The following is a 450,198-nucleotide window of genomic DNA, read 5'->3' on the forward strand; positions in this document are numbered from 1 at the left end:
GGAGGGGAACAGGACGCGCCCCAGCCTAGTACGGGCCGTGGCCGCGGTCTGCGGCGGACGTCATTCCGCTGCGGGCGCCTCCGAGGGGGCGGGCGTCGTGGCCGCAGGCGTCTCGAGCGGCGCCGGGACGGTGGTTCCGGTCGGCGACGGCGTCGGGGTCGGCTCCGGTGCGCCGGGGCCGACGGAGTAGAACAGCGCCTGCGCCGCGATGGCGCCCGCGATGACGACGGCGGCGGCGCTCAGGGCGATGACGTTGTCGCGTCGACGTCGGGCGACCTGCGTCTCGTGGAGACGCCTGCGGGCCTCGTACAGACGCGCGCGCTCACGCGCCTCGCGCTCGGCACGGTTCTTCCCGTTGGCCAACGGATTCTCCTTCGTTCACGGTCTGAGCCGGGCAAGAGACTACGCCGCCGCCCCGCGGGCTCCCAAACCCGTGCCGTGTCGTCCTCGCCCAGGCCGGTGTCGGCGGTCCGGACTAGCCTGGAACGATGACCTCCGCCTCCGCGCTCTTCCAGGGGCAGACGCCGCTCGCCGTGCGCATGCGCCCGACGTCGCTGAGCGAGGTCGCCGGCCAGGCGCACCTGCTGCGGCCGGGCTCGCCGATCGTCGCCCTCGCCGATCCGAACGCGACCAATCCCGGCACCGTCTCGGTCATCCTCTGGGGCCCTCCCGGCACGGGGAAGACGACGCTCGCGCAGGCCATCGCGCGCTCGTCGGGCCGCCGCTTCGTCGAGCTGTCGGCGATCACCGCGGGCGTGAAGGATGTGCGCGAGGTCATGCAGGAGGCGCTCAATCAGCGCGACCTGTACGGGCAGTCGACCATCCTCTTCCTCGACGAGATCCATCGGTTCACGAAGGCGCAGCAGGACGCGCTCCTCCCGGGCGTCGAGAACGGCTGGGTCATCCTCATCGCGGCGACGACCGAGAACCCGTCGTTCTCGGTGATCTCTCCGCTGCTGTCGCGCTCGCTCCTCCTCACGCTCCAGCCGCTCACCGACGACGACCTCGGCTCGCTCATCGACCGCGCCGTGTCCGATGCGCGCGGACTCGCCGACGCCGTCGTGCTGGCGCCCGAGGCGCGCGCCGCGCTCATCCAGCTCGCGTCGGGCGACGCGCGACGGGCGCTCACGGCGCTCGAGGCGAGCGCGGGGGTCGCCGCGTCGGAGGCGGCGGACGACCGCGCGACGGCAGAGGAGCGAGACGCCGACGTCCGGCCCCTGATCACCGCCGACCACGTGTCCCAGGCCGTCGACCGCGCGCTCCTGCGGTACGACCGCCAGGGCGACGAGCACTACGACGTCATCAGCGCGTTCATCAAGTCGATCAGGGGCTCCGACCCCGACGCCGCCGTGCACTACCTCGCGCGGATGATCGAGGCGGGGGAGGATCCGCGCTTCATCGCGCGCCGCCTCGTCGTCCACGCCGCGGAGGACATCGGTCTCGCCGACCCGCAGGCGCTCCAGATCGCGGTCGCCGCGGCCGACGCGGTCGCCTTCATCGGCATGCCGGAGGGGCGCATCCCGCTCGCCGAGGCGACGATCTACCTCGCGACCGCGGCGAAGTCGAACGCCGCGTACCGTGCGATCAGCTCGGCGATCGCGGATGTGAAGGCCGGGCGGATGGGGCCCGTGCCGAAGCACCTCCGCGACGCGCACTACGCGGGGGCGAAGCGCCTCGGGCACGGCAAGGGCTACCTCTATCCGCACGACAGCGACGTCGGCGTCGTGCCGCAGCAGTACCTGCCGGATGAGCTCGTCGGCACGCGCTACTACGAGCCGACGAACCACGGCGGCGAGCGCGAGGTGTCGGCACGGCTCGAGCGCATCCGCCGCATCCTCGAGGGCTGATCGCCGAGCGGCCTCGCCGGCGCGGTCTGATAAGCTGAGTCGGCTCGAAATCCGGGCACATCCCTCTTCGCATTCCTCCGGGCAGTCCGGCGTACGCCCACAACGGGAGAAGAGCGATGTACGTCCGTGTGTCCGCGACAGTCGCGGCCACGTGAAAGGAAACCATGGTCACCAAGTCCCAGGACCGCCGCAAGGTCCGCCTCTCGCGCGCGCTCGGCGTCGCGCTCACCCCGAAGGCCGCGCGCTACCTCGAGAAGCGCCCCTACGGCCCCGGCCAGCACGGCCGCACCAAGCGCAAGGCCGACAGCGACTACGCCGTCCGCCTGCGTGAGAAGCAGCGTCTGCGCGAGCAGTACGGCATCCGCGAGAAGCAGCTGCGCATCGCGTTCAACGAGGCCCGTCGCCAGGACGGCCTGACCGGTGAGAACCTCGTGGAGCTCCTCGAGATGCGCCTCGACGCCCTCGTGCTGCGTTCGGGCTTCGCCCGCACGACGGCGCAGGCTCGCCAGTTCGTGGTGCACCGCCACATCCTCGTCGACGGCAAGATCGTCGACCGTCCCTCGTTCCGCGTGAAGCCGGGCCAGACCATCGAGGTCAAGGCCAAGAGCGAGGCGCTGGAGCCCTTCCAGGTCGCAGCGGCCGGCGGTCACGCCGAGGTCCTGCCCCCGGTCCCGGGCTACATCGAGGTCGAGCTCGACAAGCTCCAGGCGAAGCTCGTGCGTCGTCCGAAGCGCGTCGAGGTGCCCGTCACCTGCGACGTGCAGCTCGTCGTCGAGTACTACGCGGCGCGCTGATCGCGCATCGCGACGCGCGTCGGGAGGGCGTCGGGGCTTCGGCCCCGGCGCCCTCTCGCTTTCGCGCTCCCTTTCGGAACTAGGATGGGAGGACGCCGCGCCGCACGCGCGGCGCCGACGGACGCGACGGGCGCGAGGACGGATGACATGAAGAAGCTGCTGTGGTTCCTGCTCGGCATCGGGGGCGGCCTCGTCGTCGCGCACCTCATGAACAAGGACCCCCGCGGCCACGAGCTCCTCGCGGCGATCGACGCGCGCATCGACGAGTTCACCGAGCGCATGTCGGATGCCTACAACGCGGAGGCAGCCCGCCGCGGCGCCGCCGTCGACGCCTGACCCTCGACGTTCCCGCGGCCGCCCGATCGGCGGCCGCTTTCGCACGTACAGCAAGGACGAATCCCCACCTCATGAAGACCGCGGAGATCGCGCAGCGCTACCTCGACTACTTCGAGAAGAACGACCACACCATCGTGCCCTCGGCGTCGCTCGTGAGCGACGACCCGTCGATCATGTTCACGATCGCGGGCATGGTGCCGTTCATCCCGTACCTGACGGGAGTGGTGCCCGCACCGTACCCGCGCGCGGCCGATGTGCAGAAGTGCATCCGGACGAACGACATCGAGGAGGTCGGCAAGACCGCCCGCCACGGCACGTTCTTCCAGATGCTCGGCAACTGGTCGTTCGGCGACTACTTCAAGGAGGGCGCGATCGCGTACGCGTGGGAGCTCCTCACGACGAGCGAGGCGGATGGCGGGCTCGGGTTCGCCGAGCGCGACCTGTGGGTCACGGTGTACGAGGACGACGACGAGGCCGCCGCGCTGTGGCGGAAGGTCGCCGGCATCCCCGCGGAGCGCATCCAGCGACTCGGACGCGCGGACAACTTCTGGACGACCGGCCAGCCGGGACCGGCCGGACCGTGCTCGGAGATCTACGTCGACCGGGGCCCCGCCTACGGCCGCGACGGCGGCCCCGCGGTCGACGACAGCCGCTTCCTCGAGATCTGGAACCTCGTGTTCATGCAGAACGCGATCGAGAACGTGCGGTCCAAGACCGAGTTCGACATCGTCGGCGAGCTGCCGAAGAAGAACATCGACACGGGCATGGGTCTCGAGCGCGTCGCGTTCCTCAAGCAGGGCGTCGAGAACATGTACGAGACCGACCAGGTGCGTCCCGTGCTCGAGCGCGCGGTCGAGCTCTCCGGCCGCCGCTACGGGGTCGACCACGGCGACGACGTGCGCTTCCGCGTGATCGCCGACCACGTGCGCTCGTCGCTCATGCTCCTCAGCGACGGCGTCACGCCGTCGAACGAGGGTCGGGGCTACATCCTGCGCCGGCTCATGCGGCGCACGGTCCGCTCGATGCGCCTGCTCGGCGTCGAGGAGGCCACCTTCCCCGCGCTCTTCGAGGCGTCGCGCGACGCCATGAAGGCCGGCTACCCCGAGGTCGAGTCCGACTGGCAGCGGATCTCGTCGTACGCCTTCGCCGAGGAGGAGACCTTCCTGCGCACGCTCACGGCGGGCTCGACCATCCTCGACACGGCCGTGTCGAAGACGAAGGCGGCCGGCGGCGCGACGCTCGCGGGCCCCGAGGCGTTCCTCCTGCACGACACCTACGGCTTCCCGATCGATCTCACCCTCGAGATCGCCGAGGAGGCCGGACTCGGCGTCGACCGCGACGCCTTCGACGCGCTCATGCAGGAGCAGAAGCAGCGCGCGAAGGCCGACGCCCGCTCCCGCAAGCGCGCGATCGCCGACGTCGGCGTGTACCGCGAGTTCCGCGCACTCGGAGAGACGCAGTTCACGGGGTACACCGATCTCGAGACCGAGTCGACCGTGCTCGGCGTGCTCGTCGACGGCCTCAGCGTGCCGCAGGCGCTCCAGGGGCAGATCGCCGAGGTCATCCTCGCGGAGACCTCGCTCTACGCCGAGTCGGGCGGACAGGTCGCCGACAAGGGCACGATCGTCGGCCCGGGCTTCGAGCTCGAGGTGCTCGACGTCCAGCGCCCGGTCGCGGGCCTCGTGAGCCACACGGTCGAGGTCACGCGCGGCGAGGTCGGCGTCGGCCAGCCCGCGACGACGGTCGTCGACGCGGCGAACCGCCGCGCCGCGACGCAGGCGCACTCCGCGACGCACCTCGTGCACGCCGCGCTGCGCGACACGCTCGGCAAGGGCGCGACGCAGGCCGGCTCGCTCAACCGCGCGGGATACCTCCGCTTCGACTTCACGTGGGGTCAGGCGCTGAGCCCCGCCACGCGGAGCGAGATCGAGGAGATCGCCAACAACGCCGTGCGGGACAACCTCGAGGTGACCACGCGCGTGCTGTCGCTGGACGAGGCGAAGGCCGCGGGCGCGATGGCGCTGTTCGGCGAGAAGTACGGCGAGAAGGTCCGGATGGTCGACATCGGCGGACCCTGGTCGCGGGAGCTGTGCGGCGGCACGCACGTGTCGACGTCGGCGGAGGTCGGGCTCATCAGCATCACGGGCGAGTCCTCGGTCGGCGCGTCCAACCGCCGGGTCGAGGCCCTGGTCGGGCTCGACGCGTTCCGCGAGCTGACCGCCGAGCGCGCTCTCGTGAACGAGCTCACGGCCGCCCTCAAGACGCCGAAGGAGCAACTGCCGGCGCGGGTCTCCGAGCTCGCCGCCGCCCTCAAGGCGGCTGAGAAGCGGATCGCCCAGTTCGAGGCGAAGGCCCTCGCCGAGCGCGTGCCGGCGCTCGCGGACGCCGCGGTGCGCACGGGCGCCTACCGGGTCGTCGCGGAGTCCCTCGGATCGGTCGGCTCGCCCGACGACGTGCGCGCCCTCGTGACGCAGGTGCGCGACCGGCTCGGGGCGGATGCGGCCGTGGTGGCCCTCGGCGCCGAGGTGTCGGGACGGCCCGTGGTCATCGTCGCGACCAACGAGGCTGCCCGGAGCGCCGGCGCGAAGGCCGGCGCGCTCGCGAAGGCCGCGGCCGCCGCTCTCGGCGGCGGCGGAGGCGGGCGCGACGACATGGCGCAGGGCGGCGGCGCCGACGCGACCGCCCTGCCGGCCGCGCTCGACGCGGTGCGCGCGGGTCTCGCTGCATGACCGGGTTCCGCCGGGGCGTCCGCCTCGGCGTCGACGTGGGGAAGGCGCGCATGGGCGTCGCGCGGTGCGACCCCGACGGGATGCTCGCCGTGCCCGTCGAGACCGTGCCGCGCGACGACCGCTCGATCGCGCGGCTCGTCGAGCTCGCGGCCGAGCACGAGCCGGTCGAGATCGTCGTCGGGCTCCCGCTCAACATGCGCGGCGACGACACGCCCTCGACGCAGGATGCACGGGACTTCGCCGCCGAGCTCGCGACCGCGCAGGCGGCGCCCGTGCGCATGGTCGACGAGCGGCTCAGCACCGTGAGCGCTCACACGGCGCTGCGGCAGTCCGGCCGATCCCAGAAGGGGTCGCGTAGCATTGTCGACCAGGTCGCCGCGGTCGTGCTGCTGCAGCACGCGGTCGACACGGAGAAGCAGACGGGGGTCGCCCCCGGGATCGCCGTCCGCACCGGTTTGGAGTAGACATCCGCATGCCCGATTCCCCCGATCCCCGCGCCGAGCGCGCCCTCACCCGGCGCGAGCGCCGTGAGCGCGAGCTCGCGGCGGAGGCGCGGCGCAAGCTGCCCAGCGCCGCGGCGCACGACGTCGCGGGCGCCGCCGCGCCCCTCGCCGCTCCGGCCCCCGAACGGCAGGCGGCGGAGCCCGCACCCGAGGACCGGCGTCCGGCCGGCCTCGAGGACCTGTTCGCCCCCGAGCACGCGGAGCGCCCGGCGAAGCGCAGGGGAAGCCGGCTCGGCTGCCTCATCTCCGCGCTCATCGTCCTCCTCCTGCTCGGCGGCGTCGTCGCGGGCGGTCTGTGGGTCTGGAGCGCATACGGCGAGCGCATCGCGTCGGTGATGGGATGGGACGGCCCGCACGACTACGAGGAGGGGCAGGCGACCGGCGAGGCGCTCGTCACGATCTCCGAGGGCGACACCGGAGAGGCCATCTCGGAGACGCTGCACGAGGCCGGCGTCACGCTCGAGAGCGACTCCTTCTACCGCCACCTCATCGAGACCGGCGACGAGACGACCTTCCAGCCCGGCGTGTACCAGCTGCAGAGGAAGATGACCTCGGCTGCCGCGCTCGAGGCTCTGAACGACCCCGCGACGCGCCTCGAGAACACGGTGCTCATCACGGAGGGCAGCTTCGCCGCCGACGCGCTCGAGAACATCGCGGAGGTCACCGACGTCCCGCTCGAGGAGCTCCAGGCCGCGGCGGAGGACTACACGCGGTTCGGCATCCCCGAAGAGGCGCCGAGCATCGAGGGATACCTGTTCCCCGCGACGTACACGTTCGATCCCGACGCGACCGCGGACGACGTCATCCGCGTGCTCGTGGACGAGATGTTCGAGCGCCTCGACGCACAGGGCGTCGCGCCCGAGAACCGCTTCGAGATCCTCACGATGGCCGCGCTCGTGCAGCGCGAGGCCGGCGGCGAGGACGACATGCCCAAGATCGCGCGCGTGTTCTACAACCGCATCGAGCAGGGCATGCTCCTGCAGTCCGATGCGACGGTCGCCTACGGCGCCGACAGCACCCACACCGTGTGGACGACCGACGAGCAGCGCGCCGACGCGTCGAACCCGTACAACACGTACGTGCACGAGGGGCTGCCCGCAGGACCCATCGGCCTCCCCGGCGAGGCAGCGATCGCCGCGGCCATCTCGCCCGCGGAAGGGGACTGGCTGTACTTCGTGCCGGTCGACCTCGCCACCGGCGAGACCGTGTTCTCGAGCACCCTCGCCGAGCACGAGGCCGCCGTGGCACGCCTCCAGGAGTGGTGCAGGGCGAGCGAGGAGAACTCGACCTACTGTGAGTGAGATCCGTCTCGAGGTCTGGGGCGACCCGATCGCGCACAGCCGCTCGCCGCAGCTCCACGGGGCCGCGTACCGCGTGCTCGGGCTCGACTGGGTCTTCGAGCGGCGGCGGGTCTCCCGCGACGCGTTCGACGCCGCGCTCGCGGAGCGCGCATGGCGCGGTCTCGCCGTGACGATGCCGCTCAAGGAGCAGGCGCACCGCGCGGCGGCGTGGCGCGGGCGACGCGCCGAGCTCACGCGCGCGGTCAACACGCTGTTCTTCGGCACGCCGTCACCCGACCTGCCGGGCATCGCGCAGTGGGACGGCGAGGGCCCGCTCGGGTTCAACACCGACGTCGGCGGGATCGTCCGCGCGCTCGACGAGCTCGGCATCAGGCGGCTCGAGACCGCGCGCATCGCGGGGGCGGGCGCGACCGCGTCCTCCGCGCTCGTCGCGGTGGGGGAGATGGGCGCGCGTCGCGTCGACGTCGTCGCCCGCAGCGCCGAGCGCGCGGCGCCCCTCGTGGCGATCGGCGAGCGCGCGGGGATCGACGTGCGGGTGTCGTCGTTCGACCATCCGCACGCGCCGGCCGACCTCACGATCGCGACGCTCCCCGGCGGGGCGGAGCTGCCCGGTGCGCAGGCCGACCGCCTCGCGGCGGCCGGAGGGCCGCTCTTCGACGTGGCGTACGCGCCGTGGCCCTCGGCGCTCGCCCGACGCTGGGCGGACGGCGATGCGCACTCGGGCCTCGGGATGCTGCTGCACCAGGCCGTTCTGCAGGTGCGGATCTTCACGACGGGCGACCCCGAGGCGCCCCTCGACCGCGAGGACGAGGTCGTGGCCGCGATGCGCTCCGCGCTCATGGGAGACTAGTGGCCATGCTCCGCGTGCTGACCGCCGGCGAATCGCACGGCCCCGAACTCATCGCCATCATGGAGGGACTGCCCGCAGGCGTCCCCGTCACGGCCTCCGCCATCCAGGAAGACCTGCAGCGCCGCAAGCTGGGCTACGGGCGCGGATCGCGCATGAAGTTCGAGCAGGACGAGCTGTCGATCTCGGGCGGCATCCGCCACGGCCTCAGCATGGGCAGCCCGATCGCCCTGCGCATCGGCAACACCGAGTGGCCGAAGTGGACCGAGGTGATGAGCGCGGAGCCCGTCGAGCTCACCGAGAAGTCGCGCGGCCGCGGCGCCCCGCTCACCCGGCCGCGCCCCGGGCACGCCGACCTCGTGGGCATGCAGAAGTACGGCTTCGACGAGGCGCGGCCGATCCTCGAGCGCGCGAGCGCCCGCGAGACCGCCGCCCGCGTCGCACTCGGCGCCGTGGCGCGGTGCTTCCTCGGCGAGCTGGGCATCCGCCTCGTGAGCCACACGCTGTCGATCGGCCCCGTGCGCGTGCCGGATGACGCGCCGCTCCCCGCGCCCGACGACGTCACCGCGCTCGACGCGGATCCGCTGCGCTGCTTCGATGCGGACACGAGCGCGCGGATGGTCGCCGAGGTCGATGCCGCCAAGAAGGACGGCGACACGCTCGGCGGCATCGTCGAGGTGCTCGCGTACGGCCTGCCCCCGGGGCTCGGCTCGCACGTGCACTGGGACCGCCGCCTCGACGCGAAGCTCGCGCAGGCGCTCATGAGCATCCAGGCGATCAAGGGCGTCGAGGTCGGCGACGGCTTCGAGACCACCCGGCGCCGCGGGTCGCAGGCGCACGACGAGCTGTTCGCCGGCGACGACGGCATCGTGCGCGGCTCCGACCGCGCGGGCGGCACCGAGGGCGGGATGTCCACGGGCACGATCCTGCGCGTGCGGGCCGGCATGAAGCCGATCGCGACCGTGCCGCACGCGCTCCGGACGATCGACGTCGCGACCGGCGACACCGCGTCGGCGCATCACCAGCGCTCCGACGTCTGCGCCGTGCCGGCCGCCGGCGTCGTCGCCGAGGCGATGACGGCGATCGTGCTGGCCGAGGCCGTGCTCGAGAAGTTCGGCGGCGACTCGGTCGCCGAGACGCGCCGCAACCTCGAGGCCTACCTCGCCGCGATCCCCGAGACGCAGCGCACGGCCGCCCTCGCGCATGACGCCGTCCTCTGACGGCCACGCGGCAGGCGCGATCGTCTTCGTCGGCCCGATGGGTGCCGGCAAGTCGAGCCTCGGCAAGCGCGTCGCGCGCGCGCTCGGTCTCCCGTTCACCGACACCGACACCGCGATCGTCCGCGCGCACGGCCCGATCGCCGAGCTCTTCGCGCGCGAAGGCGAGGCGCGCTTCCGCGAGATCGAGCGCGAGGCCGTGCGCACGGCGCTCGAGGGCGGCGGCGTCGTGGCGCTCGGGGGAGGCGCCGTCCTCTCCGCCGAGACGCGCGAGCGCCTGCGCGCGCACCGCGTCGTGCTCCTGACGGTCGACGAGACCGCGATCGCCCACCGCATCCGGGGCCAGAAGCGCCCGCTGCTCAACGGCGACGTCGATCCGGTGGCCGAATGGGCGCGCATCCGCGCCGAGCGCGAGCCCCTCTACGCCGAGGTGGCGGACGCCGTGTTCGACACGTCGCGCGGCCCGACCCAGCGCACGGTCGAGCGGATCGTGGCGTGGCTGCGCGGCGACGAGCCAGCCGACGACGAGACGACAGCGCGCGCGGCGCGCACGGAGGAGGAGTCATGAGCGACACCGTGATCAGCGTGGCCGGCACGCCAGGGTACGACGTCATCGTCGGCAGCGGGGTGCTCGCGCGCCTCGGCGAGGTGCTCCCGCCGGCCGCGAAGAAGGTGCTCGTCGTGCACCAGCCCTCGCTCGGGGCGCGCGCGGAGGAGCTGCGCGAGCGCCTCATGGGCGACACGGGGCGCGAGGTGCTCCTCGCCGAGGTGCCCGACGCCGAGCAGGCCAAGCGCGTCGAGGTCGCCGCGTTCTGCTGGCAGATCATGGGCCAGGCCGACTTCACGCGCACGGACGCGGTCGTCGGGCTCGGCGGCGGCGCCGTGACCGACCTCGCGGGCTTCGTCGCGGCCACGTGGCTGCGCGGCGTCGACGTCGTGCAGATCCCCACGACCGTCCTCGGCATGGTCGATGCGGCCGTCGGCGGCAAGACCGGCATCAACACCGCGGAGGGCAAGAACCTCGTCGGCGCGTTCTGGGCGCCCCGCGCCGTGCTGTGCGACCTCGACCTGCTCGCGACCCTGCCGCAGAACGAGGCCGTCGCGGGATTCGCCGAGGTCGTGAAGGCCGGCTTCATCCGGTACCCGGAGATCCTCGACATCGTCGAGGCCGATCCGGCCCGTGCGACCGACCCGTCGACCCCCGAGTTCCGCCGCTGCATCGAGCTCGCGATCCGGATGAAGGCCGACGTCGTGGGGGAGGACTTCCGCGAGTCGGGCGTGCGCGAGACGCTCAACTACGGCCACACCCTGGGCCACGCGATCGAGCACGCGGAGCGCTACCGCTGGCGGCACGGCGCGGCCGTCTCGATCGGCATGATGTACGCCGCCGAGCTGTCGCGACTCGCGGGCCGGCTCTCGGACGCCGCCGTCGACCGCCACCGCGCCATCCTCACCGCGCTCGGGCTGCCCACGACGTACCGGATGGGCGCGTGGACGCAGCTGCTGGCCACCATGCAACGCGACAAGAAGGCGCGCGCGGGCATGCTGCGGTTCGTGCTCCTCGACGACATCGGGAAGCCGACGGTCGCGCAGGCGCCCGACGAGTCGCTCCTCTTCGCGGCATACCAGGAGATCGGCGAGGAGGACGCGGGTCGCATCCTCCAGGCCGGCCGACCCCGCGACTAGGATGGCCCAACAGCACCCGAGAGTCCCTCTCGTCACCCAGAAGGAAGGCGTCGCGATGATGCAGCTCCGCTCCCGTGCGATCACCGCACTGCTCGTCACCGGCACGGCCGGCCTCGCCCTCGCAGGATGCGCCTCCGGCGCCGGCGAGGAGCCGGCCGAGGAGGGCGGCGTCTCCCTCGTCGAGCCCGGCACGTTCACCGTCTGCTCCGACATCCCCTACGAGCCGTTCGAGTTCATCGACGACAACGGCGACACCGTGGGCTTCGACATCGACATCGCCAACGAGATCGCGGCCGACCTGGACGCCGAGCTCGAGGTGATCGTCGACTCGTTCGAGTCCATCCAGTCGGGCCTGTCGTTCGACAAGTGCGACGCGGCGATCTCCTCGATCTCGATCACCGAGGAGCGCAAGGGCAACATGGACTTCTCCGAGCCCTACATGGACGACGACCTCACGCTCATCGCGAGCGCGGACTCCGGCATCACCGACCTCGAGTCGGCGGTCGGCAAGCAGGTCGGCGTGCAGTCGGGGACGACGGGCGAGGCGTACGCGCAGGAGAACGGCATCTCGCCGATTGGCTTCGAGAACGCCGGCCTCCAGCTCGAGGCGCTCAAGGCCGGGACGGTCGACGCCGTGCTCGGGAACGTCTCGGTCCTCGCATACGGCGTGAAGGACGAGGAGGGCTTCGAGCGCGTGGCCGACTTCGAGACCGGCGAGAAGCTCGGCATCGCGGTCGAGAAGGGCGACACGGCGCTGCTCGAGGTCGTGAACGGCACCCTGCAGCGCCTGACCGAGTCCGGCGAGCTCGACGAGCTCAAGGCGACCTGGTTCGGCGAGGGCTCCTAGGCGGGGCGCCCGATGGCACTCACCGCACGCCAGCGCGCGCGGACGGCGCAGTACGCGCAGGCCGGGCTCTTCGTCGCGCTGATCGTCGTCCTGGCGATCGTCATCGACTGGCCGCGGATCCTCGACTCGTTCTTCGACTTCCCGGCCGTCGCGGGGATGTTCCCCGGGATCATCCTCGTCGGGCTCAAGAACACGATCGTCTACACGATCGTGTCCTTCGCGCTCGGCCTCGCGCTCGGGATGCTCCTGGCGCTCATGAAGCTGTCGTCGTTCGCGCCGTACCGCTGGATCGCGACCGCGTACATCGAGTTCTTCCGCGGCATCCCCGCGCTGCTCGTGTTCATCGCCTTCGGGTTCGGCGTGCCGGCCGCGTTCCCGGGGACGCGCTGGCCGACGATCCTCGTCGTGATGCTCTCGCTCGGGATCGTCGCCGCCGCGTACATCGCCGAGACGCTCAGGGCGGGCCTGCAGGCCGTCCCGCGCGGCCAGTACGAGGCCGCGCGGTCGCTCGGGATGCCCGGATGGCGCGCGATGCTCACGATCGTCATCCCGCAGGCGTTCCGGATGGTGCTGCCCCCGCTGACGAACGAGTTCATCCTCGTCACGAAGGACACATCGCTCATCTACGTGATCGGCCTCGCCGCCGAGAGCTTCGAGCTCACCAAGCTCGGCCGCGACGGCATCCTGCAGTACGGCGCCGGCATCACCCCGCTCGTCGTCGCGGGCGCCATGTACCTCATCATCACGCTGCCGCTCAGCCAGCTGTCGCGGCGCTTCGAGTCGCGCTCGGCGCGGACCAGGCGATAGACGTCGGAGGACGAGACATGACCGGCACATCCGAGAACGCCGCGCAGTTCGGCGTCGTGATCCGCGGCCTGCGGAAGTCGTACGGCTCGAACGAGGTGCTCAAGGGCATCGACCTCGAGGTCGCTCCCGGCGAGGTCGTGTGCCTCATCGGGCCGTCGGGCTCGGGCAAGTCGACGCTGCTGCGCTGCGTCAACCTCCTCGAGGAGCCGACCGGCGGCGCGATCGAGGTCGGCGGCCGCGAGGTCACCGACCCCGACCTCGACATCGACGAGCTGCGCCGCCACGTGGGGATGGTATTCCAGCAGTTCAACCTCTTCCCGCACCTCACGGTGCTCGAGAACTGCACGGTCGCGCAGCTCAAGGTCCTGCGGCGGCAGAAGGCGGAGGCCGAGCGCATCGCGCAGGCCAACCTCGACCGCGTGGGGCTGGGCGCCCTCGCGGGACGGTACCCCGACCAGCTGTCGGGCGGCCAGCAGCAGCGCGTCGCGATCGCGCGATCGCTCTCGATGGACCCCCACCTCATGCTGTTCGACGAGCCGACATCGGCGCTCGATCCCGAGACGGTCGGCGACGTGCTCGCGATCATGCGGCAGCTGGCCGACGACGGCATGACGATGCTCGTCGTCACCCACGAGATGGAGTTCGCGCGGGTCGTCGCGGACCGCGTCGTCTTCATGGACGGCGGCGTCGTCGTGGAGGAGGGCCCGGCGGCGCAGGTGATCGGCAACCCGCAGACCCCGCGCATGCAGGACTTCCTGAAGCGGGTCATCCATCCGACGCACGTCGATCTGAACTAGGATCTTCTCTCGGCCCGTCCGCGGGCCCTGAGTTCTCTCGACGAATCCACACGAACGGATCACTTACGCACATGGCATCCACCGCAGACATCAAGAACGGCGTCGTCCTCGCCATCGACGGACAGCTCTGGAGCGTGGTGGAGTTCCAGCACGTCAAGCCCGGCAAGGGCGGCGCGTTCGTGCGCACCAAGCTGAAGAACGTCGTGTCCGGCAAGGTGGTCGACCGCACGTTCAACGCGGGCGCCAAGGTCGACATCCAGAACGTCGACCGCCGCGACTTCACGTACCTCTACAACGACGGCGACTCGTTCGTCTTCATGGACGCGACGGACTACGACCAGATCAACGTGCCGGCCGCCGTCGTCGGCGACGCGTCGAACTACCTGCTCGAGAACCAGCTCGTCACGATCGCGCTGCACGACGGCCAGCCGCTGTACCTCGACATGCCGGCGTCGGTCGTGCTCGAGATCACGTACACCGAGCCTGGCCTGCAGGGCGACCGCTCGTCGGCCGGCACGAAGCCCGCGACCGTCGAGACGGGTGCGGAGATCCAGGTCCCGCTGTTCCTCGAGACCGGCACGAAGGTCAAGGTCGACACCCGCACGGGCGACTACCTCGGCCGCGTGAACTGAAGCCGCGCGAGTGAGCGCACGCACCAAGGCGCGCAAGCGCGCCCTCGACATCCTCTTCTCCTCGGACGTCCGCGGCGACGCCCTCGAGGTGACGCTCGCCGCGGAGGCGAAGCGCGCGGCGGGGGAGCCCGCCCGACAGGCGTCGTGGCTGTACGCGCGCGACATCGTCGACGGCGTGATCGACCACCGCGACGAGATCGACGAGCAGATCACGACGCACAGCCGCGACTGGAGGCTCGAGCGCATGCCCGCGGTCGACCGGGCGCTGCTGCGCATCGGCACGTGGGAGATCCTCTTCAACGACGAGGTCCCGACGGCCGTCGCGATCGACGAGGCCGTGGAGCTCGCCAAGGAGCTCTCCACAGAGGAGTCCGGCGCCTTCGTGCACGGCGTCCTCGCGCGCATCGCGCGCTCGAACTGACCTCGGTCCGCTCCGCGTGCCCGCGCCGTACGTCCCCGTCGACGCCATCCGCAGGATGGCGGACGACGGAGCGTACGCGCGCGGGCTCGCGTACTTCCAGGAGGGCGCGGTCGAGCACGCGCGGTGGATGACCGACGGCGTCACCCTGACCGCGCGCGTCGCCGGATCGTCGGCGCGCAGCTACACCGTGCGGGTGCGGTTCGACGCGCGGACGTCGGCGATCGTCGCATCGCAGTGCAGCTGCCCCCTGCGCAGCCGCTGCAAGCACGTCGTCGCGGCGCTGCTCGCGGGCAACGCGCAGCAGCGGAACGCCGCGCAGGGGCGGCGCCCCGACGGAGCCGGCGCCTCGTGGCGCAGCCTCGTGACGCCCGCCGAGACCGCGACGGCGCCCGACACGGTCCCGCTCGCGCTCGGGGTCGAGCTGCGGCACCGGCCAGCGCGCTCGGCGGGCGGATGGCAGGCGCGGCGCGCCGAGGCCGCGCATCCGCGTCAGCTCGAGCGCGGCACGGCCGGCGAGCTGTTCGTGGGGCTGCGGCCGCTCCTGCGCAGCGACCGCTCGGGCGCGTGGATCAAGGGCGATGCGTCGTGGGACGCGGTCCGACGCCCCGGCAGCCGATTCCCGCACGCGCAGTCGCGCTGGTTCGCCGAGCTCTACAGCATCGCGCGCGACGTGTTCCGGCTCGACGCGTTCGGCGATGGATCGGAGTGGCTCACGCTCGACTCGATCCCGTCCGCCCTGCTCTGGACGCACCTGCGCGCGGCCGACGGCCTCGGCATCCCCCTCGTGCCGACGCAGAAGCTCCTCGACGTGCGGCTCGCGCGGTTGGCGTCCGCGCGGGTGCGCATCGACGAGGCGGACGACGGCGCGCTGAGCGTGCGGGCGGAGATCGAGATCGACGGCGCGCCGGTCGACCTCGCCTCGGTCCGCCCTGTCGCGCGCTCGGGCGTCTACGCGTTCGCTTCTGAGGGCGGACGCATCTCCCTCACGCTCGCACCGGTCGCGCTGGCCGATCCGGTCGCCCTCCTCGTCGGCGCGCAGGGCGAGCTCGACGTGCCGGCCGAGGATGCGGAGGAGTTCGTCCGCGACGCCCTGCCCGTGATCGCGCGCCGGGTCGAGGTGCGCGCTCCCGAGGGCATCGAGGTGCCGGAGCGGCCGGCTCCGCAGGCGGTGATCGCCGTGACGTTCCATCCCGGCGACCGCACGACGTATGCGCTGTCGTGCGCCTACGCGGGGCTCGCGCGCCATCCGCTGGGCGAGCCGGGCGGCCCGGCCTCGCCGGACCCGGATCGGGACGGCGCGGCCGAGGCGGCGCTCGCGGAGCGCATCGCGCGCGCGTGGGAGGGCGCTGCCGACGTGCCGTTCGCCCCGTCGGGCGAGCTGCGCGACGTCGACGCGGCGGAGTTCTCGGAGCGCATCCTGCCCGCGCTCGAGGCGGAGGGCGTCCGCGTCGAGACGAGCGGCTCGCGGCGGCGGTACCGCGAGCTCGCCGGCGTGCCAGAGATCTCGGTCTCGACCGTCGAGAGCACCGACGCCGACTGGTTCGATCTCGGCGTCGTCGTGACCATCGACGGCCGCCGCATCCCGTTCGCCCCGCTCTTCACCGCGATCAGCCAGCGCCGCAAGAAGCTGCTGCTCGCCGACGGCGACTACTTCTCGCTCGCGCACCCGGCGCTGCAGCGGCTCCGCGATCTCGTGGACGAGGCCGCGACACTGTCGGAGTGGGAGGCCGGACCGCGCATCAGCCGCTATCAGACGGCGCTCTGGGCGGACTTCGAGGACCTCGCAGACGAGTCCGCGCCGGCGGCGTCGTGGCGGGCGACGGCCGAGGGCCTGCGCGACATCGACCGGATCGAGCCGACCCCGCCGCCTGCGGGGCTCGCGGCACGTCTGCGGCCCTACCAGCAGGCGGGTCTCGACTGGCTCGCGTTCCTGTGGCGGCATCGCCTGGGCGGGATCCTCGCCGACGACATGGGGCTCGGCAAGACGATCCAGATGCTCGCGCTCATCCTGCACACGCGCGAGGCGGGGGAGCGGCGCCCGTTCCTCGTCGTCGCGCCCACGTCCGTCACCGCGACCTGGCGCGACGAGGCGGCGCGCTTCGCGCCATCGCTGCGCGTCCACCGGATCGACGCGACGCGCACGAAGCGGTCGGGCACGCTGGCCGACGCCGCGGCCGACGCCGACATCGTCGTGACGTCGTATGCGCTGCTGCGGCTCGACGCGGCGGAGTACGCGGGGGTCGAATGGGCGGGCCTCATCCTCGACGAGGCGCAGTTCGCGAAGAACCCGCAGACGGGCGTGCACCGGGCAGCGGCCGACCTCAGAGCCGACGTGACGTTCGCCGTGACGGGCACCCCGCTCGAGAACGGGCTCTCCGAGCTCTGGGCGCTCCTCTCGCTCGCGGCCCCCGGGCTCTTCCCCTCGGCACGGCGGTTCCGCGAGGAGTACATCGGGCCGATCGAGAAGGGGAAGGTCCCCGAGAACCAGGAGGGCGCCGACTACCGCGAGCGCCGCCTCGCCCGCCTGCGCCGCCGCATCCGCCCCCTCATGCTCCGGCGCACCAAGGAGCTCGTCGCGGACGACCTGCCGCCCAAGCAGGAGCAGAGGCTGCACGTCGAGCTGAGCGCCGCGCACCGCGAGGTGTACGACACCGTGCTGCAGCGCGAGCGCCAGAAGGTGCTCGGGCTGCTCGACGACCTCGACCGCAATCGCTTCATCGTGTTCCGGTCGCTCACCCTCCTGCGCCTGCTGAGCCTCGCGCCCGAGCTCGTCGATCCCGCGCACGCGCACATCCCCTCGAGCAAGCTCGACGCGCTCGTCGAGCAGCTGTCCGAGGTCATCGCCGAGGGGCACAGGGCGCTCGTCTTCAGCCAGTTCACGTCGTACCTCGACATCGTCGCCGCGCGACTCGATCGCGAGGGCATCGCGCACGCGCACCTCGACGGCTCGACCCGCGACCGTCCCGCCGTCGTGGAGTCCTTCCGCTCGGGCGACGCGCCGGTCTTCCTCATCAGCCTCAAGGCCGGCGGATTCGGGCTCACGCTCACGGAAGCCGACTACGTGTACCTCCTCGACCCCTGGTGGAACCCCGCGGCCGAGGCGCAGGCCGTCGACCGCGCGCATCGCATCGGGCAGACCAAGCAGGTGATGGTCTACCGGATGATCGCGGCCGACACGATCGAGGAGAAGGTCATGGCCCTGCAGGAGCGCAAGGCGCGCCTGTTCTCGGCGGTCATGGACGACGACGCGCTCTTCTCGCAGGCGCTCACGGCCGACGACATCCGCGGCCTGCTCGAGCCCTGACGCGCACCCGGTAGACTGGAGCCATCTGCACCTTTAACACCGTCCCGTGAGGCGGAGAAGGGAGCGGCGGATGAGCACGAGAACCGTGCTGCATGACGCTGACATCGCCCGTGCCCTGACGCGGATCGCCCACGAGATCCTCGAGTCCAACAAGGGCCCCGACGACCTCGTCCTCCTCGGCATCCCGACCAGGGGCGTCACGCTCGCCCGTCGTCTCGCGGCGCTCGTCGAGCGCTTCGGCGGCCGCCCCGTGCCCGTCGGCTCGCTCGACGTCACGATGTACCGCGACGACCTCGCGAAGCACCCCACGCGCGCGCCGCGCCCGACCGAGATCCCGCCCGGGGGCATCGACGGCCGGACCGTCGTCCTCGTCGACGACGTGCTCTTCTCGGGCCGCAGCATCCGCGCTGCGCTGGACGCCCTCAACGACATCGGCCGCCCGTCCGCCGTGCGCCTCGCGATCCTCGTCGACCGCGGCCACCGCGAGCTCCCGATCCGCCCCGACTTCGTCGGCAAGAACCTCCCGTCCTCGCGCGCCGAGCGCGTGAACGTGCGCCTCGCCGACGTCGACGGGGAAGAGCACGTGTCGATCGAGACGGCCGGCTGATGCGGCACCTGCTCGACACCCGCACGCTCGGCCGCGCCGACGCCATCCGCATCCTCGACGTCGCGGAGGACATGGCCGACACCCAGGAGCGCGAGGTCAAGAAGCTGCCGACCCTGCGCGGCCGCACGGTCGTCAACCTCTTCTTCGAGGACTCGACCCGCACGCGCATCTCGTTCGAGGCCGCCGCGAAGCGCCTCTCCGCCGACGTCATCAACTTCTCGGCGAAGGGATCGAGCGTCTCGAAGGGCGAGAGCCTCCAGGACACCGCGCAGACCCTGCAGGCGATGGGCGCCGACGCCGTCGTCATCCGGCACGGCGCGTCCGGAGCGCCGCGCACGCTCGCGACGAGCGGCTGGATCTCGGCCGGCGTCGTGAACGCGGGCGACGGGACGCACGAGCACCCGACGCAGGCGCTCCTGGACGCCTTCACGATGCGCAAGCGCCGGTACGGGGCGGCCAGTCGCGGTCGCGACCTCGCGGGCTACCGCGTCGCGATCGTCGGCGACATCCTGCACTCGCGCGTCGCGCGGTCGAACGTCTGGCTCCTCGCGACCCTCGGCGCCGAGGTCACGCTCGTCGCGCCGCCGACGCTCCTCCCGCAGGACGTGTCGCAGTGGCCCGTGACCGTGCGCTACGACCTCGACGAGGCCATCGCCGCGCGGCCCGACGCGCTCATGATGCTGCGGATCCAGCTCGAGCGGATGAACGCCGCCTATTTCCCCTCGGAGCGGGAGTATTCGCGGCGCTGGGGCCTCGACCCCGAGCGCTTCGCCACGCTGCCGGAGGATACGATTGTGATGCACCCCGGGCCCATGAACCGGGGACTGGAGATCTCCGCAGCCGCAGCCGACTCGCCCCGGGCCACCGTGCTCGAGCAGGTGCGAGCCGGCGTGTCGGTGCGGATGGCCGTGCTCTACCTGCTGCTCGCGGGGGAGCGGGAGAGCGAGGGAACGAAGTGACCGAGTCGACATCCCTTCTCATCCGAGGAGCCGCGATCGAGGGCCGCGAGACGGCCGACATCCTCGTCGAGGACGGCCGCATCGCGGAGGTCGGCACGGACCTCAGCCGGGCCGGCGCCCGCATCATCGACGCCGCAGGGCTCATCGCGCTGCCCGGCCTGGTCGACCTCCACACCCACCTGCGCGAGCCCGGCTACGAGGCGAGCGAGACCATCCTCACCGGCACCCGCGCCGCGGCCGCCGGCGGCTTCACGGCCGTGTTCGCGATGCCCAACACCTCTCCCGTCGCGGATGTCGCGGGCGTCGTCGAGCAGGAGCTCGCGCTCGGCGAGGCGGCGGGCTACGCGACCGTGCAGCCGATCGGCGCCGTGACCGTCGGCCAGAAGGGCGAGCGCCTCGCCGAGCTCGGCGCGATGGCCGACTCGCGTGCGCGCGTGCGCGTCTTCAGCGACGACGGGTTCTGCGTGTGGGATCCGCTCATCATGCGCCGCGCGCTCGAGTACGTGAAGGCGTTCGACGGCGTCGTCGCCCAGCACGCGCAGGACCCCCGCCTCACGGAGGGCGCCCAGATGAACGAGGGCGTCGTCTCGGCCGAGCTGGGGCTCGCGGGATGGCCGGCGGTCGCCGAGGAGTCGATCATCGCGCGCGACGTGCTCCTCGCCGAGCACGTGGGCTCGCGCCTGCACGTCTGCCACCTGTCGACCGCGGGGTCGGTCGACATCATCCGATGGGCGAAGAAGCGCGGCATCGACGTGACCGCCGAGGTCACGCCGCACCACCTCCTCCTCACGGACGAGCTCGTGCGCGGGTACGACGCGCGCTTCAAGGTCAATCCGCCGCTGCGGCGCGAGGAGGACGTCCTGGCCGTGCGCGAGGGCCTCGCGGACGGCACGATCGACATCGTCGCCACCGACCACGCGCCGCATCCCGCCGAGAGCAAGAGCTGCGAGTGGGCGGCCGCGGCCAACGGCATGGTCGGCCTCGAGAGCGCGCTGCGCGTCGTGCACGAGGCGATGGTCGCGACGGGCCTCATCGGATGGCAGGACGTCGCGCGGGTCCTGTCGAAGGCGCCCGCCCGGATCGGGCGGCTCGCGGGGCACGGCACGCCGATCGCGGCCGGCGAGCCGGCCGAGATCGCGCTCTACGACCCGCGGCCGTCCGCCCCGTTCGGCGCAGCCGACCTGCGCGGACGCAGCGCGAACTCGCCCTACCTCGGGCGCGAGCTGCCCGGTCGCGTGATGTGGACCATCCACCGCGGCTCCCTCACGCTCGCCGACGGCGAGCTCGTCGAGCGGGAGGGCGCATGAGCGCGTACCTCCCCGGCCTCCTCATGATGGCGGCGATCGCGGCGGTCATCCTCGGCGCGATGGCGTGGGGATGGCGCCGACGATCCCGGCGGGACGCCGGCACCTCCGCGCCCGTGCGCGCGGCGGAGGGCGCCGAGACGGCCCGCTTCGACGGCCTCTACGTCGCCACGACCCGCCACGACCAGCCGCTCGATCGTCTCGCCGTGCGGCACCTCGAGTTCCGGGCGAAGGCCGGCGTCACGGTGACCGACCGCGGCGTCGCCCTCGACCTCGCCGGCGTGCCCGGCATCTTCCTCCGCGCGGACGAGCTCGTCGGCGCGGGCCGCGCGACCTGGACCATCGACCGCGTCGTCGAGACGGACGGCCTCGTGCTCATCGCGTGGCGCGCCTCCGACGGCACCCTCTGCGATTCCTATGTGCGCCTTCAGGGCGGCGATCCCGACGCGCTCGTCGCGGCGATCGAAGACCTGCGCACCTCCCCGACCCCCACAGGAGCGACCTCATGACCTCTCTGCTCGACCGCGACCCCGCGGTCCTCGTCCTCGAAGACGGCACGCGCTTCGCCGGTTACGCCTACGGCGCGCGCGGCACGACCCTCGGCGAGGTCGTCTTCTCGACCGGCATGACCGGCTACCAGGAGACGCTCACCGACCCCTCGTACGCGGGTCAGATCGTGCTGCAGACCGCGCCGCACATCGGGAACACCGGCGTCAACACCGAGGACCCCGAGTCCCGCCGCATCTGGGTGTCGGGCTACATCGTGCGCGACCCCAGCCGGGTCGTGTCGAACTGGCGCGCGGAGGAGCCGCTCGACGCGGCGCTCGAGCGCGACGGCGTCGTCGGGATCAGCGGCATCGACACGCGCGCCGTGACCCGTCACATCCGCTCGGCCGGCTCGATGCGCGGCGGCGTATTCTCGGGCGAGGCCGCCGGCCTCGCCGCCGACGAGCAGCTGCGCCTCGTGACCGAGGCGCCCGCGATGGCCGGCCGCAACCTCTCGGCCGAGGTCTCGGTCGATGTCGCCGCCGTCACGCCCGCGCAGGGCGACCGCATCGGCAGCCTCGCCGTCATCGACCTCGGCATCAAGCAGGCGACGGTGGAGAACCTCGCCCGACGCGGCTTCGAGGTGCACGTGCTGCCGCAGAGCACGACCTTCGAGGAGCTCAAGGCCATCGACCCCGTCGCGGTGTTCTACTCGAACGGCCCCGGCGACCCCGCGGCGAGCGACGCCCACGTCGCCCTCCTGCAGAGCGTGCTGCGCGACGGCCTGCCGTTCTTCGGCATCTGCTTCGGCAACCAGCTCCTCGGCCGCGCGCTCGGCCTCGGCACCTACAAGCTGCCCTTCGGCCACCGCGGCATCAACCAGCCGGTGCGCGACAAGCTCACGGGCCGCGTCGAGATCACGGCGCACAACCACGGGTTCGCCGTGGACGCCCCGATCGACGAGGTCTTCGAGAGCCCCGCCGGGTTCGGCCGCGTCGAGGTCAGCCACGTGGGCCTCAACGACGACGTCGTGGAGGGCCTGCGCGCCCTCGACATCCCGGCGTTTTCCGTCCAGTACCACCCCGAGGCCGCGGGCGGTCCGCACGACGCCAACTACCTCTTCGACCGCTTCGTCGACATGGTGCGCGACACCATCTCGGCTCGCTCCGCTCGCTCAACGTCCGAGGAAGACAATGCCTAAGCGCCCCGACATCCAGTCCGTGCTCGTCATCGGGTCGGGCCCGATCGTGATCGGCCAGGCCTGCGAGTTCGACTACTCCGGCACCCAGGCGTGCCGCGTGCTCCGGGAGGAGGGCGTCCGCGTCATCCTCGTGAACTCGAACCCCGCGACGATCATGACCGACCCCGACTTCGCCGACGCGACGTACATCGAGCCGATCACGCCCGAGGTCATCGAGACGATCATCGCGAAGGAGAAGCCCGACGCGATCCTGCCGACGCTGGGCGGCCAGACCGCGCTGAACGCGGCGATGGCCCTGCACGAGCGCGGCATCCTCGAGAAGTACGACGTCGAGCTCATCGGCGCCAAGGTCGACGCCATCCGCAAGGGCGAGGACCGCCAGGTGTTCAAGGAGCTCGTCGTCGAGGCGGGCGCCGAGGTCGCGCGCAGCCGCATCGCCCACACGATGGAGGAGGTGCTCGAGGCGGCAGAGGACCTCGGCTACCCGCTCGTCGTGCGCCCCTCGTTCACGATGGGCGGCCTGGGGTCGGGCTTCGCCTACGACGAGGCGGACCTGCGCCGCATCGCGGGCGCGGGCCTGCACGAGTCGTCCACGACCGAGGTGCTCCTCGAGGAGTCGATCCTCGGCTGGAAGGAGTACGAGCTCGAGCTCATGCGCGACACGGCCGACAACACGGTCGTCGTCTGCACGATCGAGAACGTCGACCCGGTCGGCGTGCACACGGGCGACTCGATCACGGTCGCCCCGTCGCTCACGCTCACCGACCGCGAGTACCAGCGCCTGCGCGACATCGGCATCGACATCATCCGCGCCGTGGGCGTCGACACCGGCGGCTGCAACATCCAGTTCGCGATCAACCCCGAGAACGGGCGCATCATCGTCATCGAGATGAACCCGCGCGTCTCCCGCTCGTCGGCGCTCGCGTCGAAGGCGACGGGCTTCCCGATCGCCAAGCTCGCGGCCAAGCTGGCCCTGGGCTACCGCCTCGACGAGGTGCCCAACGACATCACGCAGGTCACGCCGGCCTCGTTCGAGCCCACGCTCGACTACGTCGTCGTCAAGGTCCCGCGCTTCGCGTTCGAGAAGTTCCCGGCCGCCGACCCCACGCTCACCACGACCATGAAGTCGGTCGGCGAGGCCATGGCGATCGGCCGCAACTACACGACCGCCCTGCAGAAGGCGCTCCGCTCCGTCGAGAAGCGCGGCTCGAGCTTCCACTGGGGCGAGGAGACGCGCTCGGTCGAGGAGCTCCTCGAGACGATCAAGACGCCCACCGATGGCCGCATCGTCGACGTGCAGCAGGCGCTGCGCCTCGGCGCGACGGTCGAGCAGGTCTTCGCGTCGACGGCCATCGACCCGTGGTTCCTCGACCAGATCGTCCTCATCAACGAGGTCGCGCAGGCCGTCGCCGACGCCGCGGAGCTCGACGAGCGGGCCATCCGCCTGGCCAAGGACCACGGATTCTCGGACGTCCAGATCGCGCAGCTGCGCGGCCTGTCCGAGGCGGAGGTGCGCGGCATCCGCCACGGCCTCGGCATCCGCCCCGTGTTCAAGACGGTCGACACGTGCGCGGGCGAGTTCCCCGCGCAGACGCCCTACCACTACTCGAGCTACGAGTCCGAGACCGAGGTCACGCCGTCCGACCGCCGCAAGGTCGTCATCATCGGCTCGGGCCCGAACCGCATCGGCCAGGGCGTCGAGTTCGACTACTCGTGCGTGCACGCCTCGTTCGCGATGAGCGACGCCGGATTCGAGACGGTCATGGTCAACTGCAACCCGGAGACGGTCTCGACCGACTACGACACCTCCGACCGCCTGTACTTCGAGCCGCTCACGCTCGAGGACGTGCTCGAGGTCCTCCACGCCGAGGCCCAGTCGGGCGAGATCTTCGGCGTCATCTGCCAGCTCGGCGGGCAGACGCCCCTCGGGCTCGCGAAGGGCATCGAGGACGCGGGCTACCGCATCCTCGGCACGAGCCCCGCGGCGATCGACCTCGCCGAGGAGCGCGGCCTGTTCTCCGAGATCCTCGAGCGCGCCGCCCTCGTCGCGCCCCGCAACGGCACCGCGACCGACGTCGAGGGCGCCGTCGCGATCGCCGAGGAGATCGGCTACCCCGTGCTCGTGCGCCCGAGCTTCGTGCTCGGCGGGCGCGGCATGGAGATCGTGTACGACACGGCGAGCCTGCGCGACTACTTCGTCCGCATCGCCGACCAGGCCATCATCGGCCCCGGCCAGCCGCTCCTCGTCGACCGCTTCCTCGACGACGCCGTGGAGATCGACGTCGACGCGCTCTACGACGGGCACGAGCTCTACGTGGGCGGCATCATGGAGCACCTCGAGGAGGCCGGCATCCACTCCGGCGACTCGAGCTGCACGCTGCCGCCGATGTCGCTCGGCCGCACCGAGATCGACCGCGTGCGCGAGGCGACCCTCGCGATCGCCCAGGGCGTGGGCGTGCGCGGGCTGCTGAACGTGCAGTTCGCGATCAGCGCCGGCGTGCTCTACGTGATCGAGGCGAACCCCCGCGCGAGCCGCACGGTGCCGTTCGTGTCGAAGGCGCTCGGCATCCCGCTCGCGAAGGCGGCGAGCCGGGTCATGGCGGGCACGACGATCGTCGAGCTCAAGGCGGAGGGCATGCTGCCTGAGCAGGACGGCTCGCGGGTCTCGCTCGACACGCCCGTCGCCGTCAAGGAGGCCGTGCTGCCCTTCAAGCGCTTCCGCACGCGCGAGGGCGCGGTGGTCGACTCCGTGCTCGGCCCGGAGATGCGCTCGACGGGAGAGGTCATGGGCATCGACCGCGACTTCCCGACCGCGTTCGCGAAGAGCCAGGCGGCCGCGTACGGCGGGATCCCGCTGTCGGGCACCGTGTTCATCTCGGTGGCCGACAGCGACAAGCGCGACGTCATCCTGCCCGCGCACCGTCTGCGCCAGCTGGGCTTCCGCCTGCTCGCGACCGAGGGCACCGCCGAGATCCTCATGCGCAACGGCATCGAGGTCGAGGTGGTCCGCAAGTACAGCGAGACGCAGGACTCGGGCGTGCCGAACATCGTCGACCTCATCAACGAGGGGCGCGTGGACATCATCGTGAACACCCCCAGCGGGATGTCGGCGCGCGCGGACGGCTACGAGATCCGCGCCGCGGCGGTGGGCGCCGACAAGGCGCTCTTCACGACCATCTCGGTGCTCGGCGCCGCGGTGAGCGCGATGGACTCGATGGGCGGCGGCTTCGGCGTGCGCAGCCTGCAGGAGTACGCCTCCGACCGCGTCCAGCGCGAGGCGGCGGTGAGCGCGTAGTGCCGTCGTTCGGAGAGCGGGTCCGCGCCGTCCTCGACGCGCGCGGCCCGCTCTGCGTCGGGATCGACCCGCACCTTCCGCTGCTCGCGCGGTGGGGTCTCGAGGCGGATGCCGCGGGCGCGCGGGCGTTCGGGCTGCGCGTCGTCGAGGCGGCCGCGGGGCGCGCGGGCTTCGTCAAGCCGCAGGTGTCGTTCTACGAGCGCTTCGGGTCGGCGGGGATCGCCGCTCTCGAGGACGTGCTCGCGGCGGCGCGCGCGGCCGATCTCGTGGTGATCGCGGACGCCAAGCGCGGCGACATCGGATCGACCATGGACGCGTACGGCGCGGCGTGGCTCACGCCGGGGTCGCCGCTCGAGGCCGACGCGCTCACGGTGAGCCCGTATCTGGGCGTGGGCGCGCTCGAGGGCACGCTGGCCCTCGCGGATGAGCACGGCAAGGGCGCGTTCGTCCTCGCCGCAACGAGCAACCCCGAGGCGACCGCCCTCCAGCGTGCGACCGCCGACGGCTCGAGCGTCGCGGCGGCGATCGTGGCCGAGGTGTCGGCGCGCAACGCGCGCGTCGCGCGCGAGGGGGAGTGGGGCAGCACGGGCTTCGTCATCGGCGCCACGGTCGACTGGCACGCGGCGGGGCTGGCGCCGTTCGCTCCGCCCGCGCCCATCCTCGCGCCAGGGTTCGGGTTCCAGGGCGCCGCCGCGGCCGCGCTGCCCGAGGTCTTCCGCGAGATGGCGCCGTGCGTCATCGCATCCGAGAGCCGCAGCATCCTCGCCGCCGGCCCGGACGGCCTCGCCCAGGCGATCGCCGACGCCGCGGCCGCCTACCGGGGATCGTCGGAGGGAGAAGCCGATGTCTGAGAGCACCGCACCGGGCCGTCCGAAGCCGCCCGAGGTGGACCGCGCCGCCGCATCACGGAAGGCGGTCGCCGCGCGGCGCGCGCGGGCGAGCCTCAAGCGCGACCTCGCGACCCGCGTCGTCACGCCGCAGGAGGTCCTGCGCCGCGCCGAGGCCGACCCGCAGTCCGCGGCCGGCACGATGCGCGTGCCCGAGTTCCTCATGGCGCTCCCCGCGATCGGCGAGGGCAAGCGCGACCGCGTGCTCGAGGAGCTGGCGATCTCGCCGGTCAAGCGGCTGGGCGGCCTCGGCAGCCGGCAGCGGCACGCTCTGCGCGGCTGGCTCGACAGTCGGATGCCGGAGCCGCAGGCTCGGCCCGGCCGGAGCCGGCTCATCGTCCTCGCCGGGCCGACCGCGGTGGGCAAGGGAACGGTCGCGGCGCACATCCGCGAGCACCATCCGGAGCTCCTCATCTCGGTCTCCGCGACCACGCGCGCGCCGCGGCCGGGGGAGGTCGACGGCCAGCACTACTACTTCGTCGACGACGCCGAGTTCGATCGGCTCATCGCGGACGGCGAGCTGCTCGAGTACGCGGTCGTGCACAACCGGCACCGCTACGGCACGCCGCGCAAGCCGATCGAGCGGGCCCTCGCCGAGGGGCGCGCCGTGCTGCTCGAGATCGACCTGCAGGGCGCCCGTCAGGTCCGCGCGGCCGATCCGTCGGCGACGCTCGTCTTCCTCCTCCCGCCGAGCTGGGACGAGCTGACCGCGCGGCTGGTCGGGCGCGGCACCGAGGACGAGGAGGAGCGGGCCCGTCGCCTGCGCACGGCGCGCACCGAGCTCGCCGCGCAGAACGAGTTCGATTTCCGCATCGTGAACGAGTCGGTCGCCGAGGCCGCGCGCCAGGTCGTAGACTTGGTGCAGGCGTCCGCGCGCTGACACCCGCGCGCCATCCCGCCATGGTCTCGACGAGCGACCGACGTCGCCGAACAGGAGGACTGCTATGAGCAGTGAGCACAAGGGCATCATCGACCCGCCCATCGACGAGCTTCTCGACAAGGTCGACTCGAAGTACCAGCTGGTGATCTACGGCGCCAAGCGCGCGCGTCAGATCAACGACTACTACACGGACCTCCACGAGGGGAACCTGTTCGACAACGTCGGGCCCCTCGTCGACTCGTCGGTCGAGGACAAGCCGCTGACGATCGCGCTGCACGAGATCCACCAGGACAAGCTGCGCCTGCGCCCCGCGGAGTGACCGCGTAAGAACTCGTCACACCGACAGGGCCTCCGTCACCGCGTGTCGGGGGCCCTCGTCATACTGGAGGGCGCGGTGCCCGCAGGCGCCGCGCCCGCCCGATCGTCTGGAGCCGCCATGAGCCTGCGCCTGTTCACGTCCGAGTCGGTCACCGAAGGACACCCCGACAAGATCTGCGACCAGATCTCGGACAGCATCCTCGACGGGCTCCTGGCGGTCGACCGCGACAGCCGCGTGGCCGTCGAGACGCTCGTGACGACCGGCCTCGTGCACGTCGCGGGCGAGATCCGCACCGACGGCTACGTCGAGATCCCCGCGATCGTCCGGCGCGTGATCAACCGCATCGGCTACACCTCGAGCGACATGGGCTTCGACGGAGACTCGTGCGGCGTGAGCGTCTCGGTCGGCGAGCAGTCGAGCGACATCGCGCACGGCGTCGACAAGGCGCTCGAGCAGCGCGAGGGCGACTCGATCGACCGCTTCGACGTGCTCGGAGCGGGAGACCAGGGCATCATGTTCGGCTTCGCCACGAACGAGACCCCGCAGCTCATGCCGATGGCGGCATGGACGGCGCACCGGCTCGCCGAGCGCCTCACGGAGGTGCGGCGCAGCGGCGAGCTGCCGTTCCTGCGCCCCGACGGCAAGACCCAGGTCACGCTCGGCTACGAGGGATTCACCCCCCGGACGATCGACGCGGTCGTGCTCTCGACGCAGCACCACCCGAAGATGACGCAGGAGGAGCTCCGCGACGAGGTCGAGAGGTCGGTCATCCGCCCCGTCCTCGAGCAGACCGGGCTCGACGCCGAGGGCGTCAAGCTCTACATCAACCCCGCAGGGCCGTTCGTGACGGGCGGTCCGAAGGGCGACGCGGGCCTCACGGGGCGCAAGATCATCATCGACACGTACGGCGGCGCGTCGCGCCACGGCGGCGGCGCCTTCAGCGGCAAGGACCCGTCGAAGGTCGACCGCTCGGCCGCATACGCCATGCGGTGGGTCGCGAAGAACGCCGTGGCTGCGGGACTCGCCGATCGCCTCGAGGTGCAGGTCGCGTACGCGATCGGCAAGGCGAACCCGGTGGGCCTGTACGTCGAGTCCTTCGGTACGGGCAAGGTCTCGGACGACGTGATCATCCGCGCGATCGAGCAGGTCTTCGACCTGCGCCCCGCGGCGATCATCGAGCACCTCGACCTGCTGCGCCCGATCTACGCGCAGACCGCCGCGTACGGCCACTTCGGCCGCGAGCTGCCCGACTTCACCTGGGAGCAGACCACGCGCGTCGAGGAGCTGCGGCGCGCCGCAGGGCTCTGACGACGGGACGCGGGCGATGACACGCCGCATCGCGCGCGTGCAGCTCGACTCCCCGCTGCCGCAGCTCGACCGGCTCTTCGACTACGCGATCCCGCGCGAGCTCCTCGACGACGTCGCGCAGGGCGTGCGGGTGAAGGTGCCCCTGCGGACGGCCGGGCGGGTCGTCGAGGGCTTCGTCGTCGAGATCGACGACGAGGACGACGCCGACCGGCCGCTGTCGGAGATCGACCAGGTCGTCTCGAGCGCGCCCGTTCTGCCCGAGCGCCTCTACCGTCTCGCGCGCGCGGTCGCCGACCGTGCGGCGGGCTCCGCCGCGGACGTCCTGCGCCTCGCCGTGCCCAAGCGGATGGTGAGGGCCGAGAAGGCGTGGCTCGCGTCAGAGGCGCGCACGGCGCCGGTGGTGCTGTCGGCGGAGCGGCGGCGGGCCGAGGCGGTGCTCGAGGAGTTCCCGACGCTGCGCGAGCAGCTGCTCGCGGGGGAGCGCGTCGCGGTGGATGCGCCGCCGCGGCTCGTCGACGGCCGGCCGGCCTGGGCGCGCCTGCTCGCGGCCGCCGCCGCCACGATGCTCGCCGCCGGACGCTCGGCGATCGTCGCGGTCCCCGACCACCGAGATCTCGACCTCCTGCAGGAGCAGCTCCTCCCGCTGGTCCCGGACGGGGCGATCATCCGCCACGATGCGGGTCAGTCCGGCCCCGAGCGCTACGCGGGATACCTGCGCACGCTCGAGGCCGCGCCGTGCATCGTGATCGGCAACCGCTCGGCCGTCTACGCACCCGTCAGCGACGCGGGGCTCGTCGCGATCTGGGACGACGGCGACCCGCTGCTCGAGGAGCCGCTCGCGCCGTACGCCCACGCGCGCGACGTCGCTCTCGTGCGTCAGAGCATCGACGGCTGCGCGCTCCTGTTCGCCGGGCACACGCGGACGACCGACGTCGAGCGGCTCGTGTCGATCGGGTTCGTCGCGGAGGTGCAGGCGCCGCGCCGGATCGCGCCGCGCGTGGTGCTCAGCACGGCTCCCGAGCACGAGCAGGTCGCCGCGCGCATCCCGTCGGCGAGCTTCCGCGCCGTGCGCGAGGCGATCGCCGAGGGACCCGTGCTCGTCCAGGTCGCGCGTCCGGGCTATGCGCCGTCGCTCGTGTGCGCGGACTGCCGCACGCCGACGCGCTGCGCCCACTGCGGAGGACCGCTCCACGCGCGAGCGCGCGGTGCGACTCCCGTGTGCGCGTGGTGCGGGCGGTCGGCTCATGCGTGGTCCTGCCCGCAGTGCTCATCGACGCGGCTCCGGCTCGCGTCATCGGGCAGCGAGCGCACGGCCGACGAGCTCGGTCGCGCGTTCCCCGGTGCGCGGGTCGTCGTGGCCGACGGCGCGCATCCCGTCCGGGAGGTCGACGACCGGCCGGCGCTCGTCGTCGCGACGCGCGGCGCCGAGCCGCTCGCGCCGGGCGGCTACCGCGCCGTGCTCCTCCTGGACGGCGACCGCATGCTCCAGGCGCCCGACCTCAGGATCGGCGAGCACTGCCTGCGCTGGTGGTCGAACGCCGCGGCCCTCGCGGCGCCCGACGCGCCCGTGCATCTCGTCGGGGTGACGGGGCCGGTCGGCCGAGCCCTCGCGAGCTGGACGCAGCCGCACTACGCCCGGCTGGAGCTCGGCGAGCGCGCGCCCCTGCGCATGCCGCCGGCCTCGCGCGTGGCCCGGCTGGAGGGCGACACGGCGGCCGTCGACGCGGCGCTCCGCTCGCTCGCGGAGGACGTGCCGGGGCTCCCGTTCGACGCGATCCTCGGGCCGGTGCCGATCGATCGCGACGGGTATCCGGGCTCGCGCGCGCTCATCCGCTTCGACTACGGCCGCGGACCGGCGGTGACCCGGTCGCTGCGCGCGTCGGTCGTCGCAGCGGCCATGAAGGCCCGCGGCCGCGCGAAGGACTCACGAAGCCGCAAGGCGGCCCGCAATACACTCGCAGTGCGCGTCGACATCGCCGACCCCGAGCTCTGAAGGACCAGCCGTCATGACCTCCCCTCGCCCGCTCCGGCTCGTGTTCGCCGGCACCCCCGACGTCGCCGTGCCCTCGCTGCGCGCCCTGCACGCGGCGGGTCACGACATCGCGGCCGTCGTCACGCGCCCCGACGCGCCGCTCGGCCGCAAGCGCGTGCTCACCCCGTCGCCCGTCGCGCAGGCGGCCGACGAGCTCGGCCTGCGCGTGATCAGGGCCGCGCGCCTCGACGCCGACGCGACCGAGGCGATCACCGCTCTGGCCCCCGAGCTCGCCGTCGTCGTCGCCTACGGCGGCCTGGTGCGCGAGCCCCTCCTGTCGGCTCCGCGGCACGGATGGATCAACCTCCACTTCTCGCTCCTGCCGCGCTGGCGCGGGTCCGCCCCCGTTCAGCACGCGCTCATCGCGGGCGACGCCGAGCTCGGGACCGCCGTGTTCCAGCTCGTGCGCGAGCTCGACGCGGGCGACGTCTACGCGCAGGAGGCCGTGCCGCTTCCCGACGACGCGACGGCGGGGGAGGCCCTCGCGGTCCTCGCCGAGGCCGGCGCGGCGCAGCTCGTCGACGTCGTGTCGACCATCGCCGCGGGGAACGCGCAGGCGAGGCCGCAGGAGGGCGACCCGACCCCGGCACCCAAGCTCGAGCTCGCCGACGGCCTCCTCGAGTGGACCGAGCCCGCGGACCGCGTGTTCGCGCGGTACCGGGGCGTGACGCCCGAGCCGGGCGCGCACACGACGCTCGACGGCGCGCGCTTCAAGATCCTGCGGATGGCGAGGGCGGGCGCGGGCGCGCCGCTCGCGCCGGGGGAGACCGCGGCGGCGAAGGACGGCGTCCTCGTCGGCACCGGGACCGAGCCGCTTCTGCTGACCCGCGTCCAGCCGGCGGGCAAGGGGGCGATGGCCGCGGCCGACTGGTTCCGCGGGCTGCGCGAGACGGCGCGGCTGGGCGCATGAGCGCCGCACCACGCCGCGGCGACCGCCGCACCGTCGTCCGGGTGCAGCCGGCCCGCCAGGTCGCGTTCGCCGTGCTGCGCGCGGTGTCGTCGTCCGACGCGTACGCGAACCTCCTGCTGCCGCGCGAGATCGAGCGCGCGGGCCTCACAGGACCCGACGCGGGCCTCGCGACCGAGCTCGCATACGGCACGCTCCGCCGTCTCGGAACGTACGACGCGATCATCCGCCTCGCAGCCGATCGCGAGCCGGATGCGATCGATGCGCCCGTGCTCGATGCCCTGCGCCTCGGCGCGCACCAGCTCCTCGCGACGCGCGTGGCGCCGCATGCCGCCGTCAACGAGTCGGTCCAGCTCGTGCGCGACGAGGCGGGGCCGCGCGCCGCGGGCTTCGCGAACGCCGTGCTGCGGAGGGTCGGCCAGGACGATCTCGCCACGTGGACCGACCGGGCTGCCGCGTCGGCCCGGTCCGACGACGAGCGCCTCGCGATCGCGTCGGCGCACCCGGTGTGGGTGATCCGCGCGCTGCGGCGCGCCCTCGCAGCCGAGGGGCGCGAGAGCGAGCTCGACGCGCTGCTCGCGGCCGACAACGCCTCGCCGTCGGTGACGATGGCGGCGCTGCCCGGTCTCGCGGAGGCGCAGGGCGAGCCGACGCCGCACTCCCCGGTGGGCTTCCGCCTCGGCGGCGGCGATCCCGAGCCCCTCGTGCGCGCATCGGCCGGAGCCCTGCGCGTGCAGGACGAGGGCTCGCAGCTCGTCGCGCTCGCGCTGTCGCGCCTCGCACCGGTCGCGCCACGCGAGCGGTGGCTCGACCTGTGCGCGGGCCCGGGCGGCAAGGCCGCGCTCCTCGCCGCGGAGGCGCTCGCGGGCGGCGCGCGCCTCGAGGCGAACGAGGTCGTGCCCGCGCGGGCCGGCCTCGTGCGCAGGGCGCTCGCCCCTGTGCCGCTCGAAGTCGTCGTGCACGAGAGGGACGGGCGGGAGCTCGCGGCCGCCCAGCCCGGCTCGTTCGACCGGATCCTCGTCGACGCGCCGTGCACGGGGCTCGGCGCTCTCCGTCGGCGGCCGGAGGCGCGGTGGCGCAAGCAGCCGTCCGATGTCGCCGAGCTCGCCGCCATCCAGGCACAGCTGCTCGACGCCGCGGTCACCGCGCTCGCGCCGGGCGGCACGGTCGCGTACGTGACGTGCTCCCCGCATCTCGCGGAGACGGCGGCGATCGTGCGCGAGATCCTCGAGCGACGCGGATCCGACGTCGAGGAGCTCGACGCCCGCGCCGCGCTGCAGGCGGTCGCCCGCACGCCCCTCGACCTCCCCGCCCCGGTAGACGGGTCGGGCCACGCGCAGCTGTGGCCGCATCGGCACGGGACCGACGCGATGTTCCTCGCGCTCCTGCGGAGGCGGTGACCCGCCGCGACGCGCGATAATGGCGGGGTGACACCCCCCGGCGCGCCGCGCATCAACCCGAGCATCCTGTCCGCCGACTTCGTCAACATGCAGGCCGACCTCGAGCGGATCGCGACGGCCGACTTCGTGCATGTGGACGTCATGGACAACCACTTCGTGCCGAACCTCACGTTCGGGCCGCAGATGGTGCAGCGCATCCAGGAGACGAGCCCCGTGCCGCTCGACGTCCACCTCATGATCACGGATGCGAACCGGTGGGCGCCGGGCTACGCCGAGCTGGGGGCGGCGTCGGTGACGTTCCACCTCGAGGCGTCGCACGACCCGGTCGCGCTCGCCCGCCGCCTGCGCGGCATCGGCGCGAGGGCCGGTGTCGCCATCAAGCCCGGCACGCCGGCCGACGCCCTCTACGAGCACCTGCACGAGTTCGACCAGATCCTCGTGATGACCGTCGAGCCCGGGTTCGGCGGCCAGTCGTTCATGCCCGAGATGATGCCCAAGCTCCGGGCCCTCGCCGAGGAGGCGCGTCGGGTCGGGGCGCCGGTGTGGTTCCAGGTGGACGGCGGCATCTCCGAGTCCACGATCGCGCAGGCCGCCGAGGCCGGCGCCGACACGTTCGTCGCGGGCTCCGCGGTGTTCGGCGCCGCGGACATCGACGTCGCGATCGCCGACCTCCGCGCCCTCGCCGCGGAGCACGTGCACGCGAACCGGTAGCCTTGACGGGTGAAGAACTTCGACGACCTGTTCGCCGAGCTGGCTGAGAAGGCCCAGACGCGTCCGGAGGGCTCCGGGACCGTCAAGGAGCTCGACGCCGGCATCCACTTCATCGGCAAGAAGATCGTGGAAGAGGCCGCCGAGGTGTGGATGGCCGCGGAGTACGAGTCCGACGCCGAGGCCGCGGAGGAGATCTCGCAGCTGCTGTACCACCTCCAGGTGCTCATGCTCGCGAAGGGCCTCACCCTCGAGGACGTGTACCGACATCTGTGAGCCGCACCGCTCATCCGTCTGACACCCCGATCGAAAGACCTCGCATGCTCCGCATCGCCGTTCCCAACAAGGGCTCGCTCTCCGAGACCGCCGCCGAGATGCTCGCGGAGGCCGGCTACGCCGGTCGCCGCGACTCGAAGTCGCTGCACCTCATCGACGCCGCCAACGACGTCGAGTTCTTCTACCTGCGCCCGCGCGACATCGCCACGTACGTCTCCGCCGGTGCGCTCGACGTCGGCATCACCGGCCGCGACCTGCTCCTGGACGTGCGGATGTCCGCCCGGGAGATCGAGACGCTCGGCTTCGCGACGTCGACGTTCCGCTTCGCCGCCCCTCCCGGGCGCTTCGCGGGCGTGGCCGATCTCGACGGCGCGCGCATCGCGACGTCGTACCCCGGGCTCGTCGACTCGTTCCTTGACAGCCACGGCGTCGCAGCCGACCTCGTGCCGCTGGACGGCGCCGTGGAGTCGGCCGTCGAGCTCGGCGTCGCCGACGCGATCGCCGACGTCGTCGAGACCGGCACGACCCTCCGGCAGGCCGGACTCGACATCTTCGGGCCCGTGATCCTCGAGTCCGAGGCCGTGCTCATCCAGGGCCCGCGCGAGCACGCGGGCATCGAGACGCTCCTGCGCCGCCTGCGCGGCGTGATGGTCGCCCGGCAGTACGTCATGCTCGACTACGACCTCCCCGCGGCGCTCGTCGACCGCGCCGTGGAGATCGCCTCCGGCATCGAGTCGCCCACCGTGTCGCCGCTGCGCGACCCCGAGTGGGTGGCCGTGCGCGTCATGGTCCCGCGCCGCGGCGTGAACCGCGTGATGGACGAGCTGTACGGCATCGGCGCGCGCGCGATCCTCGTCACGGCCATCCACAACGCGCGCCTCTGATGAGCGTCGTCACCCGGGTCATCCCGTGCCTCGACGTGGCCGGCGGCCGCGTCGTCAAGGGCGTCAACTTCGAGAACCTCCGCGAGATGGGCGACCCCGTCGAGCTCGCCCGCCGGTACTTCGAGCAGGGCGCCGACGAGCTCACCTTCCTCGACGTCACGGCGACGGTCGACGAGCGCGCCACGACCTACGATGTCGTGCGGCGCACGGCCGAGGAGGTCTTCATCCCGCTCACGGTGGGCGGCGGCGTCCGCTCGGTCGACGACGTCGCGCGGCTCCAGGGCGTGGGCGCCGACAAGGTGGGCGTCAACTCGGCCGCGATCGCCCGCCCCGGCCTGCTGGACGAGATCGCCGACCGGTTCGGCGCGCAGGCGCTCGTCCTCTCGCTCGATGTCAAGCGCTCGCCCCGAACGCCCTCCGGGTTCGTCGTGACGACCCACGGCGGCAAGAAGGAGACCGACCTCGACGCGCTCGCGTGGGCGCGCGAGGCGATCGAGCGCGGCGCGGGCGAGCTGCTCGTGAACTCGATCGACGCCGACGGCACGAAGGCCGGCTTCGACCTCGAGCTCGTGGGGCTCATGCGCGAGCTCGCGAGCGTGCCCGTGATCGCGTCGGGCGGGGCAGGCGACGTGTCGCACTTCGCGCCCGCCGTGCGCGCGGGCGCCGACGCGGTGCTCGCGGCCAGCGTCTTCCACTCGGGCCAGATGACGATCGGCGAGGTCAAGCAGGCGCTGCGCGCCGACGGGATCGAGACGCGATGAGCGAGGTCGACGACCGCATCGCGCGCGTGGCGTTCGGCCCCGACGGGCTCGTCCCCGCGATCGTGCAGCAGTGGGACACGCGCGAGGTGCTCATGCTCGCGTGGATGGACGCCGAGGCCCTGCGCCGCACGCTGACCTCGGGACGGGTGACCTACTGGTCGAGGTCGCGGCGCGAGTACTGGCGCAAGGGCGACACGTCCGGGCACATCCAGATCGTGAAGGGCGCGAAGCTCGACTGCGACGGCGACGTCGTCCTGCTCGAGATCGACCAGATCGGGCCCGCCTGCCACACGAACACGCGCACGTGCTTCGACAGCGACACCTCCCGCCCCGAGGTGGGCGACCGCGACCTCCACCCGGTGGTCGGATGACCGACGGGCGGATGGGCGCGGCGCCCGGCGAGGGGGCGCTCGCGGGGCGCGGGCGGATGATCGCGGTGCTCGCGGCGCTCTCGGGCGCGGCGCTCGCGCTGATCGGATCGACGCAGACGTGGCTCACCGCCTCGGTCGCCGGCGCGACGCTCCCGGTCGCCGGCTCCGAGGCGGTCTCGGTGCTCCAGCCGCTCTCGCTCGCGGCCCTCGCGCTGTCGCTCGTGCTCGCGATCGTGGGCCCGGTCGTCCGCTACGTCCTCGCGGCGCTCGCGGTCGCGGTCGGCGGGGGGATCGCGTGGCTGAGCGCCGCGCTCGTGGCGGCACCGCGCGCGACGGCGGCGTCGGCCGTCGTCACCGAGCACACCGGCATCGCCGGGGAGTCGGCGATCGAGGACCTCGTGCAGGGGATGGCACTCACCCCCTGGCCGGCGGTGACCATCGTCGCGGGCGCGCTCATCGCGCTCGCGGGCCTGTGGACCCTCGGCACCGCTCACGCATGGCGGCGCGCGGGGCGCCGCTACGAGAAGCGCTCCGGCCGCACGGCCGCGGCCGACGACGCCCCGCTCGATGCGATCGACTCGTGGGACGACCTGTCCCGCGGCGACGACCCCACCCGCTGACGGCGGCAGGGGCCAGCGCCCGGCCCCGATAGACTGGACGACGTTCCCAGCAGCACGGAGGATGACACGACATGACCCACTCGATCGACGACCCCGGACACGGACACTCGCCCGCCGCCTGGAGCGCTGTGCTCATCATGCTCCTCGGGCTCTCCGTCGCCGCGGTCGCGCTGTTCCTGTGGGTGCCGTGGCTGCTCATCGCCTCGGCCGCGGTCTTCCTGATCGGACCCATCGTGGGCTTCATCCTCACGAAGGCGGGCTACGGCGCAGGCGGATCCAAGTACCAGCCCAAGGCGCACTGATGTCGCTCCTGGCCGAGCTCACGGCCGGGGCCGTCGAGGACGCCGAGGCGCGCAGAGCCGAGCGGCCCTCGGCCGTCGTCGAGAGCGCAGCCGCCGCACAGGCGCCTGCGCTCGACGTCGTCTCCGCGCTCCGTCCCGACGCCCGGGTGAAGATCATCGCCGAGGTGAAGCGCGCGAGCCCCTCGCGCGGCGACCTCGCCGCGATCCCCGACCCCGCGCTGCAGGCGGGGCTGTACGAGCAGGGCGGAGCGTCGGCCATCTCGGTTCTCACCGAGCAGCGCCGGTTCAAGGGCAGTCTCGCCGACCTCGCGGCGGTGCGCGCCCGCGTCTCGCTCCCGGTGCTGCGCAAGGACTTCATCGCGACCCCGTACCAGGTGCTCGAGGCCCGCGCGGCCGGCGCCGACATCGTGCTGCTCATCGTGGCGGCGCTCGAGCAGCCCGTGCTCGAGGAGCTCTACCGGCTCACGATCGAGCTCGGGATGACGCCCCTCGTCGAGGCCCACTCCGCCGATGAGGTCGCGCGCGCCGCGGATCTGGGCGCCGATCTCATCGGCGTGAACGCACGCGACCTGTCGACCTTCGAGCTCGACCGCGACCTGTTCGGGCGGCTCGTCGACGGCTTCCCCGCCGGCGCGATCCGCATCGCCGAGTCGGCGGTGCTCTCTCCCGATGACGTCGCGCACTACCGCGAGGCGGGCGCGGATGTCGTGCTCGTGGGCGAAGCGCTCGTCACGGGCGACCCGGTTTCCACGCTCGGCGCGTTCCTCGCCGCCGGCGACTTCGCAGCAGGGGAGAGGCGCGCATGAGCCTTCGCGAGCAGCCCGGCCCGTTCTTCGGCGACTTCGGCGGGCGCTACATGCCCGAGTCGCTCATCGCGGCGATCGACGAGCTCGCGGTCGCGCACGAGGAGGCGATGGCCGACCCCGCCTTCCACGCAGAGCTGAACGCGCTCCTCGCGGACTACGCCGGCCGCCCGTCGGCCCTCACGGAGGTGCCGCGCTTCGCGGAGCATGCGGGCGGCGCCCGCATCTTCCTCAAGCGCGAGGATCTCAACCACACGGGCAGCCACAAGATCAACAACGTCCTCGGCCAGGCGCTGCTCACGAGGCGGCTCGGCAAGACGCGCGTGATCGCCGAGACGGGCGCCGGCCAGCACGGCGTCGCCACGGCGACCGCGGCCGCGCTCTTCGGGCTCGAGTGCCGCATCTACATGGGCGAGGTCGACACCGAGCGCCAGGCGCTCAACGTGGCGCGCATGCGCCTGCTGGGCGCCGAGGTCGTGGCCGTCAAGACCGGCTCGCGCACCCTCAAGGACGCGATCAACGAGGCGTACCGCGAGTGGGTGTCGAGCGTCGAGACGACGAACTACATCTTCGGCACGGCCGCGGGCCCGCACCCGTTCCCCGCGATGGTCCGCGATTTCCAGAAGATCATCTCCGACGAGGCGCGCGCGCAGCTCCTCGAGCGCGTCGGGCGCCTGCCCGACGCCGTCCTCGCGTGCGTCGGCGGCGGATCGAACGCGATCGGCATGTTCGACGCGTTCATCGACGACCCCGGCGTGCGGCTCTTCGGCGTCGAGGCGGCGGGCGACGGCGTCGACACCCCGCGTCACGCCGCGTCGATCGAGCGCGGTCGTCCGGGCGTCCTGCACGGAGCGCGCACCTTCGTGCTGCAGGACGAGGACGGCCAGACCGTCGAGTCGCACTCGATCTCCGCCGGCCTGGACTATCCGGGCGTCGGCCCCGAGCACTCGTGGCTCGCCTCGATCGGGCGCGCGGAGTACATCCCCGCGACCGACGCCGAGGCGATGGGCGCGCTGCGCCTGCTGAGCCGGACCGAGGGCATCATCCCCGCGATCGAGTCGGCCCATGCGCTCGCCGGCGCGCTGCGGATCGGGCGCGAGCTCGGGCCGGACGCCGTGCTCGCGGTGTGCCTCTCCGGCCGCGGCGACAAGGACATGGACACGGCCGCCCGCTGGTTCGGCCTCTACGACGAGGGAGCCGACGCGTGAGCCGTGTCGAGGACGCGATCGCCCGGGCCGCTGCCGACGGACGAGGAGCCTTCATCGGCTACCTCCCTGTGGGGTTCCCCGACCTGCAGACGAGCATCGACGCGGCCGTCGCCCTCGCCGAGAACGGCGTCGACATCATCGAGCTGGGCCCGCCCTACAGCGACCCCGTGATGGACGGCCCCATCATCCAGGAGGCGACGAACGCGGCGCTCGAGGCGGGCTTCCGCACCGAGCACCTCTTCACGGCGCTGCGCGAGATCACGGCGCGCACCGATGTGCCCGTGCTCGTCATGACGTACTGGAACCTCGTCGTCCAGCGCGGCGTCGACCGCTATGCCGACGAGGTGCGCGCCGCGGGCGGCGCGGGGCTCATCACGCCGGACATCACCCCGGACGCCGCGGCCGACTGGATCGCCGCGGCCGAGCGCACGGGACTGGACCGCGTCTTCCTCGCGGCGCCGACCTCGACCGACGACCGGCTCGATCTCATCGTCGGCGCGACCACGGGCTTCGTCTACACCGTCTCGACCATGGGGATCACGGGGGAGCGCGCGGAGCTCGACAAGGCGGCCAGGGCGCTCGTGGGCCGCCTGCGCGCGCACGGCGCCGCACGCGCGTGCGTCGGCATCGGCGTCTCGAGCGCCGAGCACATCGCGAGCATCGTGGAGTACGCCGACGGCGCGATCGTGGGCACCGCCCTCGTGCGCGCGCTGCGGGACGGCGGGGTCGAGGGCCTCGCCGAGAAGACCCGCGAGCTCGCGGCGGGCACCGTGCGTCACGGAGCCGCACCCGAGAGGAATTAGACTCTCGATCATGCTGTCCTCCGCCCTGACGAGCGTCGTCGCGAGCATCCCCAGCCCCCCGGAGTCGTTCTTCGAGATCGGCCCGCTGCGAATCCACTACTACGCCCTGTGCATCATCACGGGCATCGTCGTGGCGACGCTCATCACGAACCGCCGTCTCACGCGGCGCGGGGCGGAGCCGTGGGTCGTCATCGACATCGCGCTCCTCGCGGTGCCGCTCGCGATCGTGGGCGCGCGCGCCTACCACGTGCTCACGCACTGGGGCTTCTACTTCGGCGAGGGCGCCAACCCGTGGAACCCGCTCGAGCCCGGCTCGGTGTGGGCGATCTGGGAGGGCGGCATCGCGATCTTCGGCGCGCTGCTGGGCGGCGCGCTGGGCGCGTGGCTCGGCTGCCGGTGGACCGGCATCCGGTTCTGGACGTTCGCCGACGCGCTCGCGCCCGGCCTCCTGCTCGCGCAGGCGCTCGGCCGCTTCGGCAACTGGTTCAACCACGAGCTGTTCGGCTGGCCGACCGACCTCCCCTGGGGCCTCGAGATCGAGCCCGACAACCCCGCCTTCCCGCCGGGGCTCCCCGACGACACGCTGTTCCACCCGACCTTCCTCTACGAGATCGTCTGGAACGTCATCGGCGTCGTCCTGCTCTTCTGGCTCGGCCGGAGCCTCGCGTTCCAGTGGGGACGGCTGTTCGCGGTCTACCTCATCTGGTACGGCGCGGGCCGCGTCGTCTGGGAGACCATCCGCATCGACCCGAGCGAGATCATCCTCGGCCTGCGCACGAACGTGTGGGGCGCGATCGCGGCGATCGTCGTGGGCGCCGTCGTCCTCGTCGTGCAGGCGCGGCACACGGGCCTCGAGCCCAGCCCCTACCGACCGGGCCGCGAGCGGGCCGACGCGGACGCGCTACAATCGCAGGGCGACTTCGTCGATGTCAGCGAACCCCCCGCGTCGGAAGCCGCTCTGAAGCCGTCGCCACAAGCACCGTAGCGATGATCCCGCCCCTCTGCTGTCCTTTCGGAAAGGGCACGAGGATGATCGAGCGCGCGAGACGGCGTCCACTGGGCCAACGTCGTCCCGCGCTACGCAACCGACCCCGAGGACGGTAGACACATGTACTTCCAGCCCCCTTACGGAGCCTCCGGCGCGTACCCCCCGAAGCAGGGGATGTACAACCCGGCGTTCGAGAAGGACGCCTGCGGCCTGGCCATGGTCGCGACCCTGCGCGGCGAGGCGGGGCACGACATCGTCGACCTCGCTCTCGAGGCGCTGCGCAACCTCGAGCACCGCGGCGCCATCGGCTCCGATGCGGGCACGGGCGACGGCGCGGGCATCCTCACGCAGATGCCCGACGGCTTCCTGCGCTCGGTCGTCGACTTCGACCTCCCGGTCGTCGGCGAGTACGCGGCCGGCCTCTCGTTCCTCCCGACGGACGACGCGGCGCGCGCCGCGCAGAAGGACGGCATCGCCGCCATCGCGGCGGAGGAGGGGCTCTCGATCCTCGGCTGGCGCGAGGTGCCGGTGGACCCCGAGCACCTCGGACGCCTGGCCGGCGAGGCCCGCCCCGCGATCGAGCAGATCTTCCTCACGAGCGCGCCCGTCGACGGGCGCCCCGGTCTCTCCGGGATCGACCTCGACCGCCGCGCCTACCGTCTCCGCAAGCGCGCCCAGCACGAGCTCGACGCCTACTTCGTGTCGCTCTCGAGCCGCACCCTCGGCTACAAGGGCATGGTCACGACGCTCCAGCTCGAGCCGTTCTACCTCGACCTGCAGGACGAGCGCTTCACGACCGAGCTCGCCGTCGTGCACTCGCGCTACTCGACGAACACGTTCCCGTCGTGGCCGCTCGCCCAGCCGCTGCGCATGATGGCGCACAACGGCGAGATCAACACCGTCGGCGGCAACCGCAACTGGATGCGCGCGCGCCAGTCGCAGCTCGAGAGCGAGCTGCTCGGCGACATCCGCCCGCTCCTGCCGATCTGCAGCGACACCGAGAGCGACTCGGCGTCGTTCGACGAGGTGCTCGAGCTGCTCACGCTCACGGGCCGCTCGCTTCCGCACGCGATGCTCATGATGGTGCCGGAGGCCTACGAGAAGAAGGCGTACGTCGACCCCGACCTCCGCGCGTTCTACGAGTACCACGCGGGCCAGATGGAGCCGTGGGACGGCCCCGCCGCCCTCATCGCGACCGACGGCACGCTCGTGTGCGCGACGCTCGACCGCAACGGCCTGCGGCCCGGCCGCTGGACCGTGACGAAGGACGGCCTCGTCGTGATCGGCTCGGAGACGGGCGTCCTCGACTTCGCCCCCGAGCGCATCGAGCGCCGCGGCCGCCTGCGCCCCGGCACGATGTTCGTCGTCGACACCGCCGAGCGCCGCATCATCGCGGACGACGAGGTCAAGGCCCAGCTCGCGAAGCTCGAGCCCTGGCAGGAGTGGCTCGACAGGGGCACCGTCCGCCTCGCCGACCTCCCCGAGCGCGAGCACCTCGTGCACCCGATCGCGTCGATCACGCGCCGTCAGCGGACCTTCGGCTACACCGAGGAGGAGGTCCGGATCCTCCTGCGCCCCATGGGCCAGACGGGCGTCGAGCCCCTCGGCGCCATGGGGTCGGACACGCCGATCGCCGTGCTCAGCAAGCGCCCGCGCCTGCTGTTCGACTACTTCACGCAGCAGTTCGCGCAGGTCACGAACCCGCCGCTCGACTCCATCCGCGAAGAGGTCGTGACGAGCCTCAAGCTCGGCCTCGGCCCCGAGCCGAACCTGCTCTCGTGGGGGCCGGAGCACGCGCGCAGCGTCATCCTCGACTTCCCGGTCATCGACAACGACGAGCTCGCGAAGATCCAGCACATCGACAGCGCCCTGCCCGGGCGCACGTCGGTCACGCTGCGCTCGCTCTACCGCGTGTCGGCGGGCGAGAAGGGCCTGCAGAAGCGCCTCGAGCAGATGTGCGCCGAGGCCGACCGCGCGATCGAGGACGGCGCGGAGTTCATCGTCATCAGCGACCGCGACTCGAACCAGGACCTCGCGCCCATCCCGTCGCTGCTCGCGGTCTCGGCCGTGCACCACCACCTCATCCGCCGCGAGACCCGGATGAAGGTCGGGCTCGTGGTCGAGGCGGGCGACGTGCGCGAGGTGCACCACGTCGCGACGCTGCTCGGCTACGGCGCGACCGCCGTGAACCCGTACCTCGCGATGGAGACGGTGGAGTACCTCGTCCGCTCCGGCGCGATCGCGGGCGTCACGCCGCAGAAGGCCGTCAAGAACCTCATCTACGCGCTCGGCAAGGGCGTGCTGAAGATCATGTCCAAGATGGGCATCTCGACCGTGTCGTCGTACTCGGGCGCGCAGGTGTTCGAGGCCGTGGGCCTCGCGCAGCCGTTCGTCGACCAGTACTTCACCGGGACCGAGTCGAAGATCGGAGGCATCGGGCTCTCGCACATCGCGCGCGAGAACGCCGAGCGTCACGCGTTCGCGTACCCCGAGGACCCGGCCGTGCGCACGCACGAGCGCCTGTGGACCGGCGGCGAGTACCAGTGGCGCCGCGACGGGTCGCCCCACCTCTTCACGCCCGAGACGATCTTCCGCCTGCAGCACTCCACGCGCACGGGCAGCTACGAGATCTTCCGCGAGTACACCCGTCTCGTCGACGAGCAGGCGGAGGAGCTCAAGACGCTCCGCGGCCTCTTCGCGTTCAAGAAGGGGGTGCGCCCGCCGGTGCCGATCGACGAGGTCGAGCCGGTCTCCGAGATCGTGAAGCGGTTCTCGACGGGCGCCATGAGCTACGGCTCCATCTCGCGCGAGGCGCACGAGACCCTCGCGATCGCGATGAACCGCCTCGGCGCGAAGTCGAACACGGGCGAGGGCGGCGAGGACGTCGACCGCCTCCTCGATCCCGAGCGCCGCAGCGCCATCAAGCAGGTCGCCTCGGGCCGCTTCGGCGTCACGAGCATGTACCTCACGCACGCGGACGACATCCAGATCAAGCTCGCGCAGGGCGCCAAGCCCGGCGAGGGCGGTCAGCTGCCGCCCGGCAAGGTGTACCCGTGGGTCGCGCGCACGCGGCACGCGACCGCGGGGGTGGGCCTCATCTCGCCGCCCCCGCACCACGACATCTACTCGATCGAGGACCTGAAGCAGCTCATCTTCGACCTCAAGCGGTCGAACCCCGAGGCGCGCATCCACACGAAGCTCGTGAGCCAGTCGGGCATCGGCGCGGTCGCCGCGGGCGTCGCGAAGGCGCTCAGCGACGTCATCCTCGTGTCGGGCCACGACGGCGGGACGGGCGCGAGCCCGCTCAACTCGCTCAAGCACGCCGGCACGCCGTGGGAGCTGGGGCTCGCCGAGACGCAGCAGACGCTCATGCTCAACGGCATGCGCGACCGCGTCGTCGTGCAGGTCGACGGCCAGATGAAGACCGGCCGCGACGTCGTCATCGGCGCCCTGCTGGGTGCCGAGGAGTTCGGCTTCGCGACGGCGCCGCTCGTCGTGAGCGGCTGCATCATGATGCGCGTCTGCCACCTGGACACGTGCCCCGTGGGCGTCGCGACCCAGAACCCGCTGCTGCGCAGCCGCTTCACGGGCAAGGCCGAGCACGTCGTGAACTTCATGCAGTTCATCGCGCAGGAGGTGCGCGAGTACCTCGCCGAGCTCGGCTTCCGCTCGATCGACGAGGCGGTCGGCCACGTCGAGGTGCTCGACGTGGATCGCGCGATCGACCACTGGAAGGCCGACGGACTCGACCTGTCGCCGGTCCTCGAGGGGCCCGCGTTCGCGGACGACGAGCCGCGCCGCCACGCGCGCGCGCAGGACCACGAGCTGGACGAGCACTTCGACGTGCAGCTCATCGAGCGCGCGCGCGACGTCATCGAGAACGGGGGAGAGATCACGATCGACCTCCCGGTGCGGAACACCGCGCGCGCGGTCGGCACGCTGCTCGGCCACCACGTCACGAAGGCGCAGGGGGAGCACGGTCTCAAGGCCGGCTCGATCACCGTCAACCTGACCGGCTCGGCCGGGCAGTCCTTCGGGGCGTTCCTGCCGAACGGCATCACGCTGCGCCTCGAGGGCGACTCGAACGACTACGTCGGCAAGGGCCTCTCGGGCGGCCAGATCGTCGTGCGCCCCGCGCGCGGCGCGACATTCGACGCCTCCGAGAACGTCATCGCCGGCAACGTCATCGGCTACGGAGCCACGCAGGGGACCCTCTTCCTGCGCGGCATGGTCGGCGAGCGCTTCTTCGTGCGCAACTCCGGCGCGACTGCGGTCGTCGAGGGCGTGGGCGACCACGCGCTCGAGTACATGACCGGAGGCCTCGCGGTCATCCTGGGCCGCACGGGGCGCAACCTCGGCGCCGGCATGTCGGGCGGGACGGCCTACGTCCACCGCCTCGACGAGAAGCTCGTGAACCGCGAGGCTCTCGCATCGGGCGAGCTCACGCTCGGCCCCCTCGGATCCGGCGACGCCGAGATCCTGCGCGATCTGCTCCAGCAGCACGTCGCGGAGACCGAGTCCGAGCTGGCCCAGCGCATGCTCGACGACTTCGAGAACGCCGTCGAGGAGTTCGTGCGGGTCCTCCCGCGCGACTACGCCGCCGTGCTCGAGACGCGTCAGGCGGCCGAGGCCGAGGGACTCGACCCCGACGGCGACGTCGTCTGGAACCGCATCATGGAGGTGACGGGTGGCTGACCCGAAGGGCTTTCTGAAGATCACCGAGCGCGAGCTGCCCGCTCGCCGGCCGGTGCCCGTGCGCATCCTCGACTGGAAGGAGGTGTACGAGCCGGGCGACTCGGCCGTGCTCCGCCGCCAGGCCGGGCGCTGCATGGACTGCGGCGTGCCGTTCTGCCACCAGGGATGCCCGCTGGGCAACCTCATCCCGGAGTGGAACGACCTCATGTGGCGCGGCGAGGGCCGCACCGCGATCGAGCGCCTGCACGCGACGAACAACTTCCCGGAGTTCACCGGGCGTCTGTGCCCTGCGCCCTGCGAGAGCGCGTGCGTGCTCGGCATCAACCAGCCGGCCGTCACGATCAAGCAGATCGAGGTGTCGACGATCGACGAGGCGTTCGCCAACGGGTGGGTCGAGCCCAAGCCCCCGGCGCGCCTCACCGGCAAGACCGTCGCGGTGGTCGGCTCGGGTCCCGCGGGGCTCGCGGCCGCGCAGCAGCTGACGCGCGCGGGCCACACGGTCGCCGTGTACGAGCGCGACGACCGCATCGGCGGCCTGCTGCGCTACGGCATCCCCGACTTCAAGATGGAGAAGCGGCACCTCGAGGCGCGCCTGCGCCAGATGCAGGACGAGGGCACGCGCTTCCGGGCGGGCGTCGAGATCGGCGTGGACATCACGTGGGACGACCTCCGCGCGCGCTACGACGCCGTCGTGGTCGCCACGGGCGCCACGGTGCCGCGTGACCTGCCGATCCCGGGTCGTGAGCTCGACGGCGTGCACTTCGCGATGGAGTACCTCGTCGAGTCGAACAAGGTCGTCGCGGGCGACCAGGTCGCCAACCAGATCTCGGCCGAGGGCAAGCACGTCGTCGTCATCGGCGGCGGCGACACCGGCGCGGACTGCATCGGCACGGCGCACCGCCAGGGCGCGCTGAGCGTGACGAACCTCGCGATCGGCAAGCGGCCGTCCGACGACCGCCCGGAGCACCAGCCGTGGCCGATGATGCCGCAGGTGTTCGAGGTCTCGTCGGCGCACGAGGAGGGCGGCGAGCGCCACTACCTGGCCTCGACGGTCGAGTTCGTGGCCAACGACGCGGGCGAGGTCCGCGGTCTCGTCGTCGCGGAGACGGAGTTCGTCGACGGGCGCCGCGTGCCGAAGCCCGGCACCGAGCGCGAGATCCCCGCCGACCTCGTCCTCATCGCGATGGGCTTCACGGGCCCCGAGCGCGAGAACCTCGAGGCGCAGCTGCAGGCGCAGTTCACCTCGCGCGGGAACGTCGATCGCGACGCGTCGTTCCAGGCGACCGCGCCCGGCGTGTTCGTCGCGGGCGACGCCGGCCGCGGCCAGTCGCTCATCGTGTGGGCGATCGCCGAGGGCCGCTCGGTGGCCGCCGAGGTCGACGCCTTCCTCATGGGCGAGACGCAGCTGCCGGCGCCGGTCCGCCCGACCGACGTCGCCATCGGCGTCTGACTCCGACACGCGTGGATGGCGGCCGGGAGCACACGATGCTCCCGGCCGCCGTCGTGTGCGCGTGAATCGGATGGCCGGGTGCGCGTAGTGTGGGGTGTGCATCCGGTGGAACCGCGATGGGCCTCGTGCGGAGCGCCCATCGACCCGACGGACGCGGATGCGTCCACAACAGAAGAAGCAAGCAGTGCGGAAGGCAAGCTTTTGAGACGTGCCAAGATCGTCGCCACGCTGGGACCCGCCACCTCGACCAAGGAGACCGTGAAGTCTCTCATCGAGGCCGGACTCGACGTGGCGCGCTTCAACCTCAGCCACGGTGACTACACCGTCCACGACAACAACTTCGCGAACGTGCGCGCGGCCGCCGAGGAGCTCGGCAAGCCGGTCGCCATCCTCGTCGACCTGCAGGGACCCAAGATCCGGCTCGGCAAGTTCGAGAACGGCCCGCACGAGCTGGCCGAGGGCGACATCTTCAAGATCACGACCGAGGACATCCTCGGCACCAAGGAGATCGTCGGGACGACGTTCAAGGGCCTCCCGAACGACGTGAAGCCCGGCGACTTCCTCCTCATCGACGACGGCAAGGTCCGCGTCAAGGTCCTCGAGACCGACGGCACGGTCGTGACGACCGAGGTCGTCGTCGCCGGCGCGGTCTCGAACAACAAGGGCATCAACCTGCCCGGCGTCGCGGTGAACGTGCCCGCGCTCAGCGAGAAGGACGAGGCGGACCTCCGCTACGGCCTCCGCAACGGCGCCGACATCATCGCCCTCTCGTTCGTGCGCAACGCGAAGGACGTGCAGCGCGCGCACGTGATCATGGCGGAGGAGGGGCGCCGCGTCCCGATCATCGCCAAGATCGAGAAGCCGCAGGCGGTCGACCACCTCGAGGAGATCATCGACGCGTTCGACGGCATCATGGTCGCGCGCGGCGACCTCGGCGTCGAGCTGCCGCTCGAGGCCGTGCCGATCGTGCAGAAGCACGCGGTCGAGCTCGCGCGCCGGATGGCCAAGCCGGTCATCGTCGCGACGCAGATGCTCGAGTCCATGATCTCGAGCCCGGTGCCGACCCGCGCCGAGACGAGCGACGTCGCGAACGCGGTCCTCGACGGCGCCGACGCGGTCATGCTCTCGGGCGAGACGAGCGTGGGCGAGTACCCCGCGATCACCGTCCAGACCATGGCGCGCATCATCGAGTCGACCGAGGACCACGGTCTCGAGCGCATCGCGCCGCTCACGGCCAAGCCCCGCACGCAGGGCGGCGCCATCACGCTGGCCGCGATCGAGGTCGCCGACTTCGTCGACGCGAAGTTCCTGTGCGTGTTCACGCAGTCGGGCGACTCGGCGCGCCGCATGTCGCGCCTGCGCTCCCCGCGGCCGATGATCGCCTTCACGCAGGACGAGGCCATCCGCCGCCGGATGGCGCTCACGTGGGGCATCCGCTCGGCTCTCGTCGAGCAGGTCGAGCACACCGACCGGATGTTCCTCCAGGTCGACGACTACCTGCTCGCGAACGACCTCGCGAAGGTCGGCGACAAGGTCATCGTCATCTCGGGATCCCCTCCCGGGATCTCGGGCTCGACCAACGACCTGCGCGTGCACCGCGTGGGCGACGCGGTGCACGGCGCCGCGCCCGTCTACAAGAACGCCTAGCGCGACGCGCCAGCGACGGGGTCCGGTTCAGCACCGGACCCCGTTTGCCGTATCGTCGGGGATGCATGCCGGTGTGGCGGAATGGCAGACGCGGAGCACTCAAAATGCTCTGTCCGAAAGGGCGTGTGGGTTCGACCCCCACCACCGGCACGAACTCCCAGCCACGAGACCTCTAGGATGGAACGGTGACCGAAGAGCAGACCGAGAAGAGCACCGCGACGGCGCCCCGTCGTGTGGTGGTCGCCGAAGACGAGTCCCTCATCCGCCTCGACATCGTGGAGATCCTCCGCGACAACGGGTACGACGTCGTGGGCGAGGCCGGCGACGGCGAGACTGCGGTGCAGCTGGCGACCGAGCTGCGGCCCGACCTCGTCATCATGGACGTCAAGATGCCCCAGCTCGACGGCATCAGCGCCGCGGAGAAGCTCAGCAAGAATCACATCGCGCCCGTCGTCCTGCTCACGGCCTTCAGCCAGAAGGAGCTCGTCGAGCGCGCGAGCGAGGCCGGTGCCCTCGCATACGTCGTGAAGCCGTTCACGCCCAACGACCTGCTCCCCGCGATCGAGATCGCGCTGGCCCGTCACGACCAGATCATCACGCTCGAGGCCGAGGTGAGCGATATGGTCGAGCGCTTCGAGACCCGCAAGCTCGTCGACCGCGCCAAGGGCCTCCTCAACGAGAAGATGGGGCTGTCCGAGCCCGAGGCGTTCCGCTGGATCCAGAAGGCCTCCATGGACCGCCGCCTCACGATGCAGGACGTCGCGAAGGCCATCATCGAGCAGCTCGCTCCGAAGAAGAGCTGAGCAGCAGCACACGCACGACGGGCCGGACCTCCTCGGAGGTCCGGCCCTTCGACGTATCGCGGGCGGTTCACGACGTCGTCTCGCGACGTTTCGACTCGCTCCGCTCGCTCAACGACCGGGGCTGTTCGCTTCGCTCACCGATCTTTGATGATGTTCGTGATGCGGACGGTCGAGCAGCGCCGGCCCTCCTCGTTCGTGACGACGATCTCGTGCACGGTGAGCGTGCGCCCGAGGTGGATCGGCGTGCACACGCCCGTCACGCGTCCGCTCGTCGCCGAGGCGGTGTGGGTCGCGTTGATGTCGACGCCCACGGCGAGCTTGTCGGGGCCCGCGAAGAGGTTGGCGGCCATCGATCCGAGCGACTCGCCGAGCACGACGTAGGCGCCGCCGTGCAGGAGGCCGACCGGCTGGGTGTTGCCCTCGACGGGCATCGTCGCGACCGCGCGCTCCACGGTGAACTCCGTGAACTCGATCCCCATCCGCTCGGCGAGCGCGCCCATCCCGCGCGCCTTCGCCCACGCCATCCCGTCGATCAGCTCCGTCATCCTGCTCCTGTCGTTCGGATGTCGCCACCCCTCGTTACGCTGGACGGGTGACGGACTCCACGAAGCCTACTCTGCTCGTCGTCGACGGCCATTCGCTCGCCTTCCGGGCGTTCTTCGCCCTCCCGGTCGAGAACTTCTCCACATCCGACGGTCAGCACACGAACGCCATCCACGGCTTCCTGTCGATGTTCATCAACCTCCTGCGCGACGAGGACCCGACCCACGTCGCGGTCGCCTTCGACGTTTCCCGCGAGTCGTTCCGCACGCGGGAGTACGCGGAGTACAAGGGCACGCGCGCCGACACGCCCGCCGAGTTCAAGGGCCAGATCCCGCTCCTGCAGGAGTGCCTGCGGGCCATGAACGTGACCGTCCTCGAGAAGCCCGACTACGAGGCGGACGACATCCTCGCGACGCTCGCGACGCGCGGCGCCGAGGCGGGCTGGAACGTGCTCGTCTGCTCGGGAGACCGCGACACCATCCAGCTCGTGAACGACGACATCACCCTGCTGTACCCCTCGGTGCAGGGCGTGTCGAAGCTCAAGCGATACGACCCCGCGGCGGTCGTCGAGAAGTACGGCCTGCCGCCGGAGATGTACCCCGACATCGCGGCCCTCGTCGGCGAGACGAGCGACAACCTGCCCGGCGTGCCCAAGGTGGGCGAGAAGACGGCCGTCAAGTGGCTCACCCAGTTCGGCTCGCTCGACGCGCTGCTTGAGGGAGCGGACTCGATCAAGGGCGTCGTCGGCGGCAATCTGCGCGAGCACATCGAGGACGTGCGCCGCAACCGGCGCCTCAACCGCCTGCTGCGCGACGTCGAGCTGCCCGTCGAGCTCGACGACCTGAAGCGCGACGGCATCGACGCGCAGGCCCTGCGCGACGTGTTCGCGCGGCTCGAGTTCCGCGCGCTCATGAGCCGCGTGCTGCAGGTCGCAGGAGCCCCGGCCGACGGCGTCGAGGCGGAGCCCGCTGTCGAGGTGCCCGCGCCGACCGAGATCCCCGCGGCCGAGCTCGCCGCGTGGGTCGACGCGGCGGCCGACGGCGAGGTCGGCGTCACGCTCGTGATCGCGGGCGGCCTTCCCGTGCGCGTGGGCCTCGCGACCGAGGCCTCGATCGTCGAGGCCGAGTGGAGCGACGAGGTGCGCGACGCGCTCGCGCCCTGGCTCGCGTCCGACGCCCCGAAGGTGCTCGCCGATGCGAAGCCGCAGGTCAAGGCGCTGCGGCGCGCGGGGCTCGACGTGGCGGGGCTGGCCTTCGACGTGCTGCTGGGCGGATGGCTCCTGAGGCCGAGCTTCCCCGACAAGACGCTCGCGAACCTCGTCGACACGTACCTGCAGGAGAAGCTGCCGGAAGCCGACCCCTCGCAGCTCGTGCCCGAGAACGAGGGGGCGACGCCCGGCCAGCGCTCGTGGTTCACCGTGCGCGTGGCGCAGGCCCTGCGGGCGGCGCTGCCCGAGTCGGTCGTCCCCGTCCTCACCGACATCGAGCTGCCGACCCTCCTCGCCCTCGCCGACATGGAGCTCGCGGGGGTGGCCGTCTCGCACGAGAAGCTGTCGGCGTTCTCGAGCGAGCTGGGCGCCCGCGCGCAGCAGCTCGCGCAGGACGCCTACGCCACGATCGGGCACGAGGTGAATCTCGGGTCGCCCAAGCAGCTGCAGGAGGTGCTGTTCGTCGAGCTCGACCTGCCGAAGACCCGCAAGACGAAGACGGGGTACACGACCGACGCCGGCGCGCTCGCGGAGCTGCAGGAGAAGGCCGACCACCCGTTCCTCGGCCTCCTGCTCGCGCACCGCGAGGCGACGAAGCTCAAGCAGATCATCGACGGACTCGACCTCGCGATCGGCGACGACCACCGCGTCCACACGACCTACGTGCAGACTGGGTCGCAGACCGGCCGCCTGTCGAGCACCGACCCGAACCTGCAGAACATCCCGGTGCGCACCGAGGAGTCGCGTCGCATCCGCTCGGCCTTCGAGGTCGGCGAGGGCTTCGACACGCTGCTGACGGCCGACTACTCGCAGATCGAGATGCGCATCATGGCGCACCTCTCGGGCGACCCCGGGCTCATCGAGGCGTTCAACGCGGGGGAGGACCTGCACCGGTTCGTCGGCGCGCGCGTCTTCGGGGTCGCCCCCGAGGAGGTCACGAGCGAGATGCGCACGAAGGTCAAGGCGATGTCGTACGGCCTCGTGTACGGCCTCTCGGCATTCGGCCTGTCCAAGCAGCTGCGCATCGAGCAGTCCGAGGCGAAGACCCTCATGCTCGAGTACTTCGCCCGGTTCGGCGCGGTGCGCGACTACCTCCGCTCGTCGGTCGAGAAGGCCCGGGTCGACGGCTACACCGAGACGATCTTCGGCCGTCGTCGCCCGTTCCCCGACCTGACGAGCCCGAACCGCGTGCTGCGGGAGAACGCCGAGCGCGCCGCGCTCAACGCCCCCATCCAGGGCTCCGCTGCCGACATCATGAAGATCGCGCTCTTCCGCGTGCACCAGGACCTCCTCGGTCTCCGCTCGCGGCTGCTCCTGCAGATCCACGATGAGATCGTCGTCGAGGTCGCGCCGGGCGAGCGCGACGAGGTCGAGCGCATCGTGCGCGAGCGGATGGCGGGAGCCGCCGAGCTCACCGTCCCGCTCGACGTGCAGATCGGCCTCGGCGCCGACTGGAACCAGGCAGCCCACTGACATGGAGGAGAACGCCATGACGCCCGACGCGCGCCCGCAGACCGAGATCGACCGCATCGCGGAGGGCTGGGTCGACACGCTCGTCGAGCTGTCGCCCATCCTCGCGACGTACATCGGGCGCGACGAGGCGAACGACCGCTACGACGACTTCAGCCCCGAGGGGGTGGAGCGTCACGCCGAAGCGGCTCGCTCGGCCCTCGCGGCCCTCGAAGCCGCCGAGCCCGTCGACGACGTCGACCGGGTCACCCGGGCAGACCTCTCGAGCGAGCTCCGACTCGGTCTCGAGCTGCACGAGGCGCGGTGGCACCTGCGCGACCTCAATGTCATCGCGAGCGCGCCTCAGGACATCCGCCAGGTCTACGACCTCATGCCGACCGGCACGGCCGACGAGTGGGCCGTCATCGCGCGGCGCCTGAGCGCCGTGCCCGCGGCTGTCGACGGGTACATCGCGACGCTGCGCGAGGGCATCGCGCAGGGCGTGGTGCCCGCCGTGCGGCAGGTGCGCGAGGTGGCAGCGCAGATCCCGCGCTACACGGCCGCCGACGGGTTCTTCGCGGGCCTCGCATCCGACGCGACGGCCGACGGCGCCGAGCTGCCCGGCGCGCTCGCGTCCGACCTGGAGCGGGGCTCGCGCGCGGCACGCGAGGCCTACGATCGCCTCGAGCGGTTCCTGACCGCGGAGCTCGCCGGAGCGGCCGGCGAGGACGACGCCGTGGGGCGCGAGCTCTACGCCCTCAACTCGCGCCGTTTCCTGGGCGCGACGATCGACCTCGACGAGACGTACGAGTGGGGCATCGAGGAGCTCGCCCGCATGGTCGCCGAGCAGGAGTCGATCGCACGAGAGATCTTGCCGGGAGCGAGCGTCGCGGAGGCCGTCGCGTTCCTCGAGGCCGACCCGTCGCGCAAGCTCGTGGGGACCGAGGCGCTGCGGGAGTGGATGCAGGAGACGAGCGATCGCGCGGTCGCGGAGCTGGGCCGCTCGCACTTCGACATCCCCGAGGCCGTCCGACGGCTCGAGTGCATGATCGCCCCCACCCAGGAGGGCGGCATCTACTACACGGGCCCGACGGATGACTTCTCGCGGCCCGGGCGCATGTGGTGGTCCGTGCCGGAGGGCGTCACCGAGTTCGACACGTGGCGCGAGCTGACGACCGTGTACCACGAGGGGGTCCCGGGGCATCACCTGCAGATCGGGCAGGCCGTGCACAACCGTGCCGAGCTCAACAGCTGGCGGCGACTGCTCGCCGGCACCTCGGGCCACGCGGAGGGGTGGGCGCTGTACGCCGAGCGGCTCATGGAGCAGCTGGGCTACCTCGACGATCCGGCTGACCGCCTCGGGATGCTCGACGGCCAGCGCATGCGCGCGGCGCGGGTCGTGCTCGACATCGGCGTGCACCTCGGCAAGCCGCGCCCCGACGGGGAGGGCACGTGGGACGCCGATTTCGCGCTCGGGTTCCTGCGCGAGAACGTCAACATGTCCGACGAGTTCGTGCGGTTCGAGGTGAACCGGTACCTCGGCTGGCCCGGCCAGGCGCCCGCGTACAAGGTCGGCCAGCGCATCTGGGAGCAGGTGCGCGACGCCTATGCCGCGCAGCGCGGCGACGCGTTCTCGATCAAGGAGTTCCACCGGCGCGCGCTCGACATGGGCGGCGTGGGCCTCGACACGCTCAAGACCGCGCTGCTCGCCTGAGGGAATGCGGCCGCGGTCCGCGCGGTTCATGCGGATGAATAGAGAGGATCCGACATGGACATCGAACTCGGGCTCGACACCTTCGGCGACGTCACGCGCGGCGCCGACGGCGAGCTGATCTCCCACGCCCAGACCATCCGCAACGTCGTCGCGCAGGCGCAGCTCGCCGACGAGGTCGGGCTGCACTTCTTCGGCGTGGGCGAGCACCATCGGCGCGACTTCGCGGTCTCGAGTCCTGAGACGGTCCTCGCCGCGATCGCGGCGACCACGACCCGGATCCGGATCGGCAGCGCCGTCACGGTGCTCTCGAGCGACGACCCGGTCCGGGTGTTCGAGCGGTTCGCGACGCTCGACGCGCTCTCGAACGGTCGAGCGGAGGTCGTCGCGGGTCGCGGCTCGTTCGTCGAGTCGTTCCCGCTGTTCGGCTACGACCTGCGCGACTACGAGGCGCTCTTCGAGGAGAAGCTCGACCTCCTCGTCCGGCTGCTGCGCGAGGAGCCGGTCACCTGGACCGGCACGATGCGCCCCGCGCTCGACAGCGCGGACGTCTTCCCCAAGACCGAGCACGGCATGCCGCTGTGGGTCGGCGTGGGCGGGTCGCCCGAGTCGGTCGTGCGGGCGGCCCGGCACGGCGCGCGGCTCATGCTCGCCATCATCGGCGGCGCGCCGCGGCGGTTCGCGCCGTTCGTCGACCTCTACCGCCGTTCGCTCGCGTCGTTCGAGAAGCCCGACCTGCCCGTCGCCGTGCACTCCCCGGGGCATGTCGCGGAGACCGACGAGCAGGCGTGGGAGGAGGCGTACCCGGGCTTCCAGGCGATGCACGACACGATCGGCGCCGAGCGCGGGTGGCCGCCATACAGCCGCATGCGGTTCCAGCACGAGGTCGGACCCGAGGGCGCCGTGTACGCGGGGTCGCCGGAGACCGTGGCCCGCAAGATCGCCGACACCGTGCGCGCGCTGGGCGTGCAGCGCTTCGACCTGAAGTACGCGACCGGCACCATGCCGCACGAGCTCATGATGAAGAGCATCGAGCTCTACGGCACCCGCGTGCTCCCGCGCGTGCGCGAGCTGCTGGCCGAGGCGGGCTGATCCTCAGCGCTCCCCGCGCGGCTTGTCGAGGCCCATCCGGATCCGCGTGCGCTTGCGCTCGCGGATGATGAACGCCGCCCCGACGAGCCAGATCGGGATCTGCGTGAGGAACGCGATCCGGAACGCCTCGAGCGAGTAGGCCGAGGGGTCGCTCGCGCCCTGCAGGTCGAGGGCGACGCCGATGAACAGGATCGCGAGGAGGCCGGCGAGGAAGCCTCCGACGTTCGTGATGCCCGTCGCGGTGCTCAGCTGGTGCGAGGGGTTGAAGGTCCGCGCGTGGTCGAACGCGATCATCGACGCCGGGCCGCCGAGCGCGAGCGCCACGGCGAGCAGGAGGAGCACCGCGAACGGGGCGGGTCCGGGCCACGCGAGCACGGCGATCCACGCGATGAGCTGGATGGCGACGATCGGCAGGACGAGGAGGTGCGAGCGGCGCGTGGGGTTGCGCGAGGACAGGATGCCGATGAGCGGCCCGAACACGATGCCCATGAGCACGAAGACGCTCTGCACGGTCGACGCCTGAGCGGCCGAGAGCCCCTCGCCCGAGGTGAGGAACGGGAAGCCCCACAGCATGACGAAGGCCGTGCCCGCGAACGGGGTCGTGAAGTGCGACCAGAAGGCCAGGCGCGTGCCGGGGTTCGCCCAGGCGGCGCGGATGCCGACGCGCGTGTCGATCGCGCTCGTGACGACCCGGATCGCGCCCGTCTCGGTGTCCACGGACACATCGGCCTCGCGCTCGGGCGGGTGGTTCCGCACGAGCGCCACGATCAGGATCGTGAAGAGCACGGCGAGGCCGGCGAGGCTCCCGAACGCGATCGACCACGACGTGGCATGCAGGAGCGCGGCGAGGGGGAGGATGGCCACGAGCTGGCCCATCTGCCCGACGATGCCCGTGAGCTGCACCATGATCGGGTTGCGCTGGGCGGGGAACCACGTCGCGACGAGACGGAGCGCGCTCGGGAAGATCGCGGCGTCGCCGGCCCCCAGCAGCATGCGCGCGAAGATCGCGACGCCGACGTTGGGGGAGACCGCCATGATGAGCTGACCGGCCGCCATCACGGCCATCCCGATCGCCATGATCGGGCGCGCGCCGAACCGGTCGAGCCAGAGGCCGATCGGGATCTGCATGAGGCCGTAGACGCCGAGCTGCAGCACCGCGAACATCGACAGCGTCGACGCGTCGGCGCTGAAGTGCTCGGCGGCATCGACGCCGACCGCGGACAGCGAGGTGCGGTTCGCGACCGAGAGCACATACGCGAGGACCGCGACGATCCAGATCGTCCACATCCACGCGGCTGACGGGGGCGCGATGCGGGCTCTCACATGTCCTCCGGGTGTTGGGGAAGTCGTCCTCTCAGGCTACTCCTGGCCGCGCGCGCTTCATGTCGAGGTGACACTAACCTGGAGGCATGGCGAACCCCTCTGCGCGTCTGGATGACCTCCCGTTCAACCGGCAGCATGCGCGGCTCCTCACGGGATCCGGCATCGGGTGGGCGCTCGACGCGATGGACGTCGGCCTCATCTCGTTCATCATCGCCGCGCTCACGGCGCAGTGGGGGATCACGGGCGCCGAGGCGGGGCTCATCACCTCGGTCGGCTTCGTCGGGATGGCCGTGGGCGCGAGCCTCGGGGGCCTGCTCGCCGACAAGCTCGGGCGCCGCCAGGTCTTCGCGCTCACCCTGCTCGTCTACGGCGTCGCGACCGGGGCCAGCGCGCTCGTCGGCGGCGTCGCGATGCTCATCGTGCTGCGGTTCTTCGTGGGGCTCGGACTCGGGTCCGAGCTGCCCGTCGCGTCGACGTACGTCGCCGAGTTCGCGCCCGCGCGCATCCGGGGGCGCCTCGTGGTCGTGCTCGAGGCGTTCTGGGCCGTCGGCTGGACGCTCGCGGCGCTCATCGGGACGTTCGTCGTCGGGGCCTCCGACGACGGATGGCGGTGGGCGTTCCTGCTTGGCGCCGTCCCGGCGGCGTACGCGCTCGTCATCCGCTGGGGGATGCCGGAGTCCCCGCGCTGGCTCGAGTCGAAGGGGCGGCACGCCGAGGCCGATGCGATCGTGCGGCGCTTCGAGGCCGCGTCGCGGCGGCCCGCACCGAGCGCCGCTCCCGCACCGAGGCCGACCCCGTACGCCGCGGCCCCGCTTCAGGGGGCATCGGCCGTCGGCGCGCTGTGGTCGCCCGCGCTCCGCGTGCGCACGAGCGCGATCTGGCTCGTGTGGTTCTGCGTGAACTTCTCCTACTACGGCGCGTTCATCTGGATCCCGACGATCCTCGTGCAGCAGGGCTACGACCTCGTCCGCTCGTTCGAGTTCACGCTGCTCATCACCCTCGCGCAGCTGCCCGGCTACGCGGTCGCCGCCTGGCTCATCGAGGTCTGGGGGCGCCGCATCACGCTCTCGACGTTCCTCGTCGGATCCGCGGTCGCGGCCATCCTCTACGGCACGTCGGGCGAGCTGTGGCAGATCCTCCTCTACGGCTCGCTGCTGTCGTTCTTCAACCTCGGCGCGTGGGGTGCGCTCTACGCGGTGACCCCCGAGCTCTACCCCACGAGCGTGCGGGCGACGGGCGCGGGATGGGCGGCCGGCGCCGGGCGGATCGCATCCATCATCGCCCCGCTGTTCACTCCGTGGGCGCTGACCGTCGGCGGCGCGGGCCTCGTGTTCACGGTGTTCTCGGCGTTCTTCGCGATCGCGGCGCTCGGAACCATCCCGCTCGCCGACAAGCGCGGGGAGGTGCTCGAGGCCACGCTCGCGGACGCTCGATAGCCTGGGTGGATGACGATCCGCTACGTCGCCATCGGCGACTCGTTCACAGAGGGCGTGGGAGACGAGCTGCCGGATGGCCGCCCGCGCGGGTGGGCCGACATCGCCGCCCAGGGATGGGCCGACAGCCTCGGCGAGCCGATCGAGTACGCGAACCTGGCCATCCGCGGGCGGCTCGCCTGGCCGATCGTCGAGGAGCAGCTCGAGCCGGCGCTCGCCCTGCGCCCCACGCACCTGTCGTTCAACGGGGGCGGCAACGACATGCTGCGCCCGGGCGTCGCGATCGAGAGCATCGCGGACGCCTTCTCGCGCGTGCTCGCGCGCTGCGACGAGGAGGGCGTGCGCCTCATCCTGCTGTCGGGGGCGAATCCGTCGGCCGGGCTGCCGCTGTCGGGCCTCATCCAGCGACGCGGCGACGAGCTGTCGGCGGCGGTGCTCCGCCGGATCGAGGGGCGGGGCGACGTCATCCAGGCACTCAACTGGCCCGATCGCGTGCTGTCGCGGCCCGAGTTCTGGTCTGCCGATCGGCTGCACATGAACGTGCGCGGGCATCACCGTGTCGCAGCGCGCGTCCTCACGGCGCTCGGCGCGGACGCGCCCGAGACCTGGTGGGATCTCCCGCACGAGGGCGTCGTGCACCTCGAGCGCACGCGGTACTACCGCGAGCACGTTCTCCCGTGGGTGAAGCGCCGCTTGACGCGCCGCTCGTCGGGTGACGGACGTCAGGCGAAGTACGCGAGCTGGACGACGATCGCCCCCGCGACCTGACCTATTCAATGGAATAAAACGCGCGGCACCCGTGGTTGCATGGTGACGTGAAGCGCATCGGATTCCTCTCCTTCGGCCATTGGACGCCGCACCCCGAGTCGGCGACGCGCAGCGCGGCCGACGTGCTGCTGCAGTCCATCGAGCTCGTGCAGGCGGCTGAGGACCTCGGCGCCGACGGCGCGTACTTCCGCGTCCACCACTTCGCGCGGCAGCTCGCGTCGCCCTTCCCGCTGCTCGCCGCCGCGGGCGCGAAGACGAGCCGCATCGAGCTCGGCACGGGCGTGATCGACATGCGGTACGAGAACCCGATGTACATGGTCGAGGACGCCGGAGCGGCCGACCTGATCTCGGGCGGCCGACTGCAGCTCGGCATCTCGCGCGGGTCACCCGAGCAGGTGGTCGACGGATGGCGCTACTTCGGCTACCAGGCGGCCGAGGACGACCCGTCGGGGGCGCAGGCCGCCCGTCAGAAGACCGAGCTCCTGCTCACGCTGCTCGAGGGCCAGGGCTTCGCCGAGCCGAACCCGCGCCCGATGTTCCCGAACCCGCCGGGGCTTCTCCGGCTCGAGCCGCACTCGGAGGGACTCCGGCAGCGGATCTGGTGGGGTGCGGGCTCGAATGCGACGGCGGTGTGGGCGGCCCAGCACGGCATGAACCTCATGAGTTCGACGCTCAAGGACGACGAGAGCGGCGAGCCCTTCCACGTGCAGCAGGCCGCGCAGATCCGGGCGTTCCGCGAGGAGTGGGCGCGTCACGATCACGGGTTCGAGCCGCGCGTCTCGGTCTCACGGTCGATCTTCGCGATCGTCGACGACCGAGATCGCCGCTACTTCCTGGGCAGCGGCGAGCGCGACGACCAGTTCGGCTACATCGACAGCACGCGCTCGGTCTTCGGGCGCTCGTATGCGGGCGAGCCCGACGAGCTGATCGAGGAGCTCGCGGGGGATGAGGCGATCGCCGAGGCCGACACGCTGCTCCTGACGGTGCCCAACCAGCTCGGCGTCGAGTACAACGCGCACGCGATCGAGTCGATCCTCCGTCACGTCGCTCCGGGCCTCGGCTGGCGCTGAGCGGCCGTAGTCTCGGATCATGACGAGTCCCGAGGTCAATGCGCTCGCCTTCAACGTGTCGATCCCCGAGCATCTCCGGTGGCGCGACGAACGGCGCGGCGAGGAGTTCGAGCTGCAGAGCATCACGGTGCGGCTGCTGCCGGACGGGTCGCTCGCCGCGAAGGCATACGGTCGGCCCACGGCCGGCGGCCGCGGGGCGTACGTGTCCTTCGCGGTCCGGCGCGACGCCGAGATCGACGCGCTCATCGATGCCGCGGCCGGCGAGGCGGCACGCCTCTGGGCCGGGCATCGCGGGCTCGACGGCTGAGAGTCAGCGCCCGCCGGTGACGCGGATGGTCGCGCCGGCCGCGTAGGACGCGTCGGGGGAGAGCGCGAAGGCGACGACTCCGGCGACCTCCTCGGGCCGGCCGGCGCGCCCCAGGGGATGCGCGGCCGCGACGCGCGCCGGGCGCCCGGGGTCGCCCGCATCGGCGTGGATGTCGGTCTCGATCGTTCCGGGCGCGACGCCGATGACGCGGATCCCTCGCGCGGCGGCCTCGATCGCGAGGCCCTTCGTGAGGGCGTCGACGCCGGCCTTCGCGGCGGCGTAGTGGACGTACTCGCCGGGCGAGCCGGTCGTCGCCGCCCCGGACGAGATGTTCACGAGGACGCCGTCCTCGGGCAGCTGGGACACGGCGCGGCGCGCGACGAGGACCGCCGCGGTGAGGTTGAGGTCGATGACCGTCCGGATGACCTCGACCGGGGTGTCGACGAGAGGGCCGATGTGGAGCGTCGCGCCCGCGTTGTTGACGACGCCGGTGAGGCGCGCGGGATCGGCGGCCGCGAACAGCGTGTCGATGCCGGCGTCGGTGGTCACATCGGCCCGCACCACGCGGCACCGGGCGCCGAGATCCTCCATCTCGGCGCGCGTGCGCGCAGCGGCGCCCTCGTCCCGCGTGAAGCCGAGGACGAGATCGTGGCCGTCGGATGCAAGGCGTCGCGCGATCGCGGCGCCGATCCCGCGCGTGCCTCCGGTGATCAGGGTGAGAGGGCGTGACACGCCTCTCACGTTAGTCGTCGGCGGGTTCGGGACGGCCATCCGGGACGAGCTTGAGGCCCACGACCGCGAGGATGATGCCGGCGAGGAAGACGACCTTCCACAGCGACACCGGCTCGACCCCGGTGGCCATGGCCCACACGACGGTGAGCGCCGCCCCGATGCCGGTCCAGACCGCGTACGCGGTGCCGATCGGGATGCGCTTCACGGCCCAGCCGAGGCCGACCAGGCTGAGCACGGCCGTGATGGCGAAGACGAGCGTCGGGATGGGCTGCGTGAAGCCCTCGGAGAGGCCGAGTGCCGTCGCCCACACGGCCTCGAGGAGGCCGCTCGCGATGAGGACGAGCCATGCCATGTCAGCTCACCGCCTTGAGACCCGCGATGCAGGCCACGAGCAGCACGAGCAGGGCGATGCGCGCGGCGCTCGCCTTCTCCTGCTTCGTCACGATCGCCCAGACGACCGTCAGCGTCGCGCCCACGCCGACCCAGACCGCGTACGCGGTGCCCGTGGGCAGCTCGTTCATCGCCCACGCGAGGCCGCAGAGGCTCAGCAGCATGGTCGCGAAGAACAGGACGGTGGGCTTCCATCGCCGGAAGCCCTTCGATGCGGCGAGCGCCGAGGCCCATACGGCCTCGAGGACGCCCGAGAGGATGAGGATGACCCAAGCCATTCTCGGCCCTTCTGAGTCCGTCTTGTCGTGGTGCGGGTACGGCTCCCTCGTCCGCGGGCCGAGTGCCGGCCCCGCGTACGAGGATATCGCCCGCGTCCGAGCATCCGCTGGGCAGCGGATGCTCAAGGGGCGGAGATCCGTCGGAAGACGGATGTCCGCCGATGCAGCGCGACGTAGCGTCGGAGCATGCTGATCGTCGAGGAACTCCACCTGCTGCTCACGAACGCCGCCGGCACCCAGGAGCGCCCGGGCACGATGCGCGCCTACGGAGAGGCGGCCGCGCTCATCACGGATCTCGTGCTCGCGGGGCGTGTGAGTCTCACGGACGGGAAGAGGCCGCGGATCCGCGTGCTCTCGGACGCGCCCACCGGCCATCCCGTGCTCGACGAGGCCATGATCCGCCTGCGGGCGAAAGACGGCGCACGGCTGGAGTCGGTCATCACCTGGTCGAAGCTCGATCCCGAGCGGGAGGTCGTCGCGTCCCTCGTGCAGGCCGGGGTGCTCGAGGTCGGCGAGCGCACGTTCTGGGGGCTCGGCAAGCCGCGCACGCCGGAGCGGGACAGCGCGCCGGAGGCGAGCCTGCGGGCGCGGCTGGCGGCCGTCCTCGACGGCGCGGCGGACCCCGGGGTCGCGGACACGACCATCCTCGCCATCCTCCAGGGGCTCGACGTGGCCCGGCACGTGCTCGCCGACGAGGCGGGCGGGCGGCGCCCGCGGGCGCTCAAGGCGCGCATCGCGGAGATCGTGGAGTCGTCGCCGGCCGGCACGGCAGTCGAGCGGGCGGTGCAGGCGATGAACGCGGCGATCATGACGGCGGCGATCATGCCCGCGATGATCGCCGGCGCGAGCGCCGCGAGCTGAACCCGGCGACAATGGGGGAGTGAGCTCCGTCGACTTCGAGATGGCGTCGATCGCGCCCGGCACCGTCACCCTGCACGATGCGCGTCGGAAGGAGCGCCGCACGGTCGCGCTCGAGCCGTTCCGGATCGGCGTGTATCCCGTGACCGAGGAGCAGCTCGCCGAGCTCCTCGGCGTGACGGCGACGCATCCGCGACGGCCTGCCGTGGACGTGAGCTGGCAGCGCGCCGTCCGCTTCTGCAACGCGGCATCCGAGTGGGAGGGCCTCGACCCCGTCTACACATTCGACGGTGAAGAGGTGCACTGGGACGTCGGCGCCGACGGCTATCGCCTGCCGACGGAGGCCGAGTGGGAGTTCGCGTGCCGTGCCGGCTCGAAGGGCCCGCACTACGGCGAGCTCTCGGACGTCGCGTGGACCGCCGCGGACGGGGTGGCCGCCCCGCAGGAGGCCGGCGGCAAGATGCCGAACCTGAACGGACTGTTCGACACGCTCGGCAACGTCTGGGAGTGGTGCTGGGACCTGCTGGACCCCGCGCGGTACGACGACTACCGCGTGTTCCGCGGCGGCGGATTCGCCGACGACGCGTGGAGCGTGCGCGCCTCGGTGCGGCGCGGCGGCGCCCCGCGCATGCACCACGAGGATGTCGGCTTCCGCCTGGCTCGTGGCGCGTACGACGGCGACGACGCTGCCCAGGGATGGTCGGCCGCCGCCGACCGCGAACGGGCCCTCGTGGATGGGCCCCTCCCGTCCGGCTGGACGCCGCGCCGCTGACGTCAGGCGGGGACGAGGGTGGAGCTCACGATGACCAGCCCCTCTCCGTGGCGATCGTCGAGCTCCTCCTGGAAGCTGCCGTCATCGTGGACGACGGTGATGCCGACGGTGCCCGCGATCCCGTCGACACCGCCGCCGAGAACGCCCGGGCCGTCGATGATCTCCTGGAGGAGCGCCACGAGCTCGGCCTCCGTGCGCTCGGCACGCGTGACGCACAGCATCCCGCCCCACAGGGCTCGGATGGACGCTTCTGCGGCGGCCGGATCGCCCGCGACGGCGACGTTGAGGATCGTGTAGCGCGGGTCGCTCAACTGCGCCTCGACGGCGGGATCCAGGGGATCCGCGCCCGCTGCCGGGTTGCGGGACATGTCCACCCAGGACGCCGCGTACCCCTCGACCGTGGAAGCGTGCGCGGTGGCGGCGTGGAAGTCGTCGAGGGAGACGCGCGACTCGTCGACGACCCGCCACCCGCCGTCCGGATCCGCGCACGGTGTCCCGATGGGCTCGTCCGAGGGGGAATCCGGCGGCTCGGGAATCTCCGCGGCCGGGACGATCTCGACCGGCGTGAACTGCCCGGCATCGGCGTCGTACGAGCCGGTGACGGCGAAGTCGCCCCACCGCACGCCGCTCTGCTCCTCGTATTCACCGTCGAGCGAAGGTGGTCATACTCGGGAGTGTCCCACACGACGTGTCCGTCTCAGGGTCGCTGCTCTCGGTCCTCCTGGAGCGGCCCGACGAAGCGATGGCGCGCCATGATGAAGCCGGCGTTGCGGGCGACGTCGAGCAGCTCGAGGTCGTATCGGCGGGGGAGGAGCGGCCGCCCCGCGCCGAGGGTCACGGGAGCGATCGACGAGATGATCTCGTCGAGCAGGCCCTCGTCGGCGAACTGCCCGACGAGATCGCCGCCGCCGACGACCCACAGGTCCTTCCCTTCCGCGGCGTCGACCATCTCCTCGTAGACCGCGCGGACGCCGCCGGAGCGGAACCGGATGTCGGCGACGTCGACCTCGGGCAGCGCGAGTGTGCGCGAGGTCATCACCCACGCGGGCATCGTGTAGAGCCATTGCCCGGGGTGGTGCCGCACGACCCACTCGTAAGTCGTCGAGCCCATGACGATCGCGCCGATCCCCTCGATGAAGGCGTCGTAGTCGTTGGCTCCGCCCTTGTCGAGCGGCTGCCGGAGCAGCCAGTCCAGCGAGTCGTCCGGATCTGCGAGGAATCCGTCGAGCGTGGTCGCTGTGTAGTAGACGAGCTTGGTCATGTGTCCTCCCGGCGTCGATGTCCGGCCATCCTGCCCCCCACCTCCGACATCGGCACAGCGCTCAGACCGCGTACGCGTGTGCGAACTCCGGTGAGGGCTCGATTGGCTGGATGACGTCGATGAGCACACCGTCCGGGCCTTCGAGGATGGCGTGCCGCTGCCCGAACGCCTCGTCGCGCAGGGGGAGCACCACGCGCACGTCGGATGGCATCTCGGCCATCACGGCGTCGACATCCGTGACCTCGAGGTTCAGGATCACGCCCGCGGGAGGACGACCGAAGCCGCGCGGGATCGTCTCGTGCGCGTGATCGAGGATCGCAAGCTCTGCGTCACCGCGGCGGAGGCTGACGTACCAGTCGGCTTCGAACGTCACCTCGAAGCCGAGGATGCGCCGGTAGAACGCGCTCGTCGTGGCGACGTCGGTGGTCATCAGCACGGGATAGAAGCTCGTCACGGTCATGATGGTCCTTTACGTACAGTGTGTATGTATTGTGCGGCTAGAATACATACGCCACGTACGTAAAGGAAGGGCCATGCCGAGATCATCTGCCGCCGACGCGGCCGCCACCGCCCGGCGGATCCTCGCCGTCGCGACCCGGGCCTTCGCGGCGCACGGGTTCGCCGACGCGTCCGTGGACGACATCGCCCGCTCCGCCGACGTGACCCGCGGCGCGGTCTACCACCACTTCGCCTCGAAGCGCGGGCTGTTCGACGCGGTCGCGGCGCGGCTGCAGGAGGACGTCGCGGCTACCGTCGTCGCGGCGGCCGAAGCCGCGGGGGAGGACCCCCGCGCCCAGCTCGTCGCCGGCAGCCACGCCTTCGTCGACGCGATCACCGAGGGTGAGGCTGCGCGGGTGCTCCTCGTCGAGGCGCCCGCCGCGATGGGATGGAGCCAGTGGCGCGCGCAGGACGACGCGGCGTCGGGTGTGCACCTTCTCGACGCGCTGCGTGCCTGCGGGCTGCGTGGCCAGGAGGCCGAGGCGCTGGCGCGCCAGCTCTCCGGTGCGATGAACGAGGCGGCGCTGTGGATCGTGGAGCAGGGCGGCGGCGCCGCGATCCGACGGCAGGCCCACCTCGCACTCGAGCGCCTGCTCGCGGCCGTCGTGTGAGGCTCAGTCGTCGTCGGCGAACACGAGCTCGAAGCGCTCGCACAGCACCGGCATGTCGGGCGAGAAGGGGCGGCCGCTCTCTCCGTGCTCGGACCAGAATCTCTCGTGGATCGCGCGCCATGCGGCGAGGGTGCGGTCGCCCTCGCCTTCGGCGTGCGCGTGCTCCGCGTCCACCTCGTCGAAGGGCACGACGCGCACGCTCGTGGTCCGGATGACCGCGCGCGGTGTCCCCGAGCCGTCCAGGATGACGCTGAGGTCGCCCGCCTGCGGCAGGCGGTCTCCGGTCGCCTCGTAGTCCCAGAGCGCAGAGGCGGTGCCCGTCTTCACGCCGGCCAGCACGAGAGCGAGCAGGCCGTCGGCATGCTCCGGCGTCGCGCCGAACGCCCAGCTCTCGGTGGGAGCAGCGGGGAGATCCGCGACCGCCCCTCTCGCCCGCTCCCAGAACTCCTCGACGGTCGGCACTGCGCTCATCCTCCGACCCTATCCGCCGTCGGCGCGCTATCCTTCCGCGCCCACGCGATAGCGTGACCGGCATGGGCGAACTCGACCTGGACATCCGTGAGATCCGCGAAGAGGACGCGGGAGAGGTGATGACCCTGCAGCGCGCGGCATTCGTCTCGGAGGCGCAGATCTACGGAAGCGCGGACATGCCGCCGCTCACCCAGACCCTCGACGAGGTGCGCTGGGAGCTGCGGGAGAATCTCGGCTGCGTCGCGCTGGACGGCGGGCGGATGGTCGGGGCGCTCCGCGCGCGGACCGACGGCGAGCTCCTGCTCATCGGACGGATCGCGATCGCGCCCGACATGCAGGGACATGGGATCGGGTCGCGGCTGCTCGACGCCGTCGAAGCCAGGGGAGCGTCCGCCGGCGCCCGTGAAGCGGAGCTCTTCACGGGCTCGCTGAGCGAGGCGAACATCCGGCTCTACGAGCGGCAGGGATACCGCGAGACGGAGCGGATCGACGAGGGCGACGGGACGGCCCAGGTCTTCCTCCGGAAGCGGCTGGGCTGACCGGGACGGAGGCGGGTCGCGACTCGAACGGAACTCAAGAACCCGCTGGCAAGACGCTGGATCGGTTTGTTATCTGTTCGTGATCTCTGCCTAAGGTGGCCACCTTGAACCGCGAAGGATGGCCGTCGAGTCCGCCCCGAGAGTCCTTCGTTCCCTGAAATCGACAGATTCACCGGTCGGGCGGTCGCTGCACGCGAGGTGCGCGCAGCGAGACGGGGCCGCGGAGTTCAGAGTGCACCCGAACAGGAATACCCGACCCGTCACCCGCACGACCCGACGCTTGCGGGGTGGCTTCGCTGTCGCGGGAGTCGCCGCTGCGGCAGCAGCGGCGACGTTCATCCCGACGGCCGCGAATGCGGCCGACGGCGCCACGTGGGACGCCCTCGCGCAGTGCGAGTCCGGCGGCAACTGGGCGATCGACACCGGCAACGGATACTACGGCGGCCTGCAGTTCTCGATGGAGACGTGGCAGGCGAACGGCGGCACGGGCAACCCGGCCGCCGCGTCGCGCGAGGAGCAGATCCGGGTCGCCGAGAACGTGCTCGCAACGCAGGGCTGGGGCGCCTGGCCGACCTGCTCGGCGCAGATCGGCGCGACCGGCGGCGCCGACACGAGCGGCTCGGAGCAGTCGGCGCCCGCGGCACCGGCCGAGAACACCGCGCCGGCCGAGAACTCGGCACCGGCGGAGGAGTCCGCCCCCGCCGAGACTGCTGCGCCGGCGGAGGAGCCGGCAGCGGCCGCTCCCGCCCAGCCGACGTATGACCTCCCGGACGTCGAGCCGTCGGACGAGACTTACACGGTTCAGGCCGGCGACACGCTCTTCGAGATCGCGGAGGCGAACGGCATCGAGAGCGGCTGGCTCGGCATCTTCGCGGTCAACCAGGACATCCTCTCGAACCCGGACCTCATCGAGGTCGCCCAGGAGCTCGTGCTGCCTGCGCAGTGAGGTGACCTATCGGAGGCGCGCGGCCCCATGGCCGCGCGCCTCCGGCGTGCTCAGACGGCGAGCGCACGCGTCCAGATGTCCACGTGCTCCTCGACGAAGGACGTCACGGTTCGCCAATGCCGGCCGTGGCCCTCGACATGCATCGTCGCCCACGGCTCGCGCCCGTCCGCGTGCGCCTCGGCGAGGAGGCGGTGCATGGCCGCGGCGCGAGCGGCCATCGCCTGGGGCAGCGCGTCGCGCAGATCGGCGTCGGCGCCGTACCCGTCGACGAAGGCGCGGAGGCAGGCGGCCGCCTCGAGCGGCGGCTGCGCGGCGTCGTTGAGCGTGAAGGCCTGAGCCGAGTACGCGAGGTCCCACAGGCGCGTGCTCGGGCCCGCGCCGTCCCAGTCGATGAAGACCCATCGCTCGCCGATGACGAGATTCCAGGGAGCGAGGTCGTTGTGGCAGAGGAGATCCGCGTCCGCTGCCGGGATGAGCACATCCCAGTCGTGCGTGCCATCCATCGGGATGGTCGCGCTCGCGTCGTGGATCTCGCGAACCATGCGACCGACTCGAGCCAGCTCGGAGAGCGTGAGCGGATCGCTTTCGAGCGCGGTCGTGCCTCCGATGTACTCCAGGACCATCCGCCCCTGGTCGTCGCGCGGGAGCGGCCGGGGCGCGTCGACACCTTGCGCGCGGAGCGCGGAGAGGAACGTCGCGATGCGTGCGGAGTTCGGCGTCCAGGGCTTGCGCACCGTGTCTCCGACGCGGACGACGTCGCCGGTTGCGTTGCCGCCTGTGAGCGGCACCTCCGTGCACTCTGTCATGCGATCCCGGTGTCGTGCCGGTAGACGTACACCTCAGTGCCCTGGTGCAGGTCGAGGTCCGTTCGACCGCGCGTGTCCGGGTCGTGGTCGAGGATCTCCTCGAGGCGGGAGAGCATGTCGGCGCGCGTGTCCTCATCGGCCGCGCGTGCGGTGCTGACCGTCATCCATCTGGCGAGGTAGTCGTCACGCGTGATGCGCTCACTCCACGGGATCCAGGCGGACGTCACGGGGCGGAAACCGGAGAGGGGGGACATCGCGGGCGGGAGGGTCCGCTCGGAGATCTGGTCGGACCATCCTGGATGCAGCACTCGGGCGCAGGCGCGATCCCATGCGCACTCGGGGTCGTAGGTGTTCCACAGGAGGGCCAGCGCACCGCCTGGCCGGAGGACGCGCGCGATCTCGGCGCACGCGAGCGACTCATCGAACCAGTGGAACGCCTGTGCGACCGTCACGAGGTCCTGACTCCGATCGGGCGCGGGGATGTCCTCGGCGGTGCCGACGCGGACGTCGACAGCCGGCAGGATCATGCGCAGCTGGTCGAGCATCGGCTCCGAGGGGTCGACGGCGACGACGCGATCGGCCAGCGGGACGAGCTTGCGGGTGAGCTTTCCCGTCCCCGCGCCCAGATCGAGGACGTCGCCGAGACGCTCCGAGGCGAACACGGCGACCGCGTCGTCCGGGAACCCGGGGCGGTAGCGCTCGTATTCGGCGCCCATGTCGAGGAAAGTGCGTGCGAGCTCCGGCTGCATGCTCCTCATGCTAGGTGCGGATGCACGGCGCGGGGGAGTGCGCCGCATAGGCTCGGGGCGTGGGCAACTGGCGAGACGACCGGGTGGGACGCGCGCTCGAGGGGCTGGCGCCGCGATGACCTTGCGCGGCGTGATCTTCGACCTCGACGGCACGCTCCTCGACACGCGGTCGGCGCAGGACGCGGCCGCACGCGCCTGGGCGACGGAGCAGGGAGACACCGCCGCGGACGTCGCGGAGCGGTGGCACCTCATCGCCGAGCGCCATTACCGGCGGTACCAGCTGCGTGAGATCGGGTTCGAGGATCAGCGGCGCGAGCGCGTCCGGGAGTTCCTCGGGATGGAGCTGACCGATGCCGAGGCGTCCGAGCTGTTCTCGACCTACCTCGAGCGTTATGAGGCGGGCTGGCAGCGGTACGCGGACGCCCTTCCCGCTCTGCAGAGAGCGCGTGCGGCCTCACTGCGGATCGTCGTGCTGTCGAACGGCCAGGCGGCCCAGCAGATGCGGAAGCTCGAGCGGTTCGGGCTCGCCGAGGCCATCGATGCGGCCGTGTTCAGCAGCGAGCTTCCGGCCGGCAAGCCTGACCCGCGGGCGTTCCATGCGGCGCTCGCGGCGATCGACGTCGACGCTCGTGACGCGTGGATGGTGGGGGACAACTGGGACGCCGACGTCTGCGGGGCACGAGGTGCGGGTGTGTTCCCGGTGTACCTCGATCGTGAGAACTCGCGGCCGACGACCGAGTGCCGGAGGGTGACGAGTCTCGCCGAGCTCGAGTTCTCCTGAGGAATGAGGAAGCGCCGGGCACGGTGCATGTGCCCATTGCTACGCTCGGCCAGGTGGATCCACAACTGAACCCGCTGATCCCGGCCTGGACCGACATCGCGTGGTCCTCATGCGTCGCGGCCGCCGTGGTTCTGGCCATCCTCGCACTGGTGTCGATCGCGCGGATGCGGCGACGAGCCCCTGGCTACGGGGATCTCCTGTGGGGTGCGCTCGTCGTCATCGTGCCTGTGTTCGGAGCCATCGCGTGGTTCGTCGTGGGACGACGACGGCACATGCTTCAGCGCTGACTGCCACGATGACGCCATGGAGATGCTGATCCGGCGTCCGCTGCCTGCCGACGCTCCCGAGCTCGCGCAACTGCATGTGCTCACGTGGCGCGAGACGTACGGGCATCTGCTTCCAAGCGACTTCTCCGGTGACGCGCACCTGGAGATGCGTCAGACGATGTGGGAGCGCATCCTCGCGAACCCGCGACCCGAATGGACGGTGCTCACCGCCGCGTTCGGGGATGAGCTCGTCGGCTTCGTCTCCGCCGGACCGGGCAGCGAGAGCGGGACCGACTCCTCTTCACGCCAGCTGTACACGCTCTACGTGCGCTCTCGATGGCACGGAGCAGGGATCGGGCAGGCGCTCTTCGACGCCGCGGTCGGCCACGATGCGTGTGTTCTGTGGGTGGCGAAGGAGAACCCGCGAGCCATCGCGTTCTACCGCAAGAACGGGTTCGAGTTCGATGGCCAGGAACAGGCCGATGATGCCGTTCCTGGGATCGTCGAGGCGCGGATGCGCCGCGCGTCGCGGGACGCAACGGGGTGACATCCTCGTCGCGGCGCGACACACTCGTTCCATGACTCCGGTTCCCTGGGTGCTGCACGTCGACATGGACCAGTTCATCGCCGCGGTCGAGGTGCTGCGACGTCCGGAGCTCGCCGGAAAGCCGGTCATCGTCGGCGGGCGGGGCGACCGGACTGAGCGGGCCGTCGTCTCGACGGCCTCGTACGAGGCACGGAAATTCGGGATTGGGTCGGGAATGCCGCTCAAGATCGCGGCGCGAAAGGCGCCCGAGGACGCCGTCTTCCTCCCCGTCGACCACGCTGCCTATGAAGCGGCGTCGGAGGAGGTGATGAGCACCCTTCGCGGCCTTCCGGGTGTGGTGCTCGAGGTGATCGGATGGGACGAGTGCTTCCTCGGGGTCACGAGCGATGACCCCGAGAGGGTCGCTCGAGAGGCACAGGCTGCGGTGCTCGAGGCGACATCGCTGCACTGCTCGGTAGGTATCGGCGACAACAAGGTGCGCGCGAAGATCGCAACGGAGTTCGGGAAACCGCGCGGGATGTTCCGGCTCACGGCCGAGAACTGGTTCGAGGTGATGGGGGAGAAGCCCACCCGGGACCTCTGGGGCGTCGGACCGAAGGTGCAGAAGCGCCTCGCCGATCACGGCATCGAGACGGTGCGTCAGCTCGCCGATGCGGATCGTCAGGAGCTCGTGACGGAGTTCGGCCCGAAGATGGGCGTCTGGTATCACGAGCTCGGGTCGGGGCTCGGTCCAGCGGTGGTCGATGACACGCCCTGGATCGCGCGCAGCCACAGCCGGGAGACGACATATCAGCACAACCTGACCACGCCGGACGAGGTGGAGTCGGCGTTGCGCGAGCTCGCGGCCGAGGCGTTCGCCGACTGCGAGGCCGAAGGGCGCGCCGTGACCCGCGTGAACCTGAAGGTGCGCTACGCGCCATTCATCACGAAGACGTTCGGCCGGAAGCTGGCAGAGCCGACGCTGGATCGCGACGTCGTCGTCGCCGCGGCGGTTGCGCTCGGTGAGACGCTCGACCACGAGCGCGAGGTGCGCCTTCTCGGCGTGCGCGCTGAGATGGTCATGCCCGAGGGAGGCGACCCCGTCGAGCGGACTCCCGTCCGCGGTCGCATCTGACCCGTCCCGGCACACACGAACCTGCCCCTGAGATCAGCCTCTCGGCCCGCGGTCAAAAGGGTGGGGGTTCGTCGTCGGGTGGGGTGAAGCGGGCGACGGGTGGTGGGGTGTCGGTGTAGACGCGCCCGTTCGGGGACGTCCATTCGAGCACGCCGCCTTCTCCTTGGGTGACGGTCCATTCGGTCATCTGCTCGAGCATGTGATGCGTTTCACACAAATACTCGAGATTCGCCACGTTCGTGGGCCCGCCCCGGGAGTGGGGATGGGTGTGGTCGACGTCGACGTAGTGCTTCCGGATGGCCTGCCGGCATCCCGGGAACCGGCACCGCTCGTCCCGCGCCTTCAGGAACCGCCGCTGCGCGGTGGTGGGGAATCTCTGATCCACGGTGAGGAGGACGCCGGTGTTCGCGTCGGTGAACGCCCGGTTCCAGATCGTCGCGTCCGCGGCGATCTGCTTGGCGTCGATGATCGGGATGGGGCCTGCTCCGGCGAGCGTGGCGCCTTCGGTGCGGTGGGTGGGGTCGGCGAGCGCCGTGGCGGGGATGGTGATGTGCACGCTCCCGCGGATCGCGCCGAGCCCGACGGGCCTCCGGGCCGGCGGTGCGGCGGGCCTCGCGGCCGGGCCGAACGCCGACCCCGCACCGTCCATGGCGCCCGCGCCAGATGCTGAGCCCGTGACGTCCGTTGGGCTCGCTCCGAGGCCGACATCGCCTGCCTTCGGGTCGGCCGCGCCGCCCGTGCCGTCCGTGGTGGCGCCGAGTCCGACGTCGCCGGTCTTCGCGTCCGCCCCGCCCGCACGGTCGCCCTCGGGCGTCTGGGGGAAGGTGGCGCCGTAGAGGTGGTCGTGGCCGGTGGGGGTGCCGGTGAGGGTGAGGTCGGTGAAGATGTCCGCCCGGATCTCACCCAAGGTGCGGTCATCCGCGAGGGCTATGGGGTCGCCGGCGCGGCGGGCCGCGGCGCGGGCGGCGAGGACGGTCTTCGCCATCTGGTCGATGCGGTCCATCATCCCCACCCCGAGCACGTTCGCGACCTCCGCGTCGAACGCGCCCATCGCGTCCTCCCCGGGACGGAACCCCACCCGCCGCCTCCGCCTGGCCGCCTTGTGGCGGTCGCTGATCGACACCGGGTCCAGCTCCTGCGCGACCTTCCGCGCCACCTCCGCCAACGCCGCCGCGGTCATCGGCACCCGGTCCAGCCGCTCCAGCACCCGCACCTCATACGTCGCCCGCACGGCAGGGGCATCGAGCCGGTCCCCGCACAGCACGATCGTGCGCGCGTGCGGGAGCGACACCGTCCCTTCCGCGAGCCGGTCCCGCACGACCGGGAACCGGGAGACGAGGACCGTCGCGTCGTTCATCTGCCGCTCCACCGACCGGCCCGGGGTGTGCGTGGCCGCGGCGATCTCCTCCGCGACCGCCCGATGCGCCCACGCCCGCGACGAACCCCCGGCCGCGACCTGCCGCTCATGCTGCGCCCACGCCACCTGCGACGCCGACGCCATCTGACGCGCCGCCTGCGCATGCGCGATCACCCTGTCCGCCGCCCGGATCGCCTCGATCGCCGACTCCACCGCCGCACGCTCCCCAGGCGTCGGGGACGGACCATCCCCTTCACCCCACACAGCCCCATCGCTCATGACACCAGTGTCCCGCCCACCACCGACATTCGAAGGCCCATACGACCCCGACAGCCACAGAAAAGGTCACAGAACGATAACGACTCTGCCTTGGTGTGACCGAGCGCAAGCGCTGGGGGAGGGGAGTGTCAGCGTGTCCGGCGATAGCGCTCGTAGATCACGCGGGAGTCGAACGTGCGCGTCTCGATGAGGTCGAGGGGGAGCGGTCGGGCGAGCGGGGGAAGGAACGGCGGACCACCGCCGACGATGATGGGGTACCGGAAGATCCGGATCTCGTCGATCAGGTCGAGTTCGAAGGCGTGAGCGGCGAGATCCGCGCCGCCGATCTCGACGTCCTTGGGTGTGGACTCGATGACCGCCGCGACCTCCTCGGCCAAGGTGCCCTCAGCGAGTCGGCCGTTCCCTTCGACGCCCTCGAGCGTGTGGCTGAACACGACCTTCGGAAGGGCGGTCCAGACGTCGGCGAAGGTGTTCGCATCAGGAGAGTCGCGGAACGACGGATCGGTCTCCCAGACCCGCATCGTCTCGTACAGGCGACGTCCGAGGAGTGTGGCGCCGAGTTCGCTGACCCGATCGAGGTGGAATCGGAACAGGTCATCGCTCGGCACCGACCAGTCGAACGATCCGAAGCGGTCGGCGATGAACCCATCGACCGACACGCCCATCGAGTAGATCAGCATGCTTGAAGGGTTCCATGGCGCCGAGGAGTGGGCAAGAGCCATTCGCACTTGTCGATGTGCGGCCATCCGCTCGCCATGATCACCGACCCGGCCGCTCGTCGAATCGCACGGGGAGCGACAGGGCCCCGCGCAGCGTGGTCGCATAGGGGGCGCGTGTCACTGTCAACCCAGGATGAATCTCGGTGGCGGAGGTACAGCTCGTCGCCGGCATAGCGGGGGAAGACGTGGACATGCAGATGCCACACGTCCTGGTCGCCGGCGGGTTCGTTGTGCTGCCGGATCGAGGTGCCTTCGGCGCCGTAGGCGGATCGGATGGCGGTCGCCACCTGCTGCGTGAGGTCCCACACGGCGTGGCCATCCTCTGGGGCGAGGGCATAGATGCTCTCGACGTGTGCACGCGGCACCACGAGCGCAGAGCCCGCGTTGCCCGGCCACCACTTGGGTGCAATGCGCGCATAGGTCCGCTCGGTCACCGCGACGATGTCGGAGGACCGATTGTGCTCGTCCTCGATTCCCCGCTGGAGACGACAGAACGGGCACGCGTAGCCGCCGGGCGCGTAGGACGGGGCAGGATGGCCGTTCATGCGCCGGTCCGCGCAGGCACACAGCTCATCGAGTCAGGCGTTCCTGCACACATCGACGATCAGGCCGCCGGGGCCGCGGAGGTACGCCGCCTCGGTGCCCCAGTCCGTGAGCAGAGGGCCGCGCAGCAGCTCGGCTCCGGCGGCGACAGCGCGCGAGGTGGCCGCGGAATCGCATCGGTGAGAGCACCGACCGCTGTCGCGACGCACACAGCCAGAAGGATGGCGACGAGCGGCTGGTCGTGCAGCCAGGCCGGCGTTCCGGTCGACGCGCGTCTCGATTCGGTCGTGCTCGACAGCCTGCACCCCCTGATGATCGAACTCACGGCGCGCACGCTGCGTGAGGGGCTCACGAATGCGTCGCGCCACGCACCCGGAGCGGCCGTCCAGGTGGAGCTCTTTGCGGATGGCGCTGAGCACCTCGACCTGAAGGTGCGGTGGGGCGCGTCATCCCGGCAGGGGACGCAGGGGAGTGGGCACGGGATCCCCAGTCTCCAGCGCCGTGCGGCCCTGCTCGGCGCGTCGGTCGAGGCGGGAGCGGTCGCAGACGGCTTCGAGCTGCGGCTCCGGGCGCCCCTTCGCCCTGTGCCGCGGACGGACACGAACGACCGCGTGTGGGATGCGGCACTGATCTCGAACTCGCAGGAGACCCGCCGACGGATCCTGCAGTCGGCTGCGGTTCCTGCGTCCGTCCTCGGGCTCGCCATCGTCGGCATCCTCGTCGTGCAGGCGGTCACCGTGACTCAGACGGCGATCCCGTCCAGCGTCTACGAGCAGATCGAACTGGGCGCCTCCCGTTCGGAGCTCGCACCTCGCTTGCCCGCGGGCATCCCCGCGCCGCCGCCGATCGTCGTGGAGGAAGACGCGCCACCGAGCACGAGGGTCGTGATCCTCACGACCTTCGGCGAGGACGAGTACATCGAGCGCGCGCTGGGCGAGGGCGCGCTGGGCTTTCTCGTCAAGGCCGCTGATCCGCGAGAGCTCATCGCGGGCGTCCGTGCCGTCGCCGACGGGGGAGCCGATCTGTCGCCGACGATCGCCCGAAGGGTCGTCGCGCCCTACCGCGGAGGAGAGCGGATGCGCGACGCGGCCGCGCGGGAGGCGCTTGCGGGATTGACCGAGCGGGAGAAGGCGGTGCTCGCGCTGCTCGGCGCGGGCGCGTCGAATGCGGAGATCGGCGCGCAGCTGCATCTCGTCGAGGGAACGGTCAAAGGCCACGTCAGCGCGATCCTCGGCAAGCTCGGCGCGCGCAATCGTGTCGAAGCCGCGGTGATCGCGCATCGCGCGGGGCTGGTCACCGCGGAGTGAGGGGGAGCCGCGCGCATCTCGCCACGGACCGTCCCTCAAACTCTACTGGTGACCCGGCGTAATCGTGACCGGCGTATTCGCTGTCGAGAATGTCCGTCCGACAATCCGCCGTTTCGGCGGGTCACGTTTCAACGTGTCGCGCACTTGATGGTCATCGTCGGCCTGGTCGCCATACACGATCGTTTCCAGCGACCGCGTTGCTGACGGCGGCAGAATGCGCCGTAAACGTCAGGCGTAAGGGGTTGGTCTCGGCGTCTGGTGTCCGCCTCGCTATGGTGTGCGGTATGACTCTGACGGCAGACGCACACGTTCATAGCGAGTGGTCATGGGATGCGGGCTCGGATCCCGCATCCGCTGGAACTATGAACCGAATCTGCGAACGGGCAGTGCGCATCGGGCTCCCGGCAATCGTCTTCGCCGTCCGGCGGATCGTCGATCCATCCGATTCCTGAGGGGACCGCTGCGCGCCGGGGCGTCATCCGGCCGTCGAAGACCGCACCCGATGAGTGGATGGGACGCGGTCGACGCAGCAGGAGCAGGACCGCCACGCCGCCTCGCAGCAGCCAGCCGGCGAAGCGCGAGGCGACGAGCGGCATCGTCAGTGCTTCCGTCGCGCCGTGCGCCGAAGAGGGGAGAGGAGCAGGACGACGGCGGCGACCCAGGGACCTGCGACGATGATCGGGTCGAGCCGCGCGTGTCGGAGATCGAGACGGCCCCTTCCGACTCGGGATGTCACCGGCCGATGACGCGGTTCCGAGAGCACCCCCGTCTGCGTCACCGGCTCATCGGGGTGCCGGGTGAAGAACGATCGGACGTGTGCTCCGACGGATTCGGTTCTGTCGCCGAGCACGAGGATGAGCCAGCGCAGGTTCTTCGTCTCACTGAGGTGATCGTAGGCGAATCGGCGGATCCGCCCTGAGATCCCGTGGAGCGGTTGCACGGTCCCTTAGACCGGCGTGAGCATCGCATGCTCGATGGATCGTTCCCGACGCGGATCATCGGGCTGCCGATCGGGGAAGCTCCAGTGGGCTCCGGTCGGCTCGAGGTTCTCCCGCTGTTGCCACGTGCGGCGGTGCTCCGGTGGGAGATCCGCGCCCCAGCCGGGAATCCTCGCTCGGAGGTCCTCGGCCGACGGCGCCAGATTGGGCTTCTCGGATTCGTAGGGCATGGTCATTCCTCTCCGACGATCACGACCGGCTTGATGCAGTCGTCGAGTTTCGCTGAGAAAACGTGGTACGCCTCGGCGATGTGCTCCAGCGGGAACCGGTGAGTGAGAAGGTCGCTCGGGCGCAGGTGCCCGTTCCGGATGTGTTCGAGCAGGCGGGGCCACTGACGTTTGACGGGCGCTTGGTTCGCGCGGACGGTCAATCCCTTGTTGACGATGTCTCCGAGCCGGACGGATGAGACGATCGGGCCGTAGGCGCCGATGACCGACACCGTGCCACCCTTCCGTGCAGAGTCGATCGCCCAGTTCACGGCCACGGGTGAGCCGCCCTGCAGCTTCAGCTTCGCGCCGGTCACGTGCTGCAGGACGCTCCCGTCCGCCTCCGCGCCGACGGCATCGATCACGACATCCGCGCCCAGGTAGTCGGTCGCCTTCTTCAGGGCGAGGACGATGTCGCCCACCTCCGACAGATGGATCGTCTCCGCGAACGCGAAGGTCTTCGCCCTCTCCAGTCGGTAGTCGATGTGGTCGACGACGATGACCCGGCCCGCGCCGAGGAACCACGCCGATCGCGCCGCGGCCAGTCCGACAGGGCCGGCGCCGAAGACGACCACCGTGTCGCGCTCGGCGATGTCGCCGAGCTGGGCACCGAAGTAACCGGTCGAGAACGCGGCCGTCAGCATGAGCGCGTCTTCCGAGCTCAGCCATTCCGGGATCACGGAAGGTCCCACATCGGCGAAGGGAACCCGGACGAATTCCGCCTGCCCGCCGTCGTAACCGCCCGTCGTGTGCGAGTAGCCGTAGATGCCGCCGACGGCGGTGGCGTTCGGATTGACGTTGTGGCAGTTCGAGAACAACCCGCGGCTGCAGAAGTAACAGCTACCGCAGTAGATGTTGAACGGGACCATCACGCGGTCGCCGCGCTGGAGGTTCTGCACCGACGGTCCGACCTCCTCGACGATTCCGACGATCTCATGTCCGAAGGTGTGGCCGATGCGCGTGTCCGGCATCATGCCGTGGAACAGATGAAGATCGGAGCCGCACACCGCGGCACGTGTCACGCGGACGATGGCGTCGTGCGGATGCTGGATCTTCGGGCGCGGTTTCTCTTCGACGCGGATCTTGTACGGTCCGCGGTACGCCATGGCCTTCATCGGGTCACGCGCATTCTCGGGGCGCGCGGGGCGAGTCGTCGACCCGCGGGCATGGCGTTCGGGGGAGTGGGATCCGCTGCTGGGGTCATCTGCTGCTCCTCGATCGTGGCGGGGACGGCCTCTGCTCGACCGCACTGGTCGACGGTCCGACACTGATGAGAAGTGGCGCCGCAGAAGAGGGCATTGACGATGTGGGGTCGGCGTCGTAGCTCGCGCGGCCTGTGGGCCGGGCGATGGCCGGGGGAGTGTGGACGAGGACCGGGCGATCGCAGCCCGCAGCGCACAGCCCATGGAATGTCCGAGGTCTGCTGTAGCGTGACGCCCACCGGCCATGTACTCGGCTCAGAGGAGAGTGTTCATGATGCAGTTGAACGGTTTCAGCAATGTGGTTCTGCCCGCGCGAGATCTGCCCGCGAGCATCGCGGCCTGGACGGCGTTGCTCGGTCGAGAACCCGCATTCCACAGCGACGAGTTCGCCGCGTTCTCCGGAGATGGCGTGGAGATCGGGCTGACCGCGGCGCCGTGGGTGGATCATCCGCTGGTCTTCTGGACGGTCGAGAACATCGAGCAGGCCCATCGAGCGCTCGTCGCCGCCGGGGCCACGGCGATGACCGAGGTCGCCGACGGATCCCTCGCCGAGCTCGGCACCGCCGAGGCCGCCGAGGGTGACAACATCGATCCGGGCACCGGGATCGTCGACATGCCCGGCGCCCGTCTCGCCGTGTTGAAGGCGGCCGACGGCAACCTGATCGGTATCACGCAGGAAGTACCGATGGACTGGTTGGTCGACGAGTCGTGAGCGCCGGTGTGCGCGCACTCACGCGGCGAGTCCTGAACCGGACGCTGCTGGAGCGGCAACTGCTGACCCGCCGCGTTTCTCGGACCCCACGGGAGGCGATCGAGCATCTCGTGGCGATGCAGGCGCAGGTGCCGAACGGACCCTATGTGGGGCTGTGGGCCCGGTTGGAGAACTTCCGGCGCGACGACCTCACGTCCCTGCTGGAGGGCCGGGACGTGGTGCACGCGACCATGTTGCGTGGGACGCAGCATCTGGCCCGCGGCGAGGACTTCGGTTGGCTGCGGGCGACGGTCGCGACGCTCGTGCGGAGCGCACTGGCCGAGCCATACTACGCGGCGCAGATCGAGGGGATCGATCCGGACGAGCTCGGCAGCGCCGGGCGGGGGATGCTGACCGGCAGGACGCTGCAGCGCCGGGAGCTCGGCGACCTGCTCGTCCACCGTTTCCCCGGCCGCAGCCCTGGCCGGCTTGCCGAGGCCTTCGAGCTGCTGGAGGCGCTGGTGCATCCACCCCCTCACCCCATCTGGGGCGGGTGGGGGCATCGCCGTGGGACACCGGTCGCCTTGGCCGACGAGTGGCTCTCCCGACCGATCGCCGACGCATCACAACCCGAGACGATGGTGCTGCGCTACCTCGCCGCATTCGGTCCGGCCTCTGTCATGGACGTCCAGGCCTGGTCGGGGATCACGCGACTCCGCGAGATCGTCGAAGGGCTGCGGCCGCGCCTGCGCGTCTTCCGGGATGAACAGGGAGCAGAGTTGTTCGACCTGCCCGACGCGCCGCTCGGCGAACCGGACGCTCCAGCACCCGTCCGGTTCCTGCCCGCCTTCGACAATGCTGTTCTCGGGCACCGGGACCGGACGCGGGTGATCAGCGAGGAGAATCGTCGACGTATCGCACCCCGGGCGTCCGCGGGCGTACCTCTGTTCCTCGTCGACGGCTTCGTCGAAGGAAGCTGGAGCCTGACCCGCGATCAGTTGCGCATGGCGCCCTTCCGGCCGCTGACGGATGCCGAGACAGCAGCTGTGCGGGACGAGGCCACCCACCTGGCCCGATTCGTCGCGCCGGACGGCACGGAGCCGGCGATCATCATGACGTGAACGTGGTCGGCGTCGAGCCTGCTCGTCGCGGTCGGGAACGGCTGTCATCACGCCTGAGGAGGGTGCCACCTGCACTGAGGGCAGATGCGGGGGAGCGCACCCGGGTTTTCGATTACCGACCGGTGACTCGGCGTACTCGTGACGGGCGTTCTGATTGTCGAGAGCGCTCGTCCGACTCTGCGCCGAATGCGTACCACACGCGTTTCGGCGCCGTGAGGTTTCGGCGGTGGGTTTCGGCGGGTCAAGGTCGGCGTGTCGCGCGCATGAAGGTCATCACCGGCCGGATTGCCGTAAACGATCGTTTTCGGTCGGTCAACTATGCGCTGTACCGGCGGACGCCGCCGCGCGACTCAATGTCGCGCTGCACGCCGCTTACGCTGGCTCGGCAGGAAGCCGAGCGCCACCGGAACAATGATCCCGAGGGCACAGACGATGGCGAGGATCGGAGTGCTCATACAACCGATGGTCCCATGGATGGCGCGTCACGGGTACCGCAACGATGCGACGACGTCTTCGGCGATCACGAGGCGGCTCCACCGCAAACGATCGTCACCGGCGGGCCTACCCGCGCCAGGGTGGGAGAGCGCACCGGCGCAGACATGTCAGCTTCAAACTGACATAATGTGCATTATCGGATGATCCCGAGCGCGCGGGCTGCCCTCAGATCAGCCACTCGCCATCCGACATGAGCATCCGTCCGGGGAACTCGTCCACTTCGCGCCAGGACTGGATGCGCGTCGGGCACAGCACGAGGAACACGTAGCCTGCGAGGCCGCGCGGGTCCCAGTCCGCCTGCGCGGCATACGCGTGTCCGGTGCTCTCGACGTCGTCGACGCCGTGCGTCGCGTCGAGCGACGCGTCGATCAGGACGACATCTCTCGTCTGGCCGACACCGAGCCGCGCGACGCCGGAGGACGCGATATTCCGCGCCGTGAGAGACGAGCCCTCGAGCGCGATGACAATGCGATCGTCCACCCACGCGATCGACAGCGGCACGAGATGGGGTCGCCCGTCGGGCGACGCCGTCGCCACCCATGCGTCCGCCGCAGGCGCGGTCAGCTGGCGGAGCGCATCGGCCTTGCGCGTCGCGCGGTCGCGCGGCGGTGCGGCGTCGCTCACCGGGTCAGCCTGCTTCCGTGACAGCCGGAGCGCCGACGTACTGCGCCAGGTGCTCGCCGGTGAGCGTCGACCTCGCGGCGACGAGCTCGGCCGGCGTGCCCTCGAAGACGATGCGCCCGCCGTCGTGACCGGCCCCGGGCCCGAGATCGATGATCCAGTCCGCATGAGCCATCACCGCCTGGTGGTGCTCGATCACGATCACGGTCTTGCCGGCGTCGACGAGCCGATCCAGCAGCCCGAGGAGGTTCTCGACGTCGGCAAGGTGGAGACCCGTCGTCGGCTCGTCGAGCACGTAGACCTCGGCCTTCTCCCCCATCTCGTTCGCGAGCTTGATCCGCTGACGCTCGCCGCCCGACAGCGTCGAGAGCGGCTGGCCGAGCGTCAGGTAGCCGAGACCGACGTCCTCGAGCCTGCCCAGGATGGCCGCGGCCGCGGGGATCCGCGCTTCGCCCTCGGAGAAGAACGCGCGTGCCTCCGCGACGGGAAGGTCGAGCACCTCGGTGATGTCGCGCCCGCCGAGCTTGTATTCGAGCACGCCCGCCTGGAACCGCTTGCCGCCGCAGTCCTCGCACGGCGTCTCGACGGTCTCCATGAACCCCAGTTCAGTGACGATGACGCCAGCGCCCTTGCACGTCGGGCATGCGCCCTCGGAGTTCGCGCTGAAGAGCGCGGGCTTGACGCCGTTCGCCTTCGCGAAGGCCTTGCGGATGGGATCGAGGAGCCCGGTGTAGGTGGCGGGATTGCTGCGTCGCGATCCGCGGATCGCGCCCTGGTCGATCGAGACGACGCCCTCACGTCGCGCGACCGATCCGTGGATCAGCGAGCTCTTGCCCGACCCCGCGACGCCCGTGACGACCGTGAGGACGCCGAGTCGGACGTCCACGTCGACATCCTGCAGGTTGTTCTCGCTCGCACCGCGCACCTCGATGGCGCCCTTCGGCTCTCGAACGCTCGGCTTGATCTGCGCGCGGTCGTCGAGGTGCTTCCCGGTCAGGCTTCCGCTGGCCTTCAGCCCGTCGACCGTCCCCTCGTAGCAGATCGTTCCGCCGGCGCTGCCCGCGCCGGGCCCGAGATCGACGACGCGGTCGGCGATCGCGATGGCCTCGGGCTTGTGCTCCACGACGAGCACCGTGTTCCCCTTGTCGCGCAGCTGCAGCAGGAGTGTGTTCATGCGCTGGATGTCGTGCGGGTGCAGGCCGATCGTCGGCTCGTCGAACACGTACGTGACATCGGTGAGCGCGGAGCCGAGGTGACGCAGCATCTTGATGCGCTGCGCCTCGCCGCCCGACAGCGTGCCGGATGGCCGGTCGAGGCTCAGATAGCCCAGGCCGAGGGTCACGAACGCGTCGAGGTTCGCGCCGAGCGCTGCGAGGAGCGGGCCCGCGCCGGGCTTGTCCAGCCCGCGCACCCACTCCGCGAGGTCCGTCACCTGCATGCGGCACGCGTCGGCGATGCTCACGCCGTCGATCTTCGAGCCGCGCGCCGCCTCGGTCAGACGCGTGCCGTCGCACTCCGGGCACGTCGCGAAGGTCGCCACGCGCTGCACGAAGGCGCGGATGTGCGGCTGCAGCGCGTCGACGTCCTTCGAGAGCATCGACTTGGTGATCTTGGGGATGAGCCCCTCGTACGTCATGTTGATGCCGGCGATCTTGACCTTGGTCACCTCGCCGTAGAGGAACGTGTGCCGCTGCTTCTCGGTGAACTGGGCGATCGGCTTGTCCGACGGGTAGAACCCCGACTGCGAGAACCCCTTCACCATCCAACCGTCCGGCGTGTAGCCGGGCACCATGATCGCACCCTCATCGAGCGACTTCGACTCGTCCACGACCTGGGAGAGGTCGATGTCGGACACCGCTCCCCTCCCCTCGCACCGCGGGCACATGCCGCCGAGGTACACGACGTCCTTGACGATGGTCTTCTCCCCCGTCGCCGACGTCATCACGCCGCTCGCCTTCTGCGTGGGGATGTTGAACGAGAACGCGGTCGGGCCGCCGATGTGCGGCTCCCCGAGCCGACTGAACAGGATGCGCAGCATCGCGTTCGCGTCGGTCACGGTGCCCACGGTCGAACGCGGATTCGCTCCGAGCCGCTCCTGGTCCACGAGGATGGCCGTCGTGAGCCCCTCGAGGACGTCGACGTCGGGGCGCGGCACCGACGGCATGAACCCCTGCACGAACGCGCTGTAGGTCTCGTCGATGAGACGGCGCGACTCGGCGGCGATCGTGTCGAACACGAGCGAGCTCTTGCCCGACCCCGAGACGCCCGTGAACACCGTCAGCCGCCGTTTCGGGATCTCGATGCTGACGTTCTTGAGGTTGTTCTCCCGCGCGCCCTGCACGCGGATGACGTCGTGCGTGTCGGCGACGTGAGCGGAGGGGCTGTCGGAGGCTGCGGTCATCGTCTCTCCAGGCCGGCAGAAGGGGCTCGGGGCGGTCAGGGGCGCTGCTGCAGGCGGATCATGTTGCCCGCCGGGTCGCGGAACGCCGCGTCGCGAACGCCGTACGGCTGGTCCATGGGCTCCTGCACGACGTCGACGCCCAGGGCCTCGAGCCGCGCGAACTCGGCGTCGACGTCGGGCGTCGCGAGCAGGAGGCTCGCATACGTGCCCTTCGCGATCATCTCGAGGATGGTGCGGCGCTCGTCATCGGTGATCCCGCTCTCGACGGCGGGCGGGTAGAGCACGATGTTCGTGTCGGGCTGGTCGGCCGGGCCCACGGTGAGCCAGCGCAGCCCCTCGTAGCCCACGTCGTTGCGCACCTCGAAGCCGAGGGCGTCGCGGTAGAAGCCCAGAGCGGCATCAGGGTCGGTCTGCGGCAGGAAGCTGGAGTGGATCGTGATGGTCATGTCGCTCACGCTATCCGCGGGTCGGATGGTCGCGCTTCTCGATTCCTGATCGGTCGCGTCACGTGCTTGGTGATGAGGGTGGGAACGCCAGCGAGATCGCCCTCGGACCGCCGCCGGTACTCGCTCGGCGGCATTCCCACGAGCTCGGTGAAGCGCGTGCTGAACGTGCCGAGCGATCCGAAGCCGACCTCGAAGCAGATCTCGGTGACGGTCAGATCGCCGCGTCGCAGGAGCGACATCGCCCTCTCGATCCGCCGCGTCATGAGGTAGGAGTACGGCGGCTCCCCGTACGCGAGCTTGAACTGCCGGCTGAGGTGGCCAGCGGACATGCCCACGCCGCGCGCGAGGGCCTCGACGTCGAGTGGCTGGGCGAACTCGCGGTCCATCCGGTCGCGCACCCGGCGGAGGAGGGCGAGGTCCCGAAGCCGGTCTGCGGGGGCGGGTGGGCTCGTCACGTAGGCGATCCTGCCATGCCCTGCCGACGTCGCCGGATCAGCGGCTCTCCGCACGCCGGAAGACGAGATGCGTGGCGAGCGGCGTCGACCGCGCCGAGGCGGGGACGAGCCCGAAGCGAGCGACGCCCTCGAAGAGCCGCGCGCCCGGCCCGAGCGTGATCGGGGCGATATGGAGCCGCAGCTCGTCGACGAGATCGGCGCGCAGGTACGCGTTCGCGGTCTGCGCGCCGCCGCACACCGAGACATCCGCATCGCCGGCTGCGGCCCGTGCGCGATCGAGCGCGGCCTCGATGCCGTCGGTGACGAAGTGGAAGGTCGTGCCGCCCTCGAGCTCGAGCGGGCGACGCGCGTGGTTCGTCAGCACGAAGACCGGCGCGTGATACGGCGGATCGCTCCCCCACCACCCCTGCCACGACTCGTCCGGCCACTCCCCGCGGATCGGCCCGAACATGTTCCTGCCCATGATGAACGCGCCGGCGCGCGTGATCGCGTCGCGCTCGTCCCTGTTCTCCTCGGCCGCCTCGAACATCCAGCGATGCAGGTCCTCGCCGCCGATGCCGAGCGGGTCCTCGAGACTCTGGTCCGGGCCGGCGACGCACCCGTCGAGCGAGACCGTGACGTCGCAGAACACGCTCATGAAGATCCTCTCGTCGCCGGGTGACTCCGCCCTGACCATAGGCGCGAGCCATCGGCGCCGGCAAGGGGGTCAGGGACGCGGCGCGGGCGATCCCCACTTCGGTGCCGGCGGCTCCCAGGTCTCGAGGGCGTCGAGCAGCGCGCCCGCGTCGTCCGCCACGATCAGGGTGTCGCGGAACGCGGAGCGGACGAAGCCCTCCGCCGTCATGTGGTCGAGGGCATCGAGCAGCGGGCGCCAGAAGCCGGCGACATCGAGGAGGGCGACCGGCTTGCGGTGGATCCCGAGCTGCAGCCAGGTCCAGGCTTCGAAGAGCTCCTCGAGCGTGCCCGCTCCCCCGGGCAGCGCCACGAAGGCGTCGCCGAGCTCGGCCATGCGCAGCTTGCGCGCGTGCATGTCGGGCACGATCTCGAGAGCGGTCAGCCCCGGGTGCGAGATCTCGGCGTCCACGAGGTCCTGGGGCATTACCCCGATCGCCTCTCCGCCCGCCTCGGATGCGGCGTCGGCGACCGTGCCCATGAGCCCGACCCGCCCGCCGCCGTAGACGAGCCCCGTGCCGCGCGCCGCGAGCGCACGGCCGAACGCGGTCGCGGCCTCCGCGTAGTCCGGCCGCACACCCGTCGCCGACCCCAGGAACACCGTCACGCGCTCGATTCCGCTCACCCCGCGAGCCTATCCAGCGCACGGGGCGGGTCGCCGCGGGGCGTAGGTTGGAGGGGTGAGAGAGACCCCCGCATGATCGACGTCCTCACCGGCTTCGCGGTCGTCGGCGTGGCGATCCTCACCGGCTACGTCGTCGGGCGCGTCGACCTCCTCGGGCCGCAGGGCCGATTCGTGCTCAGCCGACTCTGCTTCTTCGTGCTGAACCCGTTACTGCTCTTCACCGTGCTGGCAGAGGCCGATCTCGGCGTGCTGTTCTCGGCTCTGCTGCCCGTCTCCGCGCTCGCGGCCGCGGCGATCTTCATCCTCTACGGCCTCGTGGCCCGGCTCGGCTGGCGTCGCGGCTGGGGCGTCACGGCGGTCGGCGCGCTGGGAGCCGGGTACGTGAACGGCAACAACATCGGCATCCCGATCGCCACCTACGTGCTCGGCGACGCCGCGTACGCCGCGCCCATCCTGCTCCTGCAGCTCCTCGTGTTCACGCCGATCGTGCTCGCCATCCTCGACGGCTCGTCATCGGGAGAGGCGTCTTTCGGGGCGATCGCGCGGCGGACGCTGCGCAACCCCATGATCATCGGCGCGGCCCTCGGGGTTCTCGTGGCGCTCCTCGACGTCGAGCTCCCGCCCATCGTCATGGACCCGCTGCGGCTCCTCGCGGGCGGAGCCGTGCCCGTGCTCCTCATCAGCTTCGGCATGTCGCTCTACGGCCAGCGCGTCCTCACGCAGGTCGGCACGCGCCGCGACATCGCCCTCGCGACGGTCTGCAAGCTCGCGCTCATGCCGCTCGTGGCATGGGCCATCGGCCGATTCGCCTTCCAGCTCGACGACCACGCGCTGCTCGCGGTGGTCGTGCTCGCCGCGCTCCCCAGCGCGCAGAACGTCTTCAACTACGCGCAGCGCTACGAGGTCGGCGAGGTGGTCGCCCGCGACACCGTGTTCCTCACGACGCTGGGATGCCTGCCGGCTCTGTTCGCGTGCGCTCTGCTTCTGGGCTGAGCGAGCGCTGACGCAGGGCGATCACGCGATCGATCGCGATCCCGAGCACGATCGCGATGCCTGCGCCGATCGCGGCGCCCAGGAGCGGCTGCTCGCGGAGCCAGGTGCCGGCGATGAGGCCGATGCCGACGGAGTACGCCGCCCAGGCGGCCGCCGCGACGAGCGCGAGCGGCACGAAGCGGCGGGGCGGATAGCGCGTCGCGCCGGCGGTCAGGTTCACGGCGACGCGCCCCACGGGGATGTAGCGCGCGATGAGGATGAGCGAGGCGCCGCGCCGATCGAGGCCCGCCTGCGCCCACTCGATCGTCCGACGTACGCGCCCGATCCGCATCCATCCGAATCGCTCCGTCCCGATCGCGCGCCCCAGGAGGTAGGTGAGCCCGTCGCCGACGAAGGCGCCGCACGCCGCGAGGAGCGCGATGAGCCAGGGCATCGGCTCCCCAGTCGCTGCGCCGATCGCCGCAGCCGACACGATCACCGTCTCGCTCGGGACGGGCGGGAACAGCCCGTCGACCGCGCACACGGCGAACGCGACGAGGTAGATCCAGGGCGAGGTCGCGGTGTCGAGCAGCACCGTGGCGACGAGGTCGAAGAACGCGGTCATGGGGATCCCTCCGGGTCGCTTCCGACGCTACGGAGGGGCGTGCGGCACGTCGTCACCCCGTGGGTGCGTTCCCATCCCCCTGGAGGATGACTCGTGTCCGTCCGGGACGGCCGCGCGAGCGATGCGCGGCCGTCCCGGACGGGCTCGGCTCAGGCAGCGGCGGCCGTGAGAGAGCGGATGGTCTCGCTCCCCTCGGCGAGGACGCGGTAGACCCGCTCGTACCCCTCGGCCATCACCGGCAGATCGAACCGCGTCTCCGCATCGCGGCGGCAGGCCGCGGGATCGAGATCGCCCGCGCGCTGGATCGCCTGCGCGAGGGCGTCGAGGCCGTCGACGACGAACCCGGTCTCGCCGTGCCGGACGATCTCGGGCACGCTGCCGCGCGGCGTCGCGACGACGGGCGTGCCGCACGCGAGCGCTTCGGCCATCACCATGCCGAACGGCTCCTCCCACTGGATCGGGAAGACGAGGCAGGCGGCGCTCGCGAACAGCTCGCGCTTCACGCTCGCGTCCGCCTCGCCCACGTACTCGGCGTTTCGGCCCAGCAGGGGGCGCACGGCGTCGGCGAAGTACTCGCGCTCGGCGGTCTCGTTGAGCTTGCCGGCGAGCACGATGCGACGCCCCGCACGCCGCGCGGCCTCGATGGCGAGATGCGCCCCCTTGTCGGGGCTGAAGCGCCCGATCCAGAGCACGTGATCCTCCTTGTGCGGGCGGAACGGAAAGCTCGGCACGTCGATCGCGTTGTGCACCGTCCCGACCCAGTTCAGATCAGGAGCCTGACGGCGCTGGGCGTCGGAGATCGCGACGAGGTCGACGCTCGACCCGAGCCGGCGGTAGTAGTCGCCGTTGTCCCCCGTCACCGGCCCATGCATCGTCACGAGCGTCGGGATGGCGCGCGAGCGGGCGAGCAGGGGCCCCGCCGCGGAGTTGTCGTGGACGATGTCGAGCTCGCGCTCGTCGAGCGAGCGCGCCGCCTCGGCCGCGAGCACGACCTCGGGCATGACGCTCGACCCCAGCAGGTGCGAGGGCGGCTCGTCGTACACCCGCACGTGGCGCTGCGCGCGTGTGCGGCGCTCCCCCGAGGCGACGAGGGTCACCTCGTGTCCGCGGGTGACGAGCTGGTCCACGAGGGCCGCGACGACGGCCTCGGTTCCCCCGTAGCCGCGCGGCGGGAGCTCGAACCACGGCGGCGCGATCATCCCGATCCGCAGCGGGCGCGTGGCCACCTCGTCCTCCGGTGTGCCCTCTCGTTCGACGATCAGCGACATGCGCGTACCTCCTCCTCCATCGGCGCTATCGCAAGGTGGGGTGAAGAGCTCGACGTTGAGCCGTCGCTTGTCAGGTTATTGAGAGGAAACCTACGATTGCAAGTGAAGGTTTTCAGAGCGCCCGTCAGAGAGGAGCACCGTGACCGACATCGTGTCGTCCCCCGTCGAGACCGCAGACGACGTGGAGCCGCGGACCTCCCGGCTGCCCATCGACGACGATCGCACCCGGCCCCGAGGACTCGGCACCGTGCAGCAGCCGCAGGCATCCGTGACCCTCGTCGAGGGATCGTCGTTCTGCGTCTCCCGCCCCGATGGCGACATCGTCCCTCGTCAGGCCGATGGCCTCTTCGTGCAGGACACCCGCGTGCTGTCTCAGTGGGAGCTGCGCATCGATGGCCATTCGGTCGAGCCTCTCGGGATCATCCCGGCAGAGCCCTTCGAGACGCGTTTCATCGGCCGCGTTCCGGCCCGCCCCGGCCACATCGAGCCGACGATCATCGTCGAGCGGCGCCGGCTCGTCGGCAGCGGCATGCGCGAGGACCTCGCGATCTCGAACTACGGGAGCGAGCCGGCGGGTCTCGACGTCGTCCTCCACGTCGACGCGGACTTCGCCGACCTCTTCCAGGTCAAGGAGCGCCGGGCCGAGCGGCCGGCGGGCGTGACGGGCGGGTTCGACCGGGACGGACTCCACTTCCGCCTGGAGGGCGAGGGGACGGCCCAGCGGGGCGTGCGCGTGTCGGCGCCCGGAGCGCAGGCCGCCTCGGGAGCGCTCGCCTTCCGCATCGTCGTCGAGCCGGGCGGCACGTGGCGGGGCAGCATCGAGGTTCGACCGGCCGTGGACGGCAGCGAGCTGGCCGCGTCCTTCCCGCTCGGCGACCCGGTGGAGGGCACGCAGCCGGCGCTGCGCATGCGCGGGTGGCACGACGCGACACCCTCGATCTCGGTGGCGAACACGGTGCTGGCGGCCGCACTCGCGACAAGCGAGCGCGACCTCGGTGCGCTCCGCATCGTCGACCCGTCCCATCCCGAGGACGAGGTCGTCGCGGCGGGAGCGCCGTGGTTCATGGCCCTCTTCGGCCGGGACTCTCTGCTCACCAGCGCGATGATGATGCCCTTCGCGCCGAGTCTCGCACTCGGGACCCTGCGCGCCCTCGCTCGGCTGCAGGGCGCGCGCGAGTCGGCGATGACGGAGGAGCAGCCCGGGCGCATCCTCCATGAGGTGCGGCTGGGAGCGGACCTGTCGCTCGCCCTCGGCGGCGATCGGGTCTATTACGGATCGATCGACTCGACCCCGCTCTTCGCGATGCTCGTCGGCCAGGCGCGGCGCTGGGGAGCTCCCCGCGAGGCCATCGAGGAGCTGTGGCCGCATGTCCGACGCGCCATCGCGTGGATCGACCGCTTCGGCGACCGCGACGGCGACGGGTTCGTCGAGTACCAGCGCAGCACCGACCGCGGGCTCGCGAACCAGGGATGGAAGGACAGCTCGGATGCCATCGCCCACCGCGACGGCACCGACGCGCAGGCGCCGATCGCGCTCGCCGAGGTCCAGGGCTACTGCTACGCGGCGCGGCTCGCGGCCGCCGAGATCGCGGAGACGCTGGGCGAGGCGGCGTACGCGGCCGAGCAGCGCTCGCGGGCCGCTGATCTGCAGGCGCGCTTCCACGAGGCGTTCTGGCTGCCCGACGAGGGCTTCTACGCGCTCGCGCTCGACGCGCGCAAGGAGCCTGTGCGCGTGCTCTCCTCGAACGTCGGGCACTGCCTCTGGACCGGCATCGTGCCCGACGAGGTCGCCGACCGGGTGATCGACCGCCTGCTGCAGCCCGATCTCTTCACCGGCTTCGGCATCCGGACCCTCTCGTCGCGGTCGCGGCGATTCAACCCCGCGAGCTACCACAACGGGTCGGTCTGGCCGCATGACACCGTGCTCGCGGCCGCAGGCATGGCCCGGTACGGGCGCCGGGATGCCGCGGTCGAGGTCGCGACCGGTCTCCTCGATGCGCTCGAGGCGTTCGACGGGCGTCTCCCCGAGCTCTTCTGCGGCTTCGCGCGCGACGACAAGCCCCTGCCGGTCCCCTACCCGACGTCGTGCTCCCCGCAGGCGTGGGCCGCCGCGACGCCGTTCGAGATCCTCCGGATCTGCCTCGGGCTGGATGCCGACGTTCCCGAAGGCCGCCTCGACATCCGATCCGTGCCGCCCGCGATCGGCCGCGTGGAGATCACCGGCCTGCCGATCGGGCCGTGGCGGCTCGACCTCCGCGCAGATGAGACCCGCACCGAGGTCTCTGGACTGCCTGAAGGGATGGGGACATGAGCGATGACGCCGAGACGAGCGACGGGGAGCCTGCGTCGCCCCTGGACGACCAGACCGCGCCGTTCTACACGATCGGGCAGGTCTCGTCGCTGCTCGGGATGCCGCAGGCTGCGCTGCGTCGCCTCGACGACCAGGACATCGTCTCGCCCGAGCGCTCCGAGGGCGGCCAGCGCCGGTACTCGCGGAACGAGGTCGATCGACTGCGCGAGGTGGCGACGCTGACGGAGGAGGGTGTCACCCTGCCCGGCGTGCGGAAGGTGCTCGCCCTCCGGCGCCGCGTCGAGGCCCTCGAAGAGGAGATCGCCGACCTCCGCGCGCGCCGGCCGGAGTGAGGCCTCGGGGCAGGATCGGGCCGGCCGCCGACAGCCGCACGGCGAGCGCGGCGAGGAGCGCGGAGAGGACGGCCGTCGCGGGGCCGAGCCCGAGCGCGAGCACCGCGGCCACCGCGGCCGCCCCCGTGAGGGTCGCGAGGGCCGCGCGCCCTGCCTGCTCGGTGACCGGCTCCGCACCCGAGCGCGCGTGCCGCGTCTCGAAGCGGCTCGCGGCCCAGGCCCCCGCGCCCACGACGACCGCGCCGAGCACGAGCCACGCCGGGCGGTCCAGCCACCATGCGGGAGATGCGGGCGCCGGAAGGTCGGCGCCGGTGACGAGGGCGCTCCCCGCGACGGCTCCCGCGAGCGCCACGAGCGCCGGCATGTGCCACAGGTAGACGGTCATCGCGCGACCGCCGATCGCATCCACCGCTCGTGCGATCGGCGGCCGCCCTGCCCATCGGCGCAGAGCCGGGCGCGAGAGCGTGAACAGGGTGACCTGCGCGAAGGCGAACAGAGCGAGCGCGACCGTCGGCGGATTGAGGTTCACGTACATGTCCGCCGCGTAGGCGCCCGACACGACGAGGACGAGGAGGACGCCGACGGTGCCCGCGGCCATCCGCCAGCGCACGCGCGCCGCGATCGCGTCAGCGCGGCCATCCTCGATCCAGAAGCCGAGCTGCTGCACCGTGAGCCACACGGAGGCGAGACCGAGCAGGCCGAGAGCCTCGACGCCGCTCGTCATCCGGAGGACGTCGCCGGCGACCACGGCCGCGGCGAGCACGGCGAGCGTGACGACGGGAGCGCGATCATGCGCGGCGACCAGCGCGGGCACGAGCGCCTGCGCGAAGACGAACACCCCGAGGAACCACAGCGGCTGCGACATCCGGAATCCCGCGACCGCGACGAGATCGCCCGGGACCCCCGCGACGAGCAGCGCCGAGAGGCCCGCCGCCAGGACGAGCATGACGAGCGGGAGGGGCCGCAGGAGACGCCGCACGCGGGTGGCGGCGAACGCCGCACGGGAGGCCCCGCGAGCGCGCGAGCGTCGGAACGAGCGGGCAGCGGTGAATCCCCCCGCCGCGAAGAACAGGGGCATCACCTGCACGAGCCAGCTCCAGGGAGCGAACCCGTCGATGTCGAGCGCGTTCGAGAACACGGGGCGACCGTCCTGCACGTCGATGCCGACCATCGTGGCGTGCAGGAGCACGACGACGACGAGGGCGCCCGCGCGGGCGAGATCGATGCTGCGGTCCCGATCGGGACCGTGAAGCGGTGGGGCGGATGGTGCGGTGGCGGCAGGCGCGGACATGCGGGTCTCCTCGACGGTCGGTGTCGGGGAACCGTACGGAGGCGACCGCGCCCAGCGGATCACCCCGGGGGTCGATCTGCGCGGCGGCGCTGCCCTCCCTCGGGGTGAGCGCGGGCGTCAGGCCGGGGTGACAAGCCCCGCGTCGTAGGCGAAGATGACCGCGTGCACGCGGTCCCGCGCGCCGAGCTTCTGGAGGACCCTCCGCACGTGCGTCTTCACGGTCTGCTCGGCGATGAAGAGCGCGCTCGCGATCTCGCCGTTCGACAGACCGCGGCCCATGAGCGTGAGCACCTCGCGCTCCCGCTCCGTGAGCCCGGCGAGGTCGAGCCGTGCGCGCGTGGGCGGGGCGGGTCGCCGGGTGACGACGTCCTCGATGAGCCGTCGCGTGATGCTCGGCGCGAGCAGTGCATCGCCAGCGGCGACAACGCGCACCGCCTGGACGAGCTCGTCCGGCCGAGCGTCCTTGAGGAGGAATCCGCTCGCCCCCGCGCTCAGCGCGTCATAGACGTACTCGTCGATGTCGAACGTCGTGAGCATGATGACGCGCGGCGGCGATGGCCGCGGGTGCCGCGGCTGCAGGATCGCGCGCGTCGCCTCGATCCCGTTCTGCACGGGCATCCGCACGTCCATGAGGACGATGTCGGGGTGCGTCTCGTTGACGAGCCGAACGGCCTCCTCGCCGTCCCCGGCCTGGCCGACGACGCGGAAGTCGGGCTGAGCGGCGAGGATCGCCGCGAATCCTGCGCGCACCATGGCCTGGTCGTCGACGACCGCGATCGTGATCATGCCTCGCCCCTCTCGCCCGCGACGTCGACAGGGAGCTCCGCGTGCACGCGGAAGCCGCCCTCTGCCGTGGGGCGGGCGTCGACCGTGCCGCCGACCAGCGCGGCGCGCTCCCGCATCCCCCGGAGCCCGAGGCCGGCGCCTGGAGACGCCTCGACCGCGGCGGCCGGCCGCGAGTTCTCGACCTCGATCACGAGCATGCCGCCATCCTCCCGCACCGTCACCGTGGTCGCGCTCCCCGGTGCGTGGCGGAGCGCGTTGCTCAGCGCCTCCTGCACGATCCGGTAGGCCGCGAGCTGCAGCGAGGCGGGCAGGTCGTCGGCGTGCGCGTCGCTGCGCAGCGTGACCGCCGCGCCGGCGTCGACCGCGTCGCGCGCGAGTGCGGGGATGTCGGCGAGGCCCGCGACGGGCGCGAGAGCCGCCTGCTCGTCGCCTGAGCGCAGCACGCCGAGCAGACGGCGCATCTCGCCGAGGGAGCGGCGTGCGGCACCGCCGATCTCCTCGAACTCCGCCGCGGCCGCGTCGTCGAGCTCGGGGAGCCGGAAGCGCGCGGTCGCGGCCTGCACCTGGATGAGCGACAGGCCGTGCGCGACGACATCGTGCAGCTCGCGTGCGATCCGCTGACGCTCCTCGACCTGAACGCGCGCGGCGTGCTCGTCCTCGGCGATCGCGCGCTCGCGGGCGAGGGCGGCGCCGAGCGCGCGTCGCTCGCCGAGCAGGGCGGCGACGCCCAGTGCCACGGCCCCGATCGAGAGCGCCACGATCGCGTTCGCCGGCACCGCGTCACCGCGCGCCGTGAGCACGTGCGACGACACGAGCGCCCCGGGGAGCACCAGCGCCCAGACGCCCGTGCGCCAGCCTCGGCGGAGAGCCACGAGCCCGCACAGCAGCGCGAACCCGATGATGCCCGTGACCGACCAGGGCCACGGCACGCCGACCGGGGGCGCCCACAGGGCGAGTGCCGCGGACGCGCCAGTGAACGCGACGATGGCCGGCCAGGGCGCGACCGGCGCCACCGCGATCGCGCCGGCCTGCAGGAGGGCGAGTGCGAGCGCCCAGCCCGGCGGGACGCCGTGCACGGCGGCCTCGAACGGCGCGCCGACGGCCGCGAGAGCGGCGCTCGCGAACCCGATGGCGACCCACCAGGCAGGCGAGAGCCCCCGCGCGCTGTCGGTCACTCCGTGCCGCGGAACCCGCTGATGTCGCCGACGATGCGCTCGTTGTCCGCGGGGATCGGGTCGACGATCGCCTGCGCGATCTCGGCGGCGAACTCCGAGACGTTGTAGAGGCGACCCGCCTCCTCGCGCCGCGCCGCGATCGCGCCGGGGTTCACGCGCTCCAGGAGCGTCGCGGTGATCGTGCCCTCGATCATGTCGCCCGAGACCACGACGAAGTCGACGCCCTTCTCGGTGAGGGCGGGGATGCGCTCGCGCAGCGCGTCCTCGCCCGCGCGCTTCGACAGGGCCACGGGCGCGTACGCGTCCATCGTGGGCGTCGTGCGGATGAAGTGCGCCTGGTGGCTCGTGACGAACACGACGCGTCCGCCCGCGGGGATGATCGGCAGCGCGGTCTCGAGGACGTTCACCTGGGCATCGCGGTTGAGTCGGAGCGCGTAGTCCTCGCCGACGCCCGTCTCCATGCCGCCCGAGGCGTTGAGCACGAGCACGTCGAGCGACCCGAACTCCTCCTTGACCGCGTCGATCATCGCCGAGACCGAGCCCGGGTCGGTCAGGTCCGCGCCGACGACGAGCGCCTTGACGCCGAGCTCGCGCACCTCGGCGGCGAGCTTCTCGGCGCGGGGGGCCTTGTTGCGGAAGTTGATGACGACGTTCGCCCCCGCCTGCGCCGCGTAGCGCACGGTGTCGGCGCCGATCCCTCGTGACGACCCCGTCACGAGGACGGTCTTGCCGGCGAGGGACTGCGGTGCGAGAGGCTGCGACACGAGGACTCCGAGAGCGTGGGGACGGGAACCGTCCGACCCTACCAAGTGCGGTCTGCGCGCGGGAATCGCAACGCGATATCCCGGGCGGATCAGACGTCGCGCGTGCGTGATAGGTTCCGAGCAGAGCCCGCCCCGAGGAGGTCCCATGGAAGCGATCGAGCAGTTCGCCTGGATCGGATGGCTGGCGCTCATCGCGATCTTCCTCGCGGTCGAGATGGTCTCGGGCGAGCTCACGTTCCTCATGCTCGGCCTCGGCGGCGTGTTCGGCCTCGGATCGGGGCTTCTGGGCGCGCCGCTGTGGCTCCAGGTGATCGTCGCGGCCGCCGCGGCCGTCGCCCTGCTCGTCTTCGTGCGCCCGCCGCTTCTGCGGCGCCTGCGCCGCGGCGCCGACCCGAAGGCGTTCAACGTCGACGCCCTCGTGGGGCTGTCCGGCGTCGTGACCGAGACGGTCACCGCGATGTCGGGCCGCGTCAAGCTCGTCAACGGCGACTCGTGGTCCGCGCGCGTGCGCGGCGACCGGTCGCTGGCCCCGCAGACCCCGATCACCGTCGAGTCCATCCAGGGCGCGACCGCGTTCGTCACGACCCGCACGCCCGAGGAGAGCTGAAATGGACGACAGCAACGTCATGGCGATGGTGCTCACCTGGATCCTGGTGATCGCCGTCGTCATCTTCGTGATCACCATCCTGGTCCGGTCCATCCGGATCGTGCCGCAGAGCGACTCCGTCATCGTGGAGCGCCTCGGCAAGTACCACCGCACCCTGTTCGGCGGGCCGCACCTCATCGTGCCGTTCATCGACCGCGCACGCACGCGCGTCGACCTCCGCGAGCAGGTCGTCACGTTCCCGCCGCAGCAGGTCATCACCGAGGACAACCTCTCGGTGGCCGTCGACACGGTCGTCTACTTCCGCGTCACCGATCCTCGCTCGGCGACCTACGAGATCGCGAACTACCTCGGCGCGGTCGAGCAGCTCACCATCACCACGCTGAGGAACGTCGTCGGAAGCCTCAACCTCGAGGAGGCGCTCGTGAGCCGCGACGTGATCAACGGCAAGCTCAGCGCCGTGCTCGATGAGGCGACCGGGCAGTGGGGCATCAAGGTGAGCCGCGTCGAGCTCAAGGCGATCGATCCGCCCGCGACGCTGCAGGACGCGATGGAGAAGCAGATGCGCGCCGAGCGCGACCGTCGCGCGGCCATCCTCACCGCCGAGGGCCAGAAGCAGTCGCAGGTGCTCGTCGCGGAGGGCGCGCGGCAGGCCGCGATCCTCAAGGCCGAGGGCGACAAGCAGGCGCAGGTCCTGCGCGCGCAGGGCGAGTCGGAGGCGATCACGACGGTCTTCCATGCGATCCACGAGGGGCGCCCCGACGACAAGCTGCTCGCCTACCAGTACCTGCAGACCCTGCCGAAGATCGCGGAGGGCGAGGCGAGCAAGCTCTGGATCATCCCGAGCGAGCTGACGGAGGCCCTCAAGGGCATCTCGGGCGGTTTCGCCGGACGGATCCCGGGGCTGGGCGACCGCACCCCACCGCCCGCGTGACGCATCCGTACCTGGCGGGCACGCGCCATCCGCGCGTGCTCGCCCATCGCGGACTCGTGACGGCCGACATGGCCGCCGACGGCATCGTCGAGAACTCGGTCGCGGCGATCGCGGCGGCGCACGCGGCGGGCGTCGAGTACGTCGAGTCCGATTGCCATGTCACGGCGGATGGCGTCGTCGTCCTCTTCCACGACGACACGCTCGAGCGCGTGACGGGAGACCCGCGCGCGATCGCCGACGTGACGCTGCGCGAGCTCGATGAGATCATGGCGCCGCGCGGCGGCCTCGCGCAGCTCGCCGATGTGCTCCGGGACTTCCCGTCGACGCGCTTCAACATCGACGTGAAGGCCGCGGCCGCCGCCGAGGGCGCCGGCCGCATCGCCGCCGAGCACGCCGACCGCGTTCTCCTCACGAGCTTCGACGAGGCGCGGCGCGTGGCGGCCATGGCCGCTGCGTTCCCTGCACGGCCGGCCACGAGCGCGAGCTCGGCGATCATCGCGCGCCTCGTTCTCGCGGCCGCGCTCGGTGCACGGCGGCGCGCACGACGGCTGCTCGCCGGAGTCGACGCCCTGCAGATCCCCGAGCGGCGCGGCATCGTGCCCGTGCTCACCCGCCGGCTCGTCCGCTGGGCGCATGAGGAGGGGGTCGAGGTGCACATCTGGACCGTCGACGATCCCGCGCGGATGAGGGCGCTCGTGCGGCGCGGGGTCGACGGGATCGTCACGGATCGCGCCGACCTGGCGCTGGCCGCTCTGACGCCCTGAACGTCGCCTGGGAATAGCGCATCCGGCGCCGTCCGTTCGGATGATCCGCTCAGCCGGACGCGTTACAAATGGTGACCGACGAGAGGACTTCACCATGGCAGATCGCAGCCTTCGTGGTATCCGACTCGGCGCCCAGAGTCTTCAGAGCGAAGAGGGCGTCGTGTTCATGGAGCGCAAGGAGCAGACGTACGTCTGTGCTGCCTGCGGGCGCGAGACGACGCTCATGTTCGCAGCGGACGCCGAAGCTCCCGAGACGTGGGAGTGCCGCACGTGCGGCGGCGAGGCGCTGCTCAAGCTCGAGAAGGGCACGGTCGAGGTCGACCACTCCGGCGACAAGGCCGCGCGCACGCACTGGGACATGCTCCTGGAGCGCCGTTCGATCGAGGAGCTCGAGGAGATCCTCGCCGAGCGCCTCGCGTTCATCCGCGAGCGCCGCGGAGCGGGCCAGGACCCGACGCGGGTCAAGAGCGCGTAACGCGCACGTCTGCAGACGCCGGTCTCGATGAGGCCGGCGTCTTCTTCGTGTCCGGAGGCTCCGCGCGCTCCCAGTAAGCTGTCAGCATGGCGAAGACTGTGGATCGTGCTGTCGGAATCGACATCGGAGGGACCGGCATGAAGGCCGGCATCGTCGACCTCTCGGAGGGCACGCTGCTGAGTGACCGGGTGCGCATCGACACCCCCAAGGGCGCGCACCCGAAGGACGTGCTCCAGACCGCGCACGACCTGCTCGAGCTCCTCGGCGAGGACGCGGCCGGGCTCCCCCTCGGCGTCTGCTTCCCCGCCATCGTCAAGGACGGCCGCACGCTCTCGGCGGCCAACATCTCCGACGAGTGGATCGACTTCGAGGCCGAGAAGTTCTTCCAGGACGGCCTCGGCCGCGACATCCACTTCGTGAACGACGCCGACGCCGCCGGCCTCTCGGAGGCGCGCTTCGGCGCCGCGAAGGGCCAGAAGGGCCTCACGATCCTCACGACCCTCGGCACGGGCATCGGCTCGGCGTTCATCTACGACGGCGTCCTCATCCCGAACACCGAGCTCGGCCACCTCATCTGGAAGGGCGAGTCGATCGAGCGCTACGCCGCCGCGACGGCGCGCGAGCGCGAGGGCCTCTCGTGGGAGAAGTGGGGCCACCGCCTCCAGAAGTTCTACGCGCACGTCGAGTTCCTCTTCTCCCCCGACCTCCTCGTCGTGGGCGGCGGCGTCTCGAAGAACCCCGAGAAGTTCATGCCGTACATCACCACGCGCGCCAAGATGGTCACCGCCGTGCACCGCAACAACGCGGGCATCATCGGCGCCGCCTCGCTCGCGAACGCCTGACCCCTCGACCGCACAGCGCCCCGGCCCCGCATGGAGCCGGGGCGCTTCTCGTCCAGGGCGAATGGGCCGGCCTGTACGCCGGGTTCTGTTCCGGGGCTCGCGCCCCATCGACGGCCATCTCTCTCGGCGACACGTTGCCGTGCCGCTCCAGCGGTCTACCCGAGGACTCGGCGGGCCGCGTCATCATCCTCTGTCTGACCTTGCTCCGGGCGAGGTTTACCTGGCGGGCCATGTCGCCATGGCCCCCGGTGGTCTCTTACACCGCCGTTTCACCCTTACCGGGACGGATCCCGGCGGTCTGTTCTCTGTGGCACTGTCTCGCGGATCGCTCCGGGTGGGTGTTACCCACCGCCCTGCCCTGCGGAGCCCGGACGTTCCTCGGCGCGAGGCGGCGAACCGCTCGCGACGCGACCGTCCGGCCGACCCATTCGCCCCTCCATTCTACGGCGGCTGGGCGGGATCACTTCGCGGCGGACTCGTCGATGCGCACGTCGAGCGGGAAGTCGATGGGGAACGTCCCGAACAGCAGCCGACCCGCGGCATCCGCAGCGGAGCGGATGGCCGCCGCCACGTCGTCGGCGAGATCGGCCGGCGCATGCACGAGGACCTCGTCATGCAGGAAGAACGCCAGGTGCGGACGTCGGGAGAACACCGGGCCCGACGCCGAAGCCGATCGGTCGGCGCCGACGGCTCCGAGCGCGGCGAGGCGCAGGCGCAGGTCGGCGAGCCACGCGAGCGACCACTCGGCCGCCGTGCCCTGCACGACGAAGTTGCGGGTGAATCGCCCGCGGTCGCGTGCCGCGCGCCGCGCCCGCGTCTCGTCGGCGGCCGAGGCATCCGAACCGCTCGCCCGGGCCTGCTGCTGCACCCACGCCGGATCCGGCGCCGGGGAGGTGCGCCCCAGCCACGTGCGCACCACTCCCCCGTCCTCGCCCGTGCGCGCCGCGGCATCGACGAGCGCCATCGCCGCCGGGAACACCTTGCGAAGCCGCGGCACGAGGCGGCCCGCGTCGCCCGTCGTCGCACCGTACATCGCGCCGAGGACGGCGATCTTGGCCTCCGCGCGGGTCGCGACCGCGCCGCTGGCCACGATGCCCTCGTAGAGGTCCGCGCCCGCGGCGGCCCGGGCCATCCGCTCGTCGCGTGCCATGCCCGCGAGGACGCGGGGCTCGAGCTGAGCGACATCGGCGGAGACGATGCGCCACCCCGCGTCGGCCCTGACAGCGCCGCGCAGCGCGCGCGGGATCTGCAGAGCGCCTCCTCCGGAGGACGCCCACCGGCCGGTGACGACGCCGCCCGGCACATAGACCGGTCGGAAGCGGCCTTCGTGGACCCACTCGTCGAGCCAGGACCATCCGTTGGCGGTGAGGAGGCGCGCCATGCTCTTGTACTCGAGCAGCGGTGCGACGACGGGATGATCGTGCTCGGCCAGCTCCCACTTGCTCGTCGAGTCGACGTGCACGCCCGCATTGCGGAGCGCGCGCAGAAGACGCGGCGGCGAGTCGAGGCTCACGCGCGGATCGCCCAGCGCCTCGCGGACGCGCGCGGCGGTTTCCTCCATGCGCGCAGGGAGGCCGCCGCCCCGTCGTGGGCCGAGCGCCTCCGTGAGGATGGCGTCGTGCCGGCGGACATCCCAGGGCAGGCCGGCCGCCCGCATCTCGGCGGCCACGAGGGCGCCCGCCGACTCCGCGGCGAGCAGGAGCCGCATGCGCGACGGATCCTCCGCGCGCGCGAGGAGGCCCTGCTGCGCGCGCGCCTCGTCGACGGTCGCGTCGAGGTCGTGCATCGACTCCCCCGCGACGCGCGTCGGCTCGACGTCGAACAGCGCCGGCTGCGTCGCGACTTCGGACTCGGCCGGTGCCGCGTCCCACGGGTGCGCGGAAGCATCGGGCGTGACGGCGTGATGGAGGATGCGGTGGCGCAGGCGCAGGTCGTCGCAGCGCGCGACCCGCACGCCCTCCGCGAGCAGACGCGGGTACCACACCGCGGTGTCCGACCAGACCCAGCGCGGGGCGTCCGCCTCCTCGCGTGCGGCGACCCACCGAGCGAGCGCGGCGTCGTCGCCCGCCCGTGCGATGCGCTCGGCGTCGCCCTCCGCGATCGCGTCGGCGTCACGCGCGACCGCGACGATGTCGTCGCCCGCGCGGCCGAGGACGACGGATGGCGTCAGAGCCCGGACTCCTCGGTGCGCACGAGGATGCACCCGCACTCGGGGCAGTTCGCCACCGCATCGGCGGGCACGGAGCGGAGCGCCTGCAGATCGCTCGGCGCGAGCATCACATGGCAGCCTCCGCACGCACCGCGCGTGAACGGCGCGGCGGCGACGATGCCCCGGGCCGCCAGGCGGTCGTAGGCGGACACGAGTGGGTCGGGGATGCGCCCGGCGACGGCGCCGCGGTCGCGCGTGAGCGTCTCGATCTCGCGGCCGGCCGCCTCGACCTGGGCCTTGCCCTCGGCGCTCAGCCGCTGGCCCTCGGCCGTCGTCTCGTTCAGGATCGCCTGCTGCTCTGCGACCGACGCCTCTGCGGCCTCCAGGCGCTCCATGAGCTCGAGCTCGGCATCCTCGAGCGCGCTCAGCCGCTGGGTGAGCGCGGCGATCTCGCGCTCGAGCGCCTGCGCGTCCTTCGCGTTCGCCGAGCCCTCCAGGCGCGCCCGGTCGCGGTCGCGCCGCTGCTGCGCGAGCGCGACATCCGACTCGATGCGCGAGACCTCGGCCTGCAGCTCGTCGCGCGCGCCGACGCGCACGGCGAGCTCATGGCTCTGCGCGGTGCGCTGCGCGACGAGCTCCTGCACCCGCGCTGCCTGCGGCGGGTTGCGGCGCGCGGCCTCCGCCTGCCGAAGTCGGCGGTCGAGGTCGGCGAGGTCGAGGAGGAGGCGCTGGTCGGCGGGGCTGGCGTTCACCTCTCCAGCCTACGGTCGGATGGCGACATCCCGTGCGCCTAGAATCGTCGGGAGGGGCCTTTAGCTCAGCTGGTAGAGCGCCACGTTTACACCGTGGATGTCGTCGGTTCGATCCCGGCAGGGCCCACCGTTCCGCGCCCTGCTCGCCGGCGACTAGCCAGAGCGGAGCTCTCGGTCAAGCGCCTGGGCTGCCTCGCCCGCCGCCCCTAGCGTGAGCAGCACCTCACGCGAAAGGACGCGATCATGTCGAACCCCTACCCCGCTCCGTACCCTCTGCCCGATGACGGCGAGAACCGCGACGACCTGCCGACGACCGAGGTCGACGGCGACGAGGTGCTCGACCCCGATGCGAACGACGACCTCATCGACAGCGCCGACGCCGACCGTCTCGCGGCGGGCGACGACGACGTCGATGACGAGGTCTGAGCACCGCGCAGGCCCGCTCGCGGGCCGGGTCTACCGCCTGTCGGCGCTCCTGAGTACAGTGCGGATATGAGGGCCTTCGACCGCGATTTCATCGACGCCGCCATTCAGACGACGCAGCTCGTGACCGTGGGCGGCAGTCTCTACTCGTTCGAGCCGACGCCGGTCCAGAGCACCATCTGGTACCCCGACCTGCGCGTGAAGCGCGACCGGCGACCGTGGGGCTGGGTCGTCGCCGAGGGCGACGGCTCGTACGCGATCCACGTCGCCGAGCAGCCCGGCGACATCCCCGCGAAGGTGGGCCGCGGCGCGACGGTCGAGCAGGCGATCCGCGCCGCGCTCTGAGACGTCACGTCGAGCAGCTCAGTCGAGCAGCTCCACGCTGTCGCCGACGCGGACGGCGCCGCCTCCCTCGGCGGGCAGCAGCAGGATGCCGAGGGTGGGCTCCGCCTGGCCGAAGACGCGGGTGAGGGTCTTCAGGAGCGGGGCGTCCCGCTCTCCCGAATCGGGGTCGGCGTGGATCGCGAGGCAGCGGATGATCGGGCGCTGCACGGCGAAGACCACCTCCCCGATCCGCACGCGACCACGCCAATCGAGCTCGCTCCACGGCTCGAGACCATCGACGACGATGTTCGAGCGGAAGCGGCGGTCGTCGACGACGGCGTCCGGAGTGACCTCGTCGACCGCGCGCACCGACGGGCGACCGTGCAGCGACACGAAGCCGCGCGGCCGATCCTGGAAGCGCGACGTCCGACCATCCCCCACGAGGACGAGCGGCAGGCGGCCACCGCGCTCCAGGCGCCGCCCGTCGGGCGTCGACAGGACGAACCGCGCGATCCGCTCGGAGGCCTCGCGTCGCCCCTCGGCATCCAGCGTCGTCTCGAGCACGAGCTCGTCATCCAGGCGGACGGAGAGCCGGCCGAGGCCCTCGTCGAAGCGCAGGCGGAGGCGCGCGAGGGACGGGAAGTCCATGAGCGCGAGACCCTTTGACTTGGGCCAGTAGTCCAGTCCGTCATGCTCCTCGGGCGTGGCTGCGTCCGCGAAGCGGAACGCCAGCACGCGATCGCCCTCGATGCGGCCGTCACCCTGGACGACGAGCGCGTCGCGCTCCTCGGCGGTGAAGCCCTTGACGGGATGACGGTAAAGCGCGGAGACGTGGGGCACTCCCCGATTCTGCCGCGTCCGGACGAGGGCACGCGACCGGAGAGCGCTTGCCGAGAGCCGACGCCACCCTGGCCGCGCGTGCCCGCCCCTCCTCGGAAGGACTAGGCTGTCCCCGATACGCGTGCATCGGCCCGACCGGGCTCCGGCACGCCTCGTCCCGTTTCCGCGGCACGATCTGCCCGCCAGACGAAAGGTCACCTGTGGCTGTTCACGACCAGGATCCGTACTCGCAGGGTGCGCACGACAGCGACCCGGAGGAGACCAGCGAGTGGCAGCAGTCCCTCGACGAGCTGGTGGACGTCAAGGGCCACCAGCGCGGCCGCGAGGTCATGCTGAGCCTCCTCCAGCGCTCGAAGCAGCTGCGTCTCGGTGTGCCCATGGTGCCGACGACCGACTACGTCAACACCATCGCGCCCGAGGACGAGCCCGAGTTCCCCGGTGACGAGGAGCTCGAGCGCCGGTACCGCCACTGGATCCGCTGGAACGCCGCGATCACCGTGCACCGCGCGCAGCGCCCCGGCATCGGCGTCGGCGGGCACATCTCGACGTACGCGTCGGCGGCGTCGCTCTACGAGGTCGGGTTCAACCACTTCTTCCGCGGCCAGGACCACCCGTCCGGCGGCGACCAGATCTTCTACCAGGGCCACGCCTCGCCGGGCGCCTATGCGCGCGCCTACCTCGAGGGCCGCATGAGCGAGGCGCAGCTCGACGCGTTCCGCCAGGAGAAGTCGGGCGCGCCGAACGGCATCCCGTCGTACCCCCACCCGCGCATGATGCGCGACTTCTGGCAGTTCCCCACGGTGTCGATGGGCCTCGGCCCGATCAACGCCATCTACCAGGCGATGACGAACAAGTACCTCGCCAACCGCGGGATCAAGGATGTCTCGGACTCGCACGTCTGGGCCTTCCTCGGCGACGGCGAGATGGACGAGGTCGAGTCGCGCGGTCAGCTCCAGGTCGCCGCGAACGAGGGCCTCGACAACCTCACGTTCGTGATCAACTGCAACCTCCAGCGTCTCGACGGCCCGGTCCGCGGCAACGGCAAGATCATCCAGGAGCTCGAGAGCTTCTTCCGCGGCGCCGGCTGGAACGTCATCAAGGTCGTGTGGGGCCGCGAGTGGGACGACCTGCTCGCGCGGGACACCGACGGCGCGCTCCTGAACCTCATGAACGTGACGCCGGACGGCGACTTCCAGACCTACAAGGCGGAGTCGGGCGCCTACGTGCGCGAGAACTTCTTCGGCCGCGACCCCCGCGCGCTCGAGCTCGTCAAGGACCTCTCCGACGACGACGTGTGGCGCCTGCGCCGCGGCGGCCACGACTACCGCAAGGTGTACGCGGCCTACAAGGCGGCCATGGAGCACAAGGGCCAGCCGACGGTCATCCTCGCGAAGACCGTCAAGGGCTACGGCCTCGGCCCGCACTTCGAGGGGCGCAACGCGACGCACCAGATGAAGAAGATGACGCTGGACGACCTCAAGCTGTTCCGCGACACGATGCAGATCCCGGTGTCCGACGCTCAGCTCGAGGCCGACCCGTACCGCCCGCCGTACTACCACCCGGGTGCGCAGGACGAGACCATCCAGTACATGCTCGAGCGCCGCCGCGCGCTCGGCGGCTTCCTCCCCGAGCGCCGCAGCACGCACATCCCCCTCACCATGCCCGAGGACAAGGACTACGCGTTCCCGAAGAAGGGGTCGGGCAACCAGGAGGTCGCCACGACGATGGCGTTCGTCCGGATGCTCAAGGACCTCATGCGGGTCAAGGGCTTCGGCAACCGCATCGTGCCGATCATCCCCGACGAGGCGCGCACGTTCGGCATGGACTCGTACTTCCCGTCGGCGAAGATCTACAACCCGAACGGCCAGAACTACACCTCGGTCGACCGCGAGCTGCTCCTGGCCTACAAGGAGAGCCCGCAGGGCCAGATCATGCACGTCGGCATCAACGAGGCCGGCGCCGCCGCGGCCTTCACCGCGACCGGAACGTCCTACGCCACGCATGGCGAGCCGCTCATCCCGGTCTACATCTTCTACTCGATGTTCGGATACCAGCGCACGGGCGACGCGTTCTGGGCGGCCGGCGACCAGCTCGCGCGCGGGTTCATCATCGGCGCGACCGCGGGTCGCACGACCCTCACGGGCGAGGGCACGCAGCACGCGGACGGCCACTCGCCGCTCCTCGCGTCGACGAACCCCGCGACCCTCACGTACGACCCGGCCTTCGGCTACGAGGTGTCGCACATCGTGCAGGCCGGTGTCGAGCGCATGTACGGCGGATCGCACCCCGACCCCGACGTCATGTACTACATCACGGTCTACAACGAGCCGATGCGCCAGCCGGCCGAGCCGGCCGACGTCGACGCAGAGGGCATCGTCAAGGGCATCCACCGCGTCTCGGTCGGCACGGGAGACGGTCCGCGCGTCCAGCTCCTCGCGTCGGGCGTGGGCGTGCCGTGGGCGCTCGAGGCTCAGGAGCTCCTCAAGAGCGACTGGGGCGTCATCGCCGACGTGTGGTCGGTGACCTCGTGGTCGGAGCTGCGCCGCGACGGCCTCGCCGCCGACGAGCACAACTTCCTCCACCCCGAGGAGGAGCCGCGCACGGCGTACCTCACGCAGAAGCTGCAGGGCGCCGAGGGGCCGTTCATCGCGACGAGCGACTACATGCACGCCGTGCAGGACCAGATCCGGCAGTGGATCCCCGGTCCGTACTACACGCTCGGCGCCGACGGCTTCGGCTTCGCCGACACGCGCGCCGCGGCTCGCCGGTTCTTCAAGATCGACGGCCCGTCGATGGTCGTGCGCGCGCTGCAGTCGCTCGCCGACCAGGGCGCCGTCGACCGCTCGGTCATCGGGCAGGCGATCGAGAAGTACCGCATCCACGATGTGACGGCCGGCACGTCCGGCAACGCAGGCGGAGATTCCTGAACCGCGTGAGCGGAACGGCAGACGGCGGGGCCCCCGGCAGGCGGGGCCCCGCCCCTGCGTCGACGGAGGAGAGGGCGACGATGGACAAGGCGGCGACGCTGGCGTGGCTGCGCCGCATCTCCGGCGACGTCGCCACCGCCGTGCTGCAGCGCCTCGAGGAGTCGCTGCCCTGGTACACCGAGATGCCTCCGGCCCGTCGGTCGGCCGTCGGGCTCGTCGCGCAGGCCGGGATCAGCTCGTTCATCGAGTGGTACGAGGATCCGACGAGCACACCCTCGATCGCCGCGGACATCTTCGATGCGGCCCCGCGCGAGCTGCTGCGCAGCGTCAGCCTCCAGCAGACCCTGCAGCTCGTCCGCGCGACCGTGGATGTCATGGAAGAGCGCGTCGTCGGACGCGGCGAGCAGCTGCGCGAGTCGATCCTCCTCTATTCGCGGGAGGTCGCGTTCACGGCGGCCGACGTCTACGCCAGGGCCGCGGAGTCGCGCGGACTCTGGGATGCCCGACTCGAGGCGCTCGTGGTGGACTCGATCCTCACGGGCGAGACCGATGAGGAGCTCCCGAGCCGCATCGCGGCACTCGGCTGGCACGGACACGGCGAGGTGTCGGTGCTCGTGGGCACCACTCCCCCGCTGTTCGACGTCGACCAGGTGCGGCGCACCGCGCGCAAGCTCGGGGTCGACGTGCTCATCGGCGTGCAGGGCTCGCGCCTCGTGCTCGTGCTCGGCCGAGCGCACGCCCCCGGCAAGGAGCAGTCGGAGCCGAACGGCGAGCTGAGCTTCGTGGAGATCGCCGATGCGCTGGAGCCCTGCTTCGGCGCCGGGCACCTCGTCCTCGGCCCGGCCGTCCCGGCCCTCGTCGACGCGAGCCGCAGCGCCCGCGCAGCACTCGCCGGCTTCGCCGTCGCACGTGCGTGGCGTCATGCGCCGCGCCCGGTCGAGGCGGATGACCTCCTTCCGGAGCGCGCGCTCGCGGGCGACCCGCTCGCGAAGCAGACCCTCATCGAGCGGATCTTCCGCCCTCTCGAGGCGCACTCGACCGACCTCGTCACGACGCTGTGGAGCTACCTCGACAACGGGCGCTCGCTCGAGGCGACCGCGCGCGAGCTGTTCGTGCACCCGAACACGGTGCGCTACCGCCTCAAGCGCGTGAGCGACGTGATCGGCTGGGACGCGACCGGCCCGCGTGAGGCGCTCATCCTGCAGACGGCGCTCATCCTCGGCTCGATCGGCCCCAAGGATGCCGTCCGGCGCCCGGTCCGCCGTCCGCGCGACGGGCGACGATGACCATCCGAGGTGTCCGCCACGCACAACGGATCCAGGGATTCTTGTGACGATCTCGCCAGCGAGCCGCCGTTCCGGTTGGCATGATGGTCAGGTGATCGTCGCCGCATTCCCCGGACAGGGGTCCCAGACGCCCGGATTCCTCAGCCCCTGGCTCGAGCTCGACGGGGTGCGCGAGCGCCTCGAGGCCGCCTCCGACGCCGCTCAGGTCGACCTCATCGCGGCCGGAACGGAGTGGGACGCCGACCGCATCCGCGACACGCGGGTCGCTCAGCCGCTCATCGTCGCAGCGAGCCTCGTCTCGTACGAGGCCCTGCAGGCGCGCGCGTCCGCCCCGGGCGGGGTGGCCGGCCACTCGGTCGGCGAGATCGGCGCGCTCGTCGCCGCCGGCGTGATCGGATTCGAGGACGGCATGCGGCTCGTCGGCCTGCGCGGCCGCGCGATGGCCGAGGCGGCCGCCCAGGCCGAGACGGGCATGAGCGCTGTCGTGGGCGGCGTCGAGGAGCAGGTGCTCCAGGCGATCGCCGACGCGGGCCTCGAGCCCGCCAACTACAACGGCGGCGGGCAGATCGTCGCGGCCGGAGCGACGGACGCTCTCGCCGCCCTCGCCGCGTCCGCTCCGCGTGGAGCGCGGGTCATCCCGCTTCAGGTGGCCGGCGCCTTCCACACGTCGTACATGGCTCCCGCCACGGGCCCGCTACAGGAGGCCGTCGAGGGGATCGCCGAAGTGGGCGATCCCGCGCTCCCGCTCTGGACCAACAGCGACGGCACGACGGTGGCGACCGGGCGCCGTGCGCTCGAGCTCATCGTCCACCAGGTGAGCCACCCGGTGCGGTGGGACCTGTGCATGACATCGTTCGCCGACGCGGAGATCGCGGGGCTCATCGAGCTCGCGCCCGCGGGCGCTCTCGTCGGGCTCGCGAAGCGCGGGCTCAAGGGCGTGCCGACGGTCGCGGTGAAGACCCCGGATGATCTCGACGCGGCAGCGGCGCTGCTCGCGTGAGTGAGGAGAAGAAGAGCAGGATGACGACCCCCACGCTGAAGGAAGCCACCGGCAGCGCCCACTCGCGCATCTACGCCTACGGCGCCGCGCGCGGCCAGAACGCCGTGCCCAACGACGACCTCGTCGGGCCGATCGACTCGAGCGACGAGTGGATCCGCCAGCGCACCGGCATCATCACGCGCGTGCGCGCCGACAAGGCGACGACGGCCGTCGAGCTCGCGGCCGACGCGGCGACGGAGGCCATCCAGCGCTCGGGCGTCGATCCCTCCGAGATCGACCTCGTCATCGTCGCCACGATCAGCAACCCGCGGCAGACGCCATCCGTCTCGGCGATCGTGGCCGACCGCGTCGGCGCGAACCCGGCCGCGGCGTACGACATCAACGCCGCGTGCGCGGGCTTCTGCTACGCGGTGGCGCAGGCCGACGCGCTGATCCGCTCGGGCGCGGCGCGGTACGCGCTCGTCATCGGCACGGAGAAGCTGAGCGACATCGTCGATCCCACCGATCGCTCGATCTCGTTCCTCCTTGGCGACGGTGCGGGTGCCGCTCTGCTCGGCCCGAGCGAGACGCCCGGGGTGTCCCAGACCCTGTGGGGCTCCGACGGGTCGAAGTCGGAGGCCGTGCGCATGAACGCCACGCTCACGGCGTTCCGCGACGGCGAGGCGGAGTGGCCGACGCTGCGCCAGGAGGGCCAGACGGTCTTCCGCTGGGCGGTGTGGGAGATGGCGAAGGTCGCCAAGCAGACGCTCGAGGCCGCAGGGGTCGAGCCGTCGGACCTGGCGGCGTTCATCCCCCACCAGGCGAACATGCGGATCGTCGACGAGTTCGCCAAGCAGCTCGGGCTGCCCGACACGGTCGCGATCGCTCGTGACATCGCCGACACGGGCAACACGTCTGCCGCGTCCATCCCGCTCGCGACGCACCGCCTGCTCGAGGAGAACCCCGAGCTCTCGGGCGGTCTCGCGCTCCAGATCGGCTTCGGCGCGGGGCTCGTCTTCGCCGCTCAGGTCGTCGTCCTGCCCTGACGTTCCACGGATCGGGCCGCCTCCGCCTCTAGACTGATGGGCGGTTCCCGACCCGGATTCTGATCACCCAACCCTGAAAGAGAGAAACCCATGGCATTCACGAACGACGAGGTCCTCGCCGGACTGGCTGAGCTCATCACCGACGAGACCGGCATCGACGCTTCCGAGGTCGCCCTCGAGAAGTCGTTCACGGACGACCTCGACATCGACTCGATCTCGATGATGACGATCGTGGTCAACGCCGAGGAGAAGTTCGGCGTGACCATCCCCGACGAGGAGGTCAAGAACCTCAAGACGGTGAAGGACGCCGTCGACTTCATCACCGCCAACCAGTGAGGCTTCCGGGCGTCACGCCGCGCGGTCGCGCCGACTCGGCGTGACGCCCGATCTGCACTTCCGAGGAACACAGGGAACCAAGCCATGACCAAGCGCATCGTCGTCACGGGCCTCGGCGCGTCGTCCGCCATCGGCGGCAACGTCGAGGACAACTGGCGCAATCTCCTCGCAGGCGTCTCCGGCGCCCGCACGCTCGAGCACGACTGGGTCGAGAAGTACCAGCTCCCGGTGACCTTCGCCGCTGAGGCGATCGTCCGGCCCGAGGAGGTGCTCCCCCGCCACGAGGCCAAGCGCCTCGACCCCTCGACGCAGTTCGCGCTCATCGCGGCACGCGAGGCCTGGGCGGACGCCGGCGAGCCAGAGGTCGCGCCCGAGCGCCTCGGCGTCGACTTCGCGACCGGCATCGGCGGCGTGTGGACGCTGCTGGACGCATGGGACACCCTGCGTGAGAAGGGCCCCCGCCGCGTCATGCCGCTCACGGTGCCCATGCTCATGCCGAACGCGGCTGCCGGCAACCTCTCGCTCCAGTTCAACGCGAAGGCGTACGCGCGCACGGTTGTGAGCGCCTGCGCATCGAGCACGGAGTCGCTCTACAACGCCTACGAGCACCTCCAGCAGGGGCTCGCCGACGTCGTCATCGCCGGCGGCGCCGAGTCGGCCATCCACCCGATCACGGTGGCCTCCTTCGCCTCCGCGCAGGCTCTCTCGCGCCGGAACGACGATCCCGCAACGGCATCGCGTCCGGGCAGCATCGACCGCGACGGCTTCGTCATGGGCGAGGGCGCGGCCGCGCTCGTGCTCGAGACCGAGGAGCACGCGAAGGCCCGCGGTGCGCGGATCTACGCGTACCTCGTGGGAGGCGGCGTCACCGCGGACTCGTATCACATCACGGGCAACGACCCCGAGGGCTGGGGTGCGGCGCGCGCCGTGCAGCAGGCCTTGGAGGTCGCGGGTGCTCAGCCCGACGACGTCACTCACATCAACGCGCACGCGACCTCGACGCCGGTCGGCGATCCGAACGAGTACGTCGCCCTCAAGCGCGTGTTCGGCGACCGCATCGACGAGATCCCCGTCTCCGCCACGAAGGCGTCCACCGGGCACCTCCTCGGCGGCACGGGCGCTCTCGAGGCGGTCTACACGGTGCTCGCGCTGCGCGACCGCGTCGCTCCCCCGACGATCAACATCACCGAGCAGGACCCCGAGGTGCCGTTCAAGCTGTCCGGCCAGCCTCAGCCGCTCGGCGACGGCCCCCAGCTCGCGATCAGCAACTCGTTCGGCTTCGGCGGACACAACGCGGTCATCGCGTTCGCCTCGTACGACGGCTGATCCCACAGCGGACAGCGAGACGCCCCAGGAGTTCTCTCCTGGGGCGTCTGCAGTCTGTGGACGGCGGGACGCGGCTCCCGCCGCGGGCTCAGCCGACCTGGTGCAGCCACACGACCGGCGAGTCGTCGCCGGCGGTGCGGAAGGCCTCGAGCTCCTGATCCCATGCGCTGCCGAGGGCGACGTCCAGCTCGCGACGGAGCTCGAACGGGTCGGAGCCCGCGATCTCCATCGCGTAGCGAACGCGATCCTCGGGGATCACGACATTGCCCGCCGAGTCCATCTGCGCGTAGTGGATGCCGAGATCGGGCGTGTGCATCCAGCGGCCGCCGTCACTGCGCGGAGTGGGATCCTCCGTGACCTCGAACCGGAGGTGCTCCCATCCGCGGATGGCGGTCGCGAGGGCGGCGCCGGTGCCGGCGGGACCCTCCCAGTAGTACTCCGTGCGACGCGCGCCGTGCAGCACGGGCTGGTCCTGCCACTCGAAGTTCACGGCTCGGCCGAGAGATCGGCCGACCGCCCACTCCAGGTGCGGACACAGCGCTCGTGGCGCCGAGTGGATATAGACCACTCCGCGCGCGATGGGTGTCGCCATGATCTTCTCCGTTCGTCAGGTGCGTCTTCCCCTACGACCTGACCGGGCGATCCGGCGATTCCTCTTCAGTTCTCCCTGCATTATGACCCGCCCGCGCGTCAAATCACAAGCGTGTCGTTCCATCCGCCCGCCTCGCTGTCACTGATGGCCGCACGCGCATCCGATGATGCACTGCTGTGCGCGGAGTGCGCACTGCCGTGCTCTATAGTGGGCGGAGCTTTCGAAGGGAGCTGTTCAATGACGAATCAGGCTCGGTCGCGCGCCGTCGCCGTGCGCGCCGGTAGGTCAGTCGCCGTGCGTCTCGGAGGCCTTCGGCGATCCGACGCCCGGCTCGAAGACGGAAAGCGTGAACCGCGCCGGGGCCGAGCCGGGGTTGGCGTACGCATGCGGCGCGTCGCCCGAGAAGGCGATGACATCGCCGGTGGCGAGCGGGTGAGTCTGCTCGCCGACCGTGACCTCGATGTCGCCGTCGAGCACCTGCAGGAGCTCCTTCGTCCCGGTCGCGTGCTCCTCGCTCTCGTGCCGTTCTCCGGGCTGCACCGTCCAGTCCCAGAGCTCGAGCACGTCGGGCGACTCGGTTCCCGACAGGAGGACCCCCACCCCTCCCCTGTCGCCGCGCCAGAGAATCGATCCCTCGCCCCTGCGCGTGACCTTCACGGCGGCGACCTGCGGATTCTCGACGAGGGCGGGCAGCCCGATGCCGAGCGCCTGGCTGATCCGGAGCAGGATCCCGACGCTCGGGTTGGTCGCGCCCTGCTCCACGTTCACGAGCATGCGACGGCTCACGCCGGCGGTCTCAGCGAGCGCGTCCAGAGTCCAGCGGCGGGCCTGCCGCTCCTGGCGCACGCGCGCGCCGATCGCCGCAGACAGGGCCGTCGTCGTCACATCCATACCGTGCACCATACTGCACCGAAGCCCCATTCCCTCGACAAGGAGCCACATTGAGCACCTCGACATCCGCGACGCGCATGCACGAGATCACCGGCGAGAACCGCAAGGTCGTCGACCTCGTGCTGAGCTACTCCCGCGAGCGACTCCTCGCGGAGGACACTCCCCTCGACAAGCCGCAGACCGAGGCGGCACTCGACGCCCTCGTCGGACAGACGATCAGCGAGGAGGGCCTCGGTGCCGAGCAGGCCCTCGCGCACTTCACGGAGACGCTCGCGCCCGCGTGCATCACGACAGACGACCCGAGCTACCTCTCCTTCATCCCGTGTGCGCCGACGAAAGCGGCCGCCGCATTCGACGTCGTCGTGTCGGCGAGCGGGCTCTACGGAGGGTCCTGGCTCGAGGGCGCCGGCGCCGTCTACGCCGAGAACCAGGTGCTGTCGTGGCTCGCAGCGGAGTTCGGCCTGCCCGCGACCGCCGGCGGGGTCTTCGTGCAGGGCGGCACGCTCGGCAACCTCTCGGCACTCGTCGCCGCGCGGGAGTCTGCGCGCTCGGCGGGGCGCACGGTTGCCCGCTGGAAGGTCGTGTGCAGCGAGGAGGCGCACTCCTCGATCGCATCGGCGGCCCGGGTGATGGACGTCGACGTCGTGGGTGTCGCACCCGATGCCGACGGAGTCCTGCGCGGCGACGCCGTGCGGGCGGCGCTCGACGAGCACGGCGAGAGCGTGTTCGCCGTCGTCGCGACGACGGGCTCGACGAACTTCGGCATCGTCGACGATGTGGCGTCGATCTCCGAGGTGACGCGCGCACGGGGCATCTGGCTCCACGTCGATGGCGCGTACGGTCTCTCGGCGATGCTCGCGCCATCCCATCGCCACCTCTTCGCGGGCGTCGAGCATGCGGATTCGGTGATCGTCGACCCGCACAAGTGGCTCTTCGCGCCGTTCGACGCGTGCGCGCTCATCTACAGCGACCCCGAGAAGGGGCGCCGTGCGCACACTCAGCACGCCGCGTACCTCGACACGCTCACAGAGAAGGCCGACTGGAGCCCGTCGGACTTCGCCGCCCACCTGACGCGCCGCCCGCGCGGGCTCCCGCTCTGGTTCTCGCTCGCCTCCTACGGCGCCGCAGCGTACCGCTCGGCCATCTCCGCGTCCCTCGAGCTCGCGCAGGAGATCGCCGACGAGATCGAGCGGCGTCCGTATCTCACGCTCCTGCGCCGCCCGCAGCTCTCGGTCGTGGTGTTCGAGCGCGACGGATGGTCGAAGGATGACTACGAGGACTGGTCCGCTCGCCTGCTCGACGAGCAGCGCGCCTTCGTCACGCCGAGCGGGCATGAGGGGCGGACGAACGCCCGCTTCGCCATCATCAACCCGCGCACGACCATCGAGGCGCTGCGCGGCATCCTGGATTCGATGGCGGACTGATCACTCCGCCGGCGCGACCGCGCGAGACTCCCGGACCAGATCCAGGATGGCCGGTGCTCCGGCTTCGATGAGCGAGAGCGTCTCCTCGAAGTCGGAGCGGTCGCCGTACCAGGGATCCGTGACGTCGCGAGTCTCGGCACCGGGGACGAACTCCATCCACAGACGGGTGCGTGCGGGGTCCGCGCCCTGGCGCAGAAGCGACGCGCGGTGAAGCTCCGTCATCGCGAGCAGCAGGTCGGCGTCGAGGTCGTCATGGCTCACGACCTGCGCGGTCCGGGTCGGGACCCGATAGCCGCTCTCGGCGAGGACGGATGCCGCGCGCGGGTCGATCGGGTTTCCGAGCTCCTCCGCGCTGATGCCGGCTGAGCGCAGCGTGACGTCGATCCCGGCGGATGCGAAGCGGTCGCGCAGCACGACCCCCCCATCGGCGACCGGCAGATGTTCCCCGTGCACACGACGACGATCGTGCGGATCATGCGACTCGCTGTCTCTCGGCTCACGACGCGAATCTAGTGGATGCCCGGCGGCTCCGTTCGCGGATGCTCGCTGCGCCGCGCGGAGACGTCAACCCCATCGACACATCCCGCGGTGTCCTCGACTCTCGAGACATGGCAGAGACGGTTGCTCGGAGCCCGCGACGTCACGACGTCATCGTGATCGGCGGCGGAAACGGGGGCATGTCGCTCGCTGCGCGACTGCGGAAGCGCGGATGCCCGGACGTCGCGCTCATCGAGCCGTCGGCGCACCATGTCTACAAACCGCTGCAGAACTACGTCGCCGGCGGTCTCGCTCGGCGTGACGAACTCGTGCGGGCGCAGACCTCGCTTGTCCCCCAGGGCGTGCGCCTCTATCCGTCGGCGGCGCAGCGGGTCGATGCGGGCCGACGGGAGGTCATGCTCGCGGACGACACGGTCCTCGTCGCTGGGGATGTCGTCATCGCGTGCGGCGCCGAGACCGACTGGGAGTCGCTCCCGGGCGCGCGGCGGGCGCTTCGAGACGGCATCGCGTGCACATCGTTCGAGCTCGAGCATGTCGAGCGCACCTGGGACAGGATCCGCGCTCTCGACCGCGGGACGGCCGTGTTCACTCTGCACGGGCAGCCCGCCTCGGGTCGAGAGACCGCGCTGAAACCTCTCTTCCTGGCCTGCGACCACTGGCGACGCCGGGGCGTTCTCAGCGACCTCCGGGTCGTGCTCGTGCACGACGCCGACCGCCTCCATCCCGTCGACGAGATCGCTGGGGCCATCCGGACGGCGATCGACGACTACGGAGTCGAGGTCCTGGCCTCGACCCGCGTCGAGAGCATCGAACAGGACGTGCTGGCCGTCGACGGACCCGAGGGAACAGCTCGGATCGCAGCGGACCTCATCCATCTGCTCCCGCCGTACCGCGCTCCCGCCTTCGTCGGCGAATCGGGGCTCGCCGGTGAGCAGACGCGGGGATTCGTCGACGTGGACCCACGCACCCTGCAGCACCGCGACCATCCGCACATCTGGGCACTCGGCGACGCGGCCGACCTCGGCGATGCCCGCACGGGCGGCGCACTCCGTCACCAGGTCAAGACGGTGGTCGAGAACATCCCTCGGCGCCGCTCCGGTCGGCCGCTCCTCGAGTACGACGGCTATACCGTCGCACCCATCACGACGTCGCGGCGCGCACTCGTCTTCGGCGAGTACGACAGCCGCACTCATCGCGTCATGCGGACCATCCCGCTGCTCGACCCGCTCCGGCCGCGCCCGTGGTGGTTGGCACTCGATCGGTGGGTGCTCCCCCAGCTGTACTGGCACGGCATCGTCCGCGGGAGAGTCTGAGCGCCCTCCGTCGAGATGGGGCACATGACGCAGGCACGACGCCATGCGGGAGTAGGGCGGGTCGGACTTGAACCGACGATCGTTGGGTTATGAGCCCACTGCCTTAACCAGCTTGGCCACCGCCCCGTACAGCCCTAGAGCCTATCGCGCGTCGAGGCCCGAGCCCTCGTCGCCGTCTCGCGGCCCGTTGCGCCGCGAGAGGAGATCCTCGGGGTCGCGCGCCGCGCGCAGCGCGTCCAGTGCCGAGGACCCGCTCTGGCCATCCGCTCGGTCGCCGTCCTCGCCATCCGAGCCGCGTCGGATCGACAGCTCCTGGCTCTCGCTGACGACCTGCGGATGGTGCCGCGCGAGGAGGAAGACGCCGAGCGACGCGACCGCGCCGACCACGACGAAGACGATGAGCGCCCACAGCGGGGCGTTCGCCGCCTCGCCGAGGACGATCGCGCCGATGAGCACCGCGACGATCGGGTCGATCACCGTGAGGCCGGCGATCACGAGGTCGGGCGGCCCCGACGCGTACGCGGTCTGCACGAAGTACCCGCCCGCGGCAGCGGCCGCGACGAGCGCGACGATGCAGAGCCAGACGGTCCAGTCCACGTCGCCCGCCTGGAAGCGCTTGATGACGATCTTCGCGAGCGTCGCGACGAACCCGTAGAGCGCGCCGGCGGCCGTGATGTAGAAGAGCGCGCCGATCCGGCGGCGCAGGATGAGCCAAGCCGCGCCGAGAAGGATGATCACGGCGAGCAGGATCGCGAGCACCACGAGCAGCTCGAAGTCGGTGATCGAGCGCTCGGTCGCGAAGAGCGCCGCGACGAGCACGAAGACGAGGATGCCGCCGACGCACAGGCCGATGGCGGTGATCGAGTTCCGGGTCGGCATGTGGCCCGTGATCTGCGCGTTCAGCAGGGTCGTGATGACGAGGGAGATCGCTCCGAGCGGCTGCACGACGATGAGCGGTGCGACGGCGAGAGCACTCAGCTGGCAGATGATCGCGACGCCGAGCAGGATCGTCCCGATGATCCACGACGGGCGGGACATGAGGCGCAGGAGGTGCGCGGCCCCGAGGCCTGCGCGGCCCTCGGCGCCGGCGAGCCGCTCGACCTTCTTCACGCCGCGGCTCTGGTACTGGGCGCCGAGCGACATGAAGACGGCACCCGCGATCGCGAGCGGGATGCCGAGCAGCAGGCCGGGGTTCTCGAATGCGCCGACGAGCTGCTCGCCGATGTCCGCCGCTGCCAGGCTCATGGCCTCCGAGGTTCCCCAGGTCACCCACCGAGACTAACGCCCGATCGCGCCGACTACCCTGAAGGGATGGCCGTTCTGCCGATTCGCATCTGGGGCGATCCCGTCCTGCACGCCCCCGCTTCGCCCGTCGACGAGATCACCGACGAGATCCGCACGCTCGTCCGCGACATGTACGAGACCATGGACGCCGCGCCCGGTGTCGGGCTCGCGGCGCCGCAGGTCGGCGTCGGCCTGCGCATCTACACCTACACCTACGAGGACGACGACGGGAACCCCTGGCGCGGCGAGATCATCAACCCCGAGCTCTGGATGGTGCCGCTCGAGCCGGGCGACCCCGACGAGGACCTCGAGTCGGAGGGCTGCCTCTCGTTCCCCGGCGAGCGCTTCCCGCTGCGGCGTTCCGACCGGGTCGTCGTCACGGGGATCGACCTCGAGGGTGCTCCGGTCCGCATCGAGGTCGACGGATGGCGCGCGCGCATCATGCAGCACGAGTTCGACCACCTCGAGGGCGTCGTCTACGTCGACCGCCTCTCCGAGCGGGACTGGAAGACGGCGCAGAAGATCTCGAAGAAGCGCGGGTGGGGCCGTCCTGGCGTGAGCTGGATGCCCGGCGTCGACGACCTCGACGCCTGAGCGCCGCCGCGCGGAAGGGCTCTTTTGAGCCTGCTCGCTTTGCGCGAGGATCGAGGCGACGCGTAGCGTTCTGAGTGGGGTGCGGGCGTGAGGCTTCTGGTGCCCCGACCTACGCACACAGGAGAGTGACCCCATGATTCGCACCAACCCGACCCGTCGTGTCCTCGTCGCGGGTGCCGCCGTCGCCCTGGCCTTCTCGCTCGGCGGGTGCTCGAGCATCGCCAACCTGCTCAACGGCGAGACCGCCGCGCGCGACGAGGAGACGCAGGAAGTCACCGAGGGCGGCACGGTCGACGTCTTCTCGCTCGAGGTCGGCGACTGCACCGGCGCCACCGCCGAAGGCGAGGTGACCGACATCGAGGTCGTCCCGTGCGACGAGCCGCACGACTCCGAGGTCTACCACGAGTTCGAGATGGAGGACGGCGAGTGGCCCGGCGAGGCCGCCGTCGACACCGCGGCGGAGGAAGGCTGCACGGGCGAGGCGTTCGAGGCCTTCATCGGGCTCCCCTACGACCAGTCCGAGCTCTACGTGACCTACCTCACGCCGCTCGAGGACACGTGGAGCGACCCCTCGGTCGCCGACCGGCTCATCCAGTGCATGGCCTACATGCCCGGCGAGGAGCTCACCGGAACGCTGCGCGATTCCAACCGCTGAGCGCAAGGGCGTTTCGCTCGCCCCCGTGCCCGCCTACGGTGGGGCGCATGGCCTCGCACCATCCGCGCCCGCCGCAGGCGGCACCATCCGCCCCCATCGAGGACTACGCACTCGTCGGCGACCTCCACACCGCGGCGCTCGTCTCGCGGACGGGCAGCGTCGACTGGCTCTGCCTGCCGCGCTTCGACTCCTCCTCTCTGTTCGCCGCGCTCCTGGACGACGAGCGCGCGGGCCGCTGGTCTCTCCGCCCTGTCGACGAGACGGCGACGTCGAGACGCTCGTACATCGACGACACCTTCGTTCTGCGGACCACCTGGCAGACTCCCGACGGCGAGGCCGAGGTGCTCGACTTCATGCCGCTCGGCGACAGCCGGCCCAATCTCGTGCGGCGCATCCGCGGGCTGCGCGGCTCGGTCGAGTTCTCGGAGCGGTTCGCGGTGCGATTCGACTACGGCGCCGCCCTTCCCTGGGTCCGTCAGATCGAGTACGGAGACCGACCCGCGATCCTCGCGACAGCGGGGCCCGACTCGATCATCCGGCGCGGGCCGCGTGTGCGGGCGCAGGGCCTCGAGCACCGCGGTGAGCACGCGGTGTCGGAGGGGCAGACGATCGACATCGTGCTCACGTGGTACCCGTCGCATCGTCGTCCGCCGAAGCCGCTCGACGTCGACGCAGCGCTCGATCTGACACTCGACTGGTGGCGCGAGTGGGCGCGACGCAGTGCGCCGCCTGCCCCGTACGCGCAGGAGGTGCGGCGCTCGCTGCTCGTCCTCCGGGCGCTCACCGACGAGGACACCGGCGGCATCTCGGCGGCCGCCACGACGAGCCTGCCCGAGACCGAGGGCGGCGTGCGCAACTGGGACTACCGGTACGTCTGGCTGCGCGACGCGGCGCTCACGATCGCCGTGCTGCTGACGCACGGCTACCGCGAGGAGGCGGAGGAATGGCGCGGATGGCTGCTGCGCGCCATCGCCGGGGATCCTGCGGATGTGCAGATCATGTACGGGATCGGGGGCGAGCGCCGCCTGCCGGAGTTCGAGCTCGAAGGACTGCGCGGCCATGGCGGCGCTCGACCGGTGCGCATCGGCAACGGCGCATACCGGCAGCGTCAATGGGACATCTTCGGCGAGGTCATGGTGGCGCTGCACGGCGCTCGCGTCGCAGGCCTTGAGGAGACAGCCGCGTCGTGGCCGCTGCAGCGGGCGCTGCTGGCGTTCCTCGCCGACAACTGGCAGCGGCCGGATCACGGGATCTGGGAGATCCGCGGCGACGAGCGGCACTTCACGCACTCCCGCGCGATGGTCTGGGCCGCCTTCGATCGCGGGGCGCGCGGTGTGCGCGAGTTCGGCCTGCCCGGTGACGCGGACCGGTGGCAGGAGCTCGCCGACACCATCCGCGCGGAGATCCTCGCGCGCGGATTCGACGAGCGGCGCGGCTCGTTCCGGCAGCACTACGACACCGACGAGGTCGACGCCGCGCTGCTCCAGCTGCCGCAGATCGGATTCCTCCCTCCGGACGACGAGCGCATGACGGGCACGGTGGCCGCGATCGAAGAGGACCTCATGGCGGACGGACTGCTGCTGCGCTATCGGACCTCGTCCGGGGTCGACGGTCTCGCGGGCGAGGAGCATCCGTTCCTCGCGTGCTCCTTCTGGCTCGTCGAGCAGTACGCGGGATCGGGGCGCCTCGACGACGCCGAGGCGCTCATGGCACGAGCGCTGGAGGCCGTCAACGACGTGGGCCTGCTCGCCGAGGAGTACGACCCCGTGCGCCGTCGGCAGATGGGCAACACCCCGCAGGCGCTCTCCCACCTCGCGCTGGTCCGCGCCGCGGACGCGATCGACATCGCGCGACGCGGGCGCGACGACCTTGCCCCGCACGTGCGCGGCGAGAGCGAAGGCGATGCGGAGGCGACCGGCACGCGCGAGAAGGAGCCGACGCCCGCCGAGGCGCGCGAGAGCTCGGGGACGCCTCTGCCCGCTCGCGACCCGGTCGAGTGACCGGTCAGCCCGCCGCGGTCCCCCATCCGTCGGGGCCCGCGCTGCCGGCCGCATACTCCTCGAGCGGCACGAGCCCGTCGCGCCACGCATCGAGAACCGGGGCGACGATGCGCCAGCACTCCTCCGCGATGTCGCCGCGGACCGAGAGCAGCGGGTCGCCGTCGAGGATGCCCTCGAGCACCTGCCCGTACGGGAGGAGGTCGCCCGGGGCCTTGTCGGTGGACAGGCGCGTCTGCTCGAGAGTGAACGGATCGCCGCTCCCGTTCATGGAGAGGTCGAGGGCGACCTCGCCCGAGAGCAGGTCGAGCACGATGCTGTCGCTCTTCGGCTCGCCGATGAAGCCCGGGATCTCCGGCGCCGGCTTGAAGCGGACGGTCACCGTGGTGCGATCGGCCGAGATGGCCTTGCCCGACCGGAGGACGAACGGCACCCCGCGCCAGCGCGGCGTGTCGACGGCGCACGTGATCTGAGCGAGCGTCTCGGTCTCGCGGGCCGGGTCCACACCCTCTTCGTCGACGTAGGACGGGAGGTCCCTCTCCCCCACGCGCCCGGCCGTGTACCGCGCGCGCTTCGACGCGGCGACGGGGTCGTCGTCCCAGACGCGAGTGCTGCGCAGCACCTGCGCGATGTTGGAGCGGAGCTCGGCCTGGTCGAGTCGCGGGAGCGGCTCCAGCGCGACGAGCGACAGCACCTCGAGCAGGTGGCTCTGGAGCATGTCGACGAGGGCGCCCGCGCTGTCGTAGTACCCGCCACGGCCCTCGAGCGCGAGCGTCTCGTCGAAGACGATCTCGACGCGCTCGACATGCTCGGCACGCCATGCGCCCTCGAGCACGCGATTCGCGAACCGCAGGCCCAGCACGTTCAGCACCATCGACATCCCGAGGAAGTGGTCAATGCGGAAGATCTGCTCCTCGGGGACGAGCAGCGTGAGCAGGCGATTGAGACGCCTCGCGCTCTCGAGGTCGGTGCCGAACGGCTTCTCGAGAGCGAGTCGCGTGCCCTCGGGCAGCTCGACCTCGCGCAGCGCCTCGCAGACCTTGGCGCTCACCGCGGGCGGCAGCGCGAAGTAGATGACGGGCGTGTGCGCGCACGCATCGAGGAGGCGCTTCAGGACCTCGGCGCTCGTCGCGTCGGCGGGGATGTACTCGGTGGAATCGAGGAGCGCGTCGGGGTCGGCTCCGACGTCGGCGGCCTCGAAGCTCGTGCGGACGATCTCGTCCCACACATCGCTGCGGTCATCGAGGCCCGCCCCGATCACCTGGACGTCGTACTCGCGTCGGGTGAGAAGGCTCGCCAGCCCGGGCAGCAGGAGCCGCTTCGTGAGATCGCCGCCTGCGCCGAGGATGAGGATGCTCGCACTCGTCTTGGTCATGCCTGCGACGCTATCGAGAGCGCGCCGCGCGCGTCGAGGGGTTGCGCGAGCGCGTGTCGGTTGGCGCCGAGTGTGTTCGCTGGCGCCGAGAGGGGCGGCGGCGGTGCCGCGCTCGGCGCGGGTTCGGCGCCTCGCGCGGGGGTGCGGCGCTCGGTGCAACGGCACGGGGCCGGCCGGAGACTCCCGACCGGCCCCGCATCCGCGCGCGATGTCAGCCGCAGCTGGCGGCCTCGGTCGGGATGTCGCGCTGCACCTCGACCTGCTCTCCGTCCACGGTCGCCGTCGCCGTGACCGTCAGTGAGCCCGCGTCGACCTGCGAGTGCCGCGTGTTGATCGCGGCCGACCTCGCGGCACCGGGATCGACGGCGCCCAGCTCACGCCGTCCGAACGCGGACTCGACGACGAAGGTCGCCGCGACATCGTCCTCGTTCACCACCCGCACGGTCTGCATGATCTGCTTGCCGGCCAGGCAGCGGTCGAGCACCTCGACGGTGAAGGCGAGCGCGTCGTCCGCCGCGAACGCCCAGTTGTCCACCTCCAGCAGATCAGCGTCCGCTGCCGCGCCATCCGCCCCGGCGAAGACGAAGAACACGTCGTGCTCGCCGGTCGCGCCGGTGACCGGCGCCTCGACCGTCGTCCACTCCCCGAGCGTGCCGTCGACGGGGATCTCCGCGACGACCTGTCCGTCGACATCGTCCAGGCGCACCTGGACGCTGGCGCCTTCGACGAGCGGCTTGACCCGTGTGGACACCGTCTTCGCCCCGTCGCCGAAGTCCACGCCGGCGACCGCGGCGAAGTCGCCGTCGTTCACGTCGGCGAGCAGCATGTTGCCGCCGCCGTTGTGCTCGGGGAACTCCACCGACGGGGCGTCGGCCTGCTCGGTGCTGATGCCGAGCTGCCACGCGAGCGTCTCCGCCTCGAACGTGCGATACGGATCGAAGCTCTCGACCTGATCGACGCCCGCGCGCGTGCCCTGGACCGGCTTGATCGTGCCGTCCTCGTTGAACTCGAGCTTGTCGATGTGGACCGACCGGTACCCCTGGGTGGCACCCGGCGTGCCGAGTGCGGCGGCCCACGCGGCACCGCGGGTCTGGGCGTGGTAGGTGAGGTACGTCTCGCCCTTGAACGTGAACATGTCCGAGTGGTTGTTGCCGCCGTTGCCCGCGCCGAAGTGCACGGCGGGGTTCTGGAACGCCACACCCGCGTACTTCGCGGAGGACAGGTCCATCGGATCGTCCGTCATCATGTACGCGATCGCCCCGCGCTCGGGGTACTTGCCGGGCTCGGGCGTGACCTGGAAGTTCGACGAGTACGAGTAGTAGTACCGGCCATCGTGCTTGAACATGCTCGAGGCCTCGAAGATGCCCGGGGCATCGATCTCGACGGGGTCGCCGGCGAGCGTCACCATGTCGTCTTCCAGCTTGGCCACGCGCGTCGACTTCGGGTTCTGGGGCCCCTGCTGGTTGGGGCTCGTGCCGATGACCGAGTTGCCGCCGAAGTACAGGTACCCCTGACCGTCGTCGTCGATGAACACCTCGGGGTCGAACAGCCACATGCCCGCGGGGAAGCCGCCGTTCGCGATGTACTCGGGCGAGACCGTGTCGGGGATGATCTTCTTGCCCACCGGGTCCGTCCAGGGGCCGAGCGGCGACCCTCCGACGACGACCGCGGTTCCTGTGCCGCTGTCGCAGAAGTAGAGGTAGACCTTGCCATCCTTCTCGATGGCCGCGGGCGCCCACGAGTTGCGCGCCCACGGAGCCGCACCTCCCTCGCGTGCGATCGGAACGCTGCCGTGGTCGACCCAGTTGACCATGTCGCTGGTCGACATGACGTTCAGACGGGTGATCGCTCCGTAGCCGTTCGGCTGAGTCGGGAGTCCGTTCGCGTCCTTGCTGTTCGCCTCGTACTGCTGGGTGTCGTCCGTGGAGTAGATGTAGAGCCGGCCGTTGTAGATCAGGTGGTGCGGATCGGCCCCGAACTTGTGCCCCACGAGGGGGTTGTGGTCGCCGATCGGCTTCGTCTGGACCGACTCCAGGTTCGTGTACGCCGGCGCCTCAGGAGCGTCGGCGATCTTCACCAGCGAGAGCTCGTCGACCTTGAAATCCTGAAGGGCCGACGACCCCCACGGCGTCTCGACGAAGAACCACGACGCGGCGACGTGACGATCCTCGGCCGTGAACTCCCGCGTGAACGTTCCCCACCGGCCCTTGGTGAACGAGTTCCCGTAGTCGACGCACCCGTTGAAGTTCGACGGGCAGAACGTGAAGTTGAACTGCTGTGCGGCGGCACCCTCGTCGTACTTGAGCTTCCCGGTCATGCGGTACGTCGCGCCGAGCTCGAGCTTCCCCTGGACGTCGGCGAACGGGCCTGACTGCGTGTTCTCGCGATTCGTCACCGAGAGCGAGTGCGCGCCGCTCGCGGCGTCGTCGCTGAGGGCGAGCGTGCCACCGCGCTGGCTGGTCCAGCCGGAGGCATCCTCCACGAATCGCCCATCCGGCAGGAGGCTGCCGGGAACGGCGGGCGGCTCCGGCGCGGTGCCGAGTTCCGCCGGGACGGGCGCCGCGACGGCCTCCGGTGCCGCATAGGCGACCTGGCCGGCCAGCGTGACCGACGACGCGATCAGCGTCGCGATGCCGAGAGCCGCCGCTGCGCGGCGTCGCCGCCCGCGGGGACGGATGTGTCGTGATCTCACTTGCTGCACTCCTTTGTCCATGGTGGATGTCACGGGGGTCGTGCCTCGCGCATGGCCCGAGAAGGCGCACGAAGGCAGCGGGATCCGGAGATCCCGCAAGCGGTTCAGGCGCCGTGGTGACCCTCGCGACGGATCGATATCGTTTTCGTCGATGGCACTTCTGCACCCTCCTCCTCGAGGTGCACACGACCGCGTCGGCGCCTGCCTGGATGTTACCGGGAACAATGTGCGGGGAGCAAGCCTCGAACAATGCGTGGGGGGAGCAAGCCTCCGCGACGCCGATTCCCCCGGGATGCGGGTGACACGCTGAAGCGCCGAGGGCAAAGGGAAAGGGCCCGTCCGATGGACGGGCCCTTCTCAGCTCCCCGGCTTGGACTCGAACCAAGAACCTGCCGGTTAACAGCCGGCTGCTCTGCCAATTGAGCTACCGAGGATCACTCGCCGCCCCGCGGGGCAACTCCCCTAGCTTAGCAAACGCGCGAGCGCACACGGAAACCGAGCCGTGCACGCGGGCGTGTCGTCACGCGATGAGCAGCGTCTCGGTGCTCTTCATGCCCGGCGTCCAGTCCAGATGCTCGGCGTCGCCGGCGGCCACCACGTGCCCCGAGCGCAGGATGAGGCGATCGGCGTCGAGCTCGCGCGCGAGGTCCGCATCGTTCGTCACGAGCAGCGCGGCCATCCCCCACTCCTGCTGACGGCGGATGATCGCGTCGAAGATGACGTGCCGCACCTCGAGCCCGATGTTGGCGAGTGGCTCGTCGGCGATGAGCACCCGCGGATCGAGGATGAGCGCGCGCGCGAACGCGACGCGCTGGCGCATGCCGGCGCTCAGCTCGTACGGGAACTTCGAGGCCGCGCCGAGCGGCAGGTGCATCTCGTCGAGCAGCGCAGCCACGCGCACCGCGAGGGCCCGCTGATTCACGCGCCGGTCTCGTGACGTGATCGGCTCCGTGATGACCTCGGAGACGGTCAGGCGCGACGGCAGGGCGGCTCCCCCGCCCTGCGGCACGTAGCCCGTGCGATACGTCAGCACGCGGTGCGCGCGACCGGGGCGACGCACCGAGATGCCCGTGACGAACGCGTCGCCTCCCGACACGGCGATCGAGCGGTCGCGCGTCCCGGCGAGGACGGACGCCAGGCTCGACTTGCCCGATCCGGTCGGGCCGGAGACGCACAGCGTCCCGCCGACGGGAAGCGTCGCGGTCACGCCGTCCACGGCGCGGATGGCCTGGCCGCGGCCCGAGCGGGACACGCTCAGGTCGACGCAGCGGACGGCGTTCTCGGTGTCGTCGGGCACGCGCATTGTTCCATCCTGCCTTGCCGTCTAGAACTCGTCGAGCAGCTGGCGCCGCTCGATGTCGAGATCGCGCAGCCGCACGCGCACGGCGCGGCCCTCCTCGGACTCGGGAGCCACCCGCTGCACCGCTCCGAGCAGCTCGTTCTTCTCGGCATCGATCGCCCGCAGGACGATGCGACGGCACAGATCGTTCACCGAGAGCACGGCGCGCTCCTCGTTGAGCGCCGGGAAGTCGCGCGTGATGAGCTCGGCCGCGAGCGAGCGGTAGGGCTCCCGCACCATCTCGACCGCGGCGACCGACCATCCGATCTTCGTGCGGTCGACGGCCTCGACCGCCACCCGCACCGCCTCGAGAGCCGGCGTGCGGAACGGCAGCGAGAGCGCGCGATGCAGGAGATTCGGCTCGACGCGGTGCCCGTACTGGAGGATGCCCGTGAGCGCGTCGCGCTCGATGGCCGTGTCGGTGCCCCGCGGCAGCGTCGCGAGCGACACGCGCACCACGGGCACGGCGTCACCTTCGGGCACCTCTGTCCGGGCCGGCTCCGGGCGGCGCTGCGCGTCGCCCGACGTCTGCCGTGCGGCGCGCTCGACCTCCCCGTGGACGTCGGTCGGATCCATGCCCAGTCGCCGGGCGAGGACGCGCTCGTAGCCGGGGCGCAGAAGCCGGTCGCGGATCTCGGCCACGATGGGCGCCGCGGCGCGCAGGGCGCCGACACGGCCCTCCACCGTCCCGAGGTCGAACCGCGAGACGGCGCGGTCGATCACGAACTCGAACATCGGGACCTTGTGGTCGACGAGACTGCGCACCGCACCGTCGCCTCGCTGCAGGCGCAGGTCGCACGGATCGAGTCCGTCGGGGGCGACCGCGACGAAGGTCTGCGCGCTGAAGCTCTTCGCGTCGGTGAAGGCGCGGATGGCGGCCTTCTGGCCTGCGGCGTCTCCGTCGAAGGTGAACACCACCTCGCCCGAGGCAGAGGAGTCGCCCAAGACGCGGCGCAGCACCGTGACGTGCTCGGCCCCGAAGGCCGTGCCGCACGTTGCGATCGCGGTCGTGACGCCCGCGAGGTGGCACGCCATGACGTCGGTGTAGCCCTCGACGACCACGACCCGCCGAGGGTCGCCGCGCGAGATGTCGCGCTTCGCGAGGTCCAGGCCGTAGAGCACCTGCGACTTCTTGTAGATGGGCGTCTCGGGGGTGTTGAGGTACTTCGGGCCCTGGTCGTCGTCGTAGAGCTTGCGCGCGCCGAACCCGACGGTCTGGCCGGTCACATCCCGGATGGGCCAGATCACGCGCCCGCGGAACCGGTCGTAGACGCCTCCGCGCTGATTCGTGGAGACGAGCCCCGCCGTCGTCAGCTCCTCGCGCGTGAAGCCCTTCGCCGTGAGCGCGTCGAGCATGTGGTCCCAGCCCTTGGGGGCGTATCCGACACCGAAGTGCGCCGCCGCGCCCGCATCGAACCCGCGCTCCCCCAGGAAGCGGCGCGCGGCATCCGCTTCGGGCGACATGAGCTGCGCGCGGAAGAACTCCGCAGCGGCGGCGTTCGCGGCGAACAGGCGTGCGCGGCCGCTCGTCTCGGGCGCGGGCCCGCCGTCCTCGTAGTGCAGCGTGTAGCCGATGCGCGCGGCCAGCTTCTCCACGGCCTCCGTGAACGAGACGTGGTCCATCTCGCGCAGGAAGGTGTAGACGTCGCCCGACTCGCCGCAGCCGAAGCAGTGGTAGAAGCCCACCTGAGGGCGCACGTGGAAGCTCGGGCTCTTCTCGTCGTGGAAGGGGCAGAGCCCCTTGAGCGACCCCACGCCCGCGGACTTCAGCGCGACCCGCTCCCCGATGATGTCGGCGATGTTCGTCCGGGCCTTGACCTCGTCGACGTCGGCCTGCCGGATGCGCGGCATCAGGCCACCTGCGACGCGCGTGCGGCCTTCGAGGGCGCCCCGCGGCGCGCGTGACGAGGGGCCCAGATGCCGACCTCGGCGGGGTCGACCTCGCCCACGAGCCGGTTGTGCCACGCGACGGCGGTCTGGTCGGTGAGGGAGGCGACCTGGTCCACGACCACGCGGGTGCGCGCGGCGTCGCTGTCGGCGGCGAGGAAGTCGGCCGCGAACGCCGGCTCGAGGGCGTCGGCGCCGGTCGACCACAGCGCGTCCGTCGAGACCAGGGCGTCTGCGATGCGCTTGAGCACGCGCCGCTGCTCGGCGTAGATGTGCCGGCGCTCGTCGATCGTCACGATCGTCGCGCCCATGAGGCCCTTGAGCACGGCGATCTCGACCTCGATCTCGCGCGGGACGACGACGTGGCCGCCGTATCGCGTGAGCGACGCCGCGGGGTAGGCCGCACGCGTCGCGTCCACCGCGGCGCGGGCGAACCGGCCGATGAGATCGCTCGTGAGGTTCTTCAGGCGGGCCAGGTCGCGCCGTGAGCGATCGAAGGCGCGCATCCACATCGGGATGCGCGTGAGGCGGTAGAGGGCGTCGGCGAGCTCGTCGCGCGGGTAGTCGTATCCGACCCATTGCTGCACCTGGCCGATGAGCGGATGGTGCGCGACCGGATCGCTGACGTGGGCGAGATCGAGGTACCCGTTCACCACCGCGTCCTCGAAGTCGTGCACGGAGTACGCGATGTCGTCGGAGAGGTCCATCACCTCCGCCTCGATGCAGCGCTCCTTGGCCGGGGCGCCCTCGCGCAGCCAGCGGAACACGTCCTCGTCCTCGGGGTACACGCCGAACTTCAGGCGCCCGCCCGGATCGGCCACGGGGTCGGCGACCGTCCACGGGTACTTGCAGGCGGCGTCGAGCGTCGCGCGGGTCAGGTTGAGCCCGTAGGAGCGCTCGTCGTCGAGCACCTTCGACTCGAGCCGGGTGAGGATGCGCAGGCTCTGCGCGTTGCCCTCGAACCCGCCGATCTCGGACGCCCATTCGTTGAGCGCCTTCTCGCCGTTGTGCCCGAAGGGCGGATGGCCCAGGTCGTGGCTGAGGCACGCCGCGTCCACGACGTCCTCCGCGAGCCCGAGCGCGGTGCCGAGCTCGCGCCCGACCTGCGCGACCTCGAGCGAGTGGGTGAGGCGGTTGCGCGCGAAGTCCGCGGGACTCGCGGGACTCAGCACCTGCGTCTTCGCGGCGAGCTGCCGCAGCGCAGCGGAGTGCAGCACGCGCGCACGGTCGCGCGCGAAGTCATCGCGCTGCGAGCGATGCGTCTCGCGGTGGAAGCGCTCGGCATCGGCGTCGGTGTAGCCGGCGGGGCGGGGCGCGGCGCCCGTGCCCTCAGCCGCCACTGGTGTCCAGCTCCGCTTCGCGCAGCTCGCAGCTCGCGGCCTCGCCCAGCTCGCGCGAGTCGAGCCAGCCCTCGGGCAGCACGGGGCGCTTGGGCGTGCCCGCGCGACCGCGCTGGCCCTCCGCGGCCTCGCCCGGATACGGTGCGTCGTGGTCGAGCTCGGCGAGCAGGTCGTCGATCTCGGCGAGACTCGACGCCGTCGCCAGTCGCGCACGCAGGTCGCCGCCCACGGGGTATCCCTTGAAGTACCAGGCGACGTGCTTGCGGATGTCGCGGCATCCGCGATCCTCGTCGTCGAAGAACTCGACGAGCAGCTCCGCGTGGCGGCGGAAGGCCTGCGCAACGAACCCGAGGGTCGCGTCGACCTCGCGTTTCGCCTCGCTGCGCTCGCTCAACGACCGGAGGCCGCTCGCTCCGCTCGCCGAGTGCTTCGCCTCGCTGCGCTCGCTCAACGACCGGAGGCCGCTCGCTCCGCTCGCCGAGTGCTTCGCCTCGCTGCGCTCGCTCAACGACCGGGGGCCGCTCGCTCCGTTCGCCGAGTATCCTCGCGCCCCGAACGCGCGCGCGAGGTCGCCGAACAGCCACGGACGCCCGAGGCACCCTCGCCCGACGACGACCCCGTCGCACCCGGTCTCGTCCATCATCCGCACGGCGTCGTCGGCCGACCAGATGTCGCCGTTGCCGAGCACGGGGATGCTCGTCACGGCCTCCTTGAGCTTCGCGATCGCCGACCAGTCGGCGTGGCCCGAGTAGAACTCCGACGCCGTCCGCGCGTGCAGCGCCACGGCGGCGGCGCCCGCGTCCTCCGCGATGCGGCCCGCATCGAGATACGTGAGGTGATCGGCGTCGATGCCCTTGCGCATCTTCACCGTGAGCGGGATGTGGCCGGCGGCCTCGACCGCCTGCTCGACGATGTCGCGGAAAAGGCCGAGCTTCCAGGGCAGAGCGGACCCGCCGCCCTTGCGCGTGACCTTGGGCACCGGGCAGCCGAAGTTCAGGTCGATGTGGTCGGCCCTGTCCTCCTCGGCGATGATCCGCGCGGCGGCCGCGATCGTCTGGGGGTCGACGCCGTACAGCTGGATCGAGCGCGGCTTCTCGGACTCGTGGTGCCGGATGAGGCGCATCGTCGCGGCGTTGCGCTCGACGAGCGCGCGCGACGTGATCATCTCGCTGACGTAGAGGCCGCCGCCGTACTCGCGGCACAGCCGGCGGAACGCCGTGTTGGTGATGCCGGCCATGGGGGCGAGCACGACGGGCACGCCGATGTCGAGCGGGCCGATCCGCAGCGTGCGCGCAGGGGTGAGGACGGTGGTCACCCCTCGATTCTTCCAGACCCCAGCCGAGGCGGAGCCGAGTGTGCACAGCCGTCTTAGGCTGGGGCCATGACCGCCCCCGATGATCTCCGCCGTATCCCGTTCCGCGACGCGGACGGCGTCGAGAAGACGCTCGCCGACTACGGCGACGGTGTCCTGCTCGTCGTCAACGTCGCGTCGAAGTGCGGCCTCACGCCGCAGTACGAGCAGCTCGAGGCGCTCCAGCGGACCTACGGCGACCGGGGCCTGACGGTGCTCGGCTTCCCGTGCAATCAGTTCCTCGGCCAGGAGCCGGGGTCGCTCGAGGAGATCCTCGACTACTGCGCCACGACGTGGGGCGTCAGCTTCCCGATCCACGAGAAGGTGAACGTCAACGGCGCGCATGCCGCTGCGCTCTACAGGGCGCTCAAGAAGACCCGCGACGGCGTGGGCCTGGCCGGGCCGGTCGCCTGGAACTTCGAGAAGTTCCTCGTGCTCCCCTCGGGAGAGGTGCGCCGGTTCCGGCCGCCGGTCAAGCCGGACGCGCCCGAGATCGTCGAGGCGATCGAGGCCGCGCTCCCCCGCTGATCAGGCGGCGGGCTCTCCCGCCGCACGGCGCTCGGCCCACACCTGGCGTGCGACCTGCGCGAACGCCTGCGGCGGCTGAGCGCCGCTCACGCCGTACTTCCCGTCGATCACGAAGAACGGCACGCCGTTGATGCCGTATGCGCGGGCCTGCTCCTGGTCCCGACGGACGTCGGGCAGGTGGCGACCCGACTCGAGGGCCTCGCGCGCGCCATCCGGATCGAGCCCCGCCTCCGCCGCGATGTCGACGAGGTCGTCGATGCGCCCGACGTGGCGCCCCTCGGTGAAGTAGGCCTGCATGAGGCGCTCGGTCACCTCGAGCTGCCGTCCGTTCGCCTTCGCGTGGTGGATGAGCTCGTGCGCCTTGACCGTGTTCGTGTGCTGGAGGATGTCGAACCGGTACGCGAGCCCCGCCCCCGCCGCGACATCCGTCACGCGCTGGAGCATCTGCTCGACCTGCTCTCGCGCCATGCCCTTGTGGCCGACGAGGAAGTCGAGCTCGGAGCCGTCGAAGTCCACGGGGGTGTCGGGCGCGAGCTCGAACGAGTGGAACGTCACCTCGACGCGCGGCGCGTCGTCGTCGCCGGCCACCTCCGCGAGCCCGGTCTCCAGGTTCCGCTTGCCGATGTAGCACCAGGGGCAGGCGATGTCGCTCCACACGTCGATCTTGATCGCATCCGTCACACCGGATGCAACGGGCCGCGACGCCTCGGCATTCCCCTCACGCCTTCGGCGCGTCGACCGCCCCGCCGTACCGCCGGTCGCGACTGTGGAAGATGCGGATGGCCTCCCACAGGTCCTCGCGCGTGAAGTCCGGCCAGAGGCGGTCGAGGAAGACCATCTCGGCGTACGCGGCCTCCCAGAGCATGAAGTTCGACGTGCGCTGCTCTCCGCTCGAGCGGACGAAGAGGTCGACGTCCGGCATGTCGGGCACGTAGAGCCGCTTCGCGATCGACTTCTCCGAGATCGCCGACGGCTTGAGCCGCCCGGCCCTGACCTCCTCCGCGAGCTCGCGCACGGCGTCGACGATCTCGTACCGGCCGCCGTAGTTCACGCACATCGTGAACGTCATCGTGCGGTTGGAGGCCGTGAGCTTCTCGGCTTCCTGCAGATCCTTGATGACGGAGCCCCACAGTCGCGGCTTGCGCCCGGCCCAGCGGATGCGCACACCCCACTCGTTGAGCTGGTCGCGGTAGCGGTGCAGCACGATCCGGCTGAAGTTCATGAGGAAGCGCACCTCCTCGGGCGAGCGCTTCCAGTTCTCGGTGGAGAACGCGTAGACCGACAGGTGCTTCACCCCCGCCTGCACCGCGCCCGCGACGACGTCGAGCAGCTGCTCGATCCCCTGTCGGTGACCCTCGACGCGCGGCAGGCCCTGCCGGTTCGCCCAGCGGCCGTTGCCGTCCATGACGATCGCGACATGGTGTGGCACCGGACCGGCGAACGCCGGCGGCTGGAGCCCCGTCCAGTCGAGGGGCTTGTACGGCTCGGCGTCGGGGTGGGTGTAGGGCTTGGGGCTCATGTGCTCTCTCGCGGGGTCGTCAACGGTGCTTCTCGACGTGGCTGAACGAGCGGATGGCGCGCTCGAGGTGGAACTGCGCGTACGCCGCGACGAGGCCGGAGGCCGCGGACAGCTCGCCCGCGGGCGTGGCGTCCACGCGCTCCCAGTCGCCCTCGAGAAGCGCCGCGAGGAGGCTCAGGGTGCCCCGGCTCACGCGGGGGCTGCCGGCCGGCGCGCATGCCTCGCACACGACGCCGCCCAGCTGCGCGACGAACCGGTCGTGCGGCCCCGCCGCGCCGCAGCGCGCGCAGTCCTCGAACGAGGGGGCCCATCCGGAGAGCGCCATCGTGCGCAGCAGGTACGAGTCCATGATCGCGTTCGGAGCGTGCTCGCCGCGCGACAGCGAGCGCAGCGCGCCCACGAGCAGGAAGAACTGCTGCGGCGTCGACTCCGCCTCGTTCACGCGGTCGGCCGCCTCGACCATGGCGCTCGCGGCCGTGTAGCGCTCGTAGTCGGCGACGATGTCGGCACCGTAGGCGCCCAGCGAGTCGGCCTGCTGCACGATGTCGAGGCTGCGGCCGATGTAGAACTGCGCGTCGACCACCATGAACGGCTCGAGGCGCGCACCGAACTTCGACGAGGTGCGGCGCACGCCCTTCGCGACGGCGCGCACCCGCCCGTGCTGCTTCGTCAGCAGCGTGACGATGCGGTCGGCCTCGCCCAGCTTGTGGGTGCGGAGCACGACGGCTTCGTCTCGATAGGTGGGCACCGTTCGATTATCGAGCCTGTGCGCGAGGATGGACGCGTGACCGAGCCGCTCTTCGTCATCCCGCTCTGGGCCGACCTCCTCGCCGTCGGCCTCGGCGGCATCCAGGGCGCGCTGTTCGCGTCGGGCTTCCGCGGGCGCGCGCGACTGGACCTCCTCGGCGTCGCGATCATCGGCACGATGATCGGGATGGGCGGAGGGATCATCCGCGACATCCTGCTCGGGCTCGCCCCCGCGACCCTCCAGAACAACTGGTACCTCGTGACCGCCGTGGGCGCCTCGCTCGTCGGCATGCTGCTCGCGGGCATCTTCGACCGCCTGAACAAGGTGATCGTCATGCTCGACGCGGTCGTGATCGGGATGTTCGGCGCGTTCGGCACGGCGAAGGCGATCGCGAACGGCATCCCGCTCATCCCCGCGATCTTCATCGGCGCGTGCGCCGCGGTCGGCGGCAGCGTGATCCGCGACATCGCGATGGGACTCCCGGTCGCGATCATGCACGTCGGGTCGCTCTACGCGGTCGCCGCGGTCGTCGGCAACGCCGCACTCGCGGTCTCGTATGCGCTCGGCCTGCCGATCGTCGCCGCCGCGATCCTCGGCATCGTGCTCACGACGATCATCCGCGTCCTCGCGGTGGTGTTCGACCTCTCGCTGCCGGAGCAGCGGCGCCTCAACCGCCGCCGGGTCGCGCTCGAGACGCGCGAGATCCCTGTCATCTCCGCCGGCGACATCCCCGCGGCGGCCGATCTCGGGCACACCGGCGCGATCATCCTGCCCGACGACATCACGAGGCCGCGCGAGGACGACTGATCCCGCACATGCGGAGCGGGTCGGGCCCGGAGGACCCGACCCGCTCCGATGTCGCCGGATCAGGCGCCGACGAGCTCGCCCTCGCGGGCGCGGATCGACCGGTTGACGGCCGAGATGATCGCCTTGAGCGATGCCGTCGAGATGTCGCCGTCGATGCCGACGCCCCACAGGCGCTCGCCGTCGACCTGCAGCTCGACGTAGGCGGCCGCCTGCGCGTCGGCCGAGGCGCTCATCGCGTGCTCGACGTAGTCGTAGAGCGTGACGTCGATGCCCTGCTCGCGCACGATCTCGAGGAACGCGGCGATGGGTCCGTTGCCCGCGGCAGACGCCTCGACCGTCGCATCGCCGTCGCGGAGCGTCACCGAGAGCGTGCCCTCACCCGACGCGTCGCGGTTCGAGCGGGTTCCGAGCAGCTCGAACCGGCCCCAGCGCTGCTCGTCGACGGGCGACGGCAGGTACTCGTCCTGGAAGATCGCCCAGATCTGGTCGCTCGTGACCTCGCCGCCCTCCTGATCGGTCTTCGCCTGGACGACGCCGGAGAACTCGATCTGCAGCTTGCGCGGCAGGTCGAGCGCGTGGTCGGCCTTCAGGAGGTACGCGACGCCGCCCTTGCCGGACTGCGAGTTGACGCGGATGACGGCCTCGTAGGAGCGCCCCAGGTCCTTCGGGTCCACCGGCAGATACGGGACGGCCCACTCGATCTCGTCGACCGAGACGCCCTGGGCCTTCGCCTGCGCGTCCATGGCCTCGAAGCCCTTCTTGATCGCATCCTGGTGCGATCCGCTGAACGCGGTGAACACGAGGTCGCCGGCCCACGGGCTGCGCTCGGGAACCGGCAGCTGGTTGCAGTACTCGACCGTGCGCTTGACCTGGTCGATGTCGCTGAAGTCGATCTGCGGGTCGATCCCCTGCGTGAACATGTTGATGCCCAGTGCGACGAGGTCGACGTTGCCCGTGCGCTCGCCGTTGCCGAACAGGCAGCCCTCGATGCGGTCGGCGCCCGCCAGGTACCCCAGCTCGGCCGCGGCGACGGCCGTCCCGCGGTCGTTGTGCGGGTGCAGCGACAGGATCACGTTCTCGCGGTTGTCGAGGTGACGGCTCATCCACTCGATCGAGTCCGCGTACACGTTCGGCGTCGTCATCTCGACCGTCGCCGGCAGGTTGAGGATGATCTTGCGCTCGGGCGTCGGCACGAGCACCTTCATGACCTCGTTGCAGATCTCGACGGCGAACTCGAGCTCGGTGCCGGTGTACGACTCGGGCGAGTACTCGTAGTAGACCGTCGTCTCGGGAACGGTCTCCTCGTACTGCTTGCACCAGCGCGAGCCGGCCAGGGCGATGTCGATGATGCCCTGCTTGTCGGTGCGGAACACGACCTCGCGCTGGAGCACGCTCGTCGAGTTGTAGAGGTGCACGATCGCCTGCTTCGCGCCCTTGATCGCCTCGTAGGTGCGGGCGATGAGGTGCTCGCGCGCCTGCGTGAGGACCTGGATCGTCACATCCTCGGGGATGAGATCCTCTTCGATGAGCTGGCGCACGAAGTCGAAGTCGGTCTGGCTGGCCGACGGGAAGCCGACCTCGATCTCCTTGTATCCCATCTTGACGAGGAGATCGAACATCACGCGCTTGCGCTCGGGGCTCATGGGATCGATGAGCGCCTGATTCCCGTCGCGCAGGTCGACGGCGCACCACCGGGGCGCCTTCTCGATGCGCTTGCCCGGCCACGTGCGGTCCGGGAGGTCCACGGCGATCTGCTCGTGGAACGGCCGATAGCGGTGGATCGGCATGGCGCTGGGCTTCTGGTTGTTCTTCATGATCGATGCTTCTTCCGGGTTCTGCAGACGAGATCGGGCCGACAGAAAGCTCCGCGACGAGGGGCCCTAGATCGAGATCTCGTCGCGGCAGCTAAGAAGAAGCAGACCGCCACAGCGCATGCATCTACCGTAACACGCAGAGTGCACAGTCGGAGCCGCGAGTTTCCCCTCTTGCTTGAGCACTCTGATCTACGGCGACGCGGCTTGCAGAGCAGGCTGCTTCACTCAGCCCGCGACGATGTCGGGTAGGCGCTCGAATACGTCGCCCACGCCCCCGAAGTGGCTCGTGCCCGCGCGCACGAGGAGGAAGCCGATGATCCCGATGATCCAGGCGGTCATCTCGCCTGCCTGCCGGGTGAGCCAGGCGTTCACGCGACGCAGGAGCGGCTCCACCGCGGCATGCGCGACCATGCGCAGCACGAGGAGCGCGAGCGCGGGGGCCACCATGACGAGGCAGTAGGCGGCGAGCAGGCCGAGGTGCGCGGCGGGCGGCAGCCGGGCGGCGTCCATGATCCCGATCGCCATGAGGTACGGCAGCAGGGTGGCGATCTCGATCGCCGTCGCGGCGAGAGCGAGCAGGATGAGCGGGCGGATGGGCCCGTTCTCCGCTCCGACGGCGCGCTCGCGCCAGGCGAGCAGGCGCGGCGACGGACCGGCGTCCTTCCTCGTCCCGGTGAGGATCGCGCCGGCGAGCAGCACGCCGCCCACGACGAGCATCGCGATCGCGCCGCCGTCCGACGCAAGCCAGTCCCGGATCCCGTCGAGGAGGAGGCGGGCCCCGATCGACAGCAGGACGCCCATCGCCAGGTAGAACCCCGCCACCGTCGCGAGATAGGCGAGCATGCGCGAGGGGCGGGGCCGCGAGCTCGCGAGCAGCAGCCAGAGGGGGATGAGCAGCGTGCCGAAGCTCGTCGAGTCGGCGAGGGCGAGCAGCGCGAGGGTGCCGATCGTCGTGATGTCCATGTCGACAGCGTCGCGTGATGCCCGCAGGCGCGCATCGGCCGAAGGTGGCGGTCTCCGCGCCGCCGTCTCCGTCTTTCGGAGGAGGGCGAGCAGCCGGATCGATGCTGGGATGGGAGCATGGCGCGCGCTCCCTTCGACGAGTGGGTCCTCCCCTTCGTCCGCTACCGCTCGACGGCGGGCGACCTCGCGAACGCGGGCATCGTCCTCCTGCTCGGCGCCGTCGCCTCCTGGGCGGGCGTCGTTCCCGACGGCGACGGCGGCCGCCCGCTCGGCCAGCCCTGGATGCCGTGGGTGCTCGCCGTCGCGTGCCTCGTCCCGCTCCTGCTCAAGCGGCGTCTGCCGACGGTCTCTGTCGCCACGGCGGGCGCGATCCTCGTCGTCAGCGTGCACCTCGTGTCGGGCTCGATCGCCTTCGTGCCGACCGTCGCCATGTTCGACGCGCTCTACGCGGCCGCGCTCCTGCTCGATGCGCGTCGCATGCGCGTCGTCCTCGCGATCGCCGTCGCCGTCCTCGCCGCGCTGGCGATCGCCGCGCCGATCGAGGGCCTCGTCGCGGTCATCCTCACCTACGGCGCGCTGCTCGGCCTCCCGATCGCGTGGGGCACATCGGTGCGCCAGCGCGACGCGCTGGTCCGCCTCGACCGCGAGCGCGCCGACGCCGTCGCCCACGCCGCCGAGCTCGACCGGACCGCGGCCGTGCGCGCCGAGCGCGCCCGACTCGCGGCCGCGCTGCATGACGAGATCGCCGCGCGCCTCAGCGCGATCTCGCTCCAGACGAGCGCGCTCGGCGCGCGGGGAGGCCTCGACGCGCGCACCGGGGCATCCGTCGACGCGGTGCGCACCGCGAGCCGCGAGGCGCTCGCCGAGCTCCGTGCGCTGATCTCCCTGCTCGCCGCCGATCGCGAGGAACCGGCGCTGCCGCCCGCCGACGACCCCGTGAGCGCCCTTCAGCGCACCGCCGACGCCTTCGGCGTCGCGCTCCGCGTCGCCTCCGACCGCCCGCCGCTCGCGCCCGACGTCTCGGCCGCGCTCGCGCAGATCGGGCGAGAGGCGATCGTCAACGCCGCTCGCCATGCGCCGGGCGCTGCCGTCGACGCGTCGCTGCACGCAGACGGGTCCGTCGCCGTGCTGGAGATCGACAACCCTCTCGTCGGCGCGCCGTCGACGGTTGCTCGCGGACTCGGGCTCGACCTGATGGAGAGGCGCTGGTCGGCGATCGGCGCGCGCGGCTCGGCCGGCCCCGTCGACGCGCGCTGGCGGGTGCGGGTGGAGGCGCCGCTGTCGACGACAGCCGGGACGACGGGGGCGCCCGCATGACCATCCGCGTCCTCGTCGCCGACGATCATGCAGCGGTGCGCGCCGGCATCGCGGCCGTCCTGTCCGCCGCCTCCGACATCGAGGTCGTCGGCGAGGCCGCCGACGGTCAGGTGGCCATCCGGCAGGCTGCGGCGCTCGAGCCCGACGTCGTGCTGATGGACGTGCGGATGCCGCGCGTCGACGGCATCGAGGCGACCGCCGCCCTGACCGCACGCGGGTTCCCCGTGCTCGTGCTCACGACGTTCGCGGTGGACGCCTACGTCGACGGCGCCCTCGCGGCAGGCGCCTCCGGCTACCTTCTGAAGACCGCGGAGGCGGACGAGATCATCGCGGGCGTCCGCCGCGTGGCGGCCGGCGAGGGCGTCCTCGCGCCCGAGGTGACGCTGCGGGTCATCCGGAGCGTCGGACGCGCACCGGAGCGGCCAGAGCCTCCCGCAGCGCTCGACCTGCTCACGCCGCGCGAGCGCGAGGTGCTCGTCGGGCTCGGCGCCGGCCGGTCCAACGCCGAGATCGCGCGCGAGCTCCACGTATCGGAGACGACCGTCAAGAGCCATGTCTCGCACGTGCTCGCAAAGCTGGGCGTCGCGAGCCGGATGGCCGCGGCCGTGATCGCGCGCGACGCCGGGCTCGCGTAGCGATCGCCTCAGAAGCCGAGGCGCCTCAGCTGCTTGGGGTCGCGCTGCCACTCCTTCGCGACGCGCACGTGAAGCGAGAGGAACACCCGCGTGCCGAGCAGCGGCTCGAGCTGCGCTCGCGCCCGCGAGCCCACCTCCTTGAGGCGCGTGCCCTTCCGGCCGATGATGATGGCCTTCTGACTGTCTCGCTCGACCACGAGGTCGGCCCAGACGTCGGTCAGCTCGGGATTGTCCTCCCGCGGCGCGATGTCCGAGATCGTGACGGCGATCGAATGCGGCAGCTCGTCGCGCACGCCCTCGAGCGCGGCCTCGCGGATGATCTCGGCGACGCGGTCCTCGGTCGACTCGTCGGTGACGACGCCGTCGGGATAGAGCGCAGGGCCCTCGGGCATGAGGGCGAGCAGCTCATCCGTCAGCACGTCGAGGCGCTCTCCGGTGATCGACGACAGCGGGATGACCGCGGCCCAGTCCTCGCGGAGGGCGTCGACCTCGAGGAGGCGCTCCATGATCTGCTCGTGCGACGACGCGTCGGTCTTCGTGACGATGGCGACCTTCTTCGCGCGAGGATAGCCGTCGAGCGATTCGGCGATCCGGCGGTCGCCCGGTCCGACCTTCTCCTGCGCGGGCACGCAGAAGGCGATGACGTCGACGTCGCCGAGCACCGATTCGACGAGGTCGTTCAGACGCTGGCCGAGGAGCGTGCGCGGGCGGTGGATGCCCGGCGTGTCGACCACGATGAGCTGACCGCCGGGGCGGTTCAGGATGCCGCGGATGGCACGGCGCGTGGTCTGCGGCTTCTCGCTCGTGATCGCGACCTTCTCGCCGACGAGCGCGTTCATGAGCGTCGACTTGCCCACGTTCGGCCGGCCGACGAAGGTCACGAACCCGCTCCGGCTCGTGTGCTCCGGGGAATCAGTCATGGGGTTCGTCCTTCCTCGCGGCGTCGTCCGAGCGGCCGCCGTTCCTCTTCGCCGCGGACTTCCGGCCGCCGCTCTTCTTCGCCGGCTCGCGCACGGTCGGCACCTCCACCGTCACCGGCAGCGCGAGCTCGCCCGTGCGCGGGTGACGGCCGCGCACCTCGTCGACGGCGCGCAGAGCAGAGCTCCGGTCGACGAACACGGTCGCGATCCCCCGTCCGCGGCCGCGCGAGGTGCCGCCGGTGAGGATGAGGCCCTCGACCTCGGCCATGTCGCCCGGCTGCGGCACGCGGCCGATGTGCTTGCCGAGGAGCCCGCCGATCGAGTCGACGTCATCGTCCTCGAGCTCGATGCCGAACAGCTCCCCCACCTCGTCGAGCCCGAGGCTCGCGCTCACCCGGAAGGTGCCATCCGGGAGATCGACGATCTCCTTCGACGGCTGGTCGTACTCGTCCGAGATGTCGCCGACGAGCTCCTCGATGAGGTCCTCGAGGGTCACGAGGCCTGCGACGCCGCCGTACTCGTCGACGACGATGCAGACGTGCACGGCGTCGCGCTTCATCTGCTGCAGGAGCGTCTCGGCGCGCATCTGCTCCGGGACGAACACGGCAGGCCGCGCGAGGGCCCGGGCGGTCGTGCCCTCGTGCCACGCGGCGCCCTCGCGGAACGCATGCAGGACGAGGTCCTTCAGATACAGGACCCCGACGACGTCGTCGATCTCCCCGTCGACCACCGGCAGGCGCGACATGCCGCGCTGGAGGAAGATCGTCATGGCCTCGCGTGCGGTGGCGTCGGCCTCGACCGTGACCATCTCGGTGCGCGGCACCATGACGACGCGCACGACCTGGTCGGTGAAGTCGAACACCGAGTGGATGAGGTCGCGATCGTCGGCCTCGATGAGGTCGTTCGACGCGGCTTCGTCGACCATGCTCAGCAGCTGGTCCTCCGACTCGAAGCTGCGCCGGCCGCCGCCCGGCGTGATCGCGTTGCCGACCACGACGAGCGCCTTCACGAGGGGCCCGAGCACGATGCGCACACCACGCACGAGCGGTGCGAACCAGGACAGCAGCGCCTCCGCATGCCGGCGCCCCGCGGAGCGCGGACTCGAGGCGACCGCGACGAACGAGAAGCCCGTCATGACGACGACCGTCGCGAGCACGGCCCACCAGACGCTGTCGAACAGCAGGATGAACGCGACCGTCGCGAACACGGCGGCGCCGGTCTCCGCGAGCACCCTCAGGAAGCCGATCGCGTTCGCGTGGCTGTCGGGATCGTCGGCGATGTGGGCGAGCGACCGCGCGTTGCGGCCCTCGGTCGCGAGGTCGACGAGGTCGGCCCGCGAGCTGACCGACAGCGCGGCGTCCAGTGCGGACATGAGGCCCCCGACCGCGACGAGCACGACGGCCCCGATCAGCAGCAGCGTCTCGATCATGTGCGCGGGCGTCTGCGTTCCTCGGCGGCGAAGCTCGCGATGAGCCGATCCTGGAGCCCGAACATGACGCGGTGCTCCTCCGGCTCGGCGTGGTCGTACCCGAGCAGGTGGAGCAGCCCGTGGGTCGTGAGCAGGATGAGCTCGTCCATGAGCGAGTGGCCGGCCTTCTCGGCCTGGCCTTCCGCGACCTGCGGGCACAGCACGATGTCGCCCAGGAGTCCCGCGGGCGTCGGCATGTCGTCGGTGCCCGGTCGCAGCTCGTCCATCGGGAAGCTCAGGACGTCGGTCGGGCCGGGCTCGTCCATCCATTGCACGTGCAGCGCCTCCATAGCGCCCTCGTCGACGAGGACGATCGCGACCTCGGCGTCGGGGCTGACGTGCAGCTGCGCGAGGTTGTGCTGCGTCAGACGCAGCAGGACGCTCTCGTCGACCGCGATGGCGGACTCGTTGTTGATGTCGATCATCGGATCCCCCGCTTCGGCTTGCGGTCGCGCGGACCGCCCGTGCGCGACGCACCGCGCCGCTCGGCGCGGTTCGCGAACTCGCGCGCCTCGTCCAGCTCTGCTCGGTGCGCGGCGCGCTTCTCGTCGTACTCGCTGTAGGCGTCGACGATGCGGCCCACGAGCGTGTGGCGCACGACGTCATCGCTCGAGAGCCGTGCGAAGTGGATGTCGTCGACGCCGTCGAGGATGCGCGTGACGAGCCGCAGTCCCGACGTCCCACCCGGCAGGTCGACCTGCGTGATGTCGCCCGTGACGACCATCCGGGTGCCGAACCCGAGGCGCGTGAGGAACATCTTCATCTGCTCGGGCGTCGTGTTCTGGGCCTCGTCGAGGACGACGAACGAGTCGTTGAGCGTGCGCCCGCGCATGTACGCGAGCGGCGCGACCTCGATCGTCCCGCTCGCCATGAGCTTCGGCACGAGCTCGGGGTCCATCATCTCGTTGAGCGCGTCGTACAGCGGCCGGAGGTACGGATCGATCTTGTCGGTCAGCGTTCCCGGCAGGAAGCCGAGCCGCTCCCCTGCCTCGACCGCGGGGCGCGTGAGGATGATGCGGTTCACCTCGCGGCGCTGCAGGGCCTGCACGGCCTTCGCCATCGCGAGGTAGGTCTTCCCCGTGCCCGCAGGGCCGATGCCGAAGACGATCGTGTTCTCGTCGATCGCGTCGACGTACTTCTTCTGGCCGAGGGTCTTCGGGCGGATGACCTTGCCGCGGGTCGACAGGATCGCCTCGCCGAGCACCTCGCTCGGGCGCGGCCCACCCTGCTCGAGGATGCGGTTCGACGTCGCGATGTCGGCGGGGCCGAGGTCGTGCCCCTCGCGCGTGAGCTGCAGCAGCTCGTCGACGAGGGCGCGCGCGGCGCGCACGGCGGAGGCCGACCCGCGCAGGGTGATCTCGTTGCCGCGCACGAGGACGTCGACGGCGGGGTGCTCGCGCTCGACCATGCGCAGGAGGCGGTCCTGCGGTCCGAGGAGCTGCACCATCGCGACGCCGTCGGCGTGGATGGTCTGGGTGACGACGTCGTCGTCCGGCTGGGCGGCGCCCATGGGGTCAGTGGCCAACGAGGCTCTTCTCCTGGAGTTCTCCGGCGAGCACGTGCGCGTGCACGTGGAACACGGTCTGGCCCGCGTCTGCGCCGGTGTTGAAGATCAGACGGAACTGCCCGCCGGCGTGGTCCTCGGCGACCGCCTTCGCGGTCTGGACCATCTCGGCGAGGAGCGAGGGGTCGCCCGCCGCGAGTTCGACGACGTCGCGGTACTCCTGCGTCTTCGGGATGACGAGGAGGTGGACGGGCGCCTGCGGACTGATGTCCTGCAGCACGAACACGCGCTCGGTCTCGGCGACGATGGTTCCCGGGATCTCGCCCTGCAGGATGCGCGTGAAGATCGACGGCTCGCTCATGCCGTCGAGTCTATCCACCGCGGTCACCAGCGCCCGAGCTTCGCGTTGAGGACGGCGAGGGCCGCCGGGCCCGCGGTCGAGGTCCTCAGGATGGTGTCGCCGAGGCGCACGCGCTCGGCGCCGGCGGCCGCGAGGCGCTCCAGCTCGTCGGGCGCGATGCCGCCCTCGGGGCCGACGACGAGGACGAGATCGCGGGCGTCGTCGACGTCGATCGAGGTCAGGGCGGCCGGCGCGCTGGGGTCGAGCACGAGCACGCGCGCCGACGCCGCGCGCTCTGCGACCTGCGCGGTCGTCGCGATCGGCGAGACCTCCGCGATCCACGCCCGGTGCGCCTGCTTCGCGGCCTCGCGGACGATCGAGGCCCAGCGGGCGCGGCCCTTCTCCGCCTTCGGCCCCTGCCAGCGCGAGACGCTGCGCGCCGCCTGCCACGGCACGACCTCGTCGATGCCGAGCTCGGTCGCCGCCTGCACCGCGAGTTCGTCGCGGTCGCCCTTCGCGAGCGCCTGCACGAGCACGAGCCGCGGGGACTGGGGCGGCAGATCCTGGCGCGAGGCGATCCGCACGACGACGCGCTGCGGCGAGACGCTCTCGCACGTGCCCGCGAGCCACGCGCCGCGGCCATCCGTGACCGTGACCTCCTCGCCGACGCGCACGCGGCGCACGGATGCGGCGTGGTGCGCCTCCGCACCCGTGAGATCGAGCTCGCCGCCGGGCGAGACCGCCCCCGCGCGCTCGTCGTGGAAGTGCAGCGCCATGGGCCCTAGCCGCGGAACCGGTCGCGGAGCTTCGAGAACAGCCCCTGGTGGAACTCGGCCAGGCGCGGCGCGGGCGCCTTCGTGCGCCGCGCGAGCTCCTCGAGGAGCTGACGCGTGCGGTGATCGACCTTCGTCGGCGTGACGACCTGGACGCCCACGCGCAGGTCGCCGCGACGCGAGGTGCGCAGCCCGGTGATCCCGCGCTCCTTGATCGTCAGCACCTCGCCCGACTGGATGCCAGGGCGCACCTCGACCTCGACCTCGCCGTCGAGCCCGGCGATGGTCGTCGTCGTGCCGAGGATGGCGTCGGTCATCGACACCTCGAGGGTCGCGAGCAGGTCGTCGCCGTCGCGGCTGAACACCCGGTGCGGGGCGACCGTGACCTCGACGTACAGGTCGCCGTTCGGGCCGCCGGCGGGGCCCACCTCGCCCGAGCCCGGCAGCTGCAGACGCAGGCCCGTCTCGACGCCCGCGGGGATGTCGAGCGACACGGTGCGGCGCGAGCGCACGCGGCCCTGGCCGCCGCAGGTCGCGCACGGGTGCGGGATGACGGTGCCGTAGCCCTGGCACGCGCCGCAGGGCTGCGACGTCACCATGTTGCCGAGAAGGCTGCGCACCTGGCGCTGCACGTGGCCCGTGCCGCCGCAGATGTCGCACGTCGCGGGGCTCGTCCCCGGCTGGCAGCAGGACCCCTGGCAGGTCTCGCAGACCACAGCGGTGTCGACCTCGATGTCGCGGTGCGTGCCGAACACGACATCGCCGAGCTCGAGCGTCACGCGGACGAGCGCGTCCTGTCCGCGCTCTCGGCGCGAGCGCGGCCGACCGCCGCGACCGCCGCCCGAGGCGCCGAAGAACGTCTCGAAGATGTCGCCGAATCCGCCGAAGCCCGCGCCGCCGAACGGCGACTCGTCGCCGCCCATGTCGTAGCGGCGGCGCTGCTCGGGGTCGCTGAGCACGTCGTACGCGTGCGTGACCGACTTGAACTCCTCCGCGGCCTCGGGCGCGGGGTTCACATCCGGGTGCAGGCGACGCGCGAGCTTGCGGTACGCCTTCTTGATGTCCTCCTGCGACGCGTCCTTCGACACGCCGAGGGTCTCGTAGTGATCAGCCACATCAGCCTTCCTGCGGGCGTCGTGCGCCCGTGCTCCGATCCGTCGGGCGACGCGTCAGCGTCGGCCCTCGTCCTCGTCCAGCAGCCTCGTCAGGTAGCGGGCGACCGCCCGCGCCGCGGCGAGGTTGCGGGGATAGTCCATGCGCGTGGGCCCCATGATGCCGATGCGCGCCGCGCCGACGGCCGAGTCGTACTCGCTCGCGACGATCGACGCCTCGGAGAGCCCGAAGGCCGCGTTCTCGCGGCCGATGCTCGCCGAGAGACCCTGCTCGTCGGCGACCATCTCGCTCATGAGCCGCAGCAGCGTCACCTGCTCCTCGATCGCCTCGAGGAGCGGATGGATGCTGCCGCGGAAGTCCTGCTCGCGCTTCGCGAGGGTCGCCGAGCCCGCCAGCACGAGGCGGTTCTGGCGGAACTCGTCGAGCTCCTCGGCTGCCGCCTGCGCGATCCTGTGCAGCGCGCGATCGACGGCGCTGACGGGAGCGGCAGCGAGCTCGGCGCCCCGCTGCAGCTGCTCGGCGGCGTCGGCCACGGAGCGGCCGGCGAGGAGAGGCACGAGGCGCGCGGCGACCCGCTCGATCGACTCCGCGTCGAGCTCGTCGGCGAGGCCCGTGATGCGCTGCGACACGCGGCCGGTGTCGGTGACGATGATGACGAGCACGCGGCGGCCGTCGAGCGGCACGAGCTGCACGTGCGTCACGCTCGCCCGGGCGAAGGACGGGTACTGCACGAGCGCGACCTGTCCGGTGAGCTGCGTGAGCAGACGGACGGTGCGCGCGAGGAGGTCGTCGAGGTCGGCCGGATCGCCCAGGAACGACGCGATCGCCGACCGCTGGGCCGACGACAGCGGGCGCAGCTCGGCGAGGTGGTCGACGAAGACGCGGTAGCCCTTGTCCGTCGGGACGCGGCCCGACGACGTATGCGGCTGGGCGATCAGCTCCTCGTCCTCGAGGAGCGCCATGTCGTTGCGGATGGTCGCCGCCGAGACGCCGAAGGAGTGCCGCTCGACGATGGAGCGGCTGCCGACCGGCTCGTGCGTGTCGACGTAGTCCTGCACGATGGCCCGGAGCACCTGCAGTCCGCGGTCGCTGACCATGTGCGCGCTCCTCTCCTGGCACTCGATGTCTCGGAGTGCCAGTCTACCGACCCGGGGCCGGGAACGGCATGAGCGCCGGCCGCCTGCGCGGCTCGGCCTACCTCAGTCCGTGAGTGCCCGCACCACGGCGTCCGCGAGAAGGCGGCCGCGGAGGGTGAGCACGATCCGCCCGCGGAGCGCCGCGCCCGGCTCGATGAGGCCGTCGGCGATGAGGCCGGCCACCGCGCGCCGCGCGTCATCCGGCAGCGCATCGATCGCGAGCCCCTCGCGGATGCGGCTGTGCAGCAGCACGCGCTCGAGCTGCTGCGCGGCTGCGTCGGGGCGCTCCCGACCGGCGGCCGGCGACTCCCCCGCGGCGAGCCGCTGCGCGTACGCGGCGGGATGCTTGACGTTCCACCAGCGCAGACCCGCGACGTGGCTGTGCGCACCCGGACCGAAGCCCCACCAGTCGGCGCCGCGCCAGTACGCGAGGTTGTGGCGCGAGCGACGGCCGTCGCCGCGCGCCCAGTTCGACACCTCGTACCACGCGAAGCCCGCGTCGGCGAGCATGCTGTCGGCGAGCTCGTACATGTCGGCCTGGAGGTCGTCGTCGGGCGCGGGCACCTCGCCGCGGCGGATCTGCCGCGCGAGCTTCGTCCCGTCCTCGATGATGAGCGCGTAGGCCGAGATGTGGTCGGGTTCGAGCGCGAGCGCGGCCTCGAGCGACGCGCGCCAGTCGTCGATCGACTCGCCGGGGGCGCCGTAGATGAGGTCGACGCTCACGTCGAGCCCGACCGAGCGCCCTGCCTCGACCGCCGTCCGCACGTTCGACGGCGTGTGCGTGCGATCGAGCGCCGCGAGCACGTGCGGCACGGCCGACTGCATGCCCACCGACATGCGGGTGACCCCCGCCCGCGCGAGCTCCTCCGCGACCGCGGGAGTCACCGTGTCGGGGTTCGCCTCGACGGTGGTCTCCGCGCCGTCCGCGATGCCGAACGCGCCGCGGACCCCCTCGAGCATGCGCGCGAGGTCGCCGGCGGGCAGCAGCGTCGGCGTGCCTCCGCCGAAGAACACCGTCTGCGCGGGACGCAGCGCGCCCGCCTCGGCGAGCACGTCGCGCGCGAGCGCGACCTCGCGCAGGAGGACGTCGGCGTACTCGTCCTGTCGGGCCCCGCGCAGCTCATCGGAGGTGTAGGTGTTGAAGTCGCAGTACCCGCAGCGCACCCGGCAGAACGGCACGTGCAGGTAGACGCCGAGATCCGTCGCCGGATCGATCGGGAGATCGCGCGGAAGGCGGCCGTCGGCGGGAGCGGGATTGCCGACGGGGAGGGCGCCGGCCATCAGGAGCCGGTGTGGAACAGCGGCGAGATCGCGCGGAGGTACCCCGCGAAGAGCGCCTTGCGACGACGGCGCACGAGCGTCTTGAACAGGCGGTTCCAGAAGGTCATGGGGCGGTCGAACGCGCGCACCTCGAACCACACCTCGTCGTTCTCGCGCCACTCGATCATGAACGACTCCTCGCCGCTCACGACCGAGTTGCCGACGGTGCCGAGCGCGAAGCCCACGCGACGCGCCTCCTCGATCACGAAGATGACCCGCAGCTCGGCGTCAGCCCGCGAGCCGCCCACCTTGCCGTGCACGGTGACGGTCGTGCCCGCCCCGACGTACGGCGTTCCGTCCGCGTCGAACCGCTGGTCCGCATCCGATCGGCTCGGCGCGACGGCGTTGCCCGCCTCGTCGAAGCTGACGCCCGTGTAGGTGGGGCCGGGAGCGGGCCGGACGTCGCTCAGCGTGAGCCCCGCGCCCTTCAGCGCGCCCCACGACAGAAGGGCGTCGACCGCGGTGCGGAAGCGCTCCTCGCCGCTGCCGATCCGCCAGGCGGACGCCGCGGGAATGCTGTGCTCCGGCGGGTACTGGAGCAGGTCAGGAGCCTGCGTCGCCCCGACAGCGGCATAGTCGACCGTCTCGTCTCGGAAGGTCTCCCGGCGCATGGTTTCCACCCTAACCGCAGCCCCTGGCTACTTCCCGGCCTTCGACTCGACGTCTCCGGAGAGCGCGGCGATGAAGGCCTCCTGGGGCACCTCGACCCGGCCGACCATCTTCATGCGCTTCTTGCCCTCCTTCTGCTTCTCGAGCAGCTTCCGCTTGCGCGAGATGTCGCCGCCGTAGCACTTCGCGAGGACGTCCTTGCGCATCGCGCGGATGTTCTCGCGCGCGATCACGCGCGCGCCGATGGCGGCCTGGATGGGCACCTCGAACTGCTGGCGCGGGATGAGCTTGCGCAGGCGCTCGGTCATCGTCGTGCCGTAGGAGTAGGCCTTCTCGCGGTGGACGATCGCGCTGAACGCGTCCACGCGCTCGCCCTGGAGCAGGATGTCGACCTTCACGAGGTCGGCCTCCTGCTGGCCCTCGGGCTCGTAGTCGAAGCTCGCGTAGCCCTGCGTGCGGCTCTTGAGCTGGTCGAAGAAGTCGAACACGATCTCGCCGAGCGGCATCGTGTACTTCAGCTCGACGCGCTCCTCGGAGAGGTAGTCCATGCCGAGCATCGTGCCGCGGCGCTGCTGGCACAGCTCCATCACGGTGCCGACGTACTCCTTGGGCGCGAGGATCGAGGCCTTGACGATCGGCTCGGACACCGCCCCGATCTTGCCGTCGGGGTACTCGCTGGGGTTCGTGACGACGATCTTCTCGCCGGTCTCGGTCGTGACCTCGTAGACGACGCTGGGCGCCGTCGTGATGAGGTCGAGCCCGAACTCGCGCGAGAGCCGCTCGGTGACGATCTCGAGGTGCAGGAGCCCCAGGAAGCCGCACCGGAAGCCGAAGCCCAGGGCGACGGATGTCTCGGGCTCGTACGCGAGCGAGGCATCCGAGAGCTTGAGCTTGTCGAGCGCCTCGCGGAGGTCGGGGTAGTCGCTCGCGTCGATCGGGTAGAGCCCCGAGAACACCATCGGCTTCGGGTCGGTGTAGCCGGGGAGCGGCTCGGTCGCGGGCGTGCGCTGGTTGGTCACCGTGTCGCCGACCTTCGACTGGCGGACGTCCTTCACGCCGGTGATGAGGTACCCGACCTCGCCGACGGAGAGGCCCTTCGAGGGCGTCGGCTCGGGGCTGGAGACGCCGATCTCGAGGAGCTCGTGCGTCGCGCGCGTCGACATCATCTGGATGCGCTCGCGCGGAGAGAGGCGCCCGTCGACCATCCGCACGTAGGTGACGACGCCGCGGTAGGCGTCGTAGACCGAGTCGAAGATCATCGCGCGGGCGGGTGCATCGGCGTCGCCCCGGGGTGCCGGGATCTCGGCGACGAGGCGGTCCAGCAGCTCCTCCACGCCCTGACCGGTCTTGCCCGACACGCGCAGGACATCGGCCGGGTCGCCGCCGATGAGGTCTGCGAGCTCCTTGGCGAAGCGGTCGGGGTCGGCCGCGGGGAGATCGATCTTGTTGAGCACGGGGATGATCGTGAGGTCGTTCTCGAGCGCGAGGTAGAGGTTCGCGAGCGTCTGCGCCTCGATCCCCTGGGCGGCGTCGACGAGCAGCACGGCGCCCTCGCACGCCGCGAGCGAGCGCGAGACCTCGTAGGTGAAGTCGACGTGCCCCGGCGTGTCGATCATGTTCAGCGCATAGGTGTCGCCCTCGAGCTGCCACGGAAGACGCACCGCCTGGCTCTTGACGGTGATGCCGCGCTCGCGCTCGATGTCCATCCGGTCGAGGTACTGCGCGCGCATGTCGCGGTCGGACACGACGCCGGTGAGCTGCAGCATGCGGTCGGCGAGCGTCGACTTGCCGTGATCGATGTGAGCGATGATGCAGAAGTTGCGGATGCGCTCAGGCGGTGTCGCGGCAGGCGGGAGCGGAGTCGTGGCACGAGGGGACATATCCGTCTGATTCTACGGGCCGCGCGCCGTCGCGCGTGCCCGGGTCGCCGCGCGACGCGCCGCCGCTTCCGCGCGAGATCCCGGTAACCGGCCGTTCATGCGACGACGATTGCCTGACATCCTCCCGTGCGGCGACCGCCGCGCCCTCCTGCACATCCGAAGGAGACCATCGTGCAGCAGTCCTCTCCCCCGCGCGGCACCCGGCGCCTGTGCGCCGCGGCAGCGACCGCATCGGTCGCGGCCGCGCTGCTCGCTCCCGTCGCGGCTCATGCCGCCGTCTCTCCCGGCGACGGCGTCCTCATCAACGAGGTGTACGGCGGCGGCGGCAACAGCGGCGCCGCATTCAGCCGGGACTTCGTCGAGATCGTGAACACGACCGACGCCCCGCAGAGCCTCGCCGGCTGGAGCGTCCAGTACGCCTCGGCGACGGGCGCGACGTGGCAGGTCACGCCGCTCGGCGATGTCGTGCTGCCGCCCGACGAGACGCTCGTGGTCGGGCAGGCCTACGGCTCGAACACCGCCCTCCCGGACGTGGAGGCGGATGTCGACGGCGGCATCGCGATGAGCGGATCCCAGGGCAAGGTGGCGCTCGTCTCGCAGGTGACGCCGCTGTCGGGCGCGACCGGCCTCGCGACGGCGGCGCCCGTCGTGGACTACGTGGGCTGGGGCGGCGCGACCGACTTCGCCGCCTCCGCAGCGCCCGCCACGACGAACGCGACGGCGATCGCCCGCACGGGAGGCGCGAACACGGCCGACAACGGCGCGGACTTCGTCACGGGTGCGCCCACGCCCGAGCCGCTCGGCGGCGACACGACGCCCACTCCCACGCCCACTCCGACGCCCGGGGAGCCCGTCGAGATCGCGGAGATCCAGGGCACCGGCGACGCCTCGCCCCTCGTCGGCCAGACGGTGACGACGACGGGCGTCGTCACGGCCCACTACCCGACGGGCGGGTTCGACGGATACGTCCTCCAGACCCCCGGCACCGGCGGCGAGCTCGACCCGGCCGCGCATGTCGCGTCGGACGCGATCTTCATCTACTCGGCCGCCACCGTGGGCGCGGTCGCGATCGGCGACACCGTGCGGGTCACCGGCGAGGTCAAGGAGCACTACGGCCTGACCGAGCTCGTCGTCGGCGCGGGAGGCGCCGAGATCGTCGCCGACGCCGCGCCGGTCGAGCCCGCCGTCGTGGGCTGGCCCGCGACCGACGCGGAGCGCGAGCGCCTGGAGTCGATGCTCGTCGCGCCCGCCGGCGAGTTCACCGTCTCCGACACCTACGCGACGAACACGTTCGGGGAGGTCGTGCTCGCCGCGGGCCCGGATCCCCTGCGCCAGCCGACCGACGTCGCGCGCCCCGGCTCGCCCGAGGCAGAGGCCGTCGCGGCCGACAACGCCGCGCGGCGCGTCGCCCTCGACGATGGATCGACCGCGAGCTTCTCGCGCAACCGCGACCTCACGCCCGCGTACATCTCGCTCGTCGAGCCCATCCGGGTCGGTGCGTCCGTCACGTTCGCGGAGCCCCACATCGTCGACTTCCGCAACGACGCGTGGAAGCTGAACCCCACGGAGCCGATCGTCGCCGACGGATCGGGTGTCGACGGCGTCGTGTTCGAGAACACCCGGACCGCGGCCCCCGAGGCGGTGGGCGGCGACGTGTCGGTGGCCTCGTTCAACGTTTTGAACTACTTCACGACGCTCGGGATCGAGGACCCGGCCTGCGTGCCGTACCGCGACCGCGCGGGCGACGGCGTCACGGTCGACGAGGGCTGCGATCAGCGCGGCGCGTGGGACGCGGAGGACTTCGGCCGCCAGGAGGCCCGCATCGTCGCCGCGATCGAAGGGCTCGACGCGAGCGTCGTCGGGCTCATGGAGATCGAGAACTCCGCGCGTCTGGGCGAGCCCGCCGATGAGGCGCTCGCCACGCTCGTCGCTGCGCTGAACGACGCCGCGGGCACCGAGAAGTGGGCGTTCGTGCCCTCGCCCGCGAACCTGCCCGACGCGAGCGAGCAGGACGTGATCACGTCGGCGATCATCTACCAGCCTGCCCTCGTCTCCCCGGTCGGCGCCTCCGCCGCGCTCGACACGAGCGACGACGAGGTCGACGCGTTCCAGAACGCGCGCGAGCCCATCGCGCAGACCTTCGCTCCGGCCGCGGGCGGCGAGCCCTTCACGGTCGTCGTGAACCACTTCAAGTCGAAGGGGTCTGCAGGGCCGTGGCCGGGGGACGCGGACCAGGGCGACGGACAGGGCGCATCCACGCAGTCGCGCGTCTATCAGGCGCAGGCCCTCGCGGACTGGATGGCCGGCGACCCGACGGGAACGGGCGCCGAGGCCGCGCTGCTCGTGGGCGACTTCAACTCCTACACGCAGGAGGACCCGATGCAGGTGCTCTACGAGGCGGGCTACGTCGACGCCGAGAGCGCGTTCGGGTCGACCGAGAGCAGCTACGTGTACCAGGCGCTCTCGGGCTCCCTGGACCATGTGCTCCTCAACCCGGCGGCCGCCGAGCTCGCGACCGGTGCGGACATCTGGTCGATCAACAGCGGCGAGGCCGTCGCGCTCGAGTACAGCCGCTACAACAGCCACGGCACGCTCTTCTACGCGCCCGACGCCTACCGCTCGAGCGACCACGACCCGATCATCGTCGGGCTCGATGCCGTGGCCGACGCCCCCGCGGCGGAGACCGTCACGACGCTGCGCACGACGCCTCCCGGCCAGGCGAAGAAGGGCGCGCCGAACCTGCTCACCGCCACCGTCCGGACGGTCGACGGCGCTGCGGCGACCGGCGAGGTCGAGTTCCTCATCGACGGCGCTTCCGTGGGTGCGGCTGTGCTCGACGGCGGCTCTGCCGTGCTCGAGGTGCCCGCCGACCTGGCCCGCGGCAACCACCGCGTCGTCGCCGTCTTCGCGCCGGATTCCGCGAGCATGCTTCCCTCGGAGAGCGGGGAGCGCACGCTCGTCCTGCGCTGACGCGACTGCGCAGGATGGCCAGGAGGGGCGGACCGTGGTCCGCCCCTGCTTGGCATTCTGCCCATCGTCCAGAAATCCCGACGCAACTTCCGCCAAGACCAGCACAGATCGATAACGCTTTTCGGCACGGTGCGCCCGGGATGGTCGACTTGAGTCAACCGGGGGTAGAGTCGACGCTCAACGTGTGCGATGACCGCGCCAGAAGCGCGCGATCGCAGTCCGAAGAAGGAAATCCACGACCTTGATCCGATACCTGCTCCGCCGCATCCTGGGGTGGCTGCTCATCATCGCCGTGGCGACGAACCTGACGTACTTCCTCGCGTGGCTCTACCTCGACCCGCGCAGCAACTACGTCGGCCGCCGCCCGCCGCTGTCCGAGCAGCAGATCGTCGCCCTGCTCGAGCCGCGCAACCTCAGCGACACCGTCCCGCTCGTCGAGAGGTGGTGGACCTGGCTCTCCGCGATCATCACGCGCTGGGACTGGGGCGTGAGCCCGACGGGCGGCTCGGTGAACGAGCAGGTCGCGTATCGGATGTGGATCTCCGCGGAGCTCGTGCTCGGTGCGACGATCCTCACCGCGGTCGTCGGCATCGCGATCGGCGTCTACACGGCATCCCGGCAGTACAAACTCGCGGACCGGATCGGCCAGGCGACGTCGATCATCACGATGAACATCCCCGTGGTCGTCGCGGCGCTCGGCATCGTGCTCCTCGCGATCTCGATCAACCAGGCCGTCGGCACGCGCGTGTTCTATGTCACCGGCTCGGCGAGCCTCGGCGTCGAGGGCTTCTTCCCGATGCTCGTCGACGTCGTCCAGCACCTCACGCTGCCGACCCTCGGCCTCGTGCTGACCGGCTACGCGGGCTACCACTTCCTGCAGCGCTCCCTGCTGCTCGACAACATCAGCGCCGACTACGTCCGCACGGCGCGCGCGAAGGGCCTGACGAAGTCGCAGGCCATCCGCCGGCACGCGCTGCGGACGTCGCTCATCCCCGTGACGACGCAGGTCGCGTTCAACATCCCCGCCGCCTTCACGGGCGCGATCCTCACCGAGACGATCTTCGGCTGGAGCGGCATGGGGCAGTACTTCTCCCAGACGATCGCGACGAACGACATCCACGGGACCGTGGCGACGGCCGCGTTCGGCGCCTTCATGACCTTCATCGGCGCGATGCTCGCGGATGTCGCGGTCGTCGCCCTCGACCCTCGAGTGCGGGTGAGCTGACATGACGATGCAGACCGATATGCGCGACCCGCTCGAGCACGGCGACAACCCGCCGCCGAGCGAGACGGTGCTGACCGCAGGCCGCAGCAAGCCGATGCGGAAGTCCGCGCTCTACACGCGGCGCTTCATGCGCAACAAGCCCGCCGTGGGCGGCCTCGTGATCTTCGTGCTCCTCGCGCTGTTCGCGGTCGTCGGGCCGGTGTTCCAGCAGTACGACCACATCGAGCTCGACTTCCTGGCGCTGTCCGATCCGCCGAGCGCCGAGCACTGGTTCGGCACGAACAACTCGGGCAACGATCTCTACGCGATGGTCGTCGTCGGCCTCCAGCGCTCGCTGATGATCGCCGTGCTCGTGTCGATCGGCACGACGGTCATCTCGGCGCTCGTCGGCGCCACCGCGGCCTACTTCGGCGGCTGGTACGAGCGCGGGGCGCTCGCCGTCATCCACTTCCTCATGGCCGTGCCGACGTTCCTCATCATCGCGATGATCTCGAACGACTCGGGTGGCGACTGGAGGATGATCACGATCATCCTCATCCTGACGAACTGGTTCATCGCGGCCCGCACGATCTGGACGCTCTCCCTGTCGCTGCGCGAGCGCGAGTACATCCAGGCGGCCCGCTACATGGGCGTCAGCGGATTCCGCATCGTGCTGCGCCACATGATCCCCAACATCGGCTCGCTCCTCGTCATCAACTTCACCCTCGGCGTCGTGAGCGCCGTGATGCTCGAGACCGGCCTGTCGTTCCTCGGCTTCGGCGTGAAGCTCCCCGATGTCTCGCTCGGCTCCCTCATCGGAACCGGCTCGGGGATCATCACGAGCGCACCCTGGATGTTCTACTTCCCCGCCGGCGCCCTCACGCTGCTGACCGTCTCCATGGCGCTCGTCGCCGACGGACTGCGCGACGCCCTCGACCCGACTTCGGCGGCTGGAGGCCGCGCATGACCGAACCCGTTCTCTCCGTCCGCGACCTCCGGGTCAGCTTCGCCTCCGAGGCGGGCAGGGTCGACGCCGTGCGCGGCGTCTCCTTCGACCTCCTCCCCGGCCAGACCCTCGGCATCGTCGGCGAGTCCGGCTCGGGCAAGTCCGTGACCTCGCTCGCGATCATGGGCCTCCTCGCCGAGACCGCTCACGTCACCGGATCGATCGTCTTCCAGGGCGACGAGCTCATCGGCAAAACCGACAAGCAGATGTCCGCCATCCGCGGCAACGGCCTGGCGATGATCTTCCAGGACCCGCTCACGTCGCTCACGCCCGTCTACACGATCGGCGACCAGCTCGTCGAGGCGCTCGTCGTGCACAACGCGGGGATGGGCCGCAAGCGCGCGTGGGAGCGCGGCATCGAGCTCCTCACGCTCGTCGGGATCACCGATCCCGAGCGCCGCATGAAGGCCTTCCCCCACGAGTTCTCGGGCGGCATGCGCCAGCGCGTCGTCATCGCGATCGCCATGGCGAACAACCCGAAGCTCATCATCGCCGACGAGCCCACGACGGCTCTCGATGTGACGATCCAGGCGCAGATCCTCGATCTGATCCGCACGGCGCAGCGCGAGACCGGTGCCGCGGTGATCATGATCACCCACGACATGGGCGTCGTCGCGAACATCGCCGATGACGTGCTCGTGATGTACGCGGGCAAGCCGATCGAGCAGGCGTCGGCCGTCGATCTCTTCGACGACACGCGCATGCCGTACACGATCGGCCTCCTCGGCGCGATCCCGCGCGTCGACAAGAAGGAGAAGCAGCCGCTCGTCGCGATCAAGGGCAATCCGCCGCTGCTCATCGACCTGCCGGATGCGTGCCCCTTCGCCGACCGCTGCCCGATCGTGCTCGATGCGTGCCGCGTCGGCGAGCCCGAGCTTCTCCAGGTCAGCGGAGACGCGGACCACCGCGCCGCGTGCATCCGTGCCGACGAGATCCATGCGGGGCTGATCGGCGGTCGCCCCGTGTACCCCGTGCCGGTGATCCCCGAGAGCGACCTGGTGCGCACGCCCCGCGAGGAGCGCAAGACGGTCCTCGAGGTGTCGCACCTGTCGAAGACGTTCCCGATCCTCAAGGGCATCCTCAAGCGCAAGGTCGGCGAGGTGCAGGCCGTCAAGGACATCTCGTTCGACATCAAGGAGGGCGAGACCCTCGCGATCGTCGGCGAGTCGGGCTCGGGCAAGACCACGACGCTCCTCGAGATCATGGAGTTCGCGGCGCCCGAGGGCGGCGACATCCGGATCAACGGAACGAGCGTGCGCGAGCTCAAGGGACGCCATCGTGAGCGCGCGGCCCGCCGCGACATCCAGATCGTCTTCCAGGACCCGATGGGCGCCCTCGACCCGCGCATGACGGTGTTCGACATCATCGCGGAGCCGCTGCAGACGATCGGCACCTCGAAGGAGCGCACACACGAGCGCGTCGACGAGCTCATGGGGCTCGTCGGACTGAACCCCGCGCACAGCGATCGCTTCCCGCAGGCGTTCTCGGGCGGTCAGCGCCAGCGCATCGGCATCGCCCGCGCGCTCGCGACCGAACCGAAGCTCGTGGTGCTGGATGAGCCGGTCTCGGCCCTCGACGTGTCGATCCAGGCCGGTGTGCTGAACCTGCTCGACGAGCTGAAGATGCGACTCGGCATCAGCTATCTGTTCGTCGCGCACGATCTCTCGGTGGTCCGGCACCTCGCCGACCGCGTGGCGGTCATGTACCGCGGCGACTTCGTCGAGTTCGGCGACGTCGACGACGTGTTCGACACCCCGCAGCACCCGTACACGCAGGCGCTGCTGTCGGCCATCCCGATCCCCGATCCGAAGGTGGAGCGCGGCCGGACGCGCGTCGAGCTCGACCACGACCTCCTCAGCCGCGGGCAGATGTCCACCGGCTGATCCATCGTGGGGTCACGGCGCGTCGTGCGAAGACGACGGCGCGCCGCGCCCCGCTCTCGGGACGAGACCCGCAGGTCACGGCTCGCTCACGTTCTCACAAGCGCGCGCGGCCCGCGGTTAGCCTCGATCTCATCTCTCCCATATCCCGACGCCTACAAGGCGCGAAAGGAGCACCATGAAGAAGCAGCAGAAGTGGATCGGGGCGGCGGCCGCAGCCGGCGCGCTCGCCCTCGTCCTCGCGGGCTGTGCCGGTGGCGGCAACGACGGCGGCAACGGCGGCGGGTCCGGCGGAGGCAACGAGGGCGCCACCGAGATCACCGGTGCCGACTACAACCCGCAGCCCCGCGAGAACCTCCAGCAGGGCGGCGAGGCGGTCTTCCCCATCACGGAGATCCCCGAGCAGCTGAACGCGAACCACTCGGACGGCTCGGTCGACACGGCGACCATCTGGGAGTGGTACAACCCCCAGACGATCCTCATGACGCCCGAGGGCGAGGCGTACGCCAACCCCAACTACCTCACCGACTGGACGACCGAGGAGGTCGACGGCAAGACGGTCGTCACCTACACGATCAACCCGGACGCGGTCTGGAACGACGGCACCCCGATCACGTGGGAGGCCTACAACCAGACCTGGATCGCCAACCGCTCGCTCGACGAGGGCTACATCCCGAACACCACCGACGGCTACTCCCTCATCGAGTCCGTCGAGCAGGGTGAGGACGAGCGCCAGGCGGTCGTCACGTTCAAGCAGGTCTACCCGTGGACCAACGGCCTCTTCTGGCACCTCGTGAACCCGGCGATCAACACGCCCGAGCTCTTCAACGAGGCGTACGTCAACCAGGTGCACCCCGAGTGGGGCGCGGGTCCGTACACGGTCGACGAGTACGACGCGAACGGCGGCACGATCACGTTCGTCCCGAACGAGAACTGGTGGGGCGACGAGCCCCTCCTCGACAAGGTGACCTTCCGCGTGCTCGACGACACGGCCGAGATCAACGCGTTCCGCAATGGCGAGATCGACATGGCGGTGACGGGCACGGAGGACCGCCTCGCCCAGGTCGCCGACATGGAGGGTGTCGTCACCTACCGCGCGCAGCGGACGTCCACGAACCTGCTCGAGATCAACGCGGAGCGCCCGCAGTTCGCCGACCTCGAGGTGCGCAAGGCGCTCCTCATGGCGATCGACCGCGACCAGATCAAGGAGGTCGTCTGGAACGGCCTCGACTACACCGAGCCGGACTCGGGGTCGTTCAACCTCTTCCCGTTCCAGGAGGGCTATGTCGACGCACTCCGTGAGGCGGGCTGGGAGTTCAACGTCGAGGAGGCCAACGCGATCCTCGACGAGGCCGGCTGGGTGCGCGGCGAGGACGGCATCCGCGAGAAGGACGGCGTCCGGCTCGAGGGCGTGCTCCCGCTCTTCGGCGACGACCCGATCGTCGAGGCGCGCGGCCGCATCATCCAGACGCAGCTCGCCGAGGTGGGTGCCGACATCACCCCCGAGGTGCGCCCGTCGTCCGACTTCTCGAACGACCTCACGACGAAGAACTGGGACCTCGTCATGCTCGGCTTCTCGTCGAGCGACCCGTACGGCGTGGCCTACATGTGCCAGCTGTACTGCTCGGACAGCGGCCTCAACCTCTCGTCCACGGGCACGCCCGAGATCGACGAGCGCATCGCGAACGAGGTCTCGGCGCTGCCGACGGCTGAGGAGCAGACCGAGGCGGGCATGAAGCTCGAGTCGGAGATCATGGCGGAGACGTGGGGCATCTTCCCGCTCTACGCCGGTCCGTGGATCGTGACGGCCAAGGAGGGTCTGGCGAACCTGACCCCCGAGACCTACACGGGCCTCGACCTCTTCGGCCTCCAGCCGGTGGAGAACGTGGGCTGGGAGAAGGAGTGATCCTCCGTCTCTGACCCGAAGGGGCCGGCGGCTTTCGAAGCCGTCGGCCCCTTCGCCTGTCCGGATACGATGGCGCGCATGAGCGGTGTCCAGGTCGTCCTCGTTCACGGCATCCGGACATCCGCGACCATGTGGCGCACGCAGGTCCTCCATCTGCAGGGGCGCGGCGTCGACGTGCACGCGCTGGACCTGCCCGGCCACGGCTCGCGCATGGACGAGGAATGGTCGCTCGAGGAGGCCTTCGCGACGCTGGATCGCGCCCTCCGCTCGGCCGGCGAGGCGGGCCCGGTCCTGCTCGTCGGGCACTCCATGGGCGGCATCCTCTCGACGGCGTATCTCGCGCGAGACGACGCCGCTCCCGTCGCCGCCTTCGTCGCCGTAGGCGCGACCGCGCTCCCCCGCGGCGCCGGGCTCGCGCTGTATCGGATGCTCCTGCGCGGCATGCAGCGGATGCCCGGCAACGGCATGTGGCTCGTGCAGCGGATCCTCCGCGCGACGCTCCCCGAGGACACGCGAACCGACCTCGGCGCGGGCGGCTATGCCCTCCGCTCCGAGGACGCGGCCCTCGCGAGCCTCGCGACCCTGGACATCCGCACCGCGCTCACGCGTCTGACGATGCCCGTGTGGTTCGTCAACGGCGAATGGGATCAGCTCCGCCTGCACGAGCGCCTCTTCACGCGGCTCGTGCCCCACGCGGAGCTCATCGTCGTCCCTCGGTCGACGCACCTCGTGACGACGATGCGCCCCGCGGCATTCTCGGCCGTGCTGGATCTCGCGATCGCGGTCGTCGAGAGCACGGCCGCCCAGGCATGACCTGGTAGCATTGACCCTTGGCTTGCGTGTGGGGCCACCCACACAGCCGTACGACGCCCCTCTCTCGTCACGCGGCAACTGAAGAAGCACACTCGGATGGCCGTCATGCGACCATCCGAATCACTCCGAACGAAAGTCATTCGACGTGGCAAACATCAAGTCGCAGATCAAGCGCATCAAGACCAACGAGAAGGCGCGCGAGCGCAACAAGGCCGTCAAGAGCGAGCTGAAGTCGCTCGTCCGCAAGACGCGCGAGGCCATCGCCGCCGGCGACAAGGCCGCCGCCGAGGCCGCCCTCGCCAAGGCGTCGAAGAAGCTCGACAAGGCCGTGAGCAAGGGCGTCATCCACAAGAACCAGGCCGCGAACCGCAAGTCGGGCATCGCGAAGCAGGTCTCGTCGCTCTGAGCCGCGTGCATGTCGAAGGCCCGTCCCGCATCAGCGGGACGGGCCTTCTGCTGTACGCGGCGTCCTGCCTCAGCGCCCGAACGGAGCGCGCGTCGCCACGACCGTGACCATCCGCTCGAGGGCGAAGACGGGGTCGCGCGACGCGCCCTTGACCTCGGCATCGGCCCGCGCGATCGCCTGGATGGCCAGCGCGAGCGCGCGGTCGTTCCAGCCCGACTGGAGATCGCGGCGCGCGCGGTCGACCTGCCAGTCCTTCATCCCGAGCCGGTTCGCGAGCTGCCGCGACGGCTCGCGCGAGCCCGCGACGCGCGCCATCGTGCGCACCTTCATGGCGAACGCGGCGACGAGCGGCACGGGATCCGCCCCGGAGTCGAGGGCGTGCCGCAGCGCGACGAGCGCCTCACCGTAGCGTCCGGCGATCGCGGTGTCGGCGACCGTGAAGGCGTTCGTCTCGACGCGTCCGCCGTAGTAGCGCGACACGACGTCCTCGGTGATGTCGCCCTCGACGTCCGAGATGAGCTGCTGGCACGCGGCCGCGAGCTCGGCGAGCTCGCCCGTGAACGCCTGCGTGAGCGCCTGAAGGGCCTTCGGGGCGATGCGCCGTTCGGCGGCCTTGAACTCCCCCGCCGCGAAGTCGAACCGGTCGGCGTCGCGCTTGACGGCCGGGCACGGAACCTCGACCCCGCCCCCGACGCCCGAGCGGATGGCGTCGAGCAGCTTCTTGCCGCGGACGGTCGCGCCGTTGTGGCGCAGGATGAGCGTCGCGCCCTCCTGCGGCGCCTCGATGTACGCGAGCGCCTCGGTGAGGAACGCGTCGCTGCACTTCTCGACGCCGGACACCCGCACGAGGCGCGGCTCGCCGAAGAGCGAGGGCGAGGTGACCGCGAGCAGCATGCCGGACGTGTAGTCCGACGCGACGATGTCGGTGATCTCGAGTGACGGATCCTCGGCCTTGAGGTAGTCGCGCACACCCGCGATCGCGCGCTCGGCGCAGACCTCCTCGGGGCCGGACACGAGCACGATCGGCGCGGGCTCCGGGCGCCGCCACGGCAGCTGCGGGATGGCCGTCTTCGTCGCCTTCGCGGGAGTCTTGCGGGGTGCAGCGGCCATTCATCCAGCCTACCGGCGCGTGCCGACACCGACCCGGGAGCGACCGCTACTCCGGGAGGTCGGCACGGGCCGCGTCGACCGCGGTCTGAGCCTCTGCGTCGCGCTTCGCGGCGCCCGCCACCTGGGCGTCGAGGTCGTCGATCCGCTCGAGCGCCGCGGCCAGATCCCGCTCCGCCGATGCGAGATCGCGGCGCAGCTTCTCCACGCGCTCCTCGAGCGCGTCTGCGTTCTCGTGTGCGCGCTCGCGTCGCTCGGTGGCCTCGGCGAGAGACCGAGCTGACGCCGCGGCGTCCTTCTCGGCTGCACGGACGGCCCGCTCGGCCTTCGCCCGCGACCGCGCGACGGCGGCGCTCTCCTTCGCGGAGCGCGGCGGGTCCTTCCGCGGCGGCGAGACGGGCGCATCCGCTGCCCCACCCGCGATCGCTCCCTCGAGGTCGACGGAGAACCCACCCGACGCCTCGAGCGGGCGCGTCAGCCGTCCCGACGCGACGGCGGCCGCAGCATCCGCGTCGAACACCGCCGCGTTGAGCGTCTCGCGCACGGCCTCGACCGTGCTCGGTGAGAGCCGCTCCCCGCGGGCCTCCGCCAGCTGCGAGACGAGCTCCGTCAGCTTCTCGAGAACGCTCCGGCGCTCGTGTCCGAGCTCGGCCAGCCGGCGGGCGTCCAAAGCCGATTGCGCGTCGCGGAGCGCCGAAGCCACCTCGAGAAGCCGGTCGAGCTCCGCACGCCGCTCCTGAGCGAGCACGTTGACCGCCCACGCAGCGAGAACGGGCTTGCGCAGCGCCTTCACCTCGGACGCGAGCGCCCGGTCGTCGATCTGCTTCGCCCGGGCCGCGCGCGCGGAGACGAAATCCCGCGGCGGGACGACCGAGAGCTCGGTCGCGATCGCGTTGAGGGTCGCGTCGGAGTCCGCGGGCATGGAGCCATTGTGCCGGACGCCGGATAGCCGCGTCCGGGTGCTGCTCTGCGATGATGGGGCCATGGCCCTGCTTCGCGTGATCCTCAACGTCATCTGGCTCGTGCTCGCGGGCCTGCCGCTCGCGATCGGCTACTTCCTCGCGGGCATCCTCTGCTGCATCCTCATCGTGACCATCCCGTGGGGCATCGCCTCGTTCCGCATCGCGAACTACGTGCTGTGGCCGTTCGGGCGCACGGTCATCGATCGCCCCACGGCCGGTGTCGCGTCGACGATCGGCAACGTGATCTGGATCCTCGTCGCGGGCATCTGGCTCGTCATCGGGCACATCCTGAGCGCCGCAGCGCTCGCCGTGACGATCATCGGCATCCCGCTCGCGATCGCGGAGATCAAGATCATCCCCGTGACGCTCACGCCTCTCGGCAAGCGCATCGTGCCGAGCGACCAGGCCTTCGCGACGCTCGGCTCGATGCGGATCTGAGCGAGCGCCCGGACCTGGCCGTGCGCCCTGCGCCCTGCGCCCTGCGAGCCGACGTGGAACCGCGCACCCAGCCCACGACCCAGCGGTCATCGGCCGCCAGGGCCATCCGCGTGTCGGCCCTCCTCCTGTCGGCCATCGCCGTTGTCGCCGCGGGCGTCACCCTGTACTCGTGGATCGTCAACGAGGAGCACTTCGCCCGCCCGAGCGCGGCCTTCGACGCGCTCGAAGACCGCATCGGATCGCTGCCGGGCGTCGTCGCCGTCGAGAAGGAGCGCTGGGTCGAGGCGCCGACCTTCTCCCAGCCGACGTCGTGGATGCGGGTCGAGGTCGAGCAGAGCGGTCTGCGCGGGCTTCTCGATGCCGCGTGCTCGAGCGACTACCCTGACCCGGTGTCGTGGTCGAGCACGTCGACGACGCGCACGGCGTCGGGGCTCGCCGACCTGCTCCCCCTGCTCGGACACGTCGACGAGATCGCAGAGTCCGCCGGACGTGACCGCGCCGGGAGCGTCGAGGTCAACTCCCCCTTCCTGGCCGTGACGATCGCCGACGGGGAGAGCGACGAGTACGTCGCGCTCCTGAGAGAGCTCGTCGAGGACCATTCGGTCACGAGCTTCTGGGCGGATGACAGCGGCACGCAGGTCGACGGCGTCGAGCGAGTGCAGATCGTAGCTCCCACTGACGACCCGGGAGAGATCGAAAGGGCCCTCCGCGCCTCGGGCCTGGCCATCGCCGACCTGCCCGTGCGATTCCTCGCGCAGTGAGGCATCTGAGGCCGCAGCTCAGTTCGACGTCATGCCCTCGGCCGCTGCGGGCTCGCGCACGCCGCGATCCAGGGCGTCGATGACGGCGGCACCGCCATCCGTCGCGATGAGAACAGACAGCAGGCCACGTGAGAGCGTGCCTGCGTCGGTGGAGTCGCCTTCCACGACCTTCCGCAGGAACTCCCCGACAGGCACTTCGCGGACACGACCGAGCTTTTCGGGCTCGCGGCTTGTTGCGCCGTCCCGTCGAGCCGACAGCGCGAGCACCAGGTGCTTCCTGCGGTTCGCGTTCGCTGCAAGCCACTCGGAGCCCAGGTACACGAGCCTCTCGGCCACATAGCCCGTCTCCTCGAGGAGCTCACGCCGTGCAGCGTCCAGGGGCGACTCGCCCTCATCGACGTAGCCCCCCGGAACCTCGTCGAGGACGACGCCTGCACCGACCCGGAACTGCTCGAAGACCACGACCCGCAGCTCCGCCGTGAGCGCCAGGACCGCGACCGAGTCGGGGCTCACGACGACATCCCAGTCGGATACGCGGCCATCCGGGAGTCCGTATGTGCGCCGGTCGACCTTCGTGAATCCGTCGTACGCGCGACGGGTCGCGACGAGCGTCCATTCCCCGACCCGCTCCGGCTCGTGCTCCGTCATCGCCGCCTCGACTTCCTCTGCGCGGTTCTTCATCTTCTCTCGCGAGAACGTGCACTGGCATCATCGTCCAGGGCTTCTGCGGGCTCCGACTCGCGCGGCCGTTCCCGCCATACCCAGGGCACGCCGTCCTCGCCCTGGCCGACGAGAACCAGACCGTCCTCGTCGGTGCGAGCCACGGTGGCGCCGATGGCCCGCAGCTCCGCGAGGATGCTCTCGGCCGGATGGCCGTAGTCGTTGTCCGCGCCCACGCCGATGAGCGCGAGCGCGGGACGCGCGATCCGATAGAGCTCGGCGTCCTGATCCGCGCTGCCGTGGTGCGCGACCTTCACGACGTCGTACCTCCCCGACACGCCGCCGGTCGCCCGCAGCGCCGACTGCGACGATGCGCCGAGATCGCCGAGCAGAAGCGATCGCGGGATGCCGCCTCCCGCGATCTCGAGCACCACGCTCGCATCGTTCCCCTCGGGGAACGCGCGGCTCTCGGGCCGAGGCCAGAGCACCCGCCATGCGGCGCCGCCGAGCACGCCGCTCATCCCGTTCGATGCGTCGACGAGGCGCGCTTCATCCACGTGCGCGAGCCACTGCGCCCCATCCGCTCCGAGCGGGCCGTGAAGAGCCGTGTCCACGCGCCCGCTCACGGCCGCGATCCCGCCGACGTGATCGAGATCGAAGTGCGTGACGACGAGCAGGTCGATCCGCCCGACGCCCAGACGGTTCAGGCATGAGGCGAGGCGCTCGGGTTCGGGCCCGGTGTCGACGAGCGCAATGGCCCCCTCCGAGCGCAGCAGCACGGCGTCGCCCTGGCCGATGTCGCACAGGGCGACACTCCAGCTCGTCGGCGCTGTGAGCGGCCCGGCGACGCCCGTGAGCGCCGTCGAGCCGGACACGACGCCCACGACGACCGCGAGCGATGCGCCGGCAGCGCGCCGCAGTCGCGCGGGAACAGTCTCGGGACGCACGAGCACGATGACCACCCACACGCCGACCAGCGCGAGCGAGGCGAAGCCGGCAGCGCCGCCCCACCATGGCACGGAGGCCGTCGGCAGGCCCGAGAACAGCACCGCGGTCTGCGCGATCCAGGCGGAAGGCACCCAGGCGATCGCGGCGAGCCCGTCGGCGACCACCGGCACACCCTGCAGGACGCACGCGAGCATCCCGACCACCGTCGCAAGCGGGGCCGCTGGCGCCGCGATCATGTTCGCCACGACGCCGTACACGGGCACCGCGGGCGCGAGCAGGACGATGACGGGTGCGCATGCGATCTGCGCGGCGAGCGGCACCGCGATCCCCAGGGCGAGCGCGCGAGGCAGCCAGCGCTCGAGCCCGCGTGCGAGCGGCCCCGCGAGCAGCAGCAGCGCACCCGTCGCGAGCGCCGAGAGCACGAACCCGAACGACGTGGCGAGCCACGGGTCGAGAAGCAGCAGGACGATCGCGGCGCCTCCCAGTGCCGCGGCGCCCGCGCCCGCGCGGCCCAGGAGCAGCCCGAGCATCGCGATCACGGCCATCGTCGCCGCCCGCACCACGCTCGGCTCGGGCGTCACGAGGAGCACGAACCCGCCCAGCGCGGCGAGCGCCGCCCCGACGCGAGCCCACCGGGGCAGTCGGATCAGCGCCGCGAGTGCGAAGGCGAGCCCGGTCACGATCGCGCAGTTCGCCCCGCTGACCGCGGTCAGATGCGTAAGCGACGAGGCCTTCATCGCGGCGTCGAGGTCGGCCGACACCGCGCGGGTGTCGCCGACCGCGAGGCCGGGGAGCAGCCCGGCGCCCGGCTCGGGAAGCCCCGCCGCGACGTCGTGGACGAAGCCGTCGCGCAGGTCGCTCATCACCCCGAGCACGTGCGGCGGGCCGCGCACGACGGAGCCTCGGTCGGCGAACAGGACGAGCACGGCTCGGTCGCCCGGGTCGGCGGCCCGAGCGCCTCCCCGCAGCGCGACGGTCGACCCCAGGTCGAGCGCAGCACCCGCGAGCGCGTCGCGCTCGACCGAGACCGTCACGGTGGCGGCCGCCGCGCGCTGCTCCCTGCCCACGCGGAGGGCGGTGATCTCGACCTCGAACCACAGTGCGTCCCGCAGGGGCCGGACCTTGCTCGACACGACACCGTCGATCTCCACGACGCGGCCCGCGCGCGCGACGAGAGCGGTCAGCTCGCCGCGGGCGGGGGCCGCGAGCCCGACGTGCGTCGAGACGGCGGCTCCCAGGCCGAGAGCGATCGCGAGCAGGGGCACCGCCGCGCGACGCGCCCTTCGTCCGCGAGCCGCGCACAGCCATCCGCATGCCGTGGCCGACACGCACCAGAGCGCGACCGCGATCGCGGTCGCGGCGTCGGGCCACAGCACGCTCGCGAACGCCGCACCCCACACGGCCCCGGCGATCACGAGGAGCCGCACGTCGCGCACGCCGGTCACAGCGTCACCAGCGGTCGCAGCGTCTCGAGCATCTTGTCGCCGATCCCCGGCACCGCGAGCAGGTCGTCGATCGCCGTGAACGGGCCGTTCTCGTCGCGCCACAAGATGATGCGCTCGGCGAGCGCCGGGCCGATGCGCGGCAGCGTCTCGAGCGCGGCCTGGTCCGCGCTGTTGAGCGACACGAGCGCGCCTGTGCCGCCTGGGGCGGCCGTGCCTCCGGCCGGCGGCGCGGGAGGGGCCTCGCCCACGACGGGCACCGCGAGCTGCTCGCCGTCGGCGAGCGGACGCGCGAGGTTCACTGCCCCCGAGTCCGCATCGTCGGCGAAGCCGCCCGCGGCGGAGATCGCATCGACGACGCGCGCCCCCGCCTCGAGCACGTACAGGCCGGGTTCGGCGACCGCGCCGTGCACATGCACGTACAGCTGCCCGGGCTCGACCGCGACCGCGCTCGCGCTCGGAGCGGGGGTGACGACGACCTCCTCGACGGGCGAGGCCGCGCCGCGCCACACGCCGAGCGCGACCGTCACCCCGAGAGCGCCCAGCACCAGCAGGACGACCGCGCCGGCGCCGAGACGGGCGCGCGGCGAGCGGAAGCCCGTCTCTGCCGTCACTCCGCCACGCTACGGCGGCCGATTCGGCGTTCGCGGGGCGACGGCCGCCTCCTGCCGCGACGCGCCGCCCGCACGACCCTGTGCACACGGCGAGGCCGGCACCCCGCCTGGGATGCCGGCCTCGTCGAACGCGTCCTACTTCGTCGAGAAGCTCACGACCTTCGGCGGACGGACGATCGCGCGCGTGATGGCGCGGTCGCCGAGCGCGCGCGTGATGCGCTCGTCCGAGCGTGCGAGGTGCTCGAGCGACGGCCCGTCGATCTTGGCCGGCACCTCGAGCGTCGCGCGCACCTTGCCGTCGATCTGCACGACCGCGGTGACCTTGTCCTCGACGAGGAGCGTCGGGTCGGCGTTCCGCCACGTGACGAGTCCTACCGAGGGCTCGTACCCCAGGATCTCCCACATCTCCTCCGCCGTGTGCGGAGCGAAGAGGTCGAGGACCATCGCCGTGACCTCGGCCGCCTCGCGGACGGCGGGGTCGGCCGCGCCGGCACCCGAGTCGATCGTCTTGCGGATGGCGTTGACGAGCTCCATGAGGCGCGCGACGACGACGTTGAACTTCGTCTGCTCGACGAGCGTCGGCGCCTCCGCGAGCAGGCGGTGCGTGACCCGGCGCAGCGCGACGTCGCCCTCGGCCCAGACGACGTCGGTCGGGCTCGACACCTCGTGCGCGATGCGCAGCGCGCGCTGCAGGAACTTGTGCGCGCCGGTCGTCGAGACGTCCTTCCAGTCCTTGTCGTCCTCGACCGGGCCCGCGAACGCCAGCGCGACGCGCAGAACGTCGGCGCCGTGCGCGGCGAGCTCGTCGCTGAAGAGCACGAGGTTGCCCTTCGACTTCGACATCTTGGCGCCGTCGAGGATGACCATCCCCTGGTTGATGAGCGACGAGAACGGCTCGGTGAAGTCGACCCTGCCCATGTCGAACAGCACCTTCGTGATGAAGCGCGCGTACAGCAGGTGCAGGATGGCGTGCTCGACGCCGCCGATGTAGGCGTCCACGGGCGCCCAGCGGTCGGCGTCCTGCGGGGCGAACGGAGCGTCCTTCAGCCCCGGCGACAGGAAGCGCAGGAAGTACCACGAGCTGTCGACGAACGTGTCCATCGTGTCGGGGTCGCGGAGCGCGGGCGCGCCCGTCTCGGGCTCGGTCGTCGTCACCCACTCGGTCGCGGCGCCGAGCGGCGACTTGCCCTTCGGCTTGAGGTCGAGGCCCTCGGCGCTCGGCAGCCGCACCGGCAGCTGGTCCTCGGGCACCGGCACGACGCGGCCGTCCTCCGTGTGCAGCATCGGGATGGGCGTGCCCCAGTACCGCTGACGCGAGATCAGCCAGTCGCGCAGGCGGTACTGCTTGGCCGCGCGCCCCGTTCCCGCGGCTTCGAGCTGCTCGATGACGCGCGTGATCGCGTTGCGCTTCGACAGGCCGTCGAGCGCGCCCGAGTTGATGAGACGGCCCTCGCCCGTGAGCGCGACGCCCGTCTCCTTGGGGTCATCGAGCGGCATGGGGTCGATCGGCACGCCGTCCTCGTCGACCTCGATCACGGGGATCGCGCCGGTCACGGGCGCCGTGGTGTCGACGACCACGCGCACGGGCAGGTCGAAGGCGATCGCGAAGTCGAGGTCGCGCTGGTCGTGCGCGGGCACGGCCATGACGGCGCCGTGCCCGTAGTCGGCCAGCACGTAGTCGGCGGCCCAGATCGGCAGGCGCTCCCCGTTGACGGGGTTGATCGCGTAGCGGTCGAGGAAGACGCCCGTCTTCGGCCGGTCGGTGTTCTGACGCTCGATCTCGGTCTGCTTGCGCACCTGGTCGAGGTAGTCCTGGAAGGCCATCCGCACGTCGGGCGACGAGCCGGCCGCGAGCTCGGCGGCGAGGTCGCTGTCGGGCGCGACGACCATGAAGGTGGCGCCGTGCAGCGTGTCGGGGCGCGTCGAGAAGACCGTGACCTTCTCGTCACGGCCCTCGATCTCGAAGTCGATGTCGGCGCCGACCGAGCGGCCGATCCAGTTGCGCTGCATCTGCAGCACCTTGTGCGGCCAGAATCCCTCGAGCTGGTTCAGATCGTCCAGCAGGCGATCGGCGTACTCCGTGATCTTGAAGTACCACTGCGTGAGCTTCTTCTTCACGACCTCGGCGCCGCAGCGCTCGCAGTGGCCGTCGACGACCTGCTCGTTCGCGAGCACCGTCTGGTCGTTGGGGCACCAGTTGACCGGGCTCTCCTTGCGGTAGGCCAGGCCGCGCTCGTGCAGCTGCAGGAACAGCCACTGGTTCCAGCGGTAGTAGTCCTCGTCGCTCGTGTGGAGCACGCGGCTCCAGTCGAACGAGACGCCGTACGCCTTCAGGCTCTCGCGCTGCTGCGCGATGTTGTCGTACGTCCAGCGGCTCGGGTCGGCCCCGCGCTGGATGGCCGCGTTCTCGGCGGGCAGGCCGAACGAGTCCCAGCCGATCGGCTGCAGCACGTTGTAGCCGCGGTGACGCCAGAAGCGCGCGACGATGTCGCTGTAGAGGTAGTTCTCGGCGTGCCCCATGTGCAGGTCGCCCGAGGGGTACGGGAACATCGCGAGCACGTACTTGCGCGGACGGGTGTCGGCGTCCCCGCCGGCGAGGAACGTCCCGTGGTCGTTCCAGTAGCGCTGCCACTTCGCCTGGACGGCGTGGATGTCGTTCTCGGGATGCTCTGCGGGGTTCTGCGACACGGTGCGATGAAGCCAATCGGAATCGAAACGCGCCGCGCGGGGAGCCGCGCGGCGGGAGATCGGGAGACTCCAGGTTAGCGCGCGCCGTCGTCTCGTATGCTCGGCACGTGATCAACGAGATCCTCCTGTGGATCCTGGACGTCGTGGGGTCGGTCGACCCCGTCCTGAGAACCGCGCTCGCGGGGCTCGCGATCATGCTCGAGACGAGCGTCCTCGTCGGGCTCGTCGTCCCCGGCGACACCGTCGTCATCGTCGCCGCGACCGCGGTCGCCTCGCCCGTCGAGGGGGTCGTCCTCGGCGCCGCCGTCGTGCTCGGCGCGCTCGTCGGCGAGAGCATCGGCTTCGCTCTCGGGCGCTGGCTCGGGCCGCGCATCCGGCACTCCTGGCTCGGCCGGCGCATCGGCGAGCGCAACTGGCAGCGGTCGGAGCGCTATCTGCGCCGGCGCGGCGGGATCGCGATCTTCCTCTCGCGATTCCTGCCCGTCCTGCACTCCCTCGTCCCCCTCACGGTCGGGATGAGCGGCTACGGCTACCGGCGCTTCATCGCGTGGACGCTGCCCGCCTGCGTCCTGTGGTCGTCGCTCTACGTCTCCATCGCGGCGGGCGCCGCGACCGGCTTCCGCGAGATCGCCGACCAGGCGCACTACGCGGGCTACCTCTTCGTCGGCGCGATCGCGGTGTTCCTCCTGCTCGTGCTCCTCGGGAAGCGGATCATCGCGCGCCTCGAGCACCGCCACCTCCACGCGGGCGACGACGACCCATCCGGGGACCACGCCGGGCCCGGCGCCGACGGAGCACCCGGGCGCATGGAAGACTGAGGGCGATGCCCTCCACGACGCCCGCCCCAGGCAAGATCCACTGGGTCGCCCGCCTCGAGCGCCGCTTCCATGCGTGGCGCGAGCGCGTCGCGCGCCGGAAGGGCCGCACGCCGACCGCTGTCCCCTTCTCCGGCTACGGCGGGGAGGGATGGATCCGGGTCGTCGGCCGCGTGCTCATCGTCCCCGCGCCCAAGCACACACCCGAGGGCGAGGCGGCGAGCGTGCGCGGGTGGCGCTCGTTCGCGGGCATCCCCATCGCGTTCGCGCAGGTGACGGTGACCGTGGGCGGCGAGACGCACGAGGTGGTCGCCGACCGCGGCGGCGTCGTCGACGCGGTCATCCCCGCCGACCTCCCGTCGGGATGGCAGACCTTCCACATGTCGGTCGAGGGCGGCACGCCCACCCCGGGCAGGGTCTTCGTCGTCGACCCCGCTGTCCGCTTCGGGATCGTGTCCGACATCGACGACACCGTCATGGTCACGGCGCTGCCGCGCCCCCTGCTCGCGGCGTGGAACTCGTTCGTCCTGCACACGCACGCGCGCCAGCCCGTGCCCGGCATGGCGGTGCTGCTCGAGCGCATCGTGCGCGAGAACCCGGGATCCCCCATGCTCTACCTCTCGACGGGCGCGTGGAACGTCGCCCCGACCCTGACGGGCTTCCTGTCGCGTCATCTCTTCCCGCCCGGCGCGATGCTCCTCACCGACTGGGGGCCGACGCACGACCGGTGGTTCCGCAGCGGCACCGACCACAAGCGCACGAACCTGCGCCGGCTCGCCGACGAGTTCCCCGACATCGCGTGGCTGCTCATCGGCGACGACGGGCAGCACGACGACGAGATCTACACCGAGTTCACGCGCGAGCATCCCTCGTCGGTCTCGGCCGTGGCCATCCGCCGGCTCTCGCCCGCTCAGGCGGTGCTCGCGGGCGGCCGCACGGTCGTCGACGACCACAGCGCGGCCGGCGTGCCGTGGGTGACGGCCGACGACGGTGCGGGGCTCGCCGAGCGGCTCGAGGCCGTCGGCATCCTGAAGGCGTAGCCTGCCAGCGTGTGCGGACGCTTCGTGGTGGCCCGGGTGGGCTCGGAACTGGTCGGCCAGCTGCGCGTGGACCTCGTGTCCGACGATCTGCCGGCGCCCTCCTTCAACGTGGCGCCCACTGCGCGCGCCGCGATCGTCCTCGACTCCGCGAAGACCGACCCGCCGACGCGGAGACTCGAGCCGGCGCGCTGGGGCCTGGTGCCCTCCTGGGCCAAGGACCCGTCGATCGGCTCGCGCGCCTTCAACGCGCGCGCCGAGGAGCTCGAGGAGAAGCGGATGTTCGCTCCCGCGCTCCAGAAGCGGCGCGCGGTCGTCCCGGTGAGCGGCTACTACGAGTGGCAGGTCACGGAGGACGGCAAGATCCCGCTCTTCATCCACCCGTCGGAGGATGAGGCCCTGCTGCTCGCCGGCCTCTACGAGTGGTGGAAGGATCCGTCGAAGGCGGATGACGACCCCGCCCGCTGGATGCTGAGCTTCACGATCCTTACGCGCGACGCGATCGGCCAGCTCGGCTCCGTCCACCAGCGGATGCCCGTCTTCCTCGACGCCGACCACGCCGACGCGTGGCTCGACACCGACGTGGACTACCCCCTCGACATCCTCGACGCGGCGCTCGACGACGCGCCGCGCGTCGCAGAGGGGCTCTCCTTCCACCGCGTGAGCGCGGCCGTGGGCAACGTGCGCAACGACTCGCCCGAGCTCATCGAGCCGGTCGACTGACGACCGCCGTCGTCGAACCGGTCGATACCCTGGAGGGATGACCGTCCCCGCCGCCGCACGCGCCCACATCGAGGATCTCGCCGCCTTCGTCACGGCTTCGCCGTCGTCGTATCACGCGGCCGAGGAGATCGCCCGCCGCCTCGTCGCAAGCGGGTTCGCTCGACTCGCGGAGACGGATGCGTGGGACATCGCGCCCGGCGGGCGGTATGTCGTCGTGCGGGACGGCTCCGCGATCGCGTTCGCGGTGCCCGAGGCCGCCGGCGCCACGACGCCGTTCGCGATCGTGGGCGCCCACACGGACTCCCCCGGCTTCAAGCTCAAGCCGAAGCCCACGACCTTCGGACCGGGCGGATGGTGGCAGCTCGGCGTCGAGGTCTACGGCGGGCCGCTCCTCAACTCCTGGCTCGACCGCGAGCTCGAGCTCGCGGGGCGGGTCGTGACGTCGGATGGCGACGAGCACCTCGTGCGCACCGGCGCGCTCCTGCGCATCCCCCAGCTGGCCGTGCACCTCGACCGCGCGGTGAACGAGGGCCTCGCCCTCGACAAGCAGCGCCACACCCAGCCCGTGTGGGGCTTCGGCGACCGCGAGAGCGCCGACATCCTCGCAGCGCTCGCGTCGCTCGCCGGCACGGCGCCCGACCGCATCGACGGGTACGATCTCGTCGTCGCCGACACCCAGGAGCCGCGCGTGTTCGGCGCCGACGGCGGGCTGTTCGCGTCGGGCCGTCTCGACAACCTGCTCTCGGCGCACGCCGCCGTCACGGCCATCCGCGACGCCCGCCCCGTCTCCGCGATCGCGATGCTCGCCGCGTTCGACCACGAGGAGATCGGCAGCGCCTCCCGCTCGGGAGCGGCCGGCCCGTTCCACGAGGAGGTCCTCGTGCGCATCTCGACCGCGCTCGGGGCCGGCCCCGAGGAGAGGGCGCGCGCCTGCGCGGCGTCGCTGCACGTGTCGAGCGACGTGGGTCACGCCGTGCACCCCAACTACGCCGAGCGCCACGACCCCGCGAACCAGCCCGTGGTCGGCGGCGGCCCCATCCTGAAGATCAACGCGAACCAGCGCTACGCGACCGACGCGCACGGCGCCGCGGCCTGGGCGGCCGCGTGCCGCACCGCGGGCATCCCGACGCAGGAGTTCGTCTCGAACAACGCCATCCCCTGCGGCTCGACCATCGGGCCCATCTCGGCGACCCGACTGGGCATCCGCACGGTCGACGTCGGCGTGCCCATCCTCTCGATGCACTCGGCCCGCGAGCTCACCGCGGTCGTCGATCCCTGGTACCTCTCCCGCGGCATGGCCGCCGTCCTCGCGCGCTGACATGCCCGCCGTCGCGACCGCCGCTCCCGCGCGCCTCTCGCGCGCGCAGTGGCGCGCGCGAGAGGCGGCGCATCGGGAGCGCGCCGACGCCCTCACCGCCGGGCACCGCGAGCGCGCGGTCCGCGGAGAGAAGCACCCCGTGTGGGACTTCCTCTTCACGTACTACTCGTACAAGCCAGCTGTGCTGAGGCGCTGGCACCCCGGCGCGGGTGTCGAGCTCGACGACGCGGCCGCCGACGAGCGCGCGCAGTGGCGCTGGTACGCCGCGGGGGCGCATCCGGGCGGGCTCGTCGTCGACCGCGCAGGGTTCGAGGCGGCCAAGCCCCAGCTCGTCGGGCTCATCGACGCGATCCTGCGCCGCACCGCGGCGCGCCCCGGGCAGTTCGGCTGCTTCGGCCTCCACGAGTGGGCGATGGTCTATCGGCAGGGTGCGCACCGACATCCGCAGCCCCTCCGGCTCGGCCAGGACGGCACCGACGCCGTCGTCGACGCGCACGAGCTGCGCTGCACGCACTTCGACGCGTTCCGGTTCTTCACTCCCGAGGCCGTTCCGCGCAACCGCGAGGCCCTCACGCGCGACGGGCAGCCCGAGCGCGAGCAGCCCGGCTGCCTGCACGCGGGGATGGACGTCTACAAGTGGGCGATCAAGCTCGGCCCGCTCGTGCCCGGCGAGCTCCTGCTCGACGCCTTCGAGCTCGCCAGAGACATCCGACGTCTCGACATGGAGGCGTCACCGTACGACCTCGCGGACTGGGGCTTCGAGCCCGTGCCGATCGAGACGCCCGAGGGCAAGGCGGAGTACGTGCGGCGCCAGCGCGCGTTCGCGGAGCGCGGGAACGCGCTGCGTCGCCGGATCCTGGAGGCGTGGCAGGGCGCGCCTGCGTCATCCGATCAGCTCTGAGGCGCCGCGCACTCCCCCTCGCACGGCAGGAACGACCGCCCGGAGCCGGCGACCTGCAGGCGCAGCGCGACGACGCGCGTGGCCGCCTCGGCGAGCCGCTCCTCGGGGAGCGTTCCCGCCGCCACCGCCGCGGCGATGCCCGCGGCCATGTCCGGAGCGGTCTGCGCGTTCGAGCTCGCGACGCTGAGGACGAGGTCGGCCCCGGCGGAGATCGCGGTGACCGCGTTCTGCACGGGGTCCTGGTACGCGGGGACGCGGCTCTGGACGAGCATCCCCAGGTCATCGGTCACCGCGACGCCCTCGAAGCCGAGCTCCTCCCGGAGGATGCGGTACCACTCCGGCGAGAGCGACGCGGGCGCCGCGTCGACCGCCGTGTAGGCGAGATGCCCGGTCATCACGAGCGGCACCTGCGCCGAGATGCCCGCGGAGAACGGACGCGCGTCGCGCGAGCGCCACTGCGACAGCGGCGTGTCGGTCGTGGGGATGGTGAAGTGCGAGTCCTCGCGGACGGCCCCGTGACCCGGGAAGTGCTTGAGCGCCGAGAGCGCATACGGGGCCTCGCCCGTCACCGCGGCGGCCACACGCGAGGTCGCGTCGCTCGGCGTCTCGCCGAGCACACGGCGCCAGATGAACGACCCCGTGTCGGACGTCGTGTCGGCGACGATGCCGAAGTTCACGCCGATGCCGGCACGCGCCACGAGGGCGCCTCGCGTCGCGAACGCGTCCTCGGTCGCTCCCGGCGACTCGTCGCGCAGCGCACGCGCGGAGTCGGCGCGATCCCAGTAGAGCCGCGACACGGAGCCGCCCTCCTGGTCGACGGCGACAAGGGGCGGCAGCGCCGGGTCGACGACCATGGCGTCGGTGAGCGAGCGCACCTGCTCCTCCCAGCCGACGTTCGCGCCCATGAGCAGGAACCCGCCGAGATCGCTGTCGGCGAGATAGGCGCGCACGGTGTCGGCGTCGCGCGAGGGGATGTGCCCCATCACCACCGTGCCGGCGCGCTGCTCGGGGGTCATGTCCGCGACGATCTGCGCCGCTCGCTGGGTGTACGCGTCGGCATCGGCCGCCTCGACGCGGACGGTCTGCTCCGCGGGCGGCTCCGGCGCCTCGGTGGGCGCCTCGCTCGGGCTCTCCGAGGGCGCGGGGGTCGCGTCCTCCTCGGCGGGCGCGTCGGTCTCCGACGGCGCCGCGGTGCCGGTCGGCGACGCCGTCGGCGTCGGCGTCGGCGCGGCCGAGGGCGCTGCGGTCGCGGGCGCCGCGCCGAGCAGGATCGCGGTGAGGGCGATGGCGGCCGCCGCTCTCGTGAGCCCCTGAATCCCGCCGCGCCCGCCGTGTGCCATCCCCATAGCGCAATGCTAAGCCGGGCCGCGGTTTGTGACGGTCTTGTAAACACCCGCGGCGGCTCACTTCCCAGGTCCCGGCGCTGTGAAAACCCTGTGCGAGGATTCTCGGGTCAGCGCCGACGAACCCGTTCGGCGCTCCTTTCGATGTGCGAAGCATCAGGAAAGAGGAAAGTTCCATGACGACTGTCCACAACGGCGTCCGACGTCGGGCCTGGATCACGGCGGTCCCCGCCGTCGCGGCGATCGCCCTCGCGGGCTGCGCGGGCGGCCAGGGCGGCGGCGGCGAGGAGCCCGCAGCGGGCGAGAACCAGATCCTCGTCGGCACGACCGACAAGGTCACGACGCTCGACCCGGCAGGCTCCTACGACAACGGGTCGCTCGCGGTCCAGACGCAGGTGTTCCCGTACCTCGTGAACACCGCGCCCGGCAGCACGGAGGTCGTGCCCGACCTCGCCGAGAGCGCCGAGTTCACGTCGCCGACGCAGTACACGGTGACCCTGCCCGAGGGCCTCGAGTTCGCCAACGGCAACCCGCTCACCTCGAGCGACGTGAAGTTCTCGTTCGAGCGCCAGATCGCGATCGCCGACCCGAACGGCGCCTCGTCGCTGCTCTACAACCTGGACTCGATCGACACCCCCGACGAGACGACCGTGGTCTTCAACCTGAAGACCGAGAACGACCAGGTGTTCCCGTACATCCTCACGAGCTTCCCCGGCGCGATCGTCGACGAGGACGTCTTCGCCGCCGACGCGCTCACGCCCGACGAGGACATCGTCGAGGCCGAGGCGTTCGCGGGACCGTACTCGATCACGTCCTACACGTTCAACGAGATCATCGAGTTCACGCCGAACGAGGCCTACCAGGGCCTCATCGACACGCCCGCGAACGACGGCGTCATCCTGAACTACTACGCCGAGTCGTCGAACCTCAAGCTCGCGGTGCAGCAGGGCGATGTCGACGTCGCGTACCGCAGCCTGTCCCCCGCCGACGTCGCCGATCTCTCGGGCGACGACGCGCTCACGGTCCACGAGGGCCCGGGCGGCGAGATCCGCTACATCGTGTTCAACTTCCACACGCAGCCCTACGGCTCGGAGACGGAGGACGCCGACGAGGCCAAGGCGCTCGCCGTGCGGCAGGCGGTCGCATCGCTCATCGACCGCGACGAGCTGAGCGAGCAGGTCTACAACGGCACGTACACGCCCCTCTACTCGTACGTTCCCGAGGGATTCATCGGCGCGACCGAGGTCCTGAAGGACCTCTACGGCGACGGCGACGGCGGCCCCGACGCGGCGAGCGCCGAGCAGATCCTCTCCGACGCGGGGGTGGAGACGCCCGTCGCGCTGAGCCTGCAGTACAGCCCCGATCACTACGGGCCGAACTCGGGCGACGAGTACGCCCTCATCGAGAAGCAGCTCGAGGCGGACGGCCTCTTCGACGTCTCGCTGAACTCGACCGAGTGGACGCAGTACTCGGAGGACCGCGTCGCCGACGTGTACCCCGCGTACCAGCTCGGATGGTTCCCCGACTACTCGGACGCCGACAACTACCTCACGCCGTTCTTCCTCACGGAGAACTTCCTCGTGAACCACTACGAGAACCCCGAGGTCAACGACCTCATCCTCCAGCAGGCCGTCACGCCCGACGAGGGCGAGCGCACGGCGCTCATCGAGCAGATCCAAGCGATGGTCGCCGAGGATCTCTCGACCGTGCCGTACCTCCAGGGCGCGCAGACCCTCGTCAGCGCGTCCGACATCGAGGGCGTGCTCCTCGACGCCTCGTTCAAGCTGCGCTTCGCACCCCTGACGCGCTGACCGCCGAGGAGAGGGCGGGCCGGACGACCTCCGGCCCGCCCTCTCCGGCATGATGGAGAACCTCCTGTGACCGACACCCTCACTCCGCCGGAGGCGACCACAGCGTCGCTCGTCCGGCGTGCGAGCGGAGGGCACGGCCTCTGGCGCTACGTGCTCGTCCGCTTCCTGCTCATCTTCCCGACCGTCCTCATCCTCGTGACGACCGTGTTCGTGCTCATGCGCGCGACCGGCGATCCGATCACCGCCGCGCTCGGCGGCCAGCTCACGCCCGCGCAGCTCCAGGAGCGCATCGAGGCGGCCGGCTACGACCGGCCCATCCTCGTGCAGTACCTCGAGTACCTCGGCCGCATCGCGGTGGGCGACTTCGGCACGACGCTCGACAACCAGCCCGTCGGCGACGTGCTGCTCCGCTACGGCGGCGCGACGCTCGAGCTCGCGGTCTATGCGCTCATCGTGGCGTTCGCGGTCGGCATCCCGCTCGGCATGATCGCGGCGGCCGTCCGCGACCGCTGGGGCGACGCCGTGCTGCGCGTGTTCGCGATCCTCTGCTACGCGACGCCCGTGTTCTTCGCGGGGATCCTGCTCAAGCTCGTCTTCTCGGTCTGGCTCGGCGTCCTGCCGACCTCGGGTCGCGCGTCCCCGCGCGTGGAGATCGGGCTCAACCGCCTCGACGGCGCGACCGGGATCTACACGATCGACGCCATCCGCAGCGGCAACCCCGCCTACATCTCCGACGTGCTCTCGCACGCCGTGCTGCCGAGCCTGGCGCTCGGGCTCCTCACCGCGGGCGTGTTCCTCCGCCTCGTGCGGACGAACGTCATCGGCACGCTGTCGATGCCGTACATCGACGCTGCGCGCTCCCGCGGCGTCCGCGAGCGGCGCCTCGTCGCGACGCACGCGTATCGTCCTGCGCTCATCCCGATCGTGACGGTCATCGGCCTCCAGATCGCGATGCTCCTCGGCGGCGCCGTGCTCACCGAGACGACGTTCGAGTGGACGGGCCTGGGCTTCCAGCTCGCCGAGTTCCTCCGGGCACGCGACTTCGTCGCGGTGCAGGGCATCGTCGCCCTGCTGGCCGTCATCGTCGCGCTGTCCAACTTCATCGTCGACATCATCGCGGCGTTCATCGACCCGAGGGTGAGGTACTGACATGGCGAGGGAATCCCTCTTCGCGCGTCTCCCCGTCGTCCGCTCGTACCGGCAGTCGGTGGGTCTCCAGCGGGGCATGCTCACCGCGGGCCTCGCGATCTGCGCGGTGTTCCTCCTCACGGCGATCCTCGCGCCGGTGCTCGCCCCGTACGGCTTCTCGCAGCTGTCGGATGCCGACGGCACCTTCGGCGCGCGACAGGCGCCGAGCGCGGAGCACGTCCTCGGAACGACCGCCGGCGGCTTCGATGTGCTGTCCCGCGTCATCTGGGGCACGCAGACCGCACTGTTCGCGATCGTCGTCTCGGTCGCGATGTCGATCTTCATCGGCATCCTGCTCGGCGTGGTCTCCGGCTATCTCGGCGGCTGGATCGACCGCGTGCTCGTCGTGATCTGCGACGCGATCTACGCGTTCCCCACGCTCCTGCTCGCGATCGTCGCGGCGATCGTCATCTCGGGCGGTCAGTCGAGCCTCGTCGGCGGCGTCTTCGCCGCCGCCATCTCGATCACGGTCGTGTTCATCCCGCAGTACTTCCGGGTCGTCCGAGCGGAGACCGTGCGCATCAAGTCGGAGGCGTTCGTCGAGTCGGCGAAGGTCATCGGCGCGTCGCCCTGGCGGATCATGATGCGCCACGTGCTGCGCAACGCGACCCGCACGCTGCCGCTCATCTTCACGCTCAACGCGTCGGAGGCCATCCTCACGCTCGCGGGGCTGGGCTTCCTCGGGTTCGGCATCGAGCCGACCGCGGCGGCCGAGTGGGGCTACGACCTCAACCGCTCGATCGAGGACGTCACGAGCGGCGTGTGGTGGACGTCGATCTTCCCCGGCGTCGCCATCGTGCTCGTGGTGCTCGGCATCACGCTCGTCGGCGAGAGCCTCAACGACCTCGCCGACCCGCGACTGCGCACGCGCCGTGCGGTCGCGAAGAGGGCCGCCGTGGCGGTCGAAGGAGGAGTGAGCGCATGACGCAGGAGCAGTCCGCCATCCGCATCCAGGGTCTCGACGTCACGTTCGCGACCGATGGCGGCGACGTCCACGCGGTGCACGGCATCGACCTCGACGTCCGCTCCGGCGAGGTGCTCGCCGTCGTCGGCGAGTCGGGCAGCGGCAAGACCGTCACGGCGCGCGCGATCCTCGGGCTCCTGCCCGAGACCGCGCGCGTCGACGGCGCCGTCGTGCTGTCGGGGCAGGATGTCGTCGCGCTGTCGCCCGATCGCCTGCGCGCGGTGCGCGGCACCGAGGCGGCGATGATCTTCCAGGAGCCGATGACCGCGCTCAATCCCGTCTTCACGGTGGGATGGCAGATCGCGGAGGGCATCAGGGCCCACGAGCGCATCGGGCGGAAGGAGGCGCGCGAGCGCGCCGTCGAGATCCTGCGCAAGGTCGGCATCCCCGACCCCGAGCGCCGCGTCGACGACTACCCTCACCAGTTCTCGGGCGGGCAGAAGCAGCGCATCGTGATCGCGCAGGCACTCGTCCTGGGCCCGAAGGTGATCATCGCCGACGAGCCGACGACGGCTCTCGACGTGACCGTGCAGGCCGAGATCCTCGACCTCCTGCGCCGGGCCCGCGACGAGTTCGGCACCGCGATCGTCCTCATCACCCACAACATGGGGGTCGTGGCCGATCTCGCCGACCGGGTCGCCGTCATGTACCGCGGCGACATCGTCGAGACCGCGCGCGCCGTCGACCTGTTCGCCCGCCCTCAGCACGCGTACACGCAGCGCCTGCTCGCGGCCGTGCCGCGGCTCGCCATCGCCGATCGTCCGTACACGGGCGACGTCGACGCCGAGCCCGTCGTCCGCGCCGAGGGACTCGAGATCGAGTACCCCGGCCGCTTCGGGGCGCGCGGCTTCCGCGCGGTCGACGGCGTGAGCTTCGACATCCGCCCGGGCGAGGTGCTCGGGCTCGTCGGGGAGTCCGGATCGGGCAAGACGACGATCGGCAGGGCGATGGCCGCGCTCGCTCCCGTCACGGGCGGCTCGCTGCGCGTGCTCGGGGCGGAGCTCAACGGCATCCGCGAACGGGACTTCCGGGCGCGTCGGAGGGAGATCGGCTTCGTCTTCCAGGACCCGGCGTCGAGCTTCAACCCGCTGCTCACGATCGGCGCCTGCGTCGCCGAGCCGCTGCGCGTGCACGGCGTCGGGCAGAGCGAGGCCGACGACCGCGTCGCCGAGCTGCTCGAGGCGGTGCACCTGCCACCCGAGGTCGCACGGCGGTTCCCGCACGAGCTCTCTGGCGGCCAGCGGCAGCGCGCGAGCCTCGCGCGGGCACTCGTGCTCGAGCCCAAGCTCGTGATCGCCGACGAGCCGACGAGCGCGCTCGACGTCTCGGTCCAGGCGCGCGTGCTCGAGCTCTTCACGGAGCTGCAGGAGCGATTCGGCTTCGCTGCCCTGTTCATCACGCACGACCTCGCCGTGGTCGACCTGCTCGCGCATCGCGTCGTCGTGCTCCACAGGGGCCGCATCGCCGAGCAGGGCCGCACCGCCGACGTGCTGGGCGCGCCGCAGGATCCGTACACCCGCCGGCTCATCGCGTCGCTGCCCGTGCCCGACCCGGTGCTGCAGGCGCAGCGGCGCGCGGAGTGGGAGCGCGTCGCGGCAGCGGGCTGACCGCTCCCGGTCGCCGGGCTCCGGCTCGGCGACCGGGACTCAGCCGCCGATCGCGTTCATCCCGCGTGCGGGCTGCAGGAACGACGGATCGTCGATCGCGTGGCCGGGCAGCTTGCGGATGATGCAGCCGCGCAGCATCGCGTCGAGGTGCTGCTCCTCGACGCCCGGCGCGTGCCCTGCGCGCAGGATCGGCAGCAGGTCGAACTCGGTCGTCGAGAAGAGGCAGTTGCGCAGCTGGCCGTCGGCCGTGAGCCGCAGCCGGTCGCAGGTGCCGCAGAACGGCGCCGTGACCGAGGCGATGACGCCGACCGAGTGCGGCCCGCCGTCGAGCAGCCAGGTCTCCGCCGGAGCGCCCCCGCGCCCGGGCACGGGCGTGAGCTCCCATCGCGCGGACAGCGCGTCGAGGATCTCCTCGCGCGTGACCATCCGCTCGCGCGACCACGTGTGGCCCGCGTCGAGCGGCATCTGCTCGATGAACCGCATCTGCGCGCCGTGGCCGACCGCGAACGCGACGAGGTCGACGAGCTCGCAGACGTTGACGTCGCGCATCGCGACGGCGTTCAGCTTGAGCGGACGCAGCGGCGAGGCCGCGGCCGCCGCGATGCCCTCGAGCACGTCGCCGAGGCGATCCCGGCGCGTGAGCTCCCGGAACCGCTCGCGGTCGAGCGTGTCGATCGAGATGTTCAGGCGGCTCAGCCCCGCCGCGACGAGACCGGGCAGGAACTCCGGGAGGCGGATGCCGTTCGTCGTCATCGCGATCTGCACGGGGCCATCCGGGCCTTCGAGCCGTGCGAGCCGCCGCACGACCTCGACGATGTCGGAGCGCAGCAGGGGCTCCCCGCCCGTGAGGCGGAACGTGGTGATGCCCGCGGCCGCGGCCACCGCCGCCACGCGCTCGATCTCGTCGAGGGAGAGGATGCTCGTGCGCGCGAGCCACTCGTTCCCCTGCTCGGGCATGCAGTACGTGCAGCGCAGCGAGCAGCGGTCGGTCAGCGAGATGCGCAGGTCCCGGTGGACACGGCCGTGCGTGTCGACGAGAGGCGGTGAGCTGCGCATCCGTCCAGCGTAGGCCCGCGGCGGCGCGCGGGGGCGCGCCGCGGCGGTCAGGCCGGCCGCACGCGGACGTCGGACGGGTCGACCGAGAGCCAGATCGGGTCGTCGCGCTGCAGGCGCAGCTCCGCGAGGCGGGCGGATGTCAGGTCGACCGCGATCTCGGGAGCGCTCGTGCGCACGCGGCCGCCCGCGGGCAGGGGCTCGATCCGCGCGACACGCGAGAGCCAGCGGCCGGGCGACGCCGGGCTGTCCCCCGCTACGCGCACCGCGCCGGTCCAGGTGCTCTCTGCCGTGTGCTCGACGCGGACCGACCGCATCGGGAAGATCGCCGCGGCCGGGGCGCCCTCGGCGACATGCGTGCGGTGGGACGACGCGAGAAACGGCCCGGGGCCGGATTCGCGCTGCGTCCAGTGGCCGTCCGCGAACACGCCCTCGAGCCGGTTGAGTCCCGCGATCTCCGCGATGTAGGCGGTCGCGGGAGCCGCGAGCACGGCGGGGATCCGGTCCGACTGCGTCACGCGCCCCCGCTCGAGGACGACCATCCGCTGCGCGAGCGCGACGGCGTCGACGAGATCGCGCGTGACGACGAGCGCGGTCGTCAGGGTCGCCGCGAGCTGCTCGCGGAGCATCTGGCGCACGTCGTCCGCCTCGCGTGCGTCGAGCCGCGCGAGCGGGTCATCGAGGAGGAGCACCCGCGGTGCCGCCGCAAGGGCGCGCGCCACCGCGACCCGCACCCGGCCGCCGGGCGAGAGCTCGCGCGGGTGATGGTCGCCCGCTCCGGGGAGCCCGACGTGCCACAGCCACTCGTCCGCCTCCTGGCGAGCGAGACCGCGCGGGACCCCCCGATGCCGCAGCCCGTCGGCGACGATGTCCCGGAGGCGGAGGTGCTCGGGCAGGTCCGGCGCGCCGGCGACGAGCGCGATGCCCCGCCGCGCGGGGCGGAGGTGCCGACGGCGGTCGATCCGGATGCCCGCATCGAGCTCGATCGAGCCGTCGGACAGGCGGATGGTCCCGGCGAGCGCGGCGAGGAGCGTCGAGGCGCCCGAGCCGCGGGGTCCCATCACCGCGACGATCTCGCCGTGGTGCAGCTCGATCCGCGCGTTGAGCGCGAGCGCGCGGCTCCGGTCGACGCGCACATCCGCGCGGAGCACGGGCGGGCTCAGCCGCAGAGCGCCGGTGTCCACCGGCACGGTGTGCGCGCCCCTGCGCATCCGGACCGATTCCCCCATGAGCCCCCTCCCCCTTCCGATCCTGCCTCGGCGATGCCCGGAAGGGAATGGATCGCCGGAGAATCGCGGGCGACGCGGACGCCGTACCCTGATCCCATGCCGTTCCCGCCGCTCGTCGAGCCCGTCCCCGCGCTGAGCGCCGCCGAGCAGCGGCGCACGGCCCGCCACCGCTCGCTCGCTGCGCTCGGCGATGACGGGCAGCGCCGGCTCGCTGCGGGGCACGTCGCGATCGTCGGCGCGGGCGGGCTCGGCTCCCCGGCCGTGCTCGCCCTCGCCGCCGCCGGTGTCGGGACGCTCACGGTGATCGACGACGACGACGTGGAGCTGACCAACCTGCAGCGGCAGGTCATCCACCGCCTCTCCGACGTCGGGGCGCCGAAGGTCGACAGCGCCGTGCGCGTCGCGGGCGAGATCGCACCGGAGGTGCGGGTGCGGGCCATCCGGGAGCGCCTCACGGACGACAGCGCGGCGCGCCTCCTCGAGGGCGCCGACGTCGTGCTCGACGGCTCCGACCTCTTCTCGACGCGCTCGGCCGTCGCGGCGGCCTGCGCGACATCGGGCACGCCGCTCGTCTGGGGCACCGTCCAGGAGACCGACGCGCAGCTCACGGTCTTCTGGTCGCGCCCTCCCGCTGGCGTCGCGCCCGTCGTGCTCGACGACCTCTACCCGGCTGATCGCATCGGCGAGCCGCCCACGTGCGCCGCCGTGGGCGTGCTCGGGCCCCTCTGCCTGCAGCTCGGAGCCCTCATGGCGACGCAGGCGATCGCGCTCCTCGCGGGCGTCGGCGACCCGCTCGTCGGCCGCCTGCTGCTCATCGACGCGCTCGGCACGCGCTTCCGCGAGATCCCGCTGCGCGGTGCGCCGCAGTCGCGCGAGGGCGGGGCGACCAGCCGACCGCGCACGGTGACCGCGTCCGACTCTCCCGCGCACCCGATCGAGATCGTGCCGGTCGACGCCGCGGCTGCCGAGCTCGCGGGCCCCGCCGCCCCGATCGTGATCGACGTGCGCGAGGCCGAGGAGCTCGAGGCGGGCATCGTGCCCGGCTCGCGTCACATCCCCCTCGCCGACCTACTCGACGCGCCCGAGCGCGTCGCCCGCGAGGTCGGCGACCGCCCCGTGCTCATCGTGTGCCAGATCGGGGGCCGAGCGCGGCGGGCGGCGACGGCCCTCGCCCCCTTCACGCGAGCGAGGGTGCTCGATGGCGGCTACGCGGCATGGCGCGAGAGGGAGGACGCGCGGTGAGCGGCCGCCTGCGCACCGTGGAGGAGCATCTCGCGGCCATCCTCGCGGAGGTCCGCGCCCTCGACCCGGTCGAGGTCCCGCTCGCCGCAGCGGTCGGGCGCGTGCTCGCCGAGGCGCTGCGGGGGCGCGTCGACATCCCGGTGTTCGACAACTCCGCGATGGACGGCTTCGCGGTCCGCTTCGACGACGTCGCCGACGCGAGCCCGGAGCGCGCCGTCACCCTGCGCGTCGTCGCCGATCTGCCCGCGGGCGACCCTGCCGACCCGGCGCTCGGCGCAGGGGAGGCCATCCGCATCATGACCGGGGCGCCCGTGCCGACGGCTGCCGACGCGATCGTGCCGTTCGAGGACACGCGCGACGGCCTCGCCGCGTCGCTCGGCGAGATCGCGGTGCTCCGGGCGCCGCGCCGCCGCAGCGCTCACATCCGGAGACGGGGCGAGGACCTCCGCGCGGGCGACGAGGTGCTCCCGGCCGGGACCGTGCTCACTCCCCATGCCCTCGGCGCCGCGGCCGCCGCCGGCATCGGCGGTGCGGTGCGGGTGCACCGCCGCCCTCGAGTCGTGGTCCTCTCCACCGGCAGCGAGCTCGTGCCGGCGGGCGAGCCCCTGGCCCGCGGCCAGATCCCCGAGTCCAACTCGACCCTGCTCGCGGGGCTCGCCGCCGCGGCAGGGGCCGAGATCGTGCGCGTGGCCGTGTCGTCCGACGATGAGCAGGCGTTCGCCGAGCTCCTGCACGCGGCACACGACGCGGATGCGGTGATCACCTCCGGTGGGGTCAGCGCGGGCGCGTACGAGGTCGTGAAGAACGCGCTCGCCGGGCAGGTCGCCTTCGTCAAGGTCGCGATGCAGCCCGGCAAGCCGCAGGCCTTCGGCCGGCTCGCCGACGGCCCGCTGCTGTTCGGCCTCCCGGGCAATCCCGTGAGCGCCGCGGTGTCGTTCGAGGTGTTCGTGCGCCCCGCGCTGCGCGCGATGCAGGGCATCCGGGACACCGCTCGCCCCGTCCTCCGGCTGCCCGCCGCGGTCGGATGGCGCACGCCCGCGGGGCGACGCCAGTACCTGCCGGCGATCGTGGACACATCGGACCCCGCGCGCTGGTCGGTGCGCCCGGCCGCACCGGGCGGATCGGGCTCTCATCTCGCGGGGAGCCTCGCCGCGGCGACGGCGTACGCGGTCGTGCCCGCGGAGGTCGACGCTGTCGCGGCGGGCGACCCCGTGGATGTCATGCTGTTGTCATGACCTTCACGCACCTGGATGCCGCGGGCCACGCCCGCATGGTCGACGTCACGGCCAAGCAGCCCACGGTCCGCTCCGCGACAGCGCGCGGCTTCGTGCGCTGCGCACGCGCGACGGCCGACGCTCTGCGCGACGGCGCCGTGCCGAAGGGCGACGTCCTGGCTGTCGCGCGCATCGCGGGGATCCAGGGAGCCAAGCGCTGCGCCGAGCTCCTGCCGCTCGCGCACGTGATCGGCGTGCACGGTGCACGCGTCGACCTCGCCGTGGAGGACGAGGGCGTCGCGATCGAGGCGGAGGTCCGCACCGCCGACCGGACGGGCGTCGAGATGGAGGCCCTCACGGCCGTGACGGTGGCGGCGCTCGCGGTCGTCGACATGATCAAGGGCATCGACCGATCCGCGGCGATCGAGAGCGCGCGCATCGTCGCGAAGTCCGGCGGGCGCTCCGGCGACTGGATCCGCGACGGCGAGGCACCGGCATGACGCGTGTGCGCTACTTCGCCGCCGCAGAGGAGGCCGCGGGCGTCGCCGAGGAGGAGCGCACGGAGGCGACGCTCGACGCGCTCCGCGCGGCGCTCGTCGCCGACCACCCGGCCCTCGGGTCCGTGCTGCCGCGCTGTGCCGTCCTCGTCGACGGCGAGCGCCGCGACGACGACGCTCCGCTCGCGGGCGCCGGGCACGTGGACGTGCTGCCGCCGTTCGCGGGCGGGTGAGCCTCAGCCCCCGATGCCCTTCCAGGCGGCCGTGCCGTCGGCCTCGACCTGGCGCTTCCACACGGGGAGCTCGCGCTTGATGTCCTCGATGAGCTGACGGCACGCCGCGAACGCCTCGGCTCGGTGCGCCGACGAGGCCGCGATGACCACCGCCGCGTCGCCCACGCCCAGGCGCCCGACGCGGTGGCTCACGGCGACCGTCGCGCCGTGGTCCGCGGCGGCCCGCTCGGCGAGCGATGCGAGCACGCGCTCGGCGTCCGGATGCGCGGTGTACTCGAGCGCCACGACCGCTCCCCCGGCGTCCGGGTCGTGGTCGCGCACACGGCCGACGAACGACGTCTCCGCGCCTGCGCGCGGATCGTCGACGGCCGCGAGGTGCGCGGCGACGTCGAGCGGCTCGGCCCTGATGCGCGCGATCGCGACCCGACCGGCGCCGGTCACGCGTGGTCTCCGCCGTCGAGCTGCGACACGACGTGCCCGGCGACCGAGAGCACGACCGGCATCCCGCTGTCCACGGCTCGCGGCGCACCGGGCAGGTTCACGACGAGCGCTGCCCCGGCGATGCCCGCGAGGCCGCGGGTCAGCATGCCGGCCGGCTTCTCCTGCGCGCCGCGACGGCGCAGCTCCTCGGCGATCCCGGGCACCTCCCGATCGAGCACCGCGCGCGTGCCCTCGGGCGTCCGATCGCGCGGCCCGACGCCCGTGCCGCCCGTCGTCACGACGAGGCGCGCGCCGTCTGCGACCGCCTGCCGCAGAGCCGCCGAGACGGAGGCCTCGCCGTCCGGGACGACCCGCGCGGGCTCGCACCGCCATCCCGCGGCACGCAGGGCGTCGACGGCCCGCGGGCCCGCGGCGTCCTCGCGCTCCCCCGCCGCCGAGCGGTCGCTCACGGTCACGACGACCGCGAGCGGCGGCGTCTTCTCGTCCGACATCACAACGACCAGCCTAGGGCGCGATGCGGCGCGATACGCTCGTGGCCATGTCGTCCGCGCACGCACAGCTCCCGGCGTCGATGGCGCGCGCGCAGCTCGAGGCGCTCGCGGCCGACCCGGGGTTCGAAGGCCCGTGGGCGCGCGAGCGGGCGCAGCTCATGGCGGGCGCCACTCGGCCCGCGGCCGTCCTCGTGCTGTTCGGCATCCTCGACGCGCTCCCCGCATCCGCCGGGCACGATCGCTGCGCGGTCTCGAGCGACCTCGACGTGCTGCTGCTCGCGCGCGCGACCACCCTGCGCTCCCATGCAGGGCAGATCGCCTTCCCGGGCGGCCGCGTGGAGCTCGGTGACCGCGACATCGTCGCGGCCGCCTTGCGGGAGGCGCGCGAGGAGACGGGGCTCGACCCCGCCGGCGTCGACGTCCTCGGCGCGCTCCGCGAGATCCCCGTGCCGGTCTCGGGCCACCTCGTGACCCCCGTGCTCGCCTGGTGGCGGCGCCCCTCGCCGGTTCGCGCGGTCGACGCGGCCGAGTCGTCGTCCGTGTTCCGCGCTCCGGTCGCGGATCTCCTCGCCTCTGAGAACCGCCGCACCTCCCTCACTCGCCGCGGCGGGCGCGAGTGGCGCGGACCCGCGTTCGTGCTCGCGGATCCGCGCACGGGCGAGGAGCGCATCGTGTGGGGCTTCACGGCGGGTGTGCTCGACGCGATGTTCGATCGGCTCGGCTGGACCGAGCCGTGGGACGAGGGCCGGATCATCGACGTGCCGGTGTGATCCCGTGATCGGGGAGGATGGAGCGGTGACCCTCGGACTCCTCCTCGACGTCGACGGCCCGCTCGCGAGCACCGTCACCCGCACCCTGCGCGTGCCATCGATCGCGCCCGACCTCGTCGCCCTCGCGCATGCGGGTGCGCCCGTGGTGTTCAACACCGGGCGCTCGCACGCCTTCCTCGTGGAGCGGGTCATCCCGGCGCTCGCGGATGCGGGGCTCCGCGCCGACGCCCCGGTCTGGGGCGTCGGAGAGAAGGGCGCGACGTGGTTCGCGCTCGACGCGTCCGCCGAGACGCCGCGCGCCGGGCAGGTGCACGCCGACGAGGCGCTGCGGCCGCCGCAGGAGCTGCTCGACGCCGTCCGCGCGATCGCCGTGCGCGAGCGCGACCTCATGTTCTGGGACGACACCAAGCGGACGATGATCTCCGTCGAGCAGAACGTCGACACGGCCAACGCCGACTACCTCGCGGCGCAGCCCGCGTTCGTCGCGGCCTGCCAGGCCGTGATCGACGAGCTGGGGCTCGCCGCCGACTTCCACATCGTCCCGACGATCATCTCGGTCGACATCGAGCATGTGACGGCGGGCAAGGCCCTCGGCGCCGAGCGCGCGCTCGGGCTCATCGAGGAGCGGATGGCCGCGCCGCGCCGCTGGTTCACGGCGGGAGACTCCCCGAGCGACTACGACATGGCCGCCTGGCTGCATGCGCGGGGCGACGACGTCGTGCACCTCGACGTGCGCCCTGCGGGCGGCGTCCCCGCCGTCGGGTTCGAGGTCATCCGCGACATCCCCACCGCGGAGCGCGCCGAGGACGACCTGACCGCCGCGCACCTCACGCGCCTGCGCGGCGACCTCGGCGCCTGACGGCCCCTCTGCTCCCCCGCGCGACGTAGCCTGGTGACGCGGAGGTGATGGCGATGGCAGCACGCGAGCGCGAGCAGCCCGACGACCCGCGGCTCGCGGCCGCCCAGTACCGGATCGACCGCATCCGCGAGGAGCTCGGCGAGCCGGCGGATGAGGACGAGCGCCGCAGCACGGCGGGCTCCACGACCCCGGCCGATCGGCATGCCTACGTCGAGATGGTCATCCAGCAGGCGATGCGCCGCGGCGAGTTCGACGACCTGCCGGGAGCGGGCCGCCCGATCGAGGGACTCGGGACGTCGCACGACCCGGACTGGTGGATCCGCCGCAAGATCGAGCGCGAGGGGCTCACCGGGATCGGCCCGCCCGCTCTCCAGCTGCGCACCGAGCATGCCGCATTGCACGAGACCCTCGACGGCTTCTCGCGCGAGGCCGACGTGCGCGCGCATCTCGACGACTTCAACCGCCGCGTCAGGCTCGCCCGCATGCAGCTGCTCGGCGGGCCTCCCGTCGTCACGCCCATGGTCGACATCGACGCCGAGGTCGCGGCGTGGGCGGAGCGCCGCGACGAGCGTCGGCGCGCCGCCGCTCGTCCGGCAGCACCCGAGGAGCCCCCGCGCCGGGGCTTCCTCCGGCGTCGCCGCACCTGACTCCTCCTCCGGTCTCGTAGCATCGTCCCGATGACCGATGCACCTTCCGGCGGCCCCACGGCCGGCGCACACGACCCCCGCACCGCCCGGCGCGTGCCCGAGGCGCTCGACGCGTACCAGCAGCGCGAGCGGAACCCGGAGTACCGCGTCGACGTCGAGCGGATCCGCTTCTCGCCGTACTACTCGCGGCTGTCGGCCGTGACGCAGGTCATCGCGCAGGCCGGCGCGGGCCTCGCGGTGCACAACCGGCTCACGCACTCGGTCAAGGTGGCCGCCGTCGCCCGCGGCATCGCGGTGCAGCTCGCGAACGGCGAGCATGCCGCGCTCGTGGATCGGCTCGGCGGATGCGACCCCGTCGTGGTGCAGGCCGCCGCTGCGGCCCACGACCTCGGCCACCCGCCCTTCGGACACCTCGGCGAGCAGACCCTCGACCGGCTCGCGAAGGACCGCTTCGGCCTCCGCGAGGGCTTCGAGGGCAACGCCCAGACGTTCCGCATCATCACGCGCCTCGACGAGTATGACCGCGCGGGCGCGGGGCTCAATCTCACGGCGGCCGTGCGCGCGGCCGTGCTGAAGTACCCGTGGCTGCGGGGCGAGGGCGACGACTGGTTCGGCCGCGACGAGGCTCCGCGCGGGATCACGCCCGCGAGCCCCGGCACGGGCGCGTACAAGTTCTCGGCCTTCGCGCTCGACGTGCACGAGATGCACGAGGCCCGCGCGGCGTACCCCGAGATCGCACCCCTCCAGCAGACCGTCGAGTGCTCGGTCATGGACATCGCCGACGACATCGCCTACTCGCTCCACGACCTCGACGACTTCTACCGTGCCGGTCTGCTCAACCAGTCCACGATCTCGGCCGAGTTCCGGGCATGGCGCCGTGAGCGCGCCGAGCTGCACGCCGCCGAGCAGGGCGATCTCGTCCTCTCCCAGCGTGCTCCGGGCCGCGCCCTCGAGCTCCTGTGGCGCCGTCTCGCCGCGAAGGATCCGTGGATCGCCGACGAGGACGCGTTCGCGGACGCGGTCGCGCGCGTGAACGACGAGGTCATCGACGGCCTGCTCGCGGTCCCCTTCGACGGCTCGATGCTGACCGAGCGCACGCTCTCGCAGTTCACGGCCGCGTGGATCGCGCGCCTGCAGCACTCGATCGCGGTCACCGCGACCCCGCCCATCCGCTCGGGTCACGTGAGCCTCGACCGCACCGCGTGGCACGAGGTCGCTGTGCTGAAGTTCCTGCACCAGCGCTTCATCCTCGAGCGGCCCGATCTCGCGCTGTACCAGCGCGGACAGGCGAGCGTGCTCGAGCGGCTCGTCGACGGCTTCGCCGCGTGGCTCGACGATCCGCGCGACGTGCGCCGGGCGCCGCGCCGTCTGCTCGATCTCGTCGATCTCGCGGCAGAGGACTACGCGCGGGTGCGCCGCGAGGCGCCGGAGCTCGCCGACGCGTCGGATGGCGCCGAGCTCCGGCGGCGCGCCACCGGGCGCGGGATCGTCGACTACGTCGCGTCGCTCACCGACGCCCAGGCCATGCACATCGACGCGCTCATCAACGGCTCCCCCGAGCGCCTGTGGGACGCCGGCCAGGGGCTCTGAGCGCCCGCAGCGCGGCGTCCGCGCCCGCGGCGATCGCGACGCCGGCCGCATACCAGGCGAGGTCTGCGGCCGAGAACACCGTGCCGAGCACGAGCAGGAGGGGCGGGAAGGCCGCGCCCCAGCGCGCGGGGAGCCCGGTCAGCTGCAGCAGTTCGACGGCCGTGCACCAGGCGAGAGCCGCTGCCGCGACGACGAGCAGGCGCGCACGGGGAGCCGCGAACGCCGCGAGCAGGTACACGAGCACCGCGTAGAGCGCGTCGCCCGCCGCGTCGGACGCGGCGGTCTCGGGCAGAGCCGTGTGGACGAGGAGCCCCGCCGCGACCGTGAGCGCCCCCGCGACGGCGAGCGCGACGCGCCTCACCGCGCCGCGAGCGCCTCGTCGATGGGCGTCCCTCCGTTGCCGAACGGGATGGAGCGCCCCGCCGTCGCGTCATCGCTCAGCACGGCCGCGGCGACCGCCGCGACGTCGCCTCGCGTCACGTGCCCCGTGCCCGGCTCCGCCGTCTCGATGAGACCGGTCGGCTCGTCGAGCGTGAGGGGCCCCGGCTGGAGGATCGTGTACGCGAGCCCGCTCGCGCGCAGATGCTCGTCGGCGGCGGCCTTCGACTCCGCATACGCGAAGAACGGCTCGTCGCGCGGAACGCCGTGATCGGGTCGTGAGCCGAGATACGACACCATGACGTAGCGGTCGACGCCCGCCGCACGTGCGGCGTCCATCGAGCGGATGGCCGCGTCGCGGTCCACGGCGTAGGTCCGGGCCGGATTCCCGCCGCCGGCTCCCGCCGACCACACGATCGCGTCGTGGCCGCGCACGAGCTGCGCGAGCGCATCGACGTCGAGCGTCTCGACGTCGGCCACGCGGGGCTCCGCGCCGGTCGCTGCGACCTCGTCGGCGTGCGCGGGATTGCGGATCACGCTCGTCACCTCGTCTCCGCGGCCCGCGAGGAGCGGCGCCAGCAGGAGCGCGACCTTGCCGTGCCCTCCGAAGATCAGGATGCGGGCCATGGGATCCCCTTCCGTTCGCGTCCTCCCACCCTACGGTCGCGCGCGGCCACAGGCGCGGAGACGCCGAGAGCCCGTGCCGGTCGGCACGGGCTCTCGCGAAGCGGCGGCTCAGGCGCCGCAGAGCTCGGTGAGCTCGGACTGCGCCTCGGTGAGCGCGGTCGACGCGGCCGTCATGTCCTCGCTCACCTTGGTCATCGCCTCGGTGTCGGTCATGTCGAGCTCGCCCATGCCCTCGATCTGCGTCGTGAGGTCGCCGAAGGCGCCCGCGAACTTCTCGTAGACCGGGGCGACCTCCTCGTTGGTGACCTTCTCGCCGATCGCGGCGACCTCGTCGTTGATGGCCGAGACCTGCTCGCTGAGCGCCTCGGTGTCGCCGCTCGTCATCGCGGTGGAGAGCTCGCTCATGCTCGAGTTCATGTCCGAGGTGCCCGAGGTGATGAGCTCGCACGCGTCGGCGACCGACTGCCCGCCGGCGCCGCAGGCGGCCAGGCCGGGAAGGAGGGCGAGCGCGGCGGCTGCGGCGAGGACGGTCTTGGTGGTGCGGCGGATGGCCATGAGTGCTCCTGTCGTCGTGTGCGGCGAGCCGCGCAGACGACACCACGCCGAGCACGATGCCGGCGACCCCCGCGATCGACCCTATCGGACGCGGTCGGCGCCGCGGGAGTCGCCCGGACGCCCGGGCGTGGGGACAACTCCCCCGTCGAGATCGACGCGCTCGGCCCCTGCGTAGACGTTCATCGTGTCGCCTCGGAGGAACCCGACGAGCCCGATGCCCCGGCTCGCGGCGAGCTCGACCGCGAGCGACGACGGCGCCGACACGGCCGCGAGCAGCGGGACGCCGGCCATCGCGGCCTTCTGCACGAGCTCGAAGCTCGCGCGCCCCGACACCATGAGCACGGTGCCGCGCAGCGGCAGCATCCCCCGCGCGAGCGCCCATCCGACGACCTTGTCGACCGCGTTGTGGCGCCCCACGTCCTCGCGCACGACGAGGGGCTCGCCGCCCTCGGCGGGGAACAGCGCCGCCGCGTGCAGGCCGCCTGTCCGGTCGAAGAGCGCCTGCGCGGATCGGAGGCGGTCGGGCAGGGTCGCGAGAACCGGTGCCGCGACGCGCGTCGGGTCCGAGCGGATGTCGAACGCCGACACGGTCTCGACGGCCTCGATCGAGGCCTTGCCGCACACGCCGCACGAGCTCGTCGTGTAGAAGCCGCGTGCGACGGGAGGACGGTTCCCTGGCGCGAGGGCGACATCGAGCACGTTGTAGGTGTTCTCGGTGCCCCCGGTCCCTGGCCCTCCGCAGTGGATGGCCGCGCGCACGTCGTCCTGCGCATGCACGGCCCCCTCCGAGACGAGGAAGCCGGAGGCGAGCTCGACATCATGGCCCGGGGTCCGCATCGTGACGGCGACCGGCTCGCCCGCGACGCGGATCTCGAGGGGCTCCTCGACGGCGAGCGCGTCGGGTCGTCGCGCGGCCGACGCGCCGTCGTCCCCGAGACGGACGCGGACGACCGGGCGGTGCGCCGTGAGGCGGCCCATGCTCAGCGCGCCTCGAGCCGCACGACGACGGCCTTCGACGTGGGGGTCCCGCTCGTGTCGGCGACCGAGTCGAGCGGCACGAGGACGTTCGTCTCGGGGTAGTACGCGGCCGCATTGCCGCGCGGCGTGTCGTAGGCGACGAGCCGGAACGCCTCGGCGCGACGCTCCTCGCGGCCGAGCGGGCCATCCCACTCCGAGACGAGATCGACGATGTCTCCCTCCGCGAACCCGAGCGCGCGGATGTCGTCGGCGTGCGCGAAGACGACGCGACGCCCGCCGCGGATGCCGCGATAGCGGTCGTCGTGGCCGTAGACCGTGGTGTTGTACTGATCGTGCGAGCGGAGGGTCTGCAGCAGCAGCCGCCCCTCCGGGATGCGCGGGTGCTCGAGCGCATTCGCCGTGAACACCGCCCGCCCCGTCGGGGTGTCGAAGCGGCGCGCGTCGCGCGGCCCGTTCGGCAGCAGGAAGGTGCGGCCCTTCTCGATGCGGCGCTCGTAGTCGTCGAACCCGGGCACGACGCGCGCGATGTGCGCGCGCACGCGCGCGTAGTCGTCCTCGAGCGCGCGCCAGTCGGCACGAGGCGCGTTCGGCCGGTCCGCGAACACGCGCTCCGCGAGGCGCGCGATGATCGCGACCTCGCTGAGCAGGTCGCCGCTCGGCGGGGCCAGGCGTCCGCGCGAGGCGTGCACAGCGCCCATCGAGTCCTCGACGGTCACGCGCTGCTCGCCGCGCCCGCGGCGGTCGCGGTCGGTGCGGCCGAGCGTCGGCAGGATGACTGCACGGCGGCCGTGCACGACGTGCGACCGGTTGAGCTTGGTGGACACGTGCACGGTGAGGTCGACGCGCGACATCGCCGCCTCGACGACGGCGGTGTCGGGCGTCGCCGAGACGAAGTTGCCGCCCATCCCGAGGAACACCCGCACGCGTCCGTCCCGCATCGCGCGGATCGCCGCCACCGTGTCGTGCCCGTGCGCGCGCGGGGCGCGGAACCCGAACTCGGCGTCGAGCGCCGCGAGGAACGTCTCGGACGGCTTCTCGTAGATGCCCATCGTCCGGTCGCCCTGCACGTTCGAGTGGCCGCGCACGGGGCAGACGCCCGCTCCGGGACGCCCGATGTCGCCGCGCAGGAGCAGCACGTTGACGACGTCGCGCAGCGTCGCGACGGAGTGCTTGTGCTGCGTGAGGCCCATCGCCCAGCAGACGATCGTGCCGCGCGAGCGCCGCACGCGCTCCGCCGTCGCCCGGATCGTCCGCTCGTCGAGCCCCGTCGCCTCCTCGATCTGCGGCCAGCCGACCTCCGCGACCGCCGCGGCGTACGCGTCGAAGCCCGTGGTGAAGCCCTCGATGAAGGCCCGGTCGAGGACGCCGCCCTCCTCCGCCTCGCGCTCGAGCAGGTGCTTGCCGATGCCCTGGAACAGCGCCTGGTCGCCGCCGAGCCGGATCTGCAGGAACTCGTCGGCGATGCGCGTGCCGCCGAGCACGAGCCCGTGCGGGGTCTGCGGATTGCGGAACCGGATGAGCCCGGCCTCGGGCAGCGGGTTGACGGCGATGATCGTCGCGCCGCGCCGCTTCGCCTTCTCGAGGGCCGACAGCATCCGGGGGTGGTTCGTGCCGGGGTTCTGCCCCGCCACGATGAGCAGGTCGGCCTCGTGGATGTCCTCGATCGAGACGGTCCCCTTGCCGATGCCGATCGTCTCCGTGAGCGCCGACCCGCTGGACTCGTGGCACATGTTCGAGCAGTCGGGGAGGTTGTTCGTGCCGAGCCCCCGCACGAGCAGCTGATAGAGGAAGGCCGCCTCGTTCGATGTGCGCCCCGAAGTATAGAAGACCGCCTCGTCCGGGTCGTCCAGGCCTGCCAGCGCGCCCGCGACGAGATCGAGGGCCTCGTCCCACCCCGCCTCCCGGTAGTGCGTCGCGCCCTCGTCGAGCACCATCGGGGTCGTCAGGCGGCCCTGCTGGCCGAGCCACCAGTCATCGTGGCCGCGGAGCTCGTCGACCGAGTGCGCGGCGAAGAACGACGGCTCGATGCGGCGCAGCGTCGCCTCCTCGGCCACCGCCTTCGCGCCGTTCTCGCAGAACTCCGCGACATGGCGCCTGTCCTCCTCTGGCCATGCGCAGCCGGGGCAGTCGAAGCCGTCCTTCTGATTCACGCGCAGGAGCGTCCGCGCGCTCCGGACGACGCCCATCTGCTCGAGCGACGTCTTCATCGCGTGGTACACGCCCGGCACGCCGACCGCGGAGGTCTCCCGCTCCCCGACGACCAGCCGCGTCTCGTCGATGTCCGCCCGGGGTGCCCTCTTCGCCATTCCGCCATGCTACGGCGGGTTTCCCTGCGTTACACGGCGGCGTGACGGGCGCGGCGAGGGACCGTACCGTGGTCGAAACGCCCGACCGCACCCGTCGACAGGAGCATCCCGTGACCAGCCCCCTCCGCGTCTCCGCCGAGCACACCGTCGTGTGCCTGCACGAGGCCGGCGCCCTCTGCGCCGAGGTCGGACCGGGTCACGACATGCACCTCATCCAGCGGCGCATCGTCGCCGCGACCCCGAGCCGCTGGATCGACGCGATCGCGGGCGCCGTGGACGCCGACGGATGGCTCGAGCTGCGCGATCTCGAGGGTCGCGCGCTCACGCGCGTGTGGCACCACGCGCCGCTGGCGTCGATCGTGGCGCCCGGCGAGCCCGTCGCCCTGCACGCCGGCTACCACGTGCTCTCGGCAGCGGGCAGGTGGCTGAACGTGCGCGACGAGCGCGGCTGAGCCGCGCCCGTCGCATCCGGCCCGCCGCGCCTCACATCGAGGCCGAGCTCATGCTCTTCATCATGGCGTCGCACGCGTTCGCGCAGTCCATGCACGCCTGAGCGCACATCCGCATCGCCTCGCTCGTCTCGGCGTGCTTCATGCACTCGTCGTAGCACGCCATCGCCATGGTCTTCATCGCCTCGTGCATGGCCATCATCGCGCCCATGTCCATGCCCATGGGGCGGAGCATCATGCGCATCATCGTGTGGCACATGTCGGCGCAGCTCATGCACATGCTGCGGCACATCGACATCTCGGCGCCCGACTCCATGTCGGCGGCCATCGTGCACGCCTGCTCGCACGCCATGCACGCCTCCATGCAGGCCTGCATGACGTCGTGGTCCATCGGCATCATCGTGTCCGAATCGGCCATCATGTCGGTCATGGTCTTCATGTCCATGTCAGCTCGCTCCCTGCGCTTCGCGCGAGCCGACGGCCGACCCGGTGGACGCGAAGCGCCTCCTTGTGGGCGATGCTACGACCGCTCCCCCGCCGTGTCGATGCTCACTTGAGCCCGGTCGTCGCGATGCCCTGGACGAGGTACTTCTGACCCGCGATGAAGAACCCGACGATCGGCAGGAGCGACACGACCGACATCGCGAACATCGGCCCCCACGACGCCTGGCCCTCCGAGTCCATGAACTGGCGCAGCGCGAGCGGCACCGGGTACAGGTCGGTGTCCGTGATGTAGATGAGCGGCGAGAAGAAGTCGTTCCAGGTCGCGATGAAGGTGAAGATCGCCGTCGTCGCGAACGCGGGCGTGCACAGCGGGAGGATGATCCGCCGGAAGATGCCGAAGGTCCCGCATCCGTCGATGCGCGCGGCGTCGTCGAGCTCCCGCGGCAGCGCGCGCATGAACTGCACCATGAGGAACGTGTAGAACGCGTTCGATGCGAGGAAGTGCGGCACGACGAGCGGCAGGTACGTGTTCACCCACCCGAGCTCGGCGAAGATGATGTACTGCGGGATGAGCAGCACGTGGCCAGGGAGCATGAGCGTTCCCAGCGTGAGCGCGAACATGAGGCGCCGCCCCGGGAAGTTCAGCCGGGCGAACGCGAACGCCGCGAGCGCGGTGGACACGAGGGTGCCGATGATGCTGAGGACCACGATGATGAGCGAGTTCACGAGGTACACGTCGAACGGATGCTCGAGGGCGTTCCAGCCGTCCGTGTAGTTCGCGAGATCCCACTCGGCGGGCCACAGGCCCTGCTCGGTGAAGATCCTGTCGTCGGGCTTGAAGGAGCTCGAGAGCATCCACAGCAGCGGGTAGAGCATGAAGAGCCCCACCCCCGCGATCACGACGTGCCGGAGGAAGCGCGAGCGGGCGGTCTCGCGACGGCGGCCGACCGCGCGGACATCCTGCGGGGGCCGGCTCCAGCGACGGGGCCGGACGACGGTCTGGACCTCGGTGACGGTCATCGCTCCTCCGCGTCCTCGTAGAACACCCAGTGCTTCTGGGCGATGAAGTTGACCGCGGTGAGCGCGGCGATGATGAGCAGCAGCAGCCACGCGAGCGCCGACGCGTACCCCATGTTGAAGCGTCCGAATCCCTCGATGTAGAGGTTGAGATTGAAGAAGAGCGTCGATCCGGCCGGGCCGCCCGACCCGTTGCTCATGACGTAGCCCTGCGTGAAGGTCTGCAGCGACCCGATGATCGACAGGACGAGGTTGAAGAAGATGATCGGGCTGATGAGCGGCACGGTGATGTAGCGGAACTGCCACCACTTCGTCGCTCCGTCGACCGCCGCGGCCTCGTAGTACATGGCGGGCACCTGCCGGAGTGCCGCGAGGAAGATCACCATGGGCGACCCGAACGTCCAGATGTTCAGCATGATGAGCACGCTGAGTGCGGTGTCGGGATCGGACACCCAGGCGGGGCCGTCGATCCCGAGCCAGCCGAGCGCCGTGTTCACGACGCCGCGCGTGCCGAACAGCTCGCGCCACAGCATCACGATCGCGACGCTCGACCCCAGCAGGGAGGGCAGGTAGTAGATCGCGCGGTAGAACGAGAGGCCGCGCAGACCCTGGTTGAGCGCCATCGCGACGCCGAGCGCCGCGACGAGCGACAGCGGAACCGACACGAACGTGTAGACGAAGGTCACGATGAGCGACTGCCCGACCCGGGGATCCGAGAGCATCTCGGCGAAGTTCTCGAAGCCCACGAAGACGGGGGCGTTCAGGAGGTTGTAGTCGGTGAAAGCGAGGTACAGCGATGCGCCGAACGGAATGATCGTGAGGAGCATCCCGCCGTACCACGGGATGAGGAAGAGGTAGCCGGACCAGTCGATCCGGCCGGCCCTCGTCGGCTTCCGCCGACGGCGCACGACCGGCGCCGTCGGCGGAAGGGTGCGCTCGCCGCGGGGCGGCGCATCCACGGTGGCGACCATCGTCAGGCCTGCCCGAGGGCTTCGCTCGCCGCGGCCATGACCTGCTTCGCGGCCTCCTGAGCCGTGATGCGGCCGAAGGTGACCTCGGTCGCGATGTCGGTCAGCGCATCCTGCACGGCCTGGCCTCCGATGGGGTCGGGGCGCGAGTCCGGCAGCTCCTCCTCGGCGAGGGCCGTGATGTACGCGATCGAGCGCTGGTCCTCGGGGGTGAGGGAGTCCGCGATCGCCTCCGCCACGACCGTGCTCGCCGGAAGGCCGCGGGTCGCGCCGACGGCCTCGTTGCCCTCGACGCTGTTGACGATGAAGTCGAGCAGCTCGAGCGCCATCTCCTGATTCGGCGACTCCTGGCCGATCGACCAGTACATCGACGTGTCGATCGACATGCCGCGCCGAGCGCCCTGGACCTCGCCCGGCATGCGCAGCAGCTCGAGCGCGCCGCCCGACGCGTCGTTGTAGGCCTTGAGGTTGTTCGTCGGGATGACCTGCCCCGCGACGAGACCGGCGGCGAGCGGCGACTGCTCGGCCGAGCTGCCGACCGTCTCGATGTGCCCGGCCGGGGCGAGCGCGCCGGCCGCGCGCTGCTCGACCGACATCGCGAACCAGTCCGTGAGCGTCTTCTCGCTCGCGCCGAACGAGCCGTCCTCGTTGTAGAGCTCCTCACCCGTCTGACGCACGAAGACGACGAGGTTCTGCACGGTGTCGAAGGCCATGTCGACGCCGTAGACCTGACCGCCCGACGCGTCGGTGACCGCCTTGCTGAACGCCCAGAGGTCGTCCCACGACCACGTGTCGCCGTCGGGGATCTCGACGCCGTACTGGTCGGTGAGGTTCCGGTTGATGACGAAACCGACCGCGTTGAGGCCCGCGGGGATGCCGTAGAGCGCGTCGCCCACGACGCCGAGCGGCGCCGTCTTGGGGACGTCGTCGAGGTTCAGCACGTCGAGGTGCTGGTTGAGGTCGAGCAGCGCGCCGCGGTCGGCGTACTCGCGCAGGCTGTCGCGGCGCTGGTTGAACAGGTCGGGGATGTCGCCGGCCGCGAAGCGGGTCGCCATCTTGTCGGCGTAGGGGCCAGAGTCCTGGTACTCGGTCTTGATCGTGAGGCCGTCGTGCTCCTTCGTGAAGACCGCGAGCATCGCCTCCGTCGCCTCGGCGCGGGCCGCGTCGCCCCACCAGATCATGTTGAGCGTGGACGCCGCCGTCGACGGCTCGGTGCTGATGCCGAAGCGGTTGCAGCCGGCCAGCATGAGCGCCGTGGCGCCCAGTCCGAGACCGAGGAGTGTCCGACGGCTCATCTCCACACGTGATGCGCTCACTGTCTTCCCTTTCGCGTCGTTGCGAGGACGAGAACCGGAGAAACCGGTTTCTGGCATCATAGGCGCACTCTCGGGGGTCGTGTCAAGCACGACGGGCGCCCGGGTCATCCTGCCTGTCGACCACCTGCTTTGCAACGTGGGAACACGAGGCGCGCGCAGACGGCGAGGCGCCCCGCAGGCGTGCCTGCGGGGCGCCTCGCGCGGGTCGCGGTCAGATGAGCTCGATCACGGCGCTCTCGTTGTTGAGGACGATCACGGGCGTCACGGTGGGATGGCCGGCCGCGCGGATGCGGTCGAGGTCGACGCGCAGCAGCGGGGTCCCCGCGGTCACACGCGCCCCGGCCTCGACGAGGGCCTGGAAGCCCTCGCCCTTCATCGCGACGGTGTCGATGCCGACGTGGATGAGCAGCTCCGTTCCGTCGTCGAGCACGAGGGCGATCGCGTGCCCCGTCTCGAAGACGTGCCCGACGGTCGCGTCGACCGGGGCGACGACCGTGTCACCGGTCGGCTCGATCGCGACGCCCGGGCCCATGATGCCCTCGGCGAACGTGGCGTCGGGCACCGACGAGAGCGGCACGACGGCACCCTCGATCGGCTGACGCAGCCGCACCGTCGCGGGAGCGGCGACCGCGGTCGCCGTCTGCGGCGGGGCCGCGACCGGCTCGGCGGTCGGCGCGGACGGCGCCGGCGCCTCGGCGCGCCCCGACATGATCTGCTCCATGGCGTCCTTCACGAACTGCACGTTGAGGCCGTAGATCACCTGGTACGAGCGCCCGCCGGGCTTCATCACGCCCGCCGCGCCCGCGCGCTTGAGCGCGGCCTCGTCGGCCTTCGCGACGTCGCCCAGCTCCATCCGGAGCCGGGTCGCGCAGTTCTCGAGCTCCACGATGTTGTCGCGCCCGCCGAGCGCGTCGATGAAGCGCGCGGCCGTCGCGAGGTAGCCCCCGTCGGCCGTCGTCGCGTCGGCCCCGTCGAGCGCGACGTCGTCGTCCTCGCGGCCCGGCGTCTTCAGGTTGAACCGCAGGATGACGAATCGGAACACGAGGAAGTAGACGACGAACCAGAACACGCCCATGACGAGGATGAGCCACGGGTTCTGCGCCATCGGGTTCACCCATCCCAGGAGCAGGTCGATCCCGCCGCCGGAGAAGCCGAAGCCCATCCGGACCGGGAGGATCGCGCTGACGGCGAGCGAGATGCCCATGAAGACGGCGTGGATGAGATAGAGGACCGGGGCGAGGAACATGAACGCGAACTCGAGGGGCTCGGTCACGCCGACGACGAACGACGAGATCGCGCCGGAGAGGAGCAGACCCGCGGCGACCTTCTTGCGCGTGCTCTTCGCGGTGACGTACATCGCGAGCGCCGCACCGGGCAGGCCGAACATCATCACGGGGAAGAAACCGGTCATGTACTGGCCGGTGACGCCGTACTCGCCCGTGCCCGAGAGGAAGTTGTTGAGGTCGTTGATGCCGGCCACGTCGAACCAGAACACCGAGTTCAGCGCGTGGTGCAGCCCGAGCGGGATGAGCAGGCGGTTCATGAAGCCGTAGATGCCCGCGCCCACCGGGCCGAGCGTCGCGATGAACTCGCCGAAGGCGACGAGACCGCTGTAGACGAACGGCCAGATGAAGAAGAGGAGGATCACGACGAGGAGCGAGATGCCGGCGGCGACGATCGCGACCGAGCGCTTGCCCGAGAAGAAGGCCAGGGCGTCGGGCAGCTTGACATCCTTGAAGCGGTTGTACGCGAACGCGCCGATGAGACCCGCGATGATGCCGACGAAGACGTTGTTGATGACGCCGAAGGCCGGGTTGACCTCAGCGGCCTCGACCCCCTGGAAGAGGGCGACGGTGTCGGTGCTCAGGAGCGTCGTGATCGTGAGCCACGAGACGAGCCCCGCGAGCGCCGACGTGCCGTCGGTCTTCGTCGCCATGCCGAGTGAGACGCCGATCGCGAAGAGGATCGGCATGTTGCCGAGCAGCGCACCGCCCGCGCCGTTGAGGAACGTCACGGCGATGTTGTCGCCTGCGACGTTCTGGATCCAGTACCCGACGCCCATCAGGATCGCGGCGATCGGGAGGACGGCGACCGGCAGCATGAACGACCTGCCGAGCCTCTGGAAGAACTTCATCGGTACCTCCTGGAAGGGGCGCACTTCGGGCGTGCGCGGGCTGTGATGCGCATGACGGTACACGCTCGCGGATGCCGCGCCAAGCTAATCGTTAAAATCCCTTACAAATCCGCGCGGGGCGTCGTGATGCGGATCGGAGGGCGCGCGGTCCTATGCTGTGGGAGGTGGCAGGCACGGAGATCTCACAGTCCGGCGATGACGAGGTGGACCTCATCATCGACGCGTGGTCGACGATCCTCCCCGACGTGGACCTCTCCCCTCTCGACGTGATGTCGCGCCTGCGACGCGTGGCGCGCGATCTGCAGCGCGTCCGCGAATCCGCCTTCTCCGCGTCGGGTCTGCGCGCATGGGAGTTCGACATCCTCTCCCTCCTCCGCCGCTCCCCCGACGACCTGTCCATGACGCCGTCGCAGCTCGCCGCGTGGACGACGGCGACGAGCGGCACGATCACGTACCGGATCGAGCGCCTCGAGGAGCGCGGCTACGTCGCGCGCACCGACAACCCTGCCGACCAGCGCAGCCGCATCGTCACTCTCCTCCCCGCGGGTCGCGAGCGCGTCGAGTCGGCCATGCGCACCCTCGTCGCGGCCGAGGCGCGCCTGCTCGAGGGCCTCTCCTGGAACCAGGTCGCGGCGCTCATCGACGCGCTGCGCACGATCGGCGCCTCCGCCGAGCGCGACGCGCGACCGTGACGCGCTCGCGCCGGACCGTCCGCGGGAGGATGCTGACACCATGAGCCTTCGCCACGCCCTCATCGCCGAGCTGCTGCGCGGCCGCCGGGCAGAGCTGCAGCCCGAGGACGTCGGGATCCCCCGCGGCGACGGCCGCCGCGTTCCGGGCCTCCGCCGTGAGGAGGTCGCCGAGCTCGCCGGGATCAATCGCGACTACTACATCCGCCTCGAGCAGGCGCACGGGCACCTCCCGTCGCCTCAGGTCGTCTCGGCGCTCTCTCGCGCCCTGCAGCTGGATCCCGACACCACCGAGTACTTCCAGCAGCTCGCGCAGACGAGCGCGACGCGGGCCCTGTCGACGCGCGAGGGCCTCCCGGCCGGCGCGTTCGCCATCCTGCGCCTCGTCGAGCCCCACCCGGCGTACATCACGAACGGCGTCCACGACGTGCTCGTCGTGAACCGCTCGTGCGCGGGCATCGCGAAGGGATTCCTGGACGAGGGGCGGAACCTCCTGATCGAGGTCTTCGAGCACGAGCACGAGGCGCCGTCCGCCGAGGAATGGCGCGCGACGGCGACGCGCCTCGTCGACTCGATGCGCTTCCACACCGCGCCCGACGAACCGCGGTTCCAGGAGCTGCTCGCGCTCCTGCGGCGCCGGTACCCCGCCTTCCGGGAGCTGTGGTCACGCCAGCGGGCGCGGAAGCTCACGTTCGGCACGAGCCTCTTCTACGACGCCGAGCACGGCTGGCAGCGCGCGACCTGGCAGACCCTCATCGTGCCGGATCACCCCGACTCGCTGCTGACGATCATCCATCCGTGACGCGCGCGGCCTCGGCCGGCCCCGAGCGCCGTCGAAGCAGCTTGAGCGCGACGTGGAGCACGCTCCTGCGCACGCCGTCCGCGAGCTCCGCGCGGACCGGCTCTGGCAGGTTCTCGAGACGGTAGTAGAGCGTCGTGCGATGGAGGTGCAGCCGCCGGCAGGCCTCGGAGACGCGCGCACCCGCGTCGAGATACGCCTCGACCGTGTCGAGCTGCTGGCGATCCCCCGCACGCCACAGCGCGAATGCACCGGGCGACGCGCGCCGGATGAGGTCGATCGGCACGGGGAGCCCGTCCAGGAGCGCCCGGATGCCCGCCGGCGTGACGTGTTCGGGGTCTTCGAGGAGAAGCCGCGCCTCCCGCACGGCGGGCCGGATGTCGTCCTCGTCCGGCGCGACGGCCGCGGTCGCGAAGCGCGCGGCGGGATGGCCATGGCGGTGAGCTGCCGACGCGAGGACGTCCTCGACGTCGCCGTCGAGCCTGCTCCGGGAGACGACGAGGACCGGATGGTCGGCCAGATCGCCGACGTGCCACGTCGCGCCGCGCCCGTCGGACTGGATCGCCGTCGCGAGACGGCGCCGCTCGTCGTCCGATCCGACGGTGTCGAGGAGCGCGACAACGAGGCCCTCCGAGCGGTCGAGCCAGCGGCGATCGGCCGCCTGGGCGAGCGCGCGCACGCGCACGGCGCGTTCGTCGTCGAGGAGCCTCCGGAAGACGTGGACGCGAGCGCCTGACGTCGCGTCCCCTGAGATGTGCCCGATGCCTTCGCGCGATCCTCGCGTCTGAGACGTCACTGCCACTCCGCCATGTCCTGCTCACCTCACGCCGCGCGCACGCGGCGCTGTCCTTCCCCTCGACGGTAGGACGACGCGACGGCCCGGCGCGTGCCCTTGACGCACCCACCCCGGCGTCCGCGCGGTCCGCGAGGGCGCTTTTCCGACGATCGTCGGAAAAGCGCGCGCCTCCCGCGTCGGTGTGTCGCGGTCGTCCCCCGCGCCACGAGCGGGAGCGCACCTTTCCGGCAGTCTGCCGCGCGGCCGCGCGGGCCGAGCGGTGCGCGGCGGCCCGGTCTAGCGTGACCGCCATGGGAGTGCTCTACTACGGCGCGAACGCCTCCGCCATCCACATCGACGACCGTGCGCTCGCGCACATCAAGGTCGTCATCATCAGCAAGCTGCGCCGTGACGAGAGCTTCTCGGTCTCGTGGCGACACCCCGACGAGCGCGAGGGCGGCCGCAGCACGATCTGGATCCACCCCGCGATCCCGCTGCGCTTCGAGTTCGACGAGGCCGATGCGCCGACGCTCAACCGCGAGTGGCTCGAGGAGCTCGCGGTCTCCGCGAACGCCCTCGGCGGCATCCAGCTCGTCGAGGAGCACATCCGGACGCCCGAGAAGCGCTGACGGCGCGACACGGCCCCCGCACTCCGATCACCGGAGCGGCGGGGGCCGATCTGCGCGGATCAGTCGATGTCGCCGCGCCACGCACCGGTCTCGGTGCCGCGGGACTCGATGAACTCCTTGAACTTCCGCAGGTCCTTCTTGACGGCGTGGTCGTCGATGCCGAGGGCGGCGCCGACCTTCTCGGTGAGGTCCGTCGGCTCCCAGTCGAGCTGCACGGTCACGCGCGTGCTCGCGTCGCCGAGCCGGTGGAAGGTCACGACGCCGGCGTGATCCGCCTCACCCGCGACGCTCGTCCACGCGACGCGCTCGTCGGGGTGCTGCTCGGTGATCTTGGCGGTGAACTCGCGCTCGGCGCCGCCGATGTTCACCTTCCAGGCGAGCGTCTCATCGTCGATCTGCCGGATCGACTCGACGAAGCTCAGGAACTGCGGGAACGTCTCGAACTGCGTCCACTGGTCGTACGCCGTCGTGACGTCGACGTCGACATCGATGCTCTCCGTGATGCGAGCCATGGGGGTGTCCTTCCGATCGTTGGGTTGGGCTCCATCGTGTGCCGCGCTCGGATGACGCGTCACGGGGGTTGCCACATCGCGAGGCCTCCGGTATCGGGCGTCCCGCCGCGCACGGGCCCTCGTAAGCTGTCGGCAGGACGCACGTCTCGAGGAGGGTGAGGACGCATGGCGCTTCCCGACCGGATCGGGCCCCGCGACGAGGATGCGCGCCGCGCGGTCTTCGCATTCGACCAGGCCGTCGACGCTCTCGCCGAGGAGTCCGCGTTCCTGTCCGTCGGCCCCGACCGCCAGGCGGCCCGCTACCTCGCGGACGCGCATCGGACGCTCGACGGCGTGCGCACCTCGATGCACCGGATCGCGGCACGCGCCTCCGACACGGGCCTCCGCAAGGGCGCTCGGCGGCGCCTGCAGGCTCTCGCTGCGGATCTCGCCCAGGCCGGCCTGCGCGACGCCGGGCACGCGCGGGCAGCGGCGCAGCGGCTGCGCGCCGCCGCCGTCGCGCCGACCGGCGGCTGGGGTGCGACCCTCAGGCACCAGACCGCGCGGGCGACCGCGTGGGGCGTCGAGAAGTGGACGGGCTCGCCGCTCGCGCCGGTCGAGCTGCGCAGCACGAAGGCGGCTGCGCTCGCCGAGTCGTCGGCCGACGCGGTCGCGCAGCGCGGCCGCGCACCCGCGCGCTCCCGCGTGCGGACGTGGCTCATCGTCGCGGGGTCGGCCGCCGCCGCAGCGGTGATCGGCGGCGCGTCGCTGGCCGTGTACGGCGCCTGGAGCCTCATCGGGCTCCTCTTCGGCGCGGGCTGACGCAGGACAGCGGGCGGGCTCCGCGGAGCCCGCCCGCTGTCCTGCCGGAGTCAGCTTCCCTGCACGTTGTCGCGCGCCTCCTGGGCGCGCCCGGCCACCGCGTCGGCCGAGCCCTGAGCCTCCGACTTCACGTGCTCGGCGGCCTCGGTCGCGGTGTCCCTGATCGACTCCGCCGCCTGCTGGGCAGGCTCCCTGAGGTGCGCGCCGACCTCTTGTGCGACGTCCTTGACCTCGTCGACGAGCGGCTGAGCCTGCTCCCTGACATCCTGCGCGATCCGCTTCTCCCTGCCGGACGCGGGGATGAGCGACGAGGCGAGCAGCCCCACGCCGAAGGCGATGAGGCCGACAGCCATGGGGTTGCCCTCGGCCTTCGCCGCGGCGCGGTGCGTCGCGTCGGCGACCGTCTCACCGGCGTCGTGCAGGCTCGAGCCGGCGTCGTCGGCCGCTCCCATCACGCGCTCGCGCAGCGATCCGAAGGCCCCCTTGAGCCTGCTCGTCTGCCTGTCCATGATCTTCGAAGGCGTCACCTTGTCGACGAGGGCGTCGGCGTCGCGGCCCAGCTCGCGGCGCGTGCGCTCGATGTCGGCGCGGATGGCGTCGGGTGAATCGGTCATCGGTTCTCCTCATCTCTCCCCAGAGCGCCGGGGATCTTCTTGAGCGACTCCACGGTCTGCGGAGCGCCCTTCACGTTCTTCAGGTCCTTGCGGCCGATCGCGAACATCACGGCCGCGGCGATCGCCCAGAGGACGGCGACGATGACGGCCGACCACCCGAGGCCCGTGAGCAGGCCGATGGCCCACCACAGCGCCACGGACAGGAAGAACACCGCCATGAGCGCGGAGTACGCTGCGCCGCTCAGCAGGCCGGCGCCCTTCCCCGCGCGGGTCGCCGACTCCCGCAGCTCCGCCTTGGCGAGCTCGAGCTCCTGCCTCATCAGCAGGGACATGTCGCTCGTCACCTCGGACAGGAGGTCGCCGAGCGAGGTCGTCGCCGCCTTCTGCTCCGACGGGGTCGGCTGGTCAGAGGTCATTCCCGATCCCCTCCCCCGGGCGCGCGCGCTCGGCGCGCGAGCGGTCGTAGACGGGCGTGCCCTCCCCGCGCGACGGCGGAAGGTCCGACGGCGTGGCGAGCGGGTCCGACACCGGCGCGCCCGGCGCGCCCGGCTCGCCGTATCCGCCCGGGGCTGCCGCCGACGGCGTGCCGTCGCCCGCGGTCGTCGTCGGTGCGGCGGCCGGCACGGCGGGAGCTGTCGGAGCCGCGGCGACGTCCGCCGCGCGCTCGGCCGACGCGCCCTGCGCGCTCTCCGCACCGCTCTCCGCGAGCGCGCGCGTGAGGCGCCCGGCGGCGAGCCCCGCGAGCAGCGCGCCCGCGATGAACACGCCGGGGCGACGGCGGGCGAACGAGGTGACCTCGTGCATGAGCGAGCCGGGGTCGCGGTCGTCGAGCCAGGTGGACGCGCCCTTCAGACGGGTCGAGGCCTGGCGCACGATGTCCGTCGCGACGCCGGGATTCTCCGAGCCCGCTGCGAGCGACTCGAGCTCGTCGCCGACCGAGCGGAGCCCCTCGGCGACGCGCCGCTGCTGCGCGGCGGCCTGATCCCGCAGCTCGCGCTGCGTCTGGCTGTAGACGTCCTTGAGCTGCGCCTTCGCCTCGTGGGCGACATGCGACGCCTCCTGCTTGGCGGTGTCGACGACGTGGCCGGCCTCGGCCCTGGCCGTCTCCGTGACGTCGGCGGCCTCCTGTCGCGCCGTGTCGACGGCACCCGTGGGGCGGCTGTCCGCCTCGGTCGGCACCTGACCAGAGAACTGAGACATGGGGGACTTCCTTTCCGTTACCGCTGCGGATGGATTCACCGGCGATGCAACACCGTCCCGCGTCCGATTTCGCGAGGGTTGACGGACCCCCTCCGCGTGTGGCACGCGCGGCGCGCGATCGAGAGGTCGCCGCCTCCGGCCGCCCGCGTCAACCCCGAGACACCGTCCGCCCGGAACGGGAGACTGGGTCCATGACGACCGACCGACTCGTGCGCGTGGCCGATGCGACGTTCCGCGTGCGCACGCGCGGGCGGCCCGGCTCCGGCCATCCGCCGATCGTGCTCGTGCACGGGATCGGCATCTCGCACCGCGCCTTCTCCCGGCTCGCCGAGGTGCTCGCCGCAGACGACGTCGTGCACGTCCTCGACATGCCGGGCTTCGGCGACCTGCCGCGTCCCGGGCATTCCCCCGACGTGCCCGCGATGGCCGAGCTGCTCGCCGACGTGGTCGCTGGCCTCGGCGACGGCCCGTTCGCGGTCGTCGGCAACTCGATGGGCACGCAGTGGGCGATCGAGCTCGCCTGCCGGCACCCCGGCCTCGTGTCGCGCGTCGTCGCGATCGGGCCGGTCGTCGACGAGCGGCGTCGCTCCGCCGCGCGGCAGGCCCTGGCTCTCGCCCACGACTGCCTGCGCGAGACCGTCTCCGCGAACGCGATCGTGCTGAGCGACTACGTGCGCTGCGGGCCGCGCTGGTACTTCCGCCAGCTCCCGCACATGCTCGCCTACCGGCCGGAGGAGCGCGTGACCGCGCTCCGTCGGCCGCTGCTCATCGTGCGCGGAGAGCGCGACCCGGTCGCCCGACGGGCGTGGTGCGTGCGCCTGCGCGACGCCGCGCAGGACGGCAGGCTCGTCGAGATCGCCGGCCAGCCCCACCTCGTGCAGCACACGGCACCCCGCGCCGTCGCCGCCGTGCTGCGGCCGTTCCTCGCCGCCGACCGGGAGCCGTCGCGCGCGGGGGACGCGGAGGGCCCGTGATCGGGCCGCTGCGGCGGCTCGCCTGGTGGGCGGCCGACTACGCCTACGCGGCCCTCGCTCAGCTGCGCGCCCTCACGCGGCGTCGCTCAGCGGCCGAGTTCCGCTCGGGCTCCCTCGCACCGGTGGTCGTGATCCCCGGGGTGTACGAGTCGTGGCGATTCCTCACCCCGCTCGTCGTCGCCCTGCACGCACGCGGCCATCCCGTGCACGTCGTCGAGCCGCTCCGGCACAACCGCATGCCGTTCTCGGCCGGAGCGGACCTCGTCGCCGAGCTCCTCGAGACGCGCGAGCTGCGCGACGTCGTCCTCGTCGCGCACAGCAAGGGCGGGCTCATCGGGAAGCGCGCGATGTCGCTTCCGGCCGCCGCCCGGCGCGTGCACGGGATGGTCGCGGTCGCGACGCCGTTCGGCGGCTCGCGCTATGCGCGCTTCCTCGCCGCCCCCACTCTCCGCGCATTCTCGCCGCGCGACGCGGCCCTCCGTGCGCTCGCGCAGGCGACCGAGGTCAACGCGCGGATCGTGTCGGTGTACGCGCGCTTCGACCCGCACATCCCCGAGGGCAGCGAGCTCCTCGGTGCGCGCAACGTCGTGCTCGAGACGGGCGGCCACTTCCGGGTGCTCGCGCATCCGCGGGTCATCGCGGAGGTGGCCGCCCTCGCCGAGACGGCGGACCGATGAGCGCCTACTCGCGGTGCAGCCTGTCCTGCGCCGCGCCCGCGATCCGCTCGACCGTGTTCGGGACGTCCGTCGTGCCGTAGAAGCGCGCGTCCGGGTGCGTGGGCGCCGGCATCGGAGCCGTCGTCGTGGGCCCGTCGTGGTAGGTGAACTCGCCCTTCCCGTCGGGCGTCGGGCCCGACGCCCACGATCCGTCGCGGGCGGCCGCGCCGTCGCTGAAGTTCAGGTACTGGTAGGAGACCTCGCGGTCCTCCTTCGCCAGCGGGAAGTTGCTCGGCACGGGAAGCTCCTCGATCCCCTCCGACTTCAGCTCCTCCGCCGCCGCGAGCCACTGGTTCTGGTGCATCGTGTCGCGCGCGAGGAGAAACGCGAGCAGGTCCCGCACGCCGTGGTCATCCGTCATGTGGTACAGCCGCGCGACCTGCAGCCTGCCCTGCATCTCGGCGTTGGCGTTGGCCGTGAAGTCGGCGAGCAGGTTGCCGCTCGCGGTGATGTACGAGCCCGACCACGGGTTGCCGTTGCTGTCGACGGGGCGCGCGCCGGCGCCGGCGACGATGCCCTGCTGGACGTCGGTGCCGCCGACCACCGCCGCCACCGTCGGGTCGCTCTGCACCGCGTCCTCCGTGATCCCGAGCGGCGACTTCTCGAGGAGCTGCGCGATCATCACCGCGAGCATCTCGACATGGCCCATCTCCTCCGCGCCGATGCCGAAGACGAGGTCGCGGTACTTGCCGGGCATGTGCATGTTCCATCCCTGGAACTGGTACTGCAGGGCGACGGTGATCTCGCCGTACTGGCCGCCGAGCACCTCCTGCAGCTTCCGCGCGTACACCGCGTCGGGAGCGTCTGGCTTGGCTGCGTGCTGGAGTTCCTGCCTGTGGAGAAACATGGATCGCCTTCCGTGTGTCGTCGGTTTCGGGCGCCAGTCAAGCTCGCGCGCCCCGTCGGCGACACGGGGTTCCGGATGGCCCGACCACGTGACACAATCACGCTCCGCTCGGAGGGGCGGCCTCGCGCGCGCTGCTTCTACTCCTCCTTCTCCTTCTCCGCAAGCCACTTCTGACGGGCGCCCCTCCTTCGCTTCAGTGGGAGCCAGACCTCTCCGCGAGCACTGCTCCGGAGCCGCAGACACCGCCCGCGCCACGGGCCGCACGCGTGCAGACGCGGTGCCCCAGCGCGCCCTCGCAACGCTTCGAAAGAGGTGCCCCATGCCCGTCTCCGCCATCGCTCCGACACCGGCTCCCGCCCGCCGCGCCCCGCGAGCGCAGGAGGATCGCAACGCCCGTGCGGTCGCGCTCCTCGAACGCGCGCGGTCCGCGCCCGAGGCCGAGCGCACGCGGCTCCAGCAGCAGGTGGTCGTGGAGTACCTCGACGTCGCCGATGCGGTGGCGAGCCGGTACGTCTTGCGACCGCAGGACGCGGGCGACGTGCGGCAGGTCGCGTATCTCGGCCTCACGAAGGCGGTCCAGCGCTTCGCGCCCGACCGCGGCGCGGACATCGTGTCCTTCGCCGTCCCGACGATCGCGGGTGAGATCAAACGGCATCTGCGCGACACGAGCTGGGTGGTGCGCCCGCCCCGGCAGCTCCAGGAGCTGCACGCAGAGCTCCGCACGGCCGTCCCCCGCATCGCGCAGCAGCTCGGGCACGACCCGTCTCCCGCCGAGATCGCCGCGGAGACGGGGTTCGCGGTCGAGCACGTCGTCGAGGCGATCGACTGCGGACAGGGCCGCCAGCCGGCCTCGCTCGACGCGCCGCACGCCGCGACCCCGGACGGGTCGCTCACCCTGGGCGACACGCTGCACGCGAGCGGCGCCGACTTCGCCCGCGCGGAGGTGAGCGCCGCGCTCGCCGCCGCCTGCCGCACCCTGAGCCCGCGCGAGCGGAGGATCCTCTACCTGCGCTTCTTCCACGAGCAGACGCAGGCGGAGATCGCCCGGGAGTGCGGGGTCACGCAGATGCAGATCTCGCGCCTTCTGACCAAGATCCTCTCGACCCTGCGCGGGCAGCTGACCCCCGACCTCCTCGCGGCCTGAGGAGAGCGCGGATGGCGGCCGGATTCCCCCTCCCCTCAGCGACGCACCGAGCGGGCTGCGGCGATCACCTCGTCTGCCTGGACCGCGAGCAGCGCAGGGTCGGGGGTCGCCGCGAACGCGTCGCCTCGGCGAGCGGCCGGATCGGTGAGGGCGATGTGCGGCCCCTCCGGCGGCCCCCATTCCTCGACCGGAGCCGGCCCGAACACGACGACCGACGGCGTGCGGTATGCGGAGGCGAGATGCGCCGCGCCGGTGTCGGCAGACACGACGACCGACGCGTCGGCCACGAGGGCCGCGAGCTCATCGAGGCGCGTCCGGTCCGCGAGCACCGCGTCCTCGTCGAGACCGGCGGCCGACGCGACGGCCTCCGCGCGCTCGCGGTCGGCCGCGCCGCCGGTCAGCACGATCCGGAGGCCGTCCGACCGGAGTGCGCGCGCGACCGCGGCGAACCGATCGACGGGCCACTGCCGCGATCCGTAGAACGCGCCCACGTGCAGCACCGCGGCGCCCGGGGCGGGCGATGCCGTCGACGGGAGGGCGATGGCGACGTCGTCCTCGTCGGCGATCGCTCCGTACGCCGAGACGAGTCGCGCCCAGCGGCGCCGTTCCAGGATCCCGTCGAGCCACTCGGGGCCGTCCGGGTCGCTCGGCGAGCGGTGCACGATCCGCACGCGGGCGCCCAGCGCGTCGATCAGCGCCCGCGATTCCGGGCCGTTGCCATGGAGGTTCGCGGCCACGTCGACGATTCCCGCGTCGAGCGGCAGGGGGTCGTCGAGGCCCGGCGTCGGCAGCAGCGCATCGACGCTGCCGACGAGCGCGGCGACCGGCGCCAGCCACCCGGGAGCGGCGAGCACGACCTCGTGGTCGGGGTGCGCACGCCGCAGACCGTGCAGCGCAGGCACCGCGACGAGCAGGTCGCCCAGCTTGAGGGCCCGCAGCGCGAGGACGATGGGGCGATCGGACGGCTCGGTGAAGATGCGCACCGACCCATCGTGAACCGGCTCGCACGCCGTCCGAACCCCCTTGCGCCGCGGCCAGGGCGGATGGCAGGAGCGCGGGACGCGAGGAGAAGTTCGCACCGGGGCGTTTGCCTCGCGGTGCGCGGGGGAAGTGCTTCTCGTATGGACGACCGTGACCGACCGCTCCGCGCGATCCTCTTCGATCGCGACGACACGCTCGTCGTCGACGTGCCGTACAACGGCGACCCCGACCGGGTCTCCCCCATGCCGACCGCTGCCGACGCGCTGCGGCTCGTGCGCGCCCGCGGCCTGCGCACGGGGGTCGTCAGCAATCAGTCCGGCATCGCCCGCGGCATCCTGTCCGCCGACGACGTGCGCCGGGTCAACGCGCGCGTGGACGAGGTGCTCGGCCCCTTCGACGTCTGGCGGTTCTGCCCGCACGGGCCGGACGACGGCTGCGCGTGCCGGAAGCCGCGGCCGGGCCTCGTCCTGTCCGCGGCCGACGCCCTCGGCTTCGCGCCGGCCCAGCTCGCGGTGATCGGCGACATCGGCGCCGACATGGGCGCCGCCGCTGCCGCCGGGGCGCGTGCGGTGCTCGTGCCGACCGCCCGCACGCTGCCCGACGAGATCGCCGCGGCGCCGCGGGTCGCGCCGGATCTGGCCGCGGCCGTCGCACTCCTGCTCGGGGAACCGGTGCCCGAAGGGAGGGCGGCCTCATGAGGCGGCGCGTCCTCGTCGCGCGGCTCGACAGCATGGGCGACGTCCTGCTGGCCGGGCCGGCCGTCCGCGCCGTCGCGCGCGAGGCCGAGGTCATCATGCTGTGCGGGCCCCGGGGCGCCGCGGCGGGAGCGCTTCTGCCGGGTGTGCGCGACGTCATGGTCTGGGACGCCCCGTGGATCTCGGATCCGGCGCCCGCGGTGACCGGTGGACGCATCGACCAGCTCATCCACCGTCTGCGCACCGCGCGCATCGACGAGGCCGTGATCCTCACGTCGTTCCATCAGTCTCCGCTCCCCCTTGCCCTCCTCCTCCGGCTCGCGGGCGTGGACCGGATCGCGGGGGCCTCCGTCGACTACCCGGGCTCCCTCCTCGACGTCCGCCTGCGCCCCGGAGAGGATCTTCCCGAGGACATCCCCGAGGTGGACCGCGCGTGCGCGATCGTCGAGGCCGCCGGCTTCCCGGCCGAGGCCGACCGGCGCCTGCGCGTGCGCGACGTGGCCGACGCGTCCGCCCTCGTCGGCGACGGGCGCTACATCGTCCTCCACCCGGGAGCGGCCGTGGGCGCGCGCCGCTGGCCGGCTGAGGGGTTCGCCGGAGCGGCGCGGCTCCTGGCCGAGTCAGGGCGCCGGGTCGTCGTGACCGGCGCGGAGGGCGAGCGCGACCTCACGGCGCTCCTCGCGAGGGCGGCCGGGCCGCACGCCGTCGACCTCGCGGGAGCCTGCGACCTGCGGCTGCTGGCCGGCGTGCTCGCCGGCGCCGACGCCGTCGTCGTCGGGAACACCGGGCCCGCTCACCTCGCCGCAGCGGTCGGGACGCCGGTGGTGAGCCTGTTCTCGCCCGTCGTGCCGGCCGTCCGCTGGGCGCCGTACGGCGTGCCCGTCGCGCTGCTGGGCGATCAGGATGCGCCCTGTCGCGGGACGCGCGCCCGCGACTGCCCCGTGCCCGGCCACCCGTGCCTCGCCGGCGTCGCCCCCGCGGAGGTCGCGGCGGCGGCCATCCGCCTCGCGGACGCTCGCGAGGCCCACCCGATCGAGGCGAACCCGATCGACACGAAGGACGGAGCGATCAGATGAGGATCCTGGTCTGGCACGTGCACGGCGGATGGATGAACGCCTTCCTCCGCGGGACGCACGAGTACGTCGTGCCCCGCCCAGACGACGAAGCGACGCCTCCGCACCTGCCGGATCGCGCGCGGGCCGTGGCCGAATCGGCGCTGCGCGGTGAGGAGGTCGACCTCGTCGTGCTGCAGCGTCTCGAGGAGCTGGAGGCCGTCGAGCGCCTCCTCGGGCGCGTCCCCGGCCGCGACGTGCCCGCGGTCTTCGTCGAGCACAACACGCCGAAGGAGCGGCCGATCGACCAGCGTCACCCGCTCGCGGAGCAGCGCGCCATCCCGATCGTGCACGTCACGCACTTCAACCGGCTCGTCTGGGACAGCGGCGACGCGCCTACAGCGGTCATCGAGCACGGCGTGCCCGATCCCGGTGCCCTCTACACGGGCGCCCTCCCCGCGCTCGGCGTGGTGGTCAACGAGCCCGTGCGGCGCGGACGGGTCACCGGGACGGATCTGCTGCCGGCCTTCGCCGAGATCGCGCCGCTGCACGCGTTCGGCATCGACACGGACCTCCTCCCAGGCGCGCTGGGCCTCGGTCCAGACCGGCTGCAGGTCGTCGGCGACCTGCCGACGCCCCTCCTGCACGGCGAGCTCGCGCGGCGGCGCGCGTACCTCCACCCGCTGCGGTGGACGTCGCTCGGCCTCTCCCTGCTCGAGGCGATGAGCCTCGGGATGCCCGTGCTCATCCTCGCGACCACCGAGGCGGCCCGCGCCGTGCCGCCCGAGGCGGGTGCGATCTCGTCGGATCCGGACGACCTGCGCGCCGCCGCGCGGACGCTCATGGACGATCCGGACGACGCGCGCCGCCGCGGGCTCGCCGCACGCGCGTTCGCCCGCGCGCACTACGGCCTCGAGCGCTTCCTGCAGGACTGGGACGCGCTGTTCGAGGAGCACGTCGCGGCGCACGCCGCGGCGCGACGCAGACGAACGCGCTCGCTCGCGGGTGCCACGCAGCCCGCGCTCGTCTCGATCATGGAAGGAACGGACCGATGAAGATCTCGATGGTCTCCGAGCACGCGAGTCCTCTGGCCGCGCCGGGAAGCGTGGACGCGGGCGGACAGAACGTCCACGTCGCCGCGCTCTCGCGAGCGCTCGCGCGGCGCGGGCACACCGTGACGGTCTGCACGCGCCGCGACGACCCCTCCCTGCCCCGTCGGGTCCGGCTCGATGACGGCGTCGAGGTCGTCCACATCGACGCGGGCCCGGCCGAGCACGTCGCGAAGGACGATCTCCTGCCGTTCATGGGCGAGCTCGCCGCCGGCCTCGCCGAGGAATGGCGGGACGACCGCCCCGACGTGGTCCACAGCCACTTCTGGATGTCGGGGCTCGCCGCGCTCGACGGCGTCGCCGCCCTCCGCGGCGCAGCTGCTCCGCCGCCCGTGCTGCACACCTTCCACGCCCTCGGGGTCGTGAAGCGCCGCCACCAGGGCGCGGCCGATACGAGCCCGCCCGAGCGGGAATGGCTCGAGCCCCGGGTCGGCCGCGAGGTCGACATGGTCGTGGCCACCTGCTCGGATGAGGCGTTCGAGCTCCGCGCGCTGGGCGTCCCGTCGCGACGCATCTCGATCGCGCCCTGCGGCGTCGACCTCGACCTCTTCCGACCGCAGGGCTCGGTCGAGGAGCGCCGAGCCCGCCATCGCGTGCTCAGCGTCGGGCGGCTCGTGCCCCGCAAGGGCGTCGACCTCGTGGTGCGGGCGATCGCCCGCCTCCGCGCCGAGGGGATCGACGACGTCGAGCTCGTCGTCGTCGGCTCCGACGGCGCGGCAGGCGCCGCCGACCCCGAGGCGGCTCGACTGCGGGCGCTCGCGGCCGACCTGGGCGTCGCCGACCGCGTCGTGTTCCGAGGCCAGGTGAGCCGCGACGACATGCCGGCTCTCCTGCGCTCGTCCGACGTCGTCGTGTGCGCGCCCTGGTACGAGCCGTTCGGCATCGTGCCGCTCGAGGCGATGGCGTGCGGCGCCCCCGTCATCGCGGCATCCGTCGGCGGGCTCATCGACACCGTCGTCGACGGCGTGACCGGTCTGCACGTGCCGCCGCGCGATGCCGACGCGATCGCCGCCGCGCTCCGGCGCCTGCTGCCCGACCGCGATCTCCTCCGCGCGTTCGGCACGGCGGGGCGCGGGCGCGTCGAGGCGCGCTACTCGTGGGATCGGGTCGCCGCGCAGACCGAGCGCATCTATGCGAGCACGCTGTCCCGCGCCCGCCGAGCGGGCGGCCGACTGGAAGGAGCGGCGCTGTGACCATCGCCGAGACCCGAGGCGCGGCGCGCGTGGGCGCCCCCGCGCGTGTCGACCCCGTCCGCGACCACCTCCGCGGCCTCGGCGCGGCCCTCGCGTCGGCGGAGCGTCATGCCGCGCAGCTCGAGGCCTGGGGTGTCGAGCTCGCCGCCCGACTGCGGCGCGGCCAGCGCGTGCTCGTGGCGGGCAACGGCGGCTCCGCCGCCGAGGCGCAGCATCTGACCGCGGAGCTCGTCGGCCGCTACCGCGAGGAGCGTCCGGCGTACTCCGCGATCGCCCTCAACGCCGAGACCTCGAGCGTGACGGCGATCGGCAACGACTACGGGTTCGACGAGGTGTTCGCGCGGCAGGTGCGCGCGCACGCCCGCGCGGGCGACATCGTGCTCCTGCTGTCCACGAGCGGCGCGAGCCCGAACCTGCTCCACGCCGCCCGCGCGGGTCGCCTCGCCGGCGCGGCCACCTGGGCGCTCACCGGCCCCGGCCCGAACCCGCTCGCGGAGGTGTGCGACGAGGCCGTCTGCCTCGATGGACCGTCGCCGCACGTCCAGGAGTGCCAGCTCGCCGCGATCCACGCGGTGTGCCGCGTGTTCGACGCGATCGTCATGGATGAGGAAGGACGCAGCTCATGAACATCGTCGTGGTCGGGGACGTGCTCCTCGACGAGGACGTCGACGGCGCGTCGACGAGGATGTCGCCGGACGCCCCGGTGCCGGTGATCGACGTCGCGTCGCGCACGCGGCGGGCCGGCGGGGCAGGACTCGTCGCGACGCTGCTCGCGCGCGACGGGCACGACGTCGCCCTCGTCACGGCGCTGTCCGACGACCCCTCCGCCGACCGCGTGCGCGCGTGCCTCGCGGGTGTCCGGATCGTCGCGGGCGCCTCGCACGCGCCGACACCCGTGAAGTCCCGCATCCGCGCGAACGGCCATCCGATCGGGCGGCTCGACGACGGCTGCGGGCCGGCCCCGGAGCCCGAGGTCACCGACGAGATGCTCACGGCGATCGCGGAGGCGGATGCGATCGTGGTGGCCGACTACGGCAGGGGGCTCGCGGCGCGGGCTCCGCTGCGGAGCGCGCTCGCGCGCCGCGCCGCGCACGCGCCGCTCGTGTGGGACCCGCATCCGCGCGGCGCGCAGCCCGTGCCGCAGGCCCGCCTCGTCACGCCGAACCTCGCCGAGGCGACGAGCGCATCGGGCGAGGGCGACCCCGAGGACGCGGCACGCCGTCTCCGCGATCTCTGGGGATGCGCGGCCGTCGCCGTGACGGCGGGCGAGCAGGGCGCTGTGCTCGCGACGGGCGACGACGCGATCCGGCTGCCCGCGCTGCCCGTGGCGACGAGCGATCCGTGCGGAGCGGGCGACCGGTTCGCCGCGACGGCAGCCGTGGCCCTCGCCCGCGGCGACGACGAGCGCACGGCCGTCCGCGCGGCGGTCGACGCGGCGGGGGCCTTCCTCGCGGCGGGCGGCGTGTCGACGCTGGACGCGGGCGCTCTCTCCCGCCTTCCCGACGGCCGACGCGACGCGCGCGCGGTCGCCGAAGCGGTGCGGAGCCGAGGCGGCACCGTGGTCGCGACGGGCGGCTGCTTCGACCTCGTCCACGCGGGCCACGTGCGGACCCTCGAGGCGGCGCGCGCCCTGGGCGACTGCCTCATCGTCTGCCTCAACTCCGACGCCTCCGTCCGCCGACTCAAGGGCCCGCAGCGCCCGATCATCGGCGAGAGCGACCGCGTCGAGCTGCTCGGCGCCCTGGCGTGCGTCGATGCCGTCGTCGTCTTCGACGAGGACGGTCCCGAGCGCGCGATCGAGGGCATCCGGCCCGACCTCTGGGTCAAGGGCGGCGACTACAGCGCCGAGAGCCTTCCCGAGGCGCGCATCCTCGAGCGCTGGGGCGGCCGCGCTCTCACGCTCCCGTACCACCTCGGCCGTTCGACCACCGCGCTCGCCTCGGCGCTCGCGAAGGTCGGCTGAGCCATCCCGATCGCCGGCGTCAGCCGGAGAAGGAGGAACCACATGCAGGACACCTATCCGCGCCCCCTCGGCCGCGTGCTCGTGACCGGAGGCGGCTCGGGCCTCGGCGAGGCCGTCGTCCGCGCCGTCGCCGACGGCGGCGGAACGCCGGCCGTCATCGACCGGGATGTCTCGGGGATCGTCGGCGCGATCACGACCCGGCAGGCGGATGTCTCGGACCGGCTCGCGGTCGAGCGCGCGGTCGCGGAGATCGCCGAGGAGCTCGGCGGCATCGACGCGGTCGTGACGGCCGCGGGAATCGACCGCTGCGGACGCCTCGACGCCGTCGCCGCCGAGGAGTGGGAGCGCGTGATCGGCGTCAATCTGCTCGGCACGGTCTCCGTGGTCCGCGCCGCGCTGCCGCACATCGAGCGGGCCCACGGACGCGTCGTGACGGTGGCGTCGTCGCTCGCGCTGCGGGCGCTCCCCGATGCCACGGCGTACTGCGCATCGAAGTTCGGCGTGCTGGGGTTCTCCCGGGCGCTCGCCGCGGAGACGCGCGGTCGCATCGGGGTCACGACGCTCATCCCGGCGGGGATGCGCACGCGCTTCTTCGACGACCGCGACGAGCAGTATCGGCCGGGTCCCGACGCGCAGCTCAACGACCCCGCCGAGGTGGCGCGCACGGTGGTCTTCGCGCTGCAGCAGCCGCGGGGCTGCGAGGTCCGCGAGCTCGTCGTCTGCCCCGAGGAGGAGCCGTCGTGGCCGTGATCCGGTGAGACCCGCCGGGCCCCGCTGACCGGCGGGGCCCGGCGGGTCTCACCGCGCGCGCTCCGCCGCGGCGTCCTCGAGGAGGCGCAGAGCGTCGTCGCGCACGGCGGCCACCGGCACATCGGCGACGAACGAGACATCGTGCGCGCACCGCTCGGCGGTCCATCCGATCTGTGTCGCGTCCCGCCCGCACACGGGGCAGTGCGTCGTCCACCCCAGCTGCACGCGGTGACGTCCCCGGCTGAGGGGCCCCGCGTTCACGACGTTGCCGAACCAGTACACCGCGGCGGTCCGGGCGCCGACCGCCTGCGCGAGGTGGCGCGGGCCGCTGTCGTTCCCGATCACGACCGCGGCGTGGGCGAGGACGCCGGCGAGCGCGCCGAGATCGAGCGCGCCGGACAGGTCCCGCACGCGGTCGGACCGCGCGTCGACCGCGGCGGCGATGCGACCGCACAGATGGGCGTCCTCGCCATCGCCGACGAGGACCACGCGGGCTCCCGCGCCCACGAGCGCGGCGGCGACGGCGGCGAAGCGCTCGGCGGGCCATCGGCGTCGCGGGTCCGTCGCGCCGGGATGGATCACGGCGACGGGGCGATCCGCTCCGCACCGCTCCGCGGCGTGGGCGCGCTCGCGCGCGGACGTGCCGAGGCGCGGCTCGAGAGCGACCGGCGCGGCGCCGGCGAGGCCGGCGACCTCGAGGCCGCGGAGCATCTCGTGCTGGTAGTAGACGTAGTCGATCGTGCGCTCGAGCGGCGCGGCATCGTCCGTGCGCGTGCCGACCGTGTGCCGCGCTCCGAGCGACAGCAGGAACGGGTTGGAGAAGCGCCCTCCCCCGTGCAGCTGGACGGCCAGATCCCACCCTTCCTCCCGCTGCTCGGCCGCGAACCGCTCGATCTCCCGGACGTCCGCCGCGACGTCGGGCGCCGCGCCCACGCCCGGGATCGCCGGCAGGACGCGCACGCGATGCGGCGCGCCGTCGCGCCCCGGCAGGAGGGCGCGCGCGACGGGCGCGCCGAGCAGCGTCACCTCGGCCTCGCGATACGACGCCATGAGCGCCTGCATCGCCGGCACGGCGAAGAGGAGGTCGCCGAGGCCGCCCGCGCGCAGCACGGCGATGCGCCGCACGCCGGCGAATCGGTCGCGCGGCGGCGCGACCGCCGGAGCGGGTGCCGCGGGGCGGGCGCCCAGCGGATCGGCGAGCGCTGTCTCCGGCGTCATGTGCGGCTCCTTCTCGTTCGGCAGGGTTCCTCTCCTCCTTCCGTTCCCCCGGGCCGCGCACGGCAAACCCCGGCGAGCGCGGTGTGTGAACGCGCGGCGCAGTGGGTACGTGGGGAGGAGGAGCACGCGAGCGGAAGGAGCAGGACGATGAGCAGCGACACAGCCATCCGGGCGCGAGACGAGATCGTGATCAGGGATCCGCGCGACGGAACGGTGACCGGGTCGGTGCCCGTCGCCGATGTCGCGGAGGTCCGTGCCGCCGTCGCGAGGGCGAGGGCCGCGCAGCCCGCCTGGCGCGCGACCCCGGCCGCCGAGCGAGGTCGAGCGCTGCGGGCCGCCGCGCACGCGCTCGCTGAACGCGGCGCGGAGCTCGCGGAGGTCGAGCAGCGCGACAACGGGCGTCTGCGCGCCGATGCCGACGGCGGCATCGCGGCGGCCGTCGACACGCTCCTGCAGTATGCCGAGAGCGCTCCGCTGCACCGCGGCCGCAGCCTCCGCGGCGCCCCCGACGCGCTCGACCTCACGCGCGCGGAGCCGCGCGGCGTGGTGGCCGCCGTCACGCCGTGGAACGATCCCATCGCCGTGGCCGCCGGCCTCATCGGCGCCGCCGTCGCGACGGGCAACACCGTCGTCCACAAGCCGAGCGAGCGCTGCCCGCACGCCGGGCGCCTGCTCGGCGAGATCCTCGCCGCCGCCCTTCCCCCGGATGTGTTCGTGACCGTGCTCGGGGGCGCCGACGTGGGCGAGGCGCTGGTCAGCTCGCCCGGGGTCGACGTCGTGGCGCATGTCGGGTCGACGGCTGCGGGCGAGCGCATCGCGCGCATGACGGCGCTGACGGGCGCGCACCTCGTGCGCGAGAACGGCGGCAACGACGCGCTCATCGTCGACGCCGACGTCGACCCGCGCTGGGCGGCGGCCCAGGCGGCACTCGGGGCGTTCGCGAACAGCGGCCAGATCTGCACGGCCGTCGAGCGCATCTTCGTGCACCGTGCGGTCGCGCAGGAGTTCACGAGCGCCCTCGTGGCGGAGGCGGAGAGCCGGACCCTCGCGCCGCTCGTCGACGCGCGGATGCGCGACGAGGTGCATGCGCAGGTGACGGCGTCGCTCGCCGACGGCGCCCGGGCCCTCACCGGCGGGACGATGCCGGACGGCCCGGGCTTCCGCTACCCCGCGACCGTCCTCGTCGGCTGCACGCCCGACACCGCGGTCTTCCGCCAGGAGACCTTCGGCCCGGTCGCCCCGGTCATGGTCGTGGACGACTTCGACTCGGCTCTGCGCCACGCCGTGCAGGACGCGTACGGTCTGGCCGCGACCGTGCTCACGGGCGACATCGCGCACGCGCATCGCGCGATCGACGCGCTGCCGGTCGGCACCGTGAAGATCAACGCCGTCTTCGGCGGAGCTCCGGGCGGCTCCGCCCAGCCGCGCGGCCGCAGCGGCTCCGGCTTCGGGTACGGACCGGAGCTCCTCGACGAGATGACGAGCGTCAAGGTCGTCCACATGGCACCGGCGGTGACGCGGTGAACGCGCTCGACGCCCTCGCCGCGATCCGCGACCGTGCGCCGCGCGTGACGGTCATCGGCGACTTCCTCCTCGACGGCTGGTGGAGCGGCGGCATCTCGCGGCTCGCCCGCGAAGCGCCGGCGCCCGTCGTCGAGGTCGCCGAGCGCGCCTGGGCGCCCGGCGGCGCCGCCAACACCGCGATGAACCTCGCCGCGCTCGGCGCCCGCGTGAGCGCCGTGGGGCTCATCGGCGCCGACCACGCAGGGCGGCTGCTGCGCGAGCGGCTCGCCGCGGCCGGCATCGACACGGCGCAACTGCGCGAGGTGGCCGATGCGCGGACGACGACGAAGATCCGCGTCGTGTCGGGCGATCAGGTGATGCTGCGTCTCGACGAGACCCAGGATTCACCGTGGCCGGCGGATGCCCTCGCTCGTCTCGTCGAGGATGCGCGCCACGCGAGCGCGGACGCGGACGCGCAGCTCATCTGCGACTACGCGTCGACCCTCCTCGCCGACGAGGTCGTCGAGGCGCTGGCTCGGCTGCCGCGGCCGCCTCTGCGCGTCGTCGACGCGCACGATGCGGCGCGCTGGCGGCGAGCCGAACCGGACGTGATCACGCCCAACGCCGCGGAGGCCGAGCGCCTCGTCGGAGCCGAGCTCGGCACGGGCGAGGAGCGGGTCGAGCGGGCCGCCGCCGTGGCCGACCGGCTGCGCGCGGCGGCGGGCGCGGGCGCCGCTGTCGTCACGCTCGACCGCAGCGGGACGGTGCTCCTGCGCCCCGGCCATCCGCCCGTCCGCACGCGCGCGCACCCGACGCCGGAGAAGCAGGCGTCGGGCGCAGGCGACGTGTTCGTGGCCGCGCTCACGGTCGCCGTGGCCTCGGGAGCGCCCCTGCCCGTCGCGACGGAGCTCGCGCAGGCCGCGGCCGACGTCGCGGTGAGGAAGCCCGGGACCTGCGTGTGCTCCCTCGACGAGCTCGCGGCCTGGGCGGGCCGCCCGTCGGATGCGGCTCTCGATGCGGACGAGCTCGCCGAGCGCATCGCGGCGCACCGGCGAGCCGGCGAGCGGGTCGTCTTCACCAACGGGTGCTTCGACGTCCTGCACCGCGGCCACACGAGCTACCTCCGCCAGGCCAGGCGCCTCGGCGACGTGCTCGTCGTGGCGGTGAACGGCGACGCGTCCGTGCGACGGCTCAAGGGGCCCGGCCGCCCGGTCAACAGCGCCTCGGACCGCGCGAACGTCCTCACAGCCCTCGAGTGCGTCGACTACGTGACGGTCTTCGACGAGGACACGCCCGCCGCGCTCATCCGGCGTCTGCGCCCGGACGTGTACGCGAAGGGCGGCGACTACACGCCGGAGATGCTGGCCGAGACCGCCGACGTGCACGCGGTCGGCGGAGAGGTCGCGATCCTCGACTACGTCTCCGATCACTCGACGACCGAGATCATCGGACGGATCCGGTCCCGCCCCGCGCCGGCGGATCTGGCTCGCGAGGGGCGGCGCTGATGCGGAGCAGACGCGGAGCGGCGCGGTGGGCCCTCTCATCGCAGCCCGCGCCGCCGGCCGTCGACGTGCTGGTCCCCACCGCCGGCCGCACGTCGGCGCTCGCCGTGACGCTCGCCGGCCTCGCCGCGCAGGACGACCCGGCCTTCCGGGTGATCGTGAGCGACCAGTCGCCCTCCGCGCCTGTCGACGCAGACCCCGCCGTGCGCGCGATGGTCCGCGTCCTCCGGGCCCAGGGGCGCGAGGTCGTGCTGCTTCGTCACCTCCCCCGCCGCGGGATGGCAGAGCAGCGCCAGTTCCTGCTCGACACGTCCCGCGCGCCGCGGGTGCTCTTCCTCGACGACGACGTATGGCTCGAGCCGGGCGCGCTGGAGCGGCTCGACGCCGCACTGACCGAGTCGGGCGGCGGCTTCGCGGGGTACGCGGTGCAGGGACTGTCGCATCTCGACGACGTGCGCCCGCACGAGCGCGAGGCGTTCGAGCCGTGGGGGCCGGCGGGCGTGCGTCCCGAGCGGATGCGCCGCGGCGCACCGGGCTTCGAGCGGTGGCGTCTGCATAACGCCGCGAACATGGCGCACGAGGCCGCCGATCGCGGGCTCGACGACGACGCGCGGCTGGCCTACCGCATCGCATGGGTCGGCGGGTGCGTGCTCTTCGAGCGCGCGGAGCTGCTCGCCGCCGGCGGGTTCCGCTTCTGGCGCGACCTGCCGTCGGCGCACGCGGGCGAGGACGTCGTGGCGCAGTGGCGCGTCATGGAGCGTGCGGGCGGCGCCGGCGTGCTGCCGAGCGGGGCCGTCCACCTCGAGGCCCCCACCACCGTCGTCGACCGCGGGACGGAGGCGAGCGAGATCGTCTTCGCGGGCGAGTCGGCGCAGCAGGGCCCCGCGGGGCCCGAACGAGAGAGGAGAGAGAAGGATGAGCGACACGCCAGGCCCCATCCAGGTGCAGAAGTTCCTGGGCGGCATCGACTATCCCGCGAGCAAGGAGGACATCCTCGCATCGGCGCGGGACGCGGGCGCGGATGACGCCGTGCTCGATGCGCTCGGCCGCATCCCCGATCGCGAGTACGACGCGCCGACGGCCGTCAACTCGGCCGTGAGCGACGCGGAGTGACGCGAGGGGGGCGCCGGCCGACGTCGGCGCTCCCTCTCCGCTCGGCCCCATGAGGCATAGACTGCGGTCTATGCCCGCCGCGACCTCCCCCGCTCTCCTCGCGACGGTCGCCGACCCGACGCGCGCCCGGATCATCCGGCTCATTCTCGACTCCCCCGAGGGCCGCGTGAGCGTGACCGAGCTCGCCGTCGAGCTCCGACTGCGCCAGCCGACCGTCAGCCACCACATGCGCGCGCTCGCGTCGGCGGGCGTCGTCGAGCGGCGGCAGGAGGGACGGCGGGCGTGGTTCTCGCTCGCACCGGGTCGCGTCGATGAGGTGATCGGCCTCGTGGGCCAAGCCCCCGCCGCCGGCCCGGACCTCGAGCGCATCGCCGCGGACCTCACCGAGCGGTACCAGGGCGTGCACGGCGCCGAGACCGTGTCGCTCTTCGTGCGGACGAGCCATGAGCTCCTCCGCCGACAGGAGCGCACGCCGGCCCGCCTCGCCTCGCGGGTGTCGGCCCTCGCCGTCGAGCGCCTCGACGCGCTCACGCGCTCCCGATCCGTCGACCGCGGCGTGCCCGAGGTGCTCTTCGTCTGCGTGCGCAACGCGGGCCGCTCGCAGCTCGCCGCGGCGATCCTGCGGCATCTCGCCGGCGACCGGGTCCGCGCCCGGACGGCCGGCTCCGAGCCGGCCGAGGAGGTCAAGGCGCACGTCGTCGCGGTGCTCGACGAGATCGGCGTGCCGCTGGGCGACGAGTTCCCCAAGCCGCTGACCGCGGAGGCCCTGCGCGCGGCCGACGTCGTCGTCACGATGGGGTGCGGCGACGCGTGCCCCGTGCTCCCGGGCAAGACCTACCTCGACTGGCCGCTCGACGATCCCGCCGACCAGCCGCTCCCGCGCGTCCGGGCCATCCGCGACGAGATCGAGCGCCGCGTGCGCGGTCTTCTCGGGGATCTCCTTCCCATCACATAGACAACGGTCTATGCTTTGAGGCGACCCGACCCGGAGGCGCCATGACCGAGACCACCCGCCCCGCCGTCCTCTTCGTCTGCGTGCACAACGCGGGCCGCTCGCAGATGGCCGCGGGCTATCTGCAGGCGCTCGCGGGCGACCGCATCGACGTGCTCTCCGCGGGCTCGGAGCCCAAGGACCAGATCAACCCGGTGGCCGTCGCCGCCATGGCCGAGGAGGGCATCGACATCTCGGCGGCCACCCCGAATGTGCTGACCGTCGACGCCGTCCGGGAGTCCGACGTCGTCATCACGATGGGCTGCGGCGACGCCTGCCCGATCTTCCCGGGGAAGCGCTACGAGGACTGGCAGCTCGACGACCCGGCCGGACAGGGCATCGAGGCGGTCCGGCCGATCCGGGACGAGATCCGGGCGCGCGTCGAGAGCCTCGTCGCGGAGATCGCGCCCGCCTGAGAGTGGGCATCATCGAGGACCTCCCGGCCCGCGGCAACCCCCTGTTCGCGGTGTTCCCCCGCGCCTAGTGTGCGGGGGAACGCCGACGACACAGGAGGTCCACATGACGCGCTTCGGGTACACGCTGATGACCGAGCAGAGCGGCCCGCGAGAGCTCGTCGCCTACGCGCAGGCCGCGGAGGCGGCGGGGTACGACTACCTCGCGTGCAGCGACCACTACTCCCCGTGGCTCGTGAGCCAGGGCCACGCCCCCTACGCGTGGACAGTGCTCGGCGCGGTCGCCCAGGCCACGTCGCGCGTCGAGCTCATGACGTATGTGACGTGCCCCACGATGCGGTACCACCCCGCCGTGGTCGCGCAGAAGGCCGCGACGATGCAGGTGCTCTCGGACGGGCGGTTCACGCTCGGCCTGGGATCGGGCGAGAACCTCAACGAGCACGTCGTGGGCGAGGGATGGCCTGCTGTGCACGCGCGCCAGGACATGCTCGCGGAGGCGATCGAGATCATCCGCGCGCTGCACACGGGCGACCTCGTGACCTACGAGGGCGAGTGGTTCCGCGTCGACTCCGCACGCGTGTGGGACGCCCCGGACGGCGGCGTGCCGATCGGCGTCGCGGTGTCCGGAGACAGCTCGGTCGCGGAGTTCGCACCTCTCGCCGACCACCTCATCACGACCGCTCCCGACGCCGACCTCCTCGCCTCCTGGGACGAGGCTCGGGGAGGCCGCGCATCCCGCAAGATCGGGCAGATCCCGATCTCCTGGGACCCCGACCGAGACGCGGCCGTCGCGCGAGCGCACGAGCAGTTCCGCTGGTTCGCGGGCGGCTGGGCCGTGAACGCCGACCTGCCCACGCCCGCCGGCTTCGAGGGGGCCAGCGCGTATGTGCGCCCCGAGGACGTCGCGGCCTCGATCGCGTGCGGACCCGACCTCGACGCCCTCGCGGAGAGCGTGCGCCCGTTCGTCGACGCCGGCTTCACGGATGTCGCGATCGTCCAGGTGGGAGACGCTCAGCAGGAGCGCTTCCTCGCCGAGGTCGCGGAGCCGCTGCTCGAGCGACTCCGCGCACTCTGACGGTTCCCCGGCAGCGCGGGGCCGGCGCGGATCAGCCGGACGGGTTGTCGAGCGGCATCCCCCGCTCGTCGGTGGTGTCCGGCAGCATCTCGTCGGCCACCTCGGCCGCGTCGGCCCCGCTCTGCTCGTCGCTCGCGACCCCCGTCGGCTCGCTGTCGACGACCCGGTGCGGCACCCCGAGGCGCTCGGCGAGCGCGCGCCCGGCCTCGATGGCCTCCTCCCTGCTCGCCGAGCTCTGCGAGAGCTCAGTGTCGCCGGCGACCCGGCTGATCCACTGCCCGCGCTTGGCGAACGTCTCCACGTGCGTTCCGGTCATGCTGCGTCCTCCCTCGTCGATGTCGGGAGCGACGCTACGACGGGCGCCGGGATGACGACAGGGGGTTGCGCCCTGGCCCGGTGCGGCCCACGCCGTGCGCGAGCAGCGTCAGCCGAGAGCGGAGTCCGTCCCTGCGAGCAGGCGTCGCGCGACCGTCGCGCCCGCGCCGAGGTGCTCGACGAGCGCGTCCGCGGCGGCCTCCAGCTCGGCATCCGACGTCGGCGCGAGAGCGTCGAGGATGAACAGGGCCCTGCGCGTGCCGTCGGTCAGCCGCGTGCGGCGGCCCTGACGCCAGTTCCATCGGCGGCACGTCACGCCCTCGCCGTCGCACCAGACGACCTCACCCGGGTCGGGGTGCTCGACGACCGGGTCTCCGCCGGCCACCGTGTCGAAGGGCTCCGACCCGGTCGCGCGCACGAGGCGCGGCGCACCCACGTACCGGTCGAGATCCTCACCGCCGAGCGGGAGCCCATGGAGGACCGAGACGGCGTTGTACACGTCGGTGAGGCGATTCACTCGCGGCAGCGCATCCGCCGCACGGCGGGTGAGCGCTTCGAGGCTGTTGCGCGTGCGCTGCGGCTTCGCCCCGAACGCGCGATAGGCCTCGCGCCACGACGCGATATGCGGCTCATCCTCGATCGGCCCGGCGGCGGCCACGCGCCGGGCGTGCTCCTCGGCGCGGACGAGCAGCGCCTCGCTCTCCGCGTCGCCTGCCGCCGGAGCGATCCCCTCGATCACGACGAGCATCGCCCGGTAGTCGGGGCGGAGGGCGAACACCTCCTCGTGGACGAAGCTGTCCTCGAGGATCCTGTCGATCCGCGTCGTTCCCACCATGAGCTCCTCCTCGGTCTCCCGTTCCCCCCGAGCATAGTGCACGAAACTGCACTGGATGGCCCAGCTCCGAGAAACCGGTATCGACGCGCCCGCAGGCGGGTGATTGACTCTCCGGGAGATGTCTCCTACGGTCGAGACACGCATATATTTAGATACTCAATCATCCGGGCGTCGATGCCCGGAGAGAGAACGAGGAACAGTGACACAGCAGTCCTCCCCCACTCCCGCTCGTCGCATCCGTGCAGGCGTCGTCGGAATCGGATGGGCCGGCCAGCAGCACATGGCGGCGTACGCCGCCCGCCCGGAGGTCGACCTCGTCGCGATCGCCGGGAAGGAAGACGACGTCCGCGCGCAGCTCGCGGAGACCTACGGCATCGACGAGACGTACGCCGACTGGGAGGAGATGATCGGCCGCGGCGACCTCGACGTCGTCAGCGTCGCGGTGCCGACCTTCCTCCACGCGCCGATCAGCATCGCGGCGCTGCGCGCCGGCGCGCACGTCCTGTGCGAGAAGCCGATCGCCCGCACGGGCGACGAGGGCCAGAGCATGGTCGACGCCGCGCGCGAGGCCGGGCGCATCCTCGAGATCACCTTCAACCACCGCCGCCGCGGCGACATCGAGGCGATCCGCGCGGCCGTCGACGACGGCACGATCGGTCGCCCCTACCACGCGCGCGCCATGTGGCTGCGGCGCTCGGGCATCCCGGCTCTCGGGAGCTGGTTCACGAACGCCGAGATGTCGGGCGGCGGGCCGCTCGTCGACCTCGGTGTGCATGTGCTCGACTGGACGCTCCACCTCATGGGAGAGCCCCGCGTGACCGCGGTGTCCGCGGTCACGCACTCCGAGCTCGGCCCGCGCGGCCTGGGCGGCTCGGGAGGCGTCAAGCACGGGACCGGTCACGCGTACGAGGTCGAGGACCTCGCCACCGCGCTCCTGCGCCTCGAGGGCGGCGGGTCGATCGTGCTGGAGACGAGCTGGGCGTCGCACCGCTCGACCCCCGATCAGTTCGGCATCGCGCTGTACGGCACCGACGGCGGCGCCGACCTCTCCGTCGTGGACTACGCCCCGTCGGGCGAGCTGACGATCTTCACGGGCGATGGCGCGTCGCGCCAGGACACCCCGATCCAGGCGCCCGCAGGTCGCGGTCACGCCGCCGTCGTGGAGACGTTCCTCGACCACGTCGCCGATCCCGCCACGTGGGCCGAACACGACGGGAGCGTCGGGCTCAGCCGCGCGCGCCTCGTCGACGCCTGCTACGCGTCGGCCGCCGCCGGGCGCGAGATCGCCCTCGACACCGACCTCAACATCATCGGAGGAACAGCATGACCATCCGCGCCCTCGTCTGGAACGAGAACGTCCACGAGACGACGCAGGACGACATCCGCGCCATCTATCCCGACGGGATCCACGGCGCGATCGCGCAGGGCCTCGCCGAGCTGCTCGGCGACGACGTCGCGGTGCGCACAGCGACGCTCGCGGAGCCCGAGCACGGCCTGACGGAAGATGCCCTCGCGGCCGCGGACGTGCTCCTGTGGTGGGGCCACATCGCGCATGATCAGGTGGCGGACGAGGTCGTGGCGCGCGTGCAGCGCCATGTCCTCGGCGGGATGGGCCTCATCGTGCTGCATTCCGGCCACTTCTCGAAGATCTTCACGCGACTGCTCGGCACGACGTGCTCCCTCGCCTGGCGCAACGACGGAGAGCGCGAGCTGGTCTGGACGACCGCGCCCGGGCATCCGATCGCGGAGGGCGTCGAGAATCCGATCGTCATCGAGCGACAGGAGATGTACGGCGAGCACTTCGACATCCCGAACCCCGACGACCAGGTCTTCATCAGCTCGTTCGAGGGCGGCGAGGTGTTCCGCTCGGGCGTGACCTTCACGCGCGGCCGCGGGCGGATCTTCTACTTCAGCCCCGGCGATCAGGAGTACCCCGTCTACTTCCACCCTCAGGTGCGCCGCGTGCTCGCGAACGCCGTCCGCTGGACGGCCCCGACGCCGGGCGAGCGCCGACAGCCGGAGGTGAGCAACCCCGCGCGGAGGACATGGTCCTGACGCCGTCTGCCCGATCGCGGCGACCGTGTCAAGCCTCGAGCCCCGTCTTGGAGAGGAGGCGGCGCGGTCGGTAGACATCTTCTATCGCCGCACCCCGCGGCACCGAGAACGGAGGACAGATGTCGCTGATCGCAGAGACAGCCCCGCAGGCCCCCGCACGCACCGCGTCGACCATGAGGACCGGTCACCCGAGCCTCGGACGCGCGCCGGAAGCCGTCCTCATCCCCATCAGCCTCACGTGCTACCAGGTGGCGCTCGCAGACCAGGTCAAGGGGTACATCTGCGTCAAGGGACGCGAGTGGGAGTGCTTCGCCGGCGCGCACATGGCCGACGCGCGCTCGATCGGGACCCGCGCGAGCCTCACCGTCGCCATCCGCGATCTCGTCACCGACATCCCGCACGGTCTCACGGCCGTGTGACCGATCGCGACGAGGAGGCGCCGCCCGGATCGCCGGGCGGCGCCTCCTCGTCTGTGCAGACCCTCAGGCGAGAGCGCCGAACGCGGACATCACGGCCAGCGCGGTGCCCGCCACGACCGCGGAGAGGATCGCGCCGAGCCCCAGCGGGCGCCACCCGGCTCGGAGCACGGCTCGGATGTCGGCCGAGAGGCCCACACCCGCGAGCGCGGCCGCGATGAGGAACCCGCTCACCTGCGAGACCGCGTCCTGCATCCCGGCCGGGATCCATCCGGCCGACCGGGCGAGCGCGAGGAGCGCGAACCCGATGAGGAACCACGGCACGAGCGTCGCCGCGCGGCTCGGGGTCAGCGGGCTCCCTCCCCCGCCCCGTCGGCTCTCGCCGATCGAGAGCGCGATGCTCAGCGGGATGATCGCGAGGGTGCGGACGAGCTTGACGGCGACCGCCACGGCGAGTGCGCCTCCGCCGAACACCCCCGCCGCCGCGATGACCGAGCTCGTGTCGTTCACGGCGGTGCCCGCGAGCACGCCGAACGCGTGCGCATCGAGCCCCAGGGCGTGCCCGAGCACGGGGAACACGACGACCGCGAGGAGGTTGAAGAGGAAGATCGTCGACATCGCGTAGGCGATCTCGGCGCTCGAGGCGCCGATCACGGGGGCGATCGCGGCGATGGCGGACGCGCCGCAGATCCCGGTGCCCGCGCCGACGAGGGTCCGCAGCCGCCGCCCCACGCCGAGCACCCGGCCGACGACGACCGTCGCGATCGCGCACGCCGCGAGCGTGGCGGCCATGACGGGAAGCGCCTCGGCACCGGCCGCGACGACGCTCTGGATCGGAAGGCCCGCGCCAAGGAGCACGATGGCGACCCGCAGGCCCGGGCCGCTCGCCCACGCCATCCCAGGGTGCAGCGCAGGCCCCGGAGCGCGGAGCACCGCGCAGCCGACGCCGAGGGCGATCGCAGGCGCCGCGCTGCCGACCGCGGGGGCTGCGCGGCCGATCACGAGGGAGACGAGGGCGATCGCGCCGCAGGCCGCGAGACCGGGGGCCGCCCGCATCGTGCGGTGCAGAAGGAGCTGGGGCATGCTCCCACGGTCGCCGGATCACGGGGCGCGCGGTATCCGGCTGGCGTGCGTGGGGGTACAGGGCCAGACTGTAGGGACCATGCGACACGTGCCCTCGATCGACGCCCTCGAGCTCCTGAGCGCCGTCGCGCACCACGGCTCGATCTCGGCCGCGGCCCGCGAGACCGGCTGCACGCAGCAGTCCGCGTCAGCGCGCATCCGCTCGCTCGAGCGCACGCTCGGCCTCGAGCTCGTGACGCGCTCCCCGCACGGCGTGGCACTCACCGCGAGCGGACGCCGGGTGCTGACCTGGACCGACGACCTGCTCGCGGCCGCTGAGCGGTTCCGCGCGGGCGTCGAGCGGCTGCGCGGGGAGAGCACGCGCGCGCTCGTCGTCGCCGCGAGTCAGACGGTCGCCGCGCACATGCTGCCCGCGTGGCTCCTCGCCCTGCGCGCCGCGCAGCTCGAGGACGGGAGGGAGCCGACGTCCGTTCGCCTCGTGACGGCGAACAGCGACGAGACGGCCGAGCTCGTGCGCACGGGCAGGGCGGACCTCGGGTTCGTCGAGAGCCCGGACATCCCGGACGACCTGTCGAGCTCGACGGTCGCGGACGATGTGCTCGTCCTCGTCACGGCGCCCTCGCACCCGTGGACCGACCACGGGAGCGTGTCGCTCGACGACGTCGCCGACACCGCGCTCATCGCGCGCGAGGATGGCAGCGGCACGCGGAGGGCGTGGGAGTCCGCGGTCCGCAAGCGGCTCGGACGCACGCCGGTCGCGCCGGCCATGGTCCTGTCCACCTCGGCGGCCATCCGGTCTGCGGTCGCCGAGGGCATCGCCCCCGCCGTTCTGAGCGACCTCGTCGTGGCCGACGATGTGCGCCTGGCGCGTCTGCGGCGGATCGCGATCGCCGGGCCCGCCATCTCGCGCCCGATCACGGCGCTCTGGCGCGGCACACCGCGCGACCTCGCACCGACGAGCCGCGACCTGCTCGAAGCCGCGGTTCGGCGCGGCATCCCGACCTGAGTCACCGGGCGAGCGCAGAGCTCCGCAGGTGCCCGACGACCCGCCCGGCCGGCGTCGGGCCGACGGCGATGGGCCGCCCCGGGCTCTGCACCCACCGGCTCCACGAGCCCGAGAAGACCCGCGCCTCGATCCCCGCTGTCGCGAGGGCGAGGGCACTGTGGGCGGATGCGACGCCCGACGCGCAGTACAGCCCGATCTCACGGCCCGGTCGAGCCCCGATCCGCGCGAAGGCCGTGAGGATCTCGGCCGGCGTGCGCAGCGTGCCGTCCGGTCGGATGTGCGTCACGGCGGGGAGGCTGACGGCGCCCGGGATGTGGCCTGCGGTCGGATCGGCTCCCGCGTGCGCACCGCGGTATCGCTCAGGGGACCGCACATCGACGAGCACGCCGCGGCTCGGCAGGGTCGCCGCCTCGTCGATCGGCAGCTCCCCGGGATCGACGTCGCGCAGCGTCGCGTCACCACGGGGCGGAGCGACGTCGCCCGTGTCGAGGAGGTGTCCGGCGGCGATCCACGCGCGCAGGCCTCCGTCGAGGACGCGGACCTCGAGCCCGGTGCGCCGGAGCAGCCACCACGCCCGCGCGGCGGCGACCGAGTCGTTGTCGTCGTAGACGACCACGAGGTCGCCGCGGCGTACGCCCCATCGGATGGCCGCGCGCTCGAGATCGCGGTGGGCCGGACGCGGATGCCGGCCCTCCTCCGGATGCCCGCGACGGGCGAGCTCGGTCTCGAGGTCGACGTACACCGCGCCGGGGAGGTGACCCGAGAGGTAGGCGGGTCGGCCCTCCGGGAGGTCGAGGCGCCAGCGGACGTCGACAAGGCTCACGCGTGCGCCGCCGGAGAGCCTTTTGTGCAGGTCGGCAACGGAGATGAGAGGCGACATGAGGCCATCCTCACCCCGCGCACGGCATTCCCGATCATTCCGATAGGGAATATGACGTCGTGCGTCGTCGGCCCGGGCGCTACACGCCCGCGGCCACCGGGGACGACGTCGCGAGAGCCGCGCGCACCGACGGCAGCCCCCGACGCACCGTGAGCTCGAGCCGGTCGCGCAGAGCCGCCGAGGCGATGCGACCGTCCGTGAAGTCCGTGTCCCGCGCGTAGACCGCGAGCGGGAGCGTGAGGGACTGGAAGAACGCGAAGAGCGGGCGGAACTGATGCTCGAGCGCGAGCGCATGCCGATCGCTCCCGCCGGTCGCCGCGAGCTGCACGGGCGTGTCGACGAGGGCGTACTGGTCGACGAAGTCGAACACGTGCTTGAACAGCCCCGTGAACGAGGCGCGGTAGACGGGGCTCGCGACGACGAGGAGGGACGCGCTCTCGATGCGGCGCAGGGCCTCTTCCGCTCGCACCGATAGCTCATCGCGGCGCAGCGCGCCGCTGAACTCGCGACCGAGTTCGCTGAGCTCGATCACGTCGGTCGTGACGAGATGCTCGTCGCCGAGGGCGTCGGCATACGCGGTGAGGATGTCGCGCGCGAGAACGCTCGAGCGCGAGGGCGACTGGAGGCTGCCGGAGACGGCGACGAGGGAGACGGTGACCATGCGAGCACGCTACGAGCGCATCCGCGTCGTCGGGGCCGAGCGCGTAGCCGGGCGACGAACTCGGTAACACGACGTCACCGGCGCACGTCGCGGCTCAGTCCCCCGCGGCGCGATCCGCGTGCCCGAGCGACTTGCCCGGCGCGATGAGGTCGCGCACGCGCCGCTTCAGGTCAGCGATCTCCGGGAAGCCGCCGTCGCGCTTCCGGTTCCACACGTGCACCTCGCCGACGTCGATCCGGAACACGCCGCCCGTCGCCGGCACGAGCGCGACCTCGCCGATCTCGTCCTCGAACGACTGGAGGAGCTCACCCGCGTACCACTGGGCGCGCAGCAGCCAGCGGCACTGGGTGCAGTAGGTGATGACGATGCGAGGGGAGGCCATGCACCCACGGTATCGACTCGTCGGAGGAGGCTACGGCGTCGCGGCGCCCCCGTGCACGTGCGCGCGCTGCCCATGACGGCCGACGAGGCTCAGGTACTCGACGGCTCCCGCGCTCGTCGCACCGAACCAGTGCGGGGTGCGCGTGTCGAACTCCACCGCCTCGCCCGCGTGGAGAAGGAGGTCCTGGTCGCCGAGGACGAGCCGGAGCGTCCCGTTGAGGACGTACGCCCAGTCGTGCCCCTCATGCGAGCGGAGATCGGGAGCTCGGTCGTCCCGGTCGGCCGGCAGCACGAACTTGAACGCCTGCACCCCACCGGGGCGCCGGGTGAGCGGGATGATGACCGAGCCGTCGCCGCAGGAGATCGGGCGCAGGTCCACCCGCGGGTCGGCCGTGCGCGGGGCGTCGACGAGGGAGTCGATCGTGACGCCGTAGTACCGGGCGAGGGGCAGGAGCTGCTCGAGGGTGGGCCGGCGCAGACCGGCCTCGAGCCGCGACAGCGTGCTGACGGAGATCCCGGTCGCCTCCGCGAGCGCCGTGAGCGTGATGTCGCGCCGCAGCCGAAGGTGCTTGAGCCTCGGCCCGACCGCGTCGAGAGTCTGGTCTGCAGATGGTCGCATGGCACCAGTTTGCCATTCGGCAAGAATATTTGCCACCGTGAGCTCCGGGATGGGACGCTCTTCCCGCACCCCGCGCACGGTCGGGGAGAAGGAGATGAGCATGCACGACTTCGACAAGGCCTTCTGGGAGGATCACTGGTCCGCCCACGCCCCTTCGGATCCCGGGCTCGACGCACCCCACCCGTACCTGGACAGGGAGATCGGCGGCCTCGCGCCCGGCACGGCGCTCGACGCAGGGTGCGGGACCGGGGCCGAGGCGGTCTGGCTCGCCGAACGAGGATGGCAGGTCACCGGCGTCGACCTCTCCGCGAACGCACTGGCAGCGGCCGCGCGTCGCGCCGCCGCTGCGGGGGTCGCGGACCGGATCGACTGGGTCGAGGCGGACATCGCACGATGGCGACCGAGGCGGACGTGGAGCCTCGTCCTGACGAGCTACGCGCACGCCGACATCGGCCAGCTCGACCTCTTCCGCCTCCTCGCGTCACAGGTCGCACCGGGCGGCACGCTCCTCGTCGTCGCCCACGCGCCTTCGCCCGCCCACGGGCATGGCACCGTCGCGCATCCCGCGCACGCGACCGCCTCCCCCGGCGACATCGCGTCGCTGCTGACCGCGCCCGAATGGCAGGTCGACAGCCGGTACACGTCGTCCCGGGCACTGACGATCGGCACCCACCGGCAGCATCTCCGCGACGTCGTCGTGCGCGCTCATCGTGTCCACTGAACCGGAAAGGCCCGCTCCATGACCTCGACCTCCCCCGTCCGCGTCCATCCGCCGTCCCTCGTCGTCGACGATCCGCGGCGACGCCGCGCGATCCTCTGGGCTGTCGGCATCGCGCTCATGGCCGTCGTCGCGTCGGTCTCCGGGCTCAACGTCGCGCAGCCGCAGCTCGCGAGCGCGTTCGACGCGTCGCAGGGCGACGTGCTCTGGATCATCAACACCTACACGCTCACGCTCGCGGCCCTCCTGCTTCCTCTCGGCGCCGCAGGAGACCGACTGGGACGACGCCGCGTGCTCCTGCTCGGGCTCGCCCTCTTCGGGCTCGCCAACATCGCCGGCGCTCTCGCGCCCGTGCTCGAGGCGATGCTCGCCGCGCGGCTCCTGGCGGGGGTCGGCGCCGCGATGATCATGCCCGTGACGCTCGCGGTCATCACCGCCACCTTCCCCGAGGGCGAGCGCTCGCGCGCGATCGGCATCTGGAGCGCGGTCGCGGCGAGCGGCGGCCTCCTCGGCATGTACCTCTCGGCCCTCCTCGTCGACCTCGCCTCGTGGCGATGGCTCTTCGCGCTGCCCATCGCACTGACGATCGCGGCGCTCCTCGTCGCCATCCGAGCGGTGCCGGACTCGCGCGAGGTCGCGAGCGGCCGTTTCGACCTCGTCGGCGCCGTGACCTCGGTCGTCGCCGCCGTGGGATTCACGTTCGCGCTGCACGAGGCTCCGACGCACGGCTGGACCGATCCGGTCGTGCTCATCGCACTCGCGGCGGCCGTGCTCGCCGCCGTCGCGTTCGCGGTGTGGGAGCTCCGCGCGGACGACCCCCTGCTCGACCTGCGGTTCTTCCGCCGGCGCGGCCTCTCCTCCGGGTCCGCGATCCTCCTCGTGCTGTTCGGCGTGCAGGGCGGCGTCTCGCTGATGCTCTATCCGTTCCTCCAGGTCGCGCTCGGGTGGAGCGGCCTCGTCGCCACGCTCGGCCTGATGCCGCTGGCGCTCATGATGATGCTCGCGTCCGGCCTCGCTCCGCGGTTCGCTGCGCGCGTCGGCACACGGACTGCGATGGTCGCGGGCCTCGGGATGTCGGCGGCGGGTCTCGCGCTCATGGCGGGTCTCGTGTCCGCGGACGGAGGCTACCTCAGCGTTCTGCCGGGCCTCGTCGTCCTGGGCGTCGGCGCAGGGCTCGCGATGACCCCGTCGACCGAGGCGATCACCTCGTCGCTTCCCGAGGAGCGTCAGGGAGTCGCATCGGCCGTCAACGACCTCGCACGCGAGCTCGGCGCGGCCCTCGGCATCGCCCTGCTCGGCGGGCTCCTCGTCGCCGGCTACCGCGATGCGATCTCGGTGCGGCTGGACGGCGTCCCGGCGGAGTGGGCCGGCGCCGCGAGCGAGGGCATCGCGACCGCCGCCGCGATCGCGACGGAGGCCGGTCCCCATGCGGCGCAGATCCTCGATGCCGCCCGCGTCGCCTTCGTCGTGGGCTGGCAGCAGACGATGTGGGCGGGCGCCGCGGTGCTGGGTGCGGTCGCCATCGCCATCCTCGTGCGCGGACCGGTATCCGCCGTCGACCGCTCGCCGTCCGCGGGCGCGAGCTGAGCCGGGACCTCGCCGCACAACGCGAGAGCGCCCCGTCTTCCGACGGGGCGCTCTCGCTCTTCTCTGGTGGACCTGAGGGGACTCGAACCCCTGACCCCCTGCATGCCATGCAGGTGCGCTACCAGCTGCGCCACAGGCCCAGACGCTGTCCGGTAGAAGCCCCGGACAACTCCTTTAGCTTACATGACGGTTTCCGCGCGGTGAAATCCGCTCAGTCCGCCGGGCGCGTCGCGGGGAGGTCGATCGGCACCACGGGGCAGTCCTTCCAGAGGCGCTCGAGCGCGTAGAACGACCGCTCCTCCTGGTGGAAGATGTGCGCCACGAGGTCGCCGAAGTCGAGGAGCACCCAGCGCGCCTCCGAGCGGCCCTCGCGGCGCAGGCACTTGTGGCCCGCCTCGAGGAGCTTGTCCTCGATCTCGTCGGCGATGGCCGCGACATTGCGCTCGCTGCGCCCCGTCGCCAGGAGGAAGATGTCCACGAGCGGAAGGGGCTGCGAGACGTCGAGCGCGACGAGATCCTCTGCGCCCTTGGAATCCGCCGCGGCGGCGGCGATCTGCAGCATGTCGATGGACGACTGTGTTGCCATCAGCCGAATACTCCTGTCGCGTAGGCGATGACGACGGCCGCGACGACGGCGATGCCGAGGCCTCCTGCGGTGATGCCGAGCGTCAAGATGAGCTTGTGGTTCTTCTCGGGCGCGGGAGGGCGGATGACCTCTCCCGGGCTCTTCGAGGTCGACACCGCGTCGCTCGCGGCGATCGGCGTCGGGGACGAGGAGAGCGGGATCTCGCCGTCGATGAGCACCGCGTCGACCTCGCGGCCGTCGGTCGTGCCCTTCGCGGCGCCGCTCGAGCCGAAGCCCTCGGGGAGCTTGTGCGAGCTCGTGATGAGCAGCTCGCCGGTCGCCGTGATCGGCGCGCTGAGCGCCGCGGTCGCCGGGATCTCATCGAGGACGAGGGTGCTCGGGGCCGAGCTGGAGCCGCTCGTCTCCTGCGGCTGGGTGAGGAGCTCGTCGAACGACGCCGGCGAGTGCGTGATCGCCTCGACCTCGACGCCCTCTCCGAAGTCCGGGCGGAGCGTGGCCTGCTGCTCCCCCGCGTCCTCCGCGGTCGGCGCCTCGGACGACGCGCGCGGGGTCGGCGACGCGGCAGGGGCCTCATCCTCGACGGGCGCTTCCTCGACGGGCGCTTCCGGAGTCTGCTCCACGAGCTCGACGTCGACCGTGGCGGGCGCCGCCGTCTGCGGCACCTCGTCGGTGACGATGGTGGCCTCGATCGTCTCCGGCTCGGCCTGCTCGGCGTTCACCGTGGGGGTCGCGTTGGTGCGCAGACGCTCCTGCTCGCGCAGCTGACGGCGCGTCAGGACCGGGTGAGCGGGAGCGGGCGACGGGGCGCTCTCCCCCTCGGACGATGTCCGGTCGTCGGGCGTCGCCGACGCAGTGGGCTCAGCGTCCACGAGCTCAGCGGGCTCGTCCACGGGCTCAACGGGCTCGTCCACGGGCTCGTCCACGGGCTCAGCGGGCTCGGCGTCCGCGGTCTGCGCCTCCTCGCGCTCCTCCTCGGCGACGGCCGGCACGACCTCGAGCTCCTCGACCTCGTCGGTCGCCTCACCGTCGTCCGACGCAGGGTCGGGGTTCTCGTCGGACGGCTCCTCGATCGCGGGCGCTGCCGTCTCCTCCTCGACGGCTCTCGCGTCGCGGTCGGCCGCGATGTCGTCCTCGGTGAGGATCGGCGTCTGTCCGGTCTGGCGCAGCTCACGCAGCTGACGTCGTGTGAGGGGACGACCGTCTGATGTGCTCATGACTTGCTCCGATACAGATGATGCTTCGCGATGTACTGCACCACGCCATCCGGCACGAGGTACCAGACGGGAAGATCGCGTCTCACGCGGTCCCGGCAATCGGTGGAGGAGATCGCCAGTGCGGGGATCTCCAGGCGACTCACGCCGTCGTCGGGCAGTCCATCCGTGCTGAGCACGTGACCGGGACGCGAGACGGCGACGAAGTGGGCGAGCTCCCACAGCTCATGATGGTCCCGCCAGCTGAGAATCTGCGCCACGGCGTCGGCGCCGGAGATGAAGAACAGCTCGGCGTCGGGGCGCTCGGCCTTCAGATCGCGCAGCGTGTCGACCGTGTAGGTGAGTCCTCCGCGGTCGATGTCGACTCGGCTGACCGTGAAGCGCGGGTTCGACGCGGTCGCGATGACCGTCATCTCGTACCGCGCCTGCGCGGGCGACACCTTCTCCTTCTGCCACGGCTGCCCCGTCGGCACGAAGACGACCTCGTCGAGGTCGAACGACGTCGCGACCTCGCTCGCGGCGACGAGGTGACCGTGGTGGATGGGATCGAACGTCCCGCCCATCACCCCGATCCGAGGAGCACGCGTCGTGGTCGTCACCTTCCGAGGCCTAGTGGCCGTGCCCTGCTTCGCCGTCGACGTGCTCGCTCGCGTCGGCGTGGCGGTTGGCGACGTTGCGGTACGACGCGGCCACGAGCGCGAGGACGCCGAAGATCCCGAAGGCGACGAGTCCGAAGGGCAGGGTCTCCAGGGCGACGTTGCCGTGCTCGGATTCTGCGGCGAGGGTCGCGATCGCGGTGGCGAAGTGCATAGATGTTCCGTTCTACGGTCGGGCGGACCCTTCCAGCTTACCGTCAGCCCCGCACCTGGCCGGAGCCACGCCCGACCCACTTGGTGCTGGTCAGCTCGGGAAGGCCCATCGGCCCGCGCGCGTGCAGCTTCTGCGTCGAGATGCCGACCTCGGCGCCGAACCCGAACTCGCCGCCGTCCGTGAAGCGCGTCGACGCGTTCGCGAAGACGGCAGCCGAGTCGACCTCGTCGAGGAAGCGCTCGGCGTTGCGCACGTCGGCCGTGACGATCGACTCCGTGTGGCCCGTGCTGTACCGGCGGATGTGCGCGATCGCGTCGTCGAGCGTGTCGACCACGCGCATCGCGATGTCGAGGCTGAGGTACTCGGTCTCCCAGTCCTCCTCCGTCGCGGGGACGATGCCGGACGCGAGCGCCGCGACGGCCTCGTCGCCGTGGACGGTCACGCCCTCCGCCTGCAGCGCCGCGACGACCGAGGGGATGAGCCGGTCGGCCGCCTCGCGGACGACGAGCACGGTCTCCGCCGCGTTGCACACGCTCGGCCGCTGCACCTTGGCGTTCACGACGATGTCGCGGGCCCAGTCCTCCGGGGCCGACGCATCGAGCACGACGTGCACGTTGCCCGCGCCCGTCTCGATCACCGGCACGATCGACTCCGTGACGACCGTCTCGATGAGACCTGCGCTCCCGCGCGGGACGAGGACGTCGACCAGCCCGCGGCCGCGCATGAGGGCGCGCGCGCCGTCGCGCCCGAAGTCGTCGACCGTCTGCACCGCGTCGCCCACGACGCCCTGCGCCTCGAGAGCGCGGCGCATCACGTCGACGAGGACCGTGTTCGACGACCGGGCGGCGCTGCCGCCGCGCAGGACGACGGCGTTCCCCGACTGCAGCGCGAGCGCCGCGATGTCGACGGTGACGTTGGGGCGCGCCTCGTAGATCACGCCGACGACGCCGAACGGCACACGGCGCTGCTCGAGCAGCACCCCGTTGTACATCCGCTGCCCCCGGACGAGCTCGCCCACGGGGTCGGGCAGCGCGGCGACCTGGCGCACGGCGGCCGCGAGCGCGTCGATGCGCGCCTCGTCGAGGCGCAGGCGGTCCAGGAGCGATGCGCCGATCTGCTGCTCCTCGCCGCGGCGCAGATCCTCGGCGTTCGCGGCGATGATCTCGGCGCGGTGCGCGATGAGCGCATCGGCGATCGCATGCAGCGCGGCCTTCTTCTCGTCGCTCGTCAGACGCGCCACAGCGCGCGACGCCTCCTTCGCGCGCCGCAGGCGGTCCTCGGGGACCTCGACCGCGGTGTGCTCGGGGGCGATGAGTGCGTCTGTCGTCATCCGCCCATTCTAGCGAGCGGGCCGGTCGCGACGGCCCCTCCGTCGGACGGCGCGAACCACGTGCCGACGGGCGCGCCCGCGAGGGCGTCGGCGACCTGGTCGGCGCTCGTGACGAGCACGCCGATGCCGGCGCTCGAGGCGAGACGCGCGGCCGAGGCCTTGGTCGCCGCTCCCCCGGTGCCGACGCTGTTGACGACCTTCGAGCCGAAGGCGTACGACGACAGATCGTCGTCCGGCTCGATGACGTGGATCGGCTCGGCCCCCGGCTCCCCCGGCGGACGCGTGTACAGCGCCGTGATGTCGCTCAGGAGAACGAGCGCGTCGGCTCCGACGAGACGCGCGACGAGGGCGGCCAGGCGGTCGTTGTCCCCGAACCGGATCTCGTGCGTGGCGACCGTGTCGTTCTCGTTGATGATCGGGAGGATGCGCAGTCCGAGCAGGCGCTCGATCGCGCGACGCGCGTTGCTGCGGTGCGTCGGGTCCTCCATGTCGTGGGCGGTGAGCAGCACCTGCCCCGCCATGATGTCGAAGGGGCGCAGCGCCTCGAGGTAGCGGTACACGAGGACGTTCTGGCCGACGGCGGCGGCCGCCTGCTGCGTCGCGAGATCGTGCGGGCGGGACTCCAGGTCGAGGAACGGCATCCCCGTCGCGATCGCCCCGGACGAGACGAGGAGCACCTCGGCACCGCGCGCGTGCGCGGCCGCGAGGGCCTCGACGAGGACCGGGATCCGCCACGCGGCCTCGCCGCTGATCGACGACGAGCCGACCTTCACGACGATGCGACCCGCGGTCGCCAGCTCGCTCCTGTGCCGCACCGTCATTCGGCGTCGTCCTCCTCGTCGTCGCGACGCGCCCGGCGGCGCTCCTCCTCCATCGCCCGCTCGAGCGTGCGGGCATCCTGACGGGCGTAGTACTGCTCGCGCCGCTCGGCCGTCGTGCGCCGGCGGTTCGGGTCCAGGCGCGGGTCGAGGCCGCGCGGCGCCTGGATGAGCTCCGCCGCCGACGCGATCGACGGCTCCCAGTCGAAGACGATGCCGGCGTCGCCGCCGATCACGACCGTGGAGCCGGGCACGGCGCCGAGCCGGAACAGCTCGTCCTCGACGCCGAGCTTCTCGAGGCGGTCGGCGAGGAAGCCCACGGCCTCCTCGTTCTGGAAGTCGGTCTGCTGCACCCAGCGCAGGGGCTTCTCGCCGAGCACGTGGTACACGTTCCCGTACGTTCCGCCCTCGACGCGCACCGTGAACTCCTTCTCGGAGCCCTTGGGGCGGATGACGACCCGTTCCCGCGGAGGCTCGACCGGCGCGGCCTTCCGGTGCTCGTCGATGATCTCGCCGAGGGCGAAGGTCAGCTCGCGGAGCCCGCGCCGCGCGACCGTCGAGATCTCGAACACGCGGTAGCCGAGCACCTCGAGGTCGGGCCGCACGAACTCGGCGAGCTCATGCGCCTCGGGCACGTCGACCTTGTTGAGCACGACGATCTGCGGGCGCTCGAGGAGCGGCACCTGGCCGTCCGCCACCGGGTAGTTCGCGAGCTCCTGGCGGATGGTCTCGAGGTCGGTGATCGGGTCGCGTCCGGGCTCGAGCGTGGCGCAGTCGAGCACGTGGACGAGCGCGGTGCACCGCTCGACGTGGCGGAGGAACTCCAGGCCGAGCCCGCGCCCCTCGCTCGCACCCTCGATGAGACCGGGCACGTCGGCGACCGTGTAGCGGATGTCGCCGGCCTGGACGACGCCGAGATTCGGGTGCAGCGTCGTGAAGGGGTAGTCGGCGATCTTGGGCCGCGCGGCGGAGATCGCCGCGATGAGGCTCGACTTGCCCGCCGACGGGAACCCGACGAGCGCGACGTCGGCGACGGTCTTCAGCTCGAGGACGACGTCGCCCTCCCAGCCGGGGGTGCCGAGGAGCGCGAACCCCGGCGCCTTCCGCTTGGGCGACGCGAGCGCCGCGTTGCCCAGCCCGCCGCGGCCGCCGGGGGCGGCGATGAAGCGCATCCCCGGCTCGATGAGGTCGACGAGCACCTCGCCGTCGGGCGACTTCACGACCGTGCCGACCGGAACCGGCAACTCGAGGTCCTCGCCCTGCGCGCCCGATCGGTGGTCGCCCATCCCGAAGCCGCCGTTGCCCGCCGAGCGATGCGGCGAGTGGTGGTAGCTCAGAAGGGTGGTCGTCTGGGGATCGGCGACGAGCACGATGTCGCCGCCGTCTCCGCCGTTGCCGCCGTCGGGGCCGCCGAGCGGCTTGAACTTCTCACGGTGCACCGAGACGCAGCCGTTGCCGCCCTTGCCTGCGCGCAGGTGCAGCGTCACCTCGTCGACGAACGTGACCATGTCGGTTCCTGACCTCTCGCGGGAGCGTCCCGGACGAACCGGGGGGAAAGAGAACGGGGCGGGCCGAAGCCCGCCCCGTCCAGATGCATGTGCGTCTGCGGTGATTACTCGCCCGCGACGATGTTGACGACCTTGCGGCCGCCCTTGGTGCCGAACTCCACGGCGCCGGCAGCGAGCGCGAAGAGCGTGTCGTCGCCGCCGCGGCCCACGTTGGCGCCCGGGTGGAAGTGCGTGCCGCGCTGACGGACGAGGATCTCGCCCGCGTTGACGGTCTGGCCGCCGAAGCGCTTGACGCCGAGGCGCTGCGCGTTCGAGTCGCGGCCGTTGCGGGTGGAGCTTGCGCCCTTCTTATGTGCCATCTCTGGAGCCTCTTCCGCTTACTTGATGCCGGTGACCTTGACGCGCGTCAGGTCCTGACGGTGACCCTGGCGCTTCTTGTAGCCGGTCTTGTTCTTGTACTTCTGGATGACGATCTTGGGGCCGCGCAGGTCGCCGAGGACCTCGGCGGTGACCTTGACCTTCGCCAGCTTCTTGGCGTCGGTCGTCACGGTGTCGCCGTCGACGAAGAGGACGGCGGGCAGCTCGATCGTCTCACCCTCGGCAGCCTTGAGGCGGTCGAGCGTCACGATGGTCCCGACCTCGACCTTCTCCTGCCGGCCACCGGCGCGAACAACTGCGTAAACCACGTTCATACCTGTTTCATTGGGGAAGCCGTGCGGCTTCCGAATCTCACGGGAAGACTTCGCTTGCGGGTCGCACCGGATGTGCGAGGTGCGTCTCGGGCAAGACTTTCGTCGCGCCGCCAGTGGGAGAGCGCGCGACAGGGGACGCACCAAAGGAATACTTTACCCGATGTCGGGCGGTTCGGCCAAAAGCGGCGACGCGGCGCGTCGGGCGCGGATGTCCGTAGGCTGGATGGCCATGACCGTTCTCGTCGACCAGGCGATGTGGCCCGCGCACGGGCGCCTGTGGGCCCATCTCGTGAGCGACGAGAGCCTCGCCGAGCTGCATGCCTTCGCAGCGGCCAACGACATCCCACGGCGGGCGTTCGACCGCGACCACTACGACGTGCCGGAGGACGCGCTTCCCCGGCTCGTCGCGGCGGGCGCCACGGCGGTCTCGGCGCACGAGCTCACGCGCGCCCTCATCGCCTCCGGCCTGCGGGTGCGCGCTCGGGACCGCCGCTGAAGCCCCGAGCGCGTGACGTCACTCCCCGTCGCGGGTCGCGGGATTGACGGTGACCGCTGTGCCGAGCAGCGCGGCCGTCGTGACACGACGGCGGGCACGGCCCTGACCGGGCGCCTTCGGCTCGGGGAGCGCCTCGAGCACGGAGTCGAGCAGCTGGGCGGCCTCCGACGTCGGCGCGACCGACGGGGGCTTCTCGACCGAGCGCTTCTTGCGGGGTCGCCGCGGACGCTCGCGCTCCTCGCTCTGGGCGCCGCCGCGCGGCCCCTCGGGGAGCTCGATGCCGAGTGACGCGAGGTCGGCCGGCTGCTCCGCGCGCGCGGGCTGCTCGGGGCGCTGCGGCTCCGACGCCTCGGACTCCGGCTTCGCGATCGTCGACGCGGCGATCTGCGCGAGCGCCGACTTCACGCCGTCCGTGATGACGTGCGCGGCCGACGACGGCTGCGCGGGCGCCGCGCTCTGGGACGACTGCCCGCCGCGCGAGCGACGGCCGGAGCCGCTCGAGCCGTTCGAGCCTGCGCCGTTCGAGCGGTGCTTGACCACGGGGTCGTGATGGACGATGACGCCGCGGCCCGCGCACACCTCGCACGGCTCGCTGAACGTCTCGAGCAGGCCCAGGCCGAGCTTCTTGCGGGTCATCTGCACGAGGCCGAGCGAGGTGACCTCGGCGACCTGGTGCTTCGTCCGGTCCCGGCTCAGGCACTCGATGAGGCGCCGCAGGACGAGGTCGCGGTTGGACTCGAGCACCATGTCGATGAAGTCGACCACGATGATGCCGCCGATGTCGCGCAGCCGCAGCTGGCGGACGATCTCCTCGGCCGCCTCGAGGTTGTTCTTCGTGACGGTCTCCTCGAGGTTGCCCCCCGAGCCGACGAACTTGCCCGTGTTCACGTCGACGACCGTCATCGCCTCGGTGCGGTCGATGACGAGCGAGCCGCCCGACGGCAGCCAGACCTTGCGGTCGAGCGCCTTCTCGATCTGCTCCGTGATGCGGTACTCGTCGAAGGGGTCGCGGTCGCCCTCGTAGTGCTCGACGCGGTCGAGCAGGTCGGGCGCGACGCCCGTGAGGTAGTCGACGATCGTCCGCTGCGCCTCCGCGCCCTGGATGAGGAGCTTCGTGAAGTCCTCGTTGAAGACATCGCGGATGATCTTGACGAGCAGGTCGGGCTCGCTGTGCAGCAGCGCGGGTGCGTTGCCCTTCTGCACGAGCTCGTTGATGTGCGCCCACTGCGAGGTGAGGCGGTTGACGTCGCGGGTCAGCTGCTCCTCGGTGGCGCCCTCCGCGGCGGTGCGGACGATGACGCCCGACGACTCGGGGAGCACCTCCTTGAGGATCTTCTTGAGGCGCGCCCGCTCGGTGTCGGGCAGCTTGCGCGAGATGCCGTTCATGGCGCCGCCCGGCACGTACACGAGGTAGCGGCCCGGGAGCGAGATCTGGCTGGTCAGGCGCGCGCCCTTGTGGCCCACGGGGTCCTTCGTGACCTGCACGAGGACGCGGTCGCCCTGCTTGAGCGCGAGCTCGATGCGACGCGGCTGGTTGCCGGTCTCGACGGCATCCCAGTCGACCTCGCCCGAGTACAGCACGGCGTTGCGGCCGCGGCCGATGTCGACGAACGCGGCCTCCATACTGGGCAGCACGTTCTGCACGCGGCCGAGGTACACGTTGCCGATGAGCGATGCGTCCTGGTTGCGCGCCACGTAGTGCTCGACGAGCACGTTGTCCTCGAGCACGGCGATCTGGATGCGCCCGTTCTTCGAGCGGACGATCATCTGGCGGTCCACCGCCTCGCGGCGGGCGAGGAACTCGGCCTCGGTCACGACGGGGCGACGGCGGCCCGCCTCCCGGCCGTCCCGACGGCGCTGCTTCTTCGCCTCGAGGCGCGTCGAGCCCTTGATGCGCTGCGGCTCGGTGATCACCTCGACGACGCGCTGCCGGCGGCGCGGCTCGTCCTGCGGCGCCTCGTCGACCCCGTCGGATCCGCCGCGACGGCGCCGACGGCGCGACGAGCGCCCGCCCTGCTGCTCCTCGGGCTCGGGCTCGGGGAGCGCGGGCAGCGGCGTGATGTCGGGCGCGTAGAAGTGCAGGTCCGTCGTGACGCGCGAGACGAAGTCGGCCGGGAGGAGGCCGAGGCTCACCGCGGTGACCGGCTCGGGCTCAGGCTCCTCCGCCGGCACCTCGTCCTCTGCCGGCGCGTCGGAGTCCGCCGTCGCCTCGGAGTCCTCCGCCCGCGCGTCGGAGTCCGCCGTCGCGTCGGATTCCGCGGATCCGGCTTCCGAGCTCTCGTCCTCGGCCGCGTCCGTCTCGGCGGCCGGCTCCGCACCATCCGATGCCTGCTCGGCCTTCTCGACCTGCGGTGCGTCGGGCGCGTCCGGCGTCTCGTCCGCGGCGCTCTCGCGCTGCGCGTCGGGCTGCGTCGTGGGCTCGACAGCCGCCTCGTCGCCTCCGTTCGCGTCGAAGGTTCCGTCTGTGTCGTTGTTCACTTCAGCCATCGCTGGCGTACTCCCTGCGGGGCGGAGGTCCGCCCGAGAATCTCGTGCGGCCCCGCATCGCGCGGCCGCGAACTCCATCGGCATGCGACCGGCACTTCGCTCTGGTCGCGCGGGGCAGCCGTTGCCCCGAAGTCTTGTCACTCGACGGCTCCCCGACCTCGCCGGGGTGCACGTCGGGACCATTATCTCACTACCTGCTGTTCACCCGCACCCTGAGGCGCGAGGAAGGGTGCCCGGGCGCGCCGCGCGGACGGCGCGCGCAGGCCGCGATGCGATAATCCGACCATGCCCGAGACTCGCACGCGCCCCACCGCTCTGGCCATCTGGCTCGTCGTCGCCGGCGTCATCGGCTGGTGGGCGGCGTTCTCGCTCACGGTCGAGAAGTTCCACCTGCTGGAGAACCCGAGTGCGGCGCTCGGCTGCGACTTCAACGTGCTCGTCCAGTGCGCCGCGAACCTCGACGCCTGGCAGGGCTCCGTGTTCGGCTTCCCGAACCCGCTGCTCGGGGTCACCGGATGGGTCGCCCCGGTCGTCGTCGGGATGGCGCTCCTCGCCGGCGCGCGCTTCTCCCGCTGGTTCTGGGCTCTGTTCACCCTCGGAATGGCGTTCGCGTTCGGCTTCGTGTGCTGGCTCATCGGCCAGAGCATCTTCGTCATCGGGACGCTGTGCCCGTGGTGCATGGTGACGTGGGTCGTCACCATCCCGTCGTTCTACGCGGTGCTGCTCCACGCCATCCGGATCGGGGCGATCCCCCTCCCGCGTCCCGTGCGCAGGGGCGCCGACGCGCTCATCGGCTGGCTGCCGCTCCTCGCCGTGCTGAGCTACGTCGCCATCGCGGTCATGGCCCAGCTGCGCCTCGACGTCCTCGGGATGCTGTTCTAGGCCGACGCATGCAGAGAGCCGGCATCGGGAGCGTTCCCGATGCCGGCTCGCTCGGCTCGCTGAGTGCGTTTCGACTCGCGGAGACCCGTGCTGAGCGAGGGAGCGCAGCGACTGAGCCGAAGCATCGCTCAACGACCGGGGGCGGCTCGCTCCGCTCGCTGAGTGTCTAGAACCAGATCTCGAGCTCGCGGGCGGCGGACTCGGGGCTGTCCGAGCCGTGCACGAGGTTCTGCTGCACGGCGAGGCCCCAGTCGCGGCCGAGGTCGCCGCGGATGGTGCCCGGGGCGGCGGTCGTCGGGTCGGTCGTGCCGGCGAGCGCGCGGAAGCCCTCGATCACGCGGTTCCCGGCGACGCGGATCGCGACGACGGGGCCCGACAGCATGAACTCGAGGAGCGGCTCGTAGAACGGCTTGCCCTCATGCTCGGCGTAGTGCCGGGCGAGGAGGTCGCGGCTCGGCTCGACGAGCTTGATGTCGACGAGCGAGTAGCCCTTCGCCTCGATGCGGCGGAGGATCTCGCCGGTGAGGCCGCGGGCGACGCCATCGGGCTTGACGAGGACGAGGGTCTCTTCGGTGGCCATGGGAGTGCCTTTCTCGTGGAACGGGTGGTGCGGGTGCCGGTCAGTCGGTCTCGGACTCGGCCGCGGCGCGCTGCGCGGAGACGCGCCGCTCGATCCGCGCCCCTCCGATCGTCGCATACGCCCACATGCCGCCGAACACGAGCGTGACGAGCAGGATCGCGGGCACGAAGAGCGCGCCCAGGGCGGTCGCGACCTGGAGCGCCCATCCGACGGCGAACGCCCAGCGGTGCCGGAGCAGGCCGCTCGTGAGCACCATCAGGATGGCGACGACGGCGCCCGCGACGATCCCCCACCACGGGGCGATCGGCTCGGGAAGCGCGCGGAGCCCGTAGATCGACAGGCCGGCGAGGAACACGACGACCGCCTCGAACACGAGGACGATCGAGCCGATCTTCTCGGGCAGGGCGCGGTAGCGCGGCGCCCGGCGCGCGGCGCCCGTCACGCTCCGCTCACCGGCTTCCACTCCTCCTCCTGCGCGAGCAGGACGGCCTCTCCCGCGAGCACGACCGAGCCCGCGATCGCGACCGCGCGGCGCGGCGCCTCCTGCGCCCACGCGCGAGCCGCCTCTGCCGCGTCGTAGACGCCGGAGTGCACCGTGACGCGGAGGCCCGCGGCCTCCGCGATGTCGGCGAGTCGATCCGCGTCGCTCGCGCGGTCCGACGACGGAGCCGTGGCGAAGACGTGCGCGGCGACCGGGGCGAGCGCGGCCACGATGCCCGCGGCGTCCTTGTCGTCGAGGACGCCGAGGACGACGCCCCACTCGTCGAAGTCGAACGACTCCTTCAGCGCGGCCGCGAGGGCGCGCGCGCCGTGCGGGTTGTGCGCGGCGTCCACGACGACGGTCGGCTCGATGCCGACGAGCTGGAGCCGACCCGGCGAGGTCGCCTGCTGGAGCCCGTCGGTGAGCACGCCCGACGCGATCGCCTGGCTGCCCGCGCCGATCAGCGCCTCGACCGCCGCGATCGCGACCGCGGCGTTCTGCCCCTGATGACGCCCGTAGAGCGGGAGGTACTCCTCGTCGTACGAGCCGGCGAGGCCCTTGACGGAGATGAGCTGACCGCCGACCGCGAGCCGGTCGTCGACGAGGGCGAAGTCCTGCCCCTCGAACGCGACGGTCGCGTTCCTCTGCGCGGCGACGCGGCGGATGACGGCCTCGGCCTCGGGACGCTGGACGGCGGAGACGACCGACGCGCCGTCCTTGATGATGCCGGCCTTGACCTCGGCGATCTCCTCCACGGTCGATCCCAGGCGGCTCACGTGGTCGATGTCGATGGGCGTGAGCACCGCGACGTCGCCGTCGGCCGTGTTCGTGGAGTCCCAGCTGCCGCCCATCCCCACCTCGAGCACGAGCACGTCGACGGGCGCGTCCGCGCACGCGACGAACGCGAGCACGGTGAGGAGCTCGAAGAACGTCAGGCGCGCGTCGCCGCGGGCCTCGAGCTCGGCGTCGACGATCCCGACGAAGGGCTCGATCTCGTCCCAGGCGTCGGCGATCGCCGCATCCGCGATCGGCTCGCCGTCGATGAGTATCCGCTCGGTGAAGCGGGTGAGATGCGGGCTCGTGAACAGCCCCGTGCGGAGGCCGTGCGCGCGGATGAGGCTCTCGATGATGCGTGCCGTCGAGGTCTTCCCGTTCGTCCCCGTGATGTGCACGACCCGGTAGGTGCGCTGCGGGTCGTCGAGGAGCTCGAGGATGCGGCCGACGCGCTCGACACGCGGCTGCACCCACTGCTCCCCCGCCCTCGCCAGCAGCGCGTCGTAGACGGCGTCGGCCCTGGCCCGGTCGTTCGCGCTCACGCGGCGCTCCCCACTCGCGAGACGGCGACGGCGAAGTCGCCCGCGTTCGCGTAGGTTCCCGCGGGCACGGTCGCCGTGTGCTCCGCGGCGTCGGTCGTCGAGCCCTCGACGACCGCGTGCTCGACGGCGAGGGTCTCCCCCGCGACGTCGGCGACATCCCACGCGCGGCGCACGGCAGCGGCGTCGTCGGCCGACGCGAACGCGAGCTGCAGGCGGATGCGGTCGCTCACCTCGAAGCCCGCGGCCTTGCGCGTGTCCTGCACGGCGCGCACGACGTCGCGGGCGAGGCCCTCGGCCTCGAGCTCCGGCGTCGTCGTCGTGTCGAGCAGCACGAAGCCGCCCGACGGCAGGGTCGCGATCGCCTCGCCATCCGGCCGGCCCGACGTGTCGAGTGCGAGCTCGTACTCCCCCGGCTCGAGGGCGATGCCGTCGGCGGTCACGACGCCGTCCTGCTCGGTCCAGGCGCCCGACTTCGCGGCGCGGATGACCTGCTGCACCTGCTTGCCCAGACGCGGTCCCGCGGCGCGCGCGTTGACCGTGAGGCGGTGCGAGATGCCGTACTGGGCCGCCGTGTCGTCGCCGAGCTCCACGAGCTCGACGGCCTTCACGTTGAGCTCGTCGCGCAGGATGTCGTCGAACTGCGCGAGCGCCTCTGCGTTCGCCGTCACCACGGTCAGCTTCGCGAGCGGAAGGCGCACGCGCAGCCCCTCCTTCTTGCGGAGCGCGTTCGCGACGCTCGAGGCCTCGCGCACGGCGTCCATGGCCGTCCGGATGTCGGCCGCATCGGCGAACTCGGCGGCATCGGGCCAGTCCTCGAGGTGCACGCTGCGTCCACCCGTGAGCCCCTGCCACACGCGCTCGCTCACGAGCGGGATGAGCGGCGCCGCGACGCGCGTGAGCGTCTCGAGCACGGTGTAGAGCGTGTCGAAGGCCTCGCGGCTGCGCGGGTCGTCCGTGACGCCGAGCCAGAAGCGGTCCCGCGAGCGGCGGATGTACCAGTTCGTGAGGACCTCGGCGAAGTCGCGCAGCCGCGCCGAGGCCGTCGTGGAGTCGAGCTGGTCGAGGTCGGCCGCGACGTCGCGCACGAGGTCGCCCGTGAGCGCGAGGATGTAGCGGTCGAGCACATCCGTCGAGTCCGTGCGCCGCGTGGCCTCGTAGCCCGCGCCATCCGGGCCCGCTGCGGCGTTCGCGTACGTCGCGAAGAAGTACCACGAGTTCCACAGCGGGAGGAGGAACTCGCGCACGCCCGAGCGGATTCCCTCCTCGGTCACGACGAGGTTGCCGCCGCGCAGCACGCTCGACGACATGAGGAACCAGCGCATGGCATCCGACCCGTCGCGGTCGAAGACCTCCGACACGTCGGGGTAGTTCCGCAGCGACTTCGACATCTTCTGGCCGTCGTTGCCGAGCACGATGCCGTGGCACGAGACGCCCGTGAAGGCGGGCCGGTCGAACAGCGCGCCCGAGAGCACGTGCATGACGTAGAACCAGCCGCGCGTCTGCCCGATGTACTCGACGATGAAGTCGGCCGGGGCGTGCGTCTCGAACCAGTCCTTGTTCTCGAACGGGTAGTGCACCTGCGCGAACGGCATCGAGCCCGAGTCGAACCAGACGTCGAAGACGTCCTCGATGCGGCGCATCGTGCTCTTCCCCGTCGGGTCGTCGGGGTTCGGGCGCGTGAGCTCGTCGATGTACGGGCGGTGCAGGTCGACCTCGCCCTTCTCGTTGCGCGGGAGGCGGCCGAAGTCGCGCTCGAGCTCCTCGAGCGAGCCGTAGGCGTCCACGCGGGGGTGATTCGGGTCATCCGACTTCCACACGGGGATCGGCGAGCCCCAGAAGCGGTTGCGGCTGATCGACCAGTCGCGCGCGCCCTCGACCCACTTCCCGAACTGGCCGTGCTTGACGTTCTCGGGCGCCCACGTGATCTGCTCGTTGAGCTCGACGAGGCGGTCGCGGAAGTCGGTCACCCGGATGAACCAGCTCGACACGGCCTTGTAGATGAGCGGGTTCCGGCAGCGCCAGCAGTGCGGGTACGAGTGCTCGTACGACTGCAGGCGCAGGAGCCGCCCGCCCTGGCGCAGCAGGCGCACGAGCGGGGTGTTCGCGTCGAGCCAGAGCTCGCCGGCGACGTCCGGGACGATGTCGAGGAAGCGGCCGTCGTCGCCGAGCGACACGATGGTGGGGATGCCCGCGGCGTCGTTGAGGCGCTTGTCGTCCTCACCGTAGGCGGGAGCCTGGTGGACGATGCCCGTGCCGTCGCCGGTGGTGACGTAGTCGTCGACGAGGATCCGCCACGCGCGCTGCGTGCCCCAGGTCTCGGCGTCGGCGAAGTAGTCCCACAGCCGCTCGTAGGCGACGTCGCGGAGCTGCTCGCCCGTGACGCGGACGCGCACGGCCTCGCGCGCGGCGGCCGCGTCGTCGTAGCCGAGGTCCTTGGCATAGCCGCCGAGGAGGTCCTCCGCGAGCAGGAACTCCGCGCCATCCGCCGCCTCGCCTGCCCCGTTCGGGCCGACCGGGACGACCGCGTACACGATGTCCGGGCCGACCGCGAGGGACATGTTCGTCGGCAGCGTCCACGGGGTCGTCGTCCAGGCCAGGGCGCGCGCGCCCTCGATGCCCAGCGCCGCTGCCTTCTCGCCGACGAGCGGGAAGGTCACCGTGACCGACGGGTCCTGCCGCATCTTGTAGACGTCGTCGTCCATGCGCAGCTCGTGGTTCGACAGCGGCGTCTGGTCGCGCCAGCAGTACGGGAGCACGCGGTAGCCCTCGTAGGCGAGGCCCTTGTCGAACAGCGTCTTGAACGCCCAGAGGACGCTCTCCATGTACGTCGTGTCGAGCGTCTTGTAGCCGCGCTCGAAGTCCACCCAGCGCGCCTGGCGGGTGACGTAGTCCTCCCACTCGCGCGTGTAGGCGAGCACGGAGTCGCGGGCCTTGGCGTTGAACGCGTCGATCCCCATCTCGAGGATCTCGTGCTTCTCGGTGATGCCGAGCTGCTTCATCGCCTCGAGCTCGGCGGGGAGCCCGTGGGTGTCCCAGCCGAACACGCGGTCGACCTTGCGCCCGCGCATCGTCTGGAAGCGCGGGAAGAGGTCCTTCGCGTACCCGGTGAGGAGGTGCCCGTAGTGCGGCAGGCCGTTCGCGAACGGCGGCCCGTCGTAGAAGACCCACTCCTCGGCGCCCTCGCGCTGCGCGATCGACGCACGGAAGGTGTCGTCCGCGGCCCAGAAGTCGAGGATCTCGCGCTCGATCTCGGGGAAGCGGGGGCTCGGCACGACGGTGCTCTTGTCGGCGGCGGGGCCGAACGAGGACTTCGGGTAGGTCATCTCACTCCAGCAGTTCCTAGGGGACTGCGAGGACGACCTCCGCCGACGAGACGGCAGGAGCCGCGGTACCACCCCGCGTTGCGCCGCATGCGACGCCGCTCTCACTGCGGCTGTGACGGGCCTGCCCCGCGCGGTTCTACTGAGGTCCTTGCGTTCCCGTTCTTCCGCGAGCTCCCCGGTGATGGCCGGATCGGTGCCGATGCCCCCATCCTACCGCCGCCGGGCGCCGGTGCGCACGGCGTGTCGGCGCGGGCGCGTAGGGTCGACGGATGGCCAGGAAGCAGGATCGCCCGATCGCCCCGCGCGTGAGCGCACCGGATCTGCCGGACGCCCTCGAGGACGCCGTCCCTCGGCGATACGCGGACCTGCAGCGGTCGCGCCTGGCGGGTCTCGCGGGCGACGTCGACCTCGAGCACGCGTCGCTCGAGGAGTGCGTCATCGCCGCGCCGTCGGTCGAGACCCTCGCCCTGCGCGGCGCGACGCTCATCGACGTCGAGATCTCCGACATCCGCGCCGTCTCCGTCGTCGCCCGCGACGCGACCATCCGTCGACTGCGCGTCACGGGCGGCCGCATCGGGACGCTCGACCTCGCGGACGCGGGCGTCGCGGAGCTCGAGCTGCGCGACGTGCGCGTGGACTACCTCTCGTTCGCGGGCGCACGACTGGAGGATGTGCGCATCGTCGACAGCACCATCCGTGCGATCGATCTGCCGCAGGCGCGCCTGACGCGGGTGGCGTTCGAGGGCTGTCGGGCCGACGAGGTCGACCCGCGCGGCATGCGCGCCGCCGACCTCGACCTGCGCGGGCTCGACGCGCTGTCCTACCTCGACGTGCTCGCCCTGCGCGGCACCACGCTCACGGACGACCAGGTGCGGATGCTCGCTCCCGCGTTCGCGGCGGCCGCGGGGATCGACGTGAAGGGCTGAGGCGCGGCGGGCTGAGGCGGTCGCATCCCGGTTCGCCGCAGACCGCGTCCAACCCGAGGCTGATCACCGCATTCCGAGGCAGGTCCACAGGAGGCTCGCCGCAGAACGCGGCGAACGGATGGCGGATCGCCGCGATTCGCGGCAAGGCCGAAGTGCACAGTCAGCGTCGCCGTGCGATAGCCGCTCGCACATCCGCGAGCAGCCGACGCGGGTCGTCGAGATCCGCCTGCGTCACCGGGATGTAGACCCATCCGAGCGCCTCGATCCTGCGTCGACGTGCGAGATCGCGCCGCCACTGCTCCTTGTCCCGGTGGTGATCGCCCTCGTACTCGATCGCGATCCTCAGCGCAGTGAGCGCGAGGTCGACGCGAGCGACGAAGCGGCCCTCATCGTCGAAGAGCTCGAAGTTCGTCTCGAGGGTTCCGAGCCCCTCCTCGACGAGGAGGACGCGCAGCTCCGACTCCTTGGGCGACTCCGCGCCGGGATCGACGAGCTCGATCGCACGGCCGAGCTTTGCCGGTCCTCGCCCGCGAGGAACCGCCTCCGCCGCGCGACGCAGGGCTTCGGACCCGCACATGCGCGCCGCCGCGTCGCCGAGCGCGACGAGCTCCGCCAGCGTCAGGGCACCGGCGAGGTCGCAGAAGGTGCGCGCCGGCGTGGTCACGGGAACGCCGCGCAGCACCTCCACCGCGTCAGCGGGCAGGCCTCGCTCGTGTCCGACGATCCGCCGCCCGCGGCGCGCGCGCACGCCGGTGGGAGTCGTGACGTGCACCCGGCCCGGGGCGATGAGCCGGCGAGGCAGGGGAAGCGCCAGGAGCCGGGCGGCCGTCTCATGGCTGAACGCCGCCGACGGAGGCATCGTCAGGAGAATGGCCTGGCAGATGCTCTCGAGGTCGGTGAACTGCGTCGGCAGGCGCACCCCCTGCGCGGGAATCCAGAGATCGCCGGCGCGGAGCCGCGCTGACGACACCTCCGGCACCTCCTCCACGCGGAAGGCGCGACCGGAGACGCGCTGCGGCAAGGGGGACGGCGATCGCGACATGCTCCGACTCTGCGCGCGGACCGGGGCCAGTCGACGACTCTCCCCAGCCGGGGGAGGAGGCACGCCGTCGTCGCGCTCCTGTGCACACGGCGTGCGGCTGCCGACGGGCGCGGCGGGCTCGATCCCGCACGCCGCGGAATGCGGCGAAGCGGCGCGGGTTCGCCGCAGAACGAGGCGGATGTCCGCGGGACGTGCCCCGAAACGCGGCGAATGCCATCCGAATCGCCGCGAAACGCGGCGAACGGCGCCGACCGCCCGCCGGCCCCGCCCCGCCGGCCCGGCCACGCCCCGCCCGCCGGCCACGCCGCCCGCCGGCCCCGCCGCCGGCCCCGGCCCTCCCGGGCCAGTCCTCCCCGCCCCGGTACACTGGTCGCGCACCCACACTCAGGCACGCAGACACCGTGCCGTACATAGCGCGCGAGGAGATCCCATGGCCGCCATTCCCGACAAGCCCGCACTCGAGGGTCTCGAAGCGAAGTGGGGTGAGTCCTGGGAGCAGCAGGGCACCTACCTCTTCGACCGCGACGCCGCCCGCGCGAAGGGGCGCGCCGGCGTCTTCTCGGTCGACACCCCGCCGCCCACCGCGAGCGGCAGTCTCCACATCGGCCACGTGTTCTCGTACACGCACACCGACGTGAAGACCCGCTACGAGCGCATGCGCGGCAAGACGGTCTTCTACCCGATCGGCTGGGACGACAACGGCCTGCCCACCGAGCGCCGCGTGCAGAACTACTACGGCGTGCGCTGCGACCCGTCGCTGCCCTACGACCCCGACTTCACACCGCCGTTCGAGGGGACGACGAAGACGATCAAGGCCGCCGACCAGATCCCGGTGAGCCGCCGCAACTTCATCGAACTGTGCGAGAAGCTCACAGTCGAGGACGAGAAGACCTTCGAGGACCTGTGGCGCACCCTCGGGCTCTCGGTCGACTGGACGCAGACCTACCGGACGATCTCGGACGACACCATCCGCACGAGCCAGCTCGCCTTCCTGAAGAACCTCGAGCGGGGCGAGGCGTACCAGGACCTCGCTCCCACCCTGTGGGACGTCGACTTCCGCTCCGCGATCGCGCAGGCGGAGCTCGAGGATCGCGACCAGCAGGCCGCCTACCACCGCCTCGCGTTCCACCGGACGGATGGCTCGGGCGACATCCACATCGAGACGACGCGTCCCGAGCTGCTCGCGGCGTGCGTCGCCCTCGTCGCTCACCCCGACGACGAGCGCTACCAGCCCGTCTTCGGCTCGACCGTGACGACGCCCGTGTTCGGCGTCGAGGTCCCCGTCCTCGCGCACCCGCTCGCGCAGCCCGACAAGGGCTCGGGCATCGCGATGATCTGCACGTTCGGCGACGTGACCGACATCATCTGGTGGCGGGAGCTCGACCTCCCCAACCGGACCATCATCGGCAAGGACGGCCGCGTCGTCGCCGACGCGCCCGAGGCGATCACGTCGGATGGCGGCAGGGCCGCGTTCGCGGAGATCGCCGGCAAGACGGTCTTCAGCGCCAAGAAGCGGATGGTCGAGCTGCTGGAGGAGTCCGGCGAGCTCACGAGCGTGTCGGCCCCGTTCACGCATCCCGTGAAGTTCTTCGAGAAGGGCGACCGACCGCTCGAGATCGTCTCGACGCGCCAGTGGTACATCCGCAACGGAGCGCGCGACGCCGAGCTGCGCGAGCGGCTCCTCGCGCTCGGCCAGGAGATCGAGTGGCACCCCGAGTTCATGCGGGTCCGCTACGAGAACTGGGTGAACGGCCTCACGGGCGACTGGCTCGTGTCGCGTCAGCGCTTCTTCGGCGTGCCGATCCCGGTCTGGTACGGCCTTGACGACAACGGCGAGCGCGACTACGCGCGCGTCCTCGTGCCCGACGCCGCGAGCCTCCCGGTCGACCCGTCGAGCGACGTCCCGCCGGGCTACACCGAGGACCAGCGCGGCGTGCCGGGCGGATTCGAGGCGGAGACCGACGTCTTCGACACGTGGGCGACGTCGTCGCTGACCCCGCAGCTCGCGGGCGGATGGCAGCGCGACGAGGATCTGTGGAGCCTCGTGGCGCCGTTCGACCTGCGCCCGCAGGGCCAGGACATCATCCGCACGTGGCTCTTCTCGACCCTGCTGCGCAGCGCTCTCGAGGACGACCGTGCGCCGTGGGCGCACGCCGCGATCTCCGGCTTCATCGTGGACCCGGACCGCAAGAAGATGTCGAAGTCGAAGGGCAACGTCGTCACGCCCGCCGACATCCTCGAGAAGCACGGGTCCGACGCCGTCCGGTACTGGGCCGCGTCGAGCCGCCTCGGGACGGATGCCGCGTTCGACCCGCAGAACCCGACGCAGATCAAGATCGGACGCCGCCTCGCGATCAAGGTCCTCAACGCCGCGAAGTTCGTGCTGGGCTTCGAGGCACCCGAGGGCGCCTCGGTCACCGAGCCGCTCGATCTGTCGATGCTCGCCGCGCTCGACGACGTCGTGGTGCAGGCGACGGCCGCGCTCGACGCGTACGACCACGCCCGCGCCCTCGAGCTCTCGGAGTCGTTCTTCTGGACGTTCTGCGACGACTACCTCGAGCTCGTGAAGGAGCGCGCGTACGCGGGCGGCGACGCGGGCGCCTCGGCGGCCGTCGCGCTGCGCACCGCGCTCTCGACGCTCCTGCGCCTGCTCGCGCCCGTCGTCGTCTTCGCCGCGGAGGAGGCGTGGTCCTGGTTCGAGACCGGCTCGGTGCATCGCGCAGCCTGGCCCGAGCCGACCGGGCTCGGCGGCGACACGGCCGTGCTCGCCGCCGCGAGCGAGGCCCTGATCGGCATCCGCCGCGCGAAGACCGAGGCGAAGGCCTCGCAGAAGACGCCCGTCGCCCGCGCAGTCGTCGCGGCTCCCGCCGAGCGCGCGGCCGCCCTGCGGCTCGCCGCCGACGACCTCAGGGCCGTCGGCCGGATCGCCGCGCTCGAGATCGAGGACGCCGACGCGTTCGCGGTCACCGACATCCAGCTGGCCGAGGAGGCCTGATGCAGCTCGGAACGCGCTGGTCGGCCGGCTCGGAGCCGCCGGCCAGCGTGCCCGCCTCGCTGCGCGCGGAGATCTCGCGCGTCGAGGCGGAGCTGCCGGATGACGCTCCGCGGCCGTCGTGGACGCTCACGTGGCTGGAGGGACGGCCGATCGCCGAGCTCGACACGGGGATCGAGGTCGTCATCGGCCCCGACGGGGTCGCGATCTCGCGCCCGTTCTCCGATTGAGAGGCGCCGCCGACGTCGTCGGCGGCGCCTCACCAGCGCAGCGCTCCGACGCCGTTCGCGGCCGCGGCGCGATCGCCGGCGCGCCGCGACTCGGCGATGAGCCCCTCGCGGGCGAGATCCGCCGCGATGCGCGCCGTCCGCGCGGCCGCGCGCCGATGCACGCGCGCCTGGAGGCCCTCGGCGACGCGCAGCGCCAGCCGCTCCCCCGCGCCGAGCGCGAACGGCGGCGCCGCGTCGGGCATCGTGACCGACAGCGTCACGGTGAGCGTGGTCATGATCCTGCTCCTCTCTGCGGAAGGGGGAAGAGGTCGGCGCGCAGAGACACGCTCCGCACACCCTCGCCCTCCTGCCCGCGGTAGCGGTCGACGTACTCGCTGAACAGCGCGTCCGCGCGCTCGGCGAGCTCCTTGAGCTGCGCCGCGGTGAGATGGGCGGTCGACGTCGTCGAGACGCTCGCGTCGCGCCACTCCTCGGGCTCGTCGTCGTACCCGCCCGTGAAGTAGTCGAACATCTCCTGGAAGCGCGCCCGGTGGTACTCGGCGACGGCCACCTGGAGCACGGCTCTGCCGGCCGGCGAGTCGCCGACCGACTCGCTGCCGAAGGCGATCCGGCCGCGGGGCCGCTCCCACCACCGCTCCCGGCCGCCGCGCCCCGCGACCTCGCGGACGAGATCGTGGCGCGCGAGCATCCGCAGGTGGTAGCTCGTCGAGCCGGATGACTCGCCCGTGAGCGCGGCGAGCGAGCTCGCGGTCTGCGGGCCCTCCCTGCTCAGCAGGTCGAGGATGCGCACCCGCAGCGGATGTGCGAGCGCACGCAGCGCCGCCGTGTCGAGCACGCGCGTCTCGCGCTCCTCGGACACCTTCGCCTGTTCGTCGGTCATAACGCAAAGATATCTTTGCAAACGGCTCTTTGCAACCATCTCTTTGCATCACGCGGCGCGTGCCGCGCCGAGCACGACGGCCCTGGATAGGCTGACGGGATGACCGCGCCCGTGTTCAACCCCCTGCTCGCGCCCTCGCCCCTCCCCTACGGACTGCCCGACTACGCGGCCATCGAGCCCGGTCACTACCTGCCCGCGTTCGAGCGCGCCTTCGCCGAGCACCGCGCCGAGATCGACGCGATCACGGCCAACCCGGACGCCCCGACCTTCGAGAACACGCTCGAGCCGCTCGAGCGCTCCGGCGCGCTTCTCGACGCGGTCTCGCGTGCGTTCTACACCGTGAACTCGGCACACGCGACGGCGGAGATCCAGGAGATCGACGAGCAGCTCGCCCCACTCATGTCGGCGCACTCCGACGCGATCGAGCTCGACGCGGCACTGTACGCGCGGATCGGGTCCGTCCGCGACCGGCTCGACGAGCTCGACCTCACCGCGGAGCAGCGCCGCCTCGTCGAGCGACGCCACACCGAGATGACGCGCGCCGGCGCCGCCCTCGACGACACGGCCAAGGAGCGGCTCACCGAGCTCAACGCGCGCCTGTCGACCCTCACCACGCGATTCGAGAAGAACCTCCTCGCCGACACGAACGACCTCGCGGTCGTCTTCGACAGCGCGGAGGAGCTCGAGGGCCTCGCGCCCGGCGAGCTGTCCGCCGCGGCCGAGGCCGCCCGCGAGCGAGGGCTCGATGGGCGCTATGCGGTCACCCTCACGCTCTTCACGGGCCATCCGCACCTGTCGTCCCTGGTCCGCAGAGACGCGCGCGAGCGCATCCTCGCCGCCTCCCGCGCCCGGGCGTCGCGCGGCAACGCGAACGACAGCTCCGAGGTCGTCCGCGAGATCGTGCGGCTCCGCGCCGAGCGCGCCGCGCTGCTCGGGTACCCCTCGCACGCGGCGTACGTGACCTCCGACGAGACCGCCGGATCTCCCGAGGCCGTGCGCGCTCTGCTGCGTCGCCTCGCCGGGCCGGCGGCGCGCAACGCGCAGCGGGAGAAGGCCGCGCTCCAGCGCATCGTCGACGAGACGGAGCCCGAGCCGTTCCCCCTCGCAGCGCACGACTGGGCCTTCTACACGGAGAAGGTGCGTCAGGCCGAGTACGACATCGACACGGCGGCTCTGCGGCCCTGGTTCGAAGCCGAGCGCGTCCTCCGCGACGGCGTCTTCCACGCGGCGCAGGAGCTCTACGGGCTCGACTTCCGCGAGCGCGCCGACCTCCCGAGCTACCACCCGGACGTGCGCGCCTTCGAGGTCCTCGACTCCGACGGCACGCCCCTCGGCCTCTACCTGCTCGACCTCTACACGCGCGACACGAAGCGCGGCGGCGCCTGGATGAACTCGCTCGTCGCGCAGTCCGCGCTCCGCGGCACGAAGCCGGTCGTCGTGAACAACCTCAACGTCGTCAAGCCGGCCGCCGGCGAGCCCACCCTCCTCACGCTCGACAACGTGACGACCCTCTTCCACGAGTTCGGCCACGCCCTGCACGGGCTCTTCGCGCGCGTGACGTACCCGCACTTCGCGGGCACGGCCGTCCACCGGGACTTCGTCGAGTTCCCCAGCCAGGTGAACGAGATGTGGATCCTCTGGCCCGAGGTGCTCGCGAACTACGCCGTCCACCACGAGACCGGCGAGCCCCTCCCCGCGGACGTCGTCGAACGGCTCCGCGCGAGCGAGACGTTCAACCAGGGCTTCGAGACGAGCGAGTACCTCGCGGCCGCCTGGCTCGATCAGGCGTGGCACGCGCTGTCGCCGTCCGAGGCGGCGGCGGTGACCGACGTGGCGGCCTTCGAGGCCGCCGCGCTCGCCGACATCGGCCTGGACGAGCCGACCGTGCCCACGCGGTACTCCTCGACCTACTTCCAGCACATCTTCGCGGGCGGGTACAGCGCGGGGTACTACTCCTACATCTGGGCCGAGGTGCTCGATGCCGACACCGTCGAGTGGTTCCGTGAGAACGGCGGGCTCTCGCGCGCGGGCGGCGACCGCTTCCGCGCGCGGCTGCTCGGCGTGGGCGGTGCGAAGGATCCGCTCGAGGCGTACCGCGACTTCCGCGGGCGCGACGCCGAGATCGCCCCGCTGCTGAAGCGCCGCGGCCTCGACGCGTGACGCCTCAGGGCCGGTAGCGGTACCCGAGCCCCGGCTCCGTCAGCAGATGGCGGGGCCGGGCCGGGTCCGCCTCGAGCTTGCGCCGCAGCTGGCTCATGTAGAGGCGGAGGTAGGCGTCCTCCCCCGTGTACGCCGGGCCCCAGACGGCCGTGAGGAGCTCGCGCTTCCCGACGAGGCGGCCCACGTTGCGCAGCAGCACCTCGAGCATCGACCACTCGGTCGCGGTGAGGTGCACCGGCTCACCGTGGCGCGTGGCCGTGTGCGCCACGAGGTCGATCTGGGAGGGGCCGATCGCGTGCCGATCGGCCTCCTCGGATGGCGCGGGCGCGGTCCGCAGGAGGGCGCGCACGCGCGCGAGCAGCTCATCGACCGCGAACGGCTTCGTGACGTAGTCGTTGGCGCCCGCGTCGAGCGCCGCGACCTTCTCCGCCGTCTGCGATCGTCCGCTGAGCACGAGGATGGGCATCCGGTGCGCGCCGCGCACCGTGGTGATCACCCCCACGCCGTCGAGCGCCGGCAGTCCCAGGTCGAGGATGACGAGAGCGGGCTCGTTCCGAGCGATCTCCCTGACCGCTTCGGCGCCGTCCGCCGCCTCGCGCACCTCGTACCCGCGCGCCTCGAGGTTGAGGGCGAGCGTGCGGCGGATCGCCGCGTCGTCCTCGACGATGAGGATGGTCATGCGACGCCCCCATTCCGCGGCGCGACAGGGGCGATGGGCAGCTCGAGCACGCACGTGAGCCCTCCGCCCTCCGACGGGCGCAGCTCGAGCGTGCCGCCCATCGCCTCCGCGAACCCGCGCGAGAGGGAGAGACCGAGCCCCGCGCCGGACCCGCTGTCGTCGAGGCGACGGAATGCGCGGAACGCCTCCTCGCGCGACGCGGCCGGGATCCCCGGGCCGTGGTCGACGACCGCGAGCTCCACGCGCGCCCCGGCCGTGCGGATCCTCACCGCGACGTCGCCGCCGCCGTGGCGGAGAGCGTTGCCCACGAGGTTCGCGACGATCCGCTGCACGAGCACGGGATCGGCGAGCGCGTCCGGCACCCCGGGCGCCACCGTGACGGCGACGGCGCCGTCGTCGCCCAGCTCATCCAGCGCGAGCGCGGCGGCGTCCTCGACCCGCATGGGCTCGATCGAGACCGGCAGCACGCCCGCGTCGAGCCGCGACGAGTCGAGCAGGTCGTCGAGCAGCCGCTCGAGGCGAGCGAGCGAGGCGATCGTCGTGCCGAGGAGCTCGCCCCGCTGGCCGGGCGTCCAGACGACGTCGGAGCTGGCGAGGCTCGTCGCCGCGGCCGATGCGGCGGCAAGCGGAGTGCGGAGGTCGTGCCCGACGGCCGCGAGAAGGGCGCTGCGCAGCCGGTCCGCCTCCTGCGCGGCGTCGGCTCGGCTCTGCGCCTCGAGCGCCTGACGCGCGAGCAGGAGGCGCGCCTCCGACTGCCCGACGACGAGGCTCACGATCACGCCCGCCGCGACGAACACGCCGATCGCGACGAGCTGCGCGCCGTCGGTCACGTGCAGGGTGTGCACGGGCTCCGCGAAGAAGTAGATGAGGAGCGGCCCCGCAGCGATCGACGCGACGAGGGCGACGACGATCCCACCCAGCACGGCGCCCACGACGACGATGAGCAGGTACAGGAGCGCCGCGACGACGAGGTCCTGCGCGTCGACCGAAGCTGCGACCGCCGCCGTCGCTCCCACGAGCGCCGCCGTGACCACGGCCGCGGCGGCGAGCTGCCGTCGCACGGGGAGCATCGCGAACCGCTGCACAGAGGAAGTCTCGCGGCTCCGGTCGGGCTGACGACGGCGGCGCGCGCGGGCGGCGGAAATCCTGACGGAATCCTGACGCGAAGGCGGGTCCCGCGCGCCGCGACGGGACTAGCGTCGTCCGGTGTCCAGATCGAGAGGCGGAGAAGAGATGCTCGTCGAGAGCGCAGTGCCCCCGGACGTCACCGGGGAGTCCACATCGGAGATCGACTCCGGGAGGGGCGCGCCGTGGTGGCGCGTCATGTGCCTCACGGGCGTCGACTACTTCTCGACCCTCGGCTACCAGCCGGCGATCGCAGCCCTCGCCGCGGGCCTTCTCTCCCCCATCGCGACGCTCGTGCTCATCCTCGTCACGCTGCTGGGCGCCCTGCCGGTCTATCGGCGCGTGGCGAAGGAGAGCCCGCACGGCGAGGGGTCGATCGCCATGCTCGAGCGCCTCCTTCCCTGGTGGGGCGGGAAGCTCCTCGTGCTCGTCCTGCTCGGCTTCGCCGCCACCGACTTCATGATCACCATCACCCTGTCGGCCGCCGACGCGACGGCGCACATCGTCGAGAACCCGTTCGCGCCCGACGAATGGGAGGGGATGGAGATCCCGATCACCCTGTTCCTCGTGGCGCTCCTGGGGGCGGTGTTCCTCAAGGGCTTCCGCGGCGCGATCTCGATCGCGGTCGCGCTCGTGGGGGTCTTCCTCGCGCTGAACGCGGTGGTCGTGCTCGTGTCCTTCGCCGAGGTGGCCGCACATCCCGAGGTCGTCGGCGACTGGACGGCCGCGCTCACCACCGCGCACGGGAGCCCGCTCGCGGCCATCGCCGTGGCGCTCCTCGTCTTCCCGCAGCTCGCGCTCGGCCTCTCCGGCTTCGAGACGGGCGTCGCCGTGATGCCGCAGATCCGCGGCATCCGCGGCGACACGGAGGCGCGGCCGGTCGGCCGCATCCGCGGGGCCCGCAAGCTGCTCACGGCCGCCGCGCTCACGATAAGCGCGTTCCTGCTCGGCTCGAGCGTCGTCACGACGCTGCTCATCCCCCAGGAGGAGTTCGCGCCCGGCGGCTCGGCGAACGGCCGGGCGCTCGCGTACCTCGCCCATGGCCTGCTCGGGGAGGGCTTCGGCACCGCCTACGACATCGCGACCGTGCTCATCCTCTGGTTCGCGGGCGCGTCGGCGATGGCGGGCCTGCTGAACCTCGTGCCCCGCTACCTGCCGCGCTATGGCATGGCCCCGCGCTGGGCGGCCGCCACGCGCCCCCTCGTCATCGTGTTCACGGCGATCGCGTTCGCCGTCACGCTCGCCTTCGAGGCCGACGTCGACGCCCAGAGCGGCGCCTACGCGACCGGCGTGCTCGTGCTCATCACCTCGGCGTCGATCGCGGTGGCGCTGTCCGCGCGTCGGCGGCGGCACCCGCGCGCGGCCGCCGGCTACGCGGTCATCGCCGCCGTCTTCCTCGCCACGACCGCGGTCAACGTCGTCGAGCGGCCCGACGGGGTCAAGATCGCCGCGCTGTTCATCCTCGGCATCGTGACGGTGTCCGTGCTGTCGCGCATCCCGCGGTCGTTCCAGCTCCGCGCGCGCTCGGTCGTCTTCGACGAGGCGGCCCTCGCGTTCGTCCGTCACGACGCGGAGCACCACGGTGCGATCCGCGTCGTCCCCAAGGAGCCGGGCTCCGGGACGGCGGCCGAGTTCGCCGACAAGCTCCGCAACGAGCGGCGCTTCAACGGCATCCCCCGCTCGGCGCAGGTGGTGTTCCTGCAGGTCATCCTCGGCGACTCGTCGGACTTCGAGGACGACCTCGTCGTCCGCGGCGAGGAGCACGCGGGGCACCGCATCCTCAGCGTCCATGCCACGAGCGTGCCGAACGCGATCGCCGCGGTGCTCCTCGCCATCCGGGACGAGACCGGCGTCGTCCCCGACGTCTACTTCGAGTGGAGCGAGGGCAATCCGGCGTCGAACATGCTGCGCTTCCTCGTCTTCGGGACGGGCGAGATCGCGCCGGTCACGCGCGAGGTGCTGCGGCGCGTGGAGCCCAAGCGGCGGCTCCGGCCCGACGTCCACGTGGGCTGAGCGGCTCCGGGCCGAGGATCCTCGATCCCCGGCCCGGAGGCGTCCGCTCGGCTACGCGCTCTTCTTGCGCTGCCGCAGCACGACCGTGGGGGGCGCGCCCTCCTCGACGGCGGCGCGGGTGACGATGACCTTGGCGACGTCGTCGGTGGACGGGATCTCGAACATGATCGGCCCGAGCACCTCCTCGAGGATGGCACGCAGCCCGCGGGCTCCCGTCTTGCGCCCGACGGCGAGATCGGCGATCGCGCGCAGCGCGTCCTCCTCGAAGTCGAGCGCCACGCCGTCGAGCTCGAACATGCGCTGGTACTGCTTCACGAGCGCGTTCCGCGGGACGGTGAGGATCTCCATGAGCGCCTCCTGGTCGAGCGCGCCGACCGACGCGATGACGGGAAGGCGGCCGATGAACTCCGGGATGAGCCCGAACTTGTGGAGGTCCTCCGGGAGCACCTCCGCATAGAGCCCGCCGTCGTCGCGCTTGTCCTGGAGCGGGGCGCCGAACCCGACGCCGTGGCGCCCGACGCGCGCCGAGATGATGTCCTCGAGCCCGGCGAACGCGCCGGCCACGATGAAAAGCACGTTCGTCGTGTCGATCTGGATGAACTCCTGATGCGGGTGCTTGCGCCCGCCCTGCGGAGGGACGGACGCCACCGTGCCCTCGAGAATCTTCAGGAGCGCCTGCTGCACGCCCTCGCCCGACACATCGCGGGTGATCGACGGGTTCTCCGCCTTGCGGGCGATCTTGTCGACCTCGTCGATGTAGATGATGCCGGTCTCGGCGCGCTTGACGTCGAAGTCGGCGGCCTGGAGGAGCTTGAGGAGGATGTTCTCGACGTCCTCGCCCACGTAGCCCGCCTCGGTGAGGGCCGTCGCGTCGGCGACGGCGAACGGGACGTTGAGCCGCTTCGCGAGCGTCTGCGCGAGGTAGGTCTTGCCCGACCCGGTCGGCCCGAGCATGAGGATGTTGCTCTTGGCGATGTCGACGTCCTCGGCCTTCTGCTCGGCCGTCTTGATCTCGCCGCGGGCGCGGACACGCTTGTAGTGGTTGTACACCGCCACCGCGAGCGCGCGCTTGGCGGGCTCCTGGCCGACGACGTACTCCTCGAGGAAGCCGAAGATCTCCCGCGGCTTCGGCAGGTCGAACTCCGCAACCCCGCCGTCGGCGTTGGACTCGGCCATCCGCTCTTCGATGATCTCGTTGCAGAGCTCGACGCATTCGTCGCAGATGTAGACGCCGGGTCCGGCGATCAGCTGCTGGACCTGCTTCTGGCTCTTCCCGCAGAAGGAGCACTTGAACAGGTCGGCACTCTCACCGATGCGAGCCATGGTCCTTCTCCTCCTGGGTCCCGGAAGGGGGTCTTCTTCGAGCCTAACCGCTGCCGCCGACACCGACGCCGTCCGACGCGGCATGGATGCGGGATGCCCCGGCCGTGCGAGCGCGCGACCGGGGCATCCTGCAGGATCCTGCTCGTCCTACTTCGTCAGCGGCGTGCGCTTGCGCGACGTGAGGACCTGGTCGACGAGGCCGTACTCGACCGCCTCGGTGCCACCCAGGATCTTGTCGCGGTCGATGTCCTTGTGGACCTCGGCCTGCGACTTGTTCGAGTGCTTCGCGAGCGTCTCCTCGAGCCACGTGCGCATGCGCAGGATCTCGGCCGCCTGGATCTCGATGTCCGACGCCTGCCCGTGGCCGGACTCGCCGACCGCGGGCTGGTGGATGAGGATCCGCGCGTTGGGCAGCGCGAGGCGCTTGCCCGGCGCGCCGGCCGCGAGCAGCACGGCCGCCGCCGAGGCGGCCTGACCCAGCACGACGGTCTGGATCTGGGGCGAGATGTACTGCATCGTGTCGTAGATCGCCGTCATGGCCGTGAACGAGCCGCCGGGCGAGTTGATGTACATGATGATGTCGCGGTCGGGGTCCTGGCTCTCGAGCACGAGCAGCTGCGCCATGACGTCGTCCGCCGACGCGTCGTCGACCTGGACGCCCAGGAAGATGACGCGGTCCTCGAAGAGCTTGTTGTACGGGTCCTGGCGCTTGTAGCCGTATGCCGTGCGCTCCTCGAACTGCGGCAGGATGTAGCGGCTGCTCGGGAGCTGGAAGCCCTGCGGGGTCGCCGCGCCGGTGTAGGGGGTGTTCATCGTGTGCGTCCTCGTCTCTCGGCTCACTGCGCGTCGCGGTCGGTGCCGCCCGCGCCCGTCACGTCCGCCGCATGCTCGCGGATGTGGTCCACGAACCCGTACTCGAGCGCCTCGTCGGCGGTGAACCAGCGGTCGCGGTCGCCGTCCTCGTTGATCTGCTCGACGGTCTTCCCGGTCTGCGCCGCGGTGATCTCGGCGAGGCGGTTCTTCATCGAGACGATGAGCTCGGCCTGCGTCTGGATGTCGCTCGCTGTGCCGCCGAAGCCGCCGTGCGGCTGGTGCAGCAGGACGCGTGCGTTGGGCGTGATGTACCGCTTGCCCTTCGTCCCGCTCGTGAGCAGGAGCTGCCCCATCGAGGCGGCCATGCCGATGCCCACCGTGACGATGTCGTTGGGCACGAACTGCATGGTGTCGTAGATCGCCATGCCGGCCGTGATCGAGCCGCCGGGCGAGTTGATGTAGAGGTAGATGTCCTTCTCGGAGTCCTCCGCGGCGAGAAGGAGGATCTTCGCGCAGATCTCGTTCGCGTTCTCGTCGCGCACCTCCGAGCCCAGCCAGATGATGCGGTCCTTGAGAAGCCTGTCGAAGACACTCTGTGCCATCAGCGGTTCGGCCATGAAATCACTCCATTTCGGTGATGCGTCGAGATCGACCCTACCGGCGCCGTTTCAGCGGTCCGGTCGTGTTCGCCCTGGGCATATCGGGTGTCGCATGCCCTGTCGGACCGCCCTTCCGCAAGCCCTTCCCTCCGGCACGTCGCGCCCGTTAGCGTGGCGGCATCGGCGCGGATCAACGGAGGGGTCCGCCCCGGGAGCCTCCGGACCGCGAGGAAGGCGCGCATGAACACCTGGCCCGGAAACCCCTACCCCCTCGGAGCGTCGTACGACGGCGACGGGACGAACTTCGCCCTCTTCAGCGAGGTCGCCGAGCGCGTCGAGCTCTGCCTCTTCGACGATGCGGGGGCCGAGACCCGCGTCGAGCTCACCGAGGTCGACGCGTTCGTCTGGCATGCGTACCTCCCGGATGTCGGCCCCGGCCAGCGCTACGGCTACCGCGTGCACGGGCCGCGCGACCCCGCCCAGGGGCTCCGGTGCAACCCGCACAAGCTGCTCGTCGACCCGTACGCGAAGGCGCTCTCCGGCGCGGTCGACTGGGACGCGTCGCTCTACGACTACGACTTCGACGACCCGGAGAAGCCGAACGAGGCCGATTCCGCGGGCCACACGCTGCTCGCGGTCGTCGTCAACCCGTACTTCGACTGGCGGGACGACCGGCCGCCGTCCGTCCCGTACGACCGCACGCTCATCTACGAGGCGCATGTGAAGGGCCTCACGGCGCTGCACCCCGACGTCCCCGAGGCGCAGCGCGGCACCTACGCGGGCATCGCCCATCCGAGCGTCATCGCCCACCTGCGCAAGCTCGGCGTGACCGCGATCGAGCTCATGCCGGTCCATCAGTTCGTGCACGACGGCCATCTGATCGAGCGGGGCCTGCGCAACTACTGGGGGTACAACACGCTCGGCTTCTTCGCGCCGCACAACGAGTACTCCTCATCGGGCGACGCCGGCGCGCAGGTGCAGGAGTTCAAGGGGATGGTCCGCGCACTGCACGCGGCCGGCATCGAGGTCATCCTCGACGTCGTCTACAACCACACCGCGGAGGGCAACCACCTCGGCCCGACCCTCTCGTTCCGCGGGATCGACAACCGCGCGTACTACCGGCTCGTCGACGACGACCCGTCCTTCTACATGGACTACACCGGCACGGGCAACAGCCTCAACGTGCGCAACCCGCACGCGCTCCAGCTCCTCATGGACTCGCTCCGGTACTGGGTCACCGAGATGCACGTCGACGGCTTCCGCTTCGACCTCGCGGCGACGCTCGCGCGCGAGTTCTACGACGTCGACCGGCTGTCGAGCTTCTTCGACCTCGTGCAGCAGGACCCGGTCGTCTCGCAGGTCAAGCTCATCGCCGAGCCGTGGGACGTCGGACCCGGCGGCTACCAGGTCGGCAACTTCCCTCCGCAGTGGACGGAGTGGAACGGCAAGTACCGCGACACCGTGCGCGACTTCTGGCGCGGCGAGCCCGCGACGCTCGGCGAGTTCGCGTCTCGCATCACCGGGTCGGCCGATCTCTACGAGACCTCGGCACGGCTTCCGTCGGCCTCGATCAACTTCGTCACGGCGCACGACGGGTTCACGCTCAACGACCTCGTGTCGTACAACGAGAAGCACAACGAGGCCAACGGGGAGGGCGGGCGCGACGGCGAGTCCCACAACCGCTCGTACAACCTGGGAGTCGAGGGGCCGACCGACGACCCCGCTGTCCTCGAGCTGCGCGCGCGCCAGCAGCGCAACTTCCTCGCGACCCTCCTGCTCTCGCAGGGCGTTCCCATGCTTCCCCACGGGGACGAGCTCGGACGCACGCAGCGCGGCAACAACAACGGCTACGCGCAGGACAGCGAGCTCACGTGGGTGCACTGGGACGAGGCGGACGGCCCGCTCATCGAGTTCACGGCCGCCGTGTCGCGCCTGCGCCGGCGGCACCCGGCGTTCCGACGACTGCGGTTCTTCGACGGGCGGCCCGTCCGCCGCGGCAAGGGCGACCCCCTGCCCGACATCGTGTGGCTGCGCCCCGGCGGCGACCCCATGGAGCCCGAGGACTGGGAGACCGCGTACGCGCGCTCGCTCGGCGTCTTCCTGAACGGGCAGGGCATCGGCGGCCGCGGCCCGCGCGGCGAGCGGATCGTCGACGTGCACTTCCTCATCTGCTTCAACGCGCATGACAGCGAGGTGGAGTTCACGCTGCCGCCCGACGAGTACTGCCCCCAGTGGGAGATCGTGCTCGACACCGCGGACGGCGCAGATCCGACGCCGCGCGCGGCCGGGTCGTCGCTCGCCGTGACGGCCCGCTCGATGCTCGTGCTCCGCGAGCACCGTGCACCGGAGGAGTCGCCCGATCACTCCCCCGCCGCATCGGTGCGGCTCCGGCTCGAGCGCGCCGCGGAAGAGGACGGCTCGTGACCCCGCGAGCGCCGCGCTCGACGTACCGCCTGCAGATCAGCGCGGACTTCGACCTCGATGACGCGGCGGGTGCCGTCGCGTATGTGCGCGCACTCGGGGCAGACTGGCTCTACCTCTCGCCCCTGCTCGCGGCGGAACCCGGCTCGAACCACGGCTACGACGTCGTCGACCACACGCGCGTGGACCCGCTGCGCGGCGGAGCCGACGGGCTCGCCCGTCTCTCCGCGGCCGCACGGGAGGCCGGGCTCGGCGTGCTCGTCGACGTCGTCCCGAACCACATGGGCGTCGCGACGCCGGCGAACAACCCCTGGTGGTGGGATGTCCTCGCGCACGGCCGGGCGTCCCGGTGGGCGGATGCGTTCGACATCGACTGGGCCGCGGGCGGCGGACGCGTGCGCCTGCCCGTGCTCGGCGACGACAGCCCGCCGCTTCGGATCGAGGACGGCGAGCTGCGCTGCGGCGATCAGAGATTCCCCCTCGCCCCGGGATCGGCCGACGACGGCGCCGATCCCGAGACCGTGCACGGCCGCCAGCACTACGAGCTCGTCGACTGGCGGCGCGGCGACGCGGAGCTGAACTACCGCCGGTTCTTCGCGGTCTCCTCGCTCGCGGCGATCCGCGTCGAGGAGCCGTGGGTGTTCGACGCATCGCACGCCGAGATCCTCCGCTGGCTCCGCGACGGCCTCGTGGACGGGCTCCGCATCGACCATCCGGACGGCCTCGCCGACCCGGGAGGGTACCTCGCGCGCCTCGCGGACGCGACCGGGGGCCGCTACGTCGTCGTCGAGAAGATCCTCGAGGCCGGAGAGCACCTGCCCGCGCACTGGGCGACGGCTGGCACGACCGGGTACGAGGCGCTCGGAGACGTCGATCGCGTGCTCGTCGACCCGGCCGGCCGCGCCCAGCTCGACGCGCTCGAGGAGGAGCTGCGCGGCTCGCGCGCCGCGTGGGACGACCTCGTCCACGACGGCAAGCGCGCCGCGGCCGACGGCATCCTCGCGTCCGAGGTGCGTCGGCTCGTGCGGCTCCTGCCGGACCGGGCCCTGCCCGGCGGCGCGGACGCCGCCGACGCGCTCGCCGAGATCCTCGCCTGCTTCCCCGTGTACCGGTCGTATCTGCCCGCCGGAGCCGAGCACCTCCACGCCGCCGTCGCCGAGGCGGCGCGGAGACGGCCCGACCTGGCGGCGGCCGTCGAGGCGCTCCTCCCGGTCCTCTCCGACCCCGCGGAGCCCGCCGCGGCGCGCCTCCAGCAGACCTCGGGCGCCGTGATGGCCAAGGGCGTCGAGGACACCGTGTTCTACCGCGTCGCGCGCCTCGCCTCGCTTGCGGAGGTGGGTGGCGATCCCTCGGAGTTCGCGATCGATGTCGCCGAGTTCCACCGGCGCCAGATCGAGCGTCAGGCGCGCACGCCCGCATCGCTCACGACGCTCTCGACGCACGACACGAAGCGCGGCGAGGACACCCGTGCGCGGATCGATGCGCTCGCCGAGGTGCCGGAGCTCTGGCGCACGACCCTCGCGACGCTTCTCGCGCGCGCTCCCCTGGGCGACGCGCCGCTCGCGGCGCTCCTGTGGAGCACACTCGCGGGGGCGTGGCCCGTCTCCCGCGAACGCGCTCACGCCTACGCGGAGAAGGCCGCACGGGAGGCCGCGACCGGCACATCGTGGCGCTCTCCCGACGCGGACTTCGAGGGGCGGCTCCACGCCCTCGTCGACGCGGCATTCGACGACCCCGAGGCGGCCGCCGCCCTCGAGGGCCTCGTGGACGCCATCCGCCCGGCCGGCTGGTCGAACGGCCTCTCCGCGAAGGTGCTGCAGCTCGCGATGCCCGGCGTGCCTGACGTATACCAGGGCGCGGAGCTCTGGAACCGCTCGCTGGTCGATCCCGACAACCGGCGCCCCGTCGACTTCGGCGAGCGGCGCGCCCTGCTCGCGCAGCTCGATGCCGGGCCGCCGCCGCCCCTCGACGAGAGCGGCGCGGCGAAGCTGCTCGTCACCTCGCGCGCGCTGAGGGCGCGGCGCGATCGACCCGAGCTCTTCACGCGCTACGCGCCCCTGACCGTGATCGGCGACACGGGACGGCACGCGATCGCTTTCGACCGCGGCGGGGCCGTCGCGATCGCGACCCGCCTCCCGATCGGCCTCGCCCGCGCCGGCGGATGGGGCAGCGCATCCGTGCTCCTGCCTCCCGGCCGATACGCGGACGCCCTCACCGGCGCGGAGACCGAGGGCGGTGCCGTCCCCCTCGCCGAGCTTCTGCGCACCTACCCCGTCGCCCTGCTCCTGAGGCAGGCGCCGTGAGCTTCGAGGTGTGGGCGCCGCACGCGCGGACCGCGACGCTCCTGCTCGACGGATCGCGGCTCGCGATGCGAGCAGCGCCCGACGGATGGTGGACGTCCGACGCCGAGCCGCGGCACGGCGCCGCCTACGGCTACCTGCTCGACGACGACGACACGCCCCTGCCCGATCCGCGCTCGCGCTGGCAGCCCGACGGGGTCGACGGGCTCAGCCGCGTGCACGACCCGTCAGCACACGCGTGGCAGGACAGCGGATGGACGGGCCGGCAGCTCGCGGGCGGCCTCATCTACGAGCTCCACGTGGGCACGTTCACGCCCGAGGGGACGCTCGACGCCGCCGCGGCGCGTCTGCCGCACCTCGTCGACCTCGGCGTCGACTTCGTCGAGCTCCTGCCCGTGAACGCCTTCGACGGCCCGCGGAACTGGGGCTACGACGGCGTCCTCTGGTACGCGGTCGACGAGAGCTACGGCGGCCCGGACGCCTACCAGCGGTTCGTCGACGCCTGCCACGCCGCGGGCGTCGGCGTGATCCAGGACGTCGTCTACAACCACCTCGGGCCGAGCGGCAACCACCTCCCCCGGTTCGGGCCGTACCTGCGCGAGGACGACGAGAACACGTGGGGCGCAGGCGTCGACCTGCGCCTGCCCGCCGTGCGCGCGCATATCGTCGAGAACGCGCTCATGTGGCTGCGGGACCACCATGTCGACGCCCTCCGGCTCGACGCCGTCCACGCGCTCGTCGACGACAGCCCGACGCACATCCTCCAGGAGCTCGCCGAGGAGGTCGACGCGCTCAGCGCGCACCTGCGTCGGCCGCTCACGCTCATCGCCGAATCGGACCTCAACGATCCGACCCTCATCTCGCCCCGAGAGGCGGGCGGGTACGGCGTGCACGCGCAGTGGAGCGACGACTACCACCACGCTGTCCACGTCGCGCTCACGGGCGAGACGCACGGCTACTACGCCGACTTCGCTCCGCTGTCGGCCCTCGCGAAGGCGGCGACCCGCGGGTTCTTCCACGACGGCACGTGGTCGTCCTTCCGCGGACGCGCCCACGGCCGCCCCCTTCCGCCCGGCACTCCCGCGTGGCGGCTCGTCGCTTACACGCAGAATCACGACCAGATCGGCAACCGCGCGACGGGCGATCGCCTGGCCGCCGCGCTCGACGAGGACCTGCTCGCCGTCGCGGCGCTCCTCTGCCTCGCGTCGCCGTTCACGCCGATGCTCTTCATGGGCGAGGAGTGGGCAGCGTCCACGCCCTGGCAGTTCTTCACGTCGCATCCCGATCCGCAGCTCGGGGAGGCGACCAGGGAGGGGCGAAGGGAGGAGTTCGCGCGGATGGGATGGGAGCGCGAGACCGTGCCCGACCCGCAGGACCCTGCGACGTTCGCGCGCTCGCGGCTCGACTGGAGCGAGCCCTATCCCGCGGATGGCGCTCCGACGCGGCACACGCGCATCCTCGCCGTCCATCGCGCGCTCGCGCGCCTGCGCAGGGCGGAGCCCGACCTCGTCGATCCGCGCCTCGAGCGGGTGTCGGCGGAGTGGAGCGAGGACGAGCGCTGGATCCGGCTCCGACGGGGCGGCCTGGAGATCGTCGTCAACCTGGCGGACGCGCCGCTGCGCATCCGGCCGGCCGCGGACGTCGTCTTCGCGACGGCGCCGCTCGATGACGACGACGGCGCGATGCTCGTGCCGCCGCGCGCGGGAGCCGTCGTGCGGATCTGAGTCGGCAGACGCGAGGAGGGCGGGTGCCGAAGCACCCGCCCTCCTCGAGATCCGCTGAGATCACTCGGCCTCGTCGGCCGCCTTCGCGGTCTTGCGCGTGCGCTTGGGCTTCTTCTCGGCCGCGGGAGCCTCCTCGGCCGGAGCCTCCTCCGCAGCGGGAGCCTCCTCGGCCGCACCAGCCTCGTCGGCCGGAGCCTCCTCCGCGGCAGCCTCTTCGGCCTCGGGCTCGTCGTCGACGGCCGCGAAGTCGCTCACGTCGACCGGGTTGCCCGCGGTGTCGACGACGGACACCTTGCCGAGGACGATCGCGATCGCCTTGTTGCGCGCGACGTCGCCCATGAGAGCCGGCAGCTGGTTGCCCTGCTGGAGCGCCTGCACGAAGTCCTGCGGCGACATGCCGTACTGGCCCGACGCCTGGATGAGGTACTGCGTGAACTCGTCCTGCGAGACCTGCACGTCGAGCTTCTCGGCGATCGCGTCGAAGAGGATCTGCGTGCGGAACTGCTTCTCGCTCGCCTCGGTCACCTCGGCGCGGTGCTCGTCGTCCTCGAGGCGGTTCTCCTGCTCGAGGTGACGGTGCACCTCGTCCTCGATGAGGCTCGCGGGAACCGGGATCTCGACCGCCTCGAGCAGCGTCTCGACGAGCTTGTCGCGCGCGGCGGAGCCCTGCGAGAACGCTCCGCGCGTCGCGGCCGTCTCCTTGAGCGACTCGCGCAGCTCGGCGATCGTGTCGAACTCGCTCGCCATCTGCGCGAAGTCGTCGTCGGCCTCGGGGAGCTCGCGCTCCTTGACGGCCTTGACGGTCACGGCGACCTCGGCCTCCTCGCCCGCGTGGTCTCCGCCCACGAGCTTGGAGCGGAACGTGGTCTCCTCGCCGGCGGTGAGCGACTCGACGGCCTCGTCGATGCCGTCGAGCAGCTCGCCCGAGCCGACCTCGTACGACACGCCCTCGGCGCGGTCGATCTCCTGGTCGTCGATCTTGGCGACGAGGTCGAGCTCGACGAAGTCGCCCTTCGCGGCCGGGCGGTCCACGGGAACGAGCGTGCCGAAGCGGGCGCGCAGGCTGTCGAGCTCCTCGTCGATCTTCGCGTCGTCGATCTCGACGGCGTCGACCGTGACGGTGAGGCCCTCGTAGGCGGGGATCTCGAACTCGGGGCGCACGTCGACCTCGACGTCGACGACGAGGTCGCCCGAGAAGTCCTTGTCGCTCGGCCACTCGACGATGTCCGCCTGCGGGCGCCCGAGGATCTTCACGTCGTTCTCGGCGACGGCGGCGCGGAAGAACCCGTCGAGGCCCTCGTTGACGGCGTGCTCGATGACCGCGCCGCGGCCGACGCGCTGGTCGATGATCGGAGCGGGAACCTTGCCCTTGCGGAAGCCGGGGACCTGCACGTCGCGCGCGATGTGCTCGTACGCGTGCTGGATGCTCGGCTTGAGGTCTTCGGGGCTGACCGTGATGTGAAGCTTCACCCGCGTCGGGCTGAGCTTCTCGACGGTGCTGTTCACCATGCTGGTTCGTTTCTCCTTGTGACGGACCCGCACGCCGGTCGCGACGCGGGCTGAGGTCTGGATGGGCCGTTGGTCGGGGCGACAGGATTTGAACCTGCGGCCTCCCGCTCCCAAAGCGGGCGCTCTACCAAGCTGAGCTACGCCCCGCGGATATCCCCGCGCACGGGAACACGAAACGGCCTCGGAAAGTCTAGCCGACCGATCGGGCGGGACTCGCCACCCGGGGCGGCGAGAGAGGAGATGGAGGGGATGACGGGAATCGAACCCGCGTGACCAGTTTGGAAGACTGGGGCTCTACCATTGAGCTACATCCCCGGAACTGCGTCCGGCAGCGTGAACGATCCTATCCCACGCGCGCACGTGCTTCCGACACGGCACGGTCTGAGGTACCTCATCCGGCTCGTCCGGCCCCGGGAATACGGCGTTCTGCCGATGCTCGGGCGCCGCCTCAGGGACGACCGTGGAGTCATGTTCATCGATCCTCTCCACAGCCTCTCCGTCCACCGCGCCGAGATCGAGGAGGCCGAGCGCCGTGCGGCTCGCGAGCGCTCGATCCGCGAGCGACTCGAGGCCGACGCCGCACAGGGCGATCGGATCCCGACTCGGCGCGCATCCCGGGCGCGTCGGCTCCTCCCGCGCCTCTCGTCGTGACATCCGCCGTCCGCCGCGATGTCGACGGTCCGTGTGATGATGACGCGGTGACGATCAGGACCAGTCCGCGCACGGTCGGGCGCGAGAGCGAGCACGCCCAGCTCGTCGCGCTCTTCGAGGCCGCCGAGCGCGGCGAGCCCGCGCTCGCGCTCGTCTCGGGCGAGGCCGGCATCGGCAAGTCGCGGCTCGTCTCCGATCTCGCGGCCGCGGTCGGCGGCCGCGCGCGCGTCCTCGTGGGCCACTGCGTCGACCTCGGTCGCGTCGGCGAGGCGTACACGCCCTTCACCGCCGCGCTGCGGGTCCTCATCGCCGACCTCGGCGTCGACCGCGTGCGCGAGCTGGCGGGCCCCGGGGCCGCCGCCCTCTCGGGCATGGCGCCCGCGCTCGCGAGCGAGGCGGAGCCGACCGGCCAGCAGCCCTACGAGGCGCTCGCCCATCTGCTCGAGACGGCGAGCCGCGAGCAGCCGGTCGTGCTCGTCCTCGAGGACGTGCACTGGATGGACAGGGCGAGCCTCGGCGTGCTCGCCTACCTCGCGCGGGTCTCGCTCGACGCCCGTCTGCTCGTCGTGGCCACGTACCGGCCCGAGGACATCGGCCGCACGCACCCCGCGCGCGATCTGCTCGGCGAGCTGGCGCGCAGCCGCGCCACGACGCGCGTCGAGCTGGGCCGCCTGGACCGCGAGGACGTCCGCGCGCTCGTCGGCGAGCTGACCGGCACGGCGGTCGCGGGGCCGCAGCTCGACGCGATCGCCGCCCGCAGCGACGGCGTGCCCTTCTATCTCGAGGAGCTCGTCGCCGTGGAGGGCTGCGACGACGAGCGCGCCCTCCCCGGCGGCCTGCGGAGCCTGCTGCTCGCGCGGTACGAGCGGCTGTCCGATCCGGCACGAGCGCTTGCGCGCGCTCTCTCGGTCGGCGGGCTGTCCGTCGCGCACGCGCTCCTCGAGAGGGTCGACGGCCTCGACGCGACCGCGCGCGACGCCGCCCTCCGCGAGGCCCTCGACGCGGGCCTCCTCGTCCTCACGGACGACGGCTACGCGTTCCGGCACGCGCTCGTGCGCGAGGCCATCCTCGAGGACGCCCTTCCCGGCGAGCGCGAGCGGCTCCACGAGCGCTACGCCGAGGCGCTCGAGGAGCGTGCCGCATCCGGCGCGCGCGTGGCAGCGGCCGTCGCGCACCACCTGGCGTCGACGGGAGACGCCGCGCGGGCGTTCCCCGCCTCGATCCGCGCGATGCAGGAGGCGCGGGCGAGCTCCGCCTACGCGTCCGCCGCACAGCACGCCGAGCAGGCGCTCGCGATGTGGGATGCCGTGCCCGACGCCGAGAGCACGGCCGGGATGCCGTGGCTCGAGCTCATGGGGAGGGCCGCGACCTACCTCCGCAACGCCGGCGAGACCGAGCGCAGCATCGCCGTGTCGCGCTCCGCGCTGGCCGCGTGCCCTCCCGACTCCATCCACCACGTCCGCCTCACGCGCAATCTCGCGCGCGCCCTCTCCAACGCCGCCCGTCCGGGCTCCATCGAGGCGTATCGCGACGCCCTCGCGACCGTCGAGCGGATCGGCGGGCACGAGGAGCTGCGCGTCGATCTGCTCATCTCCCTCGCCGGGCGGCTCATGCTGGCCGGCGAGCGCGCCGATGCCCGCCGCCTGGCTCTCGAGGGCGCCGCCGTCGCGGAGCGGCTCGGAGCGACCGCGCTCGTCTCGAACGCGATGAACGTCGCCGGGCTCTGCCTCGCGCACGGCGGCGACCTCGCAGCGGGGTGGGCCGAGCTTGAGCAGGCACGGCAGCTGGCAGGCGACGATCGCGCCGCGCGCCTGCGGTACTGGGTCAACGCGTCGGATCTCGCGCAGCGGGCCGGAGACCCGGATCGCGCGCTCGAGCTCGCCCGGCTCGGGATGGCCGAAGCTCAGGCCTACGGCCTCGAGCGCACCTCGGGCACCGTCCTCGCGTCGAACGCCGCCGACCCGCTCGCGAGCCTCGGCCGGTGGGACGAGGTCGACGCCCTCATCGACCGCGCTCTGGCCGCCTCGCCCCCGTCGGTCAACGTGACCTACCTCGCGGTCGTCCGCGCGTGGTCCCTCGTCTGGCGGGGCGATCTCGCCGCCGCGGCCGCGACGCTCGAACCGCACCGAGCCGTGCTCCGCTCGACCGCCGAGAACGAGATCCAGGCCCTCCTCACCGTGGCGCGCGTCGACATGGAGCTCGCGCTCGCGGACGGGCGGCCCGAGGTCGCGTGGGACGCGGCCGCGGGCGTGCGGGCCGTGCCCGTGGAGCGACTCGCGCTGAACTCGGGCAACGCGGTGCCCCTGGCCTGGTCGTTCGCCCGCGTCGCGCGTCTCGCCGGAAGGCGCGGCGGACACGCGTTCGGGCAGGAGGCTGGCCGGCTCGCCGAGCGCCTGATCGACCAGTTCGCGGGCTGGCCGACGCACGGCGTGTGGAGTGCGCTCACCCGCGCCGAGCTCGCCGACGACGAGCCGTCATGGCGCGCGGCCGCGGCAGCAGCGGAGGGCCGCGAGGCGCCGGTCGGGCTGCTGCCCTACGCGCTCACCCAGCAGGTGCGGGCACGGGTCGAGGCCGGAGACCGCGCGGGCGCCCGGGCTCTCGTTCCGTCCGCACGCGCGGCCGCGCGCGAACGCGGCGTCCTCGGCGTCCTGCGCGACCTGGATGCACTGGCCGACGAGGCCGGTCTCCAGGGACGCGACGGGCACGCCGATCCGGTGCTCACGGCGCGCGAGCTCCAGGTCCTCGAGCTCGTCGCCGAGGGCCTCAGCAACGGCCAGATCGGGCAGCGCCTGTTCATCAGCACGAAGACCGTCAGCGTGCACGTCTCCGCGATCCTCCGCAAGCTCGGAGCGGCGACGCGCACGGAGGCCGCACACCGGGCGGCCGACCTCCCCGGCGCGACCGCGCCCTGATCAGCGCTCGCCGTCGCGGAGCGCCGCCTCGTGGCGCGCCGCGTGCGCGAGGTAGTTCTCGGCGTTTCGGAGGAGTCCGGCGACCTCCTCGTCCGTGAGTGCGCGGCGGACCTTCGCGGGCACTCCCGCGACGAGACTCCGCGGTGGCACGACCGTGCCCTCGAGCACGACCGCTCCCCCGGCGACGAGGCACTCGGCCCCGATCTCGGCCCCCTGCAGCACGACGGCGCCCATGCCGATGAGCGACCGGTCGCCGATGCGGCAGCCGTGCACCACGGCGTTGTGCCCGACCGACACGTCGTCGCCGATCTCGGTGTCGAAGCCGCCGCCGACGTGCACCGAGACGCTGTCCTGGAGGTTGCTGCGCGCGCCCACGCGGATGGCGCCGGTGTCGCCCCGGAGGACAGCGTTGTACCAGACGCTCGTCTGAGGGCCGAGCACGACGTCGCCGACGACGCGCGCTCCGTCGGCGAGGAACGCATCGGGCGGGACGACCGGCCGCACGCCGTCGAGAGGCAGGACCGTGGCACGGGGCGAGACGCTCATGGTCCGACGATACGTCCGCGCGCGCCCTCTCGCTTTCGATGCCAGGTTCGGCAAGCCTAACTTTCGCCCGATCATCTGCGATTTAGCCGAGCCTCTGCTTGCTTGCGGAATGCCAGCCGACGAGTAGCGTTGTCCTCAGCGACAGGGCGCGACACGCGCCCGGCAAGACGAAGGAGAATCCTCATGAGCGACGCACAGACCATCTCCGCGACCGCCGCCGACCCGACCGTCGCCGCCGGCTCGGCCCAGTTCCTCTCTCCCGTCGTCCTCGGCCTCCAGGCTCTCGGCGTCAACGGCAAGCAGGCGCACTGGCACGTGCGCGGCGCCAACTTCATCGGCGTGCACGAGTTCCTCGACACGCTCGTCGACCACGTGCAGGAGTGGGCGGACCTCGCCGCCGAGCGCATCGTGGCCCTGGGCCTCCCCATCGACGCGCGCCTCGCCGCCGTCGCCGGCAAGGTCCCGACCACCGGCGCGCCCGCGGGCTTCGCCCAGTCGGACGCCGTCATCCGCGGCATCGTCTCCGACATCGACGCCGTTCTGGCCGACCTCCAGGCCGCCATCGACGGTCTCGACGAGGTCGACCTCACGAGCCAGGACGTCGCCATCGAGATCAAGGCGGGCCTCGAGAAGGACCGCTGGTTCCTGGTGGCGCACATCGCCGAGTGACCCTCGCTCTCCTCGTCAGAAGGCCTCGCTCCGCTCGGAGCGAGGCCTTCGACGTGTCACGGCGCGGTGGCGCGCGGCTCCCTAGCCGAGGTGCGTGAGGCGCCCGTCGACGAGGGTCGCGTGCACCGGCATGGCACGCAGCGCGTCGGCTCCCGCCGTCAGCGGGTCGTGCCCGACGAGTGCCAGGTCAGCCGGCTCGCCGGGGAGGACCCGCGCCGGATCCGCCGTGCCGCCGTCGGTCGAGGCGGCGAGGGCCGTGCGGGCGTCGAGAGCCTGATCGACCCGCCAGGGCTCGCTCGCGTCGCGGGCGCGGAAGACCGCGGCGGCCATCTGGACCCACGGGTCGAGGGGCGAGACCGGCGCGTCGGACCCGAGCAGCAGGCAGGCTCCGGCCTCGACCAGCTCGCGGAGCGGATAGGCGACCGCCGTCTGCGCAGCCCACTCGACGCCGGCGAGCTCGCGATCGTCGAGGGCATGCTCGGGCTGCACGCTGGACTCGACGCCGAGGCGGGCGAACCGCGCGATGTCGGTGCGCGCGACGAGCTGGACGTGCTCGATGCGCCCGGGCACGTCGGCGGCCGCGAACGCGTCGAGCGCGTGCCGGGCCGCGACGTCTCCGATCGCGTGGATCGTCGTCGCGATGCCCGCGCTCGCGGCGCGCGCGACGAGCTCGATGAGCGCGCGCGGCTCGACGTTCAGGCGCCCGCGGCTGACGCCGTCGGCGTACGGGGCGCTCGTCGCGGCTGTCCGCGTGCCGAGCGACCCGTCGGAGATGACCTTGAGCATCCCGAAGGACACGCGGTCCGACCCGTCGAGCGCCTCGCCGGTCGACAGCCCCTCCGCGATCGCCCGGTCCAGGTCGTCGGGATACACGTCGAAGCGCACCCGGACGCGCTCGTCGCCCCGCGCCATCCGCCGTCGCCACCGATCGGCGTTCCACCCGATCTCGAGGTCCTGCACGCCGACGATGCCTCTCGCGGCGGCGGCCGCGAGCATCCGGTCCAGCGCGGCGTCCTCGTCCTCCGGGGCAAGCTGCTTGAGACGCTGCTCGACGAGGAAGGCGGCGCCCTCGCGCACGAGACCCGCGGCGTCGGCCGCGAGGCCCTCACGCCGCGCGGCGGCCGAGTTCAGCCAGACGCCGTGGAGATCGGAGCTCACGAGATAGGTCGGGATGTCGCCGGTCACCTCGTCGAGGAGGCCCAGGTCGGCGGCATCCGTCCAGAGGCCGTCACGCAGGCGCGCGACGACCCGGCGCCCGTCTGCTCGGACCGGGGCGGCCGCGGCCGCGCGCGCGGCCTCCTCGGCGGACGCGGCGTGCTCGACCGACGGCGTGCCCTGCGCGAGCGCGCACTCGAGCGTGTGCACGTGATGGTCCCAGAGGCCGGGGACGAGCCATCCGCCCGCGCCGTCGAGCACCGCGCCGCTTCGGCGGATCGCGCCAGCGGGCGCGATGTCGGCGATCCGTCCGTCCGCGAGCCACACGTCGTACACGCCGTCGACGTCGTACTCGGGGTGGGCGAGCAGCTCGCGCCCCTCGCCCCCGATGCGGACATCCGCGATGACGTCGACCCGGTCGCCTCGGCTCAGCGCTGGCATGCCGGGCACCAGTAGAGCTTGCGCGCCTGCATCTCCTCGAGCACGATCTCCGTGCCGCAGACCCGGCAGGGCAGGCCCGCGCGGTGGTAGACCCAGTGGCGGTCGTCCCTGCTCGCCATCGCGCGACGCCAGGCGTCGCCCTCGAGCCCGTCCATGGTCATCATCTGCCCCGTCTCGACGCCGATGCGCAGGAGCACGACCCAGTCGCGCCACAGCCCGCGCACCGTCTCCTCGGGGATGTCCTTGCCCGGCGTGTGCGGGTCGAGCCCCGCGCGGAAGAGCATCTCAGCGCGGTAGACGTTGCCGATGCCGCTCACGACCGACTGGTCCATGAGCAGCTGGCCGATCGCGACATTCCGGCGGCGGACCGCCGCGAGGAAGCGCTCCTCGCCCTCACCGACGTCGCCGACGAGCGGATCGGGGCCGAGCTTGGCGATCACGCGGGCGATCTCGTCCGGCCGCTGCACGACGCATGCGGTGGGTCCGCGGAGGTCCGCGCAGGTCGTCTCCGTGAGGAGGCGGACGCGCACCTGGCCGACGACGGGCGGCGGCCACTCGGCGTCGGAGGCGGCCAGACCGTCCGGCTCGTCGAGCCCTCGCGTCTGCTCGGACATCCGCACGTGCACGCGCGTGCGACGCGGGGCGCCGATCGACGCGAGGGAGTTCTCGCCGGCGTCGTCGAACACGCGGTCGGCGTCGGAGAGGTCGGTGCCGCGCTGATTCGTCTGCCCCATCCGCCCGTTCGCGGACGCGATCGTCGGGTCGACGAGGATCTCGCCGGCGAAGTCCCACGCTCCGTACAGGCCGAGGTGCACGCGCAGCCAGACATCCTCGTCGAACTCGAGGAACATCTGCTTGCCGACCGCCTCGGCGCGCGTCATCGTGCGGCCGTCGAGGATGGCCGCACCCTCCGCGAAGCGCCCCTGCGGGCTCGTCGCCCCGACCGGGCGGCCGACGAAGTTGCGCGCGAACTGCCGCGCGATCCGGTGGACGGAATGACCCTCGGGCATCCGCTAGGACATCGTGCGCGGAGCGGGCCCGTCGACGAGGGCGCCGTCGCGCTCGTAGGCGCCGATCTGCGCGATCCGGCGGACGTGACGCTCGTCGTTCGAGAACGGCGTCTGGATGAAGCGGTCGATGAAGCGCGTGACGTCCTCGAACGTGTGCTGGCGCGCGCCGATGGCGATGACGTTCGCGTCGTTGTGCTCGCGCGCGAGCTCGGCGGTCGAGAGGTTCCACACGAGCGCCGCGCGGATGCCCTCGACCTTGTTCGCCGCGATCTGCTCGCCGTTGCCCGAGCCGCCGAAGACGACGCCGAGCGCGGGGACGCCGGCGCGCTGGTCGTCGACGACCGCCTGCGCCGCGCGGATGCAGAACGCGGGGTAGTCGTCGAGCGGGTCGTACTCGACCGGCCCGTGGTCGATGACCTCGTGGCCCTGGGAGGCGAGGTGGTGCTGCAGCTGGGTCGAGAACTCGAGACCCGCGTGATCGGTCGCGATGTGGATGCGCATGGAGACGATTCTCCCCTACCTGCGAGGGTGCCCGTGCACGGTCAGGGCGCGACGCCCGCCGCGGCGGGCAGGAAGCCCAGCCGCGCGTTCTCGCAGTCGCCGGGGCGCGCCACGTCGTACCAGGGCCCCAGGTCGGTCAGGTGCGGCCGCTCGCTCGCGGGCGTTCCGTGCAGGCGCTCCTCCACGAGGTCGACGAGGCCCGCCACGAACGCCGGATGCGTGCCGGGCGTGCGGGTGCGGACCGCGCGGATGCCGGCCTCCGCGGCCGACGCCATCGCCTCGTTGTCGAGGTCCCAGAGGACCTCCATGTGGTCGCTCACGAAGCCAAGCGGCACGATCGCGACAGCCTCGACACCCTGCGCGGGCAGCCCGGCGATCACGTCGTTGACGTCGGGCTCGAGCCACGGCTGCGACGCGGGGCCCGATCGCGACTGGAAGACGAGGTCCCATCCGGTCCCCGCTGCGGCCGGGATCTCGTCGGCGAGGCGCTGCATGATGTGCGCCGCCACGGCCCGGTGCTGCGCCGCGTACGCTCCGCCCTCGGGCCAGGAGCGGTCGCGCGGACCGGAGCGGTCGGCGTCGGCGGTCGGGATCGAGTGCGTCGAGAACAGCACGCGCACCGCCCCGGCGCCCACGCCGTCCGCGAGGAACCCGGCGACCGCGTCGCGCACACCCTCGTAGAAGGGCTCGACGAAGCCGGGGTGGTCGAAGAACAGGCGCACCTTGTCGATCGTCACGGGGTCGTCCCCCGTTCCCAGGCCCGTCTCGGCGAGGACGCGTGCGTAGTCCTCGCGGTACTGACGGTCGCTCGAGTACGAGCTGTAGGCGCTCGTGGCGATCGCGAGCAGGGTGCGGTGTCCGTCGGCGTGAGCGGCCCGAACGGCGTCATCGAGGTACGGCGCCCAGTTGCGGTTGCCCCAGTACACCGGCAGGTCGAGGCCCCGCCGGGCGATCTCGGCCTCCAGCGCGGCCTTGAGCGCGCGGTTCTGGGCGTTGATCGGGCTCACGCCGCCGAAGTGGCGGTAGTGGTGCGCGACCTCCTCGAGACGCTCGTCGGGGATCCCCCTGCCGTGCGTCACGTTGCGCAGGAAGGGGATGACGTCGTCCTGCCCCTCGGGGCCGCCGAAGCTCGAGAGCACGATCGCGTCGTAGGCGACGGGGACCTCGACAAACGGGTCTCCCCCGGCCGCGGCCGGGGAGGCGAAGGGGACCGCTGACTGCGTCGGGGTGCTGCTCGTCGTCACCCCTCCATCTTCGCACCCGCGTAGAAATCAGGGTGTTCAGGCGGCGTTCAGGGTCCCGTCACGGGCGGTCCCGCCGCGATTCCCGCGAGCGGAGCCCGTCGAGCACGTAGGCTGTTCAGGTTGCCGCAGGCGTCACCCGCGCGCCCGGAGATCTTTCGTCCCCTACCCCATGGGAGTGAAACAGTGCCTGGAGAGAACCTCACCCGCGTCGAGGCGCAGGAGCGCCGCGCGATCGTCGAGACGCAGACGTACGAGATCGCGCTCGACCTGACCAAGGGCGCAGAGGTGTTCGGATCGCGCAGCGTGGTGCGATTCGCCGCGACGCCGGGAGCGAGCACCTTCATCGACCTCATCGCGCGCGACGTGCGGGAGATCACCCTGAACGGCCGCGAGATCGACCCGTCATCCGCCTACGCCGACGCGCGCATCCGACTCGACGACCTGGAGGCCGAGAACGAGCTCGTCGTCGACGCCGACTGCCTGTACACGAACACGGGCGAGGGCCTCCACCGCTTCGTCGACCCCGTCGACGGCGAGGTGTACCTCTACTCCCAGTTCGAGGTGCCGGACTCGCGGCGCGTCTTCGCGGTGTTCGAGCAGCCCGACCTCAAGGCGACGTTCCAGTTCACGGTGACCGCGCCGGCGTCGTGGAAGGTCGTGTCGAACCAGCCCACGCCCGAGCCCATCCCGCACGACGACGGCGTCACCGCGACATGGGGCTTCGAGCCCACCCCGCGCATCTCGTCCTACATCACGGCGCTCATCGCGGGCCCGTACGAGGAGACCCGCTCGGAGCTGACGTCGGCGTCCGGCCGCGTCATCCCGCTGGGCATCTTCGCCCGGAAGAGCCTGTGGCAGCACATGGACGCCGACTACGTCTTCGAGAAGACCCGTCAGGGCTTCGCGTACTTCGAGGCGAAGTTCGGATACCCGTACCCGTTCGCGAAGTACGACCAGCTCTTCGTCCCCGAGTTCAACGCGGGCGCGATGGAGAACGCGGGAGCGGTCACCTTCACCGAGACGTACGTGTTCCGCAGCAAGGTCACCGACGCCGTGAGGGAGCGTCGCGTCGTCACGATCCTGCACGAGCTGGCCCACATGTGGTTCGGCGACCTCGTGACCATGAAGTGGTGGAACGACCTGTGGCTCAACGAGTCGTTCGCCGAGTGGGCGTCGACGATCGCCACGGCCGAGGCCACCGAGTGGACCGAGGCGTGGACGACGTTCAACGCCATGGAGAAGACCTGGGCGTACCGCCAGGATCAGCTCCCCTCGACGCATCCGATCGTCGCCGAGATCAACGACCTCGAGGATGTCCAGGTCAACTTCGACGGGATCACGTACGCCAAGGGCGGCTCCGTCCTCAAGCAGCTGGCCGCGTGGGTCGGCATCGACGCGTTCTTCCAGGGCGTCGGCGCCTACTTCCAGAAGCACGCGTACGGGAACACCACTCTCTCCGACCTCCTCGTCGAGCTCGAGAAGACGAGCGGCCGCGACCTCGCCCCGTGGTCTCGCAAGTGGCTCGAGACGGCAGGCGTCAACACGCTCTCCCCCGTCGTCGACGACGACCACGACGGCCGCATCACGCGCTTCGCGATCACGCAGACGGCCCCGGCGGACTACCCGACCATCCGCCCGCACCGCCTCGGCATCGGCTTCTACGACCTGCAGGACGGCGCCCTGACGCGCACGCACAGCGTCGAGATCGACGTGGACGGCGACCTCACCGAGGTGCCGCAGCTCAAGGGCATGCGCCGCCCCGCCCTCGTCCTCCTCAACGACGGAGACCTCGCCTACGCGAAGATCCGCCTCGACGACCGCAGCCTCGCGACGGCGATCGACCACCTCGCCGACATCGCGGACCCGCTCGCGCGCTCGCTCGTCTGGGGCGCCGCGTGGGATCAGACGCGCGACGCCGAGACCGCAGCGAGCGACTACGTCGACCTCGTCCTGCGCAACATCGGCCGCGAGACCGAGTCGACGACCATCCGCACGACCCTCGCGCAGCTCCAGCTCGCGGCGAACAGCTACGTCGCGCCCGAGACGCGCACCGAGACGCGCCGCACGGTCGCCGACGGCCTCTGGGCGCTCCTGCAGGACGCCGAGCCCGGCAGCGACCTCCAGCTGCAGCTGACGACGGCCTTCGCCTCCGCCGCCTCCGAGCCCGCGCACTGGGATCGGGTGCGCGCGCTGCGCGACGGCGAGATCGTGCTCGAGGGGCTCGAGATCGACACCGACCTCTCGTGGCAGCTGCTCGTCTCGCTCGCGGCCGGCGGCCGCGCCGACGACGCGGCGATCGACGCGGCACTGGCCGCCGACAACACGGCCAAGGGCGCCGAGTCCGCCGCCCAGGCGCGCGCCGCGCTCCCGACTGCCGAGGGGAAGGCCGCCGCGTGGGCGTCGCTCATCGACAGCGACGCGCTTCCCAACACCGTCGTCCGCTCGGCGGCGCTCGGGTTCGTCCACCCCGCGACGCGCGAGCAGCTCGAGCCGTTCGTCGAGAAGTACTTCGAGATGCTGATCCCCGTGTGGGAGTCCCGCACGTTCCAGATCGCGTCGTACCTCATCGAGCTGCTGTACCCCGCGCCGCTCGCGAACGCCGACCTGCGCAAGGCGACGCGCGCGTGGCTCGGCGAGCACGCCGATGCGCCGGCCGCGCTGCGCCGGATCGTCGCCGAGAACCTCGCCGGCGTCGAGCGCGCGATCGCCGCGCAGGAGCGCGACGCCGAGTAGCCCCGCTCACAGCGAGCCCCGGTGCGATCCAGAGGATCCACCGGGGCTCGCGCCGTACGATCGAGGTGATGATGAAGACCGAGACAGCGGACGTGACCGACCTCAGCTGGTGGCAGGAGCGCCTCGTCGAGCTGGGGCAGTTCGGCTGGCTCCTCGTGCGGGCCGCCATCGCCGTCGCGGCGTGCGTGATCGTCGCGTGGATCCTCCGCCTCGTCATCCGACGCGTCGTGAAGCGCATCGTCGAGGGCGCGAAGAGCAAGGCGAAGGTCGACGACACGCGCGCGCTCGAGCGGTCGCCGCTCGCATCCGTGCGCGTCGTGCAGCGCACGCGCACGCTCGGCTCGATCCTCACGAACGTCGTCAACATCGCGATGGTCGTCGTCGCGCTCGTCCTCGTGGCCTCGATCCTCGTGCCGGACGTGCTGGCGTCGCTCTCGCTGCTCACCGCCGCTGTCGGCGCGGGCCTCGGCTTCGGCGCGCAGAACATCGTCAAGGACGTCCTCAACGGCATCTTCATCGTCGCGGAGGACCAGATCGGCATCGGCGACGTCGTCGACCTCGGCCTCGCGACCGGTGTCGTGGAGTTCGTCAGCGTGCGCATCACGCACGTCCGCGACGTCAACGGGGTGCTCTGGTACGTCCGCAACGGCGAGATCACGCGCATCGGCAACATGACCCAGGGATGGTCGCGGGTCGTCCTCGACCTGACCCTCCCGAAGGACATCGTGATCGAGGATGTCGAGAGCCTCATCGCCGACACCTCGCTCGGACTCGCGCACGATCCGCGCTGGCGCTCGCGCGTCATCGGCGAGCCGGAGGTCTGGGGCCTCGAGTCGCTCGAGGGCGAGACGCTCGTCGTCCGCCTCGTGATCAAGGCCAAGCCGACCGCGAAGGACGACGTCGCGCGCGAGCTGCGCGAGCGCCTGCGCGCGGTCCTCCTCACCGAGGGCATCGACGTCACGGGCATCGCCCGCGCGACGCTCGAGGGCGCGGAGGGCGCCCTCCGCGTGCGCGGGGCGAATCCGCCGACGATCACGAGCGAGCTCCCCGAGAGGCCGACGTGGCGACCGCGACCGCGTGACGAGAAGAGCCAGACGGCGCCCGCGGGGCGCCAGGAGGGCGGACAGGACGAGGAAGAGGGAGCCGACACGTGAGCGAGCCGAAGAGCCTGCGCCCCCTCGGCGTGGGGACGTTCTACGAGCAGGTCGGCGGGCGCCCGACGTTCCAGAGGCTCGTCGCCGCCTTCTACCGCGGCGTCGCGGACGACGAGGTGCTGAAGCCGATGTACCCCGAGGAGGACCTGGGCCCCGCCGAGGAGCGCCTGCTGCTCTTCCTCGAGCAGTACTGGGGCGGTCCGACGACGTACAGCGAGACCCGGGGCCACCCGCGCCTGCGCATGCGGCACGTCGGGTTCCACATCGACCCCGAGGCGCGCGACCGATGGCTGGCCCACATGCGCGCAGCCGTCGACGAGCTCGGCCTGTCGCCCGTCCACGAGGCGACGCTCTGGGACTACCTCGAGCGCGCCGCGCACGCCATGGTGAACACGTTCGAGCCCCAGCCCGGACGCTGACGGGTCAGCGCTCCCGGCTCAGCGCGCGCCCGTCTCCCGAACCGGCGTGAGGCCGACCGCCGCGGGCCCGCGGGTGAGGATGTGACCGCGCTCGAGCGTCACGCGGGTCCACCGGCCCGCGGTCGACACGCGCGCCTCCTCCTCGCCGCCGATGAACCCGAACGAGAACGCGGCGAACGCGACGCCCCGCGGCAGACCGCCGAGCTCCTCGTCCGGCTCGCCCCAGACGCTGCCGCGCACCTGGCGGACGACGTCCTCCCCCGGCTGATCCGGGAGCGCGTGCGCGACCGCGGCGATGCCCCACTGCGCGCGGCTCGCGAGCGACGCGGCGGCGATGCCGCCCGTGCGGGTCCAGCCGCCGCGAGGCGGCGACACCCCTGCCCACGCGGGCGCGAGCGCGGTGTCGGGCAGCGCGAGGGCGCGGGGGTCCTCGGTCTCCGTGAGCGACGCCACGGTGAGGTCGCACTGCAGCTCGGGATCGGCTCGCAGGACCCGCATCGCGAGGACGGTCGGCGTGCGGTCGAGCAGTCCCTGAGGCGCCAGCGCGGCCGAGGACATGACGAGGACACCCTCCGACGCCTGCAGCCGCACGCCCTCGTCCCCGATGCGGGAAGCGCGACCGGCGAAGGTCAGCGCATCGCGGGCGGTCTGGTCGTCGGCGAGCACGAGGCGAGCGGTCACCCGCTCTAAACTAGCAAGGCACGCCTCGGCTGCGTGCGCTCGCGCTCACGAGGCGCGGGCGGAGCGGCGAACGGAGACCCGAGTGACCATCGACGCACGGACCGACGACCCCGTCCAGACGATGCTCGACGTGATCGAGCTCGAGCGGATGGAGGCCCGCACGCACGAGGACATCTTCCTCGGCCGCTCGCACTTCATGCCGAGCGGGCGCGTGTTCGGCGGCCAGGTGCTCTCGCAGGTCGTGTCCGCCGCCGCGCGCACGATCGCCGACGACCGCCACGTGCACTCGCTCCACGGCTACTTCCTGCGGCCGGGCGACATGCGCAAGGACATCACCTTCGGCGTCGACCGCATCCACGACGGACGATCCTTCGCCCGCCGGCGCGTGCAGGGATATCAGGACGGCGTGCCGATCTTCTCGGGCATCCTCTCCTTCCAGGACGAGGACGAGGGCGTCGAGCACCAGCTGCCGATGCCCGAGGTCCCCGCGCCCGAGGACCTGCCCGATCCGCTCCGGGAGCTCGACCGCCATCCGCACTCGCAGCGTCTTCTCGCGGCGAATCCGATCGAGGTGCGGCACGTCGAGGGAAGCCTCCTCGTGGAGCCGACGGGCGGCGCTCGACCGACGCAGGCCGTCTGGACGCGCGTGCGGCGCCCGATCGGCGACAGCCGCCTGCTCCATCAGGCCGCTCTCGCCTATCTCAGCGACTACACGATCCAGGAGCCGTCGATGCGCGGCGCGGGCGTCGCGTGGTCGACGACCGGACTGAAGGTCGCGAGCCTCGACCACGCGATGTGGTGGCATCGGCCGGCGCGCGCCGACGAGTGGCTGCTCTACGTGCAGGAGTCGCCGGGAGCACAGGGCGGCCGCGGTCTCGCGTTCGGCCGCCTCTACACGCGCGACGGTGCGCTCGTCGCGTCGGTCGCGCAGGAGATCATGCTCCGCGTGCCGACGTCCGACGCAGTCAGCCCGCCTGCCTGAGATCGGCTTCGAGGGCGACCCAGCCGAGCATGGCGCACTTGATGCGCATGACGTACTTCGCGACGCCCTGCAGGGCCGCGGCATCGCCGAGCGCCTCGGACGGCGCGATCGACCCGCGCGAGCGCAGCATGGTCCGGAACTCGTCGATGCGCGCGAGCGCCTCCTCGCGCGTGGCGTGCTCGAGCAGCCCCGTCATGATCGACGCCGAGGCCATCGAGATCGAGCAGCCGTGGCCATCCCACACGATCGAGGCGATCGCGTCGTCGTCGTCGAGGCTCACGCCGACCGTGATCTCGTCTCCGCACGACGGGTTGAGCTCGTGGTGCGTGTAGTCGAGCGCCGTCGGGTCGCCCTTGCCCTCGGGATCGCGCGCGTGGTCCAGGATCAGCTCCTGGTACAGGCTCTGCAGGTCTGCGCTCATCGGTCCGCTCCGAAGAACCCGCGGACCTCGCGCAGCGCGTCTCGCAGCGCCGCGATCTCGTCCGACGTCGTGTAGAGATAGGCGCTCGCGCGCGTCGTCGCCGCGACCCCGAGACGACGGTGCAGCGGCTGGGCGCAGTGGTGCCCCGTCCGCACCGTGATGCCGCGGTCGTCGAGGAACTGGCCGACGTCGTGCGCGTGCACGCCGTCGACGATGAAGCTCGCGAGCGCGGCGCGCTCGGCTCCGGGCTCGGGGCCGACGAGCCGCACACCGGGAACCGACGCGACGGCGTCGACGAGCTCGCCGGCGAGCTGCGCCTCATGCGCGTGCACGGCGTCCATCCCGATGCCCGCGAGGTAGTCGACGGCTGCTCCCAGGCCCACGACCTGCGTGACGGGCTGGGTGCCGGCCTCGAAGCGCTGCGGTGCGGGAAGGAACTCGGCGTCCTCCATCGTGACGGTCGTGATCGTGGAGCCGCCCGTGCGTGCGGGGGGCAGCTCGTCGAGGAGCTCGGCGCGCCCGTACAGCACCCCGATCCCGTTCGGGCCGAGCATCTTGTGCCCCGAGAACGCCGCGAAGTCGACTCCGAGCGCGCCCAGGTCGAGCGGCAGATGCGGCGCCGACTGGCACGCGTCGAGCACGCTGAGCGCGCCGACGTCACGCGCGAGCGACGCGATCTCGGCCGCCGGCGCGATCATCCCGGTGACGTTCGACACGTGCGCGAACGCGACGACCCTGGTCCGCGCGGTCAGCTGCGCGCGCAGGTCGTCGATCGTCCAGAGGCCGCGGTCGTCGACCGGCACCCAGCGCAGCGTCGCGCCCGTCCGGCGCGCGAGCCGCTGCCACGGGATGAGGTCGGCATGGTGCTCGGCCTCGGTGACGAGGATCTCGTCGCCGGCGCGCAGCGCGAAGCGCTCTCCGCCGAGGCCGGCCGACGCGTCCGCGATCCCGAGCGCGACCATGTTGAGCGCGTCGGTGGCGTTCTCGGTCCAGACGACCTCGCGCTCCCCCGCGCCGACGAACGCCGCGACGCGCTCGCGCGCGGTCTCGAAGGCGAACGTCGCCTCGCCGGTCGCGAGGCTCGATCCCCGGTGCACGGCCGCGTAGTCGTGGCGCGCGAAGTCGGCCTCGGCGGAGATCACGGCCTCCGGACGCTGCGACGTCGCGGCCGAGTCGAGGTACACGCGGTCGGGGCGCCCCGAGATCCCGGGGAAGTCCGCGCGGACGTCCTCGCGGACGGGTGCGGGCGTGACGTCTGGCATGGATGGCTCCCTGCAGGGGTGGAGGAGGGCGTCTTCCAGTCTCTCATCCGCAGGGCCGGTCGTCTCCGTCACCGACGGGTGAAGGCCACCGGCTCCTCCAGGAACGGCTCCCATGCGGCGCGCATCTCGGGGGTGAGCCGGACCGGTCGGCCGGTCGCGATGTCGACGAGCACGACGACGGCGTCGGCTCGCGCGTACACGACGCGCTCCTCCTCGCCGACCGCGCTGTGCACCTCGTAGCAGACGTCGATGCTCGACCCGCCGATGCGCCCGAGCCAGAGCTGCACGTCGAGCGGGCGGTGACGGTACGGCACGGGCCGCAGGTACTCGATGCTCTGCCGCGCGATCAGCGTCACGACCCCCGTGGGCGACCCGAGGACCTCGGGATCGAACACGGCGGTCGGCGGGATGTCGTCGTCGGAGTCCTCAGCGCGGAAGAACGCGCGGCACCGGGCCTCCTCGAGCAGGCGCAGCATCGAGGCGTTGTTGACATGGCCGAAGGCGTCGAGGTCGCCCCAGCGCAGCTGGATGGGCACGTGCACGCGGGTCATCGGGCTCCTCTCCGGCCCGGACGGACCGCGGCCGATAACGATACGGTCACGGTCGCGACCGGTCATCCTCGTCCGACGATACCCCGTCCTTCCGCATGATCACGCGGATCGCGGCGGAGCGGTCGACGTGGGAGCGCGCCCGCGGCGCCGCCGACCGGCTTGCTAGGGTGACCGAGGTCGTCCTGCCGCAGCGCGGGACGCGCCTCACACCGCCGGCGACGCGTCCGACACGACCGGGGTGTTCCGCCCAGGACCGCGGATGCCGCCATGTCGCGGCATGCGTATGGCAGACGATCCAGTCGTCAACCCGGACGACTGCGCCAGGAGCCTCGTGCCCGGCCCGTCGCCTGCCCGGACCGCAACCGATGACCGAACGCGGATCGCGCTGCCCTGAGTCTCCGCGCTCGGCACAGGGGACACGTGACCGAGAACGACACTTCCATCGCCCTGCGCGCGGAGGGCCTCTACAAGGTCTTCGGGCGCCGACCGCACGACGCCGTCGAGCGGCTGCGCGCCGGAACCCCGCGCGATGAGCTCGACGGCGCCACGGCGGCCGTGATCGACGCCTCCTTCGAGGTCCGCCGCGGCGAGATCTTCGTCGTGATGGGGCTCTCCGGCTCCGGCAAGTCGACGCTCATCCGCATGCTCAACGGCCTGCACGACATCACCGCCGGGACGATCACCGTGAACGGGGAGCCGATCGCGGGGATCCCGGCGAGTCGGCTGCGCGCGACCCGGCGCGAGCACGTCTCGATGGTGTTCCAGCACTTCGCCCTGCTCCCCCATCGCACGGTGGCCGCGAACGTCGCGTACCCGCTCGAGCTCAAGGGCGTCGACCGCCGCTCTCGCGAGGCGAAGGCGACCGAGATCCTCGCCATGGTGGGCCTCGAGGGATGGGGCGACAAGCTCCCCGCCGAGCTCTCCGGAGGGATGCAGCAGCGGGTCGGCATCGCGCGCGCTCTGGCCGCCGACACCGACATCCTGCTCATGGACGAGGCGTTCAGCGCCCTGGACCCGCTCATCCGCCGGGAGATGCAGGACCAGCTCATCGAGCTGCAGCAGCGCCTGCAGAAGACGATCGTCTTCATCACGCACGATCTCAATGAGGCCATGTACCTGGGCGACCGCATCGCGGTGATGCGCGACGGCCGCATCGTCCAGATCGGCACGCCGGAGGACATCCTCACCGACCCCGCGAACGACTACGTCGAGCAGTTCGTCCAGGACGTCGATCGTGCCCGCGTGCTGACCGCCGGCAATGTCATGGAGCGCCCTCGCCCCGTCGTCGCCGAGGGCGCCGGCCCGCGCACGGCGCTGCGCACGATGCGCGACGCCTACATGTCGGCCGCCTATGTCGTCGGCCGCGATCGTCGCCTCGCCGGGATGATCACCGACCGCGACGCGATGAAGCTCATCCGCCGCGGCGAGAGCGCGCTCGCGTCGATCCTGAAGCCGGTTCCGCAGGCCGTGAGCCAGGACGACGTCCTGATGGACCTGTTCGTGCCCGCCGTCGAGTCGCCGCTCCCGCTCGCGGTGACCGATGACACGGGTCGCCTCGTGGGCGTCATCCCCCGTGTCACCCTGCTCGCCGCCCTCGGGCCCGGCCCCGGATCCACCGAGGAGATCACCGTGCTCCAGCCGCCCATTCCCTCGACCGTGATCGACCAGGTGCTCGCGGAGGCCGATGCCGCCGCGGCGGCCGCCGCCGACTCCGAGGAGGTGCGCTGATGGACGGGTTCCGCCTCCCGATCGGCGACGCGGTCTCCGCCGCCGTCGACTGGGCCAAGGACAACCTCGAGGGCCTCCTCGACGTCGTCGCGCTCGTCGTGCGCACCCTCGTGGACGGCCTCACCGACGCGCTCGTCGGGACGCCCTTCCCCCTCACGATCGCGGTCGCCGCGCTCCTCGCGTGGCTCGTCCGCTCGTGGCAGCTCGCGGTCGGCACGGCGATCTCGTTCGCCGTGATCGTCGGCATGGACCTCTGGGAGCCCGCGATGCAGACGCTCGCGCTCGTGGTCGTCGCCGCGTTCGTCGCGGTCCTGATCGGCGTGCCGCTCGGCATCTGGTCGGCGCGCAGCGATGCCGTCCGCGCCGTCCTCAAGCCCGTGCTCGACTTCATGCAGACGATGCCGGCGATGGTGTACCTCATCCCCGCGATCGTCTTCTTCAGCATCGGCGTCGTCCCCGGCCTCGTCGCGACCGTGATCTTCGCTCTCCCTCCCGGCGTGCGCCTCACCGAGCTCGGAATCCGCGGCGTCGACGCCGAGACGGTCGAGGCCGGGCACGCGTTCGGCGCGACACCCGGGCAGATCCTGCGAGGCGTCCAGCTCCCGCTCGCGATGCCGACCATCATGGCCGGGGTCAACCAGGTGATCATGCTCGCGCTCTCGATGGCCGTGATCGCCGGGATGGCGGGAGCCGACGGCCTCGGGAAGATGGTCGTGCAGGCGATCTCCACCGTCAACACCGGTCAGGGAGTCGAGGCCGGGCTCGGCGTCGTCCTGCTCGCCGTGTTCCTCGATCGCTTCACCGCGGCCCTCGGCACGCCGAGCGAGTACCCGTCCTCGCTTCTGGGCCTCGTGTCGCGGCGACGCGCCGCGCAGCGCGCGGCGACATCGGACGAGGCCGCGATCGCGCATGCCCCCGACGCCCGCACCGCCGTGCCCACGCCATGACCATCCGCACCCATCGACCATCCGAAACGCACGACATCACACGCAACGAGAGAAGGAACACGAACATGACGAAGCGACGCATCACGGCCGTCCTGGCCCTCGGCGCCACCACGGCCCTGGCCCTCGCGGGCTGTGCGAGCGGCGACGGCGACGCCGCCGGCGCAGGCGAGGGAGACAAGGGCACGATCACGCTCGGCTTCCTGCCCGCCTGGACGGATGGCCTCAGCACGGCCTACCTGCTCCAGGATCAGCTCGAGAAGCTCGGCTACACGGTCGAGATGCAGACGCTCACCGAGGCCGGCCCGCTGTACGCCGGACTCGCGCAGGGCGACGTGGACATCTACCCCTCCGCCTGGCCCGAGCTCACGCACCGCGACTACATGGAGCAGTACGGCGACGACATCGAGGATCTCGGCGCCTACTACGACAACGCGAAGCTCACGATCGCGGTGCCGACCTACATGGACGACGTGAGCTCGATCGAGGACCTCGCGGGTCAGGCCGACCGCTTCGACGGAAAGATCTACGGCATCGAGCCCGGCGCGGGCCTGACCAAGCAGACGCAGGAGGTCATGATGCCCGAGTACGGCCTCGATGCCGACTACGAGCTCGTGACGTCGTCGACCGCGGCCATGCTGACCGAGCTCGGCAGCGCCATCGACGCGCAGGAGGACATCGCGGTCACGCTGTGGCGTCCGTTCTGGGCGAACGACGCCTACGACATCAAGGACCTCGAGGACCCGAAGGGCGCGATGGGCGACCCCGAGGCGCTGCACTTCCTCGGCACCGCCGGCTTCGCGGAGGAGTTCCCGGAGGCGGCGGAGCTCATCGCCGGCATCCAGCTCGACGACGCCGAATACGGCTCGCTCGAGGACCTCGTCGTGAACGAGTTCGGCGAGGGCAAGGAGGCGGAGGCCGTCGACGCATGGCTCGAGGAGCACCCCGACGCCTTCGACACGATCGTCGCCGACTGACGGACACCCACGACGAAGCCGCCCCGGGAGAACCCGGGGCGGCTTCGTCGTGTCGGCGCGACGCCGCTCAGTCGCGCGTGAGCTTGCGGTGCGTCGTGCGGTGCGGGCGCGCGGCGTCCGGACCGAGCCGGTCGATCTTGTTCGCCTCGTACGCCTCGAAGTTGCCCTCGAACCAGTGCCAGTTGGCCGGGTTCTCGTCGGTGCCCTCGTACGCGAGGATGTGCGTGGCGATGCGGTCGAGGAACCACCGGTCGTGGGTGATCACGACGGCGCAGCCGGGGAACTCGAGCAGCGCGTTCTCGAGCGAGCCGAGCGTCTCGACGTCGAGGTCGTTCGTCGGCTCGTCGAGGAGGAGCAGGTTGCCGCCCTCCTTGAGCGTGAGCGCGAGGTTGAGTCGGTTCCGCTCGCCGCCCGAGAGGACGCCGGCCTTCTTCTGCTGGTCGGGGCCCTTGAAGCCGAACTTCGACACGTAGGCGCGCGAGGGGATCTCGGTCTTGCCGACCGTGATGTAGTCGAGCCCGTCCGAGACGACCTCCCAGAGCGTCTTCTCCGGGTCGATGTTCGCGCGCGACTGGTCGACGTAGCTGATCTTCACCGTCTCGCCGATCTTGAGGTCACCGCCGTCGAGCGGCTCGAGGCCCACGATCGTCTTGAAGAGCGTCGTCTTGCCGACGCCGTTCGGGCCGATGACGCCGACGATGCCGTTCGGCGGGAGGCTGAAGCTGAGGCCGTCGATGAGCGTGCGCCCGTCGAAGCCCTTCTGCAGGTTCTTCGCCTCGATCACGACGTTGCCCAGACGCGGGCCGGCGGGGATCTGGATCTCCTCGAAGTCGAGCTTCCGCGTGCGCTCGGCCTCGTTCGCCATCTCCTCGTAGCGCGCGAGACGCGCCTTCGACTTCGCCTGGCGGCCCTTCGCGTTCGAGCGGACCCACTCCAGCTCCTCCTTGAGGCGCTTCTGGAGCTTGGCGTCCTTCTTGCCCTGCACCTCGAGGCGCTCTGCCTTCTTCTCGAGGTAGGTGGAGTAGTTGCCCTCGTACGGATAGAGACGCCCGCGGTCGACCTCGGCGATCCACTCCGCGACATGGTCGAGGAAGTACCGGTCGTGGGTGATCGCGATCACGGCGCCCTTGTAGGACTGCAGGTGCTGCTCGAGCCACAGCACGCTCTCGGCGTCGAGGTGGTTCGTGGGCTCGTCGAGGAGCAGGAGGTCGGGCTTCTGCAGCAGGAGCTTGGCGAGCGCGACGCGGCGCTTCTCACCGCCGGAGAGCGGCGCGATGGCGGCATCGGCAGGCGGCGTGCGGAGAGCGTCCATGGCCTGCTCGAGCTGGGAGTCGAGGTCCCAGCCGTCCGCGGCGTCGATCTCCTCCTGCAGCGCGCCCATCTCGGCGAGAAGCGCGTCGAAGTCAGCGTCGGGCTCGGCCATGAGGCCCGAGATCTCGTTGAACCGGTCGAGCTTCGCCTTGATCGCGATGCCGTCCTGGATGTTCTCGATCACGGTCTTCGACTCGTCGAGCTCGGGCTCCTGCATGAGGATGCCGACGGAGTACCCGGGGGTCAGGGTCGCGTCGCCGTTCGACGGCTGATCGAGCCCCGCCATGATCTTGAGGATCGTCGACTTGCCGGCGCCGTTGGGGCCCACCATGCCGATCTTGGCACCGGGCAGGAACGCCATCGTGACGTCGTCGAGGATGAGCTTGTCGCCCACCGACTTGCGGGCGCGCACCATTTGATAGATGTATTCAGCCATTTGGCATCCAGTCTAGGGGCCGCTCCCTCAGCGGACCGAGAGCCTCGCACGGGTTCTGAGACGATCCTCCGGTTCGCGGACACCCGACAGTGAGAGTTGCACGCCGACGACGATGCTGGAGGCCGACATGCGCACCCCCGACCGCGAGATGACGACCATGGGGATTCCCCACCGCCGAGGAGGCCGCACGGCCGGCGGATGGGCCGCGGCGGTCGCGTGCGCCGTCCTCCTCTCCGGCTGCGCGACGCCGGGAGCCCGGCCGGGCCCCGATGCGGACGGCGACCCGTCGCCGTCGGCGACCATCCCGGCCCACGACGTCGAGCCGGGCCAGACGCTCCGCTGCGGTGGCCTCTCGTTCTCGTCCGACGCGCTCGTGAAGCCCGTCCCCCTCTCCCGCGCCGATGAGCGCGTCCGCGAGGCCGTGCAATCCGCGGCCGACGATGCGGGCATGCCGGTCGCTGCGGCCGAGGCGCCCGAGACCTGGCTGGTCGCGAGCGCGGACGACCGTCAGATCGCCCTTCTCCATCCGCGTGCCGATGCCGAGGGCTCGGCACCCGCCTTCGAGCAGGTCACCCTGCTCTGGCACGAGGCGGGATCCGACCGGCCCGCCGAGTGGACCGTCGCATCGTCGGGCCCGTGCGCGCCGCGCGCAGACGCGGGCGAGCTGAACGCGGCCGCCATCGCTCTGGACCCCGAGCAGCCGCCGGCTCCCTCGGACACGACCGTGCACCTGCTCGTGACGGAGCTCGCCTGTCATGGCGGCGAGGACGCCGAGGGCCGTGTCGAGCTCGCGAGCCTCATCGAGACGGAGGAGTCGGTCGAGATCGTCATCGGAGTCCGACCGGATGAGACCGCCGAGGCCTGGACCTGTCAGAGCAACCCGGCCACCCCGTTCGCGCTCGAGCTGAACGCGCCCCTCGGCGACCGCGACATCGTCGACGTGGGGGTCGTTCCCGCGCAGACCCTCGAGCCCGTCGACACCGCGCGCTGACGCTCAGAACGGCGTCGCCGCGGGCTCTCCCTCCGGAACGGTGACGACCTCCCAGGCGGCATCGGACGAGGCCTCATCGACGGCGCTGTCGTCGCGTGTGTCCCGCTGTCCGCGGCTGTCGCTGCCCGCGAAGCTGTTGCGCGACACGCTGGCCGTCGCGAACTGGAGGTCTATGCCGATCGCGTCGGCGATGATCTCGATCCCCGTGCCCTTGCCTCTGTCGTTCTCCCAGGAGCGGACGCGCAGCCGGCCGCAGACGACCACCCGCATGCCCTTCGCGAGCGACAGGGCGCCGTTGGCGGCGAGCGACCGATACGCGCTCACCGAGTAGAAGTTCGCCGCCTCCTCGACGTACGTGTCCTTCTCCCGGTCGAAGCGCCGATGATTCGTCGCGAGCCGGAAGCTCAGGGCAGCGGTCCCGGATGGCAGCGTGCTCGACGTCGGGTCGGTCGCGATGTTCCCGACGACGGCGATCTGGTCCTTCATGGCGATCCCTCCTGCCGGGGGCTGTCCCCGGCGTGATCTCACCAGGACAGCGGCTCCCTCCTGCCGGCGGAGCAGGACCAGCGCATCTGTGGATGCGCAGAGCCCCTCCGCGCCGCTGTGCACACGGCGTCGGAGGGGCTCGGCGTCAGACGGCGTACTCCGCGAAGCGCGCGCGCACCTTGTTCACCTTCGGAACGGCGACCGCGAGGCAGTACCCCTGCGTCGGGTTCTTCGCGAAGAAGTCCTGGTGGTAGTCCTCGGCGTCGTAGAACTCGCCCAGGGGCTCGAGGCGGGTCACGATCGTGCCCTCCTCCTCCCCGATGGGAGCATCCCAGATCTCGGCAGCCCGCTCCCGCGCGGCCGCGAAGAGGGCCTTCTGCTCCTCGTCGGCATAGAACATCGCGCTGCGGTACTGCGTGCCGCGATCGGCGCCCTGATGGTTCAGCTGGCGGGGGTCGTGCATCGTGAAGAACGCGTCCAGGATGACGTCGGGCGCGATCACCTCGGGATCGAACGAGATCTTCACCGCCTCGGCGTGACCGGTCGCGCCCGTGCACACCTGCTCGTAGGTCGGGTGCGGACGCTGCCCTCCCGTGTAGCCCGACACCACGGACTCGACGCCCCTCAGGGCGCGATATGCGGCGTCGAGGCACCAGAAGCAGCCTCCCGCGACGACGAACGTCTCTGTCATGTGCACTCCTCAGAACGGATGTCGGTGCCCCCTCCTATCGTCGCAGAGGACACGGAAGGAGCACTGATGTCGAACGCCGCCGCTCTCATCGCCATTCCCCTCGCGACGCCGCGCCTGGCGCGTGCACGGGCGCGCCTCACGCGAGCGGGAGCATCCCTCTGGCGTGTCGTCGGCCTCGACGAGCGGGTCGCAGGCCACCTGCGCGCCGTCGAGTCGGAGCTCGGAATGCGGTACCGCGCGGAGCGCTTCCACCCCGCGTCGGGCGCCCTGCTTCCGATCGGCGAGTTCTGGACGCCCGATGAGGCCGTGGAGACGCTCCTGCTGTCTCGGTGAGCGTCACACGAGCGCGTCCGACATCCGCTCGGCGAGCGCCGCGGTCGGCTCGTCGACGACCTCCGCCCACGCCTCCTCGAGGATGCCGGCACCCCGCTCGAGCACCTCGGGCGCGGCCGTGAAGGGGATGCGCAGATGACGCTCGTGACCGCCGCCCACCGAGAAGCGCGGGCCCGCCGAGAGAAGCAGTCCGCGACGGCGCGCGGCGAGCACGAGCGCGGAGCTGCGCGCGAGCCCGAGCTCGACCCACAGGGCGACACCGCCCTGTGCGGCGTGCACGCGCCACTCCGGGAGCCGCTCGGAGAGCGCGGAGACGAGCGCGTCGCGCCCCGCGCGAAGCGACTCCGCGCGCTGAGCGACGATCTCGGGCATGAGCGGGATGAGCCGTTCGACGACGGACTGCTCGAAGTCGGGGGTGCCCAGGTCGCCGACGGGGCGCGCCGCGAGAAGCCGACGGATCGTGTCCTCGTCCGCTCGGATCCAGCCGACGCGCAGTCCTCCCCACACCGTCTTGCCGGTCGACCCGACAGTGATGATCTCCGCGCCCGACGGAGCGGCAGCGGCGAACGGCACGGCAGCCCCGCCCCGATCGATGTCGAGCTCCGCCGTCGTCTCGTCGATGACGAGCACCGTTCCCGAGTCCCGTGCCACGCCGGCGATGTGGGCGATCTCGTCGCGCGACATCGACTCGCCCGTGGGGTTGTGGAAGTCGGGCATCAGATACGCCATGACGGGGGCGGCGCGGCGGAACGCGTCTTCGGCCCGGTCGAGGTCCCAGCCGGAGCCCGGCGTCACGGGAATGCCCACCAGCCGCGCGCCCGCGGCGGCATAGCATTCGGCGGCGTGCGGGTAGGTGGGCGTCTCGATGATCACGCGGTCGCCGCGCGACACGAGCAGCCGGGCAGTGAGGGCGATCGCGCTCTGCGCGCCGTTGACCACCATGATCTGCTCGGCGGAGGTGGGGAGCCCGCGCGCGGTGTACCGATCCGCGAGCGCGGCACGGAGACTCCGCAGGCCGTGCATCTCGTAGCCCGAGCGTGCGACGAGGCGCGGGGCGTCGGCGGCGGCCTCGGCGTACACGGCGGGCAGCCCCGGCCACGCGGCAGGGCTCGCCTGCTGCAGATCGAGCGCACCATCGACGTCGCTCGCACGGCCCAGATCCCGCCGCCCGAGCGCCAGGGTCACACTGCCGGAGCCGCGGATGCTCTCGATGTGCCTGCTCTCTCGCAGACTGCGGTACGCCGCCGCGACCGTGGTCCGGCTGACCCCGAGACGTGCCGCGAGCTCGCGCTCGGCCGGCAGGGCCGTCCGCGGCGCGATCCGGTTGTCGAGGCAGAGAAGGCGGATGGCGTCGGCGAGCGCCTCGTACGCGGGCTCGCGCGTCCGCCACGGGCCGAGGCGGTCGCTCAGCGCCCTCGCGCTGAGCCGTGAGTCCATCATGCGGACCACCGTAGCAGGATTGGCATCTTGCAAGCAGTCCACTTCTCGGGTGGCATGGAGGGCATGCCGCCCGCACGCCACACTCTCACCGTTCGCCTCGCCCGGCTTCTCGTGGGCCTGCCTCTCTACGGGGTCGGATGCGCCCTCACCGTCGCCGCCGGCCTGGGCGTGGACCCCTGGACCGTGCTCGCGGAGGGGATCTCGCTGCGCACGGGCCTCGGCGTCGGGTGGGTGACGAACGCGCTCGGCGCGCTGATCCTCCTCGCGTGGATCCCGCTGCGCCAGCGTCCCGGCATCGGAACCGTGCTCAACGTGCTCCTCGTGGGCACGTGCATGCAGATCACCCTCGATCTGCTCCCGTCCATCGACCATGCGCTCCTGCGCGTGCTCGCCCTTCTCGCGGGCATCGCCCTCGTGGCGATCGCCTCCGGCATCTACCTCGGCGCCGCTCTCGGCGCCGGCCCGCGCGACGGCCTCATGACGGGACTCAGCCGGCGGACCGGATGGCCGGTCTGGCGGTCCCGCGCCAGCGTCGAGCTGACGGTGCTCGCGCTCGGATGGGTGCTGGGCGGCACGGTCGGCGTGGGCACGATCGTCTTCGCGCTCGGCATCGGCCCTGCCGTGCATCTCGCGATGCGCCTCCTCGCTCCGGGCGCGCGCGAGAGCGGCTCCCGCGCGGTCGAGAGCGTCCCGGCCGCGCGGGCGGCGCGGTGACCCGGCGCGTCAGTGGCGCCGGAACTCCGGGCGCTCGGCGCCCGGCTTGAGGTGAGCGTGCAGCGCGCGCTTGGCGATCTCCAGCTCCGGGTACGTGCCGACGGGCTCGTCGACTCCGACCATCCGGACCTCGAAGCTGCCGTCGACCTCCCTGATCGAACCGACCGCTCCCACGGCGCCGTGCGCCACCCACAGGCGACTCGTCTGCGTCATCGTCATCCTCGACTCCCTCCGCTGGTCCCCCTGTCGACGACGGTACGTCGCCCGCCGCCGAGAAGCCAGACCTTGACAGGGCCACCCGCGGCTGGTGGGGTCCGAGATGATCCGCCGAGGCGAACCCGGTAACCTGAGGGCACCGCCCCCAGTAGCTCAGTGGATAGAGCAACGAACTTCTAATTCGCAGGTCGCACGTTCGAGTCGTGCCTGGGGGGCCGATACGGCGACGTCCCACCCCCTCGATAGGCTGGGGGGATGGTAGGCGCCTCCGAGAACGACCGGCTCGTCTGGATCGACTGCGAGATGACGGGTCTCGACCTCACGGTCGACGAGCTCGTGGAGATCGCGATCGTCGTGACCGACTTCGAGCTCCGCATCCTCGACCCGGGATTCCAGGTCGTCATCAAGCCCTCGCAGGCCGCCCTCGACCACATGGGCGACTTCGTGACGGAGATGCACCGCAGCTCCGGCCTGCTCGACGAGATCCCCCACGGCGTCTCCCTCGAGGAGGCGGAGCGGCAGTCCCTCGAGTACATCCGCCGGTTCGTGCCGCTCGAGCGGAAGGCGCCCCTCGCGGGCAACACGATCGGGACGGATCGGATGTTCCTGGCCCGGTACATGCCGAGCGTCGACAGCCACCTGCACTACCGCAACGTCGATGTGTCCAGCGTCAAGGAGCTCTCGCGACGCTGGTACCCCCGCGCCTACTTCCAGGCGCCCGGAAAGGACGGCGGGCACCGCGCGCTGGCCGACATCCTCGAGTCGATCCGCGAGCTCGAGTACTACCGTCGTGCGGTCTTCGTCGCCGAGCCCGGACCCACCTCCGACGAGGCGCGCGACATCGCGACCCGCGTCGTGTCGTCATTCGCTCCGAACGTATGACAGAATAGAGAAGTTGCCCCGGCAGGCCGGGGAGACATGGTGGCTATAGCTCAGTTGGTAGAGCACCTGGTTGTGGTCCAGGGGGTCGCCGGTTCAAGCCCGGTTAGCCACCCCAGCCCGCACGAGGCCCGGGGTTCCCGCAAGGGGAGCTGCCGGGCCTCGTGTCTTTTCCGCGGCCGCCGCCCGCGATGCGCACCCGACTAGACTCGGAAGCCGATGATGGACATGGATGCCGACGCCTTCGAGGCGCTCGTCGTGGATGAGCTCGATCAGCTCCCCGATGAGATGGTCGACGGCCTCGACAACGTGATCTTCGTCGTCGAGGACCGCTCCGAGGACGGTGAGGACCTCCTCGGGCTGTACGACGGCCTCGCCCTCACCGAGCGCGGCCGGTACGGCATGGGCGAGCTTCCCGACCGCATCATCGTCTACCGGGAATCCCATCTCGCGCGATGCGAGACCGAGAGCGAGCTGCGCGACGAGGTCCACACGACCCTCGTGCACGAGATCGCGCACTTCTACGGCATCGACGATGAGCGTCTCCATGAGCTGGGGTGGGCATGACCCCCGCGCACACGGTCTTCGCGTCGACGGCGGTCGAGGAGGAGCTGGATCGCGTCGAGGCACCCGCGCACGCGACCCCGTGGCAGACCGTCGTGTGGGACGACCCCGTCAACCTCATGAGCTACGTGGTCCGCGTCTTCCGTGAGTACTTCGGCTACGACGAGGAGCACGCCACGCGTCTCATGCTCGCCGTCCACAACGAGGGGCACGCCGTCGTCGCCGAGGGCGCGCGCGAGCAGATGGAGCTGCACGCCCAGGCCATGCACGACTACGGACTGTGGGCGACCGTCCGCAGAGCGCCGATGTGAGGACACCGCACCCCATGACCGAACGACTCGTGATCCTCACCCTGACGCGCATCGAGGCCGCGCATCTCCGCGACCTCGTGAGGCAGTTCGCGACCCTCGTCGAGAGCACGCCGACGGCGGCGGACCCGGCGCTCGAGCGCCTCACCCCCGACGCGTACCCGGACGATCCCGACGCGGCGGACGACTTCCGCAGCGTCACGCGCGGAGACCTCCTCGGCCGCCGCTCACAGGACGCGGCGACCGTTCTGCGCGACCTCTCCGCGATCGAGGAGGCGCCGCTCGAAGACGCGCTCTCCCCTGTCGACGTGTCCATCGCCGGCGACGCGCTCGAGGCATGGCTGCGGACGCTCGCCGCCGTGCGCCTCGTGCTCGCGAGCCGACTCGGCATCGAGAGCGCGGAGGATCACGACGACGAGGACCCGCGCTTCGCCCTCTACGACTGGCTCGGCTACCGTCTCGACGGACTGCTCCAGGCCGCCGACGGCGCCTGATCGGGCCCCCTCACCCGCACCCACCGCTCCTCCACCGTCGCATCCCACGACAGCGGATCCACAAACCGCGGCTTCCTGCTCGTCACACCCCCATCATCAACCCCACCACCGACATCCGAGCGGGATGCGCGTGCCCCTGATCAGCGGGTCAGGAGGGCGAGATCCGCGCGCGCCTCGGGCGCCTCGCTCACGATGTGCGCGTCCTCCTGCGCAGCCCACATGTCCCAGTAGGGCGCGAAGCCGTCGCCGTCGCGCGCGAGAGCGCGCTCGCGACGCAGCGCGGCCTCGGCATCGAGCCAGACGCTCGCATCCGCGACCTCTGCGGAGGCGGGTGTGAGCGCGCCGCACCCCTCCACGACGAGGGGCCGATCCGGATCGACACGGACCTCGGCGCCCGCGAACGTGCCGAGGGTCCAGTCGAAGCGCCGGTACCGTCCGACGGAGCCGGCGGCGTGCGGAGCCAGTACGAGGGCGCACGCGAGCGCCGCGCCCTCCCGCAGTCCGCCCCACCCGGGGTAGAGCTCGTCGAGCGAGACGAGCTGCGCTCCCGGCCACGCCTCCACGACGAGCCGCGCGAGCGTCGTCTTCCCGGCGCCGCTGCGGCCGTCGACGACGACCCTCCGCGCCGCCCTCGCGTCGATGAGCGCGCGCACGCGGTGCGCCGCCTCCGTGATCGCGACCTCGGCGCGCTCGCTACTTCTTGAGGGCACGGATGAGCTTGGCGAGCACGCGGCCGGTGACCCACACGAGCGGGATCGCGACCGCGAGCGTCGCGATGAGGTTCGGCTCGAAGCGCAGCTCGCCGTCGCGTCGCACGTACGCGCCCACGGGCGCCGAGAAGCCGCCGCCTCCGCCTCCGCCGTTGCCGGCCTCGTCGGAGCCGCCGCCGAAGCCGGTCCACGTCGCCGCGACGGGGACGAAGCGCTCGCCGTCGAGCTCCTGGGGCTCGCCGTAGGCGGCGGTGACGCCGAGGTTCGCGGAGATCTTGCCGATTTCGAGGGCGATGTTGGGCATGTCCCCCACGCTACCGGGGCGAGCCGCGCCTGTCAGTCGGAATCCTCCGGCGGGCGCGGCGTGCGCGGCACCTCCGGATGCCGCTCCGCGCGCCCGAGGAAGGCCGCGCGGGTCACGGCGCCGTCGCCGAAACGGCTCACGGCGTCGTCGAGCGTGCCCTCCACGCGCTTCCAGTCGGCGTCCTCATCCCACAGGGCGAGGGCCGACGAGCCCGCCTCGCGGAGGCGCTCGGCGCGGACGCCGATGAGACGCACGGCCTGGCGCAGCTCGACCGACCCGAGCAGCTCGCGCGCGACCTCGCCGATCCGCTGGCCGAGCGCGGTCGGCTCGGCCAGCGCCTGGGAGCGCGTGATCGTCGCGAAGTCGGCGAAGCGCACCTTGATCGCGACGCCGCCGGCCTCCACGCCGCCGCGGCGCAGCCGCACGGCGACCCGATCGGCGAGGCGCAGCAGCTCGGCTCGGAGCAGCTCGACGTCGGAGACGTCGGTGTGGAACGTCTCCTCGTGCGAGATGCTCTTCTCGACGCGCGTCGTCTCGACCTCTCGTGCGTCCTCGCCGCGCGCGAGCGCGTGCAGCCTGTGGGCGGACGCCTGCCCCAGGGCGCGCGCGAGGACGGGCAGCGGCGTGTCGCGCAGATCGGCGATCGTCCGGATGCCGCGCCCTTCCAGCACCTCGGCCGCCTTCGGCCCCACGCCCCACATCGCGCGCACGGGCCGCGCCCCGAGGAACTCGAGGGTCCGGTGCCCGGGGACGACGAGCATCCCGTCGGGCTTCGAGATCGTCGATGCCATCTTCGCGACGTGCTTGGTCGCGGCGACGCCGACGCTGCACGTGATGCCCGCCTCGTCCTTCACGCGCGCGCGGATGAGCTGCGCGATGCGCCCCGGGCTCCCCCAGAGCCGGCGGGCGCCGCGCACGTCGAGGAACGCCTCGTCGATCGAGAGCTGCTCCACGAGCGGCGTGAAGCTGCGGAAGATCTCCATCACCTGGACCGAGACGGCCCGGTAGCGGTCGAAATGGGGTGGCACGATGAGCGCGTGCGGGCACAGGCGGATGGCCTGGCTCACGGGCATCGCGGACCTCACCCCGTAGCGGCGCGCCTCGTACGACGCGCTCGAGACGACCGAGCGGCCATCCGGAGCGCCGATGATGATCGGCTTGCCCGCCAGGGTCGGGTCGTCGAGCACCTCGACCGCCGCGTAGAACGCGTCCATGTCGACGTGCAGGATCCCGGTGCCGCTGTCGTCTGCCCCGTCGGCCGACACGAGCCTGCCCGTGCCGTCTGCCCGCCCCATGCGTCCATCCTCCCCGTCACCGCCGACATCCGCCCCGGACGGAGCGAGGGCGGAGGCTCGCGCCTCCGCCCTCGCTCACCGGGATCCGGTCGTCACTCGTCGTCTTCCTCGAGCTCGGCCTGCACCTCGGGCGTCAGGTCCATGTTCGTGAAGACGTTCTGCACGTCGTCGCTGTCCTCGAGCGCGTCGATGAGGCGGAACACCTTGCGCGCGGTCTCGGCGTCGACCTCGACCTTGAGGTTCGGCACGAACTCGGCATCGGCCGACTCGTACTCGATGCCTGCCTCCTGCAGCGCGGTGCGGACGGCGACCATGTCGCTCGCCTCGGTGATGATCTCGAATCCGGCGGGGTGCGGCTCGATCTCCTGCGCGCCGGCCTCGAGCGCGGCCAGCATGACGTCGTCCTCGCTGACGCCCTCCGAGGAGGCGACGATGACGCCCTTGCGCTCGAAGTTGTACGCGACGCTGCCGGGGTCGGCCATGTTGCCGCCGTTGCGCGTCATCGCCGTGCGCACCTCGGCGGCCGCGCGGTTCTTGTTGTCGGTGAGGCACTCGATGAGCATCGCGATGCCGCCGGGCGCGTAGCCCTCGTACATGATCGACGTGTACTCGACCGCCTCGCCGCCGATGCCGGCGCCGCGCTTGATCGCGCGGTCGATGTTGTCCTTCGGGACCGACGTCTTCTTCGCCTTGAGGACGGCGTCGAAGAGGGTCGGGTTGCCCTGCAGGTCGGGGCCGCCGAGCTTGGCCGCGACCTCGATGTTCTTGATCAGCTTGGCCCACGACTTGGCACGCTTGGCGTCGATGACCGCCTTCTTGTGCTTGGTCGTGGCCCACTTGGAATGCCCGGACATAGATCTCCCGCTCGTCTGACTGCGCGACTGCGCGCTGCGCGCGCCGTCCAGGACGATTCTATTCGCTCGCGCCGAACTGCTCGTGCGGGCGGCGCACGGCGCTCACTCGTGGATGTAGACGGGAGTCCCCGCGGGCAGCTCGGCCAGGCGCGCGATCGCCTCGCCGCCCAGGCGGATGCATCCGTTCGAGATGGGCCCCGACCGCACGTCGTGGTAGTGGAAGGCGGTCACCGCGACGCTCTGCCCGTCGAACCCGTCCAGCGTCGGCGACTGCGCCGACAGGTAGACGATCGGCAGCCCCGCCGTGTACGCCAGCTCCGGCACGGCCCGCGTGAGCATGATGAAGGAGCGCCCGAGAGGCGTGGGCGTCGCCGTCGTCCCCGACGCGAAGTCCGTCGCGACGCGCTCGGCGCCATCCGGCGTGACGATGTCGATTGTGCGGTCGCCGAGGTCGACCTCGACGCGCGCGGCGTTCGCGCTCAGCTCGACGTCGGCCATCCGCAGCCATCCCGCGACCTGGCGCGCGTCGCCCTGCGACGGCGTGCTCTGGCGCCCGACGAGGAGCACCTTGACCCAGTGCTCCTCTCGCTCGACGACCGGGACGACCGTGCCTTCGAAGGGCAGCTCGCGCGCGAGCGCCGCGACCGGCTCGCCCTCGGGATCCGCGAAGACCGGGGCGCCCTCGCCGAGCGGACGAGCGGACAGGGACGCGGTCTCGCCGTCGGGGTCGTCGTCCAGCGGGAGCTCGGGGATCACCGCGAAGACGTCGAGCGCCGGCAGCGCCCCGAGGTCGTACTCCTCGGTGTTCGCCGGATGCCCCGTGGGCGTCGGAGTCGGAGTCGGCGTGGGCGTCGGCGTCGTCGAGACCGACGCGGATGGCGTCGGCTGCGCGGCCGGCTCGGCCTGCGGCTGCAGAACGGACCAGAGGAACACCGCCACGAGGCCCAGCACCACGAGCCCGATCGCGCTCCACGCGATCGCGACCCCGCGTCGACGCCCGTCCACGGCTTCCCCCCTCGTCCGCGTCCATTCCACCACGCCGATCGGACGCGCGGGCGGCGATGAGATGATCTCAGGATGAAGATCCTCTCGATCCAGTCGGCCGTCGCGTACGGGCACGCCGGCAACTCCGCCGCCGTCTTCCCCATGCAGCGCATCGGCGTCGAGGTGCTCCCCGTCTACACGGTCAACTTCTCCAACCACACCGGCTACGGCGCGTGGCGGGGCCCGCTCATCCCGCCGGCCGACGTGGCCGAGGTCATCCGCGGCGTCGAGGAGCGCGGCGCCTTCGCGTCGCTGGACGCGGTGCTCTCGGGATACCAGGGCAGCGAGGGCATCGCCGATGTGATCATCGACGCCGTGGCACGCGTCAAGGAGGCCAATCCCGCAGCCGTCTACGCGTGCGACCCCGTCATGGGCAACGCGAAGTCGGGCTGCTTCGTCGCCCCGGCGATCCCCGACCTCCTGCGCGAGAAGGTCGTGCCCGTCGCCGACGTCATCACGCCCAATCAGTTCGAGCTGGGCTTCCTGACCGGCACGGCGCCCGACACGCTCGAGTCCACGGTCGCAGCGGCCGACGCCGCGCGCGACATGGGCCCCCGCACGGTGCTCGTCACCTCGGTCGAGCGCCCCGACCGGCCCGAGGGCACGATCGAGATGATGGTGGTCGACGACGACGGCGCGTGGGTCGTGCAGACGCCGCACCTCCCCATGAAGGCGAACGGCTCCGGCGACGTGACGGCCGCCCTCTTCACCTCGCACTATCTCGCGACGCGGTCCGCGCCCGATGCGCTCGCGCGCACCGCGTCGAGCGTCTTCGGCCTTCTCGAGCAGACGCTCGCCGCGGGCGACCGCGAGCTCCAGCTCGTGCAGGCGCAGGAGCACTTCGCGCATCCGCGACTCGAGTTCGCGGTTCGCCAGGTGCGCTGACGCCGCAGCGGCAGGGCCCGCCGTGCGGACCCTGCCGCGCTCAGGCCGCGCGCTGCACGCGAGCGAGGAAGCGGCGGTGCAGCCGCTCCTCCCCCGAGACCTCCGGGTGGAAGGAGATGCCGAGGAGGCCATCCTGCTCCACCGCGACCACGCGGCCGTCCGGGAGCGCAGCGATCGCCTCGGCGTGCGCGCCGACCTGCTCGACCACCGGCGCGCGGATGAACGTCGCGTGCACGGGAGGGGCGCCGAGGACCGGCGTCGACAGCTCCGTCTCGAACGACTCGACCTGTCCGCCGAACGCGTTCCTGCGCACGGTGACGTCGAGCCCGCCGAACGTCTGCTGACCCTCGATGCCGTCGCTGATCCGGTCGGCGAGCAGGATGAGCCCCGCGCACGTCCCGAATGCGGGCATCCCCGTGCGGATGGCCGCCACGAGGGGCTCGCGGACGTCGAAGGCGCGCGCGAGCTTGTCGATCACGCTCGACTCTCCACCGGGGAGGACGATGCCGTCGATCTCGTCGAGCTGCTCTGGCCGACGCACGCGCACGACGTGCGCGCCGAGGTGCTCGAGCACGGCGACGTGCTCGCGCACATCCCCCTGCAGCGCGAGCACCCCGACGCGCGGTGCGGCGGGCACGGCTACCAGCCGCGCTCGGCGAGGCGGTGCGGCGCCGGCAGGTCGGAGACGTTGATGCCGACCATGGCCTCGCCGAGGCCGCGCGACGCCTCTGCGACGACCTTGGGGTCGTCGTAGAACGTCGTGGCCTTGACGATCGCCGCCGCGCGCTTGGCCGGCTCGCCCGACTTGAAGATGCCGGAGCCGACGAAGACGCCGTCCGCGCCGAGCTGCATCATGAGGGCCGCGTCGGCGGGGGTCGCCACACCGCCGGCCGTGAAGAGCACGACCGGCAGCTTGCCCGTCTCCGCGATCTCCGCGACGAGCTCGTAGGGCGCCTGCAGCTCCTTGGCCGCGACGTAGAGCTCGTCCTTGGTCTTCGAGCGGAGCACGTTGATGTCGCTCGTGATCCGGCGGATGTGCTTGGTCGCCTCGGAGACGTCGCCCGTGCCGGCCTCGCCCTTCGAGCGGATCATCGCCGCGCCCTCGGTGATGCGGCGCAGTGCCTCGCCGAGGTTCGTCGCGCCGCACACGAACGGCACGGTGAATCCCCACTTGTCGATGTGGTTGACGTAGTCGGCCGGCGAGAGCACCTCGGACTCGTCGATGTAGTCGACGCCGAGCTCCTGCAGCACCTGCGCCTCGACGAAGTGCCCGATGCGCGCCTTCGCCATCACCGGGATCGAGACGGACGCGATGATCTCGTCGATGAGGTCGGGGTCGCTCATGCGGGCGACGCCACCCTGCGCGCGGATGTCTGCGGGCACGCGCTCGAGCGCCATGACGGCGACCGCTCCCGCGTCCTCGGCGATGCGCGCCTGCTCGGCCGTCACGACGTCCATGATGACGCCGCCCTTGAGCATCTCGGCGAGTCCGCGCTTGACGCGCCCGGTTCCAGTGGTGGCAGTGGCCACGGTGCTTCCTTTCACGTCGTCGCCGTCCGGCGACGGTCGGGTACATTCTGGTTTTTGACCTAGGTCAAACCGTAGCACGGTGCGGGCCGTAGACTCGGCGGAATGGAACAGGGCGTCATCGAGATCACGGGCCGCTCCGCGTCGGACATCGCCGACAGCGTGCGCGCCCTCCTCGAACGCGGCCGGCTCCGGCCCGGCGACGCCCTTCCCCCGGTCCGCTCGCTCGCCGAGCATCTCGGCGTGAACCGCAACACCGCCGTCGCCGCGTACCGTCAGCTCGCCCAGGCGGGGATCGTCCTCACGCAGGGGCGTGCGGGCACGCGGATCGCCGACCGCTCCCCCGTCGCTCAGGAGGGCTATGCGACCGACAGCGTGCTGCGCGACGTCGGGACGGGCAATCCCGATCCCGCTCTGATCCCCGACATGTCGCACGCGCTCGCCTCGCTCGCCGGCCGCCCGGTGCTCTATGGAGAGCCCGTCATCGACCGAGAGCTCGAGGAGCGCGCCCGCGCGTGGATGAGCCAGGACCTCGCACCGGCAGGCCCTCCGCGTCTCACGATCACGAGCGGCGCCGTCGACGCGGTCGAGCGCCTCCTCGCACAGGCCCTCATGCGCGACGACGCGGTCGCCCTCGAGGACCCGTGCTTCCTCGCGAGCATCCAGACCGTCCGACTCGGCGGCTACCGCGCGGTGCCCGTGCCGGTCGACGCCGAGGGGATGACGGTCGACGGACTGCGTCACGCGCTCGAGCAGGGGGTGCGCGCGATCGTCTGCACCCCGCGCGCGCAGAACCCGACCGGTGCCGGACTGTCACCCGCGCGCGCAGCGGACCTCCGCGCCGTGCTGTCCGACCATCCGTACGTCCTCGTGATCGAGGACGACCACTTCTCTCTCCTGTCGCGCAGGCCGTACCACTCGATCATCGGCCCCGCGCACCGGCGCTGGGCGCTCGTGCGCTCGGTCTCCAAGTTCCTCGGGCCCGACATGTGCCTCGCGGTGACCGCGTCCGACCCCGAGACGGCGGACCGTCTCGCGCTGCGGCTGAGCCCCGGGACGACGTGGGTCAGTCATCTCCTCCAGCGACTGACCGTCGCGCTCCTCACCGACCCGGTCGCGCTCGCGACCTTCGAGCGCGCCGGCGCGCACTACGCCGAGCGGAACGCGGCGTTCGCGCAGCGCCTGTCGCGCCACGGCATCGAGGTCGACGCCGGTGATGGGCTGAGCCTCTGGGTGCCGCTCCCGGCGCCGGCCCGCGCCGTCTCCGAGCAGCTCATGCGCCGCGGCTGGCTCGCGCGGACGGGTGACGACTTCGTGCTCGACGACGCCGCGACGCCGTCACACCACCTCCGTCTGACGGTGCACGGTCTCGCCGACGACGATGCCGAGGCGCTCGCCCGAGACCTTGCCGCCGCGTGCCGGGCAGCGCGCTGACCGGGGCTTGCGTTTCGACTCCTCGCTGGCGCTCGTCGCTCAACGACCGGGGGCGGCTCGCTGCGCTCGCTGAGTCGCGTTTCGACTCCTCGCTGGCGCTCGTCGCTCAACGACCGGGGGCGGCTCGCTGCGCTCGCTGCGTGTCTAGTGGTACTCGGGCCAGGCGCCGGCGATGGCCGAGCGGACCTCGCCGAGGAGCTGCGGGAGCGCCTTCGTCTTCGCGATGATCGGGAAGAAGTTCGCGTCGCTGGCCCAGCGGGGCACCACGTGCTGGTGGAGGTGCTCCTCGACGCCCGCGCCCGCGACGTGGCCCTGGTTCATCCCGATGTTGAACCCGTCGCACCGGGACACGGAGCGGAGCACGCGCATCGCCGTCTGCGTGAGATAGGCGATCTCGGCCGTCTCGTGCGGGTCCGCCTCGTCGTACAGGCCGATGTGGCGATACGGGCACACGAGCAGGTGCCCCGAGTTGTACGGGAAGAGGTTGAGCAGCACGAAGGCGTGCTCTCCCCTGTGCACGATGAGGGCGTCCTCGTCGCTCTTGCCCGGCGCCGCGCAGAACGGGCAGCCCGTGCCGCGGTTCGCGTCCGCGCCCGCGTTGATGTACGCCATCCGGTGCGGCGTCCAGAGTCGCTGGAACGCATCGGCCGACGACGGGAAGTCAGACGACGGCTCGAGGCGCGCGAACTCCTCGCGCGCCTCGTGCTCCTCGGTCATGTCAGAGGTCCTCGTCCGTCAGGATGAGCTTCTTCTCGGCGATCGCGCCCGTGACAAGGCGCACCGCCTCGTCGATCGGGACGCCGTTGCGCTGCGATCCGTCACGGAAGCGGAACGACACCGTGCCGGCCGAGCGGTCCTGCTCCCCCGCGATGAGGATGAGCGGAACCTTGCCGGTCGAGTGCGTCCGGATCTTCTTCTGCATGCGGTCGTCGGACCGATCGACCTCCACGCGCACGCCCTCGACCCGCAGGCGCTGGGCGACGTCCTCGAGGTAGGGCGCGAACTCATCGGCCACGGGCACGGCCACGACCTGCTGCGGCGCGAGCCAGACCGGGAAGTCGCCCGCGTAGTGCTCGAGGAGGATCGCGAAGAAGCGCTCGATCGAGCCGAACAGGGCTCGGTGGATCATGATCGGCCGCTGCTTCGACCCATCCGCCGCGGTGTACTCGAGGTCGAAGCGCTCCGGGAGGTTCGGGTCGACCTGGACGGTCGACAGCTGCCACACACGGCCGATCGCGTCGCGCGTCTTGAGGTCGATCTTGGGACCGTAGAACGCGGCCTCTCCGGGGACCTCGGTGAGCTTGAGCCCGCTCGCGACCGCGACATTGCGCAGCGCGTTCGTCGAGTACTCCCAGAACTCGTCCGAGCCGATCCACTTGGCCTTCTCGTCATCGCGCATCGACAGCTCGAGCTCGAAGTCGTCGAGGCCGAAGTCGCGCAGCATCGAGATGATGAACTCGAGCACCTTCGTCACCTCGGCCTCGAGCTGCTCGGGCGTCACGAAGAGGTGGGAGTCGTCCTGCGTGAAGCCGCGCACGCGCGTGAGGCCGTGCAGCGCGCCGGACAGCTCGTTGCGGTAGACCGTCCCGTTCTCCGCGAACCGCAGCGGGAGGTCGCGGTAGCTGCGCGCGCGCTCCTTGTAGATGAGGATGTGCATCGGGCAGTTCATGGGCTTCAGGTAGTAGTCCTGGCCCTGCTTCGTGATGTTGCCGTCCTCGTCGCGCTCCTCGTCCATGACGATCGGCGGGAACATCCCGTCCTTGTATGTGACGAGGTGGTTCGAGGTGAGGAACAGGTCCTCCTTCGAGATGTGCGGCGTGTAGACGTAGGTGTAGCCGCCCTCGATGTGGCGCCGACGCGCGTGCTGCTCCATCTCGCCGCGCACGATCCCTCCGCGCGGGTGCCAGACCGACAGGCCCGACCCGATCTCGTCGGGGAACGAGAAGAGGTCGAGCTCCTTGCCGAGCTTGCGGTGGTCGCGACGCGCGGCCTCGGCGAGGCGGTCCTGATAGGCCTTCAGGTCATCCTTGGTGGGCCACGCCGTGCCGTAGATGCGCTGGAGCTGCGGGTTCTTCTCGCTGCCGCGCCAGTACGCGCCCGCGACCCGCACGATGTCCCAGCCATTGCCGAGCAGGCGCGTGGAGGGCACGTGAGGGCCGCGGCAGAGGTCCTTCCACTGCGTCTCGCCGCTCTTCGCGTCGACGTTGTCGTAGATGGTCAGCTCGCCGGCGCCGACCTCGACGCTCGCCCCCTCCGCGGCCTCCTTCTTGCCGCCCTTGAGGCCGATGAGCTCGAGCTTGAACGGCTCGTCGGCGAGCTCGGCCTGCGCCTCCTCGTCTGTGACGACCCGGCGGACGAACCGCTGGCCCTCCTTGACGATGCGCTGCATCTCCTTCTTGATCGCCTTGAGGTCGTCGGGCGTGAACGGCTCGTCGACGCCAAAGTCGTAGTAGAAGCCGTCGGCGATGAACGGGCCGATGCCGAGCTTCGCGGCGGGGTTGATCTTCTGCACCGCCTGCGCGAGCACGTGCGCGGTGGAGTGGCGCAGGATGTTCAGCCCGTCGGGGCTGTCGATCGTCACCGGCTCCGTCGTCTGCGTCTCCGCGACCTCGGCTGCGAGGTCCTTCAGCTCACCGTCGACGCGCATGGCGACGACGTTCTTCTCGGGGTACAGGTCGAATCCGGTGGTCACTCGACCATCCTAGTTGCGCCGCCTCCGTGGGCTCGCACCGCGTGCACCCGAGAGAACGACGAAACCCCCGCCGAAGCGGGGGTTCTCGGGTGGGCGATACTGGGATCGAACCAGTGACCTCTTCCGTGTCAGGGAAGCGCGCTACCGCTGCGCCAATCGCCCAAAGGAACAGGGCCCCACGAGGGGGCCCTGTGCGCGAGCGGATGACGAGACTCGAACTCGCGACCCTCACCTTGGCAAGGTGATGCGCTACCAACTGCGCTACATCCGCGTGCGCGATACTGGGATCGAACCAGTGACCTCTTCCGTGTCAGGGAAGCGCGCTACCGCTGCGCCAATCGCGCTCATCAAGAGCTATTCAGTTGTCGAGCGAGGTGGCGACGGGATTCGAACCCGTGTAAACGGCTTTGCAGGCCGGTGCCTCGCCTCTCGGCCACGCCACCGCGGGGATCGAACCCACGTGCCTGGATCCCTTTCGGAACCCCTGCACTCGAGCGGATGACGAGACTCGAACTCGCGACCCTCACCTTGGCAAGGTGATGCGCTACCAACTGCGCTACATCCGCATTTCGCCCCCGGAGTCTCGCTCCGGGCACTTGCACCACTTTAGCCCACGTTCCACGACCGGCCAAACCACGACCCGGATCCGGGCGTGTCACCGACTGTTCACGTGCGACACGCGAGACGGGCGATCCGGTTCGCCTGCGCCGAGCCGATCCGGTATGCTCGACACCTGTGCCGCCGAGGCACGACAACTCCACATGGGCGATTGGCGCAGTTGGTAGCGCGCTTCCTTCACACGGAAGAGGTCATCAGTTCGAGTCTGGTATCGCCCACCATGAGAAGCCCCCGGTCCCGCCGGGGGCTTCGTCTTCTTCCCCGCCCGCGCGGTACGCGAGCAGGGCCGCGCGGTGACCGGCATCGCATGAGAGACCATTGCCCTCCCTCCGGAGCTTCCGGCCGCCGCTGAGCATCGACTACGGCGAGCGGCTCGTGATCGGCGACCGCACGTTCATCAACGCGGACTTCCTCGTCGTCGGAGGCGGGCTCGTGACGATCGGCAGCAGGGTGTGGCTCGGAGGCTCCGTCACGAACACCCCTGGCGACACGATCGGGGACGACGCCATCGTCGGGGGCGGGATCCGTCGTCCCCCGCGATATCCCCGCCGGCGTCGTCGCCGTCGGGAATCCGTGTCGCCCGGTTCGCGAGATCACGACCGCCCGGCGTGCGCCCGGCTCAGCTCAGGAGACGGCCGATGCGCTGTCATGACTGCGACGCCGTCGGCGTCGAGAACCTGGCACTCGCAGTCTGCACCGAATGCGGCGCCGGCCTGTGCTCGGCCCACGCGCGCGAGCTCACCACCGAGGTGCAGACCTGACCCTGGGAACCCGACGGCGCGCCGGCTCCGGTGCGGCGCGTGCGCCTACGCCCCCGTGCGCCAGCCGTAGCGGCGCACGAGCTCCTGAGCGACGCGCTCGAACCGTCGACGGTCGAGCTCTGCCGCCTCGCGCCGCATCCCGGCGACGTGGACGCTGTAGAGCTGGTCGAGGTCGACCCACGACTCGCGGCCCTGGGCATCCCACTCCCCGGAACCGATCGAGACGTACTCCCGGTCGCCGTCATGAGACTTGCTCGTGAGCTTCACGGCGTACGAGCGATCGGACGTGTGCCGGCCGATCACGAGGACGGGCCGATCCTTCCCGCGCCCGTCGTTCTCGGCGTACGGCACCCAGGTCCAGATGATCTCGCCGCCGTCGGGTGCCCCGTCGCGGTCGGGCGCATAGGTCAGGACGAGGTCGCGAACCGCGCGAGGGTCCACCTCCACGGTGTCCGCACCCGAGTGCGCGTCCGACGCCGCATGCGGGACCTCGCGCACCGTATCGCGCGCGGGGCGCGGCGCGGACGGAGCCCGGTCGGGGGCGGCCGCGCGGGTGCGCTCCTTCCGCCGGGGCCTGGTCGCCTGCGCGAGGACGTCGAGCGCGATGCCCGCGAGCGCCCCGAGGAATCCCTGTCTTGCCACGCGGTCACCCTACCGGCTCCCGCACGCGAGGACGCCCCCGGCCGCTCGGCCGGGGGCGTCCTGGGTCCGTGGTCGGAGGCTCAGCGGGCCTCGATCGCGTAGCCCTCCTCGCCGTGGATCACCGTGTCGACTCCGGCGATCTCGTCCTCGTTCTTGACGCGGAAACCGAGCGTCTTCTCGATCGCGAAGCCGAGCAGCCACGCGACGATGAAGGAGTACACGAGCACGGCCAGCGCCGAGATGACCTGCACGACCAGCTGCTCGATGCCGCCGCCGAGGAAGAGCCCCGTGCCGGTTGCGAAGAAGCCGAGGTAGATCGTGCCGATGATGCCGCCGACAAGGTGGATGCCGACGACGTCGAGCGAGTCGTCATACCCGAGCTTCCACTTGAGCTCGATCGCGAGCGCGCAGACGATGCCGACGACGAAGCCGAGCACAAGCGCCCAGCCGGGAGCGAGGTCGGCGCACGCGGGAGTGATCGCGACGAGTCCCGCGACCGCGCCGGACGCGGCTCCGACCGAGGTCGCCTTGCCGTCCTTCACCTTCTCGATGATCAGCCAGCCGATGATCGCCGCGGCGGTCGCACCCAGCGTGTTCAGGACGATGAGGCCCACGGTCGTCTCTCCGCCGAGGGCACCGGTGCCCTCAGCACCGGCGTTGAAGCCGAACCAGCCGAACCAGAGGATCGCGGCGCCGAGCATGACCAGGGGAACGTTGTGCGGCTTCTGGATGCCCTTCTGGAAGCCGATGCGCTTGCCGAGGACGAGCGAGAGCGCGAGCGCCGCCGCACCGGCGTTGATGTGCACGGCCGTGCCGCCCGCGTAGTCAATGACCTCGACGCCCGCTTCGGGGAAGAGGCTCGAGCCGAGGCTGTAGATCCAGCCGCCGCCCCAGACCCAGGCCGCGACGGGGAAGTAGACGAGAGTCGCCCAGATGCCGGCGAACACCATCCACGCGCCGAACTTCGCGCGGTCGGCGATCGCGCCCGAGATGAGGGCGACGGTGATGATCGCGAAGGTCGCACCGAACGCCGTCGCGAGCAGCGCGTCGCTGTCCTCGGCGATGCCCACCAGGCCGAAGTCGCTGAACGGGTTGCCGGCGAACGCCCAGGCGCTCTCGACGGCGCTCATGTTCGCGCCGTAGAGGATCCACAGCACGGCGACGAGGCCGAGCGCGCCGAAGCTCATCATCATCATGCTGATGACCGACTTCGCCTTGACGAGTCCGCCGTAGAAGAACGCCACGCCCGGCGTCATGAAGAGAACGAGGGCCGTGGCGGTGACGAGCCACGCGGTGTTTCCGCTATCCATGTGTTGCTCCAGATCGAGTGAGGGGACACCGGTGAGCAATCTGGTCGACGTGGTGCGCTCGACCGGGTGGACTCAGTGTCCCGACAGCGCGTTACCCGTCTGGTGCGGCTGGTGTTTCCGATGTGTTACGAGGATCGGCGTTCCGTAAACATCGTGTTTCGCCGCCCTGGGGAGGACCTCGGGCGGCAGCGCGTCACGCGTGCGTCGACGCGACGAGACGCGAGATCGCGCGGAGGTACTTCTTGCGGTAGCCCCCCGCGAGCATGTCGGCGCCGAACACGTCCTCGAGCGGTGCGCCCGTGGCGCGGATCGGCAGCTCGGCGTCGTAGACGCGGTCGACGAACGCGACGAAGCGCAGCGCCTCCGACTGGTCGGTGAGCTGGCGCACGTCGCGCAGACCCACGGCGCTGAGGCCGTCGATGAGGCGGATGTAGCGCGAGGGGTGCACGCGGGCGAGGTGCGAGATGAGCGCATCGAAGCCGTCGTCGGAGGCCGAGCCGCCCGCGCCCGCGAGCGCCGCGTCGTACTCCGCGTCGTCGAGGACGACGGCGTGCCCGTCGAGGGATCGCTGGCGGAAGTCGACGCCGTCGATCCTCAGGGTGCGGAAGCTGTCGGACATCGCGTGGATCTCGCGGAGGAAGTCCTGCGCGGCGAAGCGCCCCTCGCCGAGCGCGTTCGGCGGGGTGTTGCTCGTCGCCGCCAGACGCGTCCCCGACGCCACGAGCTCGCCGAGGAGCCGCGTCATCACCATCGTGTCGCCCGGGTCGTCGAGCTCGAACTCGTCGATGCACAGCAGCGCCGATCCGCGCAGCAGCTCGACCGTGTTCTTGTAGCCCAGCGCGCCGACGAGGGCGGTGTACTCGATGAACGAGCCGAAGTGCTTCCGCCGGGCGGGGACCGCGTGGTAGATCGCCGCGAGCAGGTGCGTCTTGCCGACGCCGAACCCGCCGTCGAGGTACACGCCGGGCTTGGTCTCCGGGAGCTTGGGCCTGCGCGAGAAGAGCCCGCCGCGCCGCGCGGGCTGGGCCCCCGTCGCGAACCGCTCGAGCTCCTCCTTCGCCTCCAGCTGCGAGGGATAGTCGGGGTCGACGCGGTACGACGCGAATGTCGCGTCGTCGAACTGCCGCGGCGGCACGAGGCTGGCGAGCATCTCCTCGCCGGACAGCTGCGGATGGCGGTCGGCGAGGTGGACGATCTCGGTCGCGGTGGAGGTCATGGGTCCTCAGATGTCTGTCGGTTACGCGCCCCGGCCGACGGGCCGAGCCGCACCGTGCTCGCGGGCCGTAGGCTCGAAGACGGGTCCCCACAACGATAACGAGGAGCAGCCATGGCCGTCGCACCGGATGAGTCGCAGGAGAAGTTCGCCGCGTACGCCGAGCCGTGGCGGCTGGTCTCGACCCAATGGCTTGAAGAGCACCGCGGCGAGCCGGGTCTCGTGGTCGTCGAGTCGGACGAGGACGTCCTCCTCTACGAGACCGGCCACATCCCGGGCGCCGTCAAGATCGACTGGCACACGGAGCTGAACGACCCGGTCGTGCGCGACTACCTGGACGGCGCGGGCTTCGCCGAGCTGCTCGGCCGCAAGGGCATCTCCCGTGACGACACGGTGGTGATCTACGGCGACAAGAGCAACTGGTGGGCCGCCTACGCCCTCTGGGTGTTCTCGCTCTTCGGGCACGAGGACGTCCGCCTCCTCGACGGAGGCCGCGATCGCTGGATCGCCGAGGGCCGTGAGCTCACGACCGAGCGCACGGTGCGGGCGGCCGTCGAGTATCCCGTCGTCGAGCGCGACGACGCCACGCTGCGCGCGTTCAAGGACGACGTCCTCGCGCATCTCGGCGCGGGTCCGCTCGTCGACGTGCGCTCCCCCGAGGAGTACACCGGCGAGCGCACGACCGCTCCCGCGTACCCCGAGGAGGGAGCGCTCCGCGCCGGCCACATCCCCACGGCCCGCAGCGTGCCGTGGGGGCGGGCCGTCGCGGAGGACGGCGGCTTCCGCCCGCGCGCCGAGCTCGAGGCGATCTACCGCGACGAGATCGGCCTGCAGGACGACGACGACATCGTCGCGTACTGCCGCATCGGCGAGCGCTCGAGCCACACGTGGTTCGTCCTCAAGCATCTCCTCGGCTTCCCGAAGGTCCGCAACTACGACGGCTCCTGGACCGAGTGGGGCAGCGCCGTCCGGGTGCCGATCGCGACGGGCGGCGAGCCAGGGGCGCTCACCGCGCAGTAGTCTGGGGCGGATGACCGACCACGCGCTCCCCGACGCCCTCGCGGAGATCCGCGACGAGTTCCTCGCGCTCGATGAGCCTGAGCGTCTCCAGCTCCTCCTCGAGTTCGCGAACGAGCTCCCGGAGATCCCCGCGCGCTACGCCGATCACCCGGAGCTCACCGAGCGCGTCGCGGAATGCCAGTCGCCCGTGTTCATCGTGCTCGAGGTCGACGCCGATCGTCGCGTCGCGATGCACGCCACCGCGCCCGCAGAGGCGCCCACGACGCGCGGCTTCGCGAGCATCCTCGCTCAGGGACTCACGGGCCTCACCGCCGACGAGGCCCTCGCGGTGCCCGATGACTTCCCGCAGACCCTCGGCCTCACCCGCGTCGTGTCGCCGCTGCGGATCTCGGGCATGACCGGGATGCTCCTGCGCGCCAAGCGGCAGATCCGCTCGCGTCTCGTCTGAGGCGGCTCAGGCCCCGCCGACGTCGGGCACGAGCGCCTGCGTGCGCAGCCAGGAGCGGATCGCGCTGTTCCAGCGGTGCTCGTCGAAGTTCCACAGCTTCGTGTGGCGCGCCGTGTGGAAGCGCTCGAGCGTCACGAGGTCGGGGCGCTCGGACGCGAGCCGGTGCGAGGCGTCGGACGGCACGAACCCGTCGTCGTCGCTGTGCAGGAGCAGGATCGGATGCCGCAGCTCCTCCGCGCGGGAGACGATGTCGAGGTCGTCGAGCGAGATCGGGTCGCCGTGGCGCACGACCCGCGACGTCCACTCCTGTCCGAGCGCGCCCATCGCGAGGCGGGTGAAGGGCGACGGGACGCGGAGCTCGCGCGCCTGGAATCCCAGCACGAGCCGCCAGTCCACGACGGGCGACTCCAGCATGACGCCCGCGATCGCGTCGGCGTGCGCCGAGTTGAGCGCGACCTGGAGGACGATCGCCCCGCCCATCGACCACCCCATCAGGACGATCCGGCGGGCTCCGCGCCGCAGCGCCCACGCGACGGCGGCGTCGACGTCGCGCCACTCGGTCGCGCCGAGACCGTACCGGCCCGAGCGGCTGCGCGGCGCCTCGCCGTCGTTCCGGTACGAGACGCACAGGACGGGGAGCCCCTCCTCATGGAGGACGGGAACCGCGCGGAGCACCTCGGCGCGGGTCGTCCCGCGCCCGTGGACCGCGACGACCCACGTGTCCGCATCCGGATCCTCGGCCGGGAAGTACCACGCGGGACAGGGCCCGACGGGGGCACCGATGAACTCGGTCGTGAACGGGAGGTGGAGCTCCTCGGCGCGCTCCCAGTACCAGCCGCTGAAGGCCGCGTACGGTCCGATCTGCGAGCTCGAGTCGACCTGCGTGAGCAGCTTCCTCCGCACGCGCTGCCCGTCCTCCGCGAGGACCGCGCCGAGCTTCAGGTAGTGCTCCGATCCGCCCGTGAAGAGCCCGTAGCGCCCGGGGAGGACCGTATCGGGCGTGCGCGAGAGCGTGATCGTCTGCGCGCCGGTGTCGAACCCGTGGACGGCGACGTCGGCCACGCGCGGGCCGGGCGTGACCGCCTTGCGCGCGATCCGCAGCGAGACGTAGGCGACGGCGCCCGCCACGCCGGCGAGCATGGCGGCGAGCACGGTGAGAGCGGAGCGGAGACCGATGAGGACCGGGGATGCGGCGCGCCTGGGGGTGTTCATGGCACCCTCACTCTAATCTGTCGACGTGACGGGAGATCGGGCGCGCTCAGACGCCTTCGCGGAGGCGGAGGCGGCCGTGCGCTCGGCGACGTTCCGGGGCGATCTCACCGTGCGCGACATCCCGTCGCCGCAGGGTCTGGCGCCCTTCAGCATCGCCCTCGCCGCCGATGTCCGACCCGACGACCACGGCGACTCGCCGTACGGGACCGGCCGGCTCATCCTGCTCCACGACCCCGACGGGCAGGAGTCATGGGGCGGCAGCTGGCGCATCGTGACGTTCGCCCAGGCTCCCCTCGAACCCGAGATCGGGACCGATCCGCTCCTCGCGGATGTCACCTGGTCGTGGCTCGTCGACGCGCTGGAGACCCGCGGGGCGCCGTACCACTCCCCCTCCGGCACCGCGACGAAGATCCTGTCGAAGGGGTTCGGGGCACTCGCCGCCGAGGGCGACGGCGCGCAGATCGAGCTGCGCGCCTCGTGGTCGCCCGTCGGATCGTTCCGCTCCCACGTCGAGGCCTGGGCCGAGCTCGTCTGCATGCTCGCCGGCCTCCCGCCGGGGTCGGAGGACATCGCCGTGTTCGGCGCCCGGAGGCCCAGATGACCGACCAGCAGCCGGCAGCGGACTTCCCCGTGATCGACGACCCCGCGGTCTTCGCCGAGGCTGTCGAGCGCCTGGCCGCGGGCACCGGCCCCGTGGCCGTCGACGTCGAGCGCGCCTCCGGATTCCGCTACTCGCAGCGCGCCTACCTCGTGCAGCTCTACCGCCGCGACGGCGGCGTCCTGCTCGTCGACCCGATCGCGGTTCCCGACGTGACGGCCATCCAGCGCCTCCTGGGCGACGAGGAGTGGGTGTTCCACGCGGCGAGCCAGGACCTGCCCTCCCTCCGCGAGCTGGGGCTCGATCCTCGGCGCATCTTCGACACGGAGCTCGCCGCCCGCCTCCTCGGCTGGGAGCGCGTCGGCCTCGGCGCCGTCGTCGAGGCCGCGCTCGGGATCGAGCTCGCGAAGGCGCACTCGGCCGCGGACTGGTCGACCCGGCCCCTCCCGCCCGCGTGGCTCGAGTACGCGGCGCTCGACGTCCTCCACCTCGTCGACGTGCGCGACCGGCTGAAGGACGAGCTCGAGGCGTCGGGCAAGGCCGAGTTCGCCCGTCAGGAGTTCGAGGCGACGCTCGCGCGCGAGCCGAAGGCGCCGCGCCCCGACCCGTGGCGGCGCCTGAGCGGATTGCACAAGGTGCGCGGCCGTCGCAATCTCGCGGTCGCTCGCGAGCTGTGGCGCGCGCGCGAGGAGCTCGCGCAGGCTCAGGACGTCTCGCCCGGTCGACTCGTGCCCGATCGCGCGCTCGTCGCCGCGGTGCTGGCCACGCCGCGCACGAAGCAGGCCCTCGCCGGCATCCGCGAGTTCACCGGCCGCGCGAGCCGGACCGAGCTCGACCGCTGGTGGAACGCGATCGTCGCCGGACGCGAGAGCGACGACCTCCCTGCCGAGCGGGTCCCGAGCGATGCGCTGCCGCCCCATCGGGCATGGGCCGACCGCAACCCCGAGGCCGACCAGCGGCTCAAGCAGGCTCGGCCCGACGTCGAGGCCAAGGCCGCCGAGCTGTCGATGCCCACGGAGAACCTCCTCACACCCGAGACGCTGCGCCGGGTGGCGTGGGAGCCGCCCGCCGTCGTGGATGCCGCCACGGTCGGCGACGCCCTCCGCGCGCAGGGAGCCCGCCCCTGGCAGATCGAGGCCACCGCTGACCTCATCGCCGCCGCGTTTGTGCGCGCCGCGCAAAGGCCCGGAGAGCAGGGCGATCCGGCTTCGTAGGTTCATCCCAATCGATGCGGAGACGCGCGCCCGCCCGTGCCTAGGCTGAGGTCAACTGACACAGGGAGGCAGAGTGGCCGAGCTTTCGGATGTCTACTTCGTCGATGGCGTGCGGACCCCGTTCGGGCGCGCCGGCGAGAAGGGCATGTACGCCAACACCCGAGCCGACGACCTCGTCGTCAAGGCGATGATCGGGCTCATGGAGCGCAACGGCGGCGTCCCCGCCGACAGGATCGACGACGTCGCCATCGCGGCCACGTCGCAGACAGGAGACCAGGGCCTGACCCTCGGCCGCACCGCGGCCATCCTCGCGGGACTCCCGCAGACCGTGCCGGGCCTCGCGATCGAGCGGATGTGCGCGGGCGCGATGACGGCGGTCACCACGATGGGCGCGTCGATCGGCGTCGGCATGTACGACCTCGCCATCGCGGGCGGAGTCGAGCACATGGGCCGGCACCCCATCGGGTCGAACGCCGATCCGAATCCGCGCTTCGTCGCCGAGAAGCTCGTCGATCCCGGCGCGCTCAACATGGGCGTCACCGCCGAGCGCATCCACGACCGGTTCCCGCACCTCACGAAGGAGCGCGCCGACCGCTTCGGCATGCTGAGCCAGCAGAAGGTTCAGGCGGCCTACGACGCCGGGCGCATCCAGCCCGATCTCGTCCCGGTCGCGGTGGCGCGCCCTGACGGAGCGTGGGCGCTCGCCACCGAGGACGAGGGACGCCGCCCCGAGACGACGATGGAGGGCCTCGCCTCCCTCAAGACGCCGTTCCGGCCGCACGGGCGCGTCACCGCAGGGACGTCGTCGCCGCTCACCGACGGCGCGACCGTGAGCCTGCTCGCCGGGTCGGCCGCGGTCAAGGAGCTCGGCCTCGCGCCCAAGATGCGGATGGTCTCCTTCGCGTTCGCGGGCGTCCAGCCGGAGATCATGGGCATCGGCCCCATCCCCTCGACCGAGAAGGCCCTCGCGAAGGCGGGGCTCACGATCGACGACATCGGCCTGTTCGAGCTCAACGAGGCCTTCGCGATCCAGGTGCTCTCGTTCCTCGACCACTTCGGGATCGCCGACGACGACCCGCGGGTCAACCCCTGGGGCGGCGCCATCGCGGTCGGGCATCCCCTCGCGGCGTCCGGCGTGCGACTCATGATCCAGCTCGCTGCGCAGTTCGCCGAGCACCCCGAGGTGCGCTACGGCCTCACCGCGATGTGCGTCGGGCTCGGTCAGGGCGGCAGCGTCGTGTGGGAGAACCCGCACTACACCGGCAAGAAGAAGCGGAAGTGAGCACGATGACCGACTACTCCTCCATCGACTTCTCCGGGCTCGAGGCGCTCACGGCCGACGAGGTCGTCACGCACTCCCTCGTCAGCGACATCCGCACGCGCGGGGGTCGCACGATCGCGCTCATCACGCTCCACAACGGGCGCGACCACAAGCGGCCGAACACGATCGGCCCGCGCACGCTCGCGGAGCTCGACGGCGTGCTCGAGACGCTGCGGGCGCGCGCCGCGGCCGGCGAGATCGATGCGGTGGCGATCACGGGCAAGCCCTACATCTTCGCCGCAGGGGCCGACCTGTCGCAGATCAGCGCTCTGCGCGAGCGGAAGGACGCGCTGCTCATCGCGCAGCAAGGCCACCACGTCCTCGGCAAGCTGTCTGACCTCGGCGTGCCGTCGTTCGCGTTCGTGAACGGGCTGGCGCTCGGCGGCGGGACGGAGATCGCCCTCAACTCCACCTACCGGACCGTCGACTCGTCGGCAGCCGCGATCGCGCTGCCCGAGGTGTTCCTCGGGCTCGTCCCCGGCTGGGGCGGCGCCTATCTCCTCCCGAACCTCATCGGGATCGAGAACGCGCTCGAGGTGGTCATCTCGAACCCGCTCAAGCAGAACCGCACGCTCAAGCCGCAGCAGGCGTTCGAGCTCGGCATCTTCGACGCGATCTTCCCGCCCGCGAACTACCTCGAGGACTCTCTCGCCTGGGCCGACGGCGTGCTCGCCGGGACGATCAAGGTCGAGCGCAGGAACGCTCCGGGAAAGATCGAGCGCCTGACGAAGTGGCCCGTCGCGATCAAGGTCGCGCGCGGGATGCTCGAGAGCCGCATCGGCACGGTCCCCCGCGCGCCCTACCGCGCGCTCGATCTGCTCGACAAGGCGCGCTCCGGCACCCGCGCCGAGGGGTTCGCGCGCGAGGACGAGGCGCTCGCCGACCTCATCGCGGGCGATCAGTTCGCCGCGTCGATGTACGCGTTCGACCTCGTGCAGAAGCGCGCGAAGCGGCCCGTGGGCGCCCCCGACCGCTCGCTCGCCCGCAAGGTCACGAAGGTCGGCGTCATCGGCGCGGGCCTCATGGCGAGCCAGTTCGCACTCCTGTTCCTGCGTCGGCTCGAGGTGCCCGTGCTCATCACCGACGTCGATCAGGCGCGTGTCGACAAGGGTCTCGCGTACATCCACGAGGAGATCGCGAAGCTCGAGCAGAAGGGGAGGCTGGACGGCGACGCCGCGAATCGCCTCCGCGCGCTCGTGCACGGCACGATCGACAAGGCCGAGTACGCGGACTGCGACTTCGTCATCGAGGCCGTGTTCGAGGAGACGAAGGTCAAGCAGGACGTCTTCGCCGAGATCGAGCGGATCGTCTCTCCCGAGGCGATCCTCGCGACGAACACGTCGTCGCTCTCGGTCGAGGAGATCGGCTCGGTGCTCGCGCACCCCGAGCGCCTCGTCGGCTTCCACTTCTTCAACCCGGTCGCGGTCATGCCGCTCATCGAGGTCGTCCGCACGCCGCAGGCGAGCGAGGAGGCGCTCGCGACGGCATACGCGGTCGCGAAGGACCTCCGCAAGAACGCGATCGGCTCGGCCGACGCTCCGGGCTTCATCGTCAACCGCCTGCTCGCGAAGGTCATGGGCGAGGCTGCACGCGCGATCGACGAGGGCACGCCGCTGATGACGGTCGAGCGCGCCTTCGCGCCCCTCGGCCTTCCGATGACGCCGTTCCAGCTCATCGACCTCGTCGGCTGGAAGGTCGCAGCCCACGTGCAGGACACGATGGTGTCGCACTTCCCCGACCGCTTCCACGCCTCGGCGAACCTGCACGCTCTCGCCGACCTGCCCCAGGCGGTCGAGAAGGACAGGTCCGGTCGGGTCACCGGCTGGACGAAGGACGCGCAGAAGGCGCTCTCGGTCGGCTCCTCCCCTGTCTCCGAGCAGGAGATCCTCCGTCGTGTCGAGGACGAGCTCGCGCGCGAGATCCGGATCATGCTCGACGAGGGCGTCGTCCCCGAGGTCGAGGACATCGACCTCGCGCTCATCCTGGGCGCCGGATGGCCGTTCATCGACGGCGGCGCCTCGGTCTACCTCGACCGCGTCGGCGCATCCGAGCGCGTGTTCGGCGGCACGTTCCACGATCCCGTGATCCGCGGCGTCGACGCCTGAGACGGCCAGCGAGGCGACGACAGCGGGGCGCACCGACACGGTGCGCCCCGCTGTCGCGTCTCAGGAGCTGTTCGCGATGCGGCCGATCTGTCCGGTCACGGTCGGGACGCCGCGGCCGTCCTTCTCTGGCCGCGCGACCGGCACGCGGGTGCCGAGCACCTGCGCGACGACGTCCTGGGCGATCTTCGCGGGTGTGAGGCCCGCATCCGCGAGCACCTGATCGCGCGAGGCGTGGTCGATGAAGGCGTCAGGAAGGCCCAGCTCGTCCACCGCGGTGTCGACGCCCGCCTCGCGCAGCACCTGGCGCACGCGCGTCCCGATGCCGCCGACGCGGATGCCGTCCTCGAGGGTGATGACCAGTCGGTGTCGCGAGGCGAGCTCGACGATCGACGCGGGAACCGGGACGACCCACCGCGGGTCGACGACGGTGGCGCCGATGCCCTGTGCCCTGAGCCGCCGTGCGACGTCGAGCGCGGTCTCGGCGAAGGTGCCGATCGCGACGATGAGGACGTCCTCCTCGCCACCGCGCGCGAGCACGTCGACGCCGTCGGCGAGGCGCTCGAGCGCGGGGATCTCCTCGCCCACCGCCCCCTTCGGGAAGCGGACCACGGTGGGCGCGTCATCGACCGCGACGGCCTCGCGCAGCTCCTCGCGCAGCCGCTCCCCATCGCGGGGCGCGGCGAGGCGGATGTGCGGGACGATGTGCAGGAGCGCGAGGTCCCACATGCCGTGGTGGCTCGGCCCGTCGGGGCCGGTGACGCCTGCGCGGTCGAGGACGAACGTCACCCCGGCGCGGTGCAGGGCGACGTCCATGAGGACCTGGTCGAACGCGCGGTTCACGAAGGTCGAGTACAGGGCCACGACGGGGTGCAGGCCGCCGTAGGCGAGCCCCGCGGCTGACGCGACCGCGTGCTGCTCGGCGATCCCGACGTCGTACACGCGATCGGGGAACCGCTCGGCGAACGGAGCGAGTCCCGTCGGCCGCAGCATCGCGGCCGTGATCGCGATCACCTCGGGGCGCTCCTCACCCACCTGCACGAGCTCCTCGGCGAACACCTCGGTCCAGCCGCGGCCAGCGGACGCGCCGATCGGATCGCCCGTCGCGGGGTCGATGCGCCCGACGGCATGGAACTGGTCGGCCTGGTCGTCGAGGGCGGGCTGGTACCCGCGCCCCTTCTCCGTGATCGCGTGCACGATCACGGGCGCGCCGAACGCCTTCGCGAGCTCGAGCGTCTCGATGAGCGCAGGCAGGTCGTGGCCGTCGACCGGGCCGAGGTACTTGATGTCGAGCTGCGAGTACAGCTGGCTGTTGTTCGTGAGACGCGACAGGAAGCCGTGGGTCCCCCCGCGCACGCCGCGATACAGTGCGCGGCCGGCCGCGCCGAACTTGCCCGCGAGCCGACCGGACTTCTCGCCGAGGTCGCGGTACACCTCGCCCGTGCGCACGCGGTTCAGGTAGCGGGCCATGCCGCCGATGGTCGGCGCATACGACCGGCCGTTGTCGTTCACGACGATGACGAGGTTGCGCTCGTTGTCGTCGGTGATGTTGTTGAGCGCCTCCCAGGTCATGCCGCCCGTGAGCGCGCCGTCGCCGACGACGGCCACGACATGCCGATCGCTGCGGCCCGTGCGCTGGAACGCGCGGGAGATGCCGTCCGCCCAGCTCAGCGAGCTCGACGCATGGGAGGACTCGACGACGTCGTGCTCGCTCTCCGAGCGCTGCGGGTAGCCCGCGAGGCCGCCTCGGGAGCGGAGACCGGAGAAGTCCTGCCGACCGGTCAGGAGCTTGTGCACGTAGGACTGGTGCCCTGTGTCCCAGATGATCGGGTCGCTCGGGGAGTCGAAGACGCGATGCAGCGCGATCGTCAGCTCCACGACGCCGAGGTTCGGTCCGAGGTGGCCGCCGGTGCGCGCGACGTTCTCGATGAGGAAGGCGCGCACCTCCTCCGCGAGCGTCGCGAGCTCATCGTGCGAGAGCGCGTCGAGGTCGCGGGGCCCCCGGATGCGGTCGAGCAGAGTCATGCTCCGAGCCTACGCCGGGCACCTGGGAGACGGCGCGCGACGGGCCCGGCGACGACGACGGGCCCGGCGACGACGACGGCCCCGGGATCGCCTCCCGGGGCCGTCGATGCGCGCGACGCGATGCGTCAGACGAGGCTGCGCAGCACGTACTGCAGGATGCCGCCGTTGCGGTAGTAGTCGGCCTCACCGGGGGTGTCGATGCGGACGACCGCGTCGAACTCCACCGTCTCCTTGCCGGGAGCGGAGTGCTCGCTCGGCGCGGCGGTGACCTTCACGGTCTTCGGCGTGACGCCCTCGTTGAGCTGCTCGAGACCCTCGATCGAGACGATCTCGGTGCCGTCGAGACCGAGCGACTCCCAGCTCTCGCCGGCGGGGAACTGCAGCGGGACGACGCCCATGCCGATGAGGTTCGAGCGGTGGATGCGCTCGAAGCTCTCCGTGATCACGGCCTTCACGCCGAGCAGGCGCGTGCCCTTGGCCGCCCAGTCGCGCGACGATCCGGAGCCGTACTCCTTGCCGCCGAAGATGACCAGCGGCGTGCCCTGGGCCTGGTAGTTCTGGCTCGCGTCGTAGATGAACGACTGCGGACCCTCGGGCTGCGTGAAGTCGCGCGTGTAGCCGCCCTCGATCTGCTGGCCGTCGTTGACCGCCTTCACGAGCGCGTTCTTCAGGCGGATGTTCGCGAACGTGCCCCGGATCATCACCTCGTGGTTGCCACGGCGCGAGCCGTACGAGTTGAAGTCGCGCTGCGCGACGCCGTGCTCGGTCAGGTACTGCGCGGCCGGCGTGCCGGCCTTGATGTTGCCCGCGGGGCTGATGTGGTCGGTCGTCACGGAGTCGCCGAGCGTCGCGAGCACGCGAGCGCCGGTGATGTCCTCGACCGGCGTGAGCTCCATCGTCATGCCGTCGAAGTACGGAGCCTTGCGCACGTACGTCGAGCTCTCGTCCCACTCGAAGACCGGGCCGGTCGGAGTGGGCAGGTTCTTCCAGCGCTCGTCGCCGTCGAACACGGTGGCGTACTGCTTGATGAACTGCTCGCGGGAGATCGACGAGTCGATGATCTCCTGCACCTCGTCGGGCGAGGGCCACACGTCCTTGAGGAAGACGTCGTCGCCGTTCTCGTCCTTGCCGAGCGGGTCGGTCTCGAAGTCGAAGTTCATCGAGCCGGCCAGAGCGTAGGCCACCACGAGCGGCGGGCTCGCGAGGTAGTTCATCTTCACGTCGGGGCTGATGCGGCCCTCGAAGTTGCGGTTGCCCGAGAGGACGGCCGTGACGGCCAGGTCGTTCTCGTTGATCGCCGCGGAGACCTCCTCGATGAGCGGTCCCGAGTTGCCGATGCAGATCGTGCAGCCGTAGCCGACGGTGTAGAAGCCGAGGCCCTCGAGGTCCTTGTCGAGGCCCGACTTCTCGTAGTAGTCCGTCACGACCTTCGAGCCGGGGCCCAGCGTCGTCTTCACCCACGGCTTGCGCGTGAGGCCCTTCTCGCGCGCCTTGCGGGCGAGAAGGCCTGCGGCGATCATGACCGACGGATTCGAGGTGTTGGTGCACGACGTGATGGCGGCCAGGGTGACCGCGCCGTTGTCGAGGAGGTACGACTCGCCCTCGGGCGTGGTCACCTTCACCGGCTGCGACGCCGCGTGCCGCTCGCCGCTCGCGAGCAGGCCCGCCGCCGCGTGCTCGGCGTGCGCCGCGTGCTGCTCCTCGTGCTGGTGCGACACGCCGTTGGCGGGCACGTGCTCGTGCTCCACGCCGGGGGTGCTGCCGGGGTCGGACGCCGGGAAGGTGCCCTCGACCTCGACCGTGTCCTCGGGGAGCGAGGCGTAGTTGAGGATGTCCTTCTGGAACTGCGGCTTGGCCTCCGACAGCAGGATGCGGTCCTGCGGGCGCTTCGGACCCGCGATCGAGGGCACGACGGTGCCGAGGTCGAGCTCCATGTACTCGCTGAAGACGAGCTCGCGCGACGGGTCGTGCCAGAGGTGCTGCTCCTTGGCGTACGCCTCGACCAGGGCGACCGTCTGCTCGTCGCGCCCGGTGAGGCGCAGGTAGTCGAGCGTGACGTCGTCGATCGGGAACATGGCCGCCGTCGAGCCGAACTCGGGGCTCATGTTGCCGATGGTGGCGCGGTTGGCCAGCGGCACCGAGGCGACGCCCTCGCCGTAGAACTCGACGAACTTGCCCACCACGCCGTGCTTGCGCAGCATGTCGGTGATCGTGAGCACGACGTCGGTCGCGGTCACGCCGGCGGGGATGTCGCCCGTGAGCTTGAAGCCCACGACGCGCGGGATGAGCATCGACACCGGCTGGCCGAGCATGGCGGCCTCGGCCTCGATGCCGCCGACGCCCCAGCCCAGCACGCCGAGGCCGTTGACCATGGTGGTGTGCGAGTCGGTGCCGACGCAGGTGTCGGGGTACGCGCGCAGCACGCCGTCGACGGTGCGGTCGTAGACGACCTTCGCCAGGTGCTCGATGTTCACCTGGTGGACGATGCCGGTACCGGGGGGAACGACCTTGAAGTCCTGGAACGCGGTCTGGCCCCAGCGGAGGAACTGGTAGCGCTCGCCGTTGCGCTCGTACTCGATCTCGACGTTGCGCTCGAGGGCGTTCTCGGTGCCGAAGAGGTCGGCGATGACCGAGTGGTCGATGACCATCTCGGCGGGCGAGAGCGGGTTGATCCTGTCGGGGTCGCCGCCGAGGGCCGTGACGGCCTCGCGCATGGTCGCGAGGTCGACGATGCAGGGCACGCCCGTGAAGTCCTGCATCACGACGCGAGCCGGCGTGAACTGGATCTCCGTGTTCGGCTCGGCATTCGGGTCCCACGAGCCCAGGGCGCTGATCTGCTCCTTGGTGATGTTCGCGCCGTCCTCGGTGCGAAGCAGGTTCTCGAGGAGGACCTTGAGGCTGAAGGGGAGCTTCTCGAAGCCGGCGACCGCGTCGAGGCGGAAGATCTCGTAGTCGGTGCTGCCGACCGTCAGGGTGCTCTTCGCACCGAAGCTGTTCACCGTGGACACGGGCTGTCTCCTCCTGGTCGACCGCGCACTTACGCCCCCATCATGCTCGCCGCTGAGCGCGTCGGCTAGGAAGGCGGACCTTACCGGCCGCGGCCGGGCGACAGGTTCCCCGAAGTGCGCAATTTATCTCGATGTCAAGATAAATCTACCACGCGCCCGCGGCCGGTCCCCGTCGCGCCGCGCTCAGCCTTCGCGTCGGCCGTACAGCGCGCGCACGGCGAGCCAGGTGACGGCGACCATGGGCGCGAACAGCGGCAGCCCCATGACGATCTTGAGGGTGCCGAGGGCCGTGACGTCGCCCGCGAAGTAGAGCGGCAGCTGCGCGGCGAGCCGCGCGAAGAAGAGCGCGGCCCATGCGATGCCCAGCCAGAAGAACACCCGCCGCTTGCGCCGGTCGGCGCGCCACGCCGTCCCCTCGCCCATCAGGAAGCCGGCCGCGAGGCCGATGAGCGACCAGCCGACGAGCGCCGAGACGAGCAGCGCCGTGCCGTAGAGGCCGTTCGTCAGGAACCCCGGGACGAAGTTGTCCTCGCCGCGCCCCGTCCACAGCGCGAGCGCCGCCGCGGCGGCGGCCGCGACGAGGCCTCCGAGCGCGGCGGACGGGGGCGACTTCTGGACGAGACGCACGACCGTGAACACCGCCGCGACGCCGACCGAGACCCCGAGCGCGAGAGCGAGGGCGTCGGGCCGCAGCGTGAAGAGGACGACGAAGGCGAGGCTCGGCAGCACCGACTCGAGCACGCCGCGCCAGCCGCCCATCGCCTTCCAGACGACGTGGCCGGTGCTCCGCTCCTCAGCGGGGTCCAGCCCCATGCGGCGCGCGGCGTCGCCGAGTGCCGCTCCGAGTGCGTCGGACGCGCGCGGCGGCTCGAGGGGCGTCTCGTCCCCCCGGTCGTCCTGTCCGGTCACGCCGCGCCCGGCGTCTGCGGCATCTTGAGCGGGATGAGGTCGCGCGGCGGCATGGGAGCGCCGCCGCGCACGACGACGATCGAGCGGAAGAGGTCCTCGATCCGCTCCGCAGCCTCGGGGTCGCTCGTCGCGCGCCCGCCCACGACGCCGCGCAGGAACCAGCGCGGGCCGTCCACTCCGATGAAGCGGGCGAGGCGCTTCTCCGCGCTGCCGCCGCCCGCGACGACCGGCACCTCGGCGAGGAGCTCGGGGCCGAGGGGTCCCTCGCGCTCCTCGACCCGCCCGCCCTGCTGACGCACCTGGTCGCGGATCTGGTCTCGCGTCTCATCCCACAGTCCGCTGGACCGCGGCGCCGCGAACGGCTGGACCTGGAGCGTGGACTCGGCGTAGTCGAGCCCGACCGCGACGATGCGCTTGGACTGCTCCTCGACCTCGAGCCGGAGGTTGAGGCCCTCGCGCGGCAGGATCTTGATGCCGCCGAGATCGATGTACGGGCGGACCGGGTTGGCCTCGCTCTCGTCGAACGGCCCCTCCTCGGCGCGGTTGCGGGTCGTCGCGGGCGCGGCCTCGCCCTCGGGGACGGCGATCTCGTCGTTCTGCGGCGCGCTCTCGTCGCTCATGCCACTCCTCGTGTCTCGTAGCCGGTCGAGCCGAATCCGCCGACCCCGCGCACGGATTCGGGCAGCTCGTCGACCGGGATGAATCGGGCGCGCGGGACGGGCATCAGGATGAGCTGAGCGATGCGGTCCCCCGCGGTGATCTGGTACGCCTCTCGGGCGTCGGTGTTCAGGAGGGCGACCTTGATCTCGCCCCGGTAGCCCGCATCGATCGTGCCCGGCGCGTTCACGATCGTGATGCCGTGCTTGGCCGCGAGCCCGCTGCGCGGGACGACGAACGCGGCGTAGCCCTCGGGCAGCGCGATGCGCACGCCGGTGCCGACGAGCGCACGCTCTCCCGGCTCGAGGAGCACCGACTCGCTCGCGACGAGGTCCGCCCCGGCGTCGCCGGGGTGCGCGTACGCGGGAGCCTCTGATGCGACAATGGGGACGTCAACGATATCGGTCACGCAACGAGGGTAATGCAGAACACAGTGTCGTCCCCGAACAGCGCGTCGGCCGCGGGCGCCGCCGCCGTCTACCGCGAGCGGCTCTCCCCGTCGCTCTGGCTGCTCGCGTCGGCCGCGATCGCCGCGCCCATGGTGTCGCTCGTCTTCGTGCGCCTCGATCCGTCGATCGCCCTCGCGCTGGGGGCGATCGTGGCCGTCGGCGTCATCGCCCTGCTCATCGCATCGTCGCCCGTCGTGGAGGTGCGCGACGGCATGCTGCGCGCAGGGCGGGCGCGCATCGAGGTGGAGCTCCTCGGCGAGCCGGCGGCGCTCACGGGCGACGAGGCGAAGGCGGCGCGGGGAGCCGGGCTCGACCCGCGCGGGTGGTATCTCGTGCGAGGCGGGATCGACCCGGTCGTCGTGGTCCCGGTCATCGACCCGGACGATCCCGTCTCGTCGTGGACGATCTCCACGCGCACCCCCGACCGCCTCGCGGCGGCCGTGGTGCGCGCGCAGATCACGCAGCGCAGTCGCGGCAGATAGGCCCGTCGGCGCCGTCGTGGTCGAGCTGCGAGCGGTGCTTCACGAGGAAGCAGCTCATGCAGGTGAACTCATCCTCCTGCGGCGGGAGCACGACGACATCGAGCTCGACATTGGACAGGTCGGCGCCCGGCAGGTCGAAGCTCGACGGGTTGTCCGCGTCCTCCGAGTCGATGGATCCCGCGTTATCGGGGCGGCGCGCCTTGAGCGCCTCGATCGACTCGTTGTTGTCGTCTTCGCTCTTGCGTGGGGCGTCGTAGTCGGTTGCCATCGGAGGGCGTCACTTCTTTCGTCATCGGGTGTTGCACATCCCCGCCATCGGGCGGGGCGGCGATAGTTTGCACGACGCCCGCGGCTTTCGCAAATGCTCAGCGCGTCGCCGTCGGGCGTCCGTCCGTGCTCGCGATGAAACTCGCGGCGCGCCCGCGGTATTCCCGCCTGCGAGCCACCGCGCGTGAAACCATGTCGGGACACCGATTGTCATCGTGTGAGGAGCAAGAGCATGGATCAGCTCACGATCGTGGGGACCGAGGACGGCAAGCTCGTCCTGGCGAACGAGTCGGGGCAGCGCTTCACGCTCCCCGTGGACGACCTGCTGCGTTCCGAGCTGCGCCGGATCGACCGCGCGGCGCATCGCGAGGAGTCCCACGCGCCGACCGCGAGCCCTCGCGACATCCAGCAGCACATCCGCGCGGGACTCACGGCCGAGCAGGTCGCGGATCTCCTCGGCGCGCGCGTCGAGGACGTCCGCCGCTTCGAGGGCCCCGTGCTCGCCGAGCGCGAGCACATCGTGGGCCGCGCCCTCGCCGTTCCCGTGCTCATGGGGGTCGACCTCGCCGGCGACCAGAATCCGACCTTCGGCGAGGCCATCCGCTCGAAGCTCGCGGACCTCGACGCCTCGGGCGAGCGCTGGACGAGCTGGAAGGACGAGACCGGCTGGATCGTCAAGCTCGAGTTCTCGGCCGCGGAGGTCGACCACGACGCCCGGTGGAGCTTCGACCCGCGGCGCAGCGCCCTCGCTCCCCTCAACGGCGACGCCACGCAGCTGTCGCGTCAGGGCCCGCTGCCGGAGGGGCTCATCCCCCGCCTGCGCGCGCTCGAGGTCGTCGAGACGGCCGACGAGGATCGCTTCGACTCCGGCGCCTTCGGGCCTCGCAGGCTCCCCGAGCAGGACACGGCGACCGACGGCATGACCCGGTCGATCCCGTCGGTGCGCGAGGCCGCGACGAAGCGCGCTCCGAGCGCGGAGGGGCCGAGCTCCGAGACCGCCGACCTCCTGGAGGCGCTGCGCCGCCGCCGGGGCCAGCGCGAGAGCGCTCCCGTCCTCGAGATGGAGGAGACGCCGCCGGCCGAGGCCGATGGCGAGGATCACGGGCCCGCTCCGGTCGCGCTCTTCGATGCGCTCGAGCCGGGCTACCGCTCGGAGTCGGAGCCGGAGCAGCCCGCACCGCAGCCCGAGCCGGAGACCCCGCGTCGTCGAGGGCGCGCGTCCATGCCCTCGTGGGACGAGATCGTCTTCGGAGCCCGTGCGGACGACTGAGCCTCAGCGCGCGTAGGAGCCGAGGCGGATCAGCGGCACGGTCATCTCCTCGGGGGTCGTCGACCCGTGCTGACCCACCATGTCCTGCGGACGCTTGTCGTCCAGGCGGTCGTCGTAGAACGCCCACGTTCCGCGCGCCGCGACGAGCACGTCGCCGATGCGCGCCTCGACATCCGGATGGACGTCGCCGAAGAGACCGGAGGCGATCGCCTCCGCGCGCGTGGCGATGTCGGCGGTCCCGTCGTCTGCGCGGCGCCAGACGTCCGCGACCTCGTCGGCCCGCGCGTCGTCCTCGAGGTAGAGATGCAGCAGGCGCGGCTCGCCGCCGACGAGCGCCACCCCGTCGAGTCGCGGGTCTCCGTCGCGGAGGAGGATGTGCCGGTGCCGGGGCACGTCGATCATCCCGTGGTCGGCGGTCACGACGACGCCGACGCCCGCGGGGACGGGCGCGGCGAACGCGGCGTCGACGTCCTCCAGGGCGGCGACCCACGCGTCCGAGGCGACGCCGTGCCGGTGGCCGGCCTTGTCGACCTCGGGCAGGTAGCAGTAGACGACCGAGCCGGGGTGAGCGCTCGCCAGCCCGTACGCGGTCGCGAGGCGCGCCCGGACGCCGTCCTCCGCGATGTAGCGCGCGCCGCGCAGGACGGCAGCGGTGAAGCCGCTGCCCGCGAACTCCGCGAGCCCGACCGCGAACGCCGCGCGGCCGTCGGCGTGCGCGCGCTCGAAGACGGTCGTCGCGCGCTGCCACGTGACGGGGTCGAGGCCGTCGCGCTCGTAGCCGTTCAGCTGGTTGGCGAGCACCCCCTGCGCGGGGTCGAGGATGCGGTAGCCGACGAGTCCGTGCTCTCCCGGCCAGGCGCCGGTGAGCGTGCTCGTGAGCGCCGCGGCCGTCGTCGACGGGAACACGCTGCGCGCGACATCCTTCTTGGCCATGGCGCCCGCAAGACGTCGCGCGTGCCCGGCATGGGCTCGCAGCTGGATCGATCCGAGGCCGTCGACGACGACGATGACCGCGGAGGTCGCGGCGGGCAGCCACTCCCCTCCTCCGTCGAGCGATCGGAGAGACTCCTGCGCGACCTCGGTGAGGCTCCGGGCGTTCAGGGGGCCCGCCGGTACGATGAGGGACATCCGGGCCAGTCTCCCACAGCGGAGCTGCGCGCCGTCGCCCTCCGCCCGCGGGCGCGCGCCGCACGGCCCGGGATCCGTCCCACCCGAGGAGAGGGCTGAATGGCGCGCAAGCAGGCATCCGACGCCACGCCGGTCGAGGAGCGCATCGAGGACATCGACCTCGAGTCGGAGATGCAGGGGTCGTACCTCGAGTACGCCTACTCCGTCATCTACTCGCGCGCCCTGCCGGATGCGCGCGACGGCCTCAAGCCCGTGCAGCGCCGCATCCTCTACCAGATGGCCGAGATGGGGCTGCGCCCCGACCGCGGCCATGTGAAGAGCGCGCGCGTCGTCGGCGAGGTGATGGGAAAGCTCCACCCGCACGGCGACACCGCCATCTACGACGCCCTCGTGCGCCTCGCGCAGGACTTCGCGCTGCGCGTGCCGCTCGTCGACGGGCACGGAAACTTCGGCTCGCTCGACGACGGCCCCGCGGCGGCCCGGTACACCGAGGCGCGCCTCGCGGCCGCCGCCATGGCGATGACCGAGAACCTCGACGAGGATGTCGTCGACTTCATCCCCAACTACGACGGGCAGTTCCAGCAGCCCGACGTCCTGCCGGCCGCCTACCCGAACCTCCTCGTGAACGGCACGACGGGGATCGCCGTCGGCATGGCGACGAACATGGCGCCGCACAACCTCACCGAGGTCGTCGCGGCCGCCAACTTCCTCCTCGAGAACCCCGACGCGACCCTCGACCAGCTCATGGAGTTCGTCCCGGGGCCGGACTTTCCCTCGGGCGGCATCGTCGTCGGCCTCGACGGGATCCGAGACGCGTACGAGACCGGCCGCGGCGCGATCAAGGTGCGGGGGAAGGTGTCGATCGAGCAGATCGGCCCGCGCCGCACGGGCATCGTCGTCACGGAGCTGCCCTACATGGTCGGGCCCGAGCGCGTGATCGAGAAGCTCAAGGACGCCGTCCAGTCCAAGAAGCTCCAGGGCATCAGCGATGTCACCGACCTCACCGACCGCAACAACGGGCTGCGCATCGTCATCGGGGTGAAGACGGGCTTCGACCCGCAGGCCGTGCTCGAGCGGCTCTACCGCCTCACGCCGCTCGAGGACTCCTTCAACTTCAACAACGTCGCCCTCGTCGGCGGGCGGCCGCACACGCTCGGCCTTGTCGAGCTCCTGCGGGTCTACGTCGAGCACCGCCTGCAGGTGGTCACGCGCCGCAGCCGCTTCCGCCTCGCGCGGCGTCAGGAGCGCCTGCACCTCGTGCGCGGCCTGCTCGTGGCCATCCTCGACATCGACGAGGTCATCCAGGTCATCCGCACGTCCGACGACTCCGAGCAGGCCCGCAGGCGCCTGTGCCAGGTGTTCGATCTCGACGACGTGCAGGCCGAGTACATCCTCGAGCTGCGCCTGCGCCGCCTCACGAAGTTCTCGCGCATCGAGCTCGAGAAGGAGCGCGACGAGCTGCTCGCCGAGATCGCGCACCTCGAGGAGCTCCTGGGCTCCGATGCGCTGCTGCGCAGGCAGGTGGCGGCGGAGCTGGACGCGGTCGTCGACAAGTACGGGACGCCGCGGCGCACGCTCCTCATGAACGCGAAGCCCGCCGCGGCGCGCACGCGGCAGACCTCGGATGTCGACCTCCAGATCGCGGATGGCCCCACGCTCGTGGCGCTGTCGACGACGGGGCGCGCGGTGCGCGTCGAGGTCCCGGAGGGCCAGCAGCTCGCGGCGCCGTCGAGGCGGAGCAAGCACGATGCGATCCTCTCGACGGTCCAGACCACCGTCCGCGGCGAGGCCGGCGCGCTCACGAACCGCGGGCGCATCGTGCGGTTCCACCCCGTCGACCTGCCGTCGGTGCCGCCGAACGCGGTGCAGCTGGGCGTGGGCGTCAAGCTGCACGACTACATCGGGCTCGCCGACCGCAGCGAGCGGATCCTCGCGCTCGTGAAGCTCGACGACGACGCTCCGGTCGCCATCGGCACCGCGCAGGGCGTCGTGAAGCGGATCGTCCCGTCCGCGCTCCCGGCGAAGCCCGAGCTCGAGGTCATCGCGCTCAAGCCCGGCGACGAGGTCGTGGGCGCGGCGTCGGCACCCGACGACGCCGAGCTCGTCTTCATCACGACCGACGCGCAGCTGCTGCGCTTCGCCGCATCCTCGGTGCGCCCCCAGGGGGCCGCGGCAGGCGGCATGGCCGGGATCAAGCTCAGCGCGAAGGGCGCCGTGCTCTTCTTCGGCGCGGCGACCGGCGACGACACGGTCGTCGTCACGGTGTCGGGCGCCGAGGGGATGCTCGCGGGCGCCGACACGGGGCGGGCGAAGATCTCGGACTTCTCGGAGTTCCCCGGCAAGGGCCGCGCGACGGGCGGCGTCCGCGCGCACGCCTTCCTCCGGGGCGAGGACCGGCTCACGCTCGCGTGGGTCGGCCCCGACCCCGCCCTCGCGGTGGACGCGAACGGGTCGGTGCGGAAGCTCCCGCAGACCCTCTCGAAGCGCGACGCGTCGGGGCAGCCGCTCGAATCCGTCGTCGCCTCGATCGGCCGGACGCTCGTCTAGGACGGGCGCTCGGCCGAGCGCGCGTCCTAGACGTCGATCGACTCGCGGTCCAGGCGGTCGGCGGAGTCGATGATGAACTCGCGGCGCGGGGCGACCTCGTTGCCCATGAGCATCTCGAACACGCGGCCCGCGGCCTCGGCGTCCTCCATGCGCACGCGGCGCAGGAGCCGGCCGTCGCGCTGCATCGTCGTCTCCGCGAGCTGGTCCGCGTCCATCTCGCCGAGTCCCTTGTAGCGCTGGATGGGCTCCTGCCAGCGCTTGCCCTGCTTCTGCAGCCGCGCGAGGAGGCGCGTGAGCTCGGCGTCGCTGTAGGTGTAGATCGTCTCGTTGGGCTTGGAGCCCGGGTTCATGACGATCACGCGGTGCAGCGGCGGAACGGCCGCGTACACCCTGCCGTGCTCGATGAGGGGCCGGAGGTACCGGTAGAAGAGGGTCAGCAGCAGCGTGCGGATGTGCGCGCCGTCGACGTCGGCGTCGCTCATCATGATGACCTTGCCGTAGCGCGCGGCGTCGATGTCGAACGTCCGCCCGGAGCCCGCGCCCACGACCTGGATGATCGATGCGCACTCGGCGTTCGAGAGCATGTCGCCGATCGAGGCCTTCTGCGTGTTGAGGATCTTCCCGCGGATGGGCAGAAGGGCCTGGAACTCGCTGTCGCGAGCGCGGCGGGCCGTGCCGAGCGCCGAATCGCCCTCGACGATGAACAGCTCGGAGTTCGACACGTCGCTCGAGCGGCAGTCGATGAGCTTGGCCGGGAGCGACGAGCTCTCGAGCGCGTTCTTGCGGCGCTGCGTCTCCTTGTGGGCGCGCGCCGACACACGTGCCTTCATCTCGGCGACGACCTTGTCGAGGAGCATCGACGTCTGGTTCTTGTCGTCGCGGCGCGTCGAGGTGAAGCGCTCCTTGAGGCCCTCGCGGACGACCTTCGCGACGATCGCGCGGACGGCGGGCGTCCCGAGCACCTCCTTCGTCTGGCCCTCGAACTGCGGCTCCGGCACCGACACCGTGAGGACCGCCGTGAGACCGGCCAGCACGTCGTCCTTCTCGATGCGGTCGTTCTGGCCGACCTTGAGACGCCGTGCGTTCTTCTCGACCTCCGCGCGCAGCTGCTTGAGCAGCTCCTGCTCGAAGCCCTGCTGGTGCGTGCCGCCCTTGGGCGTGGAGATGATGTTGACGAACGAGCGGATGATCGTGTCGTACCCCGTGCCCCAGCGCAGCGCGATGTCGACGCTGCACTCGCGCTGGACATCCGTGGATCGCATCGATCCGTCGGGCTGCAGCATCGGCACCGTCTCGGTGTACGTGCCGGAGCCCTGGAAGCGCCAGTCGTCGGTCACGGGCGCGTCGGTCGCGAGGAAGTGCACGAACTCGGAGATGCCGCCGTCGAAGCGGTACGACGTCTCCGTCGGCTCGTCTCCGCGCTCGTCGCGGATCACGATCTCGAGCCCCGGCACGAGGAACGCCGTCTGCCGCGCGCGCGTGACGAGCTCGTCGACCTGGAACGCCGCATCCTTCGTGAAGATCTGCCGGTCGGCCCAGTACCGCACACGCGTGCCGGTGACGCCCTTGGCGACCTTGCCGACGACGCGCAGCTCGCTGCGCTCCTCGAAGGGCGTGAACGGCGCCTCGGGCGTCGGCTCGCCGGTGTCCGCGAAGCGCCCGGGCTCGCCGCGGTGGAACGACATCGCCCAGGTCCTGCCGTCGCGGTCGACCTCGACGTCGAGTCGCTCGGACAGGGCGTTCACGACCGACGCGCCGACGCCGTGGAGTCCGCCGGAGGCGGCGTACGAGCCGCCGCCGAACTTCCCTCCCGCGTGGAGCTTCGTGTAGACGACCTCGACGCCGGACAGGCCCGTGCGGGGCTCGACGTCGACCGGCACGCCGCGGCCGCGGTCCTGGACCTCGACGCTGCCGTCGCCGCGCAGGATGACGTCGATGCGCGTGCCGTTGCCGGCGACCGCCTCGTCCACGGCGTTGTCGATGATCTCCCACAGGCAGTGCATGAGGCCGGGCGATCCGTTCGACCCGATGTACATGCCGGGGCGCTTGCGGACGGCCTCGAGGCCTTCCAGCACCTGGAGATGATGAGCGGAGTACTCGGAGGTCACGATCTTCGATCATACTTTCGACGTGCCCGGAAGAGCCTGCGACACTCCCCCGATGCGCGCTCCCACGAGGACATCCGGCGCGCTCGCGTCCAGCCCGTACGCGCACAGCGAAACATGCGGCCATGCGGGCATGATTCCGAGGTCCCCGTGGTTTCATACAGTGAATCGGAAGAGTCGAGACCGAGATCGACAGGTTCGAACAGGGAGGCAGACCATGACCGCGACATCCACACCCGAAGCCCCTGTCTCGTACCGTCTCACCGCGGCCGACCGCTGCGACAGCTGCGGGGCGCAGGCGTACATCGCCGCCGAGGTCAACGGCAGCCAGCTGCTCTACTGCGCCCACCACGGTCGCAAGTACGAGGAGAAGCTGCGCGCCGTGGCGACCTCGTGGCTCGACGAGACGGCCCGTCTCGCCGAGACGGACTGACACCAGGCTTCCGAGGCGCCCGTCCCCGCGAGGGGGCGGGCGCCTCGCCGTTCCCGCTCCTCAGACGTACACGCGCGGGATGAGGGGCGACACGCGCAGGAGGGGCTCCTCGCCGACCGTGCCGATCGCCTCGGCGATGGTCGTCGACGTGCTCTCGCCGCGATCGCCCGCGCCGAACAGCACGACCTCGTCGCCGACGGCCGCGCCGTCCCATCCGTCGATCGTCGACGTCGTCTCGCGCACCGCGCGCAGCCGACGCGCGCCCGCGGGCGTGCCCACCGACATCCGCCCGGCGAGCGTGGAGAACAGGCCGTCGAGCGAGCCGATGCCCACCTCGACCGTGTCGCCGTGCACGGCGGTCACCTCGCTCACGAGGGTGGCGGATGGCACGGTGCCGGGGATCTCCGGCCCCTCGGCCGAGCGGATGCCGTAGCAGAAGGCGCCGACCCGGACGAGGTCGCACCGGAACTCCGCGCGATGCCACGCGGCCGCGCTGGCCGCGAGGTGGCGCACCTCGGGCCGCAGGCCGGCCGCTCGCGCCGCCGCGACCGCCTCGTCGAAGAGAGCGCGCGCGGCGTCGTCCTCCTCGTCGCTCGCCTCGGCGATGTGGCTCCAGATCCCGGCGACCCGCACCGCGTTCTCCGCCTCGAGCGCGGCCGCGCGGGCCGCGAACGCCGGCCACGCCTCGACGCGCACGCCGTTGCGGTGAAGGCCCGTGTCGATCTTGAGGTGGACGACCGCGGTCTCGCCGCGGGCGGCGGCCACGCGGCCGACGCGCTCGAGATAGCCCGCGTCGCCCACGCCGAGCTCGACGCCCGCCTCGAGAGCCTCCGCGATCTCGCCCTCGTCGACGGTCAGCCACGAGAACACCCGCGCGCGGTCGCCGGTCACGGCCTTGGCGCGCACGCCGGTCGCGATGTCGAATGCGCCGAGCCAGCGCACGCCCTCCGCGGCGGCCGCGTCCGCGATGGCCTCCACGCCGTGGGCGTAGGCGTCGTCCTTGACGACGACCATGAGGTCGGCCGGCGCGACGCGGGCCCTGACGGCGCGCACGTTCTCCCGGAACCGTCCCAGATCGATCCGCAGGGCGCTCACGCGACGACCTCCCTCTCCACGCCGAGGCCGACCCGCGCCACCAGCTCGGCGGCCGTCAGACCCGTCACCGTCGTCCACTCCGCGATCTCGTCGCGCACGGCGCCCGATCCGAAGAAGACGACCTCGTCGCCCGGCTCCGCGCCACCCGCCCCGCCGACGTCCACGACGCACACGTCCATCGCGACGCGCCCGACGATCGCGCAGCGGCGTCCGCGGATGTCGACGTGCGCGCGGCTGCCGAGCGCGCGCACGACGCCCTGCGCGTACCCGCCGGGGACGAGCGCGATCTGCGTGTCGGCGGGCGCGCGGTGGACGAAGCCGTACGACACGCCCTCGCCCGCGAGGAGCGGCTTCGTCGACAGGACGCGCGATGCGAGCGACAGGACCGGCTGTCCGCCGGAGCCGGGAAGGCCCAGGACGCGGGCCATGGGCAGCGTCGACTCGTCGGCGGTCGCGACGAGGCCGAGATCCTCGACGATCGCGACATCCGGCGCGTCCGCGCGCACAGCGCGGACACCCGCCGCGTGCAGGGCGCGCGCCACGGTCACGAGGCCGTGGCCCCACGCATCGCGCCGGACGTCGCCGATCGCGTCGGGCGGCGTGTCACGCAGGTTCGCGGCCAGGGCCGCTGCCGACACGCGCGCGCGGGGCGCGGACGTCCGAAGGCGCTGCGAAGTCACCCGATCTAGACTAGCCAGGCCCATCGCAAGCGACCTGGAGGACGCCCGTATGCCCTCGACCGGCCTGAGCCTCGGCCCCAAGCTCCGCTACCTCGTGGAGCGCGCGCGCCGCATCGACGTCGGGTCGGTGATCGAACGCGCCAAGGAGGTGCACGAGCAGCACGGCAAGGCGGTCCCGCTCGTCGTCGCCGACATGCTGTGGTCCGCCGCACGGCGCGACGTCGCGTTCCAGGACTACGTCGACTACGACTTCGCAATTCTCACGCGCGAGGAGCGGGCGACGTTCATGACCCACCCGGTGTCGATGCAGCTCGCCGCGAAGTACGCGCACCCCGACCACCGCGTCCTCTTCGAGAACAAGATCGAGTTCAACCGGCGCTTCGACCGCTTCCTGCGGCGCGAGTGGCTCGTCGTCGAGGCGGGGAACGCGGACGCGGTCCGCGCGTTCGTCGAGAAGCACGGCACGATCGTCGCCAAGGTGCCCGTGAGCCACATGGGGCTCGGAGTGCACCGCTACCACGCCGAGGAGGTGCAGGACTGGGCCGCGTTCCACCGCGGTCTCCTCGAGCGCGACGAGATCCTCCTCGAGGAGGTCATCGTGCAGCATCCCGACCTCGCCGCCGTCTGCCCCGGAACGGTCAACACGACGCGCATCACGGCGTTCAACGACGGAAGCGACGTGCACATCCTCGCGATCGCGCAGAAGTTCGGCCGCGGAGCGGTGAGCGACCAGATGTCGTTCGGCGGCTTCTACACGATGCTCGACGACGCGGGGCACGCGATCGGCGCGGGGTACGACTCCCACGGCCACGTCCACGAGAAGCACCCCGACACGGGCTTCCCGATCGCGCAGTTCCAGCTGCCCTTCATGGAGGAGGTGCGCGCGTTCATCGACCGGGTCGCGCGCATCGTGCCGCAGGTGCAGTACGTGGGCTGGGACGTCGTCGTCTCCCCCGACGGCCCCGTGCTCGTCGAGGGCAACTGGGGCGCCGGCGTCTACGAGAACAAGCCGTCCGTGACGGGCATCCGCACGGGGCACAAGCCCCGCTACCGCAAGGCGATCGGCTTCTGACGGAACGCAGAACGGGCCGGGCCCCGAGGGGTCCGGCCCGTTCTCGCGCGTCTGATCAGCGACCGGCCGGCGCGGTGACCTTCCGGATGATGCCGAGCGGGGTCGACTGGTGGCCCTGCCCGAGCGGGTTGTCGCCGAGGATGCGCACGAGGCGCTTCTCGCCGGCCTTGTCGAGCGTCGAGCCGAGGATGTTCCCGCCGATGTCGTTGATGTCGACCACGGCCACGTCGGCATCCACACCGAGCAGCGAGCGCACGTGCTCGGCGACCTCGCGCGGACGCTCGGGACCGAGCACGACCGCCCGGTTGTAGGGCGGGATAGTGCCGGGCGTCGGCCCGTCGATCGCGCGCGCCTTGTCTCCCGCGATGCGGTAGAAGTCGCCGCGGCGGCCGAGGAGCTTCGTCACGGCCGACACGGCGGCCGCGAAGAGGATGCGCGGGGTGCCGACCTCGCGCAGCGCCATCTCCATCGTCTCGGGGATGCCCAGGCCGATGCCGTACGCGGTCTTCGTGACGTACTTCGACAGGAAGGTCGCCAGCTTCCGCGGCCGGATCTCGTCCATCATGTACGAGCGGCCCTGCGTGATCGCGACGATCTTCTCCGTCACGAACAGGAGGTCTCCCGGCTCGACGGCGTCCTTCGCGTACTCCGCGATGATCGCGTCGATCTCGTCATCCGGCATGACCACCTTCGTGCGCAGGGGGATGCGCGCGTAGCGGACGCCGTCGACCTCGACCTCGAGGTGCTTGCCCTCGTTCGCCTCCGCCATCACTCGAGGTAGTCCCGGAGCGACTGCGAGCGGCTCGGGTGGCGCAGCTTCGCCATGGTCTTCGACTCGATCTGGCGGATGCGCTCACGCGTCACGCCGAAGGTGTCGCCGATCTGGTCGAGCGTCTTGGGCTGCCCGTCGCCGAGACCGAAGCGCATGCGGATGACGCCCGCCTCGCGCTCGGAGAGCGAGTCGAGCAGGCTCTCGAGCTGACGCTGCAGCATCGTGAAGCCCACCGCGTCCGCGGGGACCACGGCCTCGGTGTCCTCGATGAGGTCGCCGAACTCGCTGTCGCCGTCCTCGCCGAGGGGCGTGTGCAGGGAGATGGGCTCGCGACCGTACTTCTGGACCTCGATGACCTTCTCGGGGGTCATGTCGAGCTCCTTGGAGAGCTCCTCGGGCGTGGGCTCGCGACCGAGGTCCTGCAGCATCTGCCGCTGGACGCGGGCGAGCTTGTTGATGACCTCGACCATGTGGACCGGGATGCGGATGGTGCGCGCCTGGTCAGCCATCGCGCGCGTGATCGCCTGGCGGATCCACCACGTCGCGTAGGTCGAGAACTTGAAGCCCTTGGTGTAGTCGAACTTCTCGACCGCGCGGATGAGACCGAGGTTGCCCTCCTGGATGAGGTCCAGGAACTGCATGCCGCGGCCCGTGTAGCGCTTCGCGAGCGAGACGACGAGGCGCAGGTTGGCGCCGAGCAGGTGGCTCTTGGCCCGCTGGCCGTCGCGCGCGACCCACTGGAGGTCGAGGCCGAGCTGGCTCGACTTCTCGGCGGCCGACATCTTGGAGAGCTTCTCCTCGGCGAACAGACCGGCCTCGATGCGCATCGCGAGGTCGACCTCCTCCGCCGCGTTGAGGAGGGGCACCTTGCCGATCTGCTTCAGGTAGTCCTTGACGGGGTCGGCCGTCGCGCCCGTGATCTGCGTCGAGTAGACGGGAACGTCCTCCTCGTCGCTCGAGCTGATGACGATCGCGCCGGTCGGAAGCGGCTCGACGGCCGGCTTCTTCTCGTCCTTCTCGTCGCCCTTGGCGTCTTCCTTCACCTCGTCGGCGTCGGTCTCCGCGTCGGCGTCCACGTCGATGTCCTCGACGTCGACGTCCTCCTCGATCTCGGCGTCCTCGTCGGACCCCTTCTTCGCTGTGCTCTTGGCCGCCTTCGTCTTCTTCGTCGACGCGGTCTTCGCTGCGGTCTTCTTGGTCGTCTTCTTCGCCGTGGAGCCCTGAGCCGTCTCCTCGACGACCTCTTCCGCGGCGGCTTCGTCCTTCTTCGCGGTACTCCGCGAAGCCTTCGTGGCAGTTGTCACGTTCTCGCCTTTCACCGACGGCGCTGCGCGCGTCGCCCCCGGGTGTCTTCGGGCACTAGTAAGACCCTTGTCAAGTCCCGCGCCTCGACAGCACGGACTCGACAACGGGTCGTGCACTCATTCTCTCATACCTGAGCCGCGTCCTCCGCCGCGGCTCGATCCGCTCCGATGAGGGAAACAGCCCGGCCCCCGCCCACATTCCCGGCGGGGTCAGTTCCGCTTGTCCTCGTCGCCGTTCGGACGGGAGGCGAGGTACCGCTCGAGCTCGGCGGCGAGCTCGTCGGCGCTCGGGATGTCGCTCTCGTGGATGAGGCCGGCCGAGCTCGGCGCTCCGCCGTCCGACAGATTGGCCATGTAGGCGTCGTATCGCTCCTCGAGCCCCGTCACCATCCGCGCGAGCTCGTCGTTGCCGTGGATCTGCTCCTCGACCTTCGCGAGGTACTCGAGGTTGTCGTCGCGGAGTCCGTCGAGATCGAACACGCGCCCCGTGGACGACGCGATCCGATCGATCGCCGACAGCGTCGCCGCGGGGTAGTCGGTCTCGGCGAGGTAGTGCGGCACGAGGAGGACGAACCCGGCCACGAGCAGCCCGGCGGCCGACGCACGGTACTCCAGGAGGTGCCCCGCGGTCGCCGGCACCTGCGTGCGGGGCTGCCAGATCGACTGCGCGGCGATCAGCTCGGTGCGGTTGCCGCTCACGGTGACACCCAGCTCGCGGGTGTGCGGGACCGGCATCGCGATCGCGTGCACCCAGGTGAGCCCCGACACGTCGAACTCCCGCGCGAAGGCGATCACGGTCTCGGCGAACGCGTCCCACACGAAGTCGGGCTCGTACCCGGACAGGAGGAGGAAGGGCTGGCCGAGCGCGTCGTGGACGAGGGAGAGCTCGAGACGCGGCGGGCGGAATTCGGTCAGGTGGTCCTTGTCGAAGGTGACGATCGGGCGACGCGCCCGGTAGTCGAGGAGCACGTCGTTCGAGAACACCGCGATGACGTGCGGATCGAGGTCCTCCCGCATGTAGTCGATCGCTCCCGACACGGCGCCGCCGGCGTCGGTGAACCCGGTCAGGAGCACGACGAGCGGCAGGCCACCGGGAACCACGGGGGCGTCGGCGAGTCGTTCGAAGAGATCTCGATGAGCGGGCATTCCTCCATGCTACGAGTCGCACGGCCCGCGCGGGCGGTCGTCGGGGTCGGGCGAGCGCGAACCTAGGATGGAGGAATGCCTCACCCCGAGATCGAGCTGTCCGCAGCCACGTTCCCCGCAGAGGGCGCCGATGCCCTCGTGATCGCGATCCCCGATCTGACGGGCGATGGGCCGGGGCCAGCCGGGCTCGCCGACCTCCTCCCCGCGCTCGATGCCATCGGCTTCACGGGGGCCCGCAACGCGTTCGCGCGGGTCTACGCGCCGGGCTTCTCGGATGCCCCGCTCGCGGTGGTCGGCCTCGGACGGCGCCCCGATGCGGACGCCGTCCGCGACGCCGTGGGGACGGCCATCCGCTCGCTCACGGGCTTCGACACGATCGCCGTCTCCGTCGCCGCCGAGGTGGAGGACGGATGGCGCGCGGCCGCCGAGGGCGCGGCGCTCGGCGGATACGCGTTCGCGGGATACAAGTCCGACTCGCAGGACAAGAAGGACAAGCGCCGTCGGGCGTCCCGCGTCGTCGTGCACGCGCCGGAAGGCGCGGACGACGCGGCCCTCGCCGCGGTGCGCGCAGGAGCCGAGGCCGTCGCCCTCGTGAAGGACCTCGTGTCGACGCCCGCCGAGTGGCAGAGCCCTGCGCAGCTGGCCGACACGGCCGTCGAGACGACGCAGGGTCTGCCGATCGACGTCACCGTGTGGGACGAGAGCGCTCTCGCGGAGGCCGGCTTCGGCGGCATCCTCGGCGTCGGGAAGGGATCCGACCGGCCGCCGCGCCTCGTCCGCCTCGACTACGCCCCGGCCGGCGCGGAGCGCCATATCGCGCTCGTCGGCAAGGGCATCACCTTCGACACGGGCGGGCTCTCGCTCAAGCCCGCGGCGTCGATGGTCGGCATGCAGGAGGACATGACGGGCGCCGCCGAGGTGCTCGCGGTCGTCCGCGCCGCCGCCCAGCTCGAGCTTCCCGTGCGGGTGACGGCGTGGATGTGCATCGCGGACAACATGCCGTCCGGTCGCGCGACGCGCCCCGGCGACGTGCTCGTGATGGCCGACGGCACGACCGTCGAGGTGACCAACACCGACGCGGAGGGGCGGCTCGTGCTCGCCGACGGCCTCATCGCCGCGAGCAGGGAGAACCCCGATGTCATCGTCGACGTCGCGACCCTCACCGGGGCGATGATCGTCGCGCTCGGCACGCGCCACACGGGCGTGATGGGGCACGGCGACGCAGTCGACGCGTTCCTCCGCTCCGCCGATCGGACCGGCGAGCTCGCGTGGGCGCTCCCCCTGCCCGAGCACATCGCCGAGGAGCTCGAGTCGCGTGTGGCCGACATGCGCAACGCGAACGTCGGAAACCGCGCGGGCGGCGCGCTCTTCGCGGGGCTGTTCCTGCAGCGCTTCGTGGGCCGCACCGGCGAGGGCGACGACGCCCCGCGCATCCCGTGGGTGCACCTCGACATCGCGGGCTCGTCGATGAGCACCGGCAGCGCCTTCGGCTTCACGGACAAGGGGCCGACCGGCGCCACCGTCCGCGCGCTCATCGACTTCGTCGCGGCGGGCGGTGAGGTGCGATGACCGAGCAGGTCTTCGACATCGTCGTCCTCGGCGGCGGCAGCGGCGGCTACGCCGCCGCGCTGCGCGCCGCCGAGCTCGGCAAGCGCGTGGCGATCGTGGAGAAGGACAAGGTCGGCGGCACGTGCCTGCATCGGGGGTGCATCCCCACGAAGGCGCTGCTGCACGCGGCGGAGGTCGCCGACACCGTGCGCGGCGCGGCCGAGTTCGGCGTCACCGCCGAGCTCTCGGGCATCGACGCCGCGCAGGTGGCGGCCTACCGCGACGGCATCGTGGCGAAGAAGCACAAGGGCCTCGAGGGCCTCATCAAGGCGCGCGGCATCACGGTCGTCGCCGGCGAGGGGCGTCTCGAGGCGGGCCCGGCCGTCCGCGTCCGCGACGATCTCCTGCGTGCGCAGGACGTCGTCCTCGCGACGGGCTCGTACAGCCGGACGCTGCCCGGGCTCGAGCTCGGGGGCCGCATCATGGCGAGCGAGGGCGCCCTCGCCTTGGATGAGATCCCGTCGAGCGTGATCATCCTCGGCGGCGGGGTGATCGGCGTCGAGTTCGCGAGCGTCTGGCGGTCTTTCGGCGCCGACGTGACGATCGTGGAGGCCCTCGAGCATCTCGCGCCCAACGAGGACATCGCGCTCAGCAAGGGCCTCGAGCGCGCCTACCGCCGCCGCGGCATCCGCACCTCGCTCGGCGTCCGCTTCGCGTCGGCGTCGCAGACCGCCGACGCCGTCACCGTGACGCTCGAGAACGGCGAGACGCACACGGCCGACGTGCTGCTCGTGGCCGTCGGTCGCGGCCCCGCGACCGACGGGCTCGGTCTCGACGAGGCCGGCGTCCGGCGGGATCGCGGCTTCGTCGTCGTCGACGACGAGCTGCGCACGAGCGCACGCGGCGTGTGGGCCGTGGGCGACATCGTGCCGGGCCTGCAGCTGGCCCACCGCAGCTTCCAGCAGGGCATCGCCGTCGCCGAGCGCATCGCGGGTCTCGCGAGCGCCCCGGTTCCCGATGCCCAGCTCCCCCGCGTGTCCTACTCCCACCCCGAGCTCGCCTCTGTCGGCGTGACCGAGGCGCAGGCGATCGCGCAGCACGGTGCCGACGGGATCGAGACCGCCGAGTTCAATCTCGCGGGCAACGCGAAGAGCGAGATCATCGGGACCGGCGGACTCGTCAAGGTCGTGCGCCGCAAGGACGGCCCCGTCCTCGGCGTGCACCTCATCGGCGACCGCGTGGGCGAGCTCATCACGGAGGGCCAGCTGGCCGTCGCGTGGGAAGCCCACCCCGACGACCTGGCGCCCCTCATCCATGCGCATCCGACGCAGAGCGAAGCGCTCGGCGAGGCCTTCCTGGCGCTCGCGGGCAAGCCGCTCCACGCGCTGTGACGCCGCCCCCGGACCCCAACAACACTAAGCTAGACAAGAATTCGACATTCCGAAGGAGACTCCTGACATGAGCACTTCCGTCGTCCTCCCCGCTCTCGGAGAGAGCGTGACCGAGGGTACGGTCACCCGCTGGCTGAAGCAGGTCGGTGACACCGTCGCAGCGGACGAGCCGCTTCTCGAGGTGTCGACCGACAAGGTCGACACCGAGATCCCCTCGCCGGTGAGCGGCGTCCTGGAGACCATCCTCGTGCAGGAGGACGAGACGGTCGAGGTCGGTGCTGAGCTCGCCCGTGTCGGCGACGGCTCCGGCGCGGCCGAGGCTCCCGCGGCACCGGCCGCCGAGGCGGCGCCCGCCGAGGCCGCCCCCGCCCAGGCTGCCCCCGCGGAGGCTCCGGCCGCCCAGGCTGCGCCTGCCGGGGAGGCTCCCGCTGCCGCGCCCGCCGCGAGCGGCGACTCCTCCGACGTCGTGCTCCCCGAGCTGGGCGAGAGCGTGACCGAGGGCACCGTCACCCGCTGGCTCAAGCAGGTCGGAGACTCCGTCGAGGTCGACGAGCCGCTGCTGGAGATCTCCACGGACAAGGTCGACACCGAGATCCCGTCGCCGGTCGCCGGCACGGTCCAGGAGATCCTCGTCCAGGAGGACGAGACGGTCGAGGTCGGGTCGGTGCTCGCTCGCGTCGGCAGCGGAGCTCCGGCTGCTCCCGCCGCCCCGGCTGCCGCCCCCGCGGCTCCCGCCGAGGCCGAGGCGCCCGCGGCCCCCGCGGCTCCGGCGCCGGCTGCTGCGGCCCCGGCTGCTCCCGCCGCGCCTGCTGCTCCCGCGCCGGCTGCTGCTCCCGCCGCCCCGGCTGCCGCCGCCGCGCCGGCTGCTGCTCCCGCCGCCCCTGCGGCGCCGGCCGCGCCCGCCGGCGAGGACGAGAAGCTCTACGTGACGCCGCTCGTGCGCCGTCTCGCGGCGCAGAACAACGTCGACCTGTCCACGGTCAAGGGCACGGGCGTCGGCGGCCGCATCCGCAAGGAGGACGTCCTCAAGGCCGCGGAGGGCGCTACCGCCGCTCCGGCTGCCGCGCCGGCTGCCGCTGCGGCGGTCAAGCCCGAGCCGTCGCCGCTGCGCGGCACGACCGCCCCGATGTCGCGCCTGCGCAAGGTGCTGGCGTCGCGCGCCGTCGAGTCGATGCAGAAGACCGCTCAGCTGACCACGGTCGTCGAGGTCGACGTCACGAAGCTCGCCGCCTTCCGCGACGAGGTCAAGGGCACGTTCCTCGAGAAGACCGGCGACAAGCTGTCGTTCCTGCCGTTCTTCGCCCTCGCCGCCGCCGAGGCGCTGCAGGCGTACCCGATCGTCAACGCGACGGTCGACGGCGAGAACAACATCGTCTACCCGCCGACGGAGAACCTCTCCATCGCGGTCGACACCGAGCGCGGTCTCCTCACCCCGGTCGTCCGCGACGCCGGGTCGAAGAACCTCGCGCAGATCGCCCACGAGATCGCCGACCTCGCCGCGCGCACGCGCGACAACAAGCTGAAGCCGGACGAGCTCTCGGGCGGCACCTTCACCCTGACGAACACCGGATCGCGCGGCGCGCTGTTCGACACGCCGGTCGTGTTCCTGCCGCAGTCGGCGATCCTCGGCACGGGCGTCGTCTTCAAGCGCCCCGGCGTCGTGAAGGTCGACGGGGTCGAGGCCATCGGCATCCGCTCGTACGTGTACCTTGCGCTCTCGTACGACCACCGCACGATCGACGGCGCGGACGCCGCCCGCTTCCTGTCGGCGGTCAAGGCGCGCCTCGAGGCGGCGGACTTCGCGGGCGACCTCGGCATCTGAGGTCGACGCGCCCCGCGCGAAGGGGGCCGGATGGACGCACCGCGTTCATCCGGCCCCCTTCGCCGTGTCGTAGACCTGGCGCAGGCGCCATGCGCCGTCGACCCGCTCGAGCACGACGTGCCGGGTCTCGCCGTCCACCACGGCGCGGGTGACGGCGACATCCCCGAAGTCGTCGAGAAGGGCCACGGTGGCGTCATCCGCCCCCTCGACGAGCCGCGCCGTCGCCTGCTCGGGCGTCTCGTCGTCGGCCCCTTCCGCCTCGGGGCCGTGCTCGCTCTCGGGCGCGCCCGCGGCATCCGCCGGCTCGGCAGCCGCGGCCGGCTCCTCTGCGGCGCCCGCGCCGGGCGACGCGTCCGACGGCCACAGGGCTCCGGCGAGGAGGACCGCGGCCGCGCATGCGCCTCCGACGAGAAGCGGAGCGCGACGCGAGCCCGTGCGCGCGCCGCGCGGCCGCAGACGGGCTCGGATGAGCGCCGCCCCCTCGCGCAGCCCCTCCCACGCACGAGTCGCCAGCATCCCCACGCCCGCATCGACGTGCCGGTCGATCCAGTCGCTCCAGGCTGGCATCGCCGCGCGGTCCGGCTGGTCCGCGCCCTGACGCCGTTCGGGCGTCGCTGCCGCGTCCGAGTTCTCGGCGCCGTCGTCCGCTCGGAGCAGAGGTCGCGGCGCGCAGGCGTCGAAGAGCCGCGACTCGAGCTCGGGGAGCGCGCGGTGGAGCCCGCGCGGGCGCTCGAGCGCGGTCGCGCACTCGTCGAGCGCGCGCCGCACGACGCGGTCGCCCGATGCCTCGCTCACGGTCGCCAGCACGCGCCGTGCGGAGGCCTCGGCGGCATCCCCGGCCCCGAGAGCGAGCACCGGGCGCGCCTCGTCGGTGAGCCACCACTCGCCGCTCGGACCGTGCTCGTCCCCCGCGCGGCCCGCCCAGGCCTCCTGCACGCCGCGGAGGACGCTCACCGCAAGCGTCACGATCTCCCCGCCCGCGAGCGCCGGCCCGCGTGCGAGCCGTCCGGCGAGCCAGGTCTCCAGGCGCGCGACGCACCACGGCAGCGCGAGCGCGTGGCCATCCGGAAGCCGCACGATGTCGACGGGAGCGAGCACGTGCTGCGCGCCGGCGGCACGCCATCCTTCCCATCCTTCCGCCGCTTCGGTCCGCACGAGCTGGACCACATCGTCGCCGGCAGCCGCGAGCTCGCCCGCGAGCGGCGCACCGGGCGGAGCCACGTGTCGGATCAGCCGATACGCGCCTGTCCCCTCGGAGATGCCCGGCTCCCCCGAGATCACGTCGTCCCACCCCATGCGCCCACTCTCGCCCGCAGGAGCCGGGAGCCGCGCGGCGGATCGCGCCGACGCGCCCGACGCGCCGTCCCGAGGCGCCTGTGCACGCGTCGTCGGCCGCTCAGCGGCACTCGGGCGCACCCGCGCGCCGGTAGGCTTGTCCCATGGCACGCAGCACTTCCGCCGAGAAGCGACCCGGCTTCTTCTCGCAGATCAGGTCACTGTTCACGTTCACCCGTGAGGCCTTCCCCTGGCTCGGCTGGCTGCTCGCCGGGATCGTGGTGCTCGGCGTCGCCCTCGGCGTCGTCGTCGGCTTCCTGCTGCAGCCGCAGTGGTGGGGCATCCTCCTCTGGGGCATCACCGGACTCATGGTGGGCGCGCTCGCTGCCATGATGACCATGACGCGCTTCTCGACGCGCGCGATGTACCGCAAGCTCGACGGCATGCCCGGCGCCAGCGGCCACGTCCTCTCGAACATGCTCGGCCGCAACTGGCGCGGCGAGGAGATGCCGGTCGGCATCAACCCCAAGACGCAGGAGGCGGTCTACCGCGCCGTGGGCCGCGGCGGCATCGTCGTCGTCGGAGAGGGCTCCAAGGGCCGGCTCACGCGCCTCATGCGCGACGAGCGGATGCGCGCCCAGCGTGTGGCGTCGGGGGTCCCGGTCCACGAGTTCTACGTCGGCCACGGCGAGGGCGAGGTGCCGATCGACCAGCTCGCGAAGACGATCAAGGCCCTGCCGAAGGCGATCGACCGCGCCACGATGGGCGCCGTGCTGCAGCGCATCGAGTCGGTGTCGCAGTCGATCACGTCGCTGCCCATCCCGAAGGGCATCGACCCGACGAAGGTCCGCTCGCAGCGGCCGCGCTGATCCTCTGACATGACGATGCCCTCGCCGCGCGGCGAGGGCATCGTCATGTCAGGGGCGTCACGCGCGCAGGAGAACCGTCCCGGCGGCCTTGTCATGCAGGCCCCGCTGGTCCTGGTCCCACACGACGGCCGGGATCACGAGCATGAGGAGCGCGGTGCGCACGATCGGCCGCCAGACGCCCGTCCACGCGCCGTCCGCTCGGACCAGGCGCATCCCGACGAGCCGGTGGCCTGGACTCCCGCCGAGCATGGGGATGAAGAGCACCTGCAGCGCCGCGAAGACCATGAGCGGCGTGAACATCGTGAGACCGGCCTCGCTGGGCAGTGCGAACTGGTCGTACCCGAAGAAGGCGGATGCGATGAGGGTCGCCGCCGCGTAGTCGATCGCGAGCGCGGCGATGCGGCGGCCAGGACGGGCGATCGAGCCGGCGCCCGTTGCCGGCAGGCCCAGGCTGGCCCCCGGGTGGTCGGCGTGGGTGGGGGATGTCACCCGACGAGCCTAGAGGAACCGGGCTGTGTAACATGCCGGAAACATAAGGGACATGACGAGGCAACGCCGGAGCCGTAGGTTTGCCGCGTCGTCCGTTCCACGGATTGCCCCACCCGAGATCCCACAACTGGAGCCTCAATGTTCAAAGATTCCTCCGAGGTCCTGAAGTTCATCAAGGACGAGGACGTCAAGTTCCTCGACATCCGCTTCACGGACCTTCCCGGCGTCCAGCAGCACTTCAACATCCCGGCTTCCACCGTGGACGAGGAGTTCTTCACGGTCGGCCAGCTCTTCGACGGCTCCTCGATCCGCGGGTTCGCGAACATCCACGAGTCGGACATGCAGCTCATCCCCGACGTGTCGACGGCATACCTCGACCCGTTCCGCGAGGCGAAGACGCTCATCATGGTCTTCGACATCTACAACCCGCGCAACGGCGAGATCTACGCGAAGGACCCGCGCCAGGTCGCCAAGAAGGCCGAGAAGTACCTCGCCTCCACCGGCATCGCCGACACCGCGTACTTCGCTCCCGAGGCCGAGTTCTACATCTTCGACGACGTGCGCTACGAGGTGAAGCAGAACGCGAGCTTCTACTCGGTGGACTCCGAGGAGGGCGCGTGGAACACGGGCCGCGCCGAAGAGGGCGGCAACCTGGCCAACAAGACCCCGTACAAGGGCGGCTACTTCCCGGTGTCCCCCGTCGACAAGACGGCTGACCTCCGCGACGACATCAGCCTCAAGCTCATCGAGGCCGGCCTCGAGCTCGAGCGCGCGCACCACGAGGTGGGCACGGGCGGCCAGCAGGAGATCAACTACCGCTTCGACACCATGGTGCACGCGGCCGACGACATCCTGAAGTTCAAGTACATCGTCAAGAACACGGCCGAGGAGTGGGGCAAGGTCGCGACCTTCATGCCCAAGCCGCTCTTCGGCGACAACGGCTCAGGCATGCACACGCACCAGTCGCTGTGGGCCGACGGCAAGCCCCTCTTCTACGACGAGACCGGCTACGGCGGCCTGAGCGACATCGCCCGCTGGTACATCGGCGGCATCCTCGCGCATGCTCCCGCGGTCCTCGCGTTCACGAACCCGACGCTGAACAGCTACCACCGTCTCGTCAAGGGCTTCGAGGCTCCCGTGAACCTCGTCTACTCCGCCGGCAACCGCTCCGCGGCCATCCGCATCCCGATCACCGGCTCGAACCCGAAGGCCAAGCGCATCGAGTTCCGCGCCCCCGACGCGTCGGGCAACCCGTACCTCGCGTTCGCCGCGCAGCTCATGGCCGGCCTCGACGGCATCAAGAACCGCATCGAGCCGCACGAGCCGGTCGACAAGGACCTGTACGAGCTCCCCGCCGAGGAGGCCAAGGGCATCCCCCAGGTCCCGAACTCGCTGCAGGACTCGCTCGACGCGCTCCGCGAGGACCACGCGTTCCTCCTCGAGGGCGGCGTGTTCACGCAGGAGCTCATCGACACCTGGATCGAGTACAAGGAGGAGAACGAGATCAAGCCGCTCGCGCAACGTCCTCACCCCTTCGAGTACGAGCTGTACTTCGGCGTCTGAGCCGCGCACAGCGATGCTGAGGAGCGCCCCGGGGACCTGTTCCCCGGGGCGCTCCCGCGTCCGTGGAAGGATGGCGCCATGAGCGACTCGCGCGTGATCGCCGTCTTCAGCACGAAAGGCGGCGTCGGGAAGACGACGACCGCCGTGAACCTCGCCTGGCAGGCCGCAGCGGACGGGCATCGCGTCCTCCTGTGGGACCTCGATCCGCAGGCGGCAGCGACGTGGCTGCTCAGTGTGCGCCAGAAGCTGCGCGGCGGCGCGGAGGCCGTCCTCTCGGGCGAGCGATCGGCCGCCAAGGCCATCCGGGAGACGTCGGTCGAGGGGGTGGACGTCCTGCCCGCCGACGCCTCGTACCGCGACCTCGACATCGCCCTGGACGCGACGAAGAAGTCGGGGTCGCGCCTCGCGCGCGTCCTGAAGCCGCTTCGCGACGAGTACGACGTCGTGATCCTCGACTGCCCGCCAGGCGCATCGCTCGTCGCCGAGAACGCCCTTCGTGCGGCCGACGTCGTGCTCGCGCCGCTCGCGCCGTCGCTGCTCTCGCTGCGGTCGTTCGACCAGGTGCGCGACCTGCTCACCGAGGACGGGCGCGACGCCGCGCTCGTGGCGTTCCTCACGATGGTCGACCGGCGCAAGCGCAGCCATCGCGACGCCGCTGACGAGCTGCCGTCGCGCGTCGCCGAGATCACCGACATCGTCGTGCCGTTCACGGTCGTCGCGGAGCGCATGGGCGAGAAGCACGCGGCGATCGGCGCCTTCGCTCCGCGCTCAGAGGCCGCGAAGGCCTACGCGGCGCTGTGGCACCGGGTCGCGCGCGCGTGAAGGGCCCTCCGCCCGTCGGCCGCTAGGCGGGATCGCCGTAGAAGAGGCGCTCGAACACCTTCCGCGACCGTCGCGACGCGCGCAGCCAGTCCTCCTCGACGTCGTTCGCCGAGTACGGCGGGTACTCGAGGATGCGTCCGATGCCGTCGAGCGCGCGACGGTCCGTCGGCAGCACGTCGCTCGTGTTGCCGGAGTACAGCGTGTTCGCCGAGCGCAGGCGGGCGGCGAGCCGCCACGCCGCCGCCAGCTGCTCGGCGTCGGCCTCCGACACGAGGCCTGCCTCCCTGGCCGCCGTGAGCCCCGCGATCGTGGACGTCGTCCGCAGCTCGGGGCGCGCGTGGCCGTGCTCGAGCTGCAGCAGCTGGACCAGCCACTCGACGTCGCTCAGGCCGCCCGGACCGAGCTTGAGGTGCCGGGTGCGGTCGATCCGCTGCGGCATGCGCTCGTTCTCGACACGGGCCTTGATCCGCTTGATCTCCCGCGTCGAGGCGAGGTCGATGCGCTCGGGGTACCGGATCTCGTCGGCCATCGCCATGAAGTCGCCGATGAGCTTCGCCGAGCCGGCCACGCCGCGCGCGCGGAGCAGCGCCTGCGCCTCCCACGAGAGCGACCAGCGCCGGTAGTACTCGGCGTACGCGTCGAGCGACCGCACGATGGGGCCGCTTCTGCCCTCGGGGCGCAGCTCCGCGTCGAGATCGAGCGGCAGCCGGAAGTCCTCCGACACGCGACGCAGCTCCGACACGATCCGCGCGGCGAGGTCGTGCGCGCGCGTGGGATCGACCTGCTCGGGCCGGTACACGTAGAGGACGTCGGCGTCCGATCCGAACCCGAGCTCGGCTCCGCCGAAGCGGCCCATCCCGATGATCGCGAAGTCGAGCGAGTCGTCCTCCGGCGGCACGACGTCCCGCCGCACGGCGCGCAGCGTCGCCTGGATCGTGACCTCCGTGATGGTGGTCAGCGCGTCGCCCAGCTCCTCGATCGTGATCGCGCCGAGCACCGCGCCCATGGCGGTTCGCAGCATCTCGCGGCGGCGGAGGGCGCGCACGGCGGCCATCGCCTCCTCGAGCCCCGCATGACGGTCCTGGATGGCGCGCGCCTCCGCCCGGAGGACGTCGCCGGCTCGCGGGCGCAGCCGCTCCTGATCGTCGAGCCACGCGACCGACTCGGGGATCCACTCCATGAGATCGCCGATGTACCGCGACCCCGACAGCATCTTCGTGAGCCCCTCGGCGGCGCCCGTCGAGTCGCGGAGCATGCGCAGGAACCACGGGGTGTCGCCGAGGCGCTCGCTGATGCGCCGGTACGAGACGAGGCCGTGGTCGGGGTCGACGCCGTCCGCGAACCAGCGGAGCATGACCGGCATGAGGTGGCGCTGGATGGTCGCCTTCCGGCTGAGACCCGAGGTGAGCGCGCGGATGTGCCGCAGCGCGCCGCCCGGGTCGCGGAGGCCGATCGCGGCGAGTCTGGCGTGCGCCTCGTCGGCCGTGAGGCTGCGCTGATCCTCGGGGAGCGCCGCGACCGCGGACAGCAGCGGGCGGTAAAACAGGCGCACGTGCACGTCGCGCACCTCGCGCTTGATCCGCTCCCAGAGGCGCTGGACCCCCTCCCCCGTGTCGGCGAGTCCGCTCGCGCGCGCGAGCACGCGCAGGCCCTCGTCCGTGCGCGGCATGAGGTGCGTGCGCGTGAGGCCGATCAGCTGGAGACGGTGCTCGAGCAGCCGGAGCATGCGGTAGTCGCGCGCGAACGTCGCGGCGTCCTGTCGCCCGATGTACCCCTCGGCGACCAGCGCGTCGAGGGCGTCGAGCGTTCCCGCGATGCGGATCGTCGTGTCGGCGACTCCGTGGACGAGCTGGATGAGCTGGACCGTGAACTCGACGTCCCGGATGCCGCCGGGGCCGAGCTTCAGCTGGTAGGGGACGTCAGCGGGCGGGATGTGCTCCATGACGCGCTCGCGCATCCCCTGCACGCTGTCGACGAAGTTCTCCCGCCCCGCGCTCGCCCAGACCTTGGGCTGCGTCCCCGCGACGTACGCGGCGCCCAGGTCGCGGTCTCCCGCGAGCGGCCGCGCCTTGAGGAGGGCCTGGAACTCCCACGAGTGCGCCCATCGGTCGTAGTAGGCGAGGTGCGAGGCGAGGCTGCGCACGAGCGCGCCCTGCTTGCCCTCGGGGCGGAGATTCGCGTCGACCTCCCACAGCGGGGGCTCGACCTCCATCTCCGAGATCCCGCGCATGGTCTGGACCGCGAGGCGGTGCGCGATGTCGAGGGCTCGCGCCTCCGTGATCTCGGCGTCGTCGGCGACTCCCCCGACGAAGATGACGTCGACGTCGGAGACGTAGTTGAGCTCGCGCGCCCCCGCCTTCCCCATCCCGATCACGGCCAGGCGCGTCTGCGCGACCTCGCCGCGCGGGAAGAGACCTGCCCCGGCCGCGCCCGTCGCCGCGCGCGCACGCGCGACCGCGAGAGACGCCTCGAGAGCGGCGCCCGCGGCGTCGGCGAGCGCCGCCGAGACGTCCCTCACGGCGTCGACCGGGTCGTCGGAGAGCAGGTCGTAGGCCGCGATGCGCGCGAGCTGCTCGCGGTAGGCGACGCGCAGCGCCACCCACGCCGCCTCGTCGGCGGTCGCGGCGAAGCCGTCCTCCGCGCCGACCGCGCCGAGCAGGGCGCCGCGCAGCGCGGCATCGTCCGGGAGCACGTCGCCCGCGTCGACGAGCGCCGGGAACGATCCGGGCCGTCGCAGGTAGAAGTCGGCGAAGCCGCGGGACGCCCCGAGCAGACGCCATGCGACGGCCCTGCCGCGCGGATCCGCGAGCGTGGCGGCGACCTCCTCGGGTGCTCGACGGGCGATCCGGAGGAGGCCGTCCAGTGCCTCGTCCGGATCGGCCGCGCCGCCCGCGTGCTCGAGCAGCGCCTCACGCGGCAGACCCGCGAGCTGCGACAGCTCCGAGATCTCCGCGTCGGCGCGCTCGAGACGGCTGAACCCCATCCGCGCGAGCCCGGTCAGACCGGTGGCGCGGCTGCCCGTCGTCATCGCGATGCGCCCGGCGTCAGATGACGTCGAGCGTCGACTTCAGCTCGTACTGCGTCACCTGCGCGCGGTACGCGTCGTACTCGCGGCGCTTGTTCGCGAGCACGTAGCGGAACACCTGCTCGCCGAGCGTCTCGGCGACGAGCTCGCTGTCCTCCATGAGCTTGATCGCGTCGTACATGCTCGTCGGGAGCGACTGGTACCCGAGGGCGCGGCGCTCGGCGCTCGAGAGCGCGCCCACGTTGTCCTCGGCCTCGGGAGCGAGCTCGTACTCCTCCTGGATGCCCTTGAGACCCGCGGCGAGCATGAGCGAGTACGCGAGGTACGGGTTCGCCGCGGAGTCGATCGCGCGGTACTCGACGCGCGCCGAGCCGCCCTTGCCGGGCTTGTACAGCGGCACGCGGATGAGCGCCGACCGGTTGTTGTGCCCCCACGTGACGTAGCTCGGCGCCTCGTCCCCGCCCCACAGGCGCTTGTACGAGTTGACGAACTGGTTCGTGACGAGAGCGATCTCGTTCGCATGGCGCATGAGACCCGCGATGAACTGTCGCCCGACCCGGGAGAGCTGGTACTGCGCGCCCTCCTCGAAGAACGCGTTCACGTCGCCCTCGAAGAGCGACATGTGCGTGTGCATGCCGCTGCCCGGCTCGCCCGCGAGCGGCTTGGGCATGAAGGTCGCGTGCACGCCCTCCTCGATCGCGACCTCCTTGACGACCGTGCGGAAGGTCATGATGTTGTCCGCCATCGTCAGCGCGTCGGCGTAGCGCAGGTCGATCTCGTTCTGCCCGGGGCCGACCTCGTGGTGGCTGTACTCGACCGAGATCCCGAGGTCCTCGAGCATGCGCACCGCACGGCGGCGGAAGTCGTGCGCCGTGCCGCCGGGCACGTTGTCGAAGTAGCCGGCCCGGTCGACGGGCTCGGGGCCCTCGGCGCCGAAGCTGCTCGACTTGAGGAGGTAGAACTCGATCTCGGGGTGCGTGTAGAACGTGAAGCCCGCATCGGCCGCCTTCGCGAGCGTGCGCTTCAGGACGTTGCGCGGCTCAGCGGGAGCGGGCTGGCCGTCGGGCGTCGTGATGTCGCAGAACATGCGCGCCGTCGGGTCGACCTCGCCGCGCCACGGCAGGATCTGGAACGTCGACGGATCCGGGAACGCGAGGAGATCCGACTCGTACGAGCGGGTCAGGCCCTCGATCGCGGAGCCGTCGAAGCCGATGCCCTCCCGGAAGGCGCCCTCCACCTCGGCCGGCGCGATCGCCACCGACTTCAGGGTGCCGAGCACATCGGTGAACCACAGGCGCACGAACTTGACGCCGCGCTCCTCGATCGTGCGGAGCACGAAGTCCCTCTGCTTGTCCATCGGATCCTCTCTGCGACCTGACGTCCGCTCGCGCGGCGCGTTCTCAGACTACTGGTCCGCCGAGCCGTCTCGACGCGCCGACCAGTCGTCCTCGCGCGCGTCCTCCTCGGCCCATGCGCGCGAGCGCGCTTCGAGCACCTCGGGAGCCTTCGCTGCCTCCTCGGCGGTGTCGAACGGGCCTGCCCGGTCGACGGCCGGCGAGACGAGGCCGAACTCCACCTCGCCCGTGCGCAGGTTGTACCAGTACTTCTTCTCGGGGTCGTCGTCGAAGCTCATGTCCCGATCCTAGGCACGTCGGCGACGGCGGGCCAGGAGCCCGGCCGCGGCGACGAGGACGAGCCCGAACGCCATGGCGCCCTGCACCCACGGCCCCACGACGACGCCGGCCGTCGTGCCCTCGCGCAGCTCGACATCGGCGATCATCGCCCCCGCCTCGTCGATCGGCAGCGCGTCGACCACCGAGCCGCCGGCCGCGATGATCTGGCTCGTGCCGGTCGTCGACAGGTTCACGACGCTCCGGCCCGTCTCGATCGCGCGCATGCGCGCGAACGCGAGCTGCTGCAGATTCTCGTCGGTCCCCCGGAAGTCGGCGTTGTTCGTCTGGAACATGAACACCTCGGCGCCGTCGGCGATGCCCTCCGCGATGAGGGAGTCCGAGATCACGTCGAAGCAGATCGCGAGGCCGATGCCCACGCCGTCGACGTCGAACACCGGCGAGTCGTCACCGGGGGTGTACTCCCGCTGGATGAGCCCGATGAGGTCGGGGGCGAGCGCCTCGAAGAGCGGTCGGTCGGGCACGTACTCCCCGAACGGCACCGGATGGCGCTTGGAGTGCAGCTGCGTCGCGCCATCCTCCGTCCACAGCATCGACGTGTTGTAGATCGGATCGTCGCCCGAGGTGGGATCTCCCCCGCGGGCGGATGCGGCGTTCATGAGCAGCGGCGCATCGAGCGCGCCCACGACGGTGTCGAGGTAGAGCGCGGTCGTCTCATTGTAGAGGGGGTCGCTGTCGACGCCGCCCTCGGGCCACAGCACGACGTCGACATCGGCGTCCCGCAGCGGCTCCGATGCCGTGATCTGCGCGTTCAGCACGTCATACGGCTCCCGTGCGTCGAGATAGGCGGCCGGGCCGTTCCCCTGCACGGCCCCGACCGAGATCTCCCCCGCGGGCGCGGTCGGGAACGGCGGGACGAGCATGAGCACGCCGAGCAGCGCAGCGGGCGCGACGAGGGCGAGCACGCGCCGGCTCGCGCGATGAGCCGAGCGCGCCATCCGCACGGCCTCGATCGCGAGGGCGCACACGAGGACGATGACGAAGGTGATCCCGCTCACGCCGATCCACGACGACAAGGGCGCGAGCGGGCTCTCGGACTGGCTCATGCCGACGCGCCCCCACGCGAATCCTCCGTACGGCCACGAGCCGAGGGTCGCCTCGCGCCACGTCCACAGCATGGCGACGGCGACGGGAAGCACGACGAGGCGGACGGCCCCGGCGCGCGACGCGCGCGGGAGCCATCGGTAGGCGAGGGCGAGCGGGATGGCGCCGATCGCCATGAGTGCGGCCTCCACGACCGCGAGCGCGACCCAGGGCACCCAGGCGAACGGGTTGTCGCCGAGGAAGCCCGCCGCCCACGAGACGTGCGGCAGGTAGAACGCGAGCGCGAAGACGAAGCCCACGAGCAGCGCCGAGGCGATGCGGCGTCCGACGAGAGACACGAGCGACAGGGCGACGGCGGGGAACGCGAGCGGCCAGATCCCGAGCGCGGGGAAGGCGGCGTCGAGGGCGAGCCCGCCCGCGGCCGCCGCGACGGCCGCCGCCCACAGCGGCAGCAGGGGGCGTTCGGGCATAGGCGACAGCCTATTGCCCGCGCCTCGGCGACTGCCTGGACGAGGCGCCTCCCGCGCTCACACGGAGCTGTAGGCCACGATGCCCCGTCGCACGGCGTCGAGCGCGGTCCGCGCAGTGCGCGCGAGATCGCCCTCCGCGACGATCGACAGCTGGTCGAGCAGGTCGATCGTCTGCTTGGCCCAGCGCACGAAGTCGCCTGCCGCCATGTCGGCGGCCGTGAGCACCCGATCGAGGGCCTGGCCGCGCGCCCACATGTGCATGGCGGTAGCGAGCGCGGTCGCGGGCGGGTTCGATCCCGGCAGCCCGTGATCGCGCTCGAGGTCGTCGAGGCGGCTCCAGAGCTCCTCGGTCGCGGCGAGCGCCTCCCGGAAGGCTCCCCGTGGCAGGCCGTGCGCCTCGGGCGCCTCGTCGCGCCGCGGCTCGTAGACGAGCGCACAGGCGAGGGACGCGAGGCCCGCGGCGTCGAGCCGGCTCCAGAGCCCCTGCCGGAGCGACTCCGCCACGAGCAGGTCGCGCTCGCCGTAGATCCGCCGCATCCTGCGACCGGCGGCGGTCAGCGCGAGGCCGGCCTCTCCCGGCTCGACGTACTCGAGCTCCGCGAGCACGTCGAGGATGCGGTCGAACTGGCGCGCGACGCTTCCCGTGCGCCCCTCGATCTGACGACGCAGCTTCGTGACGTCGCGACGCAGTCGCCAGAACCGCTCGCCCCAGCGCGCGTGCTTCTCCCGGTCGGGGCACTGGTGGCAGGGGTGCCGCTGCATGCGCTTGCGCAGACTCTGGATGCGGTCCAGGCGCTGCTGACGCCGAGCGCGCGACGCGCTCACGTCCTTGCGGTCGGCCTTCTCGAGGTCGCTGAGCTCGCGCCGGATCCCCGCGTACTCGGCGAAGTCGCCGCGATCGCACGCCATGGCCTTCTCGTATCCGGCGAGGGACTCCTCGGCCTCCTTGACCTGCCGTGCGAGGCCCACGACGGCGCGGTCGGCCTGGAACTGGGCGAAGGACGACTCCAGGATCTCCCGTGCGCGCTCCTTGCCGAACTGGTCGATGAGGTTGACCGCCATGTTGTACGTGGGGCGGAAGCTCGAGTTGAGCGGATACGTGCGCCGCGACGCGAGCGACGCCACTGCCTGCGGGTCGAGTCCGTCGGTCCACTGCACGACCGCGTGGCCCTCCACATCGATCCCGCGGCGGCCCGCCCTGCCCGTCAGCTGGGTGTACTCCCCAGACGTGATCGGCACGCGGGCCTCGCCGTTGAACTTCTCGAGCTTCTCGAGCACGACCGTGCGCGCGGGCATGTTGATGCCGAGCGCGAGCGTCTCCGTCGCGAAGACGGCCTTCACGAGCTTGCGCTGGAAGAGCTCCTCGACGACCTCCTTGAAGGCCGGCAGGAGGCCCGCGTGGTGCGCCGCGACGCCGCGCTCGAGATCCTCGCGCCACTCCCAGAACCCGAGGACACCGAGGTCCTCGTCGGGCAGGCTGGCCATCCGCTTGTCCACGATGCGCCGGATCTCGGCGCGCTCGTCCTGCGTCGTGAGCCGCACACCCGATCGGCGCACCTGCTGCACCGCCTGGTCGCAGCCCATCCGGCTGAAGATGAAGAAGATGGCGGGGAGCAGGTTCTGGCGCCCGAGCAGCTCGATCACCTGCGGCCGGTCGATCCGCTCCATGCGCCCGGCAGGCCCCGGCCGCCGGTACGACGGCCGCCGACCGCGGCGCCGCTTGTCGAAGAAGTCCTCGTTCGCCCGATGGCTCTGCGCGAACGACGAGCGCACGCGCATGAGCTCCTGGTTGACCTGCGCGGCCGCGGCACCCGCCCTCTCGTCGAACAGCGGCAGGAGGTCGCCGCGCACGAGGACGTGCTGCTCGAGCGGAACGGGCCGCGTCTCGGACACGATGACCTCGGTGTCGCCGCGCACGGTGTCGAGCCAGTCGCCGAACTCCTCGGCGTTCGACACGGTCGCGCTGAGGGAGACGAGTCGCACGCCCTGCGGGAGGTGGATGATGACCTCCTCCCACACCGCGCCGCGGAACCGGTCGGCGAGATAGTGCACCTCGTCCATCACGACGTAGCGGAGCCCGCGCAGCGCCGAGGAGCCGGCGTAGATCATGTTGCGGAGCACCTCGGTCGTCATCACGACCACGCGCGCGTGCGCGTTGATGTTCGTGTCGCCCGTGAGCAGGCCGACCTCGTCCTCGCCGTAGACCTGCTGCAGCTCGCGGAACTTCTGGTTCGACAGCGCCTTCATGGGCGTCGTGTAGAAGGCCTTCTCTCCCGGCGTCCGCATCGCGAGGTGCACGGCGAACTCGCCGACGATGGTCTTGCCCGCGCCCGTGGGCGCGGCGACCAGCACGCTGCGCCCGTCTTCGAGCGCCTGGCAGCCCGCCACCTGGAACGGGTCGAGCTCGAAGCGCTGCGCCTCGGCGAAGGCCGTCGTGATCGGGTGCCGACGGCTCTCGCGGGCTGCGGCGTAGCTTTCGGATGGGCTCAGGCCGCTCATGCTCGAAGACTATCGCGCGCGCATGCGGCCGGCGCCGCTCACACCTCGGGGTCGACGAACATCTCCGGATGGCGCTTGCGCTTGCGCCGGTCGAACAGCATCGACAGGAGCCCCGCGAGCACATACAGGACGATGAGGATGCCCGCGAGCAGGAGCATGGACGTGATGTCGGCCGCGGGCGTCGAGATCGCGGCGAACGCGGTCGCCACGACCACCGCCACCCGCCATCCCTTGAGGATGGCCTTGCCCGTGATGATTCCCGCGAGATTGAGCGCCACGAGGAACACGGGGCTCACGAACGCGACGCCCAGGACGAGCAGGAGCTTGAAGACGAAGTCGTAGTAGTAGTCGTACTTGTAGAACTGCGCACCCGCCTCGGGCACGAACGACGCCATCAGCTCGATGATGTGGGGCATGATGACGAGGCCCACGTAGCAGCCCGCGAAGAAGAGCGGGATCGCCGTGGCCATGAAGCCGACCGTGTAGCGGACCTCCTTGCGCGTGAGGCCCGGCATGATGAACGCCCAGATCTGCCACAGCCAGACCGGCGCCGACATGAGCAGACCGAGCGCGAACGCGATGCGCATGCGCATGTCGAACCCCGCCGTGACGGAGTCGAAGTTCAGCTGCGCGAAGTCGTCTCCCCGCCTCTCGGCGACCAGCGCGATCGGCTGCGTGAGGAGGTGGATGACGGGATCGGTGATGAGGAAGGCCACCACCATGCCGACGACGAGCGCGGCAGCCGCGATCATGAGCCGCTTGCGCAGCTCGAGCAGATGCGCCGCGAGGGTCATCTTGCGGTCGCGGTACGGCCCGTCCTCCGGCATGGCGACCTCCGTGTCGGTCGTCGCCATGCGCGGCTAGCTCTGCGGCGTGCTGCCGGCGGAGCCATCCGCCTTCGGCCGCTCGACGGTCTCGCCGTTCAGCGTGTACCCCGGCTCGGCGGCCTTCTTCGTGTCGTCCTCCCCGCTCTCCTCCTTCATCTGCTTCATCTCGCCCTTGAAGACGCGCGCCGACTGGCCGACGCTCTTGGCGAGGGCAGGGAGACGCGCCGCGCCGAAGAGGAGGAGGATGACGGCCAGCAGGATGAGCAGGTGCCAGCCGTTGAGATTGCCGAGCATGAGGGGTCTCCATCGATCGGAAGTCTGGGTTCGAGGCGATTCTAGCCCGTCGACCCGACGCGCCGAGGTCGGCCCGGCGATCGGAAACTGTTTTCCTCGAGGACGCTCAGTCGACTCCATACAGCGCGAGCCCCGCGCGGGCCCACTCGGCCGCCGCGCGGCGCGCCTGCGGCGGCGACACGATCTCGAGCCGCCCGCCGAGCCGGGCGGCGAGTCGGCGCAGCGTCTGCGCGTCGGCGATGCGGATGCGGGCGGTCGCCGTGCCGCCCTCCTCGGAGACCTCGGCGTGCCTGAGGTAGTCGCCGAGGAGCGCAGCGGCATCCGCGGGGTACCGCACGACCGCGATCTGATCGCCGTCGACCTGCCCGAAGCCCGCCTCCCCCGCGTGCTCGTCGCGATGCTCGATCGGGATGTCGGTCAGGCGCGCCTCGCTCACCCGGTCGAGATGGAACGTCCGCACCGCGCGCCGCAGATGGCACCACCCCTGGAGGTACCACTGCCCGTTCGTGATGAGGACGCTCATGGGGTCGACGGTGCGCGTCGTCGGCCCGGCGTCGGGTGCGCGGTAGGTGAACGACAGCGCGACCCGCGCCGTGAGCGCGCGCGAGACGAGCGATCGCACCTCGTCGACCGGCTCGGGCGCGACGACGAGCTCGGCGGGCGCTCCCGACGCACCGCGCGCGAGCTTCTCGACGAGGCGGGCGTACACCTCGGTGTCGGCGACGCCGGGGATGCCGCGAGCGAGCTGCAGACCCGCGAGCAGCGCGGCGGCCTCGCGCGCGGTGAGCCGCGGCGCGCGGTCGAGCGCGACCTTCTCCTTGATGAGGATGACGTCGTGCTCCTCGAGGAGGTCCCAGTCGATGTCGAACATCTCGTTCGGCATCTGGTACCAGCCGTCCTCGCCGGGGAGTCCGATGAGCGGCAGGCGCCGCACGAGCCGGCGCATCTGCGCCGGCGTCACGTCGAACTCGGCCGCCGCGTCGTCGACGGACACCTCGCCGCGCTCGAAGAGGAACGGCACGAGCGTCAGGAGGATGCGGACCTGGTCGCTCGCGAGGAGGTTCGGTCGCTGGACGGTCATCGGGCCTCCCCCTCGTGCAGCGCGGCGACCGCGCGCAGGCGCTCGATGACGGCCTCGCGCAGGTCCGCTGGCTCCACGACGCGCACCTCGGGACCGTACGAGGCGAGCTCGTCGGCGAAGATGTGCCGGTCGACGTAGGGGACGCGGTAGCCCTGCACGGCGGGCTCCGCGCGGCGCAGCAGGCGGAGGGCGCCCTCGCTGCCCGGCGTCACCTCGACGAGCGCGCGCTGCCTCGCCGCGACCTCCTCGAGCCCGGACAGGGCGCGCTCCCCCGCTCCCTCGCGTGCGGATCGGTCGAAGGTCTCCGCCGTCGTCTCGACGTCGCCCGTGATGCGGCTGAGGAGGAACGTCCGGTCCGCGTCCGCGTCGAGGTCGCGACCGTAGACGTGCCAGCGCCCCTCGTACTCGACGAGCGCGAGGGGTGCCAGCCGCCGGCGGCGTGCGCGCTCCTCCCCCGGCTTGAGGTACGCGAACGTCACGACGCGGGATGCCTCGATGGCCGACTGGAGCGGCGCGAACGCGGGCTCGTGCGCCGTGAGCCGTGGCGCGAAGCCGAGGATCGGCTCATCCACGTCGATGCCGAGCGCGCGGATCTTCCGCAGCCCGGAGCGCGCCTCCGCCGACAGCGATCCCGAGCTCCACACCTCGCCGGCGAGGCTCAGCACGGCGAGCTCCGACGGCGAGAACGAGATGTCCTCGGGGAGGTGGTACTCCGACTTCGGGATGCGGTACCGGGCGTCGCGGAGGTCGTTCGGGTCGGTGCTCGAGGGGATGGTCTCGAGGGGCACCCCGAGCGCGCGGAGGTCGTCCTTGTCGCGCTCGAACATCTTGTCGAGCGCGTCGGACCGCGCGCCGGCGCGCTGCCGGTACCCCGACACGCTGTCGAGGATCTGCTGCTTCGTGAGGCCGATCTCGGTCGCCACGAGGGCGACCACGAGATTCATCAGTCGCTCTTCCGCTGGGATCCGCTCGGCCACGAGAGCCATCCTAGGGATCCCCGCGGGGCGAGGGGCGCACCTGCTACGGGGTGGGCGCGTCCTGCACGCCGAGGATGTCCACGACGAACACGAGCGTCGCGCCGCCGGGGATCGTGCCCTGGCCCTCGTCGCCGTATCCGAGCTCCGGGGGCACGACGATCATGACCTGCGAGCCGATCGTCTGGCCCACGAGGCCCTTCGTGAAGCCCTCGATGACGTCCTCGAGCGGGAAGGGGACGGGCGATCCGTTCTCCCACGACGAGTCGAAGACCGTCTTCTCGTCCCACAGGACGCCCGTGTAGTGCACGAGCGGCGTGTCGTCGGCGGTCAGCTTCTCGCCGTCGCCCTTGATGAGCGTCTGGACGACGAGCTCCTCGGGCGCGGGCGCGTCGGGGACGACGATGCCCGGGCGTCCGTCGGGATCGCGCACGACGCTCGGCAGGCCGAACCCGTCGTTGTACTGGAGCGTCCCCGAGGCGGCTGCCGGGTAGACCTTGCGCACGTCGACCACCGCGACGATCGAGCCCTCCTGCGGGAAGCCCGCCTGGGCGTACGTCTGCCGCGCCTCGGGGGCCACGTCGTCCTCGGCGAGCGCGGCGATCACGCGCGAGCCCTCGGTCGCGCATTCGAGCGCGTCCTCGAGGCCCGGGAACTGCGTGGTCCACTGCGACAGGGCGCCGACGCTCGAGAGGTCGCCCGAGTACGACGTGCCGATGATCATCTCGCCGGTCGTGCCGTCGTAGAGGGTCATGTCGAGCACACCGGCCTGGTCCATCGTCGCGATGGCGGGGCCGTCGCCCACCTCGACGTCGGCATACGCCGTCTCGTCGACGTGGAACGGCGACCGCATGTCGACCTGCGGCGCCTCGTCGAGTGCTCCGTCGACCTGGACGAGGTCGGGAAGCGTCGGGTCGGCGCCCTCTGCACGGTCGCACGACGATGCGCCGGATCCTCCGAAGGGGCTGCAGCCGGCCAGGGCGAGCGTGGTCAGGGCGGCGACGGAGAGGAGAGCGGGGGTCTTGCGCACGGGCATCAGTCTAAGCACCCTGCTCACCCTCCCCCGACACCGCACCGGCCGCGAGGCGAGCGCCCTCCGCCGCGCGCTGCGCCTCGCGCACGCGCTTGCGGAGGTTCTTGTCGGTGATGTCGCGGTCCCCGACGGCGCCGGGGGTCCAGATCTCGAGGTCCTCGTCGGTGTAGCTCTTCTTCGACGCCCTGCGCTTCACCTCGGGGGGCACGACGCCCGGGGCGAGGCGGCGCGCCATGATGAGGAAGCCCGTGTGCGCGACCATGCGGTGATCCGGTCGCACCGCGAGCCCGTCGACGTGCCATCCGCGCACCATCGTCTCGCTCGCCTCCGGCTCCGTGAAGCAGCCCAGCCCGCGCAGGAACTCGGCCACGCGCGACAGCTGCGTCGCGGTCGCGACGTAGCAGATGACGACGCCGCCGGGAGCGAGCGCGTCGGCGACCGGCTCGAGCACCTCCCACGGTGCGAGCATGTCGAGCACGACGCGGTCGACGCCGCCCGGCTCGACCGCGCCGGGGAGCGCCTCGGCGAGATCGCCCTCGACGACCGACCAGTGCGCAGGGCGCTCGCCGAAGAAGGTCTCGACGTTCGCCATCGCGACCTCCGCGAACTCCATGCGCCGCTCGAACGAGATGAGCCGTCCGGACGCTCCCACCGCACGCAGCAGCGACAGCGACAGCGCTCCCGAGCCGACGCCGGCCTCGACGACGACCGCGCCGGGGAAGATGTCGGCCTGCGCGACGATCGCCGCCGCGTCCTTGGGGTAGACGATCGCGGCGCCGCGCGGCATCGACATCACGAAGTCGCGGAGCAGGGGCCGCAGCGCGAGGTACTCGTGTCCGCTCGAGTTCTCCACGACCGAGCCGTCGGGCTGGCCGACGAGCTGCTCGTGCCGGAGCACGCCGTGATGGGTGTGGAGCTCGCCGCGTTCGCGGAGCGTGATGGTGTGCATCTTGCCCTTCGGGCCGGTGAGCTGCACACGGTCGCCGAAGCGGAAGGGGCCGCGAGGCGCGGTCATGGGTGTCCTCCGGGAGATGGGGGTCAGGAGCGGTGGGCGCTGTACAGCGCGGTGATGTCGGCGATGCCGCGGCCCTCGAGGGTCGGCCACAGCTCGTGTGCGCCGACGCCGTCGAGACCGACGAAGTGCGGCACTCCGAGCGACACGGCGCCCGACGAGACGGCGGCGCGCAGGCCGTTGGGCGAGTCCTCGATCGCGACCGTGTGGGCGATGTCGACGTCGAGCAGCTCGGCGGCACGCAGGTACGGGTCGGGGTGCGGCTTCGGCATCGGCACGTCGTCTCCGCCGAGCACGAGGTCGAAGGCGTCGAACTCGAGCAGCTCGACGATCGCGGCCGCCATGCGGTGCATCGACATCGTGACGAGCGCGGTCTTCACACCGGCCGCGCGCAGCTCGCGCAGGAGCTCCTGCGCGCCAGGGCGGAACGGGACGCCGAGCTCGCCCATCTGGCGCAGCACGTCGTCGGTGAGGTGCTCGACGATCGCGTCGACGTCCATCCGCACGCCCGCTCCCTGCAGGACGCGCGCGGCGTCGTGCAGGCCGAGGCCCACGAGCTGCAGAGCCTGCTCGTGGTCCCAGGTGCCGCCGAAGCTCTCCACGAGCGGCGTCTCCGCGGCCATCCAGTACGGCTCGGAGTCGATGAGGGTGCCATCCATGTCCCAGAGCACGGCGTGGGGCTGCTTCACTGTCACCGGTTCAGCCTACTGGGGCGGCATCCGGGACTAACCTGGACGGACACCCGCGCTGCGGGAGGAGGGAACCCGGTGCAGACACTCGGACGCAGGATCATCGTCGCCGCCTTCGACGGCTGGAACGACGCCGGAGAAGCCGCCACGGGAGCCGTGCGGCAGCTGCGCGAGGAGGCCGATCTCAGACCCGCGTTCTCGGTCGACCCCGAGCTCTACTTCGACTACCAGTACACGCGGCCGCAGATCGAGTCCGACGGGGAGGGCGGCCGCAGCCTCCGCTGGCCCGAGGCGACGCTGCACCGCCCCGAGCAGGGCACCGGCGACGTGTGGTTCTGGACGATCACGGGAAGCGAGCCGGCCCGCGCGTGGCGCTCGTTCGCGAGCGAGTTCGTCGACCGCGCGCTCACGGAGGGCATCACGGGCCTCGTGACGCTCGGATCGATGATGTCGGATGTGCCGCACACGCGGCCGATCTCGGTGTTCGCGAGCAGCGAGAACGCCGAGGTCCGCGCGCAGCTGGGCCTCGAGCGCTCGACGTACGAGGGGCCGGTCGGCATCCTGACCGTGCTCGGCGATGCCGCCGAGCGCGCGGGCATCCCGACGCTGTCGCTGTGGGCGAGCGTCCCGCACTACGTCGCGGGCGCGACGCCGTCGCCCAAGGCGACGCTCGCACTGCTCACGCGACTCGAGGAGCTCACGGGCGCGATCGTCCCCAAGGGGACCCTCGCGACCGACGCCGCCGCGTGGGAGGCCACGATCGACGCGGCGGCCGCGGACGACGAGGAGATGAGCGAGTACATCCGCCAGCTCGAGCAGACGCGCGACACCGTGGACTCGCCCGACGCATCGGGCGACGCGATCGCGAAGGCGTTCGAGCGGTACCTCCACCGCGACGACCCGCGCGACGGACGCGACGGCCGCCGCTGAGCGGAAGGGGCGCCGCACCAGGGCGCCCCTTCCCGATCAGTACGCGGTGAGGACGCCGGTCGCGAGCAGGGCGAACAGCACGAGGCCCAGGCCCACGCGGTACAGCACGAACGGCAGGAAGCTGCCGCGCTTGAGGTACCGCATGAGGTACGCGATGACGATCCAGCCCACGACGAACGCGATCACCGTCGCGACGAGCGTCTCGGCCATCCCGTAGCCCTGCTCGCCGGGCTCGGTGAGCGCGTGCATGAGCTCGTAGAGGCCGCTGCCGAAGACCGCGGGGACGGCGAGCAGGAAGGAGAACTCGGCGGCCGCCGTGCGGTTGTAGCCGAGCGCGCGAGCGGCGGTCGTCGTGGCCCCCGAACGCGACACGCCGGGGATGAGCGCGAGCGCCTGCGCGACGCCGAGCGTGAGCCCGTGCGGATAGGTGATGTGCGCCATGTCGCGCTCGCGACGCCCGTAGCGGTCAGCGAGACCGAGGATGATGCCGAAGACGATGAGGACGGTCGCGACGAGCCAGAGGTTGCGGAAGACGTCGCGGATGACGTCCTGGAAGAGGAAGCCGAGCACGCCGATCGGGAGCGTGCCGATGATGACGAGCCATCCCATCCGCGCGTCCGGGTCGTTGCGCGGCACGCGTCCGGACAGAGACAGGGCCCACTGCTTCACGATGTGGACGATCTTCTTCCAGAAGTACACGAGCACCGCGAGCTCGGTGCCGATCTGGGTGATCGCGGTGAAGGTCGCTCCCGGGTCCGATGCAGACGGCAGGAACTCGCCGACGACGCGGATATGCGCGCTCGAGGAGATCGGGAGGAACTCGGTCAGGCCCTGCACGAGCCCGAGGATGATGGCTTCGATGAACGACATGGGGTCTTTCTCTCGCGATGCCGCGGCGGAGCGCGCGACGTCACGACTTTAGGCGACGGCTGCTGATGATCGCGTCAGACTCCCGGATGACCGGGGAGCGCGGGCTAGTACGTGCGGATGAGGTCGGTCAGCACCCGCTGGCCGAACTCCAGGGCGTCGACCGGGACGCGCTCGTCGACCCCGTGGAACATCCCCGTGAAGTCGAGGTCGCGAGGCAGCCGCAGCGGGGCGAAGCCGTAGCCGGCGATGCCGATCGTCGAGAGCGCCTTGTTGTCCGTGCCCGCGCCGAGCAGGTACGGCAGCACGGGGACGCCGGGATCGTGCCGCCCGAGGGCGCCGACCATGGCCTCGACGAGCGGGCCCTCGAACGGGATCTCCATGCCGATGTCGCGCAGGAACATCCGGATCTCGATGTCGGGGCCGACGATGCGCTGGACCTCCGCGAGGACGGCGTCCTCCGATCCGGGGAGGACGCGGATGTCCACCGTCGCGGAGGCCGCGTCGGGGATCACGTTGTGCTTGTACCCGGCGGTGAGCCCCGTGGGGTTGGCGACCGTGCGGAACGTCGACTTCACGAAGGCCTCGGCCGGCCCTGTGTGCGCAGCGAGGGCGTCGGGGTCGCGCGTGGGGTCGCCCGTGATCTCCCCGATCCCCTCGAGCAGGCGGCGGGTCGTCTCGGTGAGCTCGACCGGCCAGGTGCGCGCCCCGAGGGCCGCGACGGCCTCGGCCAGCCGCGTGACGGCGTTCTCGGGGTGGAACCTGCTGCCGTGCCCTGCGCGTCCGCGGGCGACCAGCGTGACCCACATGAGGGCCTTCTCGCCGACCTGCAGGAGATAGGCGCTGCGGTCGCCCACGGGGATCGAGTACCCGCCGACCTCGCTGATCGCCTCCGTGGCGCCGTCGAACCACTCGGGGCGGTCGCGGACGACGAGCTGGGACCCCTCGACGCCGCCATTCTCCTCGTCGGCGAAGAACGCGAGCACGAGGTCGCGCTCGGGCTGCTCCCCCGCGCGCAGCAGCTCGGCGACCGACGTGAGGATCATCGCGTCCATGTTCTTCATGTCGACCGCGCCGCGACCCCAGAGCATGCCGTCGCGGATCTCGCCCGCGAACGGATCGACCGACCAGTCGTCGACCATCGCCGGCACGACGTCGAGGTGCCCGTGCAGCACGAGCGCCGGCTTGTCGGGATTGCGCCCCCGCACGCGCGCGCAGACGTTCGTGCGGCGCGGGATCGGCTCGTGGTACGCGGTCTCGAGGCCGAGGCCTTCGAGGTAGGCGCCCACGTACTCGGCCGCCTCGCGCTCGCCCCTCGCGTCGCCGCCGCCGAAGTTCGTCGTGTCGATCCGGATGAGATCGGCGGCGATGCGGGCGACTTCGGGGATCTCGGCTTCGGGCATGCGCTCCACGCTACCCGGAAACGGCGAAGGCCCCGGTCTCTCGACCGGGGCCTTCCGCTGTGCGCGAGGGGGGACTTGAACCCCCACGCCCTAATACGGGCACTAGCACCTCAAGCTAGCGCGTCTACCTATTCCGCCACCCGCGCATTGGGTGTGATCCGTTCTCCGGAGCTTCTCACTCCGTTTCCCGAACCGAGAGACAACATTACCACCCCTCCGGGATCCCGACGAACCGGGGCGCACCCCGGGCGCGTCACCCGAGCGACACGCCGAACAGGAGACCGAGCAGATAGGTCACGGCGGCCGCCCCGAAGCCGATGCCGAGCTGCCGCAGGCCGCGCCGCAGCGGCGATCCCCCGGACAGGAGGCCGACCGTCGCACCGGTCAGCATGAGCGCGATCCCGACGAGGACGAGGGCGAGCAGCACCGCGGGCAGTCCACCGAGCCCGAGCAGCCACGGCAGGACCGGGATGATCGCACCCGACGCGAAGAAGAGGAAGCTCGAGAGCGCGGCGCGCCACGCCCCGCCGACGACCTCGTGGGCGTCGCCGTGCCGCGCGCGAGCGGGCATGCTGCCGCGCTTCGCATCCTCGATGACGGTGCGCGCGCGCTCGAGCGCCTCCTGCTCGCCGAGGCCGCGCGCCCGGTAGACGAGCGCGAGCTCGTTCGCCTCGAGGTCGAGATCGGGCAGACCCCCGTCCGCGTAGCCGCTCGGCTCCGTCGACTCGAGCAGCTCGCGCTGCGAGCGGACCGACACGAACTCCCCGGCGCCCATGGAGAGCGCCCCGGCGAGGAGCCCCGCGATGCCGCTCAGCAGCACGAACTCGGGGGCGACCCCGGCCGCTCCGATCCCGAGGACCAGGGCGAAGTTGCTGACGAGCCCGTCGTTGGCGCCGAAGACGGCTGCGCGGAACGTGCCGGACAGCCGACGACGCCCCTTCGCGGCGAGGCCGCGCACGACCTCGTGGTGGATCTTCTCGTCGGCGCGCATCGCCGCGGTCGCCGACGGCTCGCTGTCGTAGGGCGAGCGCGCCTCGGCGTTCTGCGCGAGAGCGAGGACGAACACCGAGCCGAAGCGCCCGGCCATCCACCCGAGCAGACGCGTGCGCACGCTCGCGGACGGCAGCTTCGCCGGCTCGCCGCCCAGCAGCTCCACCCAGTGCGCCTCATGGCGCCCCTCGGCCTCCGCGAGGGCGAGGAGGATCTCCCTCTCCTCACCCGAGCGCCGCCGCGCGAGCTGCTCGTAGACGGCGGCCTCCGCGCGCTCGTCGACGAGGTACTGCGCCCACCTGCGGCGGTCTGCGGGGGTCGGGGCGAGCGGATGGTCGGAGGGCGCGGCCAACGTCGGGCTCCTTCGTGGAGAGGTGAGGGGGATGCCTCCACGCTAGTTCGCGGCTCGCCGCGTCACCGCGTCAGGACGCGGATTGACAGCATTTCGGAGCGCCGAACGAGCCTCAGCTGTGCACGCGCCGGCGGAGCGTGTCGATGCGCTTCTGGAGCTGCGCGACGGTCGCCTGCGCGACGGCCGGACCCCCGCACGTCTTCCGGAGCCAGGCGTGGATCGCGCCATGCGGCTCGCCCGACTGGCGCGCGTAGACGCCCACGAGGCTGTTCAGCAGCTGGCGCTGCTCCTTGAGGGTGCGGTGCAGCGGAGCGGGGAGGGTCGTCTCCTCCCCCGTCGACTGCGTGCGCGCCTCGCGCGCCTCCCGGTGCTTCGACTGGCGGCTCTGCCGCTGCATGAGCAGCTCGTGCACGTGCTCGGGCTCGAGCAGGCCGGGCAGCCCGATGAACTCGAGCTCCTCGTCGGTTCCCGGTTCCGCGAGCTGCCCGAACTGCTGCCCCTCGAATACGACGCTGTCGAAGTGCGCGACGGAGCCGAGCGACTGGAACTCGAACTCCTGCGTGAGCGCGTCGGACGCCTTGTCGCCGCGCTCCGCCGCCTCGAGCAGCGCGTCGTCGAGCCCGTCCTCGTCCTTCTCGCCGCGGTCGAGGACGTGGTCGCGCTGCCGCTCCATCTCGGTCGCGAGGGCCATGAGCACGGGGATGTTCGGCAGGAAGACGCTCGCGGCCTCTCCCCTGCGGCGAGCGCGCACGAAGCGCCCGATCGCCTGCGCGAAGAACAGCGGGGTCGACGACGACGTCGCGTAGACCCCGACCGCGAGCCGCGGCACGTCGACGCCCTCCGACACCATCCGCACCGCGACCATCCAGCGCGTGGTGTTCGCGGAGAACTGCTCGATGCGGCTCGATGCCTCGGCCTCGTCGGAGAGCACGACCGTCGGGCGCTGGCCCGTGATCTCATGCAGGATCTTCGCGTACGCGCGGGCGTTCGTCTGGTCGGTGGCGATGACGAGGCCGCCGGCATCGGGCACGTGGTGCCGGATCTCGGTGAGCCGCTTGTCCGCGGAGCGCAGGACAGCGGGCATCCAGTCGCCGTTCGGATCGAGCGCCGTCCGCCACGCCTGCGACGTGATGTCCTTCGTGTTGTCCTGGCCCAGGTGCGCCTCGAGCTCGTCTCCGGCCTTCGTGCGCCAGGTCATGTGGCCCGAGTAGACGTGGAAGAGCACGGGGCGCACGACGCCGTCGGCGAGCGCGCGGCCGTATCCGTAGCTGTAGTCGGTGATCGAGGTGCGCAGGCCCTGCGCGTCGGGCGCGTACTCGACGAACGGGATGGGCGCCTCATCGCTGCGGAACGGCGTTCCGCTGAGGGAGAGGCGCCGGACCGCGGGCGTGTACGCCTCGCGGATGCCGTCGCCCCAGCTGAGGGCGTCACCGCCGTGATGCACCTCGTCGAGGATGACGAGCGTGCGCGCGCTCTTCGTGAGCTCGCGATGCACCTCGGGCTTCATCGCGACCTGCGCATAGGTCACGACGACCCCGTGATAGTGGCGCGCGGGCTGCCAGTGGCTGTTCTTGAACTCGGGATCGAGGCGGATGCTCACGCGCGCCGCGGCGTCGGCCCACTGCGTCTTGAGGTGCTCGGTCGGGCACACGACGATGATCCGATCGACCTCGCCGCGATGGCGCAGCTCGTTCGCGAGGGTCAGCGCGAAGGTCGTCTTGCCGGCGCCGGGGGTGGCGGCGACGAGGAAGTCACGGCGGTCGGGCTGCGCGAAGTAGATGTCGAGCGCCTCCTGCTGCCACGCGCGCAGCTTGCCCGCCGTCCCCCAGGGAGCTCTCTGCGGATAGGACGGACTCAGCACGGGGATCAACCCTAGACGGTGCCGCGGACACGATCTCCAGCGTTCGTCGAGACTAGCCCCGGGCGCCGAAACCGGTGCGGGGTGCGCTGGTCTCGACGACCGGGACTAGTCTCGATAGGCGCGGGCGAGGCACGGAGGCGAGGGACCATGGCGACGGGCGACGAGACGCGGATGGCGGCGGCCGACAACGAGGGAGTCCACCCCTGGCGGCGCTATGTCGCGCTCGGCGACTCGTTCACCGAGGGGATCGGCGACCCGGATCCTGCGGCTCCGGGCGGCCATCGCGGATGGGCGGATCGCGTCGCCGAGGTGCTCGCGAGGCAGGTCGACGACTTCGCCTACGCCAACCTCGCCGTGCGCGGGCGCCTCATCGGCCAGATCGTCGACGAGCAGGTCGAGCCGGCGATCGCGCTGCGTCCCGACCTCGTGACGTTCTGCGCGGGCGGCAACGACGTCATCCGCCCCGGCACCGATCCCGACGCGATCGCCGCCCAGTTCGAGGCAGCCGTCGAGCGCCTGGGCTCTCAGGGCGCGACGATCGTCGTCTTCACCGGGATCGACGTCGCCTGGACGCCGGTCTTCCGCCCGTTCCGCGGCAAGATCGCGATCTACAACGAGAACATCCGGGCGATCGCCGACCGCCACGACTGCGTCGTCGCCGACCAGTGGGCGCTCAAGGAGATCCAGGATCCGCGCTTCTTCGCGGCCGACCGGCTGCACATGAACCCGCTCGGGCACCACGAGGTCGCCCGCATGGTGCTGCGCGCGCTCAACGTCCCGAACGACCTGCAGCCGCTCCAGCCCGACCCGCGGCCCGCGTCCTCCTGGCGCGCGGCGCGGCAGAACGATCTCGTGTGGGCCCGCAGCCACCTCGTCCCGTGGGTGCTGCGGCGGCTCCGCCATCAGTCCTCGGGAGACTTCGTCTCGGCGAAGCGCCCGCAGCCCGGCCCGGTCTCGATCGCGGAGGACTGACCGTCAGCCCGCGGGCGGGTGCTGCAGCGCCCACAGCGCCACCGCGGCCGCCGACGCGACGTTGAGCGAGTCGACGCCGCCCGCCATGGGGATCGTCACGACGGTGTCGGCCGCGGCGAGCGCGCGACGGCTGAGCCCGTCGCCCTCGGAGCCCATCGCGAACGCGACCCGCTCCGGGCGGCGGGCGGCGAAGGCATCGAGCGGCACCGCGTCGTCGGCGAGCGCCATGGCGGCCAGGTGGAAGCCCGACGCGGTGAGCAGCTCGCGCGCGCCCACGCCCTCACGAGGCGCCCACTCCGGCAGCCGCGTCCAGGGCACCTGGAACACCGTCCCCATGCTCACCCGCACGCTGCGACGGTAGAGGGGGTCCGCGCACCGCGGCGTCACGAGCACGGCGTCCGCGCCGAGACCTGCGGCCGCGCGGAAGGCGGCGCCCACGTTCGTGTGGTCGACGATGTCCTCGAGCACGAGCACTGTCCTCGCGTGAGCGAGCACCTCCGCGACCGCGGGCGGCTCAGGACGCTGCATGGCCGCGAGCATGCCCCGGTGCACCGCGAACCCCGTCACCTGCTCGGCGACCTCGTCGGGGACGACGTACACCGGGACTTCCCGATCGCCCACGAGCCGCTCGACGTCCGGAAGCCACTTGCGCGCCGTGAGCACCGACCGCGGCGCGTGGCCCGCGGCGAGCGCACGGCCGAGCACCTTCGCGGACTCGGCCATGTAGAGGCCGCGCTCGGGCTCGCTGACGCGGCGCAGCGCCACGTCGGTGAGGTCGCGGTAGTCGGCGAGGCGCTCGTCGGCGGGGTCGTCGATCGGGTGCAGGATCATCCGTCCATCGTCCCATCCGGGCGCGGGATGAGCCGTCCGTAACCTCCGCGAAAGACAGCGCGCCTAGACTCGGCCACGAGGAGGCTCCATGGTTCTCACCGAGCGGATCGACGCGGGCGCGGCCGCCGGCGTCCGACAGGCGATCGAGGTGCTCGCCGGGCGCCGCATCGCCGTGCTGACCGGTGCCGGCGTGTCGACGGACTCCGGCATCCCCGACTACCGCGGCGAGGGTGCGCCCCGCCGCACGCCGATGACGGCGCAGACGTTCCTCTCCGACGAGGCGGCGCGGCGGCGCTACTGGGTCGGATCGCACCTCGGCTGGAAGGCGTTCGCGGCCGCCGAGCCCAACGCGGGGCACGCCGCGATCGCCGCACTCGAGCGCACGGGGGTCGCCACGGGCGTCGTCACCCAGAACGTCGACGGGCTCCACCTGCGCGCGGGATCGCGCAGGGTCGTCGAGCTGCACGGCACGATGCGCCGGGTTCTCTGCACGCACTGCGGGCAGGTGTTCGACCGCCGCGACGTCGGCGAGCGCCTCGAGCGGGAGAACCCCTGGATCACGGTGCCGGATCGCGTGCAGCTCGGGCCGGACGGCGATGTCCTCCCCGCGTCGTCGGAGGGCTTCGTCGTCCCGGACTGCACGGTGTGCGGAGGCGTCCTGAAGCCCGAGGTCGTGTTCTTCGGCGAGTTCATCCCCGCGGAGAAGTTCCGGGAGGCCGAGCAGCTCGTGGCCACGAGCGGGGCCCTGCTCGTGGCGGGCTCCTCGCTCGTCGTGAACTCGGGCATCCGTCTCGTCGAGCGCGCACGGCGTCGTCGGATCCCCGTCGTGATCGTCAACCGCGGGGAGACCCGCGCCGACCGGCGCGCGACGGTGAAGGTCGACGCGGGCACGAGCGAGGTGCTCGCCGCGCTGGCCGACGAGCTGCCGGCCCTTCGAGGATCCGGCGCTCTCTGAGGCGCGTGCCCCTAGGCTCGAGGGGTGACCGTCATCACCCTCGTCCGCCATGGGCAGACCGACTGGAACATGCTCGGCCGCGTGCAGGGCCGCACCGACATCCCGCTCAACGACACCGGACGCGCTCAGGCGCGCGAGGCCGCTGAGGCGCTGCGCCACGGCGGATACGCGGCAGTCGTGTCGAGCCCGCTGAGCCGCGCACGAGAGACCGCCGAGATCATCGCCGGCGTCCTCGGGGTGCCGGGGCCCGCCCTGTACGACGGGCTCGTCGAGCGCGACTACGCCTCGGCCGAGGGCATGACCTCGGAGGACCTCTGGAAGCTCCAGCGCCGCGCCATGGGTCCGGACGCCGAGAGCGACGAGGCGGTTGCGACCAGGGCCGTGGCCGCGCTGCGCGACGCCGCTGCGGCGCACGCGCACGTCGACGGACCGCTCATCGCGGTCGCGCACGGGTCGCTCATCCGGGTGCTCATCGCCCTCGCTTCGGACGGCGAGTTCCCCCGCCCCGGCGAGCGCGTCGAGAACGGGTCGCAGCACGCGTTCCGCCTGGACGACGACGGCCTCTCGCTCCTGTCGTACTCCGCTGTCCCCGCCGACTGACCCACGCGTCTCTCCCGCGCCAACCGAGACACGCAGCCCCGGCGTCTCAGCTCACGGCGTCGATGAAGGCCTCGAGGCCCATCCCGTAGTCGATCCGCACGCGCGGGAGGGCGAGCTTGTCGGCGCCCGGACGGACGAACCCCGGCTCGATCGTCACCGCCATCTCGAAGCCCGCGTCGGCGACGCCCTGCTTGCTCCGCTCGTCGTAATGGCCGAACGGGTAGGCGACCACCTCCGCCGCCCCGAGGATGTCCGCCGACGTGCGCAGATCCGCGGCGATCTCCTCGGGGGTCCAGTTGACCATCCGTCCGCGCCCGTCCGCACCCGGATCGTGCATGTCGTGCGTGTGCGAGCGCTGCAGCACGTACGGCGACGGCGTCGGCTCCGAACGCCACTTCGTGATGACGAACGACGTCGCGAGCACGCCGTGCTCGTCGAGCACGGGCACCGCGAGGTCGAACCACGACGCGTGCGCATCGTCGTCCGTGACGATGATCGAGCGCTCGGGCAGCCGCAGCCGCCCGTCGATGAACGCCGACAGCTCGCGCCAGCTCGGCAGGTAGTAGCCCTCGTCGGCGAGATAGGCCATGTGCTGCTCGAAGTCGCCCGCGTACGCCCAGTTGAGCCGGAGGGGGTCGTCCACGCCGGCGGGGTCGGCGGTGAACTGGTGGTACATGAGGATCGGCACCCCGACGTCGGCGGCTGCGGTCTCCTCGGGTGTCGTCCACGCGGCGTGCAGCGGGAGCCTGCGGTCCTCGTCGCATGAGACGACGTCGGCGATGTTCACGCGCTGCGCGACGTCGAGGGCCGCCGCGGCCTCGGCGTCGAGGTACCAGCCGGCGAACACCGCGCCCTCGCGCTCCGGCAGCGGCAGCTCGGCGACGTGCGCGCCCTCGGTGGCGAGAACGGGATCGAGCGCGATGCCCTCCCCCGCGAAGGTGACAGCGCACGCGGCAGGGTCGCGGGCCTCCTCGAGCAGCGCGGCGGCCGCATCGGGCGCTGCGGTCGGGCTCGACGGTGCTGATGCACCGGGGGCTGTTGCACCGGGGGCGGATGCACCGGGCTCGGATGGCGAGGACGAGGACGGCGCGGATGGCGCGCACGAGAGCACGAGGACCGCTGCCGCGGCGACGACGGGAAGCGCGAGGAGGCGGCGGGAAGCTCTCATATCCCGGTCAGGATAGCCGCTCGCGCAGTCACGGCCGTGTCGGCCGGGGTTCCGGACCAGCACGCGCAATCGATCCGATAACGACTGAGCAGGATGCGCAATCGCGCGACGGCCCGGGTGCTACCGTCTCTCTCTATGGCCTCCCTCGATCACGTCGATCTCGAGCTCCTCGCCGCGCTCTCCGAGGACCCGCGGGCGACGGTCGTCGCGCTCGCGGAGCGCCTTCGCCTCTCCCGCAACACCGTGCAGGCCCGCATGGCGCGCCTTGAGCGCGCGGGCGTGTTCCACTCGTTCGAGCGCGCGATCTCGACCGAGGGCCTGGGCTTCCCGCTCCAGGCGTTCCTGTCGATCGGCGTGCGCCAGCCCGAGCTCCCTGCGATCACGGACGAGCTGCGGCGCATCCCCGAGGTCATCCAGGTCTACGGCGTGAGCGGGCAGGTCGACCTGCTCGCGCTCGTCGCGTGCCGCGACGCGCGCCACCTCTTCGACGTCGACGCCCGCATCCTGTCCGTCTCGGGTGTCGAGCGCACCGAGACGTCCCTCGTGATGAGCGAAGCCATCCCCTACCGCGTGAGCGGCCTCATGGAGCTCGCGCGCCGCGAGCGCTGAGCGCGCCTCACACGAACGAGCGGATGGCCTCGGCCGCTTCCGCGGGCCTCTCGTAGTGGATGAGGTGGCCGACGTCGGTCAGCTCGACGAGCCGCGCATCGGGGAACAGCCCGCGCAGCGCGCGCTCGGCCTCGATCGGCGTGATGTCGTCGCGGTCGGCGGCGATGAGCAGCGTGGGCTGGGCGATGCGCGGGGCGAACGCGCGCACATCGTGCGACACGCTCGTGACGAACGCCTCGCGCAGCGCCTGCCGGTCGGAGAACCCCGAGAAGAAGCGATCATGCTGGTCGTGGATCCAGCGGCGAAGGGCCCTGTCGCGCGTCTTCGCCATCGCGATGCTCATGATCCGCACGATCACCGGCCAGCGCAGGAGCCACGTGCCGACGGGATCGGGCAGCCGAGCGCCCGCCGCGTAGTAGAGCACCGCCAGGCGCGTCAGCACGCCCCGGGGTCCCTCGAGCGCGGGCGCGCCGATCGGGTTCACGAGGATGAGCCGTGATGTCGGCAGTCCGCGGGCGACGGCCGCGGACGCGACGATCGATCCGAACGAGTGCCCGAGCACGACGGCGCCCGGCGCGACCTCGGCGGCGAAGGCGGTGAGCCACGCGACGAACGCATCCAGGTCGAGGGGCCGGCCCGGCACGGGCGGCGTCTCGCCGAAGCCAGGGAGATCGGGCATGACGACGCGCACGCCGGGCAGATGCGCGACGACCGGCTCGAGCCCGTGGTGGTCTCCGCGGAACCCGTGCACCGCCAGGATGCTCGTCTCGGCGTCGTCGGGCCCGTACACCCAGTAGGCCGTCCGCGTGCCCAGGATCTCGACCTCCGCGCGGCGGACGGGGATGCGGGCGAGGCGGGACGCGTACGGGGAGGCGACGGGCACCGCACGAGTCTACGTTCGCCGGGGTGGCATACGCGGGTTTGTCCCCGCTGCGCCCTACATTCTCCCTATGGCGACATCATGGCCGGATCCGCCGCCCCTGTTCGAGCTCGACGACGCGGGCGAGCGCCCCACCTGGTTCGCCGCGCCCGGCGGGCGCCTGGATCGCCTCGGGGTGTTCGACCTCGAGACGACGGGCGTCGACGTCGAGTCCGACCGCATCGTCACGGCCTACGTCGGACTCCTCTCGGCCGACGGCACGGTCCTGCGGTCGCGTCACTGGATGGCCGACCCGGGCATCGACATCCCCGAGGGAGCGACCGCGGTCCACGGCATCACGACCGAGCGGGCGCGCGCGGAGGGGCGGCCGGCGGCCGAGGTCGTCGCCGAGGTCGTGTCGGCCCTCCGCGAGATCTTCGCCGAGGGCGTGCCGATCGTCGCGTACAACGCGCCCTTCGACTTCTCCCTGCTCAAGCACGAGGCCCTGCGCCACGGCGTCGAGCCGATCGCGTCGCCCACCCCCGTGCTCGATCCGCTCGTCGTCGACAAGACGTGCGACCGGTATCGCCGCGGCAAGCGCACGCTCGCGACCGTCGCGGCGCACTACGACGTGGTCCTCGAGGCCGCGCACGACGCGTCGGCCGACGCCGTGGCCGCGGGGCGGCTCGCCTTCGCGCTCGTCGAGCGCTACGCGGGGATGCTCCCCGAGGATGTCGCGGAGCTGCACGACCGGCAGATCGGCTGGGCGCGCGAGCAGGCGGAGAGCCTCACCGAGTACTTCGTGAAGATCGGCCGGCTCGACCCCGCCGACGCGCTCGACGGCAGCTGGCCGATCCGCTGACGATCAGGACGACGAGCGCGCGCGCCACTCCTCCCAGCTCGCCATGAGCTGCTCGATGGCGGCGTGGAACTTCGCCGTGGCGACCCCCGGCGTCGTGTCGCCGAAGTAGTGCGCGACCCAGTGCGCGAGGCGCTGCGCTGCCTCGGGGTCCTCGCGCACGCGCTCGACGTGCGCGACGATGTCGGGGGCGTCCGCCGGCTCGAGCCACTCGCACGCCGACAGGTAGCCGCCCTCGTCGATCTCCGCGGCGGGATCGGCGGGCCTCGTGATGAGCAGGGGCTTGCCGACCGCGAGCCGGTCGTAGACCATCGCCGAGATGTCGACGATCGCGACATCGGCCGCTGCGAGCTGCCATCCGAGCTCCGGCCGATCGTCGTAGACGTGCTGCGCGGACGGGTCCTTCTGGTTGGCCGCGCGGATGGCCTGGATGATCCGCTCGTTCGCCTCCCCGAACGCCGCGTTCACGACACCGCTGCGCGGATGCGGACGGTAGATGACGCGGTGGCGGCCGGTCGCGAGCAGCGCCGCGACGAGCGCCTCCCCGTGCGAGGCCACCGAGCCGTAGCGCGCGGCGGGGCGGTCGCCCTCCCAGGTCGGCGCGTACAGCACGACCGTGCGCTCGTCGGGCGTGTAGGGCAGCTCGCCCGAGTAGTGATCGGCCTGCGGGCGGCCGATCTCGATCGTGCGCGCATCGACGTCGTAGTCCCACAGCACGCGGGAGAGGCGGTCGCGCGCCGCCTGGCCCGCGACGAGAGCGCGGTCGTAGGCCTTGTACTGATTGGTCGTCATGTACATCTTGTCGGACTCGCCGTGGTTGATGAACACGTGCCAGCGCTCGCCGTACCGGAACATCTGGAAATTGCGCGTGTTCTGGTTCACGTAGAGCACGATGCGGATGTCCTGCGCCTCGAGGAACCGCTCGATGCTCGTCACGCTCGGGGTGAACGCCACCGGCAGCGCGCCGTCGTCGAGAAGCGCCTGCGCCCCGAGCGAGTTGCGCGCCATGACGACGACCGGCCAGCGCTCGGCGAGCTCCTGCAGCGGTCGGTACCACTGGCGCATCTGGTACATGTTGACCGCGCCGTCGGCGAAGTACACGGCGATCCGGAACCTCCGCGGGGTGAGCCGGGGCCGCGTGGCGAGCGTGCGGCGCACCGTCCTGTGTGCGTTCCGCGTCGCGACGGCCTTCCGGAGGAGCTTGATCGCCTTCTTCACATCGCGCGTCACACCCACCCGACCAGGCTACCGGGGGCTTTCCCGGCGGCCGTCATGGGATGATCGTCGAATGCGTAACGATCCCCTGCCGGGCCCCCGCGCGCCTCGGAGGGACGCGCCGTCGGTCCCGCTCGACGCGGGTGTGTCGTTCGTGATGCCGGTTCTCAACGAGGCCCCGTACCTGCGCCGCGCGGTCGAGTCGACCCTCGCGCAGGAGATCCCCGGACCCGTCGAGCTCGTCCTCGCGCTCGGACCCTCGTCCGACGGCACGACCGAGCTCGCGCGCGCTCTCGCGGAGGAGGATGAGCGCATCCTCCTCGTCGACAACCCCGCCGCCGACATCCCGGTCGGGCTCAACGCGGCCATCCGCGCGAGCACGCACCCCACGATCATCCGCGTCGACGCCCACTCGGAGCTCACGCCGGGCTACGCGGCCCGCGCTCTGGAGACGCTCGCTCGCACCCGTGCGGGCAACGTCGGCGGCGTCATGCGGGCAGACGGACGGACGCCGTTCCAGCGCGCAGCCGCCTGGGCGTACAACTCCCCCGTGGGGCTCGGCGGCGGCGCGTACCACGGGGGGTCGCGAGAGGGCGAGGCCGAGTCGGCGTACCTCGGCGTCATGCGACGCGCCGTTCTCGAGGAGGTCGGGCTCTTCGACGAGACCATCCGCCGCGGCGAGGACTGGGAGCTCAATCTGCGCATCCGCACGGCGGGCTACCGCGTCTGGTTCGATCCCGCGCTGTCGGTGACGTACTGGCCGCGCGAGCGGTGGACGCGCCTCGCGCAGCAGTTCCTCGCCACCGGCCGCTGGCGCGGCGAGCTCTTCCGCCGCTACGGACGCCGCAACTCGCTCAAGTACTTCGCGCCGCCCGCGCTCGTGATCCTCGTGGCGCTCGCCGCGATCAGCGGGGCGCTGCAGCTCGTCGGCGTGCCCGCTCCCGGTCTCGCCCTCGCGACGTGGGCCCTGTGCGCGCCGCTCGTCGCCTACGCCGCGCTCGTCGCGGCGGTCGCGATCGGCGCGCGGGCGCCCGGGCCGTTCGGATGGCGGGAGCGGGCATGGCTGCTCGCGGTGCTGCCGACGATGCACCTGTCGTGGGGAACCGGGTTCCTCACGGGCGCCGTGCGCGGCGCGCACGACACCGTCGACACCTCGCGCCTCTCCGGACGCAACACGCCGCTGCCGTAGCGGTCAGCCGACCGGCAGGAGCCCCTGGTCGATGAGGCGCGCGACCACGCGCTCGGCGGCACGGCCGTCCTCGCGCGCATTGAAGGCGCGTCGCCACGCCGCGTAGCGCTCGGCGTACTCCGCGGGATCCGCCGCGAGCGCGGCGAGGAGGCCGTCCATGTCCTGCACGAGCGGGCCGGGGGCGCGCGCGGCGAGGTCGAAGTAGAACCCGCGCAGAGCGCCCCGGTAGTGGGCGAGATCGGGCACGAGGAAGTACATGGGCTTCCCCGTGACGCTGAAGTCGAACATCACCGACGAGTAGTCGGTGATGAGCGCATCGGCGGCGAGGAGGAGCTCTGACGTGTCGGGGTACGCCGTGACGTCGACGACCCGCGGACCCGCGACGTCGCGCCCGGGGATGAGGGTGCGCGAGTGCCCGCGGACGAGCACGACGGCGTCCGCCTCGACCGCGAGTCGCGCCGGGTCGATGAACGCCACGATCTCGTCGCGGTCGTCGCGCCAGGTCGGCGCGTACAGCAGCACGCGCTCCCCCGGCTCGATGCCGAGGCGCTCGCGCACGGCGAGCGGGTCGCCCGTGACGAGCGCGTCGTTGCGCGGGTAGCCCTCGACCCAGACGGGCTTGCGGAAGAAGGCGTAGGCGCGCGCGAGGATCCTCGCGGCGTACGGATTCTGCGCGAGGAGCACGTCCCACCGGCGCGACTCCTTGATGACCGCTCCCCATCGGCGCGGCGCGAACCCCTTGCGGTGGAGGGCGAGGCGCTTGAGCGGCGTGCCGTGCCAGGTCTGCAGCACGCGCTGGCCATCACGGCGGGCGAACGCGCGGCGGAGCCAGTCGTTGACGATCACGAGCTTCGCGACGCTCCGGGCGCGCCACCACTCGGGGCTCCCCTCGACGACCGCGACCGCGCCATCCGGGACCGCCACGGAGAGATCGACCACGCTCCAGTAGCGGGTGACCCCCGGGGCGCGGAGCGCGATCTCCCGGTCGAGCGCGAGCGGGTTGCAGCTCGCGCTGCGCCCGTAGAAGCTCTCGAAGAAGACCGCGTCCTCGAGCGGCGCGGTGTGCGAGAGGTAGCGGCGCTCGAGCGAGCCCTGCGCCTCTCCGCCGTCGTACACGGGGTCGACGGGCGGGCCGACGAGCACCGTGTCGCCGTCGAGCTGCGCGCGCAGCGTGCCCAGCATCTCGACCGGCAGCGTCGCATCGAGCTCGGCGCCGGCGACGGCCACGCGATAGCGTCCGGACGGGAGCGGTCGCTCGGGCCCGCCCCAGCGTGCAGCGACGAGCGCGAAGCGCACCGACCATCCGCCCCCGCTCGCGGAGACCGCGCCCTCGACCGCCGCGCGCGAGCCCTCGAGGCGCGCCGAGGCGGGCGCGTCGCCCTTTCCCTCCACGACGAGGGCGGGGCCGTCCTGCTCGAACCGGGCGGTCGTCATCGGTTTCCTCTCCTCGGGCCCCTGGCCCGCGCGCGTCGAGCGACGATCGCATCGTGCACACGGCGGGCGCTGCCGCCGTCGCGGAACGCGTGCACGCGCTCGCTCAGTCTCGCAGACCGCGCGGTGCGATCTGCGAGCGCCGCGGGGTCGGAGGCGACCTCCGTCAGCTGCGCGACGAGGCCGGGCCAGCCGGTCGCGTAGTCCTCGCCGGCGACGTCCTCGTATCGGCCGTAGAAGCCCCGTCGCGCGCGGTACGCCTCCAGATCGGGGGCCAGGTACAGCACGGGCAGGGGCACGAGGCCCGCGTCGTACGCGAGCGACGAGTAGTCCGTCACGAGGACATCCAGTCCGGGGAGCGCCGCCGTGACGTCGCGCAGCCGATCGGAGCCGAGGTCGCGCACCCGGTCCGTCGGGAAAGGCGGCACGTACGCGCCCGCCCCCAGGCGGTGCGAGCGGACGAGCAGCACGAGGTCGGCCGCGGCGAGCGCGTCGACGATCTCGCGCCATTCCTCGGCCGTGGGAACGGCCGGGTCGGGCTCGCCGTCGCGCCAGGTCGGGGCGTAGAGCACAAGACGCGCGCCGTCGGGAAGATCGCCGACCGCCGCACGCAGGAGCTGCCGCGCGCGAGCCCTGCGCTCATCCGCGGTGCCCCCGCTGAGCACGTCGACCCGGGGCTCCCCCGTCACCGCCACCCGGTCATCCGGCAGCGCGAACGCCGACTCCAGGCGCCCCCGCACGAGGTGCGACGCGGCAGGGAGCAGCCGGATCCGGCGCTGCGCTCCCCGGTACAGCCGGGCCAGCAGCCCGCGGACGAGCATCGAGTCGGGCAGCAGCGCCGAGCGGACCGTCTCGGGCGAGTCGAGGCCGATGCGCTTGAGCGGGATGCCGTGCCAGAGCTGCACGAGGAATCCGCCCGACACGGCATACGGGTTCACATCGCCCGTGCCGTAGGACACGACGAGCACGCCGCCGCGCGCGGTCGCCCAGAACCCGCGCCAGGAGAGCTTCGGGAGGGTCGGGATCCCCCGCGCGGCCGCCTCCTCCGCCTCGCGCGGGTCCGACGTCAGCCACACGGCCCGGTGACCCTCGGCGGCCGCCACCTCCCACAGCGCGAGCGGCCCGTCGCCGACGCCCGCGCCGCATCCGAAGACCCAGCGGTCGCCGCGCGGGATCGCGAGGGTCGCGATCCTCCCCAGCGCATACAGGGGCAGGCGCAGGAGCTTCGCCGCGTTGCCCGCACCGAACGAGAAGGACGCCACCCCACGAGCGTACTGGTGGGGCGGCGTCCTTCCGGTCAGCCCGCTCTCACGGGCGCCGGGTCGTCACTCGAGGGTGCCGAGCTCGACCGTCGCGGTGTGCTCCTCGCCGTCGCGCACGTAGACCACCTCTGCCTCGCTGCCGCCGGCGGCCGCGCGGACCTGGGCGGTGAGGTCGACGGCGTCGTTGATCTTGGCGCCGTTGAACCGCGTGACGATGTCGCCCTCCTGCAGTCCGGCGGCCTCGGCGGCACCGCCCTCGACGACCTCGGCGATGTACGCGCCCGTGATGGTCGCGCCCTCGACCTGGCTCGAGGGCTGCACGCTCGCGCCGAGGAGGCCGTGCGTCGCGGTGCCGTTCTCGATGATCTCGTTCGCCACCCGCTCGACGACGTTCGACGGGATCGCGAAGCCGACGCCGATCGATCCGGACTCCGACGAGCTCTGATCGGCCGTCGCGATCGCGACGTTCACGCCGATGAGCTTGCCCTCGCTGTCGACGAGCGCGCCGCCGGAGTTGCCCGGGTTGATCGCGGCGTCGGTCTGGATGACCGAGATCGCGATGGACTCGCTCGCCTGCGCCTGCTGGTCCTCCTGGCCGGGGATGTCGAAGAACCAGGGGCTCGACCCCTCTCCCTGCCCCTCGTCCTCGCCCTCGACGCTGTCGCCCTCGGGCGCCGCGGCCGACGCGATCTCGATGCTGCGGTTGAGCGCGCTCACGATGCCGGTGGTCACCGTGTTGGCGAGTCCGAGGGGCGCGCCGACGGCGACCGTCGTGGCGCCCACGTTGAGCTTCGACGAGTCGGCGAACTCGATCGGCGTGAGACCGGACGCGCCCTCGAGCTTGATCACCGCGAGGTCGTACGTCGGGTCGGTGCCGACGATCGTGGCGTCGTAGATGCGGCCGTCGCTCGCCGTGACCCGGACGGTCGCGTCAGCCGCCGTGCCGCCGAGGGTCACGACGTGCGTGTTCGTGACGACGTAGCCGTCCTCGCTGATGACGACGCCCGATCCGCTGCCCGACGACTGCCCGCCGGCCACCTCGATCGTGACGACGCTCGGCAGCACCTCGGTCGCGACCGCCGTGGCCTCGTTGACCGACCCGGGGTTGTTCACCGTGATGTTCGACGGCGCGCTGCCCGACTCCGCGACCGATCCGCCGCCGGCCGTCAGGGAGTTCGAGACCCAGCCGCCGCCGAAGCCCGCGCCGCCGCCGACGAGAGCGGCCACGAGGATGGCCGCGGCCACGCGGCCGCCGCCCTTCGACTTCCGCTCCTCCTCACGCGGCTGCGGCGCCCACACGGCCTGCGGCGCGCCGTCATGCGGAAGCGGCTGCGTGGGCTGCGTCGCGCCGAACGCCGCGCCCTGCCCCTCGCCCTGCGCCTCGTACGCGCTCTGCGCGCGGTAGGGAGCCCCCGGGTGACCGGGAGCGGCGTGCGGCGGAGCGGCGTGCGGCGGCGTCGGCTGCGCGGGAGCCTCCTGCGGCCGCCCGTAGCCCGTCGGCGGCGCCGGCCGCGGCGGGATGTTCAGAGGGGTGTCTTCGGAACGCTGCTCGTCCATGGGTGCTCCTTCTTCCACGTCCTCTTCAGGGTGATCCCGCAGTCTGTGTGCTTCCTATGATGCGCGTATGCCGCGGGCGTGACTTCGCGCGCGGGTAGCCTGAGCGGATGCGACACGTCAGCGGCGCCTGGAGGCGCACCGCCGCAGGAGCCGGGCTGATCGGAGCCGACGGCTCGCCCGCCCCCACGATCTTCGCCGAGATGTCGGCCCTCGCGACCGCCACGGGCGCCCTCAACCTCGGGCAGGGCTTCCCCGACGAGGATGGCCCCGCCGAGGTGCTCGATGCGGCGCGGGCGGCCATCGCCGGGGGCCGCAACCAGTACCCGCCGGGGCGCGGCGTGCCCGAGCTGCTCGAGGCGATCGCCGAGCACCAGCGCCGCTTCTACGGGCTGGAGCTCGATCCCGCGCGGGAGGTGCTCGTGACGGCCGGCGCGACCGAGGCGCTCGCCGCGACGCTGCTGGCGCTCGTGGACGGGCCCGACGACGAGGTCGTCGTCTTCGAGCCGCACTACGACTCCTACGCCGCGTGCGTCGCGCTGTCCGGAGCCCGCCTGCGCACCGTGCCGCTGCGCTGGCCCGACTTCCAGCCGGACCTCGACGAGCTCGAGGCGGCCGTCACCGACCGCACCCGGATCATCCTCGTGAACGATCCGCACAACCCCACGGGGGCGGTGTTCTCGCGGGAGGCACTCGGGCGGATCGTGGCGCTGGCCGACCGCCATGACGCCGTCATCGTCACCGACGAGGTGTACGAGCATCTCGTGCACCGCGGTCCGCATGTGCCGATCGCGACGCTGCCCGGCGCCGCAGCGCGCACGCTCACCATCTCGTCGGCGGGCAAGACCTTCCGCACGACCGGGTGGAAGATCGGCTGGGTCTCGGGGCCGGCCGAGCTCGTGGACGCGGTTCTCGCCGTCAAGCAGTTCCTCACCTACGTCAACGGCTCGCCGTTCCAGCCCGCCATCGCGGTCGGCCTTCGCCTGCCCGATGCGTTCTTCCGCGGGGTGTCCGCCGACATGCGACGCAAGAGCGAGATCCTCGGCGAAGGGCTGCGCGCGGCGGGCTTCGACGTCTCGACCCCGGCCGGCTCGTACTTCACCGTCGCGGATGCCGCGGCTCTGGGCGTGAGCGACGCGGCGGAGTTCTGCCGCGCGCTCCCCGAGCGCGCGGGCGTCGTCGCGATCCCCCTCACCGCGTTCGCGACGCGGGAGCGGCGCGACGAGTACCGCACGCTCGTGCGCTTCGCCGCCTGCAAGCGGGACGAGGTCCTCCAGGACGCGGCGACCCGCCTGAGCGCGCTGCGGAGCTGAGGCTCAGCGCGGGGCCACGCGGTAGCGCCGGAGCGCGAGTGCCGGGTTGACCCGCCGCACGTTGTCGATCGCCGACCGCTCGGCGAATGCCACCGCGACGTCGGTCGTCGTGCCCACGCTCGCGACCGCCGTCCCCTGCGGGTCGACGATGAGCGAGCTGCCGACCGCGAGCGGAGGCGTGTGGTCGGCCGCGGCGACGTACATCGTGTTCTCGATCGCGCGCGCGGTGACGAGCGTCCGCCAGTGATGCTCCTTGAGCGGACCGCGCACCCACTGCGCGGGAACGAGCGCGACGTCGGCACCCGCATCCGCGAGGACGCGCGCCGACTCGGGGAAGCGCAGGTCGTAGCAGGTCATGAGGCCGCACACGAGGCCCTCGACCTCGAACGTCTCGGGCTCCGTCAGCGCCCCCGGCTCCACCCAGTCGGACTCGCGCTGACCGAACGCGTCGTAGAGGTGGGCCTTGCGGTACGTCGCGCGCACGCCATCCGCGTCGACCGCGACCACCGTGTTGCGCACGCGACGCGGGTCGTCGGCGCGCTCGAGGAGCCCCGCCACGATCACGAGGCCGTGGTCGGCGGCGACGCGGGCGAGGTGCTGCGCGAACGGGCCGTCGAGCGTCTCCGCGCGCTCGACGAGCGTCTCGTCGAAGGGGTGGATGAAGCTGCTCGCATACTCGGGGAAGAGCACCACTCTCGCCCCTCGCTCGGCGGCGCGCTCGGCGAGCGCCGCGATGTCCTCGCGGTTGGCGTGGGGCTCGGCGCCCGGCGAGAACTGGGCGACGGCGACTCCGACGGCGTGCTCCGACATGCCGCCAGCCTATTGCGCCGGTCGCGGGGCGGCGTCGGCGGGTGCGCCGCTCTCCCCCGGTCGCGGAGGGCGCGTGCGCAGGAGGAGCGGCAGCGCGACCCAGAGGACCAGCATCACGCCGCCGAGGATCCCTCCCGCGAGCCAGGCGGCCTGATCGCTCACGACGACGTCGAAGATGAAGCCGACCACGCCGACGAGGAGGACGGAGACGACGACGAGCGCCGACAGGAGCGCGATGTGCCCGAAGCGCACGGTGAGCCCCTTCCTCCCCTCGCGGAAGAGCACGCGGTGGAGCGCGACGGGCGCCAGCGCGATCACGGCGCTCACGGCGGAGAGCACGACGAGCACGAGGTAGAACACCCGCTGGCCGGCGGTGAGGTCGGCGAAGGCCGGCTGGAACGCGAGGGCGAGGAGGAAGCCCGTGATGATCTGGGTGCCGGTCTGCAGGACCCGCAGCTCCTGGAGCACCTCGTTCCAGTTGCGGTCGAAGCGCTCCGCCGCGCTCTCCCCCGGACGCAGCCCCGCCGCCCGTGCCGTGTCAGCCGTCATGCCCTCCATCATTCGCGCCACGCCCGGGCCGCGCAAAGGGGGCCGCTCGATTCGCCCTCTCCGCGACGCCGTGTTAGGCTGTTCATGTGCCGCGGGGTGGAGCAGTTCGGTAGCTCGCTGGGCTCATAACCCAGAGGTCGTAGGTTCAAATCCTGCCCCCGCAACCAAGTGAAGGCCCGGATCCGAGAGGATCCGGGCCTTCTGCCTTTTCTGCATGCGCTGCCTGCCCGGCGCTGGCCATCCCCTTCCTCGCGCGAGCGCAGGAGGATCCGCCCGCAGCAGGACGCCGATCCCCGCCGCCGTCCTGCAGCCATCCGATTCTCCTGCTGCGAGGCGGCGCACACGACCGGAGACGCGGAGCGGCCCCGCAGGATCGCTCCTGCGGGGCCGCGTGCGTGCGCGCTGCGCCGGCTTACTCGGCCGGGGCTTCCTCGGCCGCACCCGTGTCATCGAGGAACGCGAGCAGGCGCTCGACGGCCTCGGTGAGGTCGGCGTCGGCCTCCGCGTACGCGACCATGTCGCCCTCCTCGAGCGCGGCCTTCTTGGCCTCGATCGCCGTCTGCGCATCGGCGAGAGCCTGCTCGTAGGTGTCGCTCGACGGGGGCGTCGGCTGCGTCGGCTCCTCCGGCTGCTCGGGCTCGGGCTCGGTCGGCTGCTCGGTCTCGGGGTCGACGGGCGTGACATCCTCATCGCCCGTGTCGGCACCCGAGTCGCCGCCGAACAGCTCGTCGAGCGCCTCGGCGAGGGTGTCCTCGAAGGCGAGCTGGTCGCCGAACGCGACGAGCACCTTGCGCAGGAGCGGGTACGACGTGCCGCCGGTCGACTGCACGTAGACGGGCTGCACGTAGAGCAGGCCGCCGCCGACGGGCAGTGTCAGCAGGTTGCCGAGGCTCACATCCGACGCGCCGATGGTGAGGATGTTCATCTCGTTCGCGATCTGCGAGTCCGAGTTGAACGAGTTCTGCACCTGACCCGGCCCCGGCACGGTCGTGTCGGCCGAGATCTCGAGCATCGTCAGCTTGCCGTAGTCCTCGCGCACGCTGCCGGCGTCGGCGCCCGCGTCCGAGTCGACCGCGAGGTAGCCCATGAGCACGTTGCGCGTACCGCCGTCGGGGATGAACGTCGTGAACATCGAGAACGTGGCCTCGTCCTGCCCCGGCATCCGCATCGACAGGTAGTACGGCGGCTGCAGCTGCTGGTCGCTGGTCGGGTCGTTCGGCGTCGTCCAGGCGTTGTCGCGCTGGTAGAACGCCCGGGCGTTGTCGACGTGGTACGTGCCCAGCATCGCGCGCTGGACCTTGAAGAGGTCCGTCGGGTAGCGCACGTGGCTCATGAGCTCGCCCGACATCTCGTCGATCGGCTTGATCGTGTTCGGGTAGATCTTCTGCCAGGTCTCGAGGACCGGGTCCTCCTCGTCCCACGCGTACAGCGTGACGCTGCCGTCGTAGGCGTCGACCGTGGCCTTGACCGAGTTGCGGATGTAGTTGATCTCGTCGATCAGCAGGTTCGGCGTCGGGTTGGTCGAGTCGCTGATCGCCTGCGAGAGGCTGACCTGCGACGAGTAGGGGTAGGTCGCGCTCGTCGTGTAGCCGTCCACGATCCACACGATCCGGCCGTCGACGACGCTCGGGTACGGGTCGTTGTCGAGGGTGAGGTACGGCGCGGCCTTCTGCACGCGCGTGAGCGGATCGCGGTCGTAGAGGATCTGCGACTCCTCGTTCACGTAGTCCGAGAAGAGGATCTGCTCGGACTGGAACTTGAGCGCGTACAGCACGCGGTTGAAGAAGCTGCCGACGCTCGGGCCGCCGTCGCCGGAGAACGTCGTGTTCGTCTGCGACGCGCCCTCCTCGCCGGCGGGGTAGTCGAGCTCGACGGGGTCGGCGCCCTCGGGCGCGCCGACGATCGAGTACTCGGGGTTGTTCTCGCCGAAGTACACGCGCGGCTCGTACTCGAGGTCGCTCAGCGCACCGCTGGACGGGATGCCCCCCTCGATGAAGACCGGCTCGCCCTCGTTCGTGCGCTCGTTGCCCTTGGCGGCGACCATGCCGTAGCCGTGCGTGTAGACGAGGGTCGTGTTGTTCCAGGTGCGCGCGTCGGCGTCGAGCTCGTCCATGTCGAGCTCGCGCACCGCGACCACGGTGTCCTGCGTCTCGCCGTCGACCTCGTAGCGGTCGACATCGAGCGTGTCCTCGAAGCCGTAGTACGCGCGGTACTGCTGCAGCTGCTGGACGGTCGGGCCGATGATGCCCGGGTCCATGAGGCGGATGGACGCCGTCGTGTCGGCGTCGTCGCGCAGCTGACCGGCGGCCGCGTCGGTCTCGGCCGCGAACGGCACCTTCTCGATGCCGTCGAGGCCGTACGCGGCGCGGGTGGCGTCGACGTTGCGCTGGTAGTAGTCCATCTCGAGCGCCTGCTCGTTGGGGCGGACCTGGAAGGTCGTCACGGCCCACGGGTAGCCGACGCCGATCACGAGCGAGGTCACGATGAGCAGGGCGGTCGCGATGAGCGGGTAGCGCCAGCGGCCGATGACCGCGGTCACGAAGAAGAGGATGGCCACGAGCGCCGCGACGATCGAGAGGATCGTCTGCGCGGGGATCACGGCGTTGACGCCCGCGTAGCCCGGGCCCGTGATACGGCTGCCCTGCTCGACCATCGTGAAGTAGCGGTCGAGCCAGAGGCTGGCCGCCTGCACGAGGAGGTAGACGGCGGCCGTGATCGCGAGCTGGATCCGCGCGGGCTTCGAGATGCGCAGCTCGCCCTGCCCGATCCGGACCGACCCGTAGAGGTAGGCCACGAGCGCGGTGACGAGGAGGCTGATGAGGACGGTCGCCGATGCGAACCCGACGACGCCCGCGTAGAACGGCATCGCGAACATGTAGAAGCCCGTGTCGAGCCCGAACAGCGGGTCGGCGTCACTCGTCGGCGTGCCGTTGGCCCACAGCCAGGCGGTCTCCCACTGCGACGAGGCCGCGAAGCCCGCGAAGAAGCCGAAGAACACCGGGATGCCCCACATCGCGAGGCGGCGGAGCGGCTCGACGACCTCCTGGTACCGGTCGAGCTGCGAGCTCAGGCGCGCGTAGACGGGGCGCAGGCGGTAGGCGAGGAAGATCGCGAGCCAGACCGGCACCGCCATCCCCGCGAAGCCCACGACGAACATCACGACCCGAGCCGTCCACTGCGTCAGCAGCACCGACTCGAAGCCGAGCTGATCGAACCAAAGGAAGTCGGTGTAGAGCGATGCGAACACGAAGAAGGCGACGACGAGCGCCGCGATGACCGCGAGCGAGATCGTGACGATTCTTCGGAACGGAGACGGGGTCGTGGCCGGAGTCGGCGCTGAGGTCGAGGTCACCATTCCATCCTAGGCATGCGCATCACGCGCATCGCCCGGTCATGGGGAATGCTCAGCCGGCCGTGCACGTGGGCAGGTCGCCCGTCTCCCCCTGCGCGATCGCCTCGACGGCGGTCATGGCGTCGTCGAGCGTCTCGATCGAGAAGACCTCGAGACCCGCCGGGACATGCCCCACGACCTCGTCGCAGTTCGACGCCGGCGCGAGGAAGAAGTCGGCGCCCGCGCCGCGCGCCCCGTAGAGCTTCTGCCGGATCCCGCCGATCGGGCCGACCGTCCCCGCCGCGTCGATCGTGCCAGTGCCGGCGATCTCCTCGCCGCCGGTGAGCGAGCCGGGCGTGAGGGTGTCGATGATGCCGAGCGCGAACATCGTGCCGGCGCTCGGGCCGCCGACGTCGTCGAGCTGGATCGTGACGTCGATCGGGAAGTCGAACGTCGTCGTGAGGTAGACGCCGATCAGCCACGTCGTCCTGCCGTCGACCTCGCCCTCCTCCGGCGTGATCTCGAGGTCCTCCTCCGCGCCGTCGCGCTGGACGGTGAGCGTCACGGGAGCGCCCTCGCCCTCCGCGACGATCTCCTTGAGCCGATCGATGTCGGCCACGTCCTCGCCGTTCGCGGCGACGATCACGTCGCCCTCCTCGACGACGCCGCTCGCGGGCGAGTCGTCGCTCGTGGGCCGCACGACCTCGAGGCGGGCGCCGACGTCGTAGCCCAGCTGCGAGAGCGCGGCGGCCGTCGCCTCGGCCTGCGAGTCGACCATGAGCGCGGCGTTCTGCTCCTCGCGCTGCTCGCTCGTCTGCCCCTCGGGGAACACCGCGTCGATCGGCACCACCGCGCGCGAGCCGTCGAGCCACGCGAGTGCGAGCTCGAACCACGACGGCGTGCGCTCGCGGTTGCCGACGACCTGCACGGTCGTGAGGTCGAGCGATCCCGACGTCTCGTACGTCTGCGCCCCCTCGACCGAGATGAGCGGCTTCTCCTCGCCGTCGTGGTCGGGCGCCGTCCCGATCGTGTCGTACACGGGCCCCGGCTGCTGGATGACGTACGACGTCGGCAGGAACGTGATCGCGACGAGGGCGACGAGGGCGACCACGAGCGCCCAGATGCCCGCGACGGTGCGCCGCGACGCGGGCGAGGACGGCGTGCGGGCAGACCGGGAGTGCGGGGCGTCGATGAGTGTCACGGGGATCCTTCCGCCGTCGTTCGCGGGTGGCGTAAGCGCATCCGCCTCACTGCGGGAGGAGCACGGACCGGCGCGATTAGCCTAGATCGCACGGACCGAGACCGGCTGAAAGGCGGCTGACGTGGCTGACGACGACAGGACTCCCGACGACGACCTGCAGGAGCTCCTGCGCCGCCTCATGAACGGCGGCGCGATCGACCCCGAGCAGCTGTCGCGCATGGCGGGCATGCCCGTCGACCCGGCGACGCTGTCGCAGATGATGCAGCAGTTCCAGGGCATGTTCGCCGGCGCGCAGGACGGCTCGATCTCGTGGGACGCGACGAAGCGCCAGGCGCTCCACATCGCCAATCAGGACGGTCTCGGCGTGACGGACGGGCAGCGCACCGATCTCGACCAGGCCTTCGCTCTCGCCGGGCTGTGGCTCAGCGAGGTGACGACCCTCTCGCCGACCGCCGAGCTGCCGCGCGCGATCACGCGCGGCCAGTGGGTCGAGCAGACGCTGCCCGTGTGGCAGGAGGTGGCGGAGCCGGTCGCGACGAGCATCGCCGACGCGCTCACGGAGGCCCTGCGCTCGCAGGTGCCCGAGGAGATGCAGGACATCGTGCAGAGCGCGGGGCGCCTCATGCGCGGGGTCGGCGGCACGCTGTTCGCGACGCAGCTCGGCCAGGTCGTCGGCAAGCTCTCCCTCGAGGTCGTCAGCGGCGCGGATGTGGGGATCCCGGTGATCCCGGCCGGCAGCGCCGTGCTCCTTCCGCAGAACTTCGCGGAGCTGGGGGCCGGCCTCGAGATCCCGGAGGATCAGCTCGCGCTCTACATCGCGGCCCGAGAGCTCGCCTCGGCGCGCCTGTTCCGGCACGCGAAGTGGCTGCGCCTGCACATCCTCTCCCAGATCGACGACTACGCGCGCGGCATCAGCGTCGACACGGACGCGCTCGAGGAGATGGCGTCGCGCCTGGATCCCTCGAACCCGGAGGAGCTCCGCCAGGCGCTCGAGAGCGGCGCTCTGCTCCCCCAGCAGTCCGAGGCGCAGAAGCTCGCCCTCGCCCGCCTCGAGAACCTCCTCGCGCTCGTCGAGGGCTGGATCGACGTCGTGACCGCCGACGCGACCGCGCGCGTGCCGCATCTCGAGCGCATCGCCGAGGCCATCCGCCGCCGCCGCGCCGAGGGCGGGCCGGCCGAGGACGCGCTCGGCGCGCTCGTCGGGCTGCGCCTGCGTCCCCGGCGACTGCGCGAGGCGGCCGCCATGTGGCGCGCCGTCGGGGACGCCGTGGGCATCGCCGCACGCGACAGCCTGTGGGACTACCCCGACCTCATGCCCACCTCGGAGGACATCGACGATCCGGCCGGTCTCATCGCGCGGCTCGAGGCGCAGGCCCGCGGCGAGCAGCCGGAGGCCGACGACATGGACGACGCGCTCGCGCGCCTGCTCGCCGAGGAGGCCGAGCGCACCGAGGGCGAGGCCGACCGCGATGCGCCGGCGTCGCCGTCCGACGACGACGAGGGCCATCCGCGGCCCGAGGGCGACCAGCCCGTGTGACGTCTCCTCCACAGGCGGCCCGACCTGCGCGCGCGGGTCGGGCGGCCTGTGGACAGTCCGCTCGCGCCGGCGTCGCGCGGAGCAGAATCGCGCTATGGCGCACCTCAGCCTCGACCCCGCGCGGCTCCCGCTCTGGCGCGACGCCGCGACGATCCAGCTCGGACTCGACGGCGGCGTCCGGATCCGCGAGCCGGCGCCCTGGCAGGAGCGCCTCCTCGTCCGGCTCGCGGACGGCGTCGACGAGCACGACGACCTCGCGGGTGCGGTCGGCGTCGACGAGGTGCGCCTGCGGACGTTCCTCGCGCACATCGCCCCCGCGCTGCGGCGCGAGGAGGACCCCGGGCTCCTGCACATCCTCACCGCCGACGGCGTCTCCGCGGCGACGGTCACGGCGCTGTGCGACGCCCTCGCCGCGTGCGGATGGGCGCCGGAGTGGGTCACGCTCGCGGCCGTGAGCGCGCACGTCCCCGTCGCGCTCGTCGCCCATCACGCCGTCGCGCCAAGTGCGTGGGTGCCGCTCGTGCGCGACGACGTCGTCCATGCGCCGATCGTCTTCGCCCGCGAGAGCGCCGAGGTGGGGCCGCTCGTCCGCCCCGGCGCGACGCCCTGCCTCGGCTGTCTCGCAGCGCATGAGCGCGAGCGCGACCCGGCCTGGCCCGTGCTCGCGCTGCAGCTGCTCGCGCGCCGCCCGCCCGAGACGCCGTCGCCCCTCGTCGCGGCGACGGCGACGCTCCTGACCGAGCTCCTGCGCGCCCCGGCGGGCGACGACGCCGCGCGGTCCGCGCGCGTCAGCGGCGACGGGCGCCGGCAGTGGCGGAGCCACCGGCACCACGCAGAGTGCCTGTGCCGATCTCCGCGAGGAAGCGCGACGGCTCTCGCTGCAGCCGACCCGACGCCGACGCGCGAGGCCACGACAGCGACAGCGATCGCCCTGCGCGCGTGATGCCGACGTACGCGAGGCGCCTCTCCTCGTCGACCCCGTCGAGCGACGTCGCGTACGAGATCGGCAGGAGCCCCTCGGCGAGCCCGAGGAGATGCACGTGCGGCCACTCGAGGCCCTTGGCGGCGTGCAGGGTCGAGAGGGTCACCGTCTGCAGCGTGGGCTCGTGCTGGTCCTTCGCGCGGGCGAGAAGCCCCTCCGTGAACGCGCGGAGGGTCGTGCCCGGCGGGGCCTCCTCGGCGAGGCGCAGGATGGCGGCGCGCGCCTCCCACGCGTCGCGCAGGGCGCCGCCCGCGGCGGGCGGCTCCTCGGCGTGGCCGAGGCTGCGCAGCACGTCGCGCACGAGGTCGGCGAAGCCCTGGTCGGTCGGCGCGACCGACGCCCCGCGGAGGGCGAGCAGCGCCTGGCGCACCTCGGGCATGTCGAAGAAGCGCCGCCCGCCGAGGACGGTCGTCGGGATCCCCCGCCGCGCGAGCGCGTCCTGGATCTCGGCGGACTGGGCGTGCGAGCGGTAGAGCACGGCGATGTCGGACGGCGGCACCGACTCGAGCTGACGGGCGATGGCGTCGGCCACGCCCTCGGCCTCGAAGTGCTCGTCGTGGTAGCCCGTGACGACCGGCATCTCACCGGATGTCGCCGCGGCGGACGCCTCGAGCCGGAGCGCACCGGGACGACCGCGCATGAGCGCGTTCGCGACATCGACGATCGCCGGCGTCGAGCGGTAGTTGCGCTCGAGACGCACGACCGTCGCATCCGCGTACCGGCGCTCGAAGTCGAGCAGGAAGCGCGCCTCGGCGCCCGTGAACGAGTAGATCGTCTGGCTCGCGTCGCCCACGACGCAGATGTCGCGGCGATCGCCGAGCCACAGCTCGAGGAGCCGGTTCTGCAGCGGCGAGACGTCCTGGTACTCGTCGACCGTGAAGTGGCGGTACTGCTCCCGCACGGCCCGCGTCACCTGCGGCTCCGCCTCGAGCATGCCCGCGCACGCGAGCAGGACGTCCTCGAAGTCGAGCTGCCGCCGTGAGTCTTTGAGCTTCTCATACGCGCGCATGAGGTCGACGAGCGCCGACGGGCGGATGCTGCCGACCGAGCGCTGCAGGGTCGCGTACTGCTCGATCGAGCGCATCGTGACCTTGCGCCACTCGATCTGCGCCGCGATGTCGCGCAGCGTCGCCTTGTCCGGACGCAGGCGCAGCTCGTCGGCGGCGTGCGCGAGCAGGCGCACCTTGTTGTCCACGATGGTCGGGGCGACGTCGCCTGTCACGGTAGGCCAGAAGAAGTTCAGCTGCGCGAGCGCCGCCGCGTGGAAGGTCTTGGCCTGCACGCCCTCGACGCCGAGCGCCCGCAGCCGCCCGCGCAGCTCGCCGGCAGCCTTGGCCGTGAAGGTGAGCGCCATGACGCGCTGCGGCGTGTACGCGCCCGTGTCGACTCCGTGCGCGATCCGGTGCGTGATGACGCGCGTCTTCCCGGCGCCGGCTCCTGCGAGCACGGCGACGGGGCCGCGCAGGATCGACGCTGCCCTGCGCTGCTGCTCGTCGAGGGCGTCGAGTGCGCTCACGCGGCCTCGTACCAGGCTCGGATGAGGCGGTGCGCGATCGAGACCGCGCCGGGCAGGGCGACGGGGCCGCGCCCGGCGAGGCCTTCGCCGATCTCCTCGCGGGTGAACCAGCGGACATCGAGGATCTCGGTGCCGTCGGCGCGCGCCTCGGTGTCGTCGACGGCGGCCGCGTGGAACCCGAGCATGAGGGAGCGCGGATACGGCCACGGCTGCGAGCCGAGGTAGCGGATGCCGTCGACGCGGACGCCGGCCTCCTCGCGGATCTCGCGGTGGATCGTCGTCTCGAGCGACTCCCCCGCCTCGACGAATCCCGCGAAGCAGGAGTACATCCGCCCCTGCCAGGAGGCGTTCGCGCCGAGCAGGAGGCGCTCTCCGTCGGCGCTCGTGATCGCGACGATCACTGCGGGGTCGGTGCGTGGAAAGTGCTCGCGGCCGCAGCCGGGGCACAGCCGCGACCATCCGGCCTGACGCACCTCGGTGCGCGAGCCGCAGGCCGGGCAGAACGGCGCGTCCACGAGCCAGCGGCCGAGGGCGACCGCGACGACGAGGACGTCGAGCTGTCCGGCGGGAAGGAGCGCGCCGGACGTCCGGATGGTGCTCCACTCCGCGTCCACGAGCAGGGCGTCGGCATCCTGCGGGAACGCGGCCAGGAGCACCGCCGCGCCCGACGCATCGCGCCCGAGGAAGGCCCAGGTCGCTCCGTCGCGGACGTCGCCGGGCTCGACGAGCGCGAGCGCAGGCGCGGGGTCCGCGGCGACCGGGGCCGCGTCGCCGCGGACGGCGAGGACGCGCGTCGCGGGATCGGCGATCGCCGTCTCGAGCAGGCCGGGCGCGTCGCGCTCCTCCGCGCTCCTGTCGATCCTCGCAGGGGCGGAATGGACGGGCATCCGGTACCTCTCTCGCGGGCGTGGCGCGGTGGGACGAGCACGGCGGCGACCTAACCTGGTACCCATGCCACGCTCACTCCTCACTCTAGCCGCGGCCGCGACGGCCGCCGTGCCCGGTGCGGAGGTCACGGGCGTCAGGTCCCTCACGGCCGGCGGCGCCGGCCGCTTCGACGCGGCGGTCGCCACGCTCGCCGACGGGCGCGAGCTCGTCGTCCGCGTGCCCGTCGACGAGGCGGCCGAGCGCGAGATCTCGGCCGAGATCGTGGCGCTGCGCGCGCTCACGTCGGGCGTGCGCGAGCTCCTCGGCTTCGACGCCCCCGAGTTCCACGGCGCCGTGCCGTTCGACGGGACGAGCGCGGTGGTCACGGGCTACGTGCGCGGCTACCAGGTCGAGGCGAGCGAGATCCCGCCCGGGCGCGGAGTCGCGGAGTCGCTCGGCCGCGCGATGGCCGTGCTGCACGCGCTGCCCGGCTCGGTCGTCCGGTCGGCCGGGCTGCCGGTGCGCACGCCGGACCAGTCGCGCGCCGACATCGAGCGGGTGCTCGACGCCGCCGGCGCGAGCGGGCGCGTCCCCGTCCGGCTCATGGTGCGCTGGCGCGAGGCAGTCGAGGACGACCGGCTCTGGGCGTTCGAGTCGTCCGTGTGCCTCGGCGGAACGCAGTCCACCTCGTTCGTGCTGACCGACGACGTCGCGGGCGTCCCGCGCGTCGCAGGCGTGCTCGACTGGCACGGCCTGTCGATCGACGACCCCGCCGTCGACCTGCGCTGGGTGGCGTCCGCGCCCGACGCCTCCGAGGACATCCACGAGGCGTACGCGGCGGCCGCGCACCGCGCGCCCGACGCCGCGCTGCGGGTGCGCGCCCGACTGCACGCCGAGCTCGAGTTCGCCCGATGGCTCGTGCACGGCCTCGAGGCGCACCGTCCGGACGTCGTCGACGACGCGGCGGCCCTGCTCGAGTCGCTGTCGGACGGCGTGCGCGACGACCGCCTGCTCGCGGGCCTCGGCGCCGCCTCGTCGGACGTCGACGACGCCCTCGCGGCGATCGGCCGAGTGCCCGAGACGACGCCGGCGGCGGTCGACACCTCGATGCAGACCGACGCGTACGACCCCGCTCAGCTCTCCCTCGACGGAGACGGCCACTGGGGCGAGCGGTGGGACGACGCGGACGCCGCCGACGCCCGGATCACGACCGACACCGTCCCCGAGGTGCGCCTTCCGACGGCACAGCCAGCGGACGATCCGTCGGGCGCGACGGTGCCGCTCGACATGGAGGCGTATATCGCCCAGGAGCGCGAGCAGCGCGGCGACTGACCAGCGCTAGCCGACGCGCGCCGCCGTGCGCCCCTGGGTGTCCTGCCAGCGGGCGGCGAGCTCCTCGGCGGTGTACACGCGGTCGCCCCGCAGGACGAGGTCGTCGGCGACGTAGTACAGGGCCACGTCGATCTCCTCCAGGGGCACCCCGTGCCGCCGGTGGTAGGCGAGCCGGTAGAGCGCGAGCTGCAGCATCCGCTCGTCGCGCTCGGCCGCCGTCTGCGGGGCTCGTCCGGTCTTCCAGTCGACGATCTCGATCCGCCCCCCGCGATCCTCCCGGCGGTAGACCGCGTCGAGCTTGCAGATCACGATGTGCTGCGGGGCGCCGCCGAGGGCGGGAAGGGGGAAGTCGATCTCCGTCTCGACCTCGAGGGGGCGCAGCGACGCCCACTCGCTGCGCAGGAACGTCTCCCGGAGTCGCTCGAGCGCCGCCTCGTCCTCGGCGGACACCTCGGTGCCCGCCGCGTCGTGATCGCTCCACAGCTCCTCGTCGCTCTCCCAGAGGGCGTCGTCGACGGACGATCCGGCGCCGGCCGCACCGGAGCGCGCCTCGACCCACTGATGGAACAGCGTCCCGATACGGGTCTGCTGGTACGGCCGCTCGGGCATGGGCCGCGCGATCTGCGACACCGTCCCCGAGAAATCGGACACGTAGTCCTTGAACCGCGACGCCGGCACGCGCGTGGGCACGCCGAACCGGCGCCCGCGCTCCCGCTCGGCGCGCTCGGCCAGCAGCAGGGCGAGCTCGTCCGAGGGCTCGGCGCTCGTCGCCGCGGCCACGGCCGCCGCGGCCGCCGCGACCCGTCCCCTCCGCGAGCCGAGCGGATCCATGGGCCAGCTCCTGGTCATCGACGCGCCCTCGTACGGGTTGTCGTCCGGATCGACGTCGCCGATCGGGTCGAGGCCCTGCTCGTCGATGATCTCGAGCAGGTAGTCGCTCGGCGTCCGCGGCGTCTTCTGACCCGCCCAGTGCGAGCCGGTCAGCAGCAGGTCGCCGCGTGCGCGCGTGATCGCCACGTACGCCAGGCGCCGCTCCTCCTCGCGCTGATAGTCTCCGTTGGCTCTCTTGAACGCGGTGATCGCCGTCGCGAGCGCCTTCTCGGCGGCCCTGAACCGCTGGGCGGGGTCGTCGCCCGCTGACTCCATCGCGGCCTGAGGGTCCCAGGCGAGCTGCGGAAGCGCCGTCCGGTCGCCGCGCAGGGCGAACGGCAGCACTCCGAAGCCGAGCCATCCGGAGGCGTCGGTCACGCGGCTGGGCAGCTCGTCCTTCACGAGGCGCACGACGGCCACCGCGTCCCACTCGAGGCCCTTCGAGCCGTGGATCGTCAGCAGCTGCACGACCCCGGGCTCTGGCGGCTCCGGCCGCGGCACGAGCTCGTCCGTGCGCTCGGCCTTGTCGAGCCAGGCGAGAAGGCTCCCGATCGTGCCCCGCTCGTCGGCGGAGAGGAACGCGCGCACCTCGTCGCCGAAGGCGCGCAGCTGGGTGGCCGCGACGCGCGCCGGTCCGCGCGACTCGTTCGCGGCGAGCTCGATGTCGAGACGCAGCTCGAGCTCGATGAGGCGGATGAGCTCCGGGATCGGCTGGCCCGCGGCGCGACGGAGTCGCTCGAGCATCTCCCCGGCCGCGCGGAGCCGCGCGCGCCCTTCGGGGCTGATGCCCTCGAGCAGGCGGTAGTCGTCGCGGGCCGTGCGGATGAACTCGACCGCATCGACGATCGACACCGCCTCGTCGGCCCCGCGCGACGCCCGAAGCCGATCGCGGACGTCGTCCGGCAGCGGATTCAGCGAGCCGTCCCGCTGCGCGAGCGCGGTCGCGAGGTCGTGGAGCGCCGCCATGTCGGCGACGCCGACCGCGAAGCGCGGGCCGACGAGCAGCCGGATGAGCGGGGAGCCCGATGTCGGGTCGTGGATGACCCGCAGCACCGAGACGACGTCGGTGACCTCCGGTGTGGACAGCAGTCCGCCGAGCCCGAGGATGCGGTGCGGGATGCCGCGGCGGCCCAGCGCGGACGCGAACGTCTGCATGTGCCGCTTCGACCGGAAGAGGATGGCCCCCGTGTGCGGGCGATCTGCTCCCGACGCGGCGTGCTCTGCGCGCACCGCGTCGAACCAGGCGGCCACCTCGTCGGCCTCGTCGTCGACGGTCTGGGCGAACCGCACGCCGACGCGGCCCTCGCCGGCGCCGGGCCGCGCCTCGAGCGCCGGCACCGCGAACGCCCCTGCGCCCTGCAGCGGGCGGAGCACGCGGTTCGCGGCGTCGAGGATGCGACGGTCGTTGCGCCAGCTCGTCATGAGGCTGTACGACGTGGCCGCGCTGTCGCGCGCGAACGCGCGCGCGAACGCGTACAGGTTGTCGGCGCTCGCGCCGCGCCATCCGTAGATCGACTGGTGCGGGTCGCCGACGGCCATCACCGCGCTGTCGCGGAAGAGCTCGGCGAGGAACCGGGTCTGGATGACCGAGGTGTCCTGGTACTCGTCGAGGAGGACGACGCGGTACTGCTCGCGCAGCTGCGCGCGCACGTCGGGGGCTCCCTCGACGATGTCGTACGCACCGCCCACCTGGTCGGCGAAGTCCAGCACGCCTCGGCGCGTCTTCTCGGCCATGTACGCCCTGACGAGCTGCACGAGCACGGGCATGGCGTGCAGATGCCGCCACGCCTTCTCGATGTCGCGGTCCTTCGCGTCGTCGACGTACGGCGCGATCGCCGCCTCCTCCGCCGCGCACACGCGCTCGAGCTCGTCGAGATCGACCCGGTGGTCGAGCACGTCGGCGGCGAGGCGCTGCACGGCGTCGATGAGCGTCGAGAGTGCCTTGTCGATGTCCTCGAGGCCGTCGATGTCGGCACGCAGCACGACCGCACGCGCGATGAGCCACGACGCCGACTGGCTGAGCATCGCGGCGTCGGGATCGCGGCCGATGCGCGCGGCGTGCTCGCGGACGATGGAGTCGGCGAACGCGTTGTACGTCGCGACCCGGGGCCGGATCATGAGGTCGTCCGCCGTGCGGGGCGCGGACGGATCCCAGCCGGTGGCGAAGCGCGCCGCGAGCTCGTCGAGCACCTGCCGCCGGATCGTCTCGCGCTGGCGCGGCGCGACGGCCGTCTCGACGCGCGCGAGCGCTCCCTCGGCGACGATGCGCGGCAGGCGCGGCAGCAGCCCTCTGCGGCCGAACTCGTCGATGACGGCCAGGCGCGCCGCGATCCGCTCCCCCAGCTCGCCGGCCGCCTTCCGCGTGAAGGTGAGCCCGAGGATCTCGTCGCGGCGCACGTGGCCGTTCGCGACGAGCCAGACCACGCGCGCGGCCATCGTCTCGGTCTTGCCGCTGCCCGCGCCTGCGACGACGAGCGCCGGAGTCTGCGGCGCCTCGATGACCCGCTGCTGGGCAGGCGTCGGCGTCGGCTGTCCGAGCGCCGCCGCGATGTCGGTCGCGCTGATGCCGTGCCCGCCCGGCCATCCGCCGGCCCGGCGGGTGTCGTCGGCGTGCAGGGTCTCGACGCCCATCGTCATGAGCTCACCGCCTCGATCGTGTGGATGCGGCACGGATGCACGCGCTGCTGGGTATCGGCGCAGTGCGCCTCGACCTGGGCGGTGAAGCTCGCGGCCGACATGCCGCGCGCCGCCTCGGCGACCCGGCGGAGGAACGCCGCGCGCGTCTCGGGTCCCAGTGCGTGCTGATGCGCGACCCGGTAGTCGCTCTTCGCGAGCGTCTGGGACACGATCACGAGCCGAGCTCCGCCGAGGGCGTCCGCAGGGGCGCCGTCGACGAGCCCCTCCTGCACCGCGATCTGGTAGGCCGCGAGCTGCGCGTGCTCCACGACAGCCGAGTCCGACGGCTTCTCGCTCTTGCCGGTCTTGAGATCGACCACGACGACGCTGCGCTCGGACGCGGCCTCGCGCATGGGCTCCCAGCCCCGGGCGCGCGCCGGGGCATGCTCGCCCGCTCCGGGCGGGTAGGACTCCACACGGTCGATGACGCCGCTCACGACCGCGCGATGCGGCGCCGCGATGTCCTCGCCCACGTGCACGGCGGGCGCGTCGTCCGCCGCGCGCGGCGACGTCTCGACCGCGAAGCGGAACGGGGCCTCGGACGCGATGACGTCTCCCCCGTCCGCGCGCACCCCGCGCAGGTAGGCGTGGAGGCGGTCCACGTAGAGGTCGGCACGGCGCCGCTCCTTCGCCGCGATCCAGGGCGTCTCGAAGTCGAGCTCGGGCCAGTGCTCCTCGACGACGGCGCGCAGCACGGCGAGGTCGCCGTCGGGCGCGCGCTCCATCGCCTCGTGCAGGATCGTCCCGATGCCCGCCGACGGGGGCGCGACGGTGTCGCCGCCGAGGGCCGAGATCACCCAGCCGAGACCGCACTCCTCGAACGCCTCGACGCGCGAGGGCGAGACCCGCGCGGGGCCGGCCGCGAGATCGCGCAGCGGCGCATCCGTCGAGGGGGCGAGCATGCCGTACCACTCGTGCGGGTCGGCGCCCGGGACGCCGGCTTCCGCGAGCACCCTGAGCTGCCCGGCCGCCGCCGCGCGGGCGGCCTCGTCGGCATCGTCGGTGAGCGTCCGCCGATGCCGGGCGACGAGGCCCCTCAGCGTGAGCGGGTGCTCCGCGCGCTCGCCGTCGTCGTCGCGCGGCGGAGGGAGGAACGAGAACAGCGCGCTCGGCCCCGTATCGTCGTCGTCGACGGCGGTCACGAGCAGACGACGCCGGGCGCGCGAGATCGCGCGGACGAACAGGCGCAGCTCGTCGTGCAGTGCCGCGCGCCGCCGGTCGAGCACCCCGAGCGCATCCGCGCGGGTGCGTCCGGCGCGGTGCGCCTCGACCGCCTCCGCCAGCCGCCACGTGTCGAGGAGCCCGCCGCGCAGCCGCACGTTCGGCCACACCCCGTCCTGGACGCCCGCCACCACGACCGCCTCGAACTCTGCGCCGAGCGCGTTCGCGGGCGTGAGCAGGGTGACGGCGTCGTCGCGCTCGGGGGCCGAGAGGGTGTCCTCCGGGACGTCGCTGTCGAGGATCTCGCGGATGAAGGGCAGCGGCCCCTCCTGCGGGTTGCGCTCGATCGCCCGCTTGGCCGCGTCGAACAGCGCGACGAGGCCGTCGAGCGCGCGCCCCGCCTCCGCCGCGAGAGGGCCCTGTCCGAGCGCGAGGTCGCGCCACGCGCGGTCGAGCCGGCGTCCGTCGCCCGTGCGCGCGCGGTCCCACACGGTCCACAGCAGCTCGTGCACGGTCGCGCCGCGCGCGCCCTCGTCGTGCACGATCGAGAGAGTGCGCGCGAAGCGGGCGGCGGTGCGCCCCTCCGGGGTGTCGAGGAGGTCGAGCAGCACGGGCTGCGCGAGCGCCTCCCGCAGGAGAACGCGCGCCGGCCGACTGCCCCCCTCCGAGAGCTCGGCGTGACGCAGACGCGCGCGCAGCCGACGCAGCCCCACGCCGTCGAGACCGCCGAACGGCGAGCGCAGCGCCTCGAGCAGCTTGTCATCATCGCGGTCCTGAGCCTCCTGCAGGCCGAGGCGGACGATCTCGACGATGTCGCGGACGACCGCCTCGGCGCCGAGCGGGCGCTGCACCCCGGCCGCCCGCGTGGGCACCTCGCGCGCCGCGAGCTCGGCCTCGAGCGACGTGATCTGCCGCGTGTCATGCGCGATGACGGCCATCCGCTCCCACGGCACCCCCTGGACGAGGTGCCACTCCCGCAGCGCACGCGCGATGCGGTCGGCCTCCTCGTACGGCGACGCCGCATGGCAGGTCTCCACCGTCCCGTCGGACGGCTCCTCGGGGCCGGGCGGCCTGCGGTGGTCGATCACACCGGCCGCCCCGATCGCCTGGGTCACGCTGCGCGCGAGCCGCGTCAGCGCCGTCGTGCCCCGATGCGCCTCGTCGAGGACGTGACGCGGGCCCAGCGACGCCGCGAGGCGCGCGAACAGCTCGGGCGTCGCGCCGCGGAACGCCCCGGAGCCGATATCGGGATCGCCGAACGCGAGCACCGCTGCGCCCTGCGCGTGCAGGGCCTCGACGAGGGCGACGCCGCCGCGCGTGAGCTCCTGCGCGTCGTCGACCAGGACGACCCGCAGGCGCTCGAGCCCGGGCACGCGCGCGCCGTCGCGCACGGCGGCCGCGGCCTCCGCGTACAGCTCCGAGACGTCGCGATGCGGAGAGCGCATGCGATCGAGGACAGCCCGGTAGTCGCGGAGGAAACCGGCCGCCGCCGTCCACGCATCGACGCCGAGCCGCGCCAGCTCGGCGGGCGTCGTCCCGAGTTCGGTCATCTCGGCGATGAACGCGCGCAGCTCCGAGCGGAACCCCTTCGTCGCGCGCACGGGCGCGCCGAGATGCGCGGGCCACCGCGATGCTCCGTCGCGCTCGTCCTCCTCGTCGCCGAGCAGGATGTCGGCGATGATGCGGTCCTGGTCGGCGCCGGTGAGGAGCTTGGGCGGCTCCCCGCCCCGCCGCACGGCGTCGGCTCTGACAACCTGGTACGCGAACGATCCCACGGAGCGCGCGAGCGGCCCAGGGCTCGCGACGTCGACGCGGAGCCCGAGCTCGTCCCGCAGACGCGTCGCCGACGCGCGCGTGGGTGTCAGGACGACGAGTTCGTCCGGCGCGACGCCGGCCGCGACGAGGGCGGCGACCCTGCCGACGAGCACCGCCGTCTTGCCGGTCCCGGGCGCCCCGACGACCGTGCCGGATGCGCCGTGGGGCAGCTCCACGACAGCGCGCTGCGCGTCATCCCATCCCGTGCTCGGCATGGACTCCACGGTACCCAGCGCCGCCGACATCCCCGGTCGGAGGCGCGGGCGTTCGCCCTGAGCGTTCGCGCGGCCGGGCGCATCCCGCCGTGCCGTAGGCTTTCGATGCAACGAACCGCAGACGAAAGGCAGTCACCGTGGAGATCCGAATCGGCATCACGAATTCCGGCCGCGAGCTGACCTTCGAGACGACCGAGAGCGCGGACGCCGTGAAGTCGGCCGTCGCCGCAGCCCTCGACGAGGGCGCGAGCCACCTCTCCTTCACCGACGTCAAGGGCAACTCGTACTTCGTCCCGTCGGCGAACCTCGCGTTCGTGGAGATCGGCACGGGCGAAACGCGCCGCGTCGGCTTCGTCGGCTGAGCCCGGGCGGGACGGCCGTGTACATCCTGCTCGCGATCATCGCCGCCGCGGCGATCGGCGTCGCGGCGCACTACGCGCTCCCGCACCGGGAGCTGCGCGGCGTCGCGCTGGTCCCGGCGGTGGGAACGGCCGTCGCCGCCGCTCTCTACGCGATCCTGACCTGGGCCGGGCCCGGCGAGGCCAGCCCCTGGCTGTGGATCGCCGTGCTCGCGGCCGGGGCGGTCGCCGCCGTCGCGACGGCGCTCGCATCCACGCGCATCCGCGCCCGGTCCGACGCGGCGGCTGCCGCGGCAGCCGGGATCCGCTGACCGGGCGCTGCGGCGCCCCCGCTCAGGCCGCGAGGCCCAGCGCGTCCATGCGCCGCGCGTGCGCGGCCATGAGCGCGGTGAAGACGGGCTCGACGACCTTCTCGACGTCCTCGCCCCCGCGGGCCTGCGCGTCGGCCATCCCGCCTCGCAGCGCGCTGCGGGCCACCAGCAGCGTGTCGCCGACGAGGCGGCGCGCCCACATCGACAGCAGAGCCCGCCACTCGTCGTCGCTCTCGATCGTGCGCACGAGGAGTTCGGCGATCTGCTGGCGGTCGTGGTCGGCGCGGAGCACCTTCGCGACCCTGCGCCCGCGCTCGCCGTAGCTCGAGGCGAGCGCGAGGTAGAAGTCGTCGAGCATGCCGGCGGTGATGTGCACGGTCAGCATGGTCTCGCGAGGCCGGGCGCCGAGCGTCTCGCGCCGGAAGGCGTCGAGAGGCTCCTGGAACGGTGCCATGAGCGCGGTGGGGTCGTCGCCGCCCTCCCGGATGATGTCGACGAGGCCGAGGTGCTTGCGCAGCGCCGCGCCCGCGGCCAGCGAGAGCGCCTCCTTCTCGTGCAGATCGGGCGTCGCCCGGATGAGCCGCGTGAGCGTCTCGAAGTAGCCGAGCTGGAGGTAGGCCGCCTGGCCGAGGAACGTGCGCACATCGGGCGCCAGCTCCTGGAAGTCGACGCGCACCGCGTCGGAGAGCTCTCCGCGCGGTCGCAGGCGGAGGATCCGCGCGGGCGTGGGCCGCTTCCAGAACTGCCAGTTCACCACGCCGAAAGCCTACGTCCTGCTCCCCTGCCCCGCCGCCATCCTCGCCTCCACGCGCCGCGGAGCCGCTGGCGCTAAGGTGGAGACGGCCCCGACGACGGCTCGGGGCACCGCGCCTGTGGCTGAGAAGGGCGTGGACGCATCCAGCGGCGCGGCCCCGTCCGGCATCCGCCGACCGGCCCGCCGAGACAGGCACACAACTCCATGACGTCATTCGCCGAACTCGGCATCGACCAGGACATCGTCGACGCGCTGGCCGCCAAGGGCATCGTCGACACCTTCCCCATCCAGGAGCAGACGATCCCCCTGTCCCTCCCGGGTCAGGACGTGATCGGCCAGGCCAAGACGGGAACGGGCAAGACCTTCGGCTTCGGGATCCCCGTCGTCCAGCGGCTGGGCCTCGACCCCGAGCCCGGAGTCAAGGCCCTCATCGTCGTGCCGACGCGCGAGCTCGCCGTGCAGGTCTACGAGGACATGGACCTGCTCACGTCCGGCCGCTCCACGAACGTCGTCGCGATCTACGGCGGAAAGGCCTACGAGGGCCAGATCGAGCAGCTCAAGGCGGGCGCGCAGATCGTCGTCGGCACGCCGGGCCGCCTCATCGACCTCGCGGGGCAGCGCCTGCTCGACCTCTCGCACGCGACCGAGGTCGTGCTCGACGAGGCCGACAAGATGCTCGACCTCGGCTTCCTCCCCGACATCGAGAAGATCTTCCAACGCGTGCCGGCCAAGCGCCACACGCAGCTCTTCAGCGCGACGATGCCGGGCCCGATCATCGCGCTCGCGCGCCGTTTCATGGTGAACCCCATCCACATCCGCGCGACCGACCCCGACGAGGGTCTCACGCAGGCCAACATCCGCCACATCGTCTACCGCGCGCACGCGCTGGACAAGGTCGAGATCGTCGCGCGCATCCTGCAGGCCGAAGGGCGCGGCAAGACCGTCATCTTCACCCGCACGAAGCGCGCGGCGCAGAAGCTCGTCGACGAGCTGAACGACCGCGGCTTCAACGCCGCGGCCGTCCACGGCGACATGGGCCAGGAGCAGCGCGAGCGCTCGATGGCCTCGTTCAAGACGGGCAAGAAGGACGTGCTCATCGCGACGGATGTCGCCGCGCGCGGCATCGATGTCGACGACGTCACGCACGTCATCAACCACACGATCCCCGAGGACGAGAAGGCCTATCTCCACCGCGTGGGGCGCACGGGCCGCGCCGGCCGCACGGGCATCGCCGTGACGTTCGTCGACTGGGACGACCTGCACAAGTGGGCGCTCATCAACCGGGCACTCGACTTCGGGCAGCCCGAGCCCACCGAGACGTATTCGTCGAGCCCGCACCTCTACACGGACCTCGACATCCCCGCCGGCACGAAGGGCCGCCTGACGAAGGCGCCCGCCACGGGCGCCATCCGCACCGCCAAGGCCGACGGCGAGGGCGCATCGCGCCCGCGTCGCCGCCGGCGCGCCGAGGGCGACGCACCGCGCGAGGGCGCGGCGCACGAGGCCGGCGAGGGGCGCGGCACGCACGACGGAGCCGGCAGGGAGCATCACGACGGCAAGCCCGCTCCTGCGCGCCGCCGTCGCCGGCGCCGCGCGTCAGGTCAGCCGCAGCAGGGAGCCTGAGCGCTCAGGCCCGCACAGGACGGGAGCCGACGCCGGCCGCGATGATCCGCTCGACCATCGCGGCCGGCGTCGTGTTCTCGCCAGGGAGGTTGGGCTTGCCGAGCCCGTGGTAGTCGCTCGAGCCCGTCGCGATGAGGTCGCGCTCGGCCACGAGCCGCTGGAGCACCTCCCTGCCGTCGGCAGTGTTCTCGCGGTGGTCCACCTCGAAGCCGGCGAGCCCGGCGTCGACGAGATCGTGCAGCGTGCGCAGGGGGATCATCCCCGACCGCCCGGCTGTCGCGGGGTGCGCGATCACGGGGACGCCGCCGGCCGCGCGCACGATCTCGATCGCGCGGAACGTGTCGGGCGCGTAGTGCGGAACGTAGTAGCCCTCGCGCGGGTGGAGGATGCCGTCGAAGGCCTCTCCGCGGTCGGCCACGATCCCCCGGGCGACGAGCGCGTCGGCGATGTGCGGGCGCCCGACCGTCGCGCCCGTCTGGGTCTGCGCGACGACGTCGTCCCAGACAAGGTCGTAGTCGCGCGAGATGTTCGCGACGATCCGCTCGGCACGGCCCATGCGATCGCCGCGCACCTCCTCCATCTGCGCCCGCAGCGCCGGGTCGTCGGGATCGAAGAGGTAGGCGAGCAGGTGCACGCTGCGCCAGTCGAGGCGCGTGGAGAGCTCGGCTCCCGGCAGGAACGTCATCCCGAGCGACACCGCCGCGTCGGCCGCCTCGGCCCACCCCGCCGTCGTGTCGTGGTCGGTCAGCGCGAGCGTGCGCACGCCGTGCGCGTGCGCCGAGCGGACGACCTCGGCGGGCGGCTCCGTCCCATCCGATCGGTTCGAGTGGAGGTGCAGGTCGGCCGGCTCCTCCACGCGGCGCGCACCCGAGACATCCATGGACCTCATCGTACGGCGTGCACGGAGGTCGCTCTCGGCCCCCACGGCGCGTGCTCGCGACGCTTTCCCAGCGGGTGCGCCTAGGGTCGGATCCGTGCTGCGCTTGCTCGGGATCCTCGTGACCGTGCTGTTCGCGATCGCGACGGCCGTCCTCACGTGGCCCGGCTTCTTCCGCCTCGAGCAGACCTTCCCGATCGCTCAGCTCGCCGCCCTCCGGGGGCTCGTCGTCGTCGCTCTCGCGATCATCACGATCCTCTTCCTGCTCGTCGCCTTCATCCGCCCGATGCGCGGTTTCGCGCTCTCGATGGCGCTCGTCTCAGCCATCGGCGCGATCTCGGGCGGCGTCGTCCTCGGCATGCGCGGCTACGGCACGGACGCCCTCCCCGCGGCGACCGACACGAGCGTGCGCGTGATGACCTGGAACACGGCGGGCAACGCCATGGGCGCCGACGAGATCGCGGAGACCGCCGTTGCCATGGGCGTCGACATCGTGGCGCTCCCCGAGACCGCGGACTTCGTCGGCGAGGAGGTCGCCGTCGCGATGCGCGACCTCGGCAGCCCCATGTGGGTGCATCACGTCGCGCTGCGGCCCGACGTCGAGGACGGGCCGCAGGCGTGGCAGACCACGCTGCTCATCTCGCCCGAGCTCGGCGACTACTCCGTGATCGAGGCGTCGAGCGACCTCACGAGCAACACCGAGGTCGTGCCGAGCGTCGTCGCGATGCCCGTCGACGGCCAGGGCCCGATCGTCGTCGCCGTGCACGCCGTGTCTCCGCAGCCGGAGTACATGGACGAGTGGGCCGACGACCTGCGCTGGGTCTCTGACCAGTGCGTCGACGGCAACGTCATCCTCGCGGGCGACTTCAACGCCACGATCGACCACATGGCCTCGCTCGGGGTCGACGGCGCCGACCTGGGCTACTGCTCAGACGCCGCGGCGACCACCGGGAACGGCGCGGTGGGCACGTGGCCGACCGACATCCCGGCCCTCCTGTCCGCGCCGATCGACCACGTCATGCACTCGGCGTCCTGGAAGGCGACCGGCTCCCTCGTGCTCACGAACCTCGACGACGCCGGCAGCGATCACCGGCCGCTCGTCGTGCAGCTCGAGCCCGCCGGCTGACTCACTGCGCTGACGGGCGCCTCCGGGCGCGCGCCGAGCGCAGGGCGTGCACGGCGAGGCGCCAGCCGACGAGGAAGACGAGCAGCACGATCGCCGTCACGACGACGAACGGGATCGCCGCGCCGCCGCCCGTGATCACGCGCAGCGCGAGGCCGCCGAGCGCCGTCATCGCCCACAGCGGGAGGCCCTTCCGCACGGGAGCAGAGGGATCCGTCCAGACGCGCAGCGCGAGCCATCCGGCGAGGAGCGCGACCGCGAACGGCCACGCGACGCGCACGAGGCCGGCGGGGTCCACGGCGCCCTCGTGGCTGGCCAGCCCGAGCGCCGCGAACACGATCACGAGCACGATGTCGGCGGCGAGAGCGGCAGGGGCGGAGGAGGACGTCGAGCGGGCCATGGTCATCCACCCTACGGGCCTCCTCCGCTGAGCCGCGGTGAGAGACTGGTGCCATGACCACCGGCGAGACGAACACCCAGGCAGAGGCCCAGAAGGCCGCCGACTCCAACACCAACCGTCGCCAGCCCTACCCCCAGGGCTTCCTCGACGTGATCTCGAGCGGGTGGGCCGAGCGCCCCGAGCCCCTGCCGGAGCCGCGCGCCCAGGCGCCGTTCGCGGCGCGACGGCGCGACGCCGTCTCGGCCGCGTTCCCCGGGAAGCGCCTCGTCATCCCCGCCGGCTCGTTCAAGCAGCGCAGCAACGACACCGACTACCCGTTCCGTGCGCACTCGGCCTTCGCGCACCTCACGGGCTGGGCGGTGGACGCCGTGCCCGACTCCGTGCTCGTGTTCGAGCCGGCGGGCGACGGCCACGACGTCACGCTCTACCTCCGCGATCGCGCCACGCGGGAGACGCCCGAGTTCTACCGGGACGCGACGATCGGCGAGTTCTGGGTGGGTCCGCGCCCCTCGCTCGCGCAGGTGTCCGCCGACCTCGGCATCCGCACCGCCCACGTCGACGCGTTCGCGCGCTCCGACGAGGACCTCGTGCTCGAGGAGGACGAGGAGCTCACGCGCTTCGTCTCCGAGCTGCGCCTCGTGAAGGACGCGTACGAGATCGAGCAGATGCGGCTCGCGGTCGAGGTGACGGCCGCGGGATTCGACGACATCGTCCGGGAGCTGCCCCGCATCGTCGAGCACCCGCGCGGGGAGCGCGTGGTCGAGGGCGTCTTCCACCAGCGCGCCCGCAGCGACGGCAACTGGGAGGGCTACGACACCATCGCCGCGTCGGGCCCGCACGCCTGCTACCTGCACTGGACCCGCAACGACGGCGCGGTCGTGCCGGGAGACCTCATCCTCATCGACGCGGGGGTCGAGGTCGACAGCCTCTACACCGCCGACATCACGCGCACGCTGCCCGTGAGCGGGACGTTCACCGACATCCAGCGGAAGATCTACGAGGCGGTGCGCGAGGCGGCCGACGCGGCGTTCGCGGCCGCGCGCCCCGGCGTCCGCTTCCGCGCCGTGCACGAGGCCGCGATGGAGGTCATCGCCGCGCGCACGGCCGAGTGGGGGCTGCTGCCGGTGTCGGCGGAGGAGGCGCTCGACGCCGACCGCGGCGGCCAGCAGCGCCGCTACATGGTGCACGGCACGAGCCACCACCTGGGCATCGACGTGCACGACTGCGCGCAGGCGCGCCGCGAGATGTACTACGACGGAGAGCTCGCACCGGGCATGGTGTTCACGATCGAGCCCGGGCTCTACTTCCAGATCGACGACCTCACGGTGCCGGAGGAGTACCGCGGGATCGGCGTGCGGATCGAGGACGACATCCTCATGACCGAGGACGGCCCGGTCAACCTCTCGGCGGGCATCCCCCGCACCGCCGACGAGGTCGAGGCCTGGATCGCACGTCTGCGCGGCTGAGCCGAGCGGTCAGCCGCCCGAGCGCTGCCGGATGAACCGCACGACGGGGTCGGCGAGCGATGCGCCGATCTCGTCGGCGGGCCGCCGCCGGCCCTTGACCTCGAAGGCGTGGGTGCCGCCCGCGATCCACTCCACGGTCGCGTCCTGACAGGACGCGACCGCGTCGTCGAACTGCGCGCGGGGCTGGATGAACGGGTCGTTCTCGCCCTCGACGAACAGCTGCGGCGGTGCGACAGCGGGCAGATGCTCCGCGCGCGGCTTCTCGGGCCTGCCCGGCGGGTGGAGCGGGTAGGCGAGGTACACGAGCCCCGCGACGTCGAACGCGCCCTCCGCAGCCGCCATCGACGCCATCCGCCCGCCGTACGACTTGCCGCAGGCCCACAGGGGCGCGGGCAGGCTCGCCGCGGCGAAACCCGCCACCGCGCGCCACGCGGCGATCGCGTGGGCGGCGGGCCCGGGCATCCGCCGGCCCGCGACGATGTACGGGAAGTCGAACCGCACGGTGGCGATGCCGGCGTCGCGGACCGCGGCGGCGAATCCGACGAGGAACGGATGGTCCTTGCCCGCTCCGGCGCCGTGCGCGATCGCGAGCGTCGCCCAGGCTCCGTCGGGGGCGCCGACGGCGGCGGGCAGCTCGACGGCCCCCGCGGGCAGCTCGACGCGGATGGCGGCGGCGCGCTCCTCCGTCACGCGCGCTCGTCGGGTTGCGCGGGCCGGTCCGACTCCGCGCTCTGCGGCTCGGAGGACGCCGCATCAGCCGGCGGCGCCGGCTCCGCGGACGGCTGTGCGGGCGACGTCGGCTCGGCGGAGGCCGGCGCGGGCGACGCGGCGTCGGCGGAGGCCGGCGCGACCGGCGCGCCCGTGCGCGGGTCGATGCGGACGCCGAACCGCGGCGGCTCCGTGAGCGAGACCGGGTCGATCCGCTCGGTCCGCGTCGGCGCGGTACCGAGCACCTGGCGCGCCTTCGCGACGCTCGCGCGCTCGACCGCGACCTCGTAGTGGTCGGCGGTCACCTGCATGACGCTCGCGAAGTCGCGGCGGCGGCGCACGATCATGTAGTTGACGAGGCCGAAGACCATGCCCATCGCGACGCCGAGCAGGAGCATGCCGACGAACGCGCCCATCGGGAGGGCCGGGGTCCAGATGACGACCATCGCCCCGAGGAGCAGGCCGAGGAGCACGCCGTTGAGGGCGCCGGCCCACGCGGCCTGCGCCCAGCCGAGGCGTCCCGTGACCTTCTCGATCGAGCGCAGCGCCGTGCCGACGATCGCGATGTCGCGCGCCGGGACCTCCGCGGCGATCAGCTTCGACACCGCCTTCAGCGCGCCGTCGTAGTCGCGGAAGCTCGCGACCGTCTCGCCGACCTCGGGGGCTCGGCCCCGCCCGCTCCACATGCTCATGTCGGCATTCTCCCATGCGGCCGCGCGCCTCAGCCTGTGCCCTGGCGATGCGCCGCCTGTGAGGGCGCGGCTCCCCTGAACATCGCGTGACGCCCGCGTCGCGGGAGGAGCGCGCGCATTACGCTGGGTGGGTGAGTACGCAGAGGGTTTTCGTGGCGCGCCTGGCCGGCTGCCCCGTGTTCGACCCCACGGGCGACCGTCTCGGCAGGGTCCGCGACGTCGTCGTCGTGTACCGAAGTACCGCGGCCCCGCGCGTCATCGGCCTCGTCTGCGAGATCCCGGGCCGTCGCCACGTGTTCGTCGCGATCGGACGCATCACCTCGATCGCCCAGGGCCAGGTCATCACGACCGGTCTCATCAACGTGCGCCGCTTCCAGCCCCGCGCCGACGAGGTGCGCGTCATGGCCGAGCTCGTCGGGCGCCGCGTCGACTTCAAGGACGGCTCCGGGTCGGCCGTGATCGAGGACGTCGCGATCGAGCCGAACCGCATCGGCGAGTGGGCCGTCGGGCAGCTGTTCCTCCGCAAGCCGAAGACGAGCGCCTCCCCCTTCGCGAAGGGGCCGACGACGTTCGCCACCTGGAGCCAGGTGCGCGAGCACCGCGCTCCTGGCGAGGCGCAGTCGGCCGAGCACCTCGCCGCGAGCTACGCCGAGCTGCGCGCGGCCGACCTCGCGAACACGCTCCTCGATCTCCCGGAGGAGCGGATGATCCAGGTCGCCGGCGAGCTCTCCGACGACCGCCTCGCCGACGCCCTCGAGGAGATGCCCGAAGAGGACCAGGTCCACATCCTCGAGCGCCTGGGCGACGAGCGAGCGGCGGACGTCCTCGACGCGATGGATCCCGACGACGCCGCCGACCTCCTCGCCGAGCTCGCGCCGCAGCGCAGCGAGGAGCTCCTCGACCTCATGGAGCCCGAGGAGGCCGAGGACGTCCGCATGCTCCTCCGCTACGGCGCCGACACGGCGGGCGGCCTGATGACGACCGAGCCGATCATCCTCCCCGCCGACGCGACGATCGCGGAGGCGCTCGCGCTCATCCGCCGGCACGAGCTGCATCCCGCACTCGCCGCGAGCGTGTACGTGACGCTGCCGCCCTACGAGACGCCCACGGGCCGCTTCCTCGGCGCCGTGCACTTCCAGCGTATGCTGCGCTACCCGCCCCACGAGCGGATCGGCGCGATCATCGACGAGACCATCGAGCCGGTCCCCGTGACGGGCTCGGCCTCGGAGGTGGCGCGCCGGCTCGCGAGCTACGACCTCGTCGCCCTGCCCGTGACCGACGCGGCGCACCGTCTCGTCGGCGCCGTGACGATCGACGACGTGCTCGACTACCTGCTCCCCGAGGACTGGCGCTCGCAGGACGCGGATGAGGAGATCCCGCGCGATCCCACGACGGGCGCGATCCGGACGGTGCGCGGATGATGGCCCGCGCCTCGGAGCTGCGCGGGCGGCGGCCGCGGATGGACACCGCGGGCGGGGCGCGCGATCGCGACCGGTTCGGGCGCGCGACCGAGTGGATCGCGCGTGCCATGGGGACGCCCTGGTTCCTCATCGGGCTCACGCTGTTCTGCGTCGCGTGGATGGCATGGAACTCGCTCATGCCCGAGCAGTGGCGCTTCGACTCCGCCGCCCTCGGATTCACGGCGCTCACCCTCATGCTGTCGCTGCAGGCCTCGTACGCGGCCCCGCTCATCCTCCTCGCGCAGAACCGCCAGGACGACCGCGACCGCGTCGCGATGGAGCAGGACCGCCAGCGCGCCGAGCGAAACCTCGCCGACACCGAGTACCTCGCACGCGAGATCGTCGCACTCCGGATGGCGCTGACCGAGGTCGAGGAGCGGATCGTCTCCCGCGACGCCCTGCGCGAGGAGCTGCGGGCACTGCTCGAGCGCCTCGACGAGCGCGACGCCGAGCGCGGCGGCGAGCGCGGCGGCGAGCCGCGAGCGACGGCGGGCGACGCATGACCGGCCTTCCCGCCGAGGTCGTCGACGCGGTCCGCTCGGCCGTCGGCGCCGTCAGCGACCCCGAGCTGCGGCGGCCGCTCGCCGACCTCGACATGGTGCGCGACGTGCGTGCCGACGGCGATGCCGTGCGCGTCGAGATCGACCTCACGATCGTCGGATGCCCCGCGGCCGACCGCATCGAGCGCGACGTGCGGCGGGCGGCCGAGAGCGCAGCGCAGGGCGCCGCCATCGTGCTCGAGATCGGCGTGATGTCGCCCGCCCAGCGCAAGGCCCTCACGGAGCGTCTGCGCGGCGGAGCGGCCCGCGTCATGCCGTTCGGCCCCGACTCGCTCACGCGCGTGATCGCCGTGACGAGCGGCAAGGGCGGCGTCGGCAAGTCGACCGTCACGGCCAACCTCGCGGTGGCTCTCGCCGCCCGCGGGCTCAAGGTCGGCCTGATCGACGCCGATGTGCACGGCTTCTCGATCCCCGCGCTCCTGGGGCTCGTCGAGGGCGGCGTCGCGCCGTCCCCCACCCAGGTGGGCGACCTCATCCTGCCGCCCGTCGCGCACGGCGTGAAGGCGATCTCGATCGGGATGTTCCTGCGCAGCGGCGAGGAGGTCGTCGCGTGGCGGGGGCCCATGCTCCACCGCACGGTGCAGCAGTTCCTCACCGACGTTTTCTTCGGCGACCTCGACGTCCTCCTCATCGACATGCCGCCCGGCACGGGCGACATCGCGATCTCGGTGGGCCAGCTGCTCCCCCACGCCGACGTCCTCGTCGTGACGACGCCGCAGGCCGCGGCCTCCGACGTCGCCGTGCGCAGCGGCCTCGTCGCACGGCAGACCGGGCAGCGGGTGATCGGCGTGATCGAGAACATGGCCGCCCTGGCCCTGCCCGACGGAACGTCGCTCGCGCTCTTCGGCGAAGGCGGCGGCGCCGCGGTGGCCGCGGCGCTGTCGGCAGATGGGCACGAGGTGCCGCTGCTCGCGTCGGTGCCGCTCAGCCCCGCCCTGCGCGCGGGCGGCGATGCCGGCGACCCGGTCGTGGTGTCGCACCCCGAGGATCCCGCGGCGCACGCGATCGCAGAGGTCGCTGCCCGCCTCGCGGCCGAGCCGCGCCGCCTCGCGGGGCGGAAGCTGCCGGTCTCGCTGGCCTGACGCGGGTCAGGTCGCCTCGGAGTCGAACGGGGGCGGCGTCTCCGCCGTGAAGGTGCGGCGCGCGAGCGGCGTCGTCCGCGGCTGCCGGACGGGCGCCTGCGGAGCCGACGACGCGGATGGTGCGGGTGACGCCGGCGCGACGGGCGCGTCCTCGAGGAGGGCCTCGCGGATGATCCGGCGCGGGTCGTACTGCCGCGGGTCGAGCTTGCGCCAGTCGACGTCGTCGAGCTCGTCGCCCATCTCCTCCTTCATGCGCGTGCGCGCCCCCTGCACCCACTCGCGGGTGCGGCGCGTGAACTGCGCGAGGGTCTCGGCGTAGCGCGGAAGGCGCTCGGGCCCGATGATGAGCGCCGCGATGACGCCGATCAGCATCACCTTCTCGATCGTCAGGCCGAAGAACATGATCTCAGGGTACCGGGCCTCGTCGTGCGGTCCCGGCAGGGGCGGCGGCTTAGGCTGGAGAGATCGTCAGGAGGAACCCATGAGCGAACTGGACGCCGTCGCGCGCTTCGCCCGAGAGACCGTCGTCGAACCCGATCACATCGCTCGCGCCCGTCAGCACGCCCTCGAGCTCGGCGCCGCTCCGATCAGTCCCTCGATCGGAGCGCAGTGCGCCATCATCGCGGCCGCCACGGGCGCCCGGTCGATCATCGAGATCGGCACCGGGGCCGGCGTGTCCGCCCTGTGGCTCCTGCACGGCGCCCCGCACGCGACCCTGACCACGATCGACAGCGAGCCCGAGCACCTCTCCGCCGCGCGCACCGCCTTCCAGAGCGCGCGGCTCCCCGTCGCCCGCACGCGCCTCATCACGGGGCGGGCGGCCGATGTCCTGCCCCGTATGAACGATGCGGCATACGACATCGTCCTCATCGACGCCGACGCGAAGGGCGTCATCGACTACGTCGAGCACGGCCTGCGCCTCGCCCGACCGGGCGGGACCGTGCTCGTGCCGCGCGTGCTCCACGGCGGCAGGGTCGCCGACCCCGTGCAGCGCGACGAGATCACGCGCACGTACCGCACGCTCCTCCAGGAGACGCAGGCGTCGAATGCCGTGATCGCCGCCCTCTCGACCGTGAACGAGGGCCTCCTGCAGCTGCACGTCTCACCTCGCCTCTGACGCGTCCGCACATGAGAAGAGCGGATGGCCGGAGTCGTTCCCGACTCCGACCATCCGCTCTGTGACGGTCGTGATCGCTAGGCGTTCACGACGTCGCCCAGGACGCCGTACAGCTCCCGAGCCTCCTCGTCATTGACGGAGACGACCAGGCGCCCGCCCCCCTCGAGCGGCACGCGCACGATGATGAGGCGCCCCTCCTTCACGGCCTCCATGGGTCCGTCTCCGGTTCTCGGCTTCATCGCTGCCATCGCGGCATCCTTTCCGTTGTGGTCAGATGTCCAGTTTATCGGTCGACTGCACGCCCACCGACACGCGAGACGCGCGATGTCGCGCGCAGATCGCGTCACGGGATGAGCCAGAAGGTGTTCCCGAGGCCGTACATGCCGTGGATCCAGGCCCACTGCCCCGCGAGGCAGAGCGCGAGGGAGGCGAACCGGTACCCGCGGCCGCGCGGAACCGCCAGCGCCGCGCAGGCGAGCGGTGCAAGCGGCAGGAGCAGGCGGAAGACGCTCGACTGCGGGAAGAACACCGCGAGGAGGTAGACGAGGTAGCTGAGCGCCCACAGCTGCAGCTCGCCGCCCGCGCGGCGCGCCTGCGGCGCGAGCAGGATGGCCGCGACGGCGCCCACGACGAGGACGACGAGCAGGGCGTAGCCGGCCCAGGTCGGAATCCCCCAGATGCCCGCCCACACGGCCGCGGCCTGCGGCCACCCCTCGAACGGGATGAACCCGCCGGAGTCCCCCGTCCACGACCGTCGCCACGCGAGCTCGGTCGCGAGGTACGCGCCAGGGTCGCCCGTCACGACGCCCGCGATGTGCTGCCAGGAGAAGCCGACCGCGGTCGCGATCGCCCCCAGCGCGATGATGTGCACGACCTCCCAGCGCGTCGGTCCCCCGAGCGTGCGCCGCCGCGCGGGCGCGAGTCGCCAGAGTCCGTAGAGGCCGAGGAACAGCGCGAAGGCGAGGACGCCGGGGCGCGTGAACCCCATCAGCGGCACGAGCAGGTACAGGCCGCGCCACCGCCGCCGGACGACGCACAGCAGCGAGGCGATGAGGAGGAGGAGGAACAGCGACTCGGCGTAGCCGACCTGGAACAGCGCGGCGAGCGGGCCGGAGGCGAGCAGGACGACGCCCCACATCGCCTGGTCCTCGTCGAGGCGCTCCCTGAGGAGCGCGTGGAGCGCGACGCACGCGCCGTATCCCGCGGCGAGCGAGACGAGGAGGGCGCCCACCCACCAGGCTCCCGCCCCGAAGACGTTCCCGGCCAGGCGCGCGAGGTGGGCGTAGACCGGCATGAACGCCCACGCGTTCTGCGCGACCTCGCCGGTCTCGGTGAGCGGCAGCTCCGCCGGGTAGCCGCTCACGGCGACCGTCCAGTACCACTGGGCGTCCCATCCGAGGATGTAGTCGACGAGCGTCGGGTCGGGCCCGTGCCGCGAGGAGGACGGAGACTGCTGCGCCGTCAGCAGCATGAGCGCCGTCGTCACGAGCCGCGCCGCGAGATAGACCGCGGCCACCCGCGCGGGTGCGGGCCATGCGCGCCAGCCTGCCGCGGGGGCGGTCTCGGTCACCCCGCTGTGAGCCATGCGCGCAGGCTCCGCTCGCAGCTCTCGATCTGGGCGACCGCGACGCGCTCCTCGTCGTGGTGCGCGAGGCTCGGGTCGCCCGGCCCGTAGTTGACCGCGGGCACCCCGAGCGCCGAGAAGCGAGCCACGTCGGTCCATCCGTACTTCGGCTGCGGGACCGCGCCCACCGCCCGCACGAAGTCCTGGGCGATCGGCGAGTCGAGCCCGGGGCGCGCGCCCTGCGCGAGGTCGGTCACCTCGACCTCGAAGCCGTCGAAGACCTCGCGCACGTGATCGGCGGCCTCGGCGCCGGATCGGCTCGGCGCGAACCGGAAGTTGACCTCGACCTCGCACAGATCGGGGATGACGTTGCCCGCGACTCCGCCCGAGACGCGCACCGCGTTCAGGCCCTCGCGGTAGGCGAGGCCGTCGACGACGATCTCCTGGGGCTCGTACGCCGCGAGGCGGGCGAGCACGGGCGCCGCGGCGTGGATCGCGTTGACGCCCATCCACGCGCGTGCGGAGTGCGAGCGCCGGCCGTGCGTGCGGACGACCGCCCGGAGCGTCCCGTTGCAGCCGCCCTCCACCTGCCCGTTGGACGGCTCTCCGAGGATCGCGAAGTCGCCCTCGAAGAGATCGGGCCGAGTCGCGGCGAGGCGAGTGAGCCCGCTGCGCGACGCCTCCACCTCCTCGTGGTCGTACCAGATCCACGTGATGTCGACGACCGGGTCCGACAGCTCGGCGGCGAGCTTCAGCTGCACCGCCGTGCCCGCCTTCATGTCCACCGTCCCCCGCCCCCAGATGAAGGGCTCGCCGTCGATCTCGATGTCGCGCGTGGGGAGGTTGCCGTTGAGCGGGACGGTGTCGATGTGCCCCGCGATCACGACGCGCTGCGCGCGCCCGAGCGCCGTGCGCGCGACGATCGTGTCGCCGTCGCGATGCACCTCGAGGTGCGGGAGCGGGCGGATGGCCGCCTCGATCGCGTCGGCGAGCATGCGCTCGTCGTCGGAGACGCTCGGGATGTCGCAGATCGCGCGGGTGATGTCGGCGGCGGACAGGGACAGGTCGAGCGTCGGCATGCCGTCGAGTCTATCGAGCGCGTCCGCGCGGCCCTTGGTCCGGGGAGGCCGGTCCCGCTCGCCCGATAGCCTGGTGTGCATGAGCGATGAACGAAAGGTCTGGGGCGTCGGCCTCGCGACCACCGCCGGCGATGGCACGGTTCTGGACACCTGGTACGGCGCGCTGGGCACGGGCGCGGCCGACGAGGCCGCGGTCGCGACCGCCCTCGAGCGCGTGGCCGCCTCGGCGGGCCCCGACGAGCGCCGCAACGTGACCGTCGACGCCGTGCGCGTCGAGATCGACCTCGACGAGGCGCCCGCGTCCACATCGGACGCGTACCTCCGCCTGCACGCCCTCTCTCACCGCCTCGTGAAGCCCAACGAGCTGAACCTCGACGGGATCTTCGCGCACCTCCCGAACGTCGCATGGACGACCGCGGGCCCCATGCATCCCGACGACCTTGCCCGGCTGCGTCCCGCGCTCCAGCGCGCGGCCATCCAGGTGCAGTCCCTCGACAAGTTCCCGCGTCTGACCGACTACGTCCTCCCGCCCGGCGTGCGCATCGCGGACACCTCGCGCGTGCGCCTCGGGGCCCACCTGTCGCCGGGGACGACGGTGATGCACGAGGGATTCGTGAACTTCAACGCCGGCACGCTCGGCGCCTCGATGGTGGAGGGCCGCATCTCCCAGGGTGTCGTGGTCGGCGACGGCAGCGACGTCGGCGGCGGCTCCTCGATCATGGGGACGCTGTCGGGCGGAGGCACGCACCGCGTGTCGATCGGCCGGCGCACCCTGCTCGGCGCGAACGCCGGCATCGGCATCTCGCTCGGCGACGACTGCGTCGTCGAGGCGGGCCTCTACGTCACGGCGGGCACGAAGGTGCTGCTCGTCGACGAGCCGCCCGCCGCCGACGGCACGCCCCGTGTCGTGAAGGCCGCGACGCTGCACGGAGCCGACGGCATCCTCTTCCTCCGGAACTCGACGACCGGGGCGATCGAGGCCCGACGTCGCAAGGGCGTCGGCGTGACGCTCAACGAGGCCCTGCACGCCTGAGCGGGGCCTCGCCGGAACGCGAAGAGGGCCGGACGTCACACGACGTCCGGCCCTCTTCGCGTTCCGCTACGCGGTCGGGTACTGCCGCTCGGGCGAGCCCGTGAAGAGCTGCTGGGGGCGGCCGATCTTCGTCTTCGGGTCGAGCGTGAGCTCGCGCCAGTGGGCGAGCCAGCCCGGCAGGCGCCCGATCGCGAACAGCACCGTGAACATCCGCGTCGGGAAGCCCATCGCCTTGTAGATGACGCCGGTGTAGAAGTCGACGTTCGGGTAGAGGCGGCGCTCCTTGAAGTAGTCGTCGTTGAGGGCGATCTCCTCGAGCTCCTTCGCGAGGTCGAGGAGCGGGTCCGTCACGCCCAGCGCCGTGAGGACCTCGTCCGCCGACTCCTTGACGAGCTTCGCGCGCGGGTCGTAGTTCTTGTAGACGCGGTGACCGAAGCCCATGAGCTTCACGCCGTCTTCCTTGTTCTTGACGCGCTCGACGAAGCGCTGCACGCTCTGACCGGAGTCGCGGATCTGCGCGAGCATCTTGAGCACGGCCTCGTTCGCGCCGCCGTGGAGCGGCCCCGAGAGGGCGTGGATGCCGGCCGACACCGACGCGAACTGGTCGGCGCCCGTCGAGCCGACCAGGCGCACGGTCGACGTCGACGCGTTCTGCTCGTGGTCCTCGTGCAGGATGAGGAGGCGCTCGAGAGCCCGCGACATGACCGGGTTCACCTCGTACGGCTCGCTCATGACGCCGAAGTTCAGACGGAGGAAGTTGTCGACGAAGCTCAGCGAGTTGTCCGGGTACAGGAACGCCTGCCCGATCGACTTCTTGTGCGCGTAGGCCGCGATGACGGGGAGCTTCGCGAGCAGGCGGATGATGTTGAGCTCGACGTGCTCGGGGTTCGCCGGGTCGGACTGGTGCTCGTAGTAGGTCGAGAGGGCCGAGACCGCCGACGAGAGGACGGCCATCGGGTGGGCGCCGTCGGGCAGCGCCGAGAAGAAGCGCTTGAGGTCCTCGTGGAGGAGCGTGTGACGGCGGATGCGGTCGTCGAAGTCGGCCAGCTCGGACGCCGAGGGCAGCTCGCCGTAGATGAGCAGCCAGGCCACCTCGAGGAAGCTCGAGTTCTTCGCGATCTGCTCGATCGGGTAGCCCCGGTAGCGCAGGATCCCCTGGTCTCCGTCGATGTACGTGATGGCAGACGCGGTCGAGGCGGTGTTGACGAACCCGTAGTCGAGGGTCGTGTGTCCCGTCTGACGCATGAGCGTCGAGATGTCGATGCTCGGGAGTCCGGACCTGCCCTGCAGGACCGGGAACTCCGCCGTCTTGTCACCGATCGTGAGGGTGGCCTTGTCGGCCGGGATTCCCGCGTCGCTCACAGCGCCTCCTGGCGGATCGTCTTCGCGACTTCTTCGGTCGCCTTGGATCTCGGTCGGCCGCCGGTCAGGCGGCACGGCACATGCCCGGTCGAGTGCGCGAGCCCTGTGCTTCTACAGCCTATCGGTCGTCCCGCCTACCTGTGAAAACTCCCAAACGGCCGGGCGATGCGTGGAGGATTCCTACGAAGACGCGCCCGCGAGACGATGCGCCGCGGCGGCGATGCGCTCGTCGCTCGCCGTGAGCGAGAACCGCACGTGCTGCGGGAAGTGCGGGCCGTAGAAGACGCCGGGGCCCGCGAGGATGCCGAGATCCGCGAGCCGGCCGATCGACTCCCACGCGTCGCGCCCCTCGGTCGCCCAGAGGTAGAGCCCGGCCTCGCTGCGGTCGATCCGGAAGCCGGCCGCCTCGACGGCGGGGCGGAGGATGTCGCGACGGGAGCGGTAGCGCGCCTTCTGCTCCTCGACGTGCGCGTCGTCGCGGAGCGCGACGGCCATCGCGTGCTGCACGGGCGCGGGCGGCATCAGCCCGAGGTGCTTGCGCGCGGTGAGGAGCTCGCCCACGATGCGCCCGCACCCGGCGATGAAGGCCGCGCGGTAGCCGGCGAGGTTCGACTGCTTGCTCAGCGAGTACACGCTGAGCAGACCGGCGCGGCTGCCGCCCGTGACCCGGGGGTCGAGGACCGACGGCACGGGCTCGCTCGCCCACGGGCCGTCCCAGCCGAGCTCGGCGTAGCACTCGTCGCTCGCGAGCACGGCGCCGATCTCGCGGGCGCGGCGCACGGCGGCCGCGAGCTCGTCCACGGTCCACGTGCGCCCGTCGGGGTTGCCCGGGGTGTTGATCCAGATGAGCTTCGCGCCCTCCGGCCATTCGGCGGGGTCGTCGACGGCGACCGGCGTCGCGTTCGCGACGCGCGCGCCGACCTCGTACGTCGGGTACGCGGCGCGCGGATGCACGACGATGTCGCCCTCGCCGAGGCCGAGCAGCGTCGGCAGGAGCGCCACGAGCTCCTTCGACCCGATCGTCGGCAGGACGTTGCGGGGTGCGAGGTCGGGCACGCCGCGGCGGCGCGCGTACCACTCGACGATCGCCTCGCGCAGCGCGGGGGTGCCCACGGTCTGCGGGTACGCGTGCGCATCGGTGGCCTCCGCGAGCGCGTCGCGGACGATCGCGGGGGTCGGGTCGACGGGCGAGCCGATCGAGAGGTCGACGAGCCCGTCGGGGTGAGCGGCAGCCCGCTCACGATACGGGACCACGGCGTCCCAGGGGTAGTCGTCGAGGTCGCGGACGCCCATCCGCTTACTCGCCCTGGGGCGGGAGGGCGGCGATGAGCGGGTGGTCCTTCTCGATCACGCCGACCTTCGACGCGCCACCGGGCGAGCCGATGTCGTCGAAGAACTCCACGTTCGCCTTGTAGTAGTCCTGCCACTCATCGGGCAGGTCGTCCTCGTAGTAGATCGCCTCCACCGGGCACACCGGCTCGCACGCACCGCAGTCGACGCACTCATCCGGATGGATGTACAGCGACCGCTCGCCCTCGTAGATGCAGTCGACCGGGCACTCATCGATGCAGGCGCGGTCCTTGACGTCCACGCAGGGAAGGGCGATCACGTAAGTCACGCCCTCAATCCTACGCGCGCGCGAGGCCCGTCGCCCGGAAGGCGAGCCTAAGCCGAGCCGGACGCCATCCGGCGCAGCTTCGCCATGTCGGGCCACGCGACAGCGACGAGGACGATCCCGGCGAGGAGGAAGGTCCACACATAGCCGAAGGGGAACTCCCCCTCCGCCGGCATCGGGACGACGACGGAGCCGCCGGGGCCTCGCCCCGAGTAGATCGTGAGCGCTCCGAGCATGCCGATGCCCGCCGCGAGAGCCGACCACCGATCATCCGTCAGGAGCCGCAACGACGTGAGCAGCCCGCTGCACGCGATCGCGGCCAGCACCATCCCGACGGGCACGGCGCCCCACGTGAAGGAATGGGCGATCGTGCTCGCGACGCCGAACACCGCGCCCGCGCAGAGCGCGACGAGCCACGTGACGACGTGCGCGAGACGATCGCCCCTCATGCTCAGCCCTGGCGCTTGAGGCGCGAGGCAGCGCGGGCGCGCTCGGTGGCGTCGAGGATCACCTTGCGGATGCGGACGGCCTCGGGCGTCACCTCGACGCACTCGTCCTCGCGCGCGAACTCGAGCGACTCCTCGAGCGAGAGCAGACGCGGGGGCGTCATGGACTCGAACGAGTCGGCCGTGGAGGAGCGCATGTTGGTGAGCTTCTTCTCCTTGGTGATGTTCACGTCCATGTCGTCGGCGCGCGAGTTCTCGCCCACGACCATGCCCTCGTACACCTCATCGGTCGGCTTGACGAAGAACGTCATGCGCTCCTGCAGCGCGATCATCGCGAACGGCGTCGCGACACCCGCGCGGTCGGCCACGATCGAGCCGTTCTGACGCGCGATGATCTGCCCGGCCCATTCGCCGTAGCCGTGCGAGATCGCGTTGGCGATGCCGGTTCCACGGGTGATCGAGAGGAACTCGGTGCGGAAGCCGATGAGGCCGCGCGACGGCACGATGAACTCCATGCGGATCCAGCCGGTGCCGTGGTTGATCATGTTGTCCATGCGGCCCTTGCGGTTCGCCATGAGCTGCGTCACGGCGCCGAGGTGCTCTTCGGGGACGTCGATCGTGAGGTGCTCGTAGGGCTCCTCGACCTTACCGTCCGCGCCCTTGCGCGTGACGACCTGGGGCTTGCCGACCGTGAGCTCGAAGCCCTCGCGGCGCATGTTCTCGACGAGGATGGCGAGCTGCAGCTCGCCGCGGCCCTGCACCTCCCAGGCGTCGGGCTTGCCGATGTCGAGCACGCGGATCGACACGTTGCCGATGAGCTCGCGGTCCAGGCGGTCCTTGACCATGCGCGCGGTGAGCTTGTGGCCCTTGACCTTGCCGACGAGCGGCGAGGTGTTCGTGCCGATGGTCATCGAGATCGAGGGCTCGTCGACCGTGATCTGCGGCAGCGGGCGCACGTCCTCCGGGTCGGCGATCGTCTCGCCGATCATGATGTCGGGGAAGCCCGCGATGACCGCGATGTCGCCGGGGCCGGCCTCCTCGGCCGGGTACCGGTCGAGGGCCTTCGTCATGAGCAGCTCGGTGATGCGCGCGTTCTGCGTCGTGCCGTCCTGACGCACCCAGGCGACGGTCTGGCCCTTCTTGAGGGTGCCGTTGAACACGCGCAGCAGCGCGAGTCGGCCGAGGAACGCCGACGAGTCGAGGTTCGTGACCCACGCCTGCAGGGGCGCCTCGTCGTCGTACGACGGAGCCGGCACGTGCTCGAGGATCGCCTCGAACAGCGGCTCGAGGTCTGCGTTGTCGGGCAGCGAGCCGTCGGCGGGGCGGTTGCGCGACGCAGCGCCGGCACGGCCCGAGGCGTAGACGACCGGGACGTCGAGGAGCGCGTCGACGTCGAGGTCGGGGACGTCGTCCTGGAGGTCGCTCGCGAGCCCGAGCAGGAGGTCGTGCGCCTCCTCCTCGACCGCCGCGATGCGCGCGTCGGGGCGGTCGGTCTTGTTCACGAGGAGGATGACGGGGAGCTTCGCCTCGAGAGCCTTCCGCAGCACGAAGCGGGTCTGCGGAAGGGGCCCCTCCGACGCGTCGACGAGGAGGACGACGCCGTCGACCATCGACAGGCCGCGCTCGACCTCGCCGCCGAAGTCGGCGTGGCCCGGGGTGTCGATGACGTTGATGGTCACCGGGACGTCGGTGTGCGCGCCGTTGTACGTGATCGCCGTGTTCTTGGCGAGGATCGTGATGCCCTTCTCGCGCTCGAGGTCGTTCGAGTCCATCGCGCGCTCTTCCACGTGCGCGTGCTCGCCGAACGAGCCGGTCTGGCGCAGCATGGCGTCCACGAGGGTCGTCTTGCCGTGGTCGACGTGCGCGACGATCGCGACGTTGCGGAGATCGGAACGGTGGGCGAGCGCCATGAAGGGATCCTTCTGATGTGGGGGTTCCGCCCCGAAAGCGGGGCGTTCCATCCTATAGCGCGCTCGCGAGCGGGCGCTCAGGCTGCTCGGAGGCGGCCGGTCAGCCGGTGACGATCCCGCCCGTGACGCTGAGCGACCAGGCCGCCCACGCCGCGATCCCGGCGAGGATCAGCAGCGTCGGGATGTGCCATCCGCGGCGGACAGGGAGATCGGACGGCCGCGCCCGCTCCCGGAAGAGCTCGAGCGTCGCGGCCTGGTCGTCGCCGGGCTGCTCGCGGCGGTTGATGTGCAGGTGGCGGCTGGCCGCGCCGGTCGCCGCGACGACCGTTCCGTCGTCGAGCGCGATCTCGAGCTGCCAGCGCATCCGGATGGCCCGCACGCGCGACCACGGGATCTCGACCACCCTCAGGCCGCCGCGCACGCGAAGGAGATCGTCGGTCGCGGTGACGCTCGGGGCGGCGAGGAGCACGTAGACGCCCCAGCAGAGCGCGAGGAGCCACGGCGCCACGAGGAGCGCGTCAAAGGGCCGCCCCCGCAGGACCGCGTCGCCGAGGAGGAGCACCGTCAGCAGGGCGGCGCACGCGAACGCGACCCAGCCCGACGGGCGTCGGAACGAGACGCGGTACTCGGAGTCGCGCGAGCCGCTCATCGGGTCACCGCGACCGACACGGCCGCCCAGATGAGGATGGCCGCGAGCAGGCCGATCTCGCGCGCGTTCCAGGACGTGCGCACCTCTCCCCCGTCAGCCGGCGCCGCGCCATCCGCCGCGGCCTCGCGGAGCTCGCGGAGGATCTCGAGCTCGCGCTCGGCGGGCTGCGGGGTGTGGGCCCTGCCGCTCGGGCGCTTCGCGGCGGCTGCCCACGCCTGCAGGTCGCGGCCATCCGCGAGGACGAACGCGATCTGCCAGCGCAGCACGATGTCGCGCACCGCGCTCCAGGGCGCGCGCGTCGTGCGCAGCGGGTTGCGCACGACGACGCCGTCCTCGTCGGCGTGGACGCTCGGCGCGAAGAGGAACGTCCAGACGAACCAGACGGGCAGGAGCAGCCAGGGCGCGATGAGCACGGCGTCGACGGCGCTCCCGCGGACGACGACGTCGCCCAGCAGGAACACGACCACCGCCGACGTGGCGAGGAGCCAGACGATCCCGGCGCTGCCGCGGATCGTCCGGCTCCTCTGCTCGGGAGGCGTCATCGGCCGCCGAGCTCGACGGTCTGGCCGGGGATCGCGTCGAGGAGGCGACGCGTGTACTCCTGCTGCGGGTCGGCGAAGATCTGGTCCACGGCGCCCTGCTCGACGACCCGCCCGTGCTCCATGACGCACACGAGATCGGCCGCCACGCGCACGACCGCGAGGTCGTGGGTGATGAACAGGTACGTGAGCCCCAGCTCCGACTGCAGCTCGGCGAGCAGCTTCAGGATCTGATCCTGCACGAGCACGTCGAGCGCCGAGACCGCCTCGTCGAGCACGACGATGTCGGGCTTGAGCGCGAGGGCGCGCGCGATCGCGACACGCTGACGCTGGCCGCCGGACAGCTCGTTGGGGTACCGCCACGCGAGCTCGCGCGGCAGGGCGACCTGCTCGAGCAGCTCGAACACGCGGTCCCTGCGCGACGCGGCGTCGCCCACCCTGTGCACGCTCAGCGGCTCGGAGATGAGCGCGCCGATCGAGCGCAGGGGGTCGAGCGACCCGTACGGGTCCTGGAACACCGGCTGCATCCGGCCGCGCAGCGAGAAGATCTCGCGCGAGGACAGCGTCGTCGCGTCCACCCCGTCGATGAGGATGTGCCCGCTCGTCGCCTGCTCGAGCTGGAGAACCATCTTGGCGACGGTCGACTTGCCCGATCCCGACTCGCCGACGAGGGCGAGCGTCTTCCCCTTGGGGATCTGGAACGAGACGCTGTCGACCGCCCGGAACGGCTCGCTGCGGAAGCCGCCGCGCCGGATGCGGTAGTCCTTCACGAGATCGCGCACCTCGACGACGGGCGCCGCGGCGTGCAGCACCTGGGTCGTCGTCTCGATGCCCCGGTCCTCGACGCTCGCCTGGATGCGCTGCGACGCGAGGCTCGGAGCCGCGGCCACGAGACGCTGCGTGTACGGGTGCTGCGGGTCCTCGAGGATCTCGCGGCTCGGCCCCGACTCGACGATCTCGCCCTGGTTCATCACGACGATGGTGTCGGCGCGATCGGCGGCGAGGCCGAGGTCGTGCGTGATGAAGAGGACCGAGGTCCCCTTCTCGCGCGTGAGCGAGGCGAGGTGGTCGAGGATGACCCGCTGCACCGTGACGTCGAGCGCGCTCGTCGGCTCGTCGGCGATGAGGAGCGCGGGGTCGGCCGCGAGGCCGATGCCGATGAGCGCGCGCTGACGCATGCCGCCCGAGAACTGATGCGGGAACTGGTGCAGGCGCCGCTCGGCGTCCGCGAGTCCCGCCTGCTTGAGCACCTCGATCGCGCGCTGCTCGACCTCCTTGCGGCCGGTGGCGATGCCGTTCGCGCGGATCGCCTCCTTCACCTGGAAGCCGATCGACCAGACCGGGTTGAGGTTCGACATCGGGTCCTGCGGGACGTAGCCGATGCGGCGTCCGCGGATGTCCTCCATCTCGCGGCGCCCGACCTTGGCGAGGTCGACGCCCTCCAGCTCGATCGAGCCGGCGGTGACCTTCCCGGTGCCGGGGAGGAGGTCGATGATCGCCGTCGCGGTCGTCGACTTGCCCGACCCCGACTCGCCCACGATCGCGACGGTCTCGCCGCGGTGGATGTCGAGATCCACGCCGTGGACGACCTCGCGCTGCTTCTTTCCGGTGCCGAACGCGACCTTCAGCCCGCGCACGCGCAGGAGAGGCTCGGTCATGGGTGTGCCCTTCGTGAGATCGGTCATCGCTGCGCCCTCGCCTTCGGGTCGAGCGCGTCGCGCAGCAGCTCGCCGAGCGTGATGAACGCGAGCACCGCGATCGTCAGCGCGAGCGACGGCCAGAACAGCGCCATCGGCGAGGTGCGGATGGAGGTCTGCGCCTGGCTGATGTCGTTGCCCCACGACATGGTGGTGCCGCCGAGGCCGACGCCGAGGAACGACAGGGTCGCCTCGGCGACGATCGCCTGCCCGAGGCTGATCGTCGCGACGACGATCACGGGGGCCATGGCATTCGGCAGGACGTGCACGAGGAGCGTCTTGAACCGCGACAGGCCGAGGGCGATGGAGCCCATCACGTAGTCCGCCTGCTTCACGCGGAGCACCTCCGCGCGCATGATGCGCGCGGTCGACGCCCATGAGAACCCGCCGATCGCGAACGCGAGGACGAGCTCGTTGCGCTGCTCCTGGAGCACCGTCATCACGACGATCGCCGCGACGATGTAGGGGATGGTGAAGAAGATGTCGCCGATGCGCGACAGCAGCGAGTCGAGCCATCCGCCGTAGAACGCCGCGAGCGCGCCCATGATGACGCCGATCACGGTGCCGATGATCGTGGCGAGCAGACCGACGACCATCGACGTCCGCGTTCCCCACACGAGCCGCGACCAGATGTCGCAGCCCTGGCGGGTGAATCCGAGCGGGTGTCCGGCGGTCGGGCCGCCGTTGCTGTTGGCGAGCTCGCACCCGAGGTAGGGCGAGGTCTGCGTGAAGAGCGTGGGCCAGGCGGCGATGAGCACGATGAGCGCGCTCACCGCGAGCGCGACCCAGAACGACGGACGACGGCGCAGGTCGCGCCATGCGTCGAGCCAGAGGTTGCTCTTCCTCTCGTCGACGCGGACCGCGTCGACGACGATGGTCTGCTTCACGGGGGCGACGAAGCGCGTGTTACTTGACATAGCGGATCCTCGGGTCGAGCAGACCGTAGAGCAGGTCGACGAGCAGGTTGATGAGCACGTACACGACCACGAAGATCGTCACGAACGAGACGACCGTGGGCGTCTCATGCCGGATGATCGCCTGGAAGAGCGTGTTGCCGACGCCGGGCACGTTGAAGATGCCCTCCGTGACCGTCGCGCCGACCATGAGGATGCCGAACTGGGTCGCGGTGTCGGTCACCATCGGGATGAGCGAGTTGCGCAGCACGTGAACGGGGATCACGCGTCGTCGCGGGAGCCCCTTCCCGTAGGCCGTGCGGACCCAGTCCTGACCGAGGGTCTCGATCATCGACGAGCGCGTCAGGCGCATGCTCGCGGCGTAGATGCTGAAGCCGAGCACGAGCGCAGGCAGCCAGAGGTCGCCCCAGTCGTTGTTCGCGCCGACGGTCGGCTTGAACCACGCGAGCTGCACGCCCAGGAAGTACTGCGCGATGAACGAGAGGACGAAGATCGGCACCGCCACGAAGACGAGCGCGATGACGAGCATGAGGTTGTCGTACACGCCGCCCTTCAGCAGGGCCGATGTGGCGCCGACCACGATCGACAGCACGAAGGCGATCGCGACCGCCATGACCGCGAGCCGCAGCGTCACGGGGAAGGTGCGCGCGAGCACCGTCATCACGTCCTGACCGGAGAACGTCACGCCGAAGTCGAGGCGGAGGATGCCGCCGAGGTAGTTGAGGTACTGCACGATGAACGGCTGGTCGAGCATGTACTGCCGACGCAGGTTCTCGATCACGGCGTCCGGCGGCTGCTTCTCGCCGAAGAGGGCCGCGATCGGGTCGCCGGGCATGGCGAAGACCATGAAGTAGATGAGCAGGGTGGCGCCGAGGAACACCGGTATCACCTGCAGGAGCCGTCTGAGGACGTAGCTGGCCATCCTCTTCCTTCCTGTGGATTGAGAGATCCGTGTCGGGTCACGGAAAAGGCACCGATCATTCGGTGCCGGAGTCGGGCCCCATCATCGCCCGGCGCTTCTGAGAGCGCGCTGGGGCGAGGCATGGGGCGAGGCGGCGACGGTGACCGTCGCCGCCTCGCGGGGAGAGAGCCTGCGGCTCTCCCGTCACTCGGCCTTGGTGATCTCGCTGTAGATCGGGACCGAGTTCCAGCCGAACTCGACGTTGTCGACGGTCTCGCTCCAGCCGCCGGTCACGTTCGAGTACCACAGGGGGATGGCGGGGAGATCGGTCAGCAGGACGGTCTGCGCCTGCTGGAAGATCTCGTTCGCCTCTTCGGGGTCGGTGGCGCTGATGCCCTCGGCGATCAGCGAGTCGAACTCCTCGCTCGAGTAGTCGCCGTCGTTCGAGCCGGCGCCGGTGGCGTAGAGCGGGCCGAGGAAGTTGTACAGACCCGGGTAGTCCGCCTGCCATCCGGAGCGGAAGGCGCCGACCTGCTTGTTGTCGCGCGCGTCGAGGTACGTGGCGAAGTCGGGGTACGGCTCGCCGATCGCGGTGATCCCGAGCGTGTTCGAGATCGAGTTCGCGACCGCGTCGACCCAGGCCTGGTGGCCGCCGTCGGCGTTGTACGAGATCGTGAACTCGTCGCCGCTGTACGGGCTGATCTCGTCGGCCTGCGCCCAGAGCTCCTTCGCGAGGTCGGGGTCGTACTCGAGGACCTCGCCGCCCTCGAGCGACTCGCTCCACCCGTCGATCACGGGCGACGTAAAGTCGCTCGCGGGCGTGCGCGTGCCCTGGAAGATGACGTCGGTGATCTCCTCGCGGTTGATCGCGTGCGAGATCGCCGCGCGGCGGAGGCGCCCCTCCTCATCCGTGGCGAAGTGCTCCTGCCACTCGGGGATCGTGAGCGACTGGAAGATCGCGGCCGGCTGGTTCACCCAGCGGTCGGGCAGGTCGCTCTCGAACGTCTCGAGCGCCGAGTCCGGGATCGCGTCGAGCACGTCGACGTTGCCCGCGAGCAGGTCCTGGTAGGCGGCGTCCTGCGTCGCGTAGAAGACGATGTTCAGGCCGCCGTTCTTCGCGGCGCGGGGGCCGTCGTAGTCGGGGTTGACGACGAGGTCGATGCCCTCGTCGTGCTGCCACGCGTCCTCGCTGGCGAGCATGTAGGGGCCGTTCCCGATCGGGCTCTCGCCGAACGCCTCCATGTCCTCGAACGCGACGTCGGGGAGCGGGTAGTACGCCGAGTAGCCGAGACGCTGTGCGAAGTCGGCAGCAGGCTTGTTGAGCGTGATGGTGAACGTGTAGTCGTCGACCTGCTCGAGACCGGTGAGCTCGGAGTCCTCGTCCCAGCTGAAGCCCTCGATGTCCTCGAAGAAGTACGAGGCGTTCTGCGCGTTCGACAGGAGCGCGCCGTAGTTCCAGGCCTTGATGAAGTTGTCGACAGTGACCTCTTCGCCGTTCGTGAACGTCAGGCCCTCGCGGATCTTCACCGTGAGCTGCGTGGGCGAGTCGACCGTGATCTCCTCGGCGACGTCGTTCACGACGGAGCCGTCGGCCTCGTACGAGATGAGGCCCGCGAAGATCGAGTCGACGATCTTGCCGCCGCCGGTCTCGTTCGTGTGGGTCGGGAGCAGCGGGTTCTGAGGCTCCGAGCCGTTGGTCGTGATGACGGCGGTCGATGCGCCGTCCGTCGGCGTCTCCTCGCCGGTGTCGCCGGATCCGCTTGCGCAGCCGGCGAGCGTGATGCCGCCGACCGAGAGCAGCGCGAGCCCCGCGAGGGCGATCTTGTTGCGCTTCACAGTGATTCCTCCGATGGAAGGGGTTGTAGGTGCCTTCACGAAGCCTCGGGAGTCTCCGTGAATGCGATGAGTGAAATCTAGGCTCCGATGCGGTCTGTGACAAACCTTCAGCGGAACCGTTACAGACCCTTTACTGGAGGGGCTCTCAATTTGGCAATCTGCGCCAACACGCCGTCGACTTCATGCACATGCATCGACGGCGTTTCGCGCGGTCGCATCCCCGCGCTGTGCGAGTCTCGTGGTATGAGCGCTTCCCTCCTCGCCGCGCGGCCTTCGCGACGTCGCCTCGCCTGGGAGGTCGCGATCGTCCTCGCCCTGACCCTCGGGCAGTCGGCGCTCTACTCGGTGCTCTCGCTCGTGCGCGCTCTCCTGCGGCCGGTCGCGCTCGCCGACCAGTCGGCGGCTCTGAATCCCGCTCGCGCGGAGGAGCCGCTGTGGGACGCGGTCTACCGGATCCTCGACGTCTTCTTCGACCTCGCCCTCGTCGCCCTGGTGGTGTACCTGCTCTGGGAGCCGGGGCGGAGCGCCCTGCGGCGCATCGGGCTCGATCTGCGCGCCATCCCCCGGGATCTCGGCCGTGCGGCCATCCTGCTCGTGGTCATCGGCGTGCCGGGCCTCGCGCTCTATCTCGGCGCCCGCGCGCTCGGCCTCAACGTCGACGTGCAGGCGTCGTCGGGCGTCGAGGGATGGCTCGTCCCGATCCTCGTGCTGTCCGCGGTGCGCGCGGGGCTCCTCGAGGAGGTCATCCTGAACGGATATCTCGTCGACCGGCTCGCGCGCCTGGGCTGGCGCCCCTGGTCGGTCATCCTCGCGGTGGCCGGCCTGCGCGCTGCCTACCACGCCTACCAGGGGTTCGGCGGGATCGTCGGGAACTTCGCGATGGGCGTCGTGTTCGTCTGGTGCTACCGCCACTGGGGGCGTGTCATGCCCCTCGTCATCGCGCACGCGCTCATCGACGTCATCGCGTTCGTCGGCTACCCGCTCGTCGCACCGTACCTGCCGTAGGTGCCCATCCGCCCTCGGTGAGACTAGTGCCCGTCGTCGAGACTGGCGCTTCGAGCACCGGTTTCGACGACGGGAGCTAGTCTCAACGACGCACTGGTCTCGCGGGCCGTTCGTCACCGCGAACGCGGGTTGCGCACCGCCGCGAAGACCTCCGGCGACCGCGGCCTGATGCGCGGGATGCCCGCGGCGACGAGGATCCGCTCGAACGGCTCGACGCGCACGACGTCTGACCATTCCCATCGGATCACCCGCCCTGCCGCGATCTGGAGCTCGTTCTCCCGGCGCCGTTCCTCACGCAGCACGAGCGCGGTCGACGAGTCCGTCGGCTGCGCGTACTTCGCGCGCCCGTCGGCTTCGCCGATGACCCGGACGGATCTCCACCACGCGTCGACCCGGCGAACTCTCCCGTTGACGACGAACTCGGCCTGCGGTTCGGGCGACTCGAACCCGAGGAGCTCCAGCACTACGCGGCTGACGCTCTCGAGGACCGACTCCGATCTCGCGTCGGCCGCCTTCAGGGCAGCGTGGCCGATGCGAGCGCCGCGCCGGTTCGGCAGCTCGCGGATGCGCCGCTCGAGGTCGTCCGACGTCAGTCCGGACCGCAGCGCGGCATCGACGACCGCAACGCCGAACGCGAGCGGCAGCACGCGCGCGAGGTCGATCGCGGTCTCGAGCTTCGACGTCATCCGCACGCCGTCGACCCGGACGATCTCCCGCTCCGCCATGCTCGTGTGGGCGAGAACGTCTCCCCGTCGATACGAATGCCCTCGGCCCATATGCAGCAGATGGATGTCGCGCGGTTCGCCGAACACAGGGAGGGCATGTCGCACGGCAGCCGACTCGAAGCACAGCACGGGATCGCGCAACGCCGAGACGGCCGCGCTGACCCTCCGCGCATACCGCTCGTACGGGGCGAGCCGCGTCCAGTCGTCGGCCGCGACGTGCAGCCCGCGTCGCATCGGCACGGTCTGCCCCACCTGCCGGCGCAGCGCCCGGAGGCTGGCGTCGCGCCCTGTCCTGTGCAGCTCGTCGCGGTCGGCCATGGCTCCAGCCTCGCGAAGCGGTTCCACGAGCGTGCGACGTCGATCGTCTTCTGGACAGACACGCGGAACAGGTCCCCCTGTGCACGCGCCGTTGCCGCGCTCCGCGCCACCGCTGCCTTGGGACTAGCGCTGGTCGTCGAGACCGGTGCTCCGGGCAGCAGTCTCGGCGGCGAGAGCTAGTCTCACGAGTGGGACGCGCCGGACGCCGCTACACGTCCGGGATCAGGCGCTTGCCGAGGACGGCGACGTCGTCGCGGGCGTACTCGAGCTCCGCGTAGTAGTCCATGACGCCGCGGTTCTCCGCACGGACCATCAGCATGACCTTGGGGCATCCGAGCGCGAGGAGCCGCCGCTCGGCCTCCGCCACGAGCGCGCGGCCGATCCCCTCGCCGCGACGGGCGCTCGCGAGGTACGAGAGCCAGCCGCGGTGCCCGTCGTAGCCCGCCATCACCGTGCCGACGACCGCGCCGTCGTCGTCCGCGACGAGAAGCAGCTCCGGCCAGACCTCCCGCGCGCGGCGGATGTCCTTATGGGGGTCGTTCCAGGGCCGAGTGAGCCCGGCCGCCGTCCACAGCGCCACGACCGGCTCGACGTCCGCATCCACGAGCGGGCGGATGGCGATGCTCACGATGCGAGCTCCGCGAGCGACCGCGACCAGGCCACCTCGCGATCAAGCTGCCCCGTCTCGCGGAAGAGGCGCACCTGGTGCGTGTCGGCGAGGGCCGCTGCCAGCTCCGCCCGGTCGGCCGGGACGAAGCCGAGCTTCTGCCAGAACGGCCCGGACCGGCGGGAGAACAGCCACGCCGTCGTGGCACCCGCCTCTGCCGCCCGCGCGAGCGCGAAGCGCGCGAGAGACGTCCCCGTGCCGGCCGCGCGGCCATCCGGATGCACGGCGACACTGCGGATGAGCGCGTGGCCGCCGTCGGCGCTCGCCTCGTAGCCGGTCGTCTCGACGATGCGGCCGGCAGCGTCGCGGCGGAGCCAGATGCGCACAGACGGAGCGTCGAGGCCGCTCGTCGTGAGGTCGACCAGGCGCAGGAACGCCTCGACGTCGCCGGAGTCGGCGGCCGCCATCGGGACGAGAGCGGTCATGCGCGAGCCGCCTCCCGGTGCCGCTCGAGTCGCGCCTCGAGGCCGAGCCGCACGGCCGCCCACTCGTGCGGCAGGATCGAGAAGACCACCGTGTCGCGCACGTGCCCGTCGGGGAAGATCGCGTGGGCCCGCAGCACGCCGTCCTGCCGGGCGCCGAGACGGGCGATGGCGGCGCGCGACTGCTGGTTGTGCCAGTGGGTGCAGAACTGCACGCACACGCAGTCGAGCTCGTCGAACGCGCGCTCGAGCAGCAGCAGCTTCGCGGCCGGATTCACGCCGGTCCCCTGCGCCGAGCGCGCGAGCCACGTGTACCCGATTTCGACGCGGCGGTTCGGCGCGTCGATGTTGCAGTAGGTCGTCATGCCGAGCGCACGCCCCGTCCGGGCATCCACGACGGCCCAGGGCGCCATCCGCCCGGCCGCCTGCTCCCCGAGCCGCCGGTCGATCTCCGCGGCGACCCCGTCGGGCGAGGGGATGCGCGTGTACCAGGTCCGCCAGAGGTCGCCCTCCGCGACGGCCGCCGCCAGGTCGTCGTGATGCGCCGAGCTCAGCGGCTCCAGACGGACGATGTCGTTCTCGAGCACGGGGTTCGCAGCGAAGTCCACCGATCCACGCTATCGGTCGCCGCGACGTCCGCCCGCATAGGATCGCCTCATGGCGACCCCCGACTTCATCCTGCGACTGCGCGAGAGGATCGGGACCGACCCCCTGTGGCTCACGGGCGTGACCGCGGTCGTGCTGCGCGGCGACGGCGCAGAGCGCGAGGTGCTGCTCGTCCGGCGCGCGGACAATGCGCGCCTCACGCCGGTCACGGGCATCGTCGATCCCGGCGAGGAGCCCGCGGTGTCGGCCGTGCGCGAGGTGCTCGAGGAGGCCGCCGTCGTCGCCGAGGCCGAGTCGCTCGCGTGGGTGCACGCGACGCGGCCGATGACGTACGCGAACGGCGACCAGGCGCAGTACCTCGACCTCGTCTTCCGCTGCCGCTACGTCTCCGGAGAGCCGCACCCGGAAGACGGCGAGAACACCGAGGCGATGTGGCGCCGACTCGACGATCTGGGCGACGTCGACGCCGAGATGCGCGAGCGGATCCGGATGGCCGCCGCCGGCCATCCCCACGCGCGCTTCGAGACCTGATCCCGTCCCGCCCTGGCCCGCCCTGGCCCGTCCCATCCGTCGGACTAGCTGTACTGCTCAGGGACGTTGTTTGATCTGGCTTCCCTGATGTGACGAGAACCTCCCGGCAGAGTGGAGCTGCTACCGCATCCGCTCTGAACC

426 protein-coding genes, 17 tRNA genes, 1 other RNA gene, 1 pseudogene and 1 riboswitch are annotated in these 450,198 nt (G+C 71.9%); of the genes and pseudogenes, 219 read left to right on the forward strand and 226 right to left on the reverse strand.

Annotation, left to right across the window (positions count from 1 at the left end):
• Nucleotides 1-60 precede the first annotated feature (60 nt).
• Complete coding sequence (locus tag PKE79_RS00850; RefSeq protein ID WP_271171773.1) at nt 61-363, reverse strand: dioxygenase; 303 nt, start codon at nt 361-363, stop codon at nt 61-63.
• A 125-nt stretch (nt 364-488) separates the two neighbouring features.
• Between PKE79_RS00850 and PKE79_RS00855 the strand changes: the two genes are divergently transcribed.
• The 45 genes from PKE79_RS00855 (at nt 489) to PKE79_RS01075 (ending at nt 49,972) form a co-directional block, all read left to right on the forward strand.
• On the forward strand, nt 489-1,847 hold the full coding sequence (locus PKE79_RS00855) for a replication-associated recombination protein A (RefSeq protein WP_271171774.1): 1,359 nt from the start codon (nt 489-491) through the stop codon (nt 1,845-1,847).
• Between the two features lie 164 nt (nt 1,848-2,011).
• Entirely contained in the window at nt 2,012-2,641 is a 630-nt protein-coding gene (rpsD, locus tag PKE79_RS00860; RefSeq protein ID WP_271171775.1) for a 30S ribosomal protein S4, read from the forward strand.
• Nucleotides 2,642-2,788: 147 nt separating this feature from the next.
• Nucleotides 2,789-2,977 (forward strand): hypothetical protein, encoded by a 189-nt coding sequence (locus PKE79_RS00865; protein ID WP_271171776.1) that lies wholly within the window; start codon nt 2,789-2,791, stop codon nt 2,975-2,977.
• Between the two features lie 71 nt (nt 2,978-3,048).
• Entirely contained in the window at nt 3,049-5,706 is a 2,658-nt protein-coding gene (gene alaS / locus PKE79_RS00870) for an alanine--tRNA ligase (RefSeq protein WP_271171777.1), read from the forward strand.
• Nucleotides 5,703-6,170: a Holliday junction resolvase RuvX gene (ruvX, locus tag PKE79_RS00875; protein WP_271171778.1), complete on the forward strand. Its 468-nt coding sequence runs from the start codon at nt 5,703-5,705 to the stop codon at nt 6,168-6,170. The genes alaS and ruvX overlap by 4 nt, the downstream gene beginning before the upstream one ends.
• Before the next feature lie 8 nt (nt 6,171-6,178).
• Nucleotides 6,179-7,510, forward strand: a complete 1,332-nt coding sequence (gene mltG / locus PKE79_RS00880) for an endolytic transglycosylase MltG (protein WP_271171779.1) — start codon at nt 6,179-6,181, stop codon at nt 7,508-7,510.
• On the forward strand, nt 7,503-8,360 hold the full coding sequence (locus tag PKE79_RS00885; RefSeq protein ID WP_271171780.1) for a shikimate dehydrogenase family protein: 858 nt from the start codon (nt 7,503-7,505) through the stop codon (nt 8,358-8,360). Before mltG ends, PKE79_RS00885 begins: the two co-directional genes overlap by 8 nt.
• A 5-nt stretch (nt 8,361-8,365) precedes the next feature.
• Nucleotides 8,366-9,577, forward strand: coding sequence for a chorismate synthase (aroC, locus tag PKE79_RS00890; protein ID WP_271171781.1), 1,212 nt, complete (start codon nt 8,366-8,368; stop codon nt 9,575-9,577).
• Complete coding sequence (locus PKE79_RS00895; RefSeq protein ID WP_271171782.1) at nt 9,561-10,142, forward strand: shikimate kinase; 582 nt, start codon at nt 9,561-9,563, stop codon at nt 10,140-10,142. The genes aroC and PKE79_RS00895 overlap by 17 nt, the downstream gene beginning before the upstream one ends.
• The gene (aroB, locus tag PKE79_RS00900) at nt 10,139-11,260 is read left to right on the forward strand and encodes a 3-dehydroquinate synthase (protein WP_271171783.1); all 1,122 of its coding nucleotides are present in this window, start codon (nt 10,139-10,141) and stop codon (nt 11,258-11,260) included. The genes PKE79_RS00895 and aroB overlap by 4 nt, the downstream gene beginning before the upstream one ends.
• A 58-nt stretch (nt 11,261-11,318) precedes the next feature.
• The gene (locus tag PKE79_RS00905; protein WP_271172176.1) at nt 11,319-12,107 is read left to right on the forward strand and encodes an ABC transporter substrate-binding protein; all 789 of its coding nucleotides are present in this window, start codon (nt 11,319-11,321) and stop codon (nt 12,105-12,107) included.
• A gap of 12 nt (nt 12,108-12,119) precedes the next feature.
• Nucleotides 12,120-12,914 (forward strand): amino acid ABC transporter permease, encoded by a 795-nt coding sequence (locus PKE79_RS00910; protein ID WP_271171784.1) that lies wholly within the window; start codon nt 12,120-12,122, stop codon nt 12,912-12,914.
• Between the two features lie 17 nt (nt 12,915-12,931).
• Entirely contained in the window at nt 12,932-13,711 is a 780-nt protein-coding gene (locus PKE79_RS00915) for an amino acid ABC transporter ATP-binding protein (protein ID WP_271171785.1), read from the forward strand.
• A gap of 71 nt (nt 13,712-13,782) precedes the next feature.
• Entirely contained in the window at nt 13,783-14,343 is a 561-nt protein-coding gene (gene efp, locus PKE79_RS00920; RefSeq protein WP_271171786.1) for an elongation factor P, read from the forward strand.
• 10 nt (nt 14,344-14,353) lie between these two features.
• Nucleotides 14,354-14,764 (forward strand): transcription antitermination factor NusB, encoded by a 411-nt coding sequence (gene nusB, locus PKE79_RS00925; protein ID WP_271171787.1) that lies wholly within the window; start codon nt 14,354-14,356, stop codon nt 14,762-14,764.
• A 55-nt stretch (nt 14,765-14,819) separates the two neighbouring features.
• Nucleotides 14,820-18,068 (forward strand): DEAD/DEAH box helicase, encoded by a 3,249-nt coding sequence (locus PKE79_RS00930; protein WP_438822809.1) that lies wholly within the window; start codon nt 14,820-14,822, stop codon nt 18,066-18,068.
• Nucleotides 18,069-18,138: 70 nt separating this feature from the next.
• Nucleotides 18,139-18,675, forward strand: a complete 537-nt coding sequence (pyrR, locus tag PKE79_RS00935) for a bifunctional pyr operon transcriptional regulator/uracil phosphoribosyltransferase PyrR (RefSeq protein ID WP_271171789.1) — start codon at nt 18,139-18,141, stop codon at nt 18,673-18,675.
• The gene (locus PKE79_RS00940; protein WP_271171790.1) at nt 18,675-19,634 is read left to right on the forward strand and encodes an aspartate carbamoyltransferase catalytic subunit; all 960 of its coding nucleotides are present in this window, start codon (nt 18,675-18,677) and stop codon (nt 19,632-19,634) included. Before pyrR ends, PKE79_RS00940 begins: the two co-directional genes overlap by 1 nt.
• Nucleotides 19,631-20,941 (forward strand): dihydroorotase, encoded by a 1,311-nt coding sequence (locus PKE79_RS00945; RefSeq protein WP_271171791.1) that lies wholly within the window; start codon nt 19,631-19,633, stop codon nt 20,939-20,941. Before PKE79_RS00940 ends, PKE79_RS00945 begins: the two co-directional genes overlap by 4 nt.
• Complete coding sequence (locus tag PKE79_RS00950; RefSeq protein WP_271171792.1) at nt 20,938-21,447, forward strand: PH-like domain-containing protein; 510 nt, start codon at nt 20,938-20,940, stop codon at nt 21,445-21,447. Before PKE79_RS00945 ends, PKE79_RS00950 begins: the two co-directional genes overlap by 4 nt.
• A complete protein-coding gene (gene carA / locus PKE79_RS00955; RefSeq protein ID WP_271171793.1) occupies nt 21,444-22,625 on the forward strand; it encodes a glutamine-hydrolyzing carbamoyl-phosphate synthase small subunit in 1,182 nt (393 codons plus the stop codon). The genes PKE79_RS00950 and carA overlap by 4 nt, the downstream gene beginning before the upstream one ends.
• On the forward strand, nt 22,618-25,920 hold the full coding sequence (gene carB, locus PKE79_RS00960; RefSeq protein ID WP_271171794.1) for a carbamoyl-phosphate synthase large subunit: 3,303 nt from the start codon (nt 22,618-22,620) through the stop codon (nt 25,918-25,920). Before carA ends, carB begins: the two co-directional genes overlap by 8 nt.
• Nucleotides 25,920-26,771 carry an orotidine-5'-phosphate decarboxylase gene (gene pyrF / locus PKE79_RS00965; RefSeq protein ID WP_271171795.1) on the forward strand — a complete coding sequence of 284 codons (852 nt, stop codon included), beginning with the start codon at nt 25,920-25,922 and terminating at the stop codon, nt 26,769-26,771. The genes carB and pyrF overlap by 1 nt, the downstream gene beginning before the upstream one ends.
• A complete protein-coding gene (gmk, locus tag PKE79_RS00970; protein ID WP_271171796.1) occupies nt 26,764-27,687 on the forward strand; it encodes a guanylate kinase in 924 nt (307 codons plus the stop codon). The genes pyrF and gmk overlap by 8 nt, the downstream gene beginning before the upstream one ends.
• A gap of 64 nt (nt 27,688-27,751) precedes the next feature.
• On the forward strand, nt 27,752-28,006 hold the full coding sequence (gene rpoZ / locus PKE79_RS00975; protein WP_156241330.1) for a DNA-directed RNA polymerase subunit omega: 255 nt from the start codon (nt 27,752-27,754) through the stop codon (nt 28,004-28,006).
• A gap of 117 nt (nt 28,007-28,123) precedes the next feature.
• Nucleotides 28,124-29,314 (forward strand): methionine adenosyltransferase, encoded by a 1,191-nt coding sequence (gene metK, locus PKE79_RS00980; RefSeq protein ID WP_271171797.1) that lies wholly within the window; start codon nt 28,124-28,126, stop codon nt 29,312-29,314.
• 16 nt (nt 29,315-29,330) lie between these two features.
• A complete protein-coding gene (locus PKE79_RS00985; RefSeq protein WP_271171798.1) occupies nt 29,331-31,307 on the forward strand; it encodes a primosomal protein N' family DNA-binding protein in 1,977 nt (658 codons plus the stop codon).
• A 13-nt stretch (nt 31,308-31,320) separates the two neighbouring features.
• A complete protein-coding gene (fmt, locus tag PKE79_RS00990) occupies nt 31,321-32,256 on the forward strand; it encodes a methionyl-tRNA formyltransferase (RefSeq protein ID WP_271171799.1) in 936 nt (311 codons plus the stop codon).
• A complete protein-coding gene (locus PKE79_RS00995; protein ID WP_271171800.1) occupies nt 32,253-33,653 on the forward strand; it encodes an RsmB/NOP family class I SAM-dependent RNA methyltransferase in 1,401 nt (466 codons plus the stop codon). The genes fmt and PKE79_RS00995 overlap by 4 nt, the downstream gene beginning before the upstream one ends.
• Before the next feature lie 27 nt (nt 33,654-33,680).
• Nucleotides 33,681-34,364 (forward strand): ribulose-phosphate 3-epimerase, encoded by a 684-nt coding sequence (gene rpe / locus PKE79_RS01000; RefSeq protein WP_271171801.1) that lies wholly within the window; start codon nt 33,681-33,683, stop codon nt 34,362-34,364.
• 9 nt (nt 34,365-34,373) lie between these two features.
• Nucleotides 34,374-34,637 (forward strand): phosphoribosyl-ATP diphosphatase, encoded by a 264-nt coding sequence (locus tag PKE79_RS01005; RefSeq protein ID WP_271171802.1) that lies wholly within the window; start codon nt 34,374-34,376, stop codon nt 34,635-34,637.
• A gap of 44 nt (nt 34,638-34,681) precedes the next feature.
• Complete coding sequence (hisG, locus tag PKE79_RS01010; RefSeq protein ID WP_271171803.1) at nt 34,682-35,521, forward strand: ATP phosphoribosyltransferase; 840 nt, start codon at nt 34,682-34,684, stop codon at nt 35,519-35,521.
• Complete coding sequence (hisF, locus tag PKE79_RS01015) at nt 35,521-36,282, forward strand: imidazole glycerol phosphate synthase subunit HisF (protein ID WP_271171804.1); 762 nt, start codon at nt 35,521-35,523, stop codon at nt 36,280-36,282. The genes hisG and hisF overlap by 1 nt, the downstream gene beginning before the upstream one ends.
• On the forward strand, nt 36,279-36,653 hold the full coding sequence (hisI, locus tag PKE79_RS01020) for a phosphoribosyl-AMP cyclohydrolase (RefSeq protein ID WP_271171805.1): 375 nt from the start codon (nt 36,279-36,281) through the stop codon (nt 36,651-36,653). The genes hisF and hisI overlap by 4 nt, the downstream gene beginning before the upstream one ends.
• Nucleotides 36,650-37,273, forward strand: a complete 624-nt coding sequence (locus PKE79_RS01025) for a Trp biosynthesis-associated membrane protein (protein WP_271171806.1) — start codon at nt 36,650-36,652, stop codon at nt 37,271-37,273. Before hisI ends, PKE79_RS01025 begins: the two co-directional genes overlap by 4 nt.
• A 71-nt stretch (nt 37,274-37,344) precedes the next feature.
• Entirely contained in the window at nt 37,345-37,575 is a 231-nt protein-coding gene (locus PKE79_RS01030) for a DUF6704 family protein (protein WP_271171807.1), read from the forward strand.
• Entirely contained in the window at nt 37,575-38,381 is an 807-nt protein-coding gene (trpC, locus tag PKE79_RS01035) for an indole-3-glycerol phosphate synthase TrpC (protein ID WP_271171808.1), read from the forward strand. Before PKE79_RS01030 ends, trpC begins: the two co-directional genes overlap by 1 nt.
• On the forward strand, nt 38,378-39,586 hold the full coding sequence (gene trpB / locus PKE79_RS01040) for a tryptophan synthase subunit beta (RefSeq protein WP_271171809.1): 1,209 nt from the start codon (nt 38,378-38,380) through the stop codon (nt 39,584-39,586). The genes trpC and trpB overlap by 4 nt, the downstream gene beginning before the upstream one ends.
• Entirely contained in the window at nt 39,583-40,389 is an 807-nt protein-coding gene (gene trpA / locus PKE79_RS01045) for a tryptophan synthase subunit alpha (RefSeq protein ID WP_271171810.1), read from the forward strand. The genes trpB and trpA overlap by 4 nt, the downstream gene beginning before the upstream one ends.
• 10 nt (nt 40,390-40,399) lie before the next feature.
• Entirely contained in the window at nt 40,400-41,374 is a 975-nt protein-coding gene (gene lgt / locus PKE79_RS01050; RefSeq protein ID WP_271171811.1) for a prolipoprotein diacylglyceryl transferase, read from the forward strand.
• Nucleotides 41,375-41,497: 123 nt separating this feature from the next.
• Nucleotides 41,498-46,072, forward strand: a complete 4,575-nt coding sequence (gltB, locus tag PKE79_RS01055) for a glutamate synthase large subunit (protein WP_271171812.1) — start codon at nt 41,498-41,500, stop codon at nt 46,070-46,072.
• Complete coding sequence (locus tag PKE79_RS01060) at nt 46,065-47,522, forward strand: glutamate synthase subunit beta (protein ID WP_271171813.1); 1,458 nt, start codon at nt 46,065-46,067, stop codon at nt 47,520-47,522. The genes gltB and PKE79_RS01060 overlap by 8 nt, the downstream gene beginning before the upstream one ends.
• 201 nt (nt 47,523-47,723) lie before the next feature.
• Complete coding sequence (gene pyk, locus PKE79_RS01065) at nt 47,724-49,169, forward strand: pyruvate kinase (RefSeq protein WP_271171814.1); 1,446 nt, start codon at nt 47,724-47,726, stop codon at nt 49,167-49,169.
• Between the two features lie 67 nt (nt 49,170-49,236).
• Nucleotides 49,237-49,319 (forward strand) — tRNA-Leu (locus PKE79_RS01070).
• A 35-nt stretch (nt 49,320-49,354) separates the two neighbouring features.
• On the forward strand, nt 49,355-49,972 hold the full coding sequence (locus tag PKE79_RS01075; protein WP_271171815.1) for an ANTAR domain-containing response regulator: 618 nt from the start codon (nt 49,355-49,357) through the stop codon (nt 49,970-49,972).
• Nucleotides 49,973-50,106: 134 nt separating this feature from the next.
• Here the strand turns inward: PKE79_RS01075 and PKE79_RS01080 are convergent, their stop codons facing one another.
• Nucleotides 50,107-50,517 (reverse strand): hotdog fold thioesterase, encoded by a 411-nt coding sequence (locus tag PKE79_RS01080; protein ID WP_271171816.1) that lies wholly within the window; start codon nt 50,515-50,517, stop codon nt 50,107-50,109.
• Nucleotides 50,518-50,564: 47 nt separating this feature from the next.
• Here PKE79_RS01080 and polA point away from each other — a divergent pair, with 47 nt between their 5' ends.
• The 3 genes from polA to PKE79_RS01095 are packed head-to-tail and all read left to right on the forward strand — an operon-like array spanning nt 50,565 to nt 55,974.
• Nucleotides 50,565-53,195 (forward strand): DNA polymerase I, encoded by a 2,631-nt coding sequence (gene polA, locus PKE79_RS01085; RefSeq protein ID WP_271171817.1) that lies wholly within the window; start codon nt 50,565-50,567, stop codon nt 53,193-53,195.
• 16 nt (nt 53,196-53,211) lie between these two features.
• Complete coding sequence (locus tag PKE79_RS01090) at nt 53,212-54,885, forward strand: DUF885 domain-containing protein (RefSeq protein WP_271171818.1); 1,674 nt, start codon at nt 53,212-53,214, stop codon at nt 54,883-54,885.
• A gap of 54 nt (nt 54,886-54,939) precedes the next feature.
• On the forward strand, nt 54,940-55,974 hold the full coding sequence (locus PKE79_RS01095; protein ID WP_271171819.1) for an LLM class flavin-dependent oxidoreductase: 1,035 nt from the start codon (nt 54,940-54,942) through the stop codon (nt 55,972-55,974).
• Nucleotides 55,975-55,977: 3 nt separating this feature from the next.
• Here PKE79_RS01095 and PKE79_RS01100 read toward each other — a convergent pair whose 3' ends face one another.
• Entirely contained in the window at nt 55,978-57,261 is a 1,284-nt protein-coding gene (locus PKE79_RS01100) for an MFS transporter (RefSeq protein WP_271172177.1), read from the reverse strand.
• Nucleotides 57,262-57,383: 122 nt separating this feature from the next.
• Here PKE79_RS01100 and PKE79_RS01105 point away from each other — a divergent pair, with 122 nt between their 5' ends.
• Genes PKE79_RS01105 through PKE79_RS01120 form a run of 4 tightly spaced genes read left to right on the forward strand, consistent with a single transcriptional unit; the run spans nt 57,384 to nt 60,875 of the window.
• Nucleotides 57,384-58,733, forward strand: a complete 1,350-nt coding sequence (locus PKE79_RS01105; RefSeq protein WP_271171820.1) for an MFS transporter — start codon at nt 57,384-57,386, stop codon at nt 58,731-58,733.
• Nucleotides 58,734-58,742: 9 nt separating this feature from the next.
• Nucleotides 58,743-59,498 carry an SGNH/GDSL hydrolase family protein gene (locus tag PKE79_RS01110; RefSeq protein ID WP_271171821.1) on the forward strand — a complete coding sequence of 252 codons (756 nt, stop codon included), beginning with the start codon at nt 58,743-58,745 and terminating at the stop codon, nt 59,496-59,498.
• Between the two features lie 47 nt (nt 59,499-59,545).
• A complete protein-coding gene (locus tag PKE79_RS01115) occupies nt 59,546-60,568 on the forward strand; it encodes an LLM class flavin-dependent oxidoreductase (protein ID WP_271171822.1) in 1,023 nt (340 codons plus the stop codon).
• Nucleotides 60,569-60,587: 19 nt separating this feature from the next.
• A complete protein-coding gene (locus PKE79_RS01120; RefSeq protein ID WP_271171823.1) occupies nt 60,588-60,875 on the forward strand; it encodes a hypothetical protein in 288 nt (95 codons plus the stop codon).
• A 3-nt stretch (nt 60,876-60,878) separates the two neighbouring features.
• Here PKE79_RS01120 and PKE79_RS01125 read toward each other — a convergent pair whose 3' ends face one another.
• From PKE79_RS01125 to PKE79_RS01135, 3 genes are read right to left on the reverse strand one after another with little or no spacing between them, the layout of a single operon-like run.
• On the reverse strand, nt 60,879-61,607 hold the full coding sequence (locus tag PKE79_RS01125; protein ID WP_271171824.1) for an SDR family NAD(P)-dependent oxidoreductase: 729 nt from the start codon (nt 61,605-61,607) through the stop codon (nt 60,879-60,881).
• 10 nt (nt 61,608-61,617) lie between these two features.
• Nucleotides 61,618-61,959, reverse strand: coding sequence for a DMT family transporter (locus PKE79_RS01130; RefSeq protein ID WP_271171825.1), 342 nt, complete (start codon nt 61,957-61,959; stop codon nt 61,618-61,620).
• 1 nt (nt 61,960) lies between these two features.
• Complete coding sequence (locus tag PKE79_RS01135; protein WP_271171826.1) at nt 61,961-62,275, reverse strand: DMT family transporter; 315 nt, start codon at nt 62,273-62,275, stop codon at nt 61,961-61,963.
• Between the two features lie 10 nt (nt 62,276-62,285).
• Nucleotides 62,286-62,350: riboswitch (guanidine-III (ykkC-III) riboswitch) on the reverse strand.
• Between the two features lie 111 nt (nt 62,351-62,461).
• Here PKE79_RS01135 and PKE79_RS01140 point away from each other — a divergent pair.
• Together PKE79_RS01140 and PKE79_RS01145 are read left to right on the forward strand one after the other, a co-directional pair.
• Nucleotides 62,462-63,136 carry a GOLPH3/VPS74 family protein gene (locus tag PKE79_RS01140; protein ID WP_271171827.1) on the forward strand — a complete coding sequence of 225 codons (675 nt, stop codon included), beginning with the start codon at nt 62,462-62,464 and terminating at the stop codon, nt 63,134-63,136.
• Nucleotides 63,137-63,176: 40 nt separating this feature from the next.
• A complete protein-coding gene (locus PKE79_RS01145; protein ID WP_271172178.1) occupies nt 63,177-63,905 on the forward strand; it encodes a formylglycine-generating enzyme family protein in 729 nt (242 codons plus the stop codon).
• Nucleotides 63,906-63,907: 2 nt separating this feature from the next.
• Here PKE79_RS01145 and PKE79_RS01150 read toward each other — a convergent pair whose 3' ends face one another.
• The 3 genes from PKE79_RS01150 to PKE79_RS01160 form a co-directional block, all read right to left on the reverse strand.
• Nucleotides 63,908-64,528: a hypothetical protein gene (locus PKE79_RS01150; protein ID WP_271171828.1), complete on the reverse strand. Its 621-nt coding sequence runs from the start codon at nt 64,526-64,528 to the stop codon at nt 63,908-63,910.
• 74 nt (nt 64,529-64,602) lie between these two features.
• A complete protein-coding gene (locus PKE79_RS01155) occupies nt 64,603-65,166 on the reverse strand; it encodes a dihydrofolate reductase family protein (protein WP_271171829.1) in 564 nt (187 codons plus the stop codon).
• 61 nt (nt 65,167-65,227) lie between these two features.
• The gene (locus PKE79_RS01160) at nt 65,228-65,626 is read right to left on the reverse strand and encodes a VOC family protein (RefSeq protein WP_271171830.1); all 399 of its coding nucleotides are present in this window, start codon (nt 65,624-65,626) and stop codon (nt 65,228-65,230) included.
• Between the two features lie 73 nt (nt 65,627-65,699).
• On the opposite strand from PKE79_RS01160, the gene PKE79_RS01165 reads away from it, so the two are divergent.
• Nucleotides 65,700-66,275, forward strand: coding sequence for a TetR/AcrR family transcriptional regulator (locus PKE79_RS01165; RefSeq protein WP_271171831.1), 576 nt, complete (start codon nt 65,700-65,702; stop codon nt 66,273-66,275).
• Between the two features lie 3 nt (nt 66,276-66,278).
• Here PKE79_RS01165 and PKE79_RS01170 read toward each other — a convergent pair whose 3' ends face one another.
• On the reverse strand, nt 66,279-66,746 hold the full coding sequence (locus PKE79_RS01170; RefSeq protein ID WP_271171832.1) for an ASCH domain-containing protein: 468 nt from the start codon (nt 66,744-66,746) through the stop codon (nt 66,279-66,281).
• 62 nt (nt 66,747-66,808) lie between these two features.
• Between PKE79_RS01170 and PKE79_RS01175 the strand changes: the two genes are divergently transcribed.
• Entirely contained in the window at nt 66,809-67,285 is a 477-nt protein-coding gene (locus PKE79_RS01175) for a GNAT family N-acetyltransferase (protein ID WP_271171833.1), read from the forward strand.
• A gap of 280 nt (nt 67,286-67,565) precedes the next feature.
• Nucleotides 67,566-68,231: a LysM peptidoglycan-binding domain-containing protein gene (locus tag PKE79_RS01180; protein WP_271171834.1), complete on the forward strand. Its 666-nt coding sequence runs from the start codon at nt 67,566-67,568 to the stop codon at nt 68,229-68,231.
• Nucleotides 68,232-68,281: 50 nt separating this feature from the next.
• Here PKE79_RS01180 and PKE79_RS01185 read toward each other — a convergent pair whose 3' ends face one another.
• Entirely contained in the window at nt 68,282-69,037 is a 756-nt protein-coding gene (locus PKE79_RS01185) for a phosphotransferase (RefSeq protein ID WP_271171835.1), read from the reverse strand.
• Nucleotides 69,034-69,786, reverse strand: a complete 753-nt coding sequence (locus PKE79_RS01190; RefSeq protein WP_271171836.1) for a class I SAM-dependent methyltransferase — start codon at nt 69,784-69,786, stop codon at nt 69,034-69,036. The genes PKE79_RS01185 and PKE79_RS01190 overlap by 4 nt, the downstream gene beginning before the upstream one ends.
• Nucleotides 69,787-69,901: 115 nt before the next feature.
• Between PKE79_RS01190 and PKE79_RS01195 the strand changes: the two genes are divergently transcribed.
• From PKE79_RS01195 to PKE79_RS01210, 4 genes are read left to right on the forward strand one after another with little or no spacing between them, the layout of a single operon-like run.
• Entirely contained in the window at nt 69,902-70,567 is a 666-nt protein-coding gene (locus tag PKE79_RS01195; protein WP_271171837.1) for an HAD family hydrolase, read from the forward strand.
• A gap of 53 nt (nt 70,568-70,620) precedes the next feature.
• Nucleotides 70,621-70,854: a PLDc N-terminal domain-containing protein gene (locus PKE79_RS01200; RefSeq protein ID WP_271171838.1), complete on the forward strand. Its 234-nt coding sequence runs from the start codon at nt 70,621-70,623 to the stop codon at nt 70,852-70,854.
• 16 nt (nt 70,855-70,870) lie between these two features.
• Nucleotides 70,871-71,380, forward strand: coding sequence for a GNAT family N-acetyltransferase (locus PKE79_RS01205; RefSeq protein ID WP_271171839.1), 510 nt, complete (start codon nt 70,871-70,873; stop codon nt 71,378-71,380).
• Between the two features lie 31 nt (nt 71,381-71,411).
• Complete coding sequence (locus PKE79_RS01210; RefSeq protein WP_271171840.1) at nt 71,412-72,494, forward strand: DNA polymerase IV; 1,083 nt, start codon at nt 71,412-71,414, stop codon at nt 72,492-72,494.
• A 52-nt stretch (nt 72,495-72,546) separates the two neighbouring features.
• On the opposite strand, the gene PKE79_RS01215 is transcribed toward PKE79_RS01210, so the two are convergent.
• From PKE79_RS01215 to PKE79_RS01225, 3 genes are all read right to left on the reverse strand, one after another.
• Nucleotides 72,547-74,064 carry an HNH endonuclease signature motif containing protein gene (locus PKE79_RS01215; protein ID WP_271171841.1) on the reverse strand — a complete coding sequence of 506 codons (1,518 nt, stop codon included), beginning with the start codon at nt 74,062-74,064 and terminating at the stop codon, nt 72,547-72,549.
• 194 nt (nt 74,065-74,258) lie between these two features.
• The gene (locus tag PKE79_RS01220) at nt 74,259-74,810 is read right to left on the reverse strand and encodes a dihydrofolate reductase family protein (RefSeq protein ID WP_271171842.1); all 552 of its coding nucleotides are present in this window, start codon (nt 74,808-74,810) and stop codon (nt 74,259-74,261) included.
• Nucleotides 74,804-75,394 (reverse strand): HIT family protein, encoded by a 591-nt coding sequence (locus tag PKE79_RS01225; protein WP_271171843.1) that lies wholly within the window; start codon nt 75,392-75,394, stop codon nt 74,804-74,806. The genes PKE79_RS01220 and PKE79_RS01225 overlap by 7 nt, the downstream gene beginning before the upstream one ends.
• A 1,074-nt stretch (nt 75,395-76,468) precedes the next feature.
• On the opposite strand from PKE79_RS01225, the gene PKE79_RS01230 reads away from it, so the two are divergent.
• Nucleotides 76,469-76,699 carry a helix-turn-helix domain-containing protein gene (locus PKE79_RS01230; protein ID WP_271172179.1) on the forward strand — a complete coding sequence of 77 codons (231 nt, stop codon included), beginning with the start codon at nt 76,469-76,471 and terminating at the stop codon, nt 76,697-76,699.
• Nucleotides 76,700-77,645: 946 nt separating this feature from the next.
• Here the strand turns inward: PKE79_RS01230 and PKE79_RS16660 are convergent.
• Nucleotides 77,646-77,867 (reverse strand): hypothetical protein, encoded by a 222-nt coding sequence (locus tag PKE79_RS16660; protein WP_309299953.1) that lies wholly within the window; start codon nt 77,865-77,867, stop codon nt 77,646-77,648.
• Nucleotides 77,868-77,869: 2 nt separating this feature from the next.
• On the reverse strand, nt 77,870-79,018 hold the full coding sequence (locus PKE79_RS01240; protein ID WP_271171844.1) for a zinc-dependent alcohol dehydrogenase: 1,149 nt from the start codon (nt 79,016-79,018) through the stop codon (nt 77,870-77,872).
• A 358-nt stretch (nt 79,019-79,376) separates the two neighbouring features.
• Between PKE79_RS01240 and PKE79_RS01245 the strand changes: the two genes are divergently transcribed.
• The 3 genes from PKE79_RS01245 (at nt 79,377) to PKE79_RS01255 (ending at nt 81,534) form a co-directional block, all read left to right on the forward strand.
• The gene (locus PKE79_RS01245) at nt 79,377-79,817 is read left to right on the forward strand and encodes a VOC family protein (RefSeq protein WP_114552744.1); all 441 of its coding nucleotides are present in this window, start codon (nt 79,377-79,379) and stop codon (nt 79,815-79,817) included.
• Nucleotides 79,814-80,917, forward strand: coding sequence for a winged helix DNA-binding domain-containing protein (locus PKE79_RS01250; protein ID WP_271171845.1), 1,104 nt, complete (start codon nt 79,814-79,816; stop codon nt 80,915-80,917). The genes PKE79_RS01245 and PKE79_RS01250 overlap by 4 nt, the downstream gene beginning before the upstream one ends.
• A gap of 263 nt (nt 80,918-81,180) precedes the next feature.
• Nucleotides 81,181-81,534 carry a hypothetical protein gene (locus PKE79_RS01255; RefSeq protein WP_271171846.1) on the forward strand — a complete coding sequence of 118 codons (354 nt, stop codon included), beginning with the start codon at nt 81,181-81,183 and terminating at the stop codon, nt 81,532-81,534.
• A gap of 43 nt (nt 81,535-81,577) precedes the next feature.
• Here the strand turns inward: PKE79_RS01255 and PKE79_RS01260 are convergent, their stop codons facing one another.
• The 6 genes from PKE79_RS01260 to PKE79_RS01285 all read right to left on the reverse strand — a co-directional run bounded on the left by PKE79_RS01260 (nt 81,578) and on the right by PKE79_RS01285 (nt 86,632).
• Nucleotides 81,578-82,036 (reverse strand): pyridoxamine 5'-phosphate oxidase family protein, encoded by a 459-nt coding sequence (locus PKE79_RS01260; RefSeq protein WP_271171847.1) that lies wholly within the window; start codon nt 82,034-82,036, stop codon nt 81,578-81,580.
• A 4-nt stretch (nt 82,037-82,040) separates the two neighbouring features.
• On the reverse strand, nt 82,041-84,434 hold the full coding sequence (locus tag PKE79_RS01265; RefSeq protein WP_271171848.1) for an ATP-binding cassette domain-containing protein: 2,394 nt from the start codon (nt 84,432-84,434) through the stop codon (nt 82,041-82,043).
• A gap of 35 nt (nt 84,435-84,469) precedes the next feature.
• Complete coding sequence (locus PKE79_RS01270) at nt 84,470-84,880, reverse strand: VOC family protein (RefSeq protein WP_374727729.1); 411 nt, start codon at nt 84,878-84,880, stop codon at nt 84,470-84,472.
• Nucleotides 84,881-84,885: 5 nt separating this feature from the next.
• Nucleotides 84,886-85,335, reverse strand: a complete 450-nt coding sequence (locus PKE79_RS01275; protein WP_271171850.1) for a helix-turn-helix transcriptional regulator — start codon at nt 85,333-85,335, stop codon at nt 84,886-84,888.
• A gap of 37 nt (nt 85,336-85,372) precedes the next feature.
• Nucleotides 85,373-85,972 carry a dihydrofolate reductase family protein gene (locus PKE79_RS01280; RefSeq protein WP_271171851.1) on the reverse strand — a complete coding sequence of 200 codons (600 nt, stop codon included), beginning with the start codon at nt 85,970-85,972 and terminating at the stop codon, nt 85,373-85,375.
• Nucleotides 85,973-86,041: 69 nt separating this feature from the next.
• Nucleotides 86,042-86,632 carry an LOG family protein gene (locus PKE79_RS01285; RefSeq protein ID WP_271171852.1) on the reverse strand — a complete coding sequence of 197 codons (591 nt, stop codon included), beginning with the start codon at nt 86,630-86,632 and terminating at the stop codon, nt 86,042-86,044.
• Nucleotides 86,633-86,704: 72 nt separating this feature from the next.
• Between PKE79_RS01285 and PKE79_RS01290 the strand changes: the two genes are divergently transcribed.
• Nucleotides 86,705-87,625 carry an AEC family transporter gene (locus PKE79_RS01290; RefSeq protein ID WP_271171853.1) on the forward strand — a complete coding sequence of 307 codons (921 nt, stop codon included), beginning with the start codon at nt 86,705-86,707 and terminating at the stop codon, nt 87,623-87,625.
• Here PKE79_RS01290 and PKE79_RS01295 read toward each other — a convergent pair.
• On the reverse strand, nt 87,570-88,229 hold the full coding sequence (locus PKE79_RS01295; RefSeq protein ID WP_271171854.1) for a DedA family protein: 660 nt from the start codon (nt 88,227-88,229) through the stop codon (nt 87,570-87,572). The genes PKE79_RS01290 and PKE79_RS01295 overlap by 56 nt on opposite strands.
• Before the next feature lie 149 nt (nt 88,230-88,378).
• The gene (locus PKE79_RS01300; RefSeq protein ID WP_271171855.1) at nt 88,379-89,497 is read right to left on the reverse strand and encodes a glycosyltransferase family 4 protein; all 1,119 of its coding nucleotides are present in this window, start codon (nt 89,495-89,497) and stop codon (nt 88,379-88,381) included.
• 139 nt (nt 89,498-89,636) lie between these two features.
• Here PKE79_RS01300 and PKE79_RS01305 point away from each other — a divergent pair, with 139 nt between their 5' ends.
• Both PKE79_RS01305 and PKE79_RS01310 read left to right on the forward strand, forming a co-directional pair.
• Entirely contained in the window at nt 89,637-91,808 is a 2,172-nt protein-coding gene (locus PKE79_RS01305) for an amylo-alpha-1,6-glucosidase (protein ID WP_271171856.1), read from the forward strand.
• Nucleotides 91,805-92,140, forward strand: a complete 336-nt coding sequence (locus tag PKE79_RS01310) for a MerR family transcriptional regulator (protein WP_271171857.1) — start codon at nt 91,805-91,807, stop codon at nt 92,138-92,140. The genes PKE79_RS01305 and PKE79_RS01310 overlap by 4 nt, the downstream gene beginning before the upstream one ends.
• Here the strand turns inward: PKE79_RS01310 and PKE79_RS01315 are convergent.
• The 4 genes from PKE79_RS01315 to PKE79_RS01330 form a co-directional block, all read right to left on the reverse strand.
• Nucleotides 92,043-93,431 (reverse strand): acyltransferase family protein, encoded by a 1,389-nt coding sequence (locus PKE79_RS01315; protein WP_271171858.1) that lies wholly within the window; start codon nt 93,429-93,431, stop codon nt 92,043-92,045. The two genes, PKE79_RS01310 and PKE79_RS01315, sit on opposite strands and share 98 nt — an antisense overlap.
• A 117-nt stretch (nt 93,432-93,548) precedes the next feature.
• Nucleotides 93,549-94,217 carry a response regulator gene (locus tag PKE79_RS01320; protein WP_271171859.1) on the reverse strand — a complete coding sequence of 223 codons (669 nt, stop codon included), beginning with the start codon at nt 94,215-94,217 and terminating at the stop codon, nt 93,549-93,551.
• Nucleotides 94,214-95,392, reverse strand: a complete 1,179-nt coding sequence (locus PKE79_RS01325; protein ID WP_271171860.1) for a sensor histidine kinase — start codon at nt 95,390-95,392, stop codon at nt 94,214-94,216. The genes PKE79_RS01320 and PKE79_RS01325 overlap by 4 nt, the downstream gene beginning before the upstream one ends.
• Nucleotides 95,389-96,156, reverse strand: a complete 768-nt coding sequence (locus tag PKE79_RS01330) for an SDR family oxidoreductase (RefSeq protein ID WP_271171861.1) — start codon at nt 96,154-96,156, stop codon at nt 95,389-95,391. The genes PKE79_RS01325 and PKE79_RS01330 overlap by 4 nt, the downstream gene beginning before the upstream one ends.
• A 145-nt stretch (nt 96,157-96,301) precedes the next feature.
• Between PKE79_RS01330 and PKE79_RS01335 the strand changes: the two genes are divergently transcribed.
• The 5 genes from PKE79_RS01335 to ppgK all read left to right on the forward strand — a co-directional run bounded on the left by PKE79_RS01335 (nt 96,302) and on the right by ppgK (nt 99,775).
• On the forward strand, nt 96,302-96,763 hold the full coding sequence (locus PKE79_RS01335) for an NfeD family protein (RefSeq protein WP_271171862.1): 462 nt from the start codon (nt 96,302-96,304) through the stop codon (nt 96,761-96,763).
• Between the two features lies 1 nt (nt 96,764).
• Nucleotides 96,765-97,694 (forward strand): SPFH domain-containing protein, encoded by a 930-nt coding sequence (locus tag PKE79_RS01340; RefSeq protein WP_271171863.1) that lies wholly within the window; start codon nt 96,765-96,767, stop codon nt 97,692-97,694.
• Entirely contained in the window at nt 97,691-98,458 is a 768-nt protein-coding gene (locus PKE79_RS01345; RefSeq protein ID WP_271171864.1) for a glycerophosphodiester phosphodiesterase family protein, read from the forward strand. The genes PKE79_RS01340 and PKE79_RS01345 overlap by 4 nt, the downstream gene beginning before the upstream one ends.
• Before the next feature lie 94 nt (nt 98,459-98,552).
• On the forward strand, nt 98,553-98,933 hold the full coding sequence (locus tag PKE79_RS01350) for an RNA polymerase-binding protein RbpA (RefSeq protein ID WP_271171865.1): 381 nt from the start codon (nt 98,553-98,555) through the stop codon (nt 98,931-98,933).
• 86 nt (nt 98,934-99,019) lie between these two features.
• Nucleotides 99,020-99,775 (forward strand): polyphosphate--glucose phosphotransferase, encoded by a 756-nt coding sequence (gene ppgK, locus PKE79_RS01355; protein ID WP_271171866.1) that lies wholly within the window; start codon nt 99,020-99,022, stop codon nt 99,773-99,775.
• 58 nt (nt 99,776-99,833) lie between these two features.
• Here the strand turns inward: ppgK and rnpB are convergent.
• From rnpB to PKE79_RS01370, 3 genes are all read right to left on the reverse strand, one after another.
• Nucleotides 99,834-100,202: RNase P RNA component class A (rnpB, locus tag PKE79_RS01360), an RNA gene on the reverse strand.
• Between the two features lie 33 nt (nt 100,203-100,235).
• A complete protein-coding gene (locus PKE79_RS01365; protein WP_271171867.1) occupies nt 100,236-101,984 on the reverse strand; it encodes a bifunctional 3'-5' exonuclease/DNA polymerase in 1,749 nt (582 codons plus the stop codon).
• Nucleotides 101,942-102,676 (reverse strand): zinc ribbon domain-containing protein, encoded by a 735-nt coding sequence (locus PKE79_RS01370; RefSeq protein ID WP_271171868.1) that lies wholly within the window; start codon nt 102,674-102,676, stop codon nt 101,942-101,944. The genes PKE79_RS01365 and PKE79_RS01370 overlap by 43 nt, the downstream gene beginning before the upstream one ends.
• A 54-nt stretch (nt 102,677-102,730) precedes the next feature.
• Here PKE79_RS01370 and PKE79_RS01375 point away from each other — a divergent pair.
• The 3 genes from PKE79_RS01375 to PKE79_RS01385 all read left to right on the forward strand — a co-directional run bounded on the left by PKE79_RS01375 (nt 102,731) and on the right by PKE79_RS01385 (nt 103,444).
• Nucleotides 102,731-102,803: transfer RNA gene (locus tag PKE79_RS01375), tRNA-Val, on the forward strand.
• 116 nt (nt 102,804-102,919) lie between these two features.
• Entirely contained in the window at nt 102,920-103,102 is a 183-nt protein-coding gene (locus PKE79_RS01380) for a hypothetical protein (protein WP_271171869.1), read from the forward strand.
• Between the two features lie 66 nt (nt 103,103-103,168).
• On the forward strand, nt 103,169-103,444 hold the full coding sequence (locus PKE79_RS01385) for a hypothetical protein (protein ID WP_271171870.1): 276 nt from the start codon (nt 103,169-103,171) through the stop codon (nt 103,442-103,444).
• A gap of 18 nt (nt 103,445-103,462) precedes the next feature.
• Here PKE79_RS01385 and PKE79_RS01390 read toward each other — a convergent pair whose 3' ends face one another.
• Nucleotides 103,463-104,263, reverse strand: coding sequence for an MOSC domain-containing protein (locus PKE79_RS01390; RefSeq protein ID WP_271171871.1), 801 nt, complete (start codon nt 104,261-104,263; stop codon nt 103,463-103,465).
• A 200-nt stretch (nt 104,264-104,463) separates the two neighbouring features.
• Between PKE79_RS01390 and aceE the strand changes: the two genes are divergently transcribed.
• The 6 genes from aceE (at nt 104,464) to PKE79_RS01420 (ending at nt 112,163) form a co-directional block, all read left to right on the forward strand.
• On the forward strand, nt 104,464-107,190 hold the full coding sequence (gene aceE, locus PKE79_RS01395) for a pyruvate dehydrogenase (acetyl-transferring), homodimeric type (protein ID WP_271171872.1): 2,727 nt from the start codon (nt 104,464-104,466) through the stop codon (nt 107,188-107,190).
• An 80-nt stretch (nt 107,191-107,270) separates the two neighbouring features.
• Entirely contained in the window at nt 107,271-108,476 is a 1,206-nt protein-coding gene (locus PKE79_RS01400) for a PucR family transcriptional regulator (RefSeq protein WP_271171873.1), read from the forward strand.
• A 91-nt stretch (nt 108,477-108,567) separates the two neighbouring features.
• Complete coding sequence (locus PKE79_RS01405) at nt 108,568-109,476, forward strand: ACP S-malonyltransferase (RefSeq protein WP_271171874.1); 909 nt, start codon at nt 108,568-108,570, stop codon at nt 109,474-109,476.
• Nucleotides 109,477-109,496: 20 nt separating this feature from the next.
• On the forward strand, nt 109,497-110,501 hold the full coding sequence (locus PKE79_RS01410; protein ID WP_271171875.1) for a beta-ketoacyl-ACP synthase III: 1,005 nt from the start codon (nt 109,497-109,499) through the stop codon (nt 110,499-110,501).
• Nucleotides 110,502-110,591: 90 nt separating this feature from the next.
• Complete coding sequence (locus PKE79_RS01415) at nt 110,592-110,837, forward strand: acyl carrier protein (RefSeq protein WP_271171876.1); 246 nt, start codon at nt 110,592-110,594, stop codon at nt 110,835-110,837.
• Nucleotides 110,838-110,921: 84 nt separating this feature from the next.
• Nucleotides 110,922-112,163 carry a beta-ketoacyl-[acyl-carrier-protein] synthase family protein gene (locus PKE79_RS01420; RefSeq protein WP_271171877.1) on the forward strand — a complete coding sequence of 414 codons (1,242 nt, stop codon included), beginning with the start codon at nt 110,922-110,924 and terminating at the stop codon, nt 112,161-112,163.
• Between the two features lie 88 nt (nt 112,164-112,251).
• On the opposite strand, the gene PKE79_RS01425 is transcribed toward PKE79_RS01420, so the two are convergent.
• Together PKE79_RS01425 and PKE79_RS01430 are read right to left on the reverse strand one after the other, a co-directional pair.
• Nucleotides 112,252-112,755, reverse strand: coding sequence for a DUF3145 domain-containing protein (locus PKE79_RS01425; RefSeq protein ID WP_271171878.1), 504 nt, complete (start codon nt 112,753-112,755; stop codon nt 112,252-112,254).
• A 285-nt stretch (nt 112,756-113,040) separates the two neighbouring features.
• A complete protein-coding gene (locus tag PKE79_RS01430; RefSeq protein WP_271171879.1) occupies nt 113,041-113,646 on the reverse strand; it encodes a helix-turn-helix domain-containing protein in 606 nt (201 codons plus the stop codon).
• A 77-nt stretch (nt 113,647-113,723) separates the two neighbouring features.
• On the opposite strand from PKE79_RS01430, the gene PKE79_RS01435 reads away from it, so the two are divergent.
• Nucleotides 113,724-115,070, forward strand: a complete 1,347-nt coding sequence (locus PKE79_RS01435; RefSeq protein ID WP_271172180.1) for a pyridoxal phosphate-dependent decarboxylase family protein — start codon at nt 113,724-113,726, stop codon at nt 115,068-115,070.
• Here the strand turns inward: PKE79_RS01435 and PKE79_RS01440 are convergent, their stop codons facing one another.
• The gene (locus tag PKE79_RS01440; RefSeq protein ID WP_271171880.1) at nt 115,071-115,484 is read right to left on the reverse strand and encodes an arsenate reductase/protein-tyrosine-phosphatase family protein; all 414 of its coding nucleotides are present in this window, start codon (nt 115,482-115,484) and stop codon (nt 115,071-115,073) included. It lies immediately after the preceding gene.
• A 194-nt stretch (nt 115,485-115,678) separates the two neighbouring features.
• Between PKE79_RS01440 and PKE79_RS01445 the strand changes: the two genes are divergently transcribed.
• Nucleotides 115,679-116,881, forward strand: coding sequence for an NAD(P)/FAD-dependent oxidoreductase (locus PKE79_RS01445; protein ID WP_271171881.1), 1,203 nt, complete (start codon nt 115,679-115,681; stop codon nt 116,879-116,881).
• Nucleotides 116,882-116,933: 52 nt separating this feature from the next.
• On the opposite strand, the gene PKE79_RS01450 is transcribed toward PKE79_RS01445, so the two are convergent.
• Nucleotides 116,934-117,007: transfer RNA gene (locus tag PKE79_RS01450), tRNA-Ile, on the reverse strand.
• A 15-nt stretch (nt 117,008-117,022) separates the two neighbouring features.
• The gene (locus tag PKE79_RS01455) at nt 117,023-118,126 is read right to left on the reverse strand and encodes a DMT family transporter (protein ID WP_271172181.1); all 1,104 of its coding nucleotides are present in this window, start codon (nt 118,124-118,126) and stop codon (nt 117,023-117,025) included.
• Nucleotides 118,127-118,192: 66 nt separating this feature from the next.
• Between PKE79_RS01455 and def the strand changes: the two genes are divergently transcribed.
• The 3 genes from def to PKE79_RS01470 all read left to right on the forward strand — a co-directional run bounded on the left by def (nt 118,193) and on the right by PKE79_RS01470 (nt 121,414).
• Complete coding sequence (gene def, locus PKE79_RS01460) at nt 118,193-118,759, forward strand: peptide deformylase (protein WP_271171882.1); 567 nt, start codon at nt 118,193-118,195, stop codon at nt 118,757-118,759.
• Between the two features lie 133 nt (nt 118,760-118,892).
• On the forward strand, nt 118,893-119,414 hold the full coding sequence (locus PKE79_RS01465; RefSeq protein ID WP_271171883.1) for a septum formation family protein: 522 nt from the start codon (nt 118,893-118,895) through the stop codon (nt 119,412-119,414).
• 47 nt (nt 119,415-119,461) lie between these two features.
• On the forward strand, nt 119,462-121,414 hold the full coding sequence (locus PKE79_RS01470) for a glycoside hydrolase family 15 protein (protein WP_271171884.1): 1,953 nt from the start codon (nt 119,462-119,464) through the stop codon (nt 121,412-121,414).
• A gap of 4 nt (nt 121,415-121,418) precedes the next feature.
• Here the strand turns inward: PKE79_RS01470 and PKE79_RS01475 are convergent, their stop codons facing one another.
• The 7 genes from PKE79_RS01475 to dusB all read right to left on the reverse strand — a co-directional run bounded on the left by PKE79_RS01475 (nt 121,419) and on the right by dusB (nt 131,359).
• Entirely contained in the window at nt 121,419-122,786 is a 1,368-nt protein-coding gene (locus PKE79_RS01475) for a glucose-6-phosphate dehydrogenase (RefSeq protein WP_271171885.1), read from the reverse strand.
• Nucleotides 122,787-122,997: 211 nt separating this feature from the next.
• Complete coding sequence (locus tag PKE79_RS01480) at nt 122,998-125,478, reverse strand: family 43 glycosylhydrolase (protein WP_271171886.1); 2,481 nt, start codon at nt 125,476-125,478, stop codon at nt 122,998-123,000.
• Between the two features lie 361 nt (nt 125,479-125,839).
• Nucleotides 125,840-125,912: transfer RNA gene (locus PKE79_RS01485), tRNA-Asn, on the reverse strand.
• An 86-nt stretch (nt 125,913-125,998) separates the two neighbouring features.
• Complete coding sequence (locus tag PKE79_RS01490) at nt 125,999-126,781, reverse strand: ATP-binding cassette domain-containing protein (protein ID WP_271171887.1); 783 nt, start codon at nt 126,779-126,781, stop codon at nt 125,999-126,001.
• A 21-nt stretch (nt 126,782-126,802) separates the two neighbouring features.
• Nucleotides 126,803-128,668 carry a DNA primase gene (gene dnaG, locus PKE79_RS01495; RefSeq protein WP_271171888.1) on the reverse strand — a complete coding sequence of 622 codons (1,866 nt, stop codon included), beginning with the start codon at nt 128,666-128,668 and terminating at the stop codon, nt 126,803-126,805.
• The gene (locus PKE79_RS01500) at nt 128,668-130,044 is read right to left on the reverse strand and encodes a deoxyguanosinetriphosphate triphosphohydrolase (protein WP_271171889.1); all 1,377 of its coding nucleotides are present in this window, start codon (nt 130,042-130,044) and stop codon (nt 128,668-128,670) included. Before PKE79_RS01500 ends, dnaG begins: the two co-directional genes overlap by 1 nt.
• On the reverse strand, nt 130,034-131,359 hold the full coding sequence (gene dusB, locus PKE79_RS01505) for a tRNA dihydrouridine synthase DusB (RefSeq protein WP_271171890.1): 1,326 nt from the start codon (nt 131,357-131,359) through the stop codon (nt 130,034-130,036). The genes PKE79_RS01500 and dusB overlap by 11 nt, the downstream gene beginning before the upstream one ends.
• A 66-nt stretch (nt 131,360-131,425) precedes the next feature.
• On the opposite strand from dusB, the gene PKE79_RS01510 reads away from it, so the two are divergent.
• Nucleotides 131,426-131,923, forward strand: a complete 498-nt coding sequence (locus PKE79_RS01510; RefSeq protein WP_271171891.1) for a glutathione peroxidase — start codon at nt 131,426-131,428, stop codon at nt 131,921-131,923.
• Here the strand turns inward: PKE79_RS01510 and PKE79_RS01515 are convergent, their stop codons facing one another.
• From PKE79_RS01515 to recO, 3 genes are read right to left on the reverse strand one after another with little or no spacing between them, the layout of a single operon-like run.
• Nucleotides 131,924-132,604, reverse strand: a complete 681-nt coding sequence (locus tag PKE79_RS01515; protein ID WP_271171892.1) for a DsbA family oxidoreductase — start codon at nt 132,602-132,604, stop codon at nt 131,924-131,926.
• A gap of 37 nt (nt 132,605-132,641) precedes the next feature.
• Nucleotides 132,642-133,442 (reverse strand): isoprenyl transferase, encoded by an 801-nt coding sequence (locus PKE79_RS01520; protein ID WP_271171893.1) that lies wholly within the window; start codon nt 133,440-133,442, stop codon nt 132,642-132,644.
• 19 nt (nt 133,443-133,461) lie between these two features.
• Nucleotides 133,462-134,190: a DNA repair protein RecO gene (recO, locus tag PKE79_RS01525; RefSeq protein ID WP_271171894.1), complete on the reverse strand. Its 729-nt coding sequence runs from the start codon at nt 134,188-134,190 to the stop codon at nt 133,462-133,464.
• 36 nt (nt 134,191-134,226) lie between these two features.
• Between recO and PKE79_RS01530 the strand changes: the two genes are divergently transcribed.
• Entirely contained in the window at nt 134,227-134,997 is a 771-nt protein-coding gene (locus tag PKE79_RS01530) for a trimeric intracellular cation channel family protein (RefSeq protein WP_271171895.1), read from the forward strand.
• 59 nt (nt 134,998-135,056) lie between these two features.
• Here the strand turns inward: PKE79_RS01530 and leuA are convergent, their stop codons facing one another.
• Nucleotides 135,057-136,811 carry a 2-isopropylmalate synthase gene (leuA, locus tag PKE79_RS01535; RefSeq protein WP_271171896.1) on the reverse strand — a complete coding sequence of 585 codons (1,755 nt, stop codon included), beginning with the start codon at nt 136,809-136,811 and terminating at the stop codon, nt 135,057-135,059.
• 225 nt (nt 136,812-137,036) lie between these two features.
• Complete coding sequence (locus tag PKE79_RS01540; RefSeq protein WP_271171897.1) at nt 137,037-137,774, reverse strand: GAP family protein; 738 nt, start codon at nt 137,772-137,774, stop codon at nt 137,037-137,039.
• A gap of 117 nt (nt 137,775-137,891) precedes the next feature.
• Here PKE79_RS01540 and PKE79_RS01545 point away from each other — a divergent pair, with 117 nt between their 5' ends.
• Both PKE79_RS01545 and PKE79_RS01550 read left to right on the forward strand, forming a co-directional pair.
• Nucleotides 137,892-139,091 (forward strand): sensor histidine kinase, encoded by a 1,200-nt coding sequence (locus PKE79_RS01545; RefSeq protein WP_271171898.1) that lies wholly within the window; start codon nt 137,892-137,894, stop codon nt 139,089-139,091.
• The gene (locus PKE79_RS01550; RefSeq protein ID WP_271171899.1) at nt 139,088-139,726 is read left to right on the forward strand and encodes a response regulator; all 639 of its coding nucleotides are present in this window, start codon (nt 139,088-139,090) and stop codon (nt 139,724-139,726) included. Before PKE79_RS01545 ends, PKE79_RS01550 begins: the two co-directional genes overlap by 4 nt.
• A gap of 8 nt (nt 139,727-139,734) precedes the next feature.
• Here PKE79_RS01550 and era read toward each other — a convergent pair whose 3' ends face one another.
• The 11 genes from era to lepA all read right to left on the reverse strand — a co-directional run bounded on the left by era (nt 139,735) and on the right by lepA (nt 150,789).
• On the reverse strand, nt 139,735-140,646 hold the full coding sequence (gene era / locus PKE79_RS01555) for a GTPase Era (protein WP_271171900.1): 912 nt from the start codon (nt 140,644-140,646) through the stop codon (nt 139,735-139,737).
• Nucleotides 140,639-142,075, reverse strand: a complete 1,437-nt coding sequence (locus tag PKE79_RS01560; protein WP_271171901.1) for a hemolysin family protein — start codon at nt 142,073-142,075, stop codon at nt 140,639-140,641. Before PKE79_RS01560 ends, era begins: the two co-directional genes overlap by 8 nt.
• Entirely contained in the window at nt 142,072-142,539 is a 468-nt protein-coding gene (gene ybeY / locus PKE79_RS01565) for an rRNA maturation RNase YbeY (RefSeq protein WP_271171902.1), read from the reverse strand. The genes PKE79_RS01560 and ybeY overlap by 4 nt, the downstream gene beginning before the upstream one ends.
• Nucleotides 142,536-143,624 (reverse strand): PhoH family protein, encoded by a 1,089-nt coding sequence (locus PKE79_RS01570; RefSeq protein ID WP_271172182.1) that lies wholly within the window; start codon nt 143,622-143,624, stop codon nt 142,536-142,538. The genes ybeY and PKE79_RS01570 overlap by 4 nt, the downstream gene beginning before the upstream one ends.
• 4 nt (nt 143,625-143,628) lie before the next feature.
• On the reverse strand, nt 143,629-143,979 hold the full coding sequence (locus PKE79_RS01575) for an HIT domain-containing protein (protein WP_271171903.1): 351 nt from the start codon (nt 143,977-143,979) through the stop codon (nt 143,629-143,631).
• A 23-nt stretch (nt 143,980-144,002) separates the two neighbouring features.
• Nucleotides 144,003-144,734 (reverse strand): 16S rRNA (uracil(1498)-N(3))-methyltransferase, encoded by a 732-nt coding sequence (locus PKE79_RS01580; protein ID WP_271171904.1) that lies wholly within the window; start codon nt 144,732-144,734, stop codon nt 144,003-144,005.
• Between the two features lie 5 nt (nt 144,735-144,739).
• Entirely contained in the window at nt 144,740-145,846 is a 1,107-nt protein-coding gene (gene dnaJ / locus PKE79_RS01585; protein ID WP_271171905.1) for a molecular chaperone DnaJ, read from the reverse strand.
• Nucleotides 145,847-145,900: 54 nt separating this feature from the next.
• Nucleotides 145,901-146,941 (reverse strand): heat-inducible transcriptional repressor HrcA, encoded by a 1,041-nt coding sequence (gene hrcA / locus PKE79_RS01590; RefSeq protein ID WP_271171906.1) that lies wholly within the window; start codon nt 146,939-146,941, stop codon nt 145,901-145,903.
• A 102-nt stretch (nt 146,942-147,043) separates the two neighbouring features.
• Entirely contained in the window at nt 147,044-148,261 is a 1,218-nt protein-coding gene (gene hemW, locus PKE79_RS01595; protein ID WP_271171907.1) for a radical SAM family heme chaperone HemW, read from the reverse strand.
• Nucleotides 148,261-148,911 carry a DUF1990 domain-containing protein gene (locus PKE79_RS01600; protein WP_271171908.1) on the reverse strand — a complete coding sequence of 217 codons (651 nt, stop codon included), beginning with the start codon at nt 148,909-148,911 and terminating at the stop codon, nt 148,261-148,263. The genes hemW and PKE79_RS01600 overlap by 1 nt, the downstream gene beginning before the upstream one ends.
• 27 nt (nt 148,912-148,938) lie before the next feature.
• Nucleotides 148,939-150,789 (reverse strand): translation elongation factor 4, encoded by a 1,851-nt coding sequence (lepA, locus tag PKE79_RS01605; protein WP_271171909.1) that lies wholly within the window; start codon nt 150,787-150,789, stop codon nt 148,939-148,941.
• Between the two features lie 171 nt (nt 150,790-150,960).
• On the opposite strand from lepA, the gene PKE79_RS01610 reads away from it, so the two are divergent.
• From PKE79_RS01610 to rpsT, 7 genes are all read left to right on the forward strand, one after another.
• Nucleotides 150,961-153,759 carry an ExeM/NucH family extracellular endonuclease gene (locus PKE79_RS01610; protein ID WP_271171910.1) on the forward strand — a complete coding sequence of 933 codons (2,799 nt, stop codon included), beginning with the start codon at nt 150,961-150,963 and terminating at the stop codon, nt 153,757-153,759.
• A 241-nt stretch (nt 153,760-154,000) separates the two neighbouring features.
• Complete coding sequence (locus PKE79_RS01615) at nt 154,001-154,984, forward strand: ABC transporter permease (RefSeq protein ID WP_271171911.1); 984 nt, start codon at nt 154,001-154,003, stop codon at nt 154,982-154,984.
• Nucleotide 154,985: 1 nt separating this feature from the next.
• Nucleotides 154,986-155,930 (forward strand): ABC transporter permease, encoded by a 945-nt coding sequence (locus PKE79_RS01620; RefSeq protein ID WP_271171912.1) that lies wholly within the window; start codon nt 154,986-154,988, stop codon nt 155,928-155,930.
• Nucleotides 155,927-157,852 (forward strand): ABC transporter ATP-binding protein, encoded by a 1,926-nt coding sequence (locus tag PKE79_RS01625; RefSeq protein WP_271171913.1) that lies wholly within the window; start codon nt 155,927-155,929, stop codon nt 157,850-157,852. The genes PKE79_RS01620 and PKE79_RS01625 overlap by 4 nt, the downstream gene beginning before the upstream one ends.
• Before the next feature lie 175 nt (nt 157,853-158,027).
• Nucleotides 158,028-159,755, forward strand: coding sequence for an ABC transporter family substrate-binding protein (locus PKE79_RS01630; protein ID WP_271171914.1), 1,728 nt, complete (start codon nt 158,028-158,030; stop codon nt 159,753-159,755).
• Between the two features lie 78 nt (nt 159,756-159,833).
• Nucleotides 159,834-160,568 carry an alpha/beta fold hydrolase gene (locus tag PKE79_RS01635; RefSeq protein WP_271171915.1) on the forward strand — a complete coding sequence of 245 codons (735 nt, stop codon included), beginning with the start codon at nt 159,834-159,836 and terminating at the stop codon, nt 160,566-160,568.
• Nucleotides 160,569-160,713: 145 nt separating this feature from the next.
• A complete protein-coding gene (rpsT, locus tag PKE79_RS01640) occupies nt 160,714-160,974 on the forward strand; it encodes a 30S ribosomal protein S20 (protein WP_271171916.1) in 261 nt (86 codons plus the stop codon).
• Between the two features lie 69 nt (nt 160,975-161,043).
• Here the strand turns inward: rpsT and holA are convergent, their stop codons facing one another.
• Both holA and PKE79_RS01650 read right to left on the reverse strand, forming a co-directional pair.
• Entirely contained in the window at nt 161,044-162,084 is a 1,041-nt protein-coding gene (gene holA / locus PKE79_RS01645) for a DNA polymerase III subunit delta (protein ID WP_271171917.1), read from the reverse strand.
• Between the two features lie 46 nt (nt 162,085-162,130).
• Nucleotides 162,131-163,003 carry a transposase gene (locus PKE79_RS01650; RefSeq protein WP_271171918.1) on the reverse strand — a complete coding sequence of 291 codons (873 nt, stop codon included), beginning with the start codon at nt 163,001-163,003 and terminating at the stop codon, nt 162,131-162,133.
• Nucleotides 163,004-163,064: 61 nt separating this feature from the next.
• On the opposite strand from PKE79_RS01650, the gene PKE79_RS01655 reads away from it, so the two are divergent.
• Both PKE79_RS01655 and PKE79_RS01660 read left to right on the forward strand, forming a co-directional pair.
• On the forward strand, nt 163,065-163,481 hold the full coding sequence (locus tag PKE79_RS01655) for a YccF domain-containing protein (RefSeq protein WP_271171919.1): 417 nt from the start codon (nt 163,065-163,067) through the stop codon (nt 163,479-163,481).
• A gap of 53 nt (nt 163,482-163,534) precedes the next feature.
• Entirely contained in the window at nt 163,535-164,242 is a 708-nt protein-coding gene (locus tag PKE79_RS01660) for a hypothetical protein (protein ID WP_271171920.1), read from the forward strand.
• Between the two features lie 18 nt (nt 164,243-164,260).
• On the opposite strand, the gene PKE79_RS01665 is transcribed toward PKE79_RS01660, so the two are convergent.
• The 4 genes from PKE79_RS01665 to leuS form a co-directional block, all read right to left on the reverse strand.
• Nucleotides 164,261-164,923, reverse strand: coding sequence for an NUDIX hydrolase (locus PKE79_RS01665; RefSeq protein WP_271171921.1), 663 nt, complete (start codon nt 164,921-164,923; stop codon nt 164,261-164,263).
• Nucleotides 164,920-167,295 (reverse strand): ComEC/Rec2 family competence protein, encoded by a 2,376-nt coding sequence (locus tag PKE79_RS01670; RefSeq protein WP_271171922.1) that lies wholly within the window; start codon nt 167,293-167,295, stop codon nt 164,920-164,922. Before PKE79_RS01670 ends, PKE79_RS01665 begins: the two co-directional genes overlap by 4 nt.
• Nucleotides 167,292-167,906 (reverse strand): ComEA family DNA-binding protein, encoded by a 615-nt coding sequence (locus PKE79_RS01675; RefSeq protein ID WP_271171923.1) that lies wholly within the window; start codon nt 167,904-167,906, stop codon nt 167,292-167,294. Before PKE79_RS01675 ends, PKE79_RS01670 begins: the two co-directional genes overlap by 4 nt.
• 135 nt (nt 167,907-168,041) lie before the next feature.
• Complete coding sequence (gene leuS, locus PKE79_RS01680; RefSeq protein ID WP_271171924.1) at nt 168,042-170,594, reverse strand: leucine--tRNA ligase; 2,553 nt, start codon at nt 170,592-170,594, stop codon at nt 168,042-168,044.
• A gap of 110 nt (nt 170,595-170,704) precedes the next feature.
• Here leuS and PKE79_RS01685 point away from each other — a divergent pair, with 110 nt between their 5' ends.
• Genes PKE79_RS01685 through PKE79_RS01705 form a run of 5 tightly spaced genes read left to right on the forward strand, consistent with a single transcriptional unit; the run spans nt 170,705 to nt 175,388 of the window.
• Nucleotides 170,705-171,412, forward strand: coding sequence for a DedA family protein (locus tag PKE79_RS01685; RefSeq protein ID WP_271172183.1), 708 nt, complete (start codon nt 170,705-170,707; stop codon nt 171,410-171,412).
• 5 nt (nt 171,413-171,417) lie between these two features.
• A complete protein-coding gene (locus PKE79_RS01690) occupies nt 171,418-172,449 on the forward strand; it encodes an App1 family protein phosphatidate phosphatase (protein ID WP_271171925.1) in 1,032 nt (343 codons plus the stop codon).
• A gap of 9 nt (nt 172,450-172,458) precedes the next feature.
• A complete protein-coding gene (locus PKE79_RS01695) occupies nt 172,459-173,169 on the forward strand; it encodes an SOS response-associated peptidase (RefSeq protein WP_271171926.1) in 711 nt (236 codons plus the stop codon).
• Between the two features lie 37 nt (nt 173,170-173,206).
• Nucleotides 173,207-174,487 (forward strand): M18 family aminopeptidase, encoded by a 1,281-nt coding sequence (locus PKE79_RS01700; protein WP_271171927.1) that lies wholly within the window; start codon nt 173,207-173,209, stop codon nt 174,485-174,487.
• Nucleotide 174,488: 1 nt separating this feature from the next.
• Entirely contained in the window at nt 174,489-175,388 is a 900-nt protein-coding gene (locus PKE79_RS01705) for a 3-methyladenine DNA glycosylase (RefSeq protein ID WP_271171928.1), read from the forward strand.
• Here PKE79_RS01705 and PKE79_RS01710 read toward each other — a convergent pair.
• Nucleotides 175,379-176,734 (reverse strand): glycoside hydrolase family 3 N-terminal domain-containing protein, encoded by a 1,356-nt coding sequence (locus PKE79_RS01710; protein ID WP_271171929.1) that lies wholly within the window; start codon nt 176,732-176,734, stop codon nt 175,379-175,381. The two genes, PKE79_RS01705 and PKE79_RS01710, sit on opposite strands and share 10 nt — an antisense overlap.
• Before the next feature lie 173 nt (nt 176,735-176,907).
• On the opposite strand from PKE79_RS01710, the gene PKE79_RS01715 reads away from it, so the two are divergent.
• The 4 genes from PKE79_RS01715 (at nt 176,908) to PKE79_RS01730 (ending at nt 182,301) form a co-directional block, all read left to right on the forward strand.
• Nucleotides 176,908-178,542: an ABC transporter substrate-binding protein gene (locus PKE79_RS01715; protein ID WP_271171930.1), complete on the forward strand. Its 1,635-nt coding sequence runs from the start codon at nt 176,908-176,910 to the stop codon at nt 178,540-178,542.
• Between the two features lie 66 nt (nt 178,543-178,608).
• On the forward strand, nt 178,609-179,691 hold the full coding sequence (locus PKE79_RS01720; RefSeq protein WP_271171931.1) for an ABC transporter permease: 1,083 nt from the start codon (nt 178,609-178,611) through the stop codon (nt 179,689-179,691).
• 1 nt (nt 179,692) lies between these two features.
• Nucleotides 179,693-180,655 carry an ABC transporter permease gene (locus tag PKE79_RS01725; RefSeq protein WP_271171932.1) on the forward strand — a complete coding sequence of 321 codons (963 nt, stop codon included), beginning with the start codon at nt 179,693-179,695 and terminating at the stop codon, nt 180,653-180,655.
• Nucleotides 180,652-182,301 (forward strand): ABC transporter ATP-binding protein, encoded by a 1,650-nt coding sequence (locus PKE79_RS01730; protein ID WP_271171933.1) that lies wholly within the window; start codon nt 180,652-180,654, stop codon nt 182,299-182,301. The genes PKE79_RS01725 and PKE79_RS01730 overlap by 4 nt, the downstream gene beginning before the upstream one ends.
• 39 nt (nt 182,302-182,340) lie before the next feature.
• Here the strand turns inward: PKE79_RS01730 and moaA are convergent, their stop codons facing one another.
• Together moaA and PKE79_RS01740 are read right to left on the reverse strand one after the other, a co-directional pair.
• Entirely contained in the window at nt 182,341-183,357 is a 1,017-nt protein-coding gene (gene moaA / locus PKE79_RS01735; protein WP_271171934.1) for a GTP 3',8-cyclase MoaA, read from the reverse strand.
• Between the two features lie 47 nt (nt 183,358-183,404).
• Nucleotides 183,405-184,583, reverse strand: a complete 1,179-nt coding sequence (locus PKE79_RS01740; RefSeq protein ID WP_271171935.1) for an ATP-binding cassette domain-containing protein — start codon at nt 184,581-184,583, stop codon at nt 183,405-183,407.
• A 96-nt stretch (nt 184,584-184,679) separates the two neighbouring features.
• Between PKE79_RS01740 and PKE79_RS01745 the strand changes: the two genes are divergently transcribed.
• The 4 genes from PKE79_RS01745 to PKE79_RS01760 are packed head-to-tail and all read left to right on the forward strand — an operon-like array spanning nt 184,680 to nt 187,769.
• Nucleotides 184,680-185,825, forward strand: a complete 1,146-nt coding sequence (locus PKE79_RS01745; RefSeq protein ID WP_271171936.1) for a ThiF family adenylyltransferase — start codon at nt 184,680-184,682, stop codon at nt 185,823-185,825.
• Nucleotides 185,822-187,060 carry a molybdopterin molybdotransferase MoeA gene (locus PKE79_RS01750; RefSeq protein WP_271171937.1) on the forward strand — a complete coding sequence of 413 codons (1,239 nt, stop codon included), beginning with the start codon at nt 185,822-185,824 and terminating at the stop codon, nt 187,058-187,060. Before PKE79_RS01745 ends, PKE79_RS01750 begins: the two co-directional genes overlap by 4 nt.
• Nucleotides 187,057-187,539, forward strand: coding sequence for a cyclic pyranopterin monophosphate synthase MoaC (gene moaC, locus PKE79_RS01755; protein WP_271171938.1), 483 nt, complete (start codon nt 187,057-187,059; stop codon nt 187,537-187,539). Before PKE79_RS01750 ends, moaC begins: the two co-directional genes overlap by 4 nt.
• Complete coding sequence (locus PKE79_RS01760) at nt 187,536-187,769, forward strand: MoaD/ThiS family protein (RefSeq protein ID WP_271171939.1); 234 nt, start codon at nt 187,536-187,538, stop codon at nt 187,767-187,769. The genes moaC and PKE79_RS01760 overlap by 4 nt, the downstream gene beginning before the upstream one ends.
• 3 nt (nt 187,770-187,772) lie before the next feature.
• On the opposite strand, the gene PKE79_RS01765 is transcribed toward PKE79_RS01760, so the two are convergent.
• Together PKE79_RS01765 and PKE79_RS01770 are read right to left on the reverse strand one after the other, a co-directional pair.
• On the reverse strand, nt 187,773-188,210 hold the full coding sequence (locus tag PKE79_RS01765; RefSeq protein WP_271171940.1) for a molybdenum cofactor biosynthesis protein MoaE: 438 nt from the start codon (nt 188,208-188,210) through the stop codon (nt 187,773-187,775).
• Nucleotides 188,207-188,701 carry a MogA/MoaB family molybdenum cofactor biosynthesis protein gene (locus PKE79_RS01770; protein WP_271171941.1) on the reverse strand — a complete coding sequence of 165 codons (495 nt, stop codon included), beginning with the start codon at nt 188,699-188,701 and terminating at the stop codon, nt 188,207-188,209. The genes PKE79_RS01765 and PKE79_RS01770 overlap by 4 nt, the downstream gene beginning before the upstream one ends.
• 47 nt (nt 188,702-188,748) lie before the next feature.
• Here PKE79_RS01770 and PKE79_RS01775 point away from each other — a divergent pair, with 47 nt between their 5' ends.
• The 4 genes from PKE79_RS01775 to PKE79_RS01790 are packed head-to-tail and all read left to right on the forward strand — an operon-like array spanning nt 188,749 to nt 192,567.
• Nucleotides 188,749-189,471 (forward strand): NUDIX hydrolase, encoded by a 723-nt coding sequence (locus PKE79_RS01775; RefSeq protein WP_271171942.1) that lies wholly within the window; start codon nt 188,749-188,751, stop codon nt 189,469-189,471.
• A gap of 25 nt (nt 189,472-189,496) precedes the next feature.
• Nucleotides 189,497-190,330 carry a hypothetical protein gene (locus tag PKE79_RS01780; RefSeq protein ID WP_271171943.1) on the forward strand — a complete coding sequence of 278 codons (834 nt, stop codon included), beginning with the start codon at nt 189,497-189,499 and terminating at the stop codon, nt 190,328-190,330.
• Nucleotides 190,331-190,383: 53 nt separating this feature from the next.
• The gene (locus tag PKE79_RS01785; RefSeq protein ID WP_271171944.1) at nt 190,384-190,977 is read left to right on the forward strand and encodes a DnaJ family domain-containing protein; all 594 of its coding nucleotides are present in this window, start codon (nt 190,384-190,386) and stop codon (nt 190,975-190,977) included.
• Between the two features lie 30 nt (nt 190,978-191,007).
• Nucleotides 191,008-192,567 carry a deoxyguanosinetriphosphate triphosphohydrolase family protein gene (locus PKE79_RS01790; RefSeq protein ID WP_271171945.1) on the forward strand — a complete coding sequence of 520 codons (1,560 nt, stop codon included), beginning with the start codon at nt 191,008-191,010 and terminating at the stop codon, nt 192,565-192,567.
• Here the strand turns inward: PKE79_RS01790 and PKE79_RS01795 are convergent.
• The 5 genes from PKE79_RS01795 to PKE79_RS01815 form a co-directional block, all read right to left on the reverse strand.
• A complete protein-coding gene (locus tag PKE79_RS01795) occupies nt 192,521-192,928 on the reverse strand; it encodes a ribosomal maturation YjgA family protein (RefSeq protein ID WP_271171946.1) in 408 nt (135 codons plus the stop codon). The two genes, PKE79_RS01790 and PKE79_RS01795, sit on opposite strands and share 47 nt — an antisense overlap.
• Complete coding sequence (locus PKE79_RS01800; protein ID WP_271171947.1) at nt 192,925-193,572, reverse strand: SDR family oxidoreductase; 648 nt, start codon at nt 193,570-193,572, stop codon at nt 192,925-192,927. The genes PKE79_RS01795 and PKE79_RS01800 overlap by 4 nt, the downstream gene beginning before the upstream one ends.
• A 108-nt stretch (nt 193,573-193,680) precedes the next feature.
• Nucleotides 193,681-194,127 (reverse strand): hypothetical protein, encoded by a 447-nt coding sequence (locus tag PKE79_RS01805; RefSeq protein WP_271171948.1) that lies wholly within the window; start codon nt 194,125-194,127, stop codon nt 193,681-193,683.
• Between the two features lie 81 nt (nt 194,128-194,208).
• The gene (gene fdhD, locus PKE79_RS01810; protein ID WP_271171949.1) at nt 194,209-195,105 is read right to left on the reverse strand and encodes a formate dehydrogenase accessory sulfurtransferase FdhD; all 897 of its coding nucleotides are present in this window, start codon (nt 195,103-195,105) and stop codon (nt 194,209-194,211) included.
• Nucleotides 195,106-195,107: 2 nt separating this feature from the next.
• Nucleotides 195,108-197,411 carry an FdhF/YdeP family oxidoreductase gene (locus PKE79_RS01815; RefSeq protein ID WP_271171950.1) on the reverse strand — a complete coding sequence of 768 codons (2,304 nt, stop codon included), beginning with the start codon at nt 197,409-197,411 and terminating at the stop codon, nt 195,108-195,110.
• A gap of 110 nt (nt 197,412-197,521) precedes the next feature.
• Here PKE79_RS01815 and PKE79_RS01820 point away from each other — a divergent pair, with 110 nt between their 5' ends.
• Nucleotides 197,522-197,863, forward strand: a complete 342-nt coding sequence (locus PKE79_RS01820; RefSeq protein ID WP_271171951.1) for a hypothetical protein — start codon at nt 197,522-197,524, stop codon at nt 197,861-197,863.
• Between the two features lie 31 nt (nt 197,864-197,894).
• Here PKE79_RS01820 and PKE79_RS01825 read toward each other — a convergent pair whose 3' ends face one another.
• The 5 genes from PKE79_RS01825 to nagE form a co-directional block, all read right to left on the reverse strand.
• Nucleotides 197,895-198,305, reverse strand: a complete 411-nt coding sequence (locus PKE79_RS01825; RefSeq protein ID WP_271171952.1) for a four-helix bundle copper-binding protein — start codon at nt 198,303-198,305, stop codon at nt 197,895-197,897.
• Between the two features lie 104 nt (nt 198,306-198,409).
• Entirely contained in the window at nt 198,410-199,324 is a 915-nt protein-coding gene (locus PKE79_RS01830) for a carbohydrate ABC transporter permease (RefSeq protein WP_271171953.1), read from the reverse strand.
• A complete protein-coding gene (locus PKE79_RS01835) occupies nt 199,321-200,292 on the reverse strand; it encodes a carbohydrate ABC transporter permease (protein WP_271171954.1) in 972 nt (323 codons plus the stop codon). Before PKE79_RS01835 ends, PKE79_RS01830 begins: the two co-directional genes overlap by 4 nt.
• Before the next feature lie 2 nt (nt 200,293-200,294).
• Nucleotides 200,295-201,584 (reverse strand): ABC transporter substrate-binding protein, encoded by a 1,290-nt coding sequence (locus tag PKE79_RS01840; RefSeq protein ID WP_271171955.1) that lies wholly within the window; start codon nt 201,582-201,584, stop codon nt 200,295-200,297.
• 232 nt (nt 201,585-201,816) lie between these two features.
• Nucleotides 201,817-203,739, reverse strand: a complete 1,923-nt coding sequence (gene nagE, locus PKE79_RS01845) for an N-acetylglucosamine-specific PTS transporter subunit IIBC (protein ID WP_271171956.1) — start codon at nt 203,737-203,739, stop codon at nt 201,817-201,819.
• A gap of 164 nt (nt 203,740-203,903) precedes the next feature.
• On the opposite strand from nagE, the gene PKE79_RS01850 reads away from it, so the two are divergent.
• Together PKE79_RS01850 and PKE79_RS01855 are read left to right on the forward strand one after the other, a co-directional pair.
• Entirely contained in the window at nt 203,904-204,431 is a 528-nt protein-coding gene (locus PKE79_RS01850) for a MarR family winged helix-turn-helix transcriptional regulator (RefSeq protein ID WP_271171957.1), read from the forward strand.
• A gap of 40 nt (nt 204,432-204,471) precedes the next feature.
• A complete protein-coding gene (locus PKE79_RS01855; protein WP_271171958.1) occupies nt 204,472-205,230 on the forward strand; it encodes a helix-turn-helix domain-containing protein in 759 nt (252 codons plus the stop codon).
• On the opposite strand, the gene PKE79_RS01860 is transcribed toward PKE79_RS01855, so the two are convergent.
• Nucleotides 205,217-206,023 (reverse strand): helix-turn-helix domain-containing protein, encoded by an 807-nt coding sequence (locus tag PKE79_RS01860; protein ID WP_271171959.1) that lies wholly within the window; start codon nt 206,021-206,023, stop codon nt 205,217-205,219. The two genes, PKE79_RS01855 and PKE79_RS01860, sit on opposite strands and share 14 nt — an antisense overlap.
• A gap of 290 nt (nt 206,024-206,313) precedes the next feature.
• Between PKE79_RS01860 and PKE79_RS01865 the strand changes: the two genes are divergently transcribed.
• Nucleotides 206,314-206,631, forward strand: a complete 318-nt coding sequence (locus PKE79_RS01865; protein WP_271171960.1) for a DUF7882 family protein — start codon at nt 206,314-206,316, stop codon at nt 206,629-206,631.
• Between the two features lie 59 nt (nt 206,632-206,690).
• On the opposite strand, the gene PKE79_RS01870 is transcribed toward PKE79_RS01865, so the two are convergent.
• Nucleotides 206,691-207,143 carry an SRPBCC family protein gene (locus PKE79_RS01870; RefSeq protein WP_271171961.1) on the reverse strand — a complete coding sequence of 151 codons (453 nt, stop codon included), beginning with the start codon at nt 207,141-207,143 and terminating at the stop codon, nt 206,691-206,693.
• Between the two features lie 165 nt (nt 207,144-207,308).
• Here PKE79_RS01870 and PKE79_RS01875 point away from each other — a divergent pair, with 165 nt between their 5' ends.
• The gene (locus PKE79_RS01875; RefSeq protein ID WP_271171962.1) at nt 207,309-207,944 is read left to right on the forward strand and encodes a hypothetical protein; all 636 of its coding nucleotides are present in this window, start codon (nt 207,309-207,311) and stop codon (nt 207,942-207,944) included.
• Nucleotides 207,945-207,994: 50 nt separating this feature from the next.
• Here PKE79_RS01875 and PKE79_RS01880 read toward each other — a convergent pair whose 3' ends face one another.
• The 3 genes from PKE79_RS01880 to PKE79_RS01890 are packed head-to-tail and all read right to left on the reverse strand — an operon-like array spanning nt 207,995 to nt 209,758.
• Nucleotides 207,995-208,558 (reverse strand): DUF3618 domain-containing protein, encoded by a 564-nt coding sequence (locus PKE79_RS01880; RefSeq protein WP_271171963.1) that lies wholly within the window; start codon nt 208,556-208,558, stop codon nt 207,995-207,997.
• Complete coding sequence (locus PKE79_RS01885; protein ID WP_271171964.1) at nt 208,555-208,974, reverse strand: phage holin family protein; 420 nt, start codon at nt 208,972-208,974, stop codon at nt 208,555-208,557. Before PKE79_RS01885 ends, PKE79_RS01880 begins: the two co-directional genes overlap by 4 nt.
• Nucleotides 208,964-209,758 carry a F0F1 ATP synthase subunit B family protein gene (locus tag PKE79_RS01890; protein WP_271171965.1) on the reverse strand — a complete coding sequence of 265 codons (795 nt, stop codon included), beginning with the start codon at nt 209,756-209,758 and terminating at the stop codon, nt 208,964-208,966. The genes PKE79_RS01885 and PKE79_RS01890 overlap by 11 nt, the downstream gene beginning before the upstream one ends.
• A 191-nt stretch (nt 209,759-209,949) precedes the next feature.
• On the opposite strand from PKE79_RS01890, the gene PKE79_RS01895 reads away from it, so the two are divergent.
• Both PKE79_RS01895 and PKE79_RS01900 read left to right on the forward strand, forming a co-directional pair.
• On the forward strand, nt 209,950-210,732 hold the full coding sequence (locus PKE79_RS01895) for an alpha/beta fold hydrolase (RefSeq protein ID WP_271171966.1): 783 nt from the start codon (nt 209,950-209,952) through the stop codon (nt 210,730-210,732).
• Nucleotides 210,729-211,409: an esterase/lipase family protein gene (locus PKE79_RS01900; RefSeq protein WP_271171967.1), complete on the forward strand. Its 681-nt coding sequence runs from the start codon at nt 210,729-210,731 to the stop codon at nt 211,407-211,409. Before PKE79_RS01895 ends, PKE79_RS01900 begins: the two co-directional genes overlap by 4 nt.
• Before the next feature lie 4 nt (nt 211,410-211,413).
• Here the strand turns inward: PKE79_RS01900 and PKE79_RS01905 are convergent, their stop codons facing one another.
• On the reverse strand, nt 211,414-212,295 hold the full coding sequence (locus PKE79_RS01905; RefSeq protein ID WP_271171968.1) for a manganese catalase: 882 nt from the start codon (nt 212,293-212,295) through the stop codon (nt 211,414-211,416).
• Between the two features lie 319 nt (nt 212,296-212,614).
• Here PKE79_RS01905 and PKE79_RS01910 point away from each other — a divergent pair, with 319 nt between their 5' ends.
• Nucleotides 212,615-213,439 (forward strand): sigma-70 family RNA polymerase sigma factor, encoded by an 825-nt coding sequence (locus tag PKE79_RS01910; RefSeq protein ID WP_271171969.1) that lies wholly within the window; start codon nt 212,615-212,617, stop codon nt 213,437-213,439.
• Between the two features lie 35 nt (nt 213,440-213,474).
• Here PKE79_RS01910 and PKE79_RS01915 read toward each other — a convergent pair whose 3' ends face one another.
• Nucleotides 213,475-214,422, reverse strand: a complete 948-nt coding sequence (locus PKE79_RS01915) for a glycosyltransferase family 9 protein (protein ID WP_271171970.1) — start codon at nt 214,420-214,422, stop codon at nt 213,475-213,477.
• A 138-nt stretch (nt 214,423-214,560) separates the two neighbouring features.
• On the opposite strand from PKE79_RS01915, the gene PKE79_RS01920 reads away from it, so the two are divergent.
• The 7 genes from PKE79_RS01920 to PKE79_RS01950 are packed head-to-tail and all read left to right on the forward strand — an operon-like array spanning nt 214,561 to nt 221,182.
• Nucleotides 214,561-215,118, forward strand: coding sequence for a D-glycero-alpha-D-manno-heptose-1,7-bisphosphate 7-phosphatase (locus PKE79_RS01920; protein ID WP_271171971.1), 558 nt, complete (start codon nt 214,561-214,563; stop codon nt 215,116-215,118).
• Entirely contained in the window at nt 215,115-216,191 is a 1,077-nt protein-coding gene (locus PKE79_RS01925; protein ID WP_271171972.1) for a glycosyltransferase family 9 protein, read from the forward strand. Before PKE79_RS01920 ends, PKE79_RS01925 begins: the two co-directional genes overlap by 4 nt.
• A complete protein-coding gene (locus PKE79_RS01930; protein WP_271171973.1) occupies nt 216,188-217,222 on the forward strand; it encodes a glycosyltransferase in 1,035 nt (344 codons plus the stop codon). The genes PKE79_RS01925 and PKE79_RS01930 overlap by 4 nt, the downstream gene beginning before the upstream one ends.
• Nucleotides 217,219-218,469, forward strand: coding sequence for a glycosyltransferase (locus PKE79_RS01935; RefSeq protein WP_271171974.1), 1,251 nt, complete (start codon nt 217,219-217,221; stop codon nt 218,467-218,469). Before PKE79_RS01930 ends, PKE79_RS01935 begins: the two co-directional genes overlap by 4 nt.
• Nucleotides 218,466-219,095 carry a D-sedoheptulose-7-phosphate isomerase gene (locus tag PKE79_RS01940; RefSeq protein ID WP_271171975.1) on the forward strand — a complete coding sequence of 210 codons (630 nt, stop codon included), beginning with the start codon at nt 218,466-218,468 and terminating at the stop codon, nt 219,093-219,095. Before PKE79_RS01935 ends, PKE79_RS01940 begins: the two co-directional genes overlap by 4 nt.
• Entirely contained in the window at nt 219,092-220,432 is a 1,341-nt protein-coding gene (gene rfaE2 / locus PKE79_RS01945) for a D-glycero-beta-D-manno-heptose 1-phosphate adenylyltransferase (RefSeq protein ID WP_271171976.1), read from the forward strand. The genes PKE79_RS01940 and rfaE2 (PKE79_RS01945) overlap by 4 nt, the downstream gene beginning before the upstream one ends.
• 42 nt (nt 220,433-220,474) lie before the next feature.
• On the forward strand, nt 220,475-221,182 hold the full coding sequence (locus tag PKE79_RS01950) for an SDR family oxidoreductase (protein ID WP_271171977.1): 708 nt from the start codon (nt 220,475-220,477) through the stop codon (nt 221,180-221,182).
• Nucleotides 221,183-221,230: 48 nt separating this feature from the next.
• Here the strand turns inward: PKE79_RS01950 and PKE79_RS01955 are convergent, their stop codons facing one another.
• Nucleotides 221,231-222,400: a glycosyltransferase family 9 protein gene (locus PKE79_RS01955; protein WP_271171978.1), complete on the reverse strand. Its 1,170-nt coding sequence runs from the start codon at nt 222,398-222,400 to the stop codon at nt 221,231-221,233.
• Nucleotides 222,401-222,547: 147 nt separating this feature from the next.
• On the opposite strand from PKE79_RS01955, the gene PKE79_RS01960 reads away from it, so the two are divergent.
• From PKE79_RS01960 to PKE79_RS01990, 7 genes are all read left to right on the forward strand, one after another.
• Entirely contained in the window at nt 222,548-223,924 is a 1,377-nt protein-coding gene (locus PKE79_RS01960) for an aldehyde dehydrogenase family protein (protein ID WP_271171979.1), read from the forward strand.
• Nucleotides 223,921-225,408: a D-glycero-beta-D-manno-heptose 1-phosphate adenylyltransferase gene (gene rfaE2, locus PKE79_RS01965; RefSeq protein WP_271171980.1), complete on the forward strand. Its 1,488-nt coding sequence runs from the start codon at nt 223,921-223,923 to the stop codon at nt 225,406-225,408. The genes PKE79_RS01960 and rfaE2 (PKE79_RS01965) overlap by 4 nt, the downstream gene beginning before the upstream one ends.
• Nucleotides 225,408-226,430 (forward strand): glycosyltransferase family A protein, encoded by a 1,023-nt coding sequence (locus PKE79_RS01970; RefSeq protein WP_271171981.1) that lies wholly within the window; start codon nt 225,408-225,410, stop codon nt 226,428-226,430. Before rfaE2 (PKE79_RS01965) ends, PKE79_RS01970 begins: the two co-directional genes overlap by 1 nt.
• Nucleotides 226,348-226,518 carry a DUF2795 domain-containing protein gene (locus tag PKE79_RS01975; RefSeq protein WP_271172184.1) on the forward strand — a complete coding sequence of 57 codons (171 nt, stop codon included), beginning with the start codon at nt 226,348-226,350 and terminating at the stop codon, nt 226,516-226,518. The genes PKE79_RS01970 and PKE79_RS01975 overlap by 83 nt, the downstream gene beginning before the upstream one ends.
• 70 nt (nt 226,519-226,588) lie before the next feature.
• Entirely contained in the window at nt 226,589-227,473 is an 885-nt protein-coding gene (locus PKE79_RS01980) for a metalloregulator ArsR/SmtB family transcription factor (protein ID WP_271171982.1), read from the forward strand.
• A gap of 41 nt (nt 227,474-227,514) precedes the next feature.
• On the forward strand, nt 227,515-227,925 hold the full coding sequence (locus tag PKE79_RS01985; RefSeq protein ID WP_271171983.1) for an arsenate reductase ArsC: 411 nt from the start codon (nt 227,515-227,517) through the stop codon (nt 227,923-227,925).
• A 103-nt stretch (nt 227,926-228,028) separates the two neighbouring features.
• Nucleotides 228,029-228,997, forward strand: coding sequence for a TIGR03557 family F420-dependent LLM class oxidoreductase (locus PKE79_RS01990; protein WP_271171984.1), 969 nt, complete (start codon nt 228,029-228,031; stop codon nt 228,995-228,997).
• A gap of 31 nt (nt 228,998-229,028) precedes the next feature.
• Here the strand turns inward: PKE79_RS01990 and PKE79_RS01995 are convergent, their stop codons facing one another.
• Nucleotides 229,029-229,313 carry a DUF2188 domain-containing protein gene (locus PKE79_RS01995; protein ID WP_271171985.1) on the reverse strand — a complete coding sequence of 95 codons (285 nt, stop codon included), beginning with the start codon at nt 229,311-229,313 and terminating at the stop codon, nt 229,029-229,031.
• 108 nt (nt 229,314-229,421) lie between these two features.
• Nucleotides 229,422-230,147, reverse strand: a complete 726-nt coding sequence (locus PKE79_RS02000; RefSeq protein ID WP_271171986.1) for a B3/B4 domain-containing protein — start codon at nt 230,145-230,147, stop codon at nt 229,422-229,424.
• Nucleotides 230,148-230,346: 199 nt separating this feature from the next.
• On the opposite strand from PKE79_RS02000, the gene PKE79_RS02005 reads away from it, so the two are divergent.
• The 3 genes from PKE79_RS02005 (at nt 230,347) to PKE79_RS02015 (ending at nt 232,621) form a co-directional block, all read left to right on the forward strand.
• Entirely contained in the window at nt 230,347-231,474 is a 1,128-nt protein-coding gene (locus tag PKE79_RS02005; protein WP_271171987.1) for a Gfo/Idh/MocA family protein, read from the forward strand.
• Nucleotides 231,471-232,202: a ThuA domain-containing protein gene (locus PKE79_RS02010; protein WP_271171988.1), complete on the forward strand. Its 732-nt coding sequence runs from the start codon at nt 231,471-231,473 to the stop codon at nt 232,200-232,202. The genes PKE79_RS02005 and PKE79_RS02010 overlap by 4 nt, the downstream gene beginning before the upstream one ends.
• Nucleotides 232,203-232,321: 119 nt before the next feature.
• Nucleotides 232,322-232,621, forward strand: a complete 300-nt coding sequence (locus tag PKE79_RS02015; protein ID WP_271171989.1) for a hypothetical protein — start codon at nt 232,322-232,324, stop codon at nt 232,619-232,621.
• Between the two features lie 63 nt (nt 232,622-232,684).
• On the opposite strand, the gene PKE79_RS02020 is transcribed toward PKE79_RS02015, so the two are convergent.
• On the reverse strand, nt 232,685-233,701 hold the full coding sequence (locus tag PKE79_RS02020; RefSeq protein ID WP_271171990.1) for a YeiH family protein: 1,017 nt from the start codon (nt 233,699-233,701) through the stop codon (nt 232,685-232,687).
• A gap of 88 nt (nt 233,702-233,789) precedes the next feature.
• Between PKE79_RS02020 and PKE79_RS02025 the strand changes: the two genes are divergently transcribed.
• Nucleotides 233,790-234,707: a LysR family transcriptional regulator gene (locus PKE79_RS02025; protein ID WP_271171991.1), complete on the forward strand. Its 918-nt coding sequence runs from the start codon at nt 233,790-233,792 to the stop codon at nt 234,705-234,707.
• A gap of 1 nt (nt 234,708) precedes the next feature.
• On the opposite strand, the gene PKE79_RS02030 is transcribed toward PKE79_RS02025, so the two are convergent.
• The 4 genes from PKE79_RS02030 to PKE79_RS02045 all read right to left on the reverse strand — a co-directional run bounded on the left by PKE79_RS02030 (nt 234,709) and on the right by PKE79_RS02045 (nt 237,248).
• Nucleotides 234,709-235,587 (reverse strand): sulfurtransferase, encoded by an 879-nt coding sequence (locus tag PKE79_RS02030; RefSeq protein ID WP_271171992.1) that lies wholly within the window; start codon nt 235,585-235,587, stop codon nt 234,709-234,711.
• Nucleotides 235,588-235,666: 79 nt separating this feature from the next.
• Nucleotides 235,667-236,248, reverse strand: a complete 582-nt coding sequence (gene msuE, locus PKE79_RS02035; protein WP_271171993.1) for an FMN reductase — start codon at nt 236,246-236,248, stop codon at nt 235,667-235,669.
• Between the two features lie 94 nt (nt 236,249-236,342).
• Nucleotides 236,343-236,630 (reverse strand): Rdx family protein, encoded by a 288-nt coding sequence (locus PKE79_RS02040; protein ID WP_271171994.1) that lies wholly within the window; start codon nt 236,628-236,630, stop codon nt 236,343-236,345.
• Nucleotides 236,631-236,660: 30 nt separating this feature from the next.
• Nucleotides 236,661-237,248: a helix-turn-helix domain-containing protein gene (locus PKE79_RS02045; protein WP_271171995.1), complete on the reverse strand. Its 588-nt coding sequence runs from the start codon at nt 237,246-237,248 to the stop codon at nt 236,661-236,663.
• 100 nt (nt 237,249-237,348) lie between these two features.
• Between PKE79_RS02045 and PKE79_RS02050 the strand changes: the two genes are divergently transcribed.
• Together PKE79_RS02050 and PKE79_RS02055 are read left to right on the forward strand one after the other, a co-directional pair.
• On the forward strand, nt 237,349-237,969 hold the full coding sequence (locus PKE79_RS02050) for a class I SAM-dependent methyltransferase (RefSeq protein WP_271171996.1): 621 nt from the start codon (nt 237,349-237,351) through the stop codon (nt 237,967-237,969).
• A gap of 18 nt (nt 237,970-237,987) precedes the next feature.
• The gene (locus tag PKE79_RS02055) at nt 237,988-239,553 is read left to right on the forward strand and encodes an MFS transporter (RefSeq protein WP_271171997.1); all 1,566 of its coding nucleotides are present in this window, start codon (nt 237,988-237,990) and stop codon (nt 239,551-239,553) included.
• Between the two features lie 64 nt (nt 239,554-239,617).
• Here the strand turns inward: PKE79_RS02055 and PKE79_RS02060 are convergent.
• From PKE79_RS02060 to rplU, 10 genes are all read right to left on the reverse strand, one after another.
• Nucleotides 239,618-239,693, reverse strand: a tRNA-Ala gene (locus PKE79_RS02060).
• 71 nt (nt 239,694-239,764) lie between these two features.
• The gene (gene rsfS, locus PKE79_RS02065; protein WP_374727730.1) at nt 239,765-240,139 is read right to left on the reverse strand and encodes a ribosome silencing factor; all 375 of its coding nucleotides are present in this window, start codon (nt 240,137-240,139) and stop codon (nt 239,765-239,767) included.
• A complete protein-coding gene (locus PKE79_RS02070) occupies nt 240,139-241,353 on the reverse strand; it encodes a hypothetical protein (RefSeq protein WP_271171998.1) in 1,215 nt (404 codons plus the stop codon). The genes rsfS and PKE79_RS02070 overlap by 1 nt, the downstream gene beginning before the upstream one ends.
• Entirely contained in the window at nt 241,350-241,949 is a 600-nt protein-coding gene (nadD, locus tag PKE79_RS02075) for a nicotinate-nucleotide adenylyltransferase (RefSeq protein WP_271171999.1), read from the reverse strand. Before nadD ends, PKE79_RS02070 begins: the two co-directional genes overlap by 4 nt.
• A 10-nt stretch (nt 241,950-241,959) precedes the next feature.
• Complete coding sequence (locus PKE79_RS02080; RefSeq protein ID WP_271172000.1) at nt 241,960-242,160, reverse strand: hypothetical protein; 201 nt, start codon at nt 242,158-242,160, stop codon at nt 241,960-241,962.
• Nucleotides 242,161-242,203: 43 nt separating this feature from the next.
• Entirely contained in the window at nt 242,204-243,490 is a 1,287-nt protein-coding gene (locus PKE79_RS02085; RefSeq protein ID WP_271172001.1) for a glutamate-5-semialdehyde dehydrogenase, read from the reverse strand.
• On the reverse strand, nt 243,487-244,311 hold the full coding sequence (proB, locus tag PKE79_RS02090; protein ID WP_271172002.1) for a glutamate 5-kinase: 825 nt from the start codon (nt 244,309-244,311) through the stop codon (nt 243,487-243,489). Before proB ends, PKE79_RS02085 begins: the two co-directional genes overlap by 4 nt.
• On the reverse strand, nt 244,308-245,816 hold the full coding sequence (obgE, locus tag PKE79_RS02095) for a GTPase ObgE (protein WP_271172003.1): 1,509 nt from the start codon (nt 245,814-245,816) through the stop codon (nt 244,308-244,310). Before obgE ends, proB begins: the two co-directional genes overlap by 4 nt.
• 104 nt (nt 245,817-245,920) lie before the next feature.
• On the reverse strand, nt 245,921-246,175 hold the full coding sequence (gene rpmA / locus PKE79_RS02100) for a 50S ribosomal protein L27 (RefSeq protein ID WP_271172004.1): 255 nt from the start codon (nt 246,173-246,175) through the stop codon (nt 245,921-245,923).
• Between the two features lie 18 nt (nt 246,176-246,193).
• Nucleotides 246,194-246,502 carry a 50S ribosomal protein L21 gene (gene rplU, locus PKE79_RS02105; RefSeq protein WP_271172186.1) on the reverse strand — a complete coding sequence of 103 codons (309 nt, stop codon included), beginning with the start codon at nt 246,500-246,502 and terminating at the stop codon, nt 246,194-246,196.
• A gap of 235 nt (nt 246,503-246,737) precedes the next feature.
• On the opposite strand from rplU, the gene PKE79_RS02110 reads away from it, so the two are divergent.
• Entirely contained in the window at nt 246,738-247,004 is a 267-nt protein-coding gene (locus tag PKE79_RS02110; RefSeq protein WP_271172005.1) for a DUF4031 domain-containing protein, read from the forward strand.
• An 18-nt stretch (nt 247,005-247,022) separates the two neighbouring features.
• On the opposite strand, the gene PKE79_RS02115 is transcribed toward PKE79_RS02110, so the two are convergent.
• Entirely contained in the window at nt 247,023-249,491 is a 2,469-nt protein-coding gene (locus PKE79_RS02115; protein WP_271172006.1) for an Rne/Rng family ribonuclease, read from the reverse strand.
• A 285-nt stretch (nt 249,492-249,776) separates the two neighbouring features.
• Here PKE79_RS02115 and PKE79_RS02120 point away from each other — a divergent pair, with 285 nt between their 5' ends.
• Nucleotides 249,777-250,373, forward strand: coding sequence for a vitamin K epoxide reductase family protein (locus PKE79_RS02120; RefSeq protein ID WP_271172007.1), 597 nt, complete (start codon nt 249,777-249,779; stop codon nt 250,371-250,373).
• 166 nt (nt 250,374-250,539) lie between these two features.
• On the opposite strand, the gene ndk is transcribed toward PKE79_RS02120, so the two are convergent.
• Genes ndk through ileS form a run of 4 tightly spaced genes read right to left on the reverse strand, consistent with a single transcriptional unit; the run spans nt 250,540 to nt 256,073 of the window.
• A complete protein-coding gene (ndk, locus tag PKE79_RS02125) occupies nt 250,540-250,953 on the reverse strand; it encodes a nucleoside-diphosphate kinase (RefSeq protein WP_271172008.1) in 414 nt (137 codons plus the stop codon).
• Between the two features lie 40 nt (nt 250,954-250,993).
• Nucleotides 250,994-251,416: a DUF4233 domain-containing protein gene (locus PKE79_RS02130; RefSeq protein WP_271172009.1), complete on the reverse strand. Its 423-nt coding sequence runs from the start codon at nt 251,414-251,416 to the stop codon at nt 250,994-250,996.
• On the reverse strand, nt 251,392-252,750 hold the full coding sequence (locus tag PKE79_RS02135) for a bifunctional folylpolyglutamate synthase/dihydrofolate synthase (protein ID WP_271172010.1): 1,359 nt from the start codon (nt 252,748-252,750) through the stop codon (nt 251,392-251,394). The genes PKE79_RS02130 and PKE79_RS02135 overlap by 25 nt, the downstream gene beginning before the upstream one ends.
• Nucleotides 252,747-256,073 carry an isoleucine--tRNA ligase gene (ileS, locus tag PKE79_RS02140; RefSeq protein WP_271172011.1) on the reverse strand — a complete coding sequence of 1,109 codons (3,327 nt, stop codon included), beginning with the start codon at nt 256,071-256,073 and terminating at the stop codon, nt 252,747-252,749. The genes PKE79_RS02135 and ileS overlap by 4 nt, the downstream gene beginning before the upstream one ends.
• A 269-nt stretch (nt 256,074-256,342) precedes the next feature.
• Between ileS and PKE79_RS02145 the strand changes: the two genes are divergently transcribed.
• A complete protein-coding gene (locus PKE79_RS02145; RefSeq protein ID WP_271172012.1) occupies nt 256,343-256,999 on the forward strand; it encodes a pentapeptide repeat-containing protein in 657 nt (218 codons plus the stop codon).
• Between the two features lie 160 nt (nt 257,000-257,159).
• Here the strand turns inward: PKE79_RS02145 and PKE79_RS02150 are convergent, their stop codons facing one another.
• Entirely contained in the window at nt 257,160-258,041 is an 882-nt protein-coding gene (locus PKE79_RS02150; protein WP_271172013.1) for a type IV toxin-antitoxin system AbiEi family antitoxin, read from the reverse strand.
• 430 nt (nt 258,042-258,471) lie between these two features.
• On the opposite strand from PKE79_RS02150, the gene valS reads away from it, so the two are divergent.
• Complete coding sequence (gene valS / locus PKE79_RS02155) at nt 258,472-261,036, forward strand: valine--tRNA ligase (protein WP_271172014.1); 2,565 nt, start codon at nt 258,472-258,474, stop codon at nt 261,034-261,036.
• A complete protein-coding gene (locus PKE79_RS02160; RefSeq protein ID WP_271172015.1) occupies nt 261,036-261,263 on the forward strand; it encodes a hypothetical protein in 228 nt (75 codons plus the stop codon). Before valS ends, PKE79_RS02160 begins: the two co-directional genes overlap by 1 nt.
• 29 nt (nt 261,264-261,292) lie before the next feature.
• Here the strand turns inward: PKE79_RS02160 and PKE79_RS02165 are convergent, their stop codons facing one another.
• Together PKE79_RS02165 and PKE79_RS02170 are read right to left on the reverse strand one after the other, a co-directional pair.
• Nucleotides 261,293-261,538 carry a hypothetical protein gene (locus tag PKE79_RS02165; RefSeq protein ID WP_271172016.1) on the reverse strand — a complete coding sequence of 82 codons (246 nt, stop codon included), beginning with the start codon at nt 261,536-261,538 and terminating at the stop codon, nt 261,293-261,295.
• Entirely contained in the window at nt 261,535-262,143 is a 609-nt protein-coding gene (locus PKE79_RS02170) for a winged helix-turn-helix domain-containing protein (RefSeq protein ID WP_271172017.1), read from the reverse strand. The genes PKE79_RS02165 and PKE79_RS02170 overlap by 4 nt, the downstream gene beginning before the upstream one ends.
• Nucleotides 262,144-262,242: 99 nt before the next feature.
• Between PKE79_RS02170 and PKE79_RS02175 the strand changes: the two genes are divergently transcribed.
• On the forward strand, nt 262,243-264,303 hold the full coding sequence (locus tag PKE79_RS02175) for a M3 family metallopeptidase (RefSeq protein WP_271172018.1): 2,061 nt from the start codon (nt 262,243-262,245) through the stop codon (nt 264,301-264,303).
• A 4-nt stretch (nt 264,304-264,307) separates the two neighbouring features.
• Here the strand turns inward: PKE79_RS02175 and PKE79_RS02180 are convergent, their stop codons facing one another.
• Both PKE79_RS02180 and PKE79_RS02185 read right to left on the reverse strand, forming a co-directional pair.
• Nucleotides 264,308-264,982, reverse strand: a complete 675-nt coding sequence (locus PKE79_RS02180) for a response regulator (protein WP_271172019.1) — start codon at nt 264,980-264,982, stop codon at nt 264,308-264,310.
• Nucleotides 264,979-266,067: a sensor histidine kinase gene (locus PKE79_RS02185; protein WP_271172020.1), complete on the reverse strand. Its 1,089-nt coding sequence runs from the start codon at nt 266,065-266,067 to the stop codon at nt 264,979-264,981. The genes PKE79_RS02180 and PKE79_RS02185 overlap by 4 nt, the downstream gene beginning before the upstream one ends.
• A 238-nt stretch (nt 266,068-266,305) precedes the next feature.
• Between PKE79_RS02185 and PKE79_RS02190 the strand changes: the two genes are divergently transcribed.
• A complete protein-coding gene (locus tag PKE79_RS02190) occupies nt 266,306-268,120 on the forward strand; it encodes an APC family permease (protein ID WP_271172187.1) in 1,815 nt (604 codons plus the stop codon).
• A gap of 51 nt (nt 268,121-268,171) precedes the next feature.
• On the opposite strand, the gene clpX is transcribed toward PKE79_RS02190, so the two are convergent.
• From clpX to PKE79_RS02205, 3 genes are all read right to left on the reverse strand, one after another.
• Entirely contained in the window at nt 268,172-269,443 is a 1,272-nt protein-coding gene (clpX, locus tag PKE79_RS02195; RefSeq protein WP_271172021.1) for an ATP-dependent Clp protease ATP-binding subunit ClpX, read from the reverse strand.
• 147 nt (nt 269,444-269,590) lie between these two features.
• Nucleotides 269,591-270,256, reverse strand: a complete 666-nt coding sequence (locus tag PKE79_RS02200) for an ATP-dependent Clp protease proteolytic subunit (protein ID WP_271172022.1) — start codon at nt 270,254-270,256, stop codon at nt 269,591-269,593.
• 23 nt (nt 270,257-270,279) lie between these two features.
• Nucleotides 270,280-270,873, reverse strand: a complete 594-nt coding sequence (locus tag PKE79_RS02205) for an ATP-dependent Clp protease proteolytic subunit (protein ID WP_271172023.1) — start codon at nt 270,871-270,873, stop codon at nt 270,280-270,282.
• A gap of 222 nt (nt 270,874-271,095) precedes the next feature.
• Between PKE79_RS02205 and glgX the strand changes: the two genes are divergently transcribed.
• The 3 genes from glgX to treZ are packed head-to-tail and all read left to right on the forward strand — an operon-like array spanning nt 271,096 to nt 277,300.
• Nucleotides 271,096-273,279 carry a glycogen debranching protein GlgX gene (glgX, locus tag PKE79_RS02210; protein WP_271172024.1) on the forward strand — a complete coding sequence of 728 codons (2,184 nt, stop codon included), beginning with the start codon at nt 271,096-271,098 and terminating at the stop codon, nt 273,277-273,279.
• A complete protein-coding gene (treY, locus tag PKE79_RS02215) occupies nt 273,276-275,579 on the forward strand; it encodes a malto-oligosyltrehalose synthase (protein WP_271172025.1) in 2,304 nt (767 codons plus the stop codon). Before glgX ends, treY begins: the two co-directional genes overlap by 4 nt.
• Nucleotides 275,576-277,300: a malto-oligosyltrehalose trehalohydrolase gene (gene treZ / locus PKE79_RS02220; protein WP_271172026.1), complete on the forward strand. Its 1,725-nt coding sequence runs from the start codon at nt 275,576-275,578 to the stop codon at nt 277,298-277,300. The genes treY and treZ overlap by 4 nt, the downstream gene beginning before the upstream one ends.
• 60 nt (nt 277,301-277,360) lie before the next feature.
• On the opposite strand, the gene tig is transcribed toward treZ, so the two are convergent.
• From tig to PKE79_RS02235, 3 genes are all read right to left on the reverse strand, one after another.
• The gene (gene tig / locus PKE79_RS02225) at nt 277,361-278,809 is read right to left on the reverse strand and encodes a trigger factor (RefSeq protein ID WP_271172027.1); all 1,449 of its coding nucleotides are present in this window, start codon (nt 278,807-278,809) and stop codon (nt 277,361-277,363) included.
• Nucleotides 278,810-278,879: 70 nt separating this feature from the next.
• Nucleotides 278,880-278,956: transfer RNA gene (locus PKE79_RS02230), tRNA-Pro, on the reverse strand.
• A gap of 94 nt (nt 278,957-279,050) precedes the next feature.
• Nucleotides 279,051-279,124 (reverse strand) — tRNA-Gly (locus PKE79_RS02235).
• A 153-nt stretch (nt 279,125-279,277) separates the two neighbouring features.
• Between PKE79_RS02235 and PKE79_RS02240 the strand changes: the two genes are divergently transcribed.
• Nucleotides 279,278-279,460, forward strand: a complete 183-nt coding sequence (locus PKE79_RS02240; protein ID WP_271172028.1) for a hypothetical protein — start codon at nt 279,278-279,280, stop codon at nt 279,458-279,460.
• 47 nt (nt 279,461-279,507) lie between these two features.
• A complete protein-coding gene (locus PKE79_RS02245; RefSeq protein WP_271172029.1) occupies nt 279,508-282,372 on the forward strand; it encodes a helix-turn-helix transcriptional regulator in 2,865 nt (954 codons plus the stop codon).
• Here PKE79_RS02245 and PKE79_RS02250 read toward each other — a convergent pair whose 3' ends face one another.
• Nucleotides 282,373-282,918, reverse strand: a complete 546-nt coding sequence (locus PKE79_RS02250; protein ID WP_271172030.1) for a gamma carbonic anhydrase family protein — start codon at nt 282,916-282,918, stop codon at nt 282,373-282,375.
• Between the two features lie 183 nt (nt 282,919-283,101).
• Here PKE79_RS02250 and PKE79_RS02255 point away from each other — a divergent pair, with 183 nt between their 5' ends.
• Complete coding sequence (locus PKE79_RS02255; protein WP_271172031.1) at nt 283,102-283,587, forward strand: Dps family protein; 486 nt, start codon at nt 283,102-283,104, stop codon at nt 283,585-283,587.
• An 81-nt stretch (nt 283,588-283,668) separates the two neighbouring features.
• Here PKE79_RS02255 and PKE79_RS02260 read toward each other — a convergent pair whose 3' ends face one another.
• Genes PKE79_RS02260 through PKE79_RS02275 form a run of 4 tightly spaced genes read right to left on the reverse strand, consistent with a single transcriptional unit; the run spans nt 283,669 to nt 287,938 of the window.
• Entirely contained in the window at nt 283,669-285,183 is a 1,515-nt protein-coding gene (locus tag PKE79_RS02260; protein WP_271172188.1) for an amidohydrolase, read from the reverse strand.
• Complete coding sequence (locus PKE79_RS02265) at nt 285,171-286,193, reverse strand: Fpg/Nei family DNA glycosylase (protein ID WP_271172032.1); 1,023 nt, start codon at nt 286,191-286,193, stop codon at nt 285,171-285,173. Before PKE79_RS02265 ends, PKE79_RS02260 begins: the two co-directional genes overlap by 13 nt.
• A gap of 3 nt (nt 286,194-286,196) precedes the next feature.
• A complete protein-coding gene (locus PKE79_RS02270) occupies nt 286,197-286,694 on the reverse strand; it encodes a ribose-5-phosphate isomerase (RefSeq protein WP_271172033.1) in 498 nt (165 codons plus the stop codon).
• Nucleotides 286,695-286,735: 41 nt separating this feature from the next.
• Nucleotides 286,736-287,938, reverse strand: coding sequence for a ferrochelatase (locus tag PKE79_RS02275; protein ID WP_271172034.1), 1,203 nt, complete (start codon nt 287,936-287,938; stop codon nt 286,736-286,738).
• 183 nt (nt 287,939-288,121) lie between these two features.
• On the opposite strand from PKE79_RS02275, the gene pepN reads away from it, so the two are divergent.
• The 3 genes from pepN (at nt 288,122) to PKE79_RS02290 (ending at nt 292,244) form a co-directional block, all read left to right on the forward strand.
• A complete protein-coding gene (pepN, locus tag PKE79_RS02280) occupies nt 288,122-290,671 on the forward strand; it encodes an aminopeptidase N (RefSeq protein ID WP_271172035.1) in 2,550 nt (849 codons plus the stop codon).
• A gap of 68 nt (nt 290,672-290,739) precedes the next feature.
• Entirely contained in the window at nt 290,740-291,825 is a 1,086-nt protein-coding gene (locus tag PKE79_RS02285; protein ID WP_271172036.1) for a mechanosensitive ion channel family protein, read from the forward strand.
• Entirely contained in the window at nt 291,822-292,244 is a 423-nt protein-coding gene (locus PKE79_RS02290) for a globin (protein ID WP_271172037.1), read from the forward strand. Before PKE79_RS02285 ends, PKE79_RS02290 begins: the two co-directional genes overlap by 4 nt.
• Nucleotides 292,245-292,262: 18 nt before the next feature.
• Here PKE79_RS02290 and PKE79_RS02295 read toward each other — a convergent pair whose 3' ends face one another.
• Entirely contained in the window at nt 292,263-292,925 is a 663-nt protein-coding gene (locus tag PKE79_RS02295; protein ID WP_271172038.1) for a DUF8185 domain-containing protein, read from the reverse strand.
• Nucleotides 292,926-293,046: 121 nt separating this feature from the next.
• Between PKE79_RS02295 and PKE79_RS02300 the strand changes: the two genes are divergently transcribed.
• Nucleotides 293,047-293,907: an acyl-CoA thioesterase gene (locus tag PKE79_RS02300; RefSeq protein WP_271172189.1), complete on the forward strand. Its 861-nt coding sequence runs from the start codon at nt 293,047-293,049 to the stop codon at nt 293,905-293,907.
• Here PKE79_RS02300 and sufU read toward each other — a convergent pair.
• The 3 genes from sufU to PKE79_RS02315 form a co-directional block, all read right to left on the reverse strand.
• A complete protein-coding gene (gene sufU, locus PKE79_RS02305) occupies nt 293,891-294,328 on the reverse strand; it encodes a Fe-S cluster assembly sulfur transfer protein SufU (protein ID WP_271172039.1) in 438 nt (145 codons plus the stop codon). The genes PKE79_RS02300 and sufU overlap by 17 nt on opposite strands.
• Nucleotides 294,325-295,590 (reverse strand): SufS family cysteine desulfurase, encoded by a 1,266-nt coding sequence (locus PKE79_RS02310; RefSeq protein ID WP_271172040.1) that lies wholly within the window; start codon nt 295,588-295,590, stop codon nt 294,325-294,327. Before PKE79_RS02310 ends, sufU begins: the two co-directional genes overlap by 4 nt.
• A 68-nt stretch (nt 295,591-295,658) precedes the next feature.
• Nucleotides 295,659-296,141: an acyl-CoA thioesterase gene (locus tag PKE79_RS02315; protein ID WP_271172041.1), complete on the reverse strand. Its 483-nt coding sequence runs from the start codon at nt 296,139-296,141 to the stop codon at nt 295,659-295,661.
• Nucleotides 296,142-296,561: 420 nt separating this feature from the next.
• Between PKE79_RS02315 and PKE79_RS02320 the strand changes: the two genes are divergently transcribed.
• The 3 genes from PKE79_RS02320 (at nt 296,562) to PKE79_RS02330 (ending at nt 299,790) form a co-directional block, all read left to right on the forward strand.
• A complete protein-coding gene (locus tag PKE79_RS02320) occupies nt 296,562-297,869 on the forward strand; it encodes a quaternary amine ABC transporter ATP-binding protein (protein WP_271172042.1) in 1,308 nt (435 codons plus the stop codon).
• Nucleotides 297,869-298,816 carry an ABC transporter permease gene (locus PKE79_RS02325; protein ID WP_271172043.1) on the forward strand — a complete coding sequence of 316 codons (948 nt, stop codon included), beginning with the start codon at nt 297,869-297,871 and terminating at the stop codon, nt 298,814-298,816. The genes PKE79_RS02320 and PKE79_RS02325 overlap by 1 nt, the downstream gene beginning before the upstream one ends.
• 65 nt (nt 298,817-298,881) lie before the next feature.
• Nucleotides 298,882-299,790 carry a glycine betaine ABC transporter substrate-binding protein gene (locus PKE79_RS02330; protein ID WP_271172044.1) on the forward strand — a complete coding sequence of 303 codons (909 nt, stop codon included), beginning with the start codon at nt 298,882-298,884 and terminating at the stop codon, nt 299,788-299,790.
• Between the two features lie 67 nt (nt 299,791-299,857).
• On the opposite strand, the gene ettA is transcribed toward PKE79_RS02330, so the two are convergent.
• Nucleotides 299,858-301,537 carry an energy-dependent translational throttle protein EttA gene (gene ettA / locus PKE79_RS02335; protein WP_271172045.1) on the reverse strand — a complete coding sequence of 560 codons (1,680 nt, stop codon included), beginning with the start codon at nt 301,535-301,537 and terminating at the stop codon, nt 299,858-299,860.
• A gap of 127 nt (nt 301,538-301,664) precedes the next feature.
• On the opposite strand from ettA, the gene PKE79_RS02340 reads away from it, so the two are divergent.
• Nucleotides 301,665-302,528 (forward strand): hypothetical protein, encoded by an 864-nt coding sequence (locus tag PKE79_RS02340; protein ID WP_271172046.1) that lies wholly within the window; start codon nt 301,665-301,667, stop codon nt 302,526-302,528.
• Nucleotides 302,529-302,531: 3 nt separating this feature from the next.
• Here the strand turns inward: PKE79_RS02340 and ssb are convergent, their stop codons facing one another.
• Nucleotides 302,532-303,014 carry a single-stranded DNA-binding protein gene (gene ssb / locus PKE79_RS02345; RefSeq protein WP_271172047.1) on the reverse strand — a complete coding sequence of 161 codons (483 nt, stop codon included), beginning with the start codon at nt 303,012-303,014 and terminating at the stop codon, nt 302,532-302,534.
• 145 nt (nt 303,015-303,159) lie between these two features.
• Nucleotides 303,160-303,705, reverse strand: a complete 546-nt coding sequence (gene msrA, locus PKE79_RS02350; RefSeq protein WP_271172048.1) for a peptide-methionine (S)-S-oxide reductase MsrA — start codon at nt 303,703-303,705, stop codon at nt 303,160-303,162.
• A 66-nt stretch (nt 303,706-303,771) separates the two neighbouring features.
• Between msrA and PKE79_RS02355 the strand changes: the two genes are divergently transcribed.
• Nucleotides 303,772-304,038: a hypothetical protein gene (locus PKE79_RS02355; RefSeq protein ID WP_271172049.1), complete on the forward strand. Its 267-nt coding sequence runs from the start codon at nt 303,772-303,774 to the stop codon at nt 304,036-304,038.
• A 3-nt stretch (nt 304,039-304,041) separates the two neighbouring features.
• Here PKE79_RS02355 and yczR read toward each other — a convergent pair whose 3' ends face one another.
• On the reverse strand, nt 304,042-305,475 hold the full coding sequence (gene yczR, locus PKE79_RS02360) for a MocR-like transcription factor YczR (protein ID WP_271172190.1): 1,434 nt from the start codon (nt 305,473-305,475) through the stop codon (nt 304,042-304,044).
• Nucleotides 305,476-305,505: 30 nt separating this feature from the next.
• On the opposite strand from yczR, the gene yczE reads away from it, so the two are divergent.
• The gene (gene yczE, locus PKE79_RS02365; protein WP_309299955.1) at nt 305,506-306,192 is read left to right on the forward strand and encodes a membrane protein YczE; all 687 of its coding nucleotides are present in this window, start codon (nt 305,506-305,508) and stop codon (nt 306,190-306,192) included.
• A gap of 9 nt (nt 306,193-306,201) precedes the next feature.
• On the opposite strand, the gene PKE79_RS02370 is transcribed toward yczE, so the two are convergent.
• A complete protein-coding gene (locus PKE79_RS02370) occupies nt 306,202-306,405 on the reverse strand; it encodes a methyltransferase (protein ID WP_309299956.1) in 204 nt (67 codons plus the stop codon).
• 145 nt (nt 306,406-306,550) lie between these two features.
• Here PKE79_RS02370 and PKE79_RS02375 point away from each other — a divergent pair.
• The 6 genes from PKE79_RS02375 to PKE79_RS02400 all read left to right on the forward strand — a co-directional run bounded on the left by PKE79_RS02375 (nt 306,551) and on the right by PKE79_RS02400 (nt 308,653).
• Nucleotides 306,551-306,623, forward strand: a tRNA-Arg gene (locus tag PKE79_RS02375).
• Between the two features lie 40 nt (nt 306,624-306,663).
• The gene (gene orn / locus PKE79_RS02380; protein WP_271172051.1) at nt 306,664-307,290 is read left to right on the forward strand and encodes an oligoribonuclease; all 627 of its coding nucleotides are present in this window, start codon (nt 306,664-306,666) and stop codon (nt 307,288-307,290) included.
• Nucleotides 307,291-307,329: 39 nt separating this feature from the next.
• Nucleotides 307,330-307,405 (forward strand) — tRNA-His (locus tag PKE79_RS02385).
• A 101-nt stretch (nt 307,406-307,506) separates the two neighbouring features.
• Nucleotides 307,507-307,854, forward strand: a complete 348-nt coding sequence (locus PKE79_RS02390; RefSeq protein ID WP_271172052.1) for a metallopeptidase family protein — start codon at nt 307,507-307,509, stop codon at nt 307,852-307,854.
• Entirely contained in the window at nt 307,845-308,162 is a 318-nt protein-coding gene (clpS, locus tag PKE79_RS02395; protein ID WP_374727731.1) for an ATP-dependent Clp protease adapter ClpS, read from the forward strand. The genes PKE79_RS02390 and clpS overlap by 10 nt, the downstream gene beginning before the upstream one ends.
• A gap of 14 nt (nt 308,163-308,176) precedes the next feature.
• Nucleotides 308,177-308,653: a DUF2017 family protein gene (locus PKE79_RS02400; RefSeq protein ID WP_271172054.1), complete on the forward strand. Its 477-nt coding sequence runs from the start codon at nt 308,177-308,179 to the stop codon at nt 308,651-308,653.
• A 140-nt stretch (nt 308,654-308,793) separates the two neighbouring features.
• Here the strand turns inward: PKE79_RS02400 and PKE79_RS02405 are convergent, their stop codons facing one another.
• The 5 genes from PKE79_RS02405 to PKE79_RS02425 form a co-directional block, all read right to left on the reverse strand.
• A complete protein-coding gene (locus PKE79_RS02405; RefSeq protein ID WP_271172055.1) occupies nt 308,794-309,363 on the reverse strand; it encodes a nucleoside/nucleotide kinase family protein in 570 nt (189 codons plus the stop codon).
• Complete coding sequence (locus PKE79_RS02410) at nt 309,347-309,667, reverse strand: hypothetical protein (RefSeq protein WP_271172056.1); 321 nt, start codon at nt 309,665-309,667, stop codon at nt 309,347-309,349. The genes PKE79_RS02405 and PKE79_RS02410 overlap by 17 nt, the downstream gene beginning before the upstream one ends.
• A gap of 32 nt (nt 309,668-309,699) precedes the next feature.
• Nucleotides 309,700-310,962: a DNA polymerase IV gene (dinB, locus tag PKE79_RS02415; RefSeq protein ID WP_271172057.1), complete on the reverse strand. Its 1,263-nt coding sequence runs from the start codon at nt 310,960-310,962 to the stop codon at nt 309,700-309,702.
• 92 nt (nt 310,963-311,054) lie between these two features.
• On the reverse strand, nt 311,055-311,816 hold the full coding sequence (locus PKE79_RS02420; protein WP_271172058.1) for a YebC/PmpR family DNA-binding transcriptional regulator: 762 nt from the start codon (nt 311,814-311,816) through the stop codon (nt 311,055-311,057).
• A 102-nt stretch (nt 311,817-311,918) separates the two neighbouring features.
• The gene (locus PKE79_RS02425) at nt 311,919-312,821 is read right to left on the reverse strand and encodes a L,D-transpeptidase (protein ID WP_271172059.1); all 903 of its coding nucleotides are present in this window, start codon (nt 312,819-312,821) and stop codon (nt 311,919-311,921) included.
• Between the two features lie 72 nt (nt 312,822-312,893).
• On the opposite strand from PKE79_RS02425, the gene pdxY reads away from it, so the two are divergent.
• Nucleotides 312,894-313,745, forward strand: coding sequence for a pyridoxal kinase PdxY (gene pdxY, locus PKE79_RS02430; protein ID WP_271172060.1), 852 nt, complete (start codon nt 312,894-312,896; stop codon nt 313,743-313,745).
• Nucleotides 313,746-313,785: 40 nt separating this feature from the next.
• Here the strand turns inward: pdxY and pdxT are convergent, their stop codons facing one another.
• Together pdxT and pdxS are read right to left on the reverse strand one after the other, a co-directional pair.
• Nucleotides 313,786-314,382 carry a pyridoxal 5'-phosphate synthase glutaminase subunit PdxT gene (gene pdxT / locus PKE79_RS02435; RefSeq protein ID WP_271172061.1) on the reverse strand — a complete coding sequence of 199 codons (597 nt, stop codon included), beginning with the start codon at nt 314,380-314,382 and terminating at the stop codon, nt 313,786-313,788.
• Nucleotides 314,383-314,384: 2 nt separating this feature from the next.
• Nucleotides 314,385-315,275: a pyridoxal 5'-phosphate synthase lyase subunit PdxS gene (gene pdxS, locus PKE79_RS02440; protein WP_271172062.1), complete on the reverse strand. Its 891-nt coding sequence runs from the start codon at nt 315,273-315,275 to the stop codon at nt 314,385-314,387.
• 102 nt (nt 315,276-315,377) lie between these two features.
• Between pdxS and PKE79_RS02445 the strand changes: the two genes are divergently transcribed.
• Nucleotides 315,378-316,706, forward strand: coding sequence for an aminotransferase class I/II-fold pyridoxal phosphate-dependent enzyme (locus PKE79_RS02445; RefSeq protein ID WP_271172063.1), 1,329 nt, complete (start codon nt 315,378-315,380; stop codon nt 316,704-316,706).
• A 144-nt stretch (nt 316,707-316,850) separates the two neighbouring features.
• Here the strand turns inward: PKE79_RS02445 and PKE79_RS02450 are convergent, their stop codons facing one another.
• The 7 genes from PKE79_RS02450 to PKE79_RS02480 all read right to left on the reverse strand — a co-directional run bounded on the left by PKE79_RS02450 (nt 316,851) and on the right by PKE79_RS02480 (nt 319,964).
• Nucleotides 316,851-317,423: an HIT family protein gene (locus PKE79_RS02450; RefSeq protein ID WP_271172064.1), complete on the reverse strand. Its 573-nt coding sequence runs from the start codon at nt 317,421-317,423 to the stop codon at nt 316,851-316,853.
• 1 nt (nt 317,424) lies between these two features.
• Nucleotides 317,425-319,353 carry a threonine--tRNA ligase gene (thrS, locus tag PKE79_RS02455; RefSeq protein WP_271172192.1) on the reverse strand — a complete coding sequence of 643 codons (1,929 nt, stop codon included), beginning with the start codon at nt 319,351-319,353 and terminating at the stop codon, nt 317,425-317,427.
• Between the two features lie 135 nt (nt 319,354-319,488).
• A tRNA-Val gene (locus tag PKE79_RS02460) sits at nt 319,489-319,560 on the reverse strand.
• 36 nt (nt 319,561-319,596) lie between these two features.
• A tRNA-Gly gene (locus tag PKE79_RS02465) sits at nt 319,597-319,669 on the reverse strand.
• Between the two features lies 1 nt (nt 319,670).
• Nucleotides 319,671-319,742: transfer RNA gene (locus tag PKE79_RS02470), tRNA-Val, on the reverse strand.
• A gap of 28 nt (nt 319,743-319,770) precedes the next feature.
• Nucleotides 319,771-319,841: transfer RNA gene (locus PKE79_RS02475), tRNA-Cys, on the reverse strand.
• Nucleotides 319,842-319,891: 50 nt separating this feature from the next.
• Nucleotides 319,892-319,964, reverse strand: a tRNA-Gly gene (locus PKE79_RS02480).
• 197 nt (nt 319,965-320,161) lie between these two features.
• Here PKE79_RS02480 and PKE79_RS02485 point away from each other — a divergent pair.
• The 3 genes and pseudogenes from PKE79_RS02485 to PKE79_RS02495 all read left to right on the forward strand — a co-directional run bounded on the left by PKE79_RS02485 (nt 320,162) and on the right by PKE79_RS02495 (nt 320,777).
• Nucleotides 320,162-320,237 (forward strand) — tRNA-Val (locus PKE79_RS02485).
• 115 nt (nt 320,238-320,352) lie between these two features.
• Nucleotides 320,353-320,668 (forward strand): annotated as a pseudogene (locus PKE79_RS16675) (LbetaH domain-containing protein); the annotation flags it as partial.
• Complete coding sequence (locus tag PKE79_RS02495) at nt 320,655-320,777, forward strand: DUF2180 family protein (RefSeq protein ID WP_271172065.1); 123 nt, start codon at nt 320,655-320,657, stop codon at nt 320,775-320,777. The pseudogene PKE79_RS16675 and the gene PKE79_RS02495, both read left to right, overlap by 14 nt.
• A gap of 45 nt (nt 320,778-320,822) precedes the next feature.
• On the opposite strand, the gene PKE79_RS02500 is transcribed toward PKE79_RS02495, so the two are convergent.
• The 3 genes from PKE79_RS02500 to zapE form a co-directional block, all read right to left on the reverse strand.
• Nucleotides 320,823-321,275, reverse strand: coding sequence for a type II toxin-antitoxin system PemK/MazF family toxin (locus PKE79_RS02500; RefSeq protein WP_271172193.1), 453 nt, complete (start codon nt 321,273-321,275; stop codon nt 320,823-320,825).
• A gap of 224 nt (nt 321,276-321,499) precedes the next feature.
• Nucleotides 321,500-322,729 carry an ammonium transporter gene (locus PKE79_RS02505; RefSeq protein WP_271172066.1) on the reverse strand — a complete coding sequence of 410 codons (1,230 nt, stop codon included), beginning with the start codon at nt 322,727-322,729 and terminating at the stop codon, nt 321,500-321,502.
• A gap of 193 nt (nt 322,730-322,922) precedes the next feature.
• Nucleotides 322,923-323,945 (reverse strand): cell division protein ZapE, encoded by a 1,023-nt coding sequence (gene zapE, locus PKE79_RS02510; RefSeq protein ID WP_271172067.1) that lies wholly within the window; start codon nt 323,943-323,945, stop codon nt 322,923-322,925.
• Between the two features lie 111 nt (nt 323,946-324,056).
• On the opposite strand from zapE, the gene PKE79_RS02515 reads away from it, so the two are divergent.
• On the forward strand, nt 324,057-324,962 hold the full coding sequence (locus PKE79_RS02515) for a sulfurtransferase (protein ID WP_271172068.1): 906 nt from the start codon (nt 324,057-324,059) through the stop codon (nt 324,960-324,962).
• Between the two features lie 10 nt (nt 324,963-324,972).
• Nucleotides 324,973-325,410 carry a SufE family protein gene (locus PKE79_RS02520; protein ID WP_271172069.1) on the forward strand — a complete coding sequence of 146 codons (438 nt, stop codon included), beginning with the start codon at nt 324,973-324,975 and terminating at the stop codon, nt 325,408-325,410.
• A 6-nt stretch (nt 325,411-325,416) separates the two neighbouring features.
• Here PKE79_RS02520 and PKE79_RS02525 read toward each other — a convergent pair whose 3' ends face one another.
• Nucleotides 325,417-326,622, reverse strand: coding sequence for an alpha/beta hydrolase family protein (locus PKE79_RS02525; protein ID WP_271172070.1), 1,206 nt, complete (start codon nt 326,620-326,622; stop codon nt 325,417-325,419).
• A 25-nt stretch (nt 326,623-326,647) separates the two neighbouring features.
• On the opposite strand from PKE79_RS02525, the gene PKE79_RS02530 reads away from it, so the two are divergent.
• From PKE79_RS02530 to PKE79_RS02545, 4 genes are all read left to right on the forward strand, one after another.
• Nucleotides 326,648-327,223 carry a DUF3000 domain-containing protein gene (locus PKE79_RS02530; RefSeq protein WP_271172071.1) on the forward strand — a complete coding sequence of 192 codons (576 nt, stop codon included), beginning with the start codon at nt 326,648-326,650 and terminating at the stop codon, nt 327,221-327,223.
• Nucleotides 327,220-328,434 (forward strand): ribonuclease D, encoded by a 1,215-nt coding sequence (locus PKE79_RS02535; RefSeq protein WP_271172072.1) that lies wholly within the window; start codon nt 327,220-327,222, stop codon nt 328,432-328,434. Before PKE79_RS02530 ends, PKE79_RS02535 begins: the two co-directional genes overlap by 4 nt.
• Nucleotides 328,435-328,507: 73 nt before the next feature.
• The gene (locus PKE79_RS02540) at nt 328,508-329,716 is read left to right on the forward strand and encodes a thiolase family protein (protein WP_271172073.1); all 1,209 of its coding nucleotides are present in this window, start codon (nt 328,508-328,510) and stop codon (nt 329,714-329,716) included.
• Between the two features lie 5 nt (nt 329,717-329,721).
• On the forward strand, nt 329,722-331,860 hold the full coding sequence (locus PKE79_RS02545) for a 3-hydroxyacyl-CoA dehydrogenase NAD-binding domain-containing protein (RefSeq protein WP_271172194.1): 2,139 nt from the start codon (nt 329,722-329,724) through the stop codon (nt 331,858-331,860).
• Between the two features lie 60 nt (nt 331,861-331,920).
• On the opposite strand, the gene dxs is transcribed toward PKE79_RS02545, so the two are convergent.
• The 5 genes from dxs to dut form a co-directional block, all read right to left on the reverse strand.
• Complete coding sequence (gene dxs / locus PKE79_RS02550) at nt 331,921-333,882, reverse strand: 1-deoxy-D-xylulose-5-phosphate synthase (protein WP_271172074.1); 1,962 nt, start codon at nt 333,880-333,882, stop codon at nt 331,921-331,923.
• Between the two features lie 125 nt (nt 333,883-334,007).
• Nucleotides 334,008-336,890 (reverse strand): aconitate hydratase, encoded by a 2,883-nt coding sequence (locus PKE79_RS02555; protein WP_271172075.1) that lies wholly within the window; start codon nt 336,888-336,890, stop codon nt 334,008-334,010.
• 183 nt (nt 336,891-337,073) lie between these two features.
• On the reverse strand, nt 337,074-337,799 hold the full coding sequence (locus PKE79_RS02560; protein ID WP_271172076.1) for a DUF3159 domain-containing protein: 726 nt from the start codon (nt 337,797-337,799) through the stop codon (nt 337,074-337,076).
• The gene (locus PKE79_RS02565) at nt 337,796-338,419 is read right to left on the reverse strand and encodes a DUF3710 domain-containing protein (protein ID WP_271172077.1); all 624 of its coding nucleotides are present in this window, start codon (nt 338,417-338,419) and stop codon (nt 337,796-337,798) included. Before PKE79_RS02565 ends, PKE79_RS02560 begins: the two co-directional genes overlap by 4 nt.
• The gene (dut, locus tag PKE79_RS02570) at nt 338,416-338,865 is read right to left on the reverse strand and encodes a dUTP diphosphatase (protein WP_271172078.1); all 450 of its coding nucleotides are present in this window, start codon (nt 338,863-338,865) and stop codon (nt 338,416-338,418) included. The genes PKE79_RS02565 and dut overlap by 4 nt, the downstream gene beginning before the upstream one ends.
• A 12-nt stretch (nt 338,866-338,877) precedes the next feature.
• Here dut and PKE79_RS02575 point away from each other — a divergent pair, with 12 nt between their 5' ends.
• Complete coding sequence (locus PKE79_RS02575) at nt 338,878-339,387, forward strand: DUF3093 family protein (RefSeq protein WP_271172079.1); 510 nt, start codon at nt 338,878-338,880, stop codon at nt 339,385-339,387.
• Here the strand turns inward: PKE79_RS02575 and PKE79_RS02580 are convergent.
• Entirely contained in the window at nt 339,362-339,655 is a 294-nt protein-coding gene (locus tag PKE79_RS02580) for a DUF4193 domain-containing protein (protein WP_271172080.1), read from the reverse strand. The two genes, PKE79_RS02575 and PKE79_RS02580, sit on opposite strands and share 26 nt — an antisense overlap.
• Before the next feature lie 231 nt (nt 339,656-339,886).
• Here PKE79_RS02580 and sepH point away from each other — a divergent pair, with 231 nt between their 5' ends.
• Nucleotides 339,887-340,924, forward strand: a complete 1,038-nt coding sequence (gene sepH / locus PKE79_RS02585) for a septation protein SepH (RefSeq protein WP_271172081.1) — start codon at nt 339,887-339,889, stop codon at nt 340,922-340,924.
• 3 nt (nt 340,925-340,927) lie between these two features.
• On the opposite strand, the gene PKE79_RS02590 is transcribed toward sepH, so the two are convergent.
• A complete protein-coding gene (locus PKE79_RS02590; protein WP_271172082.1) occupies nt 340,928-342,052 on the reverse strand; it encodes an alkaline phosphatase family protein in 1,125 nt (374 codons plus the stop codon).
• 99 nt (nt 342,053-342,151) lie between these two features.
• Here PKE79_RS02590 and PKE79_RS02595 point away from each other — a divergent pair, with 99 nt between their 5' ends.
• On the forward strand, nt 342,152-344,599 hold the full coding sequence (locus PKE79_RS02595) for a DNA gyrase/topoisomerase IV subunit A (RefSeq protein ID WP_271172083.1): 2,448 nt from the start codon (nt 342,152-342,154) through the stop codon (nt 344,597-344,599).
• 26 nt (nt 344,600-344,625) lie between these two features.
• Here the strand turns inward: PKE79_RS02595 and PKE79_RS02600 are convergent, their stop codons facing one another.
• The gene (locus PKE79_RS02600) at nt 344,626-346,710 is read right to left on the reverse strand and encodes a DNA gyrase/topoisomerase IV subunit B (protein ID WP_498071619.1); all 2,085 of its coding nucleotides are present in this window, start codon (nt 346,708-346,710) and stop codon (nt 344,626-344,628) included.
• A gap of 211 nt (nt 346,711-346,921) precedes the next feature.
• On the opposite strand from PKE79_RS02600, the gene PKE79_RS02605 reads away from it, so the two are divergent.
• Nucleotides 346,922-347,137: a DUF7455 domain-containing protein gene (locus tag PKE79_RS02605; RefSeq protein ID WP_271172085.1), complete on the forward strand. Its 216-nt coding sequence runs from the start codon at nt 346,922-346,924 to the stop codon at nt 347,135-347,137.
• Nucleotides 347,138-347,197: 60 nt separating this feature from the next.
• Here PKE79_RS02605 and PKE79_RS02610 read toward each other — a convergent pair whose 3' ends face one another.
• Both PKE79_RS02610 and PKE79_RS02615 read right to left on the reverse strand, forming a co-directional pair.
• Complete coding sequence (locus PKE79_RS02610) at nt 347,198-348,232, reverse strand: alanine racemase (RefSeq protein WP_271172086.1); 1,035 nt, start codon at nt 348,230-348,232, stop codon at nt 347,198-347,200.
• On the reverse strand, nt 348,229-348,912 hold the full coding sequence (locus tag PKE79_RS02615; RefSeq protein ID WP_271172087.1) for an alanine racemase: 684 nt from the start codon (nt 348,910-348,912) through the stop codon (nt 348,229-348,231). The genes PKE79_RS02610 and PKE79_RS02615 overlap by 4 nt, the downstream gene beginning before the upstream one ends.
• A 49-nt stretch (nt 348,913-348,961) precedes the next feature.
• Here PKE79_RS02615 and PKE79_RS02620 point away from each other — a divergent pair, with 49 nt between their 5' ends.
• Nucleotides 348,962-349,984, forward strand: a complete 1,023-nt coding sequence (locus tag PKE79_RS02620) for a sugar-transfer associated ATP-grasp domain-containing protein (RefSeq protein WP_271172088.1) — start codon at nt 348,962-348,964, stop codon at nt 349,982-349,984.
• Nucleotides 349,985-350,039: 55 nt separating this feature from the next.
• Here the strand turns inward: PKE79_RS02620 and PKE79_RS02625 are convergent, their stop codons facing one another.
• From PKE79_RS02625 to PKE79_RS02635, 3 genes are all read right to left on the reverse strand, one after another.
• Nucleotides 350,040-350,753 carry a coenzyme F420-0:L-glutamate ligase gene (locus tag PKE79_RS02625; RefSeq protein WP_271172089.1) on the reverse strand — a complete coding sequence of 238 codons (714 nt, stop codon included), beginning with the start codon at nt 350,751-350,753 and terminating at the stop codon, nt 350,040-350,042.
• A complete protein-coding gene (locus tag PKE79_RS02630) occupies nt 350,753-352,060 on the reverse strand; it encodes an RNA polymerase sigma factor (RefSeq protein WP_271172090.1) in 1,308 nt (435 codons plus the stop codon). The genes PKE79_RS02625 and PKE79_RS02630 overlap by 1 nt, the downstream gene beginning before the upstream one ends.
• 210 nt (nt 352,061-352,270) lie before the next feature.
• Complete coding sequence (locus tag PKE79_RS02635) at nt 352,271-353,206, reverse strand: proteasome assembly chaperone family protein (protein ID WP_271172091.1); 936 nt, start codon at nt 353,204-353,206, stop codon at nt 352,271-352,273.
• A 75-nt stretch (nt 353,207-353,281) separates the two neighbouring features.
• Here PKE79_RS02635 and PKE79_RS02640 point away from each other — a divergent pair, with 75 nt between their 5' ends.
• The 3 genes from PKE79_RS02640 to sucB all read left to right on the forward strand — a co-directional run bounded on the left by PKE79_RS02640 (nt 353,282) and on the right by sucB (nt 357,967).
• Nucleotides 353,282-354,775 (forward strand): leucyl aminopeptidase, encoded by a 1,494-nt coding sequence (locus PKE79_RS02640; RefSeq protein WP_271172092.1) that lies wholly within the window; start codon nt 353,282-353,284, stop codon nt 354,773-354,775.
• Nucleotides 354,772-356,145, forward strand: a complete 1,374-nt coding sequence (gene lpdA / locus PKE79_RS02645) for a dihydrolipoyl dehydrogenase (protein WP_271172093.1) — start codon at nt 354,772-354,774, stop codon at nt 356,143-356,145. The genes PKE79_RS02640 and lpdA overlap by 4 nt, the downstream gene beginning before the upstream one ends.
• A 67-nt stretch (nt 356,146-356,212) precedes the next feature.
• Complete coding sequence (gene sucB / locus PKE79_RS02650) at nt 356,213-357,967, forward strand: 2-oxoglutarate dehydrogenase, E2 component, dihydrolipoamide succinyltransferase (protein ID WP_271172094.1); 1,755 nt, start codon at nt 356,213-356,215, stop codon at nt 357,965-357,967.
• Between the two features lie 45 nt (nt 357,968-358,012).
• Here the strand turns inward: sucB and PKE79_RS02655 are convergent, their stop codons facing one another.
• Nucleotides 358,013-359,263 (reverse strand): hypothetical protein, encoded by a 1,251-nt coding sequence (locus PKE79_RS02655; RefSeq protein ID WP_271172095.1) that lies wholly within the window; start codon nt 359,261-359,263, stop codon nt 358,013-358,015.
• Between the two features lie 143 nt (nt 359,264-359,406).
• Here PKE79_RS02655 and PKE79_RS02660 point away from each other — a divergent pair, with 143 nt between their 5' ends.
• A complete protein-coding gene (locus PKE79_RS02660; protein ID WP_271172096.1) occupies nt 359,407-360,111 on the forward strand; it encodes a DUF4191 family protein in 705 nt (234 codons plus the stop codon).
• A 57-nt stretch (nt 360,112-360,168) separates the two neighbouring features.
• Here the strand turns inward: PKE79_RS02660 and PKE79_RS02665 are convergent, their stop codons facing one another.
• Complete coding sequence (locus PKE79_RS02665; protein WP_271172097.1) at nt 360,169-360,600, reverse strand: RDD family protein; 432 nt, start codon at nt 360,598-360,600, stop codon at nt 360,169-360,171.
• A gap of 138 nt (nt 360,601-360,738) precedes the next feature.
• On the opposite strand from PKE79_RS02665, the gene glnA reads away from it, so the two are divergent.
• On the forward strand, nt 360,739-362,163 hold the full coding sequence (glnA, locus tag PKE79_RS02670) for a type I glutamate--ammonia ligase (RefSeq protein WP_271172098.1): 1,425 nt from the start codon (nt 360,739-360,741) through the stop codon (nt 362,161-362,163).
• Nucleotides 362,164-362,241: 78 nt separating this feature from the next.
• Entirely contained in the window at nt 362,242-362,985 is a 744-nt protein-coding gene (locus PKE79_RS02675) for a ParA family protein (RefSeq protein WP_271172099.1), read from the forward strand.
• 22 nt (nt 362,986-363,007) lie between these two features.
• Here the strand turns inward: PKE79_RS02675 and PKE79_RS02680 are convergent, their stop codons facing one another.
• The 12 genes from PKE79_RS02680 to PKE79_RS02735 all read right to left on the reverse strand — a co-directional run bounded on the left by PKE79_RS02680 (nt 363,008) and on the right by PKE79_RS02735 (nt 377,630).
• Nucleotides 363,008-366,013, reverse strand: coding sequence for a bifunctional [glutamine synthetase] adenylyltransferase/[glutamine synthetase]-adenylyl-L-tyrosine phosphorylase (locus tag PKE79_RS02680; RefSeq protein ID WP_271172100.1), 3,006 nt, complete (start codon nt 366,011-366,013; stop codon nt 363,008-363,010).
• A gap of 16 nt (nt 366,014-366,029) precedes the next feature.
• The gene (locus PKE79_RS02685; RefSeq protein ID WP_271172101.1) at nt 366,030-367,367 is read right to left on the reverse strand and encodes a glutamine synthetase family protein; all 1,338 of its coding nucleotides are present in this window, start codon (nt 367,365-367,367) and stop codon (nt 366,030-366,032) included.
• Nucleotides 367,368-367,415: 48 nt separating this feature from the next.
• On the reverse strand, nt 367,416-367,643 hold the full coding sequence (locus tag PKE79_RS02690) for an SPOR domain-containing protein (RefSeq protein ID WP_271172102.1): 228 nt from the start codon (nt 367,641-367,643) through the stop codon (nt 367,416-367,418).
• A 9-nt stretch (nt 367,644-367,652) separates the two neighbouring features.
• Nucleotides 367,653-369,215, reverse strand: a complete 1,563-nt coding sequence (gene lnt, locus PKE79_RS02695) for an apolipoprotein N-acyltransferase (RefSeq protein WP_271172103.1) — start codon at nt 369,213-369,215, stop codon at nt 367,653-367,655.
• Between the two features lie 57 nt (nt 369,216-369,272).
• On the reverse strand, nt 369,273-371,714 hold the full coding sequence (locus tag PKE79_RS02700) for a DEAD/DEAH box helicase (protein ID WP_271172104.1): 2,442 nt from the start codon (nt 371,712-371,714) through the stop codon (nt 369,273-369,275).
• A 38-nt stretch (nt 371,715-371,752) separates the two neighbouring features.
• Nucleotides 371,753-372,568 (reverse strand): twin-arginine translocase subunit TatC, encoded by an 816-nt coding sequence (gene tatC, locus PKE79_RS02705; protein ID WP_271172105.1) that lies wholly within the window; start codon nt 372,566-372,568, stop codon nt 371,753-371,755.
• 6 nt (nt 372,569-372,574) lie between these two features.
• Entirely contained in the window at nt 372,575-372,835 is a 261-nt protein-coding gene (gene tatA / locus PKE79_RS02710) for a Sec-independent protein translocase subunit TatA (protein ID WP_271172106.1), read from the reverse strand.
• Between the two features lie 106 nt (nt 372,836-372,941).
• Nucleotides 372,942-373,916 (reverse strand): helix-turn-helix transcriptional regulator, encoded by a 975-nt coding sequence (locus tag PKE79_RS02715; protein ID WP_271172107.1) that lies wholly within the window; start codon nt 373,914-373,916, stop codon nt 372,942-372,944.
• Nucleotides 373,913-374,902, reverse strand: a complete 990-nt coding sequence (locus tag PKE79_RS02720) for a helix-turn-helix transcriptional regulator (protein ID WP_374727732.1) — start codon at nt 374,900-374,902, stop codon at nt 373,913-373,915. The genes PKE79_RS02715 and PKE79_RS02720 overlap by 4 nt, the downstream gene beginning before the upstream one ends.
• 34 nt (nt 374,903-374,936) lie before the next feature.
• Entirely contained in the window at nt 374,937-375,920 is a 984-nt protein-coding gene (locus PKE79_RS02725; protein ID WP_271172108.1) for an FKBP-type peptidyl-prolyl cis-trans isomerase, read from the reverse strand.
• A 10-nt stretch (nt 375,921-375,930) separates the two neighbouring features.
• Complete coding sequence (locus tag PKE79_RS02730) at nt 375,931-376,938, reverse strand: tRNA (adenine-N1)-methyltransferase (protein WP_271172109.1); 1,008 nt, start codon at nt 376,936-376,938, stop codon at nt 375,931-375,933.
• Nucleotides 376,939-376,961: 23 nt separating this feature from the next.
• Nucleotides 376,962-377,630 carry an HAD family hydrolase gene (locus PKE79_RS02735; RefSeq protein ID WP_271172110.1) on the reverse strand — a complete coding sequence of 223 codons (669 nt, stop codon included), beginning with the start codon at nt 377,628-377,630 and terminating at the stop codon, nt 376,962-376,964.
• A 72-nt stretch (nt 377,631-377,702) separates the two neighbouring features.
• Here PKE79_RS02735 and PKE79_RS02740 point away from each other — a divergent pair, with 72 nt between their 5' ends.
• On the forward strand, nt 377,703-378,554 hold the full coding sequence (locus tag PKE79_RS02740) for a PAC2 family protein (RefSeq protein WP_271172111.1): 852 nt from the start codon (nt 377,703-377,705) through the stop codon (nt 378,552-378,554).
• 36 nt (nt 378,555-378,590) lie between these two features.
• On the opposite strand, the gene PKE79_RS02745 is transcribed toward PKE79_RS02740, so the two are convergent.
• From PKE79_RS02745 to PKE79_RS02765, 5 genes are all read right to left on the reverse strand, one after another.
• A complete protein-coding gene (locus PKE79_RS02745) occupies nt 378,591-379,424 on the reverse strand; it encodes an undecaprenyl-diphosphate phosphatase (protein WP_271172112.1) in 834 nt (277 codons plus the stop codon).
• Between the two features lie 104 nt (nt 379,425-379,528).
• A complete protein-coding gene (locus PKE79_RS02750; RefSeq protein WP_271172113.1) occupies nt 379,529-380,824 on the reverse strand; it encodes a M20/M25/M40 family metallo-hydrolase in 1,296 nt (431 codons plus the stop codon).
• 60 nt (nt 380,825-380,884) lie between these two features.
• A tRNA-Leu gene (locus tag PKE79_RS02755) sits at nt 380,885-380,970 on the reverse strand.
• A gap of 107 nt (nt 380,971-381,077) precedes the next feature.
• Nucleotides 381,078-382,166 carry a VIT1/CCC1 transporter family protein gene (locus PKE79_RS02760; RefSeq protein ID WP_271172114.1) on the reverse strand — a complete coding sequence of 363 codons (1,089 nt, stop codon included), beginning with the start codon at nt 382,164-382,166 and terminating at the stop codon, nt 381,078-381,080.
• Nucleotides 382,167-382,278: 112 nt separating this feature from the next.
• Nucleotides 382,279-384,036: a DEAD/DEAH box helicase gene (locus PKE79_RS02765; protein ID WP_374727734.1), complete on the reverse strand. Its 1,758-nt coding sequence runs from the start codon at nt 384,034-384,036 to the stop codon at nt 382,279-382,281.
• Nucleotides 384,037-384,174: 138 nt separating this feature from the next.
• Here PKE79_RS02765 and PKE79_RS02770 point away from each other — a divergent pair, with 138 nt between their 5' ends.
• Nucleotides 384,175-384,999 (forward strand): SGNH/GDSL hydrolase family protein, encoded by an 825-nt coding sequence (locus PKE79_RS02770; RefSeq protein WP_271172116.1) that lies wholly within the window; start codon nt 384,175-384,177, stop codon nt 384,997-384,999.
• Nucleotides 385,000-385,002: 3 nt separating this feature from the next.
• Here PKE79_RS02770 and PKE79_RS02775 read toward each other — a convergent pair whose 3' ends face one another.
• Nucleotides 385,003-385,830, reverse strand: a complete 828-nt coding sequence (locus PKE79_RS02775; protein ID WP_271172117.1) for a TrmH family RNA methyltransferase — start codon at nt 385,828-385,830, stop codon at nt 385,003-385,005.
• An 88-nt stretch (nt 385,831-385,918) separates the two neighbouring features.
• Here PKE79_RS02775 and PKE79_RS02780 point away from each other — a divergent pair, with 88 nt between their 5' ends.
• Nucleotides 385,919-386,785 carry a Sir2 family NAD-dependent protein deacetylase gene (locus tag PKE79_RS02780; protein WP_271172118.1) on the forward strand — a complete coding sequence of 289 codons (867 nt, stop codon included), beginning with the start codon at nt 385,919-385,921 and terminating at the stop codon, nt 386,783-386,785.
• A gap of 24 nt (nt 386,786-386,809) precedes the next feature.
• Entirely contained in the window at nt 386,810-387,385 is a 576-nt protein-coding gene (locus tag PKE79_RS02785) for a histidine phosphatase family protein (protein WP_271172119.1), read from the forward strand.
• A 46-nt stretch (nt 387,386-387,431) separates the two neighbouring features.
• Here PKE79_RS02785 and PKE79_RS02790 read toward each other — a convergent pair whose 3' ends face one another.
• The gene (locus PKE79_RS02790) at nt 387,432-388,553 is read right to left on the reverse strand and encodes a polysaccharide deacetylase family protein (protein ID WP_271172120.1); all 1,122 of its coding nucleotides are present in this window, start codon (nt 388,551-388,553) and stop codon (nt 387,432-387,434) included.
• Between the two features lie 135 nt (nt 388,554-388,688).
• Between PKE79_RS02790 and PKE79_RS02795 the strand changes: the two genes are divergently transcribed.
• Nucleotides 388,689-389,162: an Lrp/AsnC family transcriptional regulator gene (locus tag PKE79_RS02795; RefSeq protein ID WP_271172121.1), complete on the forward strand. Its 474-nt coding sequence runs from the start codon at nt 388,689-388,691 to the stop codon at nt 389,160-389,162.
• 7 nt (nt 389,163-389,169) lie between these two features.
• Here the strand turns inward: PKE79_RS02795 and PKE79_RS02800 are convergent, their stop codons facing one another.
• Complete coding sequence (locus tag PKE79_RS02800) at nt 389,170-390,045, reverse strand: alpha/beta fold hydrolase (RefSeq protein ID WP_271172122.1); 876 nt, start codon at nt 390,043-390,045, stop codon at nt 389,170-389,172.
• 67 nt (nt 390,046-390,112) lie between these two features.
• Between PKE79_RS02800 and PKE79_RS02805 the strand changes: the two genes are divergently transcribed.
• Nucleotides 390,113-390,883, forward strand: coding sequence for a 3'-5' exonuclease (locus tag PKE79_RS02805; protein ID WP_271172123.1), 771 nt, complete (start codon nt 390,113-390,115; stop codon nt 390,881-390,883).
• 3 nt (nt 390,884-390,886) lie between these two features.
• Here the strand turns inward: PKE79_RS02805 and PKE79_RS02810 are convergent, their stop codons facing one another.
• Nucleotides 390,887-392,116, reverse strand: a complete 1,230-nt coding sequence (locus tag PKE79_RS02810; RefSeq protein ID WP_271172124.1) for a CDP-glycerol glycerophosphotransferase family protein — start codon at nt 392,114-392,116, stop codon at nt 390,887-390,889.
• Nucleotides 392,117-392,252: 136 nt separating this feature from the next.
• Here PKE79_RS02810 and PKE79_RS02815 point away from each other — a divergent pair, with 136 nt between their 5' ends.
• Complete coding sequence (locus tag PKE79_RS02815) at nt 392,253-393,284, forward strand: glycosyltransferase family 2 protein (protein ID WP_271172196.1); 1,032 nt, start codon at nt 392,253-392,255, stop codon at nt 393,282-393,284.
• 3 nt (nt 393,285-393,287) lie between these two features.
• On the opposite strand, the gene PKE79_RS02820 is transcribed toward PKE79_RS02815, so the two are convergent.
• The 3 genes from PKE79_RS02820 to PKE79_RS02830 form a co-directional block, all read right to left on the reverse strand.
• Nucleotides 393,288-394,718, reverse strand: coding sequence for a CDP-glycerol glycerophosphotransferase family protein (locus PKE79_RS02820; RefSeq protein WP_271172125.1), 1,431 nt, complete (start codon nt 394,716-394,718; stop codon nt 393,288-393,290).
• Nucleotides 394,715-395,977, reverse strand: coding sequence for a CDP-glycerol glycerophosphotransferase family protein (locus PKE79_RS02825; protein ID WP_271172126.1), 1,263 nt, complete (start codon nt 395,975-395,977; stop codon nt 394,715-394,717). Before PKE79_RS02825 ends, PKE79_RS02820 begins: the two co-directional genes overlap by 4 nt.
• 63 nt (nt 395,978-396,040) lie before the next feature.
• Nucleotides 396,041-397,534, reverse strand: coding sequence for a S1C family serine protease (locus tag PKE79_RS02830; RefSeq protein WP_271172127.1), 1,494 nt, complete (start codon nt 397,532-397,534; stop codon nt 396,041-396,043).
• 107 nt (nt 397,535-397,641) lie between these two features.
• Here PKE79_RS02830 and PKE79_RS02835 point away from each other — a divergent pair, with 107 nt between their 5' ends.
• Entirely contained in the window at nt 397,642-398,844 is a 1,203-nt protein-coding gene (locus PKE79_RS02835) for an aminotransferase class I/II-fold pyridoxal phosphate-dependent enzyme (RefSeq protein ID WP_271172128.1), read from the forward strand.
• Between the two features lie 3 nt (nt 398,845-398,847).
• Here PKE79_RS02835 and PKE79_RS02840 read toward each other — a convergent pair whose 3' ends face one another.
• Both PKE79_RS02840 and PKE79_RS02845 read right to left on the reverse strand, forming a co-directional pair.
• The gene (locus PKE79_RS02840; protein WP_271172129.1) at nt 398,848-399,654 is read right to left on the reverse strand and encodes a carbon-nitrogen hydrolase family protein; all 807 of its coding nucleotides are present in this window, start codon (nt 399,652-399,654) and stop codon (nt 398,848-398,850) included.
• A gap of 9 nt (nt 399,655-399,663) precedes the next feature.
• Entirely contained in the window at nt 399,664-400,203 is a 540-nt protein-coding gene (locus PKE79_RS02845) for a DUF6328 family protein (RefSeq protein ID WP_271172130.1), read from the reverse strand.
• 90 nt (nt 400,204-400,293) lie between these two features.
• Between PKE79_RS02845 and PKE79_RS02850 the strand changes: the two genes are divergently transcribed.
• Nucleotides 400,294-400,370 (forward strand) — tRNA-Met (locus PKE79_RS02850).
• 245 nt (nt 400,371-400,615) lie between these two features.
• Here PKE79_RS02850 and PKE79_RS02855 read toward each other — a convergent pair.
• On the reverse strand, nt 400,616-403,558 hold the full coding sequence (locus tag PKE79_RS02855; RefSeq protein WP_271172131.1) for a UPF0182 family membrane protein: 2,943 nt from the start codon (nt 403,556-403,558) through the stop codon (nt 400,616-400,618).
• A gap of 49 nt (nt 403,559-403,607) precedes the next feature.
• Complete coding sequence (locus tag PKE79_RS02860; protein ID WP_374727735.1) at nt 403,608-404,735, reverse strand: YlbL family protein; 1,128 nt, start codon at nt 404,733-404,735, stop codon at nt 403,608-403,610.
• A 121-nt stretch (nt 404,736-404,856) separates the two neighbouring features.
• Here PKE79_RS02860 and PKE79_RS02865 point away from each other — a divergent pair, with 121 nt between their 5' ends.
• On the forward strand, nt 404,857-406,272 hold the full coding sequence (locus PKE79_RS02865) for a zinc-dependent metalloprotease (RefSeq protein WP_271172132.1): 1,416 nt from the start codon (nt 404,857-404,859) through the stop codon (nt 406,270-406,272).
• A 788-nt stretch (nt 406,273-407,060) separates the two neighbouring features.
• On the opposite strand, the gene PKE79_RS02870 is transcribed toward PKE79_RS02865, so the two are convergent.
• Nucleotides 407,061-408,770: an ATP-dependent helicase gene (locus PKE79_RS02870; protein ID WP_271172133.1), complete on the reverse strand. Its 1,710-nt coding sequence runs from the start codon at nt 408,768-408,770 to the stop codon at nt 407,061-407,063.
• A complete protein-coding gene (gene nudC, locus PKE79_RS02875; RefSeq protein WP_271172134.1) occupies nt 408,767-409,657 on the reverse strand; it encodes an NAD(+) diphosphatase in 891 nt (296 codons plus the stop codon). The genes PKE79_RS02870 and nudC overlap by 4 nt, the downstream gene beginning before the upstream one ends.
• Before the next feature lie 64 nt (nt 409,658-409,721).
• On the opposite strand from nudC, the gene PKE79_RS02880 reads away from it, so the two are divergent.
• Nucleotides 409,722-410,969 (forward strand): phosphotransferase, encoded by a 1,248-nt coding sequence (locus PKE79_RS02880; protein WP_271172135.1) that lies wholly within the window; start codon nt 409,722-409,724, stop codon nt 410,967-410,969.
• A 6-nt stretch (nt 410,970-410,975) separates the two neighbouring features.
• On the opposite strand, the gene PKE79_RS02885 is transcribed toward PKE79_RS02880, so the two are convergent.
• Nucleotides 410,976-414,470, reverse strand: coding sequence for an ATP-dependent helicase (locus PKE79_RS02885; protein WP_374727772.1), 3,495 nt, complete (start codon nt 414,468-414,470; stop codon nt 410,976-410,978).
• Nucleotides 414,471-414,472: 2 nt separating this feature from the next.
• Nucleotides 414,473-417,706 (reverse strand): ATP-dependent helicase, encoded by a 3,234-nt coding sequence (locus PKE79_RS02890; protein WP_271172137.1) that lies wholly within the window; start codon nt 417,704-417,706, stop codon nt 414,473-414,475.
• A gap of 137 nt (nt 417,707-417,843) precedes the next feature.
• Between PKE79_RS02890 and PKE79_RS02895 the strand changes: the two genes are divergently transcribed.
• Nucleotides 417,844-418,068, forward strand: coding sequence for a DUF3107 domain-containing protein (locus tag PKE79_RS02895; protein WP_271172138.1), 225 nt, complete (start codon nt 417,844-417,846; stop codon nt 418,066-418,068).
• Between the two features lie 17 nt (nt 418,069-418,085).
• Complete coding sequence (locus PKE79_RS02900; protein WP_271172139.1) at nt 418,086-418,376, forward strand: hypothetical protein; 291 nt, start codon at nt 418,086-418,088, stop codon at nt 418,374-418,376.
• Between the two features lie 22 nt (nt 418,377-418,398).
• On the opposite strand, the gene PKE79_RS02905 is transcribed toward PKE79_RS02900, so the two are convergent.
• Nucleotides 418,399-419,133 (reverse strand): ferritin-like fold-containing protein, encoded by a 735-nt coding sequence (locus PKE79_RS02905; protein ID WP_271172140.1) that lies wholly within the window; start codon nt 419,131-419,133, stop codon nt 418,399-418,401.
• 201 nt (nt 419,134-419,334) lie between these two features.
• On the opposite strand from PKE79_RS02905, the gene PKE79_RS02910 reads away from it, so the two are divergent.
• Nucleotides 419,335-420,753, forward strand: a complete 1,419-nt coding sequence (locus PKE79_RS02910) for a DEAD/DEAH box helicase (protein ID WP_271172141.1) — start codon at nt 419,335-419,337, stop codon at nt 420,751-420,753.
• Nucleotides 420,754-420,757: 4 nt separating this feature from the next.
• On the opposite strand, the gene PKE79_RS02915 is transcribed toward PKE79_RS02910, so the two are convergent.
• A complete protein-coding gene (locus tag PKE79_RS02915) occupies nt 420,758-421,633 on the reverse strand; it encodes a PHP domain-containing protein (protein ID WP_271172142.1) in 876 nt (291 codons plus the stop codon).
• A gap of 94 nt (nt 421,634-421,727) precedes the next feature.
• Here PKE79_RS02915 and PKE79_RS02920 point away from each other — a divergent pair, with 94 nt between their 5' ends.
• Entirely contained in the window at nt 421,728-422,756 is a 1,029-nt protein-coding gene (locus tag PKE79_RS02920) for an endonuclease/exonuclease/phosphatase family protein (RefSeq protein WP_271172143.1), read from the forward strand.
• A gap of 1 nt (nt 422,757) precedes the next feature.
• Here PKE79_RS02920 and PKE79_RS02925 read toward each other — a convergent pair whose 3' ends face one another.
• The gene (locus tag PKE79_RS02925; protein WP_271172144.1) at nt 422,758-423,153 is read right to left on the reverse strand and encodes a DUF3054 domain-containing protein; all 396 of its coding nucleotides are present in this window, start codon (nt 423,151-423,153) and stop codon (nt 422,758-422,760) included.
• Nucleotides 423,154-423,206: 53 nt separating this feature from the next.
• Between PKE79_RS02925 and PKE79_RS02930 the strand changes: the two genes are divergently transcribed.
• Nucleotides 423,207-424,619, forward strand: a complete 1,413-nt coding sequence (locus PKE79_RS02930; RefSeq protein WP_271172145.1) for an aminopeptidase P family protein — start codon at nt 423,207-423,209, stop codon at nt 424,617-424,619.
• 9 nt (nt 424,620-424,628) lie between these two features.
• Here the strand turns inward: PKE79_RS02930 and PKE79_RS02935 are convergent, their stop codons facing one another.
• Nucleotides 424,629-425,309 (reverse strand): alpha/beta hydrolase family protein, encoded by a 681-nt coding sequence (locus PKE79_RS02935; RefSeq protein ID WP_271172146.1) that lies wholly within the window; start codon nt 425,307-425,309, stop codon nt 424,629-424,631.
• On the reverse strand, nt 425,306-426,019 hold the full coding sequence (locus PKE79_RS02940) for a general stress protein (protein ID WP_271172147.1): 714 nt from the start codon (nt 426,017-426,019) through the stop codon (nt 425,306-425,308). The genes PKE79_RS02935 and PKE79_RS02940 overlap by 4 nt, the downstream gene beginning before the upstream one ends.
• 131 nt (nt 426,020-426,150) lie before the next feature.
• On the opposite strand from PKE79_RS02940, the gene PKE79_RS02945 reads away from it, so the two are divergent.
• Genes PKE79_RS02945 through PKE79_RS02955 form a run of 3 tightly spaced genes read left to right on the forward strand, consistent with a single transcriptional unit; the run spans nt 426,151 to nt 429,121 of the window.
• A complete protein-coding gene (locus PKE79_RS02945; protein ID WP_271172148.1) occupies nt 426,151-427,440 on the forward strand; it encodes a magnesium transporter MgtE N-terminal domain-containing protein in 1,290 nt (429 codons plus the stop codon).
• Nucleotides 427,440-427,982 (forward strand): DUF1003 domain-containing protein, encoded by a 543-nt coding sequence (locus PKE79_RS02950; RefSeq protein WP_374727773.1) that lies wholly within the window; start codon nt 427,440-427,442, stop codon nt 427,980-427,982. Before PKE79_RS02945 ends, PKE79_RS02950 begins: the two co-directional genes overlap by 1 nt.
• Nucleotides 427,979-429,121, forward strand: a complete 1,143-nt coding sequence (locus tag PKE79_RS02955; RefSeq protein ID WP_271172149.1) for an Mrp/NBP35 family ATP-binding protein — start codon at nt 427,979-427,981, stop codon at nt 429,119-429,121. Before PKE79_RS02950 ends, PKE79_RS02955 begins: the two co-directional genes overlap by 4 nt.
• A gap of 6 nt (nt 429,122-429,127) precedes the next feature.
• On the opposite strand, the gene PKE79_RS02960 is transcribed toward PKE79_RS02955, so the two are convergent.
• Nucleotides 429,128-429,523, reverse strand: a complete 396-nt coding sequence (locus tag PKE79_RS02960) for a twin-arginine translocase TatA/TatE family subunit (protein WP_271172150.1) — start codon at nt 429,521-429,523, stop codon at nt 429,128-429,130.
• Between the two features lie 79 nt (nt 429,524-429,602).
• Between PKE79_RS02960 and PKE79_RS02965 the strand changes: the two genes are divergently transcribed.
• Complete coding sequence (locus PKE79_RS02965) at nt 429,603-430,238, forward strand: O-methyltransferase (RefSeq protein WP_271172151.1); 636 nt, start codon at nt 429,603-429,605, stop codon at nt 430,236-430,238.
• A gap of 77 nt (nt 430,239-430,315) precedes the next feature.
• Here the strand turns inward: PKE79_RS02965 and PKE79_RS02970 are convergent, their stop codons facing one another.
• The 3 genes from PKE79_RS02970 to dapE all read right to left on the reverse strand — a co-directional run bounded on the left by PKE79_RS02970 (nt 430,316) and on the right by dapE (nt 432,881).
• Nucleotides 430,316-430,486, reverse strand: a complete 171-nt coding sequence (locus tag PKE79_RS02970) for a DUF3117 domain-containing protein (protein ID WP_156240919.1) — start codon at nt 430,484-430,486, stop codon at nt 430,316-430,318.
• 95 nt (nt 430,487-430,581) lie between these two features.
• Nucleotides 430,582-431,823 (reverse strand): hypothetical protein, encoded by a 1,242-nt coding sequence (locus PKE79_RS02975; protein WP_271172152.1) that lies wholly within the window; start codon nt 431,821-431,823, stop codon nt 430,582-430,584.
• Nucleotides 431,805-432,881 (reverse strand): succinyl-diaminopimelate desuccinylase, encoded by a 1,077-nt coding sequence (gene dapE / locus PKE79_RS02980; protein WP_271172153.1) that lies wholly within the window; start codon nt 432,879-432,881, stop codon nt 431,805-431,807. Before dapE ends, PKE79_RS02975 begins: the two co-directional genes overlap by 19 nt.
• Before the next feature lie 79 nt (nt 432,882-432,960).
• Between dapE and dapD the strand changes: the two genes are divergently transcribed.
• Nucleotides 432,961-433,914 (forward strand): 2,3,4,5-tetrahydropyridine-2,6-dicarboxylate N-succinyltransferase, encoded by a 954-nt coding sequence (gene dapD, locus PKE79_RS02985; RefSeq protein WP_271172154.1) that lies wholly within the window; start codon nt 432,961-432,963, stop codon nt 433,912-433,914.
• Nucleotides 433,915-433,980: 66 nt separating this feature from the next.
• Here the strand turns inward: dapD and PKE79_RS02990 are convergent, their stop codons facing one another.
• The 11 genes from PKE79_RS02990 to PKE79_RS03040 form a co-directional block, all read right to left on the reverse strand.
• Nucleotides 433,981-435,276: a citrate synthase gene (locus PKE79_RS02990; RefSeq protein ID WP_271172155.1), complete on the reverse strand. Its 1,296-nt coding sequence runs from the start codon at nt 435,274-435,276 to the stop codon at nt 433,981-433,983.
• A gap of 180 nt (nt 435,277-435,456) precedes the next feature.
• Entirely contained in the window at nt 435,457-436,569 is a 1,113-nt protein-coding gene (gene dapC, locus PKE79_RS02995; RefSeq protein ID WP_271172156.1) for a succinyldiaminopimelate transaminase, read from the reverse strand.
• 4 nt (nt 436,570-436,573) lie between these two features.
• Nucleotides 436,574-436,894, reverse strand: a complete 321-nt coding sequence (fdxA, locus tag PKE79_RS03000; protein WP_271172157.1) for a ferredoxin — start codon at nt 436,892-436,894, stop codon at nt 436,574-436,576.
• A gap of 47 nt (nt 436,895-436,941) precedes the next feature.
• Nucleotides 436,942-437,340: a histidinol dehydrogenase gene (locus PKE79_RS03005; RefSeq protein WP_271172158.1), complete on the reverse strand. Its 399-nt coding sequence runs from the start codon at nt 437,338-437,340 to the stop codon at nt 436,942-436,944.
• Nucleotides 437,341-437,342: 2 nt separating this feature from the next.
• Nucleotides 437,343-439,247, reverse strand: coding sequence for a translational GTPase TypA (typA, locus tag PKE79_RS03010; RefSeq protein WP_271172159.1), 1,905 nt, complete (start codon nt 439,245-439,247; stop codon nt 437,343-437,345).
• Between the two features lie 100 nt (nt 439,248-439,347).
• Nucleotides 439,348-439,896 (reverse strand): PH domain-containing protein, encoded by a 549-nt coding sequence (locus PKE79_RS03015; RefSeq protein ID WP_271172160.1) that lies wholly within the window; start codon nt 439,894-439,896, stop codon nt 439,348-439,350.
• Nucleotides 439,893-440,438, reverse strand: coding sequence for a PH domain-containing protein (locus PKE79_RS03020; protein WP_271172161.1), 546 nt, complete (start codon nt 440,436-440,438; stop codon nt 439,893-439,895). Before PKE79_RS03020 ends, PKE79_RS03015 begins: the two co-directional genes overlap by 4 nt.
• The gene (locus PKE79_RS03025) at nt 440,435-442,093 is read right to left on the reverse strand and encodes a dipeptide ABC transporter ATP-binding protein (RefSeq protein ID WP_271172162.1); all 1,659 of its coding nucleotides are present in this window, start codon (nt 442,091-442,093) and stop codon (nt 440,435-440,437) included. Before PKE79_RS03025 ends, PKE79_RS03020 begins: the two co-directional genes overlap by 4 nt.
• A gap of 23 nt (nt 442,094-442,116) precedes the next feature.
• Nucleotides 442,117-443,049, reverse strand: a complete 933-nt coding sequence (locus PKE79_RS03030; protein WP_271172163.1) for an ABC transporter permease — start codon at nt 443,047-443,049, stop codon at nt 442,117-442,119.
• Nucleotides 443,039-443,968, reverse strand: a complete 930-nt coding sequence (locus tag PKE79_RS03035) for an ABC transporter permease (RefSeq protein WP_271172164.1) — start codon at nt 443,966-443,968, stop codon at nt 443,039-443,041. Before PKE79_RS03035 ends, PKE79_RS03030 begins: the two co-directional genes overlap by 11 nt.
• A 183-nt stretch (nt 443,969-444,151) precedes the next feature.
• Complete coding sequence (locus PKE79_RS03040; protein WP_271172165.1) at nt 444,152-445,783, reverse strand: peptide ABC transporter substrate-binding protein; 1,632 nt, start codon at nt 445,781-445,783, stop codon at nt 444,152-444,154.
• A gap of 243 nt (nt 445,784-446,026) precedes the next feature.
• Between PKE79_RS03040 and PKE79_RS03045 the strand changes: the two genes are divergently transcribed.
• Nucleotides 446,027-446,788 (forward strand): CPBP family intramembrane glutamic endopeptidase, encoded by a 762-nt coding sequence (locus PKE79_RS03045; RefSeq protein WP_271172166.1) that lies wholly within the window; start codon nt 446,027-446,029, stop codon nt 446,786-446,788.
• Nucleotides 446,789-446,901: 113 nt separating this feature from the next.
• Here the strand turns inward: PKE79_RS03045 and PKE79_RS03050 are convergent, their stop codons facing one another.
• From PKE79_RS03050 to PKE79_RS03065, 4 genes are all read right to left on the reverse strand, one after another.
• Nucleotides 446,902-447,831 (reverse strand): hypothetical protein, encoded by a 930-nt coding sequence (locus tag PKE79_RS03050; protein ID WP_271172167.1) that lies wholly within the window; start codon nt 447,829-447,831, stop codon nt 446,902-446,904.
• A gap of 208 nt (nt 447,832-448,039) precedes the next feature.
• Complete coding sequence (locus PKE79_RS03055) at nt 448,040-448,459, reverse strand: GNAT family acetyltransferase (protein ID WP_271172168.1); 420 nt, start codon at nt 448,457-448,459, stop codon at nt 448,040-448,042.
• Nucleotides 448,456-448,923 carry a GNAT family N-acetyltransferase gene (locus PKE79_RS03060; protein ID WP_271172169.1) on the reverse strand — a complete coding sequence of 156 codons (468 nt, stop codon included), beginning with the start codon at nt 448,921-448,923 and terminating at the stop codon, nt 448,456-448,458. Before PKE79_RS03060 ends, PKE79_RS03055 begins: the two co-directional genes overlap by 4 nt.
• Nucleotides 448,920-449,528: a GNAT family N-acetyltransferase gene (locus PKE79_RS03065; protein WP_271172170.1), complete on the reverse strand. Its 609-nt coding sequence runs from the start codon at nt 449,526-449,528 to the stop codon at nt 448,920-448,922. Before PKE79_RS03065 ends, PKE79_RS03060 begins: the two co-directional genes overlap by 4 nt.
• A 49-nt stretch (nt 449,529-449,577) precedes the next feature.
• On the opposite strand from PKE79_RS03065, the gene PKE79_RS03070 reads away from it, so the two are divergent.
• Nucleotides 449,578-450,057 (forward strand): NUDIX hydrolase, encoded by a 480-nt coding sequence (locus tag PKE79_RS03070; RefSeq protein ID WP_271172171.1) that lies wholly within the window; start codon nt 449,578-449,580, stop codon nt 450,055-450,057.
• Nucleotides 450,058-450,198 lie beyond the last annotated feature (141 nt).

The sequence above is a fragment of the Microbacterium barkeri genome (assembly GCF_027921765.1).
Taxonomy (GTDB): Bacteria; Actinomycetota; Actinomycetes; order Actinomycetales; family Microbacteriaceae; genus Microbacterium; species Microbacterium barkeri.

Excerpts from the sequence above, each read along its gene's own strand:
- PKE79_RS00855 (WP_271171774.1), top strand. The coding sequence starts at position 489 with ATGACCTCCGCCTCCGCGCTCTTCCAGGGGCAGACGCCGCTCGCCGTG.
- rpsD (WP_271171775.1), top strand. The coding sequence starts at position 2,012 with ATGGTCACCAAGTCCCAGGACCGCCGCAAGGTCCGCCTCTCGCGCGCG.
- PKE79_RS00865 (WP_271171776.1), top strand. The coding sequence starts at position 2,789 with ATGAAGAAGCTGCTGTGGTTCCTGCTCGGCATCGGGGGCGGCCTCGTC.
- alaS (WP_271171777.1), top strand. The coding sequence starts at position 3,049 with ATGAAGACCGCGGAGATCGCGCAGCGCTACCTCGACTACTTCGAGAAG.
- ruvX (WP_271171778.1), top strand. The coding sequence starts at position 5,703 with ATGACCGGGTTCCGCCGGGGCGTCCGCCTCGGCGTCGACGTGGGGAAG.
- mltG (WP_271171779.1), top strand. The coding sequence starts at position 6,179 with ATGCCCGATTCCCCCGATCCCCGCGCCGAGCGCGCCCTCACCCGGCGC.
- aroC (WP_271171781.1), top strand. The coding sequence starts at position 8,366 with ATGCTCCGCGTGCTGACCGCCGGCGAATCGCACGGCCCCGAACTCATC.
- PKE79_RS00895 (WP_271171782.1), top strand. The coding sequence starts at position 9,561 with ATGACGCCGTCCTCTGACGGCCACGCGGCAGGCGCGATCGTCTTCGTC.
- aroB (WP_271171783.1), top strand. The coding sequence starts at position 10,139 with ATGAGCGACACCGTGATCAGCGTGGCCGGCACGCCAGGGTACGACGTC.
- PKE79_RS00905 (WP_271172176.1), top strand. The coding sequence starts at position 11,319 with ATGCAGCTCCGCTCCCGTGCGATCACCGCACTGCTCGTCACCGGCACG.
- PKE79_RS00910 (WP_271171784.1), top strand. The coding sequence starts at position 12,120 with ATGGCACTCACCGCACGCCAGCGCGCGCGGACGGCGCAGTACGCGCAG.
- PKE79_RS00915 (WP_271171785.1), top strand. The coding sequence starts at position 12,932 with ATGACCGGCACATCCGAGAACGCCGCGCAGTTCGGCGTCGTGATCCGC.
- efp (WP_271171786.1), top strand. The coding sequence starts at position 13,783 with ATGGCATCCACCGCAGACATCAAGAACGGCGTCGTCCTCGCCATCGAC.
- PKE79_RS00930 (WP_438822809.1), top strand. The coding sequence starts at position 14,820 with ATGGCGGACGACGGAGCGTACGCGCGCGGGCTCGCGTACTTCCAGGAG.
- pyrR (WP_271171789.1), top strand. The coding sequence starts at position 18,139 with ATGAGCACGAGAACCGTGCTGCATGACGCTGACATCGCCCGTGCCCTG.
- PKE79_RS00940 (WP_271171790.1), top strand. The coding sequence starts at position 18,675 with ATGCGGCACCTGCTCGACACCCGCACGCTCGGCCGCGCCGACGCCATC.
- PKE79_RS00950 (WP_271171792.1), top strand. The coding sequence starts at position 20,938 with ATGAGCGCGTACCTCCCCGGCCTCCTCATGATGGCGGCGATCGCGGCG.
- carA (WP_271171793.1), top strand. The coding sequence starts at position 21,444 with ATGACCTCTCTGCTCGACCGCGACCCCGCGGTCCTCGTCCTCGAAGAC.
- carB (WP_271171794.1), top strand. The coding sequence starts at position 22,618 with ATGCCTAAGCGCCCCGACATCCAGTCCGTGCTCGTCATCGGGTCGGGC.
- gmk (WP_271171796.1), top strand. The coding sequence starts at position 26,764 with ATGTCTGAGAGCACCGCACCGGGCCGTCCGAAGCCGCCCGAGGTGGAC.
- rpoZ (WP_156241330.1), top strand. The coding sequence starts at position 27,752 with ATGAGCAGTGAGCACAAGGGCATCATCGACCCGCCCATCGACGAGCTT.
- metK (WP_271171797.1), top strand. The coding sequence starts at position 28,124 with ATGAGCCTGCGCCTGTTCACGTCCGAGTCGGTCACCGAAGGACACCCC.
- PKE79_RS00985 (WP_271171798.1), top strand. The coding sequence starts at position 29,331 with ATGACACGCCGCATCGCGCGCGTGCAGCTCGACTCCCCGCTGCCGCAG.
- fmt (WP_271171799.1), top strand. The coding sequence starts at position 31,321 with ATGACCTCCCCTCGCCCGCTCCGGCTCGTGTTCGCCGGCACCCCCGAC.
- PKE79_RS00995 (WP_271171800.1), top strand. The coding sequence starts at position 32,253 with ATGAGCGCCGCACCACGCCGCGGCGACCGCCGCACCGTCGTCCGGGTG.
- hisG (WP_271171803.1), top strand. The coding sequence starts at position 34,682 with ATGCTCCGCATCGCCGTTCCCAACAAGGGCTCGCTCTCCGAGACCGCC.
- hisF (WP_271171804.1), top strand. The coding sequence starts at position 35,521 with ATGAGCGTCGTCACCCGGGTCATCCCGTGCCTCGACGTGGCCGGCGGC.
- hisI (WP_271171805.1), top strand. The coding sequence starts at position 36,279 with ATGAGCGAGGTCGACGACCGCATCGCGCGCGTGGCGTTCGGCCCCGAC.
- PKE79_RS01025 (WP_271171806.1), top strand. The coding sequence starts at position 36,650 with ATGACCGACGGGCGGATGGGCGCGGCGCCCGGCGAGGGGGCGCTCGCG.
- PKE79_RS01030 (WP_271171807.1), top strand. The coding sequence starts at position 37,345 with ATGACCCACTCGATCGACGACCCCGGACACGGACACTCGCCCGCCGCC.
- trpC (WP_271171808.1), top strand. The coding sequence starts at position 37,575 with ATGTCGCTCCTGGCCGAGCTCACGGCCGGGGCCGTCGAGGACGCCGAG.
- trpB (WP_271171809.1), top strand. The coding sequence starts at position 38,378 with ATGAGCCTTCGCGAGCAGCCCGGCCCGTTCTTCGGCGACTTCGGCGGG.
- lgt (WP_271171811.1), top strand. The coding sequence starts at position 40,400 with ATGCTGTCCTCCGCCCTGACGAGCGTCGTCGCGAGCATCCCCAGCCCC.
- gltB (WP_271171812.1), top strand. The coding sequence starts at position 41,498 with ATGTACTTCCAGCCCCCTTACGGAGCCTCCGGCGCGTACCCCCCGAAG.
- PKE79_RS01080 (WP_271171816.1), bottom strand. The coding sequence starts at position 50,517 with ATGACGGAGCTGATCGACGGGATGGCGTGGGCGAAGGCGCGCGGGATG.
- PKE79_RS01090 (WP_271171818.1), top strand. The coding sequence starts at position 53,212 with ATGACGCCCGACGCGCGCCCGCAGACCGAGATCGACCGCATCGCGGAG.
- PKE79_RS01095 (WP_271171819.1), top strand. The coding sequence starts at position 54,940 with ATGGACATCGAACTCGGGCTCGACACCTTCGGCGACGTCACGCGCGGC.
- PKE79_RS01100 (WP_271172177.1), bottom strand. The coding sequence starts at position 57,261 with ATGTGGACGATCTGGATCGTCGCGGTCCTCGCGTATGTGCTCTCGGTC.
- PKE79_RS01105 (WP_271171820.1), top strand. The coding sequence starts at position 57,384 with ATGGCGAACCCCTCTGCGCGTCTGGATGACCTCCCGTTCAACCGGCAG.
- PKE79_RS01110 (WP_271171821.1), top strand. The coding sequence starts at position 58,743 with ATGACGATCCGCTACGTCGCCATCGGCGACTCGTTCACAGAGGGCGTG.
- PKE79_RS01120 (WP_271171823.1), top strand. The coding sequence starts at position 60,588 with ATGACGAGTCCCGAGGTCAATGCGCTCGCCTTCAACGTGTCGATCCCC.
- PKE79_RS01130 (WP_271171825.1), bottom strand. The coding sequence starts at position 61,959 with ATGGCATGGCTCGTCCTCATCGCGAGCGGCCTCCTCGAGGCCGTGTGG.
- PKE79_RS01135 (WP_271171826.1), bottom strand. The coding sequence starts at position 62,275 with ATGGCTTGGGTCATCCTCATCCTCTCGGGCGTCCTCGAGGCCGTATGG.
- PKE79_RS01140 (WP_271171827.1), top strand. The coding sequence starts at position 62,462 with ATGCTGATCGTCGAGGAACTCCACCTGCTGCTCACGAACGCCGCCGGC.
- PKE79_RS01145 (WP_271172178.1), top strand. The coding sequence starts at position 63,177 with ATGGCGTCGATCGCGCCCGGCACCGTCACCCTGCACGATGCGCGTCGG.
- PKE79_RS01155 (WP_271171829.1), bottom strand. The coding sequence starts at position 65,166 with ATGACCAAGCTCGTCTACTACACAGCGACCACGCTCGACGGATTCCTC.
- PKE79_RS01160 (WP_271171830.1), bottom strand. The coding sequence starts at position 65,626 with ATGACCGTGACGAGCTTCTATCCCGTGCTGATGACCACCGACGTCGCC.
- PKE79_RS01165 (WP_271171831.1), top strand. The coding sequence starts at position 65,700 with ATGCCGAGATCATCTGCCGCCGACGCGGCCGCCACCGCCCGGCGGATC.
- PKE79_RS01170 (WP_271171832.1), bottom strand. The coding sequence starts at position 66,746 with ATGAGCGCAGTGCCGACCGTCGAGGAGTTCTGGGAGCGGGCGAGAGGG.
- PKE79_RS01175 (WP_271171833.1), top strand. The coding sequence starts at position 66,809 with ATGGGCGAACTCGACCTGGACATCCGTGAGATCCGCGAAGAGGACGCG.
- PKE79_RS01185 (WP_271171835.1), bottom strand. The coding sequence starts at position 69,037 with ATGACAGAGTGCACGGAGGTGCCGCTCACAGGCGGCAACGCAACCGGC.
- PKE79_RS01190 (WP_271171836.1), bottom strand. The coding sequence starts at position 69,786 with ATGCAGCCGGAGCTCGCACGCACTTTCCTCGACATGGGCGCCGAATAC.
- PKE79_RS01195 (WP_271171837.1), top strand. The coding sequence starts at position 69,902 with ATGACCTTGCGCGGCGTGATCTTCGACCTCGACGGCACGCTCCTCGAC.
- PKE79_RS01205 (WP_271171839.1), top strand. The coding sequence starts at position 70,871 with ATGGAGATGCTGATCCGGCGTCCGCTGCCTGCCGACGCTCCCGAGCTC.
- PKE79_RS01210 (WP_271171840.1), top strand. The coding sequence starts at position 71,412 with ATGACTCCGGTTCCCTGGGTGCTGCACGTCGACATGGACCAGTTCATC.
- PKE79_RS01220 (WP_271171842.1), bottom strand. The coding sequence starts at position 74,810 with ATGCTGATCTACTCGATGGGCGTGTCGGTCGATGGGTTCATCGCCGAC.
- PKE79_RS01225 (WP_271171843.1), bottom strand. The coding sequence starts at position 75,394 with ATGAACGGCCATCCTGCCCCGTCCTACGCGCCCGGCGGCTACGCGTGC.
- PKE79_RS01230 (WP_271172179.1), top strand. The coding sequence starts at position 76,469 with ATGCGCGACGCGGCCGCGCGGGAGGCGCTTGCGGGATTGACCGAGCGG.
- PKE79_RS16660 (WP_309299953.1), bottom strand. The coding sequence starts at position 77,867 with ATGCCCTACGAATCCGAGAAGCCCAATCTGGCGCCGTCGGCCGAGGAC.
- PKE79_RS01240 (WP_271171844.1), bottom strand. The coding sequence starts at position 79,018 with ATGAAGGCCATGGCGTACCGCGGACCGTACAAGATCCGCGTCGAAGAG.
- PKE79_RS01245 (WP_114552744.1), top strand. The coding sequence starts at position 79,377 with ATGATGCAGTTGAACGGTTTCAGCAATGTGGTTCTGCCCGCGCGAGAT.
- PKE79_RS01255 (WP_271171846.1), top strand. The coding sequence starts at position 81,181 with ATGAAGGTCATCACCGGCCGGATTGCCGTAAACGATCGTTTTCGGTCG.
- PKE79_RS01265 (WP_271171848.1), bottom strand. The coding sequence starts at position 84,434 with ATGACCGCAGCCTCCGACAGCCCCTCCGCTCACGTCGCCGACACGCAC.
- PKE79_RS01270 (WP_374727729.1), bottom strand. The coding sequence starts at position 84,880 with ATGACCATCACGATCCACTCCAGCTTCCTGCCGCAGACCGACCCTGAT.
- PKE79_RS01280 (WP_271171851.1), bottom strand. The coding sequence starts at position 85,972 with ATGAGCGTGTTCTGCGACGTCACGGTCTCGCTCGACGGGTGCGTCGCC.
- PKE79_RS01290 (WP_271171853.1), top strand. The coding sequence starts at position 86,705 with ATGATCGACGTCCTCACCGGCTTCGCGGTCGTCGGCGTGGCGATCCTC.
- PKE79_RS01295 (WP_271171854.1), bottom strand. The coding sequence starts at position 88,229 with ATGACCGCGTTCTTCGACCTCGTCGCCACGGTGCTGCTCGACACCGCG.
- PKE79_RS01300 (WP_271171855.1), bottom strand. The coding sequence starts at position 89,497 with ATGTCGCTGATCGTCGAACGAGAGGGCACACCGGAGGACGAGGTGGCC.
- PKE79_RS01310 (WP_271171857.1), top strand. The coding sequence starts at position 91,805 with ATGAGCGATGACGCCGAGACGAGCGACGGGGAGCCTGCGTCGCCCCTG.
- PKE79_RS01315 (WP_271171858.1), bottom strand. The coding sequence starts at position 93,431 with ATGTCCGCGCCTGCCGCCACCGCACCATCCGCCCCACCGCTTCACGGT.
- PKE79_RS01320 (WP_271171859.1), bottom strand. The coding sequence starts at position 94,217 with ATGATCACGATCGCGGTCGTCGACGACCAGGCCATGGTGCGCGCAGGA.
- PKE79_RS01335 (WP_271171862.1), top strand. The coding sequence starts at position 96,302 with ATGGAAGCGATCGAGCAGTTCGCCTGGATCGGATGGCTGGCGCTCATC.
- PKE79_RS01340 (WP_271171863.1), top strand. The coding sequence starts at position 96,765 with ATGGACGACAGCAACGTCATGGCGATGGTGCTCACCTGGATCCTGGTG.
- PKE79_RS01350 (WP_271171865.1), top strand. The coding sequence starts at position 98,553 with ATGGCAGATCGCAGCCTTCGTGGTATCCGACTCGGCGCCCAGAGTCTT.
- ppgK (WP_271171866.1), top strand. The coding sequence starts at position 99,020 with ATGGCGAAGACTGTGGATCGTGCTGTCGGAATCGACATCGGAGGGACC.
- PKE79_RS01380 (WP_271171869.1), top strand. The coding sequence starts at position 102,920 with ATGTCGAACCCCTACCCCGCTCCGTACCCTCTGCCCGATGACGGCGAG.
- PKE79_RS01385 (WP_271171870.1), top strand. The coding sequence starts at position 103,169 with ATGAGGGCCTTCGACCGCGATTTCATCGACGCCGCCATTCAGACGACG.
- PKE79_RS01400 (WP_271171873.1), top strand. The coding sequence starts at position 107,271 with ATGGACAAGGCGGCGACGCTGGCGTGGCTGCGCCGCATCTCCGGCGAC.
- PKE79_RS01410 (WP_271171875.1), top strand. The coding sequence starts at position 109,497 with ATGACGACCCCCACGCTGAAGGAAGCCACCGGCAGCGCCCACTCGCGC.
- PKE79_RS01415 (WP_271171876.1), top strand. The coding sequence starts at position 110,592 with ATGGCATTCACGAACGACGAGGTCCTCGCCGGACTGGCTGAGCTCATC.
- PKE79_RS01420 (WP_271171877.1), top strand. The coding sequence starts at position 110,922 with ATGACCAAGCGCATCGTCGTCACGGGCCTCGGCGCGTCGTCCGCCATC.
- PKE79_RS01425 (WP_271171878.1), bottom strand. The coding sequence starts at position 112,755 with ATGGCGACACCCATCGCGCGCGGAGTGGTCTATATCCACTCGGCGCCA.
- PKE79_RS01430 (WP_271171879.1), bottom strand. The coding sequence starts at position 113,646 with ATGGATGTGACGACGACGGCCCTGTCTGCGGCGATCGGCGCGCGCGTG.
- PKE79_RS01435 (WP_271172180.1), top strand. The coding sequence starts at position 113,724 with ATGCACGAGATCACCGGCGAGAACCGCAAGGTCGTCGACCTCGTGCTG.
- PKE79_RS01445 (WP_271171881.1), top strand. The coding sequence starts at position 115,679 with ATGGCAGAGACGGTTGCTCGGAGCCCGCGACGTCACGACGTCATCGTG.
- PKE79_RS01455 (WP_271172181.1), bottom strand. The coding sequence starts at position 118,126 with ATGAGCCTGGCAGCGGCGGACATCGGCGAGCAGCTCGTCGGCGCATTC.
- def (WP_271171882.1), top strand. The coding sequence starts at position 118,193 with ATGGCCGTTCTGCCGATTCGCATCTGGGGCGATCCCGTCCTGCACGCC.
- PKE79_RS01465 (WP_271171883.1), top strand. The coding sequence starts at position 118,893 with ATGATTCGCACCAACCCGACCCGTCGTGTCCTCGTCGCGGGTGCCGCC.
- PKE79_RS01470 (WP_271171884.1), top strand. The coding sequence starts at position 119,462 with ATGGCCTCGCACCATCCGCGCCCGCCGCAGGCGGCACCATCCGCCCCC.
- PKE79_RS01475 (WP_271171885.1), bottom strand. The coding sequence starts at position 122,786 with ATGACCAAGACGAGTGCGAGCATCCTCATCCTCGGCGCAGGCGGCGAT.
- PKE79_RS01490 (WP_271171887.1), bottom strand. The coding sequence starts at position 126,781 with ATGCGCGTGCCCGACGACACCGAGAACGCCGTCCGCTGCGTCGACCTG.
- dnaG (WP_271171888.1), bottom strand. The coding sequence starts at position 128,668 with ATGCCGCGCATCCGGCAGGCCGACGTCGACGAGGTCAAGGCCCGGACG.
- PKE79_RS01510 (WP_271171891.1), top strand. The coding sequence starts at position 131,426 with ATGACCGCCCCCGATGATCTCCGCCGTATCCCGTTCCGCGACGCGGAC.
- PKE79_RS01520 (WP_271171893.1), bottom strand. The coding sequence starts at position 133,442 with ATGAGCCCCAAGCCCTACACCCACCCCGACGCCGAGCCGTACAAGCCC.
- leuA (WP_271171896.1), bottom strand. The coding sequence starts at position 136,811 with ATGAAGAACAACCAGAAGCCCAGCGCCATGCCGATCCACCGCTATCGG.
- PKE79_RS01540 (WP_271171897.1), bottom strand. The coding sequence starts at position 137,774 with ATGGACATCACGACGATCGGCACCCTCGCGCTGCTCGCCCTCGCCGAC.
- PKE79_RS01545 (WP_271171898.1), top strand. The coding sequence starts at position 137,892 with ATGGCGCGCGCTCCCTTCGACGAGTGGGTCCTCCCCTTCGTCCGCTAC.
- PKE79_RS01550 (WP_271171899.1), top strand. The coding sequence starts at position 139,088 with ATGACCATCCGCGTCCTCGTCGCCGACGATCATGCAGCGGTGCGCGCC.
- era (WP_271171900.1), bottom strand. The coding sequence starts at position 140,646 with ATGACTGATTCCCCGGAGCACACGAGCCGGAGCGGGTTCGTGACCTTC.
- PKE79_RS01560 (WP_271171901.1), bottom strand. The coding sequence starts at position 142,075 with ATGATCGAGACGCTGCTGCTGATCGGGGCCGTCGTGCTCGTCGCGGTC.
- ybeY (WP_271171902.1), bottom strand. The coding sequence starts at position 142,539 with ATGATCGACATCAACAACGAGTCCGCCATCGCGGTCGACGAGAGCGTC.
- PKE79_RS01570 (WP_271172182.1), bottom strand. The coding sequence starts at position 143,624 with ATGGGCGCCGCCCAGCCGGACGACGACGTCGTCACCCAGACCATCCAC.
- PKE79_RS01575 (WP_271171903.1), bottom strand. The coding sequence starts at position 143,979 with ATGAGCGAGCCGTCGATCTTCACGCGCATCCTGCAGGGCGAGATCCCG.
- PKE79_RS01580 (WP_271171904.1), bottom strand. The coding sequence starts at position 144,734 with ATGGCGCTGCACTTCCACGACGAGCGCGCGGGGGCGGTCTCGCCCGGC.
- hrcA (WP_271171906.1), bottom strand. The coding sequence starts at position 146,941 with ATGGTCAGCGACCGCGGACTGCAGGTGCTCCGGGCCATCGTGCAGGAC.
- hemW (WP_271171907.1), bottom strand. The coding sequence starts at position 148,261 with ATGGCCGGCGCCCTCCCCGTCGGCAATCCCGCTCCCGCCGACGGCCGC.
- PKE79_RS01600 (WP_271171908.1), bottom strand. The coding sequence starts at position 148,911 with ATGCGCCGGGAGACCTTCCGAGACGAGACGGTCGACTATGCCGCTGTC.
- lepA (WP_271171909.1), bottom strand. The coding sequence starts at position 150,789 with ATGTCCCCTCGTGCCACGACTCCGCTCCCGCCTGCCGCGACACCGCCT.
- PKE79_RS01620 (WP_271171912.1), top strand. The coding sequence starts at position 154,986 with ATGACGATGCAGACCGATATGCGCGACCCGCTCGAGCACGGCGACAAC.
- PKE79_RS01625 (WP_271171913.1), top strand. The coding sequence starts at position 155,927 with ATGACCGAACCCGTTCTCTCCGTCCGCGACCTCCGGGTCAGCTTCGCC.
- PKE79_RS01630 (WP_271171914.1), top strand. The coding sequence starts at position 158,028 with ATGAAGAAGCAGCAGAAGTGGATCGGGGCGGCGGCCGCAGCCGGCGCG.
- PKE79_RS01635 (WP_271171915.1), top strand. The coding sequence starts at position 159,834 with ATGAGCGGTGTCCAGGTCGTCCTCGTTCACGGCATCCGGACATCCGCG.
- holA (WP_271171917.1), bottom strand. The coding sequence starts at position 162,084 with ATGGCCGCTGCACCCCGCAAGACTCCCGCGAAGGCGACGAAGACGGCC.
- PKE79_RS01650 (WP_271171918.1), bottom strand. The coding sequence starts at position 163,003 with ATGCCCGCGGACTCCGACGCGACCCTCAACGCGATCGCGACCGAGCTC.
- PKE79_RS01655 (WP_271171919.1), top strand. The coding sequence starts at position 163,065 with ATGGCCCTGCTTCGCGTGATCCTCAACGTCATCTGGCTCGTGCTCGCG.
- PKE79_RS01665 (WP_271171921.1), bottom strand. The coding sequence starts at position 164,923 with ATGAAGAACCGCGCAGAGGAAGTCGAGGCGGCGATGACGGAGCACGAG.
- PKE79_RS01690 (WP_271171925.1), top strand. The coding sequence starts at position 171,418 with ATGCCCTCCACGACGCCCGCCCCAGGCAAGATCCACTGGGTCGCCCGC.
- PKE79_RS01700 (WP_271171927.1), top strand. The coding sequence starts at position 173,207 with ATGACCGTCCCCGCCGCCGCACGCGCCCACATCGAGGATCTCGCCGCC.
- PKE79_RS01705 (WP_271171928.1), top strand. The coding sequence starts at position 174,489 with ATGCCCGCCGTCGCGACCGCCGCTCCCGCGCGCCTCTCGCGCGCGCAG.
- PKE79_RS01710 (WP_271171929.1), bottom strand. The coding sequence starts at position 176,734 with ATGGGGATGGCACACGGCGGGCGCGGCGGGATTCAGGGGCTCACGAGA.
- PKE79_RS01715 (WP_271171930.1), top strand. The coding sequence starts at position 176,908 with ATGACGACTGTCCACAACGGCGTCCGACGTCGGGCCTGGATCACGGCG.
- PKE79_RS01725 (WP_271171932.1), top strand. The coding sequence starts at position 179,693 with ATGGCGAGGGAATCCCTCTTCGCGCGTCTCCCCGTCGTCCGCTCGTAC.
- PKE79_RS01730 (WP_271171933.1), top strand. The coding sequence starts at position 180,652 with ATGACGCAGGAGCAGTCCGCCATCCGCATCCAGGGTCTCGACGTCACG.
- moaA (WP_271171934.1), bottom strand. The coding sequence starts at position 183,357 with ATGCGCAGCTCACCGCCTCTCGTCGACACGCACGGCCGTGTCCACCGG.
- PKE79_RS01740 (WP_271171935.1), bottom strand. The coding sequence starts at position 184,583 with ATGGGGGAATCGGTCCGGATGCGCAGGGGCGCGCACACCGTGCCGGTG.
- PKE79_RS01745 (WP_271171936.1), top strand. The coding sequence starts at position 184,680 with ATGCCGTTCCCGCCGCTCGTCGAGCCCGTCCCCGCGCTGAGCGCCGCC.
- moaC (WP_271171938.1), top strand. The coding sequence starts at position 187,057 with ATGACCTTCACGCACCTGGATGCCGCGGGCCACGCCCGCATGGTCGAC.
- PKE79_RS01760 (WP_271171939.1), top strand. The coding sequence starts at position 187,536 with ATGACGCGTGTGCGCTACTTCGCCGCCGCAGAGGAGGCCGCGGGCGTC.
- PKE79_RS01770 (WP_271171941.1), bottom strand. The coding sequence starts at position 188,701 with ATGTCGGACGAGAAGACGCCGCCGCTCGCGGTCGTCGTGACCGTGAGC.
- PKE79_RS01775 (WP_271171942.1), top strand. The coding sequence starts at position 188,749 with ATGTCGTCCGCGCACGCACAGCTCCCGGCGTCGATGGCGCGCGCGCAG.
- PKE79_RS01785 (WP_271171944.1), top strand. The coding sequence starts at position 190,384 with ATGGCAGCACGCGAGCGCGAGCAGCCCGACGACCCGCGGCTCGCGGCC.
- PKE79_RS01790 (WP_271171945.1), top strand. The coding sequence starts at position 191,008 with ATGACCGATGCACCTTCCGGCGGCCCCACGGCCGGCGCACACGACCCC.
- PKE79_RS01800 (WP_271171947.1), bottom strand. The coding sequence starts at position 193,572 with ATGGCCCGCATCCTGATCTTCGGAGGGCACGGCAAGGTCGCGCTCCTG.
- PKE79_RS01805 (WP_271171948.1), bottom strand. The coding sequence starts at position 194,127 with ATGGCCATCCGCCGCACCACCAAGACCGTCCTCGCCGCAGCCGCCGCG.
- fdhD (WP_271171949.1), bottom strand. The coding sequence starts at position 195,105 with ATGGGCCGCCTCACGGCGCACCGCCCGGTCGTCCGCGTCCGTCTCGGG.
- PKE79_RS01815 (WP_271171950.1), bottom strand. The coding sequence starts at position 197,411 with ATGGCGAAGAGGGCACCCCGGGCGGACATCGACGAGACGCGGCTGGTC.
- PKE79_RS01825 (WP_271171952.1), bottom strand. The coding sequence starts at position 198,305 with ATGGACATGAAGACCATGACCGACATGATGGCCGATTCGGACACGATG.
- PKE79_RS01830 (WP_271171953.1), bottom strand. The coding sequence starts at position 199,324 with ATGACCGTCACCGAGGTCCAGACCGTCGTCCGGCCCCGTCGCTGGAGC.
- PKE79_RS01835 (WP_271171954.1), bottom strand. The coding sequence starts at position 200,292 with ATGGTCGCCACCGTGGATGCGCCGCCCCGCGGCGAGCGCACCCTTCCG.
- PKE79_RS01840 (WP_271171955.1), bottom strand. The coding sequence starts at position 201,584 with ATGAGCCGTCGGACACTCCTCGGTCTCGGACTGGGCGCCACGGCGCTC.
- nagE (WP_271171956.1), bottom strand. The coding sequence starts at position 203,739 with ATGAAGTTCTTCCAGAGGCTCGGCAGGTCGTTCATGCTGCCGGTCGCC.
- PKE79_RS01855 (WP_271171958.1), top strand. The coding sequence starts at position 204,472 with ATGAGCCTTCGCCACGCCCTCATCGCCGAGCTGCTGCGCGGCCGCCGG.
- PKE79_RS01865 (WP_271171960.1), top strand. The coding sequence starts at position 206,314 with ATGGGAGTGCTCTACTACGGCGCGAACGCCTCCGCCATCCACATCGAC.
- PKE79_RS01870 (WP_271171961.1), bottom strand. The coding sequence starts at position 207,143 with ATGGCTCGCATCACGGAGAGCATCGATGTCGACGTCGACGTCACGACG.
- PKE79_RS01875 (WP_271171962.1), top strand. The coding sequence starts at position 207,309 with ATGGCGCTTCCCGACCGGATCGGGCCCCGCGACGAGGATGCGCGCCGC.
- PKE79_RS01880 (WP_271171963.1), bottom strand. The coding sequence starts at position 208,558 with ATGACCGATTCACCCGACGCCATCCGCGCCGACATCGAGCGCACGCGC.
- PKE79_RS01885 (WP_271171964.1), bottom strand. The coding sequence starts at position 208,974 with ATGACCTCTGACCAGCCGACCCCGTCGGAGCAGAAGGCGGCGACGACC.
- PKE79_RS01890 (WP_271171965.1), bottom strand. The coding sequence starts at position 209,758 with ATGTCTCAGTTCTCTGGTCAGGTGCCGACCGAGGCGGACAGCCGCCCC.
- PKE79_RS01895 (WP_271171966.1), top strand. The coding sequence starts at position 209,950 with ATGACGACCGACCGACTCGTGCGCGTGGCCGATGCGACGTTCCGCGTG.
- PKE79_RS01905 (WP_271171968.1), bottom strand. The coding sequence starts at position 212,295 with ATGTTTCTCCACAGGCAGGAACTCCAGCACGCAGCCAAGCCAGACGCT.
- PKE79_RS01910 (WP_271171969.1), top strand. The coding sequence starts at position 212,615 with ATGCCCGTCTCCGCCATCGCTCCGACACCGGCTCCCGCCCGCCGCGCC.
- PKE79_RS01920 (WP_271171971.1), top strand. The coding sequence starts at position 214,561 with ATGGACGACCGTGACCGACCGCTCCGCGCGATCCTCTTCGATCGCGAC.
- PKE79_RS01925 (WP_271171972.1), top strand. The coding sequence starts at position 215,115 with ATGAGGCGGCGCGTCCTCGTCGCGCGGCTCGACAGCATGGGCGACGTC.
- PKE79_RS01930 (WP_271171973.1), top strand. The coding sequence starts at position 216,188 with ATGAGGATCCTGGTCTGGCACGTGCACGGCGGATGGATGAACGCCTTC.
- PKE79_RS01935 (WP_271171974.1), top strand. The coding sequence starts at position 217,219 with ATGAAGATCTCGATGGTCTCCGAGCACGCGAGTCCTCTGGCCGCGCCG.
- rfaE2 (WP_271171976.1), top strand. The coding sequence starts at position 219,092 with ATGAACATCGTCGTGGTCGGGGACGTGCTCCTCGACGAGGACGTCGAC.
- PKE79_RS01950 (WP_271171977.1), top strand. The coding sequence starts at position 220,475 with ATGCAGGACACCTATCCGCGCCCCCTCGGCCGCGTGCTCGTGACCGGA.
- PKE79_RS01955 (WP_271171978.1), bottom strand. The coding sequence starts at position 222,400 with ATGACGCCGGAGACAGCGCTCGCCGATCCGCTGGGCGCCCGCCCCGCG.
- PKE79_RS01960 (WP_271171979.1), top strand. The coding sequence starts at position 222,548 with ATGAGCAGCGACACAGCCATCCGGGCGCGAGACGAGATCGTGATCAGG.
- PKE79_RS01970 (WP_271171981.1), top strand. The coding sequence starts at position 225,408 with ATGCGGAGCAGACGCGGAGCGGCGCGGTGGGCCCTCTCATCGCAGCCC.
- PKE79_RS01980 (WP_271171982.1), top strand. The coding sequence starts at position 226,589 with ATGCCCGCCGCGACCTCCCCCGCTCTCCTCGCGACGGTCGCCGACCCG.
- PKE79_RS01985 (WP_271171983.1), top strand. The coding sequence starts at position 227,515 with ATGACCGAGACCACCCGCCCCGCCGTCCTCTTCGTCTGCGTGCACAAC.
- PKE79_RS01990 (WP_271171984.1), top strand. The coding sequence starts at position 228,029 with ATGACGCGCTTCGGGTACACGCTGATGACCGAGCAGAGCGGCCCGCGA.
- PKE79_RS01995 (WP_271171985.1), bottom strand. The coding sequence starts at position 229,313 with ATGACCGGAACGCACGTGGAGACGTTCGCCAAGCGCGGGCAGTGGATC.
- PKE79_RS02000 (WP_271171986.1), bottom strand. The coding sequence starts at position 230,147 with ATGGTGGGAACGACGCGGATCGACAGGATCCTCGAGGACAGCTTCGTC.
- PKE79_RS02010 (WP_271171988.1), top strand. The coding sequence starts at position 231,471 with ATGACCATCCGCGCCCTCGTCTGGAACGAGAACGTCCACGAGACGACG.
- PKE79_RS02015 (WP_271171989.1), top strand. The coding sequence starts at position 232,322 with ATGTCGCTGATCGCAGAGACAGCCCCGCAGGCCCCCGCACGCACCGCG.
- PKE79_RS02020 (WP_271171990.1), bottom strand. The coding sequence starts at position 233,701 with ATGCCCCAGCTCCTTCTGCACCGCACGATGCGGGCGGCCCCCGGTCTC.
- PKE79_RS02030 (WP_271171992.1), bottom strand. The coding sequence starts at position 235,587 with ATGTCGCCTCTCATCTCCGTTGCCGACCTGCACAAAAGGCTCTCCGGC.
- msuE (WP_271171993.1), bottom strand. The coding sequence starts at position 236,248 with ATGGTCACCGTCTCCCTCGTCGCCGTCTCCGGCAGCCTCCAGTCGCCC.
- PKE79_RS02040 (WP_271171994.1), bottom strand. The coding sequence starts at position 236,630 with ATGGCCTCCCCTCGCATCGTCATCACCTACTGCACCCAGTGCCGCTGG.
- PKE79_RS02045 (WP_271171995.1), bottom strand. The coding sequence starts at position 237,248 with ATGCGACCATCTGCAGACCAGACTCTCGACGCGGTCGGGCCGAGGCTC.
- PKE79_RS02050 (WP_271171996.1), top strand. The coding sequence starts at position 237,349 with ATGCACGACTTCGACAAGGCCTTCTGGGAGGATCACTGGTCCGCCCAC.
- PKE79_RS02055 (WP_271171997.1), top strand. The coding sequence starts at position 237,988 with ATGACCTCGACCTCCCCCGTCCGCGTCCATCCGCCGTCCCTCGTCGTC.
- rsfS (WP_374727730.1), bottom strand. The coding sequence starts at position 240,139 with ATGGCAACACAGTCGTCCATCGACATGCTGCAGATCGCCGCCGCCGCG.
- PKE79_RS02070 (WP_271171998.1), bottom strand. The coding sequence starts at position 241,353 with ATGAGCACATCAGACGGTCGTCCCCTCACACGACGTCAGCTGCGTGAG.
- PKE79_RS02080 (WP_271172000.1), bottom strand. The coding sequence starts at position 242,160 with ATGCACTTCGCCACCGCGATCGCGACCCTCGCCGCAGAATCCGAGCAC.
- PKE79_RS02085 (WP_271172001.1), bottom strand. The coding sequence starts at position 243,490 with ATGACGACAGACGCACTCATCGCCCCCGAGCACACCGCGGTCGAGGTC.
- proB (WP_271172002.1), bottom strand. The coding sequence starts at position 244,311 with ATGACGGTGCGGCACAGGAGCGAGCTGGCGACCGCGGGTCGCATCGTC.
- obgE (WP_271172003.1), bottom strand. The coding sequence starts at position 245,816 with ATGGTCACGTTCGTCGACGAGGTGACGCTGCACCTGCGCGCAGGCAAG.
- rpmA (WP_271172004.1), bottom strand. The coding sequence starts at position 246,175 with ATGGCACATAAGAAGGGCGCAAGCTCCACCCGCAACGGCCGCGACTCG.
- PKE79_RS02110 (WP_271172005.1), top strand. The coding sequence starts at position 246,738 with ATGACCGTTCTCGTCGACCAGGCGATGTGGCCCGCGCACGGGCGCCTG.
- PKE79_RS02115 (WP_271172006.1), bottom strand. The coding sequence starts at position 249,491 with ATGGCTGAAGTGAACAACGACACAGACGGAACCTTCGACGCGAACGGA.
- PKE79_RS02120 (WP_271172007.1), top strand. The coding sequence starts at position 249,777 with ATGCCCGAGACTCGCACGCGCCCCACCGCTCTGGCCATCTGGCTCGTC.
- ndk (WP_271172008.1), bottom strand. The coding sequence starts at position 250,953 with ATGGCCACCGAAGAGACCCTCGTCCTCGTCAAGCCCGATGGCGTCGCC.
- ileS (WP_271172011.1), bottom strand. The coding sequence starts at position 256,073 with ATGACCTACCCGAAGTCCTCGTTCGGCCCCGCCGCCGACAAGAGCACC.
- PKE79_RS02145 (WP_271172012.1), top strand. The coding sequence starts at position 256,343 with ATGGCCAGGAAGCAGGATCGCCCGATCGCCCCGCGCGTGAGCGCACCG.
- PKE79_RS02150 (WP_271172013.1), bottom strand. The coding sequence starts at position 258,041 with ATGTCGCGATCGCCGTCCCCCTTGCCGCAGCGCGTCTCCGGTCGCGCC.
- valS (WP_271172014.1), top strand. The coding sequence starts at position 258,472 with ATGGCCGCCATTCCCGACAAGCCCGCACTCGAGGGTCTCGAAGCGAAG.
- PKE79_RS02160 (WP_271172015.1), top strand. The coding sequence starts at position 261,036 with ATGCAGCTCGGAACGCGCTGGTCGGCCGGCTCGGAGCCGCCGGCCAGC.
- PKE79_RS02165 (WP_271172016.1), bottom strand. The coding sequence starts at position 261,538 with ATGACCACGCTCACCGTGACGCTGTCGGTCACGATGCCCGACGCGGCG.
- PKE79_RS02170 (WP_271172017.1), bottom strand. The coding sequence starts at position 262,143 with ATGACCGACGAACAGGCGAAGGTGTCCGAGGAGCGCGAGACGCGCGTG.
- PKE79_RS02175 (WP_271172018.1), top strand. The coding sequence starts at position 262,243 with ATGACCGCGCCCGTGTTCAACCCCCTGCTCGCGCCCTCGCCCCTCCCC.
- PKE79_RS02180 (WP_271172019.1), bottom strand. The coding sequence starts at position 264,982 with ATGACCATCCTCATCGTCGAGGACGACGCGGCGATCCGCCGCACGCTC.
- PKE79_RS02190 (WP_271172187.1), top strand. The coding sequence starts at position 266,306 with ATGTGCCTCACGGGCGTCGACTACTTCTCGACCCTCGGCTACCAGCCG.
- clpX (WP_271172021.1), bottom strand. The coding sequence starts at position 269,443 with ATGGCTCGCATCGGTGAGAGTGCCGACCTGTTCAAGTGCTCCTTCTGC.
- PKE79_RS02200 (WP_271172022.1), bottom strand. The coding sequence starts at position 270,256 with ATGAACACCCCCTACACCGGCGCGGCGACCCCGCAGGGCTTCCAGCTC.
- PKE79_RS02205 (WP_271172023.1), bottom strand. The coding sequence starts at position 270,873 with ATGGCCGAACCGCTGATGGCACAGAGTGTCTTCGACAGGCTTCTCAAG.
- glgX (WP_271172024.1), top strand. The coding sequence starts at position 271,096 with ATGAACACCTGGCCCGGAAACCCCTACCCCCTCGGAGCGTCGTACGAC.
- tig (WP_271172027.1), bottom strand. The coding sequence starts at position 278,809 with ATGGTGAACAGCACCGTCGAGAAGCTCAGCCCGACGCGGGTGAAGCTT.
- PKE79_RS02240 (WP_271172028.1), top strand. The coding sequence starts at position 279,278 with ATGTTCATCGATCCTCTCCACAGCCTCTCCGTCCACCGCGCCGAGATC.
- PKE79_RS02250 (WP_271172030.1), bottom strand. The coding sequence starts at position 282,918 with ATGAGCGTCTCGCCCCGTGCCACGGTCCTGCCTCTCGACGGCGTGCGG.
- PKE79_RS02255 (WP_271172031.1), top strand. The coding sequence starts at position 283,102 with ATGAGCGACGCACAGACCATCTCCGCGACCGCCGCCGACCCGACCGTC.
- PKE79_RS02260 (WP_271172188.1), bottom strand. The coding sequence starts at position 285,183 with ATGCCAGCGCTGAGCCGAGGCGACCGGGTCGACGTCATCGCGGATGTC.
- PKE79_RS02265 (WP_271172032.1), bottom strand. The coding sequence starts at position 286,193 with ATGCCCGAGGGTCATTCCGTCCACCGGATCGCGCGGCAGTTCGCGCGC.
- PKE79_RS02270 (WP_271172033.1), bottom strand. The coding sequence starts at position 286,694 with ATGCGCATCCACATCGCGACCGATCACGCGGGTCTCGAGTTCTCGACC.
- PKE79_RS02285 (WP_271172036.1), top strand. The coding sequence starts at position 290,740 with ATGATGAAGACCGAGACAGCGGACGTGACCGACCTCAGCTGGTGGCAG.
- PKE79_RS02300 (WP_271172189.1), top strand. The coding sequence starts at position 293,047 with ATGCTCGACGTGATCGAGCTCGAGCGGATGGAGGCCCGCACGCACGAG.
- sufU (WP_271172039.1), bottom strand. The coding sequence starts at position 294,328 with ATGAGCGCAGACCTGCAGAGCCTGTACCAGGAGCTGATCCTGGACCAC.
- PKE79_RS02310 (WP_271172040.1), bottom strand. The coding sequence starts at position 295,590 with ATGCCAGACGTCACGCCCGCACCCGTCCGCGAGGACGTCCGCGCGGAC.
- PKE79_RS02315 (WP_271172041.1), bottom strand. The coding sequence starts at position 296,141 with ATGACCCGCGTGCACGTGCCCATCCAGCTGCGCTGGGGCGACCTCGAC.
- PKE79_RS02325 (WP_271172043.1), top strand. The coding sequence starts at position 297,869 with ATGGACGGGTTCCGCCTCCCGATCGGCGACGCGGTCTCCGCCGCCGTC.
- PKE79_RS02330 (WP_271172044.1), top strand. The coding sequence starts at position 298,882 with ATGACGAAGCGACGCATCACGGCCGTCCTGGCCCTCGGCGCCACCACG.
- ettA (WP_271172045.1), bottom strand. The coding sequence starts at position 301,537 with ATGGCTGAATACATCTATCAAATGGTGCGCGCCCGCAAGTCGGTGGGC.
- PKE79_RS02340 (WP_271172046.1), top strand. The coding sequence starts at position 301,665 with ATGCGCACCCCCGACCGCGAGATGACGACCATGGGGATTCCCCACCGC.
- ssb (WP_271172047.1), bottom strand. The coding sequence starts at position 303,014 with ATGAAGGACCAGATCGCCGTCGTCGGGAACATCGCGACCGACCCGACG.
- msrA (WP_271172048.1), bottom strand. The coding sequence starts at position 303,705 with ATGACAGAGACGTTCGTCGTCGCGGGAGGCTGCTTCTGGTGCCTCGAC.
- PKE79_RS02355 (WP_271172049.1), top strand. The coding sequence starts at position 303,772 with ATGTCGAACGCCGCCGCTCTCATCGCCATTCCCCTCGCGACGCCGCGC.
- yczR (WP_271172190.1), bottom strand. The coding sequence starts at position 305,475 with ATGGACTCACGGCTCAGCGCGAGGGCGCTGAGCGACCGCCTCGGCCCG.
- PKE79_RS02370 (WP_309299956.1), bottom strand. The coding sequence starts at position 306,405 with ATGACGCAGACGAGTCGCCTGTGGGTGGCGCACGGCGCCGTGGGAGCG.
- orn (WP_271172051.1), top strand. The coding sequence starts at position 306,664 with ATGGTAGGCGCCTCCGAGAACGACCGGCTCGTCTGGATCGACTGCGAG.
- PKE79_RS02390 (WP_271172052.1), top strand. The coding sequence starts at position 307,507 with ATGATGGACATGGATGCCGACGCCTTCGAGGCGCTCGTCGTGGATGAG.
- PKE79_RS02400 (WP_271172054.1), top strand. The coding sequence starts at position 308,177 with ATGACCGAACGACTCGTGATCCTCACCCTGACGCGCATCGAGGCCGCG.
- PKE79_RS02410 (WP_271172056.1), bottom strand. The coding sequence starts at position 309,667 with ATGCCCAACATCGCCCTCGAAATCGGCAAGATCTCCGCGAACCTCGGC.
- dinB (WP_271172057.1), bottom strand. The coding sequence starts at position 310,962 with ATGGGGCGGGCAGACGGCACGGGCAGGCTCGTGTCGGCCGACGGGGCA.
- PKE79_RS02420 (WP_271172058.1), bottom strand. The coding sequence starts at position 311,816 with ATGTCCGGGCATTCCAAGTGGGCCACGACCAAGCACAAGAAGGCGGTC.
- pdxY (WP_271172060.1), top strand. The coding sequence starts at position 312,894 with ATGAAGATCCTCTCGATCCAGTCGGCCGTCGCGTACGGGCACGCCGGC.
- PKE79_RS02445 (WP_271172063.1), top strand. The coding sequence starts at position 315,378 with ATGGAACAGGGCGTCATCGAGATCACGGGCCGCTCCGCGTCGGACATC.
- PKE79_RS02450 (WP_271172064.1), bottom strand. The coding sequence starts at position 317,423 with ATGACCGAGGAGCACGAGGCGCGCGAGGAGTTCGCGCGCCTCGAGCCG.
- thrS (WP_271172192.1), bottom strand. The coding sequence starts at position 319,353 with ATGCGCGTCGACGGTGAGCTGAAGGACCTCGCAGCCGAGGTCGCGGAG.
- PKE79_RS02495 (WP_271172065.1), top strand. The coding sequence starts at position 320,655 with ATGCGCTGTCATGACTGCGACGCCGTCGGCGTCGAGAACCTGGCACTC.
- PKE79_RS02505 (WP_271172066.1), bottom strand. The coding sequence starts at position 322,729 with ATGGATAGCGGAAACACCGCGTGGCTCGTCACCGCCACGGCCCTCGTT.
- zapE (WP_271172067.1), bottom strand. The coding sequence starts at position 323,945 with ATGACCTCCACCGCGACCGAGATCGTCCACCTCGCCGACCGCCATCCG.
- PKE79_RS02515 (WP_271172068.1), top strand. The coding sequence starts at position 324,057 with ATGGCCGTCGCACCGGATGAGTCGCAGGAGAAGTTCGCCGCGTACGCC.
- PKE79_RS02520 (WP_271172069.1), top strand. The coding sequence starts at position 324,973 with ATGACCGACCACGCGCTCCCCGACGCCCTCGCGGAGATCCGCGACGAG.
- PKE79_RS02525 (WP_271172070.1), bottom strand. The coding sequence starts at position 326,622 with ATGAACACCCCCAGGCGCGCCGCATCCCCGGTCCTCATCGGTCTCCGC.
- PKE79_RS02535 (WP_271172072.1), top strand. The coding sequence starts at position 327,220 with ATGACCGACCAGCAGCCGGCAGCGGACTTCCCCGTGATCGACGACCCC.
- PKE79_RS02545 (WP_271172194.1), top strand. The coding sequence starts at position 329,722 with ATGACCGACTACTCCTCCATCGACTTCTCCGGGCTCGAGGCGCTCACG.
- dxs (WP_271172074.1), bottom strand. The coding sequence starts at position 333,882 with ATGACTCTGCTCGACCGCATCCGGGGGCCCCGCGACCTCGACGCGCTC.
- PKE79_RS02565 (WP_271172077.1), bottom strand. The coding sequence starts at position 338,419 with ATGAGCGACGAGAGCGCGCCGCAGAACGACGAGATCGCCGTCCCCGAG.
- PKE79_RS02575 (WP_271172079.1), top strand. The coding sequence starts at position 338,878 with ATGCAGAACACAGTGTCGTCCCCGAACAGCGCGTCGGCCGCGGGCGCC.
- PKE79_RS02580 (WP_271172080.1), bottom strand. The coding sequence starts at position 339,655 with ATGGCAACCGACTACGACGCCCCACGCAAGAGCGAAGACGACAACAAC.
- sepH (WP_271172081.1), top strand. The coding sequence starts at position 339,887 with ATGGATCAGCTCACGATCGTGGGGACCGAGGACGGCAAGCTCGTCCTG.
- PKE79_RS02590 (WP_271172082.1), bottom strand. The coding sequence starts at position 342,052 with ATGTCCCTCATCGTACCGGCGGGCCCCCTGAACGCCCGGAGCCTCACC.
- PKE79_RS02595 (WP_271172083.1), top strand. The coding sequence starts at position 342,152 with ATGGCGCGCAAGCAGGCATCCGACGCCACGCCGGTCGAGGAGCGCATC.
- PKE79_RS02605 (WP_271172085.1), top strand. The coding sequence starts at position 346,922 with ATGACCGCGACATCCACACCCGAAGCCCCTGTCTCGTACCGTCTCACC.
- PKE79_RS02620 (WP_271172088.1), top strand. The coding sequence starts at position 348,962 with ATGCCCTCGACCGGCCTGAGCCTCGGCCCCAAGCTCCGCTACCTCGTG.
- PKE79_RS02625 (WP_271172089.1), bottom strand. The coding sequence starts at position 350,753 with ATGGCGGAGGCGAACGAGGGCAAGCACCTCGAGGTCGAGGTCGACGGC.
- PKE79_RS02635 (WP_271172091.1), bottom strand. The coding sequence starts at position 353,206 with ATGCCCGCTCATCGAGATCTCTTCGAACGACTCGCCGACGCCCCCGTG.
- PKE79_RS02640 (WP_271172092.1), top strand. The coding sequence starts at position 353,282 with ATGCCTCACCCCGAGATCGAGCTGTCCGCAGCCACGTTCCCCGCAGAG.
- lpdA (WP_271172093.1), top strand. The coding sequence starts at position 354,772 with ATGACCGAGCAGGTCTTCGACATCGTCGTCCTCGGCGGCGGCAGCGGC.
- sucB (WP_271172094.1), top strand. The coding sequence starts at position 356,213 with ATGAGCACTTCCGTCGTCCTCCCCGCTCTCGGAGAGAGCGTGACCGAG.
- PKE79_RS02655 (WP_271172095.1), bottom strand. The coding sequence starts at position 359,263 with ATGGGGTGGGACGACGTGATCTCGGGGGAGCCGGGCATCTCCGAGGGG.
- PKE79_RS02660 (WP_271172096.1), top strand. The coding sequence starts at position 359,407 with ATGGCACGCAGCACTTCCGCCGAGAAGCGACCCGGCTTCTTCTCGCAG.
- glnA (WP_271172098.1), top strand. The coding sequence starts at position 360,739 with ATGTTCAAAGATTCCTCCGAGGTCCTGAAGTTCATCAAGGACGAGGAC.
- PKE79_RS02675 (WP_271172099.1), top strand. The coding sequence starts at position 362,242 with ATGAGCGACTCGCGCGTGATCGCCGTCTTCAGCACGAAAGGCGGCGTC.
- PKE79_RS02680 (WP_271172100.1), bottom strand. The coding sequence starts at position 366,013 with ATGACGACGGGCAGCCGCGCCACCGGTCTGACCGGGCTCGCGCGGATG.
- PKE79_RS02685 (WP_271172101.1), bottom strand. The coding sequence starts at position 367,367 with ATGGACAAGCAGAGGGACTTCGTGCTCCGCACGATCGAGGAGCGCGGC.
- PKE79_RS02690 (WP_271172102.1), bottom strand. The coding sequence starts at position 367,643 with ATGAGCTTCGACGACGACCCCGAGAAGAAGTACTGGTACAACCTGCGC.
- lnt (WP_271172103.1), bottom strand. The coding sequence starts at position 369,215 with ATGCCCGAACGCCCCCTGCTGCCGCTGTGGGCGGCGGCCGTCGCGGCG.
- PKE79_RS02700 (WP_271172104.1), bottom strand. The coding sequence starts at position 371,714 with ATGAGCGGCCTGAGCCCATCCGAAAGCTACGCCGCAGCCCGCGAGAGC.
- tatC (WP_271172105.1), bottom strand. The coding sequence starts at position 372,568 with ATGGCGACGACCGACACGGAGGTCGCCATGCCGGAGGACGGGCCGTAC.
- tatA (WP_271172106.1), bottom strand. The coding sequence starts at position 372,835 with ATGCTCGGCAATCTCAACGGCTGGCACCTGCTCATCCTGCTGGCCGTC.
- PKE79_RS02715 (WP_271172107.1), bottom strand. The coding sequence starts at position 373,916 with ATGACCGTCCAGCGACCGAACCTCCTCGCGAGCGACCAGGTCCGCATC.
- PKE79_RS02720 (WP_374727732.1), bottom strand. The coding sequence starts at position 374,902 with ATGGCTCTCGTGGCCGAGCGGATCCCAGCGGAAGAGCGACTGATGAAT.
- PKE79_RS02730 (WP_271172109.1), bottom strand. The coding sequence starts at position 376,938 with ATGACCGCGCCTCGCGGCCCCTTCCGCTTCGGCGACCGTGTGCAGCTC.
- PKE79_RS02745 (WP_271172112.1), bottom strand. The coding sequence starts at position 379,424 with ATGTCGTTCATCGAAGCCATCATCCTCGGGCTCGTGCAGGGCCTGACC.
- PKE79_RS02750 (WP_271172113.1), bottom strand. The coding sequence starts at position 380,824 with ATGCCCGAAGCCGAGATCCCCGAAGTCGCCCGCATCGCCGCCGATCTC.
- PKE79_RS02770 (WP_271172116.1), top strand. The coding sequence starts at position 384,175 with ATGGCGACGGGCGACGAGACGCGGATGGCGGCGGCCGACAACGAGGGA.
- PKE79_RS02775 (WP_271172117.1), bottom strand. The coding sequence starts at position 385,830 with ATGATCCTGCACCCGATCGACGACCCCGCCGACGAGCGCCTCGCCGAC.
- PKE79_RS02780 (WP_271172118.1), top strand. The coding sequence starts at position 385,919 with ATGGTTCTCACCGAGCGGATCGACGCGGGCGCGGCCGCCGGCGTCCGA.
- PKE79_RS02790 (WP_271172120.1), bottom strand. The coding sequence starts at position 388,553 with ATGAGAGCTTCCCGCCGCCTCCTCGCGCTTCCCGTCGTCGCCGCGGCA.
- PKE79_RS02795 (WP_271172121.1), top strand. The coding sequence starts at position 388,689 with ATGGCCTCCCTCGATCACGTCGATCTCGAGCTCCTCGCCGCGCTCTCC.
- PKE79_RS02805 (WP_271172123.1), top strand. The coding sequence starts at position 390,113 with ATGGCGACATCATGGCCGGATCCGCCGCCCCTGTTCGAGCTCGACGAC.
- PKE79_RS02815 (WP_271172196.1), top strand. The coding sequence starts at position 392,253 with ATGCCGGTTCTCAACGAGGCCCCGTACCTGCGCCGCGCGGTCGAGTCG.
- PKE79_RS02820 (WP_271172125.1), bottom strand. The coding sequence starts at position 394,718 with ATGACGACCGCCCGGTTCGAGCAGGACGGCCCCGCCCTCGTCGTGGAG.
- PKE79_RS02830 (WP_271172127.1), bottom strand. The coding sequence starts at position 397,534 with ATGGACGAGCAGCGTTCCGAAGACACCCCTCTGAACATCCCGCCGCGG.
- PKE79_RS02835 (WP_271172128.1), top strand. The coding sequence starts at position 397,642 with ATGCGACACGTCAGCGGCGCCTGGAGGCGCACCGCCGCAGGAGCCGGG.
- PKE79_RS02840 (WP_271172129.1), bottom strand. The coding sequence starts at position 399,654 with ATGTCGGAGCACGCCGTCGGAGTCGCCGTCGCCCAGTTCTCGCCGGGC.
- PKE79_RS02845 (WP_271172130.1), bottom strand. The coding sequence starts at position 400,203 with ATGACGGCTGACACGGCACGGGCGGCGGGGCTGCGTCCGGGGGAGAGC.
- PKE79_RS02855 (WP_271172131.1), bottom strand. The coding sequence starts at position 403,558 with ATGGTGACCTCGACCTCAGCGCCGACTCCGGCCACGACCCCGTCTCCG.
- nudC (WP_271172134.1), bottom strand. The coding sequence starts at position 409,657 with ATGCCCGTCCATTCCGCCCCTGCGAGGATCGACAGGAGCGCGGAGGAG.
- PKE79_RS02880 (WP_271172135.1), top strand. The coding sequence starts at position 409,722 with ATGCCACGCTCACTCCTCACTCTAGCCGCGGCCGCGACGGCCGCCGTG.
- PKE79_RS02885 (WP_374727772.1), bottom strand. The coding sequence starts at position 414,470 with ATGGGCGTCGAGACCCTGCACGCCGACGACACCCGCCGGGCCGGCGGA.
- PKE79_RS02890 (WP_271172137.1), bottom strand. The coding sequence starts at position 417,706 with ATGCCGAGCACGGGATGGGATGACGCGCAGCGCGCTGTCGTGGAGCTG.
- PKE79_RS02910 (WP_271172141.1), top strand. The coding sequence starts at position 419,335 with ATGACGTCATTCGCCGAACTCGGCATCGACCAGGACATCGTCGACGCG.
- PKE79_RS02915 (WP_271172142.1), bottom strand. The coding sequence starts at position 421,633 with ATGGATGTCTCGGGTGCGCGCCGCGTGGAGGAGCCGGCCGACCTGCAC.
- PKE79_RS02925 (WP_271172144.1), bottom strand. The coding sequence starts at position 423,153 with ATGGCCCGCTCGACGTCCTCCTCCGCCCCTGCCGCTCTCGCCGCCGAC.
- PKE79_RS02930 (WP_271172145.1), top strand. The coding sequence starts at position 423,207 with ATGACCACCGGCGAGACGAACACCCAGGCAGAGGCCCAGAAGGCCGCC.
- PKE79_RS02940 (WP_271172147.1), bottom strand. The coding sequence starts at position 426,019 with ATGAGCATGTGGAGCGGGCGGGGCCGAGCCCCCGAGGTCGGCGAGACG.
- PKE79_RS02950 (WP_374727773.1), top strand. The coding sequence starts at position 427,440 with ATGGCCCGCGCCTCGGAGCTGCGCGGGCGGCGGCCGCGGATGGACACC.
- PKE79_RS02955 (WP_271172149.1), top strand. The coding sequence starts at position 427,979 with ATGACCGGCCTTCCCGCCGAGGTCGTCGACGCGGTCCGCTCGGCCGTC.
- PKE79_RS02960 (WP_271172150.1), bottom strand. The coding sequence starts at position 429,523 with ATGTTCTTCGGCCTGACGATCGAGAAGGTGATGCTGATCGGCGTCATC.
- PKE79_RS02965 (WP_271172151.1), top strand. The coding sequence starts at position 429,603 with ATGAGCGAACTGGACGCCGTCGCGCGCTTCGCCCGAGAGACCGTCGTC.
- PKE79_RS02970 (WP_156240919.1), bottom strand. The coding sequence starts at position 430,486 with ATGGCAGCGATGAAGCCGAGAACCGGAGACGGACCCATGGAGGCCGTG.
- PKE79_RS02975 (WP_271172152.1), bottom strand. The coding sequence starts at position 431,823 with ATGGCTCACAGCGGGGTGACCGAGACCGCCCCCGCGGCAGGCTGGCGC.
- dapE (WP_271172153.1), bottom strand. The coding sequence starts at position 432,881 with ATGCCGACGCTCGACCTGTCCCTGTCCGCCGCCGACATCACCCGCGCG.
- dapD (WP_271172154.1), top strand. The coding sequence starts at position 432,961 with ATGAGCGATGAACGAAAGGTCTGGGGCGTCGGCCTCGCGACCACCGCC.
- dapC (WP_271172156.1), bottom strand. The coding sequence starts at position 436,569 with ATGGGCGTCCGCGACCTCGACGACTACCCCTGGGACGCCGTGGTCCCG.
- PKE79_RS03005 (WP_271172158.1), bottom strand. The coding sequence starts at position 437,340 with ATGAGGGGCGATCGTCTCGCGCACGTCGTCACGTGGCTCGTCGCGCTC.
- typA (WP_271172159.1), bottom strand. The coding sequence starts at position 439,247 with ATGGCGCTCGCCCACCGTTCCGATCTCCGCAACGTCGCGATCGTCGCG.
- PKE79_RS03015 (WP_271172160.1), bottom strand. The coding sequence starts at position 439,896 with ATGAGCGGCTCGCGCGACTCCGAGTACCGCGTCTCGTTCCGACGCCCG.
- PKE79_RS03020 (WP_271172161.1), bottom strand. The coding sequence starts at position 440,438 with ATGACGCCTCCCGAGCAGAGGAGCCGGACGATCCGCGGCAGCGCCGGG.
- PKE79_RS03025 (WP_271172162.1), bottom strand. The coding sequence starts at position 442,093 with ATGACCGAGCCTCTCCTGCGCGTGCGCGGGCTGAAGGTCGCGTTCGGC.
- PKE79_RS03030 (WP_271172163.1), bottom strand. The coding sequence starts at position 443,049 with ATGTCAAGTAACACGCGCTTCGTCGCCCCCGTGAAGCAGACCATCGTC.
- PKE79_RS03035 (WP_271172164.1), bottom strand. The coding sequence starts at position 443,968 with ATGGCCAGCTACGTCCTCAGACGGCTCCTGCAGGTGATACCGGTGTTC.
- PKE79_RS03045 (WP_271172166.1), top strand. The coding sequence starts at position 446,027 with ATGAGCGCTTCCCTCCTCGCCGCGCGGCCTTCGCGACGTCGCCTCGCC.
- PKE79_RS03050 (WP_271172167.1), bottom strand. The coding sequence starts at position 447,831 with ATGGCCGACCGCGACGAGCTGCACAGGACAGGGCGCGACGCCAGCCTC.
- PKE79_RS03060 (WP_271172169.1), bottom strand. The coding sequence starts at position 448,923 with ATGACCGCTCTCGTCCCGATGGCGGCCGCCGACTCCGGCGACGTCGAG.
- PKE79_RS03070 (WP_271172171.1), top strand. The coding sequence starts at position 449,578 with ATGGCGACCCCCGACTTCATCCTGCGACTGCGCGAGAGGATCGGGACC.